The sequence below is a fragment of the Luteimonas sp. 22616 genome (genome assembly GCF_052044325.1).
Lineage (GTDB): Bacteria > Pseudomonadota > Gammaproteobacteria > Xanthomonadales > Xanthomonadaceae > Luteimonas.
Genome location: NZ_JBQEMW010000002.1, coordinates 56,887 through 460,791, shown reverse-complemented (window position 1 = coordinate 460,791; position 403,905 = coordinate 56,887). Strand labels below are relative to the sequence as shown.

Annotated in this window: 380 protein-coding genes, 2 tRNA genes and 4 pseudogenes (1 of these 386 only partly in view); 229 read left to right on the top strand and 157 right to left on the bottom strand. The window is 68.6% G+C overall.

Annotated elements, in window-relative coordinates:
• Positions 1-81: 81 nt before the first annotated feature.
• A complete protein-coding gene (gene glyS, locus ACTJIL_RS14485; RefSeq protein WP_440756314.1) occupies positions 82-2,334 on the bottom strand; it encodes a glycine--tRNA ligase subunit beta in 2,253 nt (750 codons plus the stop codon).
• Between the two features lie 138 nt (positions 2,335-2,472).
• Positions 2,473-3,381, bottom strand: coding sequence for a glycine--tRNA ligase subunit alpha (gene glyQ / locus ACTJIL_RS14480; protein ID WP_440756636.1), 909 nt, complete (start codon positions 3,379-3,381; stop codon positions 2,473-2,475).
• Positions 3,382-3,484: 103 nt separating this feature from the next.
• On the opposite strand from glyQ, the gene ACTJIL_RS14475 reads away from it, so the two are divergent.
• Positions 3,485-4,225 carry a glutamine amidotransferase gene (locus tag ACTJIL_RS14475; protein WP_440756313.1) on the top strand — a complete coding sequence of 247 codons (741 nt, stop codon included), beginning with the start codon at positions 3,485-3,487 and terminating at the stop codon, positions 4,223-4,225.
• A 222-nt stretch (positions 4,226-4,447) separates the two neighbouring features.
• The gene (locus ACTJIL_RS14470) at positions 4,448-5,353 is read left to right on the top strand and encodes a hypothetical protein (protein ID WP_440756312.1); all 906 of its coding nucleotides are present in this window, start codon (positions 4,448-4,450) and stop codon (positions 5,351-5,353) included.
• A 185-nt stretch (positions 5,354-5,538) separates the two neighbouring features.
• On the opposite strand, the gene ACTJIL_RS14465 is transcribed toward ACTJIL_RS14470, so the two are convergent.
• The 5 genes from ACTJIL_RS14465 to ACTJIL_RS14445 are packed head-to-tail and all read right to left on the bottom strand — an operon-like array spanning position 5,539 to position 8,633.
• Entirely contained in the window at positions 5,539-6,231 is a 693-nt protein-coding gene (locus ACTJIL_RS14465; RefSeq protein ID WP_440756311.1) for an RDD family protein, read from the bottom strand.
• A complete protein-coding gene (gene tatC, locus ACTJIL_RS14460) occupies positions 6,231-6,998 on the bottom strand; it encodes a twin-arginine translocase subunit TatC (RefSeq protein WP_440756310.1) in 768 nt (255 codons plus the stop codon). Before tatC ends, ACTJIL_RS14465 begins: the two co-directional genes overlap by 1 nt.
• Positions 6,985-7,422: a Sec-independent protein translocase protein TatB gene (gene tatB, locus ACTJIL_RS14455; RefSeq protein ID WP_440756309.1), complete on the bottom strand. Its 438-nt coding sequence runs from the start codon at positions 7,420-7,422 to the stop codon at positions 6,985-6,987. Before tatB ends, tatC begins: the two co-directional genes overlap by 14 nt.
• A gap of 24 nt (positions 7,423-7,446) precedes the next feature.
• Positions 7,447-7,674 (bottom strand): Sec-independent protein translocase subunit TatA, encoded by a 228-nt coding sequence (tatA, locus tag ACTJIL_RS14450; RefSeq protein WP_440756308.1) that lies wholly within the window; start codon positions 7,672-7,674, stop codon positions 7,447-7,449.
• A 59-nt stretch (positions 7,675-7,733) separates the two neighbouring features.
• Positions 7,734-8,633 carry a YSC84-related protein gene (locus ACTJIL_RS14445; RefSeq protein ID WP_440756307.1) on the bottom strand — a complete coding sequence of 300 codons (900 nt, stop codon included), beginning with the start codon at positions 8,631-8,633 and terminating at the stop codon, positions 7,734-7,736.
• Between the two features lie 213 nt (positions 8,634-8,846).
• On the opposite strand from ACTJIL_RS14445, the gene hemH reads away from it, so the two are divergent.
• Positions 8,847-9,857, top strand: a complete 1,011-nt coding sequence (gene hemH, locus ACTJIL_RS14440) for a ferrochelatase (protein WP_440756306.1) — start codon at positions 8,847-8,849, stop codon at positions 9,855-9,857.
• Complete coding sequence (locus tag ACTJIL_RS14435; RefSeq protein ID WP_440756305.1) at positions 9,848-10,741, top strand: alpha/beta fold hydrolase; 894 nt, start codon at positions 9,848-9,850, stop codon at positions 10,739-10,741. Before hemH ends, ACTJIL_RS14435 begins: the two co-directional genes overlap by 10 nt.
• 12 nt (positions 10,742-10,753) lie before the next feature.
• Here the strand turns inward: ACTJIL_RS14435 and ACTJIL_RS14430 are convergent, their stop codons facing one another.
• From ACTJIL_RS14430 to ttcA, 5 genes are all read right to left on the bottom strand, one after another.
• A complete protein-coding gene (locus ACTJIL_RS14430; RefSeq protein WP_440756304.1) occupies positions 10,754-11,251 on the bottom strand; it encodes a hypothetical protein in 498 nt (165 codons plus the stop codon).
• Between the two features lie 61 nt (positions 11,252-11,312).
• A complete protein-coding gene (locus tag ACTJIL_RS14425) occupies positions 11,313-12,095 on the bottom strand; it encodes a M48 family metallopeptidase (RefSeq protein WP_440756303.1) in 783 nt (260 codons plus the stop codon).
• A 132-nt stretch (positions 12,096-12,227) separates the two neighbouring features.
• Entirely contained in the window at positions 12,228-12,572 is a 345-nt protein-coding gene (locus tag ACTJIL_RS14420; RefSeq protein WP_440756302.1) for a hypothetical protein, read from the bottom strand.
• Positions 12,573-12,652: 80 nt separating this feature from the next.
• Positions 12,653-13,558: a recombination-associated protein RdgC gene (locus ACTJIL_RS14415; RefSeq protein WP_440756301.1), complete on the bottom strand. Its 906-nt coding sequence runs from the start codon at positions 13,556-13,558 to the stop codon at positions 12,653-12,655.
• A gap of 180 nt (positions 13,559-13,738) precedes the next feature.
• Entirely contained in the window at positions 13,739-14,638 is a 900-nt protein-coding gene (gene ttcA, locus ACTJIL_RS14410) for a tRNA 2-thiocytidine(32) synthetase TtcA (RefSeq protein ID WP_440756300.1), read from the bottom strand.
• Between the two features lie 80 nt (positions 14,639-14,718).
• On the opposite strand from ttcA, the gene ACTJIL_RS14405 reads away from it, so the two are divergent.
• Positions 14,719-14,925, top strand: a complete 207-nt coding sequence (locus tag ACTJIL_RS14405) for a YdcH family protein (protein ID WP_440756299.1) — start codon at positions 14,719-14,721, stop codon at positions 14,923-14,925.
• 146 nt (positions 14,926-15,071) lie between these two features.
• On the opposite strand, the gene plsB is transcribed toward ACTJIL_RS14405, so the two are convergent.
• From plsB to ACTJIL_RS14385, 4 genes are all read right to left on the bottom strand, one after another.
• On the bottom strand, positions 15,072-17,744 hold the full coding sequence (gene plsB / locus ACTJIL_RS14400; protein ID WP_440756635.1) for a glycerol-3-phosphate 1-O-acyltransferase PlsB: 2,673 nt from the start codon (positions 17,742-17,744) through the stop codon (positions 15,072-15,074).
• A gap of 137 nt (positions 17,745-17,881) precedes the next feature.
• Entirely contained in the window at positions 17,882-18,835 is a 954-nt protein-coding gene (locus ACTJIL_RS14395; RefSeq protein WP_440756298.1) for a hypothetical protein, read from the bottom strand.
• Between the two features lie 391 nt (positions 18,836-19,226).
• A complete protein-coding gene (locus ACTJIL_RS14390; protein ID WP_440756297.1) occupies positions 19,227-19,922 on the bottom strand; it encodes a hypothetical protein in 696 nt (231 codons plus the stop codon).
• 75 nt (positions 19,923-19,997) lie between these two features.
• Positions 19,998-20,333, bottom strand: a complete 336-nt coding sequence (locus tag ACTJIL_RS14385; RefSeq protein WP_440756296.1) for a hypothetical protein — start codon at positions 20,331-20,333, stop codon at positions 19,998-20,000.
• Positions 20,334-20,585: 252 nt separating this feature from the next.
• Here ACTJIL_RS14385 and sctU point away from each other — a divergent pair, with 252 nt between their 5' ends.
• Entirely contained in the window at positions 20,586-21,689 is a 1,104-nt protein-coding gene (gene sctU, locus ACTJIL_RS14380) for a type III secretion system export apparatus subunit SctU (RefSeq protein WP_440756295.1), read from the top strand.
• A 21-nt stretch (positions 21,690-21,710) separates the two neighbouring features.
• On the opposite strand, the gene sctT is transcribed toward sctU, so the two are convergent.
• The 7 genes and pseudogenes from sctT to ACTJIL_RS14345 form a co-directional block, all read right to left on the bottom strand.
• Entirely contained in the window at positions 21,711-22,499 is a 789-nt protein-coding gene (gene sctT, locus ACTJIL_RS14375; RefSeq protein ID WP_440756294.1) for a type III secretion system export apparatus subunit SctT, read from the bottom strand.
• Positions 22,500-22,517: 18 nt separating this feature from the next.
• The gene (gene sctS / locus ACTJIL_RS14370) at positions 22,518-22,784 is read right to left on the bottom strand and encodes a type III secretion system export apparatus subunit SctS (RefSeq protein ID WP_440756293.1); all 267 of its coding nucleotides are present in this window, start codon (positions 22,782-22,784) and stop codon (positions 22,518-22,520) included.
• Between the two features lie 10 nt (positions 22,785-22,794).
• Positions 22,795-23,394: an EscR/YscR/HrcR family type III secretion system export apparatus protein gene (locus ACTJIL_RS14365; RefSeq protein ID WP_440756634.1), complete on the bottom strand. Its 600-nt coding sequence runs from the start codon at positions 23,392-23,394 to the stop codon at positions 22,795-22,797.
• A 54-nt stretch (positions 23,395-23,448) separates the two neighbouring features.
• Positions 23,449-23,706, bottom strand: a pseudogene (locus ACTJIL_RS14360) (hypothetical protein); the annotation flags it as partial.
• Positions 23,707-23,815: 109 nt separating this feature from the next.
• A complete protein-coding gene (gene sctQ, locus ACTJIL_RS14355; protein ID WP_440756292.1) occupies positions 23,816-24,925 on the bottom strand; it encodes a type III secretion system cytoplasmic ring protein SctQ in 1,110 nt (369 codons plus the stop codon).
• Complete coding sequence (locus tag ACTJIL_RS14350) at positions 24,918-25,520, bottom strand: response regulator transcription factor (protein ID WP_440756291.1); 603 nt, start codon at positions 25,518-25,520, stop codon at positions 24,918-24,920. The genes sctQ and ACTJIL_RS14350 overlap by 8 nt, the downstream gene beginning before the upstream one ends.
• 3 nt (positions 25,521-25,523) lie before the next feature.
• Positions 25,524-26,645: a sensor histidine kinase gene (locus ACTJIL_RS14345; RefSeq protein ID WP_440756290.1), complete on the bottom strand. Its 1,122-nt coding sequence runs from the start codon at positions 26,643-26,645 to the stop codon at positions 25,524-25,526.
• Positions 26,646-26,756: 111 nt separating this feature from the next.
• Here ACTJIL_RS14345 and ACTJIL_RS14340 point away from each other — a divergent pair, with 111 nt between their 5' ends.
• The 16 genes from ACTJIL_RS14340 to ACTJIL_RS14265 all read left to right on the top strand — a co-directional run bounded on the left by ACTJIL_RS14340 (position 26,757) and on the right by ACTJIL_RS14265 (position 39,306).
• Positions 26,757-27,185 carry a FliO/MopB family protein gene (locus tag ACTJIL_RS14340; protein ID WP_440756289.1) on the top strand — a complete coding sequence of 143 codons (429 nt, stop codon included), beginning with the start codon at positions 26,757-26,759 and terminating at the stop codon, positions 27,183-27,185.
• Positions 27,186-27,497: 312 nt separating this feature from the next.
• Positions 27,498-29,552, top strand: a complete 2,055-nt coding sequence (sctV, locus tag ACTJIL_RS14335) for a type III secretion system export apparatus subunit SctV (RefSeq protein ID WP_440756288.1) — start codon at positions 27,498-27,500, stop codon at positions 29,550-29,552.
• A 43-nt stretch (positions 29,553-29,595) separates the two neighbouring features.
• Positions 29,596-30,915, top strand: a complete 1,320-nt coding sequence (locus ACTJIL_RS14330) for an FHA domain-containing protein (RefSeq protein ID WP_440756287.1) — start codon at positions 29,596-29,598, stop codon at positions 30,913-30,915.
• Positions 30,916-30,996: 81 nt separating this feature from the next.
• Positions 30,997-31,320: a hypothetical protein gene (locus tag ACTJIL_RS14325; RefSeq protein ID WP_440756286.1), complete on the top strand. Its 324-nt coding sequence runs from the start codon at positions 30,997-30,999 to the stop codon at positions 31,318-31,320.
• A 103-nt stretch (positions 31,321-31,423) separates the two neighbouring features.
• Positions 31,424-31,825: a hypothetical protein gene (locus tag ACTJIL_RS14320; RefSeq protein WP_440756285.1), complete on the top strand. Its 402-nt coding sequence runs from the start codon at positions 31,424-31,426 to the stop codon at positions 31,823-31,825.
• A gap of 43 nt (positions 31,826-31,868) precedes the next feature.
• A complete protein-coding gene (locus ACTJIL_RS14315; RefSeq protein WP_440756284.1) occupies positions 31,869-32,624 on the top strand; it encodes a hypothetical protein in 756 nt (251 codons plus the stop codon).
• A 13-nt stretch (positions 32,625-32,637) separates the two neighbouring features.
• The gene (locus tag ACTJIL_RS14310; protein ID WP_440756283.1) at positions 32,638-33,285 is read left to right on the top strand and encodes a hypothetical protein; all 648 of its coding nucleotides are present in this window, start codon (positions 32,638-32,640) and stop codon (positions 33,283-33,285) included.
• Between the two features lie 15 nt (positions 33,286-33,300).
• Positions 33,301-33,972 (top strand): FliH/SctL family protein, encoded by a 672-nt coding sequence (locus tag ACTJIL_RS14305; RefSeq protein WP_440756282.1) that lies wholly within the window; start codon positions 33,301-33,303, stop codon positions 33,970-33,972.
• Between the two features lie 47 nt (positions 33,973-34,019).
• Positions 34,020-35,333, top strand: a complete 1,314-nt coding sequence (locus ACTJIL_RS14300) for a FliI/YscN family ATPase (protein WP_440756633.1) — start codon at positions 34,020-34,022, stop codon at positions 35,331-35,333.
• Entirely contained in the window at positions 35,330-35,821 is a 492-nt protein-coding gene (locus ACTJIL_RS14295; protein ID WP_440756281.1) for a hypothetical protein, read from the top strand. Before ACTJIL_RS14300 ends, ACTJIL_RS14295 begins: the two co-directional genes overlap by 4 nt.
• Positions 35,822-35,831: 10 nt before the next feature.
• Positions 35,832-36,545, top strand: a complete 714-nt coding sequence (locus ACTJIL_RS14290; protein WP_440756280.1) for a hypothetical protein — start codon at positions 35,832-35,834, stop codon at positions 36,543-36,545.
• A gap of 151 nt (positions 36,546-36,696) precedes the next feature.
• Positions 36,697-36,930, top strand: a complete 234-nt coding sequence (locus ACTJIL_RS14285; RefSeq protein ID WP_440756279.1) for a hypothetical protein — start codon at positions 36,697-36,699, stop codon at positions 36,928-36,930.
• A gap of 3 nt (positions 36,931-36,933) precedes the next feature.
• On the top strand, positions 36,934-37,218 hold the full coding sequence (locus ACTJIL_RS14280) for a hypothetical protein (RefSeq protein WP_440756278.1): 285 nt from the start codon (positions 36,934-36,936) through the stop codon (positions 37,216-37,218).
• A gap of 124 nt (positions 37,219-37,342) precedes the next feature.
• A complete protein-coding gene (locus ACTJIL_RS14275; RefSeq protein WP_440756277.1) occupies positions 37,343-38,167 on the top strand; it encodes a hypothetical protein in 825 nt (274 codons plus the stop codon).
• Positions 38,168-38,299: 132 nt separating this feature from the next.
• Positions 38,300-38,899, top strand: coding sequence for a hypothetical protein (locus ACTJIL_RS14270; RefSeq protein ID WP_440756276.1), 600 nt, complete (start codon positions 38,300-38,302; stop codon positions 38,897-38,899).
• Positions 38,900-38,952: 53 nt separating this feature from the next.
• Positions 38,953-39,306: a hypothetical protein gene (locus tag ACTJIL_RS14265; RefSeq protein WP_440756275.1), complete on the top strand. Its 354-nt coding sequence runs from the start codon at positions 38,953-38,955 to the stop codon at positions 39,304-39,306.
• A 646-nt stretch (positions 39,307-39,952) separates the two neighbouring features.
• Here ACTJIL_RS14265 and ACTJIL_RS14260 read toward each other — a convergent pair.
• From ACTJIL_RS14260 to ACTJIL_RS14250, 3 genes are all read right to left on the bottom strand, one after another.
• Positions 39,953-41,359, bottom strand: a complete 1,407-nt coding sequence (locus tag ACTJIL_RS14260; protein WP_440756274.1) for a hypothetical protein — start codon at positions 41,357-41,359, stop codon at positions 39,953-39,955.
• Positions 41,360-41,657: 298 nt separating this feature from the next.
• Positions 41,658-42,602 (bottom strand): 5'-nucleotidase, lipoprotein e(P4) family, encoded by a 945-nt coding sequence (locus ACTJIL_RS14255; RefSeq protein WP_440756273.1) that lies wholly within the window; start codon positions 42,600-42,602, stop codon positions 41,658-41,660.
• A gap of 106 nt (positions 42,603-42,708) precedes the next feature.
• A complete protein-coding gene (locus ACTJIL_RS14250; RefSeq protein ID WP_440756272.1) occupies positions 42,709-44,685 on the bottom strand; it encodes a UvrD-helicase domain-containing protein in 1,977 nt (658 codons plus the stop codon).
• Positions 44,686-44,886: 201 nt separating this feature from the next.
• Between ACTJIL_RS14250 and ACTJIL_RS14245 the strand changes: the two genes are divergently transcribed.
• Complete coding sequence (locus ACTJIL_RS14245; protein WP_440756271.1) at positions 44,887-45,636, top strand: sel1 repeat family protein; 750 nt, start codon at positions 44,887-44,889, stop codon at positions 45,634-45,636.
• A 283-nt stretch (positions 45,637-45,919) separates the two neighbouring features.
• Entirely contained in the window at positions 45,920-46,756 is an 837-nt protein-coding gene (locus tag ACTJIL_RS14240; RefSeq protein WP_440756270.1) for a sel1 repeat family protein, read from the top strand.
• Between the two features lie 139 nt (positions 46,757-46,895).
• Here ACTJIL_RS14240 and ACTJIL_RS14235 read toward each other — a convergent pair whose 3' ends face one another.
• Positions 46,896-48,626 carry a YadA-like family protein gene (locus ACTJIL_RS14235; RefSeq protein ID WP_440756269.1) on the bottom strand — a complete coding sequence of 577 codons (1,731 nt, stop codon included), beginning with the start codon at positions 48,624-48,626 and terminating at the stop codon, positions 46,896-46,898.
• A 433-nt stretch (positions 48,627-49,059) separates the two neighbouring features.
• On the opposite strand from ACTJIL_RS14235, the gene ACTJIL_RS14230 reads away from it, so the two are divergent.
• Positions 49,060-49,695, top strand: a complete 636-nt coding sequence (locus tag ACTJIL_RS14230) for a thymidine kinase (RefSeq protein WP_440756268.1) — start codon at positions 49,060-49,062, stop codon at positions 49,693-49,695.
• 139 nt (positions 49,696-49,834) lie between these two features.
• On the opposite strand, the gene ACTJIL_RS14225 is transcribed toward ACTJIL_RS14230, so the two are convergent.
• The 3 genes from ACTJIL_RS14225 to ACTJIL_RS14215 form a co-directional block, all read right to left on the bottom strand.
• Positions 49,835-52,663, bottom strand: coding sequence for a protein kinase domain-containing protein (locus ACTJIL_RS14225; RefSeq protein WP_440756267.1), 2,829 nt, complete (start codon positions 52,661-52,663; stop codon positions 49,835-49,837).
• A 406-nt stretch (positions 52,664-53,069) separates the two neighbouring features.
• Positions 53,070-53,633 carry an ECF-type sigma factor gene (locus ACTJIL_RS14220; protein WP_386710565.1) on the bottom strand — a complete coding sequence of 188 codons (564 nt, stop codon included), beginning with the start codon at positions 53,631-53,633 and terminating at the stop codon, positions 53,070-53,072.
• A 229-nt stretch (positions 53,634-53,862) separates the two neighbouring features.
• Positions 53,863-54,768: an Fpg/Nei family DNA glycosylase gene (locus ACTJIL_RS14215; protein WP_440756266.1), complete on the bottom strand. Its 906-nt coding sequence runs from the start codon at positions 54,766-54,768 to the stop codon at positions 53,863-53,865.
• 378 nt (positions 54,769-55,146) lie between these two features.
• Between ACTJIL_RS14215 and ACTJIL_RS14210 the strand changes: the two genes are divergently transcribed.
• Positions 55,147-56,355 (top strand): DesA family fatty acid desaturase, encoded by a 1,209-nt coding sequence (locus ACTJIL_RS14210; protein ID WP_440756265.1) that lies wholly within the window; start codon positions 55,147-55,149, stop codon positions 56,353-56,355.
• Positions 56,356-56,550: 195 nt separating this feature from the next.
• The gene (locus ACTJIL_RS14205; RefSeq protein ID WP_440756264.1) at positions 56,551-56,883 is read left to right on the top strand and encodes an EF-hand domain-containing protein; all 333 of its coding nucleotides are present in this window, start codon (positions 56,551-56,553) and stop codon (positions 56,881-56,883) included.
• Positions 56,884-57,024: 141 nt separating this feature from the next.
• On the opposite strand, the gene ACTJIL_RS14200 is transcribed toward ACTJIL_RS14205, so the two are convergent.
• The 4 genes from ACTJIL_RS14200 to ACTJIL_RS14185 all read right to left on the bottom strand — a co-directional run bounded on the left by ACTJIL_RS14200 (position 57,025) and on the right by ACTJIL_RS14185 (position 63,532).
• Complete coding sequence (locus tag ACTJIL_RS14200; RefSeq protein ID WP_440756263.1) at positions 57,025-57,930, bottom strand: hypothetical protein; 906 nt, start codon at positions 57,928-57,930, stop codon at positions 57,025-57,027.
• 247 nt (positions 57,931-58,177) lie between these two features.
• Complete coding sequence (locus ACTJIL_RS14195) at positions 58,178-60,295, bottom strand: M13 family metallopeptidase (RefSeq protein WP_440756262.1); 2,118 nt, start codon at positions 60,293-60,295, stop codon at positions 58,178-58,180.
• 151 nt (positions 60,296-60,446) lie between these two features.
• Positions 60,447-62,111, bottom strand: coding sequence for an MFS transporter (locus ACTJIL_RS14190; protein ID WP_440756261.1), 1,665 nt, complete (start codon positions 62,109-62,111; stop codon positions 60,447-60,449).
• A gap of 11 nt (positions 62,112-62,122) precedes the next feature.
• The gene (locus tag ACTJIL_RS14185) at positions 62,123-63,532 is read right to left on the bottom strand and encodes a DcaP family trimeric outer membrane transporter (protein WP_440756260.1); all 1,410 of its coding nucleotides are present in this window, start codon (positions 63,530-63,532) and stop codon (positions 62,123-62,125) included.
• A 160-nt stretch (positions 63,533-63,692) separates the two neighbouring features.
• Between ACTJIL_RS14185 and acs the strand changes: the two genes are divergently transcribed.
• The 3 genes from acs (at position 63,693) to ACTJIL_RS14170 (ending at position 67,781) form a co-directional block, all read left to right on the top strand.
• A complete protein-coding gene (acs, locus tag ACTJIL_RS14180) occupies positions 63,693-65,648 on the top strand; it encodes an acetate--CoA ligase (protein ID WP_440756259.1) in 1,956 nt (651 codons plus the stop codon).
• Between the two features lie 7 nt (positions 65,649-65,655).
• Positions 65,656-66,327: a response regulator gene (locus ACTJIL_RS14175; protein WP_440756258.1), complete on the top strand. Its 672-nt coding sequence runs from the start codon at positions 65,656-65,658 to the stop codon at positions 66,325-66,327.
• Positions 66,328-66,428: 101 nt separating this feature from the next.
• On the top strand, positions 66,429-67,781 hold the full coding sequence (locus ACTJIL_RS14170) for a hypothetical protein (RefSeq protein WP_440756257.1): 1,353 nt from the start codon (positions 66,429-66,431) through the stop codon (positions 67,779-67,781).
• Here the strand turns inward: ACTJIL_RS14170 and ACTJIL_RS14165 are convergent.
• From ACTJIL_RS14165 to ACTJIL_RS14105, 13 genes are all read right to left on the bottom strand, one after another.
• A complete protein-coding gene (locus tag ACTJIL_RS14165; RefSeq protein WP_440756256.1) occupies positions 67,748-68,341 on the bottom strand; it encodes a hypothetical protein in 594 nt (197 codons plus the stop codon). The genes ACTJIL_RS14170 and ACTJIL_RS14165 overlap by 34 nt on opposite strands.
• A complete protein-coding gene (locus tag ACTJIL_RS14160) occupies positions 68,338-69,033 on the bottom strand; it encodes a hypothetical protein (protein WP_440756255.1) in 696 nt (231 codons plus the stop codon). Before ACTJIL_RS14160 ends, ACTJIL_RS14165 begins: the two co-directional genes overlap by 4 nt.
• Positions 69,030-69,734: a hypothetical protein gene (locus ACTJIL_RS14155; RefSeq protein WP_440756254.1), complete on the bottom strand. Its 705-nt coding sequence runs from the start codon at positions 69,732-69,734 to the stop codon at positions 69,030-69,032. Before ACTJIL_RS14155 ends, ACTJIL_RS14160 begins: the two co-directional genes overlap by 4 nt.
• Before the next feature lie 187 nt (positions 69,735-69,921).
• Positions 69,922-73,377, bottom strand: coding sequence for a hybrid sensor histidine kinase/response regulator (locus ACTJIL_RS14150; protein ID WP_440756253.1), 3,456 nt, complete (start codon positions 73,375-73,377; stop codon positions 69,922-69,924).
• A 319-nt stretch (positions 73,378-73,696) separates the two neighbouring features.
• On the bottom strand, positions 73,697-73,861 hold the full coding sequence (gene rpmG / locus ACTJIL_RS14145; RefSeq protein ID WP_027079588.1) for a 50S ribosomal protein L33: 165 nt from the start codon (positions 73,859-73,861) through the stop codon (positions 73,697-73,699).
• Positions 73,862-73,871: 10 nt separating this feature from the next.
• Positions 73,872-74,108, bottom strand: coding sequence for a 50S ribosomal protein L28 (rpmB, locus tag ACTJIL_RS14140; RefSeq protein ID WP_027079589.1), 237 nt, complete (start codon positions 74,106-74,108; stop codon positions 73,872-73,874).
• 401 nt (positions 74,109-74,509) lie between these two features.
• Entirely contained in the window at positions 74,510-76,378 is a 1,869-nt protein-coding gene (locus tag ACTJIL_RS14135) for a DUF885 domain-containing protein (protein WP_440756252.1), read from the bottom strand.
• 62 nt (positions 76,379-76,440) lie between these two features.
• Positions 76,441-76,767: a lipid-A-disaccharide synthase N-terminal domain-containing protein gene (locus ACTJIL_RS14130; RefSeq protein WP_440756632.1), complete on the bottom strand. Its 327-nt coding sequence runs from the start codon at positions 76,765-76,767 to the stop codon at positions 76,441-76,443.
• A gap of 152 nt (positions 76,768-76,919) precedes the next feature.
• Positions 76,920-77,660, bottom strand: coding sequence for a glycosyltransferase family 2 protein (locus tag ACTJIL_RS14125; RefSeq protein WP_440756251.1), 741 nt, complete (start codon positions 77,658-77,660; stop codon positions 76,920-76,922).
• Between the two features lie 55 nt (positions 77,661-77,715).
• Positions 77,716-78,624 carry a ParB/RepB/Spo0J family partition protein gene (locus ACTJIL_RS14120; protein WP_440756250.1) on the bottom strand — a complete coding sequence of 303 codons (909 nt, stop codon included), beginning with the start codon at positions 78,622-78,624 and terminating at the stop codon, positions 77,716-77,718.
• The gene (locus ACTJIL_RS14115; RefSeq protein ID WP_440756249.1) at positions 78,621-79,448 is read right to left on the bottom strand and encodes a ParA family protein; all 828 of its coding nucleotides are present in this window, start codon (positions 79,446-79,448) and stop codon (positions 78,621-78,623) included. The genes ACTJIL_RS14120 and ACTJIL_RS14115 overlap by 4 nt, the downstream gene beginning before the upstream one ends.
• 145 nt (positions 79,449-79,593) lie before the next feature.
• A complete protein-coding gene (gene rsmG / locus ACTJIL_RS14110; RefSeq protein ID WP_440756248.1) occupies positions 79,594-80,238 on the bottom strand; it encodes a 16S rRNA (guanine(527)-N(7))-methyltransferase RsmG in 645 nt (214 codons plus the stop codon).
• A gap of 151 nt (positions 80,239-80,389) precedes the next feature.
• Positions 80,390-81,013: a 4'-phosphopantetheinyl transferase family protein gene (locus ACTJIL_RS14105; protein WP_440756247.1), complete on the bottom strand. Its 624-nt coding sequence runs from the start codon at positions 81,011-81,013 to the stop codon at positions 80,390-80,392.
• Between the two features lie 80 nt (positions 81,014-81,093).
• Between ACTJIL_RS14105 and ACTJIL_RS14100 the strand changes: the two genes are divergently transcribed.
• From ACTJIL_RS14100 to ACTJIL_RS14090, 3 genes and pseudogenes are all read left to right on the top strand, one after another.
• Positions 81,094-82,506, top strand: coding sequence for an AMP-binding protein (locus tag ACTJIL_RS14100; protein WP_440756246.1), 1,413 nt, complete (start codon positions 81,094-81,096; stop codon positions 82,504-82,506).
• 113 nt (positions 82,507-82,619) lie between these two features.
• Positions 82,620-82,743: pseudogene (locus tag ACTJIL_RS14095) on the top strand (GlsB/YeaQ/YmgE family stress response membrane protein); the annotation flags it as partial.
• Positions 82,719-82,889 carry a GlsB/YeaQ/YmgE family stress response membrane protein gene (locus ACTJIL_RS14090; RefSeq protein WP_440756631.1) on the top strand — a complete coding sequence of 57 codons (171 nt, stop codon included), beginning with the start codon at positions 82,719-82,721 and terminating at the stop codon, positions 82,887-82,889. The pseudogene ACTJIL_RS14095 and the gene ACTJIL_RS14090, both read left to right, overlap by 25 nt.
• Positions 82,890-83,609: 720 nt before the next feature.
• Here ACTJIL_RS14090 and xth read toward each other — a convergent pair.
• Together xth and ACTJIL_RS14080 are read right to left on the bottom strand one after the other, a co-directional pair.
• Positions 83,610-84,383, bottom strand: a complete 774-nt coding sequence (gene xth / locus ACTJIL_RS14085) for an exodeoxyribonuclease III (RefSeq protein ID WP_440756245.1) — start codon at positions 84,381-84,383, stop codon at positions 83,610-83,612.
• Positions 84,384-84,474: 91 nt separating this feature from the next.
• The gene (locus tag ACTJIL_RS14080; protein ID WP_440756244.1) at positions 84,475-85,896 is read right to left on the bottom strand and encodes a coniferyl aldehyde dehydrogenase; all 1,422 of its coding nucleotides are present in this window, start codon (positions 85,894-85,896) and stop codon (positions 84,475-84,477) included.
• Positions 85,897-86,066: 170 nt separating this feature from the next.
• Between ACTJIL_RS14080 and ACTJIL_RS14075 the strand changes: the two genes are divergently transcribed.
• Positions 86,067-86,612 (top strand): gamma carbonic anhydrase family protein, encoded by a 546-nt coding sequence (locus ACTJIL_RS14075; protein WP_440756243.1) that lies wholly within the window; start codon positions 86,067-86,069, stop codon positions 86,610-86,612.
• A 153-nt stretch (positions 86,613-86,765) separates the two neighbouring features.
• On the opposite strand, the gene ACTJIL_RS14070 is transcribed toward ACTJIL_RS14075, so the two are convergent.
• Positions 86,766-87,020 carry a YkgJ family cysteine cluster protein gene (locus tag ACTJIL_RS14070; protein WP_440756242.1) on the bottom strand — a complete coding sequence of 85 codons (255 nt, stop codon included), beginning with the start codon at positions 87,018-87,020 and terminating at the stop codon, positions 86,766-86,768.
• Positions 87,021-87,171: 151 nt separating this feature from the next.
• On the opposite strand from ACTJIL_RS14070, the gene ACTJIL_RS14065 reads away from it, so the two are divergent.
• The 6 genes from ACTJIL_RS14065 (at position 87,172) to ACTJIL_RS14040 (ending at position 94,053) form a co-directional block, all read left to right on the top strand.
• Positions 87,172-87,852, top strand: a complete 681-nt coding sequence (locus ACTJIL_RS14065; RefSeq protein ID WP_440756241.1) for an RDD family protein — start codon at positions 87,172-87,174, stop codon at positions 87,850-87,852.
• Positions 87,849-88,856: a stage II sporulation protein M gene (locus tag ACTJIL_RS14060; protein ID WP_440756240.1), complete on the top strand. Its 1,008-nt coding sequence runs from the start codon at positions 87,849-87,851 to the stop codon at positions 88,854-88,856. Before ACTJIL_RS14065 ends, ACTJIL_RS14060 begins: the two co-directional genes overlap by 4 nt.
• Positions 88,853-90,415, top strand: a complete 1,563-nt coding sequence (locus tag ACTJIL_RS14055; RefSeq protein WP_440756239.1) for a DUF4129 domain-containing protein — start codon at positions 88,853-88,855, stop codon at positions 90,413-90,415. Before ACTJIL_RS14060 ends, ACTJIL_RS14055 begins: the two co-directional genes overlap by 4 nt.
• Positions 90,412-91,572, top strand: coding sequence for a DUF4350 domain-containing protein (locus ACTJIL_RS14050; RefSeq protein WP_440756238.1), 1,161 nt, complete (start codon positions 90,412-90,414; stop codon positions 91,570-91,572). Before ACTJIL_RS14055 ends, ACTJIL_RS14050 begins: the two co-directional genes overlap by 4 nt.
• Positions 91,569-92,558: an AAA family ATPase gene (locus ACTJIL_RS14045; RefSeq protein WP_440756237.1), complete on the top strand. Its 990-nt coding sequence runs from the start codon at positions 91,569-91,571 to the stop codon at positions 92,556-92,558. Before ACTJIL_RS14050 ends, ACTJIL_RS14045 begins: the two co-directional genes overlap by 4 nt.
• A 193-nt stretch (positions 92,559-92,751) precedes the next feature.
• A complete protein-coding gene (locus ACTJIL_RS14040; RefSeq protein ID WP_440756236.1) occupies positions 92,752-94,053 on the top strand; it encodes a DUF58 domain-containing protein in 1,302 nt (433 codons plus the stop codon).
• A 127-nt stretch (positions 94,054-94,180) separates the two neighbouring features.
• Here ACTJIL_RS14040 and aroE read toward each other — a convergent pair whose 3' ends face one another.
• Positions 94,181-95,026, bottom strand: coding sequence for a shikimate dehydrogenase (gene aroE, locus ACTJIL_RS14035; protein WP_440756235.1), 846 nt, complete (start codon positions 95,024-95,026; stop codon positions 94,181-94,183).
• Between the two features lie 219 nt (positions 95,027-95,245).
• On the opposite strand from aroE, the gene ACTJIL_RS14030 reads away from it, so the two are divergent.
• Positions 95,246-96,160, top strand: coding sequence for a TolB-like protein (locus ACTJIL_RS14030; protein WP_440756234.1), 915 nt, complete (start codon positions 95,246-95,248; stop codon positions 96,158-96,160).
• Between the two features lie 112 nt (positions 96,161-96,272).
• Here ACTJIL_RS14030 and hemB read toward each other — a convergent pair whose 3' ends face one another.
• The 6 genes from hemB to ACTJIL_RS14000 all read right to left on the bottom strand — a co-directional run bounded on the left by hemB (position 96,273) and on the right by ACTJIL_RS14000 (position 102,342).
• Positions 96,273-97,262 carry a porphobilinogen synthase gene (gene hemB, locus ACTJIL_RS14025; protein ID WP_440756233.1) on the bottom strand — a complete coding sequence of 330 codons (990 nt, stop codon included), beginning with the start codon at positions 97,260-97,262 and terminating at the stop codon, positions 96,273-96,275.
• Positions 97,263-97,415: 153 nt separating this feature from the next.
• Complete coding sequence (locus ACTJIL_RS14020; protein ID WP_440756232.1) at positions 97,416-97,664, bottom strand: hypothetical protein; 249 nt, start codon at positions 97,662-97,664, stop codon at positions 97,416-97,418.
• Between the two features lie 162 nt (positions 97,665-97,826).
• Positions 97,827-99,413, bottom strand: a complete 1,587-nt coding sequence (locus tag ACTJIL_RS14015; RefSeq protein ID WP_440756231.1) for a PA domain-containing protein — start codon at positions 99,411-99,413, stop codon at positions 97,827-97,829.
• Positions 99,410-99,763, bottom strand: a complete 354-nt coding sequence (locus tag ACTJIL_RS14010) for a hypothetical protein (RefSeq protein WP_440756230.1) — start codon at positions 99,761-99,763, stop codon at positions 99,410-99,412. The genes ACTJIL_RS14015 and ACTJIL_RS14010 overlap by 4 nt, the downstream gene beginning before the upstream one ends.
• A gap of 222 nt (positions 99,764-99,985) precedes the next feature.
• A complete protein-coding gene (locus ACTJIL_RS14005; protein WP_440756229.1) occupies positions 99,986-101,032 on the bottom strand; it encodes a pteridine-dependent deoxygenase in 1,047 nt (348 codons plus the stop codon).
• The gene (locus ACTJIL_RS14000; protein WP_440756228.1) at positions 101,029-102,342 is read right to left on the bottom strand and encodes an NAD(P)/FAD-dependent oxidoreductase; all 1,314 of its coding nucleotides are present in this window, start codon (positions 102,340-102,342) and stop codon (positions 101,029-101,031) included. Before ACTJIL_RS14000 ends, ACTJIL_RS14005 begins: the two co-directional genes overlap by 4 nt.
• Positions 102,343-102,571: 229 nt before the next feature.
• Between ACTJIL_RS14000 and ACTJIL_RS13995 the strand changes: the two genes are divergently transcribed.
• The 10 genes and pseudogenes from ACTJIL_RS13995 (at position 102,572) to ACTJIL_RS13950 (ending at position 111,354) form a co-directional block, all read left to right on the top strand.
• The gene (locus ACTJIL_RS13995) at positions 102,572-102,841 is read left to right on the top strand and encodes a phosphopantetheine-binding protein (protein WP_440756227.1); all 270 of its coding nucleotides are present in this window, start codon (positions 102,572-102,574) and stop codon (positions 102,839-102,841) included.
• Positions 102,842-102,974: 133 nt separating this feature from the next.
• Positions 102,975-103,658: a ketosynthase gene (locus ACTJIL_RS13990; RefSeq protein WP_440756630.1), complete on the top strand. Its 684-nt coding sequence runs from the start codon at positions 102,975-102,977 to the stop codon at positions 103,656-103,658.
• Between the two features lie 137 nt (positions 103,659-103,795).
• Positions 103,796-104,566: a lysophospholipid acyltransferase family protein gene (locus tag ACTJIL_RS13985; RefSeq protein ID WP_440756629.1), complete on the top strand. Its 771-nt coding sequence runs from the start codon at positions 103,796-103,798 to the stop codon at positions 104,564-104,566.
• The gene (locus ACTJIL_RS13980) at positions 104,563-104,868 is read left to right on the top strand and encodes a hypothetical protein (RefSeq protein WP_440756226.1); all 306 of its coding nucleotides are present in this window, start codon (positions 104,563-104,565) and stop codon (positions 104,866-104,868) included. The genes ACTJIL_RS13985 and ACTJIL_RS13980 overlap by 4 nt, the downstream gene beginning before the upstream one ends.
• The gene (locus ACTJIL_RS13975) at positions 104,865-105,863 is read left to right on the top strand and encodes an LpxL/LpxP family acyltransferase (RefSeq protein ID WP_440756225.1); all 999 of its coding nucleotides are present in this window, start codon (positions 104,865-104,867) and stop codon (positions 105,861-105,863) included. The genes ACTJIL_RS13980 and ACTJIL_RS13975 overlap by 4 nt, the downstream gene beginning before the upstream one ends.
• On the top strand, positions 105,763-106,461 hold the full coding sequence (locus ACTJIL_RS13970; RefSeq protein ID WP_440756224.1) for a LolA-related protein: 699 nt from the start codon (positions 105,763-105,765) through the stop codon (positions 106,459-106,461). The genes ACTJIL_RS13975 and ACTJIL_RS13970 overlap by 101 nt, the downstream gene beginning before the upstream one ends.
• Before the next feature lie 243 nt (positions 106,462-106,704).
• Positions 106,705-109,134, top strand: a pseudogene (locus ACTJIL_RS13965) (MMPL family transporter); the annotation flags it as partial.
• 101 nt (positions 109,135-109,235) lie between these two features.
• The gene (locus ACTJIL_RS13960) at positions 109,236-109,673 is read left to right on the top strand and encodes a phosphotransferase (protein WP_440756223.1); all 438 of its coding nucleotides are present in this window, start codon (positions 109,236-109,238) and stop codon (positions 109,671-109,673) included.
• 69 nt (positions 109,674-109,742) lie between these two features.
• A complete protein-coding gene (gene fabG / locus ACTJIL_RS13955) occupies positions 109,743-110,474 on the top strand; it encodes a 3-oxoacyl-ACP reductase FabG (RefSeq protein WP_440756222.1) in 732 nt (243 codons plus the stop codon).
• Positions 110,475-110,859: 385 nt separating this feature from the next.
• Entirely contained in the window at positions 110,860-111,354 is a 495-nt protein-coding gene (locus ACTJIL_RS13950; RefSeq protein ID WP_440756221.1) for a hypothetical protein, read from the top strand.
• A 9-nt stretch (positions 111,355-111,363) separates the two neighbouring features.
• Here the strand turns inward: ACTJIL_RS13950 and ACTJIL_RS13945 are convergent, their stop codons facing one another.
• From ACTJIL_RS13945 to ACTJIL_RS13910, 8 genes are all read right to left on the bottom strand, one after another.
• Positions 111,364-112,611 (bottom strand): cation:proton antiporter, encoded by a 1,248-nt coding sequence (locus ACTJIL_RS13945; RefSeq protein WP_440756220.1) that lies wholly within the window; start codon positions 112,609-112,611, stop codon positions 111,364-111,366.
• Between the two features lie 40 nt (positions 112,612-112,651).
• Positions 112,652-114,274, bottom strand: coding sequence for an NAD(P)/FAD-dependent oxidoreductase (locus tag ACTJIL_RS13940; protein ID WP_440756628.1), 1,623 nt, complete (start codon positions 114,272-114,274; stop codon positions 112,652-112,654).
• A 2-nt stretch (positions 114,275-114,276) separates the two neighbouring features.
• Entirely contained in the window at positions 114,277-115,125 is an 849-nt protein-coding gene (locus tag ACTJIL_RS13935) for a glycosyltransferase family 2 protein (protein ID WP_440756219.1), read from the bottom strand.
• Positions 115,118-115,897: a beta-ketoacyl synthase chain length factor gene (locus ACTJIL_RS13930; protein WP_440756218.1), complete on the bottom strand. Its 780-nt coding sequence runs from the start codon at positions 115,895-115,897 to the stop codon at positions 115,118-115,120. The genes ACTJIL_RS13935 and ACTJIL_RS13930 overlap by 8 nt, the downstream gene beginning before the upstream one ends.
• Before the next feature lie 2 nt (positions 115,898-115,899).
• Positions 115,900-117,096: a beta-ketoacyl-[acyl-carrier-protein] synthase family protein gene (locus ACTJIL_RS13925; protein WP_440756217.1), complete on the bottom strand. Its 1,197-nt coding sequence runs from the start codon at positions 117,094-117,096 to the stop codon at positions 115,900-115,902.
• 226 nt (positions 117,097-117,322) lie between these two features.
• A complete protein-coding gene (locus ACTJIL_RS13920; RefSeq protein ID WP_440756216.1) occupies positions 117,323-117,970 on the bottom strand; it encodes a hypothetical protein in 648 nt (215 codons plus the stop codon).
• A 24-nt stretch (positions 117,971-117,994) separates the two neighbouring features.
• Positions 117,995-118,669, bottom strand: coding sequence for an orotate phosphoribosyltransferase (pyrE, locus tag ACTJIL_RS13915; RefSeq protein ID WP_440756215.1), 675 nt, complete (start codon positions 118,667-118,669; stop codon positions 117,995-117,997).
• Between the two features lie 319 nt (positions 118,670-118,988).
• Complete coding sequence (locus tag ACTJIL_RS13910; RefSeq protein ID WP_440756214.1) at positions 118,989-119,480, bottom strand: GNAT family N-acetyltransferase; 492 nt, start codon at positions 119,478-119,480, stop codon at positions 118,989-118,991.
• Positions 119,481-119,750: 270 nt separating this feature from the next.
• Here ACTJIL_RS13910 and ACTJIL_RS13905 point away from each other — a divergent pair, with 270 nt between their 5' ends.
• The gene (locus ACTJIL_RS13905) at positions 119,751-120,569 is read left to right on the top strand and encodes an exodeoxyribonuclease III (RefSeq protein WP_440756213.1); all 819 of its coding nucleotides are present in this window, start codon (positions 119,751-119,753) and stop codon (positions 120,567-120,569) included.
• Between the two features lie 20 nt (positions 120,570-120,589).
• On the opposite strand, the gene ACTJIL_RS13900 is transcribed toward ACTJIL_RS13905, so the two are convergent.
• Positions 120,590-121,915: an AmpG family muropeptide MFS transporter gene (locus tag ACTJIL_RS13900; protein ID WP_440756212.1), complete on the bottom strand. Its 1,326-nt coding sequence runs from the start codon at positions 121,913-121,915 to the stop codon at positions 120,590-120,592.
• 219 nt (positions 121,916-122,134) lie between these two features.
• Here ACTJIL_RS13900 and ACTJIL_RS13895 point away from each other — a divergent pair, with 219 nt between their 5' ends.
• A complete protein-coding gene (locus ACTJIL_RS13895) occupies positions 122,135-122,401 on the top strand; it encodes a hypothetical protein (RefSeq protein ID WP_440756211.1) in 267 nt (88 codons plus the stop codon).
• 13 nt (positions 122,402-122,414) lie between these two features.
• On the opposite strand, the gene ACTJIL_RS13890 is transcribed toward ACTJIL_RS13895, so the two are convergent.
• Positions 122,415-123,566, bottom strand: a complete 1,152-nt coding sequence (locus tag ACTJIL_RS13890) for an anhydro-N-acetylmuramic acid kinase (protein WP_440756210.1) — start codon at positions 123,564-123,566, stop codon at positions 122,415-122,417.
• A gap of 82 nt (positions 123,567-123,648) precedes the next feature.
• Positions 123,649-125,139, bottom strand: coding sequence for a peptidoglycan DD-metalloendopeptidase family protein (locus ACTJIL_RS13885; RefSeq protein ID WP_440756209.1), 1,491 nt, complete (start codon positions 125,137-125,139; stop codon positions 123,649-123,651).
• Between the two features lie 232 nt (positions 125,140-125,371).
• Here ACTJIL_RS13885 and tyrS point away from each other — a divergent pair, with 232 nt between their 5' ends.
• Positions 125,372-126,574, top strand: a complete 1,203-nt coding sequence (gene tyrS, locus ACTJIL_RS13880; protein WP_440756627.1) for a tyrosine--tRNA ligase — start codon at positions 125,372-125,374, stop codon at positions 126,572-126,574.
• A gap of 225 nt (positions 126,575-126,799) precedes the next feature.
• Positions 126,800-127,084: an MgtC/SapB family protein gene (locus ACTJIL_RS13875; protein WP_440756208.1), complete on the top strand. Its 285-nt coding sequence runs from the start codon at positions 126,800-126,802 to the stop codon at positions 127,082-127,084.
• 2 nt (positions 127,085-127,086) lie between these two features.
• Here ACTJIL_RS13875 and ACTJIL_RS13870 read toward each other — a convergent pair whose 3' ends face one another.
• From ACTJIL_RS13870 to ACTJIL_RS13860, 3 genes are all read right to left on the bottom strand, one after another.
• On the bottom strand, positions 127,087-127,476 hold the full coding sequence (locus ACTJIL_RS13870) for an MAPEG family protein (protein ID WP_440756207.1): 390 nt from the start codon (positions 127,474-127,476) through the stop codon (positions 127,087-127,089).
• 361 nt (positions 127,477-127,837) lie between these two features.
• The gene (locus ACTJIL_RS13865) at positions 127,838-129,571 is read right to left on the bottom strand and encodes a M28 family metallopeptidase (protein WP_440756206.1); all 1,734 of its coding nucleotides are present in this window, start codon (positions 129,569-129,571) and stop codon (positions 127,838-127,840) included.
• Between the two features lie 80 nt (positions 129,572-129,651).
• Positions 129,652-130,341, bottom strand: coding sequence for a hypothetical protein (locus tag ACTJIL_RS13860; RefSeq protein WP_440756205.1), 690 nt, complete (start codon positions 130,339-130,341; stop codon positions 129,652-129,654).
• A gap of 121 nt (positions 130,342-130,462) precedes the next feature.
• Between ACTJIL_RS13860 and gpmI the strand changes: the two genes are divergently transcribed.
• From gpmI to ACTJIL_RS13845, 3 genes are all read left to right on the top strand, one after another.
• Positions 130,463-132,028 (top strand): 2,3-bisphosphoglycerate-independent phosphoglycerate mutase, encoded by a 1,566-nt coding sequence (gene gpmI, locus ACTJIL_RS13855; RefSeq protein ID WP_440756204.1) that lies wholly within the window; start codon positions 130,463-130,465, stop codon positions 132,026-132,028.
• Positions 132,028-133,272: a murein hydrolase activator EnvC family protein gene (locus ACTJIL_RS13850; protein WP_440756203.1), complete on the top strand. Its 1,245-nt coding sequence runs from the start codon at positions 132,028-132,030 to the stop codon at positions 133,270-133,272. The genes gpmI and ACTJIL_RS13850 overlap by 1 nt, the downstream gene beginning before the upstream one ends.
• A 176-nt stretch (positions 133,273-133,448) precedes the next feature.
• Complete coding sequence (locus ACTJIL_RS13845) at positions 133,449-134,795, top strand: S41 family peptidase (protein WP_440756202.1); 1,347 nt, start codon at positions 133,449-133,451, stop codon at positions 134,793-134,795.
• 755 nt (positions 134,796-135,550) lie between these two features.
• On the opposite strand, the gene ACTJIL_RS13840 is transcribed toward ACTJIL_RS13845, so the two are convergent.
• The gene (locus ACTJIL_RS13840) at positions 135,551-135,871 is read right to left on the bottom strand and encodes a DUF1820 family protein (protein WP_440756201.1); all 321 of its coding nucleotides are present in this window, start codon (positions 135,869-135,871) and stop codon (positions 135,551-135,553) included.
• A gap of 23 nt (positions 135,872-135,894) precedes the next feature.
• Positions 135,895-136,587, bottom strand: coding sequence for a rhomboid family intramembrane serine protease (locus tag ACTJIL_RS13835; protein ID WP_440756200.1), 693 nt, complete (start codon positions 136,585-136,587; stop codon positions 135,895-135,897).
• Between the two features lie 215 nt (positions 136,588-136,802).
• Between ACTJIL_RS13835 and ACTJIL_RS13830 the strand changes: the two genes are divergently transcribed.
• Complete coding sequence (locus ACTJIL_RS13830) at positions 136,803-138,185, top strand: OmpP1/FadL family transporter (RefSeq protein ID WP_440756199.1); 1,383 nt, start codon at positions 136,803-136,805, stop codon at positions 138,183-138,185.
• 178 nt (positions 138,186-138,363) lie between these two features.
• Here the strand turns inward: ACTJIL_RS13830 and putA are convergent, their stop codons facing one another.
• Positions 138,364-141,606 carry a bifunctional proline dehydrogenase/L-glutamate gamma-semialdehyde dehydrogenase PutA gene (gene putA, locus ACTJIL_RS13825; protein ID WP_440756198.1) on the bottom strand — a complete coding sequence of 1,081 codons (3,243 nt, stop codon included), beginning with the start codon at positions 141,604-141,606 and terminating at the stop codon, positions 138,364-138,366.
• Between the two features lie 283 nt (positions 141,607-141,889).
• Between putA and coxB the strand changes: the two genes are divergently transcribed.
• The 5 genes from coxB to ACTJIL_RS13800 all read left to right on the top strand — a co-directional run bounded on the left by coxB (position 141,890) and on the right by ACTJIL_RS13800 (position 146,175).
• The gene (gene coxB, locus ACTJIL_RS13820) at positions 141,890-142,813 is read left to right on the top strand and encodes a cytochrome c oxidase subunit II (protein WP_440756197.1); all 924 of its coding nucleotides are present in this window, start codon (positions 141,890-141,892) and stop codon (positions 142,811-142,813) included.
• A 61-nt stretch (positions 142,814-142,874) separates the two neighbouring features.
• Entirely contained in the window at positions 142,875-144,497 is a 1,623-nt protein-coding gene (ctaD, locus tag ACTJIL_RS13815; RefSeq protein WP_440756196.1) for a cytochrome c oxidase subunit I, read from the top strand.
• A 23-nt stretch (positions 144,498-144,520) separates the two neighbouring features.
• On the top strand, positions 144,521-144,652 hold the full coding sequence (locus ACTJIL_RS13810) for a hypothetical protein (protein ID WP_440756195.1): 132 nt from the start codon (positions 144,521-144,523) through the stop codon (positions 144,650-144,652).
• Positions 144,649-145,263: a cytochrome c oxidase assembly protein gene (locus ACTJIL_RS13805; RefSeq protein ID WP_440756194.1), complete on the top strand. Its 615-nt coding sequence runs from the start codon at positions 144,649-144,651 to the stop codon at positions 145,261-145,263. Before ACTJIL_RS13810 ends, ACTJIL_RS13805 begins: the two co-directional genes overlap by 4 nt.
• A gap of 33 nt (positions 145,264-145,296) precedes the next feature.
• Positions 145,297-146,175: a cytochrome c oxidase subunit 3 gene (locus tag ACTJIL_RS13800; RefSeq protein WP_440756193.1), complete on the top strand. Its 879-nt coding sequence runs from the start codon at positions 145,297-145,299 to the stop codon at positions 146,173-146,175.
• A gap of 201 nt (positions 146,176-146,376) precedes the next feature.
• Here the strand turns inward: ACTJIL_RS13800 and ACTJIL_RS13795 are convergent, their stop codons facing one another.
• A complete protein-coding gene (locus tag ACTJIL_RS13795) occupies positions 146,377-146,595 on the bottom strand; it encodes a twin transmembrane helix small protein (protein WP_440756192.1) in 219 nt (72 codons plus the stop codon).
• A 74-nt stretch (positions 146,596-146,669) separates the two neighbouring features.
• Here ACTJIL_RS13795 and ACTJIL_RS13790 point away from each other — a divergent pair, with 74 nt between their 5' ends.
• From ACTJIL_RS13790 to cyoE, 4 genes are read left to right on the top strand one after another with little or no spacing between them, the layout of a single operon-like run.
• A complete protein-coding gene (locus ACTJIL_RS13790) occupies positions 146,670-147,398 on the top strand; it encodes an SURF1 family protein (RefSeq protein WP_440756191.1) in 729 nt (242 codons plus the stop codon).
• On the top strand, positions 147,395-147,958 hold the full coding sequence (locus ACTJIL_RS13785) for a hypothetical protein (RefSeq protein WP_440756190.1): 564 nt from the start codon (positions 147,395-147,397) through the stop codon (positions 147,956-147,958). Before ACTJIL_RS13790 ends, ACTJIL_RS13785 begins: the two co-directional genes overlap by 4 nt.
• 10 nt (positions 147,959-147,968) lie before the next feature.
• Positions 147,969-149,147, top strand: a complete 1,179-nt coding sequence (locus ACTJIL_RS13780) for a COX15/CtaA family protein (protein WP_440756189.1) — start codon at positions 147,969-147,971, stop codon at positions 149,145-149,147.
• On the top strand, positions 149,147-150,067 hold the full coding sequence (cyoE, locus tag ACTJIL_RS13775; RefSeq protein WP_440756188.1) for a heme o synthase: 921 nt from the start codon (positions 149,147-149,149) through the stop codon (positions 150,065-150,067). The genes ACTJIL_RS13780 and cyoE overlap by 1 nt, the downstream gene beginning before the upstream one ends.
• 88 nt (positions 150,068-150,155) lie before the next feature.
• Here the strand turns inward: cyoE and ACTJIL_RS13770 are convergent, their stop codons facing one another.
• The 5 genes from ACTJIL_RS13770 to rpsU all read right to left on the bottom strand — a co-directional run bounded on the left by ACTJIL_RS13770 (position 150,156) and on the right by rpsU (position 156,286).
• Positions 150,156-152,162 (bottom strand): S9 family peptidase, encoded by a 2,007-nt coding sequence (locus tag ACTJIL_RS13770; protein ID WP_440756187.1) that lies wholly within the window; start codon positions 152,160-152,162, stop codon positions 150,156-150,158.
• Positions 152,163-152,224: 62 nt separating this feature from the next.
• Entirely contained in the window at positions 152,225-153,961 is a 1,737-nt protein-coding gene (gene dnaG / locus ACTJIL_RS13765; RefSeq protein WP_440756186.1) for a DNA primase, read from the bottom strand.
• A 178-nt stretch (positions 153,962-154,139) separates the two neighbouring features.
• Positions 154,140-155,018 carry a YihY/virulence factor BrkB family protein gene (locus ACTJIL_RS13760; RefSeq protein ID WP_440756185.1) on the bottom strand — a complete coding sequence of 293 codons (879 nt, stop codon included), beginning with the start codon at positions 155,016-155,018 and terminating at the stop codon, positions 154,140-154,142.
• A gap of 403 nt (positions 155,019-155,421) precedes the next feature.
• Complete coding sequence (locus ACTJIL_RS13755) at positions 155,422-155,868, bottom strand: GatB/YqeY domain-containing protein (RefSeq protein WP_440756184.1); 447 nt, start codon at positions 155,866-155,868, stop codon at positions 155,422-155,424.
• Positions 155,869-156,070: 202 nt separating this feature from the next.
• Positions 156,071-156,286: a 30S ribosomal protein S21 gene (gene rpsU, locus ACTJIL_RS13750; protein WP_027069919.1), complete on the bottom strand. Its 216-nt coding sequence runs from the start codon at positions 156,284-156,286 to the stop codon at positions 156,071-156,073.
• A 232-nt stretch (positions 156,287-156,518) separates the two neighbouring features.
• Here rpsU and tsaD point away from each other — a divergent pair, with 232 nt between their 5' ends.
• From tsaD to ACTJIL_RS13725, 5 genes are all read left to right on the top strand, one after another.
• Positions 156,519-157,565: a tRNA (adenosine(37)-N6)-threonylcarbamoyltransferase complex transferase subunit TsaD gene (gene tsaD / locus ACTJIL_RS13745; protein WP_440756183.1), complete on the top strand. Its 1,047-nt coding sequence runs from the start codon at positions 156,519-156,521 to the stop codon at positions 157,563-157,565.
• Between the two features lie 161 nt (positions 157,566-157,726).
• Entirely contained in the window at positions 157,727-158,086 is a 360-nt protein-coding gene (folB, locus tag ACTJIL_RS13740; RefSeq protein ID WP_440756182.1) for a dihydroneopterin aldolase, read from the top strand.
• Between the two features lie 3 nt (positions 158,087-158,089).
• The gene (locus ACTJIL_RS13735) at positions 158,090-159,361 is read left to right on the top strand and encodes a mechanosensitive ion channel family protein (RefSeq protein ID WP_440756181.1); all 1,272 of its coding nucleotides are present in this window, start codon (positions 158,090-158,092) and stop codon (positions 159,359-159,361) included.
• Between the two features lie 7 nt (positions 159,362-159,368).
• Positions 159,369-159,854, top strand: a complete 486-nt coding sequence (gene folK, locus ACTJIL_RS13730; RefSeq protein WP_440756180.1) for a 2-amino-4-hydroxy-6-hydroxymethyldihydropteridine diphosphokinase — start codon at positions 159,369-159,371, stop codon at positions 159,852-159,854.
• Between the two features lie 187 nt (positions 159,855-160,041).
• Entirely contained in the window at positions 160,042-160,872 is an 831-nt protein-coding gene (locus ACTJIL_RS13725; RefSeq protein WP_440756179.1) for a DUF6159 family protein, read from the top strand.
• A 149-nt stretch (positions 160,873-161,021) separates the two neighbouring features.
• Here the strand turns inward: ACTJIL_RS13725 and ACTJIL_RS13720 are convergent, their stop codons facing one another.
• Positions 161,022-161,780: a pteridine reductase gene (locus tag ACTJIL_RS13720; protein WP_440756178.1), complete on the bottom strand. Its 759-nt coding sequence runs from the start codon at positions 161,778-161,780 to the stop codon at positions 161,022-161,024.
• 195 nt (positions 161,781-161,975) lie between these two features.
• On the opposite strand from ACTJIL_RS13720, the gene ACTJIL_RS13715 reads away from it, so the two are divergent.
• Together ACTJIL_RS13715 and ACTJIL_RS13710 are read left to right on the top strand one after the other, a co-directional pair.
• A complete protein-coding gene (locus ACTJIL_RS13715; protein ID WP_440756177.1) occupies positions 161,976-163,157 on the top strand; it encodes a class I SAM-dependent methyltransferase in 1,182 nt (393 codons plus the stop codon).
• Complete coding sequence (locus ACTJIL_RS13710) at positions 163,157-163,561, top strand: VanZ family protein (protein ID WP_440756176.1); 405 nt, start codon at positions 163,157-163,159, stop codon at positions 163,559-163,561. The genes ACTJIL_RS13715 and ACTJIL_RS13710 overlap by 1 nt, the downstream gene beginning before the upstream one ends.
• A gap of 104 nt (positions 163,562-163,665) precedes the next feature.
• Here ACTJIL_RS13710 and ACTJIL_RS13705 read toward each other — a convergent pair whose 3' ends face one another.
• The 3 genes from ACTJIL_RS13705 to ACTJIL_RS13695 all read right to left on the bottom strand — a co-directional run bounded on the left by ACTJIL_RS13705 (position 163,666) and on the right by ACTJIL_RS13695 (position 170,010).
• Entirely contained in the window at positions 163,666-165,981 is a 2,316-nt protein-coding gene (locus ACTJIL_RS13705) for a beta-N-acetylhexosaminidase (RefSeq protein ID WP_440756175.1), read from the bottom strand.
• A gap of 172 nt (positions 165,982-166,153) precedes the next feature.
• A complete protein-coding gene (locus tag ACTJIL_RS13700) occupies positions 166,154-168,892 on the bottom strand; it encodes a TonB-dependent receptor (RefSeq protein ID WP_440756174.1) in 2,739 nt (912 codons plus the stop codon).
• Between the two features lie 110 nt (positions 168,893-169,002).
• Positions 169,003-170,010, bottom strand: a complete 1,008-nt coding sequence (locus tag ACTJIL_RS13695; protein ID WP_440756173.1) for a glucokinase family protein — start codon at positions 170,008-170,010, stop codon at positions 169,003-169,005.
• Between the two features lie 426 nt (positions 170,011-170,436).
• Between ACTJIL_RS13695 and ACTJIL_RS13690 the strand changes: the two genes are divergently transcribed.
• From ACTJIL_RS13690 to ACTJIL_RS13670, 5 genes are all read left to right on the top strand, one after another.
• Positions 170,437-171,708, top strand: coding sequence for a sugar MFS transporter (locus tag ACTJIL_RS13690; RefSeq protein WP_440756172.1), 1,272 nt, complete (start codon positions 170,437-170,439; stop codon positions 171,706-171,708).
• Between the two features lie 49 nt (positions 171,709-171,757).
• A complete protein-coding gene (locus tag ACTJIL_RS13685; protein ID WP_440756171.1) occupies positions 171,758-172,840 on the top strand; it encodes a LacI family DNA-binding transcriptional regulator in 1,083 nt (360 codons plus the stop codon).
• Between the two features lie 7 nt (positions 172,841-172,847).
• Entirely contained in the window at positions 172,848-173,900 is a 1,053-nt protein-coding gene (locus tag ACTJIL_RS13680; RefSeq protein WP_440756170.1) for an SIS domain-containing protein, read from the top strand.
• The gene (gene nagA / locus ACTJIL_RS13675) at positions 173,900-175,039 is read left to right on the top strand and encodes an N-acetylglucosamine-6-phosphate deacetylase (RefSeq protein WP_440756169.1); all 1,140 of its coding nucleotides are present in this window, start codon (positions 173,900-173,902) and stop codon (positions 175,037-175,039) included. Before ACTJIL_RS13680 ends, nagA begins: the two co-directional genes overlap by 1 nt.
• Positions 175,040-175,131: 92 nt before the next feature.
• Positions 175,132-176,208 (top strand): acyltransferase family protein, encoded by a 1,077-nt coding sequence (locus tag ACTJIL_RS13670; RefSeq protein ID WP_440756168.1) that lies wholly within the window; start codon positions 175,132-175,134, stop codon positions 176,206-176,208.
• A 165-nt stretch (positions 176,209-176,373) separates the two neighbouring features.
• On the opposite strand, the gene ACTJIL_RS13665 is transcribed toward ACTJIL_RS13670, so the two are convergent.
• Both ACTJIL_RS13665 and ACTJIL_RS13660 read right to left on the bottom strand, forming a co-directional pair.
• Entirely contained in the window at positions 176,374-177,603 is a 1,230-nt protein-coding gene (locus ACTJIL_RS13665; RefSeq protein WP_440756167.1) for a multifunctional CCA addition/repair protein, read from the bottom strand.
• A gap of 47 nt (positions 177,604-177,650) precedes the next feature.
• Positions 177,651-179,612 (bottom strand): transglycosylase SLT domain-containing protein, encoded by a 1,962-nt coding sequence (locus ACTJIL_RS13660; protein WP_440756166.1) that lies wholly within the window; start codon positions 179,610-179,612, stop codon positions 177,651-177,653.
• A 384-nt stretch (positions 179,613-179,996) separates the two neighbouring features.
• Here ACTJIL_RS13660 and ACTJIL_RS13655 point away from each other — a divergent pair, with 384 nt between their 5' ends.
• Together ACTJIL_RS13655 and ACTJIL_RS13650 are read left to right on the top strand one after the other, a co-directional pair.
• Positions 179,997-180,788, top strand: a complete 792-nt coding sequence (locus ACTJIL_RS13655) for a sulfite exporter TauE/SafE family protein (protein ID WP_440756165.1) — start codon at positions 179,997-179,999, stop codon at positions 180,786-180,788.
• 120 nt (positions 180,789-180,908) lie between these two features.
• A complete protein-coding gene (locus ACTJIL_RS13650; protein ID WP_440756164.1) occupies positions 180,909-183,800 on the top strand; it encodes a TonB-dependent receptor plug domain-containing protein in 2,892 nt (963 codons plus the stop codon).
• Positions 183,801-184,007: 207 nt separating this feature from the next.
• On the opposite strand, the gene ACTJIL_RS13645 is transcribed toward ACTJIL_RS13650, so the two are convergent.
• The 4 genes from ACTJIL_RS13645 to ACTJIL_RS13630 form a co-directional block, all read right to left on the bottom strand.
• Positions 184,008-184,778, bottom strand: coding sequence for an endonuclease/exonuclease/phosphatase family protein (locus ACTJIL_RS13645; protein WP_440756163.1), 771 nt, complete (start codon positions 184,776-184,778; stop codon positions 184,008-184,010).
• Positions 184,779-184,798: 20 nt separating this feature from the next.
• A complete protein-coding gene (locus ACTJIL_RS13640; protein ID WP_440756162.1) occupies positions 184,799-185,626 on the bottom strand; it encodes a thiol:disulfide interchange protein DsbA/DsbL in 828 nt (275 codons plus the stop codon).
• Positions 185,627-185,669: 43 nt separating this feature from the next.
• Positions 185,670-186,326: a thiol:disulfide interchange protein DsbA/DsbL gene (locus ACTJIL_RS13635; RefSeq protein ID WP_440756161.1), complete on the bottom strand. Its 657-nt coding sequence runs from the start codon at positions 186,324-186,326 to the stop codon at positions 185,670-185,672.
• A 159-nt stretch (positions 186,327-186,485) separates the two neighbouring features.
• Complete coding sequence (locus ACTJIL_RS13630) at positions 186,486-187,376, bottom strand: c-type cytochrome (protein WP_440756160.1); 891 nt, start codon at positions 187,374-187,376, stop codon at positions 186,486-186,488.
• Between the two features lie 301 nt (positions 187,377-187,677).
• Between ACTJIL_RS13630 and yihA the strand changes: the two genes are divergently transcribed.
• The 3 genes from yihA to ACTJIL_RS13615 all read left to right on the top strand — a co-directional run bounded on the left by yihA (position 187,678) and on the right by ACTJIL_RS13615 (position 190,453).
• Complete coding sequence (gene yihA, locus ACTJIL_RS13625; RefSeq protein ID WP_440756159.1) at positions 187,678-188,313, top strand: ribosome biogenesis GTP-binding protein YihA/YsxC; 636 nt, start codon at positions 187,678-187,680, stop codon at positions 188,311-188,313.
• Positions 188,314-188,388: 75 nt separating this feature from the next.
• On the top strand, positions 188,389-188,955 hold the full coding sequence (locus tag ACTJIL_RS13620; protein WP_440756158.1) for a hypothetical protein: 567 nt from the start codon (positions 188,389-188,391) through the stop codon (positions 188,953-188,955).
• A gap of 133 nt (positions 188,956-189,088) precedes the next feature.
• Positions 189,089-190,453 carry a glutamate--cysteine ligase gene (locus tag ACTJIL_RS13615; protein WP_440756157.1) on the top strand — a complete coding sequence of 455 codons (1,365 nt, stop codon included), beginning with the start codon at positions 189,089-189,091 and terminating at the stop codon, positions 190,451-190,453.
• Positions 190,454-190,460: 7 nt separating this feature from the next.
• On the opposite strand, the gene ACTJIL_RS13610 is transcribed toward ACTJIL_RS13615, so the two are convergent.
• Entirely contained in the window at positions 190,461-192,125 is a 1,665-nt protein-coding gene (locus ACTJIL_RS13610) for a tetratricopeptide repeat protein (protein ID WP_440756156.1), read from the bottom strand.
• Positions 192,126-192,227: 102 nt separating this feature from the next.
• Between ACTJIL_RS13610 and ppc the strand changes: the two genes are divergently transcribed.
• The 6 genes from ppc (at position 192,228) to ACTJIL_RS13580 (ending at position 198,637) form a co-directional block, all read left to right on the top strand.
• A complete protein-coding gene (gene ppc, locus ACTJIL_RS13605) occupies positions 192,228-194,978 on the top strand; it encodes a phosphoenolpyruvate carboxylase (protein WP_440756155.1) in 2,751 nt (916 codons plus the stop codon).
• An 88-nt stretch (positions 194,979-195,066) separates the two neighbouring features.
• Positions 195,067-195,696 carry a glutathione S-transferase family protein gene (locus ACTJIL_RS13600; protein ID WP_440756154.1) on the top strand — a complete coding sequence of 210 codons (630 nt, stop codon included), beginning with the start codon at positions 195,067-195,069 and terminating at the stop codon, positions 195,694-195,696.
• A gap of 198 nt (positions 195,697-195,894) precedes the next feature.
• Entirely contained in the window at positions 195,895-196,170 is a 276-nt protein-coding gene (frmR, locus tag ACTJIL_RS13595; protein WP_440756153.1) for a formaldehyde-responsive transcriptional repressor FrmR, read from the top strand.
• Between the two features lie 23 nt (positions 196,171-196,193).
• Positions 196,194-197,303 (top strand): S-(hydroxymethyl)glutathione dehydrogenase/class III alcohol dehydrogenase, encoded by a 1,110-nt coding sequence (locus ACTJIL_RS13590; protein WP_440756152.1) that lies wholly within the window; start codon positions 196,194-196,196, stop codon positions 197,301-197,303.
• A 174-nt stretch (positions 197,304-197,477) separates the two neighbouring features.
• Positions 197,478-198,308, top strand: coding sequence for an S-formylglutathione hydrolase (gene fghA, locus ACTJIL_RS13585; RefSeq protein ID WP_440756151.1), 831 nt, complete (start codon positions 197,478-197,480; stop codon positions 198,306-198,308).
• Complete coding sequence (locus tag ACTJIL_RS13580) at positions 198,305-198,637, top strand: putative quinol monooxygenase (protein ID WP_440756150.1); 333 nt, start codon at positions 198,305-198,307, stop codon at positions 198,635-198,637. The genes fghA and ACTJIL_RS13580 overlap by 4 nt, the downstream gene beginning before the upstream one ends.
• A gap of 85 nt (positions 198,638-198,722) precedes the next feature.
• Here the strand turns inward: ACTJIL_RS13580 and ACTJIL_RS13575 are convergent, their stop codons facing one another.
• From ACTJIL_RS13575 to ACTJIL_RS13555, 5 genes are all read right to left on the bottom strand, one after another.
• The gene (locus tag ACTJIL_RS13575; protein ID WP_440756149.1) at positions 198,723-199,448 is read right to left on the bottom strand and encodes an ATP-binding protein; all 726 of its coding nucleotides are present in this window, start codon (positions 199,446-199,448) and stop codon (positions 198,723-198,725) included.
• Positions 199,449-199,484: 36 nt separating this feature from the next.
• Positions 199,485-199,826, bottom strand: coding sequence for a hypothetical protein (locus ACTJIL_RS13570; RefSeq protein ID WP_440756148.1), 342 nt, complete (start codon positions 199,824-199,826; stop codon positions 199,485-199,487).
• Between the two features lie 173 nt (positions 199,827-199,999).
• Positions 200,000-200,947: a DegV family protein gene (locus ACTJIL_RS13565; protein ID WP_440756147.1), complete on the bottom strand. Its 948-nt coding sequence runs from the start codon at positions 200,945-200,947 to the stop codon at positions 200,000-200,002.
• A gap of 61 nt (positions 200,948-201,008) precedes the next feature.
• Positions 201,009-201,638, bottom strand: a complete 630-nt coding sequence (locus ACTJIL_RS13560; RefSeq protein ID WP_440756146.1) for a 2-hydroxychromene-2-carboxylate isomerase — start codon at positions 201,636-201,638, stop codon at positions 201,009-201,011.
• Between the two features lie 7 nt (positions 201,639-201,645).
• Complete coding sequence (locus tag ACTJIL_RS13555; protein WP_440756145.1) at positions 201,646-202,038, bottom strand: DUF1761 domain-containing protein; 393 nt, start codon at positions 202,036-202,038, stop codon at positions 201,646-201,648.
• Positions 202,039-202,154: 116 nt separating this feature from the next.
• Here ACTJIL_RS13555 and ACTJIL_RS13550 point away from each other — a divergent pair, with 116 nt between their 5' ends.
• The 12 genes from ACTJIL_RS13550 to ACTJIL_RS13495 all read left to right on the top strand — a co-directional run bounded on the left by ACTJIL_RS13550 (position 202,155) and on the right by ACTJIL_RS13495 (position 215,040).
• On the top strand, positions 202,155-203,813 hold the full coding sequence (locus ACTJIL_RS13550; protein WP_440756144.1) for a GGDEF domain-containing protein: 1,659 nt from the start codon (positions 202,155-202,157) through the stop codon (positions 203,811-203,813).
• 27 nt (positions 203,814-203,840) lie between these two features.
• Entirely contained in the window at positions 203,841-204,611 is a 771-nt protein-coding gene (locus ACTJIL_RS13545; RefSeq protein ID WP_440756143.1) for an AMP nucleosidase, read from the top strand.
• Between the two features lie 270 nt (positions 204,612-204,881).
• The gene (locus ACTJIL_RS13540; RefSeq protein WP_440756142.1) at positions 204,882-207,011 is read left to right on the top strand and encodes a S9 family peptidase; all 2,130 of its coding nucleotides are present in this window, start codon (positions 204,882-204,884) and stop codon (positions 207,009-207,011) included.
• Between the two features lie 138 nt (positions 207,012-207,149).
• A complete protein-coding gene (locus ACTJIL_RS13535; RefSeq protein ID WP_440756141.1) occupies positions 207,150-207,536 on the top strand; it encodes a YbaN family protein in 387 nt (128 codons plus the stop codon).
• Between the two features lie 247 nt (positions 207,537-207,783).
• On the top strand, positions 207,784-208,038 hold the full coding sequence (gene lptM / locus ACTJIL_RS13530; RefSeq protein ID WP_440756140.1) for an LPS translocon maturation chaperone LptM: 255 nt from the start codon (positions 207,784-207,786) through the stop codon (positions 208,036-208,038).
• A 3-nt stretch (positions 208,039-208,041) separates the two neighbouring features.
• Positions 208,042-208,902, top strand: coding sequence for a diaminopimelate epimerase (dapF, locus tag ACTJIL_RS13525; protein ID WP_440756139.1), 861 nt, complete (start codon positions 208,042-208,044; stop codon positions 208,900-208,902).
• A complete protein-coding gene (locus ACTJIL_RS13520; RefSeq protein ID WP_440756138.1) occupies positions 208,899-209,570 on the top strand; it encodes a DUF484 family protein in 672 nt (223 codons plus the stop codon). The genes dapF and ACTJIL_RS13520 overlap by 4 nt, the downstream gene beginning before the upstream one ends.
• A 248-nt stretch (positions 209,571-209,818) precedes the next feature.
• Positions 209,819-210,706, top strand: coding sequence for a tyrosine recombinase XerC (xerC, locus tag ACTJIL_RS13515; RefSeq protein WP_440756137.1), 888 nt, complete (start codon positions 209,819-209,821; stop codon positions 210,704-210,706).
• A 313-nt stretch (positions 210,707-211,019) separates the two neighbouring features.
• Entirely contained in the window at positions 211,020-211,571 is a 552-nt protein-coding gene (gene hslV / locus ACTJIL_RS13510) for an ATP-dependent protease subunit HslV (protein ID WP_440756136.1), read from the top strand.
• Positions 211,572-211,721: 150 nt separating this feature from the next.
• A complete protein-coding gene (gene hslU / locus ACTJIL_RS13505) occupies positions 211,722-213,113 on the top strand; it encodes an ATP-dependent protease ATPase subunit HslU (RefSeq protein WP_440756135.1) in 1,392 nt (463 codons plus the stop codon).
• Positions 213,114-213,535: 422 nt separating this feature from the next.
• On the top strand, positions 213,536-214,588 hold the full coding sequence (locus tag ACTJIL_RS13500) for an NAD(P)-dependent alcohol dehydrogenase (RefSeq protein ID WP_440756134.1): 1,053 nt from the start codon (positions 213,536-213,538) through the stop codon (positions 214,586-214,588).
• A gap of 14 nt (positions 214,589-214,602) precedes the next feature.
• Entirely contained in the window at positions 214,603-215,040 is a 438-nt protein-coding gene (locus tag ACTJIL_RS13495) for a hypothetical protein (RefSeq protein ID WP_440756133.1), read from the top strand.
• Between the two features lie 345 nt (positions 215,041-215,385).
• On the opposite strand, the gene ACTJIL_RS13490 is transcribed toward ACTJIL_RS13495, so the two are convergent.
• Both ACTJIL_RS13490 and ACTJIL_RS13485 read right to left on the bottom strand, forming a co-directional pair.
• Positions 215,386-218,010: a DEAD/DEAH box helicase gene (locus ACTJIL_RS13490; RefSeq protein ID WP_440756132.1), complete on the bottom strand. Its 2,625-nt coding sequence runs from the start codon at positions 218,008-218,010 to the stop codon at positions 215,386-215,388.
• Positions 218,011-218,012: 2 nt separating this feature from the next.
• A complete protein-coding gene (locus ACTJIL_RS13485) occupies positions 218,013-219,419 on the bottom strand; it encodes a site-specific DNA-methyltransferase (RefSeq protein WP_440756131.1) in 1,407 nt (468 codons plus the stop codon).
• Between the two features lie 158 nt (positions 219,420-219,577).
• Here ACTJIL_RS13485 and ACTJIL_RS13480 point away from each other — a divergent pair, with 158 nt between their 5' ends.
• A complete protein-coding gene (locus tag ACTJIL_RS13480) occupies positions 219,578-219,964 on the top strand; it encodes a helix-turn-helix domain-containing protein (RefSeq protein WP_051176374.1) in 387 nt (128 codons plus the stop codon).
• Between the two features lie 337 nt (positions 219,965-220,301).
• Here the strand turns inward: ACTJIL_RS13480 and ACTJIL_RS13475 are convergent, their stop codons facing one another.
• A complete protein-coding gene (locus ACTJIL_RS13475; RefSeq protein WP_440756130.1) occupies positions 220,302-221,147 on the bottom strand; it encodes an AraC family transcriptional regulator in 846 nt (281 codons plus the stop codon).
• Positions 221,148-221,256: 109 nt separating this feature from the next.
• On the opposite strand from ACTJIL_RS13475, the gene ACTJIL_RS13470 reads away from it, so the two are divergent.
• A complete protein-coding gene (locus tag ACTJIL_RS13470) occupies positions 221,257-221,802 on the top strand; it encodes a carboxymuconolactone decarboxylase family protein (protein ID WP_440756129.1) in 546 nt (181 codons plus the stop codon).
• A gap of 55 nt (positions 221,803-221,857) precedes the next feature.
• On the opposite strand, the gene ACTJIL_RS13465 is transcribed toward ACTJIL_RS13470, so the two are convergent.
• Positions 221,858-222,313: a nucleoside deaminase gene (locus ACTJIL_RS13465; protein ID WP_440756128.1), complete on the bottom strand. Its 456-nt coding sequence runs from the start codon at positions 222,311-222,313 to the stop codon at positions 221,858-221,860.
• A 379-nt stretch (positions 222,314-222,692) separates the two neighbouring features.
• On the opposite strand from ACTJIL_RS13465, the gene ACTJIL_RS13460 reads away from it, so the two are divergent.
• The 6 genes from ACTJIL_RS13460 to ACTJIL_RS13435 all read left to right on the top strand — a co-directional run bounded on the left by ACTJIL_RS13460 (position 222,693) and on the right by ACTJIL_RS13435 (position 229,880).
• The gene (locus ACTJIL_RS13460) at positions 222,693-224,243 is read left to right on the top strand and encodes a hypothetical protein (RefSeq protein WP_440756127.1); all 1,551 of its coding nucleotides are present in this window, start codon (positions 222,693-222,695) and stop codon (positions 224,241-224,243) included.
• A 50-nt stretch (positions 224,244-224,293) separates the two neighbouring features.
• Positions 224,294-225,055, top strand: coding sequence for a bifunctional demethylmenaquinone methyltransferase/2-methoxy-6-polyprenyl-1,4-benzoquinol methylase UbiE (ubiE, locus tag ACTJIL_RS13455; RefSeq protein WP_440756126.1), 762 nt, complete (start codon positions 224,294-224,296; stop codon positions 225,053-225,055).
• 289 nt (positions 225,056-225,344) lie between these two features.
• Positions 225,345-227,366: a M1 family metallopeptidase gene (locus ACTJIL_RS13450; protein WP_440756125.1), complete on the top strand. Its 2,022-nt coding sequence runs from the start codon at positions 225,345-225,347 to the stop codon at positions 227,364-227,366.
• A gap of 108 nt (positions 227,367-227,474) precedes the next feature.
• Positions 227,475-228,452: an alpha/beta fold hydrolase gene (locus tag ACTJIL_RS13445; protein ID WP_440756124.1), complete on the top strand. Its 978-nt coding sequence runs from the start codon at positions 227,475-227,477 to the stop codon at positions 228,450-228,452.
• Positions 228,449-229,183: a hypothetical protein gene (locus tag ACTJIL_RS13440; RefSeq protein ID WP_440756123.1), complete on the top strand. Its 735-nt coding sequence runs from the start codon at positions 228,449-228,451 to the stop codon at positions 229,181-229,183. The genes ACTJIL_RS13445 and ACTJIL_RS13440 overlap by 4 nt, the downstream gene beginning before the upstream one ends.
• Before the next feature lie 229 nt (positions 229,184-229,412).
• Positions 229,413-229,880, top strand: a complete 468-nt coding sequence (locus tag ACTJIL_RS13435) for an aminoacyl-tRNA deacylase (protein ID WP_440756122.1) — start codon at positions 229,413-229,415, stop codon at positions 229,878-229,880.
• 3 nt (positions 229,881-229,883) lie between these two features.
• Here ACTJIL_RS13435 and ACTJIL_RS13430 read toward each other — a convergent pair whose 3' ends face one another.
• Positions 229,884-230,816, bottom strand: a complete 933-nt coding sequence (locus ACTJIL_RS13430) for a carbohydrate kinase family protein (RefSeq protein WP_440756121.1) — start codon at positions 230,814-230,816, stop codon at positions 229,884-229,886.
• Between the two features lie 276 nt (positions 230,817-231,092).
• Here ACTJIL_RS13430 and ACTJIL_RS13425 point away from each other — a divergent pair, with 276 nt between their 5' ends.
• From ACTJIL_RS13425 to ACTJIL_RS13390, 8 genes and pseudogenes are all read left to right on the top strand, one after another.
• Positions 231,093-232,139, top strand: a complete 1,047-nt coding sequence (locus tag ACTJIL_RS13425; RefSeq protein WP_386713069.1) for a rod shape-determining protein — start codon at positions 231,093-231,095, stop codon at positions 232,137-232,139.
• Positions 232,140-232,447: 308 nt separating this feature from the next.
• Positions 232,448-233,276, top strand: a pseudogene (gene mreC / locus ACTJIL_RS13420) (rod shape-determining protein MreC); the annotation flags it as partial.
• A 160-nt stretch (positions 233,277-233,436) separates the two neighbouring features.
• Complete coding sequence (gene mreD, locus ACTJIL_RS13415; protein WP_440756120.1) at positions 233,437-233,919, top strand: rod shape-determining protein MreD; 483 nt, start codon at positions 233,437-233,439, stop codon at positions 233,917-233,919.
• On the top strand, positions 233,919-235,919 hold the full coding sequence (gene mrdA, locus ACTJIL_RS13410) for a penicillin-binding protein 2 (protein WP_440756119.1): 2,001 nt from the start codon (positions 233,919-233,921) through the stop codon (positions 235,917-235,919). Before mreD ends, mrdA begins: the two co-directional genes overlap by 1 nt.
• Entirely contained in the window at positions 235,916-237,028 is a 1,113-nt protein-coding gene (gene rodA, locus ACTJIL_RS13405) for a rod shape-determining protein RodA (protein ID WP_440756118.1), read from the top strand. Before mrdA ends, rodA begins: the two co-directional genes overlap by 4 nt.
• 338 nt (positions 237,029-237,366) lie before the next feature.
• On the top strand, positions 237,367-238,521 hold the full coding sequence (gene mltB, locus ACTJIL_RS13400) for a lytic murein transglycosylase B (protein WP_440756117.1): 1,155 nt from the start codon (positions 237,367-237,369) through the stop codon (positions 238,519-238,521).
• A complete protein-coding gene (locus tag ACTJIL_RS13395; protein WP_440756116.1) occupies positions 238,521-240,002 on the top strand; it encodes a septal ring lytic transglycosylase RlpA family protein in 1,482 nt (493 codons plus the stop codon). Before mltB ends, ACTJIL_RS13395 begins: the two co-directional genes overlap by 1 nt.
• Positions 240,003-240,089: 87 nt before the next feature.
• Entirely contained in the window at positions 240,090-241,310 is a 1,221-nt protein-coding gene (locus ACTJIL_RS13390; protein WP_440756115.1) for a D-alanyl-D-alanine carboxypeptidase family protein, read from the top strand.
• Positions 241,311-241,423: 113 nt separating this feature from the next.
• On the opposite strand, the gene ACTJIL_RS13385 is transcribed toward ACTJIL_RS13390, so the two are convergent.
• A complete protein-coding gene (locus ACTJIL_RS13385; RefSeq protein WP_440756114.1) occupies positions 241,424-242,380 on the bottom strand; it encodes a CsgG/HfaB family protein in 957 nt (318 codons plus the stop codon).
• Positions 242,381-242,508: 128 nt separating this feature from the next.
• On the opposite strand from ACTJIL_RS13385, the gene ACTJIL_RS13380 reads away from it, so the two are divergent.
• The 6 genes from ACTJIL_RS13380 (at position 242,509) to rarD (ending at position 249,125) form a co-directional block, all read left to right on the top strand.
• Complete coding sequence (locus ACTJIL_RS13380; RefSeq protein WP_440756113.1) at positions 242,509-242,787, top strand: DUF493 family protein; 279 nt, start codon at positions 242,509-242,511, stop codon at positions 242,785-242,787.
• A complete protein-coding gene (lipB, locus tag ACTJIL_RS13375; protein WP_440756112.1) occupies positions 242,775-243,482 on the top strand; it encodes a lipoyl(octanoyl) transferase LipB in 708 nt (235 codons plus the stop codon). The genes ACTJIL_RS13380 and lipB overlap by 13 nt, the downstream gene beginning before the upstream one ends.
• Positions 243,483-243,491: 9 nt before the next feature.
• Entirely contained in the window at positions 243,492-244,496 is a 1,005-nt protein-coding gene (gene lipA, locus ACTJIL_RS13370) for a lipoyl synthase (RefSeq protein ID WP_440756111.1), read from the top strand.
• A 180-nt stretch (positions 244,497-244,676) separates the two neighbouring features.
• The gene (locus ACTJIL_RS13365) at positions 244,677-246,863 is read left to right on the top strand and encodes a carboxy terminal-processing peptidase (RefSeq protein WP_440756110.1); all 2,187 of its coding nucleotides are present in this window, start codon (positions 244,677-244,679) and stop codon (positions 246,861-246,863) included.
• A gap of 427 nt (positions 246,864-247,290) precedes the next feature.
• Positions 247,291-248,211, top strand: coding sequence for a drug/metabolite exporter YedA (gene yedA / locus ACTJIL_RS13360; RefSeq protein WP_440756109.1), 921 nt, complete (start codon positions 247,291-247,293; stop codon positions 248,209-248,211).
• Positions 248,208-249,125 (top strand): EamA family transporter RarD, encoded by a 918-nt coding sequence (gene rarD / locus ACTJIL_RS13355; protein WP_440756108.1) that lies wholly within the window; start codon positions 248,208-248,210, stop codon positions 249,123-249,125. The genes yedA and rarD overlap by 4 nt, the downstream gene beginning before the upstream one ends.
• Before the next feature lie 19 nt (positions 249,126-249,144).
• Here rarD and ACTJIL_RS13350 read toward each other — a convergent pair whose 3' ends face one another.
• The 6 genes from ACTJIL_RS13350 to ACTJIL_RS13325 form a co-directional block, all read right to left on the bottom strand.
• The gene (locus ACTJIL_RS13350; RefSeq protein WP_440756107.1) at positions 249,145-249,465 is read right to left on the bottom strand and encodes a hypothetical protein; all 321 of its coding nucleotides are present in this window, start codon (positions 249,463-249,465) and stop codon (positions 249,145-249,147) included.
• The gene (locus ACTJIL_RS13345; protein WP_440756626.1) at positions 249,443-250,651 is read right to left on the bottom strand and encodes an alpha/beta fold hydrolase; all 1,209 of its coding nucleotides are present in this window, start codon (positions 250,649-250,651) and stop codon (positions 249,443-249,445) included. Before ACTJIL_RS13345 ends, ACTJIL_RS13350 begins: the two co-directional genes overlap by 23 nt.
• Positions 250,651-251,961, bottom strand: a complete 1,311-nt coding sequence (locus tag ACTJIL_RS13340; protein WP_440756106.1) for an ABC transporter permease — start codon at positions 251,959-251,961, stop codon at positions 250,651-250,653. Before ACTJIL_RS13340 ends, ACTJIL_RS13345 begins: the two co-directional genes overlap by 1 nt.
• 94 nt (positions 251,962-252,055) lie before the next feature.
• The gene (locus tag ACTJIL_RS13335) at positions 252,056-253,213 is read right to left on the bottom strand and encodes an ABC transporter permease (RefSeq protein WP_440756105.1); all 1,158 of its coding nucleotides are present in this window, start codon (positions 253,211-253,213) and stop codon (positions 252,056-252,058) included.
• A gap of 152 nt (positions 253,214-253,365) precedes the next feature.
• Positions 253,366-254,058 carry an ABC transporter ATP-binding protein gene (locus tag ACTJIL_RS13330; protein ID WP_440756104.1) on the bottom strand — a complete coding sequence of 231 codons (693 nt, stop codon included), beginning with the start codon at positions 254,056-254,058 and terminating at the stop codon, positions 253,366-253,368.
• Positions 254,059-254,152: 94 nt separating this feature from the next.
• The gene (locus ACTJIL_RS13325) at positions 254,153-255,394 is read right to left on the bottom strand and encodes an efflux RND transporter periplasmic adaptor subunit (RefSeq protein ID WP_440756103.1); all 1,242 of its coding nucleotides are present in this window, start codon (positions 255,392-255,394) and stop codon (positions 254,153-254,155) included.
• A gap of 390 nt (positions 255,395-255,784) precedes the next feature.
• On the opposite strand from ACTJIL_RS13325, the gene ACTJIL_RS13320 reads away from it, so the two are divergent.
• From ACTJIL_RS13320 to ACTJIL_RS13300, 5 genes are all read left to right on the top strand, one after another.
• Entirely contained in the window at positions 255,785-256,699 is a 915-nt protein-coding gene (locus ACTJIL_RS13320) for an ABC transporter ATP-binding protein (RefSeq protein ID WP_440756102.1), read from the top strand.
• On the top strand, positions 256,699-257,475 hold the full coding sequence (locus tag ACTJIL_RS13315; protein ID WP_440756101.1) for an ABC transporter permease: 777 nt from the start codon (positions 256,699-256,701) through the stop codon (positions 257,473-257,475). The genes ACTJIL_RS13320 and ACTJIL_RS13315 overlap by 1 nt, the downstream gene beginning before the upstream one ends.
• Before the next feature lie 75 nt (positions 257,476-257,550).
• Positions 257,551-258,789 carry a sensor histidine kinase gene (locus tag ACTJIL_RS13310; protein ID WP_440756100.1) on the top strand — a complete coding sequence of 413 codons (1,239 nt, stop codon included), beginning with the start codon at positions 257,551-257,553 and terminating at the stop codon, positions 258,787-258,789.
• 40 nt (positions 258,790-258,829) lie between these two features.
• Positions 258,830-259,432, top strand: a complete 603-nt coding sequence (locus ACTJIL_RS13305) for a response regulator transcription factor (RefSeq protein ID WP_440756099.1) — start codon at positions 258,830-258,832, stop codon at positions 259,430-259,432.
• Between the two features lie 99 nt (positions 259,433-259,531).
• On the top strand, positions 259,532-261,208 hold the full coding sequence (locus ACTJIL_RS13300; protein WP_440756098.1) for a diguanylate cyclase: 1,677 nt from the start codon (positions 259,532-259,534) through the stop codon (positions 261,206-261,208).
• Positions 261,209-261,395: 187 nt separating this feature from the next.
• Here the strand turns inward: ACTJIL_RS13300 and ACTJIL_RS13295 are convergent, their stop codons facing one another.
• The 7 genes from ACTJIL_RS13295 to ACTJIL_RS13265 all read right to left on the bottom strand — a co-directional run bounded on the left by ACTJIL_RS13295 (position 261,396) and on the right by ACTJIL_RS13265 (position 268,263).
• Positions 261,396-262,775: a leucyl aminopeptidase family protein gene (locus ACTJIL_RS13295; protein ID WP_440756097.1), complete on the bottom strand. Its 1,380-nt coding sequence runs from the start codon at positions 262,773-262,775 to the stop codon at positions 261,396-261,398.
• On the bottom strand, positions 262,772-263,494 hold the full coding sequence (locus ACTJIL_RS13290) for an HAD family hydrolase (protein ID WP_440756096.1): 723 nt from the start codon (positions 263,492-263,494) through the stop codon (positions 262,772-262,774). Before ACTJIL_RS13290 ends, ACTJIL_RS13295 begins: the two co-directional genes overlap by 4 nt.
• Before the next feature lie 705 nt (positions 263,495-264,199).
• Complete coding sequence (locus tag ACTJIL_RS13285; protein ID WP_440756625.1) at positions 264,200-265,276, bottom strand: AI-2E family transporter; 1,077 nt, start codon at positions 265,274-265,276, stop codon at positions 264,200-264,202.
• Positions 265,277-265,321: 45 nt separating this feature from the next.
• On the bottom strand, positions 265,322-265,837 hold the full coding sequence (locus tag ACTJIL_RS13280) for a protein sip-5 (protein WP_440756095.1): 516 nt from the start codon (positions 265,835-265,837) through the stop codon (positions 265,322-265,324).
• Positions 265,834-266,325 carry a phage holin family protein gene (locus tag ACTJIL_RS13275; RefSeq protein ID WP_440756094.1) on the bottom strand — a complete coding sequence of 164 codons (492 nt, stop codon included), beginning with the start codon at positions 266,323-266,325 and terminating at the stop codon, positions 265,834-265,836. The genes ACTJIL_RS13280 and ACTJIL_RS13275 overlap by 4 nt, the downstream gene beginning before the upstream one ends.
• 24 nt (positions 266,326-266,349) lie before the next feature.
• Positions 266,350-266,718 (bottom strand): hypothetical protein, encoded by a 369-nt coding sequence (locus ACTJIL_RS13270; protein ID WP_440756093.1) that lies wholly within the window; start codon positions 266,716-266,718, stop codon positions 266,350-266,352.
• Positions 266,719-266,823: 105 nt separating this feature from the next.
• Positions 266,824-268,263, bottom strand: a complete 1,440-nt coding sequence (locus tag ACTJIL_RS13265) for a Do family serine endopeptidase (protein ID WP_440756092.1) — start codon at positions 268,261-268,263, stop codon at positions 266,824-266,826.
• 652 nt (positions 268,264-268,915) lie between these two features.
• On the opposite strand from ACTJIL_RS13265, the gene ACTJIL_RS13260 reads away from it, so the two are divergent.
• From ACTJIL_RS13260 to ACTJIL_RS13235, 6 genes are all read left to right on the top strand, one after another.
• Positions 268,916-271,066 carry an adenosylcobalamin-dependent ribonucleoside-diphosphate reductase gene (locus ACTJIL_RS13260; protein WP_440756091.1) on the top strand — a complete coding sequence of 717 codons (2,151 nt, stop codon included), beginning with the start codon at positions 268,916-268,918 and terminating at the stop codon, positions 271,064-271,066.
• 186 nt (positions 271,067-271,252) lie between these two features.
• Positions 271,253-271,789 carry a hypothetical protein gene (locus ACTJIL_RS13255; protein ID WP_440756090.1) on the top strand — a complete coding sequence of 179 codons (537 nt, stop codon included), beginning with the start codon at positions 271,253-271,255 and terminating at the stop codon, positions 271,787-271,789.
• 121 nt (positions 271,790-271,910) lie between these two features.
• A complete protein-coding gene (locus ACTJIL_RS13250) occupies positions 271,911-272,711 on the top strand; it encodes a TSCPD domain-containing protein (RefSeq protein ID WP_440756089.1) in 801 nt (266 codons plus the stop codon).
• Positions 272,712-272,721: 10 nt separating this feature from the next.
• Positions 272,722-273,849, top strand: coding sequence for a hypothetical protein (locus ACTJIL_RS13245; protein WP_440756088.1), 1,128 nt, complete (start codon positions 272,722-272,724; stop codon positions 273,847-273,849).
• Between the two features lie 168 nt (positions 273,850-274,017).
• Positions 274,018-275,076 carry a ParA family protein gene (locus ACTJIL_RS13240; protein WP_440756087.1) on the top strand — a complete coding sequence of 353 codons (1,059 nt, stop codon included), beginning with the start codon at positions 274,018-274,020 and terminating at the stop codon, positions 275,074-275,076.
• A complete protein-coding gene (locus ACTJIL_RS13235) occupies positions 275,012-275,647 on the top strand; it encodes a HEPN domain-containing protein (protein WP_440756086.1) in 636 nt (211 codons plus the stop codon). The genes ACTJIL_RS13240 and ACTJIL_RS13235 overlap by 65 nt, the downstream gene beginning before the upstream one ends.
• 568 nt (positions 275,648-276,215) lie before the next feature.
• Here the strand turns inward: ACTJIL_RS13235 and ACTJIL_RS13230 are convergent.
• The 3 genes from ACTJIL_RS13230 to ACTJIL_RS13220 all read right to left on the bottom strand — a co-directional run bounded on the left by ACTJIL_RS13230 (position 276,216) and on the right by ACTJIL_RS13220 (position 278,714).
• Positions 276,216-276,746 carry an REP-associated tyrosine transposase gene (locus ACTJIL_RS13230; protein ID WP_440756085.1) on the bottom strand — a complete coding sequence of 177 codons (531 nt, stop codon included), beginning with the start codon at positions 276,744-276,746 and terminating at the stop codon, positions 276,216-276,218.
• 393 nt (positions 276,747-277,139) lie between these two features.
• A complete protein-coding gene (locus tag ACTJIL_RS13225) occupies positions 277,140-277,598 on the bottom strand; it encodes a hemerythrin domain-containing protein (RefSeq protein ID WP_440756084.1) in 459 nt (152 codons plus the stop codon).
• Positions 277,599-277,823: 225 nt separating this feature from the next.
• The gene (locus ACTJIL_RS13220) at positions 277,824-278,714 is read right to left on the bottom strand and encodes a LysR family transcriptional regulator (protein WP_440756083.1); all 891 of its coding nucleotides are present in this window, start codon (positions 278,712-278,714) and stop codon (positions 277,824-277,826) included.
• A gap of 134 nt (positions 278,715-278,848) precedes the next feature.
• Here ACTJIL_RS13220 and ACTJIL_RS13215 point away from each other — a divergent pair, with 134 nt between their 5' ends.
• The 6 genes from ACTJIL_RS13215 (at position 278,849) to ACTJIL_RS13190 (ending at position 283,268) form a co-directional block, all read left to right on the top strand.
• Positions 278,849-279,427, top strand: coding sequence for an NADPH-dependent F420 reductase (locus ACTJIL_RS13215; RefSeq protein ID WP_440756082.1), 579 nt, complete (start codon positions 278,849-278,851; stop codon positions 279,425-279,427).
• A 3-nt stretch (positions 279,428-279,430) separates the two neighbouring features.
• Positions 279,431-280,165, top strand: a complete 735-nt coding sequence (locus tag ACTJIL_RS13210) for an SDR family NAD(P)-dependent oxidoreductase (RefSeq protein ID WP_440756081.1) — start codon at positions 279,431-279,433, stop codon at positions 280,163-280,165.
• Positions 280,166-280,458: 293 nt separating this feature from the next.
• Positions 280,459-281,268, top strand: a complete 810-nt coding sequence (locus ACTJIL_RS13205) for a DUF3108 domain-containing protein (RefSeq protein WP_440756080.1) — start codon at positions 280,459-280,461, stop codon at positions 281,266-281,268.
• A gap of 78 nt (positions 281,269-281,346) precedes the next feature.
• Positions 281,347-281,469, top strand: coding sequence for a hypothetical protein (locus ACTJIL_RS13200; RefSeq protein ID WP_440756079.1), 123 nt, complete (start codon positions 281,347-281,349; stop codon positions 281,467-281,469).
• A 197-nt stretch (positions 281,470-281,666) separates the two neighbouring features.
• Positions 281,667-282,425, top strand: coding sequence for an MOSC domain-containing protein (locus tag ACTJIL_RS13195; RefSeq protein WP_440756078.1), 759 nt, complete (start codon positions 281,667-281,669; stop codon positions 282,423-282,425).
• Positions 282,426-282,503: 78 nt separating this feature from the next.
• Entirely contained in the window at positions 282,504-283,268 is a 765-nt protein-coding gene (locus tag ACTJIL_RS13190; RefSeq protein WP_440756077.1) for a ubiquinone/menaquinone biosynthesis methyltransferase, read from the top strand.
• 346 nt (positions 283,269-283,614) lie between these two features.
• Here ACTJIL_RS13190 and ACTJIL_RS13185 read toward each other — a convergent pair whose 3' ends face one another.
• The gene (locus ACTJIL_RS13185; protein WP_440756076.1) at positions 283,615-285,342 is read right to left on the bottom strand and encodes a restriction endonuclease; all 1,728 of its coding nucleotides are present in this window, start codon (positions 285,340-285,342) and stop codon (positions 283,615-283,617) included.
• Between the two features lie 337 nt (positions 285,343-285,679).
• On the opposite strand from ACTJIL_RS13185, the gene ACTJIL_RS13180 reads away from it, so the two are divergent.
• A complete protein-coding gene (locus tag ACTJIL_RS13180; protein WP_440756075.1) occupies positions 285,680-286,075 on the top strand; it encodes a nuclear transport factor 2 family protein in 396 nt (131 codons plus the stop codon).
• Positions 286,076-286,125: 50 nt separating this feature from the next.
• The gene (locus tag ACTJIL_RS13175) at positions 286,126-286,629 is read left to right on the top strand and encodes a GFA family protein (protein WP_440756074.1); all 504 of its coding nucleotides are present in this window, start codon (positions 286,126-286,128) and stop codon (positions 286,627-286,629) included.
• Positions 286,630-286,762: 133 nt separating this feature from the next.
• Here the strand turns inward: ACTJIL_RS13175 and ACTJIL_RS13170 are convergent, their stop codons facing one another.
• On the bottom strand, positions 286,763-287,257 hold the full coding sequence (locus ACTJIL_RS13170; RefSeq protein ID WP_440756073.1) for a lipocalin-like domain-containing protein: 495 nt from the start codon (positions 287,255-287,257) through the stop codon (positions 286,763-286,765).
• Positions 287,258-287,366: 109 nt separating this feature from the next.
• Between ACTJIL_RS13170 and ACTJIL_RS13165 the strand changes: the two genes are divergently transcribed.
• Positions 287,367-288,203 carry a LysR family transcriptional regulator gene (locus tag ACTJIL_RS13165; protein WP_440756072.1) on the top strand — a complete coding sequence of 279 codons (837 nt, stop codon included), beginning with the start codon at positions 287,367-287,369 and terminating at the stop codon, positions 288,201-288,203.
• 18 nt (positions 288,204-288,221) lie between these two features.
• Here ACTJIL_RS13165 and ACTJIL_RS13160 read toward each other — a convergent pair whose 3' ends face one another.
• Complete coding sequence (locus ACTJIL_RS13160; protein WP_440756071.1) at positions 288,222-289,730, bottom strand: serine hydrolase domain-containing protein; 1,509 nt, start codon at positions 289,728-289,730, stop codon at positions 288,222-288,224.
• A 347-nt stretch (positions 289,731-290,077) separates the two neighbouring features.
• Here ACTJIL_RS13160 and ACTJIL_RS13155 point away from each other — a divergent pair, with 347 nt between their 5' ends.
• Both ACTJIL_RS13155 and ACTJIL_RS13150 read left to right on the top strand, forming a co-directional pair.
• Entirely contained in the window at positions 290,078-290,941 is an 864-nt protein-coding gene (locus tag ACTJIL_RS13155) for a hypothetical protein (protein ID WP_440756070.1), read from the top strand.
• Between the two features lie 11 nt (positions 290,942-290,952).
• Positions 290,953-292,203, top strand: coding sequence for a DUF4785 domain-containing protein (locus ACTJIL_RS13150; RefSeq protein WP_440756069.1), 1,251 nt, complete (start codon positions 290,953-290,955; stop codon positions 292,201-292,203).
• 72 nt (positions 292,204-292,275) lie between these two features.
• Here ACTJIL_RS13150 and ACTJIL_RS13145 read toward each other — a convergent pair whose 3' ends face one another.
• Positions 292,276-292,764 carry a VOC family protein gene (locus tag ACTJIL_RS13145; RefSeq protein ID WP_440756068.1) on the bottom strand — a complete coding sequence of 163 codons (489 nt, stop codon included), beginning with the start codon at positions 292,762-292,764 and terminating at the stop codon, positions 292,276-292,278.
• A gap of 183 nt (positions 292,765-292,947) precedes the next feature.
• Positions 292,948-294,168 carry a S1 family peptidase gene (locus ACTJIL_RS13140; protein ID WP_440756067.1) on the bottom strand — a complete coding sequence of 407 codons (1,221 nt, stop codon included), beginning with the start codon at positions 294,166-294,168 and terminating at the stop codon, positions 292,948-292,950.
• A 433-nt stretch (positions 294,169-294,601) separates the two neighbouring features.
• On the opposite strand from ACTJIL_RS13140, the gene ACTJIL_RS13135 reads away from it, so the two are divergent.
• Complete coding sequence (locus ACTJIL_RS13135; protein ID WP_440756066.1) at positions 294,602-295,261, top strand: glutathione S-transferase family protein; 660 nt, start codon at positions 294,602-294,604, stop codon at positions 295,259-295,261.
• Between the two features lie 84 nt (positions 295,262-295,345).
• Positions 295,346-295,738, top strand: coding sequence for a GFA family protein (locus tag ACTJIL_RS13130; protein ID WP_440756065.1), 393 nt, complete (start codon positions 295,346-295,348; stop codon positions 295,736-295,738).
• Positions 295,739-296,155: 417 nt separating this feature from the next.
• Here ACTJIL_RS13130 and ACTJIL_RS13125 read toward each other — a convergent pair whose 3' ends face one another.
• Positions 296,156-296,914 (bottom strand): transporter, encoded by a 759-nt coding sequence (locus ACTJIL_RS13125; RefSeq protein WP_440756064.1) that lies wholly within the window; start codon positions 296,912-296,914, stop codon positions 296,156-296,158.
• 127 nt (positions 296,915-297,041) lie between these two features.
• Positions 297,042-298,364: a serine hydrolase domain-containing protein gene (locus ACTJIL_RS13120; RefSeq protein WP_440756063.1), complete on the bottom strand. Its 1,323-nt coding sequence runs from the start codon at positions 298,362-298,364 to the stop codon at positions 297,042-297,044.
• 220 nt (positions 298,365-298,584) lie between these two features.
• Here ACTJIL_RS13120 and ACTJIL_RS13115 point away from each other — a divergent pair, with 220 nt between their 5' ends.
• The 6 genes from ACTJIL_RS13115 to ACTJIL_RS13090 all read left to right on the top strand — a co-directional run bounded on the left by ACTJIL_RS13115 (position 298,585) and on the right by ACTJIL_RS13090 (position 302,226).
• Positions 298,585-299,115: a PAAR domain-containing protein gene (locus tag ACTJIL_RS13115; RefSeq protein WP_440756062.1), complete on the top strand. Its 531-nt coding sequence runs from the start codon at positions 298,585-298,587 to the stop codon at positions 299,113-299,115.
• Complete coding sequence (locus ACTJIL_RS13110; RefSeq protein ID WP_440756061.1) at positions 299,112-299,813, top strand: peptidoglycan recognition protein family protein; 702 nt, start codon at positions 299,112-299,114, stop codon at positions 299,811-299,813. Before ACTJIL_RS13115 ends, ACTJIL_RS13110 begins: the two co-directional genes overlap by 4 nt.
• A gap of 91 nt (positions 299,814-299,904) precedes the next feature.
• Positions 299,905-300,297, top strand: a complete 393-nt coding sequence (locus tag ACTJIL_RS13105; RefSeq protein ID WP_440756060.1) for a hypothetical protein — start codon at positions 299,905-299,907, stop codon at positions 300,295-300,297.
• 108 nt (positions 300,298-300,405) lie between these two features.
• On the top strand, positions 300,406-300,906 hold the full coding sequence (locus ACTJIL_RS13100; RefSeq protein ID WP_440756059.1) for a nuclear transport factor 2 family protein: 501 nt from the start codon (positions 300,406-300,408) through the stop codon (positions 300,904-300,906).
• A gap of 170 nt (positions 300,907-301,076) precedes the next feature.
• Positions 301,077-301,337, top strand: coding sequence for a DUF2798 domain-containing protein (locus tag ACTJIL_RS13095; RefSeq protein ID WP_440756058.1), 261 nt, complete (start codon positions 301,077-301,079; stop codon positions 301,335-301,337).
• A 154-nt stretch (positions 301,338-301,491) separates the two neighbouring features.
• Positions 301,492-302,226, top strand: coding sequence for an energy transducer TonB (locus tag ACTJIL_RS13090; protein WP_440756057.1), 735 nt, complete (start codon positions 301,492-301,494; stop codon positions 302,224-302,226).
• A 133-nt stretch (positions 302,227-302,359) separates the two neighbouring features.
• On the opposite strand, the gene ACTJIL_RS13085 is transcribed toward ACTJIL_RS13090, so the two are convergent.
• Positions 302,360-302,896, bottom strand: coding sequence for an outer membrane beta-barrel protein (locus tag ACTJIL_RS13085; protein WP_440756056.1), 537 nt, complete (start codon positions 302,894-302,896; stop codon positions 302,360-302,362).
• A gap of 324 nt (positions 302,897-303,220) precedes the next feature.
• On the opposite strand from ACTJIL_RS13085, the gene ACTJIL_RS13080 reads away from it, so the two are divergent.
• A complete protein-coding gene (locus tag ACTJIL_RS13080) occupies positions 303,221-303,604 on the top strand; it encodes a hypothetical protein (RefSeq protein ID WP_440756055.1) in 384 nt (127 codons plus the stop codon).
• 84 nt (positions 303,605-303,688) lie between these two features.
• Positions 303,689-303,862, top strand: coding sequence for a hypothetical protein (locus ACTJIL_RS13075; protein ID WP_440756054.1), 174 nt, complete (start codon positions 303,689-303,691; stop codon positions 303,860-303,862).
• On the opposite strand, the gene ACTJIL_RS13070 is transcribed toward ACTJIL_RS13075, so the two are convergent.
• Together ACTJIL_RS13070 and ACTJIL_RS13065 are read right to left on the bottom strand one after the other, a co-directional pair.
• The gene (locus ACTJIL_RS13070) at positions 303,856-304,374 is read right to left on the bottom strand and encodes an adenine phosphoribosyltransferase (protein ID WP_440756053.1); all 519 of its coding nucleotides are present in this window, start codon (positions 304,372-304,374) and stop codon (positions 303,856-303,858) included. The two genes, ACTJIL_RS13075 and ACTJIL_RS13070, sit on opposite strands and share 7 nt — an antisense overlap.
• A 119-nt stretch (positions 304,375-304,493) precedes the next feature.
• Positions 304,494-304,871: a VOC family protein gene (locus ACTJIL_RS13065; RefSeq protein ID WP_440756052.1), complete on the bottom strand. Its 378-nt coding sequence runs from the start codon at positions 304,869-304,871 to the stop codon at positions 304,494-304,496.
• A 263-nt stretch (positions 304,872-305,134) separates the two neighbouring features.
• Here ACTJIL_RS13065 and ACTJIL_RS13060 point away from each other — a divergent pair, with 263 nt between their 5' ends.
• Together ACTJIL_RS13060 and ACTJIL_RS13055 are read left to right on the top strand one after the other, a co-directional pair.
• Positions 305,135-305,368, top strand: a complete 234-nt coding sequence (locus ACTJIL_RS13060) for a hypothetical protein (protein ID WP_440756051.1) — start codon at positions 305,135-305,137, stop codon at positions 305,366-305,368.
• Between the two features lie 89 nt (positions 305,369-305,457).
• The gene (locus ACTJIL_RS13055) at positions 305,458-306,087 is read left to right on the top strand and encodes a DUF2242 domain-containing protein (protein ID WP_440756050.1); all 630 of its coding nucleotides are present in this window, start codon (positions 305,458-305,460) and stop codon (positions 306,085-306,087) included.
• A 350-nt stretch (positions 306,088-306,437) separates the two neighbouring features.
• Here the strand turns inward: ACTJIL_RS13055 and ACTJIL_RS13050 are convergent, their stop codons facing one another.
• Positions 306,438-306,632 carry a hypothetical protein gene (locus ACTJIL_RS13050; protein ID WP_440756049.1) on the bottom strand — a complete coding sequence of 65 codons (195 nt, stop codon included), beginning with the start codon at positions 306,630-306,632 and terminating at the stop codon, positions 306,438-306,440.
• An 85-nt stretch (positions 306,633-306,717) separates the two neighbouring features.
• The gene (locus ACTJIL_RS13045) at positions 306,718-307,668 is read right to left on the bottom strand and encodes a S41 family peptidase (RefSeq protein ID WP_440756048.1); all 951 of its coding nucleotides are present in this window, start codon (positions 307,666-307,668) and stop codon (positions 306,718-306,720) included.
• 122 nt (positions 307,669-307,790) lie between these two features.
• Between ACTJIL_RS13045 and ACTJIL_RS13040 the strand changes: the two genes are divergently transcribed.
• Both ACTJIL_RS13040 and ACTJIL_RS13035 read left to right on the top strand, forming a co-directional pair.
• Positions 307,791-308,183, top strand: a complete 393-nt coding sequence (locus tag ACTJIL_RS13040) for a VOC family protein (RefSeq protein WP_440756047.1) — start codon at positions 307,791-307,793, stop codon at positions 308,181-308,183.
• Positions 308,184-308,215: 32 nt separating this feature from the next.
• Positions 308,216-309,358, top strand: a complete 1,143-nt coding sequence (locus tag ACTJIL_RS13035) for an alpha/beta fold hydrolase (RefSeq protein WP_440756046.1) — start codon at positions 308,216-308,218, stop codon at positions 309,356-309,358.
• A gap of 103 nt (positions 309,359-309,461) precedes the next feature.
• Here ACTJIL_RS13035 and ACTJIL_RS13030 read toward each other — a convergent pair whose 3' ends face one another.
• The gene (locus ACTJIL_RS13030) at positions 309,462-310,784 is read right to left on the bottom strand and encodes an APC family permease (protein ID WP_440756045.1); all 1,323 of its coding nucleotides are present in this window, start codon (positions 310,782-310,784) and stop codon (positions 309,462-309,464) included.
• A gap of 405 nt (positions 310,785-311,189) precedes the next feature.
• Here ACTJIL_RS13030 and ACTJIL_RS13025 point away from each other — a divergent pair, with 405 nt between their 5' ends.
• Both ACTJIL_RS13025 and ACTJIL_RS13020 read left to right on the top strand, forming a co-directional pair.
• The gene (locus ACTJIL_RS13025; RefSeq protein WP_440756624.1) at positions 311,190-311,618 is read left to right on the top strand and encodes a hypothetical protein; all 429 of its coding nucleotides are present in this window, start codon (positions 311,190-311,192) and stop codon (positions 311,616-311,618) included.
• A gap of 322 nt (positions 311,619-311,940) precedes the next feature.
• Positions 311,941-312,171, top strand: coding sequence for a hypothetical protein (locus tag ACTJIL_RS13020; RefSeq protein WP_440756044.1), 231 nt, complete (start codon positions 311,941-311,943; stop codon positions 312,169-312,171).
• Positions 312,172-312,385: 214 nt separating this feature from the next.
• On the opposite strand, the gene ACTJIL_RS13015 is transcribed toward ACTJIL_RS13020, so the two are convergent.
• The 3 genes from ACTJIL_RS13015 to ACTJIL_RS13005 form a co-directional block, all read right to left on the bottom strand.
• Positions 312,386-312,766 (bottom strand): hypothetical protein, encoded by a 381-nt coding sequence (locus ACTJIL_RS13015; RefSeq protein WP_440756043.1) that lies wholly within the window; start codon positions 312,764-312,766, stop codon positions 312,386-312,388.
• Between the two features lie 70 nt (positions 312,767-312,836).
• The gene (locus tag ACTJIL_RS13010) at positions 312,837-313,610 is read right to left on the bottom strand and encodes a LytR/AlgR family response regulator transcription factor (protein ID WP_440756623.1); all 774 of its coding nucleotides are present in this window, start codon (positions 313,608-313,610) and stop codon (positions 312,837-312,839) included.
• 7 nt (positions 313,611-313,617) lie between these two features.
• The gene (locus tag ACTJIL_RS13005) at positions 313,618-314,871 is read right to left on the bottom strand and encodes a sensor histidine kinase (protein WP_440756042.1); all 1,254 of its coding nucleotides are present in this window, start codon (positions 314,869-314,871) and stop codon (positions 313,618-313,620) included.
• Positions 314,872-315,043: 172 nt separating this feature from the next.
• Between ACTJIL_RS13005 and ACTJIL_RS13000 the strand changes: the two genes are divergently transcribed.
• A complete protein-coding gene (locus ACTJIL_RS13000; protein WP_440756041.1) occupies positions 315,044-315,856 on the top strand; it encodes a lytic transglycosylase domain-containing protein in 813 nt (270 codons plus the stop codon).
• Between the two features lie 99 nt (positions 315,857-315,955).
• Here ACTJIL_RS13000 and ACTJIL_RS12995 read toward each other — a convergent pair whose 3' ends face one another.
• The gene (locus ACTJIL_RS12995) at positions 315,956-317,158 is read right to left on the bottom strand and encodes a PQQ-dependent sugar dehydrogenase (protein ID WP_440756622.1); all 1,203 of its coding nucleotides are present in this window, start codon (positions 317,156-317,158) and stop codon (positions 315,956-315,958) included.
• A gap of 90 nt (positions 317,159-317,248) precedes the next feature.
• Between ACTJIL_RS12995 and ACTJIL_RS12990 the strand changes: the two genes are divergently transcribed.
• The 4 genes from ACTJIL_RS12990 (at position 317,249) to ACTJIL_RS12975 (ending at position 319,636) form a co-directional block, all read left to right on the top strand.
• A complete protein-coding gene (locus tag ACTJIL_RS12990; RefSeq protein WP_440756040.1) occupies positions 317,249-317,437 on the top strand; it encodes a CPXCG motif-containing cysteine-rich protein in 189 nt (62 codons plus the stop codon).
• A gap of 89 nt (positions 317,438-317,526) precedes the next feature.
• Positions 317,527-318,024 carry a hypothetical protein gene (locus ACTJIL_RS12985; RefSeq protein WP_440756039.1) on the top strand — a complete coding sequence of 166 codons (498 nt, stop codon included), beginning with the start codon at positions 317,527-317,529 and terminating at the stop codon, positions 318,022-318,024.
• 306 nt (positions 318,025-318,330) lie between these two features.
• Positions 318,331-318,699, top strand: coding sequence for an EF-hand domain-containing protein (locus ACTJIL_RS12980; protein WP_440756038.1), 369 nt, complete (start codon positions 318,331-318,333; stop codon positions 318,697-318,699).
• 196 nt (positions 318,700-318,895) lie between these two features.
• The gene (locus ACTJIL_RS12975) at positions 318,896-319,636 is read left to right on the top strand and encodes an HAD family hydrolase (protein ID WP_440756037.1); all 741 of its coding nucleotides are present in this window, start codon (positions 318,896-318,898) and stop codon (positions 319,634-319,636) included.
• A 410-nt stretch (positions 319,637-320,046) separates the two neighbouring features.
• Here the strand turns inward: ACTJIL_RS12975 and ACTJIL_RS12970 are convergent, their stop codons facing one another.
• Positions 320,047-320,244: a hypothetical protein gene (locus tag ACTJIL_RS12970; protein WP_440756036.1), complete on the bottom strand. Its 198-nt coding sequence runs from the start codon at positions 320,242-320,244 to the stop codon at positions 320,047-320,049.
• Positions 320,245-320,368: 124 nt separating this feature from the next.
• On the opposite strand from ACTJIL_RS12970, the gene ACTJIL_RS12965 reads away from it, so the two are divergent.
• Both ACTJIL_RS12965 and ACTJIL_RS12960 read left to right on the top strand, forming a co-directional pair.
• Positions 320,369-320,782: a copper resistance protein NlpE N-terminal domain-containing protein gene (locus ACTJIL_RS12965; protein ID WP_440756035.1), complete on the top strand. Its 414-nt coding sequence runs from the start codon at positions 320,369-320,371 to the stop codon at positions 320,780-320,782.
• A gap of 23 nt (positions 320,783-320,805) precedes the next feature.
• Positions 320,806-321,402: a hypothetical protein gene (locus ACTJIL_RS12960; protein ID WP_440756034.1), complete on the top strand. Its 597-nt coding sequence runs from the start codon at positions 320,806-320,808 to the stop codon at positions 321,400-321,402.
• Positions 321,403-321,411: 9 nt separating this feature from the next.
• On the opposite strand, the gene ACTJIL_RS12955 is transcribed toward ACTJIL_RS12960, so the two are convergent.
• Complete coding sequence (locus ACTJIL_RS12955; RefSeq protein ID WP_440756621.1) at positions 321,412-322,713, bottom strand: Nramp family divalent metal transporter; 1,302 nt, start codon at positions 322,711-322,713, stop codon at positions 321,412-321,414.
• Positions 322,714-322,922: 209 nt separating this feature from the next.
• On the opposite strand from ACTJIL_RS12955, the gene mntR reads away from it, so the two are divergent.
• The 6 genes from mntR (at position 322,923) to ACTJIL_RS12925 (ending at position 328,225) form a co-directional block, all read left to right on the top strand.
• On the top strand, positions 322,923-323,369 hold the full coding sequence (gene mntR / locus ACTJIL_RS12950; protein ID WP_440756033.1) for a manganese-binding transcriptional regulator MntR: 447 nt from the start codon (positions 322,923-322,925) through the stop codon (positions 323,367-323,369).
• 60 nt (positions 323,370-323,429) lie between these two features.
• On the top strand, positions 323,430-324,461 hold the full coding sequence (dusA, locus tag ACTJIL_RS12945; RefSeq protein ID WP_440756032.1) for a tRNA dihydrouridine(20/20a) synthase DusA: 1,032 nt from the start codon (positions 323,430-323,432) through the stop codon (positions 324,459-324,461).
• Positions 324,458-325,369, top strand: a complete 912-nt coding sequence (locus ACTJIL_RS12940; protein WP_440756031.1) for an arginine deiminase-related protein — start codon at positions 324,458-324,460, stop codon at positions 325,367-325,369. Before dusA ends, ACTJIL_RS12940 begins: the two co-directional genes overlap by 4 nt.
• A gap of 124 nt (positions 325,370-325,493) precedes the next feature.
• Positions 325,494-325,910, top strand: coding sequence for a hypothetical protein (locus ACTJIL_RS12935; protein ID WP_440756030.1), 417 nt, complete (start codon positions 325,494-325,496; stop codon positions 325,908-325,910).
• A gap of 71 nt (positions 325,911-325,981) precedes the next feature.
• Positions 325,982-326,668, top strand: coding sequence for a response regulator transcription factor (locus ACTJIL_RS12930; RefSeq protein ID WP_440756029.1), 687 nt, complete (start codon positions 325,982-325,984; stop codon positions 326,666-326,668).
• A 171-nt stretch (positions 326,669-326,839) separates the two neighbouring features.
• Entirely contained in the window at positions 326,840-328,225 is a 1,386-nt protein-coding gene (locus ACTJIL_RS12925) for an ATP-binding protein (protein WP_440756620.1), read from the top strand.
• Positions 328,226-328,354: 129 nt separating this feature from the next.
• Here the strand turns inward: ACTJIL_RS12925 and ACTJIL_RS12920 are convergent, their stop codons facing one another.
• Together ACTJIL_RS12920 and ACTJIL_RS12915 are read right to left on the bottom strand one after the other, a co-directional pair.
• Positions 328,355-329,122: a zinc-dependent peptidase gene (locus tag ACTJIL_RS12920; protein WP_440756028.1), complete on the bottom strand. Its 768-nt coding sequence runs from the start codon at positions 329,120-329,122 to the stop codon at positions 328,355-328,357.
• A gap of 10 nt (positions 329,123-329,132) precedes the next feature.
• The gene (locus ACTJIL_RS12915; RefSeq protein ID WP_440756027.1) at positions 329,133-329,414 is read right to left on the bottom strand and encodes a hypothetical protein; all 282 of its coding nucleotides are present in this window, start codon (positions 329,412-329,414) and stop codon (positions 329,133-329,135) included.
• Between the two features lie 246 nt (positions 329,415-329,660).
• Between ACTJIL_RS12915 and ACTJIL_RS12910 the strand changes: the two genes are divergently transcribed.
• The 7 genes from ACTJIL_RS12910 to ACTJIL_RS12880 all read left to right on the top strand — a co-directional run bounded on the left by ACTJIL_RS12910 (position 329,661) and on the right by ACTJIL_RS12880 (position 334,531).
• Positions 329,661-330,671 carry a biotin--[acetyl-CoA-carboxylase] ligase gene (locus ACTJIL_RS12910; protein ID WP_440756026.1) on the top strand — a complete coding sequence of 337 codons (1,011 nt, stop codon included), beginning with the start codon at positions 329,661-329,663 and terminating at the stop codon, positions 330,669-330,671.
• Positions 330,668-331,399 carry a type III pantothenate kinase gene (locus tag ACTJIL_RS12905; RefSeq protein WP_440756025.1) on the top strand — a complete coding sequence of 244 codons (732 nt, stop codon included), beginning with the start codon at positions 330,668-330,670 and terminating at the stop codon, positions 331,397-331,399. The genes ACTJIL_RS12910 and ACTJIL_RS12905 overlap by 4 nt, the downstream gene beginning before the upstream one ends.
• 210 nt (positions 331,400-331,609) lie before the next feature.
• Positions 331,610-332,395 carry an SPOR domain-containing protein gene (locus ACTJIL_RS12900; protein WP_440756024.1) on the top strand — a complete coding sequence of 262 codons (786 nt, stop codon included), beginning with the start codon at positions 331,610-331,612 and terminating at the stop codon, positions 332,393-332,395.
• Positions 332,396-332,450: 55 nt separating this feature from the next.
• Positions 332,451-332,526, top strand: a tRNA-Thr gene (locus ACTJIL_RS12895).
• A gap of 122 nt (positions 332,527-332,648) precedes the next feature.
• Positions 332,649-333,572 (top strand): arginase, encoded by a 924-nt coding sequence (gene rocF, locus ACTJIL_RS12890; protein ID WP_440756023.1) that lies wholly within the window; start codon positions 332,649-332,651, stop codon positions 333,570-333,572.
• 308 nt (positions 333,573-333,880) lie between these two features.
• Positions 333,881-334,036 carry an entericidin A/B family lipoprotein gene (locus ACTJIL_RS12885; protein ID WP_440756022.1) on the top strand — a complete coding sequence of 52 codons (156 nt, stop codon included), beginning with the start codon at positions 333,881-333,883 and terminating at the stop codon, positions 334,034-334,036.
• Positions 334,037-334,330: 294 nt separating this feature from the next.
• A complete protein-coding gene (locus ACTJIL_RS12880; RefSeq protein ID WP_440756021.1) occupies positions 334,331-334,531 on the top strand; it encodes a CsbD family protein in 201 nt (66 codons plus the stop codon).
• A gap of 158 nt (positions 334,532-334,689) precedes the next feature.
• On the opposite strand, the gene ACTJIL_RS12875 is transcribed toward ACTJIL_RS12880, so the two are convergent.
• Positions 334,690-335,520: a hypothetical protein gene (locus tag ACTJIL_RS12875; RefSeq protein WP_440756020.1), complete on the bottom strand. Its 831-nt coding sequence runs from the start codon at positions 335,518-335,520 to the stop codon at positions 334,690-334,692.
• A 130-nt stretch (positions 335,521-335,650) separates the two neighbouring features.
• On the opposite strand from ACTJIL_RS12875, the gene ACTJIL_RS12870 reads away from it, so the two are divergent.
• Together ACTJIL_RS12870 and ACTJIL_RS12865 are read left to right on the top strand one after the other, a co-directional pair.
• Positions 335,651-336,997, top strand: a complete 1,347-nt coding sequence (locus ACTJIL_RS12870; protein WP_440756019.1) for a tryptophan--tRNA ligase — start codon at positions 335,651-335,653, stop codon at positions 336,995-336,997.
• Positions 336,994-337,311, top strand: coding sequence for a hypothetical protein (locus ACTJIL_RS12865; RefSeq protein WP_440756018.1), 318 nt, complete (start codon positions 336,994-336,996; stop codon positions 337,309-337,311). Before ACTJIL_RS12870 ends, ACTJIL_RS12865 begins: the two co-directional genes overlap by 4 nt.
• Before the next feature lie 29 nt (positions 337,312-337,340).
• Here the strand turns inward: ACTJIL_RS12865 and ACTJIL_RS12860 are convergent, their stop codons facing one another.
• Positions 337,341-338,315, bottom strand: coding sequence for a hypothetical protein (locus ACTJIL_RS12860; protein ID WP_440756017.1), 975 nt, complete (start codon positions 338,313-338,315; stop codon positions 337,341-337,343).
• A 1-nt stretch (position 338,316) separates the two neighbouring features.
• A complete protein-coding gene (locus ACTJIL_RS12855; RefSeq protein ID WP_440756016.1) occupies positions 338,317-339,102 on the bottom strand; it encodes a peptidoglycan DD-metalloendopeptidase family protein in 786 nt (261 codons plus the stop codon).
• A gap of 220 nt (positions 339,103-339,322) precedes the next feature.
• Here ACTJIL_RS12855 and ACTJIL_RS12850 point away from each other — a divergent pair, with 220 nt between their 5' ends.
• Positions 339,323-340,270: an MBL fold metallo-hydrolase gene (locus tag ACTJIL_RS12850; protein ID WP_440756015.1), complete on the top strand. Its 948-nt coding sequence runs from the start codon at positions 339,323-339,325 to the stop codon at positions 340,268-340,270.
• Between the two features lie 90 nt (positions 340,271-340,360).
• Here ACTJIL_RS12850 and ACTJIL_RS12845 read toward each other — a convergent pair whose 3' ends face one another.
• The 5 genes from ACTJIL_RS12845 to ACTJIL_RS12825 all read right to left on the bottom strand — a co-directional run bounded on the left by ACTJIL_RS12845 (position 340,361) and on the right by ACTJIL_RS12825 (position 348,553).
• Positions 340,361-340,744, bottom strand: coding sequence for a VOC family protein (locus ACTJIL_RS12845; RefSeq protein WP_440756014.1), 384 nt, complete (start codon positions 340,742-340,744; stop codon positions 340,361-340,363).
• 89 nt (positions 340,745-340,833) lie between these two features.
• Positions 340,834-342,243, bottom strand: coding sequence for a dihydrolipoamide acetyltransferase family protein (locus ACTJIL_RS12840; RefSeq protein WP_440756013.1), 1,410 nt, complete (start codon positions 342,241-342,243; stop codon positions 340,834-340,836).
• Positions 342,244-342,359: 116 nt separating this feature from the next.
• A complete protein-coding gene (locus ACTJIL_RS12835; RefSeq protein WP_440756012.1) occupies positions 342,360-343,385 on the bottom strand; it encodes an alpha-ketoacid dehydrogenase subunit beta in 1,026 nt (341 codons plus the stop codon).
• Positions 343,382-344,455, bottom strand: coding sequence for a pyruvate dehydrogenase (acetyl-transferring) E1 component subunit alpha (gene pdhA, locus ACTJIL_RS12830; protein ID WP_440756011.1), 1,074 nt, complete (start codon positions 344,453-344,455; stop codon positions 343,382-343,384). Before pdhA ends, ACTJIL_RS12835 begins: the two co-directional genes overlap by 4 nt.
• A gap of 537 nt (positions 344,456-344,992) precedes the next feature.
• Positions 344,993-348,553: a lamin tail domain-containing protein gene (locus ACTJIL_RS12825; RefSeq protein ID WP_440756010.1), complete on the bottom strand. Its 3,561-nt coding sequence runs from the start codon at positions 348,551-348,553 to the stop codon at positions 344,993-344,995.
• 132 nt (positions 348,554-348,685) lie between these two features.
• On the opposite strand from ACTJIL_RS12825, the gene ACTJIL_RS12820 reads away from it, so the two are divergent.
• Both ACTJIL_RS12820 and ACTJIL_RS12815 read left to right on the top strand, forming a co-directional pair.
• Positions 348,686-349,564: a tryptophan 2,3-dioxygenase gene (locus tag ACTJIL_RS12820; RefSeq protein WP_440756009.1), complete on the top strand. Its 879-nt coding sequence runs from the start codon at positions 348,686-348,688 to the stop codon at positions 349,562-349,564.
• Between the two features lie 177 nt (positions 349,565-349,741).
• Positions 349,742-351,253: a peptide MFS transporter gene (locus ACTJIL_RS12815; protein ID WP_440756619.1), complete on the top strand. Its 1,512-nt coding sequence runs from the start codon at positions 349,742-349,744 to the stop codon at positions 351,251-351,253.
• A gap of 142 nt (positions 351,254-351,395) precedes the next feature.
• On the opposite strand, the gene ACTJIL_RS12810 is transcribed toward ACTJIL_RS12815, so the two are convergent.
• Positions 351,396-351,911 (bottom strand): MarR family winged helix-turn-helix transcriptional regulator, encoded by a 516-nt coding sequence (locus ACTJIL_RS12810; protein WP_440756008.1) that lies wholly within the window; start codon positions 351,909-351,911, stop codon positions 351,396-351,398.
• 112 nt (positions 351,912-352,023) lie between these two features.
• Between ACTJIL_RS12810 and hppD the strand changes: the two genes are divergently transcribed.
• The 7 genes from hppD to ACTJIL_RS12775 all read left to right on the top strand — a co-directional run bounded on the left by hppD (position 352,024) and on the right by ACTJIL_RS12775 (position 359,229).
• Positions 352,024-353,136 (top strand): 4-hydroxyphenylpyruvate dioxygenase, encoded by a 1,113-nt coding sequence (gene hppD / locus ACTJIL_RS12805; RefSeq protein ID WP_440756007.1) that lies wholly within the window; start codon positions 352,024-352,026, stop codon positions 353,134-353,136.
• Between the two features lie 140 nt (positions 353,137-353,276).
• A complete protein-coding gene (locus ACTJIL_RS12800; protein ID WP_440756006.1) occupies positions 353,277-353,627 on the top strand; it encodes an endonuclease domain-containing protein in 351 nt (116 codons plus the stop codon).
• Positions 353,624-354,940 carry a homogentisate 1,2-dioxygenase gene (gene hmgA, locus ACTJIL_RS12795; protein WP_440756005.1) on the top strand — a complete coding sequence of 439 codons (1,317 nt, stop codon included), beginning with the start codon at positions 353,624-353,626 and terminating at the stop codon, positions 354,938-354,940. The genes ACTJIL_RS12800 and hmgA overlap by 4 nt, the downstream gene beginning before the upstream one ends.
• A gap of 126 nt (positions 354,941-355,066) precedes the next feature.
• Positions 355,067-355,732 carry a lectin gene (locus ACTJIL_RS12790; protein WP_440756004.1) on the top strand — a complete coding sequence of 222 codons (666 nt, stop codon included), beginning with the start codon at positions 355,067-355,069 and terminating at the stop codon, positions 355,730-355,732.
• Between the two features lie 450 nt (positions 355,733-356,182).
• Positions 356,183-357,139 (top strand): calcium/sodium antiporter, encoded by a 957-nt coding sequence (locus tag ACTJIL_RS12785; RefSeq protein ID WP_440756003.1) that lies wholly within the window; start codon positions 356,183-356,185, stop codon positions 357,137-357,139.
• Positions 357,140-357,146: 7 nt separating this feature from the next.
• A complete protein-coding gene (gene nhaA, locus ACTJIL_RS12780) occupies positions 357,147-358,367 on the top strand; it encodes a Na+/H+ antiporter NhaA (RefSeq protein WP_440756002.1) in 1,221 nt (406 codons plus the stop codon).
• Between the two features lies 1 nt (position 358,368).
• On the top strand, positions 358,369-359,229 hold the full coding sequence (locus ACTJIL_RS12775; RefSeq protein ID WP_440756001.1) for an NAD-dependent epimerase/dehydratase family protein: 861 nt from the start codon (positions 358,369-358,371) through the stop codon (positions 359,227-359,229).
• A gap of 25 nt (positions 359,230-359,254) precedes the next feature.
• Here the strand turns inward: ACTJIL_RS12775 and ACTJIL_RS12770 are convergent, their stop codons facing one another.
• The 3 genes from ACTJIL_RS12770 to ACTJIL_RS12760 form a co-directional block, all read right to left on the bottom strand.
• Entirely contained in the window at positions 359,255-360,169 is a 915-nt protein-coding gene (locus ACTJIL_RS12770) for a DMT family transporter (protein ID WP_440756000.1), read from the bottom strand.
• 12 nt (positions 360,170-360,181) lie between these two features.
• Positions 360,182-360,676 (bottom strand): Mpo1 family 2-hydroxy fatty acid dioxygenase, encoded by a 495-nt coding sequence (locus ACTJIL_RS12765; RefSeq protein ID WP_440755999.1) that lies wholly within the window; start codon positions 360,674-360,676, stop codon positions 360,182-360,184.
• 169 nt (positions 360,677-360,845) lie between these two features.
• Entirely contained in the window at positions 360,846-361,754 is a 909-nt protein-coding gene (locus ACTJIL_RS12760; RefSeq protein WP_440755998.1) for a phosphoribosylaminoimidazolesuccinocarboxamide synthase, read from the bottom strand.
• A gap of 148 nt (positions 361,755-361,902) precedes the next feature.
• Here ACTJIL_RS12760 and ACTJIL_RS12755 point away from each other — a divergent pair, with 148 nt between their 5' ends.
• The 4 genes from ACTJIL_RS12755 (at position 361,903) to trpE (ending at position 365,767) form a co-directional block, all read left to right on the top strand.
• Complete coding sequence (locus ACTJIL_RS12755) at positions 361,903-362,235, top strand: J domain-containing protein (protein ID WP_440755997.1); 333 nt, start codon at positions 361,903-361,905, stop codon at positions 362,233-362,235.
• Positions 362,236-362,259: 24 nt separating this feature from the next.
• Positions 362,260-362,931 (top strand): ribulose-phosphate 3-epimerase, encoded by a 672-nt coding sequence (gene rpe, locus ACTJIL_RS12750; protein ID WP_440755996.1) that lies wholly within the window; start codon positions 362,260-362,262, stop codon positions 362,929-362,931.
• A 241-nt stretch (positions 362,932-363,172) separates the two neighbouring features.
• Positions 363,173-364,114 carry a lipid kinase YegS gene (gene yegS, locus ACTJIL_RS12745; RefSeq protein ID WP_440755995.1) on the top strand — a complete coding sequence of 314 codons (942 nt, stop codon included), beginning with the start codon at positions 363,173-363,175 and terminating at the stop codon, positions 364,112-364,114.
• A gap of 192 nt (positions 364,115-364,306) precedes the next feature.
• A complete protein-coding gene (gene trpE, locus ACTJIL_RS12740; protein ID WP_440756618.1) occupies positions 364,307-365,767 on the top strand; it encodes an anthranilate synthase component I in 1,461 nt (486 codons plus the stop codon).
• 122 nt (positions 365,768-365,889) lie between these two features.
• On the opposite strand, the gene ACTJIL_RS12735 is transcribed toward trpE, so the two are convergent.
• Complete coding sequence (locus tag ACTJIL_RS12735; protein ID WP_440755994.1) at positions 365,890-366,156, bottom strand: DUF2249 domain-containing protein; 267 nt, start codon at positions 366,154-366,156, stop codon at positions 365,890-365,892.
• Positions 366,157-366,308: 152 nt separating this feature from the next.
• On the opposite strand from ACTJIL_RS12735, the gene ACTJIL_RS12730 reads away from it, so the two are divergent.
• From ACTJIL_RS12730 to ACTJIL_RS12695, 8 genes are all read left to right on the top strand, one after another.
• On the top strand, positions 366,309-366,887 hold the full coding sequence (locus ACTJIL_RS12730; RefSeq protein WP_440755993.1) for an anthranilate synthase component II: 579 nt from the start codon (positions 366,309-366,311) through the stop codon (positions 366,885-366,887).
• 134 nt (positions 366,888-367,021) lie between these two features.
• Positions 367,022-368,053, top strand: a complete 1,032-nt coding sequence (gene trpD, locus ACTJIL_RS12725; protein WP_440755992.1) for an anthranilate phosphoribosyltransferase — start codon at positions 367,022-367,024, stop codon at positions 368,051-368,053.
• 53 nt (positions 368,054-368,106) lie between these two features.
• Positions 368,107-368,463 carry an antibiotic biosynthesis monooxygenase family protein gene (locus tag ACTJIL_RS12720; RefSeq protein ID WP_440755991.1) on the top strand — a complete coding sequence of 119 codons (357 nt, stop codon included), beginning with the start codon at positions 368,107-368,109 and terminating at the stop codon, positions 368,461-368,463.
• A gap of 98 nt (positions 368,464-368,561) precedes the next feature.
• A complete protein-coding gene (locus ACTJIL_RS12715) occupies positions 368,562-369,404 on the top strand; it encodes a cyanophycinase (protein WP_440755990.1) in 843 nt (280 codons plus the stop codon).
• A gap of 21 nt (positions 369,405-369,425) precedes the next feature.
• On the top strand, positions 369,426-372,215 hold the full coding sequence (gene cphA, locus ACTJIL_RS12710; protein ID WP_440755989.1) for a cyanophycin synthetase: 2,790 nt from the start codon (positions 369,426-369,428) through the stop codon (positions 372,213-372,215).
• 11 nt (positions 372,216-372,226) lie between these two features.
• Positions 372,227-374,047, top strand: a complete 1,821-nt coding sequence (locus ACTJIL_RS12705; protein WP_440755988.1) for a Mur ligase family protein — start codon at positions 372,227-372,229, stop codon at positions 374,045-374,047.
• On the top strand, positions 374,047-374,862 hold the full coding sequence (trpC, locus tag ACTJIL_RS12700; RefSeq protein ID WP_440755987.1) for an indole-3-glycerol phosphate synthase TrpC: 816 nt from the start codon (positions 374,047-374,049) through the stop codon (positions 374,860-374,862). Before ACTJIL_RS12705 ends, trpC begins: the two co-directional genes overlap by 1 nt.
• A gap of 9 nt (positions 374,863-374,871) precedes the next feature.
• A complete protein-coding gene (locus tag ACTJIL_RS12695; RefSeq protein ID WP_440755986.1) occupies positions 374,872-375,603 on the top strand; it encodes a haloacid dehalogenase-like hydrolase in 732 nt (243 codons plus the stop codon).
• A 6-nt stretch (positions 375,604-375,609) separates the two neighbouring features.
• Here the strand turns inward: ACTJIL_RS12695 and ACTJIL_RS12690 are convergent, their stop codons facing one another.
• The 3 genes from ACTJIL_RS12690 to crp form a co-directional block, all read right to left on the bottom strand.
• Positions 375,610-376,359, bottom strand: coding sequence for a sulfite exporter TauE/SafE family protein (locus ACTJIL_RS12690; RefSeq protein WP_440755985.1), 750 nt, complete (start codon positions 376,357-376,359; stop codon positions 375,610-375,612).
• A gap of 226 nt (positions 376,360-376,585) precedes the next feature.
• Positions 376,586-377,056 carry a GNAT family N-acetyltransferase gene (locus ACTJIL_RS12685; protein WP_440755984.1) on the bottom strand — a complete coding sequence of 157 codons (471 nt, stop codon included), beginning with the start codon at positions 377,054-377,056 and terminating at the stop codon, positions 376,586-376,588.
• Positions 377,057-377,086: 30 nt separating this feature from the next.
• Positions 377,087-377,779 (bottom strand): cAMP-activated global transcriptional regulator CRP, encoded by a 693-nt coding sequence (gene crp / locus ACTJIL_RS12680; protein WP_440755983.1) that lies wholly within the window; start codon positions 377,777-377,779, stop codon positions 377,087-377,089.
• Positions 377,780-377,911: 132 nt separating this feature from the next.
• Between crp and speD the strand changes: the two genes are divergently transcribed.
• On the top strand, positions 377,912-378,703 hold the full coding sequence (gene speD, locus ACTJIL_RS12675) for an adenosylmethionine decarboxylase (RefSeq protein WP_440756617.1): 792 nt from the start codon (positions 377,912-377,914) through the stop codon (positions 378,701-378,703).
• A 172-nt stretch (positions 378,704-378,875) separates the two neighbouring features.
• Positions 378,876-379,196, top strand: a complete 321-nt coding sequence (gene sugE / locus ACTJIL_RS12670; protein ID WP_440755982.1) for a quaternary ammonium compound efflux SMR transporter SugE — start codon at positions 378,876-378,878, stop codon at positions 379,194-379,196.
• A gap of 51 nt (positions 379,197-379,247) precedes the next feature.
• Here the strand turns inward: sugE and coq7 are convergent, their stop codons facing one another.
• Complete coding sequence (gene coq7 / locus ACTJIL_RS12665) at positions 379,248-379,892, bottom strand: 2-polyprenyl-3-methyl-6-methoxy-1,4-benzoquinone monooxygenase (RefSeq protein ID WP_440755981.1); 645 nt, start codon at positions 379,890-379,892, stop codon at positions 379,248-379,250.
• Positions 379,893-380,166: 274 nt separating this feature from the next.
• On the opposite strand from coq7, the gene rplM reads away from it, so the two are divergent.
• From rplM to maiA, 6 genes are all read left to right on the top strand, one after another.
• A complete protein-coding gene (gene rplM, locus ACTJIL_RS12660) occupies positions 380,167-380,595 on the top strand; it encodes a 50S ribosomal protein L13 (protein WP_440755980.1) in 429 nt (142 codons plus the stop codon).
• 3 nt (positions 380,596-380,598) lie between these two features.
• Positions 380,599-380,991: a 30S ribosomal protein S9 gene (gene rpsI, locus ACTJIL_RS12655; protein ID WP_440755979.1), complete on the top strand. Its 393-nt coding sequence runs from the start codon at positions 380,599-380,601 to the stop codon at positions 380,989-380,991.
• A 99-nt stretch (positions 380,992-381,090) separates the two neighbouring features.
• Positions 381,091-381,165 (top strand) — tRNA-Gln (locus ACTJIL_RS12650).
• A 111-nt stretch (positions 381,166-381,276) separates the two neighbouring features.
• Positions 381,277-382,017 (top strand): 2OG-Fe dioxygenase family protein, encoded by a 741-nt coding sequence (locus tag ACTJIL_RS12645; protein WP_440755978.1) that lies wholly within the window; start codon positions 381,277-381,279, stop codon positions 382,015-382,017.
• A gap of 223 nt (positions 382,018-382,240) precedes the next feature.
• Positions 382,241-383,236, top strand: a complete 996-nt coding sequence (locus tag ACTJIL_RS12640) for a fumarylacetoacetate hydrolase family protein (protein WP_440755977.1) — start codon at positions 382,241-382,243, stop codon at positions 383,234-383,236.
• A gap of 121 nt (positions 383,237-383,357) precedes the next feature.
• Positions 383,358-384,017 (top strand): maleylacetoacetate isomerase, encoded by a 660-nt coding sequence (gene maiA, locus ACTJIL_RS12635; protein WP_440755976.1) that lies wholly within the window; start codon positions 383,358-383,360, stop codon positions 384,015-384,017.
• A gap of 27 nt (positions 384,018-384,044) precedes the next feature.
• Here maiA and ACTJIL_RS12630 read toward each other — a convergent pair whose 3' ends face one another.
• Positions 384,045-385,160, bottom strand: coding sequence for a PilT/PilU family type 4a pilus ATPase (locus tag ACTJIL_RS12630; protein ID WP_440755975.1), 1,116 nt, complete (start codon positions 385,158-385,160; stop codon positions 384,045-384,047).
• A 136-nt stretch (positions 385,161-385,296) separates the two neighbouring features.
• On the opposite strand from ACTJIL_RS12630, the gene ACTJIL_RS12625 reads away from it, so the two are divergent.
• From ACTJIL_RS12625 to aepX, 14 genes are all read left to right on the top strand, one after another.
• Positions 385,297-385,638 (top strand): DUF4398 domain-containing protein, encoded by a 342-nt coding sequence (locus ACTJIL_RS12625; protein WP_440755974.1) that lies wholly within the window; start codon positions 385,297-385,299, stop codon positions 385,636-385,638.
• Positions 385,635-386,237 carry a hypothetical protein gene (locus ACTJIL_RS12620; protein ID WP_440755973.1) on the top strand — a complete coding sequence of 201 codons (603 nt, stop codon included), beginning with the start codon at positions 385,635-385,637 and terminating at the stop codon, positions 386,235-386,237. Before ACTJIL_RS12625 ends, ACTJIL_RS12620 begins: the two co-directional genes overlap by 4 nt.
• Before the next feature lie 399 nt (positions 386,238-386,636).
• Entirely contained in the window at positions 386,637-386,855 is a 219-nt protein-coding gene (locus ACTJIL_RS12615; RefSeq protein WP_440756616.1) for a YdcH family protein, read from the top strand.
• A gap of 148 nt (positions 386,856-387,003) precedes the next feature.
• Complete coding sequence (locus ACTJIL_RS12610) at positions 387,004-388,380, top strand: pyridoxal-phosphate dependent enzyme (protein ID WP_440755972.1); 1,377 nt, start codon at positions 387,004-387,006, stop codon at positions 388,378-388,380.
• An 86-nt stretch (positions 388,381-388,466) separates the two neighbouring features.
• Positions 388,467-389,651 (top strand): cystathionine gamma-synthase, encoded by a 1,185-nt coding sequence (locus ACTJIL_RS12605; protein WP_440755971.1) that lies wholly within the window; start codon positions 388,467-388,469, stop codon positions 389,649-389,651.
• Positions 389,652-389,668: 17 nt separating this feature from the next.
• On the top strand, positions 389,669-390,496 hold the full coding sequence (locus ACTJIL_RS12600; RefSeq protein WP_440755970.1) for an ABC transporter permease: 828 nt from the start codon (positions 389,669-389,671) through the stop codon (positions 390,494-390,496).
• 2 nt (positions 390,497-390,498) lie between these two features.
• On the top strand, positions 390,499-391,647 hold the full coding sequence (locus ACTJIL_RS12595; RefSeq protein WP_440755969.1) for an ABC transporter ATP-binding protein: 1,149 nt from the start codon (positions 390,499-390,501) through the stop codon (positions 391,645-391,647).
• 51 nt (positions 391,648-391,698) lie between these two features.
• Positions 391,699-393,093, top strand: a complete 1,395-nt coding sequence (locus tag ACTJIL_RS12590) for a class I SAM-dependent methyltransferase (RefSeq protein ID WP_440755968.1) — start codon at positions 391,699-391,701, stop codon at positions 393,091-393,093.
• Between the two features lie 20 nt (positions 393,094-393,113).
• The gene (locus tag ACTJIL_RS12585) at positions 393,114-396,128 is read left to right on the top strand and encodes a CDP-glycerol glycerophosphotransferase family protein (protein WP_440755967.1); all 3,015 of its coding nucleotides are present in this window, start codon (positions 393,114-393,116) and stop codon (positions 396,126-396,128) included.
• Positions 396,125-396,544 (top strand): glycerol-3-phosphate cytidylyltransferase, encoded by a 420-nt coding sequence (tagD, locus tag ACTJIL_RS12580; protein ID WP_440755966.1) that lies wholly within the window; start codon positions 396,125-396,127, stop codon positions 396,542-396,544. Before ACTJIL_RS12585 ends, tagD begins: the two co-directional genes overlap by 4 nt.
• Complete coding sequence (locus tag ACTJIL_RS12575) at positions 396,531-400,985, top strand: CDP-glycerol glycerophosphotransferase family protein (protein WP_440755965.1); 4,455 nt, start codon at positions 396,531-396,533, stop codon at positions 400,983-400,985. Before tagD ends, ACTJIL_RS12575 begins: the two co-directional genes overlap by 14 nt.
• Positions 400,986-400,989: 4 nt before the next feature.
• Entirely contained in the window at positions 400,990-402,021 is a 1,032-nt protein-coding gene (locus ACTJIL_RS12570) for an XcbB/CpsF family capsular polysaccharide biosynthesis protein (protein WP_440755964.1), read from the top strand.
• 46 nt (positions 402,022-402,067) lie between these two features.
• Positions 402,068-403,654: a hypothetical protein gene (locus ACTJIL_RS12565; RefSeq protein WP_440755963.1), complete on the top strand. Its 1,587-nt coding sequence runs from the start codon at positions 402,068-402,070 to the stop codon at positions 403,652-403,654.
• Positions 403,655-403,905, top strand: the 5' end (the start) of a protein-coding gene (gene aepX / locus ACTJIL_RS12560; protein WP_440755962.1) for a phosphoenolpyruvate mutase. 1,054 nt of this gene lie beyond the right edge of the window; 251 of the gene's 1,305 nt are visible here — the first part of the coding sequence; its start codon is at positions 403,655-403,657; its stop codon lies off the right edge, out of view.

Here is a 403,905-nt window from a genome sequence, read left to right as displayed (position 1 = left end):
CCTCCCCCCCCCCCCCCCCCCCCCCCCCCCCCCCCCCCCCCCCCCCCGCTCCTACAAGAGCAATGGCAACGCGGTCCAGGCTCAGCCCGACAGGTGCTCGATCGCGGCCACGCTGCCGAGGCGCTCGGACAGCCGCCGCAGCAGCGCGAGGCGGTTGTTGCGCAGCGCGATGTCGTCGGCGTTGACCATCACGCTGTCGAAGAAGGCGTCCACCTGCGGCCGCAGCCGCGCCAGGTGCGCGAGCGCGTCGACGTAGTCGCCATGGGCCAGCGCGTGGCCGGTCTCGGCATAGACCGCCTCGACGGCCTCGGCCAGTGCAGCCTCGGCCGGCTCCTTCAGCAGGGACGGATCGATCGTCGCAGGGATGCCGTCGCCGGCCTTCTTCAGGATGTTGTTGATGCGCTTGTTGGCCGCGGCCAGTGCCTCGGCCTCCGGCAGCTGCGCGAAGGTGCCGATGGCGTCGATGCGGCGGTCGAAGTCGTACAGCGAGGCCGGGCGCAGCTCGGCGACGGCGTTGAAGTGCTGCACCGGTACGCCCTTGTCGGCGTAGTAGCCGCGGAGGCGGTCGAGGATGAAGTCCTTCAAGTGCGGCACCTGATCCGTAACGCAGTTGACGACGCCAATTGTGAACTTCTCGTCGAACTGCTCTCCCAGAATCGACTCAAGTGCCGACATGAGTTCTTTCGATGAAATATCCAGACTTTCAAGAACTTCGACAGACCTTTCCAGTTCACTCGCAGAGGGAAGATCTGCGCTCAACACCTTGCTGTTGCATCTAATGGAGGCATCTGCGAGCAATCTATTCAAATCAAGATCGAACCCGCTTTCGATCACCGTCCGTGCCAGCCCCAATGCATTGCGCCGCAGCGCAAACGGATCCTTGTTCCCCGTCGGCTTCAGCCCGGCGGCAAATCCGCCAGCCAGCGTGTCCAGCCGCTCCGCGATCGCCAGCACCTTGCCCAGCGGCGACAGCGCGATGTCGTCGGCCGAATAACGCGGCTGCCAGGCTTCGTCGAGCGCGTTGGCCAGCGCGAGCCGGTCGTCGTGCGACAGGTCGTCGAGCGCGGGGTCCTGCATCGCGTAGTAGCGGCCGGCGATGCCCTGCAGCTCGGGGAACTCGTTGACCATCCGCGACTGCAGGTCGGCCTTCGACAGGCCGGCCGCGCGTCCGGCCAGCGCGGGATCGACGCCGACCTGCGGTGCGATCGCCTCGGCCAGCGCCGCCACGCGCGCGACCTTGTCGGCCAGCGTGCCCAGCTTGGCCTGGTAGGTCACCGTCTTCAGGCCGTCGTTCATCGACGCCAGCCCCTGCTTCATGTCCTCGACGAAGAAGAACTGCGCGTCGGCGAAGCGCGGGCGGATCACGCGCTCGTAGCCCTTGCGGATCTCGCCCTCGTCCTTCGACTCGATGTTGGCGACGCCGATGAAGTGCTCGGACAGGCGGCCGCCGTCGCCGAGCACCGGGAAGAACTTCTGGTTGGCCTCCATGGTCGCCACCAGCGCCTCCTGCGGCACCGCGAGGAACCCGGCCTCGAACGAGCACGCCACCGCTTTCGGCCACTCGACCAGGCATTCGACCTGGGCGAGGTTGTCGGGCTCGATGCGGGCGCTGCCGCCGGCGTGCTTCGCCGCGGCCTCGACCTCGGCGACGATGCGCGCGCGGCGCTCGTCCGGATCGACCAGCACCTTGGCGCCGCGCAGCGCGTCCACGTAATCCTCCGCGCGGCCGACCCACACCGGCTTGTCGTGCATGAAGCGGTGGCCACGGCTCATGCGGTCGGCCTGGATGCCGAACAGCTCGCCTTCCACCACGTCCTCGCCGAGCAGCAGCACCAGCCAGTGCAGCGGCCGCGCGAAGCCGTGGTCGTGATCGCCCCAGCGCATCGGCTTGGGGATCGGCATCGCGGCGACCGCCTCGCGCAGGATCTCGGGCAGCAGCGCGCGGGTCGCCACGCCCGGCTTCACCGCGCGGTGCACGAAGCGCTCGCCCTTGGCGTCGCTGGTGCGTTCGAGCGCGGTCCAGTCCACGCCGGCCTTGGCCGCGAAACCCTGCAGTGCGCGGGTCGGCTGGCCGTCGGCATCGAGCGCGATGTTGAGATAGGGGCCGAGGACTTCCGAAGCCTGCTCGGGCTGTTCGGCGGCGACGCCCGGCAGCAGCACCGCCAGTCGGCGCGGCGTGTACAGCGGTTTCGCGTCGCCGCGCTCGACCGCGATACCGCGCTTGCCGAGCGCGTCGACGACGCCATCGAACAGCGCCCGTGCCAGCCCGGGCAATGCCTTGACCGGCAGTTCTTCGGTGCCCAGTTCGATGAGCAGGGATGTGGTGTCGGACATCGAAAGCCTCTTGCCTTGAAGTCCTCCCCTTCAAGGGGAGGATTTAGGTGGGGATGGGTTTCCGGCACGACGCGTCGCCGTCACGGAAACCCCATCCCCACCCCAGCCCTCCCCTTGAAGGGGAGGGGGTTGTTGGTGTCATGCCGCCTGCGCGGCCTTCTTCAAACCCGGGAACCCGAGTTTCTCGCGCTGCGCCAGGTAGCTCTCGGCCACCGCCTGCGACAGCTTGCGCACGCGCAGGATGGTGCGCTGGCGCTCGGTGACGCTGATCGCGCGGCGCGCGTCGAGCAGGTTGAAGCTGTGCGAGGCCTTCATCACCTGTTCGTAGGCCGGCAGCGGCAGGTCCAGCTCGACCAGCCGCAGGGCCTCGGCCTCGCACGCGTCGAAGCGGTGGAACAGCTCGGCGACGTCGGCATGCTCGAAGTTGTACGCGCTCTGCTCCACCTCGTTCTGGTGGTAGACGTCGCGATAGGTCACGGGCGTGCCGTCGGGACCAAAGGTCCAGACGATGTCGAACACGTCGTCCACGTTCTGCAGGTACATGCACAGCCGCTCGAGGCCGTAGGTGATCTCGCCCAGCACCGGCCGGCATTCCAGCCCGCCGGCCTGCTGGAAATAGGTGAACTGGGTGACTTCCATCCCGTTCAACCACACCTCCCAGCCCAGGCCCCAGGCCCCGAGCGTCGGCGATTCCCAGTTGTCCTCGACCAGGCGCAGGTCGTGCACCAGCGGATCGACGCCCAGCGCCTTGAGCGACTCGAAATACAGCTCGACGATGTTGTCGGGCGAGGGCTTCATCACCACCTGGTACTGGTAGTAGCGCTGCAGACGGTTCGGGTTCTCGCCGTAGCGGCCATCGGTGGGGCGGCGGCAGGGCTGCACGTAGGCGGCGTTCCACGGCTCCGGGCCGAGCGAGCGCAGGAAGGTGGCCGGATGGAAGGTGCCGGCGCCGACTTCGAGGTCGAGCGGCTGCACCAGCACGCAGCCGCGGTCCGCCCAGTAGGCGTTGAGCTTCTGGATCAGCTGCTGGAAGGTCGGTCCCTGCATCGCCGTGGGGTCGCAAGAAAGGCCGGCCAGTATAGCGGGCGGGTTCGTGGCCCCGGTCTGGAGGCAGGCGACGCCGCGCGCGCGGGCGGGGATAATCGCGGCCATGCACACGTCTTCCGAAAAGCCCTTCCTGATCGTCGAGACCGGCCAGCCGGTGGCCTCGATGCGCCGCCATGGCGGCTTCCCGCACTGGATCCGCAGCGCCGCCGGACTGGCACGCGGCGAGGCTATCGCGCTGGATGTCGAAGGCGGCGCCGCGCTGCCATCGCACGCAGGCCTGGCCGGGGTGATCGTCACCGGCTCCGGGGCGATGGTCACCGACCGCCACGACTGGAGCGAACGCAGCGCGCAGTGGCTGGGCGATGCGGCGCGCGCCGGGACGCCGGTGTTCGGCATCTGCTACGGCCACCAGCTGCTGGCGCATGCGCTCGGCGGCGAGGTGGGCAACAACCCGAACGGGCGCGAGATGGGCACGGTGGCGATCGACCTGCTGCCCGATGCGGCATCCGACCCGCTGTTCGCCGGGCTTCCGGCGAGCTTCCCGGCCCAGGCCACCCACCTGCAGAGCGTGCTGCGCGCGCCCGAAGGCGCCACCGTGCTGGCGCGTTCGGTGCACGACGCCTGCCACGCGTTCCGCTGGGGCGAAGCGGCGTGGGGCGTCCAGTTCCATCCCGAGTTCGGCACCGTGCACATGCGCGGTTACGTGCAGGCACGCGCCGATGCGCTGGCGAAGGAAGGACGCTGCGCGAAGCGGCTGGCCAGCGAGGTGGCCGCTGCGCCGCACGCGCGCAGCGTGCTGCGGCGGTTCGTGCGCCATGCGCGCGGGGCTTCGCGGCGGCGCTGACCTTTCTCCGGTTGTCGTGCTGCCGTGCTCTTGCAGGAGCGGCTTCAGCCGCGAGCTTCTGGAGCAAATCCCCGATACCCCCCTTTCAAAGGGCAAGGGCGACAGGCTTCCCGATTCCCGGCTTCCGTCCTTCGAAAGCTCGCGGCTGAGGCCGCTCCCACAGGTTGGGTCGCGTACGATATCGGTCTGTTTTCCACACCACGGCGCGAGGCGCCCAACGCCATGTCCACCCACGCAAGAAGTCCTGCCGCCGGCTGGTCCTGGCTCAGGCAGGCGGTCAACCTCGGGCGCAGCAACCCGAGGGCGGTGTTCGGTGCGGTTGCGTTGCTGGCACTGGTCGCGCTGGTGCCGAGCGTCATCCAGCTGGCGCTCCAGTCCGGGCTGGGGCTCGGGACGACCGCGAGCCTGGGCGTCATGGCCGCCAGCACGCTGGTGATGGTGGTGGTCTATCCGCTGCTGATCGGCGGCCTGCTGCGGGTGATCGATGCCGCCGAGCACGGCCGCGAGACCCATGCCACGGCGTTGTTCGACACCTTCCACGCCGGCAACGGCGCCGGCCGCCTGATCGGCTTCGGCGTGGTGATGTTCGTCGCCTACCTGGCGCTGTTCGTCACCGTGGTGGCGCTGTTCGGGCAGGACTTCTTCGCCTGGTACATGGAACTGCTCACCGCCAGCACCCAGAACGACCCGGCGGCGCAGGCGAAGGTCATGCAGGACATCCCCGAAGGCTTCGGCACGATGATGGCGCTGGGCACGCTGGCGGGGCTGTTCTTCAGCGGCATCTACGCGATCGGCTTCGGCCAGGTGGCGCTGGCCGGTCGCGACGTCGGCAGCGCGCTCGCCGACGGCATCGCGGGCACGCTGAAGAACGTGTTGCCGATCCTGCTGCTGGCGATGGTGGCCTTCGCCGGTTTCCTCGTGTTCGCACTGGTGATGGCGCTGGTAATCAGCTTGCTGGCGACGGTCGGCGGGCTGGTGCATCCGGCGCTGGGCATGCTGCTGGCCGCGCCGGTTTACCTGGGCGGGCTGCTGGTGATGTACGTGGTGATGTTCGGCGTCATGTACTTCATGTGGCGCGATGTCTGTGGCGAAGCGGTGCCGCTGCCACCCGGGCAAGTCGAACTCTGAGCAAGATGCGCGGCAACGCCACGCGCGGCTGTTTGCTCTTGCAGGAGCGGCTTCAGCCGCGAGCTTTTCGATGACGCTCGCGCTGCCGGGCGCAAGCGACCCTTCAATCCGCGAATCCGGATTCGAGGGCTCGCGGCTGAAGCCGCTCCTACAGAGCAAGGCAGGGGTTTCTGCACGAGCGTGGTTCAGAGCCCGAGCGCAGCGTCGAGTCCCGCCTGCAGCGCACGCTGGGTGATGCCGACCCAGGCCAGCGTGGCCCACAGCAACGCCAGCGCCTGCAGGCCCAGCCACGCGCGTGCCCATGCCGGCAGCGGCGTGCCGGCAGCACGGTCCTGGACCACGCGGGTGCCGGCCACCAGGTCGTGCAGCGCGCGGCCGTCCGGGCGCAGCAGCACCAGCGCGTGGCCGATGTTGAGGGTGAGCCACGACAGCGTGCCGGCCAGGTGGCGCAGCAGCGCGCGCGGTCGTCCGATGCGCGCGCCGCCTGCGTCGACCACGCGCAGGCCGAGCGCGCGCTGTCCCGGCGTCGCCTGCCGCGGCGCGGATTCGAACGCGAGGTGGTAGAGCGCGCCGAGCGCGGCAAAGCCCAGCAGCGGCGGCCACAGCAGGGCGAACAGCGAATGCTGCAGCGCCTGCGTGGCCGCGCGCAGCGCGGGGTCGCCAAGCCACTGCGTCGCCACCGCGGCCAGCGGCGTGCCGGCGACTACCGCGTCGCCGAAGCTGCGGCCCGCGGTTTCGAGCAGGGCGTGGTACTGGCCGCCGAGTTCACCCGCCATGCGCCGCGCATGCGGCCAGGCCAGCAGTGCGACCGGCGCGCCGACCAGCGCTGCGTCCAGCGACCATGCCGTGCAGCGACGCCAGAACCCGGCCGCGACCATCAGCGCGTGGGGTCGTCCGGCGCGGCATCCGCCGGTTCGGGCTTCGGTACCACCGCGCGCGCGGCGACGATGCCGGCCTCGTACAGCAGCATCATCGGGATCGCCAGCAGCAGCTGCGATACCACGTCCGGCGGCGTGATCACCGCGGCGACGACGAAGATGCCGACGATCGCGTAGCCGCGCCATTCCTTGAGCTGCGCCGGGGTCACCCAGCCCAGCAGCACCAGGATCACCAGCGCCACCGGCAGCTCGAAGCTGATGCCGAAGGCCAGGAAGATCACCAGCACGAACTCCAGGTACGCGTTGATGTCCGGCGTGATCGCGACGATGTCCGGCTTGAAGCGCAGCAGGAAGTTGAAGACCATCGGCAGCACGAGGAAGTAGGCGAACGCGCAGCCGGCATAGAACAGCATCACCGCCGACCCCAGCAGCGGCACCGCGAGTTTCTTCTCGCGCTTGTACAACCCCGGCGCGATGAAGGCCCAGGCCTGGTACAGCAGCCACGGCACGGCGGCGAACACGGCGATGAAGCAGGTGAGCTTGATCGGCGCGAAGAAGGCGCCGGCCGGGTTCATCGCGATCATCTGCTGCCCGGCCGGCAGCCGCGAGACCAGCGGCATCGCCAGCCACGTGTACAGCTGGCTGGTGAACGGCAGCAGCGCCAGCAGCACCACCACCACGCCGACGATGCCGCGCAACAGCCGCGAGCGCAGCTCGACCAGGTGGTCGAGCAGGCTGCCGTCGGCGCCGGCGTCAGGCGCGGCCATTGCGGGCCTCACCGGATGCGTCGTCGTCGGGTGCGTCGTCAGGCTCGGGCTCGTAACCGCGCGCGTAGCCGGGCGCGTCGCGCCGGTCGGTGGGCGTCACCGCGGGCGGAGGCACATTGGTGTCCGTCGGCATCGCCCTGGTTGCGCTGCGCATGGCGTCGAACTCGCGCCGGGCCTCGGCATCGGCTGCGCGCACCGAGGCGTCGATGTCGCGCACCTGGGTTTCGGTTTCGCGCAGGCTGCGCTTGAGCTCGTCGGCGGCCAGCTCGCGCTCCAGTTCGCTGCGCACCGAATACCACTGCGCGCGCGCGCGCCGCACCCACAGGCCGGTGAAGCGCGCCGCCTTCGGCAGCCGTTCCGGGCCGAGCACGAGCAGCGCCACCACCGCGATGACGAGGAGTTCGGAAAAACCGATGTCGAACATGGCCGGGCGCCGCGCGAGGCGGCGTCAGCGCTGGACGTGGTCGTCGTCGCGCTGCTTGTCCGACGCGGTTTCGTCCTTGCGCGACTGGTCGCCGAGTTGCCCGGCGGGCTTGTCTTCGTCGCGCATGCCCTTCTTGAATTCCTTGACCGCGCTGCCAAGATCCTTGGCGCCGCTGGTCAGGCGCTTGGTGCCGAAAACCAGCAGCACGACCGCGAGCACGATCAGCCAGTGCCAGATGCTCAGACCGCCCATGGCTTGTCTCGCATTACGTTGGAGGAATGCGAAGGATAGCGCAGCGCGCCGCGCCGCCGTCAGGGCGTGGGCGGCAAGGGTTCAGTCGTGGCCGGGTTGTCCTCGACCGTCTGGAAAGGCTGCGGCTGCGGTTCAGCAGGCACGGGCGCGGTGGCAGCCGGCTGCGGCGTCTCGACCGTCGCAGGCTGCGACGCGACTGGCTGCGCGGCGGCGCCGGTGCCGCGCGTGGCGCGGGCCGCGGCGGTGGCTTCCTCGAGCTCGTCGCGGAAATCCACCACGGCGGTCGACGGCGCGTGCTTGGCGCGGCCTTCGAAGATCATCCGCGGCGTGGTGTCGAGCCCGTACACCGCCTCGTTGGCGGCGTCGTCGATCGACAGCACCGCGCCGTCGAGCGCCACGCCGGCGAACAACCCGCGCGCGCGCGACCAGGACCAGATCTCGGCCTTGAGCTGGCCGTCGGTGGCCAGCGCTGCGCTGCGTCCGACTGGCCCGGCGGCGACGCCGGCATCGGCGCCAAGCGTGACCTTGCCGTTGACGATCGATTCGAGGCTGCGGTCGTTGCGGAACACCAGCACCACGTCGGCCGACTGCACGCCGGCCTGGAAACCGATGCTGCCGCCGGTGAGCTTGACGAACACCGGGTTCGACCAGGTGCCGTCGGCATTCTTCACCGACATCAGGCCGTGGCCGCGGCGGCCGCCGAGTACCAGCCCGACCTTGAGCGTGTCGGGCACCACGACAATCGCGCGTGCTTCGTCGAGCAGCTTGTCGGGGATCGCCGACTCCGGGATCGCCTGGATGTCGGTCAGCACGCGCACCGCGTTGGCCGAGCGCGCGTCCTCCTGGGCTCCGGCGTGCGCCGCGGTGGCCATGCCCACGGCAAGCAGCGTCGCGACCGCGAGCGAGGCCAGTCGCGGCGTGGTGGTGCGTTTCGGCGAAAGCGGGTTCGACAGGGACATGGCGGGCTCCGGCAGGAATCAAGGCGCGGCGCGCGGATCGCGCGACGCAGGCGGCTCAGGCTAGTGGCGAGGGGATGAATCCACTCTGAGGGACCGCGGAACCGCACAGGGGTTCCGCGCAACGGCGTGCGTGCATGGCCCCCGATTCTGCCACCCGAAAGTGCCAAGCGCCGGCCGGCCTGCCATCCTATGCCGATGCCAGCCGCGCCAGACATGCCAGCCCGCAGCGCCGACGAACGCGTCGACGCCCTCGCGTCCACGCCGTTGCAGGGCGTGCTCGTCGTGAACCTCGGTACGCCGCAAGCGCCGACGGCCGCGGCCGTGCGCCGCTACCTGGCCGAGTTCCTCAGCGATCGCCGCGTGGTGCAGCTGTCGCGCCTGATCTGGGTTCCGCTGCTGTACGGGCTGATCCTGCCGCTGCGCTCGCCGCGGGTGGCGAAGAAGTACGCGCAGGTCTGGATGGACGACGGTTCGCCACTGGCGGTGTACACGCAGCGCCTGGCGCTTGCCATCGGCGAACGCCTGCCGGGCGTGCGCGTCGCCCACGCCATGCGCTATGGCGGCCCGGACATCGCCGGCGAGGTCCGCGCGCTGCAGGCGCAGGGCTGCGCGCGGGTGCTGGTGCTGCCGCTGTATCCGCAGTATTCGACCACCACCACCGCGTCGGTCGCCGACGTGCTCGGGCGCGTCGCGAAGGACGCCACCGCGCCGCGACTGCGCATGGTCGACCAGTACGCCACCGATCCGGGCGTGATCGCCGCCCTCGCCGACAGCGTGCGCGCGCACTGGCAGGCGCGCGGCCGCGGCGAACGGCTGCTGCTGTCCTTCCACGGCATCCCGCAGCGGCTGGTCGACAACGGCGATCCCTACTCGGCGCAGTGCCACGCCACCGCCGCCGCGCTGGCGCAGGCGCTCGGGCTGGGCCATGGCGAGTGGCTGGTCACCTTCCAGTCGCGCTTCGGCCGCGAGCAGTGGCTGCAACCGGCCACCGACGCCACCCTGCGCGCGCTGGCCGGCGCCGGCATCGGGCGCGTCGACGTGGCGTGCCCCGGCTTTCCCGCCGACTGCCTGGAGACGCTGGAGGAGATCGCGCTGCAGAACGCGGAGATCTTCCGCGCCGCGGGCGGCGGCGAACTGTCCTACATCCCCTGCCTCAACGACGCGCCGGCGCATGCCGACGCGCTGGCGGCGCTGGCCCGACGCGAGCTGGACGCATGGCGCTGACGCGCGAGGGCAAGCTCGACGAGTTTTCGCTCGACATCCCCTTCGGCCGCATCGCCGGGCTGCGCGGTGGCGAGCCCGGCGCGCCGCGGGTGCTGGCCCTGCACGGCTGGCTCGACAACGCGGCCAGCTTCGTGCCGCTGGCCGCGGAATTCGAGCGGCTCGGCATGCGCATCGAACTGGTCGCGCCCGACCTGCCCGGCCACGGCCGCAGCGCGCACCTGCCGCCGGGCGCGGACTATTCGTTCGCCGGCGCCCTGCATGCGGTGCTCGACATCGCCGATGCGCTGGGCTGGGAGCGCTTCGCCCTGCTCGGGCACTCGATGGGCGCAGGCATCGCCAGCCTGGTCGCGGCCGGCTGCCCGCAGCGGGTCGAGCGGTTGCTGGCAATCGAGGCGCTGGGCGCGCTGCCCGAGGTGCCGGAGAAGACGACACGGCGGCTGCGCGAGGCAGTGGCCGCCACGCGTGCGCTGCCGGGCAAGCGGCTGCGGGTATTCCCGGATCTCGAGCCAGCGGTGCGTGCACGGATGCAGGCCAACGGCCTGGGCGAAGCATCGGCGCGGCTTTTGGCCGAGCGCGGCGTGCGCATCGTGCACAACGACGGTGGACCGGACGGCTACGAATGGAGCAGCGATCCGCGCCTGACCCTGCCGACGATGGTGCGCATGACCGAAGCGCAGGTGCGCGACCTGATCGCCGGCATCGAATGCCCGACGCGCGTGCTCTACGCCGACCCGCCGCAGCCCTACCTGCCCGAACCGCTGCGCAGCGAGCACGCGGCGCTGCTGCCGCGCGGCGAACGGATCGTCCTGCGCGGCGGCCACCACCTGCACATGGAGGATCCACGCGCGGTGGCGGAGGCGATCGGGGATTTCTTCCTGCGCTGAGCGGCGGCGCCGTCAGTGCGCGGTCGTATGCAGTTGCACGTTCATCGTCACCGCGCCGGTGCCGTGGTCGTCGCTGAACGACAGCACGGCGGCGCGGTCGTCCTTTTCGTAGTTCAGCAGCGCGCTGTCGCTCGCATCGCGCATCGCCAGGGTCTGCTTCCAGCCGCGCTTGTCCATGCTGGTGCGGGCAGCGGCAAACAGGGTCGACACCTGCCCCGGCGCCCGCAGGCTGACGACCCGCAGCGCGCCGCGATCCATGAGGCTGTTGATGCGGTAGTCGGCGGGCAGGTAGATGTCGTCGGGGAAGTCATCGGGCAGCGACAGCGCGTCGCCGCGTGCGATGTCGGCGCGGTCGCGGACCGATGGGCGCAACGCGTCGGGCGCGGGCAGTTCGATCGCCGGACGTTCGAGCGGCGCGGCGAACGCCTCGCGCGACTGCCGGCAGCCGGGCGTGGCGGCCAGCGACAGGACGAGCATGGCCAGGAGGGCGGCGGGCAGGCGGATCGGCACGACGTGGTTCGCTGTGGCCCGGCGACGGCCGGGGATACTGACGACAACGCGATCGGCGTGGTCAGCAGGCCAGCAGGCGCCGCAGGCCGGCCTTCAGCCGCCGGCCTTCGGCGTGGAAATAACTGCGCTGCGCGCGCCAGTCCGGGAACCGCGCTTCGACTTCGTGCCAGAACGCCGCCGAGTGGTCGCGGTGGACCAGGTGGCACAGCTCGTGCACCAGCACGTACTCGAATGCGGCCGGGCTGCCCAGCACCAGCGACAGGTCCAGCGACATCGCATCGTCCGGGGCCAGCGAGCCCCACTGCGACGACATCACCTTGAAGCGGATCCGCGACGGCGCGTGCGGCAACGTGGGCAGGTACCGCGGCAGCCAGCGGCCGAGGTCGGCGCGGGCCTGCGCTTCGTAGAAGTCGCGCAGCGCGCGCCGCAGCGCGGGCAGCCCGGCGCGCGCCGGTGCCTGCATGGCCAGCACCTCGCCGTCGAACTGCAGCCGGGTGAAACGACCTTCATGCCAGGACAGCGGCACCATCCGGCCGCGCAGCGGCAGCTGGGCGGTGATGCCGGGCAGCAGCGGCGCGATGCCATCGTCGTCGTCGTGCAGCGCCAGCTGCTGCGCGAGCCAGTCGTGGTGCTCGCGCACGAAGCGTTCGCCGGACACCAGGCTGGCGCGCGGCGGCAGGGTCAGGCGCGCGCCGCGTTCGTCCACCGACAGCCGCACCCGCCGTGCACGCGGATCGCGCACGCGCTGGATTTCGATGTGGCGGCCGTCGTCGAGCGCGAACAGCAACGTATCGCGCTCGACAGCACGCGGCTTCGGCGTCAGCAGGCGGAACAGGGAGGACATGCGTGCGGGGGAAGGCGCGTGGGCGCTGGAACGAATTCGGTCACGCGTCAGGATGCGGCAAAACGCCGGCGAAGAAAAGAAAAACGACGGCCCCGGAGGGCCGTCGCGGAAATGCGAACACGCGTGGCTGGCTTAAAGCGCGCGGCTCACCGGCATCATGATGGTGCTGTGCGTCGGGATGTTGGGCTTCAACGTGCCGTTGCGGTACTGCCGGGGCAGCGTCTCGCCCGCCTGTGAATACCACTGCCGGTACAGCGACTGGCAGCGTGCGGACGCCAGCAGCGGATCGGCGCTGGCCGCAACCGTCTCGATCGAGCACTGGTCGATGAACTGCTTGCCCGCATCCGTGAGCTTGTCCGGGAACTGCATCGTGGCGCCAGCCGGCGTCGCCGGTTCCGCCGCGGCCGCCAGCGCCGGGACCGCCAGCAAGGCGGCGATGGCCAGTGCACCCATGACCGCAGCAAGATCTCGTTTCATTGCGACAACCTCCGATGTTGGCCCAGGATTTGGGCGGTATCAGGGGATACGTGCAAGGGCGTCAAAGCGTCGCGGGCATCTCACCCATCCGCCTTCGACAGCTTCAACGCCGGCTCCAGCAGCGCGAACAGGCGCTTGAGCTCGCCGGCCATCAGCGCGAAGCGGGCGTCGAGTTCGGCGCGGATGTCGTCGTTCTCGGTGCCTTCGAGCTGGTCGACGGCGCCGTCGAGGAACTTGAGCTTGCGGATGATCAGGTCTTCGCCGAGCACGAACGAGACGTGGTCGTCGAGTACCAGCGCGAGCTTGGTGACCTGCTTGCCCGACTCCAGGTGCTTGCCGATTTCGTCCGACTGCAGCTCCTGGTTCTGGCACTTGACCACCGCGCCGTGTTCGGCGGCGTCCTTGAGCTCGCATTCCTCGCCCAGGCTGAAACCATCAGGCAGCGGTTCGCCTGCGATCCAGCCGGTCAGCACCGAACGCGGCGCGATCTCCGCGTTCAGCGGCAGCGCCGGGAAGCTGCCCAGCGCGTTGCGGATCTCGGACACCACACCCTCGGCGCTCTTGCGCGAGGAGCTGTCGACGATGCACAGGCCGTGTTCGAGGTCGAGCATCGCGTCGGTGCGCGACGGCCGCACGAAGGCGCGCGGCAGCAGTTCGTGCACCAGGTCTTCCTTGAGCCGCTTGCGCGCGCGGCCGCCGGGCTTGCGGCCTTCGCGCTGCTCCATTTCAGCGACCTTCTTCGCCAGCAGGTCGTTGACCACCGCCGCCGGCAGCAGCTTGTCCTCGCCGCCGACGGTCAGCCAGATCGCGTCCTCGATGCGATGGCTCAGCGCCTCGGCGTCGCGACCGAACGGCGACACGAAACCGCGCGAGGACAGCTCCAGCCCGCCGACCGGCTTGAGCGGGAACTCGGCCAGGTGGGTGTCGAGGTCGGACAGGTCGAGGGAGGTGGGGAAGCGGAACAGGGTGAGGTTTCTGAAGAACATGGAAGATCCGGGAATGGGGAATGGGGAGTCGGGATTCGAAAGAGCAGTTCGTCATCCCCGCGCAGGCGGGGATCCATGGGCCTTTGCGCGACCAAAATCCCGGCAACTCCGGCCAGGGTGCAAGGCAACTTCCATGGATTCCCGCCTGCGCGGGAATGACGATTGGAAGAACATCAACGGTCAGGATTCGTCGCGCTCGTGCGGCTCGCCCGCCAGCCATGCATGCGCATCGGGCAGTGCGGCGCCGACGCCGCGGCCGAGCGCGAGGAAGTCGAACAGTTTCGGGTCGCTCAGCTGCGATGGCCGGATGTCGCCCAGCGCGCGCGCGATCTGCTCGATGCGGCCGGGCGATTCGCGTTCCCACTGTTCCAGCATCCGCGCGACCTGCTTGCGCTGCAGGTTCTCCTGCGAGCCGCACAGGTTGCACGGGATGATCGGGAACCGCTTCGCCTCGGCATAGGCGACGATGTCGTCCTCGCGCACGTAGGCCAGCGGCCGGATCACCACGTGCTTGCCGTCGTCGCTGAGCAGCTTCGGCGGCATGCCGCTGAGCTTCGCGTGGAAGAACAGGTTGAGGAAGAACGTCGCGACCAGGTCGTCGCGGTGGTGGCCGAGCGCGATCTTGGTGAAGCCCTGTTCCTCGGCGAATGCGTACAGCGCGCCGCGCCGCATGCGCGAGCACAGCGAACACATCGTCTTGCCTTCCGGCACCACGCGCGTGACCACCGAGTAGGTGTCCTGTTCGAGGATCCGGTACTCGACGCCGAGTGACTGCAGGTACTCCGGCAACACGTGCTCCGGGAACCCCGGCTGCTTCTGGTCGAGGTTGACCGCGGTGATCGAGAACGCCACCGGCGCCTTCGCCTGCAGCTGCAGCAGGATGTCCAGCAGCGTGTAGCTGTCCTTGCCGCCGGACAGGCAGACCATGACCTTGTCGCCGTCCTCGATCATGCCGAAATCGGCGATCGCGCGGCCCACCTGGTGGCGCAGGCGCTTGGACAGCTTGTGCTGTTCGCGCGCGGCGCGCGGCGTGCTGCCGCTACGGCGGACGGGTTCTGGCAGGGGCAGGATGGTGCTCATGGACCGTCCATTCTACCGGCCGCGTGCCGCGCCGGACCCGCGATGACGGCCGCGCCGGCGCGCGTGTAAGCTCGGCGGCGATGGAACCTGCCAACGACGCCGTCATCAGCCAGCAGCTGGTCGAGCTCAAGCTCGAGCACCGCGACCTGGACCTTGCGATCGCGCGCCTGCAGGCCGACATCCAGGCCGACGAACTGGCGGTCAAGCGGATGAAGAAGCGCAAATTGCTGCTCAAGGACCAGATCGCGCGGCTGGAGTCGGATTTGATTCCGGACGAGCCGGCCTGAAAGCCCTCCCTTCAAGGGGAGGGTTGGGTGGGGATGGGTTTCGTACCAGCCAAGATGATGGTCAGCAGAACCGCGGCGTCACGGAAGCCCATCCCCATCCCGGCCTTCCCCTTGAAGCGGAAGGGGAAAACGAATGGGCCTCTCCGCTACGTCGCCGGCGGCTCGGGCGTCGACGGAGCTTCCTCCGGCGCAGGCGCCGGCCGCACCGCCTCCGGGCTCACCTTCTCGATCGTATGCCGCAGCTCGCGCCCCAGGATCACCTTGGCGTCGCGCGCCCAGGCCACCAGGCGCTGGTCGAATACCAGCTTGCTGTTGCCGTCCAGCCACACCAGTTCCAGTTCGCGCAGCTTCTGGATGAAGCCGCGGAACAGGGTCTTGTCGAAGAATTCCGGCGCCGCCGGGGCGTACAGCAGGCTCAGCCGCTGCGCGGCCAGCTGGCACAGGCTTTCGAGTTCACCGGCGCCGAGCGTGCCGGGGCCGTTCTTGGCCAGCACCGAGATCGCGATGTAGTAGCGCTCGAAAGCCTGCTGCAGCGGATGGCCGAGCGCACGCAGGCGGAACACCTCGTCGCTCTGGCCGGCGTTGCGCGCCAGGATGCCGCCATCGTCCTCGCTGACCTGCTCGAGCAGGCCTTCGCGGATGAATACCTCGATGGTCGCGTCGATGCGCGCGGCGAAGCTGTCCTGGTCCCAGGGCAGGAACAGCTCGCCCTGCAGGAACGGGTACACGCTGCGGCCGATCTCCAGCAGGTTGGCGCGCGCCATGCGCCGGTTGTGCTGGAAGCAGCACGCGATCCACGCCGAAGCGGTGAACAGGTGCAGCACGTTGTTGCGGAAATAGCTCAGCAACACCGCGGTTTCGTCGTCGGCGACGCTGAGCACGTCGCCCAGCGGATGCGCGGTGCGGCGCAGCACGCCGATCTCCTCGCCGTGGGCGATGATCTCCTCGGGCGAATGCGGGGTCACGGTGACCAGTTCGCTGTACGGCACCTCCACCAGCAGCGTCTTGGACAGCGCGATCTGCGCGCGCAGGTCGCCCTCGCCCATCGCGTGCTTGGGCGTGGACAGCAGCGCCAGTGCCAGCAGGTTGATCGGGTTCACGTCGGCGGCGCGGTTGATGTTGACCTGGATGCGCTGCGCCAGGTTGTCGACGGTCGAGGACAGCCATGCGGGCTTTTCCTCTTCCGGCACCGGCTTGCCGTCCCACTCGGGCGCTTGCTGCGCGAGCACGTCGCCCAGCGCGATCGGCTCGCCGTAGTTCACCACCACCTGGCCGTAGTTCTGCCGCAACACCTTGGGAATGCCCCACAGCAGCGACCAGATCGACTCCTTCTCCTTCGGCTTGCCGGTCAGCTCGTCGAGGTAGCTGCTGCCTTCCATCAGCTTCTCGTAGCCGATGTAGACCGGCTGGAACAGCACCGGACGCGAGGGCTGGCGCAGGAATGCGCGCACCGTCATCGAGATCATGCCGCCCTTGGGCTGCAGCAGCCGCCCGGTGCGCGAGCGCCCGCCCTCGATGAAGTACTCGATCGAATAGCCGCCGGCCACCAGCTGCGCGACGTACTCGCTGAGCACCGCCGAATACAGCACGCTGCCGCGGATCGAACGGCGGATATAGAACGCGCCGCCCTTGCGCAGCAGGGTGCCGATCACCGGCAGGTTGAGGTTGACGCCGGCGACGATATGCGGCGGCACGATGCCGCGGTCGTAGAGCAGGTACGACAGCAGCAGGTAGTCCATGTGGCTGCGGTGGCTGGGCACGTAGACGACCTCGTGCCCGGGCGCGACCGCCTTGAAGCGGTCGAGATGGTGCACCAGCACGCCGCGGTAGATGCGGTTCCAGACCGTGGTCAGCAGGAAGCTGGCCGAACGCACCACCGGGTGCGAATAGTCGGCGGCGATCTCGTAGGCGAAGGCGTGCGCCTTCTTCCAGGCCTCGGCGGGCGTGGACTTGTCGCGGCGCGCCTGGTCTGCGATCGCGTCCTTGACCGTCTCGGCCGCCAGCACCTTGTCGATCAGCAGCCGGCGGGTGGACAGGTCCGGCCCGATCATCGCCTCGCGGATGCGGTTGAAGTGCGTGCGCAGCACCCGCGAGAGCTTGCGCACCGTGCGCTCGGGCGGCAGGTCCTCGGCGATGATGCCGCGCAGGTCCACCGGCGTTGCGAAGCGCACCAGGGTGTTGCGGCCGTTGAGCAGGATCGCCAGCAGCCGGCGGAAGCGGCCGACCAGCGCCCAGTTCTCCGAGAACAGTACCGAGAACCAGCCGCTGGCGCGGTCCGGCGCCTGGCCGACGAAGATCGATACCGGCACCAGCTGCACGTCCAGCGCCGGATCCTCGCGGTGCGCCTCGAGCAGCCGCGCCAGCGATTCGGAATGGGTCTTGGCCGGCGCCGGCTTGCCGGCCGAAGCCAGGTAGTTGAGCGTGCCGCCGGCGCTGCGCCGCGACAGCGCCACGTAGGCGCGCTTGCGGCCGAGCGGATCGCCGGGCAGCGGCCGCAGCGGCGACGGCATGCCGTTTTCGCGGCAGGCGCGGTCGAGGATCAGGGCATTGGACAGGCCGTAGTCCTCGAGCACGTAGCACACCGGGCGCTGGTCGACGAACTGCTGCGGCGACTGCGGCTCGATCCGCAGCGTGATCCACGGCCGCAGCAGGCGGCCGAGCATCCGCGCCCACAGCGGCCGGCGCTCGCGCAGCTGGACGACCGAGGGCGGCGGGTTGTCGGGCAGCAGCGACGGCTGCCGGTCCGGCACATCGTCGTCGTCGCTGGCCTGCGCGGCGGACGTCGTGTCGTCGGCCGCCACTTCGCTGCCCGCCAGCATCGGCCCGACCGGGGCGTCGGTTGCGGGCGCGGGCGTGGCCTCCGGGCGCGCGGATTCGCCCTGCGGGACATCGGCGGCGCTGCCGGATGGCTTCGGGTCGGGTTCGAACAGGTTCGGCTGGGTCGGCATCGCCGGCATTATGCCGAAGGCGGTCGCCCTGCCGCCGCCGGGCGGGGTTTGTTGGCCGGGCCCGGCGCGGTCGTCGGCGCCACGGGGGCGGCGGCCGGCCGCTCCAGCGCCGCGCGGGCGTGGCGCAGCACGTCGCTTAGGTACCAGCGGCCGTCGTGGCGCTCGACCTCGACCACGGTGTCGACCGGCTCGCCGCCCAGCTGGTAGCGCATCCGTACCCGCGCGGTGTCGCCGGTCTGCGACTGCAGGCTGGCGTCCAGCGCGGCCAGGCTGGCGTCAAGGTCCAGCCCGTAGCCGGCCAGCGCCTGCTTGACCGCGGCGGCGAACGGGGCCATCCGGCGCAGGCTGTCGTCCATGCCGAAGCGGGCGAAATCGGCCTCGGAGGCCAGCCCGGTCTGGCGCGCCGCGGCCGCCAGGCGCGGGAGGGCGGCATGCGCGCGGCCGGGGTCGGACAATGGCGCCGACTGCGCCCAGCGGCTCATCGCGGCGACGATCTGGGTGTAGTGCTCGCGTTCGGATTCGCTGAAGTCGCCCTCGTTCTGGACGTACTGGACGCCGAACAGGCCCAGGGTCGCGGCGGTGGAGTCGATCTCGCGGTCGGCGTGGGCGAACTGGCGATCGAAGACCTTGCGCCAGTGCGCTTCCGCATCCGGTTTTTCCAGCGCCGCCAGCACCCCGGGCAGGTGTTCGCCCAGCGGCAGTTCGTCCAGCGGCCAGCGCGTGCGGCCCTCGCGCCAGGCCGTCTCGAGCCGGGCGTGGAGGTCGGGCGGGACCGCATCGCGGGCGTAGGCATCCAGGGCGTTGTCGCGGAGATGGCGAGTCAGCAGGCGCACGGCCTGTGCCGGCTTGTCCGCGCCGGGTGCCGGTGTTGCGGGGATGGGAGTGTCGGGCGCCGGGCGGCAGGCCGCCGCGAGGGTGCACAGGCACGCCAGCAGCAGCGGGATCCAGCAACGATGGCGCATGTGTCGGTCCCCGGTGGGCAGCCGGCATCTTGGCCGGGGGGGCCGGGTGTCGCAAGTTCAGGTTCCCCGGGTGTGACCGGGTGCGCGCTTGCGCGAATCGCAACCGCTTTCGGCAGAAGCGGCTTCAGCCGCGAGCTTCTGGCGGCGAGAGACGAGCAGCGAGCGAAGGGAAAGGAGGCCGCTCTCTCTATGTCATCCCGAGCGCAGCGAGGGATCCGGCCTGGGTTGGAGCAGGGCAAGATCCCTCGCTGCGCTCGGAATGGAACAAGACCTTCGGTATCGACAGCGCGTTCTCAGCGCACAGTGCCACCGCATACCGCGCCGCCCCAAAAAGCTCGCGGCTGAAGCCGCTCTTACGGGAAAACTCCCTCATGGTTGTGGGGCTGGCCGCCTACAGGTCGCGCACCACCCAGTGGGCGGGCGTGTCGGCCGCCTGCGCGTCGAGCGCGGCCTGGGCGACCTCGTCCGGCGAACGGCCGGCCTTCCACGCCGCCGCGATCGCCGCCAGTCGTTCGCGGGTGGCGCGGGTATAGGCGCCCTCGAGTTCGTTCTGGGCGTCGGCGGCGAGCTTCTGCGGATACAGCGCGCGGGCGTCGTCGCTGCGATTGAGCAGGGCGATCATTCGCGACAGCGCGGTGCGGAACGTGGCCGCGCCCAGCGCGGTGCGCTGGGTGCGCTGCAGGTGCCACACGGTGAGGTATTCCACCGGTCCCAGCAGCCGCTGCGGGGTGGCGCCGAAGAAGCGCCCGGAGAAGGCGCTTGCGTCCAGCGGACCGGTGTTGTCGGGCAGGCGTGCCGCGCCCCAGGAGCTCAGCGCGCCGCCGGGCATGTCCATGCGCCGCAGCGCGGTGCCGAACGTCTCGGCCAGCAGCCGCTGCGCGCGCGCGTCGTCGCTCTCGGCGACCACGCCCAGCAGGCGCAGGAACAGCGGATAACGTTCCTCGCCCAGCCGCCGCACCAGGCGCTTGAGCACGGTCAGGCGGTACTCGGGGTCGCTGTGCGCGGCCAGCGCGGACACCAGCCGGTCGGCGGCGGCACGCAGTTCGGTCGGCGTGGGCACCGGGTGGGAGGAGGCGTGAGCGTTCATGGCGTCGCCCGGGGAATCGATGCGCGCCAGTCTAGGCGTCGCGCCCGGATCAGGCGAGCAAACCCGGCGTGCGGATCAGCCGATGGCCGAGAGGATGGCGTCGGCGGCGCTGTCGGCGGCGCTGGACAGCTCCATCGCGCCCAGCTGCGCTTCGAAGCCGTGGTCGCCGGCCAGCATCCGCAGGCCCGCAGGCACGCCATCCCAGGCGGCGGCGTTGAGCACGTCTTCGCCGGCGTCGGTGCTGGGCGTGCGGGCGTCGGGTGCGGTACCGCGAAGCTGTTCGAGGCCCGCAACCTGTCCCGCGCCGGTGCCCTGTTCGCGACCACGCAGTTCCTCGAGCGACACCTGCCCGTCGAGGCGGCCAAGGCCGGCTCGGTTCAGGTGCGGATCGGAACTGCCGATGGTGCTCATGGGACTGCGCTGGAACCTGCGTGGGCCGCATTGGCGGCGATGACGGGAAGATAGCGCCGCGGTGCCTGTTCAGCCATCTGGGGGCAACCCTAGATGACAGGGTCATGACGGCCGCCGTTCAGTTGCGCATCGCGTGTTCAGCTGCGCATCGAGTGCATGGAACGACGCCGCGGTGCCGGGCCGTCATCGACAGGCGCCATGCTAGCCTGCCCCGACATGCGTTGCATCACACCGTTTGCACCAGAGGCCGGCATGGCAGACAAGGACAAGGGCGCCGACAAGACCGAAAAGCCGACCCCGAAAAAGATCAAGGACGCGCGCAAGGAAGGCAACGTCGCCAAGAGCAAGGAGCTCACCAGCACGGTGCTGGTGCTCGGATGGCTGGTCGGCGGCTGGCTGATGATGGGCTTCATGTACCGCAAGATGCGGGAGCTGTTCGACGCCAGCATCGGCGCGATCGGCCAGCCATTCGCGATCAGCATGCACGACGTCGGCCGGATGGCGTTCGACACCCTGCTGTGGCTGTCGCTGCCGCTGCTGGCGCTGGCGCTGTTCCTCGGCGTGCTGGTGGAGTTCCTGCAGGTCGGGCCGCTGGTCACGATCAAGAAGCTCACGCCCAAGCTCGACAAGCTCAACCCGGTCGAGGGCATCAAGAAGATGTTCTCGATGGACAACCTGGTCGAGCTGGTGAAGTCGGTGATCAAGAGCGCCGCGCTGATCTTCATCGGCGGCTTCGTGCTGTGGGGCATGATGCCGGCGCTGCTGCGGTTGCCGTCCTCGCCACCGGCGGCGATCGGCTCTGCGATCTGGTACGCGCTGCTGCGCATCGGCATCTGGACGATCTTCGTGTTCTTCTTCGTCTCGGTGCTCGACGCCTGGTACCAGAAGTTCTCCTACACCAAGCAGCTGCGCATGAGCCGGCGCGACATCCGCCAGGAGGTCAAGGAGAACGAGGGCGACCCCTACATCAAGTCGCGGCGCCGGCAGTTGCACCAGGAGTGGTCGCAGCAGAACATGCTCAGTGCCGTCAGAGGATCGAATGTCGTCGTGACCAATCCCACCCACATTGCCGTGGCCCTGCAGTACGAACACGGCGTCGACGACCTGCCGGTCGTGGTCGCCAAGGGCGAGGACGGCATCGCCGCATTGATCAGGAAGACCGCCGAGGAAGCCGGCGTGCCGATCCTGCAGAACGTGCAGCTGGCGCGCGGCCTGAACGAAAAGGTCGAGCTGGACAACTACATCGGCAGCGAGTTCTTCGACGCGGTGGCCGAAGTGCTGCACTGGGCCGAGGGCATGCGCCGCGAGATCGGCGATGGAAGCGGAAGCGGCGGCGATGGCGGGCCGCCCGCCTAGCTGGCGGATTACGGAATCAGCCTACGGGGTGAACACCCGCTGCAGCACGTCGAGGAAGCCGCGGCTGTCGCCGAGGCGCTGGATGATGAATTCCATCAGCGAGCCGAGCATCAGCAGGATGATCGCGGTCGCCAGCCAGGCCTTGATCGGCAGCGTCAGCGCGAACACGTTCAACGACGGCGCGTAGCGGTTCACCAGGCCGAACGACAGGTCGATGATCAGCATGATCACCACCGCCGGCGCCGCGAGCATCAGCGCGGCCGTCATCAGGTAGCTGAACTGGCCGACGAACAGGTGCATGCCGGAGATCTGGATGGCGGGGAAGAACGACATCACCGGCCACACCGAATAGCTGGTCAGCAGCAGGTCGAGGAACACCAGGAACGCGCCGCTGGCCATGAACAGCCACGCCGCCAGCTGCGACAGGAACTGCCCGTGCAGGGACGTCTGGTGGCCCTGGATCGGGTCGAAGATCGACGCCATGCTCATGCCGATCTGGGTGTCGAGGATGTTGCCGGCCGCGCCGATCGCCCAGAACACGATGCCGAAGACGAAGCCGATGGCGATGCCGATGAACAGCTCCTTGAGCACGATCGGCGCCATCGTCGACATTTCCATGCCGGTGTCCGGCAGCCCCGCCAACGCGACCGGCAGCGCCACGATCGCCAGGCTCACCAGGAAACTGTTGCGCACCATCGCCGGCATGTTCTGCTGGGTCAGCAGCGGCAGCATGATGAAGGCGCCGGCGATGCGTGGCAGGGTCAGGCCCAGGGCCAGCATCGGATTGCCGAGGAATTGCTCGAACTGCATCGGGAAAGGCAGTCCGCGTCAGTGCCGGACCAGGCCGGGGAAGTCGACGAAGATCCGGTCGGCGAAGGTGTACAACGTGCCGCCGATCAGCGCCGCGGTGATGAACAACGTCACCACGATGGTGAAGAACTTCAGCGCGTAGGCGAACGTCTGCTCCTGCAGCTGGGTGGCCGCCTGCAGGAACGCGACCAGCAGGCCCACCAGCGCGGCCGCGCCCACCGGCGGCCCCGACAGGATCAGCGTCAGCCACAGTGCCTGCTTGGTGAGTTCGATCACCTCGTTCATGGCGTCCTCCTCAGCTGCCGTAGGTCAGCACGAGGCCATGCACCAGCTTGGCCCAGCCGTCGATCAGCACGAACAAAAGCAGCTTGAACGGCAGCGAAATAGTGGTGGGCGACAGCATCATCATGCCCAGCGCCAGCAGGATGTTGGCCACCACCATGTCGATCACCAGGAACGGCAGGAAGATCAGGAAGCCGATCTGGAACGCCGCGGTGAGTTCGCTGACGGTGAATGCCGGCACCACGACCAGGAAGTGGTCGGCGCTGATTTCGTCGCGATGCGCCGGTGGCAGCAGCCGTTGGGCGCTGCGTAGGAAGAACGCGCGCTCGGCGTTGTTCGAATGCTGCAGCAGGAACGCGCGCAGCGGTTCCTTGCCGGCATTCGCCAGCCCGAGCATCCGCGCCACGCCCTTTTCGGGCAGCGGCGGCAGGGCCTCGGCCTGCTCCGCGGCGGCGTTCTCGGCGGCGGTCGGGGTGGGCGGTGTTTCGTCGCGACCGTCGCGCACGTTGGCGAAGGACGGGCCACGTGCGCCGGCACGCGCGGCGGCCGCCGCGGCCGCGGCTTCGCCATCGGCGGCGGCAGGCGAAGTGGCCGGCGGCGGCTCCGTGGTCACGACCGGTGCCGGGCGCGGCGCGGGCTTGGCCAGCAGCGACGGCACCGGCGGCGGCTGGCCGTTCTTGCGCGCCTCGATCGCCGCTTGGGTGTCGAGGATCACCGGATACATCACGTAGATCGACAGCACAATCGCCAGGCCGTTGATGACCACGTTGGGTGGCACCTGCTGCAGGCCCAGCGCGTTGCGCAGCAGGCTCAGCACCACCACGATCTTGGTGAACGAGGTCACCATCACCGCCACGAACGGCGCCAGCGCGAGGCTGACGACGGTGAGGATGACCAGTGCCGGGTCGAGGGTGTTGAAATCCATGTGTGGCCTTGGTGTTGACGGTCCGGTGGTGTGTGGGAGCGGCCATGGCCGCAATCGCGGTCGGGCATCGCGGCCATGGCCGCTGCCGCGGAATCAGGTCAGGAGGTTTTCATTCCCAGGCCAGCAGGCGCACGCCGAGGGTGTCGCCCACCGCCACCACCTCGCCGCGGCCTGCGGTGCGGCCATTGGCGCGGATGGTGACGTTGGCGCCCTGCAGCTGCGCCGGCAGCGCGAAGACATAACCCGGCTGCAGCGCGGCCAGGTCGCCGATGCTGACCTCGAGCCGGCCGATGTCGAAGGCCAGCTGCACCGGCAGGTTGCGTGCGATGGCATCGCCGCCGTCGGCCTCGGTGTCGGCGCCCGGGGCGTCCTGGGGGGATTCGTCGTTCATCGTGGAAGACTCCAGAGGGGAAGGGCGTGGTTGCGCGGCGGCGGCGATCCGCCAGCCATCGGGTGCGGCGACCAGCGGCCAGACCAGCTGCGTCGTGCGCGCCTGCAGCGGCGGCAGGCTGCCGTTGCCGATCAGCACCACGTCGCCGGGCCGCAGGCCCTGCCAGTCGGCGAGCGGCAGGCGTGGGCCGTCGAAACCGATCCGCACCGGCACCGGCAGGTCGTGCAGCGCATCGAGCCGCGGCAGTGGATCGTCCTCGTAGACCGGTTCGGCGCGGCCCTGCAGGCGCGACAGCCAGTTCAGCGGGAACCGCATCGCGCCGCGCAGCGGCTCCGGGTTTGCATCCGGGTCGGGGTGGGTGCCGAATGCGAGCCACACGGCGTCGTCGTCCGCGGCATCGTCGTCCGCCGTTTCCTGCGGCAGCAGCGAGGTGCCGAGCACCTCGCTCAGGCGCATCAGCGGACGCTCGTGGGCCAGGCTCCAGGCCAGCAGCCGGGCGCGGCCGCGGTAGTCGCTCCAGTGCAGGCCGGAAGGCCCCGGCTGCCCCGCGCTGACGGTTTCCAGCCGCAGCCGCAGCCGCGTGCCTTCGGCATCGACGCAGAAGGTTTCCTCCGTCGCCGGTGCGGTGCCCGGCGCGAAATGCAGCACCGCGCCATCGCCCAGCGGCCAGCGCCTCGGCGCGGCGAACAGGCCACGCAGCGCCTCGGCCTGCGCAGGCGCGACTTGCGGGATGCATCCGCGCAGGTCGCGAACGGCGGCGGTGGATGGCTTGTGTTCCGCCGCCTTCCCCGCAGCGGGCTTGGACTTGCGTACTGCGCTGTCAGGCATGTCCCAGGGCTACCTTCATCAGTTCGGGCAGCGAGCGCACCCCGAGTTTGCTCATCATGTTGGCACGATGCAGTTCAACGGTCTTGATGCTGATGCCGAGGATGTCGGCGATGATCTTGTTGGGCTTGCTGGCGATCACCAGGTCCAGCACCTGGCGCTCGCGCGGGCTCAGCCTGGCCAGGGATTCGCCCACCGCACCGACCGCGCCGTGGTTGCGCGCGCTGGCCAGCGCGGCGCGGATCGCGTCCACCAGCGCATCCTCGCTGAAGGGCTTTTCGAGGAAGTTGGCCGCGCCCTTGCGCATCGCCTCCACCGCCAGCGGCACGTCGCCGTGCGCGGTGACGAACACCAGCGGCAGCACGATGCCGCGGCGGTGCAGCTCGTCCTGCAGCTGCAGCCCGCTCATCTCCGGCATGCGCATGTCCGACACCAGGCATTCGGGTTCGGCGCCGTGGCGGTCGCCGCCGTAGGCCTCGATGAATTCCGGCCCGGACGCGAACGGCACCGCCTCGAAGCCCGCCGTTTCCAGCAGCCACGCGGTGGAATCGCGGAACCCCGCGTTGTCGTCGACCAGGTATACCCGTGCCTCGCCCATGGATCAGCCCCCCCCTGCCTCGTAATGCGGCAGGGTGAATCCGAACACGCTGCCGCCGCCCTCGCGCGGTTCGAAGAACAGCCGCCCCTTGTGGTACTCGATGATCGAGCGGCAGATCGCCAGGCCGATGCCGAGGCCGTCGTTCTTGGTGGTGAAGAAGGGCGAGAACAGCTGGTCCTGTTCGGCCGAGCTGAGCCCGGTGCCGCGGTCGCAGACGCGGATCTCGACCTCGCCGTCGAGGTTCACCCGGCCTTCCACGCGCAGTTCGCGCTGGGCCACGGGAATGCCGCGCATCGCCTCGATCGCGTTCTTGACCAGGTTCAGCAGCACCTGTTCGACCATCACCCGGTCGGCGTAGACCGGCGGCAGCGAGGCACTGAGCGCGATGTCGATGCGCAGTTGCTGGCGCTCGGCCTCCAGCCGCAGCAGTTCGAGCACGGTTGCGGCCATCGCGTGCACGTCCTGGGCGTCGCGTCGCGGTTCGCGCGCACGGACGAACTCGCGCACCCGCGAGATCACCGCCGCGGCGTGCTCGGCCTGGGTGCGCGCGGCCTGCAACGCGCGCTCGACCTGCGCCGGCCCGCCGGCCTGGTCGACCAGGCGCAGCGAGCCGTTGAGATAGTTCACGATGGCCGCCAGCGGCTGGTTGAGTTCGTGCGCCAGCGTCGCCGCCATCTCGCCCACCGACATCATCCGCGAGGTGAACAGCAGCTTCTCCTGCTGCGACTTGTGCGAGTCGAGCGCTTCGATGCGCTCGCTGATGTCGATCGCGGTGAGCAACGCCAGCGCGCGGCCGTCGTGTTCGGCCTCGCCCCAGTGCAGCGCATACCAGCGGCCGCTGTGCGGTGCGCGCACTTCGGCCGGCTCGGCCTCGTCGAGCGCGCCGTCTCGCAACAGCGCCAGCAGCCGGTCGCGCTGGCCGTGTTCGGGGAGCGCGGCGAATTCTTCGCCGAAACGGGTGTTGGCAGCCACCAGCGCGCCGTCGTCGCGGGCGTAGGCCGCACAGGCGAACGGCACGGCTTCAAGCAGGGAAATCGCGCCGGGCGTCGCGGCCACGGCGGCGGCACGCGGCCGCTTGCCGGTGCCGGGTGCGGCCTTGGCCGCCTTGGCGCGTGCCGGGCTCACGCTGCCCGCGCCGTCATCGTTGCCGAATGCGGGCGACTGTTGCCCGACGCGTCGCGGCTGCTACGGTAACCGGCGACCCGGCGGCACTTCCCGCCGCCCTTCCGGAACTCCATGAACACCCATCGCCCGACGCTTCTTCCCGCCTGTATCGGCGTCCTGCTGGCCTGCGCCCCGCTGGTGGCCCTGGCCGCACCGGACGCACAGCCCGTGGCGCCGGGCTCGATTGCCGGCGAAGTGCTGGGGATCCTGCTGCCATTGGCCTTGATCATCGTTGCCCTGGTTGCCGTGCTGTACTTCGTCCGTCGCCGCTTTGGCCTCACCGGCCAGGACGCGCCGCTGACGATCCTGCAGATCCTGCCGGTGGGGTCCCGTGAACGGATCGTAGTGGTGAAGTCCCGCTCCGGTCGCGTGTTTGCGGTCGGAGTGGGGGCTCAAACAGTGACTTTGATCACAAATTTGGAACAGTCGGATCTCGAACCCGCCCCGGCATCGCAGGCCTCCCGGGAGCCCGGACCCAGTCATATAGCGTCCCAGCGTTAATCCGTCGTGAGCGCCGAATTACCGATTCATTACAAGGACTTGCATTCATCTGGATGAATTCTGGCGGAATGTGCGATGTGCTCTTGAACATCGTCATTACGCCTTGTGGAATTCCGGAAGGTATCGTAATTTGCCACAAAGTGACGCATGAGGTCAGGGGCAAATGCGGCAGGTTCGAATCATCTTCGACGAGTACTCGATGTCTGGCGACAGGACATACGGATGCGTCCGGTGTCTTGCCGCTGGCCTGTCGCGGACAGCGAGTGGCGAGCCTGCGAACGCGGAACTTGCGCACATCAGCGGTGGCTTGGCGTGCGCGCGCTGATCGGTTCGATCTTCGCCGCGCCGGCAGGTAACGCGCCGCGCCTGCGCACCGGCTACAGCGACATCGTATTGGCGTTCGCCGCGGTCACGATCATCAGCGTGATGATCCTGCCGCTGCCGATCATGGCGATCGACGCCCTGGTGGCGGTCAACATCTCGATCGGCTTCGGCCTGCTGCTGCTGGCGATCTACATCCCCACGCCGGTGGCGTTCTCCAGCTTCCCCAGCGTGCTGCTGCTGACCACGCTGTTCCGGCTCGCGCTGTCGATCGCGATCACCCGCTCGATCCTGCTCAACGCCGAGGGCGGCCACATCGTCCAGACCTTCGGCTCGATGGTGGCCGGCGGCAACCTGGTGGTCGGCCTGGTGGTGTTCCTGATCATCACCGTGGTGCAGTTCATCGTCGTGGCCAAGGGCGCCGAGCGCGTGGCCGAGGTCGCCGCGCGCTTCACCCTCGACGCGATGCCCGGCAAGCAGCTGTCGATCGATTCGGACCTGCGCTCAGGGCTCATCGACAAGGACGAGGCGCGGCGCAAGCGCCGCCACCTGGAAGTGGAAAGCCAGCTGCACGGCAGCCTCGACGGCGCGATGAAGTTCGTGAAGGGCGACGCCATCGCCGGCATCGTCATCATCATCATCAACCTGCTCGGCGGCCTGGCCGTGGGCGTGCTGCAGCACGACATGCCGCTGGGCGAGGCCACGCACACCTATTCCATCCTCACCATCGGCGACGGCCTGGTGTCGCAGATCCCGGCAATCCTGGCGACGATCGCCGCCGGCCTGGTGGTCACGCGCACCGCCGGCGAGGAAGACGACAAGCACCTGGGAGATGCGATCACCCGGCAGATTTCCGGGCAGCCGCGGGTACTGCTGATCACCGGGCTGCTGGCCTTGCTGATGACCCTGGTACCGGGCTTCCCGAAGCTGGTGTTCGGCGCGCTCGGCATCACGATGCTGACGATGAGCGCGTGGCGCTATCGCCATCAGTTCGAGATGCTGCGGCGCGCGTTCCGGGTGCAGGACGACGAAATGGTCGAGTCGCGCAAGCCGGTCGATGCCGACGACCTGGCACCGCCCGCGCCGCTGCAGCTGGAGATCGCGCCGTCGCTGGCGGTCCTGCTCGGCGACGAGACCGAGACCCGCAGCCGCGTCGCCGGGCTCGCGCAGGGCATGCGCGAGGAATACGGCGTGCCGATCCCGGTGCCGCAGGTGCGCGTGTCCAGCGCGCTGGGCGAAGGCGAATATCGCCTCACCGCGCATGGCGCGCGGATCGCCTCGGGGCGCATGCGCGGTGACGCCCATTTCCGCCCGGCCCGCGCCGGGATGGAAGCGGCGCCGAAATTGCCCGGCTTCTTCCCCACCCTCAACGGCGAATGGGCCGATGCCGCCAACGACGGCACGCCCAGGCCGATCGACATGGTCAGCGACCACCTGCGCAGCTCGCTGAAGCGCCGCATGGGCGGCTTCATCGGCATCCAGGAAACTTCCAACCTGTTCGGCAAGATGCAGCGCGACTATCCGGACCTGGTCAAGGAAATGCTGCGGGTGGTGGCGCCGCAGCGCGTGGCCGACGTGCTGCGAAGGCTGGCCGAAGAAGGCGTGCCGGTGCGCAACCTGCGCGACGCGTTCGAGGCGATCACTGACGTTGGCGGTCGCGAGAAGGACGTGGTGCTGCTGACCGAATACGTGCGCGTCGCCCTGAAGCGCGAGATCGCCGATCGCTACGCCGATGCCGACCGCACCCTGCACGTGCTGCTGATCCATCCGGAGCTCGAGGACAAGCTGCGCCAGTCGGTGCGCGTGGCCGGCGGCGCGAGCCAGCTGGCGATTTCGCCCGAGCTGGCCGCACGCCTGGGCAACGAAGTGCGCGGACAGCTCGCGCGCCAGCCCGATGGAACGCGCCCGGTGCTGCTGTGTTCGCTCGACGTGCGCCGCCACCTGCGCAAGCTGATGGAGGTCGATTTCTTCGACCTGCCGGTGTTGTCGTACCAGGAACTCGCCCCGGACCTGCGCATCGTGCAGGCTGGCCAGATCAATGCATAACGCTGCAACAACGACAGCGCAGAATTCCGCGAGGAGCCAAGCCATGTCATCCAAGAAGCCCGAAGCCACCGTCGCCGCCGAAGTCGCTCCCGACCCGGCCGCGCCCGTGCAGGCCAACGTCCTGCGCATTCTCTCGGGCCTGCATGCCGGCGCCAGCCGCGACCTCGCCGAACAGGAAATGATCCTGGTCGGCAGCGGCGACGACTGCGACATCGTCCTGGCCGACCAGGGCGTCGCCCGGCATCACGCGCTGATCAACCTGATCGGCGGCATGTCGTCGCTGCGTGCGCTCGACGCGCCGCTGCGCGTCGACGGCCAGCCGCTGCATCCGGGCGATCCGGTCGAACTGCGCGGCCTGCAGCGCATCCAGCTCGGCGAAGCGGCGATCGCCTACGGCGAGGAGCACGATCCGGGCTGGGCATCGCTGGCGCCCGACCTCGCCATCGACGACCTCCGCGCGCCCGCCACCGGCATGCGCAAGCTGCCGCTGGTGGCGGCGCTGGCGGTGCTGTCGCTGGCCTCGCTCGCGATCTTCGCCGCGGTGATGCCGAAGCAGGAGGAGCAGGCGGATCCGCGCAGCCAGCTCAACGCGCTGATCACCGAGTTCCAGGTCCGCGACGGCCAGGTGTCCGAGGACGTCCATGGCCGTCCGATCCTCAAGGGCACGGTCGAGAACGACCGCGTGCGCGAAAGCATCGAGGGCCGGGTCGCGCAGGCCGGGTTCGAGGCTGCGCTCGACCTGCGCTCGGCCGAGAAGATCGCCGCCGATGTCAGCGAAGTGCTGCGCTCGCAGAACATCAATGCCAAGACCCGCTACGTGGGCAACGGCGTGGTCGAGGCCAGCGGCCGCTTCGAGGACATGGATGCGATGCGTGCGGCCGCGAGCTCGCGCGCGATGGACGACGTCCCGGGCGTGACCAAGGTGCTGGTCAAGAATTACGTCGAGCCGGGCCAGGTCAGGCGCACCGCCAACGGACCGACCGAGGCCGCCACCCGGCAGGGCCCGACGCGGATCGTGTCGGTGGTGCGCGGCAAGACGCCGCACCTGGTCGCGGTCGACGGCACCGAGTATCCGGTGGGTGCCGAGGTGCCGGGTCGGGGCAAGCTGGTCTCGATCGGCGAATCGGCGCATGTCGTCAGTGCCGACGGCATGCTCCACAAGATCATTCCGCAGCCGGTGACGGCGGCGGAGATCGCGGCCGCGGCCGATAAGCAGGCCGCGGCGGATGCGATGGCCGCAGGGACTTCGATCGCCGGGCAGGACGCAGGCGCGAAAGCCGAAGGCGACACCACTGATTCCGATCGCCGCGTCGCCCGCGCGGCGGGTACCGATTCCAAGGGCAGCACGCAAGACAAGCAGTAGGCGTTTCACGCGGCGCCATCGTGGCGTCAGGTTCCATCGTTACCAAGGCGATCGATCGATCGCACAACAGGAGAGAAAGTCATGAACGACAATCCCATGAGTCCGGTCACCAGCTTCATCGGTCGTGCAGGCGTCGGCAGTGCATCGGTCGGGCGCGGCGGTTCATCGTCCACCGATGGCGGCAGCTGGTACGAAGCGATGTCCAAGGCCTGGGGCCAGACGCTCGACGGACAGGCCGCGAAGATCACCAACCTGTCCGACGTCATCAGTTCCGGTGGCGACCAGCCCTCGAATATGGTCAAGCTGACCGCCGAGAGCCTGAAGATGCAGTTCATGTCCAACAACGCCGCGACCTCGCAGAACAGCGTCGGCCAGGCCCTCGAAACGCTGGGCAAGCGCCAGTAATGCCTGCCGCGCGTTGCTTCTGCGCGCGTGGCGGCATGGTGCCGCCGCGCGGGCATGGCGCGCCGACCCGCATTCGCCAGATCCCGGTCAAGGAGACACGGAAATGATTGAAGCCATCCAGGTTGCGGCTGAAGCCGCGCAGGCCAATCCGGCCGCATCGCCCGCGGCGCAACCGCAGGCGACGATGTTCGAAGTCAGCCAGTTCGCCGACGCCTACGCCAATGGCGGCAAGGCCAGCGGGAGCCCGACGGCGGTGTCCGCGCCGGCGCAGCCCTCCGAAGGCATGCGCGCGCTGTTGTCGACGTTCGAGAACCTCAACACCGGCGCCGACAAGATCAGCGCGATGTCGCACGCGATCACCAGCAGCGGCTCCGATCCCACGCCCGGGCAGATGCTGCAGGTGACGATGGAAGCGCACAAGTTCCTGTTCAAGGCGGAGCTGACGTCCAATGTCGCCAACCGCACATCGGACGGCGTCCAGCAGTTGTTCAAGCAGCAGTCGTAAGGCGGGAGCCGGCATGAAAGCGTCGAATGCAAACAAGCGTCCCATGATCGCGGCGGTCCTGCTGGCGTGCCTTGCGCTGGCCGGCTGCGGCGGCACGGCGCTGTACAGCAACCTCGAGGAACAGCAGGCCAACCAGGTGATGGCGGAGCTGCTCGGCTCGGGCATCCAGGCCGACAAGACGCTTTCGACCGACAAGAAGGGCTGGGAGGTGCGGATCGCCAAGGGCGATATTCCGCGGGCCATGCAGATCCTGCATGCCAAGGGCCTGCCGCGCCGCCAGTCGTTCACGATGGGCGACCTGTTCAAGAAGGACAGCTTCGCCACGTCGGCCACGCAGGAGAAGGCGCTGTACGTGTTCGGCCTGGAAGAGTCGATGCGGCAGAAGTTGCTCAAGATCGACGGCGTGGTCGACGCCGCGGTCTCGATCGCGCTGCCGGACCGTGATCCGCTGGGCGGCAACGAGGCGGATTCCTCGGCATCGGTCTTCATCTACCAGGCGCCGGGCGCCGACCTGCGCGACCGCGAAACCGACCTGAAGGTCGGCGTCAAGGACAGCATCGAGGGCCTCGACGACGTCAACAAGGTCACGATCAAGTTCTTCACCGTCGGCACGTCGGTGGCAGGCAAGCAGGCGGCGCGCAGCCCGAGCGCGATGCCGGTGCTGTCGTCGATCAGCCCGCTGGCGATCGCGATCACCGTCGCGATCGCGGTGCTGCTGGCGCTTGTGATCGCTTTCGGCGGACGCCTCCGCGCGCGCCTGGCGCAGCCCAAGCAGGCGCCGCGCGTGTGGAACGGATGAACCGGGCGGCGCGATGAGCCTGCAGGCGGTGTTCGCCGAGATCCACCCCGACTGGTACCACCGGGCGGACGTGGATGGGTGCGAAACCGCGCTGCCCGCCGACGGGTTGCTGCAGCACGCACGCGAGAGCGTGCTCGGGCGCAGGATGCTGGCACGTTGGCTGATGCGCGATATCGGCATCGGTGGCGAATTGCTGGCGCCTCGGCCGGACGGCGCGATCGCTGCCGCGGTGCTGCGCTGGCCGCGTGCGCGCCTGGCGGCGCTGCTGCGCGATGTCGGCGCACTAGCCTACGCGCCGGCGATCCGTGCCGAAGTGCGGCGCGAGCCAGTGCGCCAGCTGCGACGCGCACTGGGCAACAGCTACCTGCTGGCGCTGGACAAGCAGGTCTGGGACGGCAAGGTACAGGCATCGAGCGCAGCGCACCTGCGCGCGGAACTGACCTCCGTCCTCGCGGGCGTGCAGGACGATGCCGCGCTGCACGCACTGCTCGACCACCAGGGCCGCGGCGAGCTGCACGCCTGGGCGGCACAGCGCGATCCCGCGCTCGCCGAATGGGTGCTGCTGCAGTACCCGCGCGAATCCCCTGCCGCTGCGCACCTGCCCCAGCAGCAGGTGCAATTCCTGCACGATCACCACCTCGCCCGCGCGCGCGCGGGCTGACACTGGAACGAGGCCATGTCCGCCGAGCCCGCACGCAGCCCCGCTTCCCCGCCATCCGCCGCGTCCGCCACGGTGTCGGTCTTCGAGCCGCGCCGCTTCGACCGCGCACTGGCCGGCAACGTGGTGCCCGCGCGGCAATGGCAGCGCATCGAAGAGCTCGACGCGTTGCTCGAACAGGTCAACGCGCTGTATGACGATGCTGGCGCCGAGATCGCGCGGGCGCGCGAGCAGGGCTACGCGGACGGCTTCGCCGAAGGCCTGGCGCGCGTGCAGCAGCAGATGACCGAGCATCTCGCCGCACTCAACGAGCGCCGCGCGCGGGTGCTGGCCGATGCCAGCAGCCGCGTCACCGAGCTGGCCTGCGCGATCGTCGCGCGCATCGCGCCGGGCTTCGACGCGCGTGCCGTGGTGCCGCCGCTGGTGATGCAGGCGGTCGAGGCCGCGCAGGCCGAACAGTTCCTGATGATCCGCGTCCACCCATCCGTGCGCGAGGAGGTCGCCGCCGGCCTGGGCGCGGTGCGCCAGGCGCACCCGGCGGTCGGGGTGATCGAGCTGGTCGAGGACGTGAGCCTGGATCCGCAGAGCTGCGTCGTCGTGTCCGAGGCCGGCGAGGTGCGTGCCGGCGTCGCGCAGCAGATCGAGGCGATCCGCACCGCGCTCGCCGGCGTCGGCAGGCAGGGCGGATGAACCTGCCGTTCACTTCGCCGGCGGATGCGGTCAGGACCGGGCCGGACATGGTCGACCCGCTGCTGGGCGCGCTCGCGAAGGTGCAGTCGATCGAGCGCGTCGGCCGCGTCGCCGAGGCGCACGGCACGCTGATCCGCGCGACCGGCCTGAAGGCGGCGATCGGCGAACTGTGCGAGCTGCGCAATCCGCGCGGCGAAGGCGACCCCCATTTCCGGCTCGCCGCCGAAGTGGTCGGCGTATCGAAGCAGATGACCCTGTTGACGCCGCTGGGCGCACTCGACGGCGTCTCGGCCACCACCGCCGTGTATGCGACCGGGCGGCAGGCCGCGGTGCGCGCCGGCGACGGCCTGCTCGGCCGCATCCTCGACGCCCACGGCGAGCCGATCGACGACAAGGGCCCGATCGGCGACACGGTCGAGGCGCCGATCTACGCCGCCTCGCCCAATCCGCTCACCCGCAGCCTGATCGAGCGTCCGTTCTCCACCGGCGTGCGCGCGATCGACGCCACGATGACCACCGGCGAAGGCCAGCGCGTCGGCATCTTTGCCGTGGCCGGCGGCGGCAAGAGCACGCTGCTGGGCATGCTCGCCCGCGGCGGCGACGCCGACGTGAATGTCATCGCCCTGGTCGGCGAACGCGGCCGCGAGGTCAACGAGTTCATCCACGACAACCTCGGCGCGGAAGGTCTGGCGAAGTCTGTGATCGTGGTTGCCACCTCCGACCGCCCGGCGCTCGAGCGCAGCCGCGCCGCGTGGGTGGCCACGGCGATCGCCGAGCATTTCCGCGACAAGGGCAAGCGCGTGTTGCTGCTGCTCGACTCGGTCACCCGCTTCGCGCGCGCGCTGCGCGACGTGGGCCTGGCCGTCGGCGAACCACCGGCGCGGCGCGGCTTCCCGCCGTCGGTGTTCAGCGCGCTGCCGCGATTGTTCGAGCGCGCCGGCAACAACGACAAGGGCTCGATCACCGCCTTCTACACCGTGCTGGCCGAGGACGAGGATGGCGGCGACCCGATCGTCGAGGAAGTGCGCTCGATCCTCGACGGCCACATCGTGCTCTCGCGAAAACTCGCCGCCGCCTACCACTACCCGGCGATCGACGTGCTCACCAGCCTCAGCCGCGTGATGCCGCGCGTCACCGAGCCGACGCACCAGCGCGCGGCGGGCCAGCTGCGCAAGTACCTGGCCAAGTACCAGGACATCGAGCTGCTGCTGCAGCTCGGCGAATACAAGCGCGGCACCGACCCGGACGCCGATATCGCGATCGAGAAGATCGGCCCGATGCGCCAGTTGCTGCAACAGTCGGCCAGCGAGCTGGTGCCGTTCGACAAGTCGGCCGACGCGGTCCGAAGGCTGTTCGGATGAAGCATTATCCCCTCCACACCCTGTTGCGCCTGCGCGAACACCGCACCGATGCGGCGCGGATGGTGGTGCTGGAGAAGCAGCGCGCGGTGCAGGCCTGCCGCGAAGCCTGCACGCGGGTCGAGCAGGAGATCCTGCAGCTGTGCGACGAGCGCAGCGGCCAGCGCGCGCGCCTGCTCGATGCACCGCCGCCCGGCGTGGACTGGTCCACCGTGCTGGCCCAGCGCGAGGCGCACATCGACTGGCTGGGCATGCAGGTGGAGGCCGCGCGCCAGCGGCTCGCGCAGGCGCACAAGGCGCTGCAAGCGGCTGAGCACGAACTGGCGCAGGCGCGCGAGGCGTTCTTCCGCGCCAAGGCCCGGCAGGAAGCGCTCGAGAAGCGACGCGACAGCTGGCGCGGCGAGCAGCGCGCACTGGAAGCACGGCAGGAAGAGGACATCACCGCCGACCTGCTACTCGCGCGCCATCACGGCGCGCGGCCAACGCATTGAGAGGACGACCATGAGCATTGATCGCAGCCCGTCATCCACCCAGACGACGACCCAGGACATCAGCCGCGACAAGTCCGACACTCGCTCCCGCGAGCCGGCGCCGCGCGACAAGGTCGACGACTTCCAGCGGCTCTTGCAAGGCAAGCGCGAATCGCGCGACCCGCGCCTGCAGGGACAGCCGGGCGACGACAGCCAGCCGTTGCAGCAGGCCGGGCGGCGCGAAGGGCAGGAAACGCCGAAATGGCAGCAGGACGAAGGCGCCATCGCCGGCCGGCAGGATGCGGCCGAGCACTACGAGGACGACGCGCTGCGGCGCCAGCGCGACGACACGGGCGGCACTTCGTTGCAGCAGCAGACGCTCGACCCGGCGGCGCTGTACCAGGCGCAGATGGCGATGCGCGACGGCCTGCCGCAGGCCACGGCGCCGACGCCGCTGAATCCGAACGCCTTCGCCGACATGGTCGAGCGCCACCTCAAGCAGATGGCCGCCGATCGCGGCGCGGCCGGCGACGGCGACGGCCGCGTCCTGCTGCGGATGGCCGACGCTACCCTGCCGGGCACCGACCTGCTGCTCAGCCGCACGCCCGAGGGCTGGATGCTGCGCGCCGACGTGCGCTCGCGCAGCAGCTTCGACGCCATCCGCGAGGCTGCGCCGGAACTGGCCCGCCGCTTCGCCGAACGCAATCTGGGCACCCTCAGCATCGATCCGCATTTCCACGGCTGAGCACGCGCTTTTGCCTAGGGTCGACCCCAGATCGGGCACGTCCTAGCTTGGAGGCGTCCCGACGCCCGCAGACACTGCAACGGCGTTCCGGGACCGCCCGCTTCCGCCACATGGAGCCTGCATCCCGGCCAAACCAGAAGGGAGAATGACAATGTCTTTTGATCTTGGCGGAATTGCGAAACTGGCGGGACAGCTCATTGGCGGCGCGATCGGCGGCCCGCTGGGCTCGATGATCGGCGGCATGCTGGGCGACATGATCGGGCAGGCCATCAGCGGCCAGTCGGGCGACATCCTGGGTGATTCCGGGCTGGCAGAGGCTGCGCAGCAGCTGTTCCAGGGCAACTACGACGGTGCGCTGAACCTTGCGTTGAACGGCGGAAACTGAGCCGTGAACCGCGGGTGGGTCGAAGACGTCGAGCGCCTGCACCAGGAAGGCATCATCGACGGCGACGACCAGAACACGCTGATCCGCCATCTGGAGGAACATCGTCGTTCGCTGCAGGACGAGCTCAAGCTGATCGTGCCCGAGTACAACGACCGCATCGCCCGGGACGGGCAACCAAGCGCCGACGAGTGGCTCGCCGCCAAGGCGCGCGAACTCGGCGAACGCGATGGCGAAAAGACGCGGCGCGTGGTCGACACTTTGTCAGCGGTGAACGCACCTGCGCCATAGCGGCCCCGACAGGGGCCGCTATCGGCTTCCACGATGACATCACGCGTATTCCTGCCTACTCTTTACATCCGTGTCGCGAATCCGTGCCACGGATGCTGCAGGAATCCGGAATGAAGCCATCAGCATGAAAAAGGCGGTTTCCGCCATTGTCCTGTTCTTTTCCGTCGCTGGAGCTGCCCACGCCCAGGTCGATTACGTCGGCTCCTGGATCGGGGCAAACGACTTCCGAAGACAGATCGAGCGATCGCAGGACAATCGGGATGTCGGCAAGCACCCGAAGCGGGAGGAAGCGGATGCGACTTCCGCACCGGTGATCGCCAACGCGGACGCAGCGTATCTCGACGCCATGCGTACGTTGCGCCATGAGCCCTCCATGACGGTGACCAGGCGCGTCAATGCAAGCATGGCGGACGTACTGGCCGGGCAGCGGGTTCAGCGATCCTCCAGCACGATCCAGCTGCTGGAAGCCTGCTTCTCGCAGCATCCGGAATTCCGGCGCCTGCTGGCCGCACAGGTTGGCGGCACTCCGGACGTCATGCTCGGGGCGCTGAATGCGGGCGTGTTGCAACGACGCTTCCGGCACAGGCTCGAGAACTACGGATACTCGGCCGACAACATCGCCGATGTCAGCAATGCCTTCCTGATCGATGCCTGGGCCGTGGTGAACGGTGAAAACGTGGATCAGGCAATGGCATTCAGGGGCCTGCAGGCAGAACTGCGCCGCATGCTCTCGGACGGGCAGACGCCGCCGCCGCTGAGCGCTGAAACCCGGCAGGAGAACACCGAGGCGCTCGCCCTGCTGGCGATGCTGGTAGGCGCCGCCAGGCACAACGCGCGCACCCCGGAAGACCAGGCCAGCCTGCGCGTCGGGGTGGACGACATCGGCAGGCGCATGGGGATCGAACTGCGGCAGGTCGCGCTGACCGAGCGCGGCTTTGTCGGGCGATGATCGAGGCAGGATTGGCGGTCACCTGGTGACCTAGGGTCGTTCCTAGATGACTGGGGGCCCGGAAGCTCCTATGTTGCAGTCATCAGCAAGGGCTGGACCCGGAAACCTCAAAGGCATCCCCAGAGATTGACCATGCAGAAGCCGCCGCGCCGCACTTCCACCGCTGCCAACACCGCCGCCTCGAACTGGGCGTTGCGGGATCGCAGCGTGCTGGATGCCGCCGGCGAGGAAGTGGGTCAGGAAGCTCCCGTTGCTGCAAACGACACGCAGGCGTTGATCGATGACTTCGATGCCTCCTTGCAAGACGATGCCGACCTCGACCAGGAAGGGCGCCAGTTCCTGAGCCAGCAGTTCAAGGCGGCGATCCAGGATGCGGCCTCCAATGGTGGAACCAGCCGGCCCCTGGAGCGCTCGGATTGGCTGGAGACGCTCGAAGTCCTGCGCGACATGGGCGTCGTCGACGAGGACGAGAGCAACACCCTGGTACGCCAGCTCGACCAGGCCCTGCAGCCGCTGCAGCGCCGCAACGTGCAGGTGGCGCTTGAATTCAGCCGCCGCTGCAACGAGCAGGACGAACAAAGCGCATTGGAATGGCTGCGGGCCCAGACCGCCGAGGCGCCGAAGGCGCAGCAGCCCTCCTCTCCTCCGTCGCCGCAGTTGAAGCACACCGCTTCGGGCGACACGGTGACCCAATCCCGTTCACGCCGCTTGCGTGGCCCGCCGGTCCGATAGCTCCGTAATTGCTGCACAAGAAATCATCATCATTCTTATTCGGAGATATCAAAATGGCTATCGAAGGTTTCCATTTCTCGTACGTGGGCGAAGTCAAGAACGAACAGGCGAGCAAGTCGACCGCCGCGGCAAAGGGCAGCTGGCTGGTGGCGCTCGCCACGATGCTGGGCAAGATGGCTGACAGGCTCGGCGACTCGATCGTCAAGCAGGCCGAGAAGATCGACCAGCAGATGAACAAGGAAGCCAAGGCCCGGAACGACGGCAAGTCGGTCGAGAACAGCAACCTGACCCAGCTGAACGCCGAGATGCAGGCCATGGCGCAGCAGATGAAGATGTTGATGGACGCCATCAGCACGATCATCAAGACCATCGGCGAAGGCAACCAGAGCATCGCCCGCAAGCAGTAAAGCGCTTGCAACAAGGACGTTTCCCGGAGGCCAGGCGCGCAAGCGCCTGGCCTTCGGCTTTCTGTGGCGCGCGATCCGTGCGCTTGAGGCGGCTCTCATCCCGGCAACACCATGGGTTCGACCGGCACGCGCACTTCACCGATGCGTGGATTCGCGGTCGATTGGCTTGCACGACACGGCGGCAGGAAGACCAGAGCGTTCGTGCCGCAAAGACGTTTGCCCCATCCGCATAAGAAGTGCAGACGCGGCGAGGATGACGTCTCGATTCCTGGCCAAAGCCTGTGTGACCGGCGCGGCGCTTGCTGCGGGTTGCTTGATGTCGGGGGGGCGGCTCATGGACCTGCACGGATGCGGGCATGACTTGGCGGAAGCGCGGGCCATTACGTCGGCAGGGCCAGGGCTGACAGTGCGGGACACTGCGCCGTGGTTGCGGGCCCCCGTACGCGGCGCCGGGCAGATGCTGCTATCGCTATCGATTCCGGCGCGAATTCAGGGTGTTATCCGAAGCAGACATCGATGCATCGTGCTCAAGGGCCATGCGCGCACGGACTGGGCCATCGCACCGGCCATCAGGCGCGCCGGTGCATGGAGATGGGCCTGAAACCGCAGATGCGGCGCAGCGATCAATGCGTCGTGCCGATCGCCCTCAGTAGCGGCGCTGCCGCGACAAGCGGCGTGCCAGCCACCAGGCGATGGCGCCGACTCCCAGTCCAAAGGCAGCGAGCCAGCGGATATGGCTTTGGCCGACGAGGTCGTCGGCCATGTGGCCGGGGTTGCCCACGAAGATGACGATGGCGGCGGCCAGGCAACCGTAGGCGATGATCGCCAGCATCCAGAACAGCCACTGCATGGCGCGTGCGATCTCGCGCTCGGCTCCCGCTTCGCCGACGCTCGTGTGTCCCATTGCACCCATGGCCCAGAGCAGGCGGGCCATGCCGCCCTTGGGCATCGACTGCAACCTGTTGCGCAGGCTCCGCCGCTGCGCGCCATCGAGCGTGTGTCCGGCGGGATTGAGCAGGTTCTCGCCGCGCATCGCGGCGACCGCGTCGTTGGCGGGAAGGATGACGCCACGTGCATCCGCAGGCTGGTTGACCGGGGTCGTGGCCATGGTCAGCCCGGCGGCAGCCAGCGCTGCCGTGCTCCCTGAAGGCAGCGCAGGCGCGCTGGGCAGGCTCGGGGGAACCGCGGTTGCGGGTGGCGGCGCCGTCGCCGGCGCGGTGTTTGCGGTGCGTCCGGCGGCCAGGGCGGCGTCGGCTGGCCGGTTCGGCGCCAGTTGTGTCGCATCCGTGGCAGCGCGCTGCTGCGCTGCCAGGGTGGCTGCCTGGGGCGTCGTGGCAGCCGTCGTGTTGGCCGCGCCGGTGTTGGCCGCAGCGTTTGCGGCGGCGCCGGTGGCGGGATTGCCTTGGACGGCGAAGGCGCCCTGCGCCCGGCCGGCGGCATTGGGCGCGTTCATGCCGGATGGCATGGGGACTCCGTCGGCCCGGGCGGATGCCGAAGGTCCGCCATTTGCGTGGGCCTGCGCGTTGGCGGAGGGGGCCTGGTTGCCAGCGGCGGCGGCATTCGCATTCGCGTTGGCGTGGGAGGGCGGGCCGGGGACATGGCGATGCTCGGGGCGTCCATCCACATCACGCATCACGCTCGGGGCGCCGTTCGCCATCGAGTACAGGTTGTTGCCCAGTTGCCGGGCAATGCCTGGGGCGATGTCCAGCAGGCCGGGCAAGCCGGGGCCGCCGGTGTTTACCGAGCCCGGGTCGCGGGGACCGCCGTGGTTGTGGCTGCCCTGGTTGCCCTGGTTGCCCTGGTTGCCGTTGGGGCCGCGGTTGCCTTCCGGCGACGCAGGATTGTTGCCGCCGGTGCGCGGACCATTGCCCTGCGGCACGCCGTCGTTGCCATTGCCGTTGCCGTTTCCGGTGCCCGGCACCTTGCCGTTGTTGCCGTTCTCACCGCGTTCGTTGCGTGGCCCGCCCGGTTCTGCCGGCTCCCCCTTGCCCGCGTGGCTGGGCAGGTTTGCGTGCACGAACCCGCTGTTGCCGCTCACTGGTCCGACTGTCATCGCAAGGCCCTCCGGAGGTCGGGCGCAGGCACCCGATTGCAGCGTATGGCAATGCTTGGGCGTCAATCACCTGTGGCAAACCCTAGGTTGCCGACCGACTTCCTGCGTGGCACGTGCCGCCCGGCACAGAACGCGCATAAAAAAGGGGAAGGCACTGGGCCTTCCCCTGGAAATGTCCGGCTGGGCCGGAGGACTTTCGGTTGTCGCATGGCTCCGGCACGAAGGCCGGATACGGACAGGCTAACGCCGCCATTAACTTAATGCAACACTTGAAAAAAAATTACTTAAGCCGTTGATATTACTGGCCTGCAAAATCCAGCGTGGCGCGTTTGATCTGGCGACGTTCGGGTCTGGGCAGGGCCCAGTCGTTGTTGAACAGGGCCGGCTCCCAGCCGCCGTAGGTCGGGTTGGGCAGCATCCACCAGCGCTCGCCGAACCAGTCGCCGTATTCGTCGAGTAGTCCGGCCCGGTCCTGCGGGGTGTTGGCGACGACTTCGACGAAGTCGCCGAGCTGGTCCCCGAACTGCATCAGCACCCGGTATTCGCGCCCCGCCAGGCGGCGGCGGCAGTTCTTCTCGCTGCCGTTCTGGTCGCAGCCGGGCACGACCGTGCCCAGGCCGAGGAAGACGTCGTCGCTGGCCACCGGCATCCCCACCGCCTTGAGGTTGGCGATGGTCGCGTCCTTCAGATGCACGGCACGGTTGGACAGGTAGAGGATGGTGACGCCCTTGGCCGCCGCGGCCTTGGCGAACTCGACCACGCCCGGCACGGCCTTCGCCTTCTTCTCGGCCACCCACAAATCCCAGCCGGGGTCGCTGTACTCGGCCTGGTCGCGGATCAGTCGCGCTTGGTAGGGCGAGTTGTCGAGCACGGTTTCGTCGACGTCCATGATCACTGCCGGTTTCAGGTGCGCGGTGTTGCCGGCGTTGTCGCGTTCGGTCGGCACCAGCGCATCCCAGTGCTGCTCCTTCAGCGCCAGGTCGAGCTTGTCGGCGGCGGCGCGATAGACGGTCTCGGCCGCGGCCCGGTACTCGGCCGAGGTCTGGATCCACAGCACGGCGTTGAGGTTGTCGTCGGCGGTGGTTGCGGGGGCCGCGGATTCCGCGGCCGGTTTCGACTGCGCCGCGGCCGTGGCCTCCGGGTTCGATGCGTCGCCCTGCGGCGCGGTGAACGAGGCGGGCTTGCAGGCCGCCAGCGACAGCGCGGCGGCAAGCAGCGAAACGACGAACATCGAGTGGCGCATGGCGGTCCTGCGGGAGCGGGGAGGCCGCCGAGTCTAGCGAAGTCCGGCAACAGGCGATCGAGGGCTGGATCGCAGAGGTGCGCAGGGCATTGCGACGGACGCGCGCTCAGCCTTCCAGCATTGCCTTGATCGCCGCGAAGCCGACGCTGGCGCGTTCGGCCTTGCGCGCGGCGTCGGCGACCGGGTCGGCGCCATCACGCTGGAGTTCGGCGGCCGGGAGTTCGTCGAGGAAGCGGCTGGGCTGCAATCGCAGCTTCGAACCCCAGCGCTGCGCCTCGCGCGAATGCGACAGCCACAGCTGCTCCTTGGCGCGGGTGATGCCCACGTAGAGCAGGCGGCGCTCCTCGTCCAGTCGGCCTTCGTCGAGGCTGGCCTCGTGCGGCAGGGTGCCGTCCTCGACGCCGACGATGAACACGTAGCGGAACTCGAGCCCCTTGGCGGCGTGCAGGCTCATCAGCCGGACCTGGTTGCCGGCGTCGTCCTTGTCAGCGCGGGTGAGCAGGGCGAGCGACGCGGCGAGCTCGCCCGCACTCGTTCCCTTGGCGCCTTCGAACCAGTCGGCCAGTTCGTCGAGGTTGCCGCGGCGGATCGCGAACAGCTGTTCGGTCTTGCACTGCGCGCGCAGCGCGGCGAGCAGGCCGGAGCGGTCGTTGAGCTTGCGCACCAGTTCGGCCGGCGGCAGGTGCGAAGCATCGCCGCGCAGGCCACGGACGATGTCGGCGAATTCCGACAGCGCGTTCGCCGCGCGCGGCTGCAGCTGCTTGAGCAGGCTGATCGATTCGGCCGCGCGCGACAGCGGCAGGTGGGCGTGCTGCGCGAGCTCGGCCAGCTTCGCCAGCGAAGTCGCGCCGACGCCGCGCGACGGCGACTGCACCGCGCGCAGGAACGCGGCATCGTCCTCGGGGTTGGCCACCAGCCGCAGCCACGACAGCGCGTCCTTGACCTCGGCGCGTTCGAGGAACGCCGTGCCGCCGCTGAGGTGGTAAGGCACCCGCAGTAGCTGCAGCGCCTTTTCCAGCGCGCGCGACTGGTGGTTGCCGCGGAACAGGATGCAGAAGTCGCTCCACGGCGCGCCGCGGGCCTGGTTGATGAAGTGGATCTCGCCGGCCACGCGCTCGGCCTCGTGCGCGCTGTCGCGGCACTCCCACACCCGGATGCGCTCGCCGTCGGACTGCGCGCTCCACAGGGTCTTGGGATGCTCGTGCGGATTGTTGGCGATCAGCGCGTTGGCCGCGCGCAGCACGCGGTTGCTGCAGCGGTAGTTCTGTTCGAGCTTGACGACCTTCAGCGCCGGGTAGTCCTGCGCCAGCTGCGACAGGTTTTCCGGGTTGGCGCCGCGCCAGGCGTAGATGCTCTGGTCGTCGTCACCGACGCAGGTGAAATGGCCCTTGTCGCCGGCCAGCGCCTTGAGCATCCGGTACTGGGCGTCGTTGGTGTCCTGGCACTCGTCGACCAGCAGGTAGCCGATGCGCTCGCGCCAGCCCAGTGCGACGTCGCTGTCGTTCTCGAGCAACTCCACCGGCAGCCGAATCAGGTCGTCGAAGTCGACCGCGTTGAATGCCGACAGCCGCGCCTGGTATTTCGCGTACAGCGCCGCGGCCTCGCGTTCGCGCGTCGACTGTGCGGCGTCCAGCGCCTGCTGCGGCGACAGCCCGGCGTTCTTCGCCCGCGAGATCAGTCCGTGCGCAGCCTGCACCGCATCGGGCTTGGCGCCGGGCAGCAGGTCCTTGAGTTGCGACGCGGTGTCGTCCGCGTCGAAGATCGAGAAGCCGCGCCGCAATCCGGCCTTGGCGTGTTCGATCTGCAGCAGCTTCAGCCCCAGCGCGTGGAAGGTGCAGATCGTCAGGCCGTCCGCACCGTCGCCGCGAATGCGCTTGGCGACGCGCTCGCGCATTTCCTTCGCCGACTTGTTGGTGAACGTGATCGCGGCGATGCGCCTGGCCGGATAACGCTGCGTGGCGATCAGGTGCGCGATCTTCTCGACGATCACGCGGGTCTTGCCGCTGCCCGCCCCGGCGAGCACCAGCAGCGGGCCCTCGCAGTGCGCGACCGCGGCGGATTGTTGGGGATTGAGGCCGTGCATGGCGCGTTCCGTGGGGGGCGCCAGTCTACAGGCTCCCCCCGCGGGCCATGCCCGGCGCGGCATGCAGGACGATGTGAATGCCCGCGCCATGACAGGCCAGTTCCTTGACAGCTGGGCTGCTCCCGCGCGCCGCGGCGGATACCATTTGCGAAATGGATCGTTGTGCCCGCAGTCGACACTGGACGGGAGGGAGGAAGCAAGGTGCTGAAAACATGGAGCGGTTGCTGGTCGTTGACATCGATCGTGCTCGCGTTCGTTGTCTCGTTGCCGCTTCACGCGCAGGGCGGCAACGAGGAGTATTTCCCGCCCGAAGTCGACAGTTCGCTGATGATCAGCGGATTCCGTGCCGGACATCCCGACCTGGACTTCCGCAAGCGCGGGATGGATGCCTTCAACAAGCGCCATTACGTCGCTGCCCGGACCGCGTTCCTGCGCGCTGCGCGCTACGGCGACAAGCCGTCGCAGGCGATGCTGGGCGAAATCCACTGGAAGGGGTTGGGCATCCAGCGCGACCCGGTGCTTGGCTACGTGTGGATGTTCCTTGCCGCTGAGCGTGGCTATTACGACTTCCGCGCCTGGAGCGAGGCGTACTGGCATGAGATGTCCATCGAACAACGGCAGCAGGTGCAGGAGCGTGGCCCAGCGATCGTCGCGGCCTTTGGCGATGCCGTGGCCGTGCCACGCCTGGAGCAGGCCATGCGGCGTGAGTTGCAGCGGGGAACCGGCAGCATGCTCGATTCTTCCGGCCAGTCGCTGATGATCCTGAGTTACGAAGGCGGGTCGCCCAAGGGAGTCGATCCGCAGCGCTTTTACGCAGCGCAGTACTGGCGCCCGGCGGAGTATCGCCAGCTCCAGGACCGACTCTGGAAGGCGCCGCTGCAGAAGCGGGTCGACGTCGGCCCGTTGGAGGATGTCAGCGCGCCTGTGCGCGGTACGCCTCCCGAACGATGAACCCCCGCCGGGCGAGGCTGCTGCAATGGTGAGTGCCGTGCAGTCGCGCGGCCCGCGCGGATCCATGGTGGCAGCGGATGGCTGCCGTGCGGCTGTACTCCTTGCGCGGCGATCGGGCTCGCACCGGCAGTGCTCCTCGCTATGCGCGGTCGCGATGGGCTGCGGGATCAAAGTCATGCACCTGCCGGGCAATGCAACGGTTTGCCCTTCGGCGACGTAGTGTTCCAGCAAGCGGCGCAGGTCGTGCCGTGGATTGGCAGGATGCGAGTCGGGAGGAAGCGCGGTGAAGACGGACATGCGCATGCTGTTGCTGGTCGCCGCCGCGAGCGCCTGCCCGGTGTTCGCGCAGCAGGCTCCGGTCGCGCTGGAACTGCAACCACCGCTCGAGCGCCCGGTCACGGGCAACTACGTCGGCGAGCCGGGGATTCCGCCGCAGATGATGACCGCGGGCTTCCTCAGCGGGCACCCGGACGTGCGCTGGCGGCGCGAGGCGCTGCATTCGTACAGCCGCAAGGAATACGACATCGCCCTCGACCAGTTCCTGCGCGCCGCGCGCTATGGCGACAAGCCGGCGCAGGCGATGCTGGCGGAGATGTACTGGAAGGGTGTCGGCGTCGCGCAGGACAGGCCGCGCGGCTACGCATGGATGGACCTGGCGGCCGAACGCAGGTTCCCGAACTTCGTGATCCTGCGCGAGCGTTACTGGAGCGAACTCCACGAGCGCGAGCGCAAGCAGGCAATCCGCGTCGGCCGTCCGCTGATGGACGAGTACGGCGACGACAGCGCGCGCTTGCGCCTGGCCAAGGTGCTGCGGCGCAACCAGCACGAGAGTACCGGTAGCCGGTTGGGGTTCGTCGGCCACATCGAAGGCAGCAGGCCCGGCCTGTTCGCGCGCGGACAGGGCATCGCGCCCAGCACCGGGCCACTGGCGGGCTCGGGCATCTACCTGCCTGCGGACGACTACTACGCGTCGGAAAACTGGGAGGTGGACCAGTACTGGCAGCGGCAAGCGGCCGCCTGGGGCGCACCGTCGCGCGCGACGGTCCATGTGGGCGACGTGGTACCGGTCGGCACAGCCGCGAAAAAGCCCGAAGGGCCACCCACAGATCGAGATCCTTGATCGGGCGGCAGGGCGCCGCGTGTTGCGCGCGGTTTCGGGGACCGGATTGCGCTGCACGAAGAGGTGCGTGCAGCGCAACGCTTGTCGCCGGGGCGACGCCAACCGTTTCCCGGACGTCGCCCCGACGCGTACGCGGGCCTTACCAGCTGAAGCCGGCGCCGCCCATCACGCTCGATTCGCCGCCGCCGAAGGCCGCGCCGATCGAGATGCTGGCGCGGTTGCCGATCGCGCGCTGGTAGCCGACGGCGAGCGCCGACTCGCCGTTCTGGCCGCCGACGCCCACGCCGACACGGTTGGCCCCGGCCAGGCCCGCGGTGTTCATCGCCATGCCGGCGTAAGCACCGCTCATAGCCGCCAGCTTGTCGATCCGGCGGTCCTGTTCGCGGAAGCGCTGGTCGACGTCTTCGCGGAAGGTGTCGAGTTCGCTGTTGAACTGTGCGAACACAGCGTCGGTGTAGGTGTTGGCGGCATCGAGCGTCTGCACCGCGACGGTGTCGGTATAGGTGTTGGCCGAAGCGAGGGTGGCCGCGTCGCCGGCGTCGGCGTGGGCGTTGGCCGAGGCCGCGCTGGCGTCGAGCTGGCCCTTGTTGACCGCGTCGCCTGCCGCCACGCCGTCGGCCACGTTCGAGACCACGGTGCCGTCGGCGCCGCCCAGGGTGATGGCGGCGTTGCCGGCGTCGTCGTATTCAACCGCCAGCTCGCTGCCGGTGCCGGGGCCTGAGGGACCCTCGGGGCCTTGCGGGCCGTCTGGTCCCTGTGGACCAGTCGGACCATCGGGTCCCTGCGGACCAGTCGGACCATCCGGTCCTTCGGGCCCTTGTGGTCCGGTCGGGCCAGTCGGTCCTTCCGGGCCTTGTGGACCGGTTGGACCTTCGGGCCCTTGCGGCCCGGCCGGGATCGCGTCGATGCTGGCCTGGAGCGAATCCAGCCGGCCGTCGACCGCGGCGAAGGCGGCGCCGACGTTGTTGTAGGTGCTGCCCTGGATGACATAGCTGGGCGCGCCGAACACACCGCCGCTGAAGCTGGCGCCGCCGCCCAGCGCGGCGACGACGCTGCCGAGCTGGCCCACCGTGGCCGCGTCGTGGTCGCCGATGCCGTCGGCGACGTTGACCAGCCGCCGCTGCAGGTCGCTGCCGTAGGTGCCGCCGTTGAACTCATCCTCGTCCGAAGCCAGGTGGCCGAACGAGACGGTGTCGGCTTCCGAGGCGATCGAGTCGCTGCCGATCGCCACGGCCCGGTCGGCGCCGGCCATCACCCGGGTCTTGACGCCCAGCGCCATGCCTTCCTCGGCGTGGACCTGCGCCGCGCTGCCGACGGCGATCGCACGGGCCGCGGTGGCCTGCGTGAAGCGGAAGGGATCGATGTTGGTCTGCGAATCGCCGAGGAAACCGCCCAGCGCCAGGCTGTTCTCGCCGGCGGCCTGGCTTAACACGCCGGTGGCGGTGCTGAACTGGCCCGTGGCGTTGCTGTAGACGCCCAGCGCGATCGTGCCCCAGGTGCTGGCCTGCGAATAGCTGCCCATGGCGAGCGACCAGTTACCGCTGGCGTTCGAGTCGACCCCGATCGCAACCGTGCTGCTGCCCGTGGCATGGGAGTTGTAGCCCAATGCCACGGCTCGCCCGCCCGTGGCCTCCGCGTTCGTGCCGAAGGCGGTGCTGACCACCCCGGTTGCGGTCGCGCCCTTTCCGCAGGCGGTGGTCCTGTCGTCTTCGGTGCCGGTGTTGGCGCCGCCGTTGTCCTGCGTGCCGGCGTCGCTGTCGGCCACGATGCAGGTGATGCCGGCCATCGCCGGCAGGCTGGCGCCGGCGCCGCAGGCGAGCAGCAGCGACAGGGCGAGGGGGCGAATTCGGGGGAAACGCGGGTTCTGCATGGCCATGCTCCTTGGTCCTGGTATGGGCAAGGAGCACGACACGGGCCCTCCTTGCGCGTGATGCGCGACGAGCGGGCAGGCAGCGGGGAATGGCGTTCTCGAGGGCCCGGGAGGATCTCCCGATTGCGTCTCCGGCCGGCGGTCGACACGATCCGGCGTGTCCGTTGGTCAGCCATCGGGTGGAAACGTGCGTGTCGAACCGGGCTGCAACTCCTCCCCGAGCCTGCCGATTTCGTCGTCGCCCGCGCACTATACCCTTCGCTGTGCGCCGCTCGCGGCGCGGAGACGGGCCCACAACGCATTTCCCGCGGGAGCGGCTTCAGCCGCGAGCTTTTCGCGGCGCGCGCAAAGGTCGGTGGACTCCTGGCAAGCGCGCCCGCGGATGGCGTGCGGGTCATGTCCGGCGATGGCGGGCTGCGCATAAAATGTGCGCATGGCCAAGCTCTACTTCTACTACTCGGCGATGAACGCCGGGAAGACCACCACGCTGCTGCAGAGCGCGCACAACTACCGCGAACGCGGGATGCGGGTGGCGATCCTGACTCCGCGGCTCGACGACCGCGCCGGCAGCGGCAAGGTGGCCTCAAGGATCGGGCTGAGCGCAGATGCGGTCGGCTTCGAGCAGGGCGACGACCTGCTGGCCTGGGCGAACGCCGATATCGCCGCACACGGCCGGCTGGACTGCCTGCTGGTCGACGAAGCGCAGTTCCTGCGCAAGCCGCAGGTGTGGCAGTTGAGCGAAGTGGTCGACCAGCTGCGGATCCCGGTGCTGTGCTACGGGCTGCGCACGGATTTTCGCGGCGAGTTGTTCGAAGGCAGCCAGTACCTGCTGGCCTGGGCCGACGAGATCAGCGAGATCAAGACCATCTGCCACAGCGGCAAGAAGGCGACGATGACCGTGCGCGTGGACGCCGACGGTTACGCGGCGCAGGACGGGCCGCAGGTGGAGATCGGCGGCAACGAGCGCTACATCTCCGTCAGCCGCGCCGAGTTCAAGAAAATCGTGCGCGGCGAGGGGCGGATCGAGCCGCTGCAGGAGCGGTTGCCGCTGGTGCAGCCGAGCGACTAGCCGCCCTTCGCTGCCCTTGCTGCCCTTGTAGGAGCGGCTTCAGCCGCGAGCTCCTTCCAACATCGTTCGGACGAGCAAAAGCTCGCGGCTGAAGCCGCTCTACTGGGTATTGGGGCGCTTCGCAAAACGCGCGTGGAACCTAGCCAGGATTCTCGACAGTCGACTGGCAGCCGGCGCGGATCGCATCGATCTCGCGCACCACGGCGCCGCCTTCGGGTTGGGCCTGCTGCAGCGTCAGGTCGAGCGCGGCGAGATCCTGCAGCACTTCGCTGCGCTGCGGGCCATGGCAGTTGCGTTCGGCCAGGTAGGCGCTCGCGAGCCAGGCGACCCGTCGTCGCTCGATGTCCTTCGCCGACAGGCTGGCCAGGCGCTTGAGCTCGCGCATCGCCGCCGCGCTGCCGTCGCGCGCCTGCAGGCGCGCCAGCGACAGTTCGCTGCGCAGCGTGTGCGGGTGCGAGGGGCCGTAGCCCTGGCGGGTCAGCGACACGGCCTGCCGCAGTTGCCGTTCGGCGGTCGTGCGTTCGCCGAGCCCGGCATTGGCCTCGCCGAGCAGGCGCAGGGTGTCGCCGACGAGTCCGGCGTGGCGGCCGGGCAGCGCCTCGCGCAGGCGCAGCGATTCGCGCAGCTGCAGCCGGGCTTCGGTATCGCGGCCGACGCCGTGCAGGATCATCGCGCGATTGAACAGCTGGCCGGCGAGCAGTTGCGCGTGGCCGGGCTTGCGGCTGATCGCGATGGCGCGGTCTAGGTTGCGCAATGCGGTGTCGATGTCGCCGCGCTCCCAGTCGACGATGGCCAGGCTGTTGTAGTTGCGCGAAACCTCCTCGTGCTCCATCCCCAGCCGTGCCAGCAGCCAGGCCTGGCTGCTGGCGAACTCGGTGGCCGCCTCGTCGTAGCGGCCCGCGTCGACGTGAAGCGCGGCAAGCTGGCGGCGGGCATCGATGGTGGCGCGATGCTGCGGCCCCTGCAGGTCGAGCGAGAGGGCGAGCGCCTTGCGGCATTCGGTCTCGGCGCCACGGATGTCGCCTTGCGCGCGTCGCAGCGAGCACAGGCTGCCCAGGATCTCGATCGCAAGCGGATGGCGGTCGCCAACCCTCGTGCGCAGCTGCGCCAGGGCGTTGCGTAGTTCGGCCTGGGCCCGCGCGCTGTCGCCGGTGGCCGCGCGCAGCCGCGCCAGGTCGGCCAGGTTCTCGACCACGCCGGCCTCGTTGCGCAGCGGATCGCGGCGCAGCGCCAGCGAGCGTTCGAACATCAGCCGCGCGGCGTCGTAATTGCCGGCGTGGCGCTGGCAGCGACCCAGTTGCGAATAGAACTCCGACGCCTGCGCCGGCAGCTGGTGCTCCTCGCGCCGCGCCAGGGCCTGCCATGGGCGCATGCCGGACATGCAGTCGGCGTACCGGCCGAGCATGCGCCGGGTGTGGCCCAAGTCGGTCGCCGACTCCAGGCGCAGGCTCGGCGGCACGGTGTCGAGCGAGTCGAGGATCGCTGCCTGGCGATCGAGCAGCTTGAGCGCGTCTTCGTAATCGCCCAGGCCCACGCGCAGCCGGGCGATCACGCCGAACAGCTCCGCACGCGCTTCGGGCTGCCGCGCCAGTTCGCGGTCGCCGCGTTCGACCCCGGCGTCGAGCAGCTGGCGCACGTCCAGCGGCACGCCCTCGGGCGTGCTGCCGGCATTTTCGAACAGGCCGACGACGAAGTCCTTCAGCGCCTGCGCGCGCGCGCCTTCCTCGACGAACTGCCGCGACTGCCAGACCACGATGCCCAGCGCCGCGGCGAGCGTGATCGCGACCAGCGACGCGCTGCCCAGCGCCCAGCGGTGGCGGCCGGCGTACTTGCGCAGCCGGTAGGCCAGGCTCTGTGGCCGCGCGTGCACCGGCTTGCCGTCGAGGTAGCGCCGCAGGTCCAGTGCCAGCGCCTCGACCGAGGGATAACGCTGCTCGGCGCGCTTGGCCAGCGCCTTGAGCACGATGTTGTCAAGGTCGCCGGCCAGCTCGCGCGCGCGTCGGCGCAGGGCGCCCGGCTTGCCGGTCCGGTCGCCGTCGGGGCCGCGCAGCAGCGTCGACGACGGCTTGAGCGGATCCACGCCGAGGATCGCCTCCTCCCATTCCGCGTCGGTCTGGCGTTTGAGCCGATAGGGCTTGGCGCCGCTGAGCAATTCGTACAGCACCACGCCCAGCGAATACACGTCGGTCATCGTGGTGACCGGTTCGCCGCGGATCTGTTCGGGCGCGGCGTAGTGCAGGGTGAAGGCGCGCAGCCCGGTGCGGGTGTTGTCCGGCGCCTGCTCGGCGGTGTCGAGCAGCTTGGCGATGCCGAAGTCGAGCAGCCGCACTTCGTCGAGCGCGGTGACCAGGATGTTGGACGGCTTCAGGTCGCGATGCACGATCAGGTTCGCATGCGCGTGGCTGACCGCCTCGCAGACCTGCAGGAACAGGCGCACGCAGGCCGGCACGTCCAGCGCGCGGGCCTTGCACCAGTCGGTGATCGGTTCGCCCTCGACGTAGTCCAGCGCGAGGTACGGCTGGTTGTCGGCGCTGATGCCGGCGTCGAGCAGGCGCGCGATGTGCGGATGGCCGAGGCGGGCGAGGATCTGGCGCTCGCGGGTGAAGCGCAGGCGCAGGTTGGGGTCGGCCAGCCCGGGGCGCAGCAGCTTCAGTGCCACCCGGCGCTGGTACAGGCCGTCGGCGCGGCTGGCCAGCCAGACCTGGCCCATGCCGCCTTCGCCCAGCAGGCGTTCGAGCTTGTACGGGCCGATCAGCGCATCGGGCCGGGCGCCGGGCAGCGGGGCGATCAGGGGTTCGGACAGGAAGTCGTCGCCTTCGGCCTCCAGCGCCAGCAGCCCGGCGAGGTCGTCGGCCAGCTGCGGGTCCTCGGCGCGCAGCGAGGCCAGGCTGCGTTCGCGGGTCTCGGGGTCGAGCTCGAGCAGTGCGTCGAGGAGCGGGGACAGCCGCTGCCAGCGTTCGGCGTCCATGGTGCTCAGCCGGGCGATCGGCGGCAGGCGTGTCGCGGGACGAACCGTCGCGCCGCCCGCCGTTCATTGCGGCCGCGGCGTGGGGCCTTCTGGTCCGATATCGGCATCAACAGCGGGTTCGGCATCGGCAGCAACAGCGTCCTCGCTACGTTCGGGATGACGGGCAACGGCGGCTTCTGCGCGTACTTGCGCGGGGGAAGGCTCGAATGATCGTCATCCCACAATCCCCGGGCGCCATGGCACAGCTCCTTGCTGCATTCGGGATGACAGCGCCTGCTCTTTCAAACAACCCATGACCAACGGCATCCACCGACAAGCTCGTGGGGGAAGCCGCTCCTGCAAGAGCCAAGGACGCCAGGTTCAAGCCTTCGCGGGAATGACGGTCAGAAGAAAAGTTCAGGCTTTCCTAGGAGTCCTTCAGCGATGCCAGCAGGAACAGTCGCGCCTTCTGCCAGTCGCGGCGGATGCTGCGCTCAGAACGCTTGAGCAGGGCAGCGATTTCCAGCTCCGACAGGCCGGCGAAGTAACGCAGTTCGACCACCTGCGCCAGGCGCTCGTCGACCGCCGCCAGCTGGTTCAGCGCGGTGTCGAGGCCGAGCATGTCCTCGTCCAGGCGCAATCCGCCCTCGATGTCCTCGGGCAGGTCGGTGACGCGGTGCAGGTCGCCGCCGCGTTTCTGCGCCAGCCGTTGCCGCGCGTAATCGACCACCACGGAGCGCATCGCCGAAGCGGCATAGGCGAAGAAATGCGCACGATCGTCGAACTTGGCCTCGCGGCGGCCGATCAACTTCAGGTAGGCCTCGTGCACCAGTGCGGTCGCGTCCAGGGTCTGGCCGTGCTGGCCGGCGAGCTGGCGCCGCGCCATCGTGTGCAGCTCCTGGTAGAGCGTCGCCAGCACGCGGTCGAGCGCGCCGCGGTCGCCCTCGCGTGCGGCGTCGAGCCATTCGGTGATGTCAGCGGTCTGCGTCATCGATTTCCCCAAAGCGCGGCGCGACTATACCGCGCGCCCCCGTCGACCGCTTGCGCCGCCGATCGGCGCGCGGGGCACCACAGCGTCGCCGCCGGGACGAGGATCGACCAGGGATGCTCTTGGTAGGAGCGGCGGAAGCCGCGAGCTCTTCCGCTTGCTAGCCTAGCCCCGGCAAAGAGCTCGCGGCTTCCGCCGCTCCTACAAGTGCCAGGTGGCGCGAGAGGGGCGCCTAGCGCTGGCAGTGGCCGCACCACACCGTGGCGCGCTGGCCGATCATGGCCTGCTTCAGCGGCCGGCCGCAGTTCGGGCAGGGCGCTCCGCCGCGGCCATAGGCGGACAGTTCCTGCTCGAAGTAGCCCGGCGCGCCGTCCGGGGCGATGAAATCGCGCAGCGTGGTACCGCCGCGGGTGATGGCCTGGGCGAGGATGCGCTGCACCGCGTCGGCGAGCAGGCGATAGCGCTCGCGCGAGACCCGGCCGGCGGCGCGCAGTGGCGAGATGCCGGCGGCGAACAGCGCTTCGGCGGCATAGATGTTGCCCACGCCGACCACCACGCGCTGGTCCATCAGGAAGGTCTTCACCGGCGCGCGGCGCCCGCGGCTGCGCGTGAACAGGTAGTCCCCATTGAAGGCCGCCCCATTGAAAGCCGCCCCACCGAATGCCGCCGCACCGAACGCCGCGCCGTCGAGCGCAAGGCCTTCGGCACCCATGTCGGGCAAGGGTTCCGGCCCGAGCCCGCGCAGCAGCGGGTGGACCTCGCCCGGCGGCTGCCACAGCAGGCAGCCGAAGCGGCGCGGATCGTTGAAGCGCAGCACCCGTCCCGCTGCGCGCGTGTTCCCCGCGAGCGCGATGTCGACATGGTCATGCGCGCGCACCGGCGCATCGGCCGGCAGCACGCGCAGGCTGCCGGACATGCCCAGGTGCAGCAGCGCGCTGCCGGCATCGGTGTCGAACAACAGATACTTGGCGCGGCGACGCACCGCGGTGATGCGCTGGCCGGGCAGCAGCCCCGGCACCTCGGCCGGGATCGGCCAGCGCAGGTCGGGTCGACGCAGGATGACGGCGGCCACGCGCCGGCCTTCGACATGCGGCGCCAGTCCGCGGCGCGTGGTTTCGACTTCGGGGAGTTCAGGCATGGGGTGCGCAGCTGGCCGAGGCCGAGATGGCTTCCATAGTCGGGCGGTTGCCGGGTTCGCCGCAAGGAAAGGATCCGCGCCAGAAGGCTCTTCGCCACCGCGCGACCTGGTCGTCCCGCCGTCGTCATGGTGGCCTTGGTCGCCGTGCACGCGTCGCCTGCGTTCGACGGTTTCCAGTCGGTTTCAGGCTTCGGCCTGGTCGAAGCCATCGACCGGGTTGCACTGTCCGCGCGCCTCCGTTGGCCTGTCATGAACGTGAACAGGCGGACGGTCCGCATACCCGGATGAACAGGCGTGCCCATACCCTCGCGCAGGGATGGCATTGTGTTCCGGCAGCCCCCATCATGGCCGGGCACACATTCCAAAGTTTCCGTCACGATGCCCACTTCGATCCTTGATTTCCTCGCCGGTGGCCTGCTCCAGTTCGGCTGGGGTGAGATGCTGCTGTACCTGCTCGTCGCCACCCAGCTGACCATCCTCGCCGTCACGCTCTACCTGCACCGCAGCCAGGCGCATCGCGGCGTCGATTTCCATCCGGCCATCGCGCATTTCTTCCGCTTCTGGACGTGGCTGACCACGTCGATGATCACCCGCGAATGGGTGGCGATCCATCGCAAGCACCACGCCAAGTGCGAGACCGAGGAAGACCCGCACAGCCCGATGTACAAGGGCATCAACACGGTGTTCTGGCGTGGCGTCGAGCTGTACCGCGAAGCGCGCGGCATGCGCGCGGACATCGAGCAGTACGGCAAGGGCGCGCCCGACGACTGGATCGAGCGGCACCTGTACACGCCGCACGCGACGATGGGCCCGACCGCGCTGCTGTTCATCAGCTTCGCGCTGTTCGGCTTCATGGGCGTGGCGGTGTGGGCGATCCAGATGGCGTGGATCCCGTTCTGGGCCGCGGGCGTGGTCAACGGCCTCGGCCACTGGTGGGGTTACCGCAACTTCGAGACCACCGACACGGCGACCAACCTCACCCCGTGGGGCGTGTGGATCGGCGGCGAGGAGCTGCACAACAACCACCATGCGTTTCCGAGCTCGGCGAAGTTCGCGCTGCGCAAGTGGGAAGTCGACATCGGCTGGGGCGTGATCAAGGGCCTCGAGAAGCTGCGCCTGGCCAAGGTGCTGCGCGTGGCGCCGTCGCTGGACGTGCGCCCCAACATCAACGTGCCCGACTCCGACACCATGCGCGCGCTGCTCGCGCACCGCTTCCAGGCGATGACCGACTACCAGCGCAACGTGCTCAAGCCCGCGCTGTGCGAGGAAGCCCGCGCAGCCGGCGCCAAGCTGCGCGCGCTGCTGCCGCGGCAGTTGCGCAAGGGCATCGTCGACGACGGCCGCTGGCTCAAGCCCGACGCGCGCCAGCAGTTGCAGCAATGGGTGGACGCGCGTCCGCGCATCCGTACCCTGGTCGAACACCGTGCGCGCCTGGCCGCGCTGCTCGAGGCGCGCACCCACAACGCCGGCGAGTCGCTGCGCAACCTGCAGGCCTGGTGCCAGGAAGCGGAGGCCAGCGGCATCCGCGCGCTGCAGGAATACTCGGAACGGCTGAAGGGTTATTCGCTGCAACCCGCGCGGGCGTAAGGCCCGCGCCGCGTGCGGCGCCTTGCGTGATCGACGACGGCGGGCCAATGGCCCGCCATTTTCATGTGCGGCCTTGCGGGATGCTTCTTGTGGGAGCGGCTTCGGCCGCGAGCTTTTTAATCGGCCGTCTCGCCAGCGCAAGAAAGCTTGTGGCCGAAGCCGCTCCCACATGAGCGCCGTGGCTACAATGCGCCGGTGAAAAGCCTGGCCGCCCTCGTCCTGTCATCGCTCGTGCCGCTCGCCGCGCACGCCCAGGTCAACGCCACCAGCGACTACCTGTCGCGCATGGACGGCGACGGCGACGGCCGCATCTCGCTGGCCGAATACCAGGACTGGATGAGCTACGCGTTCGACGCGATGGACCGCAACCGCGACGGCACGCTCACGCCCGACGAACTGCCCGGCGGCAAGGGCAAGCCGGTGACGCGCGACGAATATCGCGCCCGCATCGCCGCGACATTCAACAAGCAGGACGTCAACCGCGACGGCAGCCTCAGCGCACGCGAACTGGCGGCGCCGCCGCAGTAGGCATCGCTGCAGCTGCAGCACGGGCATGTTGCCGATGCCCGCGGCGCGGACGCACCGTGTCGCGGCATCCGGACACGAAGACGCCGGCTCGCGCCGGCGTCGTGATCAACCCGTGGTGCGCGGCAATGCCGCGCCGCCCGCTCAGCGCGGTTCCTCGGTCACGGAGGCCCCCGGGTCGGCCGTCGTCGTGTCGTGCTCGCCGGTGAAGTAGCTCCAGAAGTTGAAATCGCCGTACACGGTGGCGTCGCCGAAGCGCACGCTCACCTCGTCCGCGCCGCCGCCGGTGTCGACGACGACCTCGCCTCCGGCGGCGTAGATGGTGTCGTTGCCCTCGCCGGCGTAGGCGGTCGCCTGGTAACCGAGGACGGTGACCACGTCGTCGCCGTTGCCGCCGTTGGCGAAGGCTTGCGCGCCGTACGCGACGACCTCGTCGTTGCCCTCGCCGCCGAATGCGTACACGCGCGGGCCACCCAGGGTGCTGTAGGCGTGGACGGTGTCGTCGCCATCCTCCCCAGCCAGTTCCACATGTCCCTCCGACGGCACGGCAGCCGTGGATTCGTCAGCGGGGATTTCACCGTTTGCCTCGAGCGTGAGCTGGTCGTCGCCTGCACCGCCATACACCGTGACGTCGGCGGTCACCGCCTCGGAAATGGTGACCGTGTCGTTGCCGCCCTCGCTGCGGATCTCCAACTGCTGGCCTGGGGCAAGCTTGATGTTGGTCGTTTCGCCGTTCACGGTGACATCCACCGTGCCGTCGGCGCGCTGGTCGACGGTGACGCGGTCCTCGGCATCGGTCGTGGTGACGACCACGCCATCGTAGCCGTGGCTCTGTTCGCGGCTGACGGTCACGCCGCGCCCACTGGCCAGTTCGGTGGAGCGTGCCCCGCTGCCGTCGCTCGGCTGTGCATGCGGGTCGGTGGCCACGCCCCAGCCCTTGCCTTCGCTGCCACCATCGATGGAGGCGGGCAGCCTGCCTTGGTCCTGGCTGGGGCCGTCGTCGGGCAGCGGGATGCGCGAAAGAGAGCTGGAAACAGGGGAGATGGACATGTGGGGCCCGAGTCGTGCGATGTGAGGCTCCATCCTTGCGACCCTGGGGATCGAATTCCATCTGGGGTCGACCCTTGGTTCTTCAGGGGTCGCTCAGGCCGGCAACGTAGCGGCCGACCCGGCGCGAATCCACGAGCCCGGCCACACGGACCGGGCCGGGCCCGGCCTGTCGTACTGAGCGCGTCCGCCCGGAATGGCGACGCCGGCACCTTGCCGGCGTCGTGTCTTCATCGGTGCGTGCTGCCGCTCACCAGATCCGCACGCGCGCGTCGGGCGCGAGGTACAGCTTCTGTCCGTCCTGCACCCCGAAGGCCTCGTACCACGGGTCGATGTTGCGCACGGTCAGTACACGCAACGACCCCGGCGCATGCACGTCGCCGATCACCCGCGCGCGCAGCGTGGGTTCGCGCATCTTCGTGCGCCAGGCCTGGCCGTAGGCGAGGAAGAAACGCTGGTCGCCGGTGAGGCCGTCGATCACCGGCGGCTCCTTGCCGCCCAGCGATGCGCGCCAGGCGCGATAGGCGGCCTGCAGGCCGGCGACGTCGGCGATGTTCTCGCCCAAGGTCTGGGCGCCGTTGACGTGCAAGCCAGGCAGCGGCTCATAGGCGTCGTACTGCTTCACCAGCCGGTCGGCGGCGGCCTTGAAGTGCGCGTTGTCTTCCGGCGTCCACCAGTTGTGCAGCTGGCCGTCGGCGCCGAACTCGGCGCCGGTGTTGTCGAAGCCGTGGCTGATCTCGTGCCCGATCACCGCGCCGATCGCGCCGTAGTTGGCGGCAGGGTCGGCTTTCGGGTCGAAGAACGGTGCCTCCAGGATCGCGGCGGGGAAGTTCATCGCGTTCTGCAGCGGCAGCTGGATCGCGTTGACCGTCTGCGGCTTCATCCACCATTCGTCCGGGTCGATGTCCTTGCCCAGCTTGGACAGCTGGTGGCGGTATTCGCGTTGCTCGGCGCGCAGCGCATTGCCCAGCGGGTCGTCGCGGCGGATCTCCAGCGCCGAATAGTCGCGCCAGGTGTCCGGATAGCCCACGCTCACGCGCATGGTTTCGGCCTTGGCCTTGGCCTTTTCCCTGGTGGCCGGGGTCATCCAGTCCAGCTTGTCCACGCCGTCTCGGAACGCGGCCAGGATGTTGTGCACCATCTGCTCGACCTGCGCCTTGGACGAAGCCGGGAAGTACTGCTCCGCGTACTGCTTGCCCACCGCATCGCCCAGCGCATTGCTGGTGGCGGCCACCGCGCGCTTCCAGCGGTCGCGCTGCTTCGGCGTGCCCTGCAGGGTCTTGCCGTGGAAGTCGAACGCGAGGTCGGCATAGGCCCTGGGCAGCAGGCCGGCACTGTGGTCGAGCGCGTGGAAGCGCAGGTAGTCCTTCCACACCGGCAGCGGCTGGCTGGCGACCAGCGCCGACAGCCCGCGGATCGCGTCGGGCTGCCAGGCGACGATCGTCTTCTCGCCCGACAGGCCGGCGGCCTGCAGGAACGCCGGCCAGTCCATGCCCGGCGCCTTGTCCGCCAGCGTCGCGGTGTCCCATGGGTTGTTGCCCTTGTGCACGTCCTGGCTGTCGAGGACGCTGGCGTGCACCTTGGCGATCTTCATTTCCAGGTCGAAGATCGCCTTCGCCCTGTCCTCGGCGTCCGGCGTGCCTGCCTGCTCCAGCAGGGCGGCGATGTAGGCCCGGTATTTGTCCCGGTTCTGCGCCATCGGCTTGCCGGCGGACAGGTAGTACTCGCGGTCGGGCATGCCCAGGCCGCCCTGCATCAGCGTGGCGACGTTGCGCGGCGGGCCTTCCAGCCCGCGCGCCACGAACACGCCAAACAGGTTGCCGGTGGCGAAGTGGGTGTAGTTGAGCGGATCGGTGTCGGCGCGCACGGTGCCGCCGATATAGCGTGAAAGGTCCGGCACCGAGCCGATGGCGTCGATCCCGTCGAGCATCGGCTGCAACGGCGCCAGGCCGCGCTGCTCGATGCCGGCATCGTCCATGTACGCAGCGTAGTAGTCGGCGATCTTGCGCGCGTCGCTGCCCGCGGGCGGCCCGGCTTTCTCCAGGCCCTGGATCAGGTCGGCGGTGCGCTTCTCCGCCAGTTCGAACACCTGCACGAACGCGCCGGTGCTGGAGCGGTCATCCGGGATCCGCGCGGTCTTCTCCCAGGTGCCGTTGGCGTAGGCGTTGAAGTCGTCGCCGGGCTGCACGGACTTGTCGATGCCGGTCAGGTCGATGCCGGAGGCCTCCGCGGCGGGTGCGGTGTCCGCCGCGGTCGCAGCGGGCTGCGCGGCCTCGGTGGCCGGCGTCGGCGACCGCTGGCAGGCGGGCAGCGCGGCGGCGATGGCCACGGCCAGGACCGCAACGGCGAAGGGAGGTGGGGAAGGCATCGCGCACTCCTCGGGTGGATGAAGCCGGCCATGCTGCGCCCGTTACCGTTTGCCGCATGTGCAAGAAGTCATCGCTGCCGGCGTGCGCGTCACGCAAACGAAAGACGCCGGCCCTCGCGGGCCGGCGTCGTGGTTACCGGATGGCGATGCGCTACTGGGTGATGTCGCGATCCTTGGTTTCCGGCAGGAACAGCGTGCCGATCACCAGCGTCATCACCGCGATCACGATCGGATACCACAGGCCCTGGTAGATGTTGCCCGAGGCCGCGACCAGCGCGAACGAGATCGTCGGCAGGAAGCCGCCGAACCAGCCGTTGCCGATGTGGTACGGCAGCGACATCGAGGTGTAGCGGATGCGCGTCGGGAACAGTTCCACCAGCCACGCCGCGATCGGGCCGTAGACCATCGTCACGTAGATCACCAGGATCGCCAGCAGCACGATCACCATCGGCGTGTTGATCCGTGCCGGATCGGCCTTCTCCGGATAACCCGCTGCGGTGAGCGCGGCCTGCAGCTCGCCGTTGAAGCGCGCGCCATCGGCCTTGAGCGCCTCGGCATCGTGGCCCTTGCCTTCGAACGCGGTGACCACCACGTCGCCGATCGCCACGCTCGCCACCGTGCCTGCCGGCGCATCGACGTTGGAATACGGCGTGCCGCCCTTGGCCAGCGCGCTCTTGGCGATGTCGCATGAAGTGGTGAACTTGCTGGTGCCCACCGGGTTGAACTGGAACGTGCAGGTGTCCGGGTCGGCGGTGACCACCACCGGGCTGGTCTGCGCCGCTGCCTCGATCGCGGGGTTGGCGTAGTGCGTCAACGCCTTGAAGATCGGGAAGTAGGTCAGTGCCGCGAGCAGGCAGCCGGCCATGATGATCGGCTTGCGCCCGACCTTGTCCGAGAGCCAGCCGAAGACGATGAAGAACGGCGTGCCGATGATCAGGCCGGCGGCGATCATCAGGTTGGCCGTGGACGCTTCCACCTTCAACGTCTGGGTCAGGAAGAACAGCGAGTAGAACTGTCCCGCGTACCAGACCACCGCTTGGCCGGCGGTGGCGCCGAGCAGCGCCAGCAGCGCGATCTTGCCGTTCTTGCTGAAGAAGCTCTCGGTGATCGGCGCCTTCGAGGTCTTGCCCTCGGCCTTCATCTGCGCGAACACCGGCGATTCGGCCAGCTGCAGGCGGATCCACACCGACACCGCCAGCAGCAGGAACGACACCAGGAACGGGATGCGCCAGCCCCAGGCCTCGAAGTCCTCGCTGCCGAGGAAGTAGCGGCAACCCAGGATCACCAGCAGCGAGAGGAACAGGCCCAGCGTCGCGGTGGTCTGGATGAAGCTGGTGTACAGGCCGCGCTTGCCCATCGGCGCGTGCTCCGCGACGTAGGTGGCCGCGCCGCCGTACTCGCCGCCGAGCGCCAGGCCCTGCAGCAATCGCAGGGTGATCAGGATCACCGGCGCGGCGAACCCGATCGTGGTGTAGCTGGGCAGCACGCCGACCAGGAACGTCGACAGGCCCATGATCACGATGGTGATCAGGAACGTGTACTTGCGCCCCACCAGGTCGCCGATGCGGCCGAACACCAGCGCGCCGAACGGGCGCACCGCGAAGCCGGCGGCGAATGCCAGCAGCGCGAAGATGAAACCGCTGGTGGGATTCAGGCCGGTGAAGAACTGCTTGGCGATGATCGCGGCGAGCGATCCATACAGGTAGAAGTCGTACCACTCGAAGACGGTGCCGAGGCTGGAGGCGAAGATGACCTTCTTGTGGCCCTTGGTGATCGACCCGGGCGTCGATGCAGCGGTCGCGGTTGTGCTGGACATGGTGGCTCCCCTTAGAAGCTGTACTTGACGGTGGTCTGCAGGCGCTTGAGGTCACCCTCGCGCTCATCCTCGAGCGAGCGCTGGCCCCACATCAGTTCGGCGCCGACATCGAGCTTCGGGATCGGCGAATAGATCAGGTTGGCGTGGAACGACTGCGCGCGCTCGGTCACGCCGAAGCCGGTCAGTGCCTTGTCATTGTCGAACTGCGCCGCCGAATACATCAGGTTGCTGCGCAGCTTCGCGGTCCATGCGTGGCGCCAGGCGACGAAGCCGCCGTAGCCGTCGAGCGCGTGCAGCTCGCCGTTGGCGTCGAGCACCGTGTCGGTGCCCAGGCCGAAGGCCATGTAGCGGCCGATGCCGCTGCCGGCGTTGGCCATGTAGCGGATGTCGTCGTTTGCGCCGAGGTTGAACTTGCCCGACACGCTCACCGCGCCGCCGGTTTCGGTCTCCTCGCCGTACTTGAACTGGCGCAGCAGCGCGGCCACGGTGAAGTGGCCCCAGTCGCCCTTGGTGAGCCAGCGGCCGGTGAAGTCCGGCAGCACGCCATCGCCGCTGTTGAAGCGCGATGCGCCCAGGTACGAGGTGACCGTGGTTTGCGGGTTCTCCACCGAGAACGACCACGGCCCCTGGGTGTAGCGCACCTGTGCCTGGCGCACGAAGGTGGTGCCGTCGGTGACGCCGACGAAGTCGACCGCTTCGGGCAGCGCCGCGGTGTCCTGGAAGTTCGACCAGGTCTGGCCGGCCAGCCAGTTGTTCCAGCTCACGTAGGCCTGGCGCAGGGTGATGGCGTAGGTATTGGTCGAGGTCTCGTTGCCGGCGAAGGCATTGTTGCCGCCGCCGTACATGTCGGCCTCGATGTAGGCCTTGAGCTTGTCGCCGCCGTCGGTGACGGTGTCGGCGCTGAACCAGAAGCGCGAGAACTGCGCGTGCACGTCGGTGTAGGGGTCGCCGCCGTCCGCGCCTTCATCGCCCACGGGGATCGCACTGGGCAGGTAGAACAGGCGGCCCGCGGAACCGTCGGCGATGCGGCCATCGCTGGTGTCGGTGGCCATCGCATCGAGCTTGATGAAGCCGCCGTAGGTGAAGGTGGTGCCGGGGTTGGCGCTGGCGTTGATGGCCGTGGCCTGGATCGGCTGCTTGCCGGCCGGCACCGCGGCGGGCGCCTGTGCCTGCGCGGTCTTCACCTCGCTCACCTGTGCCTGGGTGTCGGCCACCGCGGTCTGCGTCTGCTGCTGCTGTGCCACCAGCTGTTGCACCATCTGCTCGAGCTGCGCGACGCGCGCTTCGAGTTCTTTTTCCTTGGCGGTTTGGGCCAGCGCCGCGCCCGGCGCGAGCAAGGCGACGACGACCGACAGCGCCAGCAATCGGCGATGCGTGGTGGCGGCGGGCATGCGCCCGCCGGTGCTGCTCAATGCAGTCATGAAAATCCCCTCCCAGGGCTGCGCGTTGGAGTGCGCCGGCAGGGTGCGCGACCGCCATCGGTGCGTCGATTCGCCATTGGTCGCCTAGACGAAGGTCTAACGCCGGCCGGTGCTTGATGGGGCACACTGGTGCGGTTCCCGCGTCAATCCGGTGGAGGCCATGTCCGATATCCCTTCGATCTACCCCGTTCCCGACGACTTTGCGGCCAGGGCCGCCATCCGCCACGACGACTACGAGCACCTGTATGCGCAGTCCGTCCGCGATCCGGACGCCTTCTGGGCGAAGGTCGCCGAACGTCTCGACTGGGACCGCAAGCCGACCAGGATCCGCGACGTCAGCTATGACCTGAAGGACTTCCACATCCGCTGGTACGCCGACGGCGAGCTCAATGCCAGCGTCAACTGTCTCGACCGCCACCTCGCCGCCCGCGGCGACAAGACCGCGCTGGTATTCGAACCCGACGATCCGAACGCCCCGGCGCAGAACGTCACCTACCGCGAACTGCACGCGCGCGTGTGCAAGCTCGGCAACGCGCTGCGCAACCTTGGCGTGAAGAAGGGCGACCGCGTCACCATCTACCTGCCGATGATCGTCGACGCCGCGGTGGCGATGCTGGCCTGCGCGCGCATCGGCGCAATCCACTCGGTGGTGTTCGGCGGCTTCTCGGCCAACTCGATCGCCGACCGCGTGCGCGACTGCCAGTCGAAGCTCGTCATCACCGCCGACGAGGGCCTGCGCGGCGGCAAGCCCATCGCGCTCAAGGCCAACGTCGATGCCGCGCTGAAAATGCCCGGCACCAACACCGTCGAAACCGTGCTGGTGGTGCGCCACACCGGCGGCGCGGTCGACATGCAGATGCCGCGCGACCGCTGGTTCGATGCCGTGGTCGACAGCCAGCCCGACACCTGCGAGCCCGAGCGCATGAACGCGGAAGACCCGCTGTTCATCCTCTACACCTCCGGCAGCACCGGCAAGCCCAAGGGCGTGCTGCACACCACCGGCGGCTACCTCGTGTTCTGCGCCTACACCCACGAGGCGGTGTTCGACCTGAAGGAAGACGACGTCTACTGGTGCACCGCCGACGTGGGCTGGGTCACCGGCCACAGCTACATCGTCTACGGCCCGCTGGCCAACGGCGCTACCGCGGTGATGTTCGAAGGCGTGCCGAACTACCCCGACTTCTCGCGCTTCTGGCAGGTGATCGACAGGCACAAGGTGACGATCTTCTACACCGCGCCCACCGCGATCCGCGCGCTGATGCGCGAAGGCGACGCGCCGGTGAAGAAGACCTCGCGCGCCTCGCTGCGACTGCTCGGTTCCGTTGGCGAGCCGATCAATCCGGAGGCCTGGCGCTGGTACTTCGATGTGGTCGGCGACGGCAAGCGCCCGATCGTCGACACCTGGTGGCAAACCGAGACCGGCGGCATCATGATCTCGCCGCTGCCCGGCGCGATCGCCGCCAAGCCCGGTTCGGCCACCAAGCCGTTCTTCGGCGTGCAGCCGGCGATCGTCGATGCCAACGGCCAAGTGCTCGAGGGCGAGGCCGAAGGCAACCTGGTGATGCTCGACTCCTGGCCGGGCCAGATGCGCACCGTCTACGGCGACGACCAGCGCTTCATCGACACCTACTTCAAGACCTATCCCGGCATGTACTTCAGCGGCGACGGTTGCCGCCGCGACGCCGACGGCTACTACTGGATCACCGGCCGCGTCGACGACGTGATCAACGTCAGCGGCCACCGCATCGGCACCGCCGAAGTGGAAAGCGCGCTGGTGCTGCACCCCAAGGTGGCCGAGGCCGCGGTGGTCGGTTTCCCGCACGACATCAAGGGCCAGGGCATCTACGCCTACGTCACGCTGGTGGCCGGCGAACAGGAGAGCGAAGAGCTGCGCAAGGAGCTGGTGAAGCAGGTGCGCAGCGAGATCGGCCCGACCGCCACGCCCGACTACATCCAGTGGGCGCCCGGCCTGCCGAAGACGCGCTCGGGCAAGATCATGCGCCGCATCCTGCGCAAGATTGCCGAGAACGCGCCCGACCAGCTCGGCGACACCAGCACCCTGGCCGATCCGTCGGTGGTCGACTCGCTGGTGAAACAGCGGCGCGTGCCCGACTGAGCAGCTGATGGGCTCGACCATCCTCGTCGCCGACGATCACCCGCTGTTCCGCGAAGCCCTGCGCGGCGCGGTGCAGCGCGTGCTGCCCGACGTGCAGCTGCGCGAAGCCGAGGACGTGGATGCGCTGTACGCGCTGGTCGAATCCGAGCCCGACGCCGACCTGCTGCTGCTCGACCTCAACATGCCCGGCGCGCAGGGTTTTTCCGCGCTGGTGCACCTGCGCGCGCTGCATCCGCAGCTGCCGATCGTGATGGTGTCCGCGCGCGAGGAGCCCACGGTGATGCGGCGCGCGCTCGACCACGGCGCGATGGGCTTCATCCCCAAGTCCGCCGACGCCGCCACGCTGGGCGAAGCGATCACCCGCGTGCTCGACGGCGACCGCTGGGCCCCCGCCGCCGCCCACGCCGCGCCCGCCGCATCGGCCGACGAACACGACGCCGCCCAGCGCCTGCAAGGCCTCACGCCGCAGCAGTTCCGTGTCCTGCAGATGCTGGGCGAAGGCCTGCTCAACAAGCAGATCGGCTACGAACTCGGCGTGTCCGAAGCCACCATCAAGGCGCACATGACCGCGATCCTGCGCAAGCTCGGCGCCAGCAACCGGACCCAGGCGGTGCTGATCGCCGGGCGCCTGGCGCTGGATCCCGGAGCGATCAAGCCGCAGCCGGAAGAAGCCGAGTAGCACGGGGCGGATCCAGGTCAATGCTGGTGGTCGCACGATCTTGAGATGAAGCCGCCCGTATGCGATACCGACGGCAGCTGCCGTCGACCGGGAACCATGCCTTGAACAGCGTTGCCGTTGAATCCGCTCTCCCGGCCGGGGATTCGTCGTCCGGGGAGTGGCGCGCGTGGGTGCGGATCCCGCAACTGGCGGCGCGCCTGCTGTGGAACCACTGGCCGCAGCTGTTGTTCTGGTTCTTCGCCCAGCGGGTGTCGTATTACCTGGGGATGAAGCTCGCGGTCGCGCTGGCGCTGCAGTCGCCACTGCTGGGTTATGTCGGCATCGCGCTGCTGGTGCTGGTGCAGCTGGTCACCACGGCGATGATGTTCATCGCGGTGAAGCCTTCGTTGCCGGCGGTGTCGAGTGCGCGCGAAGGCGACTGGTTGCCGCCGATGCAACCCTGGAGCAACTCGTTGGGCGCCGCGCTGCTGCCGTTCTTCGCGTTCTACGTGACCTGGGGGCTGCTGGAGAACGTCAAGCGCGATTTCGGTGCTTCATTCTTTGACCACGACCTCGCCGCCGCGCTCAACCAGGCGCTGCAGTCGAAGGGCACGGGCGAGGCGGCGCCCGACTACGTGAACTGGCGCAACGTGATGGGCCTGCCGGGGCTGTGGATCGCGCTGCTGGTGTCCGCGGTGGTGCGCTACTTCGCCAAGCTGCGCGCGGCGAGCACGCAGCGTCTGGGATGGATGCTGCTGGCGACGCTGTGCGAGGCGTACTGGGTGTTCATCGGCGTCACCGCGATCGCCTCGGTGACGGGCGACGTCAAGCAGGCCTGGCACGAGACCCGCGCGTGGGTGGCGGTCGCGGCCTGGTGGGAGAACCCGGTGGTGTTCCGGGTGTCGCTCGACGGCGCGAAGCAGTTCGTGCTGGCGCCGGTGCTGGCGTTCGTGCGCACCGTCGCTGGCGCGGTACTGCTGCCGCTGGTATGGCTGGCGATCACCGCCATCATCTACGGCCTGGACCTGCGGCGCCGGCATCGGATCGATGCCGCGGACAAGCGCCTCGGAGGCCTGGCCGCCCGCTACCAGCGCAGCAACTTCCTGGTACGCAACGTCGCGGGCAAGCTCAGCGGTGGCTGGGTCAGCAAGGGCGTGCCGGTGCTCAACAGCATCCGCCTGGTGCTGCGCGCCGGGCTGCCGGCGCTGGTGACGCTGTGCCTGGGTTGGGAGTTGCTGACGTTCGTCGATGCCTGGGGCTGGCGGGCCGTGGTGTCGCTGATCGGCCCGATGGACTACGACGCCTGGCGGGCCGTCGCGACGCCCGCCGGCATGCTGGTCGGCGATCCCACTTCGGTGCAGCCCACGTTGCTGGTGCAGGTGCTGCGCACCGTGCTGCTGGCGGCGACGTTCGACCGTGCGATCGCCAGGCTCGGCGCTGCTCAGCGGCCGCCCGGCAGCGCCATGTCGAGGTAGGCGCCGGCCGGTTCGACGTCCTCGGGCGGCAGCGGGAACAGCTGTAGCTCCAGGCGCAGGTCCTTCGGGCGCACGTCGTCGGGTAGCAGGAACGGCAGGCGGGCCGTGTACGGGCCGCGGTCGGGGCTTCCACGCGGGCGCGCGCAATCCAGCGCATGGCCCGCGCGTCGGCTGTAGGTGGTCAGGGCTTCTGGCGCGAACCGCCAGCTGCGGCCGCGGTCGTCGCGCAGCAGCAGCGAGCAGCGGGCGACGTTGCTTTCGCCGGTGGTGGTCTGGTCGGGACGGATCTCCAGTTCGACCACGGCCACGCGCGCGTTGCCGGGGAGCAGCAGCTCCCTGGGCAGCACCGTCTGGTCCTGGATGGCGAGGCCGCGCAGGCGCCACTCGGCGCCGGCATAGCGTCCCCAGGCGCCGGCCGGCACCGCGCGGGCGGCATCGGCGTCCCGGGTGCGGAACTCCCGCTTGCGATCGAGGTGCGGCCCGACCACCGCACCGGCGGCCAGCACCGCTGCGCCCAGCAGCCAGGGCCATTGCCGGCGCCACCAGCCCGGCGCGGTCACAGCACGCCCCCGCGGACCAAGAACGTCCGCAGCACCGGCGTCGCGTCGGTTCGCAGCGCATCGGCGCGGCGGCGATCGATGCCCAGGTCGATGTCGACCAGATGGTCGTTTGGCGTCATCACCACGCCCAGGTGGAAGCGCGCATGCAGGCCCTCGAGCCGATCGGCGGGGACCTCGAAGTACAGCCGGCCCGTCGCCGGGAACCCCGGCGCCAGCGATTGCCCGGCGATGTTGGTTTCGAACATGCGCCCGCCCTCGCCGCCATGGTCGAACGGGCGTCCGGGTTCGGCCGAGGATTTGTCGAATGCCGCGTACTCGCGGCCCTCGCGGTCGCGAAGGAATGCCGTCACCCGGCCGGAATCCAGGGTGGCTTCGATGCGCACCGGCACCGACAGCCACAGGGCATTGCTGGGCAGCTGCCCGGGCGGCGTGCTGCCGGTGATGCCCGGCACCTCCAATGTCCTGCCGCTCTCCAGCGCCGCATCGGCGGGGATGTCCACGCTGAAGCCGCGCGCCTCGGCGACACTGCCGGGGGCGCTGCGCACGATGATCGGCGCGAAGCGCTCGACGTAGCTCGGCTCGTGCCGGCGCAGCCAGAAGACGACGACGGCGGCCAGCAGCAGGACCAGAGCGCTCGCGGCCATGCGCCGCCACCGCGCCGGCATGGCCGGCCGGGCCACGGCGTCACTCATGGGCCTGCCTCCGCGGCGCGCTCGCCCGGGCGCCGGTCTTCCACCGCGATCTCCCACAGGCCCGCCGGTGCCGCGCGCACCCAGCCTTCCTCCTGCGTCAGCCAGGTGCTGGGGGTGAAGTCGTAGCCCATCACCGCCACGCGCATCCGGGTGGGGACGGGCGGGCCCTGCGGCGACAGCCGCCAGCTCAGCACCGCCTGCGTCGGCACGCCGGGTTGCAGGGTCAGCTGCGCGCCGCCCACGCGCTCGACCCCCGTCGCCATCTGCGGCGCGCTCGGCGCGCCGGCATCGTTGGCCAGCCACACCAGGTCCTGGGCGAGCTTGCCCGACGCCGGCATGCTCCTGCGATCGTTGTAGGTAACCGTGGCGGCGACGTACAGCGTGTCGCTGTCGACATCGACGTAGTCGAGCTTCTGCGAGGGCTTGTGCGAGCGCCAGGCCGACTGCACGGCGACCTGGTACAGGCCCGCGTCGACGGCCGCGCCGGCTTCCTGCGGTTCGAGGGCTGCGATGCCGGTCGGTTTCACCACCCGTTCGAAACCACCCGCCAGCCCGGTGGCCACCGCCGCCACGACCAGCACCGCGGCCAGCCCGCGACCCCAGCGGTGGCGCAGCAGCTTGACGTAGTCGTTGCCGGTCACGGCGCCGCGGGCGTCGGACAGGACCTGCTTCTTCAGCGAATCCGGCGGCGGCGAATTCAAGCGCGATCCCTAGTCACGCCGGTGTCGCGGCGCCGGCCGCCCCCGGCCGTGTTGGCATCCATGTCGGACGGATTGGCGGGCATGCGGGCCGGTCGGCTGCGATCGGGGGATGGGGCCATGATGCCAAAACCTGCGCGGTGCGGGGACGACGCCCCCTCGTCGCTGTCGATGGCGGGAAGCCGCGGTGTCAGGCGCCTTCGCTTGCAGCCTGGGTGCGCTGCGCGGCCAGGAACGCCCGCAGCGACGCCGGCTTGATCGGTTTGGTCAGCACCCGGTAGCCGCGGGCGCGTGCGGCCTGCTTGAGGGCGTCGCTGCCATCGGCGGTGAGCAGGGCGCCGGGTAGCTGTGGGCGGCCTTCGCGCAGCGCGTCGAGCGTATCGAGTCCGTCGAGCCGGTCGTGCAGATGGTAGTCGACCAGCAGCACGTCGGGTCTGCCGGCCATCTTCGCCAGCGCTTCGTCGACGGTGGCCGCGCGCAGCACGTCTACTTCCCAGCGGCCGAGCAGCGCGGCCATGCCGGCGAGGATGTCCGAGTCGTTGTCCACGCACAGCACGCGCATGCCCGTCAGCGAATCCGGAAGCCCGCCGCGAGGTTGTTCCAGCGCCGCCACCGGCCCGTGCGCGGGCGGCACGAAGATCGAGAACATGCTGCCGCGTCCCGGGGTCGAGCGCACGCGCATCGGCTGGTCGAGGATGTGCGAGATGCGCTGGCAGATCGACAGGCCCAGGCCGAGGCCCTGTTCGCCCCAGTTGGTCGGCTGCTCGTAGCGCATGAACTCCTCGAAGATCTGCCCGAGGTGGTGGTCGGGAATGCCCGGGCCGGTGTCCCAGACCTGCAGTTCGACACGGTCGCCGCGCACGCGCGTGGCCAGCACGATGCGGCCCTCGCGGGTGTAGCGCAGCGCGTTGGCGAGGAAGTTCTGCAGCACGCGCCGCAGCAGGCGGCGGTCGCTGCGCACCGGCGTCGGCCGCAGGTGCAGGCGCAGGTCGATGCCGCGCGCCGCGGCCATCGGTGCGTACTGCGCGGCGAGCTGGCGCAGCAGCTCGCCGGCGTCGAAATCGCTGAGCTCGGGCTTCAGCGCGCCGGCATCCAGGCGCGAGACGTCGAGCAGGCCATCGAGCAGTTCCTCGGCTGCGCGCAGCGAGGTGTCGACGCGCTCGGCCAGGTGGCGTTGCTCGGCGGGCTCCTCGGCCTCGCGCAATGCCGAGGTGAACAGGCGCGCGGCGTTGAGCGGTTGCAGCACGTCATGGCTGAGCGCGGCGAGGAAACGGGTGCGCGACTGCTGCGCATCGGTGGCCTCGCGGGTGCGCGTGGCAACGCGCTGCTCCAGGGTCTCGTTGACTTCGCGCAGCGCGGCCTCGGCGCGCTTGTAGTCGGTGACGTCGCTGTAGCTGGTGACGTAGCCGCCGCCGGGCAGCGGCTGGCCGCGCATCTCGATCACCTGGCCGGACGCGCGCACGCGCTCGAACACGTGCGGCGAACCGGCGCGCATGTAGCTGATGCGCTTGTCGATCTGTGCCTGCACGTCGTGCTCCACCGCCTCGCCGCTGCCGAGTTCGCCGCGCTCGGCGTTGTAGCGGATCAGGTCGGCGACCGGGCGGCCGACGTAGAGCATGCCGTCGGGGTACTCGAACATTTCCTGGTAGCGCCGGTTCCACGACACCAGGCGCATGTCGTGGTCGACCACGCTCACGCCCTGGCCGAGGTTCTCGAGCGTGCTCGACAGGATCTCGCGGTTGAAGCGCATCTCCTGCCCGGCCTCGTCGAGCACCGCGACCACTTCGGCCACGTCCATGCCCGAGCCCTTGAGCGCGCGGGTGAGCACCAGGCGTGCGCTCGACGAGCCGATCGCTGCGGCCAGCATGCGTTCGGTGAACTGCACCCAGTGTCGGTCGGCGGGCGCATGCGCGGCCAGCGTCTCGCCGCGGGCCTCGGCCTGTTCGCCGAACGCGCGCCGCGCGGGGCGTTCGCCGACGATGCGTCCGGTCAGCGCCAGCAGGTCGCCGATCTGCACGCCGCTGTGCGAGGCGCCGGGCACCAGGGCCGGGCGTGCGGCATAGGGATCGAGGAAGGGCGCGTTGCGCAGCCGCTCGTCGAAGCCCGGCCGCCAGCGCGCCGACACCAGGAACAGCGCGCCGATGTTCAGCAGCAGCGACCAGAACGTGCCGTGGGTCAGCGAGTCCCAGCCGACCAGCCCGAACAGCTGCCGGGGCCGCAGCCAGCCGATGTTGAAGGGGCCGTTGTCGATCCACCCCCGGTCGAACCAGCCGGCGTCGGTCAGCGCCGGCAGCAGCAGCGTGTACAGCCACGCCGCGAAGCCGAGCAGCAGGCCGGCCTCCACGCCCTGCCGGCTGGCGCCGCGCCAGTACAGGCCACCGATCAGCGCCGGCGCGAACTGCGCCACCGCCGCGAACGACATCAATCCATACGACGCCAGCGTGGTGTCGCTGCCGCTGACGCGGTAGTAGCCGTAGGCCATCGTCGCGAAGCACACGATCGCGATGCGGCGGATCCACAACACGAAGGAGGCGACGTTGCCGTCGTGGCGCTGCGCCCAGCCGCGGCGCAGCAGCGGCGGCATCACCAGGTCGTTGCTGACCATCGTCGCCAGCGCCACGCTGGCCACGATCACCATGCCGGTGGCCGCGGAAAAGCCGCCGATGTAGGCGGCCAGCGCCAGCCAGTCGCGGCCTTCGGCCAGCGGCAGCGCGAGCACGATGCTGTCCGGCGCAATGCTGGGGTCGCCGTTGAACAGCGCGACGCCTGCGCTGGCGATCGGCAGCACCATCAGCGAGATCACGGCGAGATACGTGCCGAACATCCAGCGTGCGCGGCGGATGTCGGCCACTTCCACGCACTCGACCACGGCGACGTGGAACTGCCGCGGCAGGCAGATGATGGCGGCGAAGGCGAGCAGGGTCTGGCCGATGAAGCCGACCGGGCGTTGCGCGACCAGCAGCGAGCGGGTGGCCTCGACCAGGTGCAGGTCGCGGCTGGAGAACCAGCTGATCGCGAAGATCCCGACCGCGATCAGCGCCACCAGCTTGACCATCGATTCGAGCGCGATCGCCAGCATCATGCCCGGCCGGTGCTCGCTGGCGTCGACCTGGCGGGTGCCGTAGAGGATCGCGAACAGCGCCATCAGCGCCGCCACGTACAGCGCCGGATCGCCGAGCGCCGAATGCGACACCGCGCGCCCGCCGAGCACGCCCAGGCTGACCGCGACCGCCTTGTACTGCAGCGCCAGGTACGGCACCGCCGCGATCAGCGCGATCACCGACACCATCGCTGCCAGCCGCTGCGAACGCCCGTAGCGCGCGGCGATGAAGTCGGCGATCGAGACCGTGCCCTGAGACTGCGCGATCAGCGCCAGGCGCTCGAGGATGCGCCAGCCGAACAGCAGCATCAGCAGCGGGCCGAGGTAGATCGGGAAGTAGCCGATGCCGGTGCGCGCCGCGGTGCCGACCGCGCCGTAGAACGTCCACGACGAGCAGTACACCGCCAGCGACAGGCTGTAGACCAGCGGCCGCAGCCAGGTGCGGCCCTGCGAATACTGCGGATGGCGGTCGCCCCACCACGCCACCGCGAACAGCAGCGCGGCATAGGCCACGGAGACCAGCAGCAGGATCCAGCCAGGCAGCATGAGGGGGCCTTCGACGGCGGGAACAGGAGTGTAGCTGGGCGGCGTCTTGCGTCGCCGCGCCACCTGACACACCCTCACCCCAACCCCTCTCCCGCTTCGCAGGAGAGGGGCTCAAGCCCGGATTGACATCCCCTCTCCTGCAAAGCGGGAGAGGGAGGCGCGAAGCGCCGGGTGAGGGTTCGGCTTTTGAAATATCCGGGCAAAAAGAAACCCGCCTTGCGGCGGGCTTCTTGCAGAACTCAAGTCACTGGATCCCCGACCAAAGCATTCGGGGATGACGATTTGCTGGCGCCAACGCTGTGCGTTGGCTGGCAAATCGTCACTTGATCTTGCCTTCCTTGTAGATCACGTGCTTGCGGACGACGGGGTCGTACTTCTTGACCTCCATCTTGCCGGGGGTGTTCTTCTTGTTCTTGTCGGTGGTGTAGAAGTGGCCGGTGTTGGCCGAGGAGATCAGACGGATCTTGTCGCGCTTGGTAGCCATGGTGTTCTCCTCAGACCTTTTCGCCGCGGGCGCGCAGGTCGGCCAGGACGACGTCGATGCCGTTCTTGTCGATGGTGCGCATGGCAGCTGCGGAAACGCGCAGTTTCACCCAACGGTTCTCACTGGCGACCCAGAAGCGGCGCTCGTGCAGGTTGGGGAGGAAACGACGACGGGTTTTGTTGTTGGCGTGCGAGACGTTGTTGCCGCTCATCACGCGCTTGCCGGTGACTTGACAAGTCCGGGACATGACGCACCTCGAAGGTAAGTTGTTGTCGCCCATGGCCTGGGAGACGGCGGCCCCGACGCATCCCCACGGGATGGCGCCACGCAAAACGGGTTGAATCCGCACTGCCGGCGGCGGGCCGGAATCGCGCTTCCGGGCCCGCCCGGTCGCAGGCCTGGAAGGGCCGACCGGACGCAGTGAGCCGCGCATTATGCCGGCCGGGCCGGCCCCGGGCAAGGACTCCCGAACATCTGGCGCCACCATGCGGGAGCCGTGGGAGCGGCTCCAGCCGCGCGCTTCTCGCGCCTTCCGCCCCCGTCGGCCCGCGCCATCGCACGGCCTGGCCCAGCCCGGAGCCCGGGCTGGGCGCATTCAGCGCAGTGTTCGGTGCAGGCACAGCCGGCTTCCGGTTCGCTCGTGGCGGGTCAGCGGCTGGCGCCCGCGGCGGAGGTGGGCGCGCCGGATTTCGCGACCCCGGCCTCGGCGATATGGGCCCGCACCTGGGTTTCCAGCACCGGCAGCGGCACCGAGCCCTGCGCCAGCACGACGTCGTGGAACTTGCGCACGTCGAAGCGCGGCCCGAGCGCCTGCTCGGCTTCCTTGCGCAACTTCACGATCATGAGCTCGCCGAGCTTGTACGACAGCGCCTGCGCCGGCCAGGAGATGTAGCGGTCCACCTCGGTGGTGACCTCGTGCTCGGACAGCGCAGTGCGGTCGCGCAGGTAGACCAGCGCCTGGTCGCGGGTCCAGCCCTTGTGGTGCACGCCGGTGTCGATCACCAGCCGGCAGGCGCGCCACATCGCGTAGGTCAGGCGGCCGAAGTCCTCGTAGGGCGTCTGGTAGATGCCCATCTCCACGCCGAGGTCCTCGCTGTACAGGCCCCATCCCTCACCGTAGGCGGAGATGTAGTTCTTGCGCCGGAACGCCGGCAGCGCGTCCTGCTCGCGGGCCAGCGATCCCTGCAGCGAATGGCCCGGCACCGATTCGTGCAGGGTCAGCGCCGGCAGGTTGTACAGCGGGCGCGACGGCAGGTCGTAGGTATTGACCCAGTAGGTATCGGCGCCGCCGCGGCCGGCGGTCCAGAACGGGGCGATGTCATCGGGCACCGGGACGATGGTGAAGCGCCCGCGCGGCAGCGTGCCGATGACCTTGCCGACCTCGCCGTCGACGCGCTTGCTGATCCACGCGGCGCGACGCAGCAGTTCCTCCGGGGTCTTGGCGTAGAACTGCGGATCGGTGCGCAGGAAATGCAGGAACGCGGCGAACGGGTCCTTCCCGGGCGGGGCCTTGAAGCCGGTCTGGCGGATGATCGCGTCCATCTCGGCGCGGATCCGCGCCACCTCGCGCAGGCCGATCTGGTGGATCTCTTCGGGCGCCATGTCCAGCGTGGTGTATTCGCGGATCTGCTGCCGGTACCAGGCCTCGCCGTCGGGCATCGCTTCGGCTGCCAGTGTGTCGCGCGCGCCCGGCATGTACTCGTTGCGGAAGAACGCCAGCAGCTTGCCGTAGGCCGGGATCAGTTGACCGGTGATCGCCTCGTGGGCTTGCGCGCGCAGTTGTTCCTGTTCGGCGGCCGGGATCGACGCCGGCATTTTCTCGAACGGCTTCCAGAACGCCGACTTTTCGGGGTCGGTCAGCCCGGCGACATTGGCGATGGACGTGTCGCGCCCGGCCAGCACCGCCTTGGGCACGCTGAAGCCGCGCGCCAGTCCCGCGCGTATGTTCTCCACCTGCTGGTCGAAGTAGCGCGGCACGTCGCCCAGTCGGCCGATGTAGTTGCGGTAGGCCTGAGCGTCGCGCATCGGCCGCCGAGCCATGAAGGCCAGGTTCGACCAGAACGAGCTGTCGGCGTTGAACGGCATCTCGTAGTCGCGGAAGCGGAGGCTGGCGGCGAGGTTCTCCACCTGCGGCTTGTAGACGGCGTAGTCGACCTGTTCGGCGGGCGACAGCGCGGCCGGGTCGATGCCGTCGAGCTGCTCGAGCACGCGATCCCACATCGCCAGCCGGCGCTGCTGCGCGGCCGCGCCGACATCGGGCAGCCGCGGCAGGTCGACGCCGCCTTCGTCGTCCTCGTCGGCGGGGATGCCGAACTCGCGTTCACGCCAGGACCACTCGGCTTCGTAGATGGCGCGGAACGCCGCATCGGCGGCGGGCGTTGCGACCGTCGTGGCGGTGGTGGCCTCGGCGGCCAGCGCGGGAAGCGCGAGCGGCGCGGCCAGCGCCAGGGCGAACGCGAGTACGCCGTGCAATCGGATGTGGTTCAAGACGGAAATCCCCGGGAAAGGTCGCGACATCCTATCCGCAGCGAACATCCGGTGCGCATTGGCTGGAGCGCCGTGTCGGTGCGGATCCTGGCTCAATGGCCGGCGCGGTCGCGGCGCCAGCCGCGATGGCGGATGTCCAGGTACAGGCTGTAGGCCGCGGTGAAGGCGGGGAACAGGTTCTGCACCACGCCGACCGAATCCTGCTTCTGCGAGAACACGAAATAGCTCAGCGTCATCACGCTGCCGACCAGGCTCATGTACCAGAACAGGCGCGGGATCACCGGCTTGCGGTGCTTGCGCGAGGCCAGGAACTGCACCACCCAGCGGCCGCCGAACATCAGCGCGCCGGTCAGCCCGATCAGCTTCCAGGGCGACATGTGCAGGCCGGTCCACTCGAGCCACTCGATGGCGGTGTTCATGAAATCGGTGGCGGGGATCATCGGCGGTACTCCGGGCGCTTCTGGGAATCTCATCCCGAGCGTAGCGAGGGATCTCGGGGTGCGGGCAAACCATCGGGGCGCGCGCTGGGAAGCTCTCTCGCTGCGTTCGGGATGACAGGAAAAACAGGCGGCTAGCCGACTTCCTCGACCGCGGTGACCCGGCTGCGCCGGATCAGCCAGGCCACGCCGCGCAGGTCGCGGATGCCGACCAGTGCGCGATTGAGGTTGTTGTACTTCGACACGCCGGTGGTGCGGTGGCGGTGGTGCACCGGCACGCTGGTCGTCTGCCAGCCGGCGCGCTGCATCAATGCCGGCAGGTAGCGGTGCATGTGGTCGAAATACGGCAGGTCGAGGAACGCGGCGCGTTCGAACAGCTTGATCCCGCAGCCGGTGTCGGGCGTGTCGTCGCGCAGCATCCGCGAGCGGATCGCGTTGGCCCACTTCGAGGCCCAGCGCTTGCTGCCCGAGTCCTGGCGGTTGACGCGCCAGCCGGCGAACAGTTTCACCGCGCCGGGCGCTTGCGCCCGCTGCGCGAGCAGTTTGGGGATGTCGGCGGGGTCGTTCTGGCCGTCGCCATCGAGGGTCGCGATCCACGCCCCGCGCGCGGCCTTGACGCCGTTGCGGATCGCGGTGCTCTGGCCGCTTTGCGTCGCGTGGCGCAACACCCGCAACTCGGGCACTTCCGCCTTCAATCGCTGCAGCGCGGCGAAGGTGCCGTCGCGGGAATGGTCGTCGACGTAGACGATCTCGAAGTCGCCGCCGTCTCCCGCTGCGCGCCCGCGCAGCGCGGCCACGATCTCGGCGACCAGTGGTGCGACATTGTCCTGTTCGTTGAAGACCGGGACGACGATGGAGAGTTGCGGCGCGCTCATGGACGGAAGCGGGCGGGAGGGATGGGAGCCGGGCAGTGCGTGCGCAGGCCTGCGCTCAGGCCTTGGTGCGCAACCGTTCGAGCACGCCGTCGAGCGTGTCCAGGTCGCTGTAGTGGATCACCAGCCGGCCCTTGCCGCCGCGGCCATGGACGACGCTGACCCGGGTGCCGAGCGATTCGGACAGTTCAGTTTCCAGCGAGGCGATGTCGGCCTGCGGCCGCGCCTTGCCGCCGTTGGTCTTCTTCGCCGTCGCCGGCAGCTTGCCGGCGGCGAACTGCTGCGCGCGGTGCTCGACCTCGCGCACCGACCAGCCGTTCTCGGCCGCATCGGACGCCAGCTTGCTGGCCAGCTCCGGCGACAGCGTCAGCAGTGCGCGCGCGTGGCCCATCTCCAGCCGTCGCGCTTCGAGCAGCGCGCGGATCGCCGGCGGCAGCTCCAGCAGGCGCAGCAGGTTGGACACCGCGGCGCGCGAGCGGCCGACGGCGCCTGCGGCCTGGGCGTGGGTGAGGTCGAATTCGTCGATCAGCCGCTGCAGCGCCTGCGCTTCCTCCAGCGGGTTGAGGTCTTCGCGCTGGATGTTCTCGATCAGCGCCATCGCGACCACGGTGCGGTCGTCGGCGCGGCGCACCACCGCCGGGATCTCGGCCAGGCCGGCCAGGCGCGAGGCGCGCCAGCGGCGTTCGCCGGCGATGATCTCGAAGGTGCGGTCGGGCAACTCCCGCACCACGATCGGCTGGATCACGCCCTGGGCCCTGATCGACTCGGCCAGCTCGTCGAGCTTGTCCTGGTCCCACTGCTTGCGCGGCTGGTACTTGCCCGGCGCGATCGCGTCGACCGGCAGAGCGCGCAGGGTGTCGCCGGGGGTGGCTTCCAGCGCCGGGGCGTCGGCTGCGGCCTTGGGGCCCAGCAGCGCTTCCAGGCCGCGTCCGAGGCCGCGCTTCTTGGCGGGCGCCTTGGCGCTCATGCTGGGTTCTCCATCGATGCGGGTTCCTGTTGCTTGTCTTTTTCGCGCTGGTCTTTCTCGCGCTCGCGCTGGCGCCGCAGCAGCTCGCCGGCCAGGCCAAGGTAGGCCACCGAACCGCGGCTGCCGCGGTCGTAGCCGACGATGCTCTGGCCGTGGCTGGGCGCCTCGGCCAGGCGCACGTTGCGCGGCACGATGGTGCGGAAGACCTTGTCGCCGAAATGGTTGGTGAGTTCGGCCGAGACCGCGTTGGCAAGGTTGTTGCGCACGTCGAACATGGTCCGCAGCACGCCTTCGATCTCCAGCCCCGGGTTGAGCCGCGCCTTGAGCGCGTCGATCGTCTGCAGCAGCGCGGTCAGGCCTTCGAGCGCGTAGTACTCGCACTGCATCGGCACCAGCACCGAGTCGGCCGCGGTCAGCGCGTTGAGCGTGAGCAGCGACAACGCCGGCGGGCAGTCGATGATGATGAAGTCGTAGTCCGGGCGGAGCGGGTCGAGCGCGCGCTTGAGGCGCTGCTCGCGGCCCTCCTCGTCCATCAGCTCGATCTCGGCCGCGGTCAGGTCGGTGTTGCCGGGCAGCAGGTCGAGGCCTTCGGGCGTGCGCACGATCGCGTCGCGGGCGTGGACTTCCTCCAGCAGCACGTCGCAGGTCGAGGCCTGCACTTCGCGCTTGTCGACGCCGCTGCCCATGGTCGCGTTGCCCTGCGCATCGAGGTCGACCAGCAGCACGCGCTTGGGCGTGCGCGACAGCGCCGCGGCCAGGTTCACCGCCGTGGTCGTCTTTCCGACGCCGCCTTTCTGGTTGGCGATGGCGATGATGCGGGCCATGGGGTCCGGAGCCTCGGTGCGAAGGGTGCGGACGCGGGCGCGGGGCCAGCGATCCGGGCCGGTGATTATGCATCACCCCGGTCGCCTGCCCCGGGGCGCCGACGCCAGCGGCAGCCGATGCCAGCGGTGCGCGCGCCGGCTGCGCTCAGTGCGGCGCCCGGCCCACCACGACCAGGTGGCGCTCGGCGTCCAGCCCCGGCACAGCAAGCGGATGCGTGGCCTGCACCTGCCAGCCGGCCGGCAGCGCGGCGATCTCGTCGTCCGGCATCACGCCCTTCATTGCCAGCAGCCGTCCGCCCGGGCGCAGCAGGTGCGCACCGGCCGCAAGCAGGTCGGCCAGGGTCGCCATCGCGCGCGCGGTGATGGCATCGAAGGCGCCCGGCTGCGCCAGCGCCTCGGCGCGCGATTCGGCCACCCGCGCGTTGCCCAGCCCCAGCGTGCGCACCGCCTCGCGCAGGAAGCGCGCCTTCTTGCCGTTGGATTCGACCAGGGTGACCTGCAGCGCCGGCAACGCGATCGCCAGCGGGATCCCCGGCAGGCCGGCGCCGCTGCCGAGGTCGGCGAGGGTGCCGACGTCGCGCACGAACGGGTGCATCGCCAGCGAATCGAGCAGGTGCAGCGACACCATCGCGCGCGGGTCGCGGATCGCGGTGAGGTTGTAGGTGCGGTTCCAGCGGTCGAGCAGGGCGAGGTAGGCGAGCAGCGGCTCGGCCAGCGCGGCATCGAGGCCGAGCGTGGCGAGGCCGGCGACGAGTTCGGCGCGCAGTGCGGGGTCGGAGGCAGCGTTCATCCACGCATTGTAGGAGCGGCTTCAGCCGCGAGCTTTCGCTCCCTCCTGCGAAAGCTGGGGAGGGATGCCCCCTTGGTCGCGCCGCGATCCCTGAACACGCCTGCCTTCGCAGGTGAGAGGCAACAGCCAAGGCTCGCGGCTGAAGCCGCTCCTACAGGAGGATGGGTTGCGGCCGCCAGGCCAGGCTGGCCAGGTAGCCGGGCATCGGCATGAACGCGTGCAGCGTCCAGTCCGACGGTCGACCCAGTTCCGGATCGCATGCCACCAGCACCCAGGCATCGTCGCGCAGGGCGAACTCGAGCCGGTGCAGGCCGAACGCCAGCCCGCGGCCGTGGGCCTTGAGCACCGCTTCCTTGGCGCACCACAGGCGTACGAATGCCGCCTCCTGCGCCGCGGCCGGCAGCGCCGCCAGCGCTTCGGTCTCGGCGCGGGCGAAGAAACGCTCGGCCAGCGCCAGTGCGCGCGGGCGCGGGCGCAGCAGTTCGAGGTCGGCCCCCACCTGCACGTCGCGGCCCAGGGCCACCAGCAGGCGTTCGCCGCTGTGGCTCCAGCTCACGTCGACGTTGGCGGCCGGCGGATCCAGCCTCGGGCGCCCATGCGCATCGCGCCGCAGGGGGAGCACCTCCGCGGGCAGGCCGAGCGCGCCGGCCAGCCACGGCCGCACCAGCGTCTCGGCCGGCGTGCCGTGGTGGTGCGGGCCCCACGCGCAGCGCAACGGGCCGACGGCGAGCTCATCCGGTGGGCTGAACATGAATTGCGGCTTGGCGTCGGGCATGCCGCTCAGCGTAAGCTAATCAACGGGGATCTACGGATGGGACACAGGGCGGCCGCTTGCCGTCCGGCAACAAGTACGCAATGTCGGCAGTCATCGAAACCCAACCAGGGCCGTCCGCGACGGCGTCCACTTCGCGCCAGCCGCTGGCGTGCGGCGACGGCGCGCGCGCGATCGCATTCGACGCCGGCGGCGTGGTCTCGCTCGACACGTTCTTCTCGCACGTCCGCGGCCTGGCGCAGCAACTGCCCGAGGCGAGCCACGCGATCAACCTGTGCGAGGACCGTTACCGCTTCCTGGTCGCGTTCTGCGCGGTGGCGCTGCGCGGACAGACCACGCTGCTGCCGCCATCGCGCACGCGCGCGGCGATCGACGACGTACGCGCCCAGCATCCGCACAGCTATTGCCTCGGCGACGGCGACCACTGCGGCTGCCCGCACGCTTCGCTCGCGCCGCTGCCGCACTACGTGCGCATGCCCGACGTGCTGCCGCGCTGCGACGGCGAGCGCCCGCACATTGACGACGACGCGCTGGTCGCGATCGGCTTCACCTCCGGCAGCACCGGCACGCCGAAGCCGAATCCCAAGACCTGGCGCAGCTTCCGCACCAGCACCGCGCAGAACCTGGCCGCGCTGTCGGGCCTGTGGCCAGACGACGCCATCGTGCAGTCGGTGGCCACGGTGCCGCCGCAGCACATGTACGGCATGGAGATGTCGGTGCTGCTGCCGTTGCTGGGCAACGTGGCCGTGCACGGCGTGCGCCCGTTCTTCCCGCAGGACGTGGCCGAGGCCCTGGCCGAAGCGAGCGCGCCGCGGTTGCTGGTGACCACGCCGGTGCACCTGCGCGCGCTGGTCGAGGCGCGGGTGTCGCTGCCGCCGATGGCCGCGATCGTCACCGCGACCGCGCCGCTGCCGCAACCGCTGGCCGCCGCGGCCGAAGCGCGTTTCGGCTGCGAAGTGCGGGAGGTATTCGGCTCCACCGAAACCTGCGTGATCGCGCGCCGCCGCACCGCGCTGGAGGAGGCGTGGACGCCGCTGCCCGGCGTGCGCGTGGCGCCGCAGCCCGATGGCACCCTCGTGCATGCGGCGCATCTGCCGCAGCCGGTGGTGCTGGCCGACCTGGTGGAACTGCTCGACAGCGGCCGCGATGCCGACGGCCGCTTCGTGCTGCGCGGCCGGCAAAGCGACCTGCTCGAGATCGCCGGCAAGCGCGCCTCGCTCGGTGACCTGACGCGACGCTTGCTGGGCATCGCCGGGGTGCAGGACGGCGTGGTGTTCCAGCTCGACGACGCCGACGACATCGGCGTGCATCGCATCGCCGCACTGGTGGTCGCCCCCACGCTGGTCGAGGCGGACATCCTGCGCGCGCTGCGGCGCAGCATCGACCCGGTGTTCCTGCCGCGGCGGCTGCGCTGCGTGGATGCACTGCCCCGCAACGAGACCGGCAAGCTGCCGCGCGTCGCGCTGCTGCGGTTGCTGCACGGCAACAACGGCTGACCCCTCCTCGCCCGGCCTCCGCGACGCGGTCGTCACGCGGCCGCCGACAGACTCCATGCTGCCTCCTGCGAGGAGGCGTCGGGTCTCTCGCCAAAAACTGAAGGAGTCGCAGCATGAGTTTCATCATCTGGTTGATCGTGGGTGGGATCATCGGCTGGCTTGCAAGCATGATCATGAAGACCGACGCGCAGCAGGGACTGATCCTGAACATCGTGGTCGGCATTGTCGGTTCGTTCCTGGGCGGCTGGTTCATCGCGCCGCTGCTCGGCACGGGAACCGTCAACAGCGGCGATTTCAGCATCATGGGGCTGGTCGCTTCGTTGATCGGCGCGATCATCCTGCTGGCGATCGTCAACCTGTTCAGGCGTGGCCGCGTGCGTTGAGCGCGCGATCCCGCGAGTGCAAAGGCCCGGCATTGCCGGGCCTTTTCTTTTGGATCCGGCGTCGTTGATGCAGGTGCAGGTGCAATAGCCGTTGCTTCTTGCTACTTGCTTCTGAAGATCGCACCGAACTATCGGTACTCGTAGACCCGGAGGGCGGCGCACATGGATGTGCGCCGTTTTTCTACGGGGCAGGATGCCCCTTAGAAAAATCCCCGCGTCGATGAATCGCCTGGTGAGCTCTGTACGGGGAAGCGTTTTTCTTTGCTTCCGTTTCTTTTGACGCTTATCAAAAGAAATGAAGCCGCCGAAGGCGGAAGCTTCTGACTTTCGCCGTTGGTTTTCGCCCTTTGGTTTCGATGTCAGAAACCGTAAAAGAAGCAAGGATCAAGGGCGTTTCGCCCGCTGCGCGGGCGAGTTCATTTCTTTGATAAGCGTCAAAAAAGAAAACGCTTTTCCCGTACACCCCTCCCGCAGCAGCGTTGGGTTGCGCAGGGATTTTCCTAATCGGCATCCTGCCTCATAGGAAAACGCCGCACGTCCTGTGCGGCGCCCTCCGGGTCTACGAATACTGGTGGCGCGGCGTGATCTTCAGAAGCAAAAAATCACGGCAACGGCAACGGCAACGGCAACGGCAACGGCAACGGCAACAACGGAGGTCGTTGCTGGCGGGTTGTCGGCTGGTGCGTGCGATTCGCCGCGTGACGCGACGTGCGGGCTTGCTCAGGCACCCAGCGTGACCCATGCCGGTGCGTGGTCGCTGGGGCGCTCCCAGGTCCGCGGCTCGCGGTCGATGCCCGCTTCGATCGCGTGCGGGCGCAGGGCGTCGGACACCAGCGTCAGGTCGATGCGCAGGCCCATGTCGCGCCGGAAGGCGGCCTGGCGGTAGTCCCACCAGCTGAAGATGCCGGCGGCGTCGTGGTGCAGGCGGAAGGCGTCGTGCAGGCCCAGCGCCTGCAGCCGCTGCAGGGCCGCGCGCTCGGCGGTGGAGGTGAGGATATGGGCGTCGTTCCAGACCGCCGGGTCGTGCACGTCGCGTTCGTCGGGGGCGATGTTGAAGTCGCCCAGCACAACCAGCCGCGGATGCGCCGCCAGTTCCGCCGCCAGCCAGTCGTGCACGGCGTCGAGCCAGCGCAGCTTGTAGGCGTACTTGTCGGTGCCGACGTCCTGGCCGTTGACCACGTACAGGTTGACCACGCGCACGTCGCCGACGGTGGCGGCGATCACCCGCTTCTGTTCGTCGTCGAACCCGGGGATGCCGACCTGCACGTCGTCGATCGCGCGGTCGCGCGCGAGGATCGCCACGCCGTTGTAGGTCTTCTGGCCGGAGAACACGCTGCGGTAGCCGAGGCCGGCGAGCACGGCGTCGGGGAACTTGTCGTCGGCGAGTTTGGTTTCCTGGATCCCGACAACATCGGGTTGCGCGTCGCGCAGCCACTGTTCCAGGTGCGGCAGGCGCACGTTGAGCGAGTTGACGTTCCAGCTGGCGATTTTCATGCACGTGCCCTGTAGGAGCGCCCCATGGGCGCGATCAGCCTTCATCGGCAAAACATCGCGCCCATGGGGCGCTCCTACAGGATACGGGGTCTCAACCGGCGAGGAATCGCACCATGCGCTCCACGAATCCGCGATACGGCGGCTTGAGCAGGTCGCTCGCCGCCCAGCGCGGTTGCCACAGCACCGGCATCGCCTTGGTCATCGCGTCGAAGCCGGCACGGCCGTGGTACTGGCCCATGCCGCTGGCGCCGACGCCGCCAAACGGCAGGTTGCCGGCGGCGAAATGCAGCAGCGTGTCGTTGACGGTGACGCCGCCGGCGAGGAGGCGGCCGAGGATCTTCTCCACCGTCGCACGGTCGCGGCTGAAGGGATACAGGGCCAGCGGGCGGTCGCGCGCCTCGACGTAGGCGATCGCCTCGTCGAGGTTCCGATAGCTGCGGATCGGCAGGATCGGGCCGAAGATCTCTTCGCCCATCACGCTGGCGTCGTCGCCCGGTTCCAGCACCAGGGTCGGCGCGATCATGCGTTCGGCCTCAGCGCGCACCGGGTCCAGCGCGATCAGTTCGATCACTTCCAGGCCGCGCGCGCGGGCGTCGTCGATGTGGCCGCGCAGGCGCCGGTACTGGCCTTCGTTGATGATGCGGGTGAGGTCGTCGGCCTGCTTCAGGTCGCCGTAGCGCGCCTGGGCCTGTTCGCGCAGCGCAGCCACCAGCGCGTCGCGGCTGGCATGGTCGACCAGCACGTAGTCGGGCGCGATGCAGGTCTGGCCGGCATTGAGCCACTTGCCGGTCGCCAGCCGCGCGGCGGCTTTTGCCGGCGGGAAATCCGCGGTGACGATCGCCGGCGACTTGCCGCCCAGTTCCAGCGTCAGCGGGGTGAGGTTGGGCGCGGCCGCCGCCATCACCTTGCGGCCAACCGCGGTGGAGCCGGTGAACACGAGGTGGTCGAACGGCAGCGCCGAGAACTGCGCACCGAGCGCGGCGTCGCCGAGCGCGACCGCAACGCGGTCGGCGGGAAACACGTCCGCCAGCAACTCGCGCAGCCAGGCACTGGTGTGCGGGGTGTGCTCGGACGGCTTGAGGTAGACGTGGTTGCCGGCGGCGATCGCGGTGGCCAGGGGGATCAGCGCCAGGTTGATCGGGTAATTCCACGGCGACATCACCCCGACCACGCCCACGGCCTCGGGTCGGATCTGCGCGCGCGCCGGCCACAGCCGCCAGCCGCTGCCGACGCGGCGTGGCTTCATCCAGCCGCGCAGCTTGCCGCGCAGGTGGTCGAGTTCGGCGGCCACGGGCATGGATTCGCCGAGCAGGGTCTCGTGCACGGAGCGATGGCCGAAGTCGGCACCGACCGCGTCGAGCATGGCGCCGCGGCCGGCCTTGAAGGCGTCGCGCAGGCGGGCGAGGTCGTCAAGCCGCTGGCGCGCATCGGGGCGGTCCTGCCGCCAGGCGTCGCGCAGGCGGTCGAGGGTGGGGCGCAGTTCGGCGGGCGACGTGTCGGCGGGCAGGTTCATGGGGAGACTATACGGCGCCGCACTGTGCGTTTGGCGGCGATGCGTGCCCCGGGCGCGGTGCGGGAGTCGCTGCAGACGATGCCGGCTCCCCGGCACGGTTCGCGATCGCCGTGATGTCGGGTGGTATCCGTGCCCGGACCAGGTCCGGGGGCAGGTCCTACAATCACGGCATGAACAGCCTCCGCCCCTATCGCGATGTATTCCCCGGCCTCGGCGCGCGCGTCTACATCGACCCGGACGCCAGCGTGATCGGCGACGTGGTGCTCGGCGACGACGTGTCGGTGTGGCCGCAGACGGTGATCCGCGGCGACGTCAATTTCGTCCGCATCGGCGCGCGCACCAACGTGCAGGACGGCACCGTGATCCACGTCAGCCACGACGGCCCGCATGCGAAGCTCGGCGGCTTCGCAACGGTGATCGGCGAGGACGTGACGATCGGCCACAAGGCGATCCTCCACGCCTGCCAGGTCGAGGATGCGGTGCTCATCGGCATGGGCGCGATCGTGCTCGACGGTGCGCTGGTGAAGAAGCACGCCTTCATCGGCGCCGGCGCGCTGGTGCCGCCCGGCCGCACCGTGGGCGAGGGCGAGCTGTGGATCGGAAGCCCGGCGCGGAAGGTGCGGATGCTCAGCGACGCCGAGATCGAGGGCCTGCACTACAGCGCGCAGCACTATGTGCGGTTGAAGGACGAGTATCTCGTCGCCGCGGGGCCATAGTCGCACCGCACTTGCCCTTGTGGGAGCGGCTTGAGCCGCGAGCTTTTGGCCTTCCGGCAAGAAGCTCGCGGCGGAAGCCGCTTCCTGCATGCGACGCGCGCGATGTCAGGCGCGTCGCCTCATCATGCGCAACGTCGGGAGCGTAGCCCCGACCTACGATTGCGTGGCCAGTTCGAGCAGGCGCAGGGTGTCCATCGCCTCGCCGCGGTCATTTCCGCACATGTCATCGGCCGGGCACAGCGAGGCGCAGAACGCGGGACGCATGGGGTTGCCGAACAGGCGACAGCGCAGCGCGTCGTCGAGTTGCACGCACGGGATCCCGGCCGGCTTGCCATGCGGCATGCCGGGGATCGATGAGGTGATCGAGGGCGCGATGCAGCAGGCGCCGCAGCCGTCGCGGCACTGCATGGCGGGATTTCCACGAGAAGGGGATCGCGCATGCGGCGCGTTTGCGCTGGCGTGGCGAGCCGGTAGAGTAGCGCCGGGGATCGGCTTCGGATACGGACGGCATGGATGACCTGATGGCGGCGCGCGTGCGCGACGGGGCGATCGCAGGCTGATGCTCGATACCTTTCGCGAAGTGCATACGCCCGAGGGCGTCGCGCTGCGGCTGCCCGCCGCCGGCCCGGTGCCGCGCGCGCTGGCGTGGCTGATCGACCTGGGCATCCGCATCGGCGTGCTGAGCGTGTCCAGCGCGCTGCTGGGCATCCTGGGCAAGGCCGGCATCGGCATGTACATGATCCTGATGTTCGTGATGCTGTGGCTGTACCCGGTGGTGTTCGAGGCCATGTTCGACGGCCAGACGCCGGGCAAGCGGGCGATGGAACTGCGCGTGGTCTCCGCCGACGGTGCGCCGGTCGGTTGGCTGGCATCTTTCATCCGCAACCTGCTGCGCACGGTCGATGCGCTGCCGGTCGGCTACGGCTTCGGCCTGGCGGCCAGCCTGTCGGATCCGTTCGGGCGCCGCCTGGGCGACATGGTCGCCGGCACCCTGGTGGTGCATGCGCCGCGCCTGCGCCCGCCGACGGCGCCGCCGGTGGCGGGCGTGCAGGCGCCGGTGCATCCGCTGCGGCCGGAAGAGCAGACGGCGGTGATCGCCTTCGCCGAACGGGCCGCGCAGCTCACGCCCGAGCGCCAGGCCGAACTGGCCGACATCGCCGAGCCGGTCACCGGCGCGCGCGGCGAGGCCGGGGTGATGCGGCTGCTGGGCATCTCCAACTGGCTGCTGGGGCGGCGATGAGGCAGGCGCACTTCGTCGCGCGCCACGAGCGCGAGTGGGAGGAGTTCGCGCAGTGGCTCGACGCGCGCGCCGGCAGCCCTCGCGGCGCCCGCGCGGCGCGCGGCTGGCAGGGCCTGCGCGACGAGGACATGCCGGCGCGCTACCGGCGCCTGTGCCAGCAGCTCGCGCTCGCCCGCCGCCGCAACTACAGCCCGGTGGTGACCGCGCGCCTGCAGGAGCTGATGCAGCGCGGCCACAACGCGCTGTACCGGCCGGCGCCGCCGCGCTGGCGGCGGGCGCTGGAATTCCTGCTGGCCGATTTCCCGCGCCTGGTGCGCGCGCAGCGCGGCTGCCTGTGGGCGTCGGCCGCGCTGTTCGTGGCCTCGACCGTGGCCATGTACTTCGCCGTGCGTTGGCGGCCGGAGCTGATCCACAGCCTGTTCGATCCGCAGCAGCTGGCACAGTTCGAATCGATGTACGACCCGGCCGCGCCCGGGGCGAAGCTCGGCCGCGACAGTGGCAGCGACCTGGAGATGTTCGGCTACTACATCGCCAACAACATCGGCATCGGCTTCCGCACCTTCGCCAGCGGCCTGCTGGCCGGCGTCGGTTCGCTGCTGGTGCTGGTGTTCAACGGCGTGATCTTCGGCGCGGTCGCCGGGCACCTGCAGGGCATCGGACACGGTGGCCCGTTCTGGCGCTTCGTGGTCGGGCATTCGGCGCCGGAGCTGTCGGCGATCGTGGTTGCCGGTGCCGCGGGCCTGCGGCTGGGGCTCGACCTGGTCGCGCCTGGCCGGCGCAGCCGCCTCGATGCGCTGGTGGAGGGCGGCAAGGTCGGCGGCAAGCTGTGCCTCGGGGTGTTCGCGATGCTGTTGTTCGCGGCGTTCGTGGAGGCGTTCTGGTCGTCGATCGGGTCGATCCCCGGGCCGGTGAAGTTCGCCGTTGGCGGCGTGCTGTGGGCGCTGGTGCTGGGCTGGCTGGCGTTCGCGGGGCGGAGCAGATCCGTGCGCGGGGCGCCGCCATGAAGCTCGAATCCCTGCGCGTCGAACTGCGACCGCGCTCGCCGTGGGAGGCGGTCGAACTGGGCACCGCGCTGGTGCGCCGCAACGCCGCCGCGATCTGGATCCCGTGGCTGCTGCTGGTCGCGCCGGTGTTCGTGGCCGTCAACCTGGCCGCGCTCGCGGTCGACCGCATCTGGCTGGCATGGCTGGCGATGTGGTGGCTCAAGCCGCTGTTCGACCGCATCGTGCTGTTCGTGCTTTCGCGCGCGGTATTCGGCGAGACGCCCACCACGCGGCAGACGCTGGCCGCGCAGCGCAGCTGGGGCTGGCGCGCGATGCGCGGGCATCTGCTCTGGCGTCGCATCAGCCTGACCCGCGCGCTCGCGCTGCCGGTGGACCTGCTTGAAGGCGCCGACGGCGGCCGCCTGCGCGAACGCCGCCGGGTGCTCGGCGATGCGGTGCGCGGGCAGGGGATGCTGCTGACGCTGGTGTGCCTGCTGTTCGTGGTTGCGCTGTCGCTGTCGATGCTGTCGCTGGCGCTGCTGTTCGTGCCGTGGGAGTTCCTGCCCGAATCGGTGCGCGCGACCTGGTCGCTGCTGACCGTGCAGCCGCCGCGGTGGGCGCAGGTCGTGCTGCACGCCGTCGTGTGGATCGCGACCAGCGCGATCGAGCCGTTCTACGTCGGCGCCGGCTTCGGCCTGTACCTCAACCGTCGCACCCGGATCGAGGCCTGGGACGTGGAGATCGCCCTGCGGCGCATGCGCACGCGATTGGCGACGACGGCGACCGTGCTGCTGCTCGCGGTCGGGGCGATATCGATCCTGCCGCTGCCGTCGCAGGCCGCGCCAGGCGCGAACGCGGTGCAGGACGATGCGGTGCAGCCGCCCGCCAGGACCCGGATCCCGCAGGCGGGCGATGGCGACGCGGCGCGCCTGGACGATGTGTTCGGCGATGCGCGCGTCGACGATCCCGGCTTCGACAAGGCGGTCGAACAGGCCTATCGCGATCCGCTGCTGCGGCCCAAGCGCAAGCAGTCGCACTGGCGGGCGCGGGAACGCGAGCGCCACGCGCCGCCACCGAATCTGCCGTTCCCGGCCCTGGCGAAGGCGATCGCCTTCATCGGCGAATTCGGCCTGTGGCTGCTACTGCTCGCGCTGCTGGTCCTGCTGGCCGCCACCGCGAAGCGCTGGCTGCCGTGGCTGCGCGGTGGCCTGGTGGCCAGGCCATCGCCGACGCCGGTCGAGGTCGCCGAGGCGACGCTGCCCGACGTGCTGCCCGAGGACATCGTCGCCGCCGCGCGCCGGCTGTGGCGCGAAGGCCGGCCGCGGCGCGCGCTGGCCCTGCTGTACCGCGCCAGCGTCGAGGCGATGGCCGTGCGCGCGGCGGTGACGCTGGTGCCCGGGGCGACCGAATCCGAATGCCTGCGCGCATCAAGGCGCATGCCCGACCCGCAGGATCGCGACGCGTTCGCGCGCGTGGTCCGCGTCTGGCAGTACGCGGCCTATGCGCAGCGGTTGCCGGACGAGGGCGCGTTCGACGGCCTGCTCGACACGCTCGCGCAGCGCTTCGGGTGGGCGCGATGAGGCTGTCTGGCCGTAATGTCGGGCTGGTGGTGCTCGGCCTGCTGGTCGCGGCTGCGGCGACGGCGTGGTGGACGTACAACTACGAATACGTCGAGACCGAAGTCACCCTGCGGCCGCGCGGCGAAGCCAGCTACAACCCGCTGTACGCGCTCAAGCTGGCCCTGCAGGCCGACGGTGCGCAGGCACGGTCGCGGCAGCGCCTGCAGCTGGGCGACGTGCCGCTCGACGCGCGCGACACGGTGCTGGTGCTCAACGATCCGCGCACGCTGCCGGTCGAGGACGTGAACGGCCTGCTGGACTGGGTGGAGGACGGCGGCCACCTGCTGGTGCGCACGCCGCCGCTGGAACGCGGCGAAGCGACACGCGCGGGGGAACTGCTCGATGCGCTGCAGCTGCGGCCGATGCCATCCTACGAGTGCATGCGCATCGCGCCGCCTGCGGGCGCCGGCCGCGAACGACGCGACGACGACGGCAAGAAGCCCGACGCGGCGTTCGCGTTCTGCGGCGGCACCCGCTTCACCATGCTCGGGGTCGAGCCATTGCACGCCTGGGGCGACCTCGACAATGGCTACGCCTACGCACGCCTGGCGCACGGCGAGGGCACGGTGGACGTGGTGGCGGACTTCAACTTCCTCACCAATGCTTCGCTGGAACGCCCCGCGTTCAGCGCGTTGGCGCGGCAACTGCTGCAGCCGGGCTGGAAGCGCGGCACGGTGCACCTGGTCTACGCCGCGAACATGCCGTCGCTGTGGCGGCTGCTGCTCGAAACCGCATGGATGGCGTGGTTGCCTGCGCTGCTGGCGCTGGCCGGGTGGCTGTGGATGCGCACCCAGCGCTTCGGCCCGCGGCTGCCATCGCCGGAGCCGGCGCGGCGCGCGCTGCTCGAACACGTGCAGGCCAGCGGCGAGCACCTGTGGCGCTACGGCCGCGCGTCGGCGCTGTACGCCGCCGTGCGTGAGGTGTTCATGGCGCGCCTGCGCCGCCGCGACCCACTGGCCGCCGCGCTCGACGGCCGCGCGCAGGCCGAAGCCATCGCGCACCGCACCGGCGCGCCGCTCGCCGACATCGAACAGGCCCTGCAGACGCCGCGTCCCAATGACGGCGCCGACTTCCGCCACCGCATCGCAAGACTCCTCCAGTTGAGGCAACAGCTATGACCGACCTGCAACCGCACCCCGTCCCAATCACCGGCGACGCCCTCGCCACGCGTGTCGCCGCGGTTCGCGACGAAGTGGCCAAGGCCTTCATCGGCCAGGCCGACGTGCTCGACCAGATCCTGGTCGCGCTGCTCGCCGGCGGCCACGTGCTGGTCGAAGGCGTGCCGGGGCTGGGCAAGACCCTGCTGGTGCGCGCGCTGGCGCAGGCGCTGGGCTGCGGCTTCGCGCGCGTGCAGTTCACCCCCGACCTGATGCCCAGCGACGTCAGCGGCCACGCGGTCTACGACCCGAAGACCGAGAGCTTCGTGGTCCGCCGCGGCCCGGTGTTCACCAACCTGCTGCTGGCCGACGAGATCAACCGCGCGCCGGCCAAGACCCAGTCGGCGCTGCTGGAGGTGATGCAGGAGCAGCAGGTGACGATCGAAGGCTCGAGCTTCCCCCTGCCGCCGCCGTTCATGGCGCTGGCCACGCAGAACCCGATCGAGCAGGAAGGCACCTATCCGCTGCCCGAGGCGCAGCTCGACCGCTTCCTGCTGAAGGTGTTGATCGACTATCCGTCGCAGGCCGACGAGGTGCGCATGGTCGCGGCGGTCAGCAGCGGCCGCACCGCCGCCGACTTCGACCTGTCGCAGGTGGCGCAGGTGCTGTCGGCCGACGACATCGTGGCGATGCAGCAGGGCACCGCGCAGGTGACGCTGGACGACGCGGTGGTGCAGTACGCGGTGCGGATCGCCGCGGCCACGCGCAAGTGGCCGGGCATTGCGCTCGGCGCCGGCCCGCGCGGCAGTCTGGCGCTGGTGCGCGCCGCGCGCGCGCAGGCGGTGCTGATGGGGCGCGACTTCGTCACCCCCGACGACATCCGCGACATCGCCAAGCCGGCGCTGCGCCACCGCATCGCACTGGCGCCGGAACTGCAGATCGAAGGCCAGGACCCCGACCAGGTGCTGCACGCGCTGCTGGCCAAGGTGGAGGCGCCGCGACAGTGAGCGCGATGCGTCTCCTCGCGGGCCGTCGCCATCGTTTCGCCGCGGGGTGGGATTGGCGCGTGGCCACGGAGACCTGTCATGCCGAGTGCGGCGAGGGATCTTTTGTCCGCGCGGCAAGATCCCTCCCCCGGCCTGCGCGGAGGGTCGGGATGACAGAGCGCAGCGGCGCGCGCGCGTGGAATGGGAGCCGCCAATGAGGCCTGCGCCACTCCTGGTCATCCTGCTCGCTCTGTGGGCCGGGGTCGGCGTGGCGGGGGGCTTCGGCTGGTTGCCGATGCGCGCGTGGTGGTGGATGGGCGCTGCGATCGCAGTCGCCGCGCTGCTCGACCTGCTGCGGCTGCGCCGCCGCGCCACGCCGGAGATCGTGCGCGATCTGCCCGAGGCGCTGCCGATCGGGATCGAACGCGAAGTGACGCTGCACATCGAATCCGGTCCGCGCCGCCAGCGCGTGGACGTGTTCGACCTGCATCCGGGCGGCTGGGAATCCAGTGGCCTGCCGCGCGCCCTGCTGCTGCCGCCGGACACCGTGTCGAGCTTCGGCTATCGCCTGCGCCCGACCGCGCGCGGCGATTTCCGCTTCGAAGGCGTGCAGCTGCGGCTGCTGTCGCCGTGGCGGCTGTGGCGGCAATCGCGGCTGGCCGGCGTGCCGCAGGCGGTGCGGGTGTTCCCCAACTTCGCGCCGCTGGCGCGCTTTGCGTTGCTGTCGGCGGAACAGGCCTCGCGCATGGTCGGCGCCCACCTCAAGCGCCGCCGCGGCGAGGGCACCGACTTCCACCAGATGCGCGAGTACCGCATCGGCGACAGCCTGCGCCAGATCGACTGGAAGGCCACCGCACGCGCGCGCAAGCTGATCTCGCGCGAGTACCAGGACGAGAAGAACCAGCAGCTGATCGTGGTGCTCGACACCGGCCGCCGGATGCTCGCGCGCGACGGTGCGCTGGCGCACTTCGACCACGCGCTGGACGCCGCGCTGGTGGTGTCATACCTCGCGTTGCGGCAGGGCGACGCGGTGGGATTCTTCGCCACCGGCGGCGAGCAGCGCTGGGTCGCGCCGCAGCGCAGCCTCGGCGCGATCGACACCCTGCTGCGCGCCAGCTACGACCTGCAGCCGCAGCCAGTCGCGACCGATTACCTCGCCGCCGCCACCGGCCTGTCGCTGCGCCAGCGCCGGCGCGGCCTGCTGATGCTGGTGACCAACCTGCGCGACGAGGACAGCGAGGACCTGCTGGTCGCGGTGCGGATGCTGCAGCGGCGCCACCTGGTGGTCGTTGCGTCCTTGCGCGAACGCGCCATCGACGAAGCGCTCGACGCCGGCATCCACGAATTGCCCGACGCCCTGCGCGCCGCCGCCGCCGCCCGCTACCTCGCCCAGCGCGCCGCCGTGCACGACGCCCTGCGCCACCAGCACGTGATGGTGCTGGACGTGACCTGCGAACAGCTGCCGGCGGCGCTGGTGGAAAAGTACCTGGCGATCAAGCGCGACGGGATGCTGTAGGTCGGGGCTACGCGCCGGTGGTCTCCCGGTTCTTGTAGGAGCGGCTTCAGCCGCGAGCTCTTGATCTCGGCAGGCGATGGGAAAAGCTCGCGGCTGAAGCCGCTCCTGCAAATGCAAAGCGGTTCGGCTAATCCGCCGTCACCAGCAACGCATTGCGCTCGCGCAGCGCCGCGTAGGCTTCGTCGGTGTACGGCCGCACGCCGTGCCAGAGCTTGAACGCTTCGGCGGCCTGTTCGACCAGCATGCCGATGCCGTCGATGGCGTGGTGCGCGTGGGCGGCGCGGGCCCAGGCCAGGAACGGGATCGCCACTTCGCCATAGCTCAGGTCGACGCAGGCCGTGCGCGCGCCGACCAGCGACGTCGGCAAAGTGGGCAGGCCGCTGCTGCGTGCGGCCGAGGTGGCGTTGATGATCAGGTCGAATTCGCCCAGCGCCGGCAGGTCCTCGAAGTAGCGCGAATGCACGCGCCTGGGCAGGCCCAGCTTGTCGACCAGCGCGTCGGCGCGGTCGCTGGTGCGGTTGACGATGAACAGGTCGCCGATGCCGGCGTCGATCAGCGCCGGCGCGACGCCGTGCGCGGCGCCGCCGGCGCCCAGCAGCAGGGTGCGGCGCTGGCGCAGGTCCAGGCCGTGGCGGCCGGTGAGGTCGCGCACCAGGCCGATGCCGTCGGTGTTGTCGCCGTGCCAGTGCTCGCCGTTGCGGACCAGGGTGTTGACCGCGCCGGCGCGGCGCGCGCGGTCGCTGACGTCCGCGCACAGCGCCAATGCGGCTTCCTTCAGCGGCAGGGTCACGCTGGCACCGTCGCCGCCGCCCGCGGCAAAGGCCTCGAGCGCGGTGGCGAAGGTGTCGGGAGTGGCGTCGATCGCTTCGAAACGCAGTGCGATCCCGGTCTGGCGGCTGAAGCGGGCATGGATGCGCGGCGACAGCGAGTGCGCGACCGGGTGGCCGAAGACGGCGTGGTGGGATTCGGACATGGCAGCCCCTGTGTGTCGAGGAACGCGTGTCTAGGAAAGGGCGCGGCGGCGTGCTTGACGTCCACCGCGGCGGTCGCGGCCAGTGTACTCCGCCGGTTTGTGGAGTCTCTGCGATGGCACGGTCCATCCGCCGGAGCATGGAAAGCCTGCCGGCCGCGCCGCCATCCACCGATCCCGCATCGCCCGCTAGACTGCCGCGGATTCGAACGGAGCGTAGCGATGGGGCAGGCGAAAGTGCGTCTGGCAACGGTGCTTGCGGTGGCGGTGTCTGCAGCGCTGGTGTCAGGCTGCGGCGCGGCAGCTGCGGCGCTGCAGGAATTCGGCATCGAAGGCATGGGCGTGGTGTCGACGCCGCACGGCGAGGTCCGCGCCAGCGTCAGTCCCGACGGGCAGCGCATCGTCTGGGGCAGCACCGATCGGCCCGGCGGCGCCGGCGGCTGGGACCTGTGGCAGGCCACGCTGCGCGATGGCCGCTGGCAGGATCCGCGGCCGCTGCCGGTCAACTCGCCGGCGAACGACTTCGACCCGGCCTTCAGCGCCGATGGCCGCTGGCTGTACTTCTTCTCCAACCGCGAAGGCGGCTTCGGCGGTGACGACCTGTATCGCGCCGCGGTGCTGGCCGATGGCGGTTTCGGTGCGGTCGAAAACCTGGGCGCCGGCGTCAACGGCAAGGGCGACGAGTGGGCACCGACGCCCGGCGCGGAGGGCGCGCACCTGCTGTACGCCAGCGACGGCTTCGGCGGCGCCGGTGGCCACGACCTGTTCGTCGCGCGATGGAACGGCGCGGCGTTCGTCGAGCCGCAGCCGGTGCCGGGGGTCAACACCGCCGCCGACGAGTTCGACGCGGCCTGGCTGGGCGATGGCCGGACAATCGTGTTCGCGCGTTCGGACGACGTCGGGAATGCGCCGATCCGGCTGATGCTCGCGCAGTGCGATGGCAAGGCGTTCGCCGAAGCGCAGCCGCTGGCGCTGTCGTTCAACACCGCCGACGGCAACACGCTTGCGCCGGTGGTGGACCTGTCGAAGCCGTCCGAGCTGCTGGTCAGCGGCTCGGCGAAGGCGCCGAAGGCGGGGAAGCTGGACATCTACCGCATGCGCGCGCCAGTAGCGACCGGGCAGTCCGGCTGCCTGTAGAAGCGACCTGGGCGCGAGCGTTTCGCCGGCAAGGTATCGCGCCCGTGGGGCGCTCCGGCGATGGGTGTGGTGCGCGTACGACGGACGATCGACGCACCGCGCCGCCTTCCGCTCAGCCTTCGCGCAGCCAGCGCGCCGCGTCGATCGCGAAGTAGGTCAGCACGCCGTCTGCACCGGCGCGCTTGAAGCCCAGCAGCGCCTCCAGCACGCACTTGCGCTCGTCGAGCCAGCCGTTGGCGAACGCGGCCTTGAGCATCGCGTACTCGCCGCTGACCTGGTAGGCGTAGGTCGGCACGCCGAACTCGTCCTTCACCCGGCGCACCACGTCCAGGTACGGCATGCCCGGCTTGACCATCACCATGTCGGCGCCTTCCTCCAGGTCCAGCGCCACTTCGCGCAGCGCCTCGTCGGAGTTGCCCGGGTCCATCTGGTAGGTGCGCTTGTCGGCCTTGCCCAGCGCGCTTGCAGAGCCGACGGCGTCGCGGAACGGGCCGTAGAAGCTGCTGGCGTACTTGGCTGCGTAGGCCAGGATGCGGGTGTGGATGAAACCGTCCTGCTCAAGCGCGGCGCGGATCGCGCCGATGCGGCCGTCCATCATGTCGCTGGGCGCGACCACGTCGGCGCCGGCGCGCGCGTGCGACAGCGCCTGCTGCACCAGCGCCTCGACGGTGACGTCGTTGATGACGTAGCCGGTGTCGTCGACGATGCCGTCCTGGCCGTGCGAGGTGTATGGGTCGAGCGCGACGTCGGTGATCACGCCCAGTTCGGGAAAGCGTGCCTTCAAGGCGCGGATCGCGCGCTGGCACAGGCCGTCGTCGTCCCACGCGGCGGCGGCATCGAGGGACTTGGCCTCTGGTGCGGTGACCGGGAACAGCGCCAGCGCCGGGATCCGCAGCTCGCTGGCGGTTTCGGCCACGCGCAGCAGCTCGTCGATCGACAGCCGCTCGACGCCGGGCATCGACGGCACCGCCGCGCGGCCGGCGGGTTCATGCACGAAGACCGGGTAGATCAGGTCGTCGGCGGTGAGGACGGACTCGCGCATCAGCCGGCGCGAGAAATCATCGCGGCGCATGCGTCGCGGGCGAAGGTAGGGATAGGTCATGCGGGCATTTTACGCCTGCCGCGGCGCGGGGTCGCCCCGCGGTTCCCTTGTAGGAGCGGCTTCAGCCGCGAGCTCTTGATCTGCCACCGACTGCGGCAAAAGCTCGCGGCTGAAGCCGCTCCTGCAGGATCCCGGTTCGGAAGGCAGGCGGGGTCAGATCACCCCGCCGCCCAGCATCAGCCGCGCGACGCCGACCACGATCACCAGGCCGTTGAGCGCGAGCCCGGTCTTGGCCCGGCCGCGGTTGCCCGGCGCGGTAAACAGCACGCCGATGGCGGCGATGATCGCGCCGACCGCGGCGAACGGAATCAGGAACCAGTTGCCCCAACCCAGCAGCGGAATCAGGGCGACGATCATCCAGATCATCGCGACGATGCCCCAGAGCAAGCTGATCAGCCCCATGTCCCACTCCAAGCAAGATGTAGCGCCATTGATGGCGCCGGTTGCCTGCGATTGCAAGTGGCGGGCGGCCCGGAGCGGGGGTCCGGCGCGTCCGCAGCCGGGGAAAAAGGCGGCGCCCCGTGGGGCGCCGCATCGGATGCACGCAGGCGAAGCAGCCGCGTCCTACCCACCCTTGCCCGATTTCGCCGCGCAGCTCGTGATCGCATCGGCCTGGGGCCCGGACACCAGGCCGCTGGCCTCCAGCCGGTCGGCGTACTGCGCCATGCAGCGCTGGTAGTGGCCGCGGTTGCGGGCCCGGCTTTCGCACAGGTTGCTGGTGGCCTGGACGTTCGCCCCGACGATGATGCCGGCATCGTCGACCACGTCCACGCCGGTATCGCAGTTGCCGATCCTGGCGTTGCCACCATTGATCGTCCAGCCGGTGTCCTGCAGCAGGTTGGCCGAGATGTCGAGGTTGAGCGAGGCATCGAGCGAGTCGTTGATGGCCGGCTCCATCAACGCGTTCGGCGCCAGTGCGGTGTCGTAATGCGAGCCGGAGGAGCCGCCCTGCACCGGGTCGGGCATGAACAGGCGCGGATGGCCCGCGTCGTCGGCGCCCTGCAGCTTGTCCGGATCGACCACCAGTCCCACCTGCGCGGGCAGGTTCGCCTTGAAGGCATTGCCGTCGGCGAGCGTGATCCGGATCGCGGGAATCGTGATGGCGGGATCGGTCCCGCCCAGCGCCGGTGGCGGGGTGCCGGCGACGTTGTCGGCGATCACCATCCCGGTGGCACCCGCGGCCTGCGCGTTCAGGGCCTTGATCACGAACGTGCAGCCGCCGCGATCGAGCAGCACGATGTTGCCCGCGACCGCCGCCGGATTGGCCAGCGGCTCGCAACCGTCGTTGTTGGCACCGACACCATCCGCGCCCAGGACCACGGTGCCGCTGAAGTTCGCGGGCGTGATCGCCGGGCCGAAGCTGGCGGTGCCGTACTCGTACTCGCCGGCGAGCGCGGCCGGCGCGGTGACGGTGAACGCCGTGCGCGGATCGAGCGTCAACCCTGCACCCAGGGTTGCGCGGACACCGTCGAACACGACCTTGCCGTAGTTGAGGGCGGAGGCCTGGCGTTCGGGCACGGTCATCTGCGTCCAGTACTTGCCGGTGGTGTTGTCGAAGGTGAAGACCGAATAGATGTCTTGGCGGTTGGCCAGGAACGTGCCGGCGGCCTCGTTCTCGAAGTTCTGGAACCCGAGGCCGTGGCCGAACTCGTGCATCACCACGTCGAGGAAGCTGACCTGTCCGGCGGGAGTGTCGCCGTCGAGGCCGTAGTAGAAGTCGAAGTCGGAACTGAACTGCGAGTTGATGTCGATGAAGCCGGGCTGCAGGTCGGTGCCCGAGATCGCATCGGCCAGCGCCGAGCTGTACCAGGTGTCGGCGACGATGCCCGGGGCGAAGTCCGAGAACACGAACGTCGCGCCGGCCGAACCCAGCACGTTGGGACCCAGCGGGTTGAACTGCGCGCCGACGAAGACCGGCTGGTCGCTGACCAGCACCGAGCCCCACAGGTCGGCGGCGAACTGGGCCACGATCCGGCGTTGTTCGCCGATCGTGGTGCCGGGGTTGCCGCCCGCCGGCAGGGCCGGGGTCGTGTCGTTGTAGCCTTCGCCGGGGTCGTCGAAATTGACCGGGACGACATCGGCCGCGTGCGACGCGGACCCGCACAACAGCATCGTGGTGGCGATGGAAAGCGCCAGCAGTGACTTGTTCATTGGTCCAGGCCCTCCTCGCAGCCGGATCGCGGCGCGGCATCGCCCGACGACTCGATCTGGTGAAGTCCGCCCTGCGCATCCTTGCGGACCGACAGGGTGTTCCACAGTTCGGTCGGCACCTGCATCGATTCCCCGCCCGCCGGGCGGCGAACCAGGGTTGGCAAGGCCTCGGCTTCGGTGCGCGGCTGTTTCAGGTTGCGGTTGCGCTGGGCCATGGAATCGCCCAGCGCCTTGCGCTGCTCGATGGACATCGGGGGCTTGTCGGGACGGGCGTTCTGCGCCGACGCGATGCCGGACGCGGCGATGGCCAGGCCGGCCAGCAGGCAACAGGCGGTGGGCACGTGCTTCATGGAAAATCCTCCTCGGGGGACGACAGCAGACCGCGCTGGAGCGCGGCGAGGATGGTCTGGAGGCAGGCGTTGCTGTCGAAAGACGACTGGCCAGCGGAGTCTGCGAGCGGCGCCGGCCGTCATTCAATCCGCAGCGCAACATGTCCGACGGGCGGCGGCCCCGCCTTCGCCCGGCGACCGGAGGCCGGGCTCATGCGCCCGGCGGCGTGTCGCGGGCCTGGCTCAGACGGCGCCGTGCACGCCGTCGATCTCCACCGCCAGCTCACGCCGGCAGATCGCGGCGTGCAGGAGCACCCGCGGCACGCTGTCGCCGAGGCGGCGGTCGAGGGCGTCGGCGACGATGGCCATGTCGTCGCGGTCGCGGACGTAAACCTTCAGCCGGGTGCCGGGGCCGAACTGCGCCGGCAGTTCCGACTGGCGCGCGCGCGCGGCGCCGAGCAGGGCGTCGAAGTTGTTGAACGTCTCGTCGAGCTGGGCCAGCAGTTCGCCCTCGTGCGCGGTGGCGTGGCCGACCACGCTGGCGGTGCCCGACAGCAGCAGCGGCATCGCGCTGCCCGGTGGCGGCAGCATCGCGCGGGCGAAACTCGGCTGCTGCGGGCCGTACTGGCGCGGGTAGCGGTAGGCGCTGACCTGGCGCGGATTCTCCACCGGCGTGCCAGGCGTGCGCGCAGCCAGCCAGTAGACCTGGACCACGCGGGCGTCGTCGCAGCGGCCGATCGCGGTGGCCGCGGGCAGGTTGTGGGCCTCGAAGTCGCCGAGCCCCTGCGCGCGGCCGACGCAGAATTCGCGGTAGCGCTCGGCATCGCCCTCGCCGAGGGTGATGGCGTCGAGATAGTTCCAGACCCGCAGCAGGTGCGGCGTGTCACTGCCGCGGACGAATGCCGTCATGCGCGCGTAGGCATGCCGGGCGGCGGCGGTGATCCCGGAACTCCCGGCCGCGGCGTGTTGCGCCTCGTCGACCTCGATCGCCCCGAACAGCAACTGGCCGTCGGTCGACCAGCGGATGTCGCCGCCCCCGTGCGCGGGGGCGGGCTCGCGGCCGTGGAGGACCGGCGCATTGGCGCGCCAGACCTCGAACGGCGCCGCGCCGTGCGGCATCAGCGGCACGCGCAGGTAGCGCGGGTCGTCGTGCGCATGCGGCACGTCGCCGAAGCCGAACACGGCCAGCGTGTCGTCCGCCAGCAGCGGCGTCGCCGACGCGGCGCGGACGTACTCGACCTGCAGCCGCGGCGCCGGTGCGCCGGGCATGGATTGCAGCGGCCGGCTCATGGGTTGCCCGCGTGCAGGGTGTCGCCGTCGAAGCCGACGTGCGCCTGGCGCCGGCGGCGCCACCAGTCGCGCAGCGCGCGCGGCGCCATCCGCAGCGCGGCGGCGGTGTACAGCACCCGGAACATGCGCAGCCGCCGGCGCACGCGCGGGCTGTCGAAGACGTCGCCGGCCAGCATCGCCACCACCGCCTGCTCGATCTGCAGGGTGTTGCGCGGGTTGGCGAACAGGTACTTCATCGTCGGCGAGGTGAAGCGGTAGATGAACCACTTGAACTCGTCCAGCCCGACGACCAGCCGACGCTCCAGGTCGCGCTGCAACCGCGCCTCGCGCGATGGTTCGCGCAGTGCGCCGTCGACGACTGCCGCGCCCTGTTCGGCGCCGTGCATGCCCAGGTACACGCCGGAGGAGAACATCGGGTCGACGAAGTTCCAGGCGTCGCCCACCAGCAGCCAGCCCGGCCCGGACATGCGCGTGCATTCGTAGGCGTAGTTGCCGGTGACGTGCACCGGCGCGACGCGCTGCGCGCCTTCCATGCGCCGGGCGACCTCGGGGATCGTGTCCAGCGTGCGCAGCAGGAAGCCTTCGCTGTCGCCCTTGCGGGTCTTGAGGTATTCCGGATAGCACACCGCGCCGACGCTCATGTCGCCGTCGGCCAGCGGGATCAGCCAGGCCCAGCCGTGCTCGTGGCGGTAGATGCTGACGTTGCCGGCATCGCGGCCGGGCCGGCGTTCGACCCCGCGGTAGTGGCTGAACACCGCCGCCGACTGGTGGCGCGGGTTCTTGCGCTTGAGCTTGAGCTTGCCGCCGAGGAACGCGTCGCGGCCGCTGGCGTCGACCAGATAACGCGGGCGGAAGGCCAGCGCGTTGCCGTCGGCGTCGCGCGCGTGCACCAGCGCCGGGCGGTTGCCGGCATCGAACTCGACCCGTTCCACCTTGACCTGCTCGCGTGCGTCCACGCCGTGCTCGCGCGCATGCTCGAACAGCACCTGGTCGAACTGCTCGCGCTTGACGTGGTAGGCGTGCGCGAACTTGACGTCCAGCGCCCTGGCGAAATCGAAAGTGTTGTAGCCGCCCTCGTCGCGCGGGAAGTCGGCGCCCAGCTTGCGCATGCCGATCGCGTCGACCTTTTCCAGCGCGCCCATGCGCTCGAGGATCGGCATGTTCATCGGCAGCAGCGACTCGCCGATGTGGAAGCGCGGGTGGCAGTCCTTCTCCAGCATCGTCACCTGCCAGCCCTTGCGCGCCAGCAGCGTGGCGATGGTGCTGCCGGCCGGGCCGCCGCCGATCACCAGCACGTCGGTGTCGGTCATGGGCGGTGTTTCCGGGAGTGCGGGCGCGTGGCTGGGCAGTTCGGGCTGGACGCGATTCGTGGTCATCCTGAATACGGGCGCTGTCTGGCAAGGGTGGCCAAACATGATAACGGCTGCGCGAAGTGCCCAGTTGCGCGGCGCGGCGCGATGCTGGATCGTTGCAGCCCCGGCAGCGGCGGAACCCGCCCGCGCCGGCCCGAACCGACACGCCAACCCGAACGGAAGCCTGATGCCACCGCAAACCGATGCCGAACGCGAACTCGCGCAACTGCTGGTCGAAAGCCTGAACCTGGAGGACGTCGCGCCCGACTCGATCGATCCCGAGGCGCCGCTGTTCAACACCGGACTGGCCCTGGACTCGATCGACGCGCTCGAGCTGGCGCTGGCGATCAGCAAGCGCTACGGCTTCCAGCTGCGTTCGGACAACGACGAGAACCGCAAGATCTTCGCCTCGCTGCGCGCGCTGTCGGCGCACGTCGAGCAGAACAAGGCAGCCTGATCCTGCGCCCGTCCGCCGGGGCGCTGACCGTGCCCGGCGGATTCCCGGCGCTGGCCGCAACCGCACGACAACCGGGGCGCCACAGGCGCCGCGCCCGCCGCCACTTCCGCTTCCCATCGGTGACCGTGCAGTGATCCTCGTCTTCCAGGCGCTGCTGGCGCTGGCCTACACCGTGCTGGCGCACCTTTCCAATGCCTGGGACCGCCCCGGCCTGGCCGCGATCGCACTGGCGCTGCTGGCGCTGATGCTGCTGCTGGCGCCGATGCTGCACCGGCAATGGTGGGCGTGGGCGGCCCTGCCGCTGCTGTGGCTGGGCGTGCTGGTGCTCTATTGCGACGGGCTGGTGCGCGCGCCGATGCTGCTGGTGCCGGTGGCGTTCGTGGCGCTGATCGCATGGTGGTTCGGACGCAGCCTGCGCGATGGCCGGGTGGCGTTGATCACCCGCATCGTGTCGCGGCTCGACGACATCGCGCCGGCGCAGATGGCGCCCGAACTGCTGCGCTACACCCGCGCGCTGACCGCGGCCTGGGCCTGGCTGCTGGCCGGGCTGGCGCTGGTGAACCTGGTCCTGGCGCTGGTCGCGGTGCCCGACGGCCTGCTGGCCACGCTGGGCCTGCGTTCGCCGCTGCCGGTCACGCGGACGCAGTGGTCGTGGTTCGCCAACATCTGCAACTACGGCATCGTCGGCGGCTTCTTCATCGCCGAGTACCAGTTCCGCAAGCGCCGCTTCCCCGGCCGCTACGACAGCTTCCTGGGCTTCCTGCGCAAGCTGGCCGCGCTGGGGCCGGCGTTCTGGCGCGATTTCCTGAAGCCGTGATGCATGGCGCGTGATCGGCAAAGGCCATAAGGCAGCTGGCAGCCGCCGGCCCGCTTTTTCGAATCACCTACACGAATCACCCATCCCGGCTCTTCGGTATCCTTCGTCCCGTGCAACAGCAAGACGACATCATGGACATGCCATCGTCGCCGCCAGGGCGAATCGATCGGAACCTCGCCTGGACGGCGTTCAATGCGGTGCAGTTCGCCTTCACGCTGGCGTGGACGGCGGTCTGGATCAGCGCCGCGTTGCTGGTGTACGCGCTCCTGCGCGACCGCCACTGGCCGCTGCGCATGGCCTCGCGCTGCTGGGCGCCCGGGCTGCTGGGAGGCGCGGGCGCGCGCCTGCAGGTGACCGGGCTGGAGCGCGTGGACTGGTCGCGCAACCACGTCTTCGTCGCCAACCACCAGTCCACCATCGACATCTGCGCGCTGTTCCGCGCGATCCCGGTGCCGCTGCACTTCCTGCTCAAGCAGGAGATGACCCGGGTGCCATTCGTGGGCTGGTACGCGAAGGCGATGGGCATGGTGTTCATCGATCGCAGCAACCGCCGCGCGGCGGTGGCCTTCCTGCGCCAGTCGACCGAACTGGTGCGCGCCGGCGGCAACCTGTGCATCTTCCCCGAAGGCACCCGCAGCCGCAGCGGCATCGTGGCCGAATTCAAGGGCGGCGCGTTCCAGGCCGCGATCGACGCTGGCGTCGACGTGGTGCCGGTGGCGATCGCAGGTTCCGGCGCGGTGCTGTATCCCGAAGGCTTCTTCCACGTGCGCCCGGGCGTGATCCGGGTGAGCTTCGGCGCGCCGCTGCCCACGCGCACCGCCGACGGCCCGGTCGACCGCCAGGCGCTGGCCGACGATGCACACGCGGCGGTGCTTGCGATGCTGGGACGCCACGCAGGCCGCGCATGACCCGGTTCGTGATCGCAGGCGACCACCCGGCGCTGCCGGGGCATTTCCCCGGGCGGCCGATCGTGCCGGGCGTGGTGGTCCTCGACCGCGTGCTGGAGGCGATCGAGGCCGCGCACGGCCCGCTAGGCGTGCTGCGGCTGCCGCAGGTGAAGTTCCTGCGGCCGCTGCTGCCGGGAGAACCGGCGCAGGTGGCGATCGAACCGGTGCAGTCCGCGCAACCCGGCGCGGCCGCGTCGCGCTGGCGCTTCCGCGTCGAACGCGCCGGGGAGCTGATCGCCAGCGGCGAGGTCGCGGCGGCATGAACAGCGGCTGGAAGCAGCGGCGCGAAGGCGGGGGCCGGTTCGCGCTGTGGCTGATCCGCGGCATCGGCCGCCACGGCGGGCGCGCGTTCGCGCGGCTGTTCCTGTATCCGATCACCGGCTACTTCCTGCTGCGCCGCACCGCCGAGCGCCGCGACTCGCGCGCCAGCCTGTCCCGCATCCTCGGCCGCCCGGCGACGCTGGGCGATGTCGCCCGCCACATCCATACCTTCGCCGCGACCATCCTCGACCGCGTGTTCCTGCTCGGCGGCGAGATCGAGCGCTTCGACGTCACCGTGCACGGCGTCGCGCAGCTGCATGCACAGCTCGATCGCGGCCAGGGCGTGCTGCTGTTCGGCTCGCACCTGGGCAGCTTCGAGGTATTGCGGGTGATCGCGCGCAAGCGGCCGGATTACCGTATCCGCGTGGTGCTCGACAAGGCGCACAACCCGGCGATGACGCAGCTGCTCGACGCGCTCAGCCCGGAGATCGCGGCCGGCGTGATCGACGCCAGCCAGGATGGCCCGACCCTGATGCTGGCGATCAAGCAGGCCGCCGACGAGGGCGCGCTGATCGCGCTGCTGGTCGACCGCACCCAGCCCGACGCGGCCACGCAGACGGCGCAGTTCTTCGGCGCGCCGGCGCAGTTCCCGGTGGCGCCGTGGATGATCGCGGCGGTGCTCAAGTTGCCGCTGTCGCTGGCCTTCGGCCTGTATCGTGGCGGCAACCGCTACGACCTGGTGTTCGAGACGTTCGAGGACCACGGCCTCGACCTGCCGCGGGCCCAGCGCGCCACGCGCATGGCCGCGCTCATCCAGCGTTACGCCGGCAGGCTGGAGCATTACGCGCGGCTGGCGCCCTACAACTGGTTCAACTTCTATGATTTCTGGAATTCCAATGAACAACCGCAACCCGCGTTCGAGGTGGCTGCCGACGCTGCTGTCGGCGCTGATGCTGGGCGCCGTGGCGACGGCCTCGGCGGCGCCGCAGGCGGCTGACCCCGGCGCCGCGATCGACAGCGACTGGGTGCTGCGGATCCTCGCGCGCCCGGCGCCGATGCGCACCAACTTCGTCGAGATCCGCAGCTCGCGCCTGCTCAAGGAGCCGCTGCGCCTCTCGGGCGAGTACCAGCGCCCGGACGAGGACACCCTGGTGCGCCAGGTGCGGGTGCCGTACGTCGAAACCACCACCATCACCACCGACGCCGCGGGCGCCAGCCAGGCGACGGTGGCGCGTGCGGGCAAGTCGCCGCGCACCTTCGCGCTGTCGCGCGTGCCGGAACTGGCGCGGCTGCAGGCCAGCTTCGGCGCGCTGCTGGCGGGCGACCGGGTCGCGCTCGAGCGCCACTACGACATCCACACCGAAGGCACGCGGCGCAAGTGGGAGATGAAGCTGGTGCCCAAAGCCGCGCCGCTGGCGGACAAGCTGCGCGACATCACGCTGTACGGCCGCGGCATCGAGCTGCGCTGCATCGAGACGCGGCCGGTCGAGGGTCCGGTCCAGCGCACGTTGCTGGCCGGCGCGGCGCGGGTGGCGCACGAGACCACCAGCGCCGCCGGCGTGGTGGCGCTGTGCCGCGGCGAGCCGAAGCCGTAACCCGGCGCCGCCCGATGGCATGCGGCCAGCCGGCGGGACCGGCATTGTGATGACCGGGGAATCGGCGACAACAACACAGTCGTCATTCCCGCGAAAGCGGGAATCCGGTGACTTGGCTCCCGAAAGGCGAAAGCCACTGGGTTCCCGCCTACGCGGGAATGTCGAGCAGAAGCAGCCGCAACCGCTGCAACCGCAACCGCGGAATCATTCGCGATCCGGCGCCTTTTGCAGGAGCGCCTACCCATGAACGCGCGCCTGCGCTTCACGTTCGCCCTGCTGTGGCTGGCGATCCTGCTGCTGGCCGGCTGGTGGATCAGCGCGCACCTGCAGCTGACCGGCGACCTGCGCAAGTTCATGCCTGCGCCGGAAACCCCGGAGCAGAAGCTGCTGATCGACGAACTCGGCGAGGGTCCCGGATCACGCCTGCTGCTGGTGGCGCTGTCGGGTTCCGACGCGCCGATGCTCGCGGCGCAGTCGAAGGCGCTGCACGCCGCGCTGGCCGGCGACGACCAGTTCGCGCTGGTCGCCAACGGCGATGCCGACCTCGATTCGATTCCCGAACGCCTGCGTCCGTATCGCTACCTGCTCTCGCCCACGCTCGACACCCAGCCGCTCGATGCCGACTACCTCGCCGCGCAGCTCGACGAGCGCGTGCAGGACCTGGGCTCGCCGGCCGGCGCGCTGGTCGAGCCGCTGGTCGGCAGCGACCCGACCCTGGAAACGCTGAAGGTCGCCGAGGCGCTGCAGCCGGCGAACGCGCCGCAGCGCGTGCAGGGCGTGTGGTTCGACCGTGCCGGCAAGCGCGCGCTGCTTGTGGTGCAGACGCGCGCCGCCGGCTTCGATCCCACCGGCCAGCAGCGCGCGGTGGATGCGATCAATGCCGCCTACGCGCAGGCACGCGGCAAGACCGCGGGCGAGATGGTGCTCAGCGGCCCCGGCGCGTTCTCGGTCGAGATCGGTGGCCGCACCGAGGCCGAGGCGCAGTGGATCGGCACGTTCGACACCATCGGCCTGGTCCTGCTGCTGATCGTCGCCTACCGCAGCTGGAAGATCCCGGTACTCGGCGTGCTGCCGCTGGCCAGCGCCGGGCTCGCCGGGCTGGGCGCGGTGGCGCTGCTGTTCGACGGCGTGCACGGCATCACCGTCGCGTTCGGCTTCACCCTGATCGGCGTGGTGCAGGACTATCCGATCCATCTTTTCAGCCACCAGCGCCCGGGCGTGACGCCGCAGCAGAATGCGCGCGCGCTGTGGCCGACGCTGGCCACCGGCGTGGTTTCCACCTGCATCGCCTATTTCACGTTCCTGTTCTCCGGCGTCGACGGCCTGCAGCAGCTGGCGGTGTTTACGATCGCCGGCCTGCTCGTGGCCGCGCTGTCGACCCGGCTGCTGCTGCCAAGGCTGATCGACCCGTCGCCGCGCGACTTCGCCGACTCGCGCCTGCTCGCGCGCATGTGGTCGTGGACCCGGCACCTGCCGCGTCCGCGCTGGTCGCTGCTGGTGTTTGCGCTGGCGGCGATCGCGGCCACCGCGCTCGCGCCCGGTGCGTTCTGGCAGAACGACCTGTCGAAACTCACCCCGGTGCCCGCCGACGCGCTCGCGCGCGACGCCGACCTGCGCGCCGAGCTCGGCGCCCCCGATGTGCGCTACGTGCTCACGCTGCAGGGCGGCGACGACGACGCGGTGCTGCAGGCCTCCGAGCGCCTGCGCCCGGCCCTCGACCAGCTGGTGCGCGACGGCGCGCTGGCCGGCTACGACATGGCCGCGCGCTACCTGCCGAGCGCCGCGGTGCAGCGCGCGCGGCAGCAGAAGCTGCCCGACGCCGCGACGTTGCGCATCGCGCTCGATGCAGCGCTGGCCGACAGCCCCTTCCGCGCCGATGTGTTCGGCGAATTCGTCGACGATGTCGCGAAGGCGAAATCGCTGCCGCCGCTGGCGCGGACGGACCTGGCCGGCACGCCGCTGGAAACCGGCGTAAGCAGCCTGCTGCTGGGCGGCAACGGTCACACCACCGCCCTGGTGTCGCTGACCGGGCTGGAGGATCCGGCCGCGGTCGCGCGCGTGGCGCGGCTCAACGGCGCGGCGCTGCTGGACATGAAGGCGGCGTCCGAATCGCTCGTGGTCGCCTACCGTGGCCGCGTGCTGGCCGCGCTTGCCGTGGCGTCGCTGCTGCTGGCGCTGACAGTGTGGATCGCGATGCGGATGTCGGTGGTCGCCCAGCGACGCGTGGCGCACGCCGATGCCGGCGCCAACGCCAACGCCGCGCCGCCGTCATCGCGAAACGGCGTCACGCGCGAAACCGCGCAACGCACGCTGCGCGTGCTGCTGCCGATGGCGCTGACCACGCTGCTGATCCTCGCGGTGTTGCGCCTGTGCGGCGTCGAACTGACCCTGTTCCACCTGGTCGCGCTGATCCTCGCCGCCGGGCTGGGCCTGGACTACGCGCTGTTCTTCGACCACGCCGGCGACGACTACGCCGACCAGCTGCGCACCCTGCACGCGCTGATCGTCTGCAGCCTGATGACGCTGCTGGTGTTCTTCCTGCTTGCCCTGTCGTCGATCCCGGTGCTGCGCGCGATCGGCAGCACGGTGGCGTTGGGCGTGTTCGGCAACTTCGTGCTGGCGCTGCTGGTCTCGCGCCAGCCCGCGGCCGGAAGCTCCGGCGATCCTGGTGCCCTTGTGGGAGCGGCTTCAGCCGCGAGTTCTTCCCCGATGGGCGACGCAGGCCAGAAGCTCGCGGCTGAAGCCGCCCCCACGAGTGCGGGGGCGAACGAGCCGTGATCGGCCGCGACGAAATCCTCGCCATCGTCCCGCACCAGGGCGCGATGTGCCTGTGGGACGAGGTGGTTGAATGGGATGGGCGATCGATTCGCCTGCGCGCGGACAACCATCGCGACGACACCCATCCATTGCGTTCCGGCGACAGGCTGCGCGCGATCCACCTGTGTGAATACGGCGCCCAGGCAATGGCCGTGCACGGCGGCCTGCGCGCGCGCGAAGCCGGTGGCGCGGCGAAGTCCGGCATGCTGGTCGCGCTGCGCGGCGTGCAGTTGCATGTCGCACGCATCGACGACCTGCCGGGCGCGCTCGAATGCGAGGCGGAAGTGCTGGTCGAGGCCGAGGCCAGCCAGCAGTACGGCTTCCGCATCCATCACGCGGGAACGCTGTTGGCCGAAGGCCGCGCGGCGGTGATGCTGGACGCCGGGAACCGATAGCCGCCCGCGTCCGGGTGCATGCGTGGGCCGACTGCCACGCATCCCGCCCGGCGTTGCTAGGATTGCGCCATGCAGACATCCAGAAAACGCGCCCTGGTCACCGGTGGCAGCGGCGACCTTGGCGGCGCGATCTGCCGCCAGCTTGCCGCGGACGGGTTGCACGTGATCGTGCACGCCAATGGCAGTCGCGCCCGCGCCGAATCGGTGGTGGCACAGATCGTCGCTGCCGGTGGCACTGCCGAGGCGGTCGCGTTCGACGTCGCCGATGGCGAGGCCACGGGCGCGGCGATCGCGACGCTGCTCGAGGCCGGCCCGGTGCAGGTGGTGGTCAACAACGCCGGCATCCACGACGACGCGCCGATGGCCGGCATGTCCGAGGCGCAGTGGAAGCGGGTGATCGACGTGTCGCTGCACGGCTTCTTCCACGTCACCCAGCCGCTGCTGCTGCCGATGGCGCGCACGCGCTGGGGCCGCATCGTCAGCGTGTCGTCGGTCGCGGCGGTGCTCGGCAACCGCGGCCAGGCCAACTACGCCGCGGCCAAGTCCGCGCTGCACGGCGCGTCGAAGTCGCTGGCGCGGGAGATGGCCTCGCGCGGCATCACCGTCAACGTGGTCGCGCCCGGCGTGATCGCCGGGCGCATGGCCGACGCGGCATTCCCGCCGGAGATGGTGAAGCAGATCGTGCCTGCGGGCCGTGCCGGCACGCCGGACGAAATCGCCGCGGTGGTGCGCTTCCTGTGCTCGGATGCAGCGAGCTACGTCACCGGCCAGGTCATCGGCGCCAACGGCGGGATGGCGTAGACGGCCTGCACATCTCCTGTAGGAGCGGCTTCAGCCGCGAGCTTTTGAATGCGTCCATGGCACGACAGAAAGCTCGCGGCTGAAGCCGCTCCTACAGGGAACCTGTTTCTTCGATTGCCCTGTGCGGGGAGCGCCGCACGCAGTATCAGGACGGGAAGGCGGTCGCCAGTTTCACCGGCGCGTAACCTGCGCGGCGACCTGACCAGCGGCTGCTACAACTTGACCGTCGGCTTCCGCGCCCACGCCTGGGACATCAAGCGCTGGCTGAAGAAGCCGGTGGACGGGGCGCAGATCGGACGCTGAACGCCGGTGTCCTGCCTTCATGCGGCGGTCCGCGGCGGGGGCGTAGCATCAACGGGTCCGGATCGCCGCCACGAGGCCTGCCATGCGTGTATTGCTGACTGCCCTGTTCTGCCTGGTGCTGGCAGCCTGTGCCAGTTCCGCCTTGGTCACCGGCACCCCGCGCGCGCCGATCGATCCCTCGCAGGTGCGCGTGTACTTCCAGGCGCCGCCCGGCGGCTTCGAGGAGATCGCGTTGCTGGAAAGCAACAGCGGCGCGTTCACCTACGGCGAGCAGAACAAGATGAACTCGGTCGTCGCCAAGCTGCGCAAGGAAGCGGCCAAGCTGGGTGCCAACGGCGTGCTGTTCCGCGGCACCAGCGATGGTTACGGTGGCAGCGGCGTGAGCGTCGGGGCCGGCGGTGGCCGCGTCGGCGGGAGCAGTTTCAGCGGTGGCGGCGTCGGCATCAACGTCAGCCCGCGGCAGAAGTACGCGCGCGGCATCGCGATCTACGTGGCCAATCCGGCCGCGGTGGACGAGACACCGCCCCCGCCTCCGCCCGCGCCGGCACCCGATCCCGCACCGCAGCCGCAGCGCTGAGCCGCGCCCTCAATCGGCTTCAGCGGCCGCGGTCGGCATCCGCGGCTCGCGCCTGGCGCACAGTGCCAGCATCGGTCCGACCATCACCGTGGTCAGGATCGCCATCACCAGCAGCATGGTAAACAGCTCCGGGCCGATCAGGCCCGCGTCGAGGCCGACCTTCATCACGATCAGTTCCATCAGCGCGCGCGCGTTCATCAGCGATCCCACCGCGAAGCTGTCGCGCCAGCCGTAGCCGGCCATGCGCGCGCCGGCCGCGCCGCCGATGACCTTGCCGGCCACCGCGGCGATCAGGATCAGCGCCATCGCGCCCAACCCCGCGCCGACGAACGCGTCACCGGTGGTGCTCAGTCCGGCCAGCGCGAAGAAGATCGGCATCAGCACCACGATCGCCACGTACTCGACGCGTTCGATCAGCGACTTGAGCAACCGATCGTCGCGCGGCAGGCAGGCGCCGAACAGGAACGCGCCGAACACCGCATGCAGGCCCAGCCATTCGGTGACCGCGGCGCAGGCGAACGCGCCTATCAGGATCGCCGCCAACACCATCAGCGACGGTTTGCCATCGGGCGCATGGCGGCGCAGCAGCCAGCCGTACAGCGGCCTGAGCACGCCGAATACCACAGCGCCCACCGCCACCAGGCCGAGCGTGGTCTTGAGGAAGCCCGCGTAGCCGTCGCCGGAGCCGATCAGCGCGACCACCAGCGCCAGCATGATCCACGCGAGCACGTCCGCGATCGCCGCGCCGCCGAGCGACAGCCGCCCCAGCCGGGTGTGGGTCATGTCGCGCTCCTTGAGGATGCGCGCGAGGATCGGGAACGCGGTGATCGACATCGCCGCGGCCATGAACAGCGCGAACGGCCAGAAGCCCACGCCCGTCGGGGCCAGCGGATGCAGCAGCGGCGACACCGCGATGCCCAGCGCCATCGGCACCAGCACGCTGAGCACGCCGACCCAGCCGGCCGCCTTGAACTGGGCGCGCACGCCGTCGGGCGCGCGCAGCTCGGCGCCGACGATGAACATGAACAGCACCAGCCCGAGCATCGACAGCGACGACAGCCCGGACAGTGATTCGGGCGCGAACACCACCGCGTGGAATTCCGGGAACCAGGCGCCGAACACGATCGGCCCCAGCACCAGGCCCGCGGCCATCTCGCCGATCACCGGCGGCTGGCCGACATGACGCAGCAACAGGCCGCAGCCGCGCGCGACGGCGAGGATGATGACCAGCTGCAGGAGCAGGGGGCTGTGGTGCATGGCGAGTCCGTTCGTCGTGTCGCGGGAAAGGTGGAGTGGATCAGGCGGCGCTGGCGTACCAGGGCGCGGACAGTGACGGCGGCGGCGACATGTCACCGGCGGCCGGCACGTCGAGCCCGTGCCCGTCGATGCCGGGATGTTCGGTGCGCGCGCGTTCGAGGATCTCGGCCGCCAGCCAGTCCATGCGCGCGACATTGCCGGTGATGCGCGCGGCGAAGGCGTCGTCGTCGAGCTGGTCGGCCAGCGCGCGGTTGAGTTCGTGGAACCAGTCGATGTGGTACTGGTCGAGCACCCGCGAATCGAGCGGCAGCGGCCGCCCGGCGTTGCGTTCGCCCCAGTCGCGCAGCAGCGCCTGCATCGCCGCGTTGAGCGCGCTGCCGCGCTCGAACTGCGCGCGCAGGCGGCCGAACATGGCGATGTCGGCGATGCGCCCGGAGAAGAACATCGGCGCCAGCAGCGCCCAGTAGAACGTGTAGTCCCAGATGATCTTGACCGGCATCACCTGGGCGTCGCCGAACAGCGCGTACTGGTCCTGGAACAGGGTCATCGTGTTCTCGTAGAACGAGAAGTACAGCTGCTGGTAGATCTCCGCGTGCGAGGTCCAGTTCTGGCGCGCGCGGTCGCGCGCGACGAGGTTGCAGATGAAGGTGTTGGACATGGCGATGAAGTCGCTGCCAGGCGAATAGAACGGGTCGAGGAACAGCCCGGATTCGCCGGTGAGCGCCCAGCGGTGGCCGAACACCTGCCGGCAGCCGTGCGAGAAGTGGCGCAGGAAGCGGAAATCGCACAGCGCGTGCCCCGGCTGTTCCAGCGACGCGGCCACGCGCGGCTGGTGCTCGCGCAGCCAGGCCATCGCCTTGTCGTGCGTGTTCATCGTCTCCAGCGGATGCGCCTTTGCGTCGCAGACGATGCCCAGCGAGTGGGTGCCGGACGCCAGCGGGATCAGCCAGAACCAGTAACCCGGCCCGCACATGTGGTTGGTCGAGCGCCAGCGGTCGGGCGGCGTGCAGCGCGCCAGCCACTGCGGGTCGTCGGACCAGTCGTTGGGGTCGATCCGGCCTTCCACCCGCCACCAGGCCGCGTTGGCGTCGTGGTCGTTGTCCTGGGCGAGGCCGAGCTTGCGCTTGAGCAGGCCGGCGCGGCCGCTGGCATCGACCACCCAGCGCGAGGACAGCGTCGCCGTGGCGCCGCCGTGGTCGAACGTGACGTCATGCGCCGCGTCGCCCTCGTCCAGCGCGATGCCGCGCACCGTGGCGCCGTCGCGGAAGTCGACGCCCAGGCTGCGCGCGCGCTGCCCGAGGAAGTTCTCGAAGCGGCCGCGGTCGATCTGCCAGGACGGCGTCGGCAGCAGCTTGCTCACGCCCAGTTCGGTGCAGCGGTCGACATCCGTCTGGCCTTCGGAGAAGAAGAACCGGAAGCCGAACTTGCGCACGTGCGCCCGGTCGAGGTGGTCGCGCAGGCCGAGCACGTGGGCGAAATAGTGTGCGCCGATCTCCACCGTCGACTCGCCGACCTTGAACGCCGCCTCGCGCACCGGGTGCGCGTTGCGCTCGATCACGGTCACGCGCAGGCTGGGGTCCTGGCGCCGCAGCTGGATCGCCAGCGTCAGCCCGGCGAGGCCGCCGCCGAGGATGGTGATGTCGGTATCGGTATCGGTGTGCATGCTCATCCTGCGCGTTCCACTCCTGTCCTGGCCGGCAATGCGGCGAATTGTCCATCCGGGTCGTCGATCACCGGCGGCCGCGCGCGACAGCGGCGGTATTCGGCGACCACGTCGCCATGCGCCCACACCTGCCGCACCACGTGCGAGGTGATGTTCCACAGGTCGCGGAACAGGCGGAAATGGCTCTTGCGGAACTGCACCGGGCCATCGGCGCTGGCGTAGCGGGTCTCGATCGGCACCGCCACCACGCACGCACCAGCGCGGCGCGCGGCCGAGATCAGCATCTGCGCCTCGAACACGAAGCCTTCGCCGGGCACGTCGCCCAGCGTGTACACCGCGCGCGGGTACAGGCGCTGGCCGCTCTGGCTGTCGACCACGCGGAAGCCGCAGCCCCAGGCGATGCCCCAGTCGCCGAAGTCGTTGCCGATGCGGCGATACACCGGCTGCGTGGCGCGCTTGCGCAGCCGTGCGCCGACGATCACGCAGCCCGGGTGGCGGTTGGCCGCGTCGATCAGGCGCGGGATGTCGGCGCCGCCGTGCTGGCCGTCGCCGTCCATCGTCGTCACCGCCTGCGCGCCGATGCGCCGCGCCTGCGCGAATCCGCTGCGCAGCGCCGCGCCCTTGCCCAGGCGCCGCGGGTGCCGCAGCACGGTTGCGCCGAGGTCGGCGATGCAGTCGGTGGTGCCGTCGTCGGAGCCATCGTCGACGACGATGACGTGGTCGCAGTGCGCGAGCGCGTCGCGCACGACCTCGCGGATCCGCAACGCCTCGTTGAGCGCGGGGATGACCACCGCGACGTTGCCGCGATGCAGGTGCGCGGGCGCGGTGCCGGCCGGCACCGGGTCAGCCATGCGCGATCTCCACCCGCAGCACCCGGCCCGGCCCGGCGTCGAGCAGGACCACGTCGCCGGCGCCGGCGAGCGCCTCGAACAGCGGCAGCATCGGTGCCATCGAATTGCCGGCGGCGTGGCGCGACAGCGCGCCGGTCGCGGCTGGCGGTTGGCCGTTGACCAGCGTCGCGCGCATGCGCAACGCGCCGTCGCCCCGCGACAGCACCAGCGCGCCGCCAAGCAGGCCGCGGCTGTGCGACATCGTTTCCAGCGGGCCGACGGCGGCGCCGTCGTAGCCGACCAGCAGCACCGTTTCGGCCCCGTCCGCCAGCTGTGCCAGCGCTTCCACCAGGCCCTGGGCGAAAGTCGCGGCGAATGCGCTGACCGCGGTGCTGGCGTGCATGCAGCCGCTGCCGATGGTCCAGTAGCCGGCGGCGGCGTTGTGCACCGAGTTGTGGAACTTCGTTGGCGACACGGTGCGCGGATCGCTGGCCAGGGTGGCGCACATGTAGTCGGTGATCGCCAGGTCGCCGTGGGTGGAGGCGAAGACCGACGGCAGCGCCGCCGGATCGCGCCCGGCAGCGGTGCAGGCGGCCAGCGCGACCTCGAGCGCCACCGCGACCGTCTCCGGCGTGCGCCGGCGTTCGTTCGCGGCCAGCAGCTGCGGCGACGGCCTGCGCGGCGCGTCGGCCACCAGCGCGCCGCCGTTGATGAAATCGCGCGCGGCCTGCCAGGATGGCAGGCCGTCGGTCCAGAACCCGATGCCCTCGATCGTGACCGTGCGTCTTGGCATGCTCAGGCCATCCCGAACACGAGCGAGCAGTTGTTGCCGCCGAAACCGAAGGAGTTGTTCATCGCGTAGCGCAGGCTGCCCGATTGCGCGTTGTCGAAATGTATCTGCGCGCCGCAGGCCGGGTCGCGGGCTTCGCTGTTGAGCGTACCCGGCAGCAGGCCTTCCTCCAGCGCGATCAGCGCGAACACCGATTCGACGATCCCGGCCGCGCCGAGCGTGTGCCCGGTCCAGCCCTTGGTCGAACCGGCGTGCAGCGTCTCCGGGAACAGTGCCGCCACCGCGCGCGCCTCGACCGCGTCGTTGGCCGGGGTCGCGGTGCCGTGCAGGTTGAGGTAACCGACCTGCGCGGCATCGATGCCGGCTCGCGTCAGCGCCGCGCGCATCGCCAGCTGTGCGCCGAGGCCCTCGGGGTGCGGCGTGGACATGTGGTGGGCGTCGCTGGATTCGCCGTAGCCGCACAGGCGCAGCCCGGGCTGCCCCGGTTCGGCGCGCTCGACGATGGCGTAGCCGCCGGCTTCGCCCAGCGACAGCCCGTCGCGCGCGGCGTCGAACGGCCGGCACGGTGCCGTCGAGACCAGCCCGAGCGAATTGAAGCCGAACAGCACGCTGCCGCACAGCGTGTCGACGCCGCCGACCAGCGCCGCGTCGGCGACGCCGGCGTGGATCAGCCGCGCCGCCTGCGCGAACACCTTGGCGCTCGACGAGCAGGCGGTGGCGACGGTGATGCAGGGGCCACGTAGGCCGGTCAGTTGCTGGACGAAGTGGCCCAGCGAATGCGGCGTGTGCACGACCGGCTGGTCGAGGCCCGGCGGAAAGTGCCGGCCGTCGTCGACCAGCCGCGCGTAGGCCTCTTCGGTGGCGCCGATGCTGGAGGTCGAGGTGCCGAGCACCAGGGCCACGCGTTCGGCGCGATGGCGCGCGAGCAGCTCGTCGACCCGCTCGGCCATCGCGTCGTGCTGCAGCGCCAGCCACGCCAGCCGATTGTTGCGGCAGTCCCAGCGCATGAGCGCGTCCGGCAGCGTGATGTCCTCGAGGCCGTCGACGCGGCCGATCCAGGTATCTAGCCGCTGTTCACCCGCTACACCATCGCCGAAGTCGTTGCGACGCAATCCGCCGCGGCGTTCGCGCAGGGCACGAGCCTGGGCATCGCGTCCGCGACCGAGCGCGGTGGTGGCGGTATGGGCCGTGATCGCCAACATCGGCGGAGCAGGCGACGGTTGCACTTGCGGCACGCGCGGGACGTCCATTCGGGAAAGCCCGGAAGTATAGCGAGCGGCCCGGAGCCGGCTTGCGAGGATTCCGCGCCGTCGGGCGCGGGTTTGCGGGGCATGGGCGGCTCAAGCCGCTTGCGTGTTCATCCGTGTCGGTCCGTTGCCGGCACGTGACGGCGACCCAGGCCACCGGCCTGCAGGCCGGCGCCCCGGTTCAGCCTTGTGTCGCCTTTTCCGGCGTCTTCAGCGCGCGATAGCGCGCCAGCGCCTGCTCCAGGTCGCTGCCCAGCGACTGGTGGTCCTGCTGCTGCTGCTCGAGGATGGCCTGCTGGCGCAGCAGGTCGCCGTGCTGCCGCAGGATGTTGCTGGTCAGGGCCTTGTTCACCGGCTTGGACTGCAGTTCCAGGTCGGCGGCCTGGCGCAGCAGGCTCAGCAGGCTCTGGCGCAGGTTGGCCAGGCCCAGGCGCGAGGTCTTGAGCGACTCCTCGACCAGAGTGATGCGCTCGCCATAGGCGCGGCGCAGGTCGTCCTCGGTGGCGTAGGACTCCACCATCGCCAGGTCGCGGCGCTTGGCGGCGGCTTCGGCTTCGGCGTCGAGCGCGGCCTGCCTGCGGGCGTCGGCGGCGGCGGCGCGTTCCTCGTCGGTGGGCGCGCGTTCGACCGAACGCACCGCGATGCCGGTGCGTGCGCTGATCTCGGTGCGCGCGGCGTCGGCGGCGTCGGCCGGCAGCGCATCGCCGCAGACCTTGTGGCCGTTCTCGTTCCAGCAATAGATCTTCTTGGCCGGCGCCTTGTCCTGGGCGGCCGCCGCTGCGGTCACCAACATGAAGGCGCAAGCCAGTCCCGCGATCGTTGTCTTCATCGTTCCGTCCCCCCGGCCGGTCGATCAGCCCGTGCGGCTGCCATGGCGCGCGCGGTAGGCGAGCAGGCGGTCGCGTTCGGCTGCCAGTGTCGCGCTTTCGCTGGCAAACGCCAACAGGTCCGACAGCCCTGCGATGGCGATCACCGGGATGCCGTGCGTCTCGGCAACGGCCTGCGCCGCCGAGCGCCCGTCGTCGTCGGCCACCCGTTCCTGGCGGTCGAGCGCGATGGCGATCGCCGCCGGCGTGCCGCCGCCTTCGGCGATGATCGCCAGCGCCTCGCGGATCGCGGTGCCGGCGGTGATCACGTCGTCCACCACCAGCACCCGGCGACCGGCCAGCGGCGCGCCGATCAGGCGGCCGCCCTCGCCGTGGTCCTTGGCCTCCTTGCGGTTGAATGCCAGCGGCAGGTCGCGGCCGCGGCGCGCGTATTCGCAGGCCAGCGCCGTGGCCAGCGGGATGCCCTTGTAGGCGGGGCCGAACAGCAGGTCGAAACTCCCGATCGAGCCAGCCACCGCCGCGGCGTCGATGGCGTCGGCGTAGCAGCCGGCCAGCGTCGCCAGCGCGGCGCCGGAATCGAAATGCCCGGCGTTGAAGAAGTACGGGCTGGTGCGCCCGGACTTGAGAGTGAACTCGCCGAAGCGCAGCGCGTTGGCGTCGAGGGCGAGCTGGAGGAAGCTCTGGCGGTGGTCGGTGGGCATCGGGCTGGCGGGCGTGGCGACCGGGACATGATGCCAGCGGGGGCGGTGCTCTTGCAGGAGCGGCCTCAGCCGCGAATGTTTGCTCCCTCCCCTGCGAAGGCAGGGGAGGGTTGGGGAAGGGTGTCTTCAAGATGATCAGCTCGAACCGTGGCCCCCAACCGTGCGGCCAGAGCGCACAGCGCTCTGTCGCTGCGCCACGCGCGAGCCAATGGCTCGCAAGCGCGTGTACTCGCCTCTGCCTTCGCAGTGGGAGGGGCCAAGGCAAGCGCTCGCGGCTGAAGCCGCTCCTACGAGGCAGCGGGGCGCCGCGCCTCCCGGCTCACAGCCGCCGCACCATCAGGTGCTGCGGCCCGGCGCTGCCGCCCAGGTACAGCTCGCCGGTGTCGACGAAGCCGGCCTTGCGATAGGCGTTGATCGCCGCGACGTTGCGGCAGTTCACGTTCAGCGCCAGAAGCCGGCGCTCGGGGTGGCGCGCATGCAGGTCCTCGCAGCACGCCTGCACCGCACGCGTGCCCAGGCCGCGGCCCTGCCAGCCGGCGTCGAGGAAGAACGCGCGCAGGCCGACGCTGGCCTCGCCGATCGAGCGGCGCGCGACGATCGTCGGCGCGAAGTCGAGGCGGTAGAAGCCGACCGGCGTGGCGCCGACCACGATCGCCATCGCCTCGCTGTTCGGGTCGCGCAGGGCATCGTCGAGGTTGAAGTCGGTGTCGCCGACGAAGGGTTGCTGGTCCGGCGCCACGCGCAGCGCGCGCACGCCATCGATGAGGTCCGGCGTGACCGGTGCGACGCGGAGATCGGGCCTGGCGAACATGTCGGCATGGTAGCGGGTGCCGGGCGGGTGCCTTGCCGCAAGCGGGGATTCGTTGCGCTACTCTTCTTGCCAGATCCAAAAATCAGTCATTCCCGCGAAAGCGCGAACCCGGCGGCGCTGACTCTCATTGGTCATGAGGCGTCAAAGCTTAAAGTCACCGGGTTCCCGCTTTCGCGGGAATGACGATCAAGGATATGGATCCGCGCCCTGATTGCCCGGACTTCCATTGCCCGCTCCCCACTTCCCCGCCCCCATTCCCGGCTCTTCCCCATGCGCATCATCAGCTTCAATGCCAACGGCCTGCGTTCCGCGGCCAGCAAGGGTTTCTTCGACTGGTTCGTCGCGCAGAAGGCCGACGTGCTGTGCGTACAGGAAACCAAGGCCCAGGAACACCAGCTCGCCGGCCCTGAAGGTCTGCACGAGAATTTCCTGCCCAAGGGCTACCAAGCGTGGTTCCGCGACGCCAGCACCAAGAAGGGCTACAGCGGCGTGGCGATCTACGCCAAACGCGAGCCCGACGAGGTGCGCACCGCGCTGGGCCGTGAATCGTTCGACGAGGAAGGCCGCTACATCGAGGCGCGCTTCGGCAACCTCAGCGTGGTGTCGTTTTACATCCCGTCGGGCTCGTCGGGCGAGCTGCGCCAGGGCTTCAAGTTCGAGGCGATGGACTGGCTGAAACCCATCCTCGACCAGTGGCTGGCCAGCGGCCGCGACTACGTACTGTGCGGCGACTGGAACATCGTGCGCAGCGCGCTGGACATCCGCAACTGGAAGTCGAACCAGAAGAACTCCGGCTGCCTGCCGCCCGAGCGCGCGTGGCTCAACGGCATGCTCTGCGAGGACGGCGGCAGCGACGGCACGTCGGGCTGCGCGGGCGGCTGGGTCGACGCCTACCGCGCGCTGCACCCGGAAGGCCAGGACTACACATGGTGGAGCAACCGCGGCGCCGCGCGCGCCAATAACGTCGGTTGGCGCATCGACTACCAGCTGGTCACGCCATCATTGCGTGATCGGTTGAAGGCCTGCTCGATCCACCCCGAACCGCGCTTCTCCGACCACGCGCCGTTCGTGGTGGACTACAGGGCGTAGCCGGCCGCGCACGCGGTCGGTCAGGGATTCTCCGCGGCCGCGCGGGTGTCGGGTTCGACGATTGTGCTTTCGACCAGCCCGTTGCGGATCATCCACCAGAACAGCAGCACGCCGGGCAGCGCGATCACCGTGGTCAGCAGGTAGAACTGGAAGTAGCCCAGGCTCTCGATCAGCGCCCCGGCGCTGGTGCCGGTGAACACGCGGCCGACGATCGACGCCGCCGCCGACAGCAGTGCGAACTGGGTGGCGGTGAACGACAGGTTGCACAGCGCCGACAGGTAGGCGACCACGGCCACGCCGCCGATGCCGCTGGCGAAGTTCTCGAAGCCGATGGTGAAGGCGAGGAAGTGGTTGTCGTGGCCGATGTGGGCGAGGGCGGCGAACGACAGATTCGACACCGCCATCAGCACCAGGCTGAGCATCACCGCGCGCTTCACGCCCAGCCGCGCGTAGATCAGGCCGCCGGCGAAGATGCCGACCAGGTAGGCGACGAAGCCGAAGCCGACGTCGTAGGTGGTGATCTCGGTATTGCTGAAGCCCAGGTCGTCGAGCAGCAGGCGCACGGTGAGGTTGGCCAGGGTGTCGCCGATCTTGTGTAGCAGCACGAACAGCAGCACCAGCCAAGCGCCGGTGCGGCGGAAGAACTCGGTCAGCGGTGCGACCACCGCCGACACCGCGGCGCCGAACCCGCGGCGCGGCGCCGGTTCGCGATGGCGTAGCGGTTCGCCCAGCCACAGGCCGGTGATCACCGCCGGCAGCGCGAACAGCGCGCACAGCAGGTAGGCGGTGCTCCAGCCGGCGCGTTCGGCCACCAGCAGCGCCAGGCCACCGGCGCAAACCGAGCCGATGCGCCAGCCGTACTGCGACATGCCCGAGCCGACGCCGAGCTGTTCGGGTCGCAGCAGTTCGATCCGGTAGGCGTCGATGACGATGTCGAAGGTGGCCCCGGCCACACCGACCGCGATCGCCGCCATCGCCACCGTGCCCAGGCTGGTGGCCGGGTCGGCCAGGCCGAGGAACGCCACCGCCGCCGCGACGCAGGCCGCCGACAGCCACAGCCACGAGCGCCGTTGCCCGAAACGGCCGAGCAGCGGCAGGTGCATGCGGTCGACCAGCGGCGCCCACAGGAACTTGAAGTTGTAGGCCAGGAACGCCAGCGAGAAGGCGGTGACGCTCTTCTTGTCGATGTCGCCCTGCGCCAGCCGCGTGGTCAGGGTCGCGCCGATCATCGCGTACGGGAAGCCCGACGAGATTCCCAGCAGCAGTGCACCCAGCGCGGCTGGTTCGAGGTAGGGCCTGATCCAGGCCAACGGGCCGCCGCGTGCTGCCGAAAGGGATGTCGTCATGGCGGCATGCTAACTGATGCGGGAACGCTGCCAGTCGCCGGGCCCTGCGCCGGAAGCACGCGCGGATCGCCGGCCAGGGCCGGCATCCGGATGGATGCAGTGGGGGCCGTGCAGCGCCGCTCCCTGCGCAGCATGGGCTTGCCTGCACCGCCCCCGCGGGGTATCAAGGAGCCGCGCCGATGAGGGCGCGCCCAGGCGCAGGAACGCCCCGGATCCGAGATGACCGAGATCGTCCTCCACGACATCGACCAGGTGCTTGTCGACCGCATCAAGCGGGTCGCCGACGCGCGCGGCTGGACGGTGCCCCGGACCCTGCTGCACCTGCTCGAACAGGGCCTGCATGTCTACGAGGGCGATGGCCGCGTGCACTTCGACAACTCCGAGAGCGAGGTGCTGGAAGCCGCGCTGGCCGCGCTCGAGGGCATCCCCGACGACGCCGGCTTCGCGATGATCGGCAAGCTGCCCGTCGACGAATCCGGTCCGTAGTGCCGCTCCCGCATCAGGCCGGATAGATCCCGCCCAGCACGCGCGGCCCCTTCGCCCCGCTCACCGAGGGCAGGTTGCCCGGCAGGCCGTGCAGCGTCTGCCGCGCCAGCCACGCGAACCCCATCGCTTCCACCGCGTCCGGATCGAGGCCGTGGGCCGCGCTCGATTCCACCACGCAGCCGGGCAGGGCATCGGCCAGCGCCGCCATCAGCGCGCGGTTGTGCACGCCGCCGCCGCACGCGATCACGCGCGCGGTCGCAGGTTGCGTGGCGCGCAGGGCGTCGGCAACGGTGTGCGCGCTCAGCGCCAGCAGCGTGGCCTGCACGTCCTGCGGCGCTTCGGTGCCGCGCAGCTGCGATTCGACCCAGCCCAGGTGGAACTGGTCGCGGCCGGTGGACTTGGGCGGTGGCAGCGCGAACCACGGTTCGGCGCGCAGGCGTGCGAGCAACGCGTCGTCGACCTGCCCGGCGGCGGCGAATGCACCGTCGCGGTCGAAGGCCTCGCCGCGGTGGCGCAGGCACCAGGCGTCCATCAGCCCGTTGGCCGGCCCGGTGTCGAAGCCGCGCACCTCGCCCTGGTCCGAGGCGGCGGCGCGCGGCAGCAGGGTGAGGTTGGCGATGCCGCCGAGGTTGAGCACCGCGCGGTCTTCGGCAGTGCTTTGCAGCAGCGCCGCATGCAGGGCAGGCAGCAGCGGCGCGCCATGGCCGCCGGCGGCGACGTCGCGGCGACGGAAGTCGGCGACCGTACGGATGCCGGTGCGCTCGGCGATGGTGTTCGGGTCGCCCAGCTGCAGCGTGTAGGGGGCGGCGCCGTCCCCGGGCCGGGCCTCGGGGCGGTGGCGCAGGGTCTGCCCGTGCGACCCGATCGCGGCGACGTCGGCGGCCGCGACGCCGCTGTCGGCCAGCGCCTGCAGCGCGGCGTCGGCGAAGGCCAGGCCGATGCGCACGTCGAGTTCGGCGACCGCATCGAGCGACACCTGCGCCGACTGCTGGCCCAGCTCGACCAGCTGCGCGCGCAGCGCGGGCTGCCAGGGATAGGTGCGGCCGAAGACCAGGCGTGCCGTCAACGTGCCTGCGCCCGCCGGGCCGTCGAATTCCACCAGCGCGGCATCGATGCCGTCGGCGCTGGTGCCGGAGATCAGGCCGAGGTAGAGGTTGGCGGGCATGGGTGCATTGTAGGAGCGTCCCATGGGCGCGATGGGACGTTACCGGCAGAGCCTTGTCGCGCCCATGGGGCGACTGCGGGAATCAGCCCTTCTTGGCGCCGGGCTTCGCCGCGCTCGCCACGCGCTTGTCCTTCGCGGCATCGCCCACGTCGGCGTAGATGATGTCCTCGACCTTGCGGATGCGGGCCAGCGCCGGGCCGGTCTGGGCGCGGAATTCGGCCAGCTGCGCGCCGTGCAGCGGCTCAGGCGGCGGCATCGTTACCGCCATCGGGTTGCGGTGCACGCCGTTGATGCGGAATTCGTAGTGCAGGTGGGGGCCGGTCGCCAGGCCCGTGCTGCCGACGCGGCCGATCACCGTGCCCTGGGACACGTGCTGGCCCTTCTTGATCTTGCCGAACGCCGACAGGTGCCCGTACAGGGTGGTGTAGCCGCGGCCGTGGTCGAGGATCACCGCGCGGCCATAGCCGCCCTTCCAGCCGACGAAGGTCACGCGCGCGTTGCCGGCGGCCATGACCGGGGTGCCGGTGGGCGCGGCGAAGTCCACGCCCTGGTGCGCGCGGGTGCGCCCGAGGATCGGATGCTTGCGGGCGCTGGTGAACTTCGAGCTGATGCGGGTGTACTGCACCGGCATGCGAATGAAGGCCTTCTTCAGCGGCCGGCCGTCGGCGCTGAAGTACTCGGCCTTGCCCTTGCGCTCGTAGCGGAAGCCGCTGTGCATGTCGCCGTGGGCGGTGAACGTGGCGGCGAGGATCGGGCCGCTGCGGATCATTTCGCCCTCGCGCCAGGTCTGTTCGACCACCACCGAGAAGCGGTCGCTGGCAGCGACGTCGGAGTTGAAGTCGATGTCGTACTTGAAGATCTCGTCGGTCAGGGTGCGGATGTTGTTGCCCGACAGGCCCAGCTTGCGCGCCGAATGGAACAGCGAACGGCCGACCTTGCCGCTGACCACCGCGGTGCGGACTTCGACCGGGCGTTCGACCACCTTCTCGGTGACCTTGTCGCCGTCGACGTGCAGCTCGACGCGGTGGATGTCGTCGCGGTCGTAGCGGAACGCGCGCAGCGCGGCCGGCTTGCCGGCCATGGCCGGCTGCAGTTCGAATGCCAGTTCGGTGCCGGGCTTGAGCCTGCGCAAGGTGTCCCGCGTGCCGGGCTGGGCGAGCACGCGCTGCAGGTCCGATTGCGGCAGCTGCATGCGTTCGAACACATGGCTCAGGGTCTCGCCCTTGGCGACGCTGACCAGCTGCCAGTTGGGGCCGGCGGCGGCCTGCGGCTGTTTCGCGGCGCGCGGCAGCGGCGGCAGCAGCAGCGACAGGGTGGTGCTGGGCGCGACGGATGCCGTCTGCGCCGCGCTCGACGACATTGCGTTGGAGAAGCCGGGCACCAGTGCCATGACCAGTGTGCCAAGCATCGCGAACAGGCTGGCGTGAGCCCAGTGGCGGCGGGTCCAGCGGCCGTTGAAGCCGGCCGGCAGGGCGGCGGCGATCCCCGTCCCGTTCAGGGCCGCGGCGCGGAGGTTCCGGATCCGGATCAGGCGCCCGCGACCGGGGTCCTGGGGCGAGGTGGGCTCGGTCATCAAAGGCAGTCCCGGCCCAGCGTGAAGGGCCCGTCAGGGCGCTACCATAGTCACGCGAAAAGTGTGCGTCAAACACTTGAGCCGGCAGGGAATTCCCGAAAACGCCCCTTAACCGCGTGTTAACTTTGCTTTACAAACGCCGTCACGGCGATTGTCACTTCCTGCCCGCCACCGTCACTCCGAGCCGCCCGTGCCCCACGCCACCGACCTGTCCCCCACCCTCGCCGCCGCCATGGAGATCATCGGCCGCGGCGCCGACGAGATCCTCAAGCGCGACGAACTCGAGGCGCGGCTCAGCGCGTCCATGAAAGCGGGCCGCCCGCTGCGGATCAAGGCCGGCTTCGACCCGACCGCGCCGGACCTGCACATCGGCCACACCGTGCTGCTCAACAAGATGCGGCAGTTCCAGGACCTCGGCCACCAGGTGATCTTCCTGATCGGCGACTTCACCGGGATGATCGGCGACCCCACCGGCAAGAACGTTACCCGCAAGCCGCTCACGCGCGAGGACGTGCTGGCCAACGCGCAGACCTACGCCGCGCAGGTGTTCAAGGTGCTGGACAAGGAACGCACCGAGGTCCGCTTCAACAGCGAGTGGTTCGGCGCCATGACCGCCGCCGACATGATCCGCCTGGCCGCGCAGCACACCGTGGCGCGGATGCTGGAGCGCGACGATTTCTCGAAGCGCTACGCCGCGCAGCAGCCGATCGCCATCCACGAATTCCTGTATCCGCTGGTGCAGGGCTACGACTCGGTGGCGCTGAAGGCCGACGTCGAGCTCGGCGGCACCGACCAGAAGTTCAACCTGCTGATGGGCCGCGGCCTGCAGGAAAGCCACGGCCAGCCGCCGCAGATCGTGCTGACGATGCCGCTGCTCGAGGGGCTCGATGGCGTCAACAAGATGTCGAAATCGCTTGGGAACTACATCGGCATCGATGAGCCGGCGATCGACATCGTCAACAAGACCATGAAGATCGGCGACGCGCTTATGTGGCGCTGGATCGAGCTGTTGAGCTTTGAGATCGGCATCGACGAGGCGAAGCGGCTGCAGGCCGACGTCGCCGCCGGCGCGCTCAATCCGCGCGACGTCAAGCTGCGCCTGGCGCGCGAACTGGCCACGCGTTTCCACGATGCCGCCGCCGCCGAAACCGCGGTCGCAGGCTGGCATGCCGCCGTGCGCGGCGAGGGCGACACCGCGCTGCTGCCGCTGCAGGACGTGGCCGTCCCCGCCGATGGAATCCGCATTGCCGCGCTGCTCACCGCCGCCGGCATCACCCCGAGCAACTCCGAGGCCAACCGCAAGCTCAAGGAGCGTGCGGTGAAGGTCGACGGCGATGTGGTCGAGGACGCCGGCACCACGTTCGCGCCCGGTTTCGAGGGCGTGCTGCAGGTGGGCAAGCGCAACTTCGCGCGGGTCCGGTTGGTCGCCGCATAGGTTTCGCTGGAGCGGCCATGGCCGCGATACGCGCGGGGCATCCCGGCCATGGCCGCTCCCACAGGGGTAAGTGGAGGCGGTAAAAGCGGGCTGTCATCCCGAGCGCAGCGAGGGATCTGCTTGCCCAGGCGCACGAGGAGAACCCTCTTGCCGCACGGAATGACAGCTGGATCTCCGTGCCCCGAGTCCACGTGCCGACGACACGTGCTGCCACAGACTGCGCCGATGAACGCCATCTTCGACGACACGCCTGCGCAGTTGGCGATCCTCGCCACCACCGCCTACGCGATGCTGCTGGGCGGCGTGATCGGTTTCGAGCGCGAACTCAAGGACCGGCCCGCCGGCTTCCGCACCCACATGCTGGTTGCCGGCGCCGCCGCGTTGCTGGTGGGGCTGCACGCGCACGTGCTCGCGTTTGGCGCAACGATGCTCACGCTGCTGGTGCTGCTGGTGCTGGCGTGGGTCGAACGCCGCGCCGGCATGCGCGAGCGCGCACCGCGCAAAGACTGATCTCAGGCAGCCATCCGCAGCGCCGCGGATCCCATCAGCCACAGCACGCAGACAAGGCCACCCAGCCAGCTCAGGCTGCGCAGCGCGTGCACGTTGGTGATGTAGAAGACGCCGTGCAGCACCCGGAACGCGACGAAGACAAGCGCGAGCGTTGTCACCAGTCCTAGTTCGACACCGGCCGCCTGCGCCATCAGCACGCCGGCGGCGAACGGTGCAAACGCCTCGAAGGCGTTGAGGTGCGCGGCATTGGCGCGGTGCAGCCGCGCGTCGTCCTGCTTCGCCAGCCAGCGCCGCGGATCGCTGTTGTCGTAGCGCGGGCCGCGCTTGGCGGCCACGACCCAAGCGTAGGGCAGCACGGCGGCGATCAGGATGCACCAGTAGGCGATGGACATGACGGGACCTGCGGTTCTTGGCGAAGCGCGCAGCTTGGCCCGGTCGCGCGGCGCGGTAAAGCACCGACGCCCGGATTGCTTTGTAGGAGCGGCTTCAGCCGCGAGTTTTTGCTTCCTCCCCCTGCGACGAACGCCCGCCAGCTGTGCTGGCAGGCCGGGCGGCTTTGGGAGGGCGCCTTCAGCAGCAGCTAGACCGTGGGCCCCCCTCCCAGCCTCCCCCTGCCGTCGCAGGGGGAGGGGCCAAAGCAACGGCTCGCGGCTGAAGCCGTTCTCAAAGGTCGCTCGAAGGTCGCTTGCCGGCGGTGAAAGAAGGACGGCGCCTTTCGGCGCCGTCCGGGAGATCACGCGAGGCCACAACCGCTCACTGCGCCGCCGGCTTGCCCGCCATCATCTTGTCGCGCTGCGCGCGGAATGCATTGCCCTCGTACCAGTTCGGCCACTGGTCGCCGTCGACCAGCACGCGCCCGACGCCGTACAGCGCCTGCAGGTCCTCGATCACGCCGTCGAGCTTCCAGCTGTCGGAGAACTCGTCGGCCGGCTTGTGATAGCGGTTGGCGTTGTAGTCCTTCGCCGCGGCCTCGCCCGCAGCGCGGCCGCCGTCGACCAGGTCCTCGCCGCTCTCGGTGTACAGCGCGGGCACGCCGGCCTTGGCGAAGTTGAAGTGGTCGGAGCGGAAATAGAAGCCGCTTTCCGGCGTGCTCTCTTCCTCGAGCGTGCGGCCCTGTTTGTCGGTCTGCGCCTTGAGCAGGTCTTCGAGCTCAGAATTGCCCTTGCCGACGACCACCAGGTCGCGCGACTTGCCGTACACGCCCATCGCGTCGATGTTGATCACGCCCACGGTCTTGTCCAGCGGGAACGCCGGGTGCGCGACGTAGTACTGCGAGCCGAGCAGCCCCGATTCCTCCAGCGTCACCGCGACGAACACCAGCGAGCGCTTGGGCGCCGGCGTGGTCCTGGCGAACTTTTCCGCGACCTCGATGATGCCCGCCACGCCGGTCGCGTTGTCGACCGCGCCGTTGTAGATGACGTCGGCCGTGCCGTCCGGGGTCTGCTCGCCATCGTGCTTGCCCAGGTGGTCCCAGTGCGCCATGTACACCACCGCCTCGTCGGGCCGCTCGCTGCCCGGCAGCACACCGATCACGTTGCGCGACGACTTCTCGGAGACCGTGCTCTTGAGGTCGAACGACACCGTCGCCTTCATCGGCACCGCCTTGAAGCCGCGCTTGTTGGCGGCCTTGTACATCGCGTCGAGGTCGAGGCCGGCGTCGGCGAACAGCGTCTTCGCCGCCTCGCCGGTGATCCAGCCCTGCGCCGGCAGGCGCGGCGCCGGGTCGTCGGCCGCGCGCAGGTCGTACTGCGCACCGGACCATGAGCCGCGCACCACGTCCCAGCCGTAGGACGCGCCGGCGGTGTCGTGGATGATCAGCGCCGCCTTCGCGCCCTTGCGCGCGGCTTCCTCGAACTTGTAGGTCCAGCGCCCGTAATAGGTCATGCGCTTGCCTTCGAACAGCGCGTCGTCGTTGGCGTGGAAGCCCGGGTCGTTGACCAGGATCACCACCGTCTTGCCCTTGACGTCGATGCCGGCGTAGTCGTTCCAGCCCAGTTCCGGCGCATCGACGCCGTAGCCGACGAACACCAGCGGGCTGTCCTGCACCTTGATCTCGGCTTCGCCGGAGCGGGTGCCGATCACCATGTCGTCGCCAAACCTGAGCTCCTCGGCCTTGCCGTCGACGTCGAGCTTCAGTGCGGTGGATTCGTCCGCGGTGGTCTCGGTCATCGGCACGTCCTGGAACCAGGTGCCGTTGTTGCCCGGCTGCAGGCCGATGCGCTCGAACTGCGCCTTGATGTACTCGACCGTCTTCTCGCCGCCGGGCGTGCCGGGGCCGCGGCCGGCGAAGTCGTCCGAGGCCAGGGTCTTCACCAGTTCGGAAAAGTCTCCGGCATCGATGTCGTCGTTGAAGGCATGCGCCGATGCAGCGGGCTGCGCGTCGGGCGCGGGCGCCGCGGACGGGGGGTTGGCTGCGGTCGGTTCGCGGTTGCACGCGGCCAGCGCCGCGCCGGCGAGCAGGCAGAACAGGAGGTGGCGAGCTTGCATCCGGAAGGTCCCATGCAGTGGAAACCCCGGATTCTAGGCGCATGCGGCCTGCGGCGCCGTACCCTGCCGCATGCGGCTGCTCAGTCGTGCGGCGCGCGCGGGGTGTCGAATGCGACCGGCGTGGCGCCGGTGACCTTGCCGATGCGCGCGCTGGTGTGCACGTACAGGGTGACTTCGCGCTCGAACACCAGGTCGCCGTCGACCACCGCGTTGGGCCCGATCACGATCCGCGGCTTGCGGTTGCCACCGAACTTGATTGGCATCCAGTTGCTGGTCGGCTTGGTGACCTTGAGGCCGCCGTGGACATGCGAATCGATGCCGACGGTGACGTCGCCGTTGACGGTCTCGATGCCGCCGCCCACTTCGGTGGCGACGATGCCGATCGCGCCGTTGACGGTTTCGATGCCCTTGGCGACGTTGCCGCCGCGGTCGACGAAGATGCCGCCGTTGACGGTTTCGATGCCGCCGCTGATGCGCGCCTGCGTGCCGACGCGGATGCTGCCGTTGACCGTGCCCAGGTCCTCGGCTTCGATCCCGTCGCCGGCCTTGACGCTGCCGTTCACGGTCTGCGCGTCCCTGGCATGGGCGCCGTCCTCGAGGCGGATGCTGCCGTTGACGGTTTCGAGGTCGCCGTAGACCTGGCCGGATTCGGCGGTGATGCTGCCGTTCACCTTGTCGATGTCCACAACGTCGGACGCCGCGACCACGGCGCTGGAAGCCAGCAGCAGCGACAGGGCGAAGGCGAGGGGAAGGCGGCGTGTGGCGGACATGGCGGACTCCGGTGTGGCGATCGGGCGGGGTTGAACGGCAAGTGCGTGCCTGGGTGGCAGGGCTTAGCCTGCGCGTGCTTCGCTACAATCGCATCTATCCTTAGTCACTGGCCCTCCCGACGTGCCCGAAGCCTCCAGCGCCCCCCGCCCCAAGCCGGTCGTCCTGCTGATCCTCGATGGCTGGGGCCACCGCGAGGATCCGGCCGACAACGCGCTGGCGCAGGCCGAGCTGCCGAACTGGCGGCGGCTGTGGAGCGGCAGCCCGCACACGCTGATCCACACCGAGGGCCGCCACGTCGGCCTGCCGGACGGGCAGATGGGCAATTCCGAGGTCGGCCACATGAACCTCGGCGCCGGCCGCATCGTCTACCAGGACCTGACCCGCATCGATGCGGCGATCGAGGACGGCAGCTTCTTCGACAACGCCGAACTGCGCGGCGCCTGCGCGGCGGTGAACGCCAATGGCGGCACGCTGCAGGTGATGGGCCTGCTCTCGCCCGGCGGCGTGCACAGCCACGAGCGCCAGGTGTTCGCGATGCTGGAACTGGCGCAGCGCGCCGGCGTGCAGAAGGTGGCGGTGCATGCCTTCCTCGACGGGCGCGACACGCCGCCGCGTTCGGCCGCCGCGAGCCTGGCCGCACTGCAGGAGTGCTGCGACAAGCTCGGCAATGCGCACATTGCCAGCGTCAGCGGCCGTTACTACGCGATGGATCGCGACAAGCGCTGGGAGCGGCTGCGGCTGGCCTGGGACGCGGTCGTCGAGGCGAAGTCGGAACACCGCGCGGCTACCGCCGCCGCTGCGCTCGAGGCCGCGTATGCGCGCGGCGAGAACGACGAGTTCGTGCTGCCCACCGTGATCGACGGCGCCTTGCCGGTTGCCGACGGCGACGCCGTGGTGTTCATGAACTTCCGCGCCGACCGTGCGCGCCAGCTCACCGCCGCGTTCGTGTCGCCCGGTTTTGGACATGATGGCCGCGACGGCTTCGACGCGCGCCGGCCGAAGCTGTCGCGCTTCGTCTGCCTGACCGAGTACGACGCGAAGCTGCCGGCGGCCGTGGCGTTCGCGCCCGACGACCTGCGCGACACCCTCGGCGAACTCGCCGCCGCAAATGGCCTGAAGCAGCTGCGCATCGCCGAAACCGAAAAGTACGCGCACGTCACGTTCTTCTTCAGCGGCGGCCGCGAGGACGTGTTCGACGGTGAAGAGCGGATCCTGGTGCCGAGCCCCAAGGTCGCCACCTACGACCTGCAGCCGGAGATGAGCTGCCCGGAACTGACCGCCAAGCTGGTCGAGGCGATCGGCTCCGGCCGCTTCGACCTGATCGTGTGCAACATCGCCAATCCCGACATGGTCGGCCACAGCGGCGACCTGCAGGCCGCGATCCAGGCCGCGCAGGCGGTCGACCTCGCGCTGGGTGCGGTCGAGACCGCGGTCCGTGCGGCGCACGGCGCGCTGGTGGTCACCGCCGACCACGGCAACCTGGAGATGATGCGCGACCCGGTCACCGGCCAGCCGCACACCGCACACACGGTCGGTCCTGTGCCGCTGGTATACGTCGGCGATCGCCGTGACGTGGTGCTGCGCGCCGGAGGTTCGCTGCGCGACGTCGCCCCGACCGTGCTCGACCTGCTCGCATTGCCCAAGCCGGACGCGATGACCGGCCGCAGCCTGTTCGCGCCCGGCTGATGCCCGTCGCGCGCCGCCCCGGGTGGCTGTCGATGGCCGTGTTCGCCGGTGTCCTGGCGGCGGTCATCGCGCCGGCGCAGGCGCAGAGCAGCCGCGACACCCAGCGCAAGCTGGAGAAGGTCAACAAGGAACTGAAGGAAGTCGCCGCCGAGCGCCGCAAGATCGAAGGCAGGCGCGGCGACGCCAGCCGCCAGCTGCGCCAGGTCGACGAAAAGGTCGGCACCTCGGCTCGCAGCCTGCGCGAGACCGAAGCCGAACTCGCGCGGCAGCAGGCGGCGCTGTCGGGCCTGCGCGACAAGCGCGATGCGATGCAGGTCACGCTGGCCGCGCAGCGCAAGGAGCTGGGCGACCTGCTGCGGACCGCCTACACCATCGGCGACGACGCCCCGCTCAAGCTGATGCTGGCGCAGGACAAGGTCGCCGAGGCCAACCGCGCGCTGGCCTACCACCGCTACCTGCAGCGCGACCGCACCACGCGCATCGCCACGCTGACCACCGAACTGGCCGAGCTCGAGCGCGTCGAGCGCGAGATCACCCAGCGCCAGGCCGCCCTGGATGCCGCCAAGGCCCGGCAGCGCGAACAGCTGGCCGAACTCGAGCGCGACCGGCGCGAACGCAGCGCCACCGTCGCCCAGCTCGACAAGCGCTACCAGGACCGGCGCGACCGCGAGAAGGCGCTGGGCCGCGATGCCAAGTCATTGCAGACGCTGCTGGAACGGCTGCGCGCGGCCGCCGCGAAGGCCGCAGCGGAGCGTCGTGCCGCCGCGGCCGCTGCCGCCGCGCGGGCGAAGGAAAGCAAATCGACGCCCGGCCACAAGCAGCGCCCACCGCCGATCGAAGTGGCCAAGACCGCGCCGATCCAGGTCGGCGGCCTCGGCTGGCCGGTGTCCGGCACCCTGGTCGCCGGCTACGGCGCGGCCATGCCCGACGGCCACAAGAGCTCGGGCGTGCTGATCGGCGCACCGGCGGGCACCACCGTCAAGGCGGTCGCCGACGGCACCGTGGTGTTCTCCGAGTGGATGACCGGCTACGGACTGATCCTGATCGTCGACCACGGCAACGGCTACATGAGCCTGTACGCCTACAACGACGCCCTGCTCAAGGACGCCGGAGCGCAGGTCAGGCGCGGCGATCCGGTGGCCAGCGTCGGCAACTCCGGCGGCCAGGGCCGGCCGGCGCTGTACTTCGAACTGCGCCGCAACGGCAGCCCGGTCAATCCGAACAGCTGGCTGCAGAAGCGCTAGCCGGCGGGAGATGGTTGGGAAGCGGCCCTGTGGGAGCGGCCCGCTCACACCGGCAGGCCGCATTCGTTCAGGGGCTCCTTAACGGAACACCCGCGCCGCACCGCATAATCCGGAGAACCCGCGCGCGGTCCGGTGGTCCAACGCGCGCCACATCACGATGTCCCGCGGAGTCCTGCATGCGCCTTTCCCTTCCGATCCTCGCCATTGCCCTGCTGCTGGTCCGGCCCGCGTTCGCGCAGGAATTGCCGACCGGCGTGCAGGACGAGGATCCTTCCGCCGACGCGGTTGTGCCGGCTGACGATCCGGATGCGGCCGAGAGCGCCGCGAGCGGGGTGCCGCTGGAAGAAATCAAGCGCTATGTCGCGGTCTACAACGCGATCAAGGAAGCCTACGTCGAGCCCGTCGACGACAAGGCGCTGATGGGTTCGGCGATCCGCGGCCTGCTGCTGGACCTCGACCCGCACAGCGCCTACCTCGACAAGAACGATGCCGAAGCCTTCGACGAGGACACCAACGGCGCCTACGACGGCATCGGCGTGGAGGTGCAGCAGCTGGCCGACGGCAAGGTCAAGGTAATCGCGCCGATCGACGACACGCCGGCCGCGCGCGCCGGAGTGAAGGCAGGCGACACCATCGTTGCCGTCGACGGCAAGACCCTGACCCCGGCCAGCGCCGAAGGCCAGGGCCCGCTGCGCGGCGAACCGGGCAGCACGGTCAAGCTCACCATCGTGCGCGAAGGCGAACCCAAGCCGCTGCAGATCAGCGTCACCCGCGGCACCATCAAGATCGCCAGCGTGCGCGGGCGGATGCTGGAGCCCGGCTATGCCTACATCCGCATCAGCGCGTTCCAGGCCGACACCGCCACCGATTTCGAATCGACCCTCAAGCGCCTGCAGGCCGGCAGCGGCGGCAAGCTGCACGGGCTGGTGCTGGACCTGCGCAGCAACCCCGGTGGCCTGCTGACCACCGCGGTGCAGATCGCCGACGACCTGCTCGACGCGGGCGGCATCGTCAGCACCCGCGGCCGCACCCCGATCAGCGACGCGCGGTTCTCCGCGACGCCCGGCGACCTGATGCACGGCGCGCCAGTGGCGGTGCTGGTCGACGCGGGTTCGGCCAGCGCCTCGGAAGTGCTGGCCGGCGCCCTGCACGACAACCAGCGCGCGCGCGTGGTCGGCAGCCGCACCTTCGGCAAGGGCTCGGTGCAGACCCTGCTGCCGCTGGACAACGGCGACTCGATCAAGCTCACCACCGCGCGCTACTACACGCCCAGCGGCAAATCGATCCAGGCACGCGGCATCGAGCCGGACGTGGTCCTCAAGCCCGAGGGCAAGGAAGGCGCCGCAGCGCGCGCCGACTACGCCGAGGCGCTGCTGCCCGGCCACCTGCACGGCGACGAGGAAGTCGCCGGCAGCAACGCCGGCGACGTGCTGGACGGCGACGCGCCGATCGCCGCGGCGCTGGCCGAGCTCAAGAAGCCGGCGGTGGCCGCGGCCACCGCGGGAGCGGCTGCGCGCGATTGATCAAGTCGCGGTATCGCGCGGCTGTCGTTGCATGTGGGATGGAGACGCCGTTCCGCGACAAGGCCTGAGACTGTCTCTCCGCTCTCCGCTCTCCGCTCTCCGCTCTCCGCTCTCCGCTCTCCGCTCTCCGCTCTCCGCTCTCCGCTCTCCGCTCTGGTTTCTCACGAATCCAGAATACTGCGCATGCTGGCAGACCCGTAGGGCGGCGCACATGGATGTGCGACGTTATTCTACGAGGCAGGATGCCGATTAGAAAAATCCCTGCGTCGATGACTTGCCCGGTTAGCTCTGTACGGGGAAGCGTTTTTCTTTGCTTCCGTTTCTTTTGACGCTTATCAAAAGAAATGAAGCCGCCGAAGGCGGAAGCTTCTGACGTTCGTACTTATTGCACTTTGCGTTTTGAAGCCAAAAAGGCCAAGACCAAGAGCGTTTCGCCCGCTGCGCGGCCGAGTTCATTTCTTTGATAAGCGTCAAAGAAACGAACCAAAGAAAACGCTGTCCCCCGTACACACCTCCCGCAGGAAATTGGAGTTGCGCGGGGATTTTTCTAATCGGCATCCTGCCTCGTAGAAAAACGCCGCACGTCCTGTGCGGCGCCCTCCGGGTCTGCCGGCAGGCGTAGTGGGTCACGGTTCTTGAAAAGCCAAAGCCAAAGCCAAAGCTGAAGCCAAAGCTGAAGCTGAAAGGTCAGGAACTGGATGCTGGGGGCGCGTCCTTGATTCTGCGAATCACGGCGAGCATGACAAACGCCGGCCTCAGCGCGGCTTGGCCGGCAGCGGGAACGGCGTCACCACGCGTTCGCCGGATTCGGCGTCGCGGATCGCCGACTGCCCTTTCTTCTCGACTTCCTCGATGCGCACGATGCTCTGCATCGGCAGGTGCAGCACGCGGGTGTTGCCGAATTCCGCCTGCAGCCGTTCTTCGGTGGGATCCACCACCACGCCGCCGTGCACGTTGAACACCAGTTCGCCGATCTCGGTGAAGCCCCAGATGTCACTCGCCGCCACGTGCCGCGCGTACAGCTCGTAGACCTTGCCGTGGTTGTGGAAGACGATCTTGTAGAGACGTTTTGACATGGCCGGATTGTAAGGCCCCTCGATCAATACCCTTTCATCTTCCGCAGCCGCCGCGCGATGCCCCGGCGCGCCAGCAGGGCGAACACGATCCCGAATACGAAGCCGGAGATGTGCGCCGCCCAGGCCACCGCGCCGAAGGCCGGGCCGATGTAGGCGAACACCACTTGCAGCAGCGCCCAGATCCCGATCAGCAGCGAGGCCGGCGCGCGCACGAATTCCAGGAACAGCCCCAGCGGCAGCACCACGCCCAGGCGCGCGTTCGGGAACAGCGCCAGGTACGCGCCGATCACCGCCGAGACCGCGCCGCTGGCGCCGATGATCAGGCGGTCGGGCGTGCCGATCGCCAGCACCGCGACGAAGTTCGCGAGGCAGCCGCCGACCAGAAACAGCAGCAGGAACCGCCACGGCCCCATCACCCGTTCGGCCGGCAGGCCGAAGATCAGCAGGAACACCAGGTTGCCCAGCAGATGGGCCCAGTCGGCGTGCAGGAACAGCGCGGTGAGCAGGCGCAGCCAGTGCTCGCCGTCCGCCCAGGACCGCAGGATGTCCTCCGGCAGCTGGCCGCCGCTGAGCGCTGCCCATTCGAGCAGCAGCGCCCGTTGCTGCCCGCCCGGGCGGGTGCTGGCCCACAGGAACGCCAGCCACAGCACGGCCACCAGGGTCGGCGTGGCCCAGCGCAGCTGGTGGCGCTGGCGGGTGGGGATGGAGACGAACATCTGCGGGTTCCGTGGCGGCAGCCGGGGCCAAGATACCCGGTTGGCCGGAGTGCGCCACACTTGACGTGGACGCTTGCGCACCCGTCCACACGCCACGGTATAGTGCGTCCGCGTCGTCGGTCGGGAGGGGGCTTCCGGCAGGGCTGGCCAGGGCGGGAGACATCGCCCATGCCACGCGGCGTACCCGAAACCTGTCTACGGAGAGAGACCCAGCAATGCAGACCCATCCCCGCCTCATCCAGATTTCCGCCCTTGCGCTCGGCATCGCCGGCGCCATGGCTTTCAGCCAGGCCCACGCCGCTGCCTTCCTGCTGAAGGAAAACAGCGTCAAGGCCCAGGGCCGCTCGATGGCCGGCGCCGCATCCGCCAAGGGCGACGCTTCGGTGGTCGCCAACAACCCGGCGGTCATGTCGACCTTCGACAAGAACACCTTCCAGGCCGACATGACCGTGATCGACCTGTCGTTCAAGTTCAAGGGCGGCGGCAACGCCGCGGCCGGTTCGCCGCTCGCGCAGCCGCTGACCGGCGGCAACGGCGGCGACGCCGGTGGCCTGAACGCCGTCCCGGCGATGTCCTTCATCGCGCCGCTGAGCGGCCAGTTCGAATACGTCACCGTCGGCGCCATGATCAGCGCGCCGTTCGGCCTGAAGACCGAATATGACGAGGACTGGGTCGGCCGCTACCACGCGATCAAGTCGGACGTGAAGATCATCGACCTGACCCTGGCCGCGTCGCTCGACCTGAGCGATCGCTTCTCGGTCGGCGCCGGGTTGATCTACGAGCACTCCGACGTGACCCTGTCGAACGCCATCGACTTCGGCACCGGCATCTGCGCCAATCCGCAGACCCAGCCGCTGTGCTTCATGCCCAACCCGGTGACCGGCCCGTACGGCCCGCAGAAGCAGGACGGCAAGGTCTCGGTGAACGGCACGGACAACAGCTTCGGCTGGATCCTCGGCTTCAACTGGCGTCCGACCGACAGCCTGTCGTTCGGTTATTCGCACCGCTCCGAAGTCGACCATGAGGTCCGCGGCACCGCCGACTTCAGCGTGCCGGGCACGGCCGCGTTCGTCACCAGCACCGGTGCCTATGTCGATACCGGCGCGGGCGCCAAGCTGACCCTGCCCAGCACCGATACCTTCAGTGCCACCTGGGACGTCAACGAGAAGCTGTCGCTGATGGCCGAAGCCACCCTGGCCGGCTGGGACTCGCTGGAGGAGATCCGCATCGAGTTCGACAACCCGATGCAGCCCGACGCGGCCGAGGATTACAGCTGGAAGGACAGCTGGTTCTACTCGATCGGCGCCGAGTACAAGTTGAACGAGCGCTGGACGCTGCGTGGTGGTATCGCCCGCGACGACTCGCCGCTCAGCCTGCCGCACCGCACCCCGCGCATGCCCGACCAGGACCGTCAGTGGTACTCGATCGGCGCCACCTGGGCGGCGAGCGACAACTTCGACATCACCGCCAGCTACTCGCGCATCCAGCTGGTCGATACCCCGGTGGTGGGCATCGCCTCGTCGAGTGGTTCGTACATCAGCGGCGAGTACGACGGCGGCGCCGACAACTACGGCATCTCGGCGCAGTACCGCTTCTGATCCACGCTTCAGGCATCACGAAAAACCCCGCTTCGGCGGGGTTTTTTGTGGCTCGCCGCAGGTCGCGGGAGTCTTTGCGGCTGCCGTCCATGGCGCACACCCGGGCCTCGATCCGTCCGACCCGCTGCAGCGCAGCGGGCGTTCGCATGCGCGCGCGGCAGTGCCGCGCAAGCAGCGCCTACTCGCCCAACGTCAGCAGGGAGGCGTTGCCGCCGGCGGCGGTGGTGTTGATCGAGACGGTCTTCTCGGTGGCGAAGCGCGGCAGGTAGTGCGGGCCGCCGGCCTTGGGGCCGGTGCCCGACAGCTTCTGGCCGCCGAACGGCTGCACGCCGACCACCGCGCCGATCTGGTTGCGGTTGACATAGACATTGCCGACGTTGGCGCGCGCGACGATGCGTTCGATGGTCTCGTCGATGCGCGAGTGGATGCCCAGGGTCAGGCCATAGCCGGTGGCATTGATCGCGTCGATGACCTGGTCGAGGTCGTCGGCCTTCCAGCGGATCACGTGCAGCGCCGGGCCGAAGTTCTCGCGGGTCAGCTGTGACAGCGATTGCAGTTCCCACGCGCGCGGGGCGAAGAAGGTGCCGTGCGAGATGTTGTCGTCCCCGCCGTCGCCGGGCATGGCTGCCGTGGCGATCGGCTTGGCGACGCCGGCCATCTTCGCCGCGTGGTCCTCAAGCAGCTTCAGCGCGTCGGTGTCGATCACCGGGCCGACGTCGGTCGACAGCAGGCCGGGGTCGCCGACGGTCAGTTCGGCCATCGCGCCGGCGAGCATGCCGATGACCTTGTCGGCGATGTCGTCCTGCACGAACAGCACGCGCGCGGCCGAGCAGCGCTGGCCGGCGGAGGTGAAGGCCGAAGCCAGCGCGTCCTTGACCAGTTGCTCCGGCAATGCCGACGAGTCGGCGATCAGTGCGTTCTGGCCGCCGGTCTCGGCGATCAGCACGCCGATCGCGGCGTCGCGCCCGGCCAGTGCGCGGTTGATCGCGCGCGCGGTGTCGGTGGAACCGGTGAAGGCAACGCCGGCCACGCGCGGGTCGGCGGTCAGCGCGGCGCCGACGGTGGCGCCGTCGCCGGGCGCGAACTGCAACACCGCTTCCGGCACTCCGGCCTCGTGCAGCAGCTTGACCGCGTAGTAGCCGACGAGGTTGGTCTGCTCGGCGGGCTTGGCGATCACCGCGTTGCCGGCGGCGAGCGCGGCCGCGATCTGGCCGCAGAAGATCGCCAGGGGGAAGTTCCACGGGCTGATGCAGACGAACACGCCGCGACCGGCGAGCTGCAGGGTGTTGGATTCGCCGGTCGGCCCCGGCAGGGCGTCGACGGTGAACTGCTGCCGTGCCTGTCCGGCGTAGTAGCGCAGGAAATCGACCGCCTCGCGCACTTCGGCGACGCCGTCGGGGATGGTCTTGCCGGCTTCCCGGGTGCACAGCGCGATGTACTGCGGCATGCGCTGCTCGAGCAGGTCGGCGGCGTGCTCGAGGATCGCGGCGCGCGAGGCGGCGGGAGTCTGGTCCCAGGCCGGCTGCGCGGCAACGGCGTTGGCCAGCGCCTGGTCCACGGTTGCCGCGTCGGCGGCCTGCCACTGGCCAACCGTCTGACGCCGGTCGGCGGGGTTGGTCACGGCGATGTCGGGGCCGGTGAGGTTGGCGCCGGGCACCAGCGGCGTGGCGCGCCAGGGGCCGGTGGCGGCGGCGTTGACCTGTTCGGCCAGTGCGCGCAGCTGATCGTCGTTGGCGAGGTTGACGCCCATGGAATTCTTCCTTTCAGCATGTGGTCCCGCAGCGTGGCTGCGGTACAGGTCGGCCGGCAGCGGAATGCGTGGATGCGGGATCCCGTCGAATGCGGCCACGGTCTCGACCGGGTCGCGGACCAGGTCGTCGATGGCCACGTCTTCGTCGGTGATGCGGTTGACGAAGCTGGAGTTGGCGCCATTCTCCAGCAGCCGGCGCACCAGATACGGCAACAGGTCCTCGTGCGAGCCGACCGGCGCGTAGACGCGGCAGGGCACGTCGAGGCGGTCGGCCGGGATCACTTCGGCATACAGGTCGTCGCCCATGCCGTGCAGCTTCTGGAACTCGTAGCGGAACCGGTCGCCGTCGCGCGCGCCGCCGAGCACGGACTGCGCCAGGCGATGGATCGCGGCGATGGTCTGCGCGTTGTGGGTGGCGAACATCGGGTAGATCGCGTCGGTGGCCTCGAGCAGGCGGCGCGCGTTGGCCTGGTAGGACACATCCGTGTTGGGCTTGCGGGTGAACACCGGGTAGCCGCCCACGCCGTCGACCTGGGCGCGCTTGACCTCGCTGTCCCAGTAGGCGCCCTTGACCAGGCGCACCGGGATCCGGCGGCCGTGGCGGCGGGCGAGGTCGGCGATCCAGTCGATCACCAGCGGCGCCCGCTTCTGGTAGGCCTGCACGACGATGCCGAAGCCGTCCCAGCCGGCCAGCGACGGGTCGGACCACGCCGCCTCGATCACGTCCAGCGACAGCTCCAGCCGGTCGGCCTCCTCGGCGTCGATGGTCATGCCGATGCGGTACTGCTTTGCGCGCTGGGCGAGTTCGAGCAGCCGCGGGGCGAGTTCGGCCAGCACCCGCTCGCGCTTGGCGTGCTCGTAGCGCGGATGCAATGCGGACAGCTTGACCGAGATTGACGGCGCCGTGATCTCGTCCTCGAAGCGGCCACTGCCGCCAATCGCGTCGATCGCGCTGCGGTAGGCCTCGAGGTAGCGGTCGGCGTCGTGCTGGGTCAGCGCGGCTTCGCCGAGCATGTCGTACGAATAGCGGTAGGCGGCGTTGGCGCCCTTGCGCGACCGCGCCAGCGCCTCGGCGATGGTCCGGCCCATCACGAACTGGTGGCCCATGATCCGCATCGCCTGGCGCACGGCCAGCCGGATCACCGGCTCGCCGACGCGCCCGACCAGCCTTTTGAAGGCGTTGTGGACGTCGCGCCGGGTGTCGTCGGCCAGGTCCACCAGGTGCCCGGTCAGCATCAGGCCCCAGGTGGAGGCGTTGACCAGCACCGAGTCGGACTGACCCATGTGGCGCTTCCAGTCGGCCTCGCCGAGCTTGTCGCGGATCAGGCGGTCGGCCGTGCCCTGGTCCGGAATGCGCAGCAGCGCCTCGGCCACGCACATCAGCAGCACGCCTTCCTCGCTGCCCAGGTCGTACTGGCGCATGAAGGCCTCGATCGCGCCCTGGTCGGCGACGCGGGCGCGGACCCGGCGCACCAGGTCGGCGGCGGTGGCCTGGATCGCCGCCCGGTCGGCGTCGCCCCAATCGGGATGGGGCTGGTGCGCCTGCGCCAGCATTTCGCGCACATGTTCAGTTTCATCGCGGCTCCAGGCCGCGGTGATGGCCGCGCGCAGCGGAGCCGCTGGCGGCGGAAGTTCTGGAGACAGGATGGCGGTCACGGGGCACCCGGGCACGTAAGGCCGGCGATTCTAGGCCTTGCACGCGTGCGCGAACAGCCGGGCGGGCGCATGGACCGGCGCCGCGCGGGCGCCGTTGCTTGCCCGCAAACGTCGGTCGCAGCTACCATTTGGAGGTTATCCGCAGCTCGCCACCGTTCCTGCGCACGTTTACTGGCCCTTTCCCGGGTCGCGTGCGGGACTGGTCGCGTACTCGCCAGCCATGACGCCAACGAGGCATTCGGGGTTCGATGTGATGCAAGCCGGTCAGCTGAAACAAATGCGCACCAAGCGGTGGGCCATGCTCCGATACGGGGCGGGCCTGGGCCTGCTCGGGTTGTCCGCCAGCGCGTCCGCGCAGTCCGCCGACCCGGTGGAATGGCAGCTCAACATGGGCCGAGGCGTGACCACGCTGTCCAACCACGCCTACGACGCGCACATGATGGCGCTGTGGATCTGTGTCGGCATCGGCGTGGTGGTATTCGCAGCCATGGCCTATGCGATCTTCGCCTTCCGCAAGTCCAAGGGCGCGGTGGCCGCCACGTTCACCCACAACACCACCGCCGAGGTGATCTGGACGATCATCCCGGTGCTGCTGCTGATCGGGATGTCCTGGCCGGCCACGACCAAGCTGATCGCGATGTACGACACCCGCGATTCGGAGCTGACGGTCAAGGTCACCGGCTTCCAGTGGATGTGGAAGTACGAGTACCTGGGCGAGGACGTGGCCTTCACCAGCCGCCTCGACCGCGAGAGCGACCGCATCCGCCAGAGCGGTGAGCGCCCGACCCTCGAACAGTCCCCGCACTACCTGCTCGATGTCGACAACGTGCTGGTGCTGCCGGTCGACACCAAGGTCCGCTTCGTGATCACCGCCGACGACGTCATCCACTCCTGGTGGGTGCCGGCGCTGGGCTGGAAGCAGGATGCGATCCCCGGCATCGTCAATGAGGCCTGGGCCGACATCCAGAAGCCCGGCCTCTACCGCGGCCAGTGCGCCGAGCTGTGCGGCAAGGACCACGGCTTCATGCCGATCGTGGTCAAGGCCGTGTCGAAGGCCGAGTTTCGCCAGTGGCTGGCGGCGCAGAAGGCGGGCAACGCCCCGGCTCCGGCCGCCGCGCCCGCGGCCGCCCCGGCCGATGCCGTCCCGGCGCCCGAACAGACCGAAGCCGTACCTGCCACCGCGCAGGTGACCCCGCAGCCCGCCGTCGTCCCGGCAGGCTGATCGGCCGCACGCCCGCCGTAACCACACGCTGACAGACAAGCACACCCGAGGTAGGCAGCACATGTCCACGTATCCCGCAGCCGCAGGCTCCCAGGCCCACGACGACCACGGCCACAAGCAGAGCTTCGTCGACCGTTGGTTCTTCTCGACCAACCACAAGGACATCGGCACGCTGTACCTGCTCTTCAGCTTCCTGATGGTGATCGTGGGCGCCGCGTTCTCGGTGGTGATCCGCAGCGAGCTGACGATCCCGGGCCTGCAGCTGGTCGATCCCGAATTCTTCAACCAGATGACCACCATGCATGCGCTGGTGATGATCTTCGGCGCGATCATGCCGGCCTTCGTCGGCCTCGGTAACTGGATGATCCCGCTGCAGATCGGCGCGCCGGACATGGCGCTGCCGCGCATGAACAACTGGTCGTTCTGGATCCTGCCGTTCGCCTTCATCATGCTGCTGGGCACGCTGTTCCTGCCGGGCGGCGCACCCGCCGGCGGCTGGACCATGTACCCGCCGCTGATGCTGCAGGGCGGCGCCAACGTCGCGTTCACCATCTTCGCGGTGCACATGATGGGCATCAGCTCGATCATGGGCGCGATCAACATCATCGCCACCGTGCTGAACATGCGCGCGCCGGGCATGGACCTGCTGAAGATGCCGCTGTTCACCTGGAGCTGGCTGATCACCGCGTTCCTGCTGATCGCGGTGATGCCGGTGCTCGCCGGCGCGGTGACGATGCTGCTCACCGACAAGTTCTTCGGCACCAGCTTCTTCAACGCGGCCGGCGGCGGCGACCCGGTGATGTACCAGCACATCTTCTGGTTCTTCGGGCACCCCGAGGTCTACATCATGATCCTGCCGGCGTTCGGCATCGTCAGCGAGATCATCCCGACGTTCTCGCGCAAGCCGCTGTTCGGCTACCAGGCGATGGTCTACGCGCTGGCTTCGATCGCGTTCCTGAGCTTCATCGTCTGGGCCCACCACATGTTCGCCGTGGGCATGCCGCTGGGCGGCGAGATCTACTTCATGTTCGCGACCATGCTGATCTCGGTGCCGACCGGCGTGAAGATCTTCAACTGGGTCAGCACGATGTGGAAGGGCTCGCTGACGTTCGAGACGCCGATGCTGTGGTCGCTGGCGTTCGTGGTGCTGTTCGCGATCGGCGGCTTCTCCGGCCTGATGCTGGCGATCGTGCCGGCCGACTTCCAGTACCACGACACCTACTTCGTGGTCGCGCACTTCCACTACGTGCTGGTCACCGGCGCGCTGTTCGCGATCATCGCCGCGATCTACTTCTGGTGGCCGAAGTGGACCGGCCGCATGTACAACGAGTTCTGGGGCAAGTTCCACTTCTGGTGGACGCTGGTGTTCGTCAACCTGCTGTTCTTCCCGCAGCACTTCCTGGGCCTGGCCGGCATGCCGCGCCGCATCCCCGACTACAACGTGGTGTTCGCCGACTGGAACCTGGTCAGCTCGATCGGTGCGTTCGGCATGTTCATCACGCCGTTCCTGATGTTCGCGATCCTGTGGAGCTCCAAGCGCAGTGGTGCCAAGGCCACCGATCGCGTCTGGGAAGCTGCCAAGGGCCTGGAATGGACGGTGCCGTCGCCGGCGCCGCACCACACGTTCACCACGCCGCCGGTGATCCGCGACGGCGACCTGGCGCACGGCGACATCACCCACTGAGCGACGTGACGAGCGACCTGGCCATGACGTCCCCCGACCACCGCAGTGACGACAACGCGCGCCGCGGCGGCGTGCGTCGCACCGCGCTGGTGGTGGCGGCGATCGCCGCGGTGATCTATATCGGCTTCATCCTCAGCGGGGTGCTGGCGACGTGAGCGCGGCGGACGACAAGAGCAAAGGCAACGGCAAGGGCAACGGCCGCGGTACGGTCAAGATGGTGGGCGTGGCGATCGCCGCGTTCGCCTTCACCTTCTCGCTGGTGCCGATGTACCGCATCGCCTGCGAGAAGGTGTTCGGCATCCGCGTGGAGCAGGGGGCCATCGGTGGTGATCGCGCCGCCGCCCTCGAGGCGCGCAAGTCCGACCGCGTCATCACGGTGCAGTTCGATGGCGGCGTGAACTCGAAGCTGCCGTGGTCGTTCCATCCCGAGCAGGCGACGATGAAGGTGCGCCCCGGGCAGCAGTACGACACCACGTTCTATGCCCGCAACGACGGCGCGCGCGCCATCGTCGGCAACGCGGTGCCCTCGATCGCGCCGGCCCGCGCGTCGGGCTATTTCAGCAAGACCGAATGCTTCTGCTTCACCGCGCAGACGCTGGCGGCGGGCGAGGCGCGCGACATGCCGGTGCGCTTCATCGTCGCGCCCGACCTGCCGGACAACATCAAGACCATCACCCTGTCCTACACGTTCTTCAAGAACAACGAGTTGACCGCGCAACTCGAGGCGCCGGCGGGTTCGGCCGTCGGCTCGCGCGCGGCACCCTGATACCGACACCACTGGTTCCAACGGAAGACCACCATGGCCCAAGCCCACACCCACGATCCCAACGCCTACTTCGTGCCGCACAGCAGCCGCTGGCCGGTGTTCGCGTCGGTGTTCCTGTTCGTCTCGATGTACGGGCTGGCCAGCTGGTTCAACGAGGCCAGCTACGGCAAGACGATGTTCTTCGTCGGCATCGCCGGCTTGATCGCGATCCTGTTCAAGTGGTTCGCCGACGTGATCCTCGAATCGGTCTCCGGCTTCTACAACAAGCAGGTAGACGGTTCGTTCCGGATGGGGATGGTGTGGTTCATCTTCTCCGAGGTGATGTTCTTCGGCGCGTTCTTCGGCGCGCTGTTCTACGCCCGCCAGTTCGCGCTGCCGTGGCTGGGCGGCGCCGGCGACGGCGTGATGACCAACGCGCTGCTGTGGGACGGCTTCAGTGCCGCCTGGCCGAGCAGCGGTCCCGGCCAGGTCGGTGGCCAGTTCCAGACCATCCCGGCCTGGGGCCTGCCGCTGCTCAACACCCTGATCCTGCTGACCTCGGGCGTCACGGTCACCATCGCGCACCACGCGCTCAAGGCCGGCCATCGCAAGCAGTTGCTGGTGTTCCTCGGCCTGACCGTGCTGCTGGGCTGCACGTTCCTGTTCTTCCAGGTCGAGGAATACATGCATGCCTATTCGGAGCTGAACCTGACCCTGGGTTCGGGCATCTACGGCTCGACGTTCTTCATGCTGACCGGCTTCCACGGCGCGCACGTGACCCTCGGCACGATCATGCTGGCGATCATCTGGCTGCGCTGCGCCAAGGGCCACTTCAGCAAGGACGACCATTTCGCGTTCGAGGCGGTGGCCTGGTACTGGCACTTCGTCGACGTGGTGTGGCTGGGCTTGTTCCTGTTCGTCTACGTGCTGTAAGGCGCGCGCGGAGCAGCCGCGTTTCGGTTTCCCTCCCCTTCGAGAGGAGGGAAAGGGGATGGGTTGCCAGGACGCCGGGCAAACCCCATCCCGGCCTTCCCCTTGAAGGGGAAGGAGAAATGCCGGGCCGGTCTTCCCTTGAGGGGGAAGGAGAAAAGCTGCTCGCGAGAAGAAAGCGCCGGATCGGACCGGCGGCGCGTCTCAGCCCTGGATGCCGTGCGGCGTGATCCAGCCCATCCAGATCGCCAGGATCACCAGCAGGATCAAGGCGACCGACAGCGCGATACGCCTGGTCAGCGCGTTCACGGTGCGCTTGGTCTGCCCCTTGTCGACCAGCATGTAATACAGGCCCGCGCCGAGGTTCCACAAAATGACCAGCAGGAAGGCAACGATCAGCAGTGTTTTCAGCGAATCGTTCATGTCGGTCTCCGGGTCCGGCGCGGCGGGCGCATGAGCGGATTATCGCAGGCGCGGGGGCGACTCGCGTGAGTACGATGCGCAACATTGCCGGCTGGTGGCTGCTGGCGCTGCTGGTGGCCGCCGGGCTGTGTTCGCTCGGCGTCTGGCAACTCGGGCGCATGCACCAGAAGCAGGCGATGCTCGACGCCGTGCAGCAGGCACTGGACCAGCGCACGCCGCACCCGCTGGCGACTGCCGCCGATGCCACGCGCAAGCGCGACTACGACTGGGCCACGGGTACCGGCCGCTTCGCCGACGCACCGGCGGTGCTGCTCGACAACCAGCAGCGCGACGACCGCCCCGGCGTGCGCGTCTACCGGGTGTTCCAGCCGTCGGCGCCCGGCGCCGCGCCGCTGCTGGTGGAGTTGGGCTGGTTGCCGCTGCCCGGCGACCGCCAGTTGCCGGACGTGCCGCGCCCGGCAGGCGAGCTGCGCCTCGCCGGCCTGCTGGCGCCACCGCCTTCGCACGGCATCCTCGCCGCGGTGGCCGCGCCGCAGCCGGGCGGGCAGGTGCTGACCACCGGGCTCGATGCGGCCGGCCTGCGCGACCAGCTGCGGCAGCCGGAGCTGGCGCCGCGGGTGCTGAAGCTCGACCCCGCCGCACCGCTGGGCTATGCGCGCGACCTCGATGTACTGCCGAACACGCTGCCACCCGAACGCCACCTGGGCTACGCGGTGCAGTGGTTCGCGCTGGCCGCGGCGGTGCTGGTGATCGCGCTGCTGCTCACCCTCCGCAAACGCAAACCGGACAAGGCCACGCCATGAACAACGACGAGACCCGCAACAAGCGCAACCGGCTGACGTTCTTCGCGGTCATCGCGATCTTCCTCGGCGGCATGCTGATCGCCGGCGCGCTGCGCTTCTCCGGCTGGCAGCCTTCCGGGATGAAGAACAATGGCGAGCTGCTGCAGCCGCCGACCGACCTGCGCGACTTCGCCCCGCAACTCGAGGCGGGCGGCGAGTACGCCTGGAAGCCGCAGGAGCGCCGCTGGCGCGTGCTGGTCGCGCCGCCGGCCGACTGCGGCGATCCGTGCCGTGAACTGGCCCGCGAACTGGACCTGGTCTGGCGCCTGTTCGGCAACAAGGCCGACGAACTCGACATCCTCTGGCTCGGCGCGCCGCCGGCCGATGCGACGCGCAACGCGGCCACGCGCGTGCTGCGCGCGGATCCGGCGCTGCGCACGAAGCTGCCGCGGGTCGACGATCCCGCCGGCGTGCCGGTCTACGTGGTCGATCCGAACGGCTTCGTCATTCTGCGTTACGCTCCGGGCTTCGACCCGGGTGGACTGCGCGCGGACGTGGCGAAGCTGCTGAGACTGATGTGATGGCTTGCGCATGAACGCAGAGGCAAAGTCCCCGGGTACCGCGATCGGCCATGCCAAGCCGACGGTGTACCGCCACTTCCACCGCATCGCCTGGCTGGCCGTCGCGCTGGCGCTGGGCGTGATCGTGTTCGGCGCGTTCGTGCGCCTGTCCAACGCCGGGTTGAGCTGTCCCGACTGGCCGACCTGCTACGGCCGCGCCTCGTGGCCCACCGCCGCCAGCCAGGGCCTCGCCGACCACGCCGCCACCGCGATCCGCCCGGTCGAGGTCCACAAGGCCTGGCGCGAGCAGCTGCACCGCATGATCGCCGGCGCCCTCGGCGTGCTGGTGCTGGTGCTGGCACTGTTGGCGGCGCGCCGGCGCCCGCATGGCGTGTTGCAGGTGGCCGCGGCCGCGGTGCTGGTTGCGCTGGCCATCCCGCTGTACATGCGCGGCATGCACGTCGCGGCCTCGGCGCTGGCGATCGCCGGCGAGGCGATCCTGCTGTTCGCCGCGTTGCGCTGGTCGAACATCGACCTGTCGCGCACCGCCGCGCTGACCCTGGCGGTGATCATCTTCCAGGCGCTGCTGGGGATGTGGACGGTGACCTGGCTGCTCAAGCCGATCGTGGTGATGGGGCACCTGCTCGGTGGCCTGGCCACGTTCGCGCTGCTGGTGTGGATGGCGTGGCGGGCGACGCATTCGCCGATCCGGCTGGCCGACGCGCTGGCGCTACGGCGCTGGGTGATCGTGGTGCTGGCGTTGCTGGCGGTGCAGATCGCGCTCGGCGGCTGGACCAGCGCCAACTATGCCGCGCTCGCCTGCGCCAACGATTTCCCGAAATGCGTGGGCCAGTGGTGGCCGCCGCACGATTTCCGCGAGGGTTTCGTGCTCTGGCGCGGGATCGGGGTGGACTACGAGGGCGGCGTGCTCGACGGCGCCTCGCGCATCGCGATCCAGCTGGCGCACCGGATGATGGCGGTGGTCGCGTTCACCGCGCTGGTCGCGCTGGCGTTGCGGTTGCTGCGTACGCCCGGCCTGCGCGGCTGGGCGGTGCTGCTTGCCCTGCTGGCCTGCACCCAGGTCGCGCTGGGCATCGCCAACGTCAAGCTGTCGCTGCCGCTGGACGTGGCGGTGGCGCACAACGCCGGCGCGGTGCTGCTGCTGTTCGTGCTGGTGTCGCTGCTGGCGCGGTTGCGGGTGGCCGACTGATGAAGAAGGGCATTGCCGGCCAGTACTGGGAGTTGACCAAGCCGCGCGTGGTGTCGCTGATCGTGTTCACCGCGCTGGTGGGCATGTTCCTCGCCCGGCCCGGCCTGCCGCCGCTGCGCGAAACGGTGTTCGGCCTGCTCGGCATCTGGCTGGCGGCGGCATCGGCCGCGGCGATCAACCACCTGATCGACCAGCGCATCGACAAGGTGATGGTGCGCACCGCCAACCGGCCGCTGGCCACCGGCACGCTGCAGCCGGCGCAGGTGCTGGCGTTCGCGGTGTTCCTGGGCGCGGCGTCGATGACGATCCTGATCGCGCTGGTCAACCCGCTGACCGCGGCGCTGACCTTCGCCTCGCTGATCGGCTACGCGATCGTCTACACCGGCTTCCTCAAGCGCGCGACGCCGCAGAACATCGTCATCGGCGGCATCGCCGGCGCCGCGCCGCCGCTGCTGGGCTGGGCGGCGGTCACCAACATGCAGGGCCCGTGGGACTGGGCCTATGCCTGGCTGCTGGTGCTGATCGTGTTCGTATGGACGCCGCCGCACTTCTGGGCGCTGGCGATCTTTCGCCGCGCCGACTACGCACGCGCGCTGGTGCCGATGCTGCCGGTGACCCACGGCGTCGAGTACACGCGCTGGCAGATCCTGCTCTACACCGTGCTGCTGTTCGTGGTGACGATGCTGCCGGCGATCGCCGGCATGAGCGGCTGGTTCTACCTCGGTGGCGCGATCGTGCTCGGGGTGATGTTCCTCTGGTACGCGTGGAAGCTGATGGATCCGCCGGACGAATTCTTCGCCATGCGCGTGTTCAACTACTCGGTGGTGTACCTGATGGCGCTGTTCGCGTTCCTGCTGCTCGACCACTGGCTGATGCCGTGGCTGCAGCCGGCGGCCGGGCTGCAGTTCATGCCGGCCTAGCGAGCGTCGGGCACGCAAGCCCGACCTGCGGGCCCGCTGTCTGGTCGCGTTCGCGGGTGTTGACGGCCTTCCGGCACTGCAGTCGGGGCTACTGCCCCGACCCTGCGTCCCGCTCCCCGTCCAGCAGGTAACGCTGCCAGAACAGCACGCTGGCAGCGTTGAAGTAGTTGCTGTTGCGCTTCTTGCGGAAGCCGTGGCCTTCGTCGTCGAACATGAGGAACCATACCGGCTGGCCGTTGCCGCGCACCGCCGCGGCGATCTGTTCGGCTTCGGTGTAGGGCACCCGCGGGTCGTTCCTGCCCTGGGCCACGAACAGCGGCACGTTGATCTTCGCGGCGTTCTTCAGCGGCGAGATGCGGTCGAACACCGCCTGCATCGCCGGGTCGCGCTCGTCGCCGTACTCGGCGCGGCGCAGGTCGCGGCGGTAGTCCTCGGTGTTGGTGAGGAAGGTGGTGAAGTCGGAGATGCCGACGACGTCGACGCCGGCGCGGATCCGGTCGCTGTAGTGCAGCAGCGAGCCCAGCACCATGTAGCCACCGTAGCTGCCGCCGGTCACGCCCACGCGCGAGGAGTCGAGTTCCGGCTGCCGTGCGATCCAGTCCAGCAGCGCGCCGATGTCCTTCACCGAATCCTCGCGCAGCGCGGCGTTGTCCAACGCCAGGTAGCTCTTGCCGTAACCCGACGAGCCGCGCACGTTGGGGACCAGCACCGCCACGCCCAGTTCGTTGAGCAGGAACTGGAAGCCCGGGTTGAAGATCGGCAGCGCCTGCCCCTCCGGGCCGCCGTGGATGTTGATGACGACCGGGTGCCGGCCACCGGCCGCGGCCTTCGCGGGGCGGTAGTAGAAGGCGGGGATCGTGCGTGGCTTGCCGTCCACCTGGTCGAAGCTGGGGTAGCGGACCAGCGTCGGCGCGACGAACTTCGCTGCGTCCAGGCCGCCGACTTCGCTGCGCGTCCAGCGTTCCAGCGAGCGCCCCGCGAGATCGATCACGTAGGCGTCGCCGGGCGAGGTGGCGGCATGCAGCGTCAGCGCGATGCGGTTGCCGTCGGGCGAGAAGCCGAGGCCGCCGATCACGCCGACCGGCAGTTCCGGCAACGCCACCGGCGTGCGTCCGGGGAGCGCCAGCACGTGCAGCTTGCCAATGCCGTCCTCGTTGCTGGTGTAGGCCAGGTGGCGGCCATCGTCGGAGATCTCGAAGTCCTCCACGTCCCACGGGATCCCGGCGCTGACGATGTCCAGCCGGCCGCTGGCCGGGTCGTGGTAACGCAGGCTGAGGAATTCGCTCGGCTTGCCGTCCACCGGTTCGTCGGAGACGAAGTACACGCCCTTGCCGTCGGGCGCGTAGGCGAAGCCGCCGAAGGCGGCCTTGCCGCCGTCCACCGGGAACAGCGTCAGCTTGCCGCTGTCCAGGTCCACTTCGCCCGGATGCGTTTCGCTGGCCGACACGTAGCGGGCGACCAGCAGGCGCTTGCCGTCGGGCGAGAAGTCCAGCGGGTGCCAGCTGCCGCCTTCGGTCACCACCGCGCGGGCCTGTCCGCCGCGGTTGTCGCGCACCCACACGTCGGTGTCGACGCCGTTGCGCGCGGTGCTGGACCAGGCGAGCAGCGCGCCGTCCCGGCTGGGCAGGGCGCCGCTGTTCCGGCTGCGCTTGCCGTCGCTGAGCAGGGTGGTCCCGCGGGTCTGCGCGTCGAACCAGTACAGCTGCGAGAACTCGTCGCCACCGGCGTCGCGGGTGAACCAGAAGCCGTCGCGCGCCGCCTGCGCCGGTGCCGGCCGCAGTTCGCCGACCGGTTCCGGGTAGAAGGTCAATTGTTCGCGCATGCCCAGCGGCTGGCAGACTCGGTGCACCTGGTTGGTCTCGGCGAAGCGCGTGGACACCAGCAGGCAGCCGTCGCGCGTCCAGCCGGCGACGCTGGCGCTGCGGGTGTTCTGGTAGCGGCTCAGGCGTTCGACCAGTGCATCCGGGATGTCCGGCAGATTCTCGGTGACGCGGTTGTCGACGTGCTTGCGATCGACCGGCGTGGTCTGGGCAAGGACCGGCAGCGTGCAGGCCAGCGCGAGGGCGAGGGCGGGAACAACGGCATGCAGGCGCATGGAGGTCTCCGGAACGGGATGGATCGAAGCCTAGCGCATGCTTCGTCCCGCCGCGCCCGCGCTCAGGCGGGGCCGCCGAGCCTGGCCTGGAGCAGTTCGCGCAGTTCGGCCTTGTCGGCGTCGTCGAGCCCGGATTCGCCGCGCTTGGCCTGCAGCTCATCGATGCGCTGTTGCAGCACCTGGCGATCGATCTGGGCCATGGTGTCGAGGAACTCGTCGCGCCAGCGTGCTTCGTCGCCGGGCATCGCGTGGCTGGCGAGCTTCTGCAGCGCGGAGGCTTCGTCGCGATCGGAAAAATGTTCGAGCAACGCGCCGGTGGCGATGTCCGGGCGCGCGCTGACCAGCGCGACCAGCTCGGTGAGCAGGTCCACGCCGGGCTGGCGCAGGGCGACGAAGCGGTAGGGCGGCTGCAGTTCCAGCGCCAGGGCGGGCTTCTGCAGCAGCAGGGCGATCGCGCTGCGCACCAGGCTGCGCCTGGGTGCCGGCACCGCCGACGGCCGGTGCACCCGCTGCACCGGCACGTGCGTGCCCGGCGCACTGTCGCGTGCGCCGACGCCGGTCAGTTCGGTCAGGCGCTGGCGCATCAGGTCGCCGAAGGCGCCGTCGGGGATCTGCGCCAGCATCGGCTTTGCCCGCTCGGCCAGGCGCGCCTTGCCGTCGAGCGTGGCCAGGTTGACGTCGACCGCCAGCGAGTCGAACAGGAACTGCGACAGCGGCGTGGCATGTGCCAGCCGCGCATCCAGGCCCGGCGCGCCTTCGCTGCGTACCAGCGTGTCGGGATCCTCGCCCTCCGGCAGGAACAAGAAGAACGCCTGGCGCCCGTCGCGCATGCGCGGCAGCACCGATTCCATCGCGCGCGTGGCGGCCTTGCGCCCGGCGTTGTCGCCGTCGAAGCAGAAGTACACATCCGGCGCGTTGCGGAACAGCAGTTCGGCGTGGTCGGGCGTGGTTGCGGTGCCGAGCGTGGCGACCGCCTGGGTCACGCCGTGCTGGAACAGCGCGACCACGTCCATGTAGCCCTCGACCACGATCAGCCGCTCGATCCGCGAGTTCGCCTGCCGCACCTGCCACAGGCCGTACAGTTCGCGGCCCTTGTGGAACAGCGCGGTCTCGGGCGAGTTGAGGTACTTGGGCGACGCATCCGCATCGAGCACGCGCCCGCCGAACGCGATCGGGCGGCCGCGTCGGTCGTGGATCGGGAACATCACCCGGTCGCGGAACTTGTCGTAGACGTGGCCCTTGTCGTTCTTCGAGAACAGGCCGACGCGTTCGAGCAGGCTCATCCGCCGCGCGTCGGTGCCCAGCGCGTCGCGCAGCGCGGAGAAGCCGTCGGGCGCATAGCCGATCGCGAACTGCGCGCGGATGTGTTCGTCGACGCCGCGGCGGTCGAGGTAGGCCTGCGCCTTGTCGCTGCCGGCCAGCTGTTTCTGGAAGAAGTGCGCGGCGGCCTCGAGCGCGCCGAACAGCTCCTTGGCATCCGAGTTCTCGTTGTGCTGCCGGGTCTCGCGCGGCACCTCGATACCGGCGCGGCGGGCGAGGTCGTCGACCGCATCGAGGAACTCGAGCCGGTCGTAGTTCATCAGGAACGAGATCGCGGTGCCGTGCGCGCCGCAGCCGAAGCAGTGGTAGAACTGCTTGACCGGCGAAACCGTGAACGAAGGCGAGCGCTCGTCGTGGAACGGACAGCGCGCCGAGTACTCCTTGCCCTGTCGCTTGAGCGGCACGCGCGCGTTGATCACCTCGACGATGTCCGTACGGGCCAAAAGATCGTCGATGAAGGCGTCGGACAACCGCGCCATCTCAGCTGTCCTCCAGTAGTTCGACGACTGCGCTGGCAGGTCGAGTCCCGCCGCGCGCTGCGGCGCGCCAACCCGTACCGCGATTCGTGTTCGCGGGGGCGCGATCGTCGATGAAGGCGTCGGACAGGCGGGCCATGCCGCCATGATCGCATTTGCCGGCCGCGTCCGGCCGGCCGGATCAATCCCCGGGTGGCGCTGCCGGCGCCGCGGCAGCCTTCAGCATCCGCTCGTCGATCACCGCCGTGATCAGCGCGCCGATGAAGAACACCGCGGCGGCGTAGTACATCCACACCAGCAGCAGCACCAGGGTGCCCATCGAGCCGTACGCGCTGCCCGGCGCGGCCTGCGCCAGGTACAGGCCGATGCCCCAGCGGCCGAGCACGAACAGCCCGGCGGTGATCACCCCGCCCAGCAGCGCCTGGCGCCAGCGCACGCGGCGGTCGGGCAGGTAGTGGTAGAGGAAGGCGAACGCGACCGAATACAGCGCCAGCGACGACAGGTTGCCCAGCGCCGGCAGGATCGACGGCAGCCAGGCGAACACGACCTGCAAGGCGGTGGTCAGGGTCATCGAGACGATCAGCAGGAAACCCAGCGCCAGCACCACGCCAAACGACAGCACGCGCTTGCGCAGCCATGCCCAGAGTCCGGGCAGTTGCCTGGCATCGCTGTGGAAGATCAGGTTGAGCGCCGTCTGCAGGCGCGAGAACACCGCGGTGGCGCCGACGAACAGCAGCGCGGTGCTCCAGATGCCGGCGAGCGAGCCGACGTCCGGCCGGCGCTGCGCGTTGGCGATCACGGTGGTGGCGACGTCGCGCGCGCCGCTGCCGGCGAGGTCGCCGACCTGGCGCATCAGCTCGTCCTGCGCCGTGGGGTACAGCGACGCTGCGAGCCACAACAGCAGGATCAGCAAGGGAGCCAGCGACAGCAGCGCGTAGAACGACAGCGCCGCCGCATGCGTCAGCAGGTCGGTCTCGACGAAGCGGCGCCCGAGTGCGACGGGCAGGCTTACCTGCAAGCGCTGCAGGCGTTCACGGACGCGTTCTCGGGAAAATGGCATCGCGCGAGGATAGGCGGGCGGCGTTGAGAAAATGTTCAGCGCGTGGATCGCGCTCAAGCGGGCGCTGCGCTCGCGTGCGTCAGCCCCCGCGGCTTTCAACAGACGCATGTCCCGCGGGGATCCAGCAGCAGGTGTGCCATGGTCTTTGCCGTCATCCCCGCGTTCGCGGGGATGACGATGAAAGAAGGAAGGCTTCCGGGCGAGGCTGCCGGAAGACGCCCTGTCCGAGCATCCATTGGACGCCAATGCGTTGCTGCCCGATAGGCACTGCATGACGTGATCCAGATCGCGGCTGCCATCCATGGCGCGACTTTGCGGGCCTCGGATTGCCCGGCCCGGCACCCATGGCCGGTCGTTCGCGAACGCAGCCGATGCCAGCACGGCATCGGCCGGGCGCGCCCGCTTACCCGGCGAGCGCCTTCTTCACCAGCGCCGAGACCTGGCCCATGTCGGCCTGCCCGGCCAGCTTCGGCTTGAGCACGCCCATCAGCTTGCCCATGTCGGCCGGGCCGGTGGCGCCGGTCTGGGCGATGGCCGCTTCGATCGCGGACAGGATCTCGGCCTCGCCCAGCTTTTCGGGCAGGTAGTGCTCGATCACCACGATCTCGTCGCGCTCGATCGCGGCCAGGTCCTCGCGCTGGGCGGCCTCGTACTGGCTCACCGAGTCCTTGCGCTGCTTGACCATCTTCTCCAGCACGGCGAGCACGGCGGCGTCGTCGAGCTCGATCCGCTCATCGACCTCGCGCTGCTTGATCGCGGCGTTGACCAGGCGGATCACGCCCAGGCGCTGCTTGTCGCCGGACTTCATCGCGGCCTTCATGTCGTCGGTGAGTTGCTGCTTGAGGGTCATGTGGCTCTCCGTGGGGGTGGGGAGGCGGCGCCGGCTGTGAGCCGGCGCGCGGCCTGGCGGGAAATCCTGCAGGAGCGGCTTCAGGTCATCGGGGACAAACGCCGCAAAGACAAGAAGCCGGCGACGCTTGCGCGTGCCGGCTTCGTGGATATCCTGCTGCGGCGCGCGACGAGGCGCGCCTGCGGAAGGATCCGCGCCTGCCTCAGTAGAGGCGCTGGCGCTTGGTGACGTCGCGCGAGGTACGGCGCGCCTGGCGCTTCACGGCGGCGGCGGCCTTGCGCTTGCGTTCCTGGGTCGGCTTCTCGTAATACTCGCGCTTGCGGGTTTCGGCGAGGACGCCGGCCTTCTCGCAGGTGCGCTTGAAGCGGCGGAGCGCAAACTCGAACGGCTCGTTTTCGCGGACTTTGACGCTGGGCATAGGAATCTCTGTGGGTTGGAAAGCCCGGCCTCCGTGGGCGCGGACTCGTGCGAGGGACTCGCAGGCCGCCGGAATCCCTCCGGCGAGCCGCGTATGATAGCCGCGGCCCGCATCCACGCGCAACCGCGCCCGCGGCATCCCGGCCCGTCCCCGCCCGGGTTGCCCCGGATCGTGCTGGAACCCGGCGCCGGGGCCCCCAGATCTCCCCTACCGAATCCCGTCCCCGCCTCCCATGAAAGTCCTCGGCATCGAATCCAGCTGCGATGAAACCGGCGTCGCCGTGTACGACACCGCACTGGCCGGCGCCGAGGGCCTGCGTGCGCACGCGGTCTACAGCCAGATCGCCCTGCACGCCGAGTACGGCGGGGTGGTGCCGGAACTGGCCAGCCGCGACCACGTCCGCAAGCTGTTGCCGCTGATCCGCCAGACCCTGGCCGAAGCCGGGCTGGGCGTGGGCGACCTCGACGGCGTGGCCTACACCGCCGGCCCCGGTCTGGTCGGGGCGCTGCTGGTCGGCGCCGGGGTGGCGCGCTCGCTGGCCTGGGCGCTGGACCTGCCGGCCGTCGGCGTCCACCACATGGAAGGCCACCTGCTGGCACCGCTGATGGAGGATGACCCGCCCGAGCCCCCGTTCGTCGCCCTGCTGGTGTCCGGCGGCCACACCCAGCTGGTCGCCGTGGATGCGATCGGCAGTTACCGGCTGCTCGGCGAGACCCTCGACGACGCCGCCGGCGAGGCTTTCGACAAGACCGCCAAGATGATGGGCTTGCCATATCCGGGCGGCCCGCAGCTCGCGCGGCTGGCCGAGGACGGCACACCCGGCAGGTACAAGTTCTCGCGGCCGATGACCGACCGGCCGGGACTCGATTTCAGCTTCAGCGGCCTGAAGACCCAGGTGCTGCTGGCCTGGCAGAACAGCGACCAAGCCGACCAGACCCGCGCCGACATCGCGCGCGGCTTCGAGGATGCGGTGGTCGACACCCTGGCGATCAAGTGCGAACGCGCGCTCGATGCGGCCGGCTGCGACGTGCTGGTGGTGGCCGGCGGCGTCGGCGCCAACAAGCGCCTGCGCGCGAAGCTGCAGGCGATGTGCGAACGCCGCGGCGGCCGCGCCTGCTTCCCGCGCCCGGCGCTGTGCACCGACAACGGCGCGATGATCGCCTTCGCCGGTGCGCTGCGGCTGCAGGCAGGGCAACGGGACGACGCAGCGGTGCGTGCAACGCCGCGCTGGGACATGGCGACGTTGCCGCCGCTGGCGGCGGCAGGCGCTGGTTCGTGACTGGTGGTCGGTAAGGCAGCCGCATTCTTGTCATCCCGGGCGCAGCGAGGGATCCGGCCTTTCGAGTAGCAGGGATCCCTCGCTGCGCCCGGGATGACAACATGCAGGCTTTCCTGCGAATCACCAATCGCAATCGCAATCACAAACCACGGATCTTCCCCATGGACACCGTCTTCATCGAAGCCCTCGAAGTCGAGGCGCTGATCGGCATCTACGACTGGGAGCGGCGCATCCGCCAGCCGCTGCTGTTCGACATCGAGATGGAGTTCGACAACCGCGTGCCAGCGGCCAGCGACGACATCGCCGACACGCTCGACTACAAGGCGGTGAGCAAGCGGGTGATCGAGTACGTGTCGCAGTCGGACTTCGGACTGGTGGAAACGCTGGCCGAACGCGTGGCGGCGATCATCCTCGATGAATTCGGCGTTGCACGCGTGCGCCTGAAGCTGGGCAAGCCCGGCGCGGTGCGCGGCGCGCGCGCGGTCGGGGTGATCATCGAGCGTGCAGCCGCTACCCTGTAAGGCATGCAGGATTTCATCGATTCGAACCTCGTGCGGCCGCTGGCCGGCATTCCCTACGCATCCACGCTCGTCGGCCTGCTGGCGCTCGCGCTCATCGCCTGGCTGGCCAACTGGCTGACACGGCGCGTGCTGCTGGTGGTGGTCGGGCGCCTGGCCAAGGCATCGCCCACCCACTGGGACGACGCGATCATGGGCCGCCGGGTGCTGGCACGGCTGGCCAACGTGGTGCCGGCGCTGATCGTGCTCGGCGGCATCGCGCTGGTGCCGGGCGTGCCGGACTGGCTGGACATGGTGGTGCGCAACGTCGCGCTGGCCTATGTCGCGCTGACCGTGGCGATGGCGATCGGCAACCTGCTCGACGCGCTCAACGACATCTACGAGCAGACCAGCCGCCACGCCGTGCGGCGCCCGATCAAGGGCTACCTGCAGCTGGTGAAGATCGGCATCTACATCATCGCCGCGGTGCTGATGATCGCTTCGCTGATCGGCAAGTCGCCGCTGGTGCTGCTGACCGGCCTGGGCGCGATGACCGCGGTGCTGATGCTGGTGTTCAAGGACACCATCCTGTCGCTGGTGGCTTCAGTCCAGCTATCCAGCAACGACATGCTGCGGGTGGGCGACTGGATCGAGATGCCCAGCCAGAACGCCGACGGCGACGTGATCGACATCAGCCTGCACACGGTCAAGGTGCAGAACTGGGACAAGACGATCAGCACCATCCCGACCTGGAAGCTGATCAGCGAGAGCTACCGCAACTGGCGCGGGATGAGCGACTTCGGCGGGCGCCGGATCAAGCGCGCGCTGCTGATCGACCAGACCTCGGTGCGCTTCCTGCAGCCGGAGGAGCGTCAGCACCTGCGCCGGATCGCGCTGATCGACGAGTACCTGGACAAGCAGCAGGCGGAACTGGCGGCGTACAACGCGCAGCTGGAAGCGGCCGGCAAGGATCCGGTCAACAACCGCCGCGCGACCAACCTGGGCACGTTCCGCGCCTACATGACCGCCTACCTGCGTTCCCACCCGGGCGTGGCGCACGACATGACATTGATGGTGCGCCAGCTCGACCCCACGCCGACCGGCCTGCCGCTGCAGGTGTACTGCTTCTCCGCCGACGTGAACTGGGTGCCGTACGAGAACCTCGCCGGCGACATCTTCGACCACCTGCTGGCGGTGTTGCCGGAGTTCGGGCTGCGGATCTTCCAGCAGCCCAGCGGCGCCGAGCTGAGCACCGCGCTGGCGGGCCTGCGCGCCGTGCCGGCCGCCGCGGAAGATTGAGGACGCGATGGCGCGCGCCTGCCTGAGCCTGGGCAGCAACCTCGAACCCGAAACGCACCTGCGTGCGGCGATCGACGCGCTGCGTGCGCGCTTCGGGCACGTGCTGGTGTCGCAGGTGTATCGAACGCGCGCGGTGGGTTTCGACGGCGGCGATTTCCTCAATGCCGCGGCGGTGGTGGACACCGATCTCGAACCGCAGGCGCTCGACGCCTGGCTGCACGCGCTGGAGGACGCGCATGGCCGCGATCGCAGCGGGCCGCGCTTCGGCGACCGCACGCTCGACATCGACCTGGTGCTGTACGACGAACGGATCGTCGAAGGCCCGGGACATCTGCGCGTGCCGCGCGACGAGCTGCGCCACGCCTTCGTGCTGCGGCCGCTGGCGGAGATCGTGCCGGACGCGGTGGAACCGCGCAGCGGGCGCACGCTGGCGCAGCTGTGGGCGGAGTCGCCGGAGCGGGACGTGCCGATGGTGGCGGTACCTGACTTCTAGTAGGAGCGGCGGAAGCCGCGAACCCCTGCGTATCTCTTGCGGCAACGGAAGGGTCGCGGCTTCCGCCGCTCCTGCGGGCGACGATGTCACATCTGCCGCGCGGGATCGTCCGGTTCGGTGACTTCCGGCGCTTGCGTGCGCACCCCGCGCATCGCACGCTCACGCCGTCACCCGGGGAGGCAGGCACATGTTCGAGAAACTTTCGCGCAGCTGGGAGCTGGTCAGGGCGAGCGCCGCGGTGCTGCGCTCGGACAAGGAGCTGATGCTGTTCCCGATCCTCTCCGGCGCCGCCACGCTGGTGGTGCTGGCGACCTTCCTGTTGCCGATGTTCGCGCTGCGGGTCTTCGCCGATGGCTTCGGCATCGGCGGCGCGGTGTTCGGGTTCCTGTTCTATTTCTGCCAGTACACGGTGATCATCTTCTTCAACTGCGCGCTGGTCGGCGCGGCGATGATCCGGCTCGACGGCGGCGACCCGACCCTGCGCGACGGCTTCGATGCCGCAAGGTCGCGGCTGCCGGCGATCCTCGGCTACGCCGCGATCGCGGCCACCGTCGGCGTGCTGCTGCAGGCGCTGAAGAACAAGGACAACTTCATCATCCGCCTGCTCGGCAGCGGGCTGGGCGTGGCGTGGACGCTGGCCACCTTCCTCGTGGTGCCGGTGCTGGTCAGCCGCGACATCGGCCCGGTCGACGCACTGAAGCAGAGCGTGGGGCTGCTCAGGCGCACCTGGGGCGAGAACGCGATCGGCCACGTCGGCATCGGCGCGGCGTTCGGGCTGATCACCTTCGCGGTGGTGCTGGTGGGGGTGGGCCTGGTGGTGCTGGCTGCGCAGGCGTCGGTGGCACTGGCGATCGCGGTGGGCGTCGTGTTCGCGATTGGGGTGTTGCTGCTCGGGATCTACCAGGCGGCGCTGACCGGCATCTATTCGGCGACGCTGTACCGTTACGCGGTGTCGAACGAGACGCCGGCGGCGTTCCAGGGCGTGGCGTTGTCACAGGCGTTCACGCCAAAGCAGTGATGCGGCTGCTGCCCGGTACCGGCGGCCCGGGTCGGCGCCAGGTGCCGGCACGACGCGCCGCGAAAACCTGTCTTGTGGGAGCGGCCATGCCTGCTCCCACGGCAGCACAAGGCGATGGACGCGCAGCGCCGTCGCGGCGCCGCGGATAATCAATCTTCCAGCAGCCGCCCGCCGTCGAGCCGCAGCACCTGCCCGGTGCAGTAGGTTGCGTCGCGCAGCAGCCAGCGCACCGCTTCGGCGATCTCTTCCGGCGTGCCAGTTCGCGCCAGCGGGGTGCGCGCCAGCATCGCGGCCTTGCGCTGGTCGCCGTCCCCCGCCTTCGTTGCGGGGTCTTCGGCCCAGAGGATCGCGCCCGGCGCGATCGCGTTGACGCGCACGTCCGGAGCCAGTTCCAGCGCCAGTGAGCGGGTTGCCATCGCCAGTGCGGCCTTGGCCATGCAGTACACGCTGTAACCGCGCAGCGGACGCTGGGCGTAGATGTCGACCATGTTGACGACTGCGCCCCCGGCGGCGACCAGGTGTGGCGCCGCGGCTTGGGCGAGGAAGAACGGCGCGCGCACGTTGCTGGTGAACAGGGCGTCCCATTGCGCCGGCGTGGCCGTGCCCAGCGGCGTCGGCTGGAAGCCGGAGGCATTGTTGACCAGCGCGTCGAGGCGTCCGAAGCGGCCGACGGTCTTCGCCACGAGCTCGGGCAGGCGGTCGAATTCGGCGAGATCGGCCTGCAGGGTGAGGACGCTGCCGTCGCGGCGGCCTTCCAGCTCGCCGGCCAGCACCTGCATGTCGGCGGCCGAGCTGCGGTAGTGCAGCGCCAGGTCGTAGCCGTCCGCGTGCAGGCGGCGGGCGATGGCCGCGCCGAGGCGGCGGGCGGCGCCGGTGACCAGGGCGACAGGGCGGGATGGGGCGTTCATGACGGCACACGATAGCGCAGGCTCGATCCTGGAGCCGGGGGATGTGTCGTGGGAGCGGCCATGGCCGCGACTGCGCCGCCGGGAGTGCCCATCGCGGCCATGGCCGCTCCCACAACACACAAACGCCACACGCACGCCACACACACCGGTGGCGACGGTTCCGTATCCTGTCGCGCTGTCGAAACAGGAATTTCCATGCCCACCTCGCCCCCGGACGCCGACGCCCTCGCGCACAGCGCGCACCTGCAGGCACTGATCCGTGAACAGATCGCCGCGACCGGCGGCGCGATCCCCTTCTCGCGCTTCATGGAGCTCGCGCTGTACGCGCCGGGCCTGGGCTACTACAGCGCCGGCGCCACCAAGTTCGGCCGCGCCGGCGACTTCGTCACCGCGCCCGAGCTCGGCTCGCTGTTCGCGCAGTGCGTGGCTGAGGCGGTGGCGCCGGTGCTGCGCCAGGTGGGCGAATCGGCGACGTTCCTGGAGATCGGCGGCGGCAGCGGCGCCTTCGCCGAGCACGCGATCAAGCAGCTGATGGCGATCGACGCGATGCCCGCGCGCTACGCCATCCTCGAGCCCAGCGCCGACCTGCGCGAGCGCCAGCGCGAACGCCTGCAGCGCAAGCTCACGCCGCTGGTGTTCGCCTGCGTCGAGTGGCTCGATGGACCGCTGCCCGAACCGTGGAACGGCGTGCTGTTCGCCAACGAGGTGATCGATGCGCTGCCGACGCCGCGTTTCAGCCTGCGCGAAGGCGAGGTGTTCGAGGAGCATGTCGCGCTCGCGGGTGACGGCGCATTCATCCGCATCGACCGCCCCGCCGACCCGCTGCTGGCGGCGGCAGTGCGCCACGTCGAGCGTGAACGCGGCGCGCCCTTCCCGGACGGTTATCGCTCGGAAGTGCTGCCGCAGCTGCCGTACTGGCTGCAGGCGGTGGCCGGTGGCCTCGAGGCGGGCGCGATGCTGTTCGTCGACTACGGCCATCCGCGCCGCGAGTACTACGCGGCCGAACGTCGCGATGGCACGTTGCGCGCGTTCCATCGCCATCGCGTCAGCAATGACGTGTTCGCGCATCCGGGATTGCAGGACATCACCGCGTCGGTCGACTTCACTGCGCTGGCCGAGGCCGGCACCGGCGCCGGCTTCGACTTCGCCGGCTATTGCTCGCAGGCCAGCCTGCTGATCGGCAACGGCCTGGAACAGCGCCTGGCCGACCAGGAAAGCCGGGCCGCCGACGAAGCCGGCCGCTACGCGCTGCGCCAGCAGGCCAAGCAGCTGACCCTGCCGGGCGCGATGGGCGAGCGCTTCCAGGCGATGGGGTTCGCGCGCGGGGTGGAGTTCGGCGTGGCCTTCCTCGCCGGCGACCTGAGCTTCCGATTGTGATGGCCACGCGCGGGCTCAAGCCGCTGCGGCATCCGCGCGCGTGGCTGGCGCTGTGGTGGCTGGCGGTGCTGCTGGTGTTCGCGGCCTGCCTGGTGCCGGCGCAGGATCTGCCGTCGTTCCCGCGCGGCGCCGACAAGATCGAACACTTCCTTGCCTTCTTCCTGCTCGCCGCCAGCGCGGTGCAGCTCTACCGGGGGCGGGCAGTGCTGTGGTGCGTCGCGCTCGGCCTGGTGTGCCTCGGCATCGCGATCGAACTGGCGCAGTACGCCTTCACCGCCACGCGCTCGATGGATCCGAACGACGTGCTCGCCGACACGCTCGGCGTGGCCGCGGGGTTTGCGATCGGGCTGACGCCGCTGCGCGACCTGCTGCTGCGGATCGAGGCACGGCTGTTCGCGCGTTGATCCGGGTGATGATCCTGTAGGAGCGGCGGCAGCCGCGAGCTCTTCGGGTCGGAAAGCTCGCGGCTGCTGCCGCTCCTACGGGAGAGCGATTCGCGCGGCGGGCTTCAGGGCGCCACCGGCCGCAGCGCCACCCGGTCCACCACCCACATCGTCGGCCGCGTGTCGCCGGTGAACACGATGCACAGGTCGGCCGTGGCGGGGTGGGGCGTGGCCAATCGTGCGCGCAGGACGACGAAGCCGTTGGCGTCCGGTTCGGCCGGCAGCGGCACGCTGGCCAGCAGGTCGCCTTCGCATCCGTTGCGCACTTCCAGTTCGCCATGCGGGCTTCGGGCTGGGCGGAACCTGCGGTTGGGCTCGTCGCCGGCGAGCTGGAAGTAGTAGGGAATGCGGCCGGCCACCACGTCGACCGCGCCGATGCCGTCAAGCGGTGCATCGCGCCACAGCCAGCAGGGGTTGAAGATGTCGACGTTGTAGATCGCGCGCGGCCCGTCGAACGGGCCGTCGTCCTCCAGCCGCAACATCAGGCCCTGGCTGCACATCGCCAGCGCCTCGTCCTCGCGCTGCAGCAGCGATGCCGCATCGAAGCGTCGGGATGTCGGTGTTTCCAGCGCCCGGCCGTCGACGAATGCCGCCGCCTGTACCTCCACCGGCAGTTGCTGCAGCAGTGGTGCGCCGTACGCGGGTGAAGCCGGCGTGGGGGGGCTGCCGTCGACGGTGTAGCGGATCGTGCCCAGCCCCACCGGCTGCGACAGGGTGACGGCGATGGTGCCATTGCCGCGCGGCGTCGCGTCGATGCGCACGTCGAACGGCGTGCGTGCGTAGTCGATGCCGGCGTGGCGGTAGCGGGCCAGCTGCGCCGGCAGGCGGGCCAGGAAACCGGTGTAGTCCTTGCGCGCGCGCGGCGTCCAGCCGGTCTCGGCGACCGCGGCGATGCGCGGGAAGATCGCATGCTCGACGCGTTCGAACGTGCGCATGTGTTCGGTCCACGCGTTGGCCTGCAGGCCGAGGATGTGGCGCGCCTGCGCGGGCGTGAGCGCGGCCGGCACCGGTTCGAAATCGTAGGCCTTGCGCAGCGGGATGAGCGTCGGGCGGCCGGGCGGTTCGTCCGGCGAGTCGGTCTGCAGGTAATCCAGGTACAGGTCCGACACCGGCGACATCACCACGTCGTGGCCCTTGCGCGCAGCCTCGGTGCCGCCTTCGATGCCGCGCCAGGACATCACCGCGGCGTCGGCGGGCAGGTCGCTTTCGAGGATCTCGTCCCAGCCGATCACCCGTTTGCCGTGCGCAGCAAGGAAGCGCGCCATGCGCTTGACGAAATAGCCCTGCAGCTGCGCTTCGTTCGCCACGCCCAGTTCGCGCATGCGCGCCTGCGCGCGCGGCGATTCCTCCCACTGCTGCTTGACCGCCTCGTCGCCGCCGATGTGGACGTAGCGCCCGGGAAACAGCTCGACGACTTCCGCCATCACGTCCTCGAGGAATCCGAACGTGTCCTCTTCTGCATTGAACAGGTACTTGTGCACGCCCCATTCGCTGGACACGCGCGTCGGGCCGTCCACGCTGCTCAGCTCCGGATAGGCCGCCATCGCCGCCTGCGCATGGCCGGGGATGTTGATCTCCGGGACCACGGTGATGTGGCGTTCGCCCGCGTAGCGGACGATCTCGCGCACCTGGTCCTGGGTGTAGAAGCCGCAGTACGGCGCCGGCTTGCCGGTGCGCGGGTCGATGCCGCCGTCACCGGCGGGGATCCGGCAACCGCCGACCTGCGTGAGCTTCGGGTATTTGCGGATCTGCAGGCGCCAGCCCTGGTCGTCGGTCAGGTGCCAGTGGAAGGTGTTGAGCTTGTGCAGCGCCATTGCGTCGAGCAGCTGCTTGATCTCGTCGACCGACTGGAAATGGCGCGCGGAATCGAGCATCAGCCCGCGCCAGGCGAAGCGTGGCGTGTCGTCGATGCGCAGCGCGGGAATGCGCGCCGGAACGCCTTTGTCGACGCCGGACGTGGCCAGCTGCCACAGCGTTACCGCGCCGTAGAACAGGCCGCGCGCGTCGCCGGCGCTGACCACGATGCGCTGCGGCGAGACATCGAGTGAATAGGCTTCCGGCGATGCGTCGGCGGCAACGGGTGCGATCCGGAACTCGATCGCCGAGGCATCGCCCGCAGCCGTGTCGCGGATCTGCGGCGCGATGCCCCGGCTGCGCTGCAGGTAACCGGCGAACTGCCGCGCGACCTGCGCGGCCCGTGGATCCGCCGCGACCAGCGGCGTGTCTGCGCGCAGCTCGAACGCGCCCTCGCGCAGCGCGAGCGAGGCGGGCTCGGGGATCAGCGACAGCGGCGGTTGCGCGGGCATCTCCGCAGCGGTCGCCGCCACGGCAACGGTGGCCGGCAGCAGGGCGAGGAGGAGCAGGCGTCGAAAAAGCTTCATGGGGCGTCCTGTCTGGGTCACGGATATCCATGGAACACGGCGATGCGCAATGAGTCTGCCAGCCAGCGCCGCCCATGGCCGCGATGCTGCGATTCGGGTGCACCGGTTCCCGGAACGACACGGGCCCGGAAATCCCGGGCCCGCGGAGCAAGGCGCGAACCGGTGGCCGCGCTCAGAACTTGAAGTGGAAGTTCAGGTAGTACTGGCGGCCGTTGGAGTAGAACGCGTACGGAAGCTTCGGGTTGTCGCCGGTCTGGCTGTAGTACTTCAGCTTCGGGTTGTTGAGGTTGAGCGCGTCGAAGGTGATCGACAGCCAGTCGGTCGCCTTGAAGCCGAGCGAGGCGGAGACGTTGGCGATGCTGTCCTGGAAGAAATCGTCCGTGCGCGCCACGCCGGCGTAGAACTCCGAGCGGCGGGTGTAGCTCAGCCGCGCGTTGAAGCGGTCGTTCTCGAAGTAGCCCGACACGTTGTAGGTGTTCTTCGAGGTGCCGAACACCGGCTTGTCGCCGTCCGAGTCGCTGTCGGCGTAGGTGTAGTTGGCATTGATGCCGAAGTTGTCGCCGATCGGCTGCTGGTAGTCGAGCTCGATGCCCTTGACGTCGGCGTCGGTGTTCACCGGGCTCGACACCGCATAGTCGGCCAGGACCAGTTCCCCGGCATCCTGGCTCGCCTGCTGGTCGATGAACTGCTGGGTCGAAGTGCCGAAGGTGACGTAGTCCTTCATCTTCATCGAGAAGATGCTGGCCGACAGCAGTGCGCGCGGGGCGAAATACCACTCCAGTGCGGCGTCGAAGTTGGTCGAGACGATCGGGTCCAGGTCGGGGTTGCCGCCGCTGCCGGTGTGGGTGAGGTCGTCCAGCGACACCGAGCCGGCGAGCGCGGAGAAGTCCGGCCGGGTGAGTGTCTTCGACGCCGACAGGCGCGCGACCAGGTCGTCGGTGACGTTGAACCTGAAGTTCGCGCTGGGCAGCAGCTCGTTGTACGACTTGCGGCTGAGCGTCGGCAGGTAGGGGCCGAAGGCCGAGCCGTTGACGGTGCCGTCGGGCTGCTCATCGACCGGGATCGTCGGATTCACCGCCACGTTGGTGACGATGCGCTGGCGCGTCTGCACGTAGCGCAGGCCCACGTTGCCGGCCCAGCGATCGCCCTCGAAGTTGGCTTGCACGTAGGCCGCGCCCGCCTTCTCCTTCACGCTGTACAGGTCCTGCCAGTAGAAGCGGGTGACCGGGTCGCGGTCGGCGAAGCGGTTGTTGAGGTCGGCCAGCTGGTCCGGCGTCCAGTACCAGATGCCGGTGGGGAAGTTGCCGCCGAGATCGTTGCCGAAGTCGCCGGGGTAGTTCTGGTGGTCGGTGGGATAGTTGGCGGCGTTCTGCCAGTCGGTCGCCCAGTTCGGGCCCTGCGCGATCTCGTTGTCGTTCCGTCGCGTGTGTTCGGCGTAGCGCACGCCGAAATCGATCGTCGACAGCGTGCCGTCGGAAAAATACAGCTCGCCGTCGGCCTGTGCCCAGTTCTCCTTGTCGAGCACGTCGATGTCCTGGCCGCCGAAGATCCAGCCGAACGCAGGGAGGATGCCGGACGGCGAGGCGTTGTCGCCGCCGACGTGCCAGTTGATCGGGCTGCCGGGGCCGTTCATCGACCAGCCGGACGCGGCATTGCCGCCGAAGCCCAGCTCCATCACGTCCTGGGTGTCACTGCGGCCGTGGCCCTCGGTCTGCCCGGCCTGGGCCTTGATGTTGAAGCGGTCCGTCACCTGCCAGTCGGCGTCCAGGGTCAGGTACTTGGATTCCGAACTGGCGCCCGGCCGCGAGATCTGGTCGTAGACGCCGCGCGGCACGACATCGCCGGTGACCGCCGGATACTCCGCGTTGACCAGCACGCCGTCGCGCACAGTGTAGCCGGGCAGCGGCGCGACGGACGCGACGTACTGGCTGTTCCACAACATGTAGTTGCGGTTGAAGTTGTCGGCCTTGAGCTTGGAGTAGAAGGCGTTCAGGCCAAGGGTGAGGTTGTCGGTGGGCTTGACCTGGATGTCGAGCACGCCGCCCTTGCGTTCGCGGGTCTGCTCGAACAGCGTCGAGCCGATCAGGTTGGGATACAACACACCTGCGAGGTCGGGGTTGGTGGCCACGACCGGCGCATCGGCGGCGATCGGCAGGAACCCGCCCACCACTTCCTGGCCGTCGCGACGCAGGCCGCGCTTCTCGTAGAACGCCTGGAACAGGATGCCGGCGGTATCGGCGTCGTTCTTCCAGTTGAGCAGCGCGTCGAACTGCGGCTTGGTCTCGCCCGGCAGGTCCGAGTAGACCGCGCCGATGTTGGCCTCGGCGGTGAACGGATCCGCGAACTGCAGCGGTCGGCGGGTGATGATGTCGATCGAGCCGGCGCTGCCGCCTTCGGTAAGCCTGGCTTCCGAGCCCTTGTGCACCACCACCTGGCTGACGATCTCGGCCGGCAGCAGGCTGTAGCTGACGCTACGGCCGACGGTCTGCACCTGGCTGAGCACGAACCAGTCGCCGGTGCCGACGGTGTGGCCGTTGACCAGGGTCTGGGTCAAGCTCGGGCTGGTGCCGCGCAGGCTGATGCGGTCGCTTTCGTCGAAGCCGCCTTCGGTGGCGCTCGACGAGCTGATGTTCACGCCCGGCAGGCGCTGCAGCGTATCGGCGACGTTCTTGGCCGGCAGCTTGCCGATGTCCTCGGCGGTGACCACCTCGACATGCGAATCCGACTCGCGCTTGGCGTCGAGCGAGCGCTCCATGCTGCCGCGGATGCCGGTGACGACGACCTTTTCGATGTCGGTGACGCTTTCCTGGCTTGCCGGGTCGTCGTTCTGGCTGTCCTGCGCCTGGACATGGGCGCTGAAGCCGAGGCAGGCGACGATCGCGGCGGACAGTGCGGATTTGCGGTACGTCATGGTCTCTCTCCCGTCTTGCGTTGGATTGGCCGGCGTCGACTGCGTGGTCGTGCCGTGTCTTGTTGGTGCCGGCCAATGCGTCGCGACAGGCGTCGCCACCCGCGCCGGCCCTATTGCGTTTGCGCTCCCGCTCCCCCGGCGCCGCCCAGGTACCAGCTGGCCGCGCCGATCACCCCCAGCTGTCCGTGCTCGACCAGCTTCACGGGAATCCGTTCCAGCGCCTCGCGCATCGGTCCCTTGTTGAGGAACCGTTCGACGAAGCTGCTTTGCATCAGGAATCCGCGGATCTGCGGCAGGATCCCGCCCGCGAGATAAATGCCGCCCTGCACGCCGTACAGCAGCGCCATGTCGCCCACGGTGCTGCCGAGCAGGCCGCAGAACACGCCGAGGCTTTCGCGCGCGCGTTCGTCGCTGCCGTCGAGCGCGGCGGCGGTGATCGCGTCGGGGGAGGCGTAGTCGGAGGTCGTGCCGTGCAGCGCGCACAGCGCGGCGTGCAGGTGCATCAGCCCGGGGCCGGACAGTGCGTGCTCGACCGGCACGTGGCTGCGCTGGCCGAGCATCTGCTTGAGCAGCGCCATTTCCAGCTCGGTACCGGTGGTGAGCGCGGCCTGGCCTGCTTCGGTGGCCAGCACCACCGGGCCGTGCGCGGTGGGGATCCAGACCGCGGCGCCCAGACCGGTGCCGGGGCCGACGACCAGGGTCGGTCCGGTCGGCGCGGTGTCCGGGCCGGTGAGCTGCAGCACTTCGCTGGCATCGACGTAGGCCGCCGCGTGCGCCACGGCTTCGAAGTCGTTGACCAGGCGGAAGGCGCGGAAGCCCAGCCGCGTGCGGATCTCCTCCAGCGACACCCGCCAGGGCAGGTTGACGGTGATCAGCGAACCGTCCTCGAGCGGATAGCCGGCGCTGGCGATCGCGCCTTCGCTGACTGCCATCCCGTCGAGTCCGGAGACGAAGTCCTCGATGATCTCGGCCAGCCCCGGGTACTGCGCACAGACGTACTTGCGGTACTTGAGCACCGCGACCGGGTGCGCGGGATCGCCACTCGCGCGGACCAGGCCGATGCGGACGTGGGTGCCGCCCACGTCGGCCGCAATGAACGGCGCTTCGGCGCGGCTCATGGCGTCCACTGGCGTTGGGCTGGCGACTGCGGGCACGTCGTCTCCGGGCGGCCACCGCATCCACGTGATACGTGGGCGGTGAAGTGGGCCGGAGTGTGGAAGCGCTTTGACAACGATGTCAACACACTGTCACGAACGCATGGACACACGCTCGACGGTGGCGACAAAAATAGCGTTGATTGCATTCAATTGATTCCTTTGCTTGCAACAGCGTGACTAATTCGGGGCATTTCATGATTCTTGCGGTGCAACAATCGGACAGCGATGCTGCGCCGCACAAGCTATGAGTGCGCAAACGAAGCGGTCAGGAACGCAGAAAACGTGGCCTGGACCGGAAAAGTATGACAACGTTATTCCCGGAGGCTGTCCGATGCGTCATGCGCAGCGGCGGCCGCATTCAACCGTTGCGCACAGGAGACATTGTCCATGGCCGTCGCCGCATCCGCATCGAAACCCGCCGGCAATACCGGCTCGATCGCCATCATCGGCCTGCTGTTCTTCATCTTCGGCTTCGTCACCTGGCTCAACGGGCCGCTGATCTCGTTTGCGAAACTCGCCTTCGATGTCAGCGAGGCGCTCGCGTTCCTGATCCCCAGCGCGTTCTACATCTCCTACTTCTGCCTGGCGCTGCCGGCGTCCTGGGTGCTGCGGCGCACCGGCATGAAGAAGGGCATGGCGCTGGGGTTGTTTGTGATGGCGGTTGGTGCGGTGGTGTTCGGCCATTACACGACGCTGCGGGTGTATCCGGGGGCGGTGGCGGGCGTGTTCGCGATCGGCGCGGGGCTGGCGATCCTGCAGACCGCGGCCAATCCCTACATCAGCATCCTCGGGCCGATCGAAAGCGCCGCGCAGCGCATCGCGGTGATGGGCATCTGCAACAAGACCGCCGGCATCCTGGCGCCGCTGCTGATCGGCACCTTCGTGATGCACGGCATGGGCGACCTGGCCGCCGAAGTCGCCGGCGCCGATGCCGCGGCGCGCGAAACATTGCTGGCGGAGTTCGCCGCGCGCGTGCACACGCCGTACATGGCGATGGCCGGGCTGCTGGCATTGTTGGCTGTGGGCATCGTGTTCTCGCCGCTGCCGGAAATCCGCCCCGAGGATGCCAACGCGGCCGCAGCCGGCGGCTCCGCCAGGCGCGGCCTGCTGCAGTTCCCGCACGTGTGGCTGGGTGCGCTGTGCATCTTCGTGTACGTGGGCGTCGAGGTGATGGCGGGCGATGCGATCGGTATCTACGGGCAAGGCTTCGACCTGCCGCTGGACCAGACCAAGTTCTTCACCTCGTTCACGCTCGGGGCGATGCTGGTGGGCTATCTGGTCGGATTGGTCGCGATCCCGCGCTTCATCTCGCAGGAGCGCTACCTGAGCCTGTCGGCGGTGCTCGGCGTGCTGCTGGCGCTGGGCGCGTTCCTCACCCACGGCTACGTCTCGGTCGGCTTCATTGCCGCGCTGGGTTTCGCCAACGCGATGATGTGGCCGGCGATCTTCCCGCTGGCGATCCGCGGGCTCGGGCGGTTGACCGAGACCGGCTCGGCGCTGCTGGTGATGGGCATCGCCGGTGGCGCGGTGATCCCGCAGCTGTTCGCGGTGCTCAAGCAGCACTACGATTTCCAGCTGGTGTTCGCCGCGCTGGTGGTGCCGTGCTACCTCTATATCCTCTATTACGCACGGCGCGGCCATCGCGCCGGGCTGGACTGACCGGGTGGAAGGGAATGACAGACGGCAATTGCCGGGGGGACCGGGACTGATGCGCAGGCCGACCATCAAGGACGTCGCCGAGCGCGCCAAGGTCTCGCTCAAGACCGTGTCGCGGGTGATCAACAACGAGCCGTCGGTGATGCAGGCCACGCGCGCGCGCGTGCTGCACGCCATCGCCGAGCTCGACTACGAACCCGATCCGTCCGCGCGCAGCCTGCGCAGTGCCACGCCCTATGTGATCGGGCTGGTCTACGACAACCCGAACCCGTACCACATCATCGGCGTGCAGAACGGCGTGCTGGCCGCGTGCCGGGAAACCGGCTTCGACCTGCAGATCCATCCCTGCGATTCGAGCTCGCCGCTGCTCGCGGACGAACTCGGCGAATGGGCGCGGCGTTCGCGCCTGGCCGGGCTGGTGCTGACCGCGCCGATGTCCGAGTCGACCGAACTGGTCGAGGCGCTGGCCGCGCGCGGGATCAAGCTGGTGCGCATCATCGCCGCCACCGAGGACCCGAAGGACGGCCACCCGTGCGTGTTCGTCGACGACCGCGACGCCGCCTACGAAATCACCGAACACCTGATCCAGCTCGGCCACCAGCGGATCGGCTTCCTTTGGGGCGGCGCGGCGCACCGTTCCAGCCAGGAGCGCTATCACGGCTACGAGGACGCGCTCAAGGATTACGGCATCACCCTCGACAAGCACCTGGTGGTGCCCGGCGACTACACCTTCGACGACGGCTTCCGCGGTGCGCGCCGGCTGCTGGCGTTGCGCGAACCGCCGACCGCGATCTTCGGTTCCAATGATGAAATTGCGGCCGGGGTCCTCGCCGCCGCGAAGTCCGCCGGCGTCGACGTGCCCTACGACCTGTCGATCGCCGGTTTCGAGGACAGCCCGATTTCCAAGCAGTCGTGGCCGGCGCTGACCACCGCCAAGCAGGCCACCGAGGACATCGCCCGGCATGCGACGCGCCTGCTTGCCGGCAGCCTGCGCCAGGATGCCTACGACGAGCATCCGATGGCGATGCACAACCAGGGCTTCGTACCCCAGCTGGTGGTGCGCGGCTCGACCGCGCCGATGCGTCCCCGCGGCAACGCCGCGGGCCGCCCCCCGCAACCCGGGCACGAGGCCTGAGCGCGCGATGGCGACCGCGCCGGAATCGACGCTGATGTTCCGCGAGGCTGCGGAGGCCGCCGACGTGGTTGCCCGGCAGTTCGCGCGCAATCGCGGCGTGGTGGCCGACCTGTGCGCCGAACTGCGCCGCGCGCCGCCACCGTTCGCGGTGACCTGCGCGCGCGGCAGCTCCGATCACGCCGCGACGTACGCGAAATACCTGCTGGAAACCCAGCTCGGCATCGTCACCGCCTCGGCCTCGCCGTCGGTGGGCTCCGTGTATGGCGCCACGCAGGCGCTGCAGGGCGCGCTGTACCTGGTGATCTCGCAGTCGGGCAAGAGCCCGGACCTGCTGCGCAACGCGCAGGCCGCGCACGACGCCGGTGCGCGCGTGGTGGCGCTGGTCAACGTCGAGGACTCGCCGCTGGCGCGCATGGCGCACACCGTGCTGCCACTGCACGCCGGCGCCGAGCGCAGCGTCGCGGCGACCAAGAGTTACCTTGCCTCGCTGGCGGCGATCCTGCAGCTCGGTGCGTCGTGGAAGGGCGAGGCGCCGCTGCTCGATGCGCTCGACGCCTTGCCCGATGCGCTGCGCGCGGCGTGGCGATGCGACTGGTCGCCGCTGGTCGACGGCCTGCAAGAGGCGCGCAACCTGTTCGTGCTCGGCCGCGGCCTCGGCCTGGCGGCGGCACAGGAGGCGGCGCTGAAGTTCAAGGAAACCTGCGGCCTGCACGCCGAGGCCTTCAGCTCGGCCGAGGTGAAGCATGGGCCGATGGCGCTGGTGGGGCCGGGGTTCCCGGTGCTGGCATTCGCACTGGCCGACGAAACCGGCGCCGGCACGCGCGCGCTGGCCGAGGAGTTCCGCGAACGCGGTGCGCCGGTATGGATCGCGGCGAACGACACCGGCGGCTCCGGATCAAGTCCGGTGCAGGCCCTGCCGCTGGCTGACGCGCCGCACCCGGCCTGTGCGCCGCTGCTGGTGGTGCAGAGTTTCTATCGCGCGATCAACGCGCTGGCGCTGCGGCGCGGCTTCAACCCGGACCTGCCGCCGCACTTGAACAAGGTGACGGAGACGGTGTGATGGCGACCGCGCTGGCCAACGGCAGGGTGCTGCTCGACGACGGCTTGCACGACGGTGTCGCCGTGCTGGTCGAGGGCCGCGACATCGTCGCGGTGGTACGCGACGACGATCCGCGCGTGCGCGCGGCCGAACTGCACGACCTGCGCGGCGGCACGCTGTTGCCCGGCTTCATCGACGCCCAGGTCAACGGTGGCGGCGGCGTGCTGTTCAACAACGCGCCCACCGTCGATGCGATCGCGACGATCGCGCGCGCGCACCGTCGCTTCGGCACCACCGGCCTGCTGCCGACGCTGATCAGCGACGATCTCGACGTGATGCGCGAAGCGATCGCCGCGGTGCGCGAGGCGATCGCACGGGGCGTGCCGGGCGTGCTCGGCATCCATCTCGAGGGGCCGTACCTGGCGCCGGCGCGCAAGGGCACCCACGACGCCGGCAAGTTCCGCGTCCCCGATGCCGCCGAAATCGAACTGGCGACCTCGCTCGACAACGGCGCCACCCTGCTGACGCTCGCGCCGGAGCAGGTGCCGGTTGACGCCGTCCACGCCTTCGCCAGACGCGGCGCGATCGTGGCCGCCGGCCACACCGCGGCGAGCTACGAGCAGGCGCGTGCCGGGCTCGACGCCGGCGTACGCGGTTTCACCCACCTGTACAACGCGATGACGCCGCTGCAGGGGCGTGAGCCCGGCGTGGTCGGCGCAGCGCTCGAAGATCGCGACAGCTGGTGCGGGATCATCGTCGACGGCGTGCACGTGCACGCGGCCAGCCTGCGCGTGGCGCTGGCGGCCAAGCCGCGCGGGAAGCTGTTCCTGGTGACCGACGCGATGCCGCCGGTCGGCGCGGACAGCCCCGACTACGTGCTCTACGGCGAAACCATCACCGCGCGCGACGGCGTGGTGCGCAACGCAGAAGGCGCGCTGGCCGGTTCCGCGCTCGACATGGCCACCGCGGTGCGCAACGCGGTGTCGATGCTCGGCCTGCCGCTGGAAGAAGCCGCGCGGATGGCATCGCTGTACCCGGCGCAGTTCCTCGGAATCGATGGAGCGCTTGGGCGCATCGCCCCGGGGTATCGCGCCGATCTGGTGCTGCTCGACGATGCGCTGCAGGTCGCCACCACCTGGATCGCCGGCGAGCCTTTGTAGGAGCGGCTTCAGCCGCGAGTTCTTTCCTGCCGAGCGCCGCATGTCTTCCGATCGAAGGACTCGCGGCTGAAGCCGCTCCTGCAGGAGATGCCATGCCCGTGACCGACACACGCCGCCTCGCCTCCGTTGACGCCTTGCGCGGCCTCGCCGTCGCGGCGATGCTGCTGGTCAACACCCCCGGCGACTGGGGTCACGTCTACGCGCCGCTGCTGCATTCGGAATGGAACGGCTGCACGCCAACCGACCTGGTGTTCCCGTTCTTCCTGTTCATCGTCGGCGTGTCGATCGCACTGGGCGTCGTGCCGCGCGTGGACAACGGCGCCGATCGCGGCCCGCTGCAACGCGCGGTGCTGTGGCGCGCCGCACGCATCGTCGCACTCGGCCTGTTGTTGCACCTCGCAGCTTCGTGGCTGCTCGACAAGGAGTACTTTCGCCCCTGGGGCGTGCTGCAACGCATCGGCATCTGTTTCGCCATCGCCGGCCTGCTCGCGCTGCACGCCAGCGTGCGCCTGCAATGGTGGTGCCTGGGCGCGCAACTGCTCGGTTACTGGGGCCTGCTCGCGTGGAGCGGCGGCTCCGAGCCATGGGTCAACCTTGCCAGTCGCATCGACACCGCGATGCTTGGCCCTCATGCCTATCTGTTCGATCCCGCTACCGGCCGCGGTCACGATCCGGAAGGACTGCTCAGCACGCTGCCGGCGATCGCCACCACGCTGCTCGGCCTGCGGGCAGGCGACTGGCTGCGCCACGGCGACACGCGCCGGCTGTGCATCGCCGCTGTCGTCGCACTCCTGCTCGGCGCGGTCTGGTCGCGGATGTTCCCGTTCAACAAGAACCTGTGGACGTCGTCCTACGTGCTGTGGAGCGGCGCCTGGGCGATGCTCGCGCTTGCCGTGTGCCACTCGCTGGTCGACGTGCGTGGCTGGCCGGCCATTGGCCGCAGCTTCGGCGTCAACGCCATCGCCGCGTACGCCGGCTCGGCATCGATGATGTATGTCTTCGCCGCGCTGGGTTGGTGGGAGCCGATCTACCGCATCGGCTTCAGCGGCTGGATGACGCCGCGCTTCGGGCCGTACGTACCGTCATTGGCTTTCGCGCTCGCCTTCGTCGCTGTCTGGTGGGCCATCGTGCGCTGGATGGACTGGCGCGGATGGCATTTGAAAGTGTGATCGTGCGCCGCCGGCGCCGTATTCCATGCAGGATGCCGGAACACAGGACGGTCCGCCCACAAGGCAGCAACCGGATGCCGGTGTCCGCGGCTCATGCATGTGAACCGATTCAACACAAACCCTTACCCGTGCGAAACGACATGTCCCCACTCGAGGGACGGATGGTTATCCGCCCGGACTTCGCGCCTTCCCGATCTCCTCGATCCGCGCCTTGCGCAGCGCCTCGCCGATCTGCGGGCCGGTGAGTTCCTCGCTGGCGATGTCGCGGGCGCTGACGGCGAGGGTCGCGGCGTGCAAGCGCAGGAGTTCATTGCGCTGCGGATAGGGTTCGTCCTGCAGTCCGGCGCGGCCGCGCTTGTCGGCTTCGCAGGCGATGGCGAGTTGCGCGATGCGGTCGGGCTTGCGGAAGCCGTCGCAGCGGGCGAGCAGGTCGTGCACCGTGGTGTCGCGCAGTTCCAGCAGGCGATGGATGTTGAGGTGTTCGCGGCACACCATCAGCGCGAGCTCGCGGTGCGCGACCGGCACCTTCAGCCGCTCGCACAGCGCGCGCAGTGGGGCGAGGCCGCGCTGTTCGTGCATGACGTGCCGCGGCAGCTCTTCTTCCGGCGTGAGTGCCTTGCCGAGGTCGTGGGTGAGCGCGGCGAAGCCGATCGCCGTGTCGCCGGGTGCGAGCTGCGAGGCCATGTCGCAGACCAGTTCGACATGGACACCGGTGTCGACTTCCGGATGGTATTCGGCGCGCTGCGGCACGCCGTACAGCGCCTCGACTTCCGGCAGCACCGCGGCCAGCGCGCCGCAGTCGTGCAGGGTGCGGACGAAGGCCGAGGGCCGCTTCGATGCCAGCGCGCGCGACAGCTCCTGCCACACGCGTTCGGGCACCAGTGCATCGAGTTCACCGGAGGCCGACATCTCGCGCATCAGCGCCATCGTCTCCGGCGCGACGGTGAAGCCCAGCGGTGCAAAGCGGGCCATGAAGCGCGCCGCGCGCAGCACCCGCAGCGGATCCTCGGTGAAGGCCGGGCCGACGTGGCGCAGCACCCGCGCCTCGATGTCGCGCGCGCCGCCGAACGGGTCGACCAGGTTGCCGTCGGCATCCTGCGCGATCGCGTTGATGGTGAAGTCGCGGCGCTCCAGGTCCTGCTCTAGCGTCACCGAAGGATCGGCGTGCACGACGAAGCCGCGATAGCCGCGCCCGGACTTGCGCTCGGTGCGCGCGAGCGCGTGCTCCTCATTCGTCCGTGGATGCAGGAAGACCGGGAAGTCGCGGCCGACCGGCCTGAAGCCGGCGGCGAGCATGGCGTCCGGGGTCTCGCCGACGACGACATAATCGCGGTCGCCGGGCTCGAGGCCCAGCAGCAGATCGCGCACCGCGCCGCCGACGAGGTAGATGTCCATGCCGCGATGATGCCCTGATGTCTACCCGCAAGGTAGACGGGCGCGCGTCAGCCCTTCGGCGCTTCCGCCAGCGGGCAGGTGAACTTCTTCCGCGCGCCGCTCGATTGCCCGCGCAGGCGCTGGCTCACCGGCAGTGCGTCGCCGTTCAAGCGCCAGTCGTAGATCACGCTGAAGGCGAGCACGCGGGCGACGTAGTCGCGGGTTTCCTTGTAGCTGATGGTCTCGATCCAGAAATCCGGATCCATCGACGGGCGCTGCGACTGCCAGCGCGCCACCGGCGTCGGGCCGGCGTTGTAGGCGGCGATGGCGTAGTAGGTCTGGCCATACTTGTCTTCCATCTGCCGCAGGTAGGCGCTGCCGATGGCGATGTTGGTGTCGGAGTCGTACAGGCTGGCGGCACCGGCATACGGAATTCCGTTGCGCTTGGCCACCGCGGCGCCGGTCGACGGCAGCACCTGCATCAGGCCCATCGCATTGGCCGACGAGCGAGCGCGTGGGTTGAAGATGCTTTCGGCGCGGATCTCGGCGGCGATCCAGGCCGGGTCGAGCTGGTGTTTCGCGGCCTCGCGGCGGATGGTGTCGCCGTGGTGCAGCGGGAAGCGCAGCTTGTACAGGCGCTTCTCTTCCGGGTGCTTCGCGGTCTCCAGGCCGAACACGCCGCGGTCGAACCAGCCGTTGTCCTGCGCCACCTCGATTGCCAGTCGGCGCTGCCTGTCGTCGAAGCGCGAGAGCGCGTCCTTCCATTCGCGCTGCGCCCAGCCGACGCGGTCGATGCGCTGCAGTGCGATCGCGCGCACCAGCGCGGGGTCGCGCGCGACCGGCGCCTTCGCGGCGGCATCGTCGTTGGCGATCCACGGGCACAGTGCGTACGGCTGCTCGAGCCGGTCGGCGGCGAGGAAGCCCTGGAAATCCGACTCGCGCGCGGCGGTGCGGTACAGCGCCTGTGCCGCGGCTTTGTCGCCGGTGAGCTCGGACAGGCGCGCGGCGAAGTAGGTCCAGCGCGACTCGCCGCGCTGGACCTCGCCCATCGCCTTGATTGCGGCGAGCGCGGCGCGCCAGTCCGAACGCGACAGCGCTTCGCGCGCCTGCCATTCGCGCAGGCGTTCGTCGTACGCCGACGCTGGCACTGCGGCGAGGCGGCGCGCGGATTCTGGTTCGTACGAGGCGGCCGTCCACAGTGCGATCTGGTACAGCACGCGGCCGCGGTCTTGTTCGGTGAAACCCAGCGCGCTGGCGAAGCGCGGCAGCGCGTTCTCGGCGGCCACCGGGGTGGACTTCGCCAGCTTGGCCAGGCCGTGCGAGGCGACCAGGCGGCTGCGTGGCGTCTTCGGCCAGGCCAGCGCGCGATCGTTGACGGCGTCGAAGAACGACGCGTAGTCGTTGGCCTGCGCGAACTGGTCGGCGGGCAGGCCGCGGGCGGCGGCGCGCATCACCGCCGGCTGCCATTCGGTGGCGGCTTTCTCGATCCGCTCCCAGCGCAGCTCCGGCGGCAGCCCGCCCTTGGCCGCGAGGATCGCGAACGGCGCATCGCAGCCGTCGGGCAGCGACTTGCCGCTGCTGCGCCAGATGTCCTGCGCGTCCTTGATCCATTGCGCATCGGCGGCGCCGGTGGCCTGGCGGGCGTCGAGGTCGGCGCAGCGCAGGGCGACGTCCTTGATCGAAGGCGACCATGCAGCGCGGAACGCCGGCCAGTCCTGGCGCCGCGATAGCGCTGCCAGCCAGATCGAGCGAAAGGCCTCGGCGACGGCCTCGCCCTTGTGCCGCGAAAGGAACGATTGCGCCTGGTCGGCCGGCAGCGTATCGATATCACGGCGCAGGGCGGCGTACTCGAGCCAGCCGTACAGCGGATCGTTGGCAAAGCGCGCGGCGTCGACGGCCTGGCCGCGCTCGGCGGCGGCGATCGCGTCGCCGATCGGGCTGGTTGCGGAAGTCGATTGCGCGTGCGCGCCACCGACGGCGAGCAGGCAGGCGAGCGCGCAGAGCAGGGTGCGGAGGCTGGAATTTGGCATCGCCGGACTATAGCGAACGATGGGTGAACGAAGATTCGCGGTGGGCGGGGCTGGTGGGAGTGTCGTCGCGATGCGTGATGTGCGGAATGCGCGACAGGCGACAGGCGGCCGGCGCGAACCGCAGTGCTATTGATGGGATGCGATGGACGACTCCCGTGGACGCCAAAAACTTGCCGTCATTCCCGCCTTCGCGGAAATGACGACGTGGGGGTGGGTGCATCTCCGGAAGCCGCCTTGCGCGAGATGGCAGAGCGGACCACCTCCTCATGGAATTGAAACTCCATCGACAATGCGGGAGAACGCGACGCGCCTGGCCCGAACAGGCAGCGGGTAATCTTCAGGCCTTCACCCGTCTACCCGACGCCGCGCACAAGGCAGGCACCCATGCTCGACGGATTCTGGATCTTCCCCCTGCTCGGCGTCATCGCCGGCGTGCTGGCCGGCCTGCTCGGCGTCGGCGGGGGGCTGATCCTGGTCGCCGCGTTGGTCTGGGTGCTGCCGCTGCACGGCATCGATCACGACGCGGCGATGCATGCGGCGCTGGCCAGTTCGATGGCCAGCATCGTGCTCACCGCGGCATCGTCGGCCTGGGCGCACCACCGCCGCGGTGGCGTGCTGTGGCCGACAGTGGTGTGGATGGCGCCCGGCCTGGTGGTGGGCGGCTGGCTCGGCAGCCTGGTGGCGGTGGCGCTCGACGGCGCGGTGCTGAAGTGGGGCGTGATCGGTTACTGCCTGCTCGCCGCGGCGCAGATGGCGTTCGGTCGGGTGCGCAACGGCGGCGGCGACGTGGTGCCGGCCGGGCCGGGCATGAGCGCGGCCGGCGTCGGCATCGGCGCGGTGTCGGCGGTAGTCGGCATCGGCGGCGGCAGCATGACGGTGCCGTTGCTGGTCTGGCGCGGGGTGGCGGCGGTGCGCGCGGTGGGTACGTCGTCGGCCTGCGGGGTGGTGATCGGGATCGCCAGCGCGACCGGGTACGCCTTCAACGCCCCGGCCGGCGCGCTGCCGGAGCACGCGGTCGGCTACGTCTACCTGCCGGCGGCGATCGGGGTGGCGGCGGCCTCGGTGCTGGCCGCGCCGCTGGGTTCGCGGCTGGCGCACGCGATCGGCGGCCCCGCCCTCAAACGGGTATTCGCCGTGTTCCTGGTCCTGGTGGCGGGCAGCCTGCTGCTGCAATAGCCGGAAACGGGCATCCGGCATTTGTGCGGCGCGGCCGAATTCGTTACAACCGGGTCCGTCGCAACCGAACTACCGCCGCGGACAGGGGGCCGGCGGTCGTCACTCTTGGGAGAGAGACCGATGACGTTCCTGCCCCATGCAAGATTGGCCCTGGCCATCCAGGCTTCGCTGTTACTTTCGTTTTCCGGCTTTGCCGCTGCGCAGGAGGCCCCTGCCGACGCCGAGCAGGCCAAGACCCTCGACACGGTCACCGTGACCGGCACCCGCATCAAGAAGGCCGAGCTCGAGAGCCAGGTGCCGGTGCAGGTCCTCACCCGCGAGGACATCGACCGCAGCGGCTTCACCTCGGTCGCCGACATCGTGCAGAACCTCACCGCCAGCGGCGCGGCGCTGAATACCAAGTTCAACTCCAGCGGCAACTTCGGCTTCCCGCCCGACGGCGGTGGCGTCGGTGCCGGCGCGGCGACGGTGGACCTGCGCCACCTCGGCGCCAAGCGCGTGCTGGTGCTGGTCGACGGCGTGCGCTGGGTCAACGAATCCTCGGCCTCGGGCGTGGGCTCGTCGGTGGACCTCAACACCATCCCGCTGTCGATCATCGAGCGCATCGAAGTGCTGGAGGACGGCGCCTCGTCGATCTACGGTTCGGACGCGATCGCCGGCGTGGTCAACATCATCACCCGCCGCAGCATCGACGGCGTCAAGCTCGACTTCAACTACGGCGATTTCAACGACCTCGATGGCGGCGAGACCTACGGCGCCGACCTGGGCTGGGGCGGCAGCACCGACCGCGTGCAGTGGTTCCTCGGCGCTTCGTACTACAAGCAGAAGCAGATCGTGTCGTCCGAGTACGGGCCGGCGAGCGTGCCGGTGCCGGGGACCGGGTTGTCGAATGGCAGCTCCGCGACGCCGCAGGGGCGTTTCGTGTTCCAGGACCCCAACACCGGGCAGGTCTACAGCATCACCCCGGATACCGGCGTCGCTGATCCGGTCTACACCAGTGGCCAACCCGATTGCCCGACCACGCGCAGCGACGACTTCCACTGCTTCGCCACGGCGGACCGCTTCAATTTCGCGCCCTACAACCTGTTGTTGACGCCCTCCGAGCGCAAGAGTGTGTTCGGCCAGGTGCGCTTCGACTTCACCCCGACCTTCAGCGGCCACGCCAAGGTGCTGTACAACCAGCGCGAGTCGGCCAACCAGGCCGCGCCCGAGCCGATCTTCCTGGGCACCGACGCCGGCGTGTACAACGACTACGCGGAAAAGACGCTGGTGATCTCGGCGCTCAATCCGTACAACCCGTTCGGCTTCGACCTGACCACGATGGGGCCCAACCCCAACTTGTTCCTGCTCGGGCGGCGCCCGGTCGAGGGCGGTCCGCGCCGCTACCAGCAGGAGGTCAAGACCTGGTACGCGTCGGCGGGCCTGGAGGGCACGTTCGACGTCGCCACGCGGCCGTGGAGCTGGGATGCCAACGTGGCATTCAGCCGCAGCCGCGCCGAGCAGACCAACACCGGCAGCTACAACATCCGTCGCATCAACGAGGCGCTCGGCGACCCGGCCGCATGTGCGGCGATCGCCGGCTGCGTGCCGCTGAACCTGTTCGGCGGTGAAGGCACGATCACGCCCGAGATGCTGGCCTTCATCCAGCCGATCGTGCGCGACAGGAGCGAGAACAAGCTGTCGCTGTTCACCGCCAACCTCACCGGCGACCTGTTCGAGATGTGGGCCGGTCCGCTGTCGTTCGCCGCCGGCTACGAGTACCGCGAGTACGAGGGCAGCTACACGCCGGACCCGATCACCATCGCCGGCGAATACAACGGCGTGCCGTCGGGGGCGACCTCGGGTGACTACGACGTCAACGAGTTGTACGTCGAGTTCAATGTGCCGCTGATGCGCGACGGCTGGTTGGGCAAGAGCCTGGACCTGAGCGTGGCCGAGCGTTATTCCGACTACTCGACCTTTGGTGGCGAGAACACCGGCAAGCTCGGCCTGCGCTGGCAGGTGGCCGACGAACTGCTGCTGCGCGGCTCGTTCGCGCAGGGCTTCCGTGCACCCTCGATCGGCGAGCTGTACGGGACGCTGGCGCGGTTCGACGCCACGCTGACCGACCCGTGCAACAACGCAGCCTCGACCACGCCGCAATGCGTTGCCGAAGGCGTACCGGCCGGCTACGAGCAGTCCAATCCGCAGATCTCGGTGGTGACGTCGGGCAACGCCAACCTGCAGCCCGAGACCAGCCGCAGCCTGATGCTGGGCGGCGTCTGGAGCCCGTCGTTCGCATCCGGTGTCGCGTGGTCGGACAGGCTCGACATCGGCCTGACGTTCTACCGGCACACGATCGAGGATGCGATCCAGGCGCGCGATGCGCAGACGATCCTCGATCGCTGCATCAGCTCGCGAGATCCGGAGTCTTGCAGCTTCTACGACCGCAATCCGGTCAGCGGCCAGATCATCCGGTTCGACGACATCCTCGACAACCTCGGCACGATCAAGACCGACGGCTGGGATTTCAACGTCGGCTGGAGCCTGCCCGAGCGGGATTGGGGCCGCCTGCGCTTCGACTGGAAGAACACCTGGGTCGGGCATTACGAGCTGGTCAACGAGTCCGGGCAGGCGGAACCGCGGCGCCCGGGCAGGGAGCTCAACAACAGCGCGATCCCGGAGTGGACGTCGACCCTGGTCACCGACTGGACCCGAGGCCCGTGGACGGTGGCGTGGACGGTACGCCACATCGACGGCCTGACCGAGTCGTGCGCGGGCGCCAACGGTTTCGACATCTGCGACGACAGCGCCAACGACATCAACCACTTGCCGGCCACGACCTACCACGACCTGCAGGTGTCGTGGCAGACCACCGCCTGGCTGAAGGGCTTGCGGATCAGCGCCGGGGTCAACAACGTGGCGGGCAAGGATCCGCCGATCTGCCTGAGCTGCACGCTCAACGGCTATGACGCGTCGACCTACGACCTGCCGGGCCGCTTCTGGTACGCGCGCGTGGGCCTGGATTTCTGATGGCAAAGCGCCCCTCTCCCGCAAGCGGGAGAGGGGCGTAGGTCGGGGTGACATCTCCGACGGTTTTTCGGGGGGGCCGCGTGCGTTGGTGTGCCGGGTGGCGCGGGTGGCGCGGGTGGCGGGGGCGTAGCCCCGACCTACGGCGATGGCGGCGCGGGTGGAGAAACGGCTCGCTCGTAGGTCAGGGTTGCATCCCTGACGGCTTTTCTACGCGTTCCCGCGCCTGAGCGCCTGCTCCGGCACGTCGAGTTCCAGCGACAGCGCCAGGTGGTCCGATGCCGCCGCGGGCAGCGCGCGCATCGCGCGGCAGCCCAGGTCGCCGGTGACCAGGATGTGGTCGATCGCGCGCTGCGGCTTCCAGCTCGGGAAGGTATGCACCGCGCACGTCGGCGGCTGCAGGCGGGTGTGTTTGTAGAGCACGTCCATCTCCGGCCGGTCGGAGGTGCAGTTGAAGTCGCCCATCAGCACCGCGTGCGGATAGTCGGACAACAGTTCGGCGATGAACGACAGCTGCGCCAGACGAGATTGCGCGCCCAGCGACAGGTGCGCCACGGCGATGGCCAGGCCCTCGTCGCCTTCGCCGAAGCGCGCCAGCAGCACGCCGCGACCGGAGATGCGCCCGGGCAGGGAATGGTCGACCACCTCCAGCGGCTCGAGCTTGCTGAGCAGGCCGTTGGCGCTGGAGGCGACGTTGCCGACGCGGCGGTTGGGCTGGTGGCTCCAGTAATCGAAGCCACCGCGTTCGGCCAGGTAGTGGGTCTGGTTGGTGAAGCCCGAGCGCCAGCTGCCCGGGTCGCTTTCCTGCAGGCCGACGATGTCGTGGCTGCCGGCCAGCTCGGCGATCGCGTCGAGCGCACCGCGCTTGTTGCCGGCCGGCAGCACGTGCGACCAGCTGCGCATCGCGTAATCGCTGTAGCGGCGCGTGCTGGAGCCGGCCTGGATGTTGGCGCTGAGCAGCTTGAGGCTTTGGTGCGGCATCGTGCCTTCGGCCCGCGGCGTTACTGCCCGACCGCGCGCTCCTTCGCGATCAGCTGCTCGGCGTTGTCGAGCATGTTCTCGTAGCTGTTGCCCTTGACCAGGTACTTGCCGTCGATGATCAGTGTCGGCGTTCCGCTGATCTGGCTGCGCATCGCGAACTGCTTGGCGCGGCTGGTCTTGGCGTTGATGGCGAAGCTGGACATGGTGCTGGCGAACTGCTTCGGGTCGGCACCGTGCTTGCCGTAGAACGCGGCGATGTCTTCCACCGAGTCGCGGCCGCGCTCGCCCTTCAGGCTCTGGTCGATGTGGATCGCCTGGTACATCGCGTCGTGGGTCTTGTCGACCAGGCCCATCGACTCGGCGGCATAGAAGGCGCGGGCATAGTCGTCCCAGGTGCCGCCGAACAGCGCCGGCACGTAGGTGAAGCGGACGTCGGCCGGGAGCTTTGCCTTCCACGAGCGCACCAGCGGCTGGAAGTTGGCGCAGGCCGGGCAGACGTAGCCGAAGACCTCGACCACCTCGATCTTGCCGTTGCGCGGCGCGAACGGCTGGCCGTTGGGGATCTCGACGTAGTCGCGGCCGGCGACCAGGGACGCGCCCGCGTTCGGGTCGATCGGCGGTGCGGGCGGCGGGGTCGGGGTATCCGACGCGGCTTCGGCGGTCTCGCCGGCAGCCGGTGCTTCGGCGCTGGCGTCGGCGGCGGGGGGCGCGTCACCGGCGGCGGCGTCCGCGGCCGGAGCCTCCGGGGCGGGTGCCGCGGTGGCGGCGTCGACGGGAGCGGGGTCCTGGCGCGAGCAGGCCATCAGCGGCAGCAGCAGCAGGGACAGGAGAGCGAGGCGCTGGGTCATGGTCGGGTCTCGTTTGGGTGGCAAATTCGGGAATGGCGTGTGGTCACGGCCGCTTGCGCGCGGCGCGTTCCATCGCGACCAGCTGTTCGGCGACGCGCAGCGCCTGTTCGTGGCTGGCGGCCTGCACGCGGTACTTGCCGTCGACCACCAGGGTGGGCGTGCCGCGCAGGCCGCTGGCGATCGCGAACTCGCGCGCGCGCTGCATCATCGCATCCACGGTCGGGCTGGCCATCGCTGCCTTGAATTTCGCCGCATCGATCCCTTCGCTGCGGGCGAAGGCCGCCAGCTCATCGGCGCTGGCGTGGCTCATCGGCACCGTCTGTTCGGTGTGGACGGCGCGGAACAGCGGCGCATGGAGCTGGTCGAGCACGCCCAGCTGCAGGGCCGCGAAACAGGCGCGGCCGTAGTTGTCCTGCGGGCTGAAGGCGGCCGGCACGTAGCTCACGCGCACGTCGGCCGGCTGCCTGCGCTTCCAGGCGTCGAGCTGGGGCTGGAAGTCGGCGCAGTGGTGGCAGGTGTACGCGAAGATCTCGGCGACCTCGATCCTGTCATCCGCGGACGACCAGCGCTGGCCGCCGGGAATGACCACGTAGTCCTCGCCCTCGACCGGGCCGCCCGCCGCCGGCTGGGCGCAGGCGGCCAGCGGCAGCAGCAGGCACTGGACCAGGAGCAGAAGCAGGAAGGCGCGGCGGGGGGGCATGGGGCGTCGGGTCATTGCGGCAAGGGTCCTGGCAGCGTGGCGCATTGCGCGGATCGGAAGATGGGGGCGACGGGCAAAAAAACGCCGGCGCAGAAAGTCTGGCCGGCGATCTGATTCAAGGGCTGTGAACATCCGACCGCGGGTCGGAGGGGAAGTTCATCAGCTCTGCTCGGGCTGCGCCGCCGGTTCAGCTTCGGGCGTCGGAGCGCTCTCGGCCGGGGCGGGCGCCGGGACCGGCGCGGCGGCCGGCGCCTGCGGCGCCCTGGCCATCGCGGCCTGGGTCGCCGCGTCCGGGCGCTCGTGCAGGCCTTGCAGGTAGCTGCCCAGCGAGCTGATTTCCTCGTCGGTCAGCGACTTGGCGATCGTGGCCATCATGTTGAACAGGTGCGGATCGGCTTCGCTGGTGGTGCCGGCGCGGTATTCCTGCAGGCGCCGTACCACGTAGTCGGCCTGCTGGCCGCCGATGTGCGGGTAGGCCGGGCCCGGGTTGCCGGCGCCGGCGGGGCCGTGGCAGGCCATGCAGGCCGGGATCCCGCGCGCCATGTCGCCGCTGCGGAACAGCTTCTGGCCAACCTGGTAGAACTTCATGCCCTGGTTGGGGCCCGAGGTGATGAGGGTGTCGTCGGCGATGCCGGCGCCCGCCTTCTGGGTAGCGAAGTACGCGCCGATGTCGCGCATGTCCTGGGCGCTGAGCATGGAGGCGAACGGCATCATCACTGCGGCCATGCCCGTGTTGCGTTCGCCGCTCTTGAACAGGGCCAGCTGGTGGGCGATGTAGCGTTCGCTCTGCCCGGCCATGCGCGGGTACATCGGGTCGGTCGGATTGCCGTCGAGGCCGTGGCAGGCCGCGCAGGCGCCGGCCTTGGTGGCGCCGGCCTGCGGGTCGCCCCACTTGGTCTTGGCCAGCTCGGCGACCGCAGACGTGTCCAGCGAGGCCGTCTCGACCGGCGCGTTGTCGGGCAGCGGCGTCACGGTGGTCTGGGCGAAGGCGGCTGCGGCCACCGCGAAGGCGGCGAGGCCGGCAAAACCGTAGGCACGGGCGTGGCGCATGAGCTGGGCTCCGGAATTCCATGAAATCGCGCAGGCCCCGGCCGGCGCGGCAGTGCAGGGGCGAATCGCACCCGCTTGAACCGGGAATTATCGTCGCGTGCCGCAAGCCCGGTCAAACCTGCGCGGCGCGTACGAGTCCGCGTTGTCATCCAAGGTGCGCCGCATCGGCTCCGGAATGCCGGGCCACGGCCAGTCCGGCCTCGCGCCTCGAGCTCACTCATGGCCGGACGCCCGGCGAGCCGCGCAGCAATGCTGCGCGAGCTGGCCCACCCCGCCGGCGGCCGTATGCGATCCTAGCGGCATGTCCAATCCGCTCGCCCGCGCGCGCTACCTGCTCGCCGCCCACACCCCGCGCCAGCTGCCACCCGACGGCGGCTTCGAAGTCGCCTTCGCCGGCCGCTCCAACGCCGGCAAGTCCAGCGCGCTCAACGCGCTGTGCCAGCAGAACGCGCTGGCGCGCGTCTCCAAGACGCCCGGCCGCACCCAGCAGCTGGTGTTCTTCGACGTCACCGCCGGCAGCGGCGGCGCCGCCGAGGTCGCGCCCGAGGACGCCCGCTACCTGGTCGACCTGCCCGGCTACGGCTACGCCAAGGTCCCACAGGACCTGCAGGCGCACTGGCAGGCCTTCCTCGACGGCTACTTCGGCAGCCGCATGGCGCTGCGCGGGCTGGTGGTGGTGATGGACATCCGCCATCCGCTCAAGGATTACGACCGGCAGATGCTCGGCTACGCGGTGCAGCGCGGCCTGCCCGCGCACGCGTTGCTGACCAAGGCCGACAAGCTCGGCCGCGGCGCGGCGGGCAACACCCTGCAGGCGGTGCGGCGCGAACTGTCGAACGCCTTCGGCGACACGGTCAGCGTGCAGACGTTCTCGGGCGAGTCGAAGCAGGGCGTGGAGCAGGCGCGGGAAGTGGTGGGGCGCTGGCTGCAGCTCTGAGTGGCCTGTCCCTTCCGGCCGCGCCGGTGCGTATTCCTTCCTGATGGCGCGCGGCGCCGCGAACGGGAGGATGCAATGATCAACAGGACACGATGGGCCACTGCGCTGCTGGTGGTGGTGGCGACCGCGGCGCCGGCCGCGGCCCCGGAACTGGCCGCCGAACAGGTGAACCTGGACACGTCGATGCTGCTGGCGCTGGGCGGTTCGGTCGACCAGCAGCTGGCGCAGGCGTTCGTGCTTGACGAGAAGGGTTACGTCAGCCATCTCATGCTGCCGATGAGCTGCCAGCCGAAGTCGACGGTGCTCGTCACCCTCGAGAAGACTACCCTTGGCGTGCCCAACGGAAGCGTGCTGGCCTATCAAGAAGTGCCGGGCCACGTATTCACGTCGTACCCGACGCCTGCAGTGGGCATGCGCATGGTCGAGTTCGAAAAGCCCGCGCTGCTGGGCCCTGGCGTGTATGCGTTCACGCTCACCGTCAAGGATGGCGACTGCGGCGTCTACGTTGGCCCCAACGGCAATACCTATCCTGGCGGCGCCGGCTATTTCATCGCCAGCGGCAACCCGCCCGGGTGGATCGAGCTGTTCGACGCCGGTGGCATCCGCGACATGGCATTCCAGGTGTACCGGCGCGATCCGTAAAAGCCCGGCAGGCGTGCAGGCGGAACACTGAAGATGCGGCGGTGGCGCCGATTGGCGACAGGACACCGGATATAGTGCGCGCTTGCGATGGCTGCCGCGTCGGCATCGTCCACGCCCGGAAGCGAGTACGCCCTTGTCCAGCCCCAGCCACGCCAGCGACACGCAGATCACCGGTCGCGACCAGCTGGTCGCGTACATCGCCTCCGGCGAGAAGCCCAGGGCCGACTGGCGAATCGGCACCGAGCACGAGAAGTTCGGTTTCCGCCTCGATGACCTGCGCCCGCCCGAATTCGATGGCGAGCGCGGCATCGAATCGCTGCTGCGGGGATTGACGCGCTTCGGCTGGGAGCGGGTCGACGAGCACGGTCGCACCATCGCGCTGCTGCGTGACGGCGCCTCGGTGACGCTCGAACCGGCCGGCCAGCTGGAACTGTCCGGCGCGCCGCTGGAGAACATCCACCAGACCTGCAGCGAGGTCGATGGTCATCTGCGCGAAGTGCGCACCGTCGCCGACGAACTGCGGCTGGGCTTCCTCGGCATGGGCTTCCAGCCCAAGTGGCGGCGCGAGGACATGCCGTGGATGCCCAAGGGCCGCTACAAGATCATGCGCGCCTACATGCCCAAGGTCGGCGACCTCGGCCTGGACATGATGACCCGCACCTGCACCGTGCAGGTCAACCTCGACTTCGCCAGCGAAGCGGACATGGTGAAGAAATTCCGCGTGTCGCTGGCGCTGCAGCCGATCGCGACCGCGCTGTTCGCCGACTCGCCGTTCACCGAAGGCAAGCCCAACGGCTACCTCAGCTACCGCTCGCACATCTGGACCGACACCGATCCCGACCGCACCGGCATGCTCGACTTCGTGTTCGAGGACGGCTTCGGCTACGAGCGCTACGTCGACTACCTGCTCGACGTGCCGATGTATTTCTCCTACCGAGACGGCACCTACTTTGATGCCAGCGGCCAGAGCTTCCGCGACTTCATGCAAGGCAAGCTGCCGGTGCTTCCGGGGGCGCTGCCGACGCTGGTCGACTGGTCCGACCACATGACCACCGCCTTCCCGGAAGTGCGGATGAAGAAGTACCTGGAAATGCGCGGCGCCGACGGCGGCCCGTGGAACCGGCTGTGCGCGCTGCCGGCGTTCTGGGTCGGGCTGCTGTACGACGATGCCGCGCTCGACGCGGCCTGGGACCTGGTGAAGGACTTCACCATGGAAGAACGCAACGCGCTGCGCGACGGCGTGCCGAAGCAGGCGCTGAAGCTGCCGTTCCGCAAGGGCAGCGTGCGCGACATCGCGCTGGCGGCGCTGAAGATCTCCGCCGGCGGGCTGCAGCGACGCGCCCGCATCAACGGCAACGGTGCGGACGAAAGCATCTTCCTCGCCACGCTGGTGGAAGCCGCCGACGCCAACGAAACCCCGGCCGAACGCAAGCTGGCGCTGTTCCACGGAGAGTGGAACGGCAGCGTGGATCCGGTGTTCCGCGAATTCGCGTACTAGCCGGCACTCAGTAGTGCGGCGCCGGCAGCGGCGCGTCAGCCCACTGCCAGGCCACGAGCTGACGACGCTGCGTGTCGCTTGCGGCATCGGTCTTGCCCAGCTGCTGCTGCGCCAGGGCCAGCCCGGCCAGCGACCAACCGTTGTCCGGATACGCGTCCAGTGCCCGGGTGAACGCCTGTTCCGCTGCCTGCGCGTCGCCGGTTTCGAGCAATGCCGTGCCCAGGTATTGCCGGGCCGGCAACGGCCAGTCGGCCGGTTCGTTGTAGGCCAGCGCGTCTTCCGCAGCCACCGCCTCGCGCAACCGCGCCTGCGCTTCGCGCGGCTGCCCGCGCGCGCGCAGCAGTTCGCCTTGAAGCAGGGCGTCGGCCACGCGCAGCACGCCATCGGCGTGGTTGATATCGAAGAAGCTCACCTCTGCCATTGCCGGATCGCGCGCGAGCGCGTGCAGGGCATCCGCATCCTGCGCGGCTTTCTCCAGCGCGCCGGTGCGCGCGTGCGCCATGCCACGTGCGAAATGCCAGATGGCGGTCGGGAACGGAAGCCCCGACGGTGCGCCGGGTTGCGCCAGGATGGCATCCCAGTCGCCGAACCGGACCTGGGTCAGCAGTGGCGCGACGACGTAGAGCTGCATGAATTGCAGTGGCGGCTCGCCCATTGCCGCGTGGTCGGCGCGCTTCGCGGTTTCGCGCGCGGCCTGCAGTGCCAGCGTGCGCGAGCCGGTCAGGCCGGCGGTCATGGCGGCGAAGTGCCAGTTGTGCGGCACATAGCCGATCGGATACACGCCGTTGCTTCCGCGGCACACCGCCAGGAACGCCTTGTCGGCGGTGGTGGCGGAGAGGTTGGTCAGGGTGGCGTCGTGGTAGCGGCCGATCCGGATGTAGGTGTGCGCGGGCATGTGCACCAGGTGCCCGGATCCGGGGGCGAGCGCCGCGAGGGCGTCGGCGTAGGGTTCGGCGCGCCGGGGTGCTGGCGACGCTTCGGTGGCGTGGATGTAGTAGTGCATGGCGCCGATGTGATGCGGATTGCGCGCGAGCACGCGCTCGAGTTCGGCGAGGATCGTGGGTGTCGCTGCGGCGGGCTTGCCGTCGTCCTGCCAGTAGGCCCACGGCGACACGTCCATCAGCGCTTCGGCATGCAGAGTGGCCGCGTCGTCATCGCCGGGGAAGCGCGCGGCTGCGCGCGCCATCGCGTCCGCGTAGGCGAGGTCGAGTGGCTTGCGGTCCTGTGGGGCGGGATCGGCGTAGCGCGCCTGCAGTGCGTCGATCAGGGCGCGGTCGGCGGGCGTGGCCCCGTCGGCGAGATCGGCCGCGCGGCGCGCGAGTGCCGCCGCCTCCGGCGCGAGCGCGGGATCCATCGGCAGGTTGATGTTCGGACCCAGCACCAGGGCCTGGCCCCACGCGCACATCGCACAGCGCGGATCGAGGCGGGCGGCCTCGGCGAATGCGCGGCCGGCCGCTTCATGGTTGAAGCCGTAGGCCAGGCGCAGGCCCTGATCGAAGTAGCGCTGCGCGGCCGGGACCGGGGTGCCGATGTCGCGATGCAGGGCGCCGAATCCGTCGAGCATCGGCGGTGGCGGCGTTGCCACCGGTTCGGCCGGGAGGGAATCCCGCGTGGAGCCACAGCCCGCAAGCGCGAGTGCCAGGCCAACGGGGATGAGCGATGTGGCGCGCATGGGGGCATTCCTCGTCGTGTCTGCGGGACAACGCAGCGGGGCGGTGCGGACGGTCACGGCGATGCGACACGGCCTTGCCCCCGCGCCGTGTAGGCTTCATGCATGACTTCACCCGACTCCCGAACTGCCACCGACAGCCCCGACCCCCACGCACCCCTGCGCGAAATCGAATTCGTCGAAACCGACGCGCTGCTGCGCGACGACGTGCGCCGCCTGGGTGCGATGGTCGGGCAGATGCTGGCCGAGCAGCAGTCGCCGGCCTTCCTCGAGCAGGTCGAATCGGTGCGGCGCATGGCCATCGCGCGGCGCGAGGACGGCGAGCCGGTCGATGCGCTGGCCGCGCGCCTGGCCGACGTCCCGCTCGAGGATGCGGACGCGCTGGTGCGCGCATTCGCCGCCTACTTCGGCGCCACCAACCTCGCCGAGCGCGTGCACCGCATCCGTCGCCGCCGCGACCACCAGCGCGGTGGCGATGCGCCGCAGCCCGGCGGGCTGGAGGCGGTGCTGCGCGAACTGCGCGACGCCGGGGTGTCGTTCGACGAGCTTGCCGCCTTCCTGCCGCGGCTGTCGGTCGAGCCGGTGTTCACCGCGCACCCGACCGAAATCGTGCGCCGCGCGCTGCTGGACAAGGAGCGCACCATCGTCGAGCGCCTGGTCGCCGACATCGACCGCGAGCGCACGCCGCCCGAGCGCCGTTCCGACGAAGCACGCATCCGGCTGGCGCTGACCTCGACCTGGCAGACCGCCGAGGCGCCGTCGCAGAAGCCGACCGTGCAGGACGAAGTGGAGCACGTGGGCTTCTATCTCGCCCACGTGCTGTACCGCACGCTGCCGGTGTTCTACGAGGCGTTCGCCGACGCGATCGAGGCGGTCTACGGGCAGCGCCTGGCGGTGCCGAAGGTGTTGCGCTTCGGCACCTGGGTCGGCGGCGACATGGACGGCAACCCGAACGTCAACGCCGAGACCATGCGCGCCGCGCTCGATGCGCAGCGCGCGCTGGCGCTGGCCCAGTACCGCGCCGACCTGCGCGCGCTCGGCGGCGTGCTGACGCAGTCGCTCGGCAGGATCGGGGTCGACGACGCGCTGGTCGCGCGCATCGATGCGTATGCCGCGCAGTGGCCCGAGGTAGTCGCCGCGATCGCACCGCGTCGCGCCGACATGCCGTATCGCGTGCTGCTCGGGCTGATGGATGCCAAGCTCGCGGCCACCGGCAAGCCGCAGGCGCACGGTTACGAAGGGATCGACGGTTTCATCGCCGACCTGGAACTGATCGACGCAAGCCTGGTGCACCACCGCGGCAAGCATGCTGGCCGCTTCGCCCTGCAGCGCGTGCTGCGGCGCGCGCGCGGTTTCGGTTTCCACCTCGCTGCGCTCGACCTGCGTCAGGACTCCGCGGTGCACGACGAGGCGTTGGCGACGCTGCTCGCCGATCCTGGCTGGACATCGATGTCGGCCACGGCGCAGGTCGAGCGCCTGCATGGCGTGATCGACGGCACGGCGCCCGCTGCGGCGGATGCGCAGGCGGGTAGTGTTGCCGCCTCGACCCTGGCCGTGTTCCGCGAAGCGCGCGAATTGCGCCGCACGCACGGCAACGACGCGATCGGGCTGTACATCATCAGCATGGCCCGCAGCGCCGCCGACGCGCTGGCGGTACTGGCGCTGGCGCGGATCGCCGGTTGTGTGGAAGAGGGCGGGGTGCCGCTCGATGTCGCGCCGCTGTTCGAGACCGTCGCCGACCTCGAGGCCGCGCCGGCGGTAATGCGCGCACTGTTCGACGACCCCGTCTATCGCAGCCACCTGCGCGCGCGCGGCGACCGGCAGACGGTGATGCTGGGCTACTCCGACAGCGCCAAGGACGGCGGCCTGCTGGCGTCGCGCTGGGCGCTGCAGCGCACCCAGGTGGAGCTGGCAGCGCTGGCGCAGGCATCGGGCGTGCGCATCGTGTTCTTCCATGGCCGCGGAGGCTCGGTCAGCCGCGGTGGCGGCAAGACCAGCCGCGCGGTGATGGCCGCGCCGCGCGGTTCGGTCGACGGCAGCCTGCGCATGACCGAACAGGGCGAGGTGATCCACCGCAAGTACGGCATCCGCGCGCTGGCGCTGCGCAACCTGGAACAGGCCACCGCGGCGGTGATGCAGGCCAGCCTGCGCCCGCGCCCGGCGGATCCGCGCGAGGCGCGCTGGCGCGAGATCACCGCCGAGCTGGCCGGGGTCGCGCGTGCGCATTACCGCGCGCTGGTCTACGACGAGCCGCGCTTCGACGACTATTTCCGTGCCGCCACCCCGATCGACGTGATCGAGCGCCTGCACATCGGCTCGCGTCCGTCGCGGCGGCGCAACGCCGGGATCCGCGGGCTGCGGGCGATCCCGTGGGTGTTCGCCTGGGCGCAGAACCGGTCCGGGCTCACTGCCTGGTACGGGGTCGGCCACGCCTTGCGCCACGGCGTGGAAACGCACGGCCGCGACGCAATGGCGGAGATGGCGCGCGACTGGCCGTTCTTCGGCACCCTGCTCGACGACCTGGAGATGACGCTGGCCAAGTCGGACCTGGCGATCTTCGAGCGCTACTCGCGCCTGGCCGACGGGCACGCGGCGCTGTTTCCCGGGATCGCCGACGAGTTCGCGCGCACCCGCGACACGCTGCTGGCGATCCGCGACGAGGACGCGCTGCTCACCCGCGACCCGCGCCTGCGGCTGTCGATCCGCCTGCGCAATCCCTACGTCGACCCGATCAGCCTGCTGCAGGTGGAACTGCTGCGCCGCTGGCGCGCCGGCGGTCGCCAGGAAGACGACACCCTGCGCGCGCTGCTGGCGACGGTGAACGGGATCGCGGCGGGGATCCAGAACACCGGCTGAGCCGGGCATTCGCAGGCGCGGCTGAAGCCGCTCCTGCGAAGTAATCGGGGTGGATCTAGACTCGGAGCCCCTTCCACCGGAGCCTCCCATGGGACAGGACCGCGACGAACTCGTCTTCTACACCAACCCCCAATCGCGCGGACGCATCGTGCGCTGGATGCTGGAGGAGGTTGGCCAGCCGTACCGGACCCAGGTGCTCGCCTTCGACGGCGCGCAGAAATCGCCGGAGTATCTTGCGATCAACCCGATGGGCAAGGTGCCTGCGATCGTGCATCGCGGGATGGTGGTCACCGAGGGCGCCGCAATCTGCGCCTACCTCGCCGATGCGTTCCCCGAAACGGGGCTGGCGCCGGCGCACGGCGATCCGCTGCGCGGCATCTACTACCGCTGGATGTTCTTCGCCGCAGGCCCGGTCGAGGCCGCGGTGTCGGCCAAGGCGCTGGGTTTGCTGGCGCCGGCCGAACGCGCAGGCATGGTCGGCTACGGCAGCTTCGAACAGACCGTCGACACGCTGGAACTCGCCGCGAAGTCGGCGTCGCCGTGGCTGCTGGGCGAGCAGTTCACCGCGGCCGACGTGTACGTCGGCAGCCAGGTGTCGTGGGGGCTGATGTTCAAGACCCTGCCCGAGCGTCCGGCATTCGTCGAGTACGCCACGCGCCTGCGCGCCCGCGAAGCCGCGCTGCGCGCCGTGGCGCTGGACGACGCGCTGCTCGCGTAGATCGGGGCGACGCGCAAACGCCCGGTCGGGTGGGCGCCGTCCTCGACGGGCATGCATCGCCGTCGCTGCGTGCAGAGCGCCATGGGCGCGATGAGGCTTCACCGCAATGCCATCGCGCCCCTGGGCGCTTCGACAGGAATGATGCTCTGCTCAAGGCGTTGCCTTATACTGGGGCCCAGTATCCAGTGGTGCCGACCCATGCCCCACAGTCCCGAGGAAAAAAAGCGCGTCCTGGCCCGGGTGCGCCGCGTGCGCGGCCAGCTCGACGCGCTCGAACGCGCGCTCGAAGCCGGCGCCGACTGCGCGCCCGTGCTGCAGCAGATCGCGGCCATCCGCGGCGCGGTCAACGGGCTGATGGCCGGCGTGCTGGAAAGCCACCTGCGCGAAGAGCTCGTGCAGGCCGCGGCCACCCCCGAACAACGCCAGGCCGGCATCGACGACGCCGTCGCGCTGGTCCGCTCGTACCTCAGATAACCCGCACACACCGGAGACATGCCATGAAATCACGCGCCGCCGTCGCCTTCGAGGCCGGAAAGCCGCTGCAGATCGTCGAGATCGACGTCGAACCGCCGCGCAAGGGCGAAGTGCTGGTGAAGATCACCCACACCGCGCTGTGCCACACCGACGCGTTCACGCTGTCCGGCGACGATCCCGAAGGCGTGTTCCCGGCCGTGCTCGGGCACGAGGGCGCGGGCGTGGTGGTCGAGGTCGGCGAGGGCGTCACCAGCGTCAAGCCCGGCGACCACGTGATCCCGCTGTACACCGCCGAGTGCGGCGAGTGCCTGTTCTGCAAATCCGGCAAGACCAACCTGTGCGTGGCCGTGCGCGCGACCCAGGGCAAGGGCGTGATGCCCGACGGCAGCACCCGCTTCTCGTATGAAGGCAAGCCGATCCATCACTACATGGGCTGCTCGACCTTCAGCGAATACACCGTGGTCGCCGAAGTCTCGCTGGCCAAGGTCAATCCGGATGCCAACCCGGAGCATGTCTGCCTGCTCGGCTGCGGCGTCACCACTGGCATCGGGGCCGTGCACAACACCGCGAAGGTGGCCGAGGGCGACAGCGTGGCGGTGTTCGGCCTCGGCGCGATCGGCCTGGCGGTGATCCAGGGCGCAAGGCAGGCCAAGGCCGGCCGCATCATCGCGATCGACACCAACCCGGACAAGTTCACGTTGGCCAGGCAGATGGGCGCCACCGACTGCGTGAGCCCGAAGGACCATGACCAACCGATCCAGCAGGTGATCGTGGAGATGACCGGCTGGGGCGTGGACCACTCGTTCGAGTGCATCGGCAACGTCAACGTGATGCGCGCCGCGCTCGAATGCGCGCACCGCGGCTGGGGCCAATCGGTGATCATCGGCGTGGCCGGCGCGGGCCAGGAGATCAGCACGCGGCCGTTCCAGCTGGTCACCGGCCGCAAGTGGCTCGGCACCGCCTTCGGCGGCGTGAAGGGCCGCAGCCAGCTGCCGGGCATGGTCGAGGACGCGATGCGCGGCGACATCCAGCTTGCGCCCTTCGTCACCCATACCCTGCCGCTGGCGCGCATCAACGAGGCCTTCGACCTGATGCATGAAGGCAAGTCGATCCGCGCGGTGATCCACTACTGACGCATCGCTTCTCCCGCTTGCGGGCGAAGAAGCACGACTGCGAGCCGCTGGTTCGCGTCCTGATGAACGCCATCGCGCTGGCGCGATGGCCGGGCGCGGCTGCGGCCCGAGGCAGATCCGGGCCCTTCGCCCAGCGGCGCTCTCTTGCACTGGATATCACTGGGAGGAATCGAAATGGAACGTATCGAACACCGCGCCTGCTTCGGCGGCTCGCAGGACGTCTACCGGCATCGCTCCGAAGTACTGGGCTGCGACATGACCGTGGGCGTGTACCTGCCGCCGCAGGCCGCGCACGGGCCCTGCCCGGTGCTGTACTGGCTGTCGGGGCTGACCTGCAACGAACAGAACTTCATCACCAAGGCCGGCGCGCAGCGTTACGCCGCCGAGCACGGGATCATCCTGGTCGCGCCGGACACGAGCCCGCGCGGCGACGGCGTGGCCAACGATGACGCCTACGACCTCGGACAAGGCGCCGGCTTCTACGTCAACGCCACGCAGCAGCCGTGGGCGAAGCATTACCGCATGCACGACTACATCGCCGGGGAACTACCGGCGCTGGTCGAAGCGAACTTCCCGGCCACCGGTGCGCGTGCGATCAGCGGCCACTCGATGGGTGGCCACGGCGCGCTGGTGATCGCGCTGCGCAACCCGGCGCGCTACCGCAGCGTGTCGGCGTTCTCGCCGATCGTGGCGCCGATGCAGGTGCCGTGGGGCGAGAAGGCGTTCAGCGCGTACCTGGGCGACGACCGCGACGCGTGGAAGCAGTGGGATGCGACCGAACTGGTGGCCGGCGCGACGGAACGACTGCCGCTGCTGGTCGACCAGGGCGACGCCGACGAATTCCTGGCCGACCAGCTGAAACCCGAACTGCTGCAAGCCGCCTGCGCCGCGGCCGGGCATCCACTGACCCTGCGCCTGCAGCCCGGCTACGACCACAGCTACTACTTCATCGCCAGCTTCATCGGCGAGCACATCGCCCATCACGCCAAGGCGCTGCGGACATGATCGCGCCGGTCGCGCCGCTGGTATTCCACGTCGTCCTGCGGGTGAAGCCGGAACGCGTCGACGACTGGCTGCGGGAGGTCGCGGCGATCGCGGATGCGATGTCGAAGGAGGACACGTTTATCTCCTGCGACCTGCACCGCGATGCGAACGATCCCGCCACGTTCACGCTTTACGAGCGCTGGGCCGAACCGGACGTGGAAACCTTCCTCGCCCGCCAGGACAAACCCTACCGGCGCGATTACGAGGCGAAGCTGCCCGACCTGCTGCGGGGGCCACGCGAGCCCCAAGTCCTCGTCCCGCTGCGCAGCTGGGCGCGCGAGCGGCGGTAAGAACTGCTTTTTGTAGGAGCGGCTTCAGCCGCGAGCTTTCCAGGTTGGCGGGACTGGCAGGAAAAGCTCGCGGCTGAAGCCGCTCCTACAGGGCAGGGGCGTCGTCGAGCCGGAAATCGGTATAGGCGAAGCGTCCGTCGCGCAGTACGGTGTCGCCGCGTTCGAGCGCCAGCGGCGCCGCGAACATCGGCCCGGCCGCGACGCAGGTGTGGAACTCGCCGTTCTCGCCGCAGGGGTCCACGCCCGGCGGCAGCGCGTCGAGCAGGGCCGCGTCGAAGTCGCGACCGGCAAACGATGCGTCCAGCTGCTGCGTGTCCACGCAGCACAGCGTTGCGCGCAGGCCGCCGTTGATCATGTCGCGCGCGAGCCGTGCGGTGTCGCTGCCGAACAGCGGTGTCATCACCTCCCAGCCGACGCGCGCGCACTGCGCCTGGCGCCAGGCGCGGATGTCTTCCAGCAACAGGTCGCCGAAGGCGGCGGTGCGCAGCGCCGGCCAGCGCGCATTCGCCTCGGCCAGTGCCCGCGCCATGGCCGCTTCATAGGTGGCGTTGTCGCAACTGGCGGGAATCGCGGCTTCGAGCAGCGGCAGCCCGCACGCGGCCGCCTGCGCCTGCAGCACCTCGCGGCGCACGCCCTGCATCGACGAACGCGCATGCTCGACGGTCACGCTCGACAGCAGCGCCACCACGTCCACGTCGTCGCGCTGGCGCAGCGCGTGCAGCGCCCATGCGGCATCCTTGCCGCCGCTCCACGCCAGCAGCACCTGCCTGCGAGGCGCGTCGGTGGTCATCGCCGGGCGGGTACCCGGCATCGAAGCGGAACGTGCGGCCGCGCGCGGCGACGCCCGTCAGGCGGCCGACACATCGCGCAGTTCCCAGGCGCTGCCGGCCAGCAACCGCAGGCGCTGCTTGAACACCGCACCGGCGATCGACGTGACCACGACCAGGTCGATGTGCAGGTCATCCTGCCGGCCTTCGACCGTTGCCGCGGGATCGGTAACGCCAAGCGCGGGATCGACCGCGTCCGGGTCGTCCTGCACCGCGCGCCAGCGTTCGAACAGCGCGCTGCCGCGCAGTGCGTCCTGCAGTTCCTGCGCCATGCCGTCGGCGCCCTGCGAGCGGAATGCGAACTCGCCCGCGGCGCGGGCCTTGTCGGGATCCGGGATTGCGATGTAGTAACGCGTGGCCATGGTGTCTCCGTCGCCTGTGGTGTGGGCGCAGGCTAGCAGGCGTCCGTGAGCCGGATGTGGTCGTCAGCGCGTACGCGAACCAGATGGCCGGCCGCCATGGCGACGCAAGCTCGCGGCTGAAGCCGCTCCTGCAGTGTCTCGGTGTCTCGGTGACGCCTTGTCGAATTCGCCAGTCACGATTTCCCGAACTCGTGCGGCTCGGCCGCGAAGCCGACCACCATCGCGCCCTTGCCGACGTTGACCATGCCGGTCAGGCTCATCACGCTCTCGAACACTTCGATGTTGTGCGTGGCGCAGGCGTCGCGCAGCGCGGCGTAGCCGGGCAGTGCGCGCATCTCGTCGAGTTCGCCGCCGTAGCACAGCGCCACGGTCGGGGTCAGCAGGCCGGCGGCGACGCGGCGCGCGGCGAATTCGAATGTCTGCTGCGCCGCGGCCTCGAAGCCCTTGATCTTGGCCACCGGTCCGGTATCGCCGCGATAGGCGCGCAGCACCGGCTTGATGTCCAGCGCGGTGCCGAGCGCGGCGCTGAGCAGGCTGACGCTGCGGTCGCCCTTGGTGCGTGCGCGGCTGCGGATGTAGTACAGGTCGCGCGGGACCAGGTAGCCGTAGGTGTTCGATGCCAGCTCCTCGAGCCGGCTGCGTATCCGTCCCGGCTCCTCGCCGGCCGCGCGCAGGCGTGCGGCTTCGACGGGCAGGATCGCCTGCGCGCTGAACAGGTTCTGGGAATCGATCACGCGCAGTGCGAACGGGGTGTTGTTGCCGGCCGCGGAGCGGATCCCGCGGTACCCGTTGAGGATCGCGAAACTGGCCTGCTGGGCGTTGTCGAAGATCGGGCTGCGCGTGCGGGTGATGGTCATGCACAGCACGTAGTCGTAGTCGATCACCAGCTTCTGCAGGAACAGGTCGCGGATCTGCTCGACGGTGAACGGAATGGTCTCGGCGTTGGCGCCGCGCTCGGCGATGTGCGCGTTGAGGTAGGCGAGGGTGGCGGCCTGGTCGCGGTAGTCGACCTGCACGGCGTCGCCGATCCGCACGGTGATCGGCAGGATCTCGATGTTGTGGCGTTCGATGAAGTCCTTCGGCAGGTCGCAGGCCGAGTCGACGACGAGTCCGATGCGCATGGTCCGGGTCCTGTGCCATGGGATTGGCCGCCACGATACAACAGCCGCGGCGCGGTCCCGGTCAGCGGCGCCGCACGCCTTCGGGCAGGGTCGCCACGCGGTGCATTCCGGCGTCCTCGAGCAGCGCAGGATCGCGCAGCACGGCGAGCGCGAAGTCGTGCGCATCGTCGCCCCAGAACAGCGCGTCGCCGATCGCCAGCGTCGGCACGCCGAAGACCCCCGCCGCCACGGCGGTGGCGGTGTTTTCGCGCAAGGCGGCCTTGACCGCATCGTCGGCGAGCGCGGACGTCGGCACGCCCAGTCGCGCCGCCACCGGCGCCAGCGATTCGGCGTTGTCGCCGGCTTCGCCGCTGACCCAGATCCAGTCGAAGATCGCGTCGATCGCCGCGGGCGTGCCGCCGGCGGCGATGCACAGGCGCAGCGCGGCCAGCGGATTGAACGGATGCGCCGGCGGGAAGCGCAGTTCGATGCCCCGCTGCCGCGCCCGCCACAGTGCGTGCCGGTAGGTGAACACGCGTTTGCCCGGGATTTCCGCGGGCCCCTTCTGCCCGATCGCATCGAGCACCGCGCCGAACACGATCGGCACCGGCACCACCGGATCGGTTTCCATCAGCGCGCGCACCTTCGGCCACTGCAGGAAGGCGAATGGCGAGATGAAGTCGAAGTACCAGCGCAGCGGCGGCGTGCTCATGGCGCGCTCAGTGCCACAGGCCGATGACCAGCCCGTACAGGACGAACTGCAGCACGTGGTAACCGCCGTCGATCAGCCACAGCTTCAGGCTGCGGCCGGCGAAGGCGTAGTTGATGCCGAAGCTCGTCGCGATCCAGGCCGCGCCCACCAGCAGCCCGTTGTGGGCCGCGTGCAGCGCATCGGGCGCCGGGCCGAAGAAAGCGGCGAACGCGAAGGCCGCCAGCAGGCTGCAGGCGAACGCGGTGCCGAATACCCGCGCCGGGTGCTTCGGCCTGGCCTCGGGATCGATCCCGGCTTCCCGGCACCAGGCGCGCTTGAACAGCGGCCCGTACCAGATGCCGCCCAGGAGGAATGCCGAAACCGCCGCGGCCAGCACGGCCAGCCAGTTGATGTGGTCCATCGTCGTCTCCCATGCCCGGGCGGCAGCATACGCCGGCGCCGGGCGCGATTGCGCTTGCGGAGCCGGGATGCACGGCGGACACTCGCCAGAGGCAGGACGCGCAGCGGGGGATGTCGATGCGGCGTATCGCAACAGCCATCGTGCTGTGCCTGCTGGTCGTGCCGGCACCAGCCGGCGCGGCCGAGATCGAGCGCCTGCAACGCCTGCCGGACCTGCCGGACCTGCCGGCCGCGACGATGCCCGCGCCCGCGACGGTCAGGGCGTTGCCCGCGGATGCCTTCGAAGCCGTCGACGACGTCCACCGCCTCGCCGGCGACGCCGGTGGCCGCGGCTGGTGGCGGCTGCAGCCCGGGCCGATGGCGGGCAACGAGCCGCTGCTGCTCGTCTACCACCCCTACAGCGCGCGGGTCACGGTGATGGCGCCGCCGGACTACCGGCCGGTGACGCAGAGCCTGTTCGACCGCAGCCTCGACCCGCGGTTCTCGCGCCGCGCGCTGGTGTTCCCGCTGCCGGCCGCCGGCCCGGTCTACATCGGGGTCGAGGGCGCGCGTTACCCGCTGCAGGTCGCGGTGCGCGATGTCGATGCGCAGCTGGCCGAGGACGTGGTGCACGTGCGCCTGATCTCGATCGTCATCGGCGTGCTGATCGGCATCTCGCTGGTGGTGCTGCTGTTCTGGCTGCTGCTGCGCGAGCGCGTCTACCTGCTGTATGCGGCGACGATGGTGCTGCAGCTGATGTACCTGCTGTGCGCCTATGGCGAGGCGTATGCGCTGCCGGGGCTGCGCGTGCTGGCCCGGTTCGGGGTGGAAGGCATCTGGACCATCGCCACGCTGGCGACGGCGGCGTCCTCGTTCTTCCTGATCCGGTTGACCGACCTCGAACAGCACGCAGCGCTGCCGAGCCGGTTGCTGCGCTGGGTCGGCGGCTACGCTTCACTGGCGCTGGTGGTGTTGCTGTGGCTGCCCTGGCCGGCGGACAAGGGCTGGTTCCCGCCGGCGGGCAATGCCACCTTGCTGGTGGCCAACGTGCTGGCCCTGCTCGCACTGGGAGTGGCCTCGTGGCGCCGGCACCGCCGGGCCGCCTACGCGCTGCTGGCCTGGGTGCCGCTGGTGGCGCTGTCGACCGCGCGCGCCGTGCAGCTGGGCATGGGTGCTCCGCTGACGCCGGGCGTCGAGTACGGCCTGCCGCTGATGCTGGCGTTCACGTCCATCGTCCTGGTGTTGGTGCTGGCCGACCGCATGCTGACCATGCGCCGCGAGCGCGACCATGCCCAGCTGCACGCCGAGCGCGATGCGCTGACCGGCGTGTTCAACCGCAGCGGCATCGAGCAGCGCCTGGACTGGGCAATCGCGCGCGCGCGCGAACACGGCGGCGCGCTGTCGGCGATCTTCCTCGACCTCGACCACTTCAAGGAGATCAACGACAGCCACGGCCACGCGGTCGGCGACGCCTGCATGCGCGAACTGGTGCGCGTGGTCGGCGGCCAGCTCGCCTACGGTGACCACATCGGCCGCCTGGGCGGCGAGGAGTTCCTGCTGGCGCTGCCCGGCGCCGACCTGCCCCAGGCGCGACGCACCGGCGAGCGCATCCGGCGCAGCGTCGAGGCCCAGTGCGCGCAGGTCGACGGCATCCCGGTCGGGTTGACCGTCAGCATCGGGGTGGCGGCCTACCGGATGGGCGACAGCGTCGCCACCCTGGTCGCGCGCAGCGACCAGGCGATGTACGCGGCCAAGCACGCGGGGCGCAACCGCGTGGAGGCCGCGCCGGCGGCGTGACAAAATGGCGCGAACAGGAGACGCGCCATGAAGGAAAAAGAACAGATCGTCGAAAACTGGCTGCCGCGCTACACCGGCGTGCCGCTGGAGGACTTCGGCGAACACATCCTGCTGACCAATTTCGGCGGCTACCTCGGCCATTTCAGCCGCCTGGCCGGGGCGCCGATCGTCGGCACCGACCGGCCCATGCCCAGCGCCACCGCCGACGGCATCACCATGATCAACTTCGGCATGGGCAGTCCGAACGCCGCGACGATGATGGACCTGCTGTCGGCGATCGCTCCCAAGGCGGTGCTGTTCCTCGGCAAGTGCGGCGGGTTGAAGAGGAAGAACCAGCTCGGCGACCTGATCCTGCCGATCGCCGCGATCCGCGGCGAGGGCACCAGCGACGACTACTTGCCGCCGCAGGTGCCGGCGCTGCCGGCTTTCGCGCTGCAGCGCGCGGTCTCGACCATGATCCGCGACATGGGCATGGACTACTGGACCGGCACCGTGTTCACCACCAACCGCCGCGTCTGGGAGCACGACGAGGCGTTCAAGGAGCGCCTGCGGGTGATGCGCTGCATGGCGGTCGACATGGAAACCGCCACCATCTTCGCCGCCGGGTTCGCCAACCGGATTCCCTGCGGCGCGCTGCTGCTGGTCTCGGACCAGCCGATGATCCCGGAAGGCGTCAAGACCGAGGCGTCGGACGCGAAGGTCAGCGCCGAGTACGTCGAGCGCCACATCCAGGTCGGCATCGAGGCGCTGCGGCTGATCCGCAGGCACGGCAAGTCGGTGAAGCACCTGCGGTTCTGAGCACCGCGCCATCCACGCCCTGCTCTTGCAGGAGCGGCGGCAGCCGCGAAGCATTTCACTCTTGCCCTTCCCCTGCGAAGGGCAGAGAGGCTGGGAGGGGTGGCCATGGTTCGCATTGCTGCTGAAGACACCCCTCCCCAACCCTCCCCTGCCTTCGCAGGGGAGGGGGCAAAGGCTCGCGGCCTCCGCCGCTCCTACAATGGCCGCGGACGGGTCGACTCCCGTCCGCGCAACGCCTGCCGTTGTGAACCCTCCTTCGGGGCCCCATCCATGATCAGACTCATCCTCCTGCTGCCCGTCCTCCTGATGACCAATACGCCTGTTGCCGCGCAAGTCCCCACGCCACCCGATGTCGCCCGCAGGCCGCACGTCGTCGAAACGCCATTCGGCGCCACCCGCGACGACGACTACTACTGGCTGCGCGACGACAGCCGCAAGGACAAGGACATGCTGGCGTACCTCGGCGCCGAGAACGCCTACGCCGATGCCGTCATGGCGCCGCTCAAGCCGCTGCAGGACACGCTGTACGAGGAAATCGTCGGCCGCATCAAGCAGGACGACAGCTCGGTGCCGTACCGCGAGCGTGGCTACTGGTACTACACCCGTTTCGAGACCGGCAAGGACTATCCGATCCACGCGCGCCGCAAGGGCACGATGGAAGGGCCGGAGGAGATCCTGTTCGACGTCAACGCGATGGCCGCGGGCAAGGACTACTTCAGCCTCGCCGACTACGAGGTGTCGCAGGACAACCGCATCGTCGCCTGGACCCAGGACGACGTCGGCCGCCGCCAATACAGCATCCACTTCAAGAACCTGGACACCGGCGAGGTCTATCCCGACGTCATCACCGGCGTGGCCTATTACACCGCCTGGGCCGACGACAACAAGACCCTGTTCTACGTCGAGAACGACCCGGAGACACTGCTCACCGTGCGCACGAAGAAGCACGTGCTCGGCACGCCGGCCAGCGAGGACGCGCTGGTCTACGAGGAAGCCGACGACAGCTTCTACATGGGCATCAGCCGCAGCCGCGACGACAAGTACATCTGCATCGACCTGGGCAGCACGGTGTCCAGCGAATTGCGCTGCGCGCCGGCCGCCGATCCTGCCGCGTTCACCGTGCTGGCGCCGCGCGAGCAGGACGTCGAGTACGACGCCGACCACCTCGGCGACCGCTGGGTGATCCGCACCAACGCCCCGGCTGCCGACGGCTCGCCCGCCACCAACTTCAAGCTGGTCACCGCGCCGGACGGCAGCACCTCGCGCAAGGACTGGCAGGACCTGGTGCCGCATCGCGACGACGTGTTCATCGAGGACTTCGACCTGTTCGACGGCTTCACCGCGATCGCCGAGCGCTCCGGCGGGCTGGAGCGCATCCGCTTGTTGAAGGCCGATGGCAGCGAGGAGTACGTCAAGGCCGACGAGCCGGCGTATTCGATGGGCCTGGACATCAACTCCGAGCACGACACGCCGTGGCTGCGCTACGGCTACACCTCGATGACCACGCCGGAAACGACCTACGAGCTCAACGTCGAGACCGGCGAGCGTCGCCAGCTCAAGCAGCAGCCCGTGCTCGGCTACGACCCGACGAAGTACGCCACCGAGCGCCTGTGGGCGACCGCGCGCGACGGCACCAGGGTGCCGGTGTCGGTGGTCTACAGGAAGGGCTTCGAGAAGGACGGCAAGGGCGCGCTGCTGCAGTACGCCTACGGCAGCTACGGCCACTCGATCGACCCGACCTTCAGCGCGACCACGGTGAGCCTGCTCGACCGCGGCATGGTCTACGCCATCGCCCACATCCGCGGCGGCCAGGAGATGGGCCGCAAGTGGTACGACGACGGCAAGCTGCTGCACAAGAAGAACACCTTCACCGACTTCATCGACGTGACCGATTTCCTGGTGAAGGCGGGCTATGCCGCGCCCGACCGCGTCGCCGCGTATGGCGGAAGCGCCGGCGGCCTGCTGATGGGCGCGATCACCAACATGGCGCCCGAAAAGTACCGCGTGATCCTGTCGCAGGTGCCGTTCGTGGACGTGGTCACCACGATGCTCGACCCGAGCATTCCGCTGACCACGGTCGAGTACGACGAATGGGGCAACCCGGAGCAGAAGGCCTACTACGACTACATGCTGTCGTACTCGCCCTACGACAACCTCGAGTCGCATGCCTACCCGGCGATGTTCGTCGGCACCGGGCTTTGGGATTCGCAGGTGCAGTACTGGGAACCGGTGAAGTACGTGGCCAGGCTGCGCGATGTCGACACCGGCGCGCTGCCGGTGCTGCTGCGCACCAACATGGATGCCGGCCACGGCGGCAAGTCCGGGCGCTTCCGCAAGTACCGCGAACTGTCGGAGATGTACGCGTTCCTGCTTGACCAGCTGGGCGTTGCAGCCCGCTGATCGTTCATGCTTGCCTGTAGGAGCGGCGGAAGCCGCGATGCTTTTGCTGATTGCACGACGCCAGTTTCGGCAGGATCAAAAGCTCGCCGCTGAAGCTGCTCCTGCGAGCGCAGACAGGATCGAGTCCGGCATCGACCCATGACAACGCACCGCTTCCGCTGGGCCTGGTGGCTGCTGGCCTATGCCAGCCTCGGCCTGGGCCTGATCGGCATCGTGCTGCCGGGCCTGCCCACCGTGCCCTTCGTGCTGCTGTCGGCCTTCGCCGCCGCGCGCGGTTCGGAGCGCCTGCATCGCTGGCTGCTCGCGCATCGCGTGTTCGGGCCGATGATCCGCGACTGGCAGGCGCACGGCGCGGTGAGCCGGCGCGCGAAGCGCCTGGCGACGCTGGCGATGACGGCCTGCGGGCTGGTGATGTACTGGACCGCGCCGCAACTGTGGATGGCCGCGACCGGCATCGCCTGCATGGCCGTGGTCGCGACGTGGTTGTGGCTGCGGCCGGAGCCGCCGGCGCGCGGGGAGTCCTAGGGAAGGGCCGGGCAGCCTGGGATTCCCGGGATTCCTCGCTGTGCCAGAAATGACTGTTGTTCGGAGAAGTTCGACACCCGGATGGCCCACACAGCGCTGTCCCGGCTGGCATCTGGAACTGTATGCCTGCCGGCGGCGGCTCCGCGAACCGGTCGCGGGCGCCGAGCGCCCGATGGCGCCCCTCATCCAGCCCGCCCATTCAGCCCGCCGCCTTCGCGCCGCGGGCCGGCGCGGCTACACTGCGGCCATGAACATCACGCGCCTGACCCTGCTCTCGATCGCCGCCGCGCTGGCCCTGTCCGGCTGCGGCAACAAAGGCCCGCTGGTCCTGCCCGATGCCCCCGACGAGGCCGAAGCCCCGGTGGCTGCGGAAGACGGCACGGAACCCGCAACCGACGCCAGCGAGCCGGCGGACGACGCCGAACCTGCCACCGAGCCTGCGGACGAAGACGTGCCGGTCGAACCGGAACCGCTGCCGCAGGACGACGGCGACAGCGACTGAGCGATGGTCGATCGCCCGCCTGCACCGGTGGCCGCGCTGCGTTTCAGCAAGATGCACGGCGCCGGCAACGATTTCGTGGTCCTCGACCTGCGTGCCGCCGCCAGCGCGCCGTCGCCGGCGCTGTGCCGCGCGCTGGCCGACCGCCACACCGGCGTCGGCTGCGACCAGATCCTGACCGTCGAGGCGCCGCGCAGCGCGGCATCGGTCGCGTCCTACCGGATCTGGAACGCCGATGGTTCGGCTTCCCAACAGTGCGGCAACGGCGCCCGCTGCGTCGCGGCCTGGCTGGTGCGCGACGGCGCGACCGACGGCCCGACGTTCGAGCTCGACAGCCCGGCCGGCACCCACGCGGTGGAAGCGCTCGGCAATGGCCGCTATCGCATCGCGATGGGCGTGCCGCAGTTCGCGCCGCAGGCCATCCCGCTGGCCGGCTTCACCGACGCCCAGGACGAATACGGCGCCGAGATCGATGGCCAGCCGCTGCGCTTCGGCGCGGTTTCGACCGGCAACCCGCACGCGGTGGTCGAGGTCCTCGACATCGCGCACGCGCCGGTGGCCACGGCCGGCCCGGCGCTGCAGCGCCAGGGCGTATTCCCGCAGTCGGCCAACGTCGGCTTCGCCGAGGTGGTGGCGCGCGACGTGATCCGCCTGCGCGTGTTCGAACGCGGTGTCGGCGAAACGCTGGCCTGCGGCAGCGGTGCCTGCGCTGCGGTGGCGGTGCTGGTGCGACGCGGCCGGATCGATCGTGACGTGTCGGTGTCGCTGCCCGGCGGCGAACTGCGCATCGCCTGGCCCGACGACGGCGCGCAGATCATGATGTCCGGGCCCACCGCATTCGTATTCGAAGGGGAATGGTTGCAATGAGCGAAACCGACAAACTCGGTGCCCACGAAGTCGCGGCCTGGCTGCGGCTGCATCCGAAGTTCCTGCAGCAGTTCCCGGACCTGGCGATCAGCATGGTGGTGCCGCGCGAGGAAGGCCCGGCGGCATCGCTGGCCAGCTACCAGCTTGAAGTGCTGCGCGACAAGAACCGCGAGCTGACCCGCCGCCTGCACGACCTGTACGCGATCGCGCAGGAAAACGAGCGCCTCGCGGTGCAGACCCAGCAACTCACGCTCAACCTGCTGCGCCAGGACAGCGCCGCGGCGACTGTGCGCGCGATGGTCGCCAGGCTCAGCGAGGACTTCAACGGCGACCTGGTGCGGATCGTGCTGTTCGCGCCGATCGACGGGCTCGACGCCGCCGAGTGGCTGCAAGTCGTCGCCCGCGACGACGCGGTGCTGGCGCCGTTCCGCGATTGCCTGGCCGAGGGCGAACCGCTGTGCGGCCGCCTGCATCCGGACAAGCAGGCGCTGCTGTACGGCCCGCGCGTGGACGAGGTGCAGTCGACCGCGCTGCTGCCGCTGGACGGCGTTGGCCTGGTGGCGGTGGGCAGCCGCGACGCCAACCGCTTCTATCCCGGCATGGGCACGCTGTTCCTGCGGATGATGGGCGAGGCGTTCGCGACCGCGCTGCGCAGGTTCGATGCGTAGCGGATCGCTCCCGCGTCGCGCATCACCCCACAGCTGTCATTCCCGCGAAGGCGGAAATCCAGTGACTTGCTTCCAGATCGCCATGTCCGCATGTGGAAGCCGAATAGGTTTGTCTTTCGAATCTGCCGTCGCCGTTGCGTCCTGTACCAAAGCCACTGGATTCCCGCCTTCGCGGGAATGACGACGCAAGGCATGCGTGGAATGACCGCATGAGGTGTGCCTGCAAGACGGCGTAAAGTGTGCGTGCAATGACCGCCGCCAGCACCGACGACTACCTCGCTCACCTCGAAGTCGAGCGCCGCATGTCCGCGCACACCCTCGACGCGTACCGCCGCGATCTCGCCGCGCTGTCGGACTGGGCGCAGGCGCAGGGCGTCGCCGACCTCGAAACCCTGCAGGCCGAACAACTGCGCGCCTTCGTCGCCGCCGAGCATCGCCGCGGGCTGTCGCCCAAGAGCCTGCAGCGCCGGCTCTCGGCCTGCCGCAGTTACTTCCAGTGGCTGCTGAAGAACGGCCGCATTGCGCTCAATCCCGCCGCCGCGATCCGTGCGCCCAAGGCGCCGCGCAAGCTGCCGCAGGTACTCGACGCCGACGAGGCCACGCGTCTGGTCGAAGTGCCAACGGACGTGAAGCTCGGCCTGCGCGACCGCGCGCTGCTGGAGCTGTTCTACTCCTCCGGCCTGCGCCTGTCGGAGCTGTGCGCGCTGCGCTGGCACGACCTGGACCTTGGCAACGGACTGGTCACCGTGCTCGGCAAGGGCAGCAAGCAGCGCAGCGTGCCGGTGGGTTCGCACGCGCGCGCCGCGCTCCAGGCCTGGCACGAGGAAACGCAGGCGCCTACTGTCGCGCCGGTGTTTCCCGGCCGCGGTGGCGCGCCGATCTCGCAGCGCGCGGTGCAGATCCGCATCCGCCAGCTGGCCCAGCGCCAGGGCATGTTCAAGCACGTGCACCCGCACATGCTGCGCCACAGCTTCGCCAGCCACATGCTCGAATCCTCCGGCGACCTGCGCGGCGTGCAGGAACTGCTCGGCCACGCCGACATCGCCACCACGCAGATCTACACCCACCTGGATTTCCAGCACCTAGCCAAGGTCTACGACGCCGCGCACCCGCGGGCCAAGCGCAAAAAGGACTGATCCACTTTCCCTTCTCCCTCCGGGAGAAAGTGGCGCGAAGCGACGGATGAGGGAGGGAGCCGTCAGCACCCGCGTACTTCGCGCACTGATGTGCCTTTCCCTCATCCGCCCCCCGACTGGAACACTCGGGGGCAGGCTCTGCGGGCACCTCGCTTCGCGCCCCGGCCCCGCGCAGCGCGCGGAGCGTTCAGCCGCGCGCGAGCCGATGGCGCGCAGGCAGCGCGCCTTCAACCCGGAGGGAGAAGGAAGCAACGGCGACCCTTGCGTCCCCGCCCGCCGGCCCCCATCCACTGGATTCGACCCCGGAGGCCGCATGGACCCCAGCCAGAACCCCAATGTCTTCCACGCCACCACGATCGTATCGGTGCGCCGCAACGGCCACGTCGTCGTCGCCGGCGACGGCCAGGTGACGCTCGGCAACACGGTGATGAAATCCAACGCGCGCAAGGTGCGCCGCCTGGGCAAGGACGGCCAGGTGCTGGCCGGGTTCGCCGGCGCCGCGGCCGATGCGTTCACCCTGTTCGAGCTGTTCGAGTCGAAGCTGGAGAAGCATGGCCAGCTCACCCGCGCGGCGGTGGAACTGGCCAAGGACTGGCGCACCGAGCGTCGCTTCGGAAAGCTCGAGGCCCTGCTCGCCGTGGCCGACAAGGACACCTCGTTGATCGTCAGCGGCACCGGCGACGTGATCGAGCCGGAGGACGGTTTGGTCGCGATCGGCTCCGGCGGCCCGTTCGCACTGTCGGCTGCGCGCGCGCTGCTCGCGCATACCGAACTCGACGCGAAGGCCGTCGCCACCGAGGCGCTCAACATCGCCGGCGATATCTGCATCTACACCAACCGCAATATCGTCGTCGAAGAACTCTGACGTGCTTGAAGCCCCTCTCCCGCTCGCGGGAGAGGGGTTGGGGTGAGGGCGCGCTTTTCGCGAAGAGCGCCCTCATCCGGCGCTTCGCGCCACCTTCTCCCGCTTCGCAGGAGAAGGGCTTTCCACTAAATCATCGAAAAGAATTCCGACATGCCCAGCAAACCCGATACCAGCCACGCCACCATGACCCCGCGCGAGATCGTGCAGGAGCTCGACCGCCACATCGTCGGCCAGCAGCAGGCCAAGCGCGCGGTCGCGATCGCGCTGCGCAACCGCTGGCGCCGCGCCCAGCTCGACGACGAGCTGCGCAACGAGGTGATGCCGAAGAACATCCTGATGATCGGCCCCACCGGCGTGGGCAAGACCGAGATCGCGCGCCGCCTGGCGACGCTGGCCAACGCGCCGTTCGTCAAGGTCGAAGCCACGCGCTTCACCGAGGTCGGCTATGTCGGCAAGGACGTCGAACAGATCATCCGCGACCTCGCCGACACCGCGGTCAAGCTGTACCGCGAGCAGGCCAAGACCCGCGTGCGCACCCAGGCCGAAGACCGCGCCGAGGACCGCATCCTTGATGCGCTGCTGCCGCGGCGCGCGGTGCCGGCGAGCGGCTTCGGCTTCGGCGCGAGCACCACGGTGGACATCGGCGCCGAACCGTCGGCGCAGGGCAACGACAACGAGACCCGCACCAAACTGCGCAAGCAGCTGCGCGCGGGCGACCTCGACGAGCGCGAGATCGAACTCGAACTGTCCGCGAACACCAGCGTCGACATCATGACCCCGCCCGGCATGGAGGAGATGGGCCAGCAACTGCGGCAGATGTTCTCCAGCCTCAGCGGCGGCAAGACCCACAAGCGCACCCTGACCATCAAGGCCGCGCGCCCGCAACTGGTCGAGGAAGAGGCCGCCAAGCTGGTCAACGAGGACGAAGTGCGCGAAGCGGCGATCGAGGCCTGCGAACAGCACGGCATCGTCTTCATCGACGAGATCGACAAGGTCGCCAAGCGCAGCGAGGGCATGGGCGCCGACGTCAGCCGCGAAGGCGTGCAGCGCGACCTGCTGCCGCTGGTGGAAGGCTCCACCGTCAGCACCAAGTACGGCTCGGTGAAGACCGACCACATCCTGTTCATCGCCTCCGGCGCGTTCCACCTCGCCAAGCCCAGCGACCTGATCCCGGAAATGCAGGGCCGCTTCCCGATCCGCGTTGAACTGAGTGCGCTGAGCAAGGACGATTTCGTCCGCATCCTCACCGAGCCCAAGGCGTCGCTGACGCGCCAGTACGTCGAGCTGCTGAAGACCGAGGGCGTTGCGCTGACGTTTGCGCCGGACGCCGTCGAACGCCTCGCCGAGATCGCCGCGCAGGTCAACGAGCGCCAGGAAAACATCGGCGCCCGCCGCCTGCACACCGTGCTCGAACGCCTGCTCGACACGCTCAGCTTCGAAGCGCCGGATCGCAGCGATGGCGTCGTGATCGACCGCGCGTACGTCGACAAGCACCTGGGCGAACTGGTGCAGGACCAGGACCTGAGCCGCTACATCCTCTGACGTCCCGCAGATCCTGTAGGAGCGGCTTCAGCCGCGAGCCGTTGATCGGCTTTCGTAGGAGCGACGGAAGTCGCGAAGCCTTCCCGGTAAAGCATCGCGACTTCCGTCGCTCCTACAGCGGCAGCATCAGAAGCTCGCGGCTGAAACCGCTCCCACAACTGCCACATAGCGGCCGCGGCAAGGCTCCGGTGTTCGCGCCTGCCCGGCAGGCCGCGTGGCCGACGCCGCGATCCCGGGGACGACAACGCAGCGCCACCGGAGGAGAATCCGGATGCCTCGGGCAGGATGTCCGGAGCCACCGGCCAGGCGCGACCAAGGGCCTTGGCCAATCTCCGGATCGGAAGCCACCGCCATCCGCCGCGCCCGGCCGCCCGTACCGACCGTTGATGTTTCCCATCCCACGTCCCAGAGGAAGGCATCCCATGACCACCAAAGCCTACGGCGCCCACGCCGCCGACAAGCCGCTCGAGCCGATCGACATCCAGCGCCGCGCGCCGGGCCCACGCGACGTGCAGATCGACATCGCCTACTGCGGCGTGTGTCACTCCGACCTGCACACCGTGCGTTCCGAATGGGGCGGCACGCTGTATCCGTGCGTGCCCGGGCACGAGATCGTCGGCCGCGTCAGCGCGGTGGGCGGCGACGTCAGCAACTTCAAGGTCGGCGACACCGTCGGCGTCGGCTGCATGGTCGACAGCTGCCAGCACTGCGCGTCGTGCGCGGAGGGCCTGGAGCAGTACTGCGAGAACGGCTTCACCGGCACCTACAACGGCGCCACCAAGGATGCGCCCGGGCACACGCTCGGTGGCTACTCGCAGCGCATCGTGGTCGACGACAGGTTCGTGCTGAAAATCCGCCACCCGCAGGAGCATCTGGCCGCCGTCGCGCCGCTGCTGTGCGCCGGCATCACCACCTACTCGCCACTGCGCCACTGGAACGTGGGCCCGGGTCAGAAGGTCGGCATCGTCGGCATCGGCGGTCTTGGCCACATGGGCGTGAAGATCGCGCACGCGATGGGCGCGCACGTGGTCGCGTTCACCACTTCGGACAGCAAGCGCCAGGCCGCGCTCGACCTCGGCGCGGACGAAGTGGTCGTGTCGCGCAACCGGGACGAGATGAAGGCGCATACCGGCAGCTTCGACTTCATCCTCAACACCGTGGCCGCCAGCCACTCGCTGGACGACTACACCGCGCTGCTCAAGCGCGACGGCACCCTGGTCCTGGTCGGCGTGCCCGAGCACCCGCACCCGTCGCCGAGCGTGGGCAACCTGATCTTCAAGCGCCGCGCCATCGCCGGTTCGCTGATCGGCGGCATCGCCGAAACCCAGGAGATGCTCGACTTCTGCGCCGAGAAGGGCATCGTGGCCGACATCGAGATGATCCGGATGCAGGAAATTGATGAGGCTTACGACCGGATGGCGCGCAGTGACGTGAAGTATCGGTTCGTCATCGACAACGCGTCGCTGGCGGTTTGAGAGGAGGTTTCACAATGCCCAGAACTTTCCTGCCTGCCGCCGTTGCGGTGGCACTGTGCCTGGCTGCCGCAGCGCCCGCGTCCGCCGGCGATGTGTCCTGCCGACTCAGCTTCGACATGTCGGGCTGGTCGGTGCTCTACAAAACCGCCTCGGGCACCGGCCATGTGCGCTGCAGCAACGGGCAGGCGATGGCGGTGCGTATCAGCGCCAAGGGCGGCGGCCTGACCGTGGGCAAGTCGGAGATCCGCGGTGGCCGCGGCGAGTTCTCCGCGGTCCGCGACATCCGCGAACTGCTCGGCACTTATGTCGCGGCCGAGGCCCACGCGGGTGCGGTCAAGTCGAGCAAGGCGCAGGCGATGACCAAAGGCGACGTCTCGCTGGCCCTGGCGGGTACCGGCGAAGGCTGGGACCTGGGCGTGGCCTTCGGCGCGTTCACCATCAAGGCGCGCTGAGCGCGATCAGTGCGCTGGTGCTGGCCGGCGTCGTCGCCGGGGGCCGGGAGCTGCCGGGCTTCGCTGCGGAGGCAAGGCCTTGTGGTCGGCGAGATGACCCGCGGCACGGGCATGCGATGTCCATGGCGGCAGGATAGGAAAGGCGTGACGGATCGGCTCGTGATCGACATTGCTACGTTGCTGGGTCGCAAGGCGATGACCTTCGGACCGACCAGGAATCACCTCGTCGCCAAGCGCATGGTGTAGCGCCCCAGCCCGGCGATACTGCAGTCGCCGTGCCGATGTTCCATCAGTCCATGAAGCGGGTCATGCAGGGCGAAGAGTGGACTGCAGGGTGACGCATCATCATTCGCCGGCGATCACCGCCAGCAACTGTTCGCGCACGTTGTGCCCGCGGCCGTCCGATTTCTGCGCCATGAAGTAGAGCCCCTTGCCGTTGCTGCGATTGGCCCAGAGCTCGCCGACGAGGCGCTTTTCCTTTTCCTCGTCGCTGGTGAAGCGGTCGCCCCCCTTGTACTCGACGACGAACAGGCGGCCATCCTTCAGCTTCAGCACGAAGTCCGGGTAAGTGCGCTGGCGGGAGGTCGGCATCCAGAACTGTGTCGGATGGACGAGGTTGCGTACCCAGAACTCGACTTCGTCCAGCAGGTCGATGGCCCGGGCGCACTCGAACTCCTCGCCGATGCTCTTCAAGTCCGCGGGCATCGGGTAGTAGTGCTTCTTGAAGCGGTAGGTGCCCTGATAGTACGAGTGCGCCGGGTACCGCGTCATGTCCGCCGGATAGGTGAACGCGTGGTCGGGACCATCACTGGCCACGATCTCCAAGCCGTCCTGGAATAGGGCCTGCTGGAACCCGTCCCGATAGGCCAGTTCCTTCGCCAGCTGCAGTTGCTCGGTCAGCTTGCGGCGCAGGATGAATTGTCCCTTGAGCAATTGAGCCAGCGAGAACCCGCGTTCGTCCAGCAACCCGCGGACCGCCCGTCGCAGCCACTCCCGCAGGACCGGCTGTTTGACAAACGGTTCCCGCACCTCATGGTCGAGCCAGCCGATCAGGTCGGTTTCGCTGCGATCCTGCGCGAAGCCGGGCAGGTACGTGGCAACGTCGTCCTTGACCTGGTGGTAGTTCACCTTCCGGCCTTCAAGATCCACCTCGAAGGTCATGCTTTGGTCGTCGAAGCGGAAGGTCGACAGGTCGGGTGGGCTGGCAAGCAAGTCCCACGCGAAAGTGGCCGGGACCACGCCCCGGTCGACCAGTTCCAGTTCTCCCTGTTCGACCATGTACAGGCGCGGCACGGCGAAGACGGCACCGCGCTCGCTTGGCGCCTTGGCGGCAAGGGAAGCCAGCTGGTGGCGCTCGATTTGTGCAGCGAGTTCGTCACGCTTGCCTGGCGGCGCGGTGAGGACGATGGCGTCGACGGTGGTCGCGTCGATCTCGTCGGTGATCTCGACAGTGCCGCCCTTGCCACCTTCGTTCGCGACGAACCTGACCCGTTGCAGGTCGCGCTCCGGTACGTCGTCCAGCTTCGGTGCCTTGTTGACTTCGATGCGCGTCGTTGGTGGTGTGCAGGCTGCCAGTTCGCCGCCTTTGAGTTGCAGTTTCGGTGCGATGGCGTCGTCGTCGCGGATGGCTGCCGCCGCCTCCATCGGGTTGAAGCCGATGTTCACCAGCGACTGCGTCAGTTCTCCAGCGGCGCGGCCAAAGTCGTCGGTGACGACGTGGGCATAGGCCTTGTTCATGGCTTCCTGCCGGCGGCGGGTGGCATAGGGCATGCGCAGCACGCGGCCAAGGAGCTGCTGGATGTCCTTGTCGCTTTTGACCTGCGCCACCGAACAGAAGACATAGGCGAACGAGCAGTCCCAGCCCTCTTTCAGCGCCTGCTTGGTGATGATGATTTCGATGGGGCAATCCTTCGCGAACAGGTCGACGCCGTCGATCTCGCGCTGGTCACCGGTCGCGATCGCGATGGTCCTGTCGTCCACGCCGTCGGCTTGGATCAGGTGGCGCTTGACCTCCTCGACGGTGGCCACGCCACGCGCGTTCTCGGCTTGCACCAGCAGGATTGGCCGGATGTAGTCCGGTTCGCCCAACGCCGTCCGTGCCAGCGATTTGCGCCGTGCCACGGCGCTGCTCACCGCAACCTGCCAATCGCCGTCGTGTTCCTTCAGCACCACTGGGAACTTGATCATGTTCTCGGCCTTCAGCTCGAAGGCCGAAACGCTGACCAGCACGTTGGAACTGGCGGTATCCGGCGTTGCGGTCAGTTCAACCACGGCGCGCGGCCCGAGCCGTTCGTAAACCGTGTAGGACAGCGGCGTGGTGGCGTTGTGCGCCTCGTCCATGATCACCAGTGGGCCATGCAGCTTGAGCAGGTTGGCGAACGAGGCCAGCGCCTTGTCGTCTTCGCCCTTGTCCAAGTAGGCGAGGCCGCGCGTGCTACCGGCGAAATGTGGCTCCAGGTCCTCGTGGTGTTCGTAGACTTTTCGGCCTTCCTTGTCGGTCACCCGCAGTGCGGCCACGGTGGAGATGACGACACACACCCTAGTGCCCACGTCGGCGGGCCGGAGCTGGGCGAAGTCGGCCACATCGAACACTGCCACCTGTCCGTCGAAGGCGTTGTCGAGTTCCTGCCGGTAGGGATGCCGTGGATCGCGGAAGGCCTCCAGCGTTTGTGACTTGATCTGGGTGGTAGGCACCATCCACATCACCAGCGGAAACTCGCGTTCGAGCAATGCGCGGCCAGCCGACTGGATGATGTGCGCGCCCATCACCGTCTTGCCGCCGCCGGTGGGGATGCGCAGGCAGGCGTAGGGCACTGCGGGCAGGCCGGGCATGGGCTTGTACTGCTCGACAAGCCCCTTGTCGACGCAGGCCGCGAATGCGCTGGCCGTGTCGCCGAGCCGCGCGGCCTCGAAGAATCGCTCCAGGCTGTCGAGCGCGCGTTGCTGGTAGAGCTTGAGCGCGAGGGCCATGGTCAGCGCGCCTTGATGTCGTACGGGGTTTGCCGGAAGGCGATGTCGAGTTCGCGCAGCTGTTCTCGGGGAAGGTCGCAGGCTTCGCCGTAGATCACCTTCGGGCCGTCGAACTTCGGCAGCGATCGCAGCACGCGGCGAGTAAGCACGTTGCCGCCGGTCTTGCGTTCGTCGCCAAGGATGCCGTTGAACAGCAGGTAGTAGCCGGTGCCGCCGTGTTCGCCGAGGAAGGCCTGCTTCTTCGCACGAGTCGAACGCGCGGTGCCGGTTTCGGCGAACCAGACGTGTGCGGCCAGATGTTCGAACTTGATACCGGCACGGATATGGCCGTTCTCGTCGAACACCGGGACGCCGAGCTTGTAGAAGCGGAAACCGCCGCCACCTTGCCAGTCTTCGGATCTTGTTACTCCACTTTGCTCCCGACCGTCGATCACCAGCTTGAGGCGAGGTACCACATGTGTAATCGCGTGATTGCCGCGCTCAATGATTATCCATCGGCGATTCATCTTGTGAGCGACCGCGCCAGTGGTTCCCGTGCCGGCAAAGGAGTCCAGCACCAGGTCCCCCGGCTTGGTCGAACTTTGCAGCATCCTTCGTATCAATGCCTCGGATTTCTGCCCCTTCAACTCTTCGACTCCGAGCATCTTGGAGACGGATTCTCCCGAAAATGAAACTACCGCGATGCTGTTCAACTTGTCGTAGATGGATGAGTTCCATGTGTCTTCAAGGGGGTACCGCTCAGGCAGGCCTTCGACTTTGGCTGCCTCCATGAACTCAGACGCTTCGTTCTTCGAAATTCCAAGAGCAGAAAGGCGAGACAGGAGTGCCTTGTATGCAGTGTCGGAAAAGCGCTCCGCAAAATCCTTCTTCTCCAGATAGATCTTGTTGAAGTACGTTTTCTCGGCGTTCTTGGAGTAGTAAAGGATAGTGTCGTGATTTCGAATGTAGTTCTTTGCCATCGTCTTGTAGCCCGATAGCCAGCCAATTCGCCAGATGATCTCGCGCTGGAAGTTCTTCCGTCCGAAAATTTCATCCATCAGAATTTTCAGGTAGTGAACTTCGTTGTAATCGATGGCTACGTATATCGAGCCGTCCTCCGCCAGCAACTCGCGCAGAAGCTCCAGCCGTGGATACATCATCGACAGCCACTGCGAATGCTCGAGGTTGTCGTCGTAGTGCTCGAACGCGCTGCGCGTGTTGTAGGGCGGATCGATGAAGATGCATTTCACCTGCCCCGCGTAGTAGGGCAGGAGCGCCTTGAGCGCATCGAGGTTGTCTCCCTCGATCAGCATGTTCGGCGAATCAACTTCCCCATACGACAGGCTGGCCACTGGCTCCAGTAGCCGGTATGGCGTGCGAGCCGCGCGGGTCAGGTCCTCGTCGCGGTTGTGCCAGGACAGCAGCGGCATCTAGCGCGGCCCTGCCTGCCGATGGCCTTGGGCGACGCACTCCGGCAGTTTTTTGAGCAGGATTGCGGGCACGGGGCCAAGCGTCATCAATCAACAATTGATCAGATCATAAATCAATAATTGATTGATGCGGCCGCCGGGCCGCCTACGTTCGCGGCATGAAGAGCGAGCAGGCTGGGTTTGGCGCGCGATTGCGCGAGGCGTTGCAGAAGGCGAAGTTGCCGGAGAGCGCGGCCGAACTGGCGCGGCTGGTGCCGCAGTACGGCGGCACCGCCGTGACCACGGCCGCCGCCCACCGCTGGATCAAGGGGCAGTCGATCCCGCGGCCGGAGAACATCCGGGCCTTGGCGACGCTGCTGCGCGTCCCGCTGGATTGGCTTTACGGGGAAGACCCCGGCGGGCGCAAGGTGCGCGAACCCAAGGGGGCCTGGGAGGCCAGCGCGGTCGACCGGCATGCGGTCGATGCGTTCTTGGCGCTGGAAGACCGCCACCGCAAGCTGGTGCGGGAATTGATCACGGCGCTGGCGGGGATCACGAAGCGCTGAGAGAGCAGGTCGCCGACCGGTGGGCGCTCGGACAGCCCAAGTCGGATGGACACCACCACGCGCCTGGTGAGGGGAATTTGTGTTGTCACTCCCGCGAATCTGGGGCTTTCAATGGACGAACGTCTGGTTATCCACGGGCTTTGATGGCCACTGACCGGATGCCCATCCCCGCCTTCGCGGGGATGACGAGCAGGATCGGCAGGGATGGCGAGCCAGGGCGCTGTGCTTCCTCATGGTCGTGCCGGCCTTCAGTCCTTGCCGATCTCCTTTCGGGGTTGGCCGCGATCCAGTCGCCGAGCAACGTGATGCAGGATTCGTCCTTGAGGTCGACTACGCCCTACACCCGCGCCGCCCACTCCCGCGGCGTCTGCCCGGCGCGGGCCTTGAACATGCGGGCGAAGGCGGCCGGGCTGGCGTAGCCCAGTTCGTCGGACACCAGCGCAACCGGGCGACCGAGCGAAAGCTCGCGCTTGGCGACGAGCACGCGGTAGTCGGAGAGGTAGTCGCCGACGCTGCGGGCCATGTGATGGCGGAAGGCGGAGGTGAGGCCGGCGCGCGACATGCCGGCCTCGGCGGCCAGTTCGTCCAGCGTCCACGCGCGCCCCGGCTGGCCGTGGATGGCGACGATGGCGCGCGCGAGCCGGCGGTCGGACAGGGCGTGGATCAGCCCTGGGGTGACGTGCGCCTGCGCGGCGTGATCGAACAGCCAGCGCAGCAGCTGGATCAGCACCACCTCGAACAATCGGTCGGCCAGCAGGCGATGGCCGCAGCGGACGTGGTCGGCCTCGTCGAACAGCAGGTCGAGCGACGCCTGCAGGCCGGCAACTGCGTGCACCGGCAGCACGACCAGCGGCGGCAGGCCGGCCACCAGCGGGTGGTGCGGCCCGCCTTCGAAGTGCACCGCCGCACAGGTCAGCAGCGGCGCGGCCGCGCCGGCGCGCGGTGCGAAGCGGTGCGGCGCGCCGGCCGGATAGAACAGCAGTGTCGGCTCGGCGAGCTGCAGCGTGCGCGGATGGCCCGGCAGCGCCTGGCGTGCGTCCATCTCGCCGCCGCGCAGCACGTGCAGGAAGCCGCGTCCGGGCCGGGCGTCGAACGATTCGGTGCCGCACAGCGGGCCGGTGTGGAACAGCTCCACCTTGACCTGGAAGCGGCGCAGCACGCCTTCGAGGCGATCGAGTGACATGGATTATCCGATCTGCATCATAACGTCGCCGAATCGTATCCAATCGAACAACCTGGCGCCAGACACTGTCCTCTCCGGCGCACGTCGCGCCCCTCAACGGAGAACTTCCATGTCCAGGCTTCCCCTCGTCGACCCCGCCGCGGCCACCGCGGAGCGCAAGGCCGTGCTCGACCAGATCCACGGCGCCTTCGGCACCACCCCCAACATGTTCAAGGCCGTGGCCAACTCGACCGCCGCGCTGCAGATGATGTGGGGCGCGTTCGGTGTGCTCGGCGGCGGCACGCTGTCGCCGAAGCTGGGCGAGCAGATCGCGGTGGCGATCGCCGACCGCAACCGCTGCGAGTACTGCCTGGCCGCGCACACCGCGCTGGGCCGCAAGGCCGGCGCGAGCGCTGCGGACATGACGCAGGCGCAGGCGGGCGAATCCGGCGATCCGGCCGTGGCCGCCGCGCTGGCGTTCGCGCTCAAGGTGGTGGAGGCGCGCGGGCAGGTGTCGGATGCGGACGTGCAGCGGCTGCGCGACAACGGCTACGGCGACGAGCAGATCATGGAGATCCTCGCCCACGTCGCGCTGAACATCTTCACCAACTACACCAACGTGGCGTTCGCCGTGCCGGTGGATTTCCCGGCGGTCGCGCTTCGACCGCGCGTCTGAGCGGGCGTGGCCTGCATGCGCCCGAACCCCGGCGCACGCAGGCTGCAGGGATGGCTCAATCCTCGCCGATGTCCTCGTTCCAGACTTCGGGATTGGCCGCGATCCAGTCGCCGAGCATCGTGATGCAGCGTTCGTCCTGCAGGTCGACCACGTTGACGCCGTTCTCGCGCAGCCAGTCGAGGCCGCCGCCGAAGTTCACCGACTCGCCCACCACCACGGTGCCGATGTTGAACTGCCGCACCAGGCCGCTGCAGTACCAGCACGGGGCCAGCGTGGTGACCATGATCGTGTCGCGGTAGCGGCGCTGGCGGCCGGCCTTGCGGAAGGCGTCGGTTTCGCCGTGCACGGACGGGTCGCCTTCCTGCACGCGGCGGTTGTGGCCGCAGCCGAGCAAGCGGCCGTCGTCGTGGTACAGCGCGGCGCCGATCGGGATGCCGCCTTCGGCCAGGCCGGTGCGGGCCTCGGCGATGGCGGTGTCGAGCAGGGCGCGGTAATCGGGGGTGGCGATCATGGGTGGCTTCGCGGCGGGGATTCGCGAGGCAGTCTGCCGTCATCGTGGTGGGGCGTCGAGTCACGGCTGCAGGGCGCTTGCTTGCATGGGACACGGTGCCCGCGAAAAAGCCGGCGCTCACCCGGCGCCGGGCGCCTTCCCACTCTGCGCCCCGGCCATCGTGCTGACGCGATGGCGTTCATCGGGACGCGCGCCGGTGGCGCGCAGGCGTTCCTCTTCAGCCAGCAGGCGGGAGAGGGGATGGCGCGGGTTGCGAAAAGACCCCACAGGTGGATAGTGCTCGGGCATGTGGCGCCGTTGGGGAACGGGCCAAGAGCGACGGGGGGACAATCGAATGACGATATCGACTGGGGGCGGCTCGCGGTCGCGGGTGGTGCGCATGCGTGCAGGCGCATGGCTGGCGGCCGGCCTGTTGCTGCTGGGCTGTGGCGCGGCGAGTGCGCAGGTCGTGCAGGGGCGGCTGGAACTGCAGTGGGGCGATCCGGCGCCTGCACCGGCCGAACAGCGCCTGCAGTCCCGGCTGCTGGCGACCCTGGTCACCGATGATGGCGCGCGCATCGCGCTCGATCCCGCGCAGGCGCGCCGCGCCGCGGGCGACCTGTATGCGCTGTCCAACCGCCGCGTTGCGGTCGCATTCGCAACCCAGGGCAGGGGCGTGCTGCAGCGAACCGAGGTGGAGGTGATCGTCCCCGCCGACCGGCCATGGCAGCGCGCGCCGGCACTCGACGCCGCCGGGCGCGTGGTCGCCGAAGCGCCGGTGTCGGGCACCACGCGCTGGGTGACGCTGGCCTGCAAATTCCGCGACATCGCCACCGAGCAGAAGAGCCGGGATTTCTTCACCTCGCAGTATGGCTACCTGCCCGGCCAGCTCGGGCATTACTGGATCGAGGTGTCGTACGGCAGGATCGACCTCGCCGGCAGCCAGGCGTACGGCTGGTTCTCGCTGCCGTCGCCGCGCAGCGCCTACGTGACGATGGTCGACGGCGAGGAAGAAGCCGACCTGGACAAGCTGTTTGCCGACTGCGGGGCGGCGGCCGACCCGACGGTCAACTTCGCCGGCGTGCAGGGCGTCAACATGATGTTCAACGGCGACCTCGACGGCTATGCCTGGGGCGGCGGCGCCTGTGCCACGCTCGATGGCGCCCGCCGCTGTCTCAGCACGACCTGGAACCCGCCATGGTCGTTCGGCAACCTGGCGCCGCTGGCGCACGAGATGGGGCACGGCTACGGCCTGCCGCATTCGGACAACTCCGACGGCGACGACGACACCTACGACAATCCCTGGGACGTGATGAGCGATGCCTGGAGCAACGCCATGCACAACGTCACCTTCGGCGCGCTTCCGAAGCACATCAACATGGTGCAGCGCGACCGCCTCGGCTGGGTGGATGCGGCGCGCAAGCGCATCATCCCGGCCGGCAACATCGCCACGACGCAGGTGGCGCTGGACTTTGCCAGCCTGAAGGGCGCGACGAACCTGCAGATGATCGTGCTGGCGATGCCCGCGCGGCCCGATCCCTACGCGACCGTGTTCTACACGCTCGAGGCGCGCAGGCGCACCGGCACCTACGAGTCCGCCCTGGCGGGCGATGCGGTGATCATCCACAAGGTGGAGGACTACGGCACGGCCTACAGCGTCGATGCGGACGAGCCGCCGGCGGACATCGCCAACAACGAGGGCTCGATGTTCAAGCCCGGCGAAACCTGGCTCTCGCCCGACCACTCGCGCTGGGTCCGGGTCGATGCGATGACGGCGACCGGCTTTCTGGTCACGGTGGGGCCGATGCCGCGGGTCACCGGCGGCCGGCTGCCGGCGCTGCGCAGGACGGCCGCGCCGGTTGCGCCGCAGCCGACGGCGCCTGCCCGTTCCGCGCGGGGTTCATGGGATGCCGGGCCTGGCCGCACCGATGGAGCGCGGGCGATTCGCTGAACCGCCGTGCGCCGGCGGCCGCCATGCCCGCGGATGCGATAATCGGCCGCATGAGCGAATCCACGAACAAGTCCGGCACCACCCACTTCGGCTTCCGCGACGTGCCGGTGGGCGAGAAGCAGAAGCTGGTCGGCGAGGTGTTCTCGTCGGTGGCAGGCAACTACGACCTGATGAACGACCTGATGTCGATGGGCATCCACCGGGTCTGGAAGCGCTACTTCGTCGCCACCGCGCAGGTGGGCAAGGGCGACCGCGTGCTGGATCTTGCCGGCGGCACCGGCGACATCGCCGCGCTGCTGAGGGATCGCGTCGGCGAGAGCGGCGAACTGGTGCTCGGCGACATCAATGGCGAAATGCTGCGCGTCGGCCGCGACCGCATGACCGATCGCGGCAATGTGCGCGGGTTCGAATACGTGCAATGCAACGCGCAGGCGCTGCCATTCCCGGATGCCAGCTTCGACCTGGTCACCATCGCCTTCGGCCTGCGCAACGTCACCGACAAGGATGCGGCGCTGGCCGAGATGCTGCGGGTGCTCAAGGTCGGCGGGCAGGCGCGGGTGCTGGAGTTCTCGGAAGTGAAGGCCGACTGGTTCAAGCCGCTGTACGACTTCCACTCGTTCCAGGTGCTGCCGCGGCTCGGGAAACTGTTCGCGCACGACGCCGGCAGCTATCAGTACCTGGCCGAGTCGATCCGCAAGCATCCGCCGCAGGACGAACTGAAGGCGATGATGGAAGCCGTGGGCTTCGCGCGCTGCGACTACAAGAACCTGTCGGGCGGGATCGTCGCGGTCCACACCGGCTACAAGACGTAGGTCGGGACGACGGAGACCTTCAAAGCCCTCCCCTTCAAGGGGAGGGTTGGGTGGGGATGGGTTTCCCGTCCGTCGCCCGTGAACCCAGGGATGCACCTCGCCGAACCCCATCCCCACCCCGGCCCTCTCCTTGAAGGGGAGGGGAAAAATCTCGTCGTGAACCCAACCCCGGCTGGTCGCTTCCGCTTGCCGGCGCATCGTGGGCCTAACCCCAACCTACGCACGCCATTTGGGCACGAGCGGGCAGGGCGCTAGACTTGGCGATCCTGTCCGCTTCCCCCGGATCACGATGCGCACCTTGCTCCTTTCCCTTGGTTTTGCCGCCGTCCTGGCCGGCTGCCAACGCGACGCGGCCGACACCGCTACCCCCACGCCCACCGCGAAGCCCGCCATGACCGCTTCGGCCAGCATTGACGAGCACTCCTATGCCGAGCCCGGCAAGGTCGCCATCGACGACCTGGCGCTGGACCTGAAAGTCGACTTCGATACGAAGACCATCTCCGGCACCGCGACCTACACCCTGGACTGGAAGGACAAGGGTGCGAAGCAGCTGGTGCTCGACACCCGCGACCTGTCGATCGACAAGGTCGAGGGCGAGACCAGGGACGGCGCGTGGCAGCCGCTGCAGTACGGCATGGCCAAGCGCGACGACATCCTGGGCAGCAAGTTCACCATCGAGGCGCCCGAGCAGAACGCGCATATCCGGGTGACGTATGCGACTTCGCCCGACGCCTCCGGCCTGCAGTGGCTGGAGCCGGCGATGACCGAGGGCAAGCAGTTGCCCTTCATGTTCAGCCAGTCGCAGCAGATCCACGCGCGCAGCTGGGTGCCGCTGCAGGACACGCCGAGCGTGCGCTACACCTACAGCGCGCACGTGACCACGCGCCCGGACGTGATGGCGCTGATGAGCGCCGACAACGATCCCAAGGCGGCGCGTGACGGCGACTACACGTTCAAAATGCCGCAGAAGATCCCGTCCTACCTGATGGCGATCGCCGCCGGCGACCTGGTGTTCAAGCCGATCTCCGAGCGCTCCGGCGTGTGGGCCGAGCCGGCGATGGTCGACAAGGCGCAGGCCGAGTTCGACGACACCGAGAAGATGATCCAGACGGCCGAGTCGCTGTACGGCCCGTACCGCTGGGGCCGCTACGACATCCTCGTGTTGCCGCCGTCGTTCCCGTATGGCGGCATGGAGAACCCGCGCCTGACCTTCGCCACGCCGACGGTGATCGTGGGCGACAAGTCGCTGGTGTCCCTGGTTGCGCACGAGCTGGCGCACAGCTGGTCGGGCAACCTGGTGACCTTCTCCAGCGCCAAGGACGCCTGGCTTAACGAGGGCGTCACCAGCTACGTCGAGAACCGCATCATCGAGGCCCTGTACGGCAAGGAACAGGCCGACATGGAAAGCGTCATCGCGCGCAACGAGCTCAAGGAAGAATTCAAGCAGATCGATCCGAAGCTGCAGGTACTGGCCGAGAAGCCGGGCGTGTTGAAGGACCCGGACAACAGCTCCTCGTCGACCGTCTACACCAAGGGCGCGTGGTTCCTGCAGTTCCTCGAGCAGCGCTTCGGGCGCGAGGACTTCGATGCCTTCCTGCGCGGCTACTTCGACCATTTCGCGTTCCAGAGCATCTCCAGCCAGCAGTTCGCCGACTACGCCAAGGCCAACCTGCTGGACAAGTACCCGGACAAGGTGAGCCAGGCCGAATTCGATGCATGGCTGTACGAGCCCGGCGTCCCGCCGACCGCGCCGCAGGTGCTGGCGCGCAAGTTCGGCGTGGTCGATTCGGCGCGGCTGGCGTGGCTGGGCAGCGGCGAATTGCCGCCGCCGGCGATCACCGGCGACTGGAGCACGCAGGAATGGGTGCACTTCATCGAAGGCATGCCGGAGACGCTGCGTGTCGACCAGCTGGCCCAGCTCGACGGCGCCTACCACTTCACCGGCACGCCCAACGGCGAGATCGCGCAGCGCTGGTATCCGCTGGCGGTGCGCAGCGGCTATACCGCGGCCAATGACGCGATCGCCGCGTTCCTGGAAAAGATCGGCCGTCGCAAGCTGATCATGCCGACCTACAGCGCGCTGGTGCAGACCACCGATGGCCTGGCGCTGGCCAAGGCCGTATTCGCCAAGGCCAGGCCCGGCTACCACCCGATCACCACCGGCTCGGTGCAGAAGGTGATCGACGAAGCCAAGCCGAAGGCCGCGCCCGCGGCGGCGCCGGTGCAGGACGCACCGGCGGAGGACAGCAAGCCCGCGGCCGCGGGCGACGCCACCGCTCCGGCGCCGCAGCAGGCGCCGGACGCCGGCTGAGCCGGACATCTTTCTTTTTGTGGGAGCGGCCATGGCCGCGATTGCGGGTCCGATGAATCGCGGCCATGGCCGCCCCCACAAGCGCTTGCCCCTGCGTGGTGGCTTGGCATGACGACGGCGATCCTTGTCGTCGTTGCTGTCGTGGTTGTCGTGGCCGCGCTCGCGGCCTTCCTGCTCTGGCGCGACCCCTACGCCCTGATCCGCGCCGAATTCGCGCGCGAGCGGATGGCGCTGGGGCTGGCGCGCCGCGTCGTCGACATCGACGGCATTCGCTGGGCCTACGCCGAAGGCGAAGCGCGCGACGCCGATGCGCCGGTGCTGGTGATGGTGCACGGCTTCACCGGCAGCAAGGAGAACTGGTATCCGGTCGCCAGGCGCCTGCGCGGCCGCTATCGGCTGCTGATCCCGGACCTGCCGGGCTGGGGCGAGAGCCAGCGCGAGGGCGTCACCGATCACGGCTTCGCCGCGCAGGCCGCGCGCGTGGCGGCGTTCATCCGTGCGACCTGCGACCGGCAGGTGGTGGTGCTCGGCCATTCGATGGGCGGCGGCATCGCCGCGGTGCTGGCCGCGCGCGAGCCGGGGCTGGTCGCGCGCGTCGGCCTGTTCGACGCCGCCGGCGTGCGTTTCGCCGACAACCAGTTCGGCCTCGACGTGCTGGCCGGCAGCAATCCGTTCGGCGTGCACGACCGCGCCTCGCTGGCGGCCTACTTCGACATCCTGTTCCACGACCGCGGCGCGCTGCCGGCGATGCCGTGGCCGGCGCCCGCCATCCTCATCGCCCGGCGACGCCGCGACAGCGCCTTCGAGCAGGCGGTGCTCGACGACATCGGCCGCGGCCCCGAGCAGTTCCTGCCCGGCGAGGAAGCCGCGCGCATCCGCCAGCCGGCGCTGCTGGCCTGGGGCGCGCACGACCGGGTGATCGATCCCAGCGCGATGGATCTTTACGCAGCGAAGATGCCGCAGGCGCGTAAAGTGCTGCTGGACGGCAGCGGCCACATGACGGTGATGGAACAGCCCGACGACATCGCCGACGCGATCGAACGCCTGCTTGCCGCCGCACCGGTCGAACAGGGAGCCCACGCATGAACCACCGCACCATCTTCTGCGCCGCGCTGCTGGCGGTGGCCGCCACCGCCGTTTCCGGCTGCGGCGACCGCGCCGCCGAGGAGTCCGCGCGCGCCGCCGCGCAGGCCGCCGCCAACGAAAAGGCGGCAAAGGAATACGCAGACGGCTTCGACGCGGCGGTGGCCGCGGAAAACTGGGCACTGGCCAAGGCCCAGGGCGACGTGCTGTTCGCGCGGTTCCCGGACACCAGGCAGGCCGCGCGCATCCGCCCGCACTACGACGAGGCCAAGGCCAAGGCAGACGCGGAGCGCGAGGCGAGGCGCGCCGCCGCGCTGTGGAGCTACCAGACCGAAAACGTGAAGGGTGGCCAGCAACTCTCGGCGGCGATCTATTCGAAGGATGCCGTCGACACCGACGGCAGCGGCGCCAATCCGGTGCGCCTGATCTTCCGCGACCACCCGACCTGGGGCACGAGCAGCTACCTGGTGCTGCAGGCCGGCGACTTCGCCTGTTACGGCGGCTGCCGGGTCAAGGTCAAGGTCGACGACGCGGCGCCGAAGTCGATGTCGGCGCTGCGCCCGGACACCGACGAGGCCGTGGCCATGTTCATCAACGACGAGCAGGCGCTGTGGCGGATGCTCAAGGACGCGAAACAGGTGTCGGTCGAATTCCCGGTCAAGGCCGGCGGCACGCGCACGGCGGTGTTCGAGGTCGCGGGGCTGGACCGGAAGAAGTTGCCCGGCTGGGACTGAGCCGCCGGTCGGGGCTACGCAGGTGCTCCACGGCGCGTCCCGACATCGCGATCGCGCCCATGCGGCGTTCCTACACGTTGCTGAAACCTTGGCGGAGTAGAGTCGGGCCACGGCATGCAGCGCACGGAAAGCGCCGCGCCGCATCGACGCGCTGCCCGGACGCGCGCGCCAGGCACACCAGCCGGGATCGGCGCCGGAGCGGCAGCGGACCCCGAAGCAGGAGACGGCCATGCTCGCTCCCCGCCTGCACCACTTCCTCGACGAACGCCACGCGCCGTACACCACGCTCACCCACGACCGCACGATCACCGCGCAGGAGACCGCGAACTGCGCGCACATCGGCAACCGCCACTTCGCCAAGACCGTGATGCTCAAGGTCGACGGCGAACTGGTGATGATGGTGATGCCGGCCGCCTATCGCATCGACCTGACCCGCCTGTCGCGCGCCCTGGGCGGGCGCGAGGTCGAGCTCGCACAGGAATCGGAATTCCGCGACGCCTTTCCCGACTGCGAACTCGGCGCGATGCCGCCGTTCGGCAACCTCTACGACATGCCGGTCTGCGTCGACGCGCGCCTCTCGGAACATCCGGAGATCGTCTTCAACGCCGGCTCGCACACCGAACTGGTGCGGATGCCGTACGCGCAGTTCGAGCAGCTGGTGAAACCCGAGCCGCTGTGGCTGGCGCACGTGATGTGAGCCCTACAACGCGTATCCGAACTGCTGCTTGAACTGCTCGTTGAACTCGTCGTAGTCGAAGCGCTGGTTCTGGGTGCCGGGGTGCTCGACCTTCAGCGCGCCCATCAGGTTGCCGATGCGGCCGATGGTCAGCCAGTCGCAGCCCTTCTCGATGCCGAAGATCAGGCCGGCGCGGAAGGCGTCGCCGCAGCCGGTGGGGTCGGTGATCCGGCGCTCGTGCGCCGGCGGGACGTCGTAGGTCTTGCCGCCGGTGAAGATCATCGCGCCCTTGGGGCCGCGGGTGGCGATGTAGGCCTTCACCTTGCCGGCGATCTCCTGCTCGCTCCAGCCGGTGCGCTCCTGCAGCAGGTTGGACTCGTAGTCGTTGACGGTGACGTAGTCGGCCTGCTCGATGAAGGCGCGCAGCTCGGCGCCGTTGAACAGCGGCATCGCCTGGCCGGGATCGAAGATGAAGGGGATGCCGGCCTCGGCGAACTCCTTCGCGTTCTGGATCATGCCCTCGTAGCCGTCGGGGCTGACGATGCCGATGCTGATGCCGGGCACGTCGCGGACGTGGTTCTCGTAGCTGCGCATCATCGCGCCGGGGTGGAAGGCGGTGATCTGGTTGTTGTCCAGGTCGGTGGTGATGAACGCCTGGGGCGTGAACAGCTCCGGGATCTCCTTGACCTGGTCCAGCGGGATCTCGAGCTCCTCGAAGTACTCGCGGTACGGGCCGAAGTCCTGGCCCACCGTGGCCATCGGGACCGGGTCGCCGCCCAGCAGCTTGAGGTTGTAGGCGATGTTGCCGGCGCAGCCGCCGAACTCGCGACGCATCCGCGGCACCAGGAACGAGACGTTGAGGATGTGCACCTTGTCCGGGAGGATGTGGTTCTTGAACTGGTCGGGAAACACCATGATGGTGTCGTAGGCCAGGGAGCCACAGATCAGGGCAGACATCAGGCAGGCGCTCGTTCGGGGCGGAATGGGCGGCTAGGTTAGCCGGCCGGATGCGACGAGGCCAGCCGTGGGGCGCCCGGACAGGACCCGAAAGGACCCCGTGTGGGAGCGGCCATGGCTGCGATCGAGGGGTGTGGCCATGGCATCGCGGCCATGGCCGCTCCCACGGGGAAATTCCTGCGACCAGGGAAACCGCGCCCGCGAAGCGTCCACGGCCCGCTTTTTTGCTAGGCTAGCCGACTCTTTTCACCCATTCCTCACGGACATTCGCCCCCGATGTTCAAGAAGTTCCGCGGCCTGTTCTCCAACGACCTGTCGATCGACCTCGGCACGGCCAATACCCTCATTTTCGTCCGCGGGCAGGGCATCGTGCTCAACGAGCCGTCCGTGGTCGCGGTGCGCCAGGACCGGTCCGGCTCCGGCAACCGCACGGTCGCCGCGGTCGGCACCGAGGCCAAGCAGATGCTCGGCCGCACCCCCGGCGGCATCACCACGATCCGGCCGATGAAGGACGGCGTCATCGCCGACTTCACCTACACCGAGGAAATGCTCAAGTACTTCATCCGCAAGGTGCATAAATCGCGCTTCCTGCGGCCCAGCCCGCGGGTGCTGATCTGCGTGCCCTGTGGCTCGACCCAGGTCGAGCAGCGCGCGATCAAGGAATCGGCGCTGGAAGCCGGCGCCCGCGACGTGTCGCTGATCGAGGAACCGATGGCCGCGGCGATCGGCGCCGGCATGCCGGTGACCGAGGCGCGCGGCTCGATGGTGGTGGACATCGGCGGCGGCACCACCGAGGTCGCGGTGATCGCGCTGTCGGGCATCGTCTATTCGCAGTCGGCGCGCATCGGCGGCGACCGCTTCGACGAGTCGATCATCAACTACGTGCGCCGCAACCACGGCATGCTGATCGGCGACAGCACCGCCGAGAAGATCAAGCTGGAAATCGGCAATGCCTGGCCGCAGGACCGGGTGATCGAGATGGAGGTCTTCGGCCGCCACCTCGCCGAAGGGGTGCCGAAGATGATCACCATCACATCCAGCGAAGTGCTAGAGGCGCTGCGCGAGCCGCTCGCCGGGATCGTCAGTGCGGTCAAGCAGGCGCTGGAACAGACCCCGCCGGAACTGAGCGCGGACGTCGCCGAGCTGGGCATCGTGCTCACCGGCGGTGGCGCGCTGCTGCGCGACATGGACCGCCTGCTGTCCGAAGAAACCGGGCTGCACGTGCAGGTGGCGGAAGATCCGCTGACCTGCGTGGCGCGCGGTGGCGGGCGCGCGCTGGAATTGTTGGATACGCACGGCAACGAGTTCTTCGCCTACGATTGAGGCGAAGGCGGGAATGGGGAGTTGGGGATCGGGGAGCGGGGCGCGCAAGACGGCAGGGGCTGCGTGATTCCGTTTTTCCCGAAGCTTTTTCCCCGGTAGTCCAGGGCCGGACTTGGCGCCACACGGCAATCCTTGCGGCGGAAACTGTTTCCAGTTCCGCAAAAAAACAGCGCGGGGATTCATCGCCGTGCGTGGAGTGGCATCCTTAGTTCGCGGCTTCGAGATCGTTCGTCGCCCGCGTGGTTTCCGCGCCGACGCCGCTGCATTTCCGATTTCCCACTCCCCATTTTCGATTCCGGTTCTGACACGTGCCTGCCTACGCCAGCCCCACGCCTCCACGCACCGGTGATGTCGCGGGCACGCTGCGCCTGCTGACCTATCTGGCGCTGGCGGTGGCGCTGCTGGTGTTCGACCACCGCGGTGGCTGGCTGACCCGGATCCGCGCCCAGGCCAACGTCGCGGTGCAGCCGCTGTGGTGGCTGGCCGGGCTGCCGGCGCGACTGGGCGACAGCGTGCGCGATGACGCGGTGACCCGTTCGATGCTGGCCGAGGACAACCGCCGGCTGCGCAATGCGCTGCTGGTCAGCGGTGCGCGGCAGGCGCGATTGCAGGTGGCGGCGGCCGAGAACGCGCGCCTGCGCGGCCTGCTCGGCGCGGCCGAACGCGGCGGCCTCGACGTGCAGCTGGCACCGATCCTCGACATCGACCTCGATCCCACTCGCCAGCGCCTGATCCTCGACGCCGGCCGCCGCGACGGCGTGCGTCTGGGGCAGAGCGTGATCGATGCCGGCGGGCTGATCGGCCAGATCATCGAAGTCACCCCGGCCACGGCCACGGTGCTGCTGATCACCGACCCGGACCACGCGGTGCCGGTGCTGGTCGGCCGCAACGGCGTGCGCCTGGTGGCCTACGGCAAGGGCCGCAGCGACCAGCTCGAACTGCCCAACATCCCGCTGTCGGCCGATGTGAAGGTGGGCGACGCGATCATCACTTCGGGCCTGGGCGGCCGCTTTCCGCCGGGGTTCCCGGTCGGCACCGTTGACGCGCTGCGTCCCGACGACAGCCGTGCCTTCCTGGTCGCGGAGCTGAAGCCCGCCGCCCGTCTTGATCGTGGCCGCGACGTGCTGTTGCTGCAGCAAAGCCGTGAATCGGAACAACAACCGCAACAACAGGGCGTGGACGAACCCGAAGTGGATGCATCCAGCGTCGCCGGTGGAGCGGCCGCCTCCGCGAACGGCTCCGCCGGCCCCCGATCCGCGACTCCCGATTCCCGACCCGCTCCGCAGGAGGCCAGGCCATGAGCCGTCCGCGCCGCCTCTGGCTGCTGCCGGTCAGCATCATCGCGGCGCTGCTGCTGGGCCTGCTGCCGCTGCCGCCGGTGCTGCAGCCGCTGCGCCCCTACTGGCTGGCGCTGGTGGTGGCGTTCTGGGTGATCGAGGATCCGGACCGCGCCGGCCTCGGCTTCGCGTTCGCGATGGGCGTGATCGGCGACCTCGCCTTCGGCGGCATCCTCGGCGAGCAGGCGCTGCGGCTGACGGTGATGGCCTTCATCCTGCAGCGTTTCCGCGCCCAGGTGCGCTTCTTCCCGATGGCGCAGCAGGCGCTGGTGATCGGCGGCCTGCTGCTCAATGACCGCGTGGTCAGCGCGGCGGTACACCTGATGCTCGACGAGCCGCAGCTGCCGTGGTCGTACTGGTGGGCGCCGCTGCTGGGCATGATGCTGTGGGCGCCGCTGTTCGTGCTGCTCGATGCGCTGCGCATCGGCAGGCGCAGGTCCTGATGCGCCAGGTGCGGCGCCGGCTGAAGAACCACGTGCGCGAAACCGCGCAGTTCCGCGTCCGCGCGCTGCTGGGGTTCGTGATCGTGGTGCTGGCGCTGGGCGGGCTGGCCGGCTGGTACTTCAAGCTGCAGGTGCTCGACCACGCCGACTACGCGAAGCGCTCGGAGGCCAACCGGATCAAGCCGCGGCCGGTGGTGCCGGCACGCGGCGTCATCTACGACCGCAAGGGCCGGATCCTGGCCGACAACGTGCCGGCGTTCCGGCTCGACGTGGTGCCGGAGGATGCCGGCGACCCGAAGGCGCTGGTCGCCGAGCTGTCGAAGATCATCGCGCTGGCGCCCGAGGACATCGAGCGCTTCGAACGCGAGCGCAAGGCCAACCGCAGCTTCCGCGCGCTGACCCTGAAGCTGCGCCTGAGCGAAGACGAGGTGGCGCGCTTCGCGGTCGACCAGTGGCGCTTCCCCGGGGTGAGCGTGGAGCCCTACCTGACCCGGCGCTACCCCTACGGCGCGCTGATGGCGCACATCGTCGGCTACGTCGGCCGCACCGACGAGAAGGACATCGAGCAGTACGGGCCGGGGCAGGCGCTGTTCAACCACACCGGCCGCGCCGGCATCGAGCGCTATTACGACGAGGCGCTGCGCGGCAAGGTGGGCTACGAGGAGGTCAAGACCAACGTCGAGGGCCGCGCGCTGGGCCGCGTCGGCCGGATCCCGGCGACCGCCGGTGCCGACCTGCGGCTGGCGGTGGACGTGGACCTGCAGCGGACCATGGTCGAGGCCTTCGGCGACCACGACGGCTCCGCGGTGGCGATCGACCCGAAGACCGGCGAGATCCTGGCCATGGCCAGCCTGCCCAGCTACGACCCCAACCTGTTCGTCAACGGCATCTCCAGCGCCGACTACCGCGCGCTGATGGACAACCCGTCGCGGCCGCTGTTCAACCGCAACGTGCTCGGCGGCGGCCCGCCGGGTTCGACGATCAAGCCGTTCGTGGCGCTGGCCGGGCTGGAAAGCGGCCTGCGGCGGCCCGAGGACCGGGTGTTCAGCACCGGCGAATTCCACATCCCCGGGCAGAAGCGCGGCTATCGCGACGCCCACGGCGGCAGTGGCTGGGTGGACCTGCACAAGTCGATCGCCGCGTCGGTGAACTACTACTACTACAAGCTCGCCTACGACATGGGCATCGACCGGCTGGCCAGCTACATGCACCGCTACGGCTTCGGCGAGCCGACCGGGATCGACCTGACCGGCGAGAACGGCGGCGTGGTGCCGTCGCCGGAATGGAAGGCGAAGAACAGCCGCGAGCCCTGGTATCCGGGGGAAACGGTGATCTCCGGCATCGGCCAGGGCTACTGGATCGCGACCACGCTGCAACTCGCGCAGGGCACCGCGGCGCTGGCCGCCGATGGCGCCATGCACCGCCCGCACCTGGCCAGCGACCGCCGCGACGGCTTCCGCAACCCGTGGGCAGCGGTACCGCAGCCGGCGCCCAGGCGCCTGTCCGATAACCTCGGATACATCCGCGCGGTGCAGGGCGGCATGGAGGGCACGATCCACGAACCGGGCGGCACCGGGCGGGCCATGGCGATCGGTGCGAGCTACCGCATGGCCGGCAAGACCGGTACCGCGCAACGGGTCAGCCGCAAGGGCAATGTCAGCACTAACCCGCACTCGTTGCCGCTGCACCTGCGCCACCAGGCGTGGTTCATCGGTTATGCACCGGCCGCCGATCCGCGGATCGCGGTCGCGGTGATGGTCGAGCACGGCGGTTACGGCGGTTCCACCGCCGCGCCGATCGCGCGCAAGCTGTTCGACGCCTGGCTGCTGGGCAAGTATCCCGAACCCGATCCGGATGCGATCCCGATGACCGCGATCGGCGCGCGCGCCGTGGCGGCGCATACCGCGCCGACCCCGGTGCGTGCGGCCCGCGCGGCGATCCCGGGCCTCGACGAGGCCACGGTCGAACTGATCCGCGGCGGACCCGGGGCAGGGCGATGAATATCATCCTGCGCTGGCTGCTGGACCTCGTGCAGCGCTTCGTGCGCACCCTGGACTGGTCGCTGTGCGCGGCCCTGTTCGCGCTGATGGCCATCGCGCTGGCCGTGCTGTACAGCGCCGGCGGGCAGAACGGCATGGACCTGGTGGTCGCGCAAGGCGCGCGCTACGGGGTCGGGCTGGCGGCGATGTGGGGCCTGTCGCGGGTGACCCCGCTGCGGCTACGCGACGCCACGCCGCTGGTCTACGCCGCCACGCTGCTGCCGCTGGTGCTGGTGCTGGCGATCGGCACCGGCAAGCACGGCAAGCACTGGATCGACCTGCAGCTGTTCTATTTCCAGCCGTCGGAACTGCTCAAGCTGAGCCTGCCGATGATGGCGGCGTGGTACCTCGACCGCCAGCTGCTGCCGCCGCGCATCGGCGCGGTGCTGGCCACTGCGGTGATCATCGCGGTGCCGACCGCGCTGGTGCTGCTGCAGCCGGACTTCGGCACCGCGATGCTGGTCGCGATCAGCGGCGCGTTCGTGCTGTTCCTGGCGGGCTTGTCGTGGTGGTGGTTCGCGATCGCTTTCGGCGGCGTCGCCGGCGCCGCGCCGGTGGCCTGGTTCTGGCTGCTCAAGCCGTACCAGAAGGATCGCATCCTGACCTTCCTCGATCCCGAATCCGATCCGCTCGGCGCGGGCTGGAACATCATCCAGTCGAAGATCGCGATCGGTTCGGGCGGCATGACCGGGCAGGGCTGGATGCAGGGTTCGCAGTCGCACCTGGACTACTTGCCCGAGCACACCACCGACTTCATCTTCGCGGTGCTCTCCGAGGAGTTCGGCTGGATCGGCGTGGCCACGGTGCTGGCGCTGTACCTGTTCGTGGTCGGACGCTGCCTGTGGATCGCCGCGCAGGCGCGCGACGGCTACGCACGGTTGCTGGCCGGCAGCCTGGGGCTGGCGTTCTTCGTCTACGTGATCGTCAACGGCGGCATGATTTCCGGCCTGCTGCCGGTGGTCGGCGTGCCGATGCCGCTGCTGTCCTACGGCGGCACCGCGGCGGTGTCGCTGCTCGCTGGCCTGGGCGTGGTGATGTCGGTGCGCAACCATCGCCCGATCCACGGGTAGGCGCTCGGCGATGGCCCCTGCAGCGGGGCCCTGGCGCGGAAGCATCCCGGGGCTTGCAGCAGAAGGCGAAATGCGCCTTTTCCACGATCGCCGCACTGTATGGCGCGGCCTGCGGGAGGCGGCCCGACCAAGCGAGTATCGGGGAGCGACTCGGGTCGCCTCCCGCGGGCCGCCTCGCGGATCCCCAAGCCACCTCGCGGATCCCACAAGGGTCCGGAAATCGCCCGGCGTCAGCAGCTCTTGTCCTGGTCGGCGCATCGCATCGTTGCTGAACGCCTTGTGCGCGATGTCGTAGCGTGGCGCCGACCCGATGGTGGCTGCATGCTACCCTCGCGCCGATGATCCGACGCTCCTTGCCCATGCGCCTGCACGTCATCCTGGTTCCGCTCGCACTCGCCCTGGCCGCCTGCGCAACCGGGGCGACGCCGCCCCCGCCGACCGCCGCGACTTCGCAGCCGTCGCCCGTCGTCCCCGCTGCTCCCGCGGCCCCCGCAACCGCTCCCGCGGAGGCGCTGCTGCCGAAGATCCCGCAGCCGCCCGAACGCCCGGTCGCGCCGCCTTCGGTGACCGATCCGGCGCTCCCGCTGGCCCAGCGCATCGACGCCTTCGTCGACTACACCGCGCAGGCCTACAACGTGGATCCGCAGCGGATCCGCGACACGCTGGCGCAGGCGGAGTTCAAGCAGAGCATCATCGACGCGATCTCGCGCCCGGCCGAGAAGGTGCGGCCCTGGCGCGACTACCGCCCGATCTTCATGAACGACGCGCGGATCGACGGTGGTCGCGCGTTCTACGCCGAGAACCGCGCCGCGCTCGACCGTATCGCCAGCCAGACCGGAGTGCCGGCGCAGTACATCGTCGCCATCATCGGCGTGGAAACCAGCTACGGCCGCATCACCGGCAACTACCGCGTGCTCGACGCGCTGTACACGCTGGCGTTCTGGCACCCCAAGCGCGCGCCGTTCTTTGCCGGCGAGCTGGCCCAGCTGTTCGCGCTCACCAACGAAGAGCCGCAGCTCGACATCCTCGCGCTCAAGGGCAGCTACGCCGGCGCGATGGGCATGGGCCAGTTCATGCCGTCGAGCTACCGCAACTGGGCGAAGGACGGCGACGGCGATGGCCGCCGCGACCTGCTCGACCACAAGCCGGACGTGTTCGCCTCGATCGCCAACTACTTCGTCGTCCACGGCTGGCAGCGCGGCGGCCCGGTGGTGGCGCGCGCGACGCGCGACGCCGCGGCAAGCGATTTCACGCCCGATGGCCTGGACCCGGTCTATCCGCTGCCGATGCTGGCCGCGCGTGGCTACGGCCCGCAGCCCGGCGAGCCGACTGCCGACGGCGCGACGCTGCTTTCGCTCGACGGCGAGGCGGGCAAGGAATACTGGCTCGGCTACCGCAACTTCTACGTCATCACCCGCTACAACCATTCGCCGATGTACGCGCTTGCCGTGCACCAGCTGGCGCAGGCGATCGGCGGCAACGGCACGCCGTGATGCTGCGGCCGAATGCCCCGCTGCGAATCCTGCCCGCGCTGGCGGTGATCGCAACGCTGGCGCTGGCCGGCTGTGCCAGCGGGCCGAAGAAGTCCGCATCCGAGGCGTCCGCCTTGCCTGATGGCGAGGCCGTGCGCCGCGGCGAATTGCCGTCCGGCAAGCGCTCGCCGTATGCGCCGGCGCAGGAGGACACGTCCAAGCGCGGCCACTACACCGCCGGCGGCCTGTATGCGCCGCACATCCAGGACAGCGTGCCCGACGACCTGCCCGACGTGGATGCGATCCCCGAGCCCGACGTCGTCGCCGAGCCGCGTTCGCGCTACGGCAACCGTTCGCCTTACAAGGTGCTCGGCAAGAGCTACAAGGTGCGCGACAGCGCCGAGGGCTACGACGAGAAAGGCATGGCCTCGTATTACGGCAACAAGTTCCACGGCCGCCGCACTTCCAACCTCGAGGTGTACGACATGTACGCCTTCACCGCCGCGCACAAGACGCTGCCGCTGCCGAGCTTCGCGCGGGTGACCAACCTCGACAACGGCAAGTCGGTGGTGGTGCGGGTCAACGACCGCGGCCCGTTCCACGACGGCCGCATCATCGACCTGAGCTACGCCGCCGCGGTCAAGATCGGGATCCGCGCGGCCGGGACCGGGCGGGTTGAGGTCGTTGGCCTGAGCCCGGGCGAGAACGCGCGCAACGACTACGACGCGGTCGCCGCACGCGGCAAGTCCACGACGGCACCGGTTGCGAGTGGCGCCGGCAACGGCGCGCTGCAGCTGCCGCCGGGCGTGCGCATCGCCACCGGCAAGCCGCAGCCGGCCAGTGCGATGGACAAGCTGATCGAGGGCGTGCTGCCGATCGGCGCGGCCAATGCAAGCGAGCGCGTGGCCGACGAACGCGTGACCACCGCACCTGCGCCCGCGACCGCTGCAGCGTCGCCGTCGACAGCCGCGACGGGCGCGGCCGCGTCGGCACCGGCACCGGCGGGCGATCTCGACTGGCGCTTCGACATGCGCCAGGACGGCAAGGCGATGACCGCCGACGAATTCGATGCCTGGATGAAGGCGCGGCGCGCGCGTGTGGCCACCGGCAAGGCCGGCAAGCCCGATCCCTACGGCGCGGCCGCGCCGGGCGCGCGTGCCGTGGCCAAGGCGCCGCCACGCACGCCGGCACCCGCGCAGGAAACGGTCGCGGCTGCGCGCGAAGCCGACGCGGCAGTCGCGCGGCCGGTGCCGCCGCCCGTGGCCGCCGGCACCGGCGTGACCCTGCAGGTGGCCGCCTTCGGTGCGCGCTCGAACGCCGAGCGCGCGCTGGCCATGCTGCGTGGCGCCGGCGTGCCCGATGCGCGCCTGCTCGACGGCCTGTCGGCCGGCAAGCAGGTGTGGCGCCTGCGCGTGGGCCCGGTCGACAGCGCGAAGATCCCGGAACTGTCGGCGCGCGTCGCCGGTCTGGGATTCGGCCAGCCCCAGGTCGTGCGCGAATAGCGATCCGCTTCTTCTTCACCTGATTCTCTTCACCCGATTTTCTATCCACCTCGCTTGCACAAGCGGTTTCCCGGAGTTTCGTTGTCGATGAATGTCACCCAGACCGCGCGTCGCGCCTTGCTCGTCGCCCTGTTCACGTCCGCCGTCGGTTTTGCCGCAGCCCAGACCCCCGCGCCAGAACCCGCCGCGCCGTCCGCGGCGCTCAGCGACAGCCTGCCGGTCCCGCCGGCGCCCGCGCCCAAGCAGTCCAAATCGTGGGTGCTGCTCGATGCCGCCAACGGCCAGGTGCTGGCCGGCGAAAACGTCGACCTGCGGGTGGAGCCGGCCAGCATCACCAAGGTGATGACCTCCTACGTGCTGGCCGCCGAGATGAAGGCCGGCAAGATCGGACGCGACGACCAGGTGTTGATGAGCGAGAACGCGTGGCGCACCGGCGGTGCGGGCACCGACGGCAGCTACAGCGGCTTCGAGGTCAACAAGACCGCCAAGCTGGTCGACATGGAAAAGGGCATGGTGGTGCAGTCGGGCAACGATGCGGCGATCGCGCTGGCTGAGCACGCCGCCGGCAGCGAGGCCGCGTTCGCGCAGCTGATGAATGCCTATGCGAACAAGCTCGGCCTGAAGAACACCCACTTCGCCAACGCCACCGGCCTGACCGCCGAGAACCACTACTCGAGCGCGCACGACCTGGCCCTGCTCGGCCGCGCGCTGGCCCGCGATTTCCCCGAGGCCTACGGCTACAACAAGATCAAGGAATTCACTGTCGGTCCGATCACCCAGCGCAACCGCAACCTGCTGCTGTGGCGCGATTCGACCGTCGACGGCATCAAGACCGGCCACACCTCTGCCGCGGGCTACTGCCTGATGGCCTCGGCCAAGCGCGGCGACCAGCGCCTGGTTGCGGTGGTGATGGGCGACACCAGCGAAAACCAGCGCGCGGTGGACGCGCAGGCGCTGCTCAACTGGGGCTTCCGCTTCTACGAGTCGCACAAGCTCTACGACGCCGGCAAGCCGGTGGCCAAGCAGAAGATCTGGAAGGGCAAGGCCGACGAACTGCGCCTCGGCGTCGCACGGCCGCTGCTGGTCAGCACCCCGCGCGGCAAGTACGCGCAGCTCAAGCCGACGATGGACGTGCCCAAGACCCTGGTCGCGCCGATCAAGAAGGGCCAGAAGATCGGCACGGTGAAGGTGACGCTGGGCGGAAAGACGATCGCCTCCGCGCCGCTGGTCGCGCTCGACGACGTCGAGGAAGCCGGCTTCTTCGGCCGCCTGTGGGATGCCTTCTGGATGTGGTGGGAATCGGCCTGAGCGCCGCGTTCCGGCATCGCGAATGAAGAAGGGCCCGCGCGAGCGGGCCCTTTGCGTTGGCGCAAGTTGCAGGAGCGGCTGAAGCCGCGCTCACAAGGGCGCTTGTGCGCCCGTCAGCGCGACAGCCCGAACAGCGTCGAGTTCACCCAGCCGCGGTTGCCCAGTTCGTCGTCGACTTCCCACATCAGTCCGGCCTTGTTGCCGGTGGGGTAGAGCATCATCCCGACGTCGAGGTCGCGCACCGCGCCGCCCTTGCCGTCGGACTGCTTCAGCAGCCGGGCCGGCTTGCTCACCGTCACCGCCTGCTGCGCATTGGCGGCCGATGCGTTCTCTGGCAACCCGCCTAGTTGCGCGACCATGTCGGTGTAGGCCTGCAGGTAGGCCAGGGTCAGCACCTGGCCGATCTCGGTGTTGGCGTAGCCGGTGGCGCCCCCGCCCAGGGCCGCGCCGCGGAACACGCCTGCGCCCGCGCTCCAGCCCAGGTCGGTCTTGGAGGCGTGGCCCTCGGACATCGCCACCTGTTCCGAGGAGCGCGCGTCGGTCACCGTCAGCACCACATCGGCGCTCTTGCGCTTGATGTTGATCCCGCCGATCACGGCTGCCGCGGTGCGGTCGCCGATCAGGCCGCCGATCAGCCCGCCGATCTTGTTGCCCGAGGCGTCGTTGTTCTGCGACACCACGTCCGGGACCATCACGTAGTCGGCCGCCTTGATCTGGCCCTTGCCGATGTTGGAGCCGCCGCGCAGCTCGCCGTCCGCGGCCAGCCCGCGTTCGGCCTGCATCGCTTTCAGGCCCATGCCGCGATCGACCAGGGTGAAGCAGCGCGAGCGGCTGACGAAGACCTTGATCAGGGCCGCAGGCGAGGCCAGCCGCTGGCCGGTCCACCAGTTGGTGCCCTGCGGTTCGACCACGGCAAGGGTGCCCAGCGAGCGGCTGCAGACCGGGATTTCGCCGGTCTTCTGCGCGCGCTCCTGTTGCGCGGTAGCGGCATGCGCGGGGCCGGCGGTCGCCGCCAGGACGGCCAGGGCGCAGGCGATGGCTCCGGCCAGCGAGGGATTGTGTTGGGCCATGATCGAGGTTCCTCGTGTTGGAAAGGCCCGTCGTGGGCCGTTCCCATGGCACACGTGGAAAGCAGCGTTTGCATGCCACCCCGGCCAACTGCCTTGGGTTGCGGCAGGGGCGGGCCCATAATCGGGCGATGGAAATCAAGTCCGACAACCCCGAGCACGGCTTCCAGTTCCCCGGCACCTTCGAGATCACCGCGATGGGGCCGGCCAGCGCCGGGCTCGAAACCGAAATCCCGAAGCTGCTGGTCGCCAGCGGCATCGCCGTGCTGCACGAGACGATCTCGTGGCGCGAATCGAGCGGCGGCAAGTTCGTCTCGGTGAAACTGAGCTTCCGCGCCGACGACCGCGCCCAGTACGAGGCCGCGCACGAAGCCCTGCGCGCGCACCCGGAAGTGAAGTGGACGCTCTAGCCCGGCGCACGGCCATCGTCCGCGACCTCGGTCGCCAGCCCTACGAACCGGTCTGGCGCGCGATGCAGCGCTTCACCGACCTGCGCGATGGCGATTCGATCGACGAGATCTGGGTGGTCGAACACGACCCGGTGTTCACCCTCGGCCAGGCCGGCAAGCCCGAGCACGTGCTGATGCCCGGCGACATCCCGGTGCTGCACGTCGACCGCGGTGGCCAGGTGACCTACCACGGCCCCGGCCAGATCGTGGTGTATCCGCTGCTCGACCTGAAGCGCCTGAAGACCGGCGTGCGCGACTACGTGTGCCGGATCGAGCAGGCGGTGATCGACACCCTGGCCGAATGGAACATCCATGCCGCGCGCCGCGACGGCGCGCCGGGCGTGTACGTCAACGATGCCAAGGTCGCCGCGCTCGGCATCCGCGTGCGGCGCGGCTGCACCTTCCACGGCCTGGCGTTCAACGCGGCGATGGATCTCGAACCGTTCGGCCGCATCAACCCCTGCGGCTACGCCGGGCTGCAGGTGACCTCGATGCTAGACTTGGGCGGCCCGTCGAGCCCCGACGCCGTCAAACCGGTGCTGCTCGACGCCATGGCGGCGCAGTTCGGCCTTGCGTTGCAGGCGGCCCCGCCGCCCGACCTCGCAGACCCGCGACCCGTCGCCGCCGCGCCTTCCCCTTCCACGCAAGCCGCCTGAGCGTCCGCCATGCCCGATTCCCCGTCGCGTTCGATTCCCCTGCAGGTCGTGGCCAATCCGGCGCCGGCGCTGGAGGCGGGGGCGAAGCAGGTCGCCGGCGACAAGATCGGGCGCTCGCCGGTGCAGTTCGCCGATGCGCCGGTGCTGCGCAAGCCGTCGTGGATCCGGGTGCGGATCCCGTCGGGCAACGCGGTCCAGAAACTCAAGGCCAAGCTGCGCGAGAACCGCCTGGTCACGGTGTGCGAGGAGGCCAGCTGCCCGAACATCCACGAGTGCTTCGGCCACGGCACCGCCACCTTCATGATCCTCGGCGAGGTCTGCACCCGCCGCTGCAGCTTCTGCGACGTCGCCCATGGCCGGCCGAAGCCGCCGGACCCGGCCGAGCCGCTGCACCTGGCGCAGACGGTGAAGGACATGGGCCTGAAGTACGTGGTGGTCACCAGCGTCGACCGTGATGACCTGCGCGACGGCGGCGCGGCGCACTTCGTCGACTGCATCGCGGCGATCCGCGAGTTCAGCCCCGGCACGAAGATCGAGATCCTCACCCCGGACTTCCGCGGCAAGGGCCGCATGGAGCGGGCGCTGGAGATCCTCGCGGCCAACCCGCCGGACGTGTTCAACCACAACATCGAGACCGTGCCGGACCTGTACCGCAACGTCCGCCCGGGCGCCGACTACCAGTGGTCGCTGACGCTGCTGCAGAAGTTCAAGCAGCAGCATCCGCACATCCCGACCAAGTCCGGGATCATGCTCGGCCTGGGCGAAACGATGGAGCAGGTGCAGGCGACGCTGCGCGACCTGCGCGCGCACGACGTCGAGATGGTCACCATCGGCCAGTACCTGCAGCCCAGCGCGCACCACCACCCGGTGCTGCGCTACTGGACGCCGGAGGAATTCAAGGCGCTGGAGGTCTACGGCATGTCGCTGGGCTTCACCCACGTCGCGTCCGGGCCGCTGGTGCGTTCCTCGTACCACGCCGATCGCCAGGCCGCCGAGGCCGGCGTCGCCGCCTGAATCGATGCCGCGGGCGATCGCTTCCGCGGCATCTGACGTTTCGTTCACATAAGGCGCGGCAGCCGCGGTTAGAGTGGATTTTGCGGGGCGGTGCAACTTTCAGCACTGTCCCGCCGTCCATCGAGGACGCCAGACTCCCTCCATCCCGAACAGCGGCCGTGGCGCGGCCCGAGTGAACGCATGAATCTGTCCCGCACCCTGTCCGTCTCCGTGATCGCCCTGGCCCTGTCGGTGCCGCTGGTGCTGATGGCGCGCGCCGACAACGCCGCGATTCCGTCCACCGCCAGCGTCGACCAGGCCACCACTTCGAAGATGGTCTACGGGCTGCTGTCCGACAGCCGCTACGCCTACCGGCCGCGGCCGCTGGACGGCACCCTGTCGGCCGACATCTTCAAGCGCTATCTCGAGTCGCTCGACGCCGGCAAGATGTTCTTCACCGCGCAGGACGTGGCCAAGTTCGCGCCGTACAAGGCCGGCATGGGCCGCGCGGTCAAGGCCGGCGAACTCGACCCGGCGTTCGCGATCTTCTCGCTGTTCAAGCAGCGCGTGGGCCAGCGCGTGGATTACGCGCGCGGCCTGCTCAAGCAGGACATCTTCGATTTCAGCGGCAACGACCGCTGGTACTACGATCGCGAGGACGCGCCGTGGGCGGCCAGCGATGCCGAGGTCGAGCAGCTGTGGAAGCAGTCGGTGCGCAACGACTGGCTGCGCCTGAAGCTGGCCGGCAAGCAGCCCGACGACATCCGCAAGACGCTCGACAAGCGCTACGCCAACCTCGACAAGACCCTGCAGCAGCTCGACGGCACCGACGCGTTCCAGAGCTTCCTCAACGCCTACACCGCCTCGATCGACCCGCACACCGATTACTTCGACCCGCGCAGCGCCGACCGCTTCAACCAGAGCATGTCGCTGTCGCTCGAAGGCATCGGCGCGCAGCTGCAGAAGCAGGACGACGTGGTGGTGATCCGCGAGCTCATCGCCGGCGGACCTGCCGCGACCAGCGGCAAGTTCACCCCCGGCGACCGCATCGTCGGCGTCGGCCAGGGCGCGAACGGGCAGATGGAAGACGTGATCGGCTGGCGCATCGACGACGTGGTCGAGAAGATCAAGGGCCCGAAGGGCACGCAGGTGCGCCTGGACGTGATCCCGGCGGCGATGGGCATGGACGGCAAGCCCAACCGCATCCTGCTCACCCGCGCCAAGATCCGGCTCGAGGAGCAGGCGGCCAAGTCCGAGATCCTCAAGCTGCCGGCGGCCGATGGCGCACCGGAGCGCCGCATCGGCGTGATCAAGCTGCCGGCGTTCTACCAGGACTTCGAGGGCCGCCGGAAGAACAGCGACGACTACGCCTCGGCCACCCGCGACGTGGCGCGCCTGCTCAAGCAGTTCAAGGTCGAAGGCATCGACGGCGTGGTGATGGACCTGCGCAACAACGGCGGTGGCTCGCTCAACGAGGCGATCGAACTCACCGGCCTTTTCATCGACAAGGGCCCGGTGGTGCAGGTGCGCGAGTCCGGCGGGCGGGTCAGCGTCGAGGGTGACCGCGACGCCGGCGTTGCGTGGGACGGCCCGCTGGCGGTGCTGACCAACCGCGGTTCGGCGTCGGCGTCGGAGATCTTCGCCGGTGCGATCCAGGACTACGGCCGCGGCCTGGTGATCGGCGAGACCACCTTCGGCAAGGGCACGGTGCAGAACCTGGTCGACCTCGACCGCTGGCCCGGCAACGAGGGCAAGCGCTATGGCCAGGTCAAGCTGACCATCGCGCAGTTCTTCCTGCCCGGCGGCAGCAGCACGCAGAACAAGGGCGTGGTGCCGGACATCGCCTTCCCGGTGATGGTCGACGCTTCGCAGTTCGGTGAGAGCACCTACGACAACGCGCTGCCGTGGACGCGGATCGCGGCGGTGCCGCACACCCAGTACGGCAACTTCGCGCCGCTGCTGCCCAAGCTCGAGGCGCGCCACGCCGCGCGCATCGCGCAGGACAAGGAATTCCAGTGGTTCGAGGAAGACGTCAAGGAATTCCGCACCGAGCAGGCGAAGAAGTACGTTTCGCTCAACGAGGCCGAGCGCCGCGCCGACCGCGACCGCCAGGACGCCAAGCGCAAGTCGCGCCAGGAACAGCGCAAGGCGCTGGGCCTGCCGCTGGATCCGCTGGCGGCCGACGCCGCCGACGACGGCCTGCAGGCCAACGAGCGCAACGTCGCCAAGGACGCGGCGCGCGAGAAGGCGGCCGAGGATGCGCCCGATCCGCTGCTGCGCGAGTCCGCGGCGATCCTCGCCGACGCCGTGCAACTGCTCGGCAACGACGAGGTGCTGTCGGCACAGGTGCTGCCCGAGGCCAAGGTGCAGGGGCACTGGGCGGACTGATCAACTGCATTGCAGCTGGAACATGGAACGGGCGCTTCGGCGCCCGTTTTGTTTGTATTTGGAAGCGCCGCCGACTTTGCGGGAGCGGCTTGAGCCGTGAGCTTCTCTCCCTCCCCTGCGAAGGCAGGGGAGGGTCGGGGAGGGGTTGCGTAGGCGCCCGCGAAATTCTCCGGAAAATCCGTCAGCGCCTGCGACACCCCCTCCCAACCTCTCCCTGCCTTCGCAGGGAGAGGCGCGACGAAAAAGTTCGCGGCTGAAGCTGCTCCCACAAGAGCAAGGTTTGCGGCGTCAGTGTTCGCGGATGCGGCCACGATTGGCCCACATGCGGGAGACAGCGTTGCGCGGCACGGCGCCGCGGCAGGCGTAGAATTCCATGCTCGGGATTGCGGTCCCGGCACCCCACGTCCCCTCGATCCGGATCCTTTCCATGAGTGCCTCGCCGCCGCTCGTGTCGCCGCCCGTTTCCGCGCTCGCCGTCGCCATCGCGCTGGCGGTGGTGTACGTGATCTGGGGCTCGACCTACCTGGGCATCCGCTTCGCGCTCGAGGGCGGCTGGCCGCCGCTGCTGATGGCGGGCACGCGCTTCCTCGCCGCCGGCGCCATCCTGTTCGCGGTGCTGCGCCTGCGCGGCGTGGCGATGCCGACGCCGATGCAGTGGCGCAACAGCGCCTTCATGGGCATGTTGCTGCTCGGCCTGGGCAATGGCCTGGTGTGCATCGCCGAGCAGTCGGTGTCGTCGGGACTGGCCGCGGTCGCGGTGGCCTCGGTGCCGCTGTGGATCGGCCTGTTCGCGACGCTGCGCGGGCAGCGTTCCAATCGCGTCGAATGGCTGGGCCTGGGCATCGGCTTCATCGGCGTGCTGTGGCTCAACGCCGGCAGTTCGCTGGGCGCCTCGCCGACCGGGCTGGTGGCGCTGCTGATCGCGCCGATCGCTTGGGCGTTCGGTTCGGTCTGGAGCAAGGGGCGCGACCTGCCGTCGCCGTTCATGGGTGCGGCGGCGCAGATGCTGTGCGGCGGCGCGATGATGCTGGTCGCCGGCTTCGCGTTCGGCGAGCGTTTCGACGTGGCGCCCTCGGCCAAGGGCTCGTTCGCGGTCGCCTACCTGGCCGGCTTCGGCTCGATCGTCGCCTTTTCCGCCTACGTCTGGCTGCTGCACAACGTGCGCGCCACGCTCGCCGGCAGCTATGCCTACGTCAACCCGGTGATCGCGGTGGTGCTGGGCGCGTGGCTGGCCGCCGAACGCTTCAACGCGCACGACATCGGCGCGATGGTGGTGATCCTGCTGGGCGTGGTCGCGATCACGCTGTCGAAGGCGCGCGCGCCCAAGCCGGTCGAGGCGTCGGCATGACGGCGGCGACGCTCGATCGCCGCGGCCTCTGGGTCGCCGTCGGTTCGTTCGTGCTGTGGGGCGTGATGCCGCTGTACTGGCATCTGCTCAAGTCGGTGCCGTCGCTGCAGATCATCGCCCATCGCATCGTCTGGAGCGCGCTGCTGGTCGCCGGCTGGCTGCTGTTCAAGTACGGGCGCGGCTGGCTGCGCGAAACCCTGGCGCAACCGCGCGCGGCGTGGATGCTGGCGCTGAGCGGAACCCTGATCGCGTTCAACTGGGGCCTGTACATCTGGGCGGTCAACGCCGGCCACGTGGTCGAGACCAGCCTGGGCTACTTCATCAATCCGCTGCTCAACGTGGTGCTGGGCGTGGTGGTGCTGCACGAACGCCTGAACCGCACGCAGTGGCTGTCGGTGGCGATCGCGACCGGCGGCGTGCTGTGGCTGACGCTGCACTACGGCAGCTTCCCGTGGATCGCACTGACCCTGGCCGCATCGTTCGGCGCCTACGGACTGATCCGCAAGCTGGTGGCGGTGCCGCCGGTGCGCGGGCTGGGCGTGGAGAGCCTGTACCTGGTGCTGCCGGCGCTGGCGCTCCTGTTCTGGGGCGAAGGCCACGGGCAGGGTGGATTCCTGCCCATCGGCGACACGCCCGGCTGGGGCTGGAAAATCGGTGCGCTGCTGGTGTTCGGCGGCGCACTGACCGCGCTGCCGCTGATCGGCTTCGCCGACGCAGTGCGGCGCATTCCCTTTTCGCTGGTCGGCCTGCTGCAGTACATCGCGCCGACCCTGCAGCTATTGTGCGGCGTGCTGCTGCTGGGCGAGGATTTCGGTCCCGAGCGCGCGATCGGCTTCGTGCTGATCTGGATCGCGCTGGCGGTCTACGCCGGCGACGGCCTGCTGCGCGCGCGGCGGCGCCCGCTGCCGGCCTGAAGGCTCTCACGGCGAGCGCCTACGGTATCGAGGCGCCCCGGGTCAGCGACCAGAAGACCAGCGTTGCAATCCCTGCGATCGCTACCGCGATCGCCGCTCTGCGCCACATGCGCGCCCGCCGCCGCATGCGCCGTACGCGCTCCTCGTTGAGCGCCTTGGCCTGCGCGATCAACGGCGCAGCCTCGGCCTCGGCCTGCGCATACGCCGCGTCGGCCTGCGCAGGATTGGCCTCGGCGCGCAGCGCCGCGTCCTCGTAGACATCGAACGCGCGCTTCTGCAGGTCGTGCAGCAGCGTGTCGAGTTGCGCGGGGCGCATGTCAGCGGGGGATTGGGTGCTCATGTGCGGAGGCATCCGGGGAGCGGGGCGGCGCTGGGGCGCCGCTGGAAGAGACAGGGTGTCCGGCGTGAGGATCCACGGTCGGCTTGTTCGCATCGCTGACGGCGAACCGCGACGGGCCGCCATCGGCAAGCGGATCGGGAGGCAATTGCAGCGGCTCGCATTCGCCGCTCGCGGCCAGCTTCATCCAGCCGGCAATCGGGCGCGCCAGCCAGTCGATGCGCAGCGGCAGGCTGAGGTGGTTTTCGTCCGGAAGTTCGCGGTAGCGCACGAGCGGCGATGCATCTGCCAGCGAGCGGGCCGCGGCGACGGGGACGTAGCGGTCGTCGGCGCCGTGCAGCAGCAGGCTGCAGGTCGCGGTCGTGGCAAGCGTGGCGCGCACGTCGATCGCATCCAGGTCGAGCGCCAGTCGCCGGCCCGCTTCGCGCACACCACGTTCAATGGCAGGCGCGTAGTAACGCCAGCGTGCATAGGTGCGCATCAGCGACGTGCGCAGGCCGTCGTCGCGGCCGGCCTGCGCGCCGGCGATGACGCCGCGCACGCCGTCGCCGGCATTGGCATAGCTTTCCATGGCGACGATACCGGTGATGCGCTCGCGCAGCATCGGCTCGGCGAACAGCGCGGTGGCTGCGCCGTACGACACGCCGAACAGGTAGACCGGCGATGCCAGCAGGCCCTCGGCCTGCAGGTGTTCGGTGAGGGCGACGATGTCGCGTGCTTCGCGGGTGCCGAATCCAGCCGGCGCACGCGATGAGTTGCCATGGTTGCGCAGGTCGACAGCAATCCCCTGGTATCCGAGCTCGGACAGCGCCAGTGCCCACGGCAGCATGCTGGATGCATCCAATCCCCAGCCGTGCAGGAAAACCACGCTGCCTGCGGTCGGAACCGTTCCGGCCTTCTCGCCGAAACGGATCGCGAACTCCATGCTGCCGTCGCCACGTGACATCGTGTACGTCATATCGCGCGCCGCAGGCGCGACCACGCCATAGGCGAGGGTGACTCCGTCGGGCGTGCGGAAGCGGGCTGGTTCGACTCCGATCGTGGATTCCATCTGGCCGAGCGTATCGACATCGTACAACTCGACGCTGTGCGGCTGCGCGATGCGCTCGCCCAGCGACGTGCAGCCGCCTGCCAGGCAGGCGACGAATGCCAGAACGACTCCGCCGCCGCCGCCGCGCAGCGAAACCATCACGCGTCGCGCAAGGCCGTGGTCACCGGCAGCCGCGCGGCGCGCAGGGCCGGGAACAGGCCGCCGACCAGGCCGATGCCCAGTGCCCACTTCAGGCCCGTCCACAGCAGCTCCGGCGAGACCTTGAACTGGAACACCACCTGGCTGAAGTTGTTGCCCAAGGTGCTGACGCTGTAGCCGTTGAAGATCGCCCACGCCACCAGCCCGCCGAGCATGCCGCCGACCAGCGCCAGCAGCATCGTCTCCAGCATCACCGCCAGCACCACCGGCAGGCCGCGGAAGCCGATCGCGCGCATCGTCGCGATCTCGCGCGCACGCCCGGCCACCGCCGCGTACATCGTGTTGAGCGCGCCGAACACCGCGCCGATCGCCATGATCGCGCCGATCACCGTTCCCAGGATGCTGATCAGCTTGCTCAGCTGGCCGCTCTGCTTGGTGTAGTAATCGTGGGTGGTCTCCACGTCGAGCTTGAGCCGCGGGTCGGCGGCCATGGCGGCTTTGAACGCCGCCACGCCTGCCTTGCCATCGTTGCGCACGCTGATCGACTGGAACGCGTTGCGGTTGTAGGTCGAGCCCAGCGTCTCGGCGTCGGTCCACAGCTCCGAGTCGTGCGCGTCGCCGGAGGCGAACACGCCCACCACCGTCCACTGCTGGTTGCCCAGTTCGAGCGTCTTGCCCACCTCCAGGCCGCGGAACTGTCCGCGCGCGCCCTGGCCGGCCACGATCTCGCGCAGGCCGGGCTTGAACTTGCGGCCCTCGATGATCCTGACCTTGTCGTGCACCGTCCAGGCCAGTTCACCGACGCCGCGGAACTGCGCGTTGACGTCGGTGCCATCGGCCTTCGAGGGCAGGTTCACCACCTGCGACAGTTCCGGCGAGACCAGCGGGCGGCCGTCGGCGTCCCTGGCGATGCCGGCCAGGCTGCTGACCAGCGGCACCTGGTCGCGGGTGATCACCGAGTTGGTCTCGGCCTGCGAGCCGCCGCGCAGCACGATGGACGAGACATCGTCGCCGGTGCTGCCCAGCGTGGCCTGGAAACCTTCGCCCATCGCCAGCATCGCCACCAGCACGCCGACCACGCCGGCGATCCCGACCACGATCACCGACGAGGCACCCCAGCGTTGCGGCAGGCTGGCGATGCCGATGCGCGCCGCCGCGAGCGCAAGCCGGCCGCTGCGCGTGAGCAGCAGCCACAGCGCGAGCAGCACTGCGACCGCGAGCACGCCGTACCACGGCAGCATGATCCAGACCGCCAGGCCCACGAGCAGCAGCAGGATCGAGAGCGCGTTCCACAGCCATTGCTTCTTCATGGTTGCCACCTCGGGTTCGTTTGGCCGGCCGCCGCGCGCTGCGCGACGGTCCCGTGTTGCGCGACAGCGCCGCGCGGGTGATTGCAGGCCATGGTCAGCGCCCCGCCAATGCGTCGACGATCTTCAGCCGCTTGGCGCGCAGCGCGGGCAGCAGGCCCACCACCACGCCGATCGCCACCATCAGCGCCAGCCCCAGGCCCCAGGTCTGCGCCGGCACCTGCGGCAGCCCGATCATGCCGCCGCTGGCCGCGGCCACGCCGGGCATGATCACCGCCGCCAGGCCCAGCCCGATCAGCCCGCCCAGCACCACCAGCAGCACCGATTCCACCATCACCAGCACCAGCACGGTGCCGTCCTTGAAGCCCAGGGTTTTGAGCACGGCAAGCTCCGGCACGCGTTCGCGCACCGCCTGCGCCATGGTGTTGCCGGTGAGCAGCAGCAGGGTGAAGAACACCGCGCCCATGATCGAGGTGACGATCAGGCCGATGTCGGCGAACTGCTTGGCGAACGCCTGCTGGAACGCCGACTCGCTCTGGCTCTTGGTCTCGTGGTCGGAGTTGGCCGAGAGCGCATCGATCGCGCGCGCCACGCGCGAAGCCTGGTTGGCGTTGGCCAGCTGCACCGTGTACCAGCTGACTTGGCTCTTGATGTAGTCGTTGGACTCGTCGAAGTACTTCCAGTTCATCATCAGCTGGTTCTCGGCGCCGACGTTGTTGCGGTCCTTGGCGCGGAAGATCGCCTTGAGCTGCAGCGGCCAGTCGTTGCTGCCGTTGCGCGGGAAGATCGTGGCCTGCAGCGGGATCGTGTCACCGAGCTTCCAACCGTGCTTCTTCGCCAGCGCCTCGCCGACGATCGCGCCGGTGCGGGTGTCCTGGAATGCCTTGAGCTGGTCCGGCGGCACTTCGTACTCGCTGTACACGTCGAAGAAGTTGGGCGCGACCGAGAAGTTGGGGAAGAAGTTCTTCGGGTCCTGGTAGATGCCGCCGAACCACATCGCGTAGGTCACCTTGCGCACGCCGGGCACCGCTTCGATCTGCGGCAGCAGGTTGATCGGCAGCGACTGGGTGATCGACAGCCGCGAAGCGACCACCAGGCGGTTGGCGCCTTCGACGCTGCCGCCAGAGTTGAACGCCACGCGCACCGAATCGAGCATCCCGAACAGCAGGAACGCCGCGACCACCGACAGCAGCGTCAGCAACGTGCGGGTCTTGCTGCGGAACAGCTGGGCCCAGATCAGGGACAGATATTTCATGTCGGTCTCCAGTGGCTCCCTCCCTTGCGGAGGCAGGGGAGGGCTGGGGAGGGTTTGCGCGGGCACCGGCGGAATTCTCCGGAGAGATTCGCCAGTGCCTGCGGCACCCCCTCCCAGCCTCCCGCTGCCTTCGCAGGGGGAGGGGCGGAATGTCAGTGCGCCATGGCCGGCGCGTCGACCAGTTCACCCTTGTCCAGGTGCACGGTGTGGGTGGCGTATTCGGCGGCCTTCGGGTCGTGCGTGACCATGATGATGGTCTTGCCGTGCTCGCGATTGAGCACCTGCAGCAGCTGCAGGATCTCCTCGGCCGAGTGGCGGTCGAGGTCGCCGGTGGGCTCGTCGCAGATCAGGAAGGTGGGGTCGGAGACGATCGCGCGCGCGATCGCCACGCGCTGCTGCTGGCCGCCCGACAGCTCGTTGGGCTTGTGCTTGCCGCGGTCGGCCAGGCCCACCAGCTGCAGCGCGATCTCGGCGTTGCGCTTGCGCTGCGCGCTGCCGAGGCTGGTCAGCAGCAGCGGCAGTTCGACGTTCTTCTGCGCGGTCAGCATCGGCATCAGGTTGTAGAACTGGAACACGAAGCCGACGTGGCGGCTGCGCCAGTTCGACAGCTGCCCGGCGCCCATGCGGTCGATGCGCTCGCCCTCGATCTCGATCTCGCCCGCGGTCGGCGTGTCCAGCCCGCCGATCAGGTTGAGCAGCGTCGTCTTGCCCGAACCCGACGGCCCCATCAGCGCGACGAAGTCGCCCTTGGGAATGTCGAGGTCGATGCCATGCAGCACTTCGATCTTCTCGGGTCCGCGCTGGTAGGTCTTGGTGAGTCCGCGGGTGGTGACCAGTGTCGACATGGTGCGTGCCTCGCTGTGGGCCGGGCAGCGCCCGGCAGGTGACTGTTGCGTAGGCCGGGGCTGCGTCCCCGACGGCTTCTTTTGTTGCTTGCGCCTATTCGGTTTCCTTCGCCATGCGGACCTTGGCGCCGTCCTTCATTTCGTCCGATGGATCGAGCACCACCGCGTCGCCGGCCACCAGGCCCGACAGCACCTGGCGGTCGTCGCCCATGGCCATGCCCGTCTTGAGCGTGCGTTGCTCGACGTGGCTGCCCTCGTCGTCGAGCGCGAACGCCACGTCCTGGCCGCCGCGTTCGACGATGGCCGCCGATGGCACGCGCACGCCCTGTGGCTGCTTCGCCGACTCGGGCTTCGCGGCTTCCAGGAAGCTCACGCGCACGCCCATGTCGGGCACGATGCGCGGGTCCTTCTGCTTGAGCGCGATGCGCACCTTGACCGTCGCCTTGCCGCGGTCGGCGGCGGGGATGATCGCGATCACCTCGGCCGGGATCTTCCAGTCCGGATAGGCATTGAGCGTCGCCTCCACCGGCATCTTCGGCTTGACCCGGCCGATGAAGGCCTCGCCGACATCGACTTCTACTTCCAGCGAATCCATGTCGACGATGGTGCCGATGCCGGTGCGGGTGAAGCCGCCGCCGGCCGACAGCGGCGAGACGATCTCGCCCGGCTGCGCGGCCTTGGCCGTGACCACGCCGGCGAACGGCGCGCGCACGATGGTGTTGTCGACGCCGTTGTCGGCGATCGCGAGGCGGTCGGCGGCGACCTTGGCATTGCGCTGCGCGGTGGCCAGCTGTGCGCGCAGGGCGTCGCGCTGGGCGACCGCCTGGTCGTACTGCGACTTGGACACCAGCTGCTGGCCGACCAGCGTCTGCAGGCGTTTCGCGTCGAGTTCGGCCTCGTGCAGCTGCGCCTGCACGCCGCCGATTTGGCTGCGCGCGGCCCCGAGCTGCGAGGCGGCGAGCGCGCGGTCGGCGTCGGCGTCGACCGGGTCGAGCGTGGCCATCACCTCGCCTTCTTCGACGGTCTGTCCTTCCTCGATCAGCACCTCGCGCACCTTGCCGGTGACCTTGGCCGACACGGTGGCCATGCGCCGCGCCACCACGTAGCCGGTGGCGTCGAGCACCGAGGCCGATGCGCCGCCGCTGCCGATCGCCTGCACGGTGGCGGTGCGCACGTCGATGCCGCGGTCGCGGCCGAAGATCGCCCACGCCGCGCCGGCAACCAGCAGCAGTGCCACCACGATGCCCAGAGCGATCCACAGCCCGCGCCGCGACGGCGGTGGCGCGGCCTTGCGGTCGATGCGGAGTTCCTTCAGCAGTTCTGCGTTCGTATTCATCGTGGACTGGGACGGAGGAAAGCCCGGAGTGTGACGGCAACCGGGACGTGCACCAAATGCCCGGAAGTCACTTCGTGCGTGATTCGCGCAGGCTCGCCGCTTGTCACGCCGCTTCGGCTGCCCGAATGGAAGTGCAGCGGGATAATCCGAAAACGTAACCGGCGTTCCGCACGCGGGGGCCGCAACGCCGTAACTGTGAGGATGCAGGCTATGCCCCGCGCCGCCCGCTGTCACCTGACGGCTGTCATGCGATCGACGTGACCGCCGCGACTGCCGCGTGCCGGACTGCGCGCCTACTGTCACCACCATCACGCAATCCGGGAGACGCGGATGGAAGGCAGGCCTCACGAAAGTGCAAGCAGGGAACTTGCGAGTCAGGAACTTGCAGGCATGGAACTCGCAAGCCTGCGCGGTGTGCGCAAGCAGTACGGCAAGGTGGTCGCGCTCGACGGCGTCGATCTCGCCATCGCGCCCGGCCAGGTGCTGGCGCTGCTGGGCGCCAACGGCGCGGGCAAGACCACCGCGATCGCGCTGCTGCTCGGACTGGTGCGGCCCGATGCCGGGCAGGCACTGCTGTTCGGGCAATCGCCGCAGCAGCTGGCCGCGAGGCGCAACATCGGCGTGATGCTGCAGTCGGCGGGCATTGCCGACAACAGCAAGGTGCGTGAACTGCTCGAGCTCACGCGCAGCTACTACCCGCGGCCGCGCAGCGTGGAGGACTGCGTTTCGCTGGCCGGGCTCGACGGCCTGCTCGGGCGCCAGTACGGCAAGCTTTCCGGCGGTCAGCAGCGGCGGGTGCAGTTCGCGCTGGCGCTGTGCGGAAATCCACGCCTGCTGTTCCTCGACGAACCGACCACCGGCCTGGACATCGAGGCGCGGCAGGCGTTGTGGCGCGCAATCGGCGCGTTGTCCGCACAGGGCTGCGCGGTGCTGCTGACCACGCACTACCTGGAAGAAGCCGAAGCGCTGGCCGACCGCGTGGTGGTGCTGGCGCGCGGCCGCGTGGTCGCCGCCGGCAGCATGGACGAGGTGCGCCGGCACGTCGCGCAGCGGCGCATCCGCTGCCTGTCGGCGCTGGACACCGCGCGCATCGCGGCCTGGCCGCAGGTGCGCGATGCGCGCCGCGTCGATGCGCGCATCGAGATCGTCACCGACGCTGCCGAAACCGTGGTCCGCCGCCTGCTGGCCGAGGACGCGGCGCTGTCCGAACTCGAAGTGCAGCGTGCCGGCCTGGCCGAGGCCTTCATCGAACTCACCCGCGACGCGGTGGGTACCGTGTCGTCCACCCAACGCGAGGCCGCCTGATGAACGCGATCACCACCGGCGCCAGCCTGTCCCCGCCATCGGCGCTGCGCATCTACCTGCTCGAGGCCAGGCACGAGTTTCTGCGCATGCTGCGCACGCCATCGTTCGCGCTGCCGGTGCTGCTGTTCCCGGCGCTGTTCTACACCCTGTTCGGCCTGGTGTTGAACCGCGCCGACGGCGGCATGGCCGCGCGCTATCTGCTCGCCACCTACGGCGTTTTCGGGATCATGGGCGCCGGCCTGTTCGGTTTCGGCGTGGTGGTGGCGATGGAGCGCGAGCGCGGTTTCCTCGCCTACAAGCGCGCGCTGCCGATGCCGCCGGGCGCCTACCTGTTCGCGAAGATGGCGATGGCGATGCTGTTCTCGATGCTGATCAGTGCGCTGCTGGCGGTGCTGGCGGGAACGCTCGGCGGCGTGTCGCTGGCGCCGTGGCAATGGCTGTCGCTGCTGGCGATCAACGTGGTCGGCGTGGCGCCGTTCTGTGCGATGGGCCTGTTCGTCGGGACGCTCGTCGGCGGCCAGGGCGCACCTGCGGTGCTCAACCTGCTGTACCTGCCGATGGCCTTCCTGTCCGGGCTGTGGCTGCCGCTGAAGATGTTGCCGCCGGTGTTTGCGACGCTGGCGCCGGCGTGGCCGCCGTACCACTTGTCGCAGCTGGCGCTGCGTGTGGTGGGCATGGACGATGGCAGCATGGTGGTCGTGCACGTCGCAGTACTGGTCGTGGTCACCATGCTTTTCTTCGCGGCGGCGCGGCGACGCCTGCAGCGGACTGGTTGAGGCTGTGGTTGCCGTGCGCGCGGCAGGCGGTACAGTGCCGATCGCCGGGGCCGGATTTGCCCTGGACGGTGCGAGATGATGCGTCCATCGCTTCCCCAATGGCTGAGGCCGGCACCAGATTCCGCGGTGGCGATCGACGTGCGCGTGGGCAAGTCGCCGTGGGTGGAGGCGGTGCACCTGGTGTGGTCGGTGTGGGTGTTCATCACGCCGACGTTCGTGCCCGGCGGTTACTCGCTGCGCTGGGCGCTGCTGACGCTGGGTTCCTACCCGCTGTTCGTCCTGCTCTACGCGATGTGCCTGCTGTTGCCGCGGCGCATCGCGTCGCGGCCTGCGTACGGGCTGATCGCGCTGTGCCTGGTGCTGCTGCCCTGGTATCCGTCGGGCATCAGCTATTTCATCTTCGGCTGCGTGATGCTGCGGATGCACTTCTCGCAGTCGGCGTTCTTCTACCTCGGGCAGCTGCTGCTGGCCAATGCCATCTTCCTCGGCGCTGCGCTGTGGATCGGCTATCCGTGGCAAAGCGTCGCGTGGACGCCGATCATGACCCTGGTGATCGGGCTGGTGGTCAACGTCGAGCGCGCCACCAAGGAGAAGGACGCCGAGATCCGGCTCTCGCACGACGAAGTCCGCCGACTGGCCGCCACCGCCGAGCGCGAACGCATCGGCCGCGACCTGCACGACCTGCTCGGCCACACGCTGTCGCTGATCACCCTGAAGCTGGAGCTCTCGCGCAAGCTGTTCGAGCGCGACCCGGCCGCGTCTAAGCGCGAGCTGGAAGACGCCGAGGCCGTCGCCCGTCATGCGCTGGCCGAAGTGCGCAGTGCGGTCACCGGCATCCGCGCCACCGACCTGGCCGCGGAGCTCGCCTCGGCGCGACTGATGCTCGAGTCTTCCAGCGTGCACCTGGACTACGACCTGCCGCCGGTGGGGCTGGCGGAAGAAACCGAGCGCGGGCTGGCGCTGGTACTGCGCGAGGCGGCCACCAATATCGCCCGGCACGCACACGCGGGGGCGGCGCGGATTGGCTTTACCCGCGACGGCCAGTACCTGCAGGTGCTGGTGGCCGACGACGGCGTGGGCGGCATCGGCAGCGACGGCAATGGCCTGGGCGGGATGCGCGAACGCGTCGCCCGGCTGGGTGGCACGCTGGCCATCGAATCACCGCGCGGGCAGGGCACGCAGCTGCATCTTCGATTGCCGTTCGCGGCAGCGGATGCGGCGGCGGCCGCGCCCGCGCCCCCCAATCCTGCCGCCATGACCTGCGGTACGCGTTTCTCGGATGATGCGGCCGTCGCGGGCGGGCCCGCATCGTGACCGCGCGCCCGATGATGCCAACGGAAGGGAGCTGCACCGCATGATCCGCATCCTGCTGGCCGAGGACCAGGCGATGGTGCGCGGCGCGCTGTCGGCATTGCTGGGCCTGGAATCCGACATCGAAGTGCTCGGCGCCGCCGCCGACGGCGAAGCCGCGTGGCGCGAGTTGCAGCGCCTGCAGCCGGACGTGCTGGTCACCGATATCGAGATGCCCGGCCTGAGCGGTCTGGAGCTCGCGCAGCGCGTGCAGCGCCACGGGCTGGCGACGAAGGTCGTCATCGTCACCACCTTCGCCCGCAGCGGCTTCCTGCGCCGCGCGCTCGATGCCGGCGTCGTCGGATACCTGCTCAAGGACGCGCCGGCAGAGCACCTGGCCGAAGCGCTGCGCAAGGTGCATCGCGGCGGTCGCGCGATCGACCCGCAGCTGGCGCTCGACGCCTGGAGCGACGCCGATCCGCTCAACGATCGCGAACGCCAGGTGCTGCGGCTGGCCGGCGAGGGCCGCTCGGCCAGCGACATCGCCGCGCAGCTCAACCTTTCGCACGGCACCGTGCGCAATTACCTGTCGGAGGCGATCGGCAAGCTCGGCGTCGGCAACCGCATCGAGGCCTACCGGATGGCGCGGCAGAAGGGCTGGCTGTAGCGCGACTGCGAACTGAATGCGTGCATCCGGATTTCATGTGCTTGCCGCGGCGCGATCGTCATCCTAGTCTGCAACCTGTCACAGGACGCCCGGCTGGACATGCAGACGGTCAAGGAAAGAACCCGCTTCGGACTGCTGATCGCCGCCCTGATCTTCGTCGGGATCGGCCTGGGCGTCCTGTACGGCGCGCAGCGGCTGATCGGCGATTCGCGCTCGGTTGCCCACAGCAACGAGGTCACCGGCCGCCTCGACGAGATGGAAGCGCGGCTGCGCGACGCCGAATCCGCGCAGCGCGGCTACATCCTCACCGGGCGGGTCGACTACCTGGCCGATTACCACGGCTCGCGCGACCGCGTGCCCGCGCTGGTGGAGCGGATCAATTCCCTGGTCGCCGACAACCCGGAGCAGACCGGGCACGCTCGTGCGCTGCGCGCGCAGACCGAACTGCGCCTGCACCAGATGACCAACACCCTGCTGCGCTACGACAGCGACGGCGTCGCCGGTGCGCGCGCGTCGATGGGCAGCGACGTGTTCGAGACCTCCAGCGCGATCCGGCGGATCAAGGCGCAGATGGTGGAGGAGGAGCATGTGCTGCTCGAACAGCGCGCTGCGTCCACCCGCTACAGCGCCAATGCGCTGCGGGCGATCGCCGTGCTCGGCATTCCGCTCGGGCTGGTGGTGACCCTGGGGGTCTACCTGCTGCTGGTGCGCGAGATCGCCCGGCGCGCCGACGCCGAGGCGGCCGCGCGCGAAGTGCATGCACGGCTGCGCGAGGGCAACGCCGAACTCGAACACAAGAGCGCCGACCTGCGCGCGCTCAGCCGCTACGGCGGCATGCTGCAGGGCTGCGTCGACCCGGACGAGGCGCTGCAGCTGACTGCGCGCATGCTGTCGACGCTGCGCCCGGGTACCGCCGGCACCATCTACCGGATGCGCAACTCGCAGGACCACGCCGAGGCGGCGATCCACTGGGGGCGGCACCGCGCCGCCAGCGCGGAATCGCTGCTGCCAGAAGCGTGCTGGGGGCTGCGGCGCAACCAGCCCCACCTGTCGCCCGACGCGGCCGCGTCGCAATGCCGGCACGTGTCGGCGGTCGACCACGCCGGCGTCGCCACCGCCTGCATCCCGCTGATGGCGCAGGGCACGCAGATCGGCCTGTTGTACCTGTCGGACGACGACGACGGTTTCCTGTCGCGGATCGACATCATCGAGGCCGTCGCCGAGCAGCTGTCGATGGCGCTGTCGAACCTGTCGCTGCGCGAGAGCCTGCGCCTGCAGTCGATCCGCGAGCCGCTGACCGGGCTGTTCAACCGCCGCTACCTCGAGGAATCGGCGACCCGCGAACTCGCCCGCTGCGCGCGGCGCGAGCTGCCGCTGTCGCTGATGATGCTCGACATCGACCACTTCAAGGCCTTCAACGACGTGCACGGCCACGCCGGCGGCGACGCGTTGCTGGCGGCGTTCGGCAAGCTGCTGGCCGACCACAGCCGCGGCGAGGACATCGCCTGCCGCTACGGCGGCGAGGAGTTCACCCTGATCCTGCCCGAGGCACCGCCCGAGACGGCATTGCAGCGCGCCGAGGCGATCCGCGCGGCGGTGGAAACGATGCGCGTGCAGCACATGGGCCGAGACCTGCCGCAGGTGACGGTGTCGATCGGCGTGGCGGCCTTCCCCGCCGACGGCGACAGCCCGGAGGTGTTGTTGCGCGTCGCCGACGAGGCCCTGTACCGGGCCAAGCACAACGGCCGCAGCCGAGTCGAGCAGGCGTCCTTGTAGGAGCGGCCCATGGCCGCGAGCTTTGCCCCCTCCCCTGCGAAGGCAGAGGAGGGTTGGGGAGGGGTGCCTTGGGATCAGCTCGAACCGTGTGCACTCCCTCCCCGCCTCCCCCTGCCGTCGCAGGGGGAGTGGCAATGGCAAAAGCTCGGTTTGAAGCCGCTCCCACCAAGGGGGGCGTCGCCCCGACCTACGCGCAGCGCTGCTTGAGCATCTCGTAGGCCGCGCGCAGGCCCTGCGCCTCGCCGCCGGCGGGGCGGCCGGGGCGGTCGTTGTCGTTCCACGCATACACGTCCACGTGCGCCCACTTCTGCGCGGCGGGCACGAACCGTTCCAGGTACAGCGCGGCGGTGATGCTGCCGGCCATGCGGGTGGAGCTGCCGTTGGCGAGGTCGGCGACGTGGCTGGTCAGGTAGCGCAGGTACGGGCGCCACAGCGGCATCCGCCACATCGGATCGCGCACGCGCCGCGCGGCGGCGAGCCAGGCATCGGCCACCGCATCGTCGTTGCTGTACAGCGCCGGCAGGTCCGGGCCCAGCGCGATGCGCGCGGCGCCGGTGAGGGTGGCGAAGTCGACCAGCAGCGCCGGCTCGAGTTCGCCGGCCAGCGCCAGCGCATCGGCCAGGATCACCCGTCCTTCGGCGTCGGTGTTGTCGATCTCCACGCTCACGCCCTTGCGCGTGGCGACCACCTCGCCGGGACGGAACGCGTCCGGGCCGATCGCATTTTCCACCGCCGGGATCAGCAGCGTCAGCCGCAGCGGCAGCTTGCGCGCCATCACCAGCTCGGCCAGCGCCAGCGCGTGCGCCGCGCCGCCCATGTCCTTCTTCATGTTGCGCATGCCGTCGGCGCCCTTGATGTCCAGGCCGCCGGTGTCGAAGCACACGCCCTTGCCGACCAGCACGACGTGTTCGTTCGCGTCGTCTCCCCAGTCCAGCCGGATCAGCCGCGGCGCGCGATGCGAGGCGCGGCCGACGGCGTGGATCGAGGGGAAGTTCTGCTCCAGCAGGGCATCGCCGACGATGCTTTCGAACGTCGCGCCGTGCACCTGCGCGACTTCGCGCGCGATGTCCTCCAGCTCCTGCGGACCCATGTCCTGGGTCGGCGTGTTGACCAGGTCGCGCACGCGCAGGCAGGCGGCGAGCACGTCGGCCACCTCGGGGTCGATTTCGCCGGGCACCAGCTGCGCCGGCACGCGCGTCGCATCGCGGTAGCGGGTGAAGCGATAGGCGCCCAGGCCCCAGCCCAGCTGCAGCGCGCGGCTGGCGTCGGCGTCGAGCTCGCCGCTGACCTCCCAGTGGCCGCCGGGCAGCGACAGCGGCGCATGCGCATAGGAAAACGGATCGAGTGCATCGCCGGTGCCGAGCACCGCGCCGGCCAGCGCGCCTTCGCCGCCGGGCAGCGACAGCACCGAACCGGAGGCCGCATCGAAGCCGTGCGCCAGCATCCACTGCACCAGCGCCTGCGGCTGGCGCTTGCGCCAGTCCTCCAGGCCATCGCGGTTGACGAAGTACAGCGGACGCAGCGTCAGCGCCGGATCACGCTCGGCGAAACCATTGGGCAGGGTCATGCGGTGGCAGCCTTTGTGAGGGGAGGCAAGGCCGCGTCGAGCCAGTCGGCTAGCGCGGCGAGGGTGTCGAAATGCAGGTCCGGGCGGATGTCGTCGTGCGGCCAGTCGCGCGCTTCGCGATCGATCCAGCAGCTGCGCAGCCCGGCGCGCGCGGCGCCGAGCACGTCCATCTCGATGTGGTCGCCCACGTGCAGCACGTCATTCGGTGCGCAGCCCAGGCGTTCGCAGGCGGCGTGGAAGATGCTGGCATCGGGCTTGGCCGCACCGTGCTCGCGCGGGCCGAGGTTGAAGCGGAAGTGGTGCCCCAGCCCGATGCGGTCGAGATCGGCATTGCCGTTGGTCACCGCGGCCACCGGCACGCGCGCGGCGATGCGCTGCAGCGCATCGATGGCGTCGGGATAGCATTCGACCTGGTTGCGGGCCTCGTAGAACGCTTCGTAGGCGGCCTCGGCCAGAGCCGGATCTCCACCACTCTCGCGCAGCGCGCGTTCCAGCGTCATCCGGCGCAACGCGCCCAGGTCGTGCGCGAACTGCGGGTTCTCGTCGAACACGCGATCGCGCAGAGCGCGCATCTCGGTTGCGGGAAAGCGCAACGCAGTGGCCGGACTGTGCTCGCGCATCCACGCATCGAGCACGCGCTCGATCCGCGCACCGATGGGGGCGAACGGCCAGAGGGTGTCGTCGAGGTCGAGGGTGATGGCGCGGATGGCGAATTTCACAAGGCTATTCTACGACGCCGGCTGGCGAGGGGCCGAGGCGGCCCTGGACAGGTAAGTAGGGGAGGGTTGCGACGCCTGCTGCTGGCCGTTGCCGTTGTCGTTGCCGCCGGCGTTGGCTTTGGCTTCTCAAGGTCGATCCGCAATATCGGTCTTTGCAGACCCGGAGGGCGCCGCACATGGATGTGCGGCGTTTTTCTACGAGGCAGGATGCCGATTAGAAAAATCCCTGCGTCAACGAATCGCCCGGTTAGCTCTGTACGGGAAAGCGTTTTTCTTTGGTTCGTTTCTTTGACGCTTATCAAAGAAATGAACTCGGCCGCGCAGCGGGCGAAACGCCCTTGATCCCTTGTTTTTTGCAGATCCTTCCGGAAAAACCGAGGCGAAGATCAACAGCCAAGGTCAAAAGCTTTCGCCTTAGGCGACTTCATTTCTTTTGATAAGCGTCAAAAGAAACGGAAGCAAAGAAAAACGCTTCCCCGTACACACCTCCCGCCGGCTCGCGGAGTTCCGCAGGGATTTTTCTAATCGGCATCCTGCCTCATAGAAAAACGGCGCACATCCATGTGCGCCGCCCTCCGGGTCTGCAAATATCGATATTGCGGATCGACCTTGAGAAGTCAAAGTCGGCGGCAACGGCAACGGCAACGGCAACAGCAACAGCAACAGCAACAGCAACAGCAACAGCGGGCCGCTGCGCGAGCGCGACTACTCGAGCAGCCGCGCCCACCCCTCCATGCCCTCGATCCGCGCCAGCACCATCTTCATGCACACCAGCAGCGGCACCGCCAGCAGCAGGCCGATGATTCCCCACAGCCAGCCGAACAGCATCAGCGCCAGGATCAGGATCAGCGGCGACAGCGCCATCCGGCGGCCGAGGACGACCGGGGTGAGAATCTGGCCTTCCAGCGTGTGCAGGCCGAGGTAGATCGCAGCAGGCAGCAGCGAGGGACCGATCTCGTCGTAGGTGATGAAGCCCATCAGCAGCATCAGCACCACGCCGATCAGGGGGCCAACGTAGGGGGCGAAATTCAGCAGCGCCGCCAGCGTGCCCCACAGCAGCGCTTCGGACAGGTCGACGCCCAGCCAGTGCAGCGCGCCGGCCAGGACCATGCCCAGCGCGATGTTGATCAGGGTGATGGTGAGCACGTAGCGCGAGATCTCGCGTTCGATCGCCTGCAGGATGTCGACGGTGATCTTCTTGCGCTGGCGCGTGGGCAGCAGCGCGATCGCGTTGCGCTGCAGGTTCTCGCCGAAGACCATGAAGAAGTACGTCAGCAGCACCACCGCCAGCACCGAGGCGATCATCTTCGGGGTCGCGGTCAGCGACTTCCACGGGTCGGCGTCCTGGATCGTGACCACCTGCACCTTCGGCGGCTTGCTGTCGCTTTTGGTCACCTGGGCGAAGGTCTGCGCGGCCTGGTTGGCCTGCTGCATCGGTTCGGTCATGCGCTTGAGCTTGGGCGTGAGCAGGCGCAGTTCGCGGGGGGCCTGCTGCATCCACTCGCCGGCCGGCACCACCAGTTGCCGCCCCAGCATCACGGTCGCGGCCAGGCCGACCAGCAGCACCAGCAGCGCACCGATGAAGCGCGGGATCCAGATCTTTTGCAGGCCGCGCAGGATCGGGTTGCCGACCAGGGCGAAGAACATCGCCAGCAGGATCGGCAACAGCACCGCCTGCGCCGCCCACAGGGTGTAGCCGACCGCGAGCGTGGCGAGCACCATCAATGCGGTCGAGGCGCGTGGCCGCGGCGGTGCAGCGGCGCTGCTGTCGCCGGAGGGCATCGGATCCTGGGTGTTCACAGCGTGGCCTCGCGGGGCAGGGGGTGGTCAGCGTTCGGAGACGTCGGTCGCCGCTTCCGCGGGCGCGGGCGGCGTGGTCCAGGTGGGGTCGGGGCGACGCCGGTCGGCGCGTGGCCGCGGTTCGGCGTCAACGTCGACGTCCGCTGCAGGCGTCGCTTCGGCAACGGCCTGCGCCGCGACCGCTGCGTCGCCGGCCTCGTCCGCCGCGTGGCCGGCCTGGCTCGCTGCCTGGTCGGCGTGGTCCACCGCCTTGTCGGCACTGGCCGCGGCGACGGTCGACTGCAGCGAAGCGAACAGCCCCGACAGCGCGCCCACCAGCTGCAGCCAGCGGCCGCCGCCCGCGAGCCGCCTCAGGGCCACTGACGGATCCGAACGGCCCACCAGGAAGCCGGCCGCGAGGCCGGCCAGGACGATCCGCGTCGGCGTCCAGCTCTCGCGCCAGGTGGTCCTGAGGGCGGACATCCGCGTGCCGGTCTGCAGCGCGCGGCCTTCGACCAGTTGCTCGTGGCGCTCGACGCGGCGACGGATGGCCTCGAACTTCACGGCGCGCCCGCCTGCGGCGCGGTCGCCGGCGGATCGTCTTCGTCGTCGGCGTCCTCGTCACCGATCCCGAAGCGCGCCAGCTGCCGGCGCGTGGCGTGCATGCCGGCGTATTCGAAGAACACCGACACCCGCCACGCAGCGAAACCGGTGACGCCCAGGCTCAGCGCCGCGCAGATCGCGAACGCCGCCAGCCACGACAGCCCCAGCGAATGCAGCAGCGCGGTCAGCACGCCCATCACCAGCAGCCAGGCCGAGGCGCCGAACACGATCGCCACAGCTACCCAGGCCAGCGCGCGGCCCATCGCGCTGCGCGCGAGGGCGAGGTCGGCCGAGACCAGCCTGCGCAGCGCGCGGCCGGTGTCGAGCGCCGAGTCGATCGTCGCCCGGCCGGCGGCACCGATGCGCCGCACGCTCTCGTCCAGGTGCGGCGGCTTGCCGGTGTCGTCGTCGTGCGGGTCTGGCTGGTCTTGCGCGTCGCGGTCGGCCACGTCGTTCCCCCTCGTGACCGAACCTTACTTGTCTCCGCCGCCGCTGCGGGCGAGCTTGGCGATGATCCAGCCGGCGGCGAAGGCGACGCCGAACGAGGCGAGCGGGCGCTCGCGGATCAGGTCGGCGGCGCTGTCGACCAGGTCGCGGCCCTTGTCCATCAGCTGGTCGACCTGCTCGCGCGCCGCACCGGCGCCTTCCTCCAGCGCAGCGATGCCCGACAGCGCGCCGTCTGCCAGATCCGATTTCACCTGCGCCTTGCCCAGGCGCACTTCGTCGCCGGCGATGCTGGCGGCGCCGCGGATCGCATCGCTCGCGTGGCTGGCGGCCTGCTTGAGGTGGTCGCTGGCTTCGCCGAGGTTGCTCTTGAGGTTGTCGGTGTGGGTGGGATTCATCGTGGGAGCTCCGGGGGTGGGCGGATAGTTCCTCGGATGATCGCCGATTCCGGGTCGGCGAGGCGTGAGCATGGCGCCTCGCCTGCTACGCCTGCCCTCGTCGCTTCACCGCATCGGCAAGGTGCCCTGGGCGCCACCACGCAGGATGCGCAGCACCAGTTGCTGCGGCTGCTTGCTGACGCTGGCGCGGAAGCTGGGCAGGTCGCCGAAGCCGCCGCTGCTCGCGGCCAGCACCACGTCGCCCTCGCGCAGGCCGTTGCGTTCGGCGCGGCTGCCGCGCGCGACCTCGGCCACCAGCACGCCGCTGATGCCGCCACGGCGCGCGGTTTCCGGCAGTTCGGCGAAGCGGGCGCCGGACAGGCGCGGGTCGATGGTGCTGCCTTCCAGCGCGCGCGGCTGTTCGCGCAGCGTGGCCGACAGCGTGAATGGCTTGCCGGCGCGGCGCACGTCCAGCGTCACCTTCGCGTCCGGCGCCTGCAGGCCCTGGAAGTTGCGCAGCGTCTCGCTGTCGTTGATGCGCTGGCCGTTGGCCGCCACGATCACGTCGCCCGGCTCCAGCCCCGCCTTCTCGCCGGCCGAGTCCGCATACACGCGCGTCACCGCCGCGCCGCGGGCCACGTCCAGCCCCAGCGACTTGGCGATCCGCTCGTCCACGTCCTGGGTCTCGATGCCCAGCGTGCCGCGGCGCACGACGCCGCCGGCCAGCAGCTGCTGCATCACGTTCTCGGCCAGGTCCGACGGGATCGCGAAGCCCAGGCCGATGTTGCCGGCCATCGAGCCGCGCGGGTTGAAGCTGGCGGTGTTGATGCCGACCAGCTCGCCGTTGAGGTTGACCAGCGCGCCGCCGGAGTTGCCCGGGTTGATCGAGGCGTCGGTCTGGATGAAGTTCTGGAATCCCACTCCCGGCACGTTGCTGCGGCCCACGGCCGAAACGATGCCCGAGGTCACCGTCTGCCCGACCGCGAACGGGTTGCCCACCGCGACCACGAAGTCGCCCACCCGCAGGCGGTCGCTGTCGGCCAGCGGGATCGCGGTCAGGTTGTCGGCCTGGATGCGCATCACGGCCACGTCGGTGTCGGGGTCGGAGCCGACGAACTCGGCCTTGACCGTGCGCCCGTCCGAGAGCGTGACCGTGACGTCGTCGGCGCCCTCGATCACGTGATGGTTGGTCAGCACGTAGCCGTTCTTCGCGTCGATGATCACGCCCGACCCCAGCGACTGGTTGAGCTGCTGCTGGGAAAGCTCGGGGAACATGCGGCGGAAGAACGGGTCGTTGCCGAACGGGCTCACCCGCACTACCTGCCGGGTGCGCACGCTGACCACCGCCGGCGTCACCTTTTCCAGCATCGGCGCCAGCGAGGGCAGCGGCTGCCCGGCCACCGTGGTGGGCAGCGCGGTGACGGCCGGCAGTGCCGCCGGCGCGGCCGGCTCGGCGTGGGCGGGCCGGTCCAGGCCATCGCGCAGCGCGGTGGCGGCGAAACCGCCGAAAGCGGCGGCCAGGGTCAGGGCAAACAGGGTCCGGGTGGCGTTGGACGTCGGGCGCATGGGATTCCTTCGAAAGCTTGGATCGGGCACGTCATCGGGCACCGCGACGGGTGCGGACAACAGATGCGGGCGGCGGTGCCCCGGCCCAAGTCCGGGCCCCCGTCCGGCGGCGTTGAGTGTCTCCATGGACCGTTGAATCGGTGGTGAAGTTCGCCAATCGCATGCGTCGCAGGCCGCCGCAACGGGCATCTGCCGGCGCGGGCGGCAGGCCGGGTGGCCCCCCGCACCCGCGACCGGAGATGCCGCGCCGAGGGCGGTTTCCGGCCCCGTCCGGGGCCGTTTCCACCCGCCCGCGCAGTCCCCGCGGGCACCGGACCTGTGTCACGAAACAGGCGTCGGCGACAGTTGACTTCAGGCAGGGTGCCGGGTAGCTTGAATACCCGTCCGGCCACAACATGTTGGGGTCGGGCGGGAAGGTAGGACCCAAGCATTGGGGGTTGTCTGGGTTTTCGTGTGAACACGACGCCACGGGGGATGGTGCGCGATGGGAGCAGGATTCGCCGGCAAAAACCACGTCATTTCCAGCGCGACGCATGCCTGCGGCGCGGCTTCGCTGTCGCCGCATCCGGGCCAGCCCGGTGCGCGGCAAAACCACAAGAACAACAGGTTCCGGGACGACCCGGGCCAGGATTAGCAAGGAGATCCAACCAGCATGAGCACCGTGCGCCTCGAGGCCGTGAAGAACGAAACCGCCAAGGACATCCCGATGCAACCGGCGTCGCAGGACATCTGGGACAAGAAATACCGCCTCAAGACCAAGACCGGCGAAGCCGTGGATGCCGACATCGACGGCACCTACCAGCGCGTGGCCAAGGCCCTGGCCGAGGCCGAGCCCACCGCCGACAAGCGCCAGTACTGGAACGAGCGCTTCCTCTGGGCACTGCGCCGCGGCGCGATCCCTGCCGGCCGCATCACCTCCAACGCCGGCGCGCTGGAGCACAAGCCCGCCACCAGCACCATCAACTGCACCGTGTCCGGCACCATCGTCGACTCGATGGACGGCATCCTCGAGAAGGTCCACGAGGCCGGGCTGACGCTCAAGGCCGGCTGCGGTATCGGCTACGAGTTCAGCACCCTGCGCCCGCGCGGGGCGTTCGTCGCCGGCGCCGGCGCCTACACCTCCGGGCCGATGTCCTTCATGGATATCTACGACAAGATGTGTTTCACCGTCTCGTCCGCCGGCGGCCGCCGCGGCGCGCAGATGGGCACCTTCGACGTCAGCCACCCGGACGTGAAGGACTTCATCCGCGCCAAGCGCGAGGACGGCCGCCTGCGCCAGTTCAACCTGTCGCTGCTGATCACCGACGGCTTCATGGACGCGGTCAAGACCGACGCCGAGTGGCCGCTGGTGTTCCCGATCAACGAAAAGGAACAGGGCGGCATCGACCTGTCCAACGCCGACCAGGTGGCCTGGCGCGACTGGCCGCAGCACGAAAACTACATCGTCCGCGACGACGGCCTGGTGGCCTGCAAGGTCTACGGCCACATCAAGGCCCGGCACCTGTGGGACATGATCATGGTGTCCACGTATGACTACGCCGAGCCGGGTTTCATCCTGATCGACCGCGTCAACGAGATGAACAACAACTGGTGGTGCGAGAACATCCGCGCCACCAACCCCTGCGGCGAGCAGCCGCTGCCGCCCTACGGCGCCTGCCTGCTGGGTTCGGTCAACCTGACCAAGTTCGTGCGCGACCCGTTCACCGACCAGGCGCAGTTCGACTGGGAGGAATACAAGGAAGTCGTGCGCGTGTTCACCCGCATGCTCGACAACGTGGTCGAGGTCAACGGCCTGCCGCTGGAGCAGCAGCGCAACGAGATCATGCGCAAGCGCCGCCACGGCATGGGCTTCCTCGGCCTGGGCTCCACGGTGACGATGCTGAAGATGAAGTACGGCTCGAAGGAGTCGTGCGAGTTCACCGAGCGCATCGCCCGCGACATGGCCGTGGCCGGCTGGGAGACGGGCCTGTCGCTGGCCCAGGAAAAGGGCCCGGCGCCGATCATGGGCGAGCAGTTCGAGGTCACCGCCGAGATGCTGCGCAAGCGCCCGGAGATGGCGAAGGACGGCTGGCGCATCGGCCAGAAGATCGAGGGCAAGCAGCTGCACGCGCGCTACAGCCGCTACATGCAGCAGATCGCCACCGTCGCCCCGGAGCTGGTCGAGGAGCTCGCCGAGACCGGCGCCCGCTTCACCCACCACAGCTCCATCGCCCCCACCGGCACCATCTCGCTGTCGCTGGCCAACAACGCCTCCAACGGCATCGAGCCGTCGTTCGCCCACCACTACAGCCGCAACGTGATCCGCGAGGGCAAGAAGTCGAAGGAAAAGGTCGACGTGTTCTCCTTCGAGCTGCTCGCCTACCGCGAGCTGGTCAACGCCAAGGCGATGCCGTTCAGCGATGAACCGGCCTCGAAGCTGCCCGACTACTTCATCTCCGCCGACGACATCAGCCCGACCGAGCACGTCGACGTCCAGGCCGCCGCGCAGAAGTGGGTGGACTCCTCGATCTCCAAGACCGCCAACGTCCCCACGGATTACCCGTACGAGGACTTCAAGGACATCTACCGCTACGCCCACGAGAAGGGCCTGAAGGGTTGCACCACCTTCCGCTTCAACCCCGCCGCCTTCCAGGGCGTGCTGGTGAAGGAGGCCGACCTGGCCAACACCACCTACCGCTTCGAACTCGACGACGGCAGCGTGGTCGAGGTCCCGGGCAACGAGCAGATCGAATACGACGGCGAGCTGCACACCGCCGCCAACCTGTTCGACGCACTCAAAGAGGGTTACTACGGCAAGTTCTGATCCGCCCTGCTCCCTCCCCCGCGAAGGCAGGGGAGGGCCGGGGAGGGGTCCCGCAGGCACCCGCGTTTCCCATCCGCAAAACCCGCGACCGCAACCGGCGCGCCACCTTGCATACACGCCCCGAACTTCGCGCTACATTTCGCCGGCGGGCGCCCCGCCCGTAACAGACCTGACGAGGGAAACACAATGAGCAACGGCAACGGGGTCACCGCGACCCTTACCAATGCCGCCGAAGCCGTCGCCGACAAGGCGAAGGAAATCGGCAGCGCCGTGACCAAGCGCGCGAGCAAGGCAGTGAAGTCGGCGAAGAAGACCGCGAAGCAGGCCGAGAAGGCCGTCAGCAAGACGGCCAGCAAGGCGAAGAAGGCGGTCGGCAAGCGCGTCACCAAGGCCAAGAAGACGCTCGCCTCGGCCAGCGCCTCGGCCAAGGCCGAAGTCGCCGCGCTGAAGAACAAGGGTGCCGGCAAGAAGACCGCCGCCAAGAAGGCGGTAAAGAAGGCCGCGAAGAAGGTCGCGAAGAAGGCCTCGGCCAAGAAGGCGACCGTCAAGCGCAAGGTCGCCGCCAAGAAGGGCGCGGTGAAGAAGGCCGCCAAGAAGGTCGCCCGCAAGGCCGCCCCGAAGAAGGCCGCGAAGAAGGCAGCACCGAAGAAGGCCGCCAGAAAGGCACCGGCAAAGAAGGCCGGCGCCAAGAAGGCCACCCGCAAGGTCGCCAAGAAGAAGTGATGCTCCGAAGCCCCTCTCCCGCAAAGCGGGAGAGGGGCTGGGGTGAGGGCCCCGCTTTCGCCCTGTCCCACACCCGCAACACGCCCCACACATAACAAGCACAGCAATCAGGAACCGCGTCATGGCCGTCAAGATCGAAAAGAAAATCACCGGGTACGCCGTCGTCAGCGCCGAGGACAAGGAAAAAGCCGTCGCCGGCGCCTCCGTCGCGCGCGACAAGGCCGAAGCCGAGCTGCCCGTCGCCGACGTGATCCAGATGCACGAGCGCATCGAGCGCCCCGAAGTGCTGATCGGCAGCACCTACAAGATCAAGTCGCCGCTGGTCGAGCACGCCATGTACGTGACCATCAACGACATCGTGCTCAACGCAGGCTCCGAGCACGAGCAGCGCCGCCCGTTCGAGATCTTCGTCAACTCCAAGTCGATGGAACACTTCCAGTGGATCGTCGCGCTGACCCGCATCATGTCCGCCGTGTTCCGCAAGGGCGGCGACGTCACCTTCCTGGTCGACGAGATGAAGGCCGTGTTCGACCCCAAGGGCGGCTACTTCAAGGCCGGCGGCGTGTACATGCCGTCGCTGGTCGCCGAACTGGGCAGCATCATCGAGGACCACCTCAAGTCGATCGGCATGATCCACGACCCCGAGATGAGCCCCGCCCGGCGCGCGCTGATCGCCGAGAAGCGCCACGCCTACGAGCAGCGCTCAAAAAAAAAATCTGACGTAGCCGCTCCCGCCCAGGCGCAGGAGCCGATCGACTACACCGCCAACATGGAAGACCCCGCCGAGGATATCGCCGTCACCGGCGACGGCACCTCGTTCCCGCCTTCCGCATCCATGTGCCACAAGTGCAGCACCAAGGCCGTGGTGATCATGGATGGGTGTGCGACTTGTTTGAACTGCGGGTATTCGAAGTGCGGGTGAGTGGAAACTCTTGAATGGCTCGCAAGTGGCTGGCGCCGGGATGAGGTTTGAAAGGTCGGAAGAAGGACTCTATGTGCCTGCCGGCACCTTAGCTAAACGCTTCAGCATATTTCAGAGGTTTAACGCAGCCTCTGACAACGCTTGGTCGGCTATCTTCATAAATGGATTGATGGTGGCGATACAGCTGTTTACGGTCTGGGTGCTTTGGCTCACTTACCAGAACACCGTTATTCCGACGCGTCAGAAGGAATTGATGTCGGAGCAGCTTGCGCAACTTGAGCTTGAGCGCAAAGAAATTTTTGTAGACATTGCGAAGGCCAAGAAGGCCGCGAATGAAGCGCATCTGGTTCTACAGCAGAAGCAACGAGATATTCGACTGATTACTGCAGAACGCGAGAAGCTAATTCGCTCAGTGCAAGGCGCTCGATCCGACGCGCAAAAGTATCTTCATGTTGCGCAACAAGCTACGGCAAAAGCACAGGTGGCTGAGAAGGGTTTGTTGGCGGCACAAATGACGATATTTCAACAGCATGGATCAATGTTGGTTTCTGCGCCGAGGCTTAGTTATATGTCGCAGTCGATGCGCAGGCTAGTCAATGATGTCAACTCATCGTTGTCAGGTCATAAGCATCAAAATCTAAGCAAATACCTGACAGAAATTGATTCTTCGTGGCCGAGAGTCGATCAGATGGTGGCAGAGGTTGTACATCTCTTGCGTAACTCAAAGAGCAAGCTATTCCCGGAAAGCTATGGCGAAGAGCTTGCCGTTTATATGCTCAAGAATGCTCGTAATGTGAAATGTGAGAACCCCGATCTCGCCTCGCTTCGAAAAATCTATGGAAAAGAGGCGTCTGCATATCGAGCCAAGGAGACAAAGCGGGCGGAGATGTCTGACGCAAGCTACGTTGCAGATGGATTGAAGCAAGGAGTTCGCTATGTATTCACTGAGGAAAGTATGAAAGCCCGGGAGGAAATGATTGAGTCAATGGCTGACTACGCGGGTATGGCTAGAGTTCGGGAGTCCGTCGATGAATCAACGAGCGAGTGTTTTGACGAGCTCGAGTCTGTAGCGGATTCGTACTTCAAGTCAAAGGGAGTAGTGGCTCAGACGATTCCGAACGAAATCTCGCTCCGATAAGGCGTGCAACAGAAAGCGCGTAGACCTTGTAGAGCGGAATCCGCGTAGAAGAAAAGGTGCAGATACAATTTTCGACAGTTCAAATTGCCCAGGACACCTTGCTTGACCCCCGACTTTGCCGGAAGTACTCACCCATTGTTGATCGTGGTTTTTAGGAGAAGTTGAAAAATGGCAGTGCAGATATCTCTTTTTAATCACAAGGGTGGCGTAAGCAAAACAACTACGGCATTCAATCTTGGATGGATGCTCGCCTCCAAAGGGAAAAAAGTCCTATTGGCAGACTGTGATCCTCAATGCAATCTCACTGGAATGGTGCTTGGATTCAAAGCCAGCGAAGAGTTTGCTGCAATCTATGAGTCAGATGGCGTCAAGAACATCCGTGATGGTCTTGCACCTGCTTTCGAATCTAGGCCATCCCCGATTGATCCTATTGATTGCGAGCCAATTGCGGGTCAGCCGAATATGCAATTGATACCTGGGCATATTGGCCTTGCGGAGTATGAGGTAACACTAGGTATTGCTCAAGAACTCTCAGGATCTCTTGTAACGCTGCAAAATCTGCCAGGTTCATTACACCATCTCTTTAACTTGACTGCTCAGAAGTATGAGAGCGACTACGTCATAGTTGATATGAGCCCTAGTCTTGGGCCTATAAATCAGAATCTTCTGATGACAAGTGATTTCTTCCTTGTGCCTATGGCGCCGGACTACTTCTCAGTTATGGCTACCGATTCGCTTGCATCGGTATTGCCGAAGTGGAAGGCGTGGGCTAAGCAGGCGCAAAGCCTTTCTGTTCTCCAGAAGGCTACGTACCCATTTCCTCAAGTAAATCCGAAATTCCTGGGAACTGTGATTCAGAAGTACCGAATTCGGGATACTGATACGCCCTCGGCTGCGTTTCAGAAGTGGATTGACGAAGTCGAGCAAGCGGTACTAAGTAAGCTAATTCCATCTCTGAAAGAATGCGATATGACGCTGCCAGAGGCGGCCTATGCGGGGATAGATCTCGCTGTTGGCAAGCCTCTTCTTCAGATGTCTGACTTTAACGGATTGATCGCGCTCTCCCAAAAACACAAGGTGCCTGTGTTTGCACTGAGTGACGAGCAGCTGGAGCAGACTGGAATTGTTCTTGAGCGAACGAAACGCTCCATGAATAGCTTCAATGAGCTTTTTTCCGCGGCTGCGGACAGGATTATTGCGCTTACCGAATATGCAGCGAGCCATTGACTCCTTTCGTAAGAGCTTGCTTCACGTCGAGCATTTAGGCGGTCTCCATGCGGCGCTCGCAGGGCTTACCACTTCTGCCGTGGATGGATCAGACCTGCTGCGCGCACAGATCGTTCTTTCAGTAAGTGCCCTTGATTATTACGTCCATGAGGTCACAGTCCTTGGCATGAAAGAAATATTCGAGAGCAGAAGACCTCCAACGACGGCATTTTTGAAGTATCGCGTCTCAGTGGCCGTCGCATCTTCTGGATCAGCAGCCGTGTTCGAGGCTGAAGTTCGCGAGCGACACAGCTTTCTTTCGTTTCAACAGCCAGAAAAAGTAGCGGATGCAGTGCGTTTGTTCTCTGAGATTGATTTGTGGAAAGCTGTGGCCTCGGCCATGTCAACAACTGACCGAGCCGTCAAGGATCAATTGAAGCTCTTGATTGATCGAAGAAATAAGATTGCTCATGAGGCGGATCTTATCCCTGGTGTATTCGGCGAGCGATGGCCGATCGAAACCGCCGACGTGACGCGGTCTCTTTCATTTGTTCGCAACATATGCGAGGGAATTCATACGAGCATCGTCTGAGCCGGTGAAGAACGGGGTCAGGTGTACTTAATCTCTAGGATCCTCTGAACAATCCCGCGCCCGCGCGGCATGAAGAACGGGGTCAGGTTCACTTCCAATCGTGCGCAAGAGGGGGGCAAAACAAGGGTCAGAGTCGATTTTCTGAAATTTTCTGCCGGCTACGAGAATGCCTCTGACTCCGATTCTTGCTAGAAGTAACTTTGCCGGCTGCGCCGCTGTCACTAACCAGGATAATGCGGGTCGAGGAAGACGAAAAGCTGCAGTGCGGTCGGAGACGAAGCCGGCTTGTAACAAGAATTTGCGTTTGGTGGCCAAGCCATGGACGGCATTTCTGTGGACCCCGAAGTGTCCATCCTCCATCGGTTTGCTAGAGTCTTTCGCTTCGTTGGCAGGGGGGCAATGGTATGGCCACGACAAGGCAATGGATCGCGAGCGCATTGACGGCGGCAGCAGACCTCGTAGGGCGGAACCCGCGAAGCGGATTCCGCCGCATGTCTATCCGGCGCGTATCCCCATGGTCACATCCGGCGGAATCGCCTGCGGCGGTTCCGCCCTACGTCGCGTGTCTCTAGCAGTCATCGGGCATGTCGAATGAAGGCGCCGCGCCCCAATCGCGGGTGTACACCCCTCTCTCGACATAGGTGGCGAAGCTGGAGTGCGGCCAATCCGCCGTCCGTGTGACCAGGCCATGTTTGACGGGGTTGAAGTGGATGTAGTCGATGTGGTGCTGCAAGTCGATCTCGTCGCGGATCTGGTGCTCCCAGAATCTGCGTTGCCAGATGCCTCGCTCGCCGCGCGCGTGCCGGATCGTCGAGCGACGCTCCGTGTTGGGCAGCCCGCGACTGAAGTCGGTCTTGATGCGCCGCCACCGCGTCGAATAGTCCGAATCCCCGGGCGGCAGGCGCCATAGCCAGTGCATGTGCTCCGGCAGGACCACCCACGCCAGGATCGCGAGCGGCCGGCGTTGGCGCTCGGCATGCAGGCAGGTGCGAAGGCGGTCGATCTCGCGCACCAGCAATGTGTTGCGGTGACGTTCGAGCAGGTTGACGGTGAAAAACCAGGTGGCGCCCGGGGCGCGAGCCCGTCGATAGTCAGGCATGCCATCAATCCTTTGACGTGCAGGGATTGCATCTTGCCGGACAGGGGGTGCTTCCGGAAGGCATGCGGCGCCTATGCCCGTGGTCACATCCGGCGGAATCGCCTGTGGCGGTTCCGCCCTACGTTGCTGGGCGTGCGAAGAAGCCGGGCTGGACTACGAAGTCGGGTCCGTCCCGTTCAATGACCGGGGCAGGGCATTTCGCTCGCCAGCCTTTTGGCCAGGTGCCCTTCCTGGAGGAGGGTTTCGTGAAGCCCCGAGAAGGGCAACTTCGCCTACCGGGACAACCGCGCCCAGACGACGATACGCACCTGTCCGCGATACGCGGGAACTCCTCCCACGAAAACAGGGAGACCTCAGGCGCTGACCCTCATCCCAATGGTTTGCTTCCTGATTTCAGTCCTCTCTCAACACCTTCAGCATTCGCTTGTAATCCCGGCGGTACTGCTTGGCGAGCTGAAGCTTTTTAGCCTCGCTGAGGATTTTCCCCGAGACCTGAAAGAACTTCTTCTCTTCCTCGCGAAGGTGGTGATGCACTTTCTTCGAGAGCTTCCTGGCCGTGGCCAACCAGCCCCGGCTCGCCGGATCGCCTTCCTGCATCTCCTCGACCAGCTCATCCACCTCATGGTGTTCATGCAGGGCGTGGCGGGAGGAAGACAGACCCATGTCGTCCATCAGGATCGGTGCGTACAGGTAGCGTTCTTCGGCGGCGGCATGGGCCGCCAGTTCGATGCGCAGATCTGTGAATGTCGCGATGCGGTTCTCGGTGTGCGGTTTGGACCGCAGCAATTTGCGGCACAGTCCGCGTTGAATCTGGTGGCTTTCACGCAGTGCGTCATAGATCGTGTCGGGCATGGGCAGCACTCCAGTGCTTATGGGCTTCTGAAAGACATTCGCGCCATAGATGAGACTTCGGGAGAGAAGGCGGTGTGAATGCAAGCGTTCTTCAGCTCGTTGTCACCTGTATCCGTCCGGAAAAGGAGTCGGAAAACATTTCCGCTTGAATCCAGAAGCCAGTGACGAGGCACGCGGGAGAAAGGGATGATTCTTGGTAGCGAAAGCAGCCGGGCGGAGCCCCGGTCAGGTTTTGCCAAGGAGTTCGACCAGCCGCGACTCGCATGGAGACAGGTCGTGGCCCCGGCGCTGCGAGGTCATGAACGTGAGCGGGCCGAGGTGCCAGGCGCGGCGCTCGAGTTCGACGAGTTGTCCGCTCGCCAGATCCTTGCCGACGAGGTGCCGTGGCAAGTGTCCCCAGCCGAGGCCGGCCTTGAGCAGATCACGCTTGGCGCCGAGATCGTTGACCAGCCACTGGCGCTTGCCGGCGACGCCCTGCTGGGTCTTTTCCGCTCCGGGCTGGTTGTCCGTCACGACGATCTGGATGTGTCGGCCAAACTCGTCCATGGGGATGGGGTTCGGTGTCGAGGCCAGTGGATGCGATGGCGCACAGGCCGTCACCATCTCCGCCTCGCATAGCCAGCGGCGTTCCATGGCGTCCGGGTTCACCTCCGGCACGTTCGCGATCGTGACGGCCAGGGCACACACCCGTTCGAGCACCAGGTGCTCGCCGCCCTGCATGGTCGTGATCCGCAGGTTGATCGCTGCGGTGGGGAACTCTTCCTGCAGCGTCCGCAAGCAGTCGATCAGGTGGGTGCGCGGGAAGTAGGCATCGATCGCCACCGACACCTGCGGCACCCCGGCCCTGGCGATCGCATGGGCGCGGTTCTTCATTTCTTCCGTGCGTGAAATCACCGCCCGCGCGTCCGGCAGGAGGCTGCGGCCCGCCGCGGTGAGCTGCGCCTTGCGCGTGTTGCGCTCGAACAGTTCGACGTCGAACGCGCTTTCCAGCGCCTTGATCGCATGGCTGACGGCCGACTGCGCGCGCCTGAGCGTCCGCGCGGCGCCCGAGAAGCTTCCCTGGTCGCAGACCGCAACGAAGGCACGCAGCTGGTTGATGGTGACGCTGTCGAGCATTGTCATCTAAAAGTTAGATTGTATCGAGCGATGTTTCGCCAGTTGGATTGATGTGTCAAGGGCGCCAGATCGGTTGGGCAGCCGACCCGCTCGGGCCGGACACACCCAATCCAGACACTGAAATGGAGAACGACATGAACTACGCAATCATCGGTTTCGGCACCGTGGGCCAGGCCCTCGCCCGCGCCTTTGCCCGGCAAAACATCGAAGTCGCGGTCGCCAGCCGGCGGCCCCCCGAAGCCCTGGCGCCGCAGGCGAAGGCGATCGGCCCCACGGTCGTCCCCACGACGCTGCAGGAAGCCATCCAGGCGGACATCATTTTCCTGGCCGTTCCCTTCGAGCAGCATCGCGAGGTCGCCAGGAGCCTGGCTAACTGGCAGGGCAAGACGATCGTTGACGCGATGAACGGATTTGGCGTCTCCTCCGCGGTCGTCGCCAAGGCCTTCCCGGGCGCCCGGTTGGTGAAGGGCTTCAATCATCTCGCCGCCCGCACGCTGGCCACCGACCCGCGCGTCCAGGGTGGCCGGCGGGTCGTGTTCCTGTCGAGCGACGACGAAGGTGCCGCAGCGCCGGTGGCGGCGCTCGCCGAACAACTCGGGTTCGCGCCCGTCCATCTCGGCAAGTTCGAAGAGGGCGGCGCGCTGGTGCAGGCGCGCGCGGACAAGAGCTGGGGGCCTTTGATCTTCCAGGACCTCTTCAAGCAGGAGGCGTGAGCGATGAACAGACTCACTGGAAAGACCGCCGTGATCACCGGCGGCGCGACCGGCATCGGCCGCGCCGCGGCGAAGCGCTTCATCGAGGAGGGCGCCTTCGTCTTCGTCTTCGGCCGTCGGCAAACAGCGCTTGACGCCGCCGTGGCCGATCTCGGGCCCAACGCCCGCGCGGTGCAGGGCTCGGTCTCCGATCCGGCCGACCTCGACCGCCTCTACGCGGCGGTGAAGGCAGAGCGCGGAACCCTCGATATCGTTTTCGCCAATGCCGGGACGGGCAGCCTGCTAGCGCTCGGCGAGATCACCGCCGGGCAAATCGACGAAACCTTCGACACCAACGTGAAGGGCACGATCTTCACCGTGCAGAAGGCGCTGCCGCTGATGGGCCAGGGCGGTTCGATCATCCTGACCGGGTCGAGCGCCGGCACCACGGGCGCCCCGGCATTCAGCGCCTACAGCGCGAGCAAGGCGGCCGTGCGCAACCTCGCGCGATCCTGGGCGGAAGACCTGAAAGGCACCGGCATCCGGGTCAACGTGCTGTCGCCCGGGCCGACGGCGACCGAACTGGCGAAGGCCGCGGTGGGCGAGGAGGGCTTGAAGGCCTTCGCCGCGATGAATCCGCTGCAGCGCATGGCCGAGCCGGCGGAGATCGCAGCGGCGGCCGCCTTTCTCGCATCGCCGGACAGCAGCTTCATGACCGCCAGCGAGCTCGCCGTCGACGGCGGCCTGGCGCAACTCTGACGCGCTACGCCCGGAAGGATGCCGGGGATCAGCAGCGGAGCAGGGAACGGGGCCAGGCATGTCTTCCATGCCATCACCGTAGCGATGCGATTCAAGGCCGCGGAACGCAAGTTCGATCTGCTACGACGAGGTCAGGTTCACTTCCAGAAGAAACAGTTCGAATTCCCGCTCCCTGCTGGCGGCGAAAGGTTGGGTGTGCCGCGATTGCGGTTCGGGCGGCGACGTGACATTCGGCACTGCAGGCAGCAGGACGCGCGTTATCGAATACGGTCTCCCCGTCTGGAGATTGGTACATGGGTACTGTCCGCACCGTCCTGCCGTTCGCTCTCGTACTGTTTTCCGCCGTGGCCGGCGCAGCCGAGCCCGTGCGCGTCCTGCCATCGGACCTGCACCTGGACCGGCTGCGTCCGGCTACGCTCACCTATCTGGTCTACGTGCACGGCGCTCCGGGGACGGGTATCCGGCGCGCGATGCTCGCCACCACGGAAGTCAAGCGCGAACGCGCGGACGGCACCGACACCTGGGTGATCGAGCAACGTTGGGAAGACGAGACGGGGCAGGTGCACACCGCACACACCGTGCATTCCGCGAAGGATGCGATGACGCTGTCGCAAACCACTTCGTGGAACCGGCCGGACAGGCGCTACAGTGCGGCGGTGGTGCCGGCGACCGGGCAAGGCAGCATCGAAGGCGAGCTCTCGCCGGAAGTGCGAAAGAAAATGGAAGCCGGTTTTGCCGCGATGCGGGGCGGCTGGTGGATGAATTGGCATTCCGACCTCACCTTGTTGCCGCTGCTGCCTTACGAGAAAGGCGGTACGTTGCGCGTGCGCCTGTTCGATGTCGGCATGTCGGCGCCGGTGGAAGGCGACTACACCGTGATCGGCGAGCGCCAGTTGCAGGGCGGTGACGGCGTCGCCTACGACTGCTGGCTGGTCGAGAAGAGAAGCGGCCAACCGGACAGCGGCAACGTCCAGCGTTTCTGGATCGACAAGGCGCGCCGGCTGGTGGTGAAGGAGGAGGATGTCTTCAACGGGCAGTATCGTTCGAAGGTACTGCTGAGCGTACCTGCTGTCGTCGAGTTCGGATCGGGAGCCGCGCCATAGGCCAGAAACAAGAACGGGGCAAGAACTAACAAGAACGGGGTCGGGTTCACTTCTCGCTGAGCTGTCCGGAGACGGGAAGTGAATCTGATCCCGCTATTTTTTGATGGCGGTCGCGGTGATCGGCGGCTTGATCATGCGACGCTGGTGAGCCTGATCGTGATCCCGGCGGCGGTCACCGTGATCGACGACGTCGGCGAGTGAAGAAAAAACGTGTCAGGAACAACTCTCGGCAGTTCAGTGGCCCCTGACGCCTTTCTTGCTTTGTGTTGAATCATTTAAGATCACCCCGCGCCGCCATTGGTGGCGCGCACCGCTTCGAGAGGCGCTGCAGCGGCCGTCGGCCGTGACGCTCGAGGCGGTCGACAGCACAAGGGCGCCTCTTTCGGGAGGGCGCTGCCATGCCTGGCAATCACAACGGGAAACGCGTCGGCCGCGTCGTCGGACTCTGGCGCTATCCGGTCAAGTCGATGGGGTCCGAGGCGCTGGACGCGGTCGACGTGTCGTGGCACGGGCTGGCCGGGGATCGCCGCTGGGCGTTCGTGCGCGACGGCGTCGAGCGCAGCGGTTTTCCCTGGCTCACGCTGCGCCAGCGTGCGGACATGCGTCATTACCGTCCTTCGTTCGTCGATCCCGCCAGGCCGGATGGGTCGGCGACCCTCGTGCGCACGCCGTCGGGCGCGGTATTCGATGTGGTGGATCCGGCGCTGGCCGCGGAACTCTCCGCGGAGGGTGCGCGCGTGATCCGGCTGGACCGTGGCGCGTTCGACAGCTTCCCGCTGTCGCTGATCACGACCGCGACGATCGCCGCGCTCGGCGAGCGCGTCGGCATGGCGCTGGATGTACAGCGCTTCCGTCCGAACCTGCTGGTGGAGGCCGATTCCGCTGAACCTTTCGTCGAGGACACCTGGGTCGGTGCCGTGCTGCGCATCGGCACCACGCGCATGCGCGTGGACGCGCGCGATGGCCGCTGCGTCGTGATCACCATCGACCCGGAGACCACCGAGCGCGCCCCCGCCATCCTGCGAACGGTGGCACGCGAACGCGGAGGCCGGCTTGGCGTCTACGGCTCGACCGTGACACCGGGCAGGATCGCGCTACAGGATGAGGTGACGATCGAACAGGAAACGGGGATCGGAAATGCTGTCAGGGACAATTGAACCTTCCAGCGGGCGTCTGCACCACATGCAAAAGGGAGCAGACTGGAGCCTCCCCATGCCTCTCCGTTGCCCGCTTCCATGGACCTGACAGATCGACCTGACGCGGGGAATGCAGCGGAGTTCGCCTGGCGGCGCGACGATGTGTTCGGCCGCATCGCTTCGCGCTACGACCTGCTGTGCGACATCTTCAGCCTTGGCATCCACCGGTTGTGGAAGCGACGCGTGGCCAGGCGCATTGCCGATGAACCGTGGCATGTCCTGCTCGATGGCGCCACGGGTACCGGCGACATCATCCTGCGCTTGATGGGCCGGCAGGCGACCGAAGGGCGGACCATCATCGCGGCCGATGTCAGCCCGGGCATGCTGGCCATCGCCAGTCGTCGGTTGCTGCCGTGGGCGGACAGGGTGCAATTGCGGCAACTCGATGCAGAGGCCATGCCCGCCATTGCCGATGGCAGCGTTGATGCTTACTCCATGTCACTGGTCATGAAGATCTGCGACAGGCGACGCGCGCTGGATGAAGCGTTCCGGATCCTCCGGCCGGGCGGCCGGCTGGTCGTCCTGGAAGCATCCAGCATTCCCTGGGCGCCGGCCCACGCGGCCTATCTCGCCTACATGGCGCTCTGCATGCCGTTGCTGGGTTGGCTCGCCACCGGCGGCGATGCATCCGCCTACAAGTACCTCCTGCACGGCATTCGCGACTTTCCCCGTGCAGATGCGTTTGCCGGGGAGATCGCAACCCACGGATTCGAAGAGGTGGCGTTCGAGCGTCTTTCGCTGGGAATCGTTGCGATTCACACCGCTCGAAAGCCAGGAGCGGCGCTCCGCAAACGAGCCGAATGAGGGGCTGAGTCACCCCGATGTCCATGTGGTCGTCAACGACGACGACAGCGTCGCGGCTTGGGGCGAGCGCTATGCAACCGACAAACCATCGACATGGAAGGATGCCACCCGGTATCGGAGCGAGAGCGGTCACGGCCTGTCCGGGTAACTTGATCCGGCGTCGAGCCCCGCGACCGACAGCAGGCGCGAACCGGCGAAATCATTCGTGATGAGGACGACTGAACCGACTCGATCTGGACGACGAAATGCAGGGCCGCTCAAAAGAAGCGGGGCCAGGTTTAGTTTCTGCTGAGCTGCCGGAGATTGGTGAGCCTGACCAGCCTTGCAACTTCTCGTCTTGGTTACTTCAGCTCGTACGAGATTTGAGCAACTGTCGTGCTTCGTTGATATCGATCCTCGCTTGGTGGCCGTGCTCGGCCAGCAGGGACAACAGATTGTTCCCGTTGAGTAGGGTCAGTGGCTTGCCTTGGGCGAAGGTATGGGCGTCTGGACCGTAGTTAGAGGTGGTGACCAGAATGCCGCGGTTTGCACCCTCGTTGAGCACGGTGCCATAGAGGTCCCGCACCGCGCCGACGCCGACGACGTTCGTGTATCGCTTGGCTTGGATCACGATTTTTCCACCCTTGATGGGATCGGGGTCGAACGCGATGGCATCTACCCCACCGTCGCGCGAAGCCTGAGTGACATGGACTTGGGCGCCTTCGGTAGAGAAGACCTTGCTGAAAAGTTCGCGGACTAGATGCTCGAAGTCCTCCCAGGACATGGCGGCTAGATTGACTGAGTCATCGAGGCTGTCAGCGATCTCTCGCGAAGAAACGAAGCGCGCATCGTCTGTTTTCAACTGCAGGATCGGGCGGACCGGGGCAAGCCCAGTCAGGGAGTTCGCAGCTACACCCTTGAGGGCTTTGAAGCAGATCTTCGGGTCGACTCTGGACAGGTCGAAGGTAAGGAATTCGTCTTTTCCGGCCTGTACGGTAAGGATGCAGTTGCGCTCTTCCTTGCCGGTAGCCGGGTTCACCGCTTCCACCCAGCCGTTGAAGGTGATGGCAGAAAGCGCATTGACCTCGTCGGCCTCGAGCAGCTCGTGAACCGTTCGCAATGCGATCTGATAGCAGATCGAGTCGAATAGCTTCTTCTTTCTGGCATCGGTTATGTGTTTTTCGACGCGTTCATTGCGGGAGCGGACAAAGGAGACGCGTTCCAATGTCGGGATCTCATCAGGGGAGGGCAGCCGATAGTCGACGACCAAGATCCGGGGATCCGGATCGTAGCCGACGTTGTAATCCATCTTCATCCATGCGGGATAGCGGGAAGTACCCAGCACAAGGTCGGCGTGCTCGATGACCGACTCCGGTTCAAGTCTGGACCAGCCCTCGCGAAAGGCGTCCACGCGAGCGTCAGTCGCCTTCCGCGCGCTCAAGTAGGCCTCATAGGCTCTTCCGAATTCATCTTTCTGATTCGCGAGAAGTTCTTTGCGGCGCTCCTCTTCTGCCTTGCACTTGGTTATTTCAACATCGAATGCACGTCGCGCTGCCTGGAGCTTCTTCCGCTCTTCTTCCTCTAGCTTGCGGATCGCACCAGGGATCAAATGATGGAACCAGCGAACGGGCGGCTGGAAATCTCCGTTCCGGGGTTCTCTCGGCGGCTTGACTGCTTCGATCACAGAGGGCTCGTTCGATTTGCCCTTGTAGACGATGCCGGCAACGTGTCGGCCATTCCAGCTGAAATCCTTGTGTGCCTTCAGTGCTTCCCAGTCCACTCGATCATCTACTGAAAGTGTCCAATGCAGCAGCGCTTCGCAGTCGACCAAGGCGGCTTGTGCAGCCTCAGTCTCTTCCATAGCGCTTTCGACGGTGGCCAAGAGTGCAAGTTTCTGCTGCTTCGTCTGCCACTTCTCTTCCCACTTAAGGAGGACTGCTTCCGCCTTGTTTCCAAGCACATCCGGATCCGAACTTTTCACCTCGCGGTGTTCGCCCAGACCGTCGTGCCACAGTTCCAGTGAATACGACGAAAGCCTGCCGGTAGCGGTATAGCGTGGCTGAACTGTGCCCACTCGTACCAATGAGTCGCCCATTCCCCTGTCCCCGAATGCACAACCCAAGAGCGTATCCTCGATGGGGCTCGATTTCAGCAAGAATGGGGTCAGGGACGAATTTTTCTGAGGTTGAAAGAATGGGGCGTCTGGTCGATCTTCAAAAGAAATAGTTCGGGTGAGAAGGGTTTCACGGGCAATCTCAGGCTATTCAAGCTTTCCCGGGCACTATTTGCACTGACGCCATTTGCAGACGCCGCTTCGCGACGCGGCTTGATCCAAGCGTCAGGGCCGCCTGGGCAGGGCGCAGCGTGCTGACGACGCCAGCCAAACATCCTGCGTGCGACAGTCGGTTTGCTTCTCAAGCGTGAGGTGCCGAATGACGACGCAAGACGAGATCATGGCCTTGGAGCGCAAGTTCTGGCAGTCCATGAAGGACATGGACGTTGATACTGCCGTGTCCCTTCTGGATGAGCAGTCCACCACTGCGGGTGCCCGGGGCATCCTTTACTTTGGGCCTGCCGAGTACAAAGCGATGGCCCTGTCCGGAGATGCTCGAATCACGTCTTTCGAATTCTTTGACGAGGGCGTTATTTTTCCCATCCCGGATGTGGCGATCGCTTCCTACAAGGCGAAGCAGTCCTTCACGATGGATGGCAAACGCCATGAGATGGTGATGTACGACACAACCACCTGGGTCAGGAAGGGCGGCAAGTGGGTCGCTTCGGCGCATACCGAGACGCCTGCGCAGAAAGATCCGCCGGGCGCCGCCTAGCCATTCGTTCAAGCCGAACTCGCCTTGCTCTGCCCACAACACGGCGGGAAATGCTGGCCATGCTGTCGGCTCCGCTGCGCAAGTCCGCTCAACTCGGGCGTTGGCCGCTTGAAGGATCCGATATGACGGAAAACCAGAAGATCACGACAGGGGGTTGCCTCTGCGGGGCCGTGCGCTACGAGGTAAAAGGCCCCTTGCGTGACGTCGTCAACTGTCACTGCAGCATGTGCCAGCGCGTGCACGGCAACTTCGGCCCTCACTCCAAGGCGCGAAAGGTCAACATCAGGATCACCAGGGACATCGGCCTGGCCTGGTACAAGACTTCCGAGGTCGCTCGGCGCGGCTTCTGCCGCGCGTGCGGATCAAGCCTGTTCTGGGAGCCCTTCGACCTGGACGCGACAGGAATCATCGCAGGCTCCCTGGACGGCCCCACGGGGCTCAAGACGATGGGGCATATTTTTGTTGGGGAGAAGAGCGACTTCTATGAAATCACGGACGGGCTTCCGCAGTACCCGGGTTCGTCGGACGGCGCGCTGGTCAATGACTACAAATGATCATTGCAGCGTGCACAACACCTCATTCAAGCCAGACCCGCTTCGCGGGCCGGTCGACAGGCTTCGCAGGGCGGAACCCGCGCAGCGGTTTCCGCCGCACGAAAAGGTGTCAGGGACACTGTCGCGCGACGACTCAATCGAGTCGTCGCCAGACCGAGATCGGGATGCTGCCGTCCGCCCGGGGCGGCACCTGGTAACTCAGCTCCTTGCCTTCCAGCTGGTACTGGCGTCGTTGCACGGTGCCTTCCCAGTTGGGAAAGGATGCGCCCTCGATCGAAAAGACCAGCTGTCCCGCCTTGTCATCGATCGTGACCGTGCCGTAATGGGTGCTGCTGCCCATCACAGCGGACTTGAATTCATCGACGCTGCCGTCGGCCTTGCTGTCGATGACGAATCGCAGGCGCTCGGATTTGAATATCTGCAACGAGTATCGGCCTCGGGTGTCTACGACCAACCTGCCCTTGGGTTGCGCACCGTAGTCTCGCGCCCGTGTGCCGCCGGGCAGGATCTTGTCCGCAGCCACCAGGGTCCAGGTGCCGTGCAGCGGGAAGTCATGGGCCGGTCCAGGCAGATCGCGCGTGGCCAGGCCGGCCAGCATCGCGAGCATCACACCGCTCAGGCGTTTCATCGGCAGTACTCCTTTGCAACGGGAAACAGGAGCCGAGCCTAGGCCGCTTGCATGATGTTGAAAACATATCTATAGAGATATCTGTCATTTCAAATTCGAATCTTCAAAAATGAAGGCGCTGGACATCGACGCGGTCAAGGCCTTCGTGCTGGCCGCCGACCTGCAAAGCTTCACCCGCGCCGCCGACGTGCTGGGCACCACCCAGTCCGCGGTCAGCCTCAAGCTGCGCCGGCTGGAAGACCAACTGGGCCGGCGCCTGCTGGAGCGCACGCCCCGGCATGTGCGCCTGTCCGCCGAAGGGCAGGCATTTGTGGGGATGGCACGCGAACTGGTTGCGGCCCATGACCGCGCGGTCGCCGCGTTCGAGGTCGAGCGGCGCCGGCTGGCGATCGGCATCAGTCATTTGCTGGTCGGCGGCGAATTGCCGTCGTTGTTGCGGCGCATGCGCGACCACGATCCGGGCTTGCTGGTCGAGATGCGCGTGGCCGGTACGCGCGAGCTGATGCAGGCCTACGAGCAGGGTGAACTCGACGCGGTGCTGGCACTACGTCCGGAGGGCCGCAAGCAGGGCAGGGCCGCTTTCGTCGAGACGTTTTCCTGGTTCGCGGCCGTCGGCTGGGAACCCCACGCCGGCCAACCGCTGCCGCTGGCAACGCAAGGCGAGTCGTGCCGCATCAGGGCGGTGGCGACCCGTGCGCTCGACAAGTCCGGCATCGAATGGGATGAAGTATTCGTCGGCAAGGGCGCCGCGATCCTCGGCGCCGCTGCGGCCGGGGGATTGGCCGTGGCAGCGCTGGCGCAGCGCGCCGCGCCATCGGGCACAGTCGACATCGGCGAACGCCTGTCCTTGCCGCCGATCCCCCCGCAGGACGTGATGCTCTACACCGCACTCAATGACCGCCGATCGCGCGAAGCGCTTCGCGTGCTCACGCTGGCATTGCGGTGAGCGAAAAGTCGGGCGTGCTCATTCGTCCGGCACGCGCTCCAGGTCGGTCCAGTACGGGAACATGGCCATGCTCCGGGATGTCTTCCGCCATGCGACGATCTCGCCGTCGATCCGGCCGTCCCGCAGTTTCAGGGCGAGCGAGAGCTGATCCAGATGCTCGCGGCGGGTGTCGGGGCTGCCGATGTCCCCGGGAACCTCGCCGGACAGCACGCCATCGATCGTGCCGAAATCGGCGATTGGATGCGCGGGGCCGCTGCCGACCGAGAGCGTGCCCTTGCCGTGTTCCGTGATGGCAAGCTCGACCGGCACCCGTTTGCCCTGCGCGAGCAATGTTCCGCGCCATGTCCCGCGGTAATCCTGCGCGGATTGCAGCGGCAGCAAGGGCGGGTTCGGCGGCGCGGGCAGGGTCGTCCAGTCCGGCAGCACCGTCTTGAGCAGCCGGTCGCGCACGCCTGCGATAAAGCCTGGTGGCCCGCGTCGATTGCTGAGCACGATCGCGGCGACGCCGTGTGACGGCACGAGCACGAATTCGGCATTGACACCCGATTGGCCGCCGCCATGGTGCAGCACTTCGGGTCGCCCGGGTGCGTTATGGATCTCCCAACCCATCCCGTAATGGAAACCCGGCGCGATCCGGGTCGCGGGACGGTGCAATTCGTCCAGTTGCTTGCGATCCAGGATCATCGCCGAGGCGGGCAACCCCTTGCCGCCCAGATGCAGCATCGCAAAGCGTGCCAGGTCGTGCGAGCTGGCATACAGCTCGCCAGAGCCCGGGGTCGCCGTCAGGTAGAACGGCAGGGGCTGGCCGTCGTCGTCGTAACGCGAGGCCATTTCCGGGCGGCGCGACAGGTCCGTGTCGAAGAAGCTGTCCCGCATGTCCAGGGGTTGCAGCACGCGCTCGCGCAGGAATGCGCCGAATTCCCGCTTCGATTGCCGGGCCACGATTTCGGCCAGGATGCCCATCGCCAGGTTGGAGTACTCGTAGCGTTCGCCGACCGGTGCGACCAGGTGGCCGTAGTCGCGGACCAGTTCGGGGATGGTCGGTTGCCTCGCGGCGCCGCCCTCGGGATACATCGCGAAGAAGGTGGGCAGGCCGGAGGAATGCGTCGCCAGCCGGCGCAAGCTGGCTTCGCGTGAAGGGCCGTTCGCGTCGACGATCTTTTCCGCCCCGAGGTAGTCGTTCGCCGGGCGGTCCAGGATCAGTTCTCCTTCCGCTGCCAGCAGCATCAGCGCGGTGGTCGTGAACGGCTTGGTGGTCGAGGCGATCGAGAATGCGGTGTGCGCCGTCGCCGGCACGCCCGCTTCGCGATTGGCCCAGCCGAAACCTTGCTCCTTGACGATCCGGCCGTCCTTGACGAGCGCCACCGACACGCCGGTCAGCCTGCCGGCGGCGATCTCTTTTTCGATGTCGCGCTGGATCGCTGCGTAAGGGTCCGGCTTCGCGATGCCCGTGGCGGATGCGGCCGATGCGAACAGCGCGCAGGCCAGGAGGATGCAGGGCGAGCGCAGATTGCGTGCCGTGTTCATGGATGGCTTCCGCGTGTGCTGGACCATCCATGGGATGCGAAGATGACGGGCAGGGTTTGAATCCCGGCGCGAACCGCGCTGCTCCGCGGACAGGTGCCGAAACCGTCGGCCTGCTGTTCCATGGCGTGGCTTTGCAGGCAACGTCACTCGCCCGCTCTTGTTCGTTGCCGAACGTCTTGCTGCCTTGCACCACGACGGCTTTCGTGCGTCTTCATCCCCGTAATGTGCGCCACGCCTCAGCCCGGCGCGACCCGCGACGCTACGTTCGAGCCTGCCGACAGGCCCATCGCCGGGGGCGATGGTCACAGGCCCGGGCACGGTCCGCGCCGACCACAGGGAGGGGGAACATGCGCATCCGCACGATCGTCCTGGCTGCATTGCTGGCCAGCGGGGTCACACTGGGCAACGCCCACGCCGCCACCGGTGTCGCGTTCGTGCACGGCACGAGCGAGCACACCAACGCCGCAGCCGATTACTGGACCCACGCCAACATCGATTCGATCCGCCAGGGCCTGCCGGACCCGGCCAACTACACCGTCATCAACTGCGATTTCACGCAGTACATGTGGCACGACGATGCGGCCGGCTGCCTGGCCGGGCAGTTGCAATCCTTCATCGCCGCGCGCGGCATCACCGACCTGGTGGTCATCACGCACAGCAACGGCGGCAACGTGATGCGCTGGATCATGTCCAATCCGACGTGGGACGGCCGCTATCCCGGGATCATTTCGCGCATCCGCTGGGTCAATGCGCTGGCGCCGTCTTCGGCGGGCACGCCGCTCGCCGACGCGGTGATGGCCGGCAACGTGTTCGAGTCCGCGCTGGGCTGGCTGATGGGCTACCAGAACGACGCGGTGCGCATGCAGCAGGTCAGCTGGATGGCCAGCTACAACGCCAACTGGCTCTACGGCACCAGCGGCCGGCCGGCGCTGCCGCGCAGCTTCTACAGCGTGGTCGGCAGCGACGTGCGGTCGATGCCCTTCACCGAGAACGCCAACTGCGGCGGCTACACGCAGAGCGTGGGGCTGGAGTTCACCCAGAACTGGCTGGCGTCGTGTTCCGACGGTTTCCTCAATTGCAGCAGCCAGTCCGCGGCCGGCCGGGTCTGGTTCCAGGACACGCAGCGCACCAACAAGCAGCGGGTGCTCAACCACAACCAGAGTCGTCGCGCCTGTTTCGGGCTGGACGTCATCCTGCGCAACGACCTGTGAGGAGCCGACCCATGATCCGCCAGACGACCATATGCGTGACCCTCGCCGCCGCCCTTGCGCTGGCCGGCACCGTGCATGCGCAGGGCGCGACGCTCCTGCCCGCCGCGCAGGGCGATGTCGCCCTGCGTGCCCTCGTCAACGACGCGCCGGCCACCCCGCCGTCGGTCGAGCGCGCGCCGGTGCATTTCGCCTGGGCACTGCCCACGGATGCCGGCGCCATCACCGCGCCGGCGCCCTATACCGCCATCAGCCGCGAGTACTGGAGTGATGTCGACGGCGCCGCGCTCGAACGCGGCCTGACCATCCGGACCACGGCGCCGGGCGCCCTGGTCCTCATCAGTCCCAATGGCAGCGACAGCCGCGCCGTGCCGCCCGATGCCCTGCAGGTCCGACAGGCTGGGCGCGCGATCCCGGCGAGGGACGCCACCGTCGCGCTCGCGCCACAGGCCGCACTGGAAGGCGCCACCGGCGCGCGGTTCGCACCCGGGGCGCTGGGGTTCAAGCTGAGCCCCGCGCTCGGCGCGGGTGCGTTCGAGCTGCAGGTCGCGGGCGCAAAGGGCCGCTATGTCGTCCACGTGCGCGAGCCCGACAGCCCCGTCGCCCTGCGCGTGGACAGCGCCGTTTCCGGCTACCGCACCGGTGACCGTGTGCGCCTGCAGGCGAGGCTGGACAGCGACACCGGCCACGCCCGCCTGCGTGAGGTCGGCGGCATGCTCGTCGCCCCGGATGGCCGCGACTTTCCGTTGAAAGCCTCGCGCACGCGCACCGGCATCGATCTGGACGCCGCGCTTCCGGATGACGCCTCGTCCGTGCCCGGCCTGTGGGAAGCGCATGTCCTCGCCGCAGGCGATGCCGGCGGCACCGAAGTGCTGCGTGATGCCAAGGTCGCTTTCGAAGTCGTCGCGCCCACCGCGCGCCTGCGCGGCCGCTACGCCGCGCGCAGCGACGCGGGCGGCCAGCTGGCATTCGACTTGCCGGTCGAAGTGGGCAGCCCCGGACGCTACGAGGTCCGCGCGGTGCTGTACGGCACCGATCCTGCGGGCCGGCTGGCGCCGGTGGCCGTCGGGCATGCGGCCGACTGGCTCGGCCGCGGCGCGGGCGCGCTTACCCTGGTCTTCCCGCCCGACGTCATCGCAGGTAGCGCCGCGCCCTACGAGCTGCGCCAACTCGGCCTGCACGACCAGGGACGCATGGGGCGGCTGGAGTATCGGGAGCGCGCGGCACGCATCGCACGCTCGCCGCTGCGTGCGGCAAGGCCGTAGGACGGAACCCGCGCAGCGGATTCCGACGCATGTCCGTCCGGCGATCGCGTGATGCGACGCCGGCTTGCGACTTCAGCCGCCCTTGAGCGCCGCCTCGATCGCGGCGACGTCGATCTTGCGCATCGTCATCATCGCGTCGAACGCGCGCTTGGCCGCTGCGCGGTCCGGGCCGGTGTAGGCCTCGGTCAGGACGCGCGGCGTGATCTGCCACGACAGGCCCCACTTGTCCTTGCACCAGCCGCATTCGCTTTCCTGCCCGCCGTTGCCGACGATCGCGTTCCACAGGCGGTCGGTCTCGGCCTGGTCGTCGGTCGCGACCTGGAACGAAAACGCCTCGCTGTGCTTGAACGCGGGCCCGCCGTTGAGGCCCAGGCAGGGAATGCCCATCACCGTGAACTCGACCGTGAGCACGTCGCCCTGCTTGCCGTCGGGATAGTCGCCGGGCGCGTGGTGGACCGCGATCACCGCACTGTCGGGGAAGGTCTGCGCGTAGAAGGTTGCGGCGTCCAGTGCGGTGCCGTCGTACCAGAGGCAGATCGTGTTCTTCGCGGGGGTGGTCATGGCGGTCTCCTGTTCGGAAATGGGGGCCTGGTGGAAGGCGGCGAGTGCCGCCCGTGTTCCATCGACGAACGGGAGCGGCGGGTTTCGACACCGGGTGCCGGGCCGGCTGCCGGAGGCGCCTGGCCCCTATTGTGCAAACGCCCCGGCAAGCCGGGGCGTTTGTGTTTCAACACCGGACCGGAATCAGGCGCCGGTGCGCAGGCTCAGGTTGTAGGCCTGCAGGATCGGCAGCAGCGGCTGGAAGAAGCTCCGCGTGCGCCTGTTCGGCTGCTTGCCCTTGCAGGTGCCGCTGCCGCCCGACAGCACGCCCTGGGCCTGGCCGCTGCCGGTGATGAACGAGCCGCCCGAGTCGCCGCCTTCGGAGCAGGCGGTGGTGCGGGTGAGATTCAGGATCGTTTCGCCGGTGCTGTAGCTGACGGTCTGGTTCTTGGCCTCGATCGTGCCGCAGCGCCAGCCCGAGGTGCGGCCGGAACGGCAGATCGCGGCGCCGACGACGGCTTCGGTGCTGCCGTTGACGGTGACGTCCCCGTTGCCATAGCCGTAAACCGTTGGCGACAGCGTGTGGGTCGCGTCTACCTTGACCCAGGCATAGTCGTTGCCGGTCTGGCCGGGCGCGGGGAAACTGGAAGCGGAGAACGCGCCGATCTTCGGCCCCAGCGTCCACTGCGAGGGTTCGAAGTACACGATCTCGCCGGCGCTGCCGCAGTGGCCGGCGCTGACGTAGCCCGGCGTGCTGCCCTGGCTGACCGGGAAGCCGATCGAGCAGGCGTACAGATAGCCGTCGCCGGGGTCGCGGAGGTAGCCGTGCCCACCCTTGAGTTCGACGCGCAGGCTGGGCTGTTCATCCACGGTTTCCAGGCGCACGCTCTGGACGTCGGCGCCGCTGGCGGCGATGAAGTCGATGCCCGCCTGCTGCTGCCCCCTGCCGACGCTGACCACCACGCTGTTGCTGGGCAGGTCGACGTACCAGCCGTACACGCCCTTGGGCGCCTTGCCGCCCTGCGTCAGCACGGTGTCGAGCTGGGCCTTGGAGGCGGAGAGTTCGTTGAAGCTGTGCCGCGCCTGGCGGATCTCGACGCCGGCGGCGGCCTTCTGCGAACGGAGCGACGTGCTCGCGACGACCAACTGGAAACTGCCATCGGACTTGCGCTCGATCCAGCTGCCGGCAAAGGCGCGCCCCTGCGCCTTGGCCAGCTGCTTTTCCTGCAGCGCGGCGAGGCGTTCGATCTTGAGGTACTGGGACAGCTGGGCCGACGTCAGGCCGAGGTCATGCTGCATGGCCGCGCGAACCGAAGCCGGCATCTGGCCGGAAGATCCCGCCGCGGACGCGGCCATGGCGACGGCGAACGAGAGCGGCGAGAGCACGAACAGGCCCCGCTTGGCCCAGGAAGCGAACTTGCGCATCTGCAAATCTCCAGTTGATGAGAGTCGAGTTGCAGGACCTGTCGTCCGTGCGGTGGGGACGCAGTTCGCGAAGCGGGCCCGGCCGACGGATGCTGTCACAGGAATCCGGGGACGGTGTGAAGGCGGGGGCCGCAACGCAGGAGGGTAACGCTGGCGATGCCGGTGAGCGGGTCCAGCACCCGGTTTGCCTGGCCTGGGGGTTGGGAAATTCCCGTGCGGTGTCGTTTCCCGGGCGCCTCGTTCGTCGTTCCCATGTGGGCCAAGGAGGCTGGACGTATCGATCACCATTCACCGCCTGGAGCTGGTGCTCCCGCCGGACCGAAAACGCACCCGAAGCGAAAGCTCGGGCTGAAGGAGATACCACCATGGGAAATGCCCTTGCAGTCGACAACGTGACGCGCGATGGCCGCATGCAATTGCGCGGAGGCTTCCAATGACCGCCACCATCACCGCCTTTGAACTGTCGCCCGATCGCGGCCAGGGACTGGCGCGCGACATGCGCGTTCGCTGGGCGTTCGAAGAGGTGGGCCAGCCGTACGACGTTCGCCTTGTTTCGTTCGGCGAGATGAAACAACCCGTGCATCTGGCGCTGCATCCGTTCGGGCAGATCCCGACCTATGAAGAGGATGGCCTCGTCCTGTTCGAGTCGGGGGCGATCGTGTTGCACATCGCGCAGCGCCATGCAGGGCTGCTGCCAGCGCAGGCGAACGCCCGGGCACGCGCGATCTCGTGGATGTTCGCGGCGCTGAACACGGTGGAGCCGCCCATCGTGGAGCGCTCGATGGCTTGGGTTCTGGAACGTGACGAAGCCTGGTACGGGCAACGCCTGCCCGCCGTCGAGGGGCGCGTCCGCAAGCGGCTGGGCGAACTTTCAAGTTGTCTTGGCGACGCCGACTGGCTCGATGGTGCATTCAGCGCGGGCGACCTCATGATGGTGTCGGTGCTGCTCAGGTCGAAGGGATCGGGACTGCTGGACGAATATCCGAACCTCTGCGCCTATGTCGCCCGCGGCGAAGCGCGACCCGCCTACAAGCGCGCTTTCGCCGCCCAGTTGGCGGTTTTCACCGCCGGTGCATCGGTCGGCCGGAAGTAGGGGCGGCGGCAGGGTCGGCCTTGGTCCCCGTGCACGGGAAACGCTACCCTGCCTCCCGTCGTCGGATTCCACAGGAGGCCCGGCATGGACCGGTTCACCGGCAGTTGCCTGTGCGGCAACGTGCGGATCGTGGCATCGGGACGCCCGTACCGGGTCGGCATTTGCCACTGCCTCGACTGCCGCAAGCACCATGGCGCCCTGTTCGGCGCTTCCGCGATCTTCCCCGAGGATGCGGTGGCGATCGAGGGCGAAACGCGCGACTACGCAGGGCGGTTCTTCTGTCCCCGCTGCGGTTCGTCCGTCTTCTCGCGCAGCGCGGACGAGATCGAAGTGAACCTGGGATCCCTGGACGCCCCGGACCAGCTGAAGCCCAGCTACGAACTGTGGACCATCCGCCGCGAGTCCTGGTTGCCGCCGTTTCCGCTCGCGAGGCGATACGACCGCGATCGTGACGCCGCGGGTCGCTTCGAGGAGTAGGCCACGCGAACGGAGGGGGCGACAGCGACGCTCAAGTTTCGTGCCCGATCGTTTGGAACGTGACCGTGCGATTTCGCTTCCGGGGCCCGGTCGGTCGTTCCGCCGCGTGCGAAGGCATCGGGGGCGATCTTGAGCAGGTCGGCAAGTTCGCCCGGCGAAAGCTCGCCGATCCCGAGCATCAGGTCGAGGTGGCCGTCGTCGCGGGCCATGTCCACGAGGGCAGCCAGTCGCCGTCCCCGCGAAACTTGCGGATCATGGCTTCCCAGACCCGGGTGCCGGCCTGGCCGGCAGCGCCGCCATGCTCGATGGCAGTGGCGGCGTCGACCAGCGCCCGTCGTGAAATGCGATGCGAGCGTGGCAGGCAACGACCTTTTCGGGCTGCAGTATTCGTGGTGGGGCGCCGCGACCCGCATGCGCTCAGTCGAAATACAGCGCCAGGCCGATGCCGCCCTGCCAGTCGGGACTCTCGCGGTCGAGGCCGCGCAGGAACGAGACGTCGAGTTGCAGGCGCGGGGAGGCCATCCAGGTCACCCCGCCGCCGGCGACGCGGGTGCGTGCGCCGCCGGTGCCGTATCCGGCTTCGACATAGCCGCTGAAGTCGTTGCCGAGCGGGAAGCTGTAGCTTGGCGACAACAGCCAGCCGCTGCCATCGTCGCCCCAGCTGCGATCGGCATAGAGCGCGATGCCCGTGTCGGCCGGCAGGGCCCAGTTCGCGGTGACGCCGAGGCTGTAGTCATCGCCACCGCCTCCAATCGGGGCTGAGCCGAATGGCAAGGATCGCGTGGTGAGCAGCGCCCAAGTGAATATTTCGCTGCCGGTGGATGGCGCCCACTTGACGCTGGCCCAACCGTCGCCGCCCCCTTGCTCGCTGCGGCGGATCCCGCCGCCACGCGTGCGGATCCCGCCATAGGTGTCGGCACCGATCTGCAGCTCGACGCTGTCGGTGACGCCGACCCGGATCAGCGTGTCCGCCACCCAGGCGGTCGTGCGAATGCCCTGGCTGCGATCGTCGCTGAAATCCGGCAGCCCCTGTTCCCACGCGATGCCGCCGCGCGGCAGGGTGGAGGTGGAGAACGCGATGCCGGGGCGATCGAACTCGATGGCGTCATCGGCAATGACGTCGTGGCTGAGCGCGAGAAGCGTGGCGAAAAGAAGCAGGCATGCGGGTCGGTGCATCCTGAGGTTCCTCGTGTGGTCCTGCCTCGTCGGGTCCGCATGATGGCGTCCGGGGGCGTCGCCTTCCCGTCAACGCGAGTGTCCATCGGAATCCGCCTGGCGGGATCGGTGCGAGAGACATGCGTTCTCACTTGGGGCTGTGCATCAAGTACGCCGCGACGGCGCGAAACGCCGGCAGCGTGACGGGATCGTTGGCGCTGCCGCTGGCGACCGGGTGCGAACCGAACCGCGCGATGACCATGTGGGCAGCCGGGTCGATGTAGAGCGCCTGGCCGTGCACGCCACGAGCCATGAACGCGCCGTGCGTGTCGTGGCTGACCCACCACATGCCGCGATAGCTCCATCCGTCGAGCAGGGTGTATCCCGCTTGCGCGAACGCGGCCTTGTCGCCGCCGGCCCGGATCCGGCGGATGGCCGCCTCGGGCAACAGGCGTTCGCCGTTGATCACGCCTCCCTGGAGCACCAGCTGTCCGACCCTGGCCAGGTCACGCAGCCCGGCGTTGAAGCCTCCGCCCGCATAGGGATAGCCGCTGGAATCGACGGTGTAATAGGCGTCCTGTTCCGCGCCCATCCTGCGCCAGATGCGTTCTTCCAGCAGCTGGGCGACCGACTTCCCGGTCTTGCGCGCGATGATCCATGCGAGCGCGTCGGTGTTGATGGTGCGGTAGCCGAACGTTTTGCCATGGGTGCCTTCCTTGCGCACCGTTTCAAGGTACTCGAAATAGCTGCGCGGCCCGGTGTACGAGGCCGGCCTGGGCAACGTGCTGCCTGCCGCCGAGTACTGCCAGACTTCAGCGTCGGGATCGGCATAGTCCTCGCTGTAGCGCAGGCCCGTGGTCATCTCGAGGACCTGCTTCACGGTGGCATCGGCGAACCCGCTGTCGGCCAGTTCCGGAACGATCGCACCGACGCGCTGCGTCTCGTCGATCACGCCTTCGGCGACCAGCACTTCGCCCAGCAGGCCGGTCAGCGATTTGGTGACCGACATCGCGCCATGCTGGCCATTCTCGTCCAGGCATCCGGCATAACGCTCGTAGACCACGACGCCGTCGTGCAACACGACGATGCCGTCGGTGTAGTTGGCCTGCAGCGACTCCGCCCAGGTCATCGCCTCGCCGCCGCCGAGCGGGGTGAACGTCAGCGCGTCGATCGCGTCATCGATCTTGCGCGCGAACGGAACCGGAGCCTGCGCGCCACGCGCGACGCCAACCGTCGGCATGAGCTGGCGGAAGTGGCAGGCTGTCCAGCGCAACTTGGGGAAGCTGAAATAGTCGCCGTCGGTGAAACGGATGAGCTTGTCCGCGGGCGGCGGCGAACCCAGCATCCACCCGAGCTTGACTGGATCGGATTCCGACGCCGTCATCGTGGGTTCCTCCGCGGATTGCGAGGCCGAAGGTGCGAGCAGGGCGGCCAGCGCGATCAGCATGGCCAGCGCGTTGTGGCGGGACATGGAACCCTCCTTCGACAGATGGACACCCGGCCCGCTTATACATGGCCGCAATGTGGCGCAATGTGTCGGGCCTTGGGGCAACTATGCGCCATGACGGTGCCCGCCTGAAGGCACTGCGCACGAGTTTGTGGGGTGGTAGCCACTGTTTGGCGCCCTTCGCATTGAATGGAGAGCCCGGATCGGTTATCAATCCGGGAACGCCGTAAAGGACCGGGCAGGAATGGCACGCACATGGATTGTTGTTGGCGACGCGACCACGCATGGGGGGACCGTGGTCAGCGGCTCGCCATTCACAGGGGTCGACGGCAAACCGGTCGCGCGGATCAGCGATTCGGTGGCTTGCCCGAAATGTGGACCCACCACCATCGTCAGTGGTGACGCGACCATCGTCATCGACGGTCAGCCCGTGGCACGGCACGGCGATGCCACCACCTGCGGCGCCACATTGATCGCCGGCAAGCAGGCACGCGCATTCATTGATGCAGGTGCAGCTTCGGGAGGCTCTGCAGGGAGCGCATTGGCGGGTGTCGCTGCGATCGCATCCGCCCTGGTGGCTGGCTCGGCCTTCGATGAAGCCTTCATCCTGAAATCGGCGGAAACGGGCAAGCCCCTGGGTAACCGCCGCTATCGGATCACCCGCGCGAATGGCGCGATCGATGAGGGAACAACCGATGACGAGGGCAAGACCGGCCTGGTCACGTCGGAAGCCGCGGAAACCGTGCGCATCGAACTCGAGGAGGAGGGGCCATGAGCGCCGTCATGAAGAAGTTCCTGGAGATCGGGCAATCGACCACTTCTCCCGTCGAGAACACGGAACGAAAGGAAATCGAGGTCGAGGTCTACGTCGGCGAGAACGGCTACGTGCAGAACGCCGGCTTCACGCAAAAGCCCATTGCCGCCCTCGAGAAGGGAGCGATGAACGGGCCCAAGGCCATCGTGTTGCATCGGACAGAGGGTGCCAGCGTGCAGAGCGCGCTTGATTCCGCCGGGACGGGCATCGGAACCCATTTCTACGTCGACAAGGATGGCACGGTCTACCAGACTGCGAGCCTGCTCAAACGCACCTACCATGTGGGCAAGATCAAGTCCCGATGCATGGCCGAAGGCAGTTGCCCGGCTGACGAGACGAAGTTGATCTCCGGATGGGGCTGGAATCCGACCAAGGTGTACAACCACGAGAAGGCGAAGGAATACCCGGCCCGCTACCCGATGAATGAAGATAGCGTCGGCATCGAAACGGTGTCCCGCTGCGTCAAGAATTGCGGACCCAAGGACAAGGGCACGCCAGAGTGGGAAGCGCCGACCGCCGAACAGAAGGAGTCCATTTCCACGATCATCCGCGTTCTGAAGAAGGCCTACAGCCTGACCAACGATGACATCTACGAGCACGACATCATTTCTTACAAGACGGCGGGCGAAGGCGCAGGGTTGTATTCCGATGAGGAATGACCGGGCGGGGTACAGCGTGGGGCGCCGAAGCGAACTCTCGCGGGAATGGTGCCGTTTCGCATACCGGTCGGCCCTGGTGGCAGGGGCGTTCGTGTTGGCTGGCACGGCCTGTAGTCATGCGTCGCGCACGGTGGACGGAGCCAAAGGGCCGAGGATCGTCGCAGTCGCTGAAGCCGAATACAGCGGGCCTTCCGGCGACGCACTGGAAACCGCATGTCGCAACTGGCGCTTGTCGGATCGCGATGTCGCGAGGTTCTTCGAGCTGAGTGAGCGATACGAAGAATCGCCTTATTCCGCGTTCTATCAAGTGCCGTGTTCGATCTCCGGCAGAATCGAGGCGGAAGGCAAGGCGTGGGAATTCGTGATCGACGGCGGTGGAACGGCGATCTGGTCCCACGAAAACGAAACACGATATTTCGGCTGCAGCGCACAGGCATGCGAGTCTCTGGTGCTGATGCCCACGGATCTCATGAATCCGGAATAGGGCACGAAGAAGCGACGTTGGCCGGTTTGATCGAGGCCTGGTCAGCCCTTTGAGCCGGCGAAACAGGTAACATCGATCCGCGTAGCAAAAATTTGCCGGATCCTGCACTTGCCGGCATTCCACGCTTCTGCGAGCCTCGGCGCTTCGCACGGCCTGGAGGCGTTAATGATGCTGCAAACGATGATGGTCGCGATGCTGGCCTCCGCCGGCATGGTGCAGTCCATGGCCGATGCGTCATCGGATGAGCGCGAGATCCTGCGGGTGGAAGCGGAGCTTTGCAGGGCCTTCGAGAACGCGGATGCCGATGCCCTGCGCGCGGCCCTGGACCCGACGTTCGTCCTGACCGATTCGCGCGGCACCGTCACCGATCTTGAGCAGAACCTCGCCGAGGTTGCCAGCGGCGATCCGGATTACGAAGTGTTCCGCAACCATGGACAGAAGATCCAGCTGTACAGCGATGCGGCGATCGTGACCGGCATCACTTCGATCAGGAGCCATTCGGGCGACAGCACGTTCGAAGGTGACTTCCAGTTCACGGATACCTGGGTCCGGCGGCCAGACGGCTGGAAACTGGCCGCAAGCCACGCCAGCCGCCTGCCCGGAAAGTAGACGCCTGTTGCCGGGTGCGAGTTTGCGTGCCGGGGGCGCCACCGGAACCATACGGATGGTGGCAATTGAGTGCGAACGTGGAGTTGCGCACCGACATCCGTGTCAACGCCTGGCCTGGACGCAATCGGAACTGCTGGCGCCCGCTGCCTGCGATGTCGCAGGATAGGCAGATGGACATCCGTGAGGTACCGCAGCCAAGCGAAGCAGAAGTGCGCCGCGCGCAGCGGCTGCTGCCGGCGTTCCTCGCCACCTGCATGTCGGCATTCGTCGCCGCGGTGGTGACCGCCATCAACACCGGCATCGACGGTGCGTTCGCGGGGCGTTGGCTGTACGCGTGGCTGGTCGCGTTGCCGGCGGCGATCGTGGCGGCTTATGTGTTCCGCCCACTGGCCTGGCGCGCGGCGCTGGTGGTGACGCAGCGCCTTCGTTGAGCAACGCCTTCCGGAACCGGACACGCCGCTGTTGCTCCTCGCTCCGGCATCGCCGGCACCGCGAGGAAATCCGCCTAACCGCATGTCTCGGCTCGCTGTGACGGCTGCGATATGATCCGATCCACGCATTGCTGGGGAGCACGGGATGGGAATCATGCGTCTGGTCATTGTTGTGCTGGCGGCGCTGTGCTGCGTCGCGACGGCTGCGTCGAAGCAGCCGGAGACGATCGATGTGTGGCTGCGGGCGGGCGTGGATATCGACGCGAGCGGCCACGTGCAGGACCTGCAGTGGGAAGAACAATCCAAAGTGCACGCGCTGATTGCCGAGCGCCTGGCGCCCGTCGTGCGGGGTTGGGAGTTCGAGCCGGCCACTGTCGATGGACGGCCTGCGCCGACGCAGACCGGCCTGGTGATACATGTCCTGGTCGACGAACTCGCCGACGGATCGGTGACTCTGCGCCTGGCCGATGCGCAGACGGGGCCGACGGCATCGACCTTGATGCCCCCCACCTACCCGATGGATGCCGCACGTGGCGGCATCAGCGCGACCGTGAAGTTGGTCGTGGAAGTGAAGGCGGACGGTTCACCGGTCATTCGCGAGATGACGTACGAAAGCAGTGACGATAAGCGCTCGGGCTACCGCGACGCATTCTTCGCATCGGCGACGGAAGCCGCCAAGCATTGGAAATTCCGTCCCGAGATCGTGGCCGGCAGGGTCGTGCCCGGCTCGTCGGTCAGGATCCCGATCGACTACTGCCTGGGCACGGCGAGCCAATGCCAACGCAATCAGCGAGCCAGGGACGTGGAACGGAAGCTGCCCACCGGCCTGTACCAAGGCGAAGCGAGCGCGGTGGCGCTGAAAACTGATATCCGCAAGCAGGCGATATGACGTCATTGCGCGGGCGGCGATGTCGCGGCGCGCACGACACGCTCCTGGCCTGACGCCGGCGATGCCATCGTGAAGGTGACGAGGAAAAGCCGCCGGCGCGAGCCGACGGCTTTGTAGTGGCCGCTAGATGCGATCAGAAGTCGAAGCGCACCTGCAGTTGGGCGAGGTCGGCGTCGAGGTCTTCGATCTCGAAGCGGCTGTACTCGCCGCGCAGCGCGACGGTGTCGTTGAACCGGTACTGCAGGCCGACGCCGTAGGTCGGGTCGGTGCCGTTGTCGTCGCGGGTGCCGGTCAGGCCGGGGATCGCGGTGTCGAGGTCCCAGCGCTGCATGCCCGCCTTGGCGTAGCCGGAGAACTTCTCGGTGAACGGCAGCGTGCCGACGGCAGTGAAGTAGACCGAGCTCGCTTCCAGTGCGTTGCCCGCGACGTTGGGCTCCAGCTTGCCCAGGTCGGCGTAGCCGGCCTCGAGGCCGAAGTAGCGGTTGAACTGGTAGCCACCGAACGCGGAGAACGCGGTGTCCTCGTCGTCGTAGAGGCCTTCGTCGACGAAGGACTGGCCGGCACCAACGCCGGCGTAGAAGCCATGGTCTTCGGCCGCCTGCGCACCGAAAGCGGCAGCGCCGAACAGGACGGCAAACAGGGCACGGGACAGCATCTTGTTCTTGGTCATTGCATTGGACTCCTGCAGCGGAGATCGCGCATGGGGGAGGGAGGCGATGTCCGTGCGATGGGCCCCGGCGGTGTGCCTGGGCAGCCATCGCTGCAGAGAGAAGATGGGTGCGTGGCGGCAACACGGAAGTGCGGAAACAGGGATGAATTGTCCCATCAGTGGTCCATGCAACAGTGCGGTGCAAACACCATGCCGGCAGGCCTTCGAGTACCCGGGAGTTCATGCCGGGATCGTGTGCACTCGCCATGATCGTGGATCGCGCCTGGCAAGCTTGCGGGCTGCGGGCTGCGGGCTGCGGGATCGCCAACGCGGGATAATCAGAACGTGACGGCTGCTTGCCACCTGCTTGCGATGGCGCTGGCGTGGGCTGCGTTCTGCCTGGCGAACCTGGCCGGGTCCGGGCTGGCGACACTGGCGGGCTTTCCCGCCGGCGGCGGGCACAGGCTGGGGTGGGACCTGGCCTGGGTGATGGTCGCCGGTGTGCTGGCCGCCTGGGTCGTGGCGACGCTGGCACCGCGTGCACCGCGCATGCACGTGCTGGCCTTGTTCGCGATGTTGTTGGCGATCGCGGTGCTGGCGGTGGTGCAGCTCGGCGACGACTGGCCGTGGTGGTTCAGCGCCGGAGTGGTGGCCACGCTACCGCTGCAAGCGTGGCTGGGAATGCGCTCGGCGCCGCGCGGGACAGCACGGCGCGGCATGCAGGATTAGTGGTGCCATCGCATGCGTGTCGCGCACCGGGCAGGTGAGGCGGCGACGCAATCGCTTCCCCGCTTCGCCCACAGCACGGCGGGCATGGCGCAGCGCGCGCAGGCAGCGGCCTGTACCGGACTACGTCGCGCCTTCGCCGAGGTTGCGCAGGTCAACGCCGATGCGCTGGCGTTCTTCCGCAGGACGCTTGGCGTCGCGGCGGTCGAGCATCGCGACGGCGTCGATGGATCGGCCGCTGCCGCGCAGGCGGGTCAGTAGAGAATCGTCGCTTCCAGCGGCACGCCTGCGTCCCAGCGTGCGCGGCCATCGAGCGCGGCGATCTCCAGCAGCACCGCGGCGCCGACGACGGTTGCACCCTGCTGCCGCGCCAGCGCGAGCGCGGCGCGCAGGGTGCCGCCGGTGGCAAGCACGTCGTCGACCAGCAGCACGCGCGCGCCCGGCGGCACGGCGTCGGCGTGGATCTCCAGCCGGTCGTTGCCGTACTCGAGGGCGTAGTCCTGCGCGTGGGTGCGCGCCGGCAACTTGCCCGGTTTGCGGACCGACACGAAGCCGGTACCCAGCGCCCGCGCTAGCGCGGCGCCGAGGATGAAGCCGCGCGACTCGATGCCGAGCACCGCGTCGAGCGCGACTCCACGCCATGGCGCGGCAAGCGCATCGATTGCCGCGGCATAGCCATCGGCGTCGGCCAGCAGCGGGGTGATGTCCTTGAACGCCACGCCGGGCTTGGGGAAGTCGGGGATGTCGCGGATCAGTGCGCGCCAGTCGGGCATGGGTCGCTCGCCGTTTCGGAGTGGCGACGATGCTAGCGGAGATGGCGCGTCGCGACGAATGTCGCCGCGATGGCCGATCGCCGTGCAACTGCGGGCCGCTGGCACCCCGCTCGCCGGCATCACACTTGCTGGATCACGGCAAGGATGTTGCCCTCGCTATCCTTGAACCACGCCGCCCGCGCGCCGCCGCCGGTGACGATGTCGCCGTCGACCTGCGCATCGGGGATGTCGTAGCGTTCGAACCGCACGCCGCGCGCCTTCAGCTCGGCCACCTCGCGCTCGATGTCGTCGACGCCCCAGAACGCCTGGCTGGCCTTCGACGTGCCGGCGTTGGGCGTGGGATACAGGAAGCACGCGGTGCCGTTGGCGAATTCGTAGGTGACGCCGCCGGACAGCTCCGCGCCGGGCGAGAAGCCCAGTTTGCCTTCGTAGAACCTGCGCGCACGGGCGACATCGGTGGCCGGCAGGTAGGCGTACATCGGATGGGTCTGCAACATGGGGATCTCCTCATGGGGATGGGGAACGCATGGGGATGCCCGCGATTGCCAGGCTCCCATTGACACGACGGGCGGGGGCGCGGGTCATCGACAAGGTGTACCTGCGCAGGCAACGACGACGTGACCGGTTCAGCGACATGACGCGCCTGTCACGGTGCATGCGAGGCTGGCGCTGCGCCGCAGGCCCGCGACCACGCGCGATTTCACCCGGCCTGGCCGCGTTGAGGGCTAGCTTGCGGGTCCCCTCCACCGGAGCGCATGCGATGGCCATCTGCGACACCTGCGGCAACGACTACGACAAGGCCTTCCAGGTCGTCATGGGCGACCGGCGCGGCACCTACGATTCGTTCGAATGCGCGATCCAGGCGATGGCGCCGACCTGCGCGCACTGCCAGTGCCGGATCATCGGTCACGGCGCCGAGCACGACGGCACGATGTACTGCTGCGCGCATTGCGCGACGCAGGCGGGCGTGAAAGGCATGGAGGATCGCGTCTAGACCCGCAAGGGCGTCAAGCGGAGTGTGTTCAGGCCGCCTGAACGCGGGAGTGGCTAGACTTCGCCACTTCCACGCCGATCGCTGCTGCCATGCCCCGTTTTGCCACCCTTCTTTCTTTCGCCATCGTTGTGCTGCTGGCCGGCTGCGCTTCGCAGCCGAAGCAGGACATGGCGCCGTCGGGCGAGACCTTCGACGCCGACGATACCTATTCGCGCAGCTACGAGTCGCTGCCGGCGCAGGCCTGCGAAGCGGCGCAGCGCGCGCTGCTCGGCCAGGGTTACGTGGTGAGCCGGGCCTGCGGCGACGGGGTGGAGGCGTCGAAGAACTTCCAGCCCGATACCGAGACGCATACCCAGCTGGTGGTGCGCGTGACCTGCATGCAGCACCGGGACGGCGGCGCGCTGGTGTTCGTCAACGCGGTGCAGGACCGCTATGCGTTGAAGAAGACATCGAGTTCCGCCAGCCTCGGCGTCGGCGTGCTCGGTTCGGTGTCGCTGCCGGTTGGCAGCAGCGACGACTCGCTGGTGAAGGTGGCCAGCAACACCGTGCAGAACCAGGATTTCTACCGCCGCTTCTTCGAGCGCGTGAAGTACTACCTGCCGTCCGAACCGGACAGGGCCGCGGCGCCACCGCCGCCGGAACCGGCCGCGCCACCCGATCCGCCGCCGCTACCGGCCACGTCGGAACCGCAGCCACAACAGGGTCCGGCGCAGCCATAGGAAGGATGCCGTGCATCCGGTGTGGGAGCGGCTGAAGTCGCTGCCACACGGGCATCCCTCGCGCGGGTCATTCGACGGTCGTCGTGCCGCGCAGGCGCCAGTAGAACAACGCGAGCGTGCGCCGCCAGGCTTCCTTCGCCGCGCCCTCGTCGTCACGCGGGGTGTGAACCGTGCTGCGTGCGAGTGCAGTGTGGATTCCCGCGAACCCGCCATCCGGATTTCTCGCCGCGCTCGATATGACGGTCGAGAAATTCCCGGGCGATCGACAGGCACCAGGCTCGCTTGAGGGCGCATGCGTTCGTTGGAACCGGCAGGAGCGACGATCAAAAGCAAATCGATCCAGTGCGTCCCTACGGCCGTGGCTCGGGCGGCGGTTCCGGACGTTCGGGGCGGCCCGGCGTCCCGGGGTCGTGGATCGGCGGGATCACCGGGTCCACCGGGCGCCCGGGCATCGGATCGCGGACCGGGTTCGGTACCTGGCCGGGAACATCGGGATCGGTGGCCGGATCGTGGTCCGGATCCGGCTGCGGGTCTTTCGGATTCATGGACATGCTCCGGAAGGACTTAACCCGAGCATCTCATCCGAAGCGATGCGAACGCGTGAATCCCCGGTGTTCGCAATGCATGCAATCAGTGGCGCGCAGCGGCTGCGCGGGCGAGGCCGAGCGCCGCGTCGAGCGCTTCGCCGGCCGGGACCGGCACATCCGGCTGCACGCCCACGCCTTCCCAGTTGCCATGGGTGAAGGGATTGACCGGCGAGCCGGTGGGCACGAATACGACCAGGCCTTCGCCGGTCACGATCGGGCCGCCCGGGTTGGCCGCGCCGCCGCTGGCTTCGCCCACGACCGTCGCGCGTCCGGCCTGCTGCAGCGTGTAGGCGAAGGATTCGGCGGCCGAGCCGGTGCCCGCATCGATCACCACGTACAGCGGCAGCTGCGTGCGCGGCGCGGCGTGCCATTGCGCGGGCGCCTCGCTCTGCGTGCCTTCGCGGCTGTGGAAGATGTTGAAGGTGTCCGCGCCCGGCGCGACGAAGGCGCTGGCCAGGTAGCCGACCATCGCCGGCGAGCCCCCGCGGTTGCCGCGCAGGTCGACCACCATCGCATCGGTCTGCGCCAGGCGCAGGAGCGCGGCGTCGATCGCCCGTCGAGGAGGCTGATCGTCGCGGCCGAACTCGAAGTCGGCGAACCCACGCAGGCCGAGCACGCCGATGTTCCCGGGCAGGATGTCCACGCGTTCGATGCCAGTGCCCATGTCCGGCGGCGGCGCGCGTCGCTCCATCGTTTCTCCGGGTTGCGCGACGTTGACGCGGAAGTGCCGGTCCTGCGGTTTGAGCCGCGCGGTCAGCGCGTCGGCGAGCGATTGTGGAGTGGTCAGCGCATCGAACGCGCCATCGTCGATGGCCCCGCGCAGTTCGTCGGCGATCGCGCGGCCGCGGTCGGCGTTGAAATAGTGGTCCTCGATGGCCTGCGCGACGCCGGCGACGCGCGTGCGCGGCGTCTGGACGGCGGCGGGGGCAGCGCAGGCGGCGGCAAGCAGCAACAGGAGCGGAAGCAGGGCGGTGCGACGGCGGGACGATGTCATGGCGGGCTCGCTGGCGGGTCGTATCCGGTATGGATGCCGCGGGGCGCGATCCCGTCGCAATGCGGTGCATCGCGCCGGCGCCGATGCGAACATGGGCCGCCACGCATCGCACCGGAACCGGCATGAAGGTCAAGCGCATCGTCGCCAACATCGCCACCGACAACGTCGCGGCCGCGGCCGCGTTCTATCGCGACCTGCTCGGGCTCGAACTGCTGATGGACCATGGCTGGCTCGCCACCTACGGCTCGGCGGAGTCCATGCGCGTGCAGGTCGGCATCGCGTCGGAGGGCGGCTCGGGGACGCCGGTACCGGACCTGTCGATCGAAGTCGACGACGTCGACACAGCGCTGGCGCGCATGCGCGCGGCGGATGTCGCAATCGAGTACGGACCGGCCGATGAGCCCTGGGGCGTCCGGCGCTTCTACGTGCGCGATCCGTTCGGGCGGCTGGTCAACATCCTGATGCACCTGCCGGGCGCTGACGTACGCGGTTCCGCCTGCGCAACCTCTTGCTAGGATGCGCGCCTGCATTCGTCACGGAATCGATCATGGGAATCACATCCGGCCCGCGACACGTCGCCGCATTGTTCGCGCTGTACCTGTGCGCATTCGGCACCGCCGCACCAGCGGCCGAGCCGGCCATCGCGCCGGCCAGCCGCGCCGAAGCCACGAAGATCATCGCCGACATGCGTCGCGTCGTGGCCGACGATGGCGTCGAGCGGCTCGAGAAGGTGCGCATCGGCGGCATCGACCAGTGGGTGTCGATCCGCGGCAACGACCGCCGCAATCCTGTGCTGCTGATGCTGCACGGTGGCCCGGGCTGGGTGTCGATGCCGACCAGCTGGTACTTCCAGCGCGGCTGGGAGGAGTATTTCACCGTCGTGCAGTGGGACCAGCGCGGCGCCGGCAAGACCTACGTGGACAACGATCCGGCGGCGATCGCGCCGACGATGACCCGCGAGCGCATGGTCGACGATACGGTCGAGATGGTGGCGTGGCTGCGCCGCGAGTTCGGCAAGGACAAGGTCTTCGTGCTCGGCCAATCCTGGGGCAGCTACCTGGGCCTCGAGCTGGCGCAGCGCAAGCCGCAGTGGCTGCACGCCTACATCGGCATGGGGCAGGTGACCGACGCACCGGAAAGCGAGCGCCGCGGCTGGGCATGGACGCTGGCGCAGGCACGTCGCGATGGGAACGCCGAAGCGATCGCCGAACTCGAATCGCTCGCGCCCTACGCGCAGGGCGACGCTCCAGTATCGCTGGTGGACCTGATGCAGCAGCGCAAATGGCTCAATTACTACGGCGGCATGGTCCACAACCGCCGCGGCGGCGAGGCCGAGGGCGCAGCGATCCGGTTGTCGCCGGAATATCGCGACGAGGACGTGGAGAAGATTTGGATCGCCAACGATTTCTCGGTCGGGCACCTGCTGGCCGGCGTGCTGACCCTGGACATGGGGCGAGTGCAGCAGCTCGATTGCCCGCTGCTGCTGTTCCTCGGCCGCCACGACTACAACGTGTCGTCGAGCCTGGCCGCCGAGTGGTTCGAACGCGTGCAGGCGCCGTCGAAGAAGTTGGTGTGGTTCGAGGATTCCGCGCACGAGGTCATGAACGAAGAGCCGGGCAAGACCCTGCTGTCGCTGGTGCGTTATGCGCGCCCGATCGCCGAGCGCGCCGGCGACGCGCCGCCGGAGTGATCCGCCTGCCGGCGCGTGGCGGGTGGCCGGGAATGGCCTGGAAAATTGCCGTCATCCCCGCCTGCGCGGGGATGACGGACAAAGTCGAGCTGTTCAGGCCTTCCTACGTCTTGCGCCGGAACTGGAACACGATCGCGCCCACCACCAGCGCCACCAGGCCTGCGAGCAGGTTCCACGCGGTGGCGCTGGCCAGCAGGCCGATCGACAGCAGCGTCGCGGCAATCGGGATCAGCGGCCCGCCGGGCAGTTGCAATGCGCCTTCGCGGTCGCCGTGGCGGCGGCGAAGCACCAGCACCGATACCGAAGTGCCGATGTAGGTGCACAGCCGCGCCACCACCGACAGCAGCGCCAGTTGCACGAACGAGCCCGACAGCGCCAGCAGCAGCGACAGCACGCCGACGGTGACGATCGCCATCGCGGGCGTACGGAAGCGCGGATGGATGCGCGCCAGCGCGCGCGGGCCGTAGCCGTCCATCGCCAGCGCATGCAGGTAGCGCGGGCCAAGCATGATGGTGTTGCTGTTGGTGCCCAGGATCGACACCGCCGCGCCCACCGTCAGCGCCATGGCCAGCCAGGCGCCGCCGAAGCGCGCCGAGGCATCGGCCAGCGGCGTCTGCGACTGCGCCAGCCCCGGCAGGGTGCCCAGCGCGACCCACTGCACCGCGAAGTACAGCGCGGTGACGGTGACGATCATCGCCAGCAGCGCGAACGGCACGTCGCGGCGCGGGTTGCGATACTCGCCGGCCGCCGCCGGCAGGTTCTCGAAGCCGGCGTAGGCGAACAGCAGCAGCAGCGCGGCTTCGCCCAGGTCGCGCAGCGGCAGCGGCCCGACCAGCGGCGTGGCCATCGACAGGTCGACGTACATCGCGCCGATGCCGATGAACATCAGCAGCGGCAGCACCTTGGCGATCGCCAGGAACACGCCGGTGCGCGCGGCGGCGCGCACGCCGATCACGTTGACCGCGACCAGGAACGCCAGCGAGCCGGCCACGATCGCCACCCGCACCCCGCCACTGGCCGCGTGCGGCCAGAAATGCGTCACCGCCTCGGCCAGGCCGTTGGCCAGTGCCGCAGCGCTCGCGACGCGCGTGATCAGCAGCATCCAGCCGACCTCGAAACCCACCAGCGGACCGAATGCCTCGCGGGCATACAGATAGCCGCCGCCGGGCTGGTCGAAGTAGCTCGCCGCCTGCGCGTAGCACAGCACCAGCAGGCTCACGGCCAGCCCCGCCAGCAGCACCGCCCACAGGCTCGCCGGCCCCAGCAGCAGCGCTGCGGCGGCCGGCAGCAGATAGATGCCGCTGCCGATGACGTCGTTGATCGACAGCCCGTACAGCTGCCAGCGGCCGACCGCTCGGCGCATCGCCGGTTCATCGTGCGACGAGGCGGGCGCGGTCTGTGCGCCGGGATCGGGCAGGCTGGGCATGGGCGGATGTTCCAAAGCTGGCAATCGCGGCAACCTAGCATGCCGTGCCGGTGCCTGCGCCATGTCCGCGGCCATGACGCGGTCGGCGACGCAACCTCGCCGGCGATGTGCCGGCGATGTGCCAGAGTTGGCCACCGCGATCCGCGTGCCGCTGGGAGCCGCTTGCCGGCGCCGCCGTGGCGCCTGCGCGCGAGCGGGCTACTGCCGGTGCCATGCGTCCCGAATGGACTGGCGCTTGTGCCAGCCGGCATGTCCGTTGACACTGTGCGCCGCGTCTCGATCCGTGGCGGAGTCCCCGCCGCCAGGCTCGGGGGAGGCGTGGGGAACAGGAATGGGGATCAACTGAGAATGGAGATTTCAGGCATGTTGAAGAAGAACGTAATGCTCGCGGTCGCGCTGTCGGCCCTGGTGGTCGCCGCACCGATGTCGGCGCTGGCCAAGAAGAAGCAGTCCGGCGTCGGCCCGGGCATGAACGAGGCGGGTGAAGTCGTCAATTCCTCCAAGGTCGAGGCCGGCTGGGGCGAGGAAGTGGTCGGCATCAACGACTACGAGGGCGAGATCACCGGCAAGCCGGCGCCCGGCAGCAAGTTCACCCAGCTCAAGATCGGCATGCCGATGAAGCAGGTCACCGACCTGATCGGCGAGCCCACCGACCAGGGTGCTTACGTCACCGGCAAGGCGTTCATCCCGTTTTTCTTCGGCGGCGACAAGTATCGCTATGAGATGGCCTACAAGGGCCAGGGCCGGCTGGTGTTCGCCGGCCAGTCGATGGGCACCGGTGGCAACCTGATCTGGATCATCCACAACAAGGACGACAGCGGCTATCGCGAATAGGCGATCGCGCGTCGCATGAAAAGCCCCGCCCGCGCGGGGCTTTTTTTTGCGGCTCTTCGCCGTCGCTGTTGTGGGAGCGGTTTCGGCCTCGAGCTTTCCGGGCGGGCGTAAAGGCACGCGGCTGAAACCGCTCCCGCAAGAGGCGAGCCTGTCGGGGAAGGCAGCTCGCGCATCACGCCGCGGAACAGGAAAGGTTAAAACACCGTTGTGCGTGCGGCGCCGGTGTGGCGTGCATTCATCGCGGCGGGGGCAAGCTTGCGGCGCGGTTCAGGGGATCATCGCCGTGACGCAATGCACGGCATCCATCAGACGAGGAAATCCCATGAACACCACACTCCGCAATTCCCTGCTGGCCATGGCCGTCGTCGGCGCGCTGTCGCTGGCTGCCTGCAAGACCACCGACGATTCGATGGACGCGCCCGAACCCGCACCTGCGCCGGCCGAGCCGATGGACGACACCGCGCCGCCGATGGACGACACGATGCCGACCGACCCGACCACCACGCCGACCGACGCCACCAGCGACGGCGCGGCTGCGCCGACCACGCCCTAGGCCTGCGCGGAACGCCGGCGCGGCGCATGGCGCCGTGCCGGCGTGTCCCGACGCCGCGATGGCGTCGTGACAACCGGTGTCGTAGTTCTTTTGCTCTTGGAGGAGCGGCTTCAGCCGCGAGCTTTTCGTCACGAGGCGAACCCAGGAAAAGCTCGCGGCTGAAGCCGCTCCTACCGTGGCGCCCGCAGTGGCGCCTGCATCTGCGCCTGCGCAATCAGCCCTGCGATGCCAGACAGTCCGGCGCGGACGGCTCGCGGTCGTGGCTGACGCACTGCTTCAGCTGCGGCGGCAGGTTGGCCAGGTGCCGTGAGGTACCGGCGTCGAGGGTGAAGGCCTGCACGGTTCGCGCGTTGCAGCGCGCGCCGTCGTCGTCGGCCTTGTCGCTGTCGCACTCGCGCACGAACAGCAGGTAGTGGCAGCGGCCGCTGATGCTCTTGATGCATTCGAAGTCGCCGGCACCGCCGTTGACGTAGGAGCGCATCACGTTCTGTGCCTTGCCGTCGATCGACACGTTGGTGATCGTGGTGGTGCCGGCTTCGATCTTGCAGCCGGCCAGCAGCAACAGAATCGTGACGAACAGGATGGCGGTGCGCATGGCGTTTCCTTGCGGTTGTCGCGGTAGCGTGGGGAGCTTGCCCAAGTGATTCGGCCCGGCGGTTCACTTGTCACATGTTGCGGAACAGGGTCATGAACGGCTGGCTGACCGCCAGCGTTTCGGGACGCTGCTTGAGCCGGATCGCGCCGCGGCCGCTGTCGTCGCGGCTGATCGAGGCGATCGCCTTGAGGTTGACGATGGTCGAGCGGTGGACCTGCTTGAACATCGCGGGGTCGAGCAGGCCCAGCAGTTCGCGGATCGGCGTGCGCAGCAGCGCCTCGCCCTCGGCGGTCATCACCGTGGTGTACTTGTTGTCGGCGCGGAAATAGGCCACGTCCTCGACCAGGATCAGGCGCGTGTCCTTGCCGGCGCTGGCGGTGATCCACGACAGCGGCGTCGCGGCCGGCGTGCGTGTCGCGTCGAGCTGGCGGATCAGCGCGGCCAGCGTGGCGGCATCGGGGTGCGCGCCGGCCGCGCGTGCGCGCAGCCGCTGCACCGTGGCGTCGAGGCGTTCGCGCGACACCGGCTTGAGCAGGTAGTCGACCGCGCCGTTGTCGAACGCGTCGATCGCATACTGGTCGTAGGCGGTCACGAACACCACCTGCGTCAGCGGGCTGGCCTCGGCCGCGGCGGAGGCGACTTCCAGGCCGGTCAGGCCCGGCATGCGGATGTCGAGGAAGGCGACGTCCGGCTGGTGTTCGGCAATCGCCTCGACCGCGCTGCCACCGTCGTCGCAGGACGCGACGATCGACAGTTCCGGCCAGGCCTCGCGCAGCAGCGACTCCAGCGCGGTGCGCAGGATCTCCTCGTCCTCGGCGATGACGCAGGTGGGATGCGAATTCATGGCGGTGTCAGGCGACATGGCCGTGGTCCTGGGGGTTGCCGGTCGGCAGCGTGATGGTGGCGGCCACGCCGTTGGGGAAGTTGGCGGCGATGCTGAAGCGGGCGGCGTTGCCGTAGGCCAGGCGCAGGCGTTCGCGCACGTTCTTCAGGCCGATGCCGGTGCCGCTGCTCTCGGCGTTGAAGCCGCGGCCGTCGTCGGCGACGGTGACCGAGACTTCCTGGTTGCCGGTGGTGGCGCGGATCCAGACGGTGCCGCCGCCGGGCTTGGACTCCAGCCCGTGCTTGATCGCGTTCTCGACCAGCGTCTGCAGCATCATCGACGGGAACGGCAGCGCGTGCAGCGCCTCGGGCACGTCGACCTGGGTCGACAGCCGCGGGCCCATGCGGATCTTGAGGATCTCGAGATAGGCGTTGGCGCGTTCGAGTTCCTCTCCCAGCGTCGACTGTCCGTCGAGGGTGCGCGGCAGCGAGCGACGCAGGTAGGCGATGAGATGCCCGAGCATCGCGTCGGCGCGCGGTGGGTCGCTGCGGGTGAGCGCCTGCGCGCTGGCCAGGGTGTTGTAGAGGAAGTGCGGCTCGACCTGTGCGTTGAGCAGGCTCAGCTTGGCCTCGCTCAGTTCCTTGGCGCTGGCGGTGTCGCGCACCACGGCCTTCTCGCCGCGTCGGTGCTCGGCGATGCGGCGGGTGATGGCGCGGGTGATCGCCTCGGTCGTCTCGAGGTTGCGGCCGTGGTCGACGCGCAGCCAGTCGGTCCAGGCCGCGCTTTCAGGCTCGCAGGCCAGGGTGATGCTGGACGTGTCGCCGCCGGGGGCTACGGTGGCGACCACCACGTCGTAGCGGCCACCGAGCTTGCGGTCGACCCAGTGCATCGGATCGAAGCGGCTGTGCGTGCCATACGGGTCGGGGCGCTCGACCCCGGCGCGCACGCGCAGGCTGCCGGGCGCCGACTCGATGTCGACCGCGCGCGGCAACTCGCGCAGTGCGGCGTCGAGCAGATCGAAGGCCTCGTCGGCCGGAAACGGCACCTCGATCTGCCGGCGCTGGCGATTGCGCAGCTGCTCGGGCGTCGCCTTGTGGCCGACGATCATGCCCACGCGGTGGATGTGGGAGATCACGTCGGGAATCACGAACGCGAGCGTGATCATCCACAGCAGCACGATCGGGAACTCCGGCAGCCCGAAGTTCGACCAGACGATCAGCACCACCAGGTAGAACATGCACCAGGCGAAAACGTGGCGGGCGACGAAGGAGAAGGCGGTCATGGCGATGCCGGTGCGGAGGTCATGGAGCGAGGATAGCGATGCGGCCGGGCAGGGGAAGCGGCATGCGACGAATGCGGGCATCCGGCGACGGAACCGCCGGATTCCGTGCCGGATGCCGGCGCCCCGGCGCCGCTGGAGGCCCCGCGGCGGCGTTGACGTGGTGATCGCGGGGATGCGCGATGATGCCCGACCCGTACCGGGAAGGAGTCCGACTTTGCAAGCTTGGCTTGCCCTGCCTGTGTTCGTGCTGCTGGCGACGACCTTCGAAGCGCAGGCCCGCACCGTCTACCGCTGCGTGCGCGATGGCACCGTCAGCCTGGCCACTGCGCCGGAGCCGGGTTCGAAGTGCGTGGCAAAACAGATCGACGACAACGCCGTGCAGACGCCCAACCTGTGGGGCGAGATGGGCGTGTTCAGCGGCACCTTGTATGAGCGCGAGCAGGACGGCCAGCTGGTCTATTCGACCCGTCACCTGCCCGGTTCGCGGGTGTACCTGAAGTTCACCGTGCGCACGCCGCCGGGCGAGCCGGCGCACGTCGGCCTGGGCAAGGTCGGCAAGCCGCAGCTGGATCGGCACGCGAAGCTGTTCAAGGCCGCGGCGAAGGCGACCGGGGTCGATGACGCGTGGCTGCGCGCGATCGCCCACGCCGAGAGCGGCTTCGATGCCAGGGCCATTTCGCCCAAGGGCGCGCAGGGGGTGATGCAGCTGATGCCGGAGGTGGCGACCGAATACGGCGTCAGCGACCCGTTCGTGCCGGCGCAGTCGATCAGTGCCGGCGCGCGCTACATGCAGTCGCTGCTGCGCCGCTACCACGGCGACCGCACGCTGGCGGCGGCCGCGTACAACGCGGGCATCGGCACCGTGACCCGCTACAAGGGCGTGCCGCCGTACGCCGAAACGCGCGTCTACATCGACAAGGTGCTCACCCTGTACGAACGCTACCGCGAGGCGATGGGGTTCAAGCGCGAGACGCCGGCGCAATAGCGGTGCGCGATAGCTCGGGATGTCCCTGCGGGAGCAGCCATGGCCGCTTCCGCAACTCCCGCAAGTGTCGTCGGTCGCGGCACGCAGGCCGGCCTGCGGTCAGCGCGGCGCGAGCTTGAGCAACCGCCCGCCCTTGCCGTCCTCGAGCAGCCAGATCGCGCCGTCGGGCCCCTGTTCCACCGCGCGGATGCGCTGGCCCATGTCGAAGCGCTGCGCCTCGCGTGCCGTGTCGCCGTCGAACTCGACCCGCACCAGCGACTGCGACGACAGCCCGCCGATGAACGCGTCGCCCTGCCAGTCCGGGAACAGCGCGCCCGAGTAGATCAGCAGGCTCGACGGCGAGATCACCGGGGTCCACCACGTCTTGGGTGCGTTGAATTCCGGGCGCGTGTCGTGGTCGGGGATGACGCGGCCGTCGTAGTGATCGCCGTTGGAGACGATCGGATAGCCGTAGTTGCCGCCGCGCTCGATGAGGTTGAGCTCGTCGCCGCCCTGCGGCCCCATCTCCACTTCCCACAGCCGGCCCTGCGCGTCGAAGTCGATGCCCAGCAGGTTGCGGTGGCCCAGCGACCAGACCTGCGCGGTCACGCCACCCTTGTCGGCGAAGGGATTGTCGGCCGGCACGCTGCCGTCGTCGTTGAGCCGGATCAGCTTGCCGAGGTTGGACTGCATGTCCTGCGCGGGATCGAACTTCTGCCGCTCGCTGGAAGTGATCCACAGCTTGCCGTCGTTGCCGAACAGCAGGCGGTGGCCGTAGTGGCCGCGGCCGTCGACCTTCGGCACCTGGCGCCAGATCACCTTCAGGTCCTGCAGCGTGCCGCCGCCGCTGTCGTCCAGCGCCAGCGTGCCGCGCGCGACCGCGCCGCCGCGGGTGTCGCCGTCGCCGGCCTCGGCGTAGCTCACGTACACAACGTGGTTGCTGGCGAACTGCGGATGCAGGGCGATGTCGCCGAAGCCGCCCTGGCCGCCGTAGTCGACCTCGGGCACGCCCTTGATGTCGCCGGTCTTGCCGGTGGCGAGGTCGACCAGCTTCAGCGCGCCCTTCTTCTCCGTCACCAGCAGGCGGCCATCGGGCAGGAAGGCCATCGCCCAGGGTTCGTCGAACGCGGCGACTTCGATTGCGCTGAAAGGCCGGGCGTCGCTGGTTGCGGGCTCGGCGGCAGGCGCCGTTGCGGTGGTTGCGGCCGGGGCGCCGGCAACCGGCGCGTCGGCGGCGGACTGCCCGTTGGCATTGCCGGGCTGGTTGCAGGCGACCAGGCACAGGCTGGCGGTACAGACGAGGGCGAGCAGGCGGGGAGTCATGAGGCGAGGGGTCATGGCGGCGCTCCGGTTCACGTGTCGACACGGGTGGGAATGCACACTAGCACCGCGCACCACGCACGGAGAAACAGGATGCTGCCCGCCATCGACATCAGCTGCCCGTATTGCGGCGAAACCATTGCCCTGTTCGTCGACGACTCCGCGGGCGACCAGCAGTACATCGAGGACTGCCAGGTCTGCTGCCGGCCGATCCAGGTCGCGGTTGTGCTGGACGCCGACGGCGAACCGACTGTCACGGTGCGCGCGGAGGACGACGCCTGACGGCACGGGATGCGGCCACGCGATGACCTCCGGCACCTGCGGCGGCCGGAACCGGCGCTATGCTTTTCCGGCCGCAGAGGGTCACCGCCATGCCTGCACCCGCGATCACGCCGTTGCTTGTCACCGCCGGCATCGGCTGGCTGTACTACCGGCGCATCCGGCGCCAGTTCGGACGCCAGCCATACCGGCCGAAGCGCACGCTGATGCGAATCGGTGTGCTGTCGCTGCTCGCCTGCGGGCTTCTGCTGGCGGGCCTGCCGGCGCATCGGCTGTGGCCCGCGCTGGCGATCGGTGGCATCGCCGGCAGCGCGCTCGGATGGCTCGCGCTCCGGCACATGCACGTGGCCATCGTCGATGGCGTGCGCGGATACACCCCCAACGCGTGGCTCGGCGGGGTGATCGCGTTGCTGCTGGTCGTGCGGCTTGCATGGCGCTGGTACTACTTCGACGGTCTCGATGCGGGCATGCAACGGGTTGGCCTGCAGGCCAGCCCGCTGACGTACGGTCTCATCGTCGCGCTGGTGGCGTATTACCTGGTCAGCAGCATCGGCCTGGTGCGGCGCATGCGCGCATTGCCGTCGCATTGAGCGCCAGCGCGGCGGCCGTCTTGCCGGCGCGCAAGTAAAGGTTGTGTTGCGTTCAGCCGCGCGTGACGCGCGGCACTGTCGTCATCGTCCCGGAAATCGGGGCGCGCACCCGCCCTGGCCGCGAATGCATGACCACCATCGCACCACGGACTAGCCGCATTCGCGCGGTCCGTGGTTAAGGGCGCGTAAGTGCGTGCGGCGGGACGCGGGAAATGTTCATCGGCATGGGGGCAAGGTCGGTGCCAGGGCGGTGTCGCACGATCGGATTTGCGGCATCCCCGAACAAACAACCCATGGAGAACACACATGAAGCATGCAAACAAGCTGTCCGGCCTGATCGCGATTGTTGCCGCCGCCGCCATGCCACTGGCATTCGCGCAGACCACCCCGACCACCGATGACGGTGCCATGCAGTCCACGCCGCCGGGGGCGACCGCGCCGACCGCGGCCCCGACCGCCGAGCCCAAGCAGGTCACCTGGGCCGACCTGGACACGGACAAGGACGGCAGCCTGAGCAAGGCCGAAGTCGCCACCGTGCCGGCGCTGTCGCAGGTGTTCGACGCGGCCGACGCCGATGCGGACGGCAAGCTCACCGCGGACGAGTACAAGGCCCATGCAGCGTCGGAAGGTGCCGGCGAAGGCGCCGCCGAAGCCACCGACGGCGGCGGCCAGTAAGAAGCAGGACGCGCGGCACTCCCGCGCTTGTGTGCACGGGCGGCCTTCGGGTCGCCCGTTTTTTTTGTGGTCCGTGGTCCGTGGTCGATGGTCCGGACGAATTTGCGTACCTGGCGTGCAGGTTCCGCTACGGCTCCATGGCCAGCCGTGACGAGGGCCTTCTTCCGCGACTCCCGTCGGCCGGCATAATGCGCCGATGGATAACGGCATCCGCATGGTCGCCTTCGACGGCGACGACACGCTCTGGCGCAGCCAGGATTATTTCGACGCCGCGCAGCTCGAGTTCGAGCAGATCGTCGGTGGCTACATCGACCTCGCCGACGCGCGCGTGGCCGAGCGCCTGTACGCCTTCGAAAAGGCCAACCTGGCGTGGTTCGGTTACGGCGTGAAGGGCATGGCGCTGTCGATGATCGAGGCGGCGGTGGAGATCACCGGCCAGCGCGTCAGCGCCGCCGACGTGCAGCGCATCGTCGGCCTCGCCAAGGAGTTGCTGCGGCATCCGGTGGAACTGTTGCCGGGCATCCGCGAAGCCGTCGCCGCCGTCGCCGCGCACCATGACGTGGTGCTGATCACCAAGGGCGATCTGTTCCACCAGGAGGCGAAGGTGCGCGACTCGGGGCTCGCCGATCTGTTCCGGCGCATCGAGATCGTCAGCGAGAAGGATCCGGCGACCTATGCGCGGTTGCTGGAGGAGTTCGGCATCGGGGCGGGGCAGTTCGTGATGGTCGGCAATTCGCTGCGCTCGGACATCGCGCCGGTGCTCTCGCTCGGTGGCTGGGGCGTGCACATGCCGTACCACACGACCTGGAGCCACGAGAACGAGGCCAGCATCGACGCCGGCGGCGACCGCATGCGCAGCGTGCAGTCGCCGGAAGGCTTGCCGGCGGCGGTGGCCGCAATTGCCGCCGTGGCCGCGGCCGGGCGGGCAGTGTGTTGACCGGGGGTTCACCGCGGCGGGTCGATGGTGGGCGCGCGGGCAATTGCTGGAGTGTGCCGATGGCGTCGAAGCGAAGCGGGTTGGCAGCGGCAGGTGTTACGGCGCTGCTGTTGGTCTCGGCGTGCGGCTCGGTCGGTCCGGCGCAGGTGCGGGGTAGCCAGCCGACAATCGCGTTCTCGCGGCCCGCGGGCACGGCGGAGGATGCGCGCCGGAACGATCGTCCACGGGCCCATGTGCGCCGTGATGCCCATGGCCGACCGATCTATTTCCGCGAAGTTCCGCTCGACCGCCATCGTGCGAGGCAATGCGGTGACGGTCGTTGCGGGGAGGAAGATCGCCAGCACCGGGAAGATGGGCAGGACGGCGATTCCTAGTCCAGCCGCCTTGGCGCCGCGGAGAAGTGCGGCAGGCTACTCGTCCGGCCGCTGCGGCTGGCCCTGGGCGGGCAGCGGGTGGATGCTGGCCTCGACGCCGGATTCGACCCGCAGCGTGACCCAGCGCAAGGCGACGGCGTAGGCGCCGAGCACCACCACCACGGCCACCAGCCAGACCACCCAGCGATGCGAGCGCGGCGCCCGCGCGGTGGGCGCGTGTCGGGTGCTGTTCATGGCGTCCTCCTGAATGCGGTTGGCGCGATGCGCGTCATCGAGCGTGTCATCGATGACGGCCAAGCTACGCCGGCGCGCGTCACGGGCGCGTGCAAGCACGGCCCGGCTTGCGCACAATCGATGCATGCGCCTGCTCCTGTTGCCGTCGATCGCGCTGCCGCTGTGCATCGCCGCCGGATGCCGACCGGCGCCAGCGCCGCTGCCGGTGATCGTGCACGCCGATGGCCAGGTGGCATGGCGCGGCATCATGCCCTGCGCCGATTGCGCGGGCATCGCGGTGCATCTCGTGCTGGAACGCGAGGGTGGCGAGCGCCGCTACCAGCTGGTCGAAACCTATCTTCTTGCCGACGGCCGCGGAGCGCGCTTCGTCGAACACGGCCAGTGGCGCCAGCAGGCCGACCTGTTGCAGCTGCATGGCAGTGACGACAGCCACCGCACCTATGCCCTGGCGGCGGACGGGCGCCTGCAGGCGCGCGACTCGCACGGCCGGCGGCTGCCGGTGCAAGATGATGCGATGCTGTCGCCGATCGTTCCCTGATGCCCGTGAGGAGCCCGATTCCCGTGAGCAAAGCCGTGAGCAATACGATGCCAAGCGCCGTGGTTTCCCTGCTGCAAAGCGTGCGCCGGCCGGTTGCGCGGCTGGCGGCGGGCCTGCTGCTGGCGGGCCTGCTGTCGGCGGGCGCGGCGCTCGCGCAGGAGCATGCCTTCGACTGGAACCCGCGCAGCGGCGACACCTGGATCGACACCCAGCTGGCCGACATCAACATCTACGGCGCGCGCTACCGCGGCGCATTCGTTGACGAGCTGGTGCGCTACCACGCCGCGCCGCGCGCGCTGGTGACCGAACTGGTCGACCAGCGCAACTGGGCGCCGGGCGACGTCTATTACGCCTGCGCGCTGGCGCAGGTGCTCGGGCGCCCATGCCGGGCGCTGGTCGAGGCCTGGGGGCGATCGCACGACGATGGCTGGGCCGCGGTCGCGGCGCAGGCGGGCATCGCCGCACGCCCGGACGCGATGCAGCGCCTCAAGCAGGACATCACCGAAAGCTATGCGCGCTGGGGCCGGCCGGCGGCCGAAGTGCCAAAGCCGGCACAGGACAAGTCGCCGGACGCGGGCGACAAGGCGAAGGCGAAGCGCAAGCCCGGGTCTGGTGGCTGACGCGCCGGCTCAACCGCCGACGAACGTGTCGAACAGCAGCTTCAGGTTCAGCGACACGATGATCGCCGCAATCACCCACGCCAGCATCGCCAGCCAGCGCGGGATGACGAAACGCCCCATCTTTTCGCGGTCGGTGACGAAGCGCACCAGCGGGATCACCGCGAACGGCAGCTGCATCGACAGCAGCACCTGGCTGAAGACCAGCAGCTTCGCCGTGCCCTCGGCGCCATAGAGCGCGGTGATCACCACCACCGGCACGATGGCGACGCCGCGCGTGACCAGCCGCCGCGCCCAGGTCGGCATCCGCAGGCGCAGGAAGCCTTCCATCACGATCTGCCCGGCCAGCGTCGCGGTCACGGTGGAGTTCAGGCCCGACGCCAGCAACGCGACCGCGAACAGCGTCGAGGCGATGCCCACCCCGAGCATCGGCGACAGCAGCGCGTAGGCCTGTTCGATCTCCTGCACGTCGGTGTGCCCGGCCTTGTGGAACACCGTGGCCGCCATGATCAGGATCGAGGCGTTGATGAACAGCGCCAGCATCAGCGCGATGGTGCTGTCGGTCACCGCCCAGCGGATCGCCATGCGCTTGCCGGCGTCGTCGCGCGGGTAGTCGCGGGTCTGCACGATCGACGAATGCAGGTACAGGTTGTGCGGCATCACCGTGGCGCCGATGATGCCGATCGCGATGTACAGCGCGGCCGGGTTGGTGACGACTTCGGCGCGCGGGATGAAGCCGCCCAGTACCTCGACCACCGGCGGCGCGGCCAGCGCGACCTGGATCCCGAAGCACGCGAAGATCACCAGCAGCATCGCGATGATGAAGGCCTCCAGCGCGCGGAATCCGTGGCGCATCAGGTACAGCACCAGGAACACGTCGACCGCGGTGATGAGCGCGCCCATCACCAGCGGGATGCCGAACAGCAGATTGAGCGCGATCGCGGTGCCGATCACCTCGGCCAGGTCGCAGGCGATGATCGCGATCTCGCACACCAGCCACAGCGCGAAGTTGACCGGCCGCGGGTAGTGGTCGCGGCAGGCCTGGGCGAGGTCGCGCCCGGTGGCGATGCCCAGCCGCGCGGCCAGCGCCTGCAGCACGATCGCCATCAGGTTCGACAGCAGGATCACGCTCAGCAGCGTGTAGCCGAACTGCGAACCGCCGGCGAGGTCGGTGGCCCAGTTGCCCGGGTCCATGTAGCCGACCGAGACCATGTACCCGGGGCCGAGGAAGGCCAGGAAGCGGCGCAGCCACTGTCCGTGCTTCGGCACCGGCACGCTGGCGTTCATGGCGCCGAGGCTGGGCTCGCGGTGCAGGTCGCGGGTGAAGCGCCAGCCGGGCTCGGCGACGCGCGGCGGTGGGATGACTTCGCGATCCACGACAGTGGCCGCCGTCCTTGCGGGGGAGGTTTTCGTTATAGCCACTGCTATGTTCCAAAGCAAGCGCCATGGCACCTGCGGTACCCTTGGGCTTCCCGCGGCGCATTCCGGCCCGCGGGCGCCCGCGCAACAGGACGCGAGCCGGCATGCCCAACCCCAAGCCATCCCCGCCGCCGCTGATCGACGCCGACCTGCACGCCGAAAGCTTCCGCCAGGTGCGCGAAGCCCATCGCCTGGAGCTGGTGGAGGACTACGTCGAACTGATCTCGGACCTGATCCGCGACGGCGGCGAGGCCCGCCAGGTCGACATCGCCGCGCGCCTGGGCGTGGCCCAGCCGACCGTGGCCAAGATGCTCAAGCGCCTGGCGAAGGCCGGCTACGTGGTGCAGAAGCCGTATCGCGGTGCGTTCCTGACCGAGGAAGGCGAGGCCCTCGCGCAGGCCAGCCGCGAGCGCCACCAGGTCGTGGAAGCCTTCCTGCTTGCGCTGGGCATCGACCCCGACACCGCGCGCCGCGATGCCGAAGGCATCGAGCACCACGTCAGTGCCGAAACCGTGGCCGCGTTCGCGCGCTTCGTCAGCGCCCGCAGCTAGCACCGCCTCGCGGCCGTCTGCAGGGGCAAGCGGGCTCCCATGCCGGCCTACAATGACCGGATGCCCGCGTCCAGCTCCCTTCCACTGCTGCCGCTTTCACTGTCCGTCGCCCCGATGATGGATTGGACGGACACCCATTGCCGCGTATTCCACCGCCTGCTGGCGCCGCATGCGCGGCTGTACACCGAGATGGTGCACGCCAATGCGGTGATCCATGGCGATCGTTCGCGCCTGCTGGCGATGGATCCGGTGGAACACCCGGTGGCGCTGCAGCTCGGCGGCAGCGAGCCGGCGTTGCTGGCGCAGGCGGCGCGGATCGGCGCCGAATGCGGCTTCGACGAGATCAACCTCAACTGCGGCTGCCCGTCGGACCGCGTCCAGGCCGGGCGCTTCGGTGCCTGCCTGATGCGCGAGCCGCGGCTTGTGGCCGAATCGGTGGCGGCGATGATCGAAAGCGTGTCCGCGCTGGAGACCCCGGTGCCGGTCACGGTGAAGTGCCGGCTCGGCGTCGACGACGACCATCGCTACGAAGCCTTCCGCGACTTCGTCGATGCGGTGGCCGATGCCGGCTGCCGGATGTTCGTCGTGCATGCGCGCAACGCCTGGCTCAAGGGGTTGTCGCCGAAGGAGAACCGCGAAGTGCCGCCGCTTCGCTACGACTGGGCCTACGCGCTCAAGCGCGAGCGGCCGGAGCTGGCGGTGGTCGTCAACGGCGGCATCGCCACGCAGGATGAAGCCACTGCGCACCTTGAACACGCCGACGGCGCCATGCTCGGTCGCGCGGCGTACCACGATCCCTACCTGCTGCACCGGCTGGACGTCGCCTGGTTCGGCGGCCCGCTGCGCACGCGCGGCGAACTGCTGCGCGCACTGCGGCCTTACGTGGAGTCGCAGCTGGCGGGCGGCCCGGGCCACAAAGGCGTGCCGCTCAAGCACATCACCCGCCACCTGCTCGGCCTGTTCCACGGCGAGCGCGGCGGGCGCGCTTTCCGCCAGGTGCTCAGCGAAGGCGCGCACCGGCCGGGCGCGGACTGGTCGCTGGTCGAGACGGCGCTGGCCGCGACCGAGCACACGGAGCAGGCAGCGGCATGATCACCCGCGACACGAACGCATTCCTTGATGCCGCCCGCGGCTGCGCGCCCGATTTCGGGCCGGCGACGGCGAAGGCGGCCTTCCTCGTTTCGCCCGAGGGCTTCACCCGCGCCGACGAGTCGGCCAGCGACAACCGTTACATGGCCGATGCCGGCGGCTTCGACGCGCAGCGCGCCGGGACGCAGCATCGCGGTCTGCAGGCCGCGCTGTCGTCGGTGCTGCCGACGCTGTGCTTCCCGGGCAACCCGGCCGCGCCCGACGGCCTGTTCCCTAACAACGTCTTCGCCACCGCACCGGGCCGGCTGGTGGTGGGGCGCATGCGCCACCCGGTGCGCCAGCGCGAGGCGGCCCGCCCCGACATCCGCGGTTTCTTCCGCGACGTGCTGGGCTATGCGGAAATCGACCTGTCGACCCAGCCGCACGCCTGCGAACTGACCGGTGCGCTGGTGATCGACCGCGCCCGCGGGCTGGGCTTCTGCGGCCTGTCCGAGCGCTGCGACGAGGCCGGCGCACGGCTGATGCACGAAGCCTTCGGCCTGCGCGCGACCCTGCTGTTCGACCTGGCGCCGGGCGAGTACCACACCAACGTGGTGCTGGCCGTGCTTGCCGGGCGGGCGGCGATCGTGTGCCCGGACGGGTTCGCCGATCCCGCCGTGGTCGAGGCCATCGCCGCGCTGTATGCGCCGCACGCCGCTCAGCTGACGCCAGCCGAGCACGCCGCGTTTGCGGGCAACGCCATTTCCGCCTCGGCCGATACGGTCTGGATGAGCGAAGGTGCGGCGGCTGCGCTGTCGTCGGCAAGCCGCGACGTGCTGGAAAGTGCCGGTTTCGCGGTGCACCCGGTGCCCCTGGATGCCATCGAGGCCGCCGGTGGGTCGCTGCGCTGCTGCGTGGCGGAGATCTATTGAGGCGCGACCGCGACTGAATGCCCATGCCTGAAAAAACGAAAAGTTAAGGCCTGTTCACCGCATCCTTTCGAGAATCATCGTCCCGTCATCCCATCAGGCATCACGCCCCGGAGTTCCGCAGGTCATGTCCATCCGCCCGTCCCTTCTGCCTTGGATCGCCGCCGCTGCGCTGGCGCTGGTGAGTGCGGGGGCGTGGGCGCAGGACGGAGGCCGCGGCCATGGCCGTGGCCACGCCGGCCAGGGCGACCGCGGACGCGGCGACGAGATGCGCGAGGCGCCCCGGGCGGGATCGATGTTCGCCGAACCCCGGCAGCGGGAGCAGCCCGAGCCGCGCCGGCAACGCCGCGATGACGGCCTGGCCGACTCGGTGCGCAGGATCGAGCGCACCACCCGCGGCCGGGTCATCAACGCCGAACGGGTACAGTCCGACGGCCGCGACATCAACCGCATCAAGGTGATGGACGAGCGCGGCCGCATCCGCGTCTACATGGACGATCCGCAGCAGCGCAACCGCACCCCTACACGCGGTGACGACAACTGAGCTTCCAAGCTTCCACAACGACACATCGACCGGGCACGGTTGCCCTCGAACCATTACCACTGGAGTAGCCGATGCGAATTCTCCTCGTCGAAGACGAAGCCCCGTTGCGTGAGACCTTGGCCGCGCGCCTGAAGCGCGAGGGTTTTGCCGTTGACGCCGCCCAGGATGGCGAGGAAGGCCTGTACATGGGCCGCGAGGTGCCGTTCGACGTCGGCATCATCGACCTCGGCCTGCCGAAGATGTCCGGCATGGAGTTGGTCAAGCAGCTGCGCGAGGAAGGCAAGCAGTTCCCGGTGCTGATCCTCACCGCGCGTTCGAGCTGGCAGGACAAGGTCGACGGCCTCAAGCAGGGCGCCGATGATTACCTGGTCAAGCCCTTCCACGTCGAGGAACTGCTGGCGCGCGTCAACGCGCTGGTGCGCCGCGCCGCCGGCTGGAGCAAGCCCACGCTCGAATGCGGCGCGGTGGTGCTCGACCTGGCCGCGCAGACGGTCACCGTCAACGGCAGCAACGTCGACCTGACCAGCTACGAGTACAAGGTGCTCGAGTATCTGATGATGCACGCCGGCGAACTGGTCTCGAAGGCCGACCTGACCGAGCACATCTACCAGCAGGACTTCGACCGCGACTCCAACGTGCTCGAGGTCTTCATCGGCCGGCTGCGCAAGAAGCTCGACCCCGAGGGTGCGCTCAAGCCGATCGAGACCGTGCGTGGCCGCGGTTACCGCTTCGCCATCCCGCGCAGCAACGAAGGCTGAAACCCCGCCGCATCGCGGCGATAATCCAACCAGCCCCGCGCCGCCGCCGCGTTGACCGCAGGCGGCGCGGCGAACGACATCCGCAACCACCGCGAGGCGCCGTTGCCTGGACGAGCCGATAAGCAGGACACCGGCCAACGCAAGCCGTTGCTGCCCTGGCGGCCGCGTTCGCTGCAGGCGCGGCAGCTCATGGCCGCCAGCCTGGGCCTGGTCGCCTTCCTCGCGCTCGCCGGATATGCGCTCGATCGCGCCTTCGTCGACGTCGCAGGGCAGGTGCAGCGCGATCGCCTGAAGGCCTACGCCTACAACTACGTCGGCGGCGTCGAATTCTTCCGCAATGGCGACATCTTCGTTCCCGAAGTGCCGCCGGACCCGCGTTTCGACCAGCCGGGCAGCGGGCTTTACGCGGTGATCGTGCTGCCCGAAGGCCAGCAGTCGTGGCAGTCGATGTCCACCCGCGGGCCGCAGCTGCCCGACGAGGAGATGCTGACGCCCAACCAGGAGGAATTCCGCGGCCCGCTGCCGATCGTCAAGACCAGCGGCGAGCGGGGCGAGGTGTTCCGCTATGGCATCGGCGCCGCCGCGGTGCAGGAGAGCGGCAACGGGGTCGAGATCGAACGCCCCTACACCGTCTACGTGATGGAGGATGAGGGCACGCTGGCGCGCCAGGTGCGTGTGTACCGCGCCGCGCTGTGGGGTTACCTGGGCATCGCCGGCGTGGTGCTGCTGCTGTTGCAGATGTTCGTGCTGCGCTGGAGCCTGTGGCCGCTGCGCAACGTGGTCAGCGAACTCAAGCGCGTGCAGCGCGGCGAGGCCAACCGCATGAGCGAGCACCACCCGCGCGAACTCGAGCCGCTTACCGACAGCATCAATGCGCTGGTCGAGAGCGAGCGTGAGAACCTCGACCACCAGCGCAACACGATGTCCGACCTGGCGCACAGCCTGAAGACACCGCTGGCGGTGCTGCGCACGCGCCTGGACAACGATGCCAGCGAGGCCGAACTGCGCGAAGAGGTCGATATCCAGGTACGGCGCATGAACGACCTGGTCGGTTACCAGCTCGGGCGCGCGGCCTCCGCCGGCCACAAGCTGTTCGCCGCGCCGGTGGCGATCGAGCCGCACGCCGAGCAGATCGTGCGCGGGCTGGAGAAGATTTACGCCGGCAAGGGCGTGATCTGCGAATTCGAGATCGACGAGGGCGTGCAGTTCTACGGCGAGCCGGGCGACCTGCAGGAACTGCTCGGCAACCTGCTGGAGAACGCCTTCAAGTGGGCGAAGTCGCGGGTGCTGCTCACCGCGGGGCCGGGCGCCACCCAGCCCAACCGGCGGCCGGGGCTGGTGCTGGTCGTCGACGACGACGGCCCCGGCATTCCCGAGGATCGCATCGCCTACGTCCTGCAGCGCGGCGTGCGCGGCGACGAGCGCGTGCAGGGCCACGGCATCGGCCTGTCGATCGTGCAGGACCTGGTGCGCAGCTATCGCGGCGAGCTGAGCGTCGGCCCCTCACAGGAACTGGGTGGAGCCCGCTTCCAGGTGACGCTGCCGCCGGGGCTGTAGGTCGGGGCGACGCCCCGACGGCTTTTCATGCGTTGGTGATTGCGCCGGCAAAAGCCTGTGGGAGCGGCCATGGCCGCGATTGGCGGGCTATCGCGGCCATGGCCGCTCCCACCAATCCGGGCTTCCTCTTCAGCTGGGAGCGATCAGGGATGGCGCCTTTCCATACAGCCGCTCCAGGTGCGCTGCCACCACCGGCATCGCGCGGCGCAGCGTGGCCGGGTCGCTGAAGTGGTATTCGCTGCACACCGCGAAGAATTCTTCCGGCGCCTCGGCCGCGTACGCATCAATGCTGGTGTGGCGGCCACGGTCGACCTGCGCGACGAAGGCGTCGAACGCGGCCTGGAAATCGCGCGCCCATTCGCGCTGCCACGGGCGCGGCAGCGGCGGGGTGCCGTCGAGCACGCCGTCGAGCGCGTCGAGCTTGTGCGCCATCTCGTGCACCGCCACGCAGAAACCCGCGTCCGGCTCGTCGAGGTCGGCCTGCACGTCGGCCCACGACAGGATCAGCGGGCCGCTGTCCCAGGCTTCACCGATCAGTTCGTCTTCCCACTTGTGCAGCACGCCGGCGGCGTCGACGTGGCTGCGGTTCACGCGGAAGGCGTCGGGATAGACGATCAGCTGCGACCAGCCGCGCAGGCCCTGTTCGCCGAATTCCAGCAGCGGCAGGCAGCACACCGCGGCCAGCGTCATGCGCGCGGCGTCGTCGAGCTCCAGTTCGCCGACAGGGGTGATCGTCTTGTCGCGCAGGAAGCGTGCGGCGAGTGCCTGCAGGCGTGCGTCGCGGTCGTCGTCGAGCGCGGCGACCCAGCGCACGCGCCGGCGCACGCCGGCCCACAGGGTCGGGTCGGGCGGGGAGGGCGGGTTGCCTGCGAACAGGCGGCGAATCAGCGCACGCACACGCGCGCGGTCAGCGGAACATGCCCGGCAGGAAGCTGTGCCAGCGCGGCGGCCGGATATCGCCGATAGTGTCGCTCGCACGGCGCACGCCGGGTTTGTCCTTGACCGGCTTGACCGCGTGGGTCACGGGCTTGGCGCTGGCGGGGCGGACGGTGTCGTCGCCCTGTGCTGCCACGTCGTCCTGGCAAGTGCTGCCGCCATCGCCGTTGGCGCTCATCATGCGCATGTCACGCGCAGCCAGCGGCAAGCTGGCACACAGCAACAGCAGGGACAGTGCGAGTCGGATGGACATGGGGGGATCCTTGGCCGGAGCCGCGATCAGTGCGGGACTATACCTTGGATGCGGCGGGCATGCAGACGGTTGCATGCTGCGTCGCAGCAAGCCCGGCGCTCGTCTGCCGGCACGGCAAGCAGTGGCGCATCGGGTCGCTGATAATCGCCCGATGTCGGATATCGGACTCCCCTCCAGCGCCTGCGTTCCGTCCTTCGCCGGCAGGCGCGCATCCACCATGGCGGACCACATGCCGCGGCGGCGCCGATGAGCGGTGAGCGCGCGCTGCTGCAGCGCCTGATCGCCGGCCCCGTGTCCGGCGACACGCTGGCGCGCGAGAACGGCGAGACCCGCGCTGCGGTGTGGAAGCGCATCGAGGGCCTGCGCGAGGCCGGCGTGGCGATCGAGGCGCGCGCCGGTCGCGGCTATGCGCTGGCGCAGCCGCTGGACCTGCTCGACGCCGACGCCATCATGCGGGCGATGCCCGATGCCGCGCGTGCGCAGCTGGCCGGGCTGGAAGTGGCCTGGTCGATCGATTCCACCAGCTCCGAGCTGCTGCGCCGCGAAGCGCCGCGCGACGGCGTCGCGGTACTGCTGGCCGAACGCCAGACCGACGGCCGCGGCCGCCGCGGACGCAACTGGGCCTCGCCGCTGGCGGCCAACCTCTACCTGTCGCTGGCGCGCGGTTTCGATGGCGGCCTGGCACGGCTGGGCGGGCTGAGCCTGGTGGCCGGCGTGGCTGCCACCGAGGCGCTGCGCACGCTGGGGCTGGGCGACGTCCGGCTCAAGTGGCCCAACGACCTGGTGGTGGTCGAAGGCGACCGCTCCCGACCGAACCCGGGGCATGCGCTGCGCAAGCTCGGCGGGCTGCTGGTGGAAGGCAGCGGCGAGCATGCCGGACCGGTGCGCGCGGTGATCGGCCTCGGCCTCAACGTACGCATGCCGGCCGCGCACGGGCGCGCCATCGACCAACCCTGGATCGACCTGGCCACGCTCGCGCCCGGCCGCCTGCCGTCGCGCAGTACGGTCGCGGCCGCGCTGCTGGCGGCGCTGCTGCCGGCGCTGGAACAATTCGATCGCGACGGCCTGCCGGCCTTCCTGCCGCGCCATGGCGAACTCGACGCGCTCGCTGGCCGCAGCATCGTGCTGCACGGTGGCGACGGCGACCGCGCCGGCACCGCGCTTGGCCTCGCCCCGGACGGCGCGCTGCGCGTGCGCCTCGACGACGGCCAGGTGCGCGCGTTCCACGCCGGCGAAGTCAGCGTGCGCCCGCGATGAGCCGCTGGCTGTTCGACCTCGGCAACACCCGGCTCAAGTGCGCGCCGGTGGATGCCGCCGGCCGCATCGGCGCGGTGCACGCGATCGCGCATGACGGCGTGCGGTTCAACGGCGACCTGGCGGCCGTGCTGCCGGCCGAGTTCGCCGACGCCTGCCTGGCAAGCGTTGCAGCGACCGGCCTGCGCGTCGAACTGCTCGACGCGCTGGCGCAGCGCTGCGGACGCATTTCGCTGGCATGCACGCAGCGCCGCTTCGGCGGGGTGGCGATCGCCTACGCGCAGCCGGCGCGGCTGGGCGTCGACCGTTTCCTCGCCCTGCTCGGCGCGCGTGCGCGCGGCGTGGAGGCAGCGCTGGTGGTCGGCGTGGGCACCGCGCTCACCATCGACTGGCTGGACGCCGATGGCCGCCATCGCGGCGGCCGCATCGCGCCCTCGCCGATGCTGATGCGCGAGGCGTTGCATGCGCGCGCCGCGCATCTGCCGGCGCATGGCGGCCGCTACGTCGAGTTTGCCGACGACACCGACGACGCGCTCGATTCGGGCTGCACCGGCGCCGCGCTGGCGCTGGTCGAGCGCAGCCTGCGCGTCGTGCAGGCGCAGGCCGGTGCGGTGCCGCGGCTGCTGCTGCATGGCGGCGGCAGCGACGCACTGCGCGCGCAGCTGCCGCACGCGATCGATGCACCGGCACTGGTGCTCGAAGGCCTCGCGCAGTGGGCCGACGTGGCCTGAGCAAATGCGCCGCGCGTGCGATCGCGGCGGCAGGCACGGCCGTGCCGTGCCGCGAATCACTTGCCGAATTCGCCTGGCCTTTGCCTCGATCCCGGACTGCCCGTCGCCGCCATGGTGCTGCGGTGCCTTCTCCCCACGGCTTGTCCCGGGACCGGATTTGCGGCCCCGTTCCGACAAGCTATTTGCGGAACAGCACACTAGAATCTCGGCATGCTTGCACGTGCCCTGATCGTCCTGCTGGTGGTGTTGAACCTCGGCGTCGCCGCCTGGTGGATGGCGCGCGACGAGGCCGCGCCCGCGGCTGCCGCCGTCGAACCGCCTGCCGCCGTCGAACCGCCTGCGGGCGTCGAGCGCCTGCAGCTGCTGCGCGAAGCGGCGCGCGTCGCACCCGCGCCGCGGCCATCGACCGCCGCGACGCGCAAAACGCCGCCGCCAGCGGGCGACGCGGCGGCTCCCGCTGCCGACGTGCCCGCTGCGACGGCTCCCGCCGCCACGGCCGCAGTCGACGTCGCCAAACATTGCTACGCGCTCGGGCCGTTTTCCAATACGGGCAAGATCGCTGCGGCGCGACGCCAGCTGCAGCCGCGGGTGGCGCGCCTGCACGTGCGCGAGGTGTCCTCCGGCAAGCGCCGCGACTGGCGCGTGTGGCTGCCGGCGCAGGCCGATCGCGCCGCCGCACAGGCGCTGGTTGAACGGATCACCGCAGCTGGTTTCACCGACTACTACATCGTTGCCGCGGGCGAGGAAGCCAACAGCATCTCGCTCGGTCTCTACGGCAGCGAAGCGTCGGCCCGCCGCCGCGAGGCCGCGCTGCAGGCAGCAGGGTTCGCCAACGTGCGCGCCGAGGCGATGGGGGACGCGACGCCAACGACCACGTGGATCGATGTCGCCAGCGTCGCGCCGCTGGCCGCGGCGGACGGCCAGGCACTCGGCGCGGGGGTCCAGCCGATCGACTGCGACACCCTGCCGGCCACGCCGCCGGCGTCCGCGCGCTAGAATGCCGCCCGCCTCGCGGCGATCACGGCGACGCGCCGATTGCCTCCGGAACCATGCCGGCATAGCTCAGTTGGTAGAGCAACCGCCTTGTAAGCGGTAGGTCCCCAGTTCGAATCCGGGTGCCGGCACCATTCCGCGGGAACGGAGGGCAAGCCATCGCCCCGTTTCCGGCAGGCTCGTCACTGGCGTGCCGGCCGCCAATCCGCCATCCACGCCTGCCGGGACCGGGGGTGCACCCAGAACGGAGTCCGACATGAGCCGCAGCTATCCCCCCGTTTCGATCATCGGCGCGCCCACCGACATCGGTGCCGGCACCCGTGGCACCCGCATGGGACCGGAGGCGCTGCGCGTGGCCGGCCTGATCGAAGCGCTCGCCGCGCGCGGCATCGACGTGGTCGACCGCGGCAACGTCGAGGGGCCGCGCAACCCATGGCTGCCGCCGGTCGACGGCTATCGCCACCTCGACGAAGTCGTGGCCTGGAACCGCGCCGTGCTGGAGGCTTCGACGCGCGAACTCGACGCCGGCCGCATGCCGATCCTGCTCGGTGGCGACCACTGCCTGGCGGTGGGTTCGATCGCCGCGGTCGCCGCGCACTGCCGCAAGCAGGGCAAGCAGTTGCGGATCCTGTGGCTGGACGCGCACACCGATTTCAACACCCATGACATCACGCCTTCGGGCAACGTCCACGGCATGCCGGTGGCCTGCCTGTGCGGCATCGGCCCGCAGGCGCTGACCGCGCTGGGCGGGCACGTGCCGGAAATCGAGCCGACGCAGATCCGCCAGCTCGGTATCCGCTCGGTCGACCAGGAAGAGAAGCGCCTGGTCAAGCAGCATGCGCTCGACATCTACGACATGCGCTATATCGATGAAGTCGGCATGAAGCGGGTGATGGAAGAGGCGCTGGCCGGGGTCGACGCCAACACCCACCTGCACGTGAGTTTCGATGTCGACATGCTCGACCCCTCGATCGCGCCGGGCACCGGCACCAAGGTCCCCGGCGGCGTCAACTACCGCGAGGCGCAGCTGATCATGGAAATGATCGCCGACAGCGGGCGCATGGGGTCGCTGGACATCGTCGAGGTCAATCCGATCCTGGACGATGGCAACGCAACCGCGGAACTGGCCGTGGACCTGGTCGAAAGCCTGTTCGGCAAGTCGACCTTGATGCGCGACTAGCGCGCCGGGTCGCTTTCCGGGAAAGCAGGGCCCGGCGCGAAGACATGCGCGGCCGGCCTTCGAAGAACACGCGGGTCGGGCAAGCATGCGCGCCGCGGCGTGCGTCAGGTCTTCGTGCCATGGTCGCCGCAATCGCCGGGAGCGGGTGGCACGCGCGATGCCGAACATGATGCACGCCTGACCGGAATTGCCGGTTTGCGCGGCCGGGCGTCCGATTGCACGCGGCATTCACACCCGGATGGGGTTTCATTCACGGCGCGGGCCGCAGACTTGCCCCGCGGTCCACCCCATTCGTACAGGAGAGATCCATGAAGCGCATCATTTCCCTCGCATTGCTCGCACTGTTCTCGATGAACTTCCTCGTTGCCTGCAACACCGTGAAGGGCGCGGGCAAGGACGTGGAGAAGGTCGGCGAGAAGGTCCAGCAGTCGGCCGACGACACCGGTGCGACCGATCCGCGCTGATTGCGTCGACCAGGTGAGAGGAACGGGCCGGCAATTGCCGGCCCGTTCCGTTTTCCGCCCCGTGCTTTTGCAGGAGCGGCTTCAGCCGCGAGCTTTTGAAACACGACGCATCGAACGAAGAGTTCGCGGCTGAAGCCGCTCCTACGAGGGCCGGGGACGTTGCTGCCATCGCCAAAGGGGTGCGCGAAACTGAAGCGTTCAAGGAATTGAAATCGCGCGTAACGCCTTGCGCACGCGCCATGAAGGTGTCGCTTGCGATGCTGGCTGCGTCACCAACGAAGCAAGGAGTACGCAATGAACAACGACATCATCGCCGGCAAGTGGCAGCAGCTGAAGGGCAAGGCCCAGGCCAAATGGGGCGACCTGACCGACGACGTGTTCGATGTCGCCGCGGGCGACAGCAAATACCTGAGCGGCAAGCTGCAGGAACGCTATGGCTGGGATCGCGATCGTGCCGAGCGCGAGGTCGACGACTTCGGCAAGACGCTCGACTGAGCATTCCACGTGTAGAAATGAACGACGGGCCGGTGCAAACCGGCCCGTCGTTTTTCCGCTTTTGCAGGGGCGACTTCAGCCGCGCGCCTTTCCCGATCATCCACGCGGTCCGAAAAGCTCACGGCTGAAGCCGCTCCTACAGATCAGTGCGGGCCCGGTTATCGCGGGTCGGGCACGAATCCGCCCGGGAACGCCCGCGGTGTTTGCGCAACCGGCCAGCGCGGCCAGTCGCGGCGCGGCAGGATGCCGAGCGCAACCAGGCGCCGGGGCGCGTCGTAGCGCAGTTCGAACACCTGCGCCGGTCGTGCGCTGGCACGGGCGAACGCGGTGCGCGACGCCGGTGCCCATTCGCGCGCGCCGTGGCCGGTGCCGGTCTGCTGGCGTGCCGCGCCTGCGGTCGGCGGCGCGGATGTGGCGATCGCTTCGTTCGCGGCCGCCGATCGCGCCGCCCCCGCGTTGTCGCGCTCTTCCGACGGTGCGCGCGGTGATACGGCCTGCGGATAGGGGTACCGGGAGTCGGGCGACACCAGCACCTCGACCGGCCGGCGCTCGCGGAACACGGCAATGCCGATCACGCCGACGTTGCCGGGCCGCCCGGTGCGCGCGGCATAGCTGTCGGCCAGGTCGGTGAAATGGAACTGCGCGACCTGGTCCAGCGACTTGCGCCAGCCGTCGATCTCGGTGCTCTGCCACGGCGCCAGCACGTAGCCACCCTGCGACGGATCGGCGTCCTCGCCGGTGACGGCGTTGACACCGTCGACCGACAGCACCACCAGTACCCGCTCGCTGCTGGTGTTGGTCAGGCGGATCGCGTAGCGGTGGCCGGGCACGCCGGCCAGCCAGCGCTCGCCGTGGTGGTGGTACTGCGGCAGCAGGCGGCCGTCGTCGCGATCGACGATGGCCACGTCCACCCGCGGACGCGCAGATGCGGGCAGGCAGGCCACGGCGGCGAGCAGCGCCGCGCAGCAGGACAGGAAGGTTCGCGACATGGCCGGTCTCCGGGGTGGGGATGATGGAAACGCACCGGGGCGGCCGACGGGGTTGCCATGGCGACGGCCGTGCGCGGCCCCGGCTGCGGCGGCGGGCTAAAATGGCCGCAACGCAAGCCCCGGCCCCGACATGACCTTCCGCAAGACCCGCATCCTCACCGGCATCACCACGTCCGGCACGCCCCATCTGGGCAACTATGTCGGCGCGATCCGCCCGGCGGTGGCCGCCTCGCGCGCACCGGACGCGGAGAGCTTCTACTTCCTCGCCGACCTGCATGCACTGGTGAAGGTGCAGGACCCGGCCCGCGTGCAGCGCTCCACCCTGGAGATCGCGGCGACGTGGCTGGCCTGCGGACTCGACCCGGGCGAGGTCTGGTTCTACCGCCAGTCCGACATTCCCGAGATCACCGAGCTGACCTGGATGCTGACCTGCGTGGCCGGCAAGGGCATCCTCAACCGCGCGCATGCCTACAAGGCGGCAGTCGACCGCAACCGCGCAGACGGCGAGGACGACGATGCCGGGATCAACGCCGGGTTGTTCATGTACCCGGTGCTGATGTCGGCCGACATCCTGCTGTTCAACGCCGACAAGGTGCCGGTGGGCCGCGACCAGATCCAGCACATCGAGATGGCGCGCGACTTCGGCCAGCGCTTCAACCACCTGTATGGCGGGCCGGCCGGAACGCAGTATTTCCGGCTACCGGAGGTGGTGATCGAGGAGAACGTGGCCACGTTGCCCGGGCTCGATGGCCGCAAGATGTCGAAGAGCTACGACAACACCATCCCGCTGTTCGCGCCGCAGGCCACGTTGCGCAAGCTGATCGCGTCGATCGTCACCGACTCGCGCGCGCCGGACGAGCCCAAGGATGCCGATGCGTCGAACGTGTTCCAGCTCTACCGGGCGTTCGCGAGCGCGGAGGAAACGGCGGCGATGCGGCGCGAGTTCGAGCAGGGCATCGGCTGGGGCGACGCCAAGCAACGCCTGTTCGAACGCATCGATTCGGAAGTCGCGCCGCTGCGCGAGCGTTACGAGGCGCTGATGGCCGAGCCGCACAAGATCGAGCGCCTGCTGCGCGACGGTGCGCAACGCCTGCGCGAACGCCATGCCACGCCGCTGCTGCGCGAGTTGCGCGCGGCGGTCGGCCTGCGCGACCTGTCGCAGGCCGCCGGCGGCAAGCGCAAGGCGGCGACGAAGGCGGCGATGCCGCAGTTCAAGCAGTACCGCGAGGACGATGGTCGCTTCCGTTTCAAGCTGGTCGATGCCGACGGTGCGCTGCTGTTGCAGGGCGGCGGTCATGAGTCGGCGCGCGGGGCCGGGCAACTGGTCGCGCGGCTCAAGCAGGACGCCGGCTCGGGCCTGCGCACGGAGTCCGGCGCGGTATGGCTGGACGACCAGGCCGTTGGGGAACTGGCCGAAGGCGTCGCACTGGAGGACGTCGCCGCCGCACTGGCCAGCTTTGCGGAAGACCCGGCGTGAGCCCGCAGATCGACCTCAACCTCGGCCTGATCCTGTTCCTGCCGTGGTTCCTGATCCTGGGCGTGTTGTTCTGGATGTTCCCGCGCCAGCCGCGCCACGCGCTGCGGCGGTTGTTCGACCTCGGCAGCCTGGCGCTGGCGACGGTTGCATTCATGGCCTCGCTGCACTGGGCGCACGGCTATGCCAATCCGCAGCACGGCCACATGTGGCGGCAGATCCTGGCCACGTCGGTCGGCTACGGGGTGTTCCTCGGCGTGCTGCTGCTTGCCGTGCTGCTGCGCTGGCGGCTGTGGCGCCGGCGCGGTAACGCCTGAGGTTACAGACACGATGCGCTGACGTGGCGCTAGGGTCCGTGCCCCGGTTCGTGCGCCGCTTCGCTGGCTGCAGGCCCCGTCTCGATGGCAACGCGCCGGTACAGTTCGTACTCGTCGCGGTCGAGCGGGAAGTTCTGCAGTGCGAACACCGCGGCCGCGCGCTGGTCGCGGTCGATGGCATCGTTGCCGGCCATCTCCAGCAGCGCGTCCTTCAATCGCGGCGAATGCGCCAGCGTGGCATTCACGCCGGCGATGGCGGCCTGCTGCACCTGCGGTTCCGGATCGAGCATCGCCTCGTACAGCACCGGCTCCATGTCGGCCTGCCGGTCCCACTGGGTGGACTGCAGCACGCTGCTCGCGCGCACGCCCGGGTCAGGGTGGCTGCGCAGGCGCACGAGGCGCTCGGCGATCGGCGCGGTGTCTTCCACCGGCAGTACCGCCGGGGTGAGCGTGTCGACCAGTTGCCGCAGCATGTCCGGGTCGCGTTCGTCGTCGATCTGGCGCAACAGCAGCTCGCGGACCGGCGTGCGGTCGAGCGAGAACGCCTGCAGCAGCTGCAGGCCGTCGCGGCGCGACTGCGGGTCCGGATCCTCGGCCAGGCGCAACGCGAAGCCCATGACCTGGTCGTTGGCGGCGCTTTGCAGCACCGCCAGCAGTGCGCCGCGGCGGTCCGGGTCGGTTTCGCCCGCATAGCGCGCCATCAGTTCGCGCAGGTAGGCCGGGTCGCGCAGCGCGCGGGTGCTTTCGCTGCCGAGGTCGTCGCCGACCGGCGCTGCCGTGGCCGCACGGAAGGCGCGTGCTGATCGCAATGGCTGCGCGGCGCGCGGGACTTCCTCCGCCCGTGACGGCGCCACGTCGGCTCCGGCCGACGCCCGGGGCCCGGCGAACTGGCTGCCGACCAGCCCGCCGCCGAGCGCGGCGGCGAGCAGGGCAACCAGCACCGCCGGCTGCCGCAGCGCGCCGGGGCGCTGCACCGGCGCGGCATCGGCCTGCGCAGCGGGCATGTCAGCAGTCTGGCGCGACGCGCCCGTCCGAGCCCGTGTACGTGTAGGCGTCGGGGATGTAGCGGCCGGTGCCGATCCGGTTCCACAGCTTGCTGGTGCCGTAGGTGCCGGTGATCGACTGGCCGTACTTCTGGCAGTAGATGGTCACGCGCGCGCCGTCGGCGAGGCTGCCCACGATGGCGTAGCTGGTGCTGGCGCCGGCGCGGACGTTGAGGTTGGCGCCGCTGGTGTTGACCGTGCCGGAAGCCGCGCCGCCGCTGCCGCCGCAGTTCTTGCTGGTGTAGGTCTTCTTGGCGTAGTAGGGGATCTGCGTGCCGTTCCACCGGATCTTCTGCACCGAGCCGTTGTAGCGCTCTTCGAAGTGCAGGTGCGGCGCGAGGTTGTACTTGGCGCTGGAACGGCCGACGGTGCCGATCTTCTGGCCGCGCTTGACGGTCGCGCCCTTCGACACCGAACGCGAGTTCAGGTGCGCGTACAGCGTCTGCCAGCCGCCCCCGTGGTTGATGACGATGTAGTTGCCGTAGCCGGTGGTGGTCGAATACGCCGACGTGGATACGGTGCCGCCGTAGGCAGCGACTACGGTGTCGCCAAGGTCGGAGTCGGGATTCGGGCCGCGGTTGAGGTCGACGGCGTAGGCGGGGCTGTGACCGCTCCACGTGCTGCCGATCCAGGCCTGGCCGCACGGGAACGGCATCTGGAACGTGGGTGCGGCCTGTGCGGCCACGGCGGCCGAGGCGAGGATGGCGCAGGCGGCAAGCCGGGCCAGGAAACGGTGATGTCGGTTCACGGGTGGGTTCCCCTTGCTGATCGTTGGCACGCGCTGGTCGTCGACGCGGGCGGTGACCGGCGCACGCGCCGGCGGGTCTCGCACTCCCCGATGTGCGCAGCCCGACGCTAGCCGGCGATCCCGGCCCGCGGTAGCTGGGGTACACCCTTGGCCGAATGGTCGCCGCGCATTCGCCACCCTAGACTGGGGTTCCTTCCTCCTCGCGCGACGCGCCCGCCCCATGGACGCCCGTTCCAACGGCATCACCACCATCGACACCGGGTTCGGCGACCGGCCGCGGTTCTGCGCGGCCTATCTCGTCGTGCACGACGGGCGCGCGGCGTTCATCGACTGTGGCAGCAACGACAGCGTGCCGCGGATGCTGGCCGCGCTCGAAGCGCAGGGCCTGGCGCGCGACGCGGTCGACTGGCTGATCCTGACCCACGTCCACCTGGACCACGCCGGCGGCGCCGGTGCGCTGATGCGCGAGCTGCCCAATGCGCGGCTGGTGGTGCATCCGCGCGGCGCGCCGCACATGGTCGATCCGTCGAAGCTGGTCGCCGGCGCGACCGCGGTCTACGGCGAGGACGAGTTCGCGCGCAGCTACGGCACGCTGCTGCCGGTACCGCGCGAGCGCGTGGTGGAAGCCGCCGACGGCCACGTCGTCGACCTCACCGGCCGGCCGCTGCTGTGCGCCGACACGCCGGGGCATGCGCGCCACCACATCGCGGTGTGGGATGCGGCCAGCCGCAGCTGGTTCAGCGGCGACATCTTCGGGCTGTCGTACCGCGAGTTCGACACCGCGCAGGGCGCATTCGTGGTGCCGACGACGTCGCCGGTGCAGTTCGATCCGGACGAAATGCGCGCTTCGATACGGCGGATGCTGGCGGTCGACCCGGCCGCGGTGTACCTGACCCACTACGGCCGCGTCGACGAGGTGCAGCGGCTGGGCGCGGACTTGCTCGAACAGGTGGACGCGATGGTGGCGCTGGCGCGCGAATGCGACGGTGATGCCGCGCGGCATGCACGGCTGGTCGCGGCGCTGGCCGCGCTCTATGTCGAGCGCGCGCGCCGGCACGGCGTGGCAGATGCGCAGGCATGCGTGCCGCAGCTGCTGGCGATCGACATCGAGCTCAATGCGCAGGGGCTGGAGGTCTGGCTGGATCGGCAGCGAATCCGGTCCTCGTAGACCGCGCTCCGGTTCGACGCGAGTGGAACCGGACTTGCGGGAGCGGCCATGGCCGCTCCCGAGGCGGGGAACCGGGGTTCCACGGACCGCCTAGTCCCAGGAGTTGAGATGCGACCCGAACGGGTCGCGCTGCTGGCGCACCACGCAGAAGCGGTGGCCGCTGGGCGCTTCCATCACCCACCAGCGCTTGCGGAATTCGATCTTCTTCGCGCCGAGCTTCTCGAGGCGCGCGGCCTCGGCCTCGATGTCGTCGGTCTCGATGTCGAGGTGGATGCGGCTTTCATGCCCGACCTTCTGCAACAGCAGGATCGGTTCGTCATTGCCGGTGCGCAGCTCGGCGTACTTGCCGTCGCCGTCCTGGTCGACGGTGACAACCGGCTTGCCGAGCGCCCGGCTCCAGAATTCGGCATGCGGGGCGAGGTCGTCGACCTTGCAGTCGAGGACGAACGTGGACAGGCGGCTGTGGTGCGGCATGGCGGTCCTCCAGGGTGGGCGGGCCCACCGTTGTCTGATGTTCCCCTGAAGCGAAATTGTTCCGCGTTGCCGCGCCTCGGCCGCCGGTTCTAGTCAGGGCTGGCCAGGTCGTCGAGCATCGCCTTCAGGAACCGCGCGGCCTCGCCGCCGGTGCAGGCGCGGTGGTCGAAGGTCAGCGACAGCGGGATCACCTTGTGCGATTCGAAGCCGCCGATCACCGGGGTGATCTGGTGGCGGCCACGGCCGGCGGCGACGATCGCCACGGTCGGCGGCACGACGATCGGGGTCGCGTAGCGGCCGGCGAACATGCCGAAGTTCGACAGCGAGATCGTGTAGCCAGACAGCTCCGAGGCCGGGATGCTGCGGTCCACCACCTGCGCGCGCAGGCGGTTGACGCTTTCGCGCACGCCGCCCGCGTCGAGCACGTCGGCGTTGCGCAGCGCGGGCACGAACAGGCCGTCGTCGGTGTCGACCGCGATGCCGATGTCGACGTGCGGGTGCAGGGTGCGCACCAGCTTGTCGCCGTCGAACCAGGCGTTGAGCGCGGGCACGGCCTTGGCCGCGGCGCAGATCGCGCGCACCAGGCGCACGGTGACGTCGTTGCCCGGCGCCCATGCGTGGATGTCGGCGTCGTCGCTGAGCGTGGTCGCCACGACCTTGGCATGCGCGTCGGCCATCACCCGCGCCATGTTGCGGCGCACGCCCTTGAGCTGTTCGGGCTGGCCGGAAGCGGAGACCGACGGCGGCTGGGTGCGCATGGGCTTGCCCGAAGCCGAGAGTTGGGTGCGCTGCTGCGCGTCCCGCGGGGCGGACGAAGGTTCGGGGCGAGATTGGGGACGACGCGCCTGCGCCGTACCCTCACCCCCAGCCCCTGTCCCGGCGGAAGAGGGGAGCAAGCGCGAACCGTCGGCGGCGGCCTGCTTGACGTCGGCCATCGTGACCACGCCATCGGCGCCGCTGCCGCTTACGCGCGACAGATCGACGCCGAGCTTGCGCGCCATCGCGCGCACCGCCGGCATCGCCTTGACGCCGCCGACCGCGACCGCCTGCTCGCTGCGCACCGCATCGGACGACTGCATCGCGCCGACCACGGTGCCGCTGTCCTCGCGCAGCTCCTCGGTGCGGGTGGTGTCGGTCTCGGTGATCTCGCCGCCTTCGTCGGAGGCGATCACCTGGTCGCCGTCGCTCGGGGCGTGGGTGCCGGCGCCGCCGTGATGGTGGCCGGTGTCCTGGCCCTCGGCGCGCTGCGGCGCGTTCGGGTCGAGTTCGAATTCGGCCAGCATCGTGCCGGTGACGATCACGTCGCCAGCGCCGCCGGCGAGCTTGAGCACCTTGCCGGACACCGGCGAGGGCACGTCGACGACCGCCTTGGCGGTTTCCATCGAGACCAGGTTGTCGTCGAGGCGGATCGTGTCGCCTTCCTTGACGTACCACTCGACGATGGTCGCGTCAGGCAGGCCTTCGCCGAGGTCGGGGAGCAGGAATTTCTTGGTGGTCATGGTGGTTCCTGTGATCGTTCGGGCTGTGTCATCCCGAACGAAGTGAGGGATCTGGTTTGTACCGATGCCGAGGGAAGATCCCTCGCTGCGCTCGGGATGACAATGCGCGAATCAGGTCAGCTGGCGGCGACCGCCCGCTTTGCCGCCGCCACGATCTTGTCCACGTTCGGCAGGTACTTCATCTCCAGCCGGAACAGAGGGATGTGGGTGTCGTAGCCGGTGACGCGTTCGACCGGGGCGACCAGGTCGTACATCGATTCCTCGGCCAGGCGCGCGGCGATCTCGGCGCCGAAACCGGCGGTCTTCGGCGCTTCGTGCACGATCACGCAGCGGCCGGTCTTCGACACCGATTCGGCGATGGTCGCGAAGTCCAGCGGGCGCAGCGTGGCGACGTCGATGACCTCGGCGCTGATGCCTTCGCCGGCGAGCTTGTCGGCTGCTTCCAGCGATTCCTTGACCTGCGCACCCCAGGTCACCAGGGTCACGTCGCTGCCGTCGCGCAGCACGTAGCACACGTCCAGCGGCAGCGCCTCGCCGTCGTCGGCGACCACTTCCTTGTACTGGCGGTAGATGCGCTTGGGTTCCATGAAGATCACCGGATCCGGGTCGCGGATCGCCGCCAGCAGCAGCCCGTAGGCGCGTGCCGGCGAGGACGGCAGCACCACGCGCAGGCCGGGCACGTTGGTGAAGATCGCCTCGTTGGCTTCGGAGTGGTGTTCCGGCGCGCGGATGCCGCCGCCCCACGGCACGCGCAGCACCATCGGGCAGCTCAGGCGGCCGCGGGTGCGATAGCGCATGCGTGCGGCGTGGCAGACGATGAAGTCGACCATCGGGTACATGAAGCCGTCGAACTGGGCCTCGGCGACCGGCTTCATGCCCTGCGAAGCCATGCCGACGGTCAAACCGGCGATCGTGGTCTCGTCGAGCGGCGTGTCGAGCACGCGTTCGGTTCCGAACGTCTGCGACAGGCCGGCGGTGGCGCGGAACACGCCGCCGTTGACGCCGACGTCCTCGCCGAGCACCACGACCGACTCGTCGTTGCGCATCTCGTACGCGAGCGCCTGGGTGATCGCCTCGATCAGCGTGATCGCGGCCGGGGTTGCGGTGTCGGGCGCGGTGGCCTGCTTCTTCGCGGCGCTCATGCGCGCTTCTCCAGAGCGATTGCGGCGGCGCGCTGTTCCAGCAGGTCCGGCGGTGGATCGGCGTACAGGTAATCGAACATCGCCTCGACCGGCTGCACCGGCAGCTCGAGGTATGCGTTGATCTCGATGTCGACCAGGCGGCCGCATTCCTCGAGCCAGGCCTTTTCCTGCGCCTCGTCCCAGAGCTTCTGCGCGGTCAGGTACTTGCGCAGGCGCAGCATCGGTTCGCGCGTCCACGCGTCCTTGACCTCGTCCTCGCCGCGATAGCGGCGGGCGTCGTCGGCGGTGGTGTGGTCGTGCAGGCGATAGGTCATGAACTCGATCACGCTGCCGCCTTCGCCCTTGCGCGCGCGCTCGGTGGCGCGGCGCATGCCTTCGAGCACGGCGATCAGATCGTTGCCGTCGACCTGCAGGCAGTGCAGGCCACCGGCCAGGCCCTTCTGCGCCAGCGTCTCAGCGCCGGTCTGCGCTGCGCGAGGAACGGAAATCGCCCAGCCGTTGTTGATCACGCACAGCACCAGCGGCAGCGTGTAGGCGCCGGCGGAATTGAGCGCGGCGTAGAAATCCGTCTTCGACGACCCGCCGTCGCCGCAGCACGACACCGCGATCCGGTCCTGCTTGCGCAGCTTGAACGACAGCGCCGCGCCGGCCGCCATCAGGCATTGGGTGGCGATCGGCACGCACCAGGGATAGTCATGCTTCGGTCCCTGGAAATCGTTGCCGCGCTCGTCGCCGCCCCAGTACATCAAGACTTCGCGCGGTTGCACGCCGCGCATGAACTGGGCGCCGTACTCACGGTAGCTGGGCGCGAACACGTCTTCCGGCTTCATCGACGCGCCGATGCCGACGTGCGTGGCCTCGTGGCCGAGGCAGGCGGCGTAGGTACCGAGCTTGCCGGTGCGCTGCAGCGCGATGGCCTTGGTGTCGAAGGTGCGCACGTACAGCATCTGCTTGAACAGCGGCAGCAGCGCCTTGGCGTCCTTCACCGCCGGCGGCAGCTTGCCGGCCAGCTTGCCGTCGGCGTCGAGGTATTGCAGGTATTCGATTTCGAAAGTTGCGGCGATGGTCATCGCATCGGGGTCCTGTTCGTATGGGGCGGGCCCGGATCGCGCGCGCCCGCGAGGTGCGCGATGGGAATCCGGACGGGCGGGCCGGGGCCGGCGGTCGCAGGCACTGGCTCGGCGTCGCGGGGCGCGTGGCCACGCGACAGTCCGTGGATGATACCCGGTGCGGAGAAAAGCTCCGTTGCGCGTTGCGGCAGGCGGCGGCGCCGACGGGGGCGTATGGCGCGGCGGGACAAGGGCGCCGCCGAGATCTCGCGCTGTTGCAGGAGCGGCTTCAGCCGCAAGCTTGTGGCGCTGCGTTGATCCGCGGGCAACCCCGACCATCCCGTCACCCTGAGCGCAGCGGGGGGCTGGCATTTCACCGCCCAAACCGGATCCCTCGCTGCGCTCGGGATGACAAGGGCAGGACCGCCGGCCACCAGAAGCTCGCGGTTGAAGCCGCTTGCACCACCATCAAGCCGGGCAGGCAAGTCCCACGAAAAGAAAAAGCGCGGCCGGGGCCGCGCTTTTTCGTCTTCCCGGCTGCCAGGGCAGCCGTTGACGCTACTGCACGCTGGTGCCGAACGACGCCTGGTTGTCGGCCGGGTTGGCGTCGGGCGTCGGCGAGGTGGCCGCGCCCTGCACCGTGATCACGCCGCCGGCCGGCGTCGGGCGCGCGTTGGCCTTCAGCGCGAAGTCCACGCTCGCGCCCGCCGCGAGCGTCGCGGCGGTGCAGGTGAACGTGACCGAGCGCGGGCCGCCGTTCCTGGCCTTGCTGCAGCGCCAGCCCGAGGGCGCGCTGACCGACGAGGTCGTGGTCAGCGTATTGCCGTCGATCACCAGGGTCGGCTGCGCGGCGGCGATGCTGCCGTTGTTGGCCAGGGTGAACACGTACTGCGCGTTGAATGCGTTGCGCGGCAGCGTCGCGGGGCCGTCGATCGACAGCGACAGGTCGGCCGCCGGCGGTGCGGTGACCTGCAGCGCCGCGCTGGCGCTGTTGTTGCCGGTGACCGGGTCCGGGGTCTGCGACTGCAGTGCGGCTGCCAGCCCCAGCGTGCTGCCGACCTGCGCCGTGCTCGCGGTCACCGCGAGCGAGAACGCCTGGGTGGCGCCCGCGGCCAGCGAATCGATCGTGCAGGTCACCACCGTCGTGGTCGTCGTGTCGGGCGGGCTGCAGGTCCAGCCAGCCGGCGCGGCGACGCTGGGATCGACCGCCTGGTCGAACACGAACGCGACTGCCGCGAACGCCGCCGCATCGGGGCCGGCGTTGCCGACGTCGACGCTGAAGGTCGCGGTTTCGCCCGGCATCACGCTGCCCGGCGACACGTTGGCAGCGACGTGCAGGTCGGCCGACTGCGCCGCCTTCAGCCGCAGCAGCAGCAGCGTCGGGTCGTGGTCGGACAGCCGCGTCGGCGAGTCGGTGGCATTGCGGGCCACGGCCGGGAAATCGGCGTTGATGCGCGCGTGGCTGACCGAGAGCGTGTCCACGTCGGCCGCGTTCATCAGCGCGGCGTTGGCGATGACGTGGTCGAGCGACTGCACGTTGCCGTCGAACGCATACGAGTAGCTCACGTCCGGGGTGTTGAGGAACGTCAGGTCGTACAGGTCCGGGTTGACGAGGTCGGCGCCGTCGCCCGGCACCACGGTGGTGTCGTCCGCGCTGGGCAGGCCGGTGACCGTGCCCATCGAATCGCCGTAGCCGTCGTTGAACTCGAAGGCGTTGAAGTCGCCCAGCACCACGATGCGCTCGGCGGGGTCGGCGAGCTGGCGCGCCTGGATGACCTCGGCCAGGAACTCGGCCTGCTTCTGGCGCTTGGCGCGCACGCGCACGCCGCTGGCGCTGTCTTCCTCGGCGCTGTTGAGCGAACGCTGGTGGACCACGATCGCGGTCAGCGGGACGCTGCGGCCGTCTGCGAAGTGCACCCGGGCCTGCAGCACCAGCGGCGGGCGGTCGTTGAGCAGGCTGGTGCCGCCGCCCGGCTCGGTCCACGTGGTGGCCTTGCCGACCTGGGTGACCGCCAGCACTTCCACCCGCGCGATCCCGGCGCCGACCTCGGCGGTCTTGACCAGGAAGCCCACGTCGATGCCGCCGACGTCGTTGCCTTCCTCCAGATAGGCGACGTACTGCGGGTTCGGCTGGCCGGCGGCCACGGCGTCGTCGTTGACGCGCTGGGCGATGGCCTGCAGCACGGTGAGGTTCTCGATCTCCTCGGTGGCGAGGATGTCGGGGGCGTGCAGGTAGTCGCGGATCGCCAGCGAGGCCTTGTTGAGCCGGGTCTGGTAGGCGAGCGGGGTGAGCACCGGTTCGCCGATCGCCGGGTCATTGGTGTCGTCGAAGAAGCGCTCCATGTTGAACGAGGCGACGCTGGCGTCGTCCGCGCCCGGCTGCAGCGCAGGCGCGGGCAGGTCGACGTTGCTGCAGTCGACCTGCAGCGAGGTTTCCGGATAGATCGTGTAGCGGCGGAAGCTGTAGTCGAGCGGGCCGGTCGCGCCGGTGACCAGGCAGCCGGACATCACGTCGGCGGTGTCGCCGCCGAGCGCGCGGCTGCTGACCGCGACGACTTCCGGATTGGTGTTCCAGCGCGGCACGTTGGCCGGGCTGCCGGCGGGCAGCGGGTCGGGTTCCTGCACGCCCGGCTGGCGGTACGCGCGCGGCACGCCGGTGACCACGGCGTGGAAGACGCCGTTGCTGGTGGCGGTGGCGTTGGTCTCGCTGACGTTGCCCAGGGTCGGCGTGTTGACGGTCAGGCTGCCGGCGGTGACGCGCATGCCTTCGAGCCGTTCGAGCTGGTCGTAGGCGCCGTCCGGGTCGGGGAACGTGGTGGTCAGCGCGACCGGCGCCGGCAGCGGATTGCCGGTGGACACGAGGGTGACGACCGGGGAACCGCCCAGTTCGGTCAGCGGCGGCTGGGTCGGATCCTGCGAAGGCACGTATTCTTGCACCTCGCCGCGGACCTGCACGCGGTTGCCGACCACGACGTCTGCCGACGGCGCGGCGCTGGTGAACACGAACACGCCCTCGGACGTCAGCGGGTTGGCGTCGGCCTCGGCGTCGGGCATCTGCAGGAAGAAGCCGTTGTTGCGCACCGCGGTGACGATGGCGCTGGTGATGACGGTCTGGCCCACCAGCGGCGAGCTCGCGCCCGCGCCCTGGATGGCGTGCACCGGGACCACATTGAAGTCGTCGCTGAGAATGGTGCCGGTGGCCTGCAGCGAGGTCGGCAGCGCGCCGGTGACGTTGATGACGTCGACGAAGAAGGTCTCGTCGGCCTCGTTGTCGGTGTCGCCGATGACCTGCACGGTGACGCTGGCGCTGTCCTCGCCTTCGGCGATCGACATGGCGGTGGCCGGCAGCGCCATGTAGTCGCTGCCCGCGGTGGCGGTGCCGTCGCTGGTGGAGACTTCGAATGCCACGCCGCCTTCGCCGGCCGGCTGGCTCAGGGTCAGGGTGAAGGTGAACGCGGTGGTGCCGCTGTTGCCTTCCGCCAGGCCGACGTTGGCGATCGTCATCACCGGCTGGCCGCCGCCGCTGCACAGGTTCGGCGCCGCGGCGCTGTTGCGCGGCGTCGGCGCGCCGGTCGCGAAGTCGGCGCCGTTGTTGTTGGTGTCGATGCAGCCGCCGCTGGCGCGCAGCGCGGCGGTGGTGTTGCTCAGCCCCGGGGCGGTCGTCGAACCCTCCGCGCAGTTGGCCGTGCCGTAGCCGACGAAGTCGACGTTGCCCACCGGGCAGGTGCCGCCGAGCGCGGCGGTGGCGTTGCTCAGCGCGACCTTGCCGTTGCTGCCGCTCATGGCGATGCCGCCGGCGGCGTCCGGCGTGGGCAGGTCGGCCGTGCCGCCGCTGCCGTCGGCCTGCTTGACCAGGTAGTAGCCGCCGGGGGCAATGCTCCCCGACAGCGGCGTGACCTGCCAGCTGGAGCCGGTGGACGAGGCGTACTGCACCGACCAGCCGTCCAGGCTGATCGCTTCGACGCCGTTGTTGTGCAGCTCGATGAAGTCGCTCTTCCAGGTCGCGCCGGAGTTGCCCCCGCCGCCGTAAACCTGGCTGATCACCACCTGCGCATGCGCGGCGCCCACGCCGCAGGACAACAGCAAAGCCAGCGCCATCCGGCGCGTGAACCTGTTCATCGAGAGACTCCCCTTGTGCGAATGATCCTGCCCATCGGGCGCCCCCCGGCCGCCGCTGGCCGATTGTGCCGCAGCCCGATGGCAGCCGCATGACGCAGCGCGGCGCAAACGCTTTCTCGCTAGACTGAACCGATGGGCATCGACAACAACGAACGCGCGCTCGAGGAAGGCATCCACACCGACCTGTCCGGGCGCATGACCTATGCCGGCTACCTGCAGCTGGACCGCCTGCTGTCCGCACAGAACCCGCTGTCCAGCCCGCCGCACCACGATGAAATGCTCTTCATCGTCCAGCACCAGACTTCGGAGCTGTGGCTGAAGCTGCTGATCCATGAGCTCTCGGCCGCGGTGGAACACCTGCGCGGCGACCGCGTCTGGCAGTTCGGCAAGGTGGTCGCACGCTGCAAGCGGGTGCTCGACCAGCTCACCGCGCAATGGTCGGTGCTCGAGACGCTGACGCCGTCGGAGTACATGGAATTCCGCGACATCCTCGGCCCCTCGTCCGGCTTCCAGTCGCTGCAGTACCGCACGGTCGAGTTCCTGATGGGCAACAAGAACGCGGCGATGCTGAAGGTGTTCGCACACGAGCCCGAGGCGGCCGCCGGGCTGCGCGCGGTGCTCGAGGCGCCGACCCTGTACGACGAATTCCTGCGCTACCTGGCGCGCTGGGGCCACGCAGTGCCGGCCGCGCACCTGGAGCGCGACTGGTCGAAGCCGCACGTGTCCGACCCGGCGCTGCTGCCGGTGTTCGAGCGCATCTACGAGGACACCGCCACCCACTGGCGCGAGTACGCGCTGTGCGAGGACCTGGTGGACCTGGAAACCCAGTTCCAGCTGTGGCGCTTCCGCCACATGCGCACGGTGATGCGGATCATCGGTTTCAAGCGCGGCACCGGGGGCTCCAGCGGCGTGGGGTTCCTCAAGCAAGCGCTGGAACTGACGTTCTTCCCGGAGCTGTTCGAGGTGCGCACCGAGATCGGGCGCGCGCCGGACCCGCTGCCACCCGCCTGACCTCGTCCACGGCCCCCGGGATGGCCCGGATCTGGGCCGCAACAACGGTTGCTGCATCGCAGCATTGCCGTCCAGCCGTTTGACGCACCCCCCGCGCGGCGGTTACACATCTCCGATTCCACGCCATCCACAGGGGCAAACCGCATGAGTTCGAACAATCCCGGCATCGCCGAGCCGATGGGTCCACCGATCGAAGGGACAGGCGGCGGCCGGGGCGGCGAGCCGCCGGAATTCGGCCAGCTCATGGGGCATCCGCGGCCGCTGTGGATGCTGTTCATGACCGAATTCTGGGAACGCTTCGCGTTCTACGGCATCCGCTGGGCGCTGGTGCTGTACATCGTGGCCCAGTTCCATGGCGGAGACGCTTCGGGGCAGGCGTCCGCCAGCCATACCTACGGCGCCTACCTGGCGCTGGTCTATGCCGGCGCGATCTTTGGCGGCTACGCGGCCGACCGGATCATCGGCTACCAGCGCTCGATCCTGACCGGCGCGGTGATCATGGCCGCGGGCCTGTTCATGATCGCGCTGCCCAACCAGCAGATCTTCAACCTCGGCCTTGCGACCATCATCGTCGGCAACGGCCTGTTCAAGCCGAACATCTCGACCATGGTGGGCAAGCTCTACGGGCTGAAGGACGAGCGCCGGGATTCGGGCTTCACCATCTTCTACATGGGCATCAACATGGGCGCGATGATCTCCCCGATCATCACCCAGGTGCTCGCGCAGAAGGTCTTCGGCACCGACGCGATGCCTTCCTACAAGGTGGTGTTCATCGCCGCCGGCGTCGGCATGCTGATCAGCCTGCTGTGGTTCTGGTTCGGGCGCGCCAAGCTCAAGGGCATCGGCGAGCCGCTGCCGGGCAATGAAAGCATGGGGGCCGTGGTCAAGGTGCTGGTCGCCTGCGCCGTGGCCATCCCGGTGATGTACCTGCTGCTGGCGATGGGGGCCAAGACCCTGCAGGTGATCCTCACGTTGATGTTCGTCGGCCTGGGCGTGATGCTGCTGGTGGAAGGCATCCGCGAAGGCAAGGTCGCGCGTGACAAGGTCATCGCGATGCTGATCATCTTCGCCTTCAACGTGCTGTTCTGGTGCTTCTTCGAACAGGCCGGCAGCTCGTTCACCTTCCTCGCCGACGAGATCGTCAACCGCGACTTCGGCGGCTGGATCTTCCCGACCGCGTGGTTCCAGTCGGTCAACTCGGTCGCGATCATCACGCTGGCGCCGATCCTGGCCTGGCTGTGGGTGAAGCTGGGCCGCGCCAATCCGTCGATCCCGCGCAAGTTCGGCCTGGGCCTGATCTTCAATGGCCTGGCGTTCCTGCTGCTGATGGTTGCGCTGGCCAGCATGGTTGACCCGGACACCAACAAGATCCCGTTCTGGACCCTGTTCATGGTCTACGTGATCCAGTCAGTCGGCGAGTTGTGCCTGTCGCCGATCGGCCTGTCGATGGTGACCAAGCTGGCGCCGGTGCGCCTGGTCGGCTTCGCGATGGGCGGCTGGTTCCTGTCCACCGGCATCGGCAACAACCTGTCGGGCCTGTTCGCCGGCATGGTCAGCGGCGAGGAAGGCATGACCGTGCAGTCTGCGCAGTCGGGCTACACGATGGGGTTCTGGATCCTGATCGGCGCCGGGGTCGTGCTGTTCCTGATCGCACCGCTGATCCAGAAGCTGATGCACGGGGTGAAATAGCGCACGGCTCCATCGCGCGACTGGAAGGCGGCCCCCGGGCCGCCTTTCTTCATTTCAGGGATGCGGCGGAAGCTGGAGTGGCGGGAGTGGGGGCGGCCATGGCCGCTCCCATATGCGTCCGGGAGGGCGACTTGATCCGGGCCTACGCGCCGGCTTCCAGGTGCGGCAGGCCTTCGTCCATCAGGCGGTCGATCAGGGCGTCGAGCAGGACGCGCTCGCCGGGATCGAGGTGCGCGAGCAGGCGGCGCTCGCACTCCAGCGCCAGGGGCGCGACCTCGTCGTAGATGCGGTAGCCGGCCTCGCTCAGCGCCAGCACCGAGCGGCGGCGGTCATCGCCGTGCACTTCGCGTTCCAGCAGCCCGCGCTCCAGCAGCCGGGCTACCGCGCGGCTGACCGCAACCTTGTCCATCGCCGTGCGCTCGGCCACGCCGTTGGCCGACAGGCCGGGGAAGCGCCCGAGCACGGCGATCACCCGCCATTCGGTCACCGCCAGCCCGAAGCGCTCGACGTAGGTGTCGGCGATGGTCTGGCTGACCCGGTTGGACAGCACGCTCAGGCGATACGGAAGGAAGCGCTCGAGTTCCAGTACGGCGTGCTCCGGCACGGCGTGCTCCGGCGTCGGTGGCGGTTCGGCCGCGGCGGTGGGATCGCTGGACATTGCTGCATCGCGCCTTGCAAATGGTTTCATATGAAACTATAACGACAGGCCATCCAAAGCAAGCCGCACCGCCGCACCCGGGCGATGGGGCCACGTCCACGAGGAGCCTCCCATGAGCGCGCAGCCGCAGACCACCAGCCAGGGCCCGAACCTTGGCATGACCGTCACCACGTTCGAGAACCCGATGGGCATCGACGGCTTCGAGTTCGTCGAGTTCGCCGCGCCCGAAGGGCAGGGCGAGATGCTCCACGACTACTTCGGCAAGATGGGCTTCACCGCGGTGCTGCGCCACAGGACGCGCCCGATCACGGTGTACCGCCAGGGCGGCGTCAACTTCCTGCTCAACGAGGATCCGGACTCGTTCGCCGCGGATTTTGCCAAGGCGCACGGCCCCAGCGCCTGCGGTTTCGCGATCCGCTTCAAGAAGTCCGGCGATGAAGTGCTCAAGACCGTGCTCGGCAACGGCGGCGAGGCGGTCGACCACAAGGCCGACAGCAAGGCGGTCGACGCGCCGGTGGTCAAGGGCATCGGCGACTGCATGCTGTACCTGGTCGACCGCTATGGCGACAAGGGTTCGGTGTACGAGGACTATCTGCCCATCCAGGGTGCCGACCAGGACCCGAAGGGATTCGGCCTGACCTTCATCGACCACCTTACCCACAACCTGTACTTCGGCAACATGCAGAAGTGGTCGGACTACTACGAGCGCCTGTTCAACTTCCGCGAGATCCGCTACTTCGACATCAAGGGCGCCAAGACCGGCCTCGTCTCGAAGGCGATGACCGCGCCTGACGGCATCGTGCGCATTCCGCTCAACGAGTCCAACGACCCGAAGAGCCAGATCAACGAATACCTCGACGCTTACAAGGGCGAGGGCATCCAGCACATCGCCTGCTTCACCGACGACATCTACACGACGGTGGAAAAGATGCGCGCCGAGGGCATCGGGTTCCTCGATACGCCGGACACTTACTTCGAGGTGATCGACCAGCGCGTGCCGAACCACGGCGAGGATGTCGCGCGGCTGGCGAAGAACAAGATCCTGATCGACGCCGACCCGGAAACCCACCAGCGCAAGCTGCTGCAGATCTTCACCACCAACGCGATCGGCCCGATCTTCTTCGAGATCATCCAGCGCAAGGGCAACGAGGGCTTCGGCGAGGGCAACTTCCAGGCCCTGTTCGAGAGCATCGAGCGCGACCAGATCAAGCGCGGCGTGCTGTAGGAGGCAGGCGAGACCCGCTGTTGCTTTTGGCCCCCTCTCCCTCCGGGAGAGGGCTGGGGTGAGGGTACGGCGAAGTGACGACAGTCAAACCACCGCTGCCAACTACAGCACTCGGGAATTCGCGCCGTTTGCGTCGCGACATGACCGACGCCGAGTTCAAGCTTTGGCAACGCCTGCGCGCCGCGCAGTTGAATGGTTTGAAGTTCCGCCGCCAGCACCCAATCCCGCCGTATATCGCTGATTTTTGCTGTGTCGCCCAGAGACTGATCGTGGAGTTGGATGGCTCGCAGCACAGCGAGCAGACAGATGCGGCGAGAACTCGTTATCTCGAAACGCAGGGCTGGAGAATTCTGCGTTTCTGGGACAACGATGTGCTCACGCAAACCGAAGCGGTGATCGAGGCGATCTGGAACGACATCGGGAAACCGAACCCTCACCCCAACCCCTCTCCCGACGGGAGAGGGGCTTCGAACACGGAGCAACTGCCATGACGATCGCAAGCAACGGCTACCAATCCGGCTTCGGCAACGAGTTCGCGACCGAGGCTGTGCCCGGGGCGCTGCCCGAAGGACGCAACTCGCCGCAGAAGGTCGCGCACGGGCTCTACGCCGAGCAGCTGTCCGGCACCGCGTTCACCGCGCCGCGCGGGCAGAACCGGCGCAGCTGGTTGTACCGCATCCGCCCGGCGGCGATGCACGGCACGTTCGCGCCGTTCGAGCAGCCACGCTTCAACAACCTGTTCGGCCACGAGCCGGTCACGCCGGACCAGCTGCGCTGGGATCCGCTGCCGCTGCCTGGTTCCGACCGGGATGCTGCGCCGACCGACTTCATCGATGGATTGTTCACCATGGCCGGCAACGGCTATCCGGCTGCGCACAGCGGCGTGGCGATCCACCTGTACGCCGCGAACAAGTCGATGCACGGACGCTATTTCCATGACGCCGATGGCGAACTGCTGGTGGTGCCACAGCAGGGCCGGCTGGTGATCGCCACCGAGCTGGGCGTGCTGGAAATCGAACCGCAGGAGATCGCGGTGATTCCGCGCGGCGTGCGTTTCAGCGTCGAGCTGTCGGACGGCCCGTCGCGTGGCTACGTCTGCGAGAACTTCGGTGGCCTGCTGCGCCTGCCGGACCTCGGACCGATCGGCTCCAACGGCCTGGCCAACCCGCGCGACTTCCTCACGCCGCATGCGGCATACGAGGACATTGAAGGCGACTTCGAACTCGTCGCCAAGTTCCAGGGACACCTGTGGCGCGCGCCGATCGGCCATTCGCCGCTTGACGTCGTTGCCTGGCACGGCAACTACGCGCCGTACAAGTACGACCTGCGCCGTTTCAACGCCATCGGCTCGATCAGTTTCGACCATCCCGATCCGTCGATCTTCACCGTGCTCACTTCGCCCAGCGAGACCCCCGGCACTGCGAACATGGACTTCGCGATCTTCCCGCCGCGCTGGCTGGTGGCGCAGGACACGTTCCGGCCGCCATGGTTCCACCGCAACGTGGCCAGCGAGTTCATGGGCCTGGTGCATGGCGCCTACGACGCCAAGGCCGAAGGCTTCGCGCCGGGCGGCTGCTCGCTGCACAACTGCATGACCGGGCACGGTCCGGACGCGGCGACGTTCGCGAAGGCGTCGAACGCCGACCTGTCGAAGCCGGACGTGATCACCGACACCATGGCCTTCATGTTCGAGACCCGCTCGGTGATCGCGCCGACGCGGCAGGCGATGGACGCCGGCCACCGGCAGCGCGATTACCAGGCCTGCTGGGCGGGACTGCAGAAGCATTTCACGCCGCCGGGCTGAGGCGGGCGAGGCAGCATCTCATGCCCAGGTGACATGTGGTGCCATCGACAGCGGCGACGTTCGCAATGCGTTAACACCGCATCGCGAAGGCTGTGCGCTGTTTTTGTTCGCAAGGAGCCCGATGCAATGAAGCCGATGATGCCCGCGATCGCGCTGCTCGCGCTCGCACTCGCCGCCTGCCAGGCGGACCGCGTGCCCGCCGATGCCGATGCCCCGCAGCCCCAGGGTTCCGCCGACGCCATGGCCAACGATCCGGCGGCGCCACCGCCGCTCGACCAGCCGTCGCACGACGTGCCGCCCGCCACCGCGCCCGCTTCCGGCGACATCAACCGCGCACCGGACCTCGGCCTCGTGCGCATGGACGGCTACGGCGACATGCGCTTCGGCATGACCGCCGACGAAGCCAGGCAAGCCTGGGGCGGCGAGTTCAAGGGCGTGGGCGACGAAGGCGCGGGCTGCTACTACCTCACGCCGAAATGGGTCGATATTCCTTCCGACTTCGCCTTCATGTTCGAGAACGGCAAGTTCGTGCGCTACGACGTGGGCACCGGCCGCGAGATCGCGCCGGGCGGCGGCAAGGTGGGCATGACGGCCGACGAGATCCGCGACCTGTATGCCGGTCGCCTGGCGGAGACGCCGCACAAGTACGTCGAGGGCGGCAACTACCTGCGCGTCGACGACAACAACGGCGGGCAGGGCAAGCTGGTGTTCGCGACCGGCAAGGATGGCAAGGTCACGTCGTGGCGCGTGGGCGTGCCGCCGCAGGTGGATTACGTGGAAGGCTGCAGCTGAGGCACTGCGGGCGATTGCAGCCCGTCCGCGGGTCGCCGTCGCCGCAGCGTCGTTGAGGGGAGTGTTGCCGGCCGGGATCGCCAGGAGTCGGCGTCTCCCGGGGGCGCAGATCGTCACGGATCAAGCGTCGTCGTGGGCCGAGGCAGGCGCGCATCGAGCGTGGTCGCGGATCAGGATTGCCGTTCCCGCGAAGGCAGGCGTGCAACAGGCAAACGTCTCGTCATCCAGTGACCTTGCTCGCCTCTCTCCTTTCCTGCGCACATCCGGGCAAGGCGTAAAGTCACCTGGTTCCGGCCGTCGCGGGGATGACGATCAAGAGCGCGATGGTCCTTCCGGCTCTGCCGATCGTTGCTGCTCCCGCCGATTCCGGCCACTCGTTTTCCGTCCCGACCCCCGCCTTGCGCTCCCTCCCGCTAGAATCCCACCACGCCCAAGATTGGAGGTCGCGCCATGTTCGAGGCAATCGGGTTGTTCGTGCTCGGTCTGGTCCTGCTCGCCCTCGGCGGCGACTCCATCGTCAAGGGAGCTTCCGGCCTGGCGCAGCGCTTCGGGGTGTCGCCCTTCGTCGCCGGGCTGCTGCTGGTCGCGTTCGGCACCTCGTTGCCCGAGTTGGCGGTCAATGCGCGCGCGGTGTTCACCGGCAGCCAGGCGCTGGCGCTGGGCAACGCGGTGGGCAGCAACATTGTCAACGTCGGCCTGACCCTGGGCGCGGCCGCGCTTGCGGCGCCGTTGCTGGTGCGCTGGCGCGCGCTGGCGCCGCTGCTGCTGTGCCTGATGCTCGCCACCGTGGCGGTGATGGCCGCGGGCTGGGATGGCGTGCTGACGCGCGTCGAGGGCGTGCTGCTGCTGGTCGCCTTCGTCGCCGTGCTGGCCGCCTGCATCGGCCGCAGCCGCAAGGAACAGCCGGAACTGCAGGACGCCATCGCCGCATTCGCGCGCACCGGGAACGACCTGTGGCTGAACCTGCTGCGTGTCGCGATCGCAATCGTGCTGCTGTACTTCGGCGCGCGCTGGGTGGTGCAGTCGGCGCCGGTGATCGGGCTGGCGCTGGGCATGGCGCCGCTGCTGAGCGGCCTGCTGGTGGTGGCGATCGGCACGGCGCTGCCCGAGGTGGCGGCCGCCGTGGCAGCGGCGCGGCGCGGCCAGGGCGACATGGTCGCCGGACACGTGATCGGCTCGAGCCTGTTCAACCTGCTGGTCGTCCTGGGCGGCATGGCGGTGGTGCGCGACGTGCCGGTGCCGACCTCGTTCGTGCGCTTCGAGTTGCCGGCCGCACTGGTGTTCGCGGTCATGCTCTATCCGATGCTGCGCGGCGACCTGCGCGTGAGCCGGTCCGAGGGCGGCATCCTGCTGGTGGCCTTCGCGGCGTGGGTCGCGTTCGAGCTGTTCCTCGTCCACGCAGGCTGAGCTGCGAATGGGTCTTGGCAAATTCCGAGCGGGCGCGCTGCAGCGACTGACCGACTTTTTCCGGCTGGAAGCGTCCAGCGGCATCCTGCTGATCGTGGCGGCGCTGGTGGCGCTGGCCTGCGCCAACACCCCGCTGCATGACCTGTACCAGGCCTTCCGCGAATTGCCGGTGCAACTGCGCATCGGTGCGTTCGGGATCGACAAGCCGCTGCTGCTGTGGATCAACGACGGGCTGATGGCGCTGTTTTTCCTGCTGGTCGCGCTGGAGATCAAGCGCGAGACCCTGAGCGGCCAGCTCTCGAGCCGCGACCAGCTGGTCCTGCCGCTGGTCTGCGCGGCGGCTGGCGTGATCGTGCCGGCGTTGATCTTCTGGTGGTCGAACCGGGGCGACGCCACCGCGCTGCGCGGCTGGGCGATCCCGACCGCCACCGACATCGCTTTCGCGCTGGGCATCCTCGCGCTGCTCGGCTCGCGGGTGCCGCTGGGAATGAAGCTGCTGCTGTCGACGATCGCGGTGGTCGACGACCTGATCGCGATCGTGATCATCGCGGTCTTCTACACCCACGGCATGTCGTTCGTCGCGCTGGGGTGGGCCGCCGCCGCCATCGCGGCAATGGCGATTCTCAACCGGCGTGGCGTCACTGCGCTGACGCCCTACCTCCTGCTCGGCGTCGTGCTGTGGGTGTGCGTGCTGAAGTCGGGCGTGCATGCGACCCTGGCTGGCGTGGTGACCGGCCTGATGATCCCGCACGTCAACCGGCGCAACGACCTCGACGACGCGACCGAGCACTCGCCACTCGAGACGCTCGAGCACGCGCTGCATCCGTGGGTGGCCTACGGCATCCTGCCGCTGTTCGCATTCGTCAACGCCGGCCTGGTGCTTGGCGGCCTGGGCATGGACGACCTGCTGTCGCCGTTGCCGCTGGGCATCGCGCTTGGCCTGGTGCTCGGCAAGCCGGTGGGCATCGTTTCGGCAGCGGTGCTGATGCGCGCCACAGGCTTCGCGCGTTATCCGCGCGGCATGGATTTCAAGGCGATGCTGGGGCTGGGCCTGCTGTGCGGGATCGGGTTCACGATGAGCCTGTTCATCGGTTCACTGGCCTTCGCACAGGACGGCTTGCGCTACACCGAGAGCGTGATCGGCGTGCTGGTGGCGTCGACGGTGTCGGCGGTGCTCGGCTATGCGTGGTTGCGCGTCGTGCTCAAGCCGCGCCCTGCGGGCGACTGAGATGCGCGACGCGCTGGTCTTCGGTGGCAGCGGGCAGATCGGCCACCCGCTGCTGGCCTGCCTGCACCGGCGTGGCTGGCGGGCATTCGGGGTGTCGCGCCGCGCACAGCCGGCGATGCCCGGCGTGCAGTGGCTGCGCGGCGACCTGGACGGATGCGAAGGGGTGCCGCTGCGCGTCGATGCGATCTTCAGCTGCGGGCCGCTGGACCATTTCGCGCGCTGGTATGCGCGGTCGACGATCACCTGCCCGCGGGTGGTCGCGTTCGGTTCGACCAGCGTCGAGGTCAAGCACGATTCCGCCGACGCCGAAGAACGCGACGTGGCCGCGCGGCTGCGCGCGGGCGAGGCGGGCGTGCTGTCGGCCGCCGGGCAGCGCGGCGTGGCGGCCACCTTGCTGCGCCCGACCCTGGTCTACGGCGCCGGCGGCGACCGAACGCTGACGCGCATCGCCGCGATCGCGGGCCGCTGGCGCCGCTTCGCACTGCCGCGCGATGCCGTCGGGCTGCGCCAGCCGGTGCACGTCGAAGACCTCGCGAAAGCCGCGTTCGCGGTGATCGACGCACCGGCAACCCATGGCCTGGCCTATGCGCTGCCGGGCGGCGAGACGCTGGCATACCGAGAAATGGTGGCGCGCGTGCTGGCGACATTGCAGCCGCCGGCGAAACTGCACCTGCTGCCACCGGCCGCGTTCCGCACGCTGCTGTCGCTGGCACACATCGCCGGCGTGGCGCGCGATTTCGGCGACGCCGCGCTCGGGCGCATGCGCCAGGACCTGGTGTTCGACGTCGAACCCGCGCGCCGCGACTTCGGCTACGCGCCGCGTGCTTTCGAACCCGCGGCCGGCATGTTCGGCACCGGCTGACGAATCCGCGCTGGACGGGCTCTGGCTAGACAGGTTCCGGCGGCGGTACCGGACGCTGACGCGTCACTGCGCGAAGGGCGATCACCAGCACGCCGCCGAGCACCATCGCGCCGCCGATCCATAGCGCCGGACCCGGGCGGTCGCCCCAGAACACGATGCCCAGCAGCACCGCCATCACCGGCGACAGCAGCATGTAGGGCGTGACCTGCGCCACCGGATGGCGCTGCACCAGCACGTAGAACAGGCCGTAGCCGAACAGCGACGACACCAGCGCCGAATACGCCACGCCGCTCCACGCCACCCAGCTCGCCTCGCGTATCGCGGCCAGCGCTTCGGGTTCGAAGATCGCGCTGGCCAGCAGCAAAGGCGCCACGCCGATCACTGCCGTCCAGCCCTGCGCATTGAGCGCGCCGACACCCTGCAGCCGCCGCATCGCGATCGTGCCCAGCGCGATGGTGCAAGCCGAGGCCAGCATCAACAGCAATGCCAGCGGTGCCTGCAACACGGCCGGATCGAAGCCGAGCACCAGCACCCCGGCAAAGCTCAGCGCGATCCCGGCGCCGGTCCGCCAGCCGAAGCGCTCGCCGAGCAGCCACCACGCCAGCAGCGACGCCATCGGCACATAGCACTGCTGCGCGATCACCGGCGCCGACAGGCCGGCGGAGAGCTTCAGCGACGCCATGCTCAGCCCGAAGTTGAGCGCGCCGTTGAACACGCCCAGCGCCAGCAGCGCCCGCCACTGTTGCCGCGCGGGCAAGCGGATCCACGGCGCCACCGCCACCGCGAGCAGCGCCAGGCGCAGCCCGGCGAACAGCAGCGGCGGCAGTTCGCGCAGCGCGAAGGCGGCAAACAGGAAACTGCCGGCCCAGGCCAGGCAGACGACCAGCGCCAGCGCGAGGTCGCGCGGCCCGAGTCCGCGCGGCGATGACGCGTGGGCCACCGCGCTGGCGGCCTAGTACTTCCAGCCGAGCTTGCGATACAGCTTGGCCAGCACCCAGGCCGGGCCGATCAGCAGATAGCGCAGGTCGGTGAAGAAGCTCGGCTTGCGGCCTTCGAACAGCTTGCTGTGGCCGACGAACTGCGCGATCCAGGCGACCACGAACACCGCGATGGCGGCGTACAGCAGGTTCCACACGCCGTAGGTGTCGTGCAGCCAGCGGGTGAACCACGCCATCGCGACGAAGATCGCGAGCATGCCGATGCCAAGCGGACGCGAGGCGCGCCAATAGAACATCCACGCCGCGAACATCGCCAGCGCCGCCCACAGGCCGGCCTTGAACCAGGTGATCGGCACCGGGATGCACCACAGCAGCGCGATCACGCTCCACAGGATCGCCGGGACCGCGAACACGTGGATCCACTGGTTGGCGTCGTTGCGGTGGTCGCCGGAATAGCTGGCGAACCAGCGGTCGATGGGGCGTTGGGTCGATTGGGCTTGCGCGTTCATGGCGGGGTTCCAGTTCAACCTGCGGCAAGCATAGCGCGGCTGCGGGGTCCCGTTTCCGGGACGGATTCCTTATCTCCTGCAGAAGCGGCTTCAGCCGCGAGCCCTGGCGGACATTGCCGCCAGAAGAGCTCGCGGCTGAAGCCGCTCCTACAAGAAGCCCGTCACTACGCTACTCGACCGAAATGCCGGCCAGCTTCTGCAGCGCCTCGGCGTACTTGGCGCGGGTGCGTGCGATGACTTCGTCGGGCAGGCGCGGGCCCGGTGCGGTCTTGTTCCAGTCCAGCGTTTCCAGGTAGTCGCGCACGAACTGCTTGTCGTAGCTCGGCGGGCTGGTGCCGACTTCGTACTCGTCGGCCGGCCAGTAGCGCGAGGAGTCGGGCGTGAGCATCTCGTCCATCACGTACAGGCGGCCGTCGGCGTCGGTGCCGAACTCGAACTTGGTGTCGGCCAGGATGATCCCGCGCTGCGCCGCGTAGTCGGCGGCGAATGCGTACAGGCGCAGGGTGGCGTCGCGCACCTGTTCGGCGAGCTCGGCGCCGATCCCGCGGACCATGGTGTCGAAGTCGATGTTCTCGTCGTGGTCGCCGACCGCGGCCTTGGTCGAGGGCGTGAACACGGGCTGCGGCAGCTGCTGTGCCTGGCGCAGGCCGTCGGGCAGGGTGATGCCGCTGACGCGGCCGGTGCGCTGGTAGTCCTTCCAGCCGCTGCCGATCAGGTAGCCGCGCGCGATCGCTTCCACCGGCACCGGCCTGAGCCGGCGGGCGACCACGGAGCGATGTGCGTACAGCGCCGGGTCGACGCCGTCGGGCAATACGGATGCGACGTCGATGCCGGTCAGGTGGTTGGCCGCGATGTGCGCGGTCTTGCCGAACCAGAAATTGCTGATCTGGCACAACATCTCGCCCTTGCCGGGGATCGGGTCGGGCAGCACCACGTCGAAGGCGCTGAGGCGGTCGGTAGCGACCATCAGCAGTTTCGGGTCGTCGCCGTCGCCGGGCAGGTCGAAGACGTCGCGGACCTTGCCGCGATGACGCAGGTGGAGGCCGGGGAGGTCCGCTTCGAGCAGGGTCGTTGCCATCGATGATCGTTCGGCAGCCGTCGGACCGGCATTGTAGCGATGCGCGGGCCGGCGGGCATGGTCGCTCCCGCAGGCGCCGCGCCGGCATGGGCCGCCGGTTTCCGCGGCCACGCCGCCGCTGCGGTCGCCGGTGCCCTAGAATTCACCCATGAAACGCTGGTACGGAAAATTGCTGGGCTTCCTCGCCGGTGCCGCGCTGTTCCGGCCGAACCCGCTGCTGGGCGCGTTGATCGGGCTGCTGATCGGCCACGCCTTCGACGCCGACTGGTTCCGCGGGCCGCGCGAGAATCCCTGGCGCGTGCTCGGCCTGACCGAAGAGGCCAACGACGCCGAGGTGGACCTGGCCTATCGCCGCCTGATCACCCAGTACCACCCCGACAAGCTCAACGGCGTTGCCGACGAACTGCGCCGCCAGGCCGAAGCCAGGGCACGCGAGATCAACGCCGCCTACGACCGCATCAAGACCCTGCGCAAGCGCTGAGCGCGCGCCCGACCCGGAGCCGGCATGCAACCCACCGTCATCGCACCCTCGATCCTGTCCGCCGATTTCGCACGGCTCGGCGAAGAGGTCGACAACGTCCTCAAGGCCGGCGCCGACTGGGTGCATTTCGACGTGATGGACAACCACTACGTGCCCAACCTCACCATCGGGCCGCTGGTCTGCGAAGCGTTGCGCAAGCACGGGGTCACCGCGCCGATCGACGTGCACCTGATGGTCGAGCCGGTCGACCGGATCATTCCCGACTTCGCCAAGGCTGGCGCCACCGACATCAGCTTCCATCCCGAGGCCAGCCGCCACGTCCACCGCACCATCCAGCTAATCAGGGCACAGGGCTGCCGCGCCGGGCTGGTGCTGAACCCGGCCACGCCGCTGGACGTGCTCGACTATGTGCTCGAAGACCTCGACATGGTGCTGCTCATGTCGGTCAACCCTGGCTTCGGCGGACAGAGCTTCATCGATTCGACGCTGCGCAAGATCGAACAGGTGCGCGGGCGCATCGACGCGACCGGCAAGGCGATCCGGCTGGAGGTCGATGGCGGGGTCAAGCCGGACAACATCGCCGCCATCGCGAAGGCCGGCGCCGACACGTTCGTCGCCGGCTCGGCGATCTTCGGCCATGCCGACTATGCGCAGGTGATCGCGCAGATGCGGGCCGCGGTGTCCTCGGTCCGCTGAACATCCGGCGCCGGAAGCCACTGCCGCCGGGCGGCATGCGCTGGCGCCGGAAAAAAGAAGACCGATACGCACCTGGCGTACCGGCCCCCTGGGAGAATGGAGGCAATCCCGCCTCCGCCGTTCATCCTTGCTATGGCCTTCCATGCTCGGCCGTTTTGGTGACACGGGCGTGACAACCGCGATTCACGTGCCGCCGACCCCGCGCTGCTAGCGTGTGCGTCCCCACGCAACCCGGATGCACATGAGCCCGCCACGCTGGTGCCTGATCCTCAACGGCAAGTCCGCCGGCGACGATGCCGTGCGCGACGCGGTCGGTGCGATGCGCGAACGCGGCGTCGCGCTCGACGTGCGCGTGACCTGGGAGGCCGGCGACGCCGATCGCTACGTGGCCGACGCGATCGAACGCGGCGTCGACAGCGTCATCGCCGGTGGCGGCGATGGCACCCTGAGCGAGGTGGCCACGACGCTCGCCCATTGCGATGAAGCCGCCGATGCGCTGCCCGCGCTCGGGCTGCTGCCGCTGGGCACGGCCAATGATTTCGCCACTGCGGCCGGCATCCCCGTGGAGGCGCTTGCCGCGTTGGAGATCGTCCAGCAACAGGCCGCGCGCCCGATCGACCTGCTGCGCCTGGGAGCCAACGGCACCACGCACTGGGCGGCGAACCTGGCCAGCGGCGGGTTCGGCACCCAGGTCACCGTCGAAACCCACGACGGATTGAAGAAGCTGCTTGGCGGGCTCGCCTACCTGGTCACCGGCATGGCCAGGCTCGGGCGCATCGAACCGATCGCCGCGCGGATGCGCGGGCCCGGATTCGAATGGCGGGGCGGTTGCATCGCCCTGGGCATCGGCAACGGTCGCCAGGCCGGTGGCGGGCAGGCGCTGTGCCCGGAGGCGCTGATCGACGACGGCCTGCTCGACGTCACCATCGTGCCGGAGCTGTCGGGAGAGATCGGCAGCACCCTGGCGACCCTGCTCAAGGACGGCAGGCACGTGGCGCTCGACCAGGTCGCGGTCCGCGCGCGCCTGCCGTGGCTGGAGGTCGAGGCCGACGCGCCGCTGGTGCTCAACCTCGACGGCGAGCCGGTGGAGTCGACCCATTTCCGCATCGAATGCGCGCCCGGCCGCGTGCGCATGCACCTGCCGGCGGACAGCCCGTTGCTGGCGTCGGCGCCGCTGGCGTGAGGCCGCCCGGACCGGCTACAGTGGCGACCATGGACTTCCGGGCACACCCGAACCGCGTTTCCGCCGACCTGGGTTGGCGATGGTGGCTTGCAGCCGCCGTCGACCCCACCTGCCTGTCCGCCGAGGAAACGCCGCGTGACCACGCCCGCATCGCCATCGCCACGATCCCCGCAAGAAGCCACTGACGCCCGCATTCCCGGCGACCACACCCGCGTGCCCGTCGTGCGCGAGGTGCTGTCCGACCTCGACACGCCGCTGTCGGTCTACCTCAAGCTCGCCGACGGGCCGCATACCTACCTGTTCGAATCGGTCGAGGGCGGGGAACGCTTCGGCCGCCATTCGATCATCGGCCTGCCGGCGCGGCGCGTGTATGCCTTCCATGGCAACACGTTCACGGCCAGCGAGTACGGCGAGGTGGTCGAAACCCGCGAGGTGGCCGACCCGCTGGCCGAGGTCGAGCGCCTGCGCGCGATGCATTCGGTGCCGCGGGTCGAGGGCCTGCCCGGTTTCACCGGCGGCCTGGTCGGCTGGTTCGGTTTCGAAAGCATCCAGTACATCGAGCCGCGCTTCGCCGGCGGGCATGCACGCGACGAGCTGGGCACGCCGGACATCCTGCTGATGCTCAGCGAGGAAGTGGCGGTATTCGACAACCTCAAGGGCCGGCTGTACCTGATCGTGCATGCCGATCCGCGCGAACCGCAGGCGATGGCGCGCGCCAACCGGCGCCTGGACGAACTGGTGCACCGGCTGCGCCAGGGCGGTGCCGGATACCCGGAGATGCTGCAGCCGGCGGCGCTGGACGAGGCCGATTTCGTGTCCGGCTTCACCCGCGAAGGTTTCATCGCCGCGGTGGAGAAGTGCAAGGCCTACATCCGCGCCGGCGACGTGTTCCAGGTGGTGCCGTCGCAGCGGCTGAGCGTGCCGTTCCATGCGCGCCCGGTCGACGTCTACCGCGCACTGCGCGCGCTCAATCCCTCGCCGTACATGTACTTCCTCGACGTTGGCGACACCCAGGTGGTGGGCGCGTCGCCGGAGATCCTCGCGCGGCTGGAATACGACGCGGCAGGGCGTGGCACCGTCACCGTGCGCCCGCTCGCCGGCACCCGTCCGCGCGGGCACACGCCCGAAGAAGATGCCGCGCTGGAAGCCGAACTGCTCGCCGACCCGAAGGAGCGCGCCGAGCACCTGATGCTGATCGATCTCGGCCGCAACGACGTCGGCCGCGTCGCCGAGCCGGGCAGCGTGCAGGTCGGCGAACAGTTCGTGGTCGAGCGCTACAGCCACGTCATGCACATCGTGAGCGAGGTCACCGGCACGCTGCGCGAGGGGCTGGGTTATGTCGACGTGCTGCGCGCGGCGTTTCCCGCCGGCACGGTGAGCGGCGCGCCGAAGATCCGCGCGCTGGAGATCATCCGCGAGCTAGAACCGGTGAAACGCAACGTGTACTCGGGTGCGGTCGGCTACCTCGGCTGGCACGGCGACGCCGACATGGCGATCGCCATCCGCACCGCAGTGATCCAGGGCGGACGCCTGCACGTGCAGGCCGGCGCCGGCATCGTCCACGACTCCGACCCGGAGAAGGAATGGGACGAAACCATGAACAAGGGGCGCGCGCTGTTTCGTGCGGTGGCCCAGGCGGCGGGTGGGCTGTGAGCGCACTGCATGCAATCGCCCACCCGCCGATCATCGGGCGAGACGCCGGGCACCGCGCACGCTGCACAGGCGGCCCCGCGCTGTCGCTGGCGCAGGCGCGGCGCGCGTGCCGATGCCTTCGCTCAGGCCTTGATCACGAAGTCGATGACGATCGCACCCGGTTCGCGCCGGCGGTAGACGATGTCGAGATGGTCGCCGAAGCGGTTGCGCAGCTGATCGAGCAGAGGCAGCGGGTCGTGGTCGTTGACGAAGCGCATCGCCTCGCCCGGCTCCAGCGCACCGAGCGCGCCAAAGATGGCGGAGTGGCGGAAGCGACGCGCGATGCCGCGGGCGTCGAAGGCATGCGGGGTGTAGGCGGGCGCGGTGGATGCCGTGGCGGGGTCGGACATGGTGGTTTTCCGGAAGACGGTGGAGTGCCCAGCCTGCGCCCCGTCCCGCGCGCCCGCCCTGATCCAGGTCAGGACTGCGCGCGATCGCCGCGCCGCCCATCGGTCCGCATCGTCATGGCCGACGGGGCCGCAAACCGGAGGCAGGCGCCGCCATGCTGCTGATGCTCGACAACTACGACAGCTTCACCTTCAACCTCGTGCAGTACCTGCAGGCATTGGGAGCGGAGGTGCAGGTGGTGCGCAACGATGCGCTGACGGTGGCGCAGGTTGCCGCGTTGCGGCCCGAGCGGATCGTGATCTCGCCAGGGCCATGCACGCCGAACGAGGCGGGCATCTCGCTGGAGCTGATCGATACGCTCGGCGCCCAGGTCCCGATCCTCGGCGTGTGCCTGGGCCACCAGGCGATCGGCCAGGTGTACGGCGGCCACGTGGTGCGCGCGGGGCGGATCATGCATGGCAAGACGTCGCCGATCCGGCATGAGGGAAGGGGCGTGTTTGCCGGCTTGCCCGATGGCTATGAAGCGACGCGCTACCACTCGCTGGTGGTGGACAAGGCATCGCTGCCGGACTGCCTGGAAGTGACCGCGTGGACCGAGAACGAAGACGGTTCGGTCGAGGAGGTCATGGGGCTGCGCCATCGCGAGCACCCGGTGGAGGGCGTGCAGTTCCATCCCGAGTCGATCCTGACCGAGCATGGGCACGCGTTGCTGAAGAATTTCCTGGTGCGGTGACTCGATCTTCTCCCTCCCCTTCAAGGGGAGGGCCGGGGCGGGGCTGGTGTTCCCGTCCGGCGTAGCGAATTTTCGGGGATCACACCATCCCCGCCCAACCTCCCCTTGAAGGGGAGGGCTCAGGATCAACGGCCATGCCCATCACCCCACAAGAAGCCCTGCAGCGCACCATCGAACACCGCGAGATCTTCCACGACGAAATGGTCGACCTGATGCGCCAGGTCATGCGCGGCGAGGTGTCGCCGGTGATGACCGCAGCCATCCTCACCGGCCTGCGGGTGAAGAAGGAGACGATCGACGAGATCGCCGGCGCGGCGAAGGTGCTGCGCGAGTTCGCGCTGCCGGTGCCGGTCGCCGACCGGACGCACCTGGTCGACATCGTCGGCACCGGCGGCGACGGCGCGCACACCTTCAACATCTCCACCACCTCGATCTTCGTGGTCGCGGCGGCGGGCGCGCGCGTGGCCAAGCACGGCAACCGCAGCGTGTCGTCGAAGTCCGGCAGCGCCGACGTGCTCGAATCGCTGGGCGCGGCCATCGAACTGCAGCCCGCGCAGGTGGCGCAATGCCTCGACGCCTGCGGGATCGGCTTCATGTTCGCGCCGATCCATCACCCGGCGATGAAGGTGGTGGCACCAGTGCGCAAGGAAATGGGCGTGCGCACGCTGTTCAACATCCTCGGCCCGCTGACCAATCCCGCAGGCGCACCTGACATCCTGATGGGCGTGTTCCACCCCGACCTGGTCGGCATCCAGGTGCGCGTGCTGCAGGCACTCGGCGCGCAGCGCGCGCTGGTAGTGTGGGGGCGCGACGGCATGGACGAGCTCTCGCTGGGCGCGGCCACGCTGGTGGGCGAGCTGCGCGACGGCGTGGTGCGCGAGTACGAGCTGCACCCCGAGGATTTCGGCATCGCCATGGCCGCCAGCCGCAACTTGCGCGTCAGCGATGCGGCCGAGTCGAAGGCGATGCTGCTCGGTGCGCTGGGCAACAAGGCGGGGTTGCCGCTCGAGATCGTCGCGCTCAACGCGGGCGCCGCGCTGTACGTGGCCGGGGTCGCGGAGTCGATTGCCGACGGGATCGCGCGGGCGCGGGAGGCGATCGCCTCGGGCGCGGCGATGGCGAAGCTGCACGAGTTCGTCGAAACCACGAAGCGCCTGGCCGCCTGAGCCCCGCGCGTCCGCCGCCAGCAACCACGCCAGCTTTCCGGAGAGCCATCGACATGACGCCTTTCGCCGACCTGCCCGCGCCGCCGTACTACGCGGTGATGTTCAGTTCCAGCCGCCGCGACGGCGACGGCGACGACGGCTATGCCGCCGCGGCCGACCGCATGGTGGAGCTGGCGCGCGAACAACCCGGCTTCCTCGGCGTGGAGTCCACTCGCGGCGCGGACGGATTCGGCATCACCGTGTCCTACTGGGAGAGCGAGGAGGCCATTCGTGCCTGGCGCCTGCATGCCGAGCACGCCGCCACGCGCGAGCAGGGCCGGGCGCGCTGGTACGCGCATTTCGAGATCAGGATCGCGAAGGTCGAACGCGCCTACGGCTGGGACATGGCCGGCGGTCATCGTCGCGAATGATGCTATTTTGACCTCCGCTCCGCCGCGGAAAGACGCCGGGCAGGGGCCATCCACAACCAGCAGGCCGCGGGGACGCGGCAGAAGGAGTCAGCGCCGCAATGTGTCCAAGCAGGGTCGCCGAGGGCGAAGAACGTGGCTGGATCGTCCCGATCGGCGGGGCCGAGGACAAGGAGATGCGACGCCGCATCCTCAAGCGCTTCGTGCAGCTGTGCGGCGGGCGTGATGCCGACATCGCCATCATTCCCACTGCCAGCCGCCTGCCGGACACCGGCCAGCGCTACGAAGAACTGTTCGACCGGCTCGAGGCCGGCCGCGCGCGCTCGATCGGTTTCGCCAGCCGCGAGGACGGCCAGCGTGACGACTACTTGCGCCAGCTGGAGACCGCCACCGGCGTGTTCTTCACCGGCGGCAACCAGCTGCGCATCTCCACCATCATCGGCGGCACCCCGGCGGCCAAGCTGATCCGCGAGCGCAATGCGCATGGGGTGCATGTCGGCGGCACCAGCGCCGGCGCCAGCATCCTCAGCGAGCACATGATCGCGTTCGGCAAGGAAGGTTCGTCCCCGCGCGCCGGCAGCGTGCGCCTCGCGCCGGGGCTGGGGCTCACCAACCGTTTCATCATCGACCAGCACTTCCGCCAGCGCGACCGCCTCGGGCGCCTGGTGGCGGCGCTGGCCTTCAACCCGTTCGCGATCGGCATCGGCCTGGACGAGGACACCGCGGCGTTCATCCGCCCGGACAACGTGCTGGAAGTCGAAGGCAGCGGCGCACTGACCGTGGTGGATGCCGGCGAGCTGCAGTTCTCATCGATGGCCGACGCCGGCCAGAACCAGCCCGTCTGCCTGCTGGGCCTGAAGGTCCACATCCTGGTCGCGGGCGCGACGTTCGACCTCCACACGCGCTGCGCGTCGCCGGGTACATTGGTCGACGACAAGAACTGAAAGCAAAAAAAGGGAGTGCCGATGCGTGTCCTGAACCGTTCCGTCTACGTCGGCCCGTCGCTGTATGCGCACTTCCCGGTCATCCGGCTGGAGCTCGACCTCGGCGCGCTGGAAGCCTGGCCGACCGCGAAGCTGGGGCCGGCCTTCATCGATGCCCTGGTCGCCGCGCTGCCGGGCCTGGCCGAACACGGTTGCTCGTATCGCGAGCCGGGCGGTTTCATCCGCCGCATGCGCGAGGGCGAGGGCACCTGGCTGGGCCACGTGCTCGAGCACGTGGCGATCGAACTGCAGAACGCCGCCGGCGAGGACGTCACCTTCGGCAAGACCCGCAGCGTCTCCGAGGACCGCCCCGGCGTGTACTCGGTGATCTACGAGTACGAGCAGAAGGACATCGGCGTCGGCGCCGGCGAACTCGCGCTGCGCCTGCTCAACTCGCTGCTGCCCGAGGCGTTGCGCACGCCGGGCAGCCTGCCCGAGGAATGGGACTGGGAAACCGCGCGCGACGACTTCATCCGCTACGCGCAGCGCCGCGCGCTGGGGCCGTCCACCGCCTCGCTGGTGCGCGCCGCCGAGGAACGCGGCATCCCGTGGCTGCGCCTGAACCAGCAGTCGCTGGTGCAGTTCGGCCACGGCAAGTACCAGCAGCGCATCCAGGCCACCGTCACCGGCAAGACGCCGCACATCGCCGTCGAGCTGGCCAGCGACAAGGAAGAGACCAACAAGATCCTCGGTTCGCTGGGCCTGCCGGTGCCGCGCCAGGAACTGGTGTCCAGCCAGACCGACGCACTCAAGGCCGCGCGCAAGCTCGGCGGCTCGGTGGTGCTCAAGCCCTACAACGGCAACCATGGGCGCGGCATCACCATCGACATCAGCGGCGACGACGAGATCCGCGAGGCCTTCAACGCCGCGCGCGAGCATTCGCGCTCGGTGATCGTCGAGACTTTCCAGCCCGGCGACGACCACCGCCTGCTCGTGATCAACGGCGAGCTGATCGCGGCGACGAAGCGCACGCCCGGCCACGTGGTTGGCGATGGCACGCATACGATCGCCGAGCTGGTCGAGATCGTGAACCACGACCCGCGCCGCGGCGTCGGCCACGAGAAGGTGCTCACCCGGCTGGAACTCGACGCGCAGGCGAACCTGATGATGGAGCGCGCCGGCCATGGCGCCGATTCGGTGCCCAACGCCGGCGAAATCGTCTACCTGCGCTCCACCGCCAACCTCTCCACCGGCGGCACCGCCACCGACGTCACCGACATCATCCATCCCGACAACCGCGACATGGCGGTGCGGGCGGTGCGCGCGATCGGCCTGGACGTGGGGGGCGTGGACTTCATCACTCCGAACATCGCCGAGAGCTACAAGTCGATCGGCGGCGCGATCTGCGAGGTCAACGCCGCACCGGGTTTCCGCATGCACGTCGCACCCAGCGAAGGCACGCCGCGCGATGCCGCCGGCCCGGTGATCGACATGCTGTTCCCGCCGGGCACGCCGGCGCGGGTGCCGATCGCTGCAATCACCGGCACCAACGGCAAGACCACCACCGCGCGCATGCTCGCGCACGTCACCAAGATGGCCGGCTACACGCCGGGTCTGACCACCACCGACGGCGTCTACATCGACGGCCAGCGCACAGTGGAGGGCGACATGACCGGCCCGGTGTCGGCGCGGATGGTGCTGTCCGACCCGCAGGTCGACATGGCGGTGCTGGAAACCGCGCGCGGCGGCCTGCTGCGCGCCGGCATGGGCGTGCGCCACGTCGACGTCGGCGCGGTGCTCAACGTCGCCTCCGATCACCTCGGCCTGAAGGGCATCGACACGCTGGAGCAGCTGGCCGAGATCAAGCGCGTGGTCATCGAGGTCGCGCGCGAGTGCGCGGTGCTCAACGCCGATGACGCCAACGTGCTGCGCATGTCCGGCTACACCGACGCCAAGACCATCTGCTACGTGACGATGAATCCGTCGCACTCGCTGGTGCGCGAGCATATCCGTGCAGGTGGGCGCGCCTGCGCGCTGGAGGCCGGCGTCAACGGCCACATGATCACGCTCTACGACAAGGGCAGCCACATCCCGCTGATGTGGACCCACCTGGTTCCGGCAACGCTGGAAGGGCGCGCGCTGCACAACGTGCAGAACGCGATGTTCGCCGCGGCGATGGCGTATTCGCTGGGAATCAAGCTCGACGCGATCCGCCAGGGCCTGCGCACGTTCGACACCACGTTCTTCCAGGCGCCGGGGCGCATGAACGTGTACTCCGAGCATCCGTTCAAGGTGCTGATGGACTACGGCCACAACGCGCACGCGGTCGGGATGATGGCCGACCTGGCGCAGCGGCTCGACGCTACCGGCCGCCGCATCGTGGTGCTGGCCGGCCCCGGCGACCGCCGCGACGAAGACCTGCACGCGATCGCCAGGGCGGTCGCGGGCAAGTTCGACCACTACATCGCTCGCCGCGACGATGCCCTGCGCGGCCGCGACGGCGACGAAGTGCCGCGGATCATCTCCGATGCACTGCAGGGCCTTGGCGTGCCGGAAGATGCGATCTCGATCATCCCCGACGAGCAGCAGGCGGTGGACGCGGCATTGCGCATGGGCCAGCCGGGCGACCTGATCCTGGTGTTCGCCGATGCGCTGACACGGTCGTGGAAGCAGATCATCAAGTTCACGCCCGACGGCGAGATGCCCAGGTCGGCGACGAAGGCGGAGCTACCCTCGCTGGAGCAGACGCTCGACGAGCGCGCGGTTGCGGCGATGGGCGGCGTGGTTCGCGAGGAACGCGGGCTGGTGTTCGAGCGCGAGGAAAGCGACTAGGGGCCGCGGGAATGACCACAGCGTTCGATCCCGCGGCCGAGCCGTTCGAGGACTCACGCCGGCTGACCGGCTGCAACTTCCATTTCGCGGGAACCGGTGCAGGGCTGGAGGCGGCTCCCGGTCTCGCGTTCGACGATGCGACACTGGCTCGCTGGCGCGGCAACATCGCCGCCGCGCGTACCGCGCTCGGCTGGCCGGACGGCGAAGTGGTCGTGCGCCGCCACCGCAGCGGCGTCTCGCTCGCCTTCGCCGCGCCCCTGGACCAGCTCTATGCGGCCACCGAGGTCAACGAGTGGGCGTGGTGGAATGCCGTTTCCTTCTCCCCCGGGGGGAGAAGGGAAAATCAAGAACAGGGGCGGCACTACCACGCGCCCGGCCATGCGGCAGCTTGGGACATCGATTCGGCGATGCACACGCTGCGCGCCCTGGCCGCCGCCGAAGCCAACCCCGCGCTCGTCGCGCTGCAGGCCGCGGCCACCGCGCATGGCCTGCCATGCCTGCCCGACGACGACGAAGTTTCGATCGGCGCCGGCGCCGGCAGCCGCACCTGGCCGGTCGATGCGCTGCCCGATCCGGCCAGTATCGACTGGCCCGCGCTGCACGCCATCCCCACCGCGCTGGTCACCGGCTCCAACGGCAAGACCACCACCGTGCGCCTGCTGGCGGCGATGGCGCGCGCGCACGGCTGGCATACCGCGCACAGCTGCACCGACGGCGTGTTCTTCGACGGCCGGGCGCTGGAGTCGGGCGACTATTCCGGCCCCACCGGCGCACGCACCGCGCTGCGGCAGCCGCAGGCGCAGGCGGCCGTGCTGGAAACCGCGCGCGGCGGCATGCTGCGGCGCGGGCTGGCGCTGTGCCACGCGGACGTCGCGGTGGTCACCAACGTCAGTGCCGACCATTTCGGCGAGTACGGCGTGCACGACCTCGACGACCTCGCGGCGGCCAAGCTCACCATCGCCCGCGCGATCGGCGACGACGGGCTGCTGGTGCTCAACGGCGACGACACGGTGTTGCGCCGGCAGGCGGAAACGCTGGCATGCCCGGTCGGCTGGTTCGTGCAGGATTTCGACGCGTCGCTGCCGGTCGCGCATCGCGTGCGCGGCGGCGCCACGTGCGGGGTGCGCAACGGTCGCCTGCTGCTGTCGGATGGTTCTGCCGAACATGACCTTGGCGCGATCGAGGCCATGCCGCTCACGCTCGGCGGCCGCGCCGGTTACAACGTCGCCAACGCCGCCGGCGCCGCGCTCGCCGCGCGTGCGCTCGGCATTTCCCCGGAAGCGATCGCCGAGACCCTGGCGCGCTTCGGCAGCGGGCACGACGACAACCCCGGGCGCCTGCAGCACTGGCGCCTGGGCGCGCTCGACGTCTACGTCGACTACGCCCACAACCCGGACGGTCTGCTCGGCCTGCTGCACGCGGTCGGCGCCGACCGGCGCGACGGCCGGCTGGCGGTGATCCTCGGCCATGCTGGCAACCGCGAGGATGCCGACCTGCGCGCGGTCGCCGCCACCGCGGCCGGCTTCGGCCCGGAACTGGTGGTGCTCAAGGACATCGGTGGCTACGAGCGCGGCCGCGCGTCCGGCGACATCGCGCGGATCATGCGCGAGGCGCTTCTCGAGGCGGGGGTCGCCGATGCCGCGATCGAGACCCGGCTCGACGAGGTCGAGGCCGCGCGGCGGCCGCTGGAATGGGCGCGCGACGGCGACCTGGTGGTGTTGCCGGTGCACGAACTGGGCGCGCGCGCCAAAGTCGTGGCGTTGCTCGATACACTGCGCGCCATCGATTGGCGGCCCGGCATGCCGCTGCCGCAGGACCAGGAACAGGTGTAATGACACAGTCAGCGGGCGCTCGCCCGGACGTGCTGCAGGCGATCGTGCAGCGCAAGCACGAGGAAATCACCGAACGCGTCGCGCGGCTGCCGCTGCGCGAACTGTCCGCGCGTGCGGCCGATGCGCCACCGGTGCGCGGCTTTGCCGCCGCGATCGAGGCGAAGGTTGCCACCGGCGACGCCGCGGTGATCGCCGAGGTGAAGAAGGCCAGTCCGTCGAAGGGCGTGATCCGCGCCGACTTCGATCCGGCCGCCATCGCCCGCAGTTACGCGGCCGGCGGCGCGGCCTGCCTGTCGGTGCTCACCGACGTCGATTTCTTCCAGGGCGCCGACGCCTACCTGCAACAGGCGCGCGCGGCCTGCGCGCTGCCGGTGCTGCGCAAGGATTTCATCGTCGATCCCTACCAGGTGGTCGAGGCGCGCGCACTGGGCGCCGACTGCATCCTGCTGATCGCCGCCGCGCTCGACGACGATCGCCTGGCAGGGCTCTCCGGGCAGGCGCTGGACCTGGGCATGGACGTGCTGGTCGAGGTGCATGACATGGCCGAACTGGAGCGCGCGCTGCAGGTGCCCGCGCCGCTGCTCGGCATCAACAACCGCAACCTGCGCACGTTCGACGTCTCGCTCGACACCACGCTGGCGCTGAAGGGCGCGGTGCCGGGCGACCGGCGCCTGGTCACCGAGAGCGGCATCCTCGTCCCCGCCGACGTGCGCCGCATGCGCGCGGCCGGGGTCGACGCGTTCCTGGTCGGCGAGGCGTTCATGCGCGAACCCGATCCCGGCACCGCCTTGCGGCGGCTGTTCTTCGCGGAGTGAGCGGGGTCCATGGGCGCATTTGAGGAAGTTGCGGTGCCGTACCGGCCACTGGTGGTGTTCGATTTCGACCACACGCTCTACGACGGCGACTCAGGCAGCCACCTGGTGCTGTGGCTGATCCGCCGCCACTGGCTGCGCAAGCTGGCCGCGCTGCTGGCCGCGCCCGTGCTGCTGCCGATGGTGGCGTGGCTGCCGACGCGCCGGCGCGGCATCTCCGGCTTCCTGTGGATCGCCACCTTTGGAACCCACGGGCGCGCGGCGATGGACGCGCTGATCGATCGCTACGTGGAAGCCAATACCGCCGACATCCGCGCGCGCCTGCTGCCGGAGGCGCTGAAGGTGCTGCATCGCCATCGCAGCCAGGGCGACCGGGTGCTGGTGGCCACCGGCGCGCCGCCGGAGCTGGCGCGCGCGATCCTCGACTTCGTCGCCCACGAGGGACTGCCGGTCATCGGCAGCCTCGGCAAGCCGTTCCTCGGCGGCTTCATCACCGACCAGCACTGCCACGCCGCGAACAAGATGCGGATGATCTGGGACGCCGGTTACGACCGCATCGCGATCGCCTACAGCGACAGCCGCGCCGACCTGCCGCTGTTGCGCGCGGCGGACGCGCCGGTGGTGGTCAACCCCAAGGCGGGCGCGGTGGATGCGTTTCGTCGCGAACTGCCGCCCGGCACGCCGATCCTCAACTGGGGATGCGTGGATCGCGCCGGCGCCCCCGTGGCCGGCAACGGCGATTGAGCGGGCTCAGCCCGCCAGCGCGTGCGAGATCTGGAAGACGCTGATCCCCAGGACCAGCGCACCGACGGCGCCGAGCACGGCGCGCTCGGGCAGGTGCTTGACCAGCATCGCCGCCAGCGGCGCCGCGACCACGCCGCCGAGCAGCAGCGCGAGCACGATCCGCCAGTGGCTCACGCCCACGGTCAGCAGGAACGTGATCGAGATCGCCAGCGTCACCACGAATTCCGAGGCGCTGACCGTGCCGATGCTGGTGCGCACTTCGCCGCCCTTCGCCAGCAGCGTCGAGGTCGCTATCGGCCCCCAGCCGCCGCCGCCGATCGCATCGAGCAACCCGGCGAAGAAGCCGAGCACGCCCACGCGCTTGACCTCGTTGCGCGGGATCCGTCGCCCGACCGCGCGCAGCAGGATCAGCAGCGCCAGCACCAGCAGGTAGGCATAGACGAACGGCCGGATCGCCTCGCCCGGCAACTGCGTGAGCACGTACGCGCCGATCACGCCGCCGATCACGCCCGGCACCGCGAGCCGCAGCATCAGGCGCCGATCGATATTGCCGAGCAGGCCATGCGACGCACCGGACACGCCGGTGGTGAAGACCTCGGCGGTATGCACGCTGGCGCTGACCGCGGCCGGCGGCAGGCCCAGGGCCAGCAGGATCGATGAGGACACCAGCCCGTAGGCCATCCCGAGCGCGCCGTCGACCAGCTGCGCGAACAGGCCGATCAGGATGAACAGCATGAAGTCGCCACCGAGGTCCATCGCGTGCTCCACGGGCGTGTCGTGGGGCCGTTTTAGACCACACGGGCCGGTGAAGGGTTAGGAAGCGGTTAGGCGGGAGGAAACGGCGTTCCCGGGCCCCCGCCGGCTGCGTCGGCGCCGAGGTTCGACCTTGGCCGCAGCGCAGGCGGAGCCGGCAGTCACCATGAAGCCGTGAAATCCGCCCCCGCTTGTCGGCAGGCCTGTTTGTCGCGGGCCTGGATCCTTCCTACGCGGCGCCGAGGCGCTTGATGAATCGCACGGTGCCGTCGCCGTAGCCGCAGGCACGGTAGAAGGCGTGGGCATCGGTGCGCTGCGAACCGCTGGTCAGCTCCAGCCGCGCGGCGCCGCCGGCGCGGGCGCGGCGTTCGGCCTCGCGCAGCAGCTGCCGGCCCAGCCCCCGGCCCTGCGCGTCGGGCGTCACCACCAGTGCGGTGATGCGGCAGGTGGTGGTGCCCAACGGCAGGTAGTACATGAAGTCCAGCGCCACCAGGCCGCAGACGCGGCCTTCGCAGCGCGCGACCACCAGCGCCTGGCGGTCGTTGTCGATGATGGTGGCGATGCGTTCGGCCGCCTCGCGGATATCGCAGGGATAGCCCAGTTCGCCGAGGAGGTCGGCGACATCGTCGGCGTCGATCAGGGTTGCGCTGCGCAGGTCGGCGTCGGGAAGCGGTCCGCGCGGTGCGAAGTGGCTCGACATCGTGCGGTGCAACGCGCGGGCGGTGGCCCGTCAGCGCGTCCCGTACAGCACGACGGTCTTGCCGCGCGCGTGCAGCTTGCCGTCGGCCTGTAGTTTCTTCAGCACCCGCCCGGCCATCTCGCGCGAGCAGCCGACCAGTCGCGCCAGCTCCTGCCGCGAGACCCGCAGCTGGGTGCCGTCGGGATGGCTCATCGCCTCCGGTTCCCGGGTCAGGTCGTGCAGGGTGCGGGTGATGCGGTCGGTGACGTCGAGGAAGGCCAGGCGCCCGGCCTTGCGGCTGGTGTCGAGCAGCCGGCGCGAGAGCTGCGAGCCGATCGCGTAGACGATCTGCGTCGCATCGCCGATCAGCGAGCCTTCGAACAGCTGGTACAGCCGCTCGTAGCTGATCTCGGCCAGTTCGCACTGCACGCGCGTGCGCAGGATCACCTCGCGCACGTCGGACTGGATGAACAGGCCCATCTCGCCGACGAACTCGCCGGGGCCGAAATAGCCCAGCACCAGCTCGCGGCCGTCGTCTTCCTCGGTGATGATGCTGACCGAGCCGCTGATGATGTAGTACAGCGTGCCGGCCGGATCACCGGGGCGGAACACGTCGGTCCGCGTCGGGTAGCGACGGCGGTGGCAGTGGGCCAGCAGGCGCTCGATGGTGGCGCCCGAGGGCACCAGGGGATTGGAGCTGCTTCGGTAGTAGGGATTGATGAGGGCCACGGATGTCGGATTCATGAGCGGCGTCAAGGGGGAATGACCAAGAGTAGGCGGTCTCTGTTCATCCGGCAAACGCGGGCCTTTACGGAGATGGGCCGGATGGGCGCATAATTCGCCTTTCGCCCATCGAATCCGAGAGGAATGACCGCCGTGGTCAAGCCGCTGCCGCGACTGAAGCTCCAGGGTTTCAACAACCTCACCAAGGCACTGAGCTTCAACATCTACGACGTGTGCTACGCCGTGTCCGGCGACGAGCGCCAGCGCTACATCGAGTACATCGATGAGGAATACAACGCCGACCGGCTGACGCAGATCCTCACCGACGTGGCCGAGATCATCGGCGCCAACATCCTCAACATCGCGCGCCAGGACTACGATCCGCAGGGCGCCTCGGTGACGATCCTGATCTCCGAGCAGCCGGTGATCGACAAGGCGGACGCGAAGGGCGTGATCTCCGACGCCGTGGTCGCGCACCTGGACAAGAGCCACATCACCGTCCACACCTACCCGGAAACGCACCCGCAGGCGGGCATCGCGACCTTCCGTGCCGACATCGACGTCGCCACCTGCGGCGTGATCTCGCCGCTGAAGGCGCTGAACTACCTGATCGAGAGCTTCGAGTCGGACATCGTCATCGCCGATTACCGCGTGCGCGGCTTCACCCGCGACATCAAGGGCAAGAAGCACTACATCGACCACAAGATCAATTCGATCCAGGACTTCCTGGCCAAGAACATCAAGGCCCGCTACGAGATGTTCGACGTCAACGTCTACCAGGAAAACATCTTCCACACCAAGATGCACCTGAAGGACTTCGACCTGGACCAGTACCTGTTCGAGGAAAAGGCGCGCAACCTGTCGTTCAAGGAGCGGATGAAGATCGAGGCGCTGCTCAAGCGCGAGATCGAGGAGCTGTTCCACGGCCGCAACCTGGTCGAATAGCGCCGGCGGTTACATCTGGTTCGGGTGCGCGGTGGCAGGCTGCGTGCAACGAGATTCCCGCGGGACGACCCGCGCGCGGCGGACCTTCCGCCGTGGTAACACAGACCGACGACGGTCCGGCGCGAAAGCCCGGGCCGTTTTTCTTTTGGATCGATAACCCAAGGAGGCCGTCATGGCCTGGATCTACCTGTTGCTGGCCGGCGTGTTCGAGATCGGATTCGCGATCGGCCTGAAGTACACCGATGGCTTCACCCGCTTGTGGCCGAGCCTGGGGACAGGCATCGCCGCGGCGATCAGCCTGTGGCTGCTGACCCAGGCACTGCGCACGATCCCGGTAGGCACGGCGTACGCGATCTGGACCGGGATCGGCGCGGTCGGCGTGGCGACGCTGGGCATGGTGCTGTTTTCCGAAAGCGCCTCGCCGGCGCGGCTGGCGTGCATCGCGCTGATCATCGCCGGGGTGGTGGGGCTCAAGCTGGTGTCCGCGAGCTGACCCGACCTGCTTTGGTGGGAGCGGCTTCAGCCGCGAGCTCCTGGAGCGCTCCTACAGGCGGTAGGCCACCGTCTTCATCAGCTTCGAGGCGGCGGCCATGATCGTGGGAATCGGCTGCGGCAGGATCCGCGCGCCGGCGGCTTCCGCGTTGTCGGCGTGGCGCGCCTCGTCGGCCTTCATCGTGGTCAGGATCGCGCGGCTGCGCAGATCGGCTTCGGGCAGGGTCTGCAGGTGTTCGTCGAGGTGGGCCTCGACCTGGCGTTCGGTTTCGACCACGAAGCCGAGGTTCCAGCCGTCGCCGCGCAGGCCGGCCAGCGTGCCGATGGCGTAGCTGCCGGCGTACCAGAGCGGGTTGAACAGGCTGGGGCGGCTGTCGAGCTCGCGCAGGCGATCGGCGCACCAGGCCAGGTGGTCGGTTTCTTCCTGGGCGGCTTCCATGAGATGCGCGCGCGTCGCCGGGTCGCGGGCGACGGCGGCCTGGCCCACGTACAGGGCCTGGGCACAGACTTCGCCAACATGGTTGATGCGCATCAGCCCGGCGGCGTGGCGGCGCTCGTGGTCGTCCAGGGCGACTTCCGGGGTGTCGCCGGCCGGGTTGTCGCGGGCCGCGGGCGGGTTGCCGAAGACGGTTTCCAGCGCGCGCTGGGTCTCGTCCAGGAAACGGTCGAGGGGGTGCTGCAGGCGGGTCGTGGACATGGCGTGGCTCGGTCGGCGAAGGGGGCGTCCGGGCGCTGCACGGCGGGGATGGCCTGGCGGATGCAGCCGACGGGGCCATTCTCGCCGCGCCGGGCCAGCGGCGCCAGCCGTGGCCGGGTGGCATGGCGGCGGCGGAGTGGCGACTTGCGGCGGCCGGGCCGGGCCGGTATCATTCCGCCTCTTTCGTCCCGCAATCGACATCGCGAGGCAAAATTCCGCCGCCAACGCGCGCCGGAATCAGCCCGACCACCGACCGAGAACCCAGAGTTTCGCCATGAAAACCTTCACCGCCAAGAACGAGACCGTCCAGCGCGACTGGTACGTCGTCGACGCCACCGGCAAGACCCTCGGTCGCCTCAGTGCCGAACTCGCGCACCGCCTGCGCGGCAAGCACAAGCCGGTCTACACCCCGCACGTCGACACCGGCGATTACATCGTCGTGATCAACGCCGAGAAGATCCACGTCACCGGCAACAAGCTGGCCGACAAGATGTACTACCGGTTCACCGGTTACATCGGCAACCTCAAGAGCGAAACCCTCGGCCAGGCGCTGCAGCGCCACCCGGAGCGCGTCATCGAGACCGCCGTCAAGGGCATGTTGCCGAAGAACCCGCTCGGCCGCGCGATGTACAAGAAGCTCAAGGTCTACAAGGGTGCCGAACACCCGCACGCCGCCCAGCAGCCGCAAGTCCTGGATATCTAACTCATGGCCATCTCCCAAAATTACGGCACCGGCCGTCGCAAGTCCTCCACTGCCCGCGTGTTCCTGCGCCGCGGCACCGGCAAGATCACCGTCAACGAGCGTCCGCTCGACGAGTTCTTCGGCCGCGAGACCGCGCGCATGATCGTGCGCCAGCCGCTCGAGCTGACCAAGAACACCGAGAGCTTCGACATCCTCGTCACCGCCAGCGGCGGCGGCACCACCGGCCAGGCCGGTGCGATCCGCCTGGGCATCGCCCGCGCGCTGGTCGAGTACGACGAGTCGCTCAAGGGCGAGCTGCGCAAGGCGGGCTTCATGACCCGCGACGCGCGCGAGGTCGAGCGCAAGAAGGTCGGCCTGCACAAGGCACGCCGCGCCACCCAGTTCTCGAAGCGTTAAGGACAATCGCCGCGAAGGCCCGCAGGCTGCGCCAGCGGGTTTTCGAGGTCGATGCGATGCCGGGACCTCGCCTGGTTCCGGCGTTACAATCCGTCCCATAGCCCCGTCGCCAAGCGGTAAGGCACCTGACTCTGACTCAGGCATTCGGAGGTTCGAATCCTTCCGGGGCTGCCAAATCCACCGGTGTTGCCGCGGTTGCGCGGTCGGCACCGGCAAAGCAGGACACCGCAAGCCCGCCCCGAGCGGGCTTGCGCATTTCCGGACCCCGGCCGTTGGAGGCTGCCCATGGTCGCCATCTTTCCCGCTCCATCCACGTCTGCCGAAGCTCTGGTGCCGGCGATGCGCGAACACGGCTATGCGGTGTTCGCCCCGGATGCGGTGGTCGCACTGTGCGGCGTGCCGCTGGCCGGACTCGACGCGCTGAAACACAGCTGGGACGACCTGCCGCCCGACGAATACCTGCTCGACGGCGGCAGCTATCGCCGCCGGCGGCATGCGTGCTTCGTGGTGGACGGCGGCCGCTTCGAGCGCGCACCGCACCGCGCGCACTGGCAGTCGAAGGACTACAACGCGCTGCACGGCGGCTTGCGGCGCTGGTTCGAGCCGATCGAGGACGCGGTGGCCGGCAGCGAGGCGTGGTCGCGGCTGCTGCTCGGGCTTTCGGCGCAGGTCTCGCGGCTGGCGGAAGCACGGCCCTGGTACGTCGAGGCGCACCAGTTCCGCATCGACACCAGCGACGGCATCGGCCGCCCGACGCCGGAAGGCGCGCACCGCGACGGTGTCGATTTCGTCGCCGTGCTGGTCGTCGACCGCAGCGGCATCCATGGCGGCGAGACGCGCGTGTTCGACGCCAACGGCCCCGACGGGCAGCGCTTCACGCTGGAGCAGCCGTGGTCGCTGCTGCTGCTCGACGACGCGCGGGTGATCCACGAGTCGACGCCGATCCAGCCCGACGGCGAGGGCGGTGGTCATCGTGACACGCTGGTACTGACCTGGCGCGCAGGCGGGTTCCAGGGCGACGACTGAGCGAAGCCCGCAGGCCCGCGCCTGCTGCTGTGCAGGGAATCGAACCACCGCGGATTGGACGACGAAAGGACGCCGGCAGTGGGAGCCGGCCATGGCCGCGATCCTCGCGCCGAATCTCAATCGCGGCCATGGCCGCTCCCTCGCCCTTCCCGCAATCGCATCACGCCTTGCCGGCAAAAGTTACAATCGAAACGATTTCCCGAACACGATCCGCGGAGTCCCGATGAAACTTGGTTCCCTGAAGGAAGGCGGCCGCGACGGCACGCTCGTTGTCGTCTCGCGCGACCTGTCGCAGGCGGTGCGCGCCACCGGCATCGCGTCGACCCTGCAGCAGGCGCTCGAGGACTGGTCGAACATCGCCCCGCGGCTGGTCGCGCTGTCCGATGCGCTCAACGACGGGACTGCCGACGGCGCCTTCGACCTCGACATTGCCGCGCTGGCCGCACCGCTGCCGCGCGCCTACGAGTTCGTCGACGGCAGCGCCTACCTGCCGCACGTCGAGCGCGTGCGCCGCGCGCGCGGCGCGCAGGTGCCGGAGAGCTTCTACACCGACCCGCTGATGTACCAGGCCACCAGCGCCGGTTTCAACGGCCCGCGCGACAACGTCAAGGTGGTCGACGAAGGCTACGGCATAGATCTGGAAGCCGAGATCGTGGTGGTCACCGACGACGTGCCGATGGCGGTGACGCCGGCGCAGGCTGCCGCGCACATCCAGCTGGTCGGGCTGGTCAACGACGTCTCGCTGCGCAACCTGATCCCGGGCGAGCTGGCCAAGGGCTTCGGCTTCCTGCAGTCCAAGCCGCGCTCGACGCTGTCGCCGGTGTTCGTCACTCCCGACGAACTGGGCGATGCCTGGCGCGGCAACAAGCTGCACCTGCCGATGCTCACCCACGTCAACGGCGAGTGGTTTGGCGCGCCCGAGGCGGGCGTGGACATGCAGTTCGATTTCGCGCAGCTGGTTGCGCACGTGGCGAAGACGCGGCCGCTGGTCGCCGGCACCATCGTCGGCTCCGGCACGATCGCCAACGAGGACACAAGCCTCGGCGCATCGTGCTTCGCCGAGAAGCGCACCGTCGAAACCCTTGAGCAGGGCAAGCCGGTAACGCCCTTCATGTCGTTCGGCGATACGGTGCGCATCGAGATCCTCGACGGCGAGGGTCGCTCGATCTTCGGTGCCATCGAGCAGCGCATCGAACGCCAGCCGGTGCCGGAGGCTTGAAGCACGATCGGGCGGCCGAATGGGCCGCCTGCTGCGACGGGCGGTCTTCCGGCCGCAAGACGCGCACGCTAAGGTGTTCGTTTCCGCGCGGACGCGCGGTCGTACCGGGGGGAGCGACGCGATGACGGCAGACCGGCTGTGCCTGCATTCGTACTGGCGGTCGAGTGCCGCCTATCGCGTGCGCATCGGCCTGAACCTCAAGGGCCTGCCGTACGACATCGCGCCGGTGCACCTGGTGCGCGACGGCGGCGAGCAGCACCGGCCGGAATACGCGCAGGTCAACCCGCAGCAGCTGGTGCCGGTGCTGCAGCATGGCCAGCGCGTGCTGCGCCAGTCGCTGGCGATCCTCGAATACCTCGACGAGATGTGGCCGACGCCGCCCTTGCTGCCGGCCACCGCGCGCGACCGCGCGCGGGTGCGCGCGCTGGCGCAGCTGATCGCCTGCGATGTCCATCCGCTCAACAACCTGCGGGTGATGCAGTACCTGGAGCATGACTGGGGCGTACCCCAGCCGGAGCGCGACGTGTGGACGCGGCACTGGATGCAGGAAGGGTTCGCGGCGTTCGAGTCCCTGCTGCAGCACCATCCTTCGACCGGCGAGTTCTGCGACGGCGTCGCCCCGGGCATCGCCGACTGTTGCCTGGTCCCGCAGGTCTACAACGCGCGCCGGTTCGGCGTCGATCTCACGCCATACCCCACGATCGTGCGTATCGAACAGGCCTGCCTTGCACTGCCTGCCTTCGACGCCGCGCGTCCGGAGCGCCAGCCGGACGCACCCTAGAACCGCTGCCCAGGCTCGTGTCGTCCGCTACGCCGAATTGCCGCCTTCGAACACGTCCGCATACGGGTCGTGTTCGCCGGTGCCGCCTTCCGAGAAGCGGAACTTCAGGGCTAGGCCATCGCGCGAGTCGGCGGCGCGCAGCGCGGTCTCGCGCTCGATCTTGCCTTCCTTGTAAAGCCGGAACAGGCACTGGTCGAAGGACTCCATGCCTTCCTCCAGCGATTCCTCCATCGCCTGCTTGACCTCGTGCACGTGGCCGCGGCGCAGCAGGTCGCGGATCACCGGCGTGTTGATCAGCACTTCGGTCGCCGGCATGCGGCGGCCGTCGGTGCCGACCACCAGCCGCTGCGACACCACCGAACGCAGGTTGAGCGCCAGGTTCATCAGCACGTTCTTGTGCGCGGCCTCGGGGAAGAAGTTGAGGATGCGCTCGATGGTCTGGTCGGCGTTGTTGGAGTGCAGCGTCGCCAGGCAGATGTGGCCGGTTTCGGCGAACGCGATCGCCGCCTCCATCGTGGTCGCGTCCAGGATTTCGCCGATCAGGATCACGTCCGGCGCTTCGCGCATCGCGTTCTTCAGCGCGTTGTGGAAGGCGTGCGTGTCGAGGCCGACCTCGCGCTGGTTGACGATGGATTTCTTGTGCCGGTGCAGGTACTCGATCGGGTCCTCGATGGTGAGGATGTGGCCCGAGGTGCTCGAATTGCGGTAGTCGATCATCGACGCCAGCGTGGTCGACTTGCCCGAACCGGTGGAACCGACGATCAGCACCAGCCCGCGCGGGGCCATGATGATTTCCTTCAGCACCTGCGGCAGCTGCAGCTCCTCGATGCTGGGGATGGTGCTGCGGATCGCGCGGATCACCATGCCGACCTCGCCGCGCTGCTTGAACACGTTGACGCGGAAGCGCCCCGAGTCCGCCAGCGACAGCGCCATGTTCAGCTCCAGGTCGCGCTCGAACTGCGGTACCTGGCCCTCGTCCATCAGCGAGTAGGCGATCTTCTTGACCATGCCGGTGGGCAGGCCGGTGTTGCCGAGCGGGTAAAGTTTTCCCTCGACCTTGATGTACACGGGCGCGCCGGTCGTCAGGAACATGTCCGACGCGTTCTTTTCCGTCATCAGCTTCAGGAAATAGCCGATGTCCATGAGCGAACCCCCACTGCCAGGCGAGGAATCGTTGCGATTCCGCCGGATGCTGATGACAATGGCCGCGGATCCCCGGGAGCGCGACCCCCCAATGGCCACAAGCTTCGCACAAATCAGATCGGCCCTGCAGGTACCGATGTTCGCAATCGTGCTGGCGCTCACGGCCTGCGCGAGCCTGCCGCCGCCGACTGGCGAACTGGCGGCCGCCCAGCAGGCCGTCACCCGCGCCGGCGACGCCGACGCCGACCAGTACGCCGCCGACGAACTGTCCCAGGCGCGCCGCGCGCTGGAGCTGGCGCAGACGGCCATGGCCCAGGGGCGCGAGGACGACGCGCGTTCGCTGGCGGTGCAGGCCGCCGCGGTCGCCGACCTGGCCCATGCGCGCAGCCGCAAGGCCGTCGCCGACACCGAACTGGCGCAGCGTCGCGCCGAGATCAGCCAGCTCAGGCAGCGCCTGGGCATGGAGGACGGACAATGAGGCTCCTTTCGATCGGGCTTGCCGCGCTGCTGCTCGTCGCGCCGCTCACGCACGCGGCCGACAACCCGGAGATGCTGGGCCTGGCGCAGCGGCTGCAGGCGCTGGATGCCGACCCGGCCACGACCAGCGTGGCCGCCTACGAGCGGTTGCAGGCCAGGCAGGCCGTGCAGGTGCTCGGGGAAGCGCGCAGTTCGCGCCGCCCAGCCGCGTTGAAGGTGGCGCAGGCCCGGGTGGAAACCGCCGAGGTCGCCGCGCAGGTCGCGGTGGTCCAGCGCGAGATCGACCGGCTCGATCGCGAGCGCAGCGAGTTGCTGGTCGAAGCCAGCCGCCGCGACGCCGCCCGTGCCCGCCAGGAGGCCGAGCGCCTGCGCATCCAGGCCCAGATCCAGGCCGAGGAAGCGGCGCGCCTGCGCGAGCAGGCCGACGCGGACGCGGCTGCGCGCGCGGACGCGGAAGGCGCGCTGGACAGCGTCGCCAGCGGCCAGGCGGCGAAGCTGCGCGCCGCCCGCCAGCGTGCCGCCGAACTGGCCCGGCAGGAGGCCGAGCTCATAGGCGAAGCGCCACCGGCGCCCGCCAAATCCGGAAGCGACAAGCCCTGAGCGATGGCTGGGCGGGGCTTGGTAAATATTCGTTAAAATTCAGTCGCTTGCATGTTTTTCTGGCGCGGGTGAAGGCGGCCCGGGGCGCAATTCCGGGCGCCAGACCCAGGGTTCACCCCAGGGGAATCAGGCGCTTGCGCCATACGCTTGCCCCCCCCGGAATGGGGGAGTAGGGTCGGGTATCCAAGCGGTCGATCATTCCCGATCAAGGCCGTTTGGCAGAACCCAGAGCCGCGACGAAATGATCCATCCGCACAACCCGAGGGAGCCCGCCGCCGGAAGTGGTTTCCGGCCCGGTGCCCCGAAGAAGGTGCCCGTGCCATTCGCCCTGCTCGACGATCCCCGGAACGCCCCGTGCCCACGCCCGGGGCGTTCGTTTTTGCGCTGAAGGAGGCTTCCATGTTTGAAGGGCAACCGCAGTCCGAACTCGACGCTCTGTTCAAGGCGAACCCGGAATTCCGCCAGCTTTATCACCACCACAAGGAACTGGACAAGAAAGTCCTCGACGCCGAGCTTGGCGTGCTTCCGATGGATGACACCACCTTGCTGCAGATGAAGCGGCAAAAGCTGGCCGCGAAGGATCGCCTCTCGCGTCTGTTCGAGTCACTGCAGCACTGACGCAAACACCGTCCCATTCGCGGGCGGCGGCGGCCATCCTCGTCGGTCGTCGCCGTCCGCGAGCTCCCCCGGGCCTGCCGGTCGTCGGCCGCGGCCAGGCCCGGGACGATGCGATAATCGCGCTCCGTGCCTTCTCCGCGAGCGCAACATGCCGATCCACGCTTCCGTCCTCGAACTCATCGCCGACACGCCCATCGTCAAGGCCCAGCGCCTGGATGCCGGCGTCTGCGAGCTGTACCTGAAGCTGGAGAACCAGAACCCGGGCGGCTCAATCAAGGACCGCATCGGCATGAGCATGATCGAGGCCGCCGAGAAGCGTGGCGACATCAAGCCCGGCGACACCCTGGTGGAAGGCACCGCCGGCAACACCGGCATCGGCTTGGCGCTGGTGGCGCAGCAGAAGGGCTACCGGCTGATCCTCGTGGTGCCGGACAAGATGAGCCGGGAGAAGATTTTCAACCTCAAGGCGATGGGCGCGGAGGTCGTGCTGACCCGCTCGGACGTCGCCAAGGGTCACCCCGACTACTACCAGGACCTGGCCGAGCGCATCGCCGGCGAGACGCCCGGCGCCTACTTCATCAACCAGTTCGGCAACCCCGACAACCCGGCGGCGCACGAGCACGGCACCGGGCCGGAAATCCTGCGGCAGATGGCCGAGGTGGGCGGCGTGGACGCGGTGGTGTTCGGCTGCGGCAGCTCCGGCACCATGACCGGGCTGTCGCGCTGCTTCGCGAAGAGCGCGCCGGAGGTCGAGATGATCCTCGCCGATCCCGTCGGCTCGATCCTCGCCGAATACATCAACGAGGGCACGCTCAGCGACAAGTCGGCCAGCTGGATGGTCGAGGGCATCGGCGAGGACTTCCTGCCGACGATCTCGGACTTTTCCCGGGTGAAGAAGGCCTACGCGATCAGCGACAAGGAAAGCTTCCTCGCCGCGCGCGAACTGCTGCAGGCCGAGGGCATCCTCGGCGGCTCGTCCACCGGCACGCTGCTGGCCGCCGCGCTCAGGTACTGCCGCGAGCAGGCCACGCCGAAGAAGGTGCTGCTGTTCGTCTGCGACACCGGCAACAAGTACCTGTCCAAGCTCTACAACGACTACTGGATGCTCGACAACGGCTTCCTCGAACGCGAACAGCACGGCGACCTGCGCGACCTGATCCTGCGCCCGTACTCGCAGCGCGACACCGTGGTGGTCGGCCCCAACGACCTGCTGGTCACCGCCTACCAGCGGATGAAGCTGTACGAGATCTCGCAGCTGCCGGTGATGGACGGCGACCGCATCGTCGGCATCCTCGACGAGTCCGACGTGCTGCTGCACGTCTATGGCGACGAGGCCCGGTTCCGCGACACGGTGGGCACCGCGATGGTCAGCAAGCTGGAGGTCATCGACGTGAAGTCGCCGATCGAAGCCCTGCTGCCGGTGTTCGACCGCGGCCAGGTGGCGATCGTCATGGACGGCGACCGTTTCCTCGGCCTGATCACCCGGATCGACTTGCTGAACTACCTGCGCCGCCGCGTTCAGTAAGCGGCCGGCGCAGCGGCGGGCGAGGGCGGCCGGTCGCCCTCGCGATGCTAGAATTCACGGTTGCATCGGCTGAATCGACGGGCTTTATGAACAACGACAACGGCGCGGTCCCGGCCGGCTCCCCCGACTGGGGCCTGGGCACCAAGGCCATCCACGCCGGACAGGCGCCGGACCCCAGCACCGGCGCGGTGATGCCGCCCATCTACGCCACCTCGACCTATGCCCAGGCCAGCCCGGGCGTGCACCAGGGCTTCGAGTACTCCCGCACCCACAACCCCACCCGTTTCGCCTACGAGCGCTGCGTGGCCGGGCTGGAAGGCGGCACCCGCGGCTTCGCCTTCGCCTCGGGGATGGCCGCCACCGCGACCGCGCTGGAACTGCTCGACAGCGGCGACCACGTGATCGCCATGGACGATCTCTACGGCGGCACCTACCGGTTGTTCGAACGCGTGCGCCGGCGCAGCGCAGGGCTGGACTTCAGCTTCGTCGACCTGACCGACCCGACCGCCTTCGAGGCCGCGATCGGCCCGAAGACGAAGCTGGTCTGGGTGGAGACCCCGACCAACCCGCTGCTGAAGATCGTCGACCTCAAGGCCATCTCCGCGATCGCGAAGAAGCACGGTGTGCTGATGGTGGCCGACAACACCTTCGCCTCGCCGATCCTCCAGCGCCCGCTCGAGCATGGCGCCGACATCGTCATGCATTCGGCGACCAAATACCTCAACGGCCACTCCGACATGGTCGGCGGCATGCTGGTGGTCGGCGACAACGCCGAGCTGGCCGAGAAGCTCGCCTTCCTGCAGAACTCGGCCGGCGCCGTGCAGGGGCCGTTCGACAGCTTCCTGGCCCTGCGCGGGCTGAAGACGCTGCACCTGCGGATGAAGGCGCACTGCGAGAACGCGCAGGCGCTGGCGGAATTCCTGGCGTCGCACCCGGCGATCGATGAAGTGATCTACCCCGGCCTCGCGACGCACCCGCACCACGCGCTGGCGAAACGGCAGATGGACGGCTTCGGCGGCATGCTCTCGATCCGCGTCAAGGGCGGCTTCGAGGCCTCGAAGCGCTTCTGCGAACGCACCGAGCTGTTCACCCTGGCCGAATCGCTGGGCGGCGTCGAAAGCCTGGTCAACCACCCAGCGGTGATGACCCACGCCAGCGTGCCGGTGGAGAACCGGGTGCGGCTGGGGATCGGCGACGAGCTGGTGCGGTTGAGCGTGGGGGTGGAGTCGATCGAAGACCTGCGCGCCGACCTGGATGCCGCGCTGTCGTGAGCGGCACGTTGCAGGAGGTGTCCATTCGTGCAGAGGCGCATGGAACGCAACAAGCGCCGGGCGCCTTCTGGCGCGAGCTCCGCGAAAGCTTCCGCAACCCCGAATTCTGGGCGCTGACCAGCTGGCTCGACATCATGGTGCGCGCGCGCCGGTCGCGTTTCGGCATCCTGTGGCTGCTCATGCCGTCGATCGTCTACGTCTTCGGCCTCGGCACGTTCTTCGCCAGCATGCGCGGTGGTGTAAACGAGGATTTCTACGTCCATGTGGCGCTCGGCGCGATGGTATTCCGGACCTTGATGTCGAACATCATCGGCAGCGCGAACGTCTTCCACGGCAGCTTCTCGTTCATCATGGACGGCCACATGCGGCTGACCGATTTCCTGCTCGAGTCGCTGGCGAAATCGTTCTTCGACCTGCTCATGTACCTGCCCGCCGTCATCGTGACGATGGTGATGTGGGGCCATGTTTCGCCTATCGGCCTGTTGCTCGCCATTCCCACGCTGCTGCTGATCTACATCAACGCGCTGTGGATGTCGGCCGTGTTCGCATTGCTTGGCGCGCGATTCTCGGACTTCGGCCAGTTGCTGGCCAACGTCTCGATCTTCATGTTCCTGCTCACACCGATCATCTGGTATTCGGAAATGATGCCGGCCGGAAGCCTGCGCGGGCAGTTGATGCGCTTCAACCCGTTCTACCATTTCGTCGAGATCTTCCGCGCGCCGATCATGGGCAACCAGATCGAGCCGCTATCGCTGTGGTACGTCGGCGTGATCACCGTGGTCGGCCTGCTGGTGGCGACGTTCGCCTACCGGCGCTACGCACGTTTCGTGCCGCTATGGATCTGACCATGGGCGCACGCATACGCGCCGACCGGCTCAGCCTCGACGTCCCTGCCTTCCTGCAGCGCGACAGGGAGTCGTCGGGCTGGGGCGGGCTGTTTCTCGGTGCCGCATTCGACCCGCCCAAGCGGAAGCTGCTGCGCCTGCTCGACAACATCAGTTTCGAACTGCGCGAGGGCGACCGGCTGGCCATCCTCGGCCGCAACGGTGCCGGGAAATCGACCCTGCTCCGCGTACTGAATCATGTTTACCAGCCCAGCGAGGGCAAGCTGACGGTCGAAGGGAGTTGCCAGGCGCTGCTGAACATGTCGCTGGGTTTCAACGGTGAGGCGACGGTGCGGGAGAACATCTACCTGCGCGGCATCGCGATGGGGCAGAAGGCGTCGTTCCTGCGCGACCAGATCGGGCAGATCCTCGAGTTTTCGGGTCTCGGGGAAAAGGTGAATCATCGTTTGCGCACGCTCTCATCCGGACAGAAGATGCGCCTGGGCTTCGCGATCTCCACGTGCGTCCAGCACGACATCATGCTGATGGACGAATGGGTCGGCGCTGGCGATGCAGACTTCATGCGCAAGGCCAAGGAGAGGATGCAAAGCCGGGTCGGCGGCAGCAAGATCGTCGTGCTGGCGAGCCACAGCACCGGTTTGCTGCGCGACATCTGCAACCGCGGCATCGTGCTGGAGCGCGGTCGGCTCGTATATTCCGGGGACATCACCGCTTCGCTCAAGTATTACCACGAGCTGTTGGCCAAGTTGCGGACCGGCGAGCTGATTGAACCGGAAGCGCAGCCGGCATCGGGCGGCGCGCAGATCTTCGGCGCAGTCGAGGAAATCCTCCTGGAGCGCGATACCTGCGTGATCCGGGGCTGGTTCATCGATACCGAAGGCGCGGTGCCTGGCGGCCTGGCGCTGCAGGTCGATGGTCAGCGCTATGGCGCCGACACGATCGAGCGCATGCGACGTCCTGACGTCATGCGCCATTTCGGCCTCAGCAGTGACAATTGTGGCTTCCGCGCGACGATCGCGGTTCCCGGGATGTCCCGGCTCTCGGAACTGGGCGCGGACGTGCAGGTTCTCGGTGGCGAATCCCCGGAACATGCCAGTGCGCCGCTCCGGATCGCAGGGTCGGTCGCGGCGTTGCTGCGGGCCGCTTCGTAAACCCTTTCCCCCGTCTGGCCTCCAGCGGGTAAATGAGGAATCCTTTGGAGCATGGCCCAATATCAATCCTTCCCAGGCGCTGCCGGCGACTCGCGGACGCTGGACAAGCTTAAGGCCCTGCGGCTGCCCTGCTTGGAAGGGCGCTCGTTCCTCGATGTCGGCTGCAACGAAGGGTTCTTCTGCGGCTTTGCCCAGTTCCAGGGGGCGGCCCGGGTTGTCGGCGTCGACCACTCGGAGCGCTTCATCGAGCGGGCACGCCAGCGGTTTCCGGGATGCGAATTCCGGCAGCAGGGCTGGGAGCAATTGCCCGAGGGTCCTTTCGACGTCATCCTGCTGGCGTCCGCGCTGCACTATGCTGATGACCAGCCAGCCCTGATCCGTGCATTGGTCGAGCGTCTCTCCGACAGCGGCACGCTGGTCCTCGAGCTCGGGATCGCGTCGTCGCGCAAGGCCGAATGGATCGACGTCAAGCGCGGCATCGACGAGCGCGCGTTCCCCAGCATGCCCATGCTGCGCGAGGTGCTTTCCGGCTACGCGTGGAAGTGGATGGGCCCGAGCATCCAGCAGGACGGGGATCCGGTGGCCCGCCACGTGGTGCACATCAGTCGCCGCCGGCCGGTGGCGTACCTGTTGATGCAGCCTCCCGGCTACGGCAAGAGCAGCATTGCGTCCGGATTATTTCCACGCGCCGACATTCCGGTCGTGTCCGGGGACGAGCAGATCGGGCTGGTCGCGAAGGGCAAGATGGAAGCTTCCGAAGCGTTGCGCACCGCGATCAAGGAAGACTACTCGCCGTTCCACCTCGACCAGACCATCCAGCGCATCTTCGCGCAGGGGCTGGGTGGCGACCTGCTCGCATTGTGGCTCGGCCAGGCGAACGGCGGCGACGTGGCGCTGGATGTCTATGTCCCATCGGCGCACCAGGGCGAGATAGAACGGCTGCTTGAAGACCGCGGCTATTTCCCGGTGCAACTGCGCTGGGAGCGGGTCGGTCAGGCACCACTGCCCGAGGCAGCCATGGCGGAACGCGCCGAGGCGTTCTACCTGTCGATGCTGGATGCGCCCATGGATGCCCGCGCGGGGGGCACGCAGCGCAATCGCTGGGATCCGGTCGGCTTCGTCGATGACGTGGCCATGGATAGCGGCGGCCAGCTGGTCATTCGGGGATGGGCGATTGACGAAAGTGGAGCGCTGCCCGGGAAAATCTGCGTGAAGCTGGGGCGGCGCACCATCCAGGTCGAAAAACTGGACCGCCAGCTGCGTCCCGATGTGCAACGACACCTGGGTTTGCCGCACGCGCTGGTGGGATATCGCGCGATCCTCACGGCGCCGGAAGTGCGCGCGGCCGCGGACCTCGCCACCGGCTTCAAGGTGTTCGTGCGCGGCGGCGCCACGTTCCAGCTGGCCGGCGATGTCAGTTCGATTTTCCGCGACGCGAACCGGTAGGCCCATCGATGGCAAACGGCATGGATCCGAAGCTGCTGATCAGGAGGGTCGCGGGAAAACTGGGCCGGCGCCTCGGTGCGCGTGGCTATGCCCCCGATGTCGTCGCCATCGAATCGACGGGCATCTTCGACCGCGCGGGATACCTGCGGCGATACCCGGATATCGCCGCTGCCGGCCTGGATCCCGTCGTTCACTACATCGAGACCGGAGCGGTGGAGGGGCGCAATCCCTGCGAGCTGTTCGATAGCGCCTACTACTTGGCAAGCAATCCGGACGTGGCCGCAGCGGGACTCAATCCGCTGGTCCATTTCTGCGAATTCGGCTGGCGGGAGTCCCGGCACCCCAGTGCCGATTTCGACGTGGACTGGTATGCGGAAACACACCTGGCCCATGCCGATGGCCAGGTCAATCCACTGGTGCATTACCTGACCGCCGGTCGTGCGATGGGGCTGGAAATCCAGCCCGTCAGGGATCTGGATGCCGACCTCATCCGCGAGTCGGGCGTGTTTGATTCCGCCTATTACCTCGAGCAGTACCCGGACGTGGCTGAAACCGGGACCGATCCGGTTGCGCACTACCTCCGTGATGGCGCCAGGGAAGGTCGCAATCCGTCGCCGATGTTCGACACCCGCTATTACTTGAAGAACAATCCGGACATCGCGCGGCTCGACATGAACCCGCTCGTGCATTTCTGCACGACCGGCTGGAGGGAGCTGCGCAATCCGAGCCGCGGATTCGATGTGTGGTGGTACTGGTCCACGCACCTGGACCCGGCGGTGGAAGGCCCCAACCCGCTCGGCCACTACCAGTCGATCGGGCGTTCCCTGGGACTCGATACCCGTCCGCCCGAACGCATATCGCAACTTGCGGGAAGCGGACACCGCCATGCGGCTGGCCTGCCGGTGAAGCGGCTCTGCCTGTTCGCCGGATACGATCGCGACGGCATCGTCGATGACTATGTCGTTGCCTACGTACGCGAATTGAGCCGGCATGCCGATGTCTACTACCTGGCCGACAGCGACATGCAGCCCGGCGAACTCGACAAGCTGGCGCCGTACACCCGGGGCGCCTGGGCGCAGCGCCACGGCCAGTACGATTTCGGCTCGTATTCGCAGCTGGGCGGCAAGGTGGGCTGGGACGCCATCGCGCAGTACGACGAACTCCTGCTTGTCAATGACAGTTGCTACCTGCTCAGAGGCCTGGACGACGTGTTCGCGCGGATGGACGGCAAGGCGTGTGACTGGTGGGGATTGCAGGCGACCAAGGGCATCGTGGCGACCCGCCGCAACCCCTCAAATCGTTTCAGGCAGCCGATTCCGATGGATGCGGTGCGCAATTCGCTGCTGCAGAACTTCGAGCGCGACTACCAGTACGACTTCCACGTGGGTTCCTACTTCGTCGCCTACCGGCGCCCGGTGATCGATGATCCCGAGTTTCGTCGCCTGGTCGACTCGGTCGCATGGCAGGCATCGAAGAAGAACCTGGTGCTGAAATACGAGGTGGGCTTCACCCGCCACCTGATCGCGCGCGGATACGCCTTCGACACTTTCGTCGGTTCGCTGTACCCGTTCCATCCGATCTTCAGCAATTGGTACTTCCGCCTGCTGGACGAAGGATTCCCGCTGCTCAAGCGTTATTTCCTTTCGGAAAACCATTACGCCGTCCCGGGCTTGCATAGCTGGTCCGAGCGGATCCGGCAGAAGATTCCGGCGGCGGATGTCGCGGTCATCCAGCAGAACCTGGATCGCGTGGTCGATCCCGAACGGCTTTATCGCAACCTGCATATCGGCAGCGAACGGCTGGTCGACGATGCGCCACCTCCGGCCGAGCTGCTCGACAACGAGTCCTTCCTTGCCGCCGATCAATCCAGCCCGAAGCACGGGAACTGGTGGGCATTCCCCGTTTGCGCATTCACCAGCGTGTTCTCCGGCAACGAGCGCGCGGTCTTCGAGCAGGTCAAGGACGATCCGCTGATCCACAAGATCGTCCTGACCCGGGACAAGTCCGTGGAAGTGGACGGCACCAACGTGGAAGTGCTGCCGCTGGAAAGCCCGCTTGGCCAGCATCGGCTGATGCGTGCCGGCAACATTTTCATCAAGCACAGCCCGACCCGGAATCTCGTCTATCCGGTTGCTTCCGATCTGCACAACATCATCAACCTGTGGCATGGCATCCCGTTCAAGCGGATCGGCTATGTGTCCGCAGACATGCAAAGCCGGCTGGGCGGGATCGCTGCCGAACATGCCAAGTGCCGCGCCGTCATCAGCTCATCCAGGGTCGACACACTGGCGATGTCCGCCGCGTTCTATCCATTGTCGTATGCGCAGGTGTGGAATACGGGGTTGCCGCGCAACGATTTCATCCTCCGGAGCGCCGAACTGCTGCCTGCGGACATGCGGCAGCAGGCAGCCCGTCTCGGGGCCGTGCTGGAGGGCAGGCGCCTGGTGCTTTTCATGCCGACGTTCCGAAACGCACAGGAAGACGCGTACTACCGGTTCTCGGAAAAAGAGATCGGGTTCCTTCGCGACTGGCTGCGACGCAATAACGCCGTCCTCGGCATGCGCGAACACATGGCGGACAGCGCGCGCGTGTACGGCCAGCAACTGGCAGGGTTGGGCAACCTGGATCTGTCGGACGACGCGTTCCCGAATGTCGAGATCCTGTACCGGATGTCCTCGGCGCTGATCACGGACTACTCCAGCAGCTTCATCGATTACATGCTGACCGGAAAGCCGGCGATCAGCTTCGCCTACGACTACGACAGCTACCTGGGTATCGAGCGAGGTGCCTTCTACGACCTGGATTTCGTGTTCCCGGGGCCGGTGTGCCGTACGTTCGCGGAGCTCCGGGATGCATTGGGGGGGCTTTTCGAGCCGCCATCCGAAATGGAGTTGGCTCGCCTGGAGTGGAAGCGTCAATTGTTCTTCGACCATGTCGATGACCAAAGTTCTGCGCGCGTGGCTGCGCGAGTCAAGCAACTTACGGATTGCAGCGGAATGGGAAAGCCGCTCATCAACAATGGATTTCAGGCATGAAGAAAACAGTCATCACCTACGGTACCTTCGACATCCTGCACGTCGGCCACATCAATCTGTTGCGCCGCGCGCGCGAACTGGGTGACCGGCTGGTTGTGGGTTTGTCATCGGATGAGTTCAATCAGGGAAAGCACAAGTCGTCCCTGCTCAATTACGAGAACAGGAAGGCCGTACTCGAATCGATCCGGTGGGTCGACGAAGTGTTCCCGGAGCACAACTGGGAACAGAAGATCGGCGACATCAAGAAGTATGGTGCCGACATCTTCGTCATGGGGCACGACTGGGAGGGCAAGTTCGACTTCCTTTCCGAATTTTGCCGCGTCCATTACCTGCCCCGGACAGAGGATATTTCGACCACGGAGATCAAGCGGTCTCTTTCAGTTGTTGTGAAGGATGCAGCTAATGAAAGGTCCTGATCCCTTCAGTGGGCTGATTCGTCGAACGAGGAGTTTGCTCGGGAAGAAGGTGGAACTCGGGGATTTCAGCCGCGAGATCGAAATCATTCGCGACTCCGGTTTGTTTGACCGCCATGCATACATGCAAATGTATCCAGATGTCGCAGCAAGCGGCATGGATCCCGTCGAGCATTACATCATGCACGGCGTTCGTGAGGGCCGTAATCCTTCGGTGTGGTTCGACACCAGTTTCTATCTCGCGGAATACCCGGATGTCGCATCGTCCGGCATGAATCCGCTCCAGCATTTCCATGAGTATGGATGGAAGGAATGGCGAAATCCGTCGCCGAAGTTCGACACGGCGCGATATGCGAAGGAGCATATGGCCGATCAGATGGGTGCAGTAAATCCGCTGTTGCATCGCATGCAGAACCCCATTGATGACGATGGTCGGAAAAAGAGGGGGCGGGACTACGACGTACTGAAGGCGTCCGGATTGTTCGACGACCAGTACTATCTTCGAGAGTACCCCGATGTCGCGAGAGCCGCATTGGATCCGCTTGAAGATTACATCGAGCGTGGAGCCAATGAAGGAAGAAGGGCCTCCGAATGGTTCGACACGGCTTATTACCGAAAGACTTATCCGGACGTTGCGGCGTCCGCAATGAACCCGCTCAGGCATTTCTGCGAGTTCGGATGGAAAGAGTTGCGCAATCCGAGTTCTGGGTTCGACACCGCGTGGTACTGGCTCGTTCATATGGCGCGAAATGGGAGTGGGGGAAATCCGCTCGCCCATTTTCTGGAGGCTGGGCACGCTTCCGGTCCGCAGCGGCGAGCAGTGGGCAAGTCGAGCGCGCAGGACAGGCAGGAGATGAGTTCGATAGCGCAGCAACTGGTGACTGCGAGCGGACTCGATGTGGAGACATATCAACGCGCAGGGCATGTTCTGGTCAGGTTGAAGTGCTGGCCAGCGGCGGAGGCTGCATTTCGCGAGGTTGCCGGACTGCGATGGGATTTCGCGCGCAACCACAGTCGGCTTGCCCATGTGCTGGCACAGCAGGGAAAGTGGTGGCAGGTAGTCGAATCTCTACTGATCGCGACGACGCTGGACCCTTTGCATGCGGACTGGTTCCACAGGCTGGGCGAAGCGCAGGAGAAAATGCACAGGTTTGATGTGGCAGCAGATGCGTATCAGCGGGCTGCTGATCTTGAACCGACGAGGAGAGAGTCCTGGTATCGGCTTGGGCATGCGCACGAGAAATCGGGAAGGCAGACACTTGCCGACGATGCCTATGAAAGGGCAATCAGCCTGAGTATCGGCGGTGATGCAGGGACTTTTGGGATCGGTGTGCTGCACCAGGCACGGGGCTACTGGAAGGATGCGGCCCGCGCATACCAGAAGGCAGCGAAAGCAAGGCCCTTGAAGGCGGGCCTGAGGTTCCGCGAGGGAATGGCACACGACCGCTGCTACGAGTGGGTGAAGGCGGTGGGATGCTACGAGGAAGCAATTGCGCTCGATCACAGCGTGCCCTATTGGCATTACCGACTTGGATTCGTGCTCGAGCGCATCGGCAACATGGAGGAGGCGGCTGACGCGTATGGCGCCGCAATCGCATTGAGCCCCAAGCCAATGCCGTACTGGAATTACCGGCAAGGCTATGTTCTCCACAAGGCAGGAAAGTTTGCGCTGGCGTGTCAGGCATACCTTGCAAGTGCCCAGGCTCGATGGCCGCGCCTTGGGCTGCCTGCGCTGGAGGGGGCCGGCACCGGAATCGATGCCGGGTCGCTATCTCCCGGGGTCGAGTATCTTGCACGGTTCTCGCGGCCTCGATTGATTGAGGAGGTTCTCGTCGCGGACCGGACCAATGCAGATGCACACTACGCGCTTGGTGAACAGCACGAACACGCAGAGAACTGGGAACTGGCAGCCGCGTCGTACGCGGAAGCCACGGCGAGGAGCGACAAGCACAGACCGGCCTGGTACTGCCGGCTCGGCTTCGCCCTCTTCCAGATGGGAAGAGGGGAGGAGGCATGCGCGGCCTTTCGCGAGATGCGGATTCTCAAGCGCCCCTATGGTGTGGATATCTCGGCTTTTGAGAAGAATGCGGAACAGACGGCACTGGCAGCATATCGTGAGTATGTCCAGACCCTGCCAGTCCAGCGAAGGACCATCGTCTACGAAAGCTTCAATGGTTCGTCCATGGGGAGCAATCCATATGCGATCTTCATGGAGCTTCTCGATCGGCCGGATTTCGCCGGCTGGAGGCATGTATGGGCGCTCAAGGACAAGAGCTCGGTTCCGGCGCACATCAGGGGCCGCAAAGATGTCGTTCTCGTCAGTCGCCAAAGCGATCTGTACAGGCGCTATCTGGCTACTGCTGAGTATCTGATCAACGATGTAACGTTTCCTTACTGGTTCGTACGGAGGCCCGAGCAGAAGTATCTCAATACCTGGCATGGCACGCCGCTGAAAGGACTCGGCAAGCACATGCCGGCTGAGTTCCTTTCACACTCGAATATCGCGCGGAACCTGTTGCACGCGACACACCTGATCAGCCCGAACAGGCATACCAGCAACGTCCTCCTTGAGGGATACGACATTGCCGGGATCTGCAATGCCAAACTCGCGGAGACGGGCTACCCGCGCATTGATCGAATGTTGCGGATGGATGTTGCCGCGAAAGAGGCTCTGAAGCGACGCCTTGGTCTGGATGACAGTGCGCCGGTCGTCCTCTATGCGCCGACATGGCGCGGACTGCATGGGGGGGCAGGATTCGACGCTGATCGTTTGGCGGCAGACCTGGAAGCAATGTCTCGGTTGCCGTGCCAGTTGGTGTTCCGAGGCCATCAACTGATCGAGAATGCCGTTTCATGCATGGATCTTCCCGCGACCATCGCTTCCCAGGCGGTAGACACAAGTGAACTCCTTGCGATAACAGATATCCTGGTGACGGATTACTCAAGCATTCTCTTTGATTTTCTCCCCGCCGAGCGTCCTGTTATCTGCTATGCATATGATGCGGAGGAGTACGAGAAAGAGCGCGGCCTCTACTTCAAGCTCGAGGAAATGCCGGGAACCATCTGCCGCACCGCCGAGGATCTCGCCGAGACGCTCGCTCGCGAACTGCTTTCTCCCGACGGAAAGAGTGAACGTTATATCAAGGCGCGGCAGCAGTTCTGTTCTCACGAGGATGGAAGGGCGACTTCTCGTGCGATTGAGTTCTTCTTCCATGACAACATGTCATCTGCGGTCCCGACAGGCGTCGACGGCCGGCCGTCCATATTGTTCTACGAAGGCCAGTTCATACCGAATGGAATCACCTCCTCCTTCCTCAATCTGATGAAGGAACTGTCGCTTTCGAAGAACTATCGCGTCTCGATCGCTGCGGACCCCGGATTGATCGCAGCCGATGAATTGCGAAGGGAGAAATTCTCGAGTTTGCCCGGCGATGTCCAGGTCGTCGGGCGGGTTGGCAGGATGTCGCTGGATCCGGAGGAGAGCTGGCTGCTGCGTCGCTTTGGTGCGCTTCATGAAATCGAAGCGCCGGAGATGAAGGCGATCCTTGCGGCTGCCTATCGACGAGAATATGAGCGCGTGTTCTCGGACGCAAGGTTCGACGTGCTGGTGAACTTCGAAGGTTACAGTTCGTTCTGGATGCAGGCTTTGGCATTCGCTCCCGCGGGCCGCAGGCGCGTGACCTATCTGCATAACGACATGCGCAGCGAACAAGCCGTCAGGCTCCCCTACCTGTCATCGATATTTCCGCTTTACAGGAACTATGATGCGCTGGTTTCGGTATCCGAAGACATGTCGCGAACAAACTGTGCGGCACTATCCGAAAGCTTCGAGATTCCGGCGAGCAAGTTCGTTGCTTGCATGAACTCCATCGATGTGGAGTCGATCAGGGCTCTCGCACTTCACGAACCCGCTGCGGAGCTGAAGGAGTGGTTTACCGGGATGACATTCGTCACGATGGGCCGCTTGTCACCGGAAAAGGATCATTCGAAGCTGATCGATGCGTTCGCAAGGGTTCACCGCGAGTTCCGGGATGCGCGACTTCTGATCGTGGGCGACGGGCCGCTCAGGCACGAGCTCGAAGTCAAGGTCTCATCCATGGAGATGCAGGATGTTGTGTTGCTGGCTGGCCAGCACAGCAACCCGTTTCCGATTCTGCGTTGCAGCGATTGTTTCGTGCTTTCGTCCAATCACGAGGGACAGCCCATGGTGCTGCTGGAAGCGATGGTCCTTGGCAAGCCGATCGTTGCCACGGACATCGACGGAAACCGTGGGGTTCTGAAGGGCGGACATGGGTGCCTTGTCGACAACAGCAGTGAAGGGTTGAGCGACGGGATGCTAGCGTTCATCCGTGGCCACATTGCGCCGAAACCCTTCGATTCCGAGGCATATCAGGCCAGCGCCCGGCGCATGTTCTCGGGAGTCGTCCTGGGAATTGGAGAATGATTGCATGAGTGACAAGGTGGCCAGGCTTGAGCTCTCGGAAATCTCGGGAGTGTTGAGCGACGATTTCCTCGCCAGTCCGGCATTGGAGTTCATTCATATATCGCACAAGGAACATCCGGTCGCATCGGAGAACCTGCTTCATATTGCGAGGAAGAACGACTCACTCCGTCATGTCATCGCCAGGCTCGGCACCCATGGATTTCATCTGTATGCGTTGAGGGACGGGGTCTCCTCGTATGTCCGTCATGGTCGAATCAGGACGCTGTGGAACAAAGTTGTCACCCGGACTTACGAGATCGACGAGAACGGGATTGTTTATACATTTACTCCAGCGCCACTGAAGAGCGGTGATCCGAAGTTGCTGGTTGTTTTTTCGTCGATCGCGGCGAGCATGTACAACGCAAGTCTCAATAGATACTTCGAGCAGAATTTCAAAAGCATCAACAAGTACGTGCCAGAAGATACGGCCGTCTTGCGTATTGCCGATATCGGCGGCGTTCTCGGCGCTTTCTACCTCGACACGAATCACCTGCCAGATAATGAGCGCAATATTCAAGCACTGATCAGGCGGATCGTGGATCGGCATGGGATGGACCGTGTCCGCACCACTTTCTACGGTGTTTCAAAAGGAGGTACGGGGGCGCTGTATCACGCAATTCTCGGGGGCTATAATGCGGTTGTCGTCGATCCGATTGTTTCGGATGATCATTATGTCGAGAAGTATAATGATCTCCATTTCACCCGTTGGGTCCACCCGCAGAGGAAACAGGACAGGTTCAATGAGCTGGCTTTGCGCCGTGACCGGGATCCGTCGCGGGTGGCAGTTGTCTACTCGCGCCGCTCGCCCCAGTATCCTTACATAAACGATATCGTCGGCGGGGGCTTTGGCGGGGCAGTATCTTTTTTCGATTCGGATAACCCGCGGATCAAGAAGCATCCCGATGTCGGGCCGGCGACGATCAATTCGACCGTCATGTTGATCAACATGACATTGTACGGTCTTGATCTGCCTCAGGGCCGGCGGACCATTATCTAAGTTGGGTCCGGCCCTGCGGCGGGGCTGGCGTTCTTCTGGAGTGGAAATGTCGATTCGTTCCATCGAAATTCAATCGCAGCATGACGGGTTGCTTCGGCTGCTTGAGGAAGCCGGCCGGTTGCTGGAAACCCCAGAGCCCGAGGACGAGGCCGAGCTTGGTGCCTACCGTTCCCGAATTGCGAGCGTGCAGCGGGAGTTGTCCGGGATGGAAGGCGAAGGCATTTTCGCTCTGGAGGCGGCGCGTATGCTTGCCAGGCTCGCGGAAAGGCAGCGTGATTCTGCCGGCGCCATGAAATGCTGGGCCAGCGTGCGCGAGATGGCAACGGATATCTCGGACGAAAGCAACTTTGGTTTGGGCGCCGCATGTCAGGCCATGTCGAATCTGGATGACGCGGTACGGCATTTCAACGCGATTTCCGATCGTTTCCCGAACACCAGGGAGCTGGAGACCAAGCGCGGCCAGATCGATGCAAGACTATCGATCGGGAGATCGATTTCCCTGGCCAAGGACGTAGTCGAGATGGCCACGTTGCAGGCGGATCCTGGCGTTGCGGCCAGTACGATCTCGGCGGCCCTGGCGGACTCCCGCCTCCCTTATCGGAAGGATGGTCGCGTTCGGGATCTGCTTACAAGCGCCTACGATGCCATCTGTGCGTATCCGGAGGTGTCGCCCGCACCTCCAGGTCCACGCTTTGCCAATTACCGGATGCTGCGCCAGCCGCGCAGCATGACGGGCGCCAAGCCGAAGATCATATTCACGTCGGGATTTCTCTGGTCCGGTTCCGGGGCCGTGACGGCGATGCTGGCCGGCTATCCGGGAGTCGAAATCGCTGTCGGAGGGCGCGAAGTCGGTTTGTTCCACCATATGAACACGCTTACAGGATTGCTGGATGCGCCAGTCGGCACTATAGGGCGCTCGCAGTTGATGTACCTCTTCATGGCTCCTATTTCCGGTCTCCTCGTCGACTTGAGAAAGATCCAGGTCAATCGAAACAAGAGCTTGTTCAAGGCGCAGGTCGATGGAGGGGGCTCCATCGAGGGCTTGCTTGCCGCGGGTGCGGCATTGGTTGATGGGATCAGGCAGGCCGGGCGCGCCGGAACCGATCACACTACGTGCGTCCTGGTCGCATTGCGGGAATTTGCCAATGAAGCCATTGCAGGCCTGGCCTCAACGCCCGATGCAACAGTCCTGCTGAACAACAGCATATTCGCGTTCCACGTGAGGCAGCTTGCGTTGTTCTCCGATGCGGTTTCGGTGACCGTGAGCAGAGATCCGCGCGATCAGTACGTTGCGCAGTACTATGAGCGCCCGCGGGCCGACCTGCCGTCTGTGGATGCCTTCATCGCGGATACCCGAAGACGATACGCTCACCACGCCGCGGCGATTGCCGAGTTGGATCTGGCGGATCGGGTCATCGATGTGCGCTTCGAGGACTTCGTGTTGAATCGGAATGTTCGCGAGCAGGTAGTTGAGAGACTCAATCTCGCCACGACTGGCGGTATCGACGGTGGCTCGTTCGATCCGAGAAAGTCGGAAAAGAATATAGGAATTTACAGATCATTCCACGATCAGGGAATAATCCGGAAGATCGAAGAGTCATTCCCGGACAACATCTACAATTTGGAGAAATAGATGTCAAAGCGAGTTTATATCGGCATGAGCGCCGATCTCATCCATCCGGGGCACCTGAATATCATTCGCAGGGGCGCGGAGTTGGGAGAAGTCACGATTGGGCTGCTGACAGATGAGGCGATCGCGAGTTACAAGCGAGTGCCTTTCATGAGTTTCGAGCAACGCAGGGAAGTAATCGAGGCAATCAAGGGAGTAGTGGAGGTCGTCCCCCAGGCCACGCTCGATTACGTGCCCAACCTGCAGCGCTTGCG

Excerpts from the sequence above, each read along its gene's own strand:
- ACTJIL_RS14135 (WP_440756252.1), bottom strand. The coding sequence starts at position 76,378 with ATGTCGCGACCTTTCCCGGGGATTTCCGTCTTGAACCACATCCGATTG.
- ACTJIL_RS13055 (WP_440756050.1), top strand. The coding sequence starts at position 305,458 with ATGCCCCGTTTTGCCACCCTTCTTTCTTTCGCCATCGTTGTGCTGCTG.
- ACTJIL_RS13425 (WP_386713069.1), top strand. The coding sequence starts at position 231,093 with ATGTTCAAGAAGTTCCGCGGCCTGTTCTCCAACGACCTGTCGATCGAC.
- ACTJIL_RS13240 (WP_440756087.1), top strand. The coding sequence starts at position 274,018 with ATGGCAGTGCAGATATCTCTTTTTAATCACAAGGGTGGCGTAAGCAAA.
- rocF (WP_440756023.1), top strand. The coding sequence starts at position 332,649 with ATGAGCCGCAGCTATCCCCCCGTTTCGATCATCGGCGCGCCCACCGAC.
- ACTJIL_RS13340 (WP_440756106.1), bottom strand. The coding sequence starts at position 251,961 with ATGAAGAAGCAATGGCTGTGGAACGCGCTCTCGATCCTGCTGCTGCTC.
- tagD (WP_440755966.1), top strand. The coding sequence starts at position 396,125 with ATGAAGAAAACAGTCATCACCTACGGTACCTTCGACATCCTGCACGTC.
- ACTJIL_RS14310 (WP_440756283.1), top strand. The coding sequence starts at position 32,638 with ATGAGCCTGCAGGCGGTGTTCGCCGAGATCCACCCCGACTGGTACCAC.
- ACTJIL_RS14425 (WP_440756303.1), bottom strand. The coding sequence starts at position 12,095 with ATGTCCTCCCTGTTCCGCCTGCTGACGCCGAAGCCGCGTGCTGTCGAG.
- ACTJIL_RS13640 (WP_440756162.1), bottom strand. The coding sequence starts at position 185,626 with ATGACCCAGCGCCTCGCTCTCCTGTCCCTGCTGCTGCTGCCGCTGATG.
- ACTJIL_RS13785 (WP_440756190.1), top strand. The coding sequence starts at position 147,395 with ATGAACAACGACGAGACCCGCAACAAGCGCAACCGGCTGACGTTCTTC.
- ACTJIL_RS12705 (WP_440755988.1), top strand. The coding sequence starts at position 372,227 with ATGACCACAGCGTTCGATCCCGCGGCCGAGCCGTTCGAGGACTCACGC.
- ACTJIL_RS13145 (WP_440756068.1), bottom strand. The coding sequence starts at position 292,764 with ATGACCACCCCCGCGAAGAACACGATCTGCCTCTGGTACGACGGCACC.
- ACTJIL_RS13800 (WP_440756193.1), top strand. The coding sequence starts at position 145,297 with ATGGCCCAAGCCCACACCCACGATCCCAACGCCTACTTCGTGCCGCAC.
- ACTJIL_RS13535 (WP_440756141.1), top strand. The coding sequence starts at position 207,150 with ATGACAACGCACCGCTTCCGCTGGGCCTGGTGGCTGCTGGCCTATGCC.
- ACTJIL_RS14150 (WP_440756253.1), bottom strand. The coding sequence starts at position 73,377 with ATGCTGCCTGGCTGGATCCTGCTGCTGGTCTCCGTGGCCTATGCCGCG.
- ACTJIL_RS14050 (WP_440756238.1), top strand. The coding sequence starts at position 90,412 with ATGAGGCTGTCTGGCCGTAATGTCGGGCTGGTGGTGCTCGGCCTGCTG.
- ACTJIL_RS13035 (WP_440756046.1), top strand. The coding sequence starts at position 308,216 with ATGGGAATCACATCCGGCCCGCGACACGTCGCCGCATTGTTCGCGCTG.
- ACTJIL_RS13630 (WP_440756160.1), bottom strand. The coding sequence starts at position 187,376 with ATGCGCCACGCCCGTGCCTACGGTTTTGCCGGCCTCGCCGCCTTCGCG.
- rodA (WP_440756118.1), top strand. The coding sequence starts at position 235,916 with ATGAATATCATCCTGCGCTGGCTGCTGGACCTCGTGCAGCGCTTCGTG.
- coxB (WP_440756197.1), top strand. The coding sequence starts at position 141,890 with ATGCTCCGATACGGGGCGGGCCTGGGCCTGCTCGGGTTGTCCGCCAGC.
- ACTJIL_RS13790 (WP_440756191.1), top strand. The coding sequence starts at position 146,670 with ATGCGCAACATTGCCGGCTGGTGGCTGCTGGCGCTGCTGGTGGCCGCC.
- ACTJIL_RS12715 (WP_440755990.1), top strand. The coding sequence starts at position 368,562 with ATGTGTCCAAGCAGGGTCGCCGAGGGCGAAGAACGTGGCTGGATCGTC.
- ACTJIL_RS13980 (WP_440756226.1), top strand. The coding sequence starts at position 104,563 with ATGACCCGGTTCGTGATCGCAGGCGACCACCCGGCGCTGCCGGGGCAT.
- ACTJIL_RS13970 (WP_440756224.1), top strand. The coding sequence starts at position 105,763 with ATGAACAACCGCAACCCGCGTTCGAGGTGGCTGCCGACGCTGCTGTCG.
- ACTJIL_RS12595 (WP_440755969.1), top strand. The coding sequence starts at position 390,499 with ATGGGCGCACGCATACGCGCCGACCGGCTCAGCCTCGACGTCCCTGCC.
- hemB (WP_440756233.1), bottom strand. The coding sequence starts at position 97,262 with ATGACCTATCCCTACCTTCGCCCGCGACGCATGCGCCGCGATGATTTC.
- ttcA (WP_440756300.1), bottom strand. The coding sequence starts at position 14,638 with ATGAGCACCATCCTGCCCCTGCCAGAACCCGTCCGCCGTAGCGGCAGC.
- nagA (WP_440756169.1), top strand. The coding sequence starts at position 173,900 with ATGGCGACCGCGCTGGCCAACGGCAGGGTGCTGCTCGACGACGGCTTG.
- ACTJIL_RS14340 (WP_440756289.1), top strand. The coding sequence starts at position 26,757 with ATGAACACCCATCGCCCGACGCTTCTTCCCGCCTGTATCGGCGTCCTG.
- tatB (WP_440756309.1), bottom strand. The coding sequence starts at position 7,422 with ATGTTCGACATCGGTTTTTCCGAACTCCTCGTCATCGCGGTGGTGGCG.
- ACTJIL_RS13190 (WP_440756077.1), top strand. The coding sequence starts at position 282,504 with ATGGACCTGACAGATCGACCTGACGCGGGGAATGCAGCGGAGTTCGCC.
- ACTJIL_RS14255 (WP_440756273.1), bottom strand. The coding sequence starts at position 42,602 with ATGCGCCACTCGATGTTCGTCGTTTCGCTGCTTGCCGCCGCGCTGTCG.
- rpe (WP_440755996.1), top strand. The coding sequence starts at position 362,260 with ATGCAACCCACCGTCATCGCACCCTCGATCCTGTCCGCCGATTTCGCA.
- ACTJIL_RS12610 (WP_440755972.1), top strand. The coding sequence starts at position 387,004 with ATGCCGATCCACGCTTCCGTCCTCGAACTCATCGCCGACACGCCCATC.
- ACTJIL_RS14470 (WP_440756312.1), top strand. The coding sequence starts at position 4,448 with ATGTCCACCCACGCAAGAAGTCCTGCCGCCGGCTGGTCCTGGCTCAGG.
- ppc (WP_440756155.1), top strand. The coding sequence starts at position 192,228 with ATGACTTCACCCGACTCCCGAACTGCCACCGACAGCCCCGACCCCCAC.
- ACTJIL_RS13095 (WP_440756058.1), top strand. The coding sequence starts at position 301,077 with ATGGACATCCGTGAGGTACCGCAGCCAAGCGAAGCAGAAGTGCGCCGC.
- fghA (WP_440756151.1), top strand. The coding sequence starts at position 197,478 with ATGGAACGTATCGAACACCGCGCCTGCTTCGGCGGCTCGCAGGACGTC.
- acs (WP_440756259.1), top strand. The coding sequence starts at position 63,693 with ATGTCCGATATCCCTTCGATCTACCCCGTTCCCGACGACTTTGCGGCC.
- ACTJIL_RS12815 (WP_440756619.1), top strand. The coding sequence starts at position 349,742 with ATGGGTCCACCGATCGAAGGGACAGGCGGCGGCCGGGGCGGCGAGCCG.
- ACTJIL_RS12620 (WP_440755973.1), top strand. The coding sequence starts at position 385,635 with ATGAGGCTCCTTTCGATCGGGCTTGCCGCGCTGCTGCTCGTCGCGCCG.
- ACTJIL_RS14385 (WP_440756296.1), bottom strand. The coding sequence starts at position 20,333 with ATGAGCACCATCGGCAGTTCCGATCCGCACCTGAACCGAGCCGGCCTT.
- ACTJIL_RS12565 (WP_440755963.1), top strand. The coding sequence starts at position 402,068 with ATGTCGATTCGTTCCATCGAAATTCAATCGCAGCATGACGGGTTGCTT.
- ACTJIL_RS14265 (WP_440756275.1), top strand. The coding sequence starts at position 38,953 with ATGGCTATCGAAGGTTTCCATTTCTCGTACGTGGGCGAAGTCAAGAAC.
- ACTJIL_RS13445 (WP_440756124.1), top strand. The coding sequence starts at position 227,475 with ATGACGACGGCGATCCTTGTCGTCGTTGCTGTCGTGGTTGTCGTGGCC.
- ACTJIL_RS13430 (WP_440756121.1), bottom strand. The coding sequence starts at position 230,816 with ATGTCTGCCCTGATCTGTGGCTCCCTGGCCTACGACACCATCATGGTG.
- ACTJIL_RS13920 (WP_440756216.1), bottom strand. The coding sequence starts at position 117,970 with ATGAAGACAACGATCGCGGGACTGGCTTGCGCCTTCATGTTGGTGACC.
- ACTJIL_RS13660 (WP_440756166.1), bottom strand. The coding sequence starts at position 179,612 with ATGCCAAATTCCAGCCTCCGCACCCTGCTCTGCGCGCTCGCCTGCCTG.
- ACTJIL_RS13650 (WP_440756164.1), top strand. The coding sequence starts at position 180,909 with ATGACGTTCCTGCCCCATGCAAGATTGGCCCTGGCCATCCAGGCTTCG.
- rpmB (WP_027079589.1), bottom strand. The coding sequence starts at position 74,108 with ATGTCCCGGACTTGTCAAGTCACCGGCAAGCGCGTGATGAGCGGCAAC.
- maiA (WP_440755976.1), top strand. The coding sequence starts at position 383,358 with ATGACGGCAGACCGGCTGTGCCTGCATTCGTACTGGCGGTCGAGTGCC.
- yegS (WP_440755995.1), top strand. The coding sequence starts at position 363,173 with ATGAGCCCGCCACGCTGGTGCCTGATCCTCAACGGCAAGTCCGCCGGC.
- ACTJIL_RS12785 (WP_440756003.1), top strand. The coding sequence starts at position 356,183 with ATGTTCGAGGCAATCGGGTTGTTCGTGCTCGGTCTGGTCCTGCTCGCC.
- ACTJIL_RS13140 (WP_440756067.1), bottom strand. The coding sequence starts at position 294,168 with ATGCGCAAGTTCGCTTCCTGGGCCAAGCGGGGCCTGTTCGTGCTCTCG.
- ACTJIL_RS12970 (WP_440756036.1), bottom strand. The coding sequence starts at position 320,244 with ATGAACAGCACCCGACACGCGCCCACCGCGCGGGCGCCGCGCTCGCAT.
- ACTJIL_RS12765 (WP_440755999.1), bottom strand. The coding sequence starts at position 360,676 with ATGAACGCGCAAGCCCAATCGACCCAACGCCCCATCGACCGCTGGTTC.
- ACTJIL_RS13485 (WP_440756131.1), bottom strand. The coding sequence starts at position 219,419 with ATGCCGCTGCTGTCCTGGCACAACCGCGACGAGGACCTGACCCGCGCG.
- ACTJIL_RS12730 (WP_440755993.1), top strand. The coding sequence starts at position 366,309 with ATGCTGCTGATGCTCGACAACTACGACAGCTTCACCTTCAACCTCGTG.
- xth (WP_440756245.1), bottom strand. The coding sequence starts at position 84,383 with ATGAAAATCGCCAGCTGGAACGTCAACTCGCTCAACGTGCGCCTGCCG.
- ACTJIL_RS13665 (WP_440756167.1), bottom strand. The coding sequence starts at position 177,603 with ATGGACATCTACCTCGTCGGCGGCGCGGTGCGCGATCTGCTGCTGGGC.
- ACTJIL_RS13235 (WP_440756086.1), top strand. The coding sequence starts at position 275,012 with ATGAGCTTTTTTCCGCGGCTGCGGACAGGATTATTGCGCTTACCGAAT.
- ACTJIL_RS13865 (WP_440756206.1), bottom strand. The coding sequence starts at position 129,571 with ATGCAAGCTCGCCACCTCCTGTTCTGCCTGCTCGCCGGCGCGGCGCTG.
- ACTJIL_RS13015 (WP_440756043.1), bottom strand. The coding sequence starts at position 312,766 with ATGCGCACCGCCATCCTGTTCGTCACGATTCTGTTGCTGCTGGCCGGC.
- ACTJIL_RS13545 (WP_440756143.1), top strand. The coding sequence starts at position 203,841 with ATGAAGGAAAAAGAACAGATCGTCGAAAACTGGCTGCCGCGCTACACC.
- ACTJIL_RS13620 (WP_440756158.1), top strand. The coding sequence starts at position 188,389 with ATGATCAACAGGACACGATGGGCCACTGCGCTGCTGGTGGTGGTGGCG.
- ACTJIL_RS12940 (WP_440756031.1), top strand. The coding sequence starts at position 324,458 with ATGATCACCCGCGACACGAACGCATTCCTTGATGCCGCCCGCGGCTGC.
- ACTJIL_RS12645 (WP_440755978.1), top strand. The coding sequence starts at position 381,277 with ATGGTCGCCATCTTTCCCGCTCCATCCACGTCTGCCGAAGCTCTGGTG.
- ACTJIL_RS13180 (WP_440756075.1), top strand. The coding sequence starts at position 285,680 with ATGACGACGCAAGACGAGATCATGGCCTTGGAGCGCAAGTTCTGGCAG.
- ACTJIL_RS13520 (WP_440756138.1), top strand. The coding sequence starts at position 208,899 with ATGAGCGAAACCGACAAACTCGGTGCCCACGAAGTCGCGGCCTGGCTG.
- ACTJIL_RS14215 (WP_440756266.1), bottom strand. The coding sequence starts at position 54,768 with ATGCCTGAACTCCCCGAAGTCGAAACCACGCGCCGCGGACTGGCGCCG.
- ACTJIL_RS12850 (WP_440756015.1), top strand. The coding sequence starts at position 339,323 with ATGGACGCCCGTTCCAACGGCATCACCACCATCGACACCGGGTTCGGC.
- hppD (WP_440756007.1), top strand. The coding sequence starts at position 352,024 with ATGAGCGCGCAGCCGCAGACCACCAGCCAGGGCCCGAACCTTGGCATG.
- ACTJIL_RS12840 (WP_440756013.1), bottom strand. The coding sequence starts at position 342,243 with ATGACCACCAAGAAATTCCTGCTCCCCGACCTCGGCGAAGGCCTGCCT.
- ACTJIL_RS14000 (WP_440756228.1), bottom strand. The coding sequence starts at position 102,342 with ATGACCGACACCGACGTGCTGGTGATCGGCGGCGGCCCGGCCGGCAGC.
- ACTJIL_RS12910 (WP_440756026.1), top strand. The coding sequence starts at position 329,661 with ATGAGCGGTGAGCGCGCGCTGCTGCAGCGCCTGATCGCCGGCCCCGTG.
- ACTJIL_RS13885 (WP_440756209.1), bottom strand. The coding sequence starts at position 125,139 with ATGACCGAGCCCACCTCGCCCCAGGACCCCGGTCGCGGGCGCCTGATC.
- nhaA (WP_440756002.1), top strand. The coding sequence starts at position 357,147 with ATGGGTCTTGGCAAATTCCGAGCGGGCGCGCTGCAGCGACTGACCGAC.
- ACTJIL_RS13565 (WP_440756147.1), bottom strand. The coding sequence starts at position 200,947 with ATGCGCATCGGACTCGTCGTCGACTCGGCCTGCGACCTGCCGAAGGAC.
- ACTJIL_RS12775 (WP_440756001.1), top strand. The coding sequence starts at position 358,369 with ATGCGCGACGCGCTGGTCTTCGGTGGCAGCGGGCAGATCGGCCACCCG.
- ACTJIL_RS13715 (WP_440756177.1), top strand. The coding sequence starts at position 161,976 with ATGCCCACCTCGCCCCCGGACGCCGACGCCCTCGCGCACAGCGCGCAC.
- ACTJIL_RS14300 (WP_440756633.1), top strand. The coding sequence starts at position 34,020 with ATGGTCGACCCGCTGCTGGGCGCGCTCGCGAAGGTGCAGTCGATCGAG.
- ACTJIL_RS13010 (WP_440756623.1), bottom strand. The coding sequence starts at position 313,610 with ATGAATTCGCATCCCACCTGCGTCATCGCCGAGGACGAGGAGATCCTG.
- lipA (WP_440756111.1), top strand. The coding sequence starts at position 243,492 with ATGCCCGATTCCCCGTCGCGTTCGATTCCCCTGCAGGTCGTGGCCAAT.
- ACTJIL_RS14250 (WP_440756272.1), bottom strand. The coding sequence starts at position 44,685 with ATGCACGGCCTCAATCCCCAACAATCCGCCGCGGTCGCGCACTGCGAG.
- frmR (WP_440756153.1), top strand. The coding sequence starts at position 195,895 with ATGCCCCACAGTCCCGAGGAAAAAAAGCGCGTCCTGGCCCGGGTGCGC.
- ACTJIL_RS12885 (WP_440756022.1), top strand. The coding sequence starts at position 333,881 with ATGAAGCGCATCATTTCCCTCGCATTGCTCGCACTGTTCTCGATGAAC.
- yedA (WP_440756109.1), top strand. The coding sequence starts at position 247,291 with ATGAGTGCCTCGCCGCCGCTCGTGTCGCCGCCCGTTTCCGCGCTCGCC.
- ctaD (WP_440756196.1), top strand. The coding sequence starts at position 142,875 with ATGTCCACGTATCCCGCAGCCGCAGGCTCCCAGGCCCACGACGACCAC.
- ACTJIL_RS13840 (WP_440756201.1), bottom strand. The coding sequence starts at position 135,871 with ATGTCAAAACGTCTCTACAAGATCGTCTTCCACAACCACGGCAAGGTC.
- ACTJIL_RS12615 (WP_440756616.1), top strand. The coding sequence starts at position 386,637 with ATGTTTGAAGGGCAACCGCAGTCCGAACTCGACGCTCTGTTCAAGGCG.
- ACTJIL_RS13930 (WP_440756218.1), bottom strand. The coding sequence starts at position 115,897 with ATGCCAAGACGCACGGTCACGATCGAGGGCATCGGGTTCTGGACCGAC.
- rarD (WP_440756108.1), top strand. The coding sequence starts at position 248,208 with ATGACGGCGGCGACGCTCGATCGCCGCGGCCTCTGGGTCGCCGTCGGT.
- ACTJIL_RS13040 (WP_440756047.1), top strand. The coding sequence starts at position 307,791 with ATGAAGGTCAAGCGCATCGTCGCCAACATCGCCACCGACAACGTCGCG.
- ACTJIL_RS13305 (WP_440756099.1), top strand. The coding sequence starts at position 258,830 with ATGATCCGCATCCTGCTGGCCGAGGACCAGGCGATGGTGCGCGGCGCG.
- ACTJIL_RS13495 (WP_440756133.1), top strand. The coding sequence starts at position 214,603 with ATGCCCAGAACTTTCCTGCCTGCCGCCGTTGCGGTGGCACTGTGCCTG.
- ACTJIL_RS13125 (WP_440756064.1), bottom strand. The coding sequence starts at position 296,914 with ATGCACCGACCCGCATGCCTGCTTCTTTTCGCCACGCTTCTCGCGCTC.
- ACTJIL_RS14030 (WP_440756234.1), top strand. The coding sequence starts at position 95,246 with ATGGGGCAGGCGAAAGTGCGTCTGGCAACGGTGCTTGCGGTGGCGGTG.
- ACTJIL_RS14325 (WP_440756286.1), top strand. The coding sequence starts at position 30,997 with ATGAACGACAATCCCATGAGTCCGGTCACCAGCTTCATCGGTCGTGCA.
- ACTJIL_RS14330 (WP_440756287.1), top strand. The coding sequence starts at position 29,596 with ATGTCATCCAAGAAGCCCGAAGCCACCGTCGCCGCCGAAGTCGCTCCC.
- ACTJIL_RS13690 (WP_440756172.1), top strand. The coding sequence starts at position 170,437 with ATGGCCGTCGCCGCATCCGCATCGAAACCCGCCGGCAATACCGGCTCG.
- ACTJIL_RS12590 (WP_440755968.1), top strand. The coding sequence starts at position 391,699 with ATGGCCCAATATCAATCCTTCCCAGGCGCTGCCGGCGACTCGCGGACG.
- ACTJIL_RS14235 (WP_440756269.1), bottom strand. The coding sequence starts at position 48,626 with ATGCAGAACCCGCGTTTCCCCCGAATTCGCCCCCTCGCCCTGTCGCTG.
- ACTJIL_RS13460 (WP_440756127.1), top strand. The coding sequence starts at position 222,693 with ATGCGTGCAGGCGCATGGCTGGCGGCCGGCCTGTTGCTGCTGGGCTGT.
- ACTJIL_RS14200 (WP_440756263.1), bottom strand. The coding sequence starts at position 57,930 with ATGTCCATCTCCCCTGTTTCCAGCTCTCTTTCGCGCATCCCGCTGCCC.
- ACTJIL_RS12845 (WP_440756014.1), bottom strand. The coding sequence starts at position 340,744 with ATGCCGCACCACAGCCGCCTGTCCACGTTCGTCCTCGACTGCAAGGTC.
- ACTJIL_RS13320 (WP_440756102.1), top strand. The coding sequence starts at position 255,785 with ATGGAACTCGCAAGCCTGCGCGGTGTGCGCAAGCAGTACGGCAAGGTG.
- glyQ (WP_440756636.1), bottom strand. The coding sequence starts at position 3,381 with ATGCAGGGACCGACCTTCCAGCAGCTGATCCAGAAGCTCAACGCCTAC.
- hemH (WP_440756306.1), top strand. The coding sequence starts at position 8,847 with ATGCCAGCCCGCAGCGCCGACGAACGCGTCGACGCCCTCGCGTCCACG.
- ACTJIL_RS14125 (WP_440756251.1), bottom strand. The coding sequence starts at position 77,660 with ATGAGCGCGCCGCAACTCTCCATCGTCGTCCCGGTCTTCAACGAACAG.
- ACTJIL_RS13700 (WP_440756174.1), bottom strand. The coding sequence starts at position 168,892 with ATGACGTACCGCAAATCCGCACTGTCCGCCGCGATCGTCGCCTGCCTC.
- ACTJIL_RS12820 (WP_440756009.1), top strand. The coding sequence starts at position 348,686 with ATGGGCATCGACAACAACGAACGCGCGCTCGAGGAAGGCATCCACACC.
- ACTJIL_RS14005 (WP_440756229.1), bottom strand. The coding sequence starts at position 101,032 with ATGAGCCGGCCGCTGCAATCCATGCCCGGCGCACCGGCGCCGCGGCTG.
- ACTJIL_RS13165 (WP_440756072.1), top strand. The coding sequence starts at position 287,367 with ATGAAGGCGCTGGACATCGACGCGGTCAAGGCCTTCGTGCTGGCCGCC.
- ACTJIL_RS13115 (WP_440756062.1), top strand. The coding sequence starts at position 298,585 with ATGGCACGCACATGGATTGTTGTTGGCGACGCGACCACGCATGGGGGG.
- crp (WP_440755983.1), bottom strand. The coding sequence starts at position 377,779 with ATGAATCCGACATCCGTGGCCCTCATCAATCCCTACTACCGAAGCAGC.
- cphA (WP_440755989.1), top strand. The coding sequence starts at position 369,426 with ATGCGTGTCCTGAACCGTTCCGTCTACGTCGGCCCGTCGCTGTATGCG.
- ACTJIL_RS14010 (WP_440756230.1), bottom strand. The coding sequence starts at position 99,763 with ATGAAGCACGTGCCCACCGCCTGTTGCCTGCTGGCCGGCCTGGCCATC.
- ACTJIL_RS12630 (WP_440755975.1), bottom strand. The coding sequence starts at position 385,160 with ATGGACATCGGCTATTTCCTGAAGCTGATGACGGAAAAGAACGCGTCG.
- cyoE (WP_440756188.1), top strand. The coding sequence starts at position 149,147 with ATGAAGAAGGGCATTGCCGGCCAGTACTGGGAGTTGACCAAGCCGCGC.
- ACTJIL_RS14210 (WP_440756265.1), top strand. The coding sequence starts at position 55,147 with ATGCCCACTTCGATCCTTGATTTCCTCGCCGGTGGCCTGCTCCAGTTC.
- ACTJIL_RS12760 (WP_440755998.1), bottom strand. The coding sequence starts at position 361,754 with ATGGCAACGACCCTGCTCGAAGCGGACCTCCCCGGCCTCCACCTGCGT.
- ACTJIL_RS12985 (WP_440756039.1), top strand. The coding sequence starts at position 317,527 with ATGCCTGCACCCGCGATCACGCCGTTGCTTGTCACCGCCGGCATCGGC.
- ACTJIL_RS13680 (WP_440756170.1), top strand. The coding sequence starts at position 172,848 with ATGGCGACCGCGCCGGAATCGACGCTGATGTTCCGCGAGGCTGCGGAG.
- fabG (WP_440756222.1), top strand. The coding sequence starts at position 109,743 with ATGCAGACATCCAGAAAACGCGCCCTGGTCACCGGTGGCAGCGGCGAC.
- dapF (WP_440756139.1), top strand. The coding sequence starts at position 208,042 with ATGGTCGATCGCCCGCCTGCACCGGTGGCCGCGCTGCGTTTCAGCAAG.
- ACTJIL_RS13330 (WP_440756104.1), bottom strand. The coding sequence starts at position 254,058 with ATGTCGACACTGGTCACCACCCGCGGACTCACCAAGACCTACCAGCGC.
- ACTJIL_RS12800 (WP_440756006.1), top strand. The coding sequence starts at position 353,277 with ATGACCGACGCCGAGTTCAAGCTTTGGCAACGCCTGCGCGCCGCGCAG.
- ACTJIL_RS14320 (WP_440756285.1), top strand. The coding sequence starts at position 31,424 with ATGATTGAAGCCATCCAGGTTGCGGCTGAAGCCGCGCAGGCCAATCCG.
- ACTJIL_RS13365 (WP_440756110.1), top strand. The coding sequence starts at position 244,677 with ATGAATCTGTCCCGCACCCTGTCCGTCTCCGTGATCGCCCTGGCCCTG.
- ACTJIL_RS13900 (WP_440756212.1), bottom strand. The coding sequence starts at position 121,915 with ATGACGACATCCCTTTCGGCAGCACGCGGCGGCCCGTTGGCCTGGATC.
- ACTJIL_RS14040 (WP_440756236.1), top strand. The coding sequence starts at position 92,752 with ATGAGGCCTGCGCCACTCCTGGTCATCCTGCTCGCTCTGTGGGCCGGG.
- ACTJIL_RS13590 (WP_440756152.1), top strand. The coding sequence starts at position 196,194 with ATGAAATCACGCGCCGCCGTCGCCTTCGAGGCCGGAAAGCCGCTGCAG.
- ACTJIL_RS14415 (WP_440756301.1), bottom strand. The coding sequence starts at position 13,558 with ATGTTCTTCAGAAACCTCACCCTGTTCCGCTTCCCCACCTCCCTCGAC.
- ACTJIL_RS14070 (WP_440756242.1), bottom strand. The coding sequence starts at position 87,020 with ATGCAGTGCCGCGACGGCTGCGGCGCCTGCTGCATCGCGCCCTCGATC.
- ACTJIL_RS13480 (WP_051176374.1), top strand. The coding sequence starts at position 219,578 with ATGAAGAGCGAGCAGGCTGGGTTTGGCGCGCGATTGCGCGAGGCGTTG.
- ACTJIL_RS13875 (WP_440756208.1), top strand. The coding sequence starts at position 126,800 with ATGAACGCCATCTTCGACGACACGCCTGCGCAGTTGGCGATCCTCGCC.
- ACTJIL_RS14290 (WP_440756280.1), top strand. The coding sequence starts at position 35,832 with ATGAGCATTGATCGCAGCCCGTCATCCACCCAGACGACGACCCAGGAC.
- ACTJIL_RS12975 (WP_440756037.1), top strand. The coding sequence starts at position 318,896 with ATGGATAACGGCATCCGCATGGTCGCCTTCGACGGCGACGACACGCTC.
- ACTJIL_RS13085 (WP_440756056.1), bottom strand. The coding sequence starts at position 302,896 with ATGACCAAGAACAAGATGCTGTCCCGTGCCCTGTTTGCCGTCCTGTTC.
- ACTJIL_RS14130 (WP_440756632.1), bottom strand. The coding sequence starts at position 76,767 with ATGAACACCGCCATCGAGTGGCTCGAGTGGACCGGCCTGCACATGTCG.
- tyrS (WP_440756627.1), top strand. The coding sequence starts at position 125,372 with ATGGAGATCATCGGCCGCGGCGCCGACGAGATCCTCAAGCGCGACGAA.
- ACTJIL_RS12790 (WP_440756004.1), top strand. The coding sequence starts at position 355,067 with ATGAAGCCGATGATGCCCGCGATCGCGCTGCTCGCGCTCGCACTCGCC.
- ACTJIL_RS14275 (WP_440756277.1), top strand. The coding sequence starts at position 37,343 with ATGAAAAAGGCGGTTTCCGCCATTGTCCTGTTCTTTTCCGTCGCTGGA.
- ACTJIL_RS13575 (WP_440756149.1), bottom strand. The coding sequence starts at position 199,448 with ATGCCGGGTACCCGCCCGGCGATGACCACCGACGCGCCTCGCAGGCAG.
- ACTJIL_RS13465 (WP_440756128.1), bottom strand. The coding sequence starts at position 222,313 with ATGATCGCCACCCCCGATTACCGCGCCCTGCTCGACACCGCCATCGCC.
- sctS (WP_440756293.1), bottom strand. The coding sequence starts at position 22,784 with ATGAACGAGGTGATCGAACTCACCAAGCAGGCACTGTGGCTGACGCTG.
- trpD (WP_440755992.1), top strand. The coding sequence starts at position 367,022 with ATGCCCATCACCCCACAAGAAGCCCTGCAGCGCACCATCGAACACCGC.
- ACTJIL_RS13845 (WP_440756202.1), top strand. The coding sequence starts at position 133,449 with ATGCGCCTTTCCCTTCCGATCCTCGCCATTGCCCTGCTGCTGGTCCGG.
- pdhA (WP_440756011.1), bottom strand. The coding sequence starts at position 344,455 with ATGACCATCGCCGCAACTTTCGAAATCGAATACCTGCAATACCTCGAC.
- ACTJIL_RS13160 (WP_440756071.1), bottom strand. The coding sequence starts at position 289,730 with ATGAACACGGCACGCAATCTGCGCTCGCCCTGCATCCTCCTGGCCTGC.
- ACTJIL_RS13435 (WP_440756122.1), top strand. The coding sequence starts at position 229,413 with ATGCTCGCTCCCCGCCTGCACCACTTCCTCGACGAACGCCACGCGCCG.
- ACTJIL_RS13205 (WP_440756080.1), top strand. The coding sequence starts at position 280,459 with ATGGGTACTGTCCGCACCGTCCTGCCGTTCGCTCTCGTACTGTTTTCC.
- ACTJIL_RS13315 (WP_440756101.1), top strand. The coding sequence starts at position 256,699 with ATGAACGCGATCACCACCGGCGCCAGCCTGTCCCCGCCATCGGCGCTG.
- ACTJIL_RS13255 (WP_440756090.1), top strand. The coding sequence starts at position 271,253 with ATGAGCAACGGCAACGGGGTCACCGCGACCCTTACCAATGCCGCCGAA.
- ACTJIL_RS12835 (WP_440756012.1), bottom strand. The coding sequence starts at position 343,385 with ATGAGCGCCGCGAAGAAGCAGGCCACCGCGCCCGACACCGCAACCCCG.
- tatA (WP_440756308.1), bottom strand. The coding sequence starts at position 7,674 with ATGGGCGGTCTGAGCATCTGGCACTGGCTGATCGTGCTCGCGGTCGTG.
- ACTJIL_RS14115 (WP_440756249.1), bottom strand. The coding sequence starts at position 79,448 with ATGGCCCGCATCATCGCCATCGCCAACCAGAAAGGCGGCGTCGGAAAG.
- ACTJIL_RS13850 (WP_440756203.1), top strand. The coding sequence starts at position 132,028 with ATGCCCGTCGCGCGCCGCCCCGGGTGGCTGTCGATGGCCGTGTTCGCC.
- ACTJIL_RS13705 (WP_440756175.1), bottom strand. The coding sequence starts at position 165,981 with ATGAAGCTTTTTCGACGCCTGCTCCTCCTCGCCCTGCTGCCGGCCACC.
- ACTJIL_RS13230 (WP_440756085.1), bottom strand. The coding sequence starts at position 276,746 with ATGCCTGACTATCGACGGGCTCGCGCCCCGGGCGCCACCTGGTTTTTC.
- aroE (WP_440756235.1), bottom strand. The coding sequence starts at position 95,026 with ATGTCCGAATCCCACCACGCCGTCTTCGGCCACCCGGTCGCGCACTCG.
- ACTJIL_RS13670 (WP_440756168.1), top strand. The coding sequence starts at position 175,132 with ATGCCCGTGACCGACACACGCCGCCTCGCCTCCGTTGACGCCTTGCGC.
- ACTJIL_RS13610 (WP_440756156.1), bottom strand. The coding sequence starts at position 192,125 with ATGCGCGCCACATCGCTCATCCCCGTTGGCCTGGCACTCGCGCTTGCG.
- ACTJIL_RS12755 (WP_440755997.1), top strand. The coding sequence starts at position 361,903 with ATGAAACGCTGGTACGGAAAATTGCTGGGCTTCCTCGCCGGTGCCGCG.
- ACTJIL_RS14305 (WP_440756282.1), top strand. The coding sequence starts at position 33,301 with ATGTCCGCCGAGCCCGCACGCAGCCCCGCTTCCCCGCCATCCGCCGCG.
- ACTJIL_RS13905 (WP_440756213.1), top strand. The coding sequence starts at position 119,751 with ATGCGCATCATCAGCTTCAATGCCAACGGCCTGCGTTCCGCGGCCAGC.
- dusA (WP_440756032.1), top strand. The coding sequence starts at position 323,430 with ATGCCCGCGTCCAGCTCCCTTCCACTGCTGCCGCTTTCACTGTCCGTC.
- ACTJIL_RS14390 (WP_440756297.1), bottom strand. The coding sequence starts at position 19,922 with ATGAACGCTCACGCCTCCTCCCACCCGGTGCCCACGCCGACCGAACTG.
- sctU (WP_440756295.1), top strand. The coding sequence starts at position 20,586 with ATGGCAGACAAGGACAAGGGCGCCGACAAGACCGAAAAGCCGACCCCG.
- ACTJIL_RS13440 (WP_440756123.1), top strand. The coding sequence starts at position 228,449 with ATGAACCACCGCACCATCTTCTGCGCCGCGCTGCTGGCGGTGGCCGCC.
- ACTJIL_RS13925 (WP_440756217.1), bottom strand. The coding sequence starts at position 117,096 with ATGTTGGCGATCACGGCCCATACCGCCACCACCGCGCTCGGTCGCGGA.
- ACTJIL_RS13270 (WP_440756093.1), bottom strand. The coding sequence starts at position 266,718 with ATGAATCCCACCCACACCGACAACCTCAAGAGCAACCTCGGCGAAGCC.
- ACTJIL_RS12685 (WP_440755984.1), bottom strand. The coding sequence starts at position 377,056 with ATGTCGAGCCACTTCGCACCGCGCGGACCGCTTCCCGACGCCGACCTG.
- ACTJIL_RS14120 (WP_440756250.1), bottom strand. The coding sequence starts at position 78,624 with ATGAGCGCCAAGGCGCCCGCCAAGAAGCGCGGCCTCGGACGCGGCCTG.
- ACTJIL_RS12695 (WP_440755986.1), top strand. The coding sequence starts at position 374,872 with ATGGGCGCATTTGAGGAAGTTGCGGTGCCGTACCGGCCACTGGTGGTG.
- ACTJIL_RS14065 (WP_440756241.1), top strand. The coding sequence starts at position 87,172 with ATGCTCGATACCTTTCGCGAAGTGCATACGCCCGAGGGCGTCGCGCTG.
- ACTJIL_RS13795 (WP_440756192.1), bottom strand. The coding sequence starts at position 146,595 with ATGAACGATTCGCTGAAAACACTGCTGATCGTTGCCTTCCTGCTGGTC.
- ACTJIL_RS12860 (WP_440756017.1), bottom strand. The coding sequence starts at position 338,315 with ATGCCCGCTGCGCAGGCCGATGCCGCGCCGGTGCAGCGCCCCGGCGCG.
- ACTJIL_RS13060 (WP_440756051.1), top strand. The coding sequence starts at position 305,135 with ATGGCCATCTGCGACACCTGCGGCAACGACTACGACAAGGCCTTCCAG.
- mltB (WP_440756117.1), top strand. The coding sequence starts at position 237,367 with ATGATCCGACGCTCCTTGCCCATGCGCCTGCACGTCATCCTGGTTCCG.
- ACTJIL_RS13560 (WP_440756146.1), bottom strand. The coding sequence starts at position 201,638 with ATGAGCACGCCGCCGCTGCGCTGGTACTTCGACTTCATCTCGCCATTC.
- ACTJIL_RS13300 (WP_440756098.1), top strand. The coding sequence starts at position 259,532 with ATGCAGACGGTCAAGGAAAGAACCCGCTTCGGACTGCTGATCGCCGCC.
- ACTJIL_RS14105 (WP_440756247.1), bottom strand. The coding sequence starts at position 81,013 with ATGCCCGACGCCAAGCCGCAATTCATGTTCAGCCCACCGGATGAGCTC.
- ACTJIL_RS13685 (WP_440756171.1), top strand. The coding sequence starts at position 171,758 with ATGCGCAGGCCGACCATCAAGGACGTCGCCGAGCGCGCCAAGGTCTCG.
- ACTJIL_RS14195 (WP_440756262.1), bottom strand. The coding sequence starts at position 60,295 with ATGCCTTCCCCACCTCCCTTCGCCGTTGCGGTCCTGGCCGTGGCCATC.
- hslU (WP_440756135.1), top strand. The coding sequence starts at position 211,722 with ATGCCCAGCAAACCCGATACCAGCCACGCCACCATGACCCCGCGCGAG.
- trpC (WP_440755987.1), top strand. The coding sequence starts at position 374,047 with ATGACACAGTCAGCGGGCGCTCGCCCGGACGTGCTGCAGGCGATCGTG.
- ACTJIL_RS13975 (WP_440756225.1), top strand. The coding sequence starts at position 104,865 with ATGAACAGCGGCTGGAAGCAGCGGCGCGAAGGCGGGGGCCGGTTCGCG.
- ACTJIL_RS13335 (WP_440756105.1), bottom strand. The coding sequence starts at position 253,213 with ATGAAATATCTGTCCCTGATCTGGGCCCAGCTGTTCCGCAGCAAGACC.
- ACTJIL_RS13345 (WP_440756626.1), bottom strand. The coding sequence starts at position 250,651 with ATGGTTTCGCTGCGCGGCGGCGGCGGCGGAGTCGTTCTGGCATTCGTC.
- ACTJIL_RS13870 (WP_440756207.1), bottom strand. The coding sequence starts at position 127,476 with ATGTCCATCGCCTACTGGTGCATCCTGATCGCCGCCGTGCTGCCCTAC.
- yihA (WP_440756159.1), top strand. The coding sequence starts at position 187,678 with ATGTCCAATCCGCTCGCCCGCGCGCGCTACCTGCTCGCCGCCCACACC.
- pyrE (WP_440756215.1), bottom strand. The coding sequence starts at position 118,669 with ATGCCCACCGACCACCGCCAGAGCTTCCTCCAGCTCGCCCTCGACGCC.
- ACTJIL_RS13995 (WP_440756227.1), top strand. The coding sequence starts at position 102,572 with ATGCCACCGCAAACCGATGCCGAACGCGAACTCGCGCAACTGCTGGTC.
- ACTJIL_RS13210 (WP_440756081.1), top strand. The coding sequence starts at position 279,431 with ATGAACAGACTCACTGGAAAGACCGCCGTGATCACCGGCGGCGCGACC.
- ACTJIL_RS13260 (WP_440756091.1), top strand. The coding sequence starts at position 268,916 with ATGAGCACCGTGCGCCTCGAGGCCGTGAAGAACGAAACCGCCAAGGAC.
- glyS (WP_440756314.1), bottom strand. The coding sequence starts at position 2,334 with ATGTCCGACACCACATCCCTGCTCATCGAACTGGGCACCGAAGAACTG.
- ACTJIL_RS13655 (WP_440756165.1), top strand. The coding sequence starts at position 179,997 with ATGCTCGACGGATTCTGGATCTTCCCCCTGCTCGGCGTCATCGCCGGC.
- ACTJIL_RS13540 (WP_440756142.1), top strand. The coding sequence starts at position 204,882 with ATGATCAGACTCATCCTCCTGCTGCCCGTCCTCCTGATGACCAATACG.
- ACTJIL_RS13265 (WP_440756092.1), bottom strand. The coding sequence starts at position 268,263 with ATGCGCCCGACGTCCAACGCCACCCGGACCCTGTTTGCCCTGACCCTG.
- ACTJIL_RS14060 (WP_440756240.1), top strand. The coding sequence starts at position 87,849 with ATGAGGCAGGCGCACTTCGTCGCGCGCCACGAGCGCGAGTGGGAGGAG.
- ACTJIL_RS12810 (WP_440756008.1), bottom strand. The coding sequence starts at position 351,911 with ATGTCCAGCGATCCCACCGCCGCGGCCGAACCGCCACCGACGCCGGAG.
- ACTJIL_RS12720 (WP_440755991.1), top strand. The coding sequence starts at position 368,107 with ATGACGCCTTTCGCCGACCTGCCCGCGCCGCCGTACTACGCGGTGATG.
- ACTJIL_RS13600 (WP_440756154.1), top strand. The coding sequence starts at position 195,067 with ATGGGACAGGACCGCGACGAACTCGTCTTCTACACCAACCCCCAATCG.
- ACTJIL_RS13065 (WP_440756052.1), bottom strand. The coding sequence starts at position 304,871 with ATGTTGCAGACCCATCCGATGTACGCCTACCTGCCGGCCACCGATGTC.
- ACTJIL_RS13110 (WP_440756061.1), top strand. The coding sequence starts at position 299,112 with ATGAGCGCCGTCATGAAGAAGTTCCTGGAGATCGGGCAATCGACCACT.
- ACTJIL_RS13780 (WP_440756189.1), top strand. The coding sequence starts at position 147,969 with ATGAACGCAGAGGCAAAGTCCCCGGGTACCGCGATCGGCCATGCCAAG.
- ACTJIL_RS12980 (WP_440756038.1), top strand. The coding sequence starts at position 318,331 with ATGAAGCATGCAAACAAGCTGTCCGGCCTGATCGCGATTGTTGCCGCC.
- ACTJIL_RS12870 (WP_440756019.1), top strand. The coding sequence starts at position 335,651 with ATGACCTTCCGCAAGACCCGCATCCTCACCGGCATCACCACGTCCGGC.
- ACTJIL_RS14350 (WP_440756291.1), bottom strand. The coding sequence starts at position 25,520 with ATGGGCGAGGCACGGGTATACCTGGTCGACGACAACGCGGGGTTCCGC.
- ACTJIL_RS14080 (WP_440756244.1), bottom strand. The coding sequence starts at position 85,896 with ATGAACCTGCCCGCCGACACGTCGCCCGCCGAACTGCGCCCCACCCTC.
- ACTJIL_RS13490 (WP_440756132.1), bottom strand. The coding sequence starts at position 218,010 with ATGGCCCTCGCGCTCAAGCTCTACCAGCAACGCGCGCTCGACAGCCTG.
- ACTJIL_RS13310 (WP_440756100.1), top strand. The coding sequence starts at position 257,551 with ATGATGCGTCCATCGCTTCCCCAATGGCTGAGGCCGGCACCAGATTCC.
- ACTJIL_RS13075 (WP_440756054.1), top strand. The coding sequence starts at position 303,689 with ATGGCGCAGCGCGCGCAGGCAGCGGCCTGTACCGGACTACGTCGCGCC.
- ACTJIL_RS13810 (WP_440756195.1), top strand. The coding sequence starts at position 144,521 with ATGACGTCCCCCGACCACCGCAGTGACGACAACGCGCGCCGCGGCGGC.
- ACTJIL_RS14445 (WP_440756307.1), bottom strand. The coding sequence starts at position 8,633 with ATGTCCCTGTCGAACCCGCTTTCGCCGAAACGCACCACCACGCCGCGA.
- ACTJIL_RS13120 (WP_440756063.1), bottom strand. The coding sequence starts at position 298,364 with ATGTCCCGCCACAACGCGCTGGCCATGCTGATCGCGCTGGCCGCCCTG.
- ACTJIL_RS13380 (WP_440756113.1), top strand. The coding sequence starts at position 242,509 with ATGGAAATCAAGTCCGACAACCCCGAGCACGGCTTCCAGTTCCCCGGC.
- ACTJIL_RS14055 (WP_440756239.1), top strand. The coding sequence starts at position 88,853 with ATGAAGCTCGAATCCCTGCGCGTCGAACTGCGACCGCGCTCGCCGTGG.
- ACTJIL_RS13720 (WP_440756178.1), bottom strand. The coding sequence starts at position 161,780 with ATGAACGCCCCATCCCGCCCTGTCGCCCTGGTCACCGGCGCCGCCCGC.
- ACTJIL_RS13185 (WP_440756076.1), bottom strand. The coding sequence starts at position 285,342 with ATGGGCGACTCATTGGTACGAGTGGGCACAGTTCAGCCACGCTATACC.
- ACTJIL_RS12995 (WP_440756622.1), bottom strand. The coding sequence starts at position 317,158 with ATGACTCCCCGCCTGCTCGCCCTCGTCTGTACCGCCAGCCTGTGCCTG.
- ACTJIL_RS13395 (WP_440756116.1), top strand. The coding sequence starts at position 238,521 with ATGCTGCGGCCGAATGCCCCGCTGCGAATCCTGCCCGCGCTGGCGGTG.
- ACTJIL_RS12965 (WP_440756035.1), top strand. The coding sequence starts at position 320,369 with ATGCGCCTGCTCCTGTTGCCGTCGATCGCGCTGCCGCTGTGCATCGCC.
- ACTJIL_RS12640 (WP_440755977.1), top strand. The coding sequence starts at position 382,241 with ATGAAACTTGGTTCCCTGAAGGAAGGCGGCCGCGACGGCACGCTCGTT.
- ACTJIL_RS14225 (WP_440756267.1), bottom strand. The coding sequence starts at position 52,663 with ATGGACGCCGAACGCTGGCAGCGGCTGTCCCCGCTCCTCGACGCACTG.
- plsB (WP_440756635.1), bottom strand. The coding sequence starts at position 17,744 with ATGCTGGCGGGCAGCGAAGTGGCGGCCGACGACACGACGTCCGCCGCG.
- ACTJIL_RS13470 (WP_440756129.1), top strand. The coding sequence starts at position 221,257 with ATGTCCAGGCTTCCCCTCGTCGACCCCGCCGCGGCCACCGCGGAGCGC.
- mreD (WP_440756120.1), top strand. The coding sequence starts at position 233,437 with ATGAGCCGTCCGCGCCGCCTCTGGCTGCTGCCGGTCAGCATCATCGCG.
- ACTJIL_RS14420 (WP_440756302.1), bottom strand. The coding sequence starts at position 12,572 with ATGAAACGAGATCTTGCTGCGGTCATGGGTGCACTGGCCATCGCCGCC.
- ACTJIL_RS12875 (WP_440756020.1), bottom strand. The coding sequence starts at position 335,520 with ATGTCGCGAACCTTCCTGTCCTGCTGCGCGGCGCTGCTCGCCGCCGTG.
- ACTJIL_RS13050 (WP_440756049.1), bottom strand. The coding sequence starts at position 306,632 with ATGAATCCGAAAGACCCGCAGCCGGATCCGGACCACGATCCGGCCACC.
- ACTJIL_RS13220 (WP_440756083.1), bottom strand. The coding sequence starts at position 278,714 with ATGCTCGACAGCGTCACCATCAACCAGCTGCGTGCCTTCGTTGCGGTC.
- ACTJIL_RS13005 (WP_440756042.1), bottom strand. The coding sequence starts at position 314,871 with ATGACCGCCTTCTCCTTCGTCGCCCGCCACGTTTTCGCCTGGTGCATG.
- ACTJIL_RS14285 (WP_440756279.1), top strand. The coding sequence starts at position 36,697 with ATGTCTTTTGATCTTGGCGGAATTGCGAAACTGGCGGGACAGCTCATT.
- ACTJIL_RS13550 (WP_440756144.1), top strand. The coding sequence starts at position 202,155 with ATGCGGCGTATCGCAACAGCCATCGTGCTGTGCCTGCTGGTCGTGCCG.
- ACTJIL_RS13130 (WP_440756065.1), top strand. The coding sequence starts at position 295,346 with ATGGACCGGTTCACCGGCAGTTGCCTGTGCGGCAACGTGCGGATCGTG.
- ACTJIL_RS13325 (WP_440756103.1), bottom strand. The coding sequence starts at position 255,394 with ATGAATACGAACGCAGAACTGCTGAAGGAACTCCGCATCGACCGCAAG.
- ACTJIL_RS13570 (WP_440756148.1), bottom strand. The coding sequence starts at position 199,826 with ATGGCCACGCGTTACTACATCGCAATCCCGGATCCCGACAAGGCCCGC.
- ACTJIL_RS13030 (WP_440756045.1), bottom strand. The coding sequence starts at position 310,784 with ATGCCCAGCCTGCCCGATCCCGGCGCACAGACCGCGCCCGCCTCGTCG.
- ACTJIL_RS12585 (WP_440755967.1), top strand. The coding sequence starts at position 393,114 with ATGGATCCGAAGCTGCTGATCAGGAGGGTCGCGGGAAAACTGGGCCGG.
- ACTJIL_RS14185 (WP_440756260.1), bottom strand. The coding sequence starts at position 63,532 with ATGACTGCATTGAGCAGCACCGGCGGGCGCATGCCCGCCGCCACCACG.
- rpmG (WP_027079588.1), bottom strand. The coding sequence starts at position 73,861 with ATGGCTACCAAGCGCGACAAGATCCGTCTGATCTCCTCGGCCAACACC.
- ACTJIL_RS13940 (WP_440756628.1), bottom strand. The coding sequence starts at position 114,274 with ATGCACACCGATACCGATACCGACATCACCATCCTCGGCGGCGGCCTC.
- mntR (WP_440756033.1), top strand. The coding sequence starts at position 322,923 with ATGCCCAACCCCAAGCCATCCCCGCCGCCGCTGATCGACGCCGACCTG.
- ACTJIL_RS13390 (WP_440756115.1), top strand. The coding sequence starts at position 240,090 with ATGAATGTCACCCAGACCGCGCGTCGCGCCTTGCTCGTCGCCCTGTTC.
- ACTJIL_RS13645 (WP_440756163.1), bottom strand. The coding sequence starts at position 184,778 with ATGCCGCACCAAAGCCTCAAGCTGCTCAGCGCCAACATCCAGGCCGGC.
- ACTJIL_RS13070 (WP_440756053.1), bottom strand. The coding sequence starts at position 304,374 with ATGCCCGACTGGCGCGCACTGATCCGCGACATCCCCGACTTCCCCAAG.
- coq7 (WP_440755981.1), bottom strand. The coding sequence starts at position 379,892 with ATGTCCACGACCCGCCTGCAGCACCCCCTCGACCGTTTCCTGGACGAG.
- ACTJIL_RS14015 (WP_440756231.1), bottom strand. The coding sequence starts at position 99,413 with ATGAACAAGTCACTGCTGGCGCTTTCCATCGCCACCACGATGCTGTTG.
- ACTJIL_RS14160 (WP_440756255.1), bottom strand. The coding sequence starts at position 69,033 with ATGAGTGACGCCGTGGCCCGGCCGGCCATGCCGGCGCGGTGGCGGCGC.
- ACTJIL_RS13755 (WP_440756184.1), bottom strand. The coding sequence starts at position 155,868 with ATGACCCTCAAGCAGCAACTCACCGACGACATGAAGGCCGCGATGAAG.
- rpsU (WP_027069919.1), bottom strand. The coding sequence starts at position 156,286 with ATGCCCAGCGTCAAAGTCCGCGAAAACGAGCCGTTCGAGTTTGCGCTC.
- ACTJIL_RS13135 (WP_440756066.1), top strand. The coding sequence starts at position 294,602 with ATGACCGCCACCATCACCGCCTTTGAACTGTCGCCCGATCGCGGCCAG.
- ACTJIL_RS14395 (WP_440756298.1), bottom strand. The coding sequence starts at position 18,835 with ATGCGCCATCGTTGCTGGATCCCGCTGCTGCTGGCGTGCCTGTGCACC.
- ACTJIL_RS12570 (WP_440755964.1), top strand. The coding sequence starts at position 400,990 with ATGAGTGACAAGGTGGCCAGGCTTGAGCTCTCGGAAATCTCGGGAGTG.
- hmgA (WP_440756005.1), top strand. The coding sequence starts at position 353,624 with ATGACGATCGCAAGCAACGGCTACCAATCCGGCTTCGGCAACGAGTTC.
- ACTJIL_RS14100 (WP_440756246.1), top strand. The coding sequence starts at position 81,094 with ATGTCGGCAGTCATCGAAACCCAACCAGGGCCGTCCGCGACGGCGTCC.
- ACTJIL_RS12990 (WP_440756040.1), top strand. The coding sequence starts at position 317,249 with ATGCTGCCCGCCATCGACATCAGCTGCCCGTATTGCGGCGAAACCATT.
- ACTJIL_RS12905 (WP_440756025.1), top strand. The coding sequence starts at position 330,668 with ATGAGCCGCTGGCTGTTCGACCTCGGCAACACCCGGCTCAAGTGCGCG.
- ACTJIL_RS12690 (WP_440755985.1), bottom strand. The coding sequence starts at position 376,359 with ATGGACCTCGGTGGCGACTTCATGCTGTTCATCCTGATCGGCCTGTTC.
- ACTJIL_RS14045 (WP_440756237.1), top strand. The coding sequence starts at position 91,569 with ATGACCGACCTGCAACCGCACCCCGTCCCAATCACCGGCGACGCCCTC.
- ACTJIL_RS13045 (WP_440756048.1), bottom strand. The coding sequence starts at position 307,668 with ATGACATCGTCCCGCCGTCGCACCGCCCTGCTTCCGCTCCTGTTGCTG.
- ACTJIL_RS13475 (WP_440756130.1), bottom strand. The coding sequence starts at position 221,147 with ATGTCACTCGATCGCCTCGAAGGCGTGCTGCGCCGCTTCCAGGTCAAG.
- ACTJIL_RS13215 (WP_440756082.1), top strand. The coding sequence starts at position 278,849 with ATGAACTACGCAATCATCGGTTTCGGCACCGTGGGCCAGGCCCTCGCC.
- ACTJIL_RS13500 (WP_440756134.1), top strand. The coding sequence starts at position 213,536 with ATGACCACCAAAGCCTACGGCGCCCACGCCGCCGACAAGCCGCTCGAG.
- ACTJIL_RS12880 (WP_440756021.1), top strand. The coding sequence starts at position 334,331 with ATGAACAACGACATCATCGCCGGCAAGTGGCAGCAGCTGAAGGGCAAG.
- ACTJIL_RS13000 (WP_440756041.1), top strand. The coding sequence starts at position 315,044 with ATGCGCGATGATGCCCGACCCGTACCGGGAAGGAGTCCGACTTTGCAA.
- ACTJIL_RS13150 (WP_440756069.1), top strand. The coding sequence starts at position 290,953 with ATGATCCGCCAGACGACCATATGCGTGACCCTCGCCGCCGCCCTTGCG.
- ACTJIL_RS13945 (WP_440756220.1), bottom strand. The coding sequence starts at position 112,611 with ATGCACCACAGCCCCCTGCTCCTGCAGCTGGTCATCATCCTCGCCGTC.
- ACTJIL_RS14220 (WP_386710565.1), bottom strand. The coding sequence starts at position 53,633 with ATGACGCAGACCGCTGACATCACCGAATGGCTCGACGCCGCACGCGAG.
- ACTJIL_RS13770 (WP_440756187.1), bottom strand. The coding sequence starts at position 152,162 with ATGCGCCTGCATGCCGTTGTTCCCGCCCTCGCCCTCGCGCTGGCCTGC.
- ACTJIL_RS14270 (WP_440756276.1), top strand. The coding sequence starts at position 38,300 with ATGCAGAAGCCGCCGCGCCGCACTTCCACCGCTGCCAACACCGCCGCC.
- tsaD (WP_440756183.1), top strand. The coding sequence starts at position 156,519 with ATGAAAGTCCTCGGCATCGAATCCAGCTGCGATGAAACCGGCGTCGCC.
- ACTJIL_RS13225 (WP_440756084.1), bottom strand. The coding sequence starts at position 277,598 with ATGCCCGACACGATCTATGACGCACTGCGTGAAAGCCACCAGATTCAA.
- ACTJIL_RS14315 (WP_440756284.1), top strand. The coding sequence starts at position 31,869 with ATGATCGCGGCGGTCCTGCTGGCGTGCCTTGCGCTGGCCGGCTGCGGC.
- ACTJIL_RS13950 (WP_440756221.1), top strand. The coding sequence starts at position 110,860 with ATGCGTGTATTGCTGACTGCCCTGTTCTGCCTGGTGCTGGCAGCCTGT.
- ACTJIL_RS13350 (WP_440756107.1), bottom strand. The coding sequence starts at position 249,465 with ATGAGCACCCAATCCCCCGCTGACATGCGCCCCGCGCAACTCGACACG.
- ACTJIL_RS12625 (WP_440755974.1), top strand. The coding sequence starts at position 385,297 with ATGTTCGCAATCGTGCTGGCGCTCACGGCCTGCGCGAGCCTGCCGCCG.
- mrdA (WP_440756119.1), top strand. The coding sequence starts at position 233,919 with ATGCGCCAGGTGCGGCGCCGGCTGAAGAACCACGTGCGCGAAACCGCG.
- ACTJIL_RS13735 (WP_440756181.1), top strand. The coding sequence starts at position 158,090 with ATGCAGGATTTCATCGATTCGAACCTCGTGCGGCCGCTGGCCGGCATT.
- ACTJIL_RS13450 (WP_440756125.1), top strand. The coding sequence starts at position 225,345 with ATGCGCACCTTGCTCCTTTCCCTTGGTTTTGCCGCCGTCCTGGCCGGC.
- hslV (WP_440756136.1), top strand. The coding sequence starts at position 211,020 with ATGGACCCCAGCCAGAACCCCAATGTCTTCCACGCCACCACGATCGTA.
- ACTJIL_RS13285 (WP_440756625.1), bottom strand. The coding sequence starts at position 265,276 with ATGCCCTCCGGCGACAGCAGCGCCGCTGCACCGCCGCGGCCACGCGCC.
- ACTJIL_RS13635 (WP_440756161.1), bottom strand. The coding sequence starts at position 186,326 with ATGCCCCCCCGCCGCGCCTTCCTGCTTCTGCTCCTGGTCCAGTGCCTG.
- lptM (WP_440756140.1), top strand. The coding sequence starts at position 207,784 with ATGAACATCACGCGCCTGACCCTGCTCTCGATCGCCGCCGCGCTGGCC.
- ACTJIL_RS14175 (WP_440756258.1), top strand. The coding sequence starts at position 65,656 with ATGGGCTCGACCATCCTCGTCGCCGACGATCACCCGCTGTTCCGCGAA.
- sctQ (WP_440756292.1), bottom strand. The coding sequence starts at position 24,925 with ATGCCTGACAGCGCAGTACGCAAGTCCAAGCCCGCTGCGGGGAAGGCG.
- ACTJIL_RS14075 (WP_440756243.1), top strand. The coding sequence starts at position 86,067 with ATGAACAGCCTCCGCCCCTATCGCGATGTATTCCCCGGCCTCGGCGCG.
- rplM (WP_440755980.1), top strand. The coding sequence starts at position 380,167 with ATGAAAACCTTCACCGCCAAGAACGAGACCGTCCAGCGCGACTGGTAC.
- ACTJIL_RS13170 (WP_440756073.1), bottom strand. The coding sequence starts at position 287,257 with ATGAAACGCCTGAGCGGTGTGATGCTCGCGATGCTGGCCGGCCTGGCC.
- ACTJIL_RS12930 (WP_440756029.1), top strand. The coding sequence starts at position 325,982 with ATGCGAATTCTCCTCGTCGAAGACGAAGCCCCGTTGCGTGAGACCTTG.
- folK (WP_440756180.1), top strand. The coding sequence starts at position 159,369 with ATGGCGCGCGCCTGCCTGAGCCTGGGCAGCAACCTCGAACCCGAAACG.
- ACTJIL_RS13910 (WP_440756214.1), bottom strand. The coding sequence starts at position 119,480 with ATGTTCGCCAGGCCCGATCTCCGCGTCGCACCGGTCACGCCGGACCTC.
- ACTJIL_RS12900 (WP_440756024.1), top strand. The coding sequence starts at position 331,610 with ATGCTTGCACGTGCCCTGATCGTCCTGCTGGTGGTGTTGAACCTCGGC.
- rpsI (WP_440755979.1), top strand. The coding sequence starts at position 380,599 with ATGGCCATCTCCCAAAATTACGGCACCGGCCGTCGCAAGTCCTCCACT.
- ACTJIL_RS13760 (WP_440756185.1), bottom strand. The coding sequence starts at position 155,018 with ATGCCATTTTCCCGAGAACGCGTCCGTGAACGCCTGCAGCGCTTGCAG.
- ACTJIL_RS14295 (WP_440756281.1), top strand. The coding sequence starts at position 35,330 with ATGAAGCATTATCCCCTCCACACCCTGTTGCGCCTGCGCGAACACCGC.
- ACTJIL_RS13555 (WP_440756145.1), bottom strand. The coding sequence starts at position 202,038 with ATGGACCACATCAACTGGCTGGCCGTGCTGGCCGCGGCGGTTTCGGCA.
- dnaG (WP_440756186.1), bottom strand. The coding sequence starts at position 153,961 with ATGGCGCGGTTGTCCGACGCCTTCATCGACGATCTTTTGGCCCGTACG.
- ACTJIL_RS12935 (WP_440756030.1), top strand. The coding sequence starts at position 325,494 with ATGTCCATCCGCCCGTCCCTTCTGCCTTGGATCGCCGCCGCTGCGCTG.
- sugE (WP_440755982.1), top strand. The coding sequence starts at position 378,876 with ATGGCCTGGATCTACCTGTTGCTGGCCGGCGTGTTCGAGATCGGATTC.
- folB (WP_440756182.1), top strand. The coding sequence starts at position 157,727 with ATGGACACCGTCTTCATCGAAGCCCTCGAAGTCGAGGCGCTGATCGGC.
- ACTJIL_RS13890 (WP_440756210.1), bottom strand. The coding sequence starts at position 123,566 with ATGCCCGCCAACCTCTACCTCGGCCTGATCTCCGGCACCAGCGCCGAC.
- ACTJIL_RS13155 (WP_440756070.1), top strand. The coding sequence starts at position 290,078 with ATGCGCATCCGCACGATCGTCCTGGCTGCATTGCTGGCCAGCGGGGTC.
- ACTJIL_RS13385 (WP_440756114.1), bottom strand. The coding sequence starts at position 242,380 with ATGGCCCAACACAATCCCTCGCTGGCCGGAGCCATCGCCTGCGCCCTG.
- ACTJIL_RS13090 (WP_440756057.1), top strand. The coding sequence starts at position 301,492 with ATGCGTCTGGTCATTGTTGTGCTGGCGGCGCTGTGCTGCGTCGCGACG.
- ACTJIL_RS13250 (WP_440756089.1), top strand. The coding sequence starts at position 271,911 with ATGGCCGTCAAGATCGAAAAGAAAATCACCGGGTACGCCGTCGTCAGC.
- ACTJIL_RS13835 (WP_440756200.1), bottom strand. The coding sequence starts at position 136,587 with ATGTTCGTCTCCATCCCCACCCGCCAGCGCCACCAGCTGCGCTGGGCC.
- ACTJIL_RS14020 (WP_440756232.1), bottom strand. The coding sequence starts at position 97,664 with ATGGGGCTGATCAGCTTGCTCTGGGGCATCGTCGCGATGATCTGGATG.
- ACTJIL_RS12915 (WP_440756027.1), bottom strand. The coding sequence starts at position 329,414 with ATGTCCATCCGACTCGCACTGTCCCTGCTGTTGCTGTGTGCCAGCTTG.
- ubiE (WP_440756126.1), top strand. The coding sequence starts at position 224,294 with ATGAGCGAATCCACGAACAAGTCCGGCACCACCCACTTCGGCTTCCGC.
- xerC (WP_440756137.1), top strand. The coding sequence starts at position 209,819 with ATGACCGCCGCCAGCACCGACGACTACCTCGCTCACCTCGAAGTCGAG.
- ACTJIL_RS13710 (WP_440756176.1), top strand. The coding sequence starts at position 163,157 with ATGGCCACGCGCGGGCTCAAGCCGCTGCGGCATCCGCGCGCGTGGCTG.
- ACTJIL_RS13895 (WP_440756211.1), top strand. The coding sequence starts at position 122,135 with ATGACCGAGATCGTCCTCCACGACATCGACCAGGTGCTTGTCGACCGC.
- ACTJIL_RS13695 (WP_440756173.1), bottom strand. The coding sequence starts at position 170,010 with ATGAGCCGCGCCGAAGCGCCGTTCATTGCGGCCGACGTGGGCGGCACC.
- ACTJIL_RS13830 (WP_440756199.1), top strand. The coding sequence starts at position 136,803 with ATGCAGACCCATCCCCGCCTCATCCAGATTTCCGCCCTTGCGCTCGGC.
- ACTJIL_RS13175 (WP_440756074.1), top strand. The coding sequence starts at position 286,126 with ATGCTGGCCATGCTGTCGGCTCCGCTGCGCAAGTCCGCTCAACTCGGG.
- ACTJIL_RS12605 (WP_440755971.1), top strand. The coding sequence starts at position 388,467 with ATGAACAACGACAACGGCGCGGTCCCGGCCGGCTCCCCCGACTGGGGC.
- ACTJIL_RS14260 (WP_440756274.1), bottom strand. The coding sequence starts at position 41,359 with ATGACAGTCGGACCAGTGAGCGGCAACAGCGGGTTCGTGCACGCAAAC.
- ACTJIL_RS13295 (WP_440756097.1), bottom strand. The coding sequence starts at position 262,775 with ATGACCCTGCCCAATGGTTTCGCCGAGCGTGATCCGGCGCTGACGCTG.
- ACTJIL_RS13985 (WP_440756629.1), top strand. The coding sequence starts at position 103,796 with ATGCCATCGTCGCCGCCAGGGCGAATCGATCGGAACCTCGCCTGGACG.
- ACTJIL_RS12575 (WP_440755965.1), top strand. The coding sequence starts at position 396,531 with ATGAAAGGTCCTGATCCCTTCAGTGGGCTGATTCGTCGAACGAGGAGT.
- tatC (WP_440756310.1), bottom strand. The coding sequence starts at position 6,998 with ATGGCCGCGCCTGACGCCGGCGCCGACGGCAGCCTGCTCGACCACCTG.
- ACTJIL_RS13020 (WP_440756044.1), top strand. The coding sequence starts at position 311,941 with ATGAACACCACACTCCGCAATTCCCTGCTGGCCATGGCCGTCGTCGGC.
- rsmG (WP_440756248.1), bottom strand. The coding sequence starts at position 80,238 with ATGAACGCTGCCTCCGACCCCGCACTGCGCGCCGAACTCGTCGCCGGC.
- ACTJIL_RS14405 (WP_440756299.1), top strand. The coding sequence starts at position 14,719 with ATGGAACCTGCCAACGACGCCGTCATCAGCCAGCAGCTGGTCGAGCTC.
- ACTJIL_RS13860 (WP_440756205.1), bottom strand. The coding sequence starts at position 130,341 with ATGTCCGCCACACGCCGCCTTCCCCTCGCCTTCGCCCTGTCGCTGCTG.
- sctT (WP_440756294.1), bottom strand. The coding sequence starts at position 22,499 with ATGCAGTTCGAGCAATTCCTCGGCAATCCGATGCTGGCCCTGGGCCTG.
- ACTJIL_RS13195 (WP_440756078.1), top strand. The coding sequence starts at position 281,667 with ATGCCTGGCAATCACAACGGGAAACGCGTCGGCCGCGTCGTCGGACTC.
- ACTJIL_RS14475 (WP_440756313.1), top strand. The coding sequence starts at position 3,485 with ATGCACACGTCTTCCGAAAAGCCCTTCCTGATCGTCGAGACCGGCCAG.
- ACTJIL_RS12825 (WP_440756010.1), bottom strand. The coding sequence starts at position 348,553 with ATGAACAGGTTCACGCGCCGGATGGCGCTGGCTTTGCTGTTGTCCTGC.
- ACTJIL_RS14230 (WP_440756268.1), top strand. The coding sequence starts at position 49,060 with ATGGCCAAGCTCTACTTCTACTACTCGGCGATGAACGCCGGGAAGACC.
- ACTJIL_RS13935 (WP_440756219.1), bottom strand. The coding sequence starts at position 115,125 with ATGGCTGACCCGGTGCCGGCCGGCACCGCGCCCGCGCACCTGCATCGC.
- ACTJIL_RS12735 (WP_440755994.1), bottom strand. The coding sequence starts at position 366,156 with ATGTCCGACCCCGCCACGGCATCCACCGCGCCCGCCTACACCCCGCAT.
- ACTJIL_RS13580 (WP_440756150.1), top strand. The coding sequence starts at position 198,305 with ATGATCGCGCCGGTCGCGCCGCTGGTATTCCACGTCGTCCTGCGGGTG.
- ACTJIL_RS14465 (WP_440756311.1), bottom strand. The coding sequence starts at position 6,231 with ATGGTCGCGGCCGGGTTCTGGCGTCGCTGCACGGCATGGTCGCTGGAC.
- ACTJIL_RS14435 (WP_440756305.1), top strand. The coding sequence starts at position 9,848 with ATGGCGCTGACGCGCGAGGGCAAGCTCGACGAGTTTTCGCTCGACATC.
- ACTJIL_RS14190 (WP_440756261.1), bottom strand. The coding sequence starts at position 62,111 with ATGTCCAGCACAACCGCGACCGCTGCATCGACGCCCGGGTCGATCACC.
- ACTJIL_RS13725 (WP_440756179.1), top strand. The coding sequence starts at position 160,042 with ATGTTCGAGAAACTTTCGCGCAGCTGGGAGCTGGTCAGGGCGAGCGCC.